A 454317-nucleotide genomic window follows, 5' to 3' on the forward strand; every position below is an offset into this window, starting at 1 on the left:
AGCCCTCGGGCGCCGCGCGCTCCGGCCGGTCCCTGTCGTACGCCACCAGGGTCAGCACGATCAGTCCGAGCACCACGACCATGGCGACGAAGGCCGGCCAGCCGACCAGGCCCAGGGTGAGCGCGCCCAGGACGGCGTGCACCACGGCGCAGGTGATCAGCAGGATCCGGCCGAAGCGGCCGGGCGCGTGATCCGTGAGCCCGGCGCGCAGCGGGAAGAAGGCGCAGAGCAGCAGGTAGACGCCGAAGACGCCCCCGGCCACCCAGGAGCCGGTGCTTATCGCGCTCGGATCCAGACCCGCCAGTGACATGTTCTGGTTGTCGGCGACCTTGCCGAGTATCAGGTTCACGAAGGCGATACCGAACGCCTCCAGGATGAGGACGATCGCGGCCACCAAGGCCACCGGCCTCCGTGCCATGAGCCCACCCCTATCGGATACACAGTCGGATACGCAGCCCGGTACCGCCGGTGCGGTACCTCTCGGCTCCGGACAACCGGGCCGGACACTGCTCGTTACCGCAAGTACGTGCGACACCGCGCAGGCTACTAACGGGTAAGCGCCGGGACAAGAGGCCGGAACGGACAGCAAAGAATCATTCGCCGCTTCGTAGGGACTCCACAAAGAATCGCGGGCCGCAGCGGTCCCGAACAACAGAGACCTAAGCCACACAGCAGGGCTACTGTGGGTTCCGGGAACCCTCCGTACCGTGGCGTGACAAGGGATTTCGAGGAACAGCCGACGCTCGTGTCACACCGTGTGTGGGGAAGCTCACCCATGGGGACAGGTCGAAACGCCGTGTCGGCAGTCCCTAAACTCAGCATGTTTCAGCGAACTCTTCGGCACGATGACCTGCCGAGTAACCCCGGCTCGGGTGCGGGCGGGGAAAACACAGCAAGGAGGGAGCCATCGTGCACAAGGTGCTCATCGCCAACCGTGGCGAGATCGCTGTCCGCGTCGCACGGGCCTGCCGGGACGCCGGGATCGCGAGCGTAGCCGTCTACGCCGACCCGGACCGGGACGCACTGCATGTACGCGCGGCCGACGAGGCGTTCGCCCTGGGCGGTGACACCCCGGCCGCCAGCTACCTGGACATGGGCAAGGTCCTGCAGGCCGCGAAGGACTCGGGCGCCGACGCCATCCACCCCGGATACGGCTTCCTCTCCGAGAACGCCGAATTCGCCCAGGCCGTCCTCGACGCCGGCCTCACCTGGATCGGCCCGCCGCCGCAGGCCATCCGTGACCTGGGCGACAAGGTCGCCGCCCGGCACATCGCGCAGCGCGCGGGCGCGCCGCTGGTCGCCGGCACCCCCGACCCGGTCGAAGGCTCCGCCGAGGTCGTGGCGTTCGCCGAGCAGAACGGTCTGCCGGTCGCCATCAAGGCGGCGTTCGGCGGCGGCGGCCGCGGCCTGAAGGTCGCCCGCACCCTCGAAGAGATCCCCGAGCTCTACGACTCCGCGGTCCGCGAGGCGGTCGCCGCGTTCGGCCGCGGCGAGTGCTTCGTCGAGCGCTACCTGGACAAGCCCCGCCACGTCGAGACGCAGTGCCTGGCCGACAAGTTCGGCAACGTGGTCGTCGTCTCCACCCGCGACTGCTCCCTCCAGCGCCGTCACCAGAAGCTGGTCGAGGAGGCTCCGGCCCCCTTCCTGAGCGAGGCTCAGAACGCCGAGCTGTACGCCGCGTCCAAGGCCATCCTCAAGGAGGCCGGTTACGTCGGCGCGGGCACCGTCGAGTTCCTTGTCGGCGTCGACGGCACGATCTCCTTCCTGGAGGTCAACACCCGTCTTCAGGTCGAGCACCCCGTCACCGAAGAGGTGTCGGGCATCGACCTGGTCCGTGAGATGTTCCGCATCGCGGACGGCGGGGAGCTCAGCTACGGCGATCCCGAGCTGCGCGGCCACTCCTTCGAGTTCCGCATCAACGGCGAGGACCCGGGCCGTGGCTTCCTGCCCGCGCCCGGCACCGTCACCACGTTCGCGCCGCCGACCGGGCCCGGTGTCCGTCTCGACGCCGGCGTCGAATCCGGCTCGGTCATCGGCCCCGCCTGGGACTCGCTGCTCGCCAAGCTGATCGTCACCGGCGCCACCCGCGAGCAGGCCCTCCAGCGGGCCGCCCGCGCGCTCGCCGAGTTCACCGTGGAGGGCATGGCCACCGCCATCCCCTTCCACCGCGCGGTCGTCGCCGACCCGGCCTTCACATCGGACCCCTTCCGGGTGCACACCCGGTGGATCGAGACCGAGTTCGTCAACGAGATCCCGCCGTTCGCCCCGGCGGGCGGCGACGCGGACGAGGACGAGTCGGGCCGCGAGACGATCGTCGTCGAGGTCGGCGGCAAGCGCCTGGAGGTCTCACTGCCGTCCTCGCTGGGCATGACGCTGGCCCGCACCGGTCTGGCCGCGGGCGCCAAGCCCAAGCGCCGTGCGGCCAAGAAGGCCGGCTCCGCCGCCTCCGGCGACTCGCTCGCATCCCCGATGCAGGGCACGATCGTCAAGGTCGCGGTCGAGGAGGGCCAGGAGGTCAAGGAGGGCGACCTGGTCGTCGTCCTGGAGGCGATGAAGATGGAGCAGCCGCTCAACGCGCACCGCTCCGGCACCGTCCAGGGCCTCACCGCCGAAGTCGGCGCCTCCGTCACATCCGGCGCCTTGATCTGCGAGATCAAGGGCTGACACACCGGGTCCGAAAGCGCAGGACGTACGAGCGCACAGACCCGCACAGCTACGCGTCGAGCCCCCGGCCGGATCCACCGGCCGGGGGCTCGTCACGTGGGAGCGAAGGCCCGCGGCATCACGGCGAAGGCGGCGCCGTTGGACCGAAGGCCCGCGGCGTCGAAGCCAAGGCGGGCCGTTGACGTACGAGGGCTGGGTGCCTGCGGAGGGCAGGCTCCCGGGCCGCGTCGCTAGCGTCGGCGCATATCGGCCACGCGCGCCTGCTGTTGCTGCTCGGCGAGCGAGACCGCGCTGCGCAGCGGCTGCGGTCCGGGCCCGCCGGGGTGCGTACGCCGCTGCCCGGGAAGCGGCACGTCCCTGCGGGGCTGCCGCCCGGCAGGGGGGACCTCACCGCCCGCTCCGGAGCCCGCGCCACCGCTCTGCCCCCCGGCCACGGCGATCTGCACACCCTGGTCGGCCAGGGCCTGCAGCTCCGTCGCCGCACGGTCGTCCTGGGCGGACGGCTCGTCGGTGACCAGGCGGGTGATCACGTCCGTCGGCACGGTCTGGAACATGGTGTCGGTGCCCAGCTTGGTGTGGTCGGCGAGGACCACCACCTCGGCGGCTGCCTGCACGAGCGCCCGGTCGACGCTGGCCGAGAGCATGTTGGAGGTGGACAGACCGCGCTCGGCGGTCAGCCCGCTGCCGGAGAGGAAGGCACGGGACACCCGCAGCCCCTGGAGGGACTGCTCGGCACCGCTGCCCACCAGGGCGTAGTTGGAACCGCGCAGCGTGCCGCCGGTCATGACGACCTCGACCCTGTTGGCATGGGCCAGCGCCTGGGCCACCAGGAGGGAGTTGGTGACGACCGTCAGTCCGGGAACGCGGGCGAGCCGGCGGGCCAGCTCCTGCGTTGTCGTCCCCGCGCCGACCACGATGGCTTCGCCTTCTTCGACGAGCCCCGCGGCGAGGTCGGCGATGGCCGTCTTCTCAGCGGTCGCGAGATGGGATTTCTGCGGGAAGCCGGACTCTCGCGTAAAACCGCCCGGCAGTACCGCACCGCCATGGCGGCGGTCGAGGAGTCCTTCTGCCTCCAGTGCCCGCACGTCCCGCCGTACGGTCACTTCGGAGGTCTGGACGACACGGGCGAGCTCACGGAGCGATACGGCCCCGTTTGCACGCACCATTTCAAGGATCAATTGGCGACGTTCAGCAGCGAACACGAAACAGACAGTAACCTGACCGGCCGATAGTTCTCAGCACTTTGCGCCGAAAAACAGAAGTTGTGCGCAGATTGGGTCAGCAGGTGGTATACGGGGCGCAGTTGGCGCTGTCCGGTCCGCCCGCCGACCCCCCGCGTCAGGCCTCGCCCGCCATCTTCCGGGTGTGCAGCTGCCGCGCCACTTCGGCGATCGAGCCGGAGAGCGACGGGTACACGGTGAAGGCGTTCGCGATCTGTTCCACCGTCAGGTTGTTGTCGACCGCGATCGAGATCGGGTGGATCAGCTCGCTGGCCCGGGGAGCCACGACCACTCCCCCGACCACGATGCCGGTACCCGGACGGCAGAAGATCTTGACGAAGCCGTCCCTGATGCCCTGCATCTTCGCGCGCGGATTGCGCAGCAGCGGCAGCTTGACGGCGCGCGCCACGATCCTGCCCGAGTCGACGTCGGCCTGGCTGTATCCGACGGTGGCGATCTCCGGGTCGGTGAAGACGTTGGAGGAGACCGTCTTGAGGTTCAGCGGCTGCACCGCGTCACCGAGGAAGTGGTACATCGCGATACGGCCCTGCATCGCGGCCACCGAGGCGAGAGCGAAGATGCCGGTGACGTCGCCGGCCGCGTAGACGCCGGGGGCGCTCGTCCGGGAGACCTTGTCGGTCCAGATGTGGCCCGACTCCTTGAGCCGGACGCCGGCCTCGTCCAGGCCCATGCCCGCGCTGTTGGGGATGGCACCGACCGCCATCAGGCAGTGCGTACCGGAGATGACCCGTCCGTCGGCCAGGGTGACCTCGACCCGGTCGCCCACCCTCTTGGCGGAGGCGGCGCGGGAGCGGGCCATCACGTTCATGCCCCGGCGGCGGAACACGTCCTCCAGGACGGCCGCCGCGTCCGGGTCCTCGCCCGGCAGCACCCGGTCCCGGCTGGAGACCAGCGTGACGCGCGAGCCCAGTGCCTGGTAGGCGCCCGCGAACTCGGCGCCCGTGACACCGGAGCCGACCACGATGAGCTCCTCGGGGAGCTCGTCCAGGTCGTACACCTGCGTCCAGTTCAGGATGCGCTCGCCGTCCGGCTGCGCGTCCGGGATCTCCCGCGGGTGGCCACCGGTGGCGAGGAGGACGGCGTCGGCCGTCAGTGTCTCCTCGGTGCCGTCGGCCGCGGTGACGATCACCTGGCGGGAGCCGTCCATCGCCTGCTGTCCGGCCAGCCGGCCACGCCCGCGCATCACCCGCGCGCCCGCCCTGGTGACCGACGCCGTGATGTCGTGCGACTGGGCCAGCGCGAGGCGCTTCACCCGCCGGTTCACCTTGCCGAGGTCCACGCCGACCACCCGGGCCGCCTGTTCCAGCGGTGGGGTGTCGTCGGCGACGATGATGCCCAACTCCTCGTACGAAGAGTCGAAGGTCGTCATCACCTCGGCCGTGGCGATCAGAGTCTTTGACGGCACGCAGTCGGTGAGCACGGATGCCCCGCCGAGACCGTCGCAGTCGACGACGGTCACCTCCGCGCCGAGCTGGGCGCCCACCAGGGCGGCCTCATATCCGCCTGGTCCGCCGCCGATGATCACGATCCGGGTCACGAAAAATCCGCCTCGCGTTGTCACCCCGGCCGCACTGCCGCCCCGGCCGGGGGTCCGGGGGGAGCCCCCGGGGAATGCAGTACGTGCTTCATTGTCCCGCACTCTTCAAGATGCTTCACCCCCGGGTCGCCCGCCGCCTCCCGGGGGCCGCCCGGGAGGCCCGTCCGGCCGCCCGTTGCGGCGAAGTGGCCCGGCCCCGAAATGCCACTGTCGTACCCTCGACAGCATGTCGCTCTACGCCGCGTACGCCGGCAACCTCGACGCGCGGCTGATGAGTCGCCGCGCCCCGCACTCCCCGCTGCGCGGTACGGGCTGGCTCAACGGCTGGCGGCTGACCTTCGGCGGGGAGCAGATGGGCTGGGAGGGCGCGCTCGCCACGCTCGTCGAGGCTCCGCGCTCCCAGGTCTTCGTCGCCCTGTACGACATCGCCCCGATGGACCAGGACTCGATGGACCGCTGGGAGGGCGTCGGCCTCGACATATACCGGCGCATGCGGGTCCGCGTGGACACCCTGGAGGGCGAGGAACCTGCCTGGATCTACGTACTGAACGGGTACGAGGGCGGGCTGCCCTCGGCGCGCTACCTGGGCGAGCTGGCCGACGCCGCCGAGTCCGCGGGCGCCCCGCACGACTACGTGATGGAGCTCCGCAAGCGCCCCTGCTGAGGGCGGGGCGCGCACCTGCGCGGGGCCGCCCTCAGCACGTTTGTCGGAAACGACAAGACAACGATCGCGACTCCGTCGGCCCAGACATCTACGCGCGTAGGGCCGGAGCGGTTACCCTCGTCGGCGTGAACGCTTCAGTTAACCCGGACATCCAGGGCGCCGCCGACAATCCCACTGTCGCCGCCGACGCCGCCGCCACGCGCCTGCGCGAACTCACCGGCGCGGAGACCCATGACGTAGCCATTGTGATGGGCTCGGGCTGGGCGCCGGCCGTCGACGCCCTGGGCACGCCCGTGGCCGACTTCGCCGTGACCGAGCTGCCCGGATTCCCGCCGCCCGCCGTCGAGGGCCACGGCGGACGCGTCCGCTCGTACGCCATCGGCGGGAAGCGCGCGCTGGTCTTCCTGGGCCGCACCCACTACTACGAGGGCCGCGGCGTCGCCGCCGTCTCGCACGGAGTGCGTACCGCCGTCGCCGCGGGCTGCAAGACGGTCGTCCTGACCAACGGCTGCGGCGGCCTGCGCCCGGGAATGCGCCCCGGCCAGCCGGTCCTGATCAGCGACCACCTCAACCTGACGGCCACCTCGCCGATCATCGGCGCCAACTTCGTGGACCTCACCGATCTTTACTCGCCGCGGCTGCGCGCGCTCTGCAAGGAGATCGACGGGACGCTGGAAGAGGGCGTGTACGTCCAGTTCCCCGGCCCGCACTACGAGACGCCCGCCGAGATCAACATGGTCCGGGTGCTGGGCGGCGACCTGGTCGGCATGTCCACCGTCCTGGAGGCCATCGCCGCGCGCGAGGCCGGCGCCGAGGTGCTCGGGATCTCGCTCGTCACGAATCTGGCGGCCGGACTGAGCGGCGAGCCGCTCAACCACGAAGAGGTACTTCAGGCCGGCCGGGACTCGGCCGCCCGGATGGGCTCGCTGCTCTCGAAGGTCCTGGAGCGGATCTGATCCGCCCGTGTCCCCCGCGTCATCGATCGCCGGACGGGCCCGGCGGCACCGCGCCACGGAGCACGGTGCGCGCCGCCCGGCCCAGCCGCCTGCGGCCTTCGGCGAGCAGGGTCCGGGACTGAGCCCCGGTCACCGGACCGGGGCGGGGAACGGCTCCGCCGCGGGCGCCGCCGCCCGCCCTCGCCGAAGCCACCCCAGCCGCACCACCACCACGCCGCCGCAGGCCGAGAAAGGCAGACCACCGTGCAGCAGGACCTGATCGCCCGCGCCAAGACCTGGCAGGCGGAGGACCCCGACAGCGACACCCGCGACGAGCTCGGCAAGCTCATCGAGACCGCGTCCTCGGGGGACACCGCCGAACTGGCCGCACGCTTCAGCGGCACGCTCCAGTTCGGCACGGCCGGGCTGCGCGGCGAGCTGGGCGCCGGTCCGATGCGGATGAACCGGGCCGTGGTCATACGCGCCGCAGCAGGCCTCGCCGCATACCTCAAGGCGCAGGGGCAGGCCGGCGGCCTGGTCGTCGTCGGCTACGACGCGCGGTACAAGTCCGCGGACTTCGCCAGGGACACCGCGGCGGTGATGACCGGTGCCGGTCTGCGAGCGGCCGTCCTGCCGCGCCCGCTGCCCACCCCCGTCCTCGCCTTCGCCGTCCGCCACCTCGGCGCGGTCGCGGGCGTCGAGGTCACCGCGAGCCACAACCCGCCGCGCGACAACGGCTACAAGGTCTATCTCGGCGACGGGTCGCAGATCGTGCCCCCGGCGGACACCGGGATCGCCGCGCACATCGACGCCGTGCGGAGCCTGCACGACGTACCGCGCCCGGAGAGCGGCTGGGAAACCCTCGGTGAGGACGTCCTGGACGCCTATCTGGCGCGTACGGACGCCGTACTGACGCCGGGGTCCCCCCGTACTGTGCGCACCGTCTACACGGCGATGCACGGCGTCGGCACGGAGACCCTGCTGGCGGCGTTCGACCGGGCGGGCTTCCCCGCTCCGGTGCTCGTCGCCGAACAGGCCGAGCCCGACCCGGCCTTCCCGACGGTCGCCTTCCCCAACCCGGAGGAGCCGGGCGCGATGGACCTGTCCTTCGCGACCGCCCGCCGCGCCGCCCCCGACATCGTCATCGCCAACGACCCGGACGCGGACCGCTGCGCCGTGGCCGTGCCGTACGAGGGCGACTGGCGGATGCTGCGCGGCGACGAGCTGGGCGCGCTGCTCGCCGCGCACCTGGTGCGCCGGGGGGTGACCGGCACGTTCGCCGAGTCGATCGTTTCGTCGTCGCTGCTCGGCCGGATCGCCGCCGCGGCCTCGCTCCCGTACGAGGAGACGCTGACCGGGTTCAAGTGGATCGCCCGCGTCGAGGGCCTGCGGTACGGGTACGAGGAGGCGCTCGGCTACTGCGTCGACCCCGACGGCGTACGCGACAAGGACGGCATCACGGCGGCCCTGCTGGTCGCCGAACTGGCCTCGGTACTGAAGGCCGACGGCCGCACGCTGCTCGACCTGCTGGACGAACTCGCCGTCCAGCACGGGCTGCACGCGACGGACCAGCTCTCGGTGCGCGTCGAGGACCTGTCGCTGATCACCGACGCGATGCGCAGGCTGCGCGAGCAGCCGCCGACGCAGCTGGCGGGCCTCGATGTCACGAGCGCCGAGGACCTGTCCGAGGGCTCGGAGCAGCTCCCGCCCACGGACGGCCTGCGCTACCACCTGGAGGGCGCCCGGGTGATCGTCCGCCCGAGCGGCACCGAGCCGAAGATCAAGTGCTACCTGGAGGTGGTCCTGCCGGTGGCCGCCGTCGAGGATGTCCCGGCGGCAAGGACCCGGGCGGACCAGGTCCTCACGGCGATCAAGGCGGACCTGTCGCGGGCGGCGGGGCTGTAGAACAACGGCGCCCGGGTGCGGGCCCGCGAGGCCCGCACCCGGCCGACAGCTGTGCCCGCCTCCACGACGCCCGCCGTCCAGCGGATGCCGGACAGCCGCGCCGGCCGATCAGACGGCGCCGAACTCTCCGGCCTTGACACCCGTCACGAAGGAAGCGAACGCATCGGCGGCGAGGTCCAGGGCCGGGCCGCTCGGGTTCTTGGAGTCGCGGACGGGAACCACACCGCACAAGGGGACCAGGTTGGTGGCGACCTCGACGCACTCACCCCCGTTGTTGCTGTACGAGGACTTGAACCAGCGGGGAGATTCGGTCGTCATGGGGTGCCCTCTCGTACCTGCTCGATCATGGCTACGGTTGCCGCCTGCATGGCGGGCCGTCAGACGGCACCGAAATCTTCGGCCTTGACACACGCCACGAAGCAGGCGAACGCACCGGCCGGGACGTCCAGGACGGGGCCGCCCGGGTTCTTGGAGTCGCGGACGGGAACCACACCGCACAAGCGGGCCAGGTTGGTGGCGACCTCGACACACTGGCCGCCGTTATTGCTGTACGAGGACTTGAACCAGCGGGGGGAGTCGGTCGTGGTCGTCACGGGGTGCCCTTTCGTACCTGTTCGATCATGGTTACGGATGCCGCCTGCGAGGGCGATTCGGCCTGTAACTGATGGTAGGCCGTCAGCATGGGTAGTACCGCAGTACTTTCCCGTTCGAGGTGGCCCCGCTGGGAAGATTCGGCGTACGACATCAGCGAGCGGTCCGGCATCGTCAGCACGGTGATCGGAAGGTCGAACGGTCGGTGCGCTCCCAGGTCGAACGGCGCGATCTGAAGCATGGTATTCGGCTGGCCGGCGAACTCCACCAGACGCGTCAACTGGGCTTCCATGGCGGCAGCATCACCAATGGACCGGCGGATGCAGCTCTCGTCCAGCACCACCATGAGCACGGGCAGGGTCTGCCGGACAAGTGCCGCCTGCCGCTCCGCGACGAGCGTGACCCGCTCGTCAGCCTGTTCGGGCGTGATGGCTCCGCGCCGGACGGCGTTCCCAGCAAGGACCGACGCGTACTCGGGCGTCTGCAGCAGGCCGGGGACGATGCCGACTTCGTACAACCGGATCTCCACAGCCCGGCCCTCGTGACCGACGTACTCCGGAAACCCCTCCAGCAGCGAGCCATGCCGGATGTCACGCCACTCGCGTTCGAAGGAGTCAGCGGTGTTCACGACCCCGAACGCCACATCAGAGCAGCGCGTAAAACGCAGAGTTGGCGGTTTGCGTCCGGTTTCAATTGCCGAAATGTGCCTGCCCGAGTAGCCGACCAGTCCGGCCAGTTCGTCCTGAGTCCAGCCGCGAGCCTCGCGCAATCTGCGCAACCGTGCCCCGAAGGCAGCCCCAGGGCTCGCTTCAGGATTCAGCTCCTTGCGGTTTACCAATGTGCCCTCCCCCGATGAAACGTTGAAGACAGCTCGACTCTAAGCCACTCTGAGCCGCCTTGGTAGTCGAACGACTACGGAGAGGAGTGGCGATGTCTGCAGAGACCAATTCACCTGACGGGCAAGAACCCTTGTACGTCCCAGCCCTCGGCACGCTCATGGTCGATACAGGGCACGGCAATCGGACCGGGGAGTTCCGGGGGCTCGCCGGACCGTACTGGTCGCTGCGGCCGGTCGCCGGTGGTCCCGAATGGGAGGCAGCCCCCGAGCACGTACGGACCCCGACCCCGGCCGAGCGGCTGACCGCCGAGAACGCACGGGTCAACGCCCGGAGCCGCAGGGGGCCCGCATGGTGACCGCCGCCGGGACTCATCCGCGGGGCCAGTCCGACCCCGAACCCTGCTTAAAGTGCCAGGAGTTGGACCTCGCCGAAGCGGTCGCCAAAGCAGAGAACGATCCGAGCGGGGAGACCGACTGCCGGGTTCTGCGCAGGCGGCACCGGCAGGCCGAGCACGGGGAGCGGCAGCCGTGACGTACTCACTTGTCCGGACGGCCCTCGTCGCCGGAGTCGTACAGGTCCTGCTGCACCGGTACCTGTCCCGTCTCAAGCGCGTACTCACCCCTCAACGGCACGGGCTGCCCGCCCTGTTCGCGGAGCTGCAACGGATCGAGACGGACCTGGCGTACCGGACGCGGTTCTTCGCGGGGCTGAACGCTGCGCTCGCCGAACGGAACGCGGAACGCATGGCAGAGCTGGAATCCCTCCGAACGGCGGTCGATCACCTCCGGACCCTGGTCCACTCCGGCAACGGCGAGCGCAGCACTTGAGCGACAGCTCCGTCTGCTCCATCCCCCTTCTGAGAGACACCAGTTGAATGGCCCACGGCCACATGACGCGCCGACAGCCCCGGCGCCTCAGCCGCTGAGGCGGCCGGTCATGACCACCGACAACGATCCGGCGCCCCCCGACTCAGAATGCGAGGCGTTCGCGGCGGGAGCCGTCCCACACCCGCGAACCCCTCGCGTTCTGCTTCTGCGCTAGAAGGCCGCGGTTCGGTCTTCGCTGCGCGGGTCGGTCACCCGGTGCTCGGCGTAGGCGCCCGCGCGCGACTCACGACGCCAGGGGCGCGCGTAGGCCACGGCTTCGGCGGCGGCCTCGGAACTGTCATCGAGGTTCACGACGGCTACGGACGGCGAGCCGTCCGCGGGGCAGCGCTCAAGCCAGTCACCGTTGGGCGCGATGACCCCGGACGGTGCCGTGCTGTGCTGAGTGGGCACCGAGAAGCTGACCCAGTAGCTGTTGACCGCAGCGTGGCCCTGGGCTTGGGCAGCGGCGTTCCCCGGGGAGACACCGGTCGTGGAGAGAAGGACGCAGTCGACGTCCAGCTGCTCGTATTCGGCGAACAACTCCGGGTAATGGATCTCCATGCCGAGCAGGCAGCCGAAGCGCACACCGTCGATGTCGAAGGTCACCGGCGAGATGCCCGGCGAGTACATGTACGACACCTTCGTCTTCGACAGCAGGCGCTCGTCGTAGCGCGTGACAACCTCGCCGCGATCGGAGACGACGTAGAGGCTGTTGTGCGGGCGGTTCGGCCCGGTCAAGCGGTGCACCGAGGCGATCACCGTCCACAGCCGCAACTCCCGTGCCAACTCGGCGATAGCGGTCAGCTCTGCTTGCAGAACCGGCCACTGGCACCGGTCCCAGTCCGCGGGGCCGACCGCGTCCGGGCCCTCGACGGACATGACGAGCTTGTGGGGAAAGCAGATCGCCCCTTCCGGGAAGTGCACGATCCTCGCGCCCCGAGCACTCGCCATACGCATCAAAGCACGGACCTGGCGGCCGCTTTCGCGCAGCGCGTCAGCGTCTCGGGGGTCATCACGAACAGGGGTCTGTGCGACGGCGAGCCGTACGCTTCGGGTATTCCTTGCTTCCGACATGACGTCTCCGGGTGGAGTCGGACGGAAGTGCCGGAGGGCAGACGTGTAGGACTCTCCGGTCCTGACGGCGCGGGCGCGCACCTGGCGCTTGAAGTTCCTGCGGGCTGTCATCGCGGCCTTCCACGCCTTGAGCGACGGCCCCCCAGCAACCTCGCCCGAGGCGATCGGGCTGCGGCAGCGACCTGAGACGCTAGTCCCTTTGCCTCCGATGGAAGACCGTGCTGGGGACGGTCGCGGGAGGTTCGGCGTAGGCCACGCAGTCCGTCATCCTGCCGCCGCCTGCAGGCTCCGTCAACCCGCCCGGCGCACCGTCGAAGGGCCCGGTTACTGGAGAACGGATCCGCGTGAGGAGCCGGCCGTCCAGCACGGGCCGCACGCCACGGCCCAGCTCCCGGCGCGCGTCGATGACCTGTCCGAGGGCCCGGCACACCTCCCTCCAGTGAGCCCGGATCGCCGGGGCCCCGATCACCAGGGCAGCGGGCCTTCAGTGTCGAAGAAGCCCCCGGTGGGGCCGTCGGGGCCCACCTGCGCCATCCGTACGATGATCTCGGCTCCCTGCTCGACGGTCTGGATACCCGTCCTCCCGTTCAGGTCGGTCCTGGTGAAGCCGGGCTCCACCGCGTTGATCCGCATCTGCGGGAACGCCTTGGCGTACTGCACGGTGAGCATGTTGACCGCTGCCTTCGACGCCGGGTAGGCGACGCCCGGATAGGCGTACGCCGGGGTGTCCGGGGTGGTGACCCCGGTCAGTGAGGCCAGGCCGCTGCTGACGTTGACCACCACCGGGGCGGCCGAGCGCCGCAGCAGCGGCAGGAGTGCGCGGGTGACGCGCACGGTGCCGAAGACGTTCGTCTCGAACGTCGTCCGCATCATGTCGGCGGTCGTGTCCGCAGCGCCGCTCACGGCGCTGCCGTCGGCGGTCATCTCCGCCTGGATACCGGCGTTGTTGATGAGTACGTCGAGCCCGCCCCCGGCCTCGATGACCTCGACCGCCGCCGCCACGGACGCGTCGTCGGTGATGTCGAGCTGAACCGCTCGCGCACCCAGCTCCTCGGCGGCCCGCCGCCCGCGTCCGGCGTCCCGGCTGCCCAGGTAGACGGTGTGGCCCGCAGCGGTGAGGCGGCGGGCGGTCTCGTACCCGAGACCCTTGTTCGCTCCGGTGATCAGTGTCGTAGTCATGCCTCCACGATGCGGCGGAAACGTGCGGTGAACCAGGCGTCCAGCCTTCCTGGGACTGCCGGTACCAGGAAGATCCGTGCGGGCCGGGGCACAGTGGAGTCATGGCGAACACGGAGTTCGGACACACGGTGCGGCGCTGGCGCGACCGGGCCTCCCCCGAGGCGGCCGGGCTCCCGGTCGGCGGCCACCGGCGCGCGGCCGGGCTGCGCCGCGAGGAGCTGGCCCTGCTGGCCGGGATCTCGGTCGACTACGTCACCCGCCTCGAACAGGGCCGGGCCACCAACCCTTCGGTGCAGGTCGTCGAGGCCCTGAGCCGGGCACTGCGCCTCTCGGCGGCCGAGCGCGAGCATCTCTTCGGCGTCGCGCGGCTCGTACCTCCGGGGCAGGGCACGGTGCCCGCCTACATCACGCCCGGCGTCCAGCGGATGCTGGACCGGCTGACCGCCACGCCCGTCGCGGTCTACGACGCGGCGTGGACGCTGCTGCTGGCCAACCCGCTGTACGCGGCCCTGATGGGCGAGTGGCACGGCAAGGACCGCAACGCGGTGTGGCGCAACTTCCTCGGCTCGGGCACCCGCGCCCGCCACACACCGGAATCCCGGCGGGCACTGGAGGCCTCGCAGGTCACCGGGTTGCGTGCGACGGCGGGCCGGTATCCGGCTGACCAGCGGTTGCGGCGGCTGATCGCCGAACTGCGCGCGGGCAGCGACCGGTTCGCGGAACTGTGGGATGCCGGGGCCGTGGAGCAGTACGAGGCGCCGCACAAGACCGTCGATCACCCGCAGGTGGGGGTCGTGACACTCGACTGCGACGTCCTCAGCGTCGCGGGCAGTGACCTGCGCATCATGATCTACACGACCGAACCGGGCAGCCGGGACGCCGAACAGCTGGCGCTCCTCACCGTCCTCGGGACCCAGGCGCTGGTCGGCCGGAGCTGACCACTCGGCGCGCACGAGACCACCGGGATCCGCCGCGGCAGCGGAATCCCGGCCGACCGGTTCACCGGACTGCCGGGAGCCGTGCCCGGACGCGGTGACCGTTCCCGGTCACCGCGCCAAGGGGGGCTTGCACTATGAGCACGCGACCCGGAAGGGCACAGCGCAAGGACCCTGGGGCCCCCTACAGCCCCGGAGCGACCTTGATGATGTCCCACTCACGGTCGTCCGTGTTGCTGCACTCGTGCAGGGTGAGCCGGTTCTTGGTGGTGACCGGCTTGCCGGGCGGGCTGTAGCCGTCGACGTTCAGACAGAGGCCGTCGCTCGCACGGTTGCGGATCCAGTAGTGGCCGTCGTCCTGCTTGTCGAGCCACCAGAGCTGGTTGTCGGGCTGCGTCCCGGCGCAGGTGAACTCGGTCACCAGGGCCCCGACCGGCTGATTGCCGCCGCCCGGCAGATCCATGCAGAGGCGGTCCTTGATATTCCGGATCTGGAAGAGACTGTTGTTGTCCGGGCCGCCGTGCGCGTGCTGGACCTCAAGGTCCCAGACCTGGTTGTCCGCGGAGGTCGGGTTGCAGTCGTTCTCCTGGACCGGCCCGTTGATCTTGCCGTTGTCCCTGCCGGGGAGTTCGGCGCAGAGCTTGGTCACCGAGTTCTTGATCTCCACGTGCTTCTGGTTCGCCGGGTCCGCGGGCTTCTTCTTGGAGGCGCCGCCACCGCCGCCGCCTCCGCCTGCGCCGCCGCTGTCCCCGGTGTCGGGGTTGGGGGCCGAGGGGGTGGGTGGCGGGACGCTGGCCGCGGGGGGCGGCAGGCTGGGGGTGGGGGTCGGCGCCGGGAGCGCGACGCCGGCTTCCTGGGGTTTGGCGGTGGCGCGGGTCGCGGCCTGGGGCTTGTGGGTGAACCAGGCCATGATGAAGACGATGGCGATGGCCATGCAGACCGCGAAGAACGTCGCGAGCCAGCGGGGCAGGAATCCGCGCTGGACGTAGGTGCCGTCGACGTCGAGGGGTTTGGTGCCCGAGCGCTGGATCGCGAGCCGGTACGGGCGGTCCTGCTTGCGGCCGAACCAGATGATCTGGCGCGGACGCAGGGTGGCCTTGACGAACGCGGCACGGCCGGGCTCGATCTGGACGTTCGCCGGGTGGATCTCGTACGACAGCTGGTCGCCGTTCTCACTGCCGTTGACGGACGCGGTGAGCTTGGTGTTGCCCAGGTTGTCGATGGCCAGCTTCGGACGCCCGCGGAAGCGGCCCTTGACGGTGTGGGGCACGAGTTCCGCGCGGACCTCGGAGAACGGGGTGATCGTGACGTTGCCCTCGGGGACCGTGGTGGCCTCCGGGTGCTCCGTGGGAATGACCTGGACACCGTACGGGTTCGGCCCGGCGATGGCGTCCGGGGTACGGGGCGGGGCGAACGTGAGGTCCACGGTGCCGGTGGTGCCCGGGAAGAGACGGATGGTCGGTGGTTCGACGGTCACGTACGGGGCCAGATCACCGACGGGTACGCACCGGTACTCGTCCACGACGTCGCCCGTGTTGCGCAGGCGAAGCCGCACAGTAGCCGTACTGCCGGGGTCCACCGTGGTGGACGCAGGCTCCAGAGAAGTCCAGATGCTCACGCGCCGGACTCTAACCAGCCGCTTGACACCATGTCACCAGGCAGCAGGGCAGGATCGATGCCCCGCACGGCCTCTCATGATGCCCTTCGCGCCGCCGTCCGAACCGCCCGCCGCCGTGATCGTTCCGGCCGCCGGCTCCGGGCCCCGGCCGGGAGGAACCGGGAGGTCCGGCCCGGTAGGGCGACGTCGCCCTACCGGGCCGGACCTCCGCCGTGCGGAGAGAACCCCCGGGCCCTGCCGCAGGGAACCGGCGGAACGCCCTGTCAGCCCTGCTTCTCCGCCGCGTCCGCACCCAGCCACGCCAGGGCCGCGACCGTCAGGGCCGCCACCCCGGTGTCCAGTGTCGGCTGCGTCACCGGGGCGAAGTGCGGGCTGTGGTTGACCGGGATGTCCTCGGCCACCGTGTTGTTGCTGACCGCGTCCGCGTACTTCTCCGGGTCGGCGCCGCCGAAGCCCCAGTAGGCGAACGGCGCGTCGAAGGCGCGCGGGATCGAGCTGAAGTCCTCGCTGGCCGTCTGGAGTTCGATCGTGCCCGCGTCGTCCCCGAAGTGCGCTGTGAACGCCTTCGCCAGCCGTTCGGCGACGTCCGCGTCGTTGACCGTGGCCGGGAACGAGGTGATGCGCTCGATTCGCGGTTCCTTCGGTGCGTTGGAGGCCGTGGACTCCGCCCGGACGCAGCGCTCGATCGCGTCCAGCACCTGGCTGCGGGTCGTCTCGTCGTAGGTGCGGACGTTCAGCAGGATGACGGCGCTGTCGGGGATGACGTTCGGGCTCGCGCCCGCCTGGATACTGCCGACGGTGAGCACGGCCGGCGTGGTGGCGGCCAGCTCGCGCGAGACGACCGTCTGGAGCCGCACCACGCACAGCGCCGCCAGCACCACGGGGTCGACGGCGAACTGCGGCATGGAGCCGTGGCCGCCGCGCCCGTACAGCGTGATCCGCAGGCTGTCCGCCGCCGACAGGAAGGAGCCGGAGCGTACGCCCACATAGCCCGCCGGATACGGCAGGACGTGCTGGGCGAGTGCCACGTCCGGGCGGGGGATGCGGTCGGCGAGACCGTCGTCGACCATCGCGTCGGCGCCGTCGCCGTTCTCCTCCGAAGGCTGGAACAGCACGGTCAGCGTGCCCTGCCATGCCTGCGGGGAAGCAGCCATCAGCCGGGCGAAGCCGAGCATGCAGGTGACATGGGTGTCGTGTCCGCAGGCGTGCATGACCGGCAGTTCGACACCGTCCGCGTTCGTGGTGGTCACCGTCGAGGCGTACGGCAGACCGGTGTCCTCCCTGACCGGGAGCGCGTCCATGTCGGCCCGCAGCAGGACGGTCGGGCCGTCGCCGTTGGCCAGGACGCCGACCACACCGGTGGTGCCGATGCCGTCGGTCACCCGGTATCCCCAGTCACGCAGCCGCTCGGCCACCCGCGACGCGGTCCGCCGCTCGGCCAGGCCCAGCTCGGGGTGGGCGTGGAGGTCCCGGTAGAAGTCCTCAAGATCGGCGCGGATGCCGTCCAGACCACCGAGAACCTCGTCTGCGCCGGAGCTGATCGTCATGGGAATCCTTCCTGGAGGCCGGAGGACCCAGTCATCGGCTTCGGCCGCGCGATGAGCAGGGCGACGTCGTCGTTGCCGTCGGGGTGTCGTAGGGCGTTCAGAAGGCGGTCGCAGGTGTCTTCCAGTGAAACGTCGGGGACGGCGTCGAGGTGTCTGAGTAGGGCGTGCAGGCGGCTGTCGATGTCCTGGTCGCGGGTTTCGACGAGGCCGTCGGTGTAGAGGACGAGTCGGTCACCTGGGCCAAGGGCGAGGGTGGTGGTGCGAAATGGGACACCCCCGACACCGAGGGGTGCGCCGGTGGGGAGGTCGATCAGTTGTGCGGGCTTGCCGCCGCGGATGAGGACCGGGGGCACGTGTCCGGCATTGGCGAGGTGACACCGCTGACGGTGGGGGTCGTAGACCGCATAGATGCAGGTGGCGATGTAGTGCTCCAGGCCGCTGGTGATCTTGTCCAGGTGGTGGAGCACTTGGGCGGGATCCAGGTCGAGTTCAGCGAAGGCGCAGGTTGCGGTGCGCAGGCGTCCCATGGTGGCGGCGGCGTCGATGCCGTGGCCCATCACATCGCCTACGACCAGCGCAGTCCTGTCGTGGTCGAGGGGGATGACGTCGAACCAGTCGCCGCCCACTTCGTTGCTGGCCTTGGCCGGCTGGTAGCGGGAGGCCACCTCCAGGCCCGCCAAAGGTGGTGGATGATCCGGCAGCAGGCTGCGTTGGAGGGTGATGGCGGTGTTGCGGACGCTCTGGTGCCAGCGGGCGTTGTCGATGCTGACGGCGGCGCGCACAGCCAGTTCTCCGGCTAGCACGGCGTCGTCGTGATCGAAGGGGCGACCGTTGCGCGTGCGTTTGAGGTCCAGGGCGCCGATCACTTCGCCGTGGGCGACGAGTGGTACGGCGAGGTAGGAGTGAACGCCGTCGCGGCCAAGGAGGGCCGCTGCCTTGGCGTCGCGGGCGATCCGAGGGAGGTCGTCGGCTTGTACGTGCGGGATCAGGATGGGCTGACCGGTGCGGACGCACTGTGTGACCAGGCGGTCTGGGCCGTAGGCGGCAATACTGCCGGGCCGGTCTGCTGCCTCGGCGGCCCCACTGGGACGTGTGGCGGCCAGGGCCAGCGCCCGGAAGACCGTATTGCCGCCATGGCCCACTGCCGAGGGGCTGCCTTCCAGGAGGGAGTCGAGGATGTCGACGGCGGCGACATCGGCGAAGTCGGGGACGGCGAAGTCGGCGAGCTCGTGGGCGGTCTGGTAGAGGTCGAGGGTGGTGCCGATCCGGACGGAGGCATCGGCGATGAGTGCCAGTCGGTGCCGGGCTCGGTCGGCTTCCAGGGTGGCCCGGTGGCGTTCGGTGGTGTCTACGACCGAGAGGGCGATGCCCAGTACGTGCCCGTCCGAGGTATCCAGCCGGTAGTACGAGGCGGACCAGGCGTGATCGTTGTCCGGGTCCGCCGGGGTACGGCCGATGCTGGCCTGGTCGACGATCGGAGTACCGGTGCGAAGGACCTGGCGCATAGCGCTCTCGACCGCATTGACGTCCAGGGTGGGCAGGACTTCGCGGAAGCGGCGGCCGAGGTGTCCCTCGGCGGGGATGCCGTTGATTCGCTCGAGGGCGGGGTTGACCGTGACGTAGCGAAGGTCGGTGTCCAGCACGGCCAGCCCGATGGGGGACTGCGAGACCAGCCGGGTGGACAGGGCCAGGTCGCGCTCCACAGTACGCAAGGCGTCCTGGTCGCTGGCCAAGCCCAGGGCATAGAGGTCTCCCTGGTCGTCCTCCAGACGCATGTTGCGGAATTCAGCCAGGTGGGTCGTGCCGTTCTTGCGTCGGACCGGGAAGGCTCCGGCCCAGCTCTCGCCGCTGTCCATGACCTCGGCGAACAGCTGGATGACCAGATCCAGGTCGTGTTCGTGGACCATCAAACGAGCCGCGTACTGGCCCAGCGCTTCCTTGGCGGTGTAGCCGAACAGCTGCTCGGCCTGCGGGCTCCACAGCACGATCCGGCCGTCGGCGTCCAGGACCACGGCGGCGATACGCAGCAGGTCCATCAGGCCGCCGGGCGGGCCGGGGCCGGCCTTCGGCTGTTCCGGCTGCGAACGCCGAGCTTGAGCCGCGCTCATCTCCAGCCCTCCTCTCGCCCCGCGGGTCTCGCGAAGGCTGGGGTCTGCCTTCTCCCATAGTCCGCCCGAACTGATCAGTACCCCAGCCCAGCCCTGCCCGCCTGCGGAACAGCAGGGACTGCGCGACGGCGAATACGCGGTGGATGAACGGCTTACCCCTTGCCCCTGGGTTCGAGGCAAGCAGCGCATGGCCCCCACCGCGGCCGCTACCTCAAGCCCCAGCGACTGCACGCGGACAAAGCCTACGACGCGCCCCACCTGCGGAAATGGTTATGGGGCAAGCACATCGGCGTCCGTATCGCACGCAAAGGCATCGAGTCCAGCGGCCGGGCTGCCGAGGCGAGGGCGGATGTTCCGGAACCATCGCCGTACCCGGGTCGGGGTGAGTGCGGTGCCGGGGCGGGTGGCCTTCTCCCAGGGCTTGCGCTGGTCGGCTGCCAGGGGGAGTGCGAGGCGGAGCTGGGTGTGGGCTGCAACGACGAGCCAGGTCCACCGGTCCGCGGCCTGCGGGTCACGCAGTCGGGGGCGGGTCCAGCCCAGGGACTGCTTGAATAGGCGGAACGTGTGCTCCAGGTCGAATCTTCGCAGGTAGCAGGACCAGATGAAGTCGACGTCGCCCGGGGCGGCGGAGCGCCGGTCAGGGCGACTGACCCCAAGGGGAGCCGGGGCGGTCGGCCGCATACGGCTCAGCGGCATCGGTGCCGGCTGTCGCCTGCCGCGGGGAGGCGGGGCCGGTCGATGACGGACGAGACCCGCGCCTCTGTCGCTCCCAGGCCGGGGAGCCTGCCCGCGCTCGGCGGCAGTAACCGCCGAGCCGCGTTCCCCGGCCCTTCCCGGTGGTGGCGGAGGCGGACAGGAACGTCCCAGCGGCGACGCTGTCCAGAGGGCAGCCGGTCCGTGCGAGGCGAGAGCGGTGATGACCGCCGGGGAGACCGCCGGTCGTCGTACGACGGGGCGCGCCGGGTGGCTGATGCTCTGTGGCCGGTCGCCGATCGGACCGTGAGTGTGGCCGGTCGGCCGACGCGGTGCCGCGGGGGGTGCGCCTAGCGTCGTTCGAACCAAGCCAACACGCTCCAAGGGGAATGTTCGATGGACCAGCGAGTCACGACCGGATCACACGCCCACGCCACGGCCGCGGGCGGAGCGACCACAGAGTTCGAGCCGGACGTCCTGGAGCTGCTCGTGGAGACACTGCGCCGTGCGGTCAGGCGCGAGTTGCCGGCCGTGGGGACGGACACCCTGCTGGGGGAACTCGTGATGGGGGACACGGACGCCGGTGCGGCGATCGCCCCGGGGATGCGGAAGGCTGGCTCGCTCAGCGGCATGATCTCCGGCCGGGCGGGCCGCGGTTGGGTGAGCGACGACGAGGCGCACAGTGTGCCTGGATCGGCCGGCACGGATGAGGAAGCCGATGAGGACGCCGGCCGGGAGGCCGACGAGAAAGAGGTCGATGCGGCCTGGCGTGAGGCGCAGTGGCGCTTCGGCCTCGGTTCGCGCGGATCGGCCCCGGAGAGCGGCCGGGTGCTGCCCCGGATGACCGGGGCGGTGCGCGCGTGCCTGCTGCTCGCGCTCAGGTCGGCCCGCGCCGAGGGGACGATCTCGGTGCGCTGCCGGCACGTGGCCCGTGCCCTGCTGGATCTGCCGGACAGCAGGGCTCGGGAGGCCCTCCTGCTGCGAAGGCTGGATCCGGCCGCCGCTGCAACCGTGCTCGACGGACTGGACGCAGGCGCCTCCGCGGAGTCCGAGGGACCGGAATCCCGCGGCGTCACCCTTCTGCGCCGGGCCGGAACGCTGGGCAAGAGCGGTAACCCCCTGGCCCGCGCGCTGACTTCGTGGACCTCAGGAGCCGCCGTGAACGGCTCACCGGTTCTGTTCGCGGTGTCCGGCGAGGCCGTGCGGCAAGCGGTACGGTGCGGGCGCGCGGCGGCGGAGCCGGTGGATCTCCTGCTGGGGATACTGGCCCTGGACCGGGCACTGTCCGTCGCCGGGCGCACGCTACCCAGGAGTCCGGCGACCGCCAACGCTGCTCCGGCTCTGATGAGCCGACACGGTGTACGGCAGGCTTCCCTGGTTTCTTCGGCTCCGGCGATCACGCCCACCGCTGTTCCCGACGGCGACAGCGACGGTGTGCGGCTGTCCGCTGCCGCCGAGCGGACCGTGGCGGTCGCGCGGCTGACCGCGGTCGAGCACGGATCCCCCAGTGTCGGTACGGTCCACCTGCTGTCCGCGCTGCTCGAGGAGTCGGCGACGGATGCGGACACCGGGGCTGGTGACGCGGTGGCACGGCTGCTGGCTGCCGACCAGGTGGACGTGGCCGCGTTGCGGGCAGAGCTGAGCCTCCGGCTGGGCGCATGACGCCCGGGACCCGCCGTGCGGCGACCGTCACTGCAGTTACCGTTCCTCCCGGGAGATCCACGGTGGCAGGGCAGGGGCGATCATGAGTCAGATGCCCGAAGACACACAGCGGCCACGCTGGTCCATGCGCCTGGGGCGCACGCTGAGCGGTGTGCCTCGGTGGGTGCGCCGCGAAGCGGCCCATGGGTGGGCCGCGGTGCGTGCCTCCGAGCGCCGTACGGTCGTCGTCGAGGCGCTGGTCTGTGCCCTGGCGGCAGCTTTCTGCCTGCTACCGCTGCTGCCGGTACCCCCGGAAAGGCCGGCGTCGGCGGTGCTGGAGGGGGTGTGGGCGGCGTTGATCGTCCCGGTTCGGCGCGGCCGGCCGGCCGCCGCCGTTGTGTGCGCCTCTCTGCTGCTCGTGGGTGCCAACGTATGGACGCTGGCGGTGGTGCCGCTGATCGTGCTGTCCGCCACCCGTCGTATCGCACCGGCCCGGCGTGCGTGGCGGGCCGCCGGGATGGGCTTCGCCGCCGTCGGCGTCCTGACCGTTGTCTCTGCCCTGGTCCACTCCGATGCCTTGCCGGTGGAACTGGCCGGCAACGCGGGCTCAGCGGTGCTGCTTCTGCTGCTGCCCACCTTGGCCGGGACCCTGCTGGGGCGGCGACGCCCCCTGGTCAGCCTGCTGCGGGAACGCAACGCCTATCTGGAACAGACCCGCACGCTGACCACCGCGGCCGCCCGGACGGAGGAACGGGCCCGGATCGCGGGAGAGATGCACGATCTCCTGGGCCACCGGCTGAGCCTGATCTCCGTGCACGCCGGGGCGCTTGAACTCGGCGCCGCGCGACAGGCGCCCGCGCTCGCCGGACAGGCCGAGCTGCTGCGCACGACCGCCGGTACGGCCATGGGGGAACTGCGCGAAATCCTCGGTGTCCTGCGGCATGTGGACGTCAAGGACCTGAAGGCCGGGGCCGGGAACGAGAGGGGAACGCGTGAGGACATCACCACTCTGGTGACGGAATCACGCCAGACAGGAAGCACCGTCGAGCTGGACTGGTCCGTTCCCGATACGGCCGACGTGGGTTCCCGTACGCGGCAGGCGATCCACCGGATAGTCCGCGAAGGGCTGACGAACGTGCTGGAACACGCGTCCGGCGCGCCCACCAAGGTGCAGGTCAAAGCCACGGACAGGGGGATCGAAGTATCCGTCACCAACGAGCCGCCGCGCGCGGCGGGCCACTCCCACGGGGGAAGCCGCAGCGGGCTGGCCGGCTGTCAGGAACGGATCTCGTTGCTCGGCGGCACGTTCGAAGCGGGCGCCATGCCGAACGGCGGTTTCCGCATGGCGGCCCGGCTGCCCACCCACGGGAACAGCACCCCGGAACTTGCCGCGCTCAGGGGGGCAGTCACAGGAACCTCTCCGGCCACGGCCCGCCTTGCCTCCGGCGGCATCGCGCAAGAAGGGGCCCGAGCTCCGCTGTCGGACGAGATCCTGACCTGGCCGCGGGTTCTGGGATCGGGTTGCGTGGCGCTGCTCGTGGTCCTGCCCACGGCGGGCTTCCTCGTCGTACTGCTGACGATGGCAGCCCTAGGATGAGCTGATGATCCGAGTCCTGATCGCCGACGACGAGACACTGATGCGTGCGGGAATCCGGCTGATCCTGGAGAACGCCGAGGACATCGAGGTGGTCGCCGAGGCGGGCAACGGCCGAGATGCCGCCGCGGCATGCCGCGCCCAGGACATCGATGTCGCCCTCCTCGACATCCAGATGCCGATCAGGGACGGAATCGCGGCCGCCGAGGACATCGCCCGCCTCTCACCCCGCACCTGCGTCGTGATGCTGACGGCATTCGGTGAGGAAGCGAGCGTGACACGCGCCCTGCGGGCCGGGGCGAGCGGATTCCTCCTCAAGGACACCGGCCCCACCGAGCTGATCCGCGCAGTGCTACTCGCCGCGAGAGGTGAACCGGTCCTGGCGCCCCGGATCACCCGGCAGCTGCTGGAACGTCACGTACGGTCCGGCCGGGACACCGAGGCCGCTCTGCGCAGGACCGAAGAGCTGACCCCGGCCGAACGCGACGTCCTGCGGCTGCTCGGCACGGGGCTGTCCAACGCGGAGATCGGCGATCAGCTGTATCTGAGCGCCGGCACGGTCAAGGCGCACATCAGCCGGCTCCTCACCCGCACCGGCTGCGCCAACCGCGTACAGGCCGCAGTCCTCGCACACGACGCCGGGCTGCTCACCGATCGTTGAGCAGCCCCTCCGTGGCCCGCGCAAGGGACGTCCTCCGTAGCCCGCGTAAGCGGGCAAGGTGGCACAACCGGACCAGGGCGGCATGTGTTGCGCACTCACCCCGCACGACCGGCCCGCTGTCACAGAAGCCGAAACGGCCGGGTTCGCCGACTGTCCTGTGTCACCGAGTCGTCCTTGACGCGATCGCTCTGACCTGCGACGAGGAATCTTGAGTGGCGAGGTGATCGTGACCCGCGGGCGCCCCCGTTCGGAGATGCGGAGAGAACTCCTCAGCAGATCTTGCTGGTTCGTGAGGATGCTTGGTGAGTGCTGCTGCGGCGAGTTCTCCGGCGCCTGGGCAGACGTCCGGGCCGGAGTTGCCTCCTCCCACGCCAATCCGTGGCACTGAGCCAACGGAGCAACCCGCTCGTGGCCGCCAGTAGCGCCGAAGGGGAGCGTGAACCCGCCTCCGGCCGATTCATGCCTCCGATGCAGCGACGGCGCTCACCGGATCAGCTCGTCCAGCAGTTCGTCATCCACTCGCAGCGGCGCGAGCAGGTCGCGGACGTATGCCTCCCGCTTGATGACGGACGCGACTACCCACCACTCACCTCGGCCCGGAGGGGGCAGGACCGGTACCCCACCATCGTGGCCAGCCCCGGGCCGGACTGCCACCTCCAGCTCCGCTGCCGGGCGCGGTGGGCGCCGGAGCCCTCGCCGGGGCCACGGCGTACCGGGACGTCTCAGGGGAGGCAGCCGCCACCGCACCGACCGCCGTGCCACCCGGCCCGGCCCGTCAGGCAGAATCGGTGCATGACCCCTGAGCCCCCCACGCCGCAGCCCTCCGGCCCGGTCTACGCCGACCGTGTCTACCGGTCACTCGCCGGGATGGCGGGCGGTGTGCTGCTGCTCGCCCTCGCCCTCTGGCTGGGCATCGACGCCCTCGTCAACGGCCACGGCAACACCCCCTGGCTGGCCCTCGCCTCGCTGCTCCTCATCGTTCCGCTGGTGATCGCCTTCACGCTGCGGCCCGCCGTGTACGCCAATGACGACCGGCTCAGGATCCGCAACCCCTTCCGTGCGGTCACGCTCCCCTGGGCGTGTGTCGACGACATCCGCGCCAGTTACTCGACCGAGGCCTTCGCGGGCGGCGGCAAGTACCAGCTCTGGGCCGTGCCGGTCTCGCTGCGCCGCCGGAAGAGGGCCAACATCCAGCAGATGCGCGCAGCGGCCCCCGGTGCGTCGGCCCGCCAGGGCCGCAACCCGTTCGCCCAGGGCGCGGACGTGGACCAGGGCCGTGCTCCGTCCGACCAGACGGTCTCCGACCTGCGCCGGCTCTCGGATCTCGGCAACGACCGGCCGACGGCCCAGGGCGTCCCCGAGGTCCGCTGGGCCTACGAGATCATGGCCCCCTGCGTGGCGGGCGCCGTACTCCTCGCCGTACTCCTCGCGGTGGGCTGAGCCGCACCACCTGCGGGCCGGGCCGGGGCACCGGTGGCACGGCCCGCGCCGGAAGGTCCGTTCCGAGCCGTGACCGACCGCCCCCTGTACAGGTCGCTACGCGCGTAGATATGCTCCTCTGGTGACCATGCCCACCACCGCCCCCTCCCCCGGCGCCCCGAGCGAAGGACAAGCCTCCCGCCAGGGAGACGCCTCCTCCGCCACCGGTTTCGCCGACGTGACCACGTCCGACAGCGCGCTGCGCCGCTTCCTGCACGGGCTGCCCGGCGTCGACGCCGTCGGCCTCGAAGCGCGCGCCGCCGCCCTCGGCACCCGTTCGATCAAGACCACGGCGAAGGCGTACGCCATCGACCTGGCCATCTCGATGATCGACCTGACGACGCTCGAAGGCGCCGACACCCCGGGCAAGGTCCGGGCGCTCGCCGCCAAGGCCGTCCACCCCGACCCCACCGACCGCACGGCCCCGATGACGGCCGCCGTCTGTGTGTACCCGGACATGGCCGCCACCGCGAAGGCCGCGCTGAACGGCGCGGACGTGAAGGTCGCCTCCGTCGCCACCGCCTTCCCGGCGGGCCGCGCGGCGCTGCCGGTGAAGCTCGCCGACGTGCGGGACGCGGTCGCCGCGGGGGCCGACGAGATCGACATGGTGATCGACCGGGGCGCCTTCCTCTCCGGCCGCTACCTCTCGGTGTTCGAGGAGATCCAGGCCGTCAAGGCGGAGTGCGTCAGAGCCGACCGGACGGCTGCCCGGCTGAAGGTGATCTTCGAGACCGGTGAGCTGTCGACGTACGACAACATCCGCCGTGCCTCCTGGATCGGCATGATGGCGGGCGCCGACTTCATCAAGACCTCGACCGGCAAGGTCGCGGTCAACGCCACCCCCGCCAACACCCTGCTGATGCTGGAGGCGGTCCGCGACTTCCGCGCACAGACCGGCGTCCAGGTCGGTGTGAAGCCCGCGGGCGGGATCCGCTCCACCAAGGACGCGATCAAGTTCCTGGTGCTGGTCAACGAGACCGCGGGAGCCGACTGGCTGGACAGCCACTGGTTCCGCTTCGGCGCCTCCAGCCTGCTGAACGACCTGCTGATGCAGCGCCAGAAGCTCAGCACCGGCCGCTACTCCGGTCCCGACTACGTGACGGTGGACTGATCACCATGGCTCTCTCATCCGCATTCGAGTACGCGCCGGCCCCCGAGTCGCGCTCCGTCGTCGACATCGCCCCGTCGTACGGCCTGTTCATCGACGGCGAGTTCACCGAGGCGGCGGACGGCAAGGTCTTCAAGACCGTCAGCCCGTCCACCGAGGAGGTCCTGTCGGAGGTCGCCCGCGCGGGCAGCGCCGATGTGGACCGCGCTGTGCAGGCGGCCCGCAAGGCGTTCACCACGTGGTCGGCGCTGCCCGGCTCCGAGCGTGCCAAGTACCTCTTCCGGATCGCCCGGATCATCCAGGAGCGCTCGCGCGAGCTGGCCGTCCTGGAGACCCTGGACAACGGCAAGCCGATCAAGGAGACGCGCGACGCGGACCTCCCGCTGGTCGCCGCGCACTTCTTCTACTACGCGGGCTGGGCCGACAAGCTCGATCACGCCGGGTTCGGCGCGAACCCCCGGCCGCTGGGCGTCGCGGGCCAGGTCATCCCGTGGAACTTCCCGCTGCTGATGCTCGCCTGGAAGATCGCCCCGGCCCTCGCGACCGGCAACACGGTGGTGCTCAAGCCCGCCGAGACGACCCCGCTGAGCGCGCTGTTCTTCGCCGACATCTGCCGCCAGGCCGGTCTCCCGAAGGGCGTCGTCAACATCCTTCCCGGTTACGGTGACGCGGGCGCCGCACTGGTCGAGCACCCGGACGTGAACAAGGTCGCCTTCACCGGCTCGACCGCCGTCGGCAAGGCCATCGCCCGCTCCGTCGCGGGTACGGACAAGAAGGTCACCCTGGAGCTGGGCGGCAAGGGCGCGAACATCGTCTTCGACGACGCGCCCGTCGACCAGGCCGTCGAGGGCATCGTCACCGGCATCTTCTTCAACCAGGGGCAGGTCTGCTGCGCGGGCTCGCGGCTGCTGGTCCAGGAGTCGGTGCAGGAGGAGGTGCTGGACGCGCTGAAGCGGCGGCTCTCCACGCTGCGCCTCGGTGACCCGCTCGACAAGAACACCGACATCGGCGCGATCAACTCGGCCGAGCAGCTCGCGCGTATCCAGAAGCTCGTGGAGACGGGCGAGGCGGAGGGCGCGGAGCGCTGGTCGCCCGCGTGCGAACTCCCGTCGTCCGGTTACTGGTTCGCGCCGACGCTCTTCACCGGTGTCACCCAGGCCCACACCGTCGCGCGCGACGAGATCTTCGGCCCGGTGCTCTCGGTGCTGTCGTTCCGTACGCCCGACGAGGCCGTCGCCAAGGCCAACAACACGCAGTACGGCCTTTCCGCCGGTATCTGGACGGAGAAGGGCTCGCGCATCCTCGCGGTCGCGAGCAGGCTCCGGGCCGGTGTGGTGTGGGCCAACACGTTCAACAAGTTCGACCCGACCTCGCCCTTCGGCGGCTACAAGGAATCGGGCTACGGCCGCGAAGGCGGCCGGCACGGCCTGGAGGCGTACCTCGCCCCGTCGAGCCCGGAGGGCAAGCGCTGATGAGCACCGAGCAGCAGAACCGGCTGAGCGTCTTCAAGACCTACAAGCTGTACGTCGGGGGCAAGTTCCCCCGCTCCGAAAGCGGGCGCGTGTACGAGGTGACCGACTCCAAGGGCAACTGGCTGGCCAACGCCCCGCAGTCCTCCCGCAAGGACGCGCGGGACGCGGTCGTCGCGGCCCGCAAGGCGTTCGGCGGCTGGTCGGGCGCGACCGCGTACAACAGGGGCCAGGTCCTCTACCGCGTGGCCGAGATGCTGGAGGGCCGCCGGGACCAGTTCGTGCGCGAAGTGGCGGACGCCGACGGCATCTCCAGGGCGAAGGCCGGGGCCGTGGTGGACGCGGCGGTCGACCGCTGGGTCTGGTACGCGGGCTGGACCGACAAGATCGGTCAGATCGCGGGCGGGGCGAACCCGGTGGCGGGCCCCTTCTTCAATCTCTCGTCCCCCGAGCCGACCGGAGTGGTGACGGTCCTCGCCCCGCAGGACTCGTCGTTCCTGGGCCTGGTCTCGGTCGTCGCCCCGGTCATCGCGACCGGGAACACCGCGGTCGTCATCGCCGCCGAGAAGTCCCCGCTGCCCGCGCTGTCGCTCGGCGAGGTGCTGGCGACATCGGACCTGCCGGGCGGAGTGGTCAATGTGCTGTCCGGGAGGACGGCGGAGATCGCCGCGCCGCTCGCCGCGCACCAGGACGTCAACGCGATCGATCTGACAGGCGCGGATGCCGGTCTGGCCCGGGATCTGGAGATCGCCGCCGCCGACAACCTCAAGCGGGTACTGCGTCCACAGGCTGTGGACTTCACGGCCGATCCCGGCACCGGGCGGCTGACGGCGTTCCTGGAGACGAAGACGGTCTGGCACCCGACGGGCGCGCTGGGCGTGTCGGGCTCGTCCTACTGAGCCGGTAAGCCACCCGTACCCGAGGTGGCACCAAAGGCCCCGGCCGCCGCTGAACTGCTCCGTTCAGCGGCGGCCGGGGCCTCTGCGGTACCGCGGCCGCCGCCCGTCAGGCCCCCGGCAGCAGGTCCTTGAGCGCGCCTCCGCCGGTGAGCGGGGAGGTGAGCACGGCCGTGGATACGGGCTTGAAGTCGGCGATCTGGGTGCCGACCGCGTTGTCCAGCGGATCGACGCCCGTCTTGGCCAGCGGATCGAGCTGGAGGCTCGCCACCGGCGCCGTGGCGTGACCGACGGCCCCGGTCAGGACCTGGACCGGCGAAGGGCCGAGTTGGCCGAGGACCGCGGTGGGCGAGCCGCTGCCGGTGGTCGCGGGCGCGGCGGCCTGTGCGGCGGCGCCGCCCATGCCGAGCGCCGCCCCGGCCACGGAGACAGTGAGGCCGACACGGAGCAGGGAGTTCCGCCGGGGCTTGGGAGCTGCATGTGATGCCATGGGTTTCCTGACTCGCAGAGTAAGCGGATGAGCACAAAGAGTAGTTGCTGGAGGGTGTGTGCTCCAACGAACGCGGCAACCTCACTCCTGGGAGTAGCCCGGACCGCCGTGTACGGGAGAATGTGCTTCCGTGAGTTCCTTCCAGCCCATACCGACCCGCGTCGTCCTGCTCGCGGGCCCCTCCGGATCCGGCAAGTCGTCCCTCGCGGCGCGTTCGGGCCTGCCCGTACTGCGCCTCGACGACTTCTACAAGGAGGCCGGCGACCCGACACTGCCGCAGGTCCCCGGCAGCGCGGACATCGACTGGGACTCCCCGCGGTCCTGGGACGCGGACGCGGCGGTCGCCGCGGTCCAGGAGCTGTGCCGCACCGGCCGTACGACCGTGCCCGTCTACGACCTCGCCGCCAGTGCCCGCGTGGACAGCGAGGCCTTCGGTATCGGCCGGGCGACCACGTTCGTCGCGGAGGGGATCTTCGCCGCGGACATCGTGCGGCGGTGCGAGGAGCTGGGCGTACTGGCGGACGCGCTCTGCCTGCGGGGACGCCCTTCCACCACGTTCCGGCGGCGGCTGATGCGGGATCTGCGCGAAGGGCGCAAGTCAGTGCCGTTCCTGCTGCGGCGCGGCTGGCGGCTGATGCGGGCCGAACGGGGCATCGTGGCAAGGCAGTCGGGTCTCGGCGCGTATCCGTGCGCCAAGCCGGAGGCGCTGGACCGCCTCGCGGCGGCGGCAGGTGCGGGTGCGGGGGACGCGGCCGGGTCCCTGGGGGCCGCCCGGTCGGCCTGAGCGCCCGCCCCGGCCCCGCACCCGGCCGGTCAGCTGTTCTTGACCGCGACGCCCGCCCAGACCGGCACCGCGCTCTCGTCCGTCGTCGAGTCCGGGCTGCCGACGTCCACGGCGACCGCGGCGGGCCGCCACTGGTGCGGTACGACGATTCCCGGCTCGATCAGCGTCAGACCGTCGAAGAAGCGGGTGACCTCGTCCTTGGTCCGGGCCTTCAGCTGCGAGCCGGAGGACTTGAAGTCCGACTCGAGACCGTCGGTCCCTTCCTTGTCGAAGTCCCGCGCGAAGTGGGTGATCACCAGGTGGCTGCCGGGCGCCAGTTCCCCGACCAGGCGCCGTACCACCGCGTACGGATCAGCCGTAGCAGGCAGCCAGTGCAGCAGCAGACACAAGCTCAGCGCCACCGGTCGGCCGAGGTCGAGCGTCTCGCGCAGCGCCGGAGCGGCGAGAATTCTGTCCGGGTCCGCGGCGTCGGCGTCGATGTACGCCGTCCGCCCCTCCGGACGGCCGATGTGCAGCGCGCGTGAATGCGCCAGCACTATCGGGTCGTTGTCCACGTACACCACCCGGCTGTCAGGAGCCTCGGCCTGGGCTATCTCGTGGAGATTGGGCGAAGTGGGTATCCCGGTGCCGATGTCCAGGAACTGCCGGATGCCGGCTTCCGCCGCCAGATACCGGGTCGCCCGGTGGATGAACGCCCGGTTGGACAGCGCGGTCAGCCGCGCGGCCGGCAGGTTCTCGACGACGTTCTCGGCCATGGCCCGGTCAGACGGGTAGTTGGTCTTGCCCCCCAGCAGTACGTCGTAGACCCGCGCCGCGTGTGGCTGGTCGGTCTTCAGGTCGACGGGCGTCCGCGATTCTCCCTGCGTCATCCACTCCGGCGTATCACCCATCGGGTTCCCATCCTTTCGAAGCCAACTCCCGCCCGACCCTAGACGGTTCGGCGCCCGACGGCCGCCCCGAGGGTACGCACCGGCTGCCGGGAGGCCGCCCGTTCACCGGCCGGTGACGTGGTGCGGCCACCGGATCCGGCGGGACACGAGACCGCGGCCCAGACCGCTTTCCCGTCGGTGTCGGGGGTGGTCCAGCCCCAGGTCTCGCTGAGGCAGTCGATGATGTGCAGACCGCGGCCCGACTGGGCCAGGTAGTCCGGTTCCCTGAGCCGCGGGACTGCGGTGCTGGGATCGCAGACCGCGAACAGCACCGTCCCGCGACGGCGCAGCAGCCCGAGCCAGACCGCCTGCGTGGGTCCGGACCAGGCCGGAAGGGCTCCGATTCCGTACCGCAGGGCGTTGCTGAGGAGTTCGGAGACGATCAGTGCGGCGTTGTCGACGAGTGGGCTCAACGCCCAGTCGTCGAGCAGGGATCCGGTGAACCTGCGGCCCTCGCCGACCGCCTGGCCTCCGGCCGGCAGCGCGCAGGCCGTGAAGCGGACGGGCGCGGCACCTGCCTCCTCATGCCGGAAGGCGTCGCGCGAAGCACGCCGCAGCAGGCGGTGGACGGTGGGCCCGGGTAAGGCACCTGAGGGTCCGGTCGAGCGGGATGTCATCGCGATCTCCGAGGAGCAGCCAGACGTCACGAGCGGGTGATCGGCGACCACTATCCCCCTCAGAAGGATGGTGTCGCAACTGCATCTGCAATTACAGTTCCGGCTGACGCAGGTGCTGTCGCAAGTGCGCCTGCAATTGCATATGCATGATGCCTGGTCAGACGTGACACCACGACGAGGAGCGGTCACTGTGCGACAGATTGAGAACGGAACCCGGTCCGACCTGATCGACAACGCAATCTGGACAAAGAGCCGACACAGCGCCCCCGGGGGCAACTGCGTCGAAGTCGCCGCACTTCCCGACGGGAGCGTCGCGCTGCGCAACTCCCGCCATCCGCAGGGCCCCGCACTGATCTACACGCGTGCGGAGATCGCCGCGTTCCTCGCCGGGGCCAAGGACGGCGAGTTCGACGCACTGTCGAGCTGAGGCCTTCGGTAGCGGCGGACGCCCCGCCGCTGTACGTGACCCGGTGGCTGATGGAACACTGACACTCTTCGTGTCCGTCCAGTCGCCTTACGGGAGTTGTCATGACCGCCATACAGCGGCCGAGTGGTGAGCAGCTTTCGATAAGGCGCTACCTGGACCACCAGCACATCGGACCGACAGCACTGCGCATTCTGCTGGGGGCGCGGCTGCGGCGGCTCCGCCAGGAGCGTGATGTGACACGCGTGGACGCGGGCCGGGCGATCCGGGCGTCGGACGCCAAGATCACCCGTCTCGAGCGCGGCCAGGTCGGATTCAAACTGCGCGATGTCGCCGATCTCTTGACTCTCTATCAGATCCTGGACGAAGAAGCCCGGTCCGACTACATGGAGATGACCCGGCAGGCCAACCTGCCGGGGTGGTGGCACCGGTACAACGACGTGCTGGAGAGCTGGTTCGAGCTGCACATCGGCCTGGAAGAGGCCGCCTCGCTCATCCGCACCTACGAGGTCCAGTTCCTGCCGGGCCTGCTCCAGACGCCCGAATACGCCAGAGTCGTCACCCGTCTCGGATATCCGCACGCCCCCGACTCCAAGGTGAACCGCCTGGTCGACCTGCGGATGGAGCGCCAGAAGCTGCTCACGCGCCCCGGCGCCCCCACGCTGTGGGCCGTCGTGGACGAGGCCGTCCTGCGCCGCCCCTTCGGAGGGGCCGAGGTGATGCGCGGGCAGCTGGAGCACCTCGCCGAAGTGGCCGCGATGCCCAACGTCACGCTGCAGATCGCCCCGTTCAGCGTGGGCGCGATGGCCGCGGCCGGTACGCCCATCACCATTCTCCGGTTCAACGAACCGGATCTCCCGGACAAGGTCTACCTGGAGCAGCTGACCGGCGCGGTCTACCTGGACAAGCGGGAAGAGATCGACCAGTACTCGCTGATCATGGACCGTCTGGTCACCGAGGCCGACCCGCCGCAGGATGCCCGCCCCTTCATCCGCACGCTCCTCGACCAGCTGTCCTGACCGACCAGCCGTCCTGACCGACCCCGGCGCCGTCCGTCCCGCGCGCAACATGAGCCCGCGGCACCACGGGACATGGGAACGGGGCCTGACAGGCCCCCCCCGGCCTGTCAGGCCCCGTTCCCGTTCCCCCCGGGCCCCCGCCCCCGTAACGCCCGCCGTCTCCCCCGGAACGGCGGTCCCTCCCCCGATCCCTCAGGCGACGAGTTCGCCGAAGGACTCCTGCTCGTCACGGCCGAAGCTGAGGTCGTCGTCCTCACGCAGCCGGCGCAGGGAGCGCCAGATGCTGGACTTCACCGTGCCGACACTGATGTCGAGGATCTCCGCGATCTCCGGGTCCGTACGGCCTTCGTAGTACCGCAGCACCAGCATCGTGCGCTGCGTCTCGGGCAGTCGGGCCAGCGCCTGCCACAGCACCGCGCGCAGCTCCGTGCCGCGCATCGCGTCCGTGTCGCCCACCGTCTCCGGGAGCTGCTCGGTCGGGTACTCGTTGAGCTTGCGGCGGCGCCACGCGCTGATGTGCAGGTTCGTCATGGTGCGGCGCAGATAGCCGCCGACCGCCGCCTTGTCGCTGATCCGGTCCCAGGCGCGGTACGTCGAGAACAGCGCGCTCTGGAGCAGGTCCTCGGCCTCGAAACGGTCGCCGGTCAGGTGGTAGGCGGTGGCGTACAGGGAGGCGCGGCGTTCCTGCACGTATGCGGTGAACTCCGCCGCCGAAGCGGACGGCCGCTCCCCCGTGGTCTCCCCGTACTCCACCGCCTGACCGGGCACGGCCGCCCTGGCGGCCACCGCGGACGCGTCAACGACCGTCATGTACGACTGGTGCTGACGCCCGGTGCCACGAGAGCACCCCCGCCCTCCCGCGGCACCGGACTTCTCTGTGTTGCGTGCGATCACCACGTCGTGGAGCCGCGTGATTACTGCGCCGGAGTTGTTGCTGTGCAGTGTGTTCATCTCGCGCCCCCCGCCGTGGAGTCGTGCTTCGGTCTGTTGATGAAGAGCTTGCCCCGGCAGTTTCATGGAGGTGTCTGCCGACTGTCACAGGCGCGTCACAAGGGCCGTGGCCGGAGTGATCTGCGAGACAGCAGAGGCGGCAGAGGTGGCACCGCGCCGGTCCGGAGAACTGCCCCGCGGCGTCCCGGGAACGCCTGCCGGGGGTGACGGAGGCGTCCACGCAGAGTCACCCGGAGCCCCGTAACCGTTCCAGAGGTCGAACTCCCCTGTCCCATGGGCCAGAATGACCTCCGTGCCTTTCCTGTTGCTGATCGAGGACGACGACGCCATCCGTACGGCTCTAGAGCTGTCTCTGTCACGCCAGGGGCACCGTGTGGCCACAGCCGCCACCGGCGAGGACGGTCTGCAGCTGCTGCGTGAGCAGCGGCCCGATCTGATCGTGCTGGATGTGATGCTGCCCGGGATCGACGGTTTCGAGGTGTGCCGGCGGATCAGACGCACCGACCAGCTGCCGATCATTCTGCTGACCGCGCGCAGCGACGACATCGATGTGGTGGTCGGGCTCGAATCCGGCGCCGACGACTATGTGGTCAAACCGGTCCAGGGGCGGGTCCTCGACGCCCGGATCCGGGCCGTGCTGCGCCGCGGGGAGCGCGAGTCCACGGACTCCGCGGCCTTCGGGAGTCTCGTCATCGACCGTTCGGCGATGACCGTGACCAAGAACGGCGAGGACCTCCAGCTCACGCCGACGGAGCTGCGGCTGCTGCTCGAACTGAGCCGCAGGCCCGGACAGGCGCTCTCCCGGCAGCAGCTGCTGCGGCTGGTCTGGGAACACGACTACCTCGGTGACTCACGCCTCGTCGACGCCTGTGTGCAGCGGCTGCGCGCGAAGGTGGAGGACGTGCCGTCCTCGCCGACCCTGATCCGCACGGTCCGCGGAGTCGGATACCGGCTGGACACGCCTCAGTGAGTCGTCCCTTCTTCCACGGGCTGCGTCTGACGAGCCTGCGGCTCCGCCTCGTCGTCGTCTTCGCACTGGTCGCGCTCACCGCTGCCGTCTCCGCTTCCGGCATCGCGTACTGGCTGAACCGCGAGGCGGTGCTGACCCGTACGCAGGACTCCGCGCTCAAGGACTTCCGGCAGGAGATGCAGAACCGGGCGGCCACGCTGCCGCTGCACCCGACGCAGAACGAGCTTCAGTCCGCGGCGGCGAGGATGGCCGGGTCCAGCAACCCCGGGTACAGCGTGCTGCTGGTCGGCGAGCGGGCGAAGGGCAAGCCCGTCATCGGCTACTCCGACCTGGACGTGTTCACGCTCGCCGACGTACCGCGGCACCTGCAGGAAGCCGTGGCCAGGCAGCAGAAGGTCGGCTCGGACGAGCACTCCACGTACCACCTCTTCTGGCAGCGCGTCACGCTGCGCGGGACGCCGTATCTGGTGGGCGGGGCGAGGGTCGTCGGAGGCGGGCCCACCGGTTACATGCTCACTTCGCTGGACCAGGAGCGGCAGGACCTCAGCTCCCTCGCCTGGTCGCTCGCCATCGCCACCGCGCTGGCGCTGATCGGTGCGGCCCTGCTCGCGCAGGCCGCGGCGACGACGGTGCTCAGGCCCGTGCAGCGGCTCGGTGACGCGGCTCGGCGGCTCGGCGAGGGCAAGCTCGACACCCGGCTGAGGGTCTCGGGCACGGACGAGCTGGCCGAGCTGTCCAGGACGTTCAACAAGACGGCCGAGGCGCTGGAGAAGAAGGTCAGCAACATGAGCGAGCGGGAGGAGGCGAGCCGCCGCTTCGTCGCTGACATGTCGCACGAGCTGCGCACACCGCTGACCGCGATCACCGCGGTCTCGGAGGTCCTGGAGGAGGAGGCGGACAGCCTCGATCCGATGATCGCGCCCGCCGTTCAGCTGGTGGTGAGCGAGACCCGCAGACTGAACACCCTCGTGGAGAACCTGATGGAGGTCACCCGCTTCGACGCGGGAACGGCCAGGCTGGTACTCGACCACGTGGACATCGCCGACCAGATCACCGCGTGCATCGATGCCCGTGCCTGGCTCGACGCGGTGGAGCTGGACGCGGAACGCGGCATCATGGTGCTGCTCGACCCGCGCCGCCTCGACGTCATTCTGGCGAACCTGATCGGGAACGCGCTGAAGCACGGGGGTTCGCCGGTCCGGGTGGCCGTGCGGATCGAGGGCGAGGACCTGGTCGTCGCGGTGCAGGACCACGGCCCCGGAATCCCCGAGGACGTCCTCCCGCACGTCTTCGACCGCTTCTACAAGGCGAGCGCCTCCCGGCCCCGCTCCGAGGGCAGTGGCCTCGGCCTCTCCATCGCGATGGAGAACGCCCACATCCACGGCGGCGACATCACCGCGGCCAACGTGGCGGACGGCGGCGCGGTCTTCGAACTGCGGCTGCCGCGCGATCCGGCGGATCCCGCCGGCGACGGCCAGGAAGGCGGCGGCGCGTGAGGGCCGGGAAACGCACGGCGGTACTGATGGGTCTGGCCGCGCTGTGCGCCCTGACAGCCGGGTGCGGCATCCGGGACACCTCCGTACCGGTGGACGCCGGCGCCGCTCCGTCGCGGGTGCCGTGCGACCTGCCGGGGGACGGTGGCATGCCCCCGGCGCCGGAAGGCATCCCGGTCCGTATCTATCTGGTCTGCGCGGGGCGGCTGGTACCCGTCGACCGTACGGTGCAGATAGCGGAGGGCCGGACGCTCTCGGACGGTATACGGGTCGCGGAGAAGCTCCTCGACGAGCTGCGCGGGAATCCCACCGCGTCCGAGAAGGAGGCCGGGTTCAGCACGGATGTCCGCGATCCGCTCTCCGTGGGCCCCGGCCGCAAGAGCGACCCGGCGGGGGCACTGCGGCTGAGCCGCGACCCCGCGGACCTTCCGGCCAACGCACTCGCCCAGATCGTCTGCACGTTCGCGGAGAGCGCGGCGGCGGAGACCGACGGCTCGGTGGTGCTCGGCGGTCCGGCCGGGGACCCGCCGCGCGCCTACTCGTGCACCCAGCAGCTCAAGTCCAGGCCGGACTCGGACCCGGTACTCGGCGACCTGCGCCGGTAGGACTCGGGGCGGCAGGCGCGGCGGTACATGCGGAGCCCCTCATTCGAATGGTGTGGGTACGGTGACGGGACGGTGACAAAGTCGCCGGAACCGATCCCGCCGGTGCCTGCGTCTTGTCAAGCGTGGGTCGAGGTATGGGCGGTCGCTCCGTCATCCGTTTTCGCGTCGTGGGGGTCAGCCTCCTCGCCGCGCATCTCCTGGTTGTCGGCTGGCTGACCCTGCGTCCGCTGGACGTGATGTGGGTGACCGCATCGAATTTCACGCCGTTCGCCGGGATCAGGGCGGATCTGGCCCTGGGGGCGCCCGAGGCCGCGCGCCGCATCGGCGAGGCGCTGGTGCTGCTCGCGCCGCTCGGTTTCCTGCTCCCCCTGGCCGGGGGAAGGCTACGGGTGTCGTCCTGGGCCTCGCTGGCCCGTACGGTCGCGGCCGGGGCGCTGATCTCGCTGGCCATCGAGCTGTTGCAGACCGGAGTACCCGGGCAGGTGGTCGATGTGGACTCGCTGCTGCTGAACACCCTGGGCGTCGCGCTGGCACACGTACTCGTGGTCCCTGCCCTGCGGCGCGTCCTGCGGCGCAGGGCTGTGGAGCGCTCGGAACGGCCCGTCGTACTCCCGGACGAGGCCCTCCAGGCGCCTACCCCGACGATTCCCAGGGTCGGGATCGCCCCGTAGAGCGATGCTTTATACCACCGACAGCGCCATGATGGAAGTACCGGGAGCGCGAGGAGCCGCTTCCGAAATCGCTTCGCGAAGGAGCCCCACATGTCCGCACTTGCCCGTCCCCGTGAAGGCCGCGTAATCGGCGGAGTGTGCGCAGCGCTGGCTCGGCGTTTCGGTACCTCTGCGACCACGATGCGCGTGATCTTCGTCGTCTCCTGTCTGCTGCCGGGACCGCAGTTCCTGCTCTATCTGGCGCTGTGGATCCTGCTGCCCGGCGAGAAGTCGCCGACGACGGCCTGGTGAACCGGGCCGCACACGACGGACGGGGCGCGCACCCTGGGGATGGGTGTGCGCCCCGTCCATGTCCGGCCGGGAGCGGTCAGTGGCCGAGACCGCTCACCGCGTCCGTCACGGTGCCGGTCGGCAGACCGCCGAGCAGCCCCTTGTTGCCCTGAGCGTTGTTGCCGCCGTGGAGCGCCCGCTTCGCACCGCCGACCGCGTGCTTGCCGGACTGGACGGAGTTCCCCTTGCCGGCCGGGATCTTCGATGTGACGGCGTCCAGCGGGAGCGTGCTGGTGACCGTACCCAGCGTCCCCGTCACGTCCGGCGTGACCGGGGCGGCGACCGCGGAGGCGGAACCGGCGGCGGCCGCGGCGAAGGCGGCGCCGAGAACGGCGACACCGAGAGTCTTGGCAGCAGACTGCTTCATGAGGAAAACGTCCTTGCGAGGGGAGAAGAGGAATTGAGCGGCTCCGCAAGGTAGCCAGCCCCGTCCGTCCCCCGCAAACGCTGCGAAGCGGCCGGAAAACCTGCTTCCAGCCGCCCGTCCGACGGTGAGGTCAGCGCGCCTCGACCGCGGAACCACTGGTCACAGCGGTCTGACGGAAGAGCCACTCGGCCCTCAGCTCCGCATATCCGGGCTTGATCACGTCGTTGATCATGGCCAGGCGTTCATCGAAAGGAATGAATGCGGATTTCATCGCATTGACTGTGAACCACTGCATGTCATCGAGCGTGTAGCCGAATGCCTCGACCAGGTGCTCGAATTCACGGGTCATCGTGGTCCCCGACATCAGCCGGTTGTCCGTGTTGACAGTGGTACGGAAGTGCAGCCTCCGCAGGAGTCCGATCGGGTGCTCGGCGTACGAGTCGGCCGCGCCGGTCTGCAGGTTCGACGTGGGGCACATCTCCAGCGGAATCCGCTTGTCCCGCACGTACGAGGCGAGGCGTCCCAGCTTCACGGTGCCGTCGTCGGCGACCTCTATGTCGTCGATGATCCGCACGCCGTGCCCGAGCCGGTCCGCGCCGCACCACTGGAGCGCCTGCCAGATCGACGGCAGCCCGAAGGCCTCACCGGCGTGGATGGTGAAGTGGTTGTTCTCCCGCTTCAGGTACTCGAAGGCGTCCAGGTGGCGGGTGGGCGGGAAGCCGGCCTCGGCGCCCGCGATGTCGAAGCCGGCGACGCCCAGGTCCCGGTAGGTGTTGGCGAGCTCGGCGATCTCCAGGGCGCGGGCCGCGTGCCGCATCGCGGTGAGCAGGGCGCCGACCCGGATCCGGTCGCCGTTCTGCCTGGCCAGCCGCTCGCCCTCGCGGAAGCCCTCGTTCACGGCCTCCACGACCTCTTCGAGGGTGAGGCCGCCTTCCAGGTGCTGCTCCGGGGCGTAGCGGATCTCCGCGTACACGACGCCGTCCCTGGCGAGGTCCTCGGCGCACTCGGCGGCGACGCGCACCAGCGCCTCGCGGGTCTGCATGACGGCGCAGGTGTGCGCGAAGGTCTCCAGGTAACGCTCCAGCGAACCGGAGTCGGCCGCCTCACGGAACCAGACGCCGAGCTTGTCGGCATCCGTCTCGGGGAGCGCCGTGTACCCGGTCGCGCGGGCGAGCTCGATGATCGTGCCGGGACGCAGTCCGCCGTCGAGGTGATCGTGCAGGAGCACCTTCGGAGCGCGGCCGATCTGGTCCGTGGTGAGTGATGGTGTGGTCTGGCTCGTCATCTGGGCACTTTAGCCCCTACGCGCGTAGAACGCTCCTGTCGATATGTAACAGTGACCGTTCCGACGGGTGGAGTACACGTCCGCTTCTGAGACTGTTCCGTTATGGCACAGCAAGCACCAGCCCTGCCGGAGGCCAGGCTGGGACGGGCAGTTGGGACGGCCGGGACACAGCCCGCGGTCAGCGGTGTGGTCCTGCTGCTCCCCGACGGCGACCCGGTCTCCAGGCGCCGCCCCTCCCCCCTGCCGTACGCGTCCCTGCGTCCGCCGGCCCGCAGGCTGGCCCGCGCGGGACGGGACGACGGGCTCGCGGCCCATGTCGTCCGCTACCGCTTCCGCGGCTGGAACGGCACGGACGCGCATCCCGCCGAGGACGCCTCCTGGGCGGTGGACGAGGCGCTGCGGCGCTACGGCGACGTCCCGGTGTGCCTGGCGGGCCACGGCATGGGCGGCAGGGCCGCCCTGCACGCGGCGGGCCACGACGCGGTCACCTCCGTCCTGGCCGTGGCCCCGTGGCTGCCCGACGACGACGTGGCGGCCGAGCCTGAGCCCGTGAAGCAGCTGGTGGGCCGTCAGGTCCTGATCGTGCACGGCACCACGGACGCCCGCTCCGACCCCGAACTCTCCTACCGGCTGGCGGAGCGCGCCAAGAAGTCCAACCGCGACACCTGCCGCTTCGAAGTCCACTCCGACGGGCACTCGTTGCGCCAGCACCGGTCCGAAGTGGTCTCGCTGGCTTCGGACTTCGTACGGGGTGCGCTGTTCTCGCACGCGTACGCCAGGCCGGTGGTGGACGCGTTCGCGGCGCCGCCGCCGCTGGGGCTGCGGATGCCGCTGGCGGCGGGGTTCGGCCGGACGCTCCGGTAGGCCCTGCCCGCATCTTCCCGCCGGTTCGGACTGCCTGCCGGAAGGCAGCCCGCGACGCTCCCCCTGAGCTTCTGGAAATCGGCCGCCATGGGGGGCTGATCGTCGTACCCGGTACCGGAGGCAAGACCGGCCCACTACGCCCGGCCCGCCCCGGCCGGTACGGACACGCTGGATGCGGGCGAACGGCTTGGGCGCCGGACCGATCCGGCCGGTGAACGGGGCGCGCGAGTGGCGTGCGCTGACCGACAGCCGCCGGGCCAGTGCCGCAACCCGTTCGCTGGTGGTCGGCTCAGCGAATGTTCAGGTTTCGCCGCGCCTCGGCGAGCACGCGTTGAGCGTCGGCGCCAAAGACGGCTGACTCATTCAGCGCCTGCCATACCCGCCGATAGGTCGAGATCGTATATGTGTCGTCCAGCCACAGCTCGGCGTGCCAATCCTCCGTGATCGCCAGGCGGTCATCGAAGATGAAAAAACCGTTGGCGGGAGGAACCTTCACTGGGGCGCCGAGGGGGACGATGCCGAGTTCCACGGTGTCCATGCCGATGAGGCCCGCGAGGCGGTCCAACTGCGCGGCCAGTACCGACGGTGGGCAGATCAAGGTACGCAGGGCCGCCTCCCAGAGCAGTACCCGAAGCCTCTTGCCCGGCCGGTAGAGCCACTCCTGTCGCTTCAGGCGGGAGCGGACAGCCGCTTCCGTGTCCCGTACTGAGTTCTGAAGCTCTGAGTACCGAAGGAAGACGTGGCGGGCATAGTCGGCGGTCTGGAGCATCCCTGACACCATGGTCGGTTCCCATTCGTGGATGACGGACGCTTCGGCCACCAGCTCGTTCCACGTGTCCTGCACCGGCTGGTGCCCGGATGCGAGTTGCCTCCGCCATGAGCGGATGTGGGACTCGAAACCCCGCAGACGTGCATGAAGTTCGTCGTAGGTCTCTGGCTGCCCCGTCGCGACCGACCAGAGTCTCAGGTCATCGGCAGTCGCCGTTTGGCGCCCGTTCTCCAGCTTGCTGACCTTCGACTGCGTCCAGCCCAGGCGCTCGGCCAGCTGAGTACCGGTGAGCCGGCCTTCTGGGCACGCGGTCCGCATTTCCCGAAGTCTCGAACCCAGGGCAGACCGTGCTTGCTGGTAGTCCGTACTCACCTGTACGACACACGCTTTCAGTAGTGCTGGTTACTCTTCAGCTACGAACGTCTCGTACGGGACGGCGTGATGCCGTGCCGCGTCACGAACAAGGGAGAAGCGCACCACCTCTGCCGGCTCGGTGATGAGTTCGACGTCAATGAGCTGGTCGTCCGAGTCGAAGTTCAGTCTGGCCACGATCCGTGAGTCAAAGATCCAGAAGTCTTCCCGCGGCAGATACAGCCGCTCTGCGTCCACTCGCCGCAGGTTCCTGATGTCCTCACCGATGGCGCTGTTCCTCTTCGCGTTATCGAGGAGGTAGAGCTGACCAGGTGTCGGCGGGGCATCGGCGATACGCACGCGCCCAACACGCTTCCCCGCCTCCGTCTGCGCCAGGATCATGGAGCAGTACGGGTCATCGATGCCCCACTGGACAGTGCCGGTGTGAGCGAACTGCCGATAGGTGTCGGTGGTTTCGTCGCTCGCATAGCGTCGTCGGCTCTCCAGGCGCCAGGCGGTGTACTCGAACGTCCGGAACAGATCCTCGAACTCGTCCAGGTCGATGATCCTCGCGGCGCGGGTGGTGTCCTTCGGCGCATAGTCGACCAGCACTTCGCGCGGCACCACGACCGCTACTTGACCTTCGGAAAGATGCTGAAGCTGCGCTACGTCCTGCGGGTCGGTGAGGGGCGGCCCATGAACGATTACTTCCCGGCTGTCGAGGTCCTCATGGACCGATGGGCATCCAGTACCTCCGCTACTCGTGCCGTTGAACTGCAACCTTCGCGCCATTTCGGGTGCCCTCTCCTCGTGAAGCCTTCCGGGCTCACAGGATCTCCGTGAATACGCGGGAATGTCGATGCATAGCGGGCGTCGACAGGAGAATAATTGAGAATATCGCGCCATGTCGCTAACTCTGCGTGTCTAGCGTCTCGTTCATGAGCGAGCCAAGGACAACGATGGCGCCCCCCGTGCACTTGACTGCGGAGCCTCCCTCCGCACCGGAACCCGACGCCGGTTGCGACGTGTACGGCGCGCTTGCGCGGGAGCGGACCAGAGCAGCCGGGATCGGCGACTGGTCGAAGGTCGCTGACATCAACGTGGAGATCGGGCGACACCGCAGCGACGGGCGGCGGCGGTGACCGGGGCAGCGCGGGCCGCATACCGGTACGTTCTGCACCGCATCACGGAACACCCGGACACCGATGTGACATTCGAAGCGGAGTGCTTGTGGTGCGAGTGGAAAGCGACGCCATCGACTGACCCGGCGGCGGCCGACGTTGAGTGCATGGGCCACACCGGCCGCAGCGGGCACAAGTCCTACCGGCGACTACGGACGTCGTTCGCGCTGGTCGTCCGAGGCTCCGAATAGGTGCCCAAAGGAATCGGGAGATCGTTCCTGATGTCGCTCGTAGCCTCAGAGCGGCCCGTCTCCGGAAACACGTGGGACATGCCGACCGAAACCGCGGTGCATGGGCAGCAGTTGATTACCCGGACGGCAATGCCCGGCCGGCCGGCGGCGGTACGGGCGGATGCGTCCGTTCCCCTACCCCGGCAGCAGCCGCCCCCGGCGCTGGAGCAGGAACTGCTTGAACGCGGCCACCGGGGCTGTGTCCGGATGACCGTCCAGCCACGCCACCCCGATCTCGCGCACCGCCCGCGGCCCGGTCACGGCCAGCTCCACGACACCGGGCCTGGCCACCGCGGGCGGCGGCAGCAGCGCCACTCCGAGCCCCGCCGCGACCAGCCCGCGCAGCGTCTCCGCCTCCTCCCCCTCGAAGGCGATCCGCGGGGTGAACCCGGCTTCGGCGCACAGGTCGTCCGTGATGCGCCGCAGCCCGTACCCGGGCTCCAGCGTCACGAATGCCTCGTCGGCGGCCTCCGCGAGTCCGACCCGCTTGCGGGACGCCAGCCGGTGGTCGTCCGGCACCACGAGCCGCAGCCGCTGCTCGTCGAGCCGCCGGGCCACCAGATCCGGCGCGTCGGGCACCGGGGAGGTCAGACAGAGGTCCAGCTCCCCGGTGCGCAGCCGTTTGATCATGGCCTCGCCGTAGTTCTGGACGAGCTGGAACCTCACCCGCGGATGGTCGGCCCGGAACGCACGGATCAGCCCGGGTACCGTCTCCGGGCCCAGGGTGTGGAGAAAACCGAAGGTGATCCGGCCGGACGCGGGGTCCGCGTCCGCCCGTACGGAGTCGGCGGCCCGCTCGACCTCGGTGAGCGCCCGCTCCACGGTCGTCAGGAAGGTCCGGCCGGCGGGCGTCAGTGAGACGGTGCGGCCCTTGCGGGCGAACAGCGCGACGCCCAGGTCCGCTTCGAGCCTGACCATGGCGCGCGAGAGCGTGGACTGCGGAACAGACAACTCGTGCGCGGCCCGGGTGACATGCTCGTGGCGCGCGACCGCCTCGAAGTACGCGAGGCGTGGCGCGAGCAGGAGCCGGATGTCTTCTTCGTAACTACTGGGTGACAGCCGCGGCTGTGAGCTGTGCTGATGCGCCATGGGATCGATTATGGCCATTCCGTGCATTGGACGCATCAGAAGTACGGACCTACGTTCGGGGCATGCCTCCTGCCAGTACCGGGGCACTCACCACCGTGGGTGCCTCCGCCGCGCCGTCCAAGCCAGAGCAGCTCACCCCCGGCCGCCCCGGCTACCGCCGCATGAGCTTCGCGCTCTTCTCCGCGGGCATGGCGACCTTCGCCCTCCTCTACTCGACCCAGGCCCTGCTGCCCGCGATCAGCACGGGCCTCGGTGCCACAGCGGGCCAGGCCAGTTGGACGGTGTCGGCGGCGACCGGCGGGCTCGCCGTGTTCGTACTGCCGCTGAGCGCGCTGTCCGAGCGGTTCGGACGGCGGACGATGATGACCGCGTCACTCACGGTCGCCGTGGCCATCGGCCTGCTGGTCCCCTTCGCACCGAACGTGACCTCGCTGATCGCGCTGCGCGCGGTGCAGGGCGCCGCCATCGCCGGCCTCCCCGCCTCGGCGATGGCCTACCTCGCGGAGGAGGTCAGGGCGAAGGCGCTGGTCGCCGCGATCGGGCTGTTCGTCGCGGGCAACTCCATCGGCGGGATGAGCGGACGTATCCTGGCCGGCTGGGTCGCCCAGGCCTGGGGCTGGCGCGCGGCGCTCGGCGCGCTCGGGCTGATGTCCGTCGTCTGTGCGGTCGTCTTCCGGCTGATGCTCCCCCGGGCCCGGAACTTCACCGCGGCGCCGCTCGACCCGCGCGCCCTGGCCCGTAACGTCGCAGCCCACCTCGGGAACCCCCTGCTGCGCAGGCTGTACGCGATCGGCGCGCTCTTCATGACGGTGTTCGGCGCCGTCTACACGGTGATCGGCTACCGCCTGGCGGGCGCCCCGTTCAACCTGCCGCAGGGGCTTGTCGGTTCGGTGTTCCTGGTCTACCTCGTCGGTACGGTCTCCTCCGCGACGGCCGGCCGGCTCGTCGGCAGGCTGGGCCGCCGGGGCGCGCTCTACCTCGCGGTGTCCACTACGGCTGCCGGGCTGCTGCTCTCGCTGGCCGGCTCGATCGTCGCGGTGCTCCTGGGCCTCGTCCTGATCACGGCCGGGTTCTTCGCCGGGCACGCTGTGGCGTCGTCGGCGGTGAGCCGTACGGCCAAGTCGGGCCGCGCGCAGGCGTCTGCCCTCTACCAGTCGGCGTACTACCTGGGCAGCAGCGCGGGCGGTGCGCTCGGAGCGGCCGCCTTCCACGCCGCCGGCTGGGCGGGCACGGTGACGCTGGGGCTGCTCGCGGTACTCGGCGTCCTGGCCGTCACGCTGTACGGGTCGTACAGCGCGCGGGCGGCGGCCGCCTGAGGCCGCCCCCGGCCGACGCGGCCGATCGGCATGCCGTTGTCAGTGGCCCCCTGTAGTTTCTGAAGCGCTGGTGCGATCGGGAATCAAGCAGGGGGCATCCCTATGAGCGACCTCGCGACAACGGACATCGACGGGCGCCTGGAGGCGCACAGGACGGAGCTCACCGGTTACTGCTACCGGATGCTCGGTTCGGCCTTCGAGGCGGAGGATGCCGTACAGGACACGATGGTCCGCGCCTGGCGGAGCTTCGACCGGTTCGAAGGGCGCTCGTCGCTGCGCTCATGGCTGTACCGGATCGCGACCAACGTCTGCCTGGACATGCTGAACGCGGGCAACAAGCGGGCCCGTCCGATGGATCTGACCGAGGCCACCCCGGTGGCGCGGGCCGTGCTCAGCGCGCAGCCGGAGGCGACCTGGCTGGAGCCGGTGCCGGACGGCCGGGTGCTGCCGTCCCTGGCTGACCCGGCGGAGAAGGCGGTGGAGCGGGAGACGATCCGGCTCGCCTTCGTCGCGGCGCTCCAGCATCTGCCGCCCAAGCAGCGGGCCGTGCTGATCCTGCGCGAGGTGCTCGCCTGGAAGGCGAGCGAAGTCGCGGAGCTGCTGGAGACCTCGGTCGCCTCGGTCAACAGCGCGCTGCAGCGCGCCCGTGCGACGCTCGCCCAGTCCTCACCGGCGGAGACGGACCCGGCGGACCCCCTGGACGAGGAGCAGCAGAAGCTGCTGGCCCGCTACGTCGCGGCCTTCGAGGGGTACGACATGGAGGCGCTCACCGCCCTCCTCCACGAGGACGCCACGCTCTCCATGCCGCCGTACGACCTGTGGCTGCGCGGCCATGACGACATCGTCGGCTGGATGCTGGGGGTCGGCTCGGTCTGCCGCGGCTCGCGTCTCGTCGCGACCGTGGCCAACGGCACCCCGGCCTTCGCGCACTACCACCCGAGCGCGTCGGGCCAGGGATTCGACCCGTGGGCCCTCATGGTCATCGAGATCACGGACGGCCGGGTCGCCGGGATCACGTCGTTCCTCGACACCGCGCGCTGGTTCCCGCTCTTCGGCCTGCCCGAGCGGCTGGAGGGGTAGGTCTGGCAGGTGCACGGGGAGTACGTGGTTTGGCTGCCGGGCCTCGCTCTGCCATCATGAACAGGCAAACGGAACCTTGTTCCGTTAGTGTGACGACGGAACCGTGTTCCGTGCGACAGGCCCGGCAGCGGAGGGAGTGGCCCGGTGAACGACAGCGAGGGCGCAGGGCCCGCGGCCCGGTCCGGAGCCCCGTCCAAGCGGGCGGACGCCCGGCGCAACAAGGAGACCCTGCTGGAGGCAGCCGCCGCGGTCTTCGTCACGTCGGGCGTGGAAGCTCCGGTACGCGACATCGCGGCCAGGGCAGGCGTCGGGATGGGCACGATCTACCGCCACTTCCCCACGCGGGCCGACCTCGTCATCGCCGTCTACCGGCACCAGGTCGAAGCCTGCGTCGAAGCCGGTCCGGCGCTGCTGGCGACCAGCGCGTCCCCGCATGCGGCCCTGCGGCAGTGGATCGACCTCTTCGTCGACTTCCTCGTCACCAAGCACGGACTCGCGGCCGCACTGCAGTCCGACGACGCGGGCTTCGACACGCTGCACACCTACTTCATCGACCGCCTCCTGCCCGTGTGCACCCAGCTGCTCGACGCCGCAGCCGGTGCCGGCGAGATCCGGTCCGGTATGGGGGCCTACCCGCTCATGCGCGGCGTCGGCAACCTCTGCATCGGCGCCGAACACGACCCGGACTACGACGCCCGCAGACTGGCGGGCCTCCTCATCACGGGGCTGCGCGAACCGCACTGACACGCGGCCCGCCGCCCGCACAGAGCCCGGACACCGGCCTTCGGCCGCGACGACCGTACGCCAGGATGCCCAGCCGCGGGGCCGGTCACGGCATCGGCCGGGGAGTCTCCGCCAGCCCGGCCAGGTCCAGCAGCTCGGCCAGGGCGGCCGGCGCGCCCCGCAGCCGCATCAGGGCACCGTGCCGCAGAGCGGTGAGCCGGAGGCCGGCGACCGCCTCCACGGCCGCCAGACCCGGGCGGACGATCCCGCTCACGTCGCAGTCGAACCCGCGCGCCGCCCCGGCATCCGGGGCAGCACGCAGCAGCCGCCCCAGCTCCTCGCAGAGGCGCGGGACATCGGCCCGGGTGACCGGACCGGTGACGACAAGGACGAGCGGCTCGGTGACATCCACACCAGGGAGACCGGCGCGGCGCGCGGAACTCATCGCGGCGCCGGTCCCTGCTGTGCCCCGGCAGCCTCCGCCGGAGCTGTCCGGGCAGGTCAGACGATGCGGTCCAGGACGATCGGGCTCGCGGTGAACGCCGTGCCCGCCGGGGCGATGTCGTACGCGGCGGGCAGCGAGTCCAGCGCGTACGCGAACTTCTCGGGGGTGTCCGTGTGCAGGGTCAGCAGCGGCTGGCCCTCGGTCACCGTGTCGCCGGGCTTGGCGTGCAGCTCGACGCCCGCGCCCGCCTGCACCGGGTCCTCCTTGCGGGCACGGCCCGCGCCGAGACGCCAGGCGGCCACCCCGATGTCGTACGCGTCGAGCCGGGTCAGCACCCCGCTCGAAGGCGCGGTGACGACGTGCTGCTCGCGGGCGACCGGAAGCTTCGCGTCCGGGTCACCGCCCTGGGCTGCGATCATCCGTCGCCAGTGGTCCATCGCGGAGCCGTCGGCGAGCGCCTTCGCCGGGTCGGCGTCCTTCAGACCGGCCGCGTCGAGCATCTCGCGGGCCAGCGCGAGGGTCAGCTCGACGACGTCCGAGGGGCCGCCGCCCGCCAGCACCTCGACGGACTCGCGCACTTCGAGTGCGTTGCCCGCGGTCAGGCCGAGCGGGGTCGCCATGTCGGTGAGCAGCGCGACCGTGCGGACGCCGTGGTCGGTGCCGAGACCGACCATCGTCGACGCCAGTTCACGGGCGTCGGCCAGGTTCTTCATGAAGGCGCCGGAGCCGACCTTGACGTCCAGGACGAGTGAACCGGTGCCTTCGGCGATCTTCTTGGACATGATCGAGGAGGCGATCAGGGGGATCGCCTCGACCGTGCCGGTGACATCGCGCAGCGCGTACAGCTTCTTGTCGGCGGGGGCGAGACCGTCGCCCGCCGCACAGATGACCGCACCGACCGAGTCCAGGACGTCCATCATCTCGGCGTTGGAGAGCAGCGCCCGCCAGCCGGGGACGGACTCCAGCTTGTCCAGTGTGCCGCCGGTGTGGCCGAGCCCGCGGCCGGACAGCTGCGGTACGGCGGCGCCGCAGGCGGCGACCAGCGGGGCGAGCGGCAGGGTGATCTTGTCGCCGACGCCACCGGTGGAGTGCTTGTCGGCGGTCGGCCTCGACAGCGCCGAGAAGTCCATCCGCTCACCGGAGTTGATCATCGCGGCCGTCCAGCGGGCGATCTCGGTGCGGTTCATGCCGTTGAGCAGGATCGCCATCGCCAGTGCCGACATCTGCTCGTCGGCGACCGCGCCACGCGTGTACGCGTCGATCACCCAGTCGATCTGCTCGGGGCTCAGCTCGCCCCGGTCACGCTTGGTGCGGATGACAGAGATGACGTCCATGGAGTTGGCGTTCCTTCCGGCAGGGAGTGTGTGTCGATGTGCGTAACGCGCGACTCTACGCGCATAGAGGGAGGGGCGGTCAGTGGCCCTCCCACCGCTGTGGAAGGGCCACTGGAGCGTCAGTTCAGATGCTGCGGGCCGAAGGCCTGCGGCAGCATCTCGGAGAGCGGCAGCACTCCGTCGGGGGTTTCCAGCAGCAGCTCGTCGCCGCCGAACTCGTACAGCAGCTGACGGCACCGCCCGCACGGCACCAGCACCGCGCCGGCGCCGTCGACGCAGGTGAAGTGGGTCAGCCGGCCGCCGCCGGTTGCCTGGAGCTGGGAGACCAGACCGCACTCGGCGCACAGCCCGATGCCGTACGAGGCGTTCTCGACGTTGCAGCCGACGACCGTACGCCCGTCGTCCACCAGGGCGGCGACGCCGACGGGGTACTTCGAGTACGGCGCGTACGCACGGGACATCGCGCCCCGCGCGGCCTCCCGCAGAACGTCCCAGTCGACCTGTGTCACTTGCCCTGGCCCTTCCGGTAGCGCATACCGTCCGCCTTGGGCATTCGCAGCCGCTGCGCGGAGAGCGAGAGCACCAGCAGGGTCACCACGTACGGGGTGGCGCCCACGAAGTCGGACGGGACATCGTCCGTCAACAGGTACCAGACCAGGATGAGTACGGCCATGACCGCGCTGATCGCGCCCTGGAGCACGGCCTTGCGGTAGAGCTTCCAGACGGCGAGCAGCACAAGCAGCACCACGATGAGCAGCAGCAGCGCGTGGACGGTCTCGCCCCCGTTGCGCAGCTGGAGCGCGTCGGAGAAGCCGAACAGGCCCGCACCCATGGCGAGTCCGCCGGTTCGCCAGTTGCCGAAGATCATGGCGGCGAGACCGATGTAACCGCGCCCGCCGGTCTGGTTCTCCAGGTAGATGTGCGTGGGAACCATCGCGAGGAAGGCGCCGCCGAGCCCGGCCAGACCGCCGGAGACCGCCACCGCCGCGTACTTGTACGTGTAGACGTTGACGCCCAGCGACTCGGCCGCGATCGGGTTCTCGCCGCAGGAGCGCAGCCGGAGGCCGAACGCGGTCTTCCAGAGCACCCACCAGGTGCCGATGAAGAGCAGCACCGCGATGACCGTCAGCACGGAGACGTCCGTGACCAGGCCGCCGAGGATGCCTGCCAGGTCGGAGACGAAGAACCAGTGGTGCTTCTCGATCGACGACAGCCCGTTCGAGAGGCCGGGGACCGTGAAGTCGGGCAGCGAGTCGACCGGCGGTGACTGCTTGGGGTTGCCGCCCGCGGCCGCCGCTGCGCCGTGGTTGAAGAAGATCTTCGCGAGGTACTGGGTGATACCCAGCGCGAGGAGGTTGACCGCCACACCGGAGACGATGTGGTCGACGCCGAAGGTGATGGTGACGATCCCGTGGATCAGCCCGCCGAGCATGCCGAAGGTGATTCCGGCGAGTATCCCGAACCAGGGGCTGGACTGCCAGCCGATCCAGCCGGCCCCGAAGGTGCCGAGGATCATCATGCCTTCGAGACCGATGTTGACCACACCGGCCCGCTCCGACCAGAGACCGGCGAGCCCGGCGAGACCGATCGGTACGGCGAGCCCGAGCGAGGCGCTGATCTGGCCTTCGGAGGTCAGCTGGTCGGCGCCGGTGATGATCCGGACCAGGGACAGCAGGATCAGCGCGCCCGCGATGATCAGCAGGATCTTCGGGAGTGAGGACCCGGAACGGCCGGACTTGGCGTTCCCCGCCTGGGGAGCCGCTGGCGGCGGAGTCGTGGTCATGGTCGCGGTCATGCCGTCACCTCCTGCTGGTTCGAGTGGGCGGCGGCCTGCGCGGCGATTTCGGCGCCGACCCTCTGCTGCTGGCGCTTGAGTCCGTAGCGGCGCACGACCTCGTAGGCGATGACGACGCACAGGACGATGACGCCCTGGATCACGCCGAGGATCTCCTTGTCGTACCCCTTGAACTCAAGGTGGTTGGTGGTGCGCTCCAGGAAGCCCCAGAGCAGTGCGCCCAGCGCGATGCCGACCGGGTGGTTGCGCCCCAGGAGCGCGATGGCGATGCCGGTGAAGCCGACACCCAGCGGGAAGTCGTTGCTGTACATGTGGCTGTCGTTGAGCAGGGTCGGCATGCCGATCAGCCCCGCCATCGCACCCGAGATGATCATGCTGGTGGCGACCATCTTCTTGACGCTGACACCGCTGGCGGAGGCCGCGGACTCGGACTGCCCGACGGCCCGCAGGTCGAACCCGAAGCGGGTGCGGCCCAGCACGAACCAGTACGCCACGCCGGCCAGCGCCGCGATGAAGATGAAGCCCCAGAGCATTCCGGCGGGGCCGGTGTTGATGGAGAAGAACCAGGAGGATTCCCGCAGCGGCTTGGTGGAGACCAGGGTGCCCGAGTCATCGAGCTGGCCGAGCCGGCCCGGCTGCATGAGGTAGGCGATGACCGCGGTGGCGATCGAGTTCAGCATGATCGTCGAGATGACCTCGCTGACGCCGCGCGTCACCTTCAGTACGCCCGCGATACCGGCCCACATCGCACCGACCAGCATGGCCGTGACGATCATCAGCGGGATCTGGACGGCGCCCGGCAGTGTCAGCGCGCCGCCGACGACCGCGGCGAAGAAGGCGGCCATCCGGTACTGGCCGTCGACGCCGATGTTGAACAGATTCATCCGGAAGCCGACGGCCACCGCGATACCGGCGAGGTAGTACGTCGTCGCCTTGTTGAGGATGTAGATCTGGCTGTCGCTGGCCGAGCCGTACGTCAGCATGTCGCTGAACGCGGCGAACGGGTCCTTGCCGGTGGCGAGGATGACCAGCGTGGTGACGACGAGGGCCGCCACCACGGCGAGCAACGGGGCCGCTGTCGCGAGGAGCAGCCGCTCCCGGTCGATGCGCGCGGTGTACTTCTTCATCGGTCCTCTCCCCCAGCTTCGCCGCCGGCGGTGTCCGGGGTCTCCAGCGCCTTGCGCGGCTCCGGGACCCCCGGGGTCTTCGCGGGGCCCACGGTCTTCGGGCCGGCCGTCCCGTCCGGAGCGGCGTCCTCGCCGTGCTCCAGGTGGCCGGTCGCGGCCCCGGTCATCGCGGAGCCGAGCTCCTCGGGGGTGATCGTGGCCGGGTCCGCGTCGGCGACGAGCCGGCCGCGGTACATCACCCGCAGGGTGTCCGACAGACCGATCAGCTCGTCCAGGTCGGCGGAGATCAGCAGGACCGCGAGCCCGTCACGGCGGGCCTCCTTGATCTGGTCCCAGATCTGCGCCTGTGCGCCGACGTCCACACCCCGGGTGGGGTGTGCGGCGATCAGCAGCTTGGGCCGGTGGCTCATCTCACGGCCGACGATCAGCTTCTGCTGGTTGCCGCCGGACAGGGAGGCGGCGGTGACGTCGATGCCGGGCGTGCGCACGTCGTACTCGGCGACGATCCGCTCGGTGTCGGTACGGGCCGCCTTGGCGTCGATCAGCCCGTGCCGGGAGTTGGGCCGCTCGGTGACATGGCCGAGGATCCTGTTCTCCCAGAGCGGCGCCTCAAGGAGCAGGCCGTGCCGGTGGCGGTCCTCGGGGATGTAACCGACGCCGCTCTCCCGGCGCTTGCGGGTGGGCTCGTGCGAGATGTCGGTGGTGTCGAGCGTGATGACACCGCCGTCCGGGTCCCGCATGCCCATGATCGCTTCGACGAGCTCGGCCTGGCCGTTGCCCTCCACACCCGCGATACCGAGGACTTCGCCCTGGTGGATCGTGAAGGAGATCCCGGAGAGGACCTCCCGTACGAGGCCGTCGGAGTCGACGGCGGTGAGCCGCAGGTCGTCGAGGGTGAGCATCGGTGCGTCGGTGACCGTCGACTCGCGCGTCTCGGGCGAGGGCAGCTCACTGCCGACCATCAGCTCGGCCAGCTGCTTCGACGTGGTGGTCGCCGGGTCGGCGGTACCCACGGTCGTGCCGCGGCGGATGACGGTGATCTCGTCGGCGACGGAGAGCACCTCACCGAGTTTGTGGGAGATGAAGATGACCGTCAGGCCCTCGGACTTGAGCTCGCGGAGGTTGTCGAAGAGCGCGTCGACCTCCTGCGGGACCAGGACCGCGGTCGGCTCGTCGAGGATGAGCGTGCGGGCGCCGCGGTAGAGGACCTTGAGGATCTCCACGCGCTGGCGGTCGGCGACACCGAGGTTCTCGACCAGGACGTCCGGGCGGACCTTCAGGCCGTACGCGTCGGAGATCTCCTGGATCTTGGCGCGTGCCCGGGTGCCGATCCCGTACAGCTTCTCGCCGCCGAGGACCACGTTCTCCAGGACCGTGAGGTTGTCCGCGAGCATGAAGTGCTGGTGCACCATGCCGATACCGCGGGCGATGGCGTCGGCCGGGCTGGAGAAGACGGCCTGATCGCCGTCGACGGCGATGGTGCCCTCGTCCGGCTTCTGCATGCCGTAGAGGATCTTCATCAGAGTCGACTTGCCGGCACCGTTCTCACCGCACAGCGCGTGCACGGTGCCCTTGCGGACGGTGATGTCGATGTCGCGGTTGGCGACGACACCGGGGAATCGTTTGGTGATGCCGCGCAGTTCGACGGCGGGAGGGCTGGACGCGTTGATGGCGCACTCTCCTCGGAGAAGGAGCGGTGGAGGCTCCTCGGGAGAAGGAGCGGCGGAGGGGCCCCGGCACAGGCGGGGGCGATGCGGTGACGCTAGCGCGTCAACTACGCGCTACACGCGTAGAGTTGACACATTGTTATGGGCCCGGCGAAGGGATGGCACCCCTCACCGGGCCCACGGGACACAGCAGGTCAGGGAGTGGTCTTGACCTTGACCGCACCGTCGGCGATCTTCTTCTTCGCGGCGTCGAGCTGCGGCTCGATGTCGCCGATGAAACCACCGCTGGTGGACAGCGAGACACCGCCCTTGGCGAGCGAGTAGGTGCTGGTGCCGGTGACGGGCTTGCCGGCGTGCACCGACTTGACCAGGTCGTACACGCCGATGTCGACGTTCTTGACGACCGAGGTCAGGATCGACGACTTGTACTTCGCGAGCGACGGGATCTTGTACTGGTCCGAGTCGACGCCGATCGCCCAGGCGCCCTTCTTGCCGTTGACGGCCTCGATCGCGCCGTTACCGGACGAACCGGCCGCCGAGAAGACCACGTCCGCGCCCTTGTCGAGCATGCCCTGCGCGGCTTCCTTGCCCTTGTCGGGGCTGGCGAAGCCGGAGGTGTCCGAGCCGTGGCTCAGGTACTGCCGGTCGATCTTGATCTTCTTGTCGGTGTCCTGGACGCCCTGGACGTAACCCGCCTCGAACTTCTTGATCAGCGGGATGTCCACACCACCGATGAAGCCGACGTGCTTCGTCTTGGTCTTCAGCGCCGCGGTGACACCGGCGAGGTAGGAGCTCTGCTCCTCGGTGAAGACGATGTTGTCGATGTTCTTCGCGTCGACCGCGGCGTCCACGAGCCCGAAGGTGATCTTCGGGTACTTCGCGGCGACCTTCTTCATCGACGGCGCGTAGGAGTAGCCGATGCCGACGATCGGGTTGTAGCCCGCGTCGGCCAGGTCGGTGAGCCGCTGCTCGCGGTCCGCCTCGGTGTCACTGGTCTTCGCGGTCAGCTCCTTGACGCTGCCGCCGAACTCCTTCTTCGCCTTGTCCATGCCGCGGGCGGCGGAGTCGTTGAAGGAGTGGTCGCCACGGCCGCCGACGTCGTACGCGACACCGACCTTGACGCCCTTGGAGGAGCCGGACGACGAGGAGCTGGAGTTGTCCTCCTGCGTCGACGTGCTGCCACAGGCGGAGACAGAGAGAGCGAGGGCCGCGGTGGCTATGCCAGACGCAGCGATCTTGGTTACCCGGCGCAAGAGGAGGTCCCTTCAAACCAAACCTGGAGCGCCTCTTCCGGCGCTGGTTTTCGCGAGGATCGTAACGCGCGTAGATGTCAGGTAAAGGCCTGTTCGGAACCTGTTATCGGATCGACGCGAACGGGGTCCGGACCTCCGGTGACATGTCCGTCTACAGCCGATGTCCGTCCAGCAGCGCGGCAGCCGTGAACAGTTCGACGCCGACCTCGACCGACGCCTCGTCGGGGTCGAAATCTCCCCGGTGCAGGTCGCCTCGGGCGCTGTCGCCGGGTGTCCGCACGCCGAGCCTCGCCATCGCGCCCGGCACCTGCTCCAGGTACCAGGAGAAGTCCTCGCCGCCCAGACTCTGCTCGGTGTCCTCGACCGAGGACGGCCCGCGGCGCGCGGTCATGGCGTCGCGCAACAGCTCGGTCACGGCACCGTCATTGACGACGGGCGGCACGCCCCGCACGTAATTGATCACGGACTTGGCGCGGTGCATGTCGGCCACCTCGGCGATGGCCGCGTGCACCAGATCGGGAGCGGCCCGCCAGGCCTCCAGGTCCAGGCAGCGCACGGTGCCGGAGAGTTCGGCGTGCTGCGGGATGACGTTGCAGGCGTGGCCCGCCTCGATCCGCCCCCAGGTCACGGCGAGCCCGGACCGGGTGTCGATCCGCCGGGCCAGCAGTGCGGGCACATCGGAGACGACCTTGGCGGCGGCGGTCACCAGATCGGTGGTGAGGTGGGGGCGCGCGGTGTGCCCGCCGGGTCCGTCCAGGCTCACTTCGAGACGGTCGCAGGCGGAGGTGATGGGCCCGGTCCGCAGTCCGATGCGCCCGGCGTCGACCTTGGGGTCGCAGTGCACCCCGATGATCCGGCCGACCCCTTCGAGTACCCCGGACTCGATGGCGTCCGGGGCGCCGCCGGGCAGCACCTCCTCGGCGGGCTGGAAGATCAGCCGTACAGGGTGCGGGAGCCGGCCCTCGTGGTGCAGCCGGGCCAGCACCAGTCCGGCGCCCAGCACTGCGGTGGTGTGGACGTCGTGTCCGCAGGCGTGCGCCATGCCGGGCACGGTGGAGCGGTAGTCGCAGTCGACCTTGGTGTCCGGGATCGGCAGGGCGTCGATGTCGGCGCGCAGGGCGAGCATGGGGCGGGGGGTGGGTGGTACGGGCGCCCCCTCCCGGGCTCCGCCGGCGCCGTCCGTACCGTCCGCGCCGCCGGTGCCGTCCGTCCCGATGTCGCAGACCAGGCCGGTCCCGGTATTGAGCACACGGGGCGCGAGGCCGGCCTGCTCCAGCCGCGCCTTCAGGGCCGCGGTGGTCCGGAATTCCTGGTTCCCCAGCTCCGGGTGCCGGTGCAGGTCACGGCGGAAGGCGATCAGCTCGGCGCGGAGGTCGGCGGGCAGCGCGCCGGAGAGCGCCACGCCGTCGGGCCCGGCACCACTGTTTCCGGCGGCACCACTGGCGTCTTCGGCGTCACCGGGACGGTCGGCATCGGACTCGCGGGACATCAACTGGTTCACCTGTTCAAGGGTAGGCCCCTTCACCGCTCAACTAACCATCGATCAACAAAAGTTCAGCCGCTTAGGCGAAAGAATCATGGCGCCGCATGCTTGAGGCGGGGCGCCGGTGGGTAGACCACATCCCGCTCCGGCGGGCTGGAGCCGCTCGGGCCCGCGCTACGCCTTCTTTCGCCTTATGTCGTCTTCAGCCTTCATCCTCTGCATCCCCTCGTCTTCATCCGGGGAACGGTTGACCGAGCGGAGAGGCGCACTCCGCGGACCGGCCGGCCCGCGGGGCCGGGGTTCGGCCCGCCCCGAGAGGCGGGCGGGGCCGGCCGCTCCCGGCTCGGGCGGAGCCGCCACCCACCTGGACCCGGACGAGGGCGGCGCGGTCCATAGGCTGGTGAGAGACGGATCCCGCGCAGGGGACCCGGAATGGCGAGCCGGGACAGGACCGGCCGACGGACTTCGAGGTGGCTCAACGTGGCGAATCCGGTGGCGGACGCGGAAGTGAAGGACGTCAGGGGCAGACGGCGGACCCCGCTGCTGCTGGCCGTGGCGGGCATCGCCTACGCCCTCGACCTGGGCAGCAAGCTGGCCGTGGTCGCGAAGCTGGAGAACCACGCACCCGTGAAGGTGATCGGTGACTGGCTGGAGCTGAGCGCGATCCGCAATCCCGGTGCCGCGTTCGGCATCGGCGGGGCGACGACCATCCTGTTCACGGTGATCGCCGTGGCCATCGCGGGGGTGATCGTCCGGATGGCTCGAAAGCTGTACAGCGGCCCGTGGGCGATCGCGCTGGGACTGCTGCTGGGCGGGGCGCTCGGCAACCTGACCGACCGGCTCTTCCGCTCTCCTGGGGGCCTGCGGGGAGCGGTCGTCGACTTCATCGCGGTGCGCGGTTTCAGCGTCATGAACCTCGCCGACTGGGCGATCTCCTGCGGAGGCGCGCTGATGGTGATCCTCGCCTTCCGCGGACGGGGACTGGACGGCGAGAACACCACCGGCACCGCCGCTGACGCCCGCACCGCCACCGACGCCGACTCCGGCACCGCCACCGGCACCTCCCCCGAGGCTCAGACGGAGACCGGCCGGTGAGGTGACCCGGGCGAAGCGGCGCGGGCCCGCACCTGTCGCCCCGCACCCGTCACGGTGCGGGCAGGACAGACAGGGATGGCCTCAGGCGAGCGCGGTCCGGGACTGCGGCGCCGCCTCCGCGCCGGGCGCCGGCAACGGACGTGTCCGCGGCCAGCGGACGACCACGGTGGACGCCAGCCGGTCGTACTGGGACTGGTGGTAGGGCCGGTCCCGCACCATTTTGACCAGGAAGAGGACCGCGTACAGAACGTTGAATCCGGGGACCAGCATGATCGCCCCGAAGAGGAACTCCCGGACGAGCGCGGTCCGCCCGTTGATCCGCGACGGCAGGGCCCAGAGCCTGGCCACCCGGAGGCCGGACACCCATTTCCCCGGAGTGGTCCCGAACCAGCGGAGCGAGAAGACGAAGTAGGAGCACCCGAGCAGCGGGCACGCGATGACCGGGCCGAGGAGAATCCATACGGAGTCGTCCGACACGCTCTCGACGATGGCGCCCGCGGCGATCAGCGCGATGATCCCGACCAGCACCTGATCGAATACCCGCGCGCCGATCCGGCGCCACACGGACGCGAGCTCGACGACCGGGACTCCCCCGCCCGAGGGGCGGACTCCCGCTTCGCTTCCGGGGAGAACGTAGTCCACTGCCGCCCACTCCGGCCGCGTACCGGACACGGGGTCGCGCTCCGACAGCGCTGGCCGGTTCCGGACACTCTCGTCGGACATGTAATCCACTCCCCTGAATCGCCCACAGCGCGCCCACCCCTGCACCGGACACACCTCATGACCTGCGGCGGCCATGGCTCATGGAGCTTGTCAGGAGGAGGCCGTCGGCAGGGTAAGGAGATGATCAAGAGGAGGTCATGTGAAGGTTGTGCGACCAGGAGGTGGCCGACAAGGCGCCCACCAGCACATTTCGCGCCACCCGGCCTCCGCGGCTTCTCACACCCCCGGATCACACCCCCGGAGCCAGCCGCTGCACGTCGCGCGCCGTCCCCGTGACCCCCGCCAGGAACCCCTGCGCGCGGGGCGAAGCCGTGTCCGTGAGCCAGGCGGGGTCGATGTCGCAGACCGCCACGCGGACCTCCGTGCCCGCAAGGGCCAGCGGGAGGGTGTGGACCACCGTGGACGGGAAGCTCACGATGGTGCGGCCGATCGGACCGCGGCGGGCGATCAGTTCCAGCGGGAGGTCGGGGCGGACGATCTCCAGGCCGGTCTCGGCGTGCAGCCGGTGCAGCTTCTCGGTGGATTCACGGCGGTGGGCGAAGTACCGCGTGACCCGGTGCGTGCGGGCCAGGCCGGTCACCGCAGCGATGTAGAGGTCCTGGTCCACCACCCCCGTCTCCACGAGTGAGGTGCCCACCAGGTCCGATGTGCGGGTGAGCCTCGGCGGGCCGAACCGGGAGCGCGTCCAGGCGAAGTCGTTGGCCGTGACCGTGAGCCCCGGGGGCGCGTCCGCCACCGGCATCGAGCTGAAGACCTCGACCGCGCGGCGGCGGGCCGGGGTGAGGCGGCGTCTGGCCGCCGAGGCCATGGGGGCGAAGAGCAGGTCACGGGGGCCGCGGCGGCCCCTGCGGTGCCAGCGGACCAGCGGTTCCCCGGCAGTCAGCTGGGCGATGAACTCCATGGTGGCCGTGCCGTCGTCCACCACCGTCAGGTCCCGGGAGCCGGACAGGGCGAGGAGGAGTTGCACGTACCGCGAGAACGGGTCCCCGATGACGATCCGCCCGGCCCCGCGCAGCAGGGGTGTCAGCCCGCCGATGGTGCGGAACGGCGCCGCCACTCCGCCACGCGCCTCCTCCCAGCGCACCCTGATGCCCTCGCCCCGGGCCAGTTCGGCCATGCGGCGAAGCTGGCCGCGGGACATGGGGTCGAGCGGTGAGAGGACGACCACGGTCAGGTCCATGGTCGTCGTGTGGGCCCACTCCAGCAGGTTGAGCAGCTGGACGGGGCTCTCCACGAAGGCGAGCGTGGCGGGGGCGCTCTTCACAGTGGCGGTTCTCCGGTCTCGGGCGCTCGCCTCAGACGGACGCGGGCTCGCGGTCCGCGCCATCGGCGACGACGCCCGCCACCCGGCGCAGCTTCTTCATCGGGGCCAGCTCCGACTCGTAGACCTTCTTGACGCCGTCACCGAGCGACGCCTCGATGGTGCGGATGTCACGCACCAGCCGCTGCAGGCCCTGCGGCTCGACCGATGCCGCCTGGTCGGAGCCCCACATGGCGCGGTCCAGGGTGATGTGGCGCTCGACGAAGGCCGCGCCGAGTGCGACGGCGGCGAGGGTGGTCTGGAGGCCGGTCTCGTGGCCGCTGTAGCCGATCGGGACGTTCGGGTACTCGCCCTGGAGGGTGTTGATGACGCGGAGGTTCAGCTCTTCGGCCTTGGCCGGGTACGTCGAAGTGGCGTGGCAGAGCAGGATGTTGTCGCTGCCGAGCACCTCGACCGCGTGCCGGATCTGCTTCGGCGTCGACATACCGGTGGAGAGGATCACGGTGCGGCCGGTGGCGCGCAGCGCACGCAGCAGTTCGTCGTCGGTGAGCGAGGCGGAGGCGACCTTGTGCGCCGGTACGTCGAACTTCTCCAGGAACGCGACGGCCTCGGTGTCCCACGGCGATGCGAACCAGTCGATGCCGCGCAGGGCGCAGTGCTCGCTGATCGCGCGGTACTCGTCCTCGCCGAACTCGACGCGGTGGCGGTAGTCGATGTACGTCATCCGGCCCCAGGGGGTGTCGCGCTCGATGTCCCACTGGTCACGCGGGGTGCAGATCTCCGGCGTGCGCTTCTGGAACTTGACCGCGTCGCAGCCTGCTTCGGCGGCGATGTCGATCAGGGCGAGGGCGTTGTCGAGCTCACCGTTGTGGTTGATGCCGATCTCGCCGGTGATGTAGACGGGGTGGGCGGGGCCCGCGGTCTTGGCGCCGAGGGTGCGGAGGCGGGTGGTGCTCATGAGGGGGTTCCTTACTTGTTGAGGGTGGGGCCCAGGAGCCAGGCGGCGATCTCGCGGATAGCTCCTTCGCCGCCGGGGGTGGTGGTGACCGCGCGTGCGGCGCCGCGTACGGCGTCGTGGGCCTGGGCGACCGCGACGGGCCACCCGACGAGGCCGAAGCACGGCAGGTCGTTCACGTCGTTGCCGACGTAGAGCACGCGCTCGGGCGCGACACCCTGTTCTTCGCACCACTGCTTGAGTGCGAGGTCCTTGCGGTCGATGCCGTGCAGCACGGGCACCCGCAGCTTGCGGGCGCGCGCCGCGACGACCGGGTTCTGTTCGGTGGAGAGGATGAGGAGCTTGAGGTCCGTGGTGTCGCGGAGGGCCGCGATGCCGAGGCCGTCGCCGCGGTGGACGGCGACGATCTCGCGGCCGTCGGAGTCGATGAGGACGCGGTCGTCGGTCTGGGTGCCGTCGAAGTCCAGGACGACGGCGTCGACGTCGTCACGGCCGGGCAGCGTACGGACGTCCAGGAGTGGTGCGAGGGCGCGGGCGCGCGCGAGGTCGTGCGGGTCGTCGATCTCCAGGACGCGGGCCGGGTCGGTGCGGACCAGCGCGGTTTCGCCGAAGAAGCGGTGCCGGGCGGTCCTGAACCCCTCGGCCTTCATGGCGTAGGCCGCGCCCGTCTCCAGGTAGTCCTGCGGGCGGTCCTGGCGGCGGGGGCGGAATGCCTTGTCGTGGTTGACGCCGAGGCTGTCCGCGCCGCTGCCGTCGATGCGCTGTTCCTCGCGCCAGACGAAGCCGTGGGTGGGTGCGACGGTGAGCGCGGTGTCGGCGCCGCCGCCGGCGACCGCTGCCGCCACACCGTCGATCTCCTCGCTGGTGAGGAAGGGGCTGGTGCACTGCACGAGCAGCACGACGTCCGTCCCGGGGTACGCGTCCAGCGCGTGGAGCACGGCGGCCTCGCTGGTCGCCGTGTCCCCGGCGATCTCGGCGGGGCGCAGCACCACGTCGGCGCCGGCCTCGCGCGCCGCGGTGGCGATCCGCTCGTCGTCCGTGGACACGGCGACGTCGGTGACGTGGCGGGCGCCCCGGCAGGCGCGGACGGCGCGGGCGACCAGTGGTACGCCGCCGACCGGTTCGAGGTTCTTGGCGGGCACGCCCTTGGATCCGCCGCGTGCCGGGATCACGGCGAGGACGCGCGGGGGCCCGGCGGGTGCTGTGCGCGGTACGGTCCCGGCTGGTTCGGCGGCTTCGGTGGGCATCACAGTTCTCCCATACGGCGGATGACGGGGGCCACGCGCTGGACGCCGTGGCGGTATGCGCCGCGCGCCACGTCCCGTACGGCGTCGCGCATCACGCGCCGGACGCCTCCGGTCCCGTCGGCGGGAGCGGCGTCCAGGCGGTAGCGGGCGAGGATGCCGGGCAGGTAGCCGGGGGCGGTGGCGTGCGTGTAGTAGGGCGCTATCGGCGGAAGTTGCGGAGCGAGGAGCAGCCGCGCGACCCGTTCGCGTACGGCGTCGAAAGCCGTGTCGTACGAGCCTCCGCCGGAGGACGGGTCCCCGGCGGCCACTCCCTGTCCGGCCAGCCAGGCGGGGTCGGCCTGCGGGCTGCCGCCGGCGTCCAGCCGGTCCCAGGAGGTGAGGCAGCCCGAGCCGAGGAAGTGGTGGTTGCCGAGTGCCTCGCGGACGCCGAGGTCGGTGAGGACGGCGGTGGGGATACGGCGGTGCAGGGATTCGAGGGCGGCGGTCGAGGAGACGGTGACCAGCAGGTCCGTGCGGTCCAGCACCTCGCCCATGTGGCCGTACACCAGACGGAAGTTGGCGGGCAGACCGCCGGGGAGCCGCTCGGCCAGCTTCTGGTAGGGCAGTTCCTCGATGTGCGTGGTGTGCTCGCCGGGCCTGGAGCGCAGTTTCAGCAGCACCTCGCGGTCGGGGTGCAGCCGGGCGTGCCCGGCCAGGCGGTTCAGCAGGTAGCTGCGGTCGTCGCGCGAGGCGGGGACGGAGGGCTGCGCTGCGAAGACGACCGTCTTCAGGGCGCCCCCGGCGTACGGCGCACCGCCCAGGAAGGGCAGTGCGGCCCCGGTCACCGCGGACGCGTCCGCGCCCACCCCTTCGTACACGGCGCGGAAGCGTTCCGCGTCGTGCCGCGAGTTGGCGAGGACCACGTCGGCGCCGTGGCGCAGCAGCAGCCCGTCGGCGAGCTTCTCGTAGACCACACCGACATAGCCGGTGACGACCACCGGGCGGCGGTCGGCGGTCCTGGCGGACGCGAGCCCGTGCAGGACGGCCTGGACAGCGCCGCCGACGAGTGCGAGGACGACCACGTCGTAGCCGTCCCGCTCGACGGCCCGGAGGAATTCGGCCCCTGTCACCTCCCGTACGGCGGCCGTGTCCACACCGGCCCCGACTTCGGCGAGCTGGCGCGGGGTGGGCGTGGCCCGGCCGCGCAGCAGGAAGCCGCTGAGCTGTACCCCCCCTGCGGAGAGGCGGCGTGCGGTGAGCGCGCCCCATTTCCAACGGGTGTCGGAATCGGCGATCACGGCAACGCGGAGAAATTCGCTGGTACTTGCTGGCACAACGACGAAGGTAGAAAGGCATTCCGTTCGGCGGCCCAACTCAGCCGCAACAAAGGGTTAACAGCGGGCCGACAGAGAGGGAATCGGTAATGGGAACGGGCCGGTTCACGATTTCGCCATACTCGGTTCACCTGCCGTCCCACCGCGCTTCAGGGCGAATGCCGGGGCGCCTCCTAGCGTCACGCAGGTGGTCAAGCTCTCCGTCATTGTGCCGTTCTACAACGTGCAGACATACGCCCCCGACACCCTCAGAAGCCTGCGCGCGAACGCACGCGAGGACTTCGAGTTCCTGCTCGTCGACGACTGTTCGACGGACGGGACGCCGGAGATCCTCGAACGTGCGGAGCGCGAGCTTCCGGGGGCCGTCCTGCTGAGACACCGGGAGAACGGAGGACTCGCCACCGCCCGGAACACCGGGCTCGACGCGGCGAGCGGTGAATACATCACCTTCCTGGACGGCGACGACTGGCTCGCTCCGGGGTACTACGCACAGCTGCTGGCCGGCATGGAGTCCCTGGGCTGCGACTTCGTCCGCACCGACCATGTGCAGTGCACCGGCAGCGCCCGCAGCGTCCGCCGCGTCCCGTACGGCAGGCGGGGCGTGGTGGTGCCCGCGCGCGAGGTGATCCTGCCCGCCGACCGCTCCACGCCGGTCGACTACGCGTACGCCTGGGCCGGTATGTACCACCGCAGGCTGCTGGACCGCGGGCTGCTGCACTTCACACACGGGCTGCGCACCGCCGAGGACCGCCCGTGGATCTGGCGGCTGCACCGGGAAGCCGGATCATTTGCCGTGCTCGGGCTGCTCGGAATGTTCTACCGGCGCGGTGTCGCTTCGTCCCTCACGCAGATCGGCGATGTACGCCAGCTCGATTTCATCCGCGCTTTCGACCAGGTTCTCGACGACACGTCGAAAGACCCGGAAGCCGCTCTCCTTCTTCCCAAGGCCGTACGTACGTACTGCGCGATTATTTCGCACCATCTGGGTTCCGTCGAAAGGTTCGAACCAGCCGTGGCACGTAAATTGCGCACGCTCAGCGCGGCCGCGCTGAAACGGATGCCGCAGGATCTGCTGAGCGACGCGCTCGACTCGATGGACACACCGCGTGCCTCACGGCTGCGCAGGCTGCGCCGCCGTCCGGCCGCGCTGACGACGGAGGCCGCGGCGTGACGTCCCCCGCCCGTACGGCGCACACGGCCCGTACGACGCAGATCTTCTACGCGTCCACGCTGTACGGGGCCGCCACGCTCGCCGCCGCGATCGACAGCGGCTGCTTCGACACGGCGGACCGCCGGCTGCTGCTGGTCAGCAACAACGCGGTGATCCCGGAGACCGCGCCCGCGCTGGACGCGATGCCCGGCTTCGAGCGGCTGCGTGACCGGTTCGACGGCGTGCTCTCCTGGAACAGCGCCATCGCACCGCTGCACCCGGGCGGCTGGTCCCCGCGCGCCGACGACGTCCCGCTGTGGGAGCGGCAGTTGAGGCTCCTCTGGGACCTCGGCGACGACCGGATCGAGCTGGCGGTCGAGTCCGTCCAGGTCAATCCGGCGCAGGCGCTGGCACTGCTCTTCCAGGACGCACCGGTGACGGTGTACGCGGACGGGCTGATGTCGTACGGCCCGACGCGCAACAAGATCGATCCCCTGATCGGCACCCGGATCCGGCGTCTGCTGCATCTGGATCTGGTGCCGGGACTGAGGCCGCTGCTGCTCGCCGAGTTCGGGGTGGAGCCGGAGATCGTGCCGGACGAGGCCTTCCGCCGGGTCCTGGGCGAGGTGGCCGCTTGCGCACCGGGGCTTCCCGAGTGCGCGGAGCCTCCGGCGCTGCTGCTCGGCCAGTACCTCTCGGCCCTGGAGATCCTCACCCCGCAGCAGGAGGAGGACCTCCATGTCCGGATGCTGCGCGGGGCGGTCGCCCGCGGCCACCGCACGGTCGTCTTCAAACCGCACCCGACGGCACCGGCCCGCTGGTCGCGCCTGCTGGAGCAGGAAGCCGACCGGCTGGACGTCCGGCTGACGGTGGTGGACGAGCCGTTGCTCGCCGAGACACTGTACGAACGGGTGCGCCCGGCGCTGGTGGTCGGCTGTTTCTCCACCGCGCTGCTGACGGCGAGTGCCTTCTACGGGATCCCGGTCGCCCGCACCGGAACCGATCTGCTGCTGGACCGGCTCGCCCCGTACCAGAACAGCAACCGCGTCCCGGTGACCATCGTGGACGCGCTGCTGCCCGACCTGGAGGACGCCGGAGCCGCGCCGGCCGGCGATCTGCCGGGGCTCGTGGCCGCTGTCGGCTTCGCGATGCAGCCGCAGCTGCGGCCGGATCTGCGCCCGGCGGCCGAGGCCTACCTGAGCCGCCGTCTGAACGCGCACACCTGGCGCTACTTCAAGCGGCGCAGGCTGACCGTCCTGGGGCTGCCGGGCGCGATGCCGGCTCAGCTCGCCTTCATCCCGCGCAACGCCACGGTCCGCCGGGTGGCCCGTCGGGCCCGCACCCTCAAGAGAGTTGCCCTGGGATGACCACGACCCCGGCCGCCCCGGCAGCTTCTGCCACCCCGGCCACTTCGGTTTCCGTCACGTCGGCCGCTCCGGCCGGCGGAGACACCGCATCCGTCGCGGACCCGCCCGGATCCGGCGACTCGCCGGGGCCGATACCCGGCGCCCCGGCGGCGGACGGTCCGATACCGCTGCCGGGGCGGGCGCTGCCGCTGGTACCGGGCCCGCCCGCCCCGGCGGCGGGCGGGCGGCCCGTACGCGCGGGCGGGCGGCTGCGCGCTCTCGACGGACTGCGGCTGGTCGCCGCACTGATGGTCGCCGCTTACCACTACGGCGGCCGAAGCGGCGACATCAGCAGGGCATGGGGCGGTTCGCCGCGCCGCCAGTTCCCGACGCTCTCCGAGTGGTTCGCGTACGGCTGCCTCGGCGTACAGATCTTCTTCGTGATCAGCGGCTTCGTGATCTGCATGAGCGGCTGGGGCCGGCCGCTGCGCTCCTTCTTCGCCTCACGCGTGTCGCGCCTCTACCCGGCGTACTGGGCGGCGATCGTGATCGTCACGGCGACGTTCGCGCTCCCCTGGGTCGCGTACCGGACGGTCTCGCCCAGCGACGCACTGGTGAACCTCACCATGCTCCAGCAGCCGATCGGCGCCGACCGGGTGCTCGGCGTCTGCTGGACCCTCTGGGCGGAGCTGCGTTTCTACGCGCTCTTCGCCCTCTGCGTGGTGCTGCCGGGCGCCGGCCGGCAGCGTGTGCTGATCTTCTGCGGGGTGTGGACCCTGGCCGCCGCGATCACCGACGCGGTGCACCAGCCGGTACTGGGCATGGTGCTGATGCCGCAGTACGCGCCGTTCTTCATCGGCGGGATCGGGCTCTACCTCCTGCACCGCGACCGGCGTGACGTCATCGCGTGGGGAGTGGTCGGTGTCAGCTGGGCGATCGGCCAGCACTACGCGGTCACCGGCCTCTGGCACAGGCCCGACCCGGCGTTCTTCTCCTACCGGCACACCTCGGTGATCGTCGCCGTGGTGACGCTGGGCTTCGTCCTGGTGGGCGCGGTGGCACTCGGTTTCTTCCGCTGGGCCGACTGGCGCTGGCTGACGGTGGCCGGGGCGCTGACCTACCCCTTCTACCTGGTGCACGAGCATCTGGGCTGGGTGGTGGTGGCCGTACTCCACCGGAAGCTGGGGGTCGCCTCGTACGGCACGCTCACGCTCACGGTCGCGCTGATGCTGGGCCTGGCGTGGCTCCTCAACCGCTGCGTCGAGAAGAAGCTGACGCCCGTGCTGCGCGGCGCCCTGTCCAGGAGCATCGCCTCGCCCCGGAAACGGTGACGGCGGGCAGAGGGCGCGGGGGACGCGGACGGCGCGCGGGGCGGGGCCGGTCACGCGTCGCGCGGCCGGTAGGCGGCCTCGATCCCCGCGACGATCAGCCGCAGCCCCTCTTCGAAGCGCCGGTCGTAGTCGGTGAAGATCTCCCAGCCGGCTGCCGCGGTGAGCGGGTAGCCGGCGAGCCGCCCGGCACGCTCCTCCACCCCGTATCCCGCACGGCGCTCGCCGGGCATCGGCTGGACACCCTGCTCCTCGATGACGAAACCCACCGTGTAGGAGTACGCCGTCGTACCTGCCCTGACCGCCTGCGCCAAGTCGAAGCCGCGTGAGGTCATCTCGCGCAGATGCTCCTCCATCGACTGCGCGTGATCGGTGCCGGTGAACCGGGCGCCGCTGTAGACCCGGGCGCCGTCGCGGTGGCGCAGCAGCATGGCGCGCAGGGCGCGGTTGCCGAGCAGCAGGCCGTCCTGCCAGCTGCGGCCGGGCTCCGCCGGTTCCGGAACGGCCATCTGCCGGTACATCACCGTGGCCATCTCGTCGAGCAGGGCCTGCTTGTCCTTGAAATGCCAGTAGAGCGCGGGTGCCTTGACGTCCAGCTCCCTGGCGATGGCACGCAGCGACAGCCCGTCGAGGCCTACCTCGTTCAGCAGCCGCAGCGCGGTCTCCGCGACGCGCGCCCGGTCGATCTTCGTTGTTCCCACCTTGACAATTTAACAGTGTTAAGCGCACTCTCTGAGCCATGGAACTTAACAGCGTTAAGGAAACCGTCGGGGAAACAGGTGTGCTGATCATCGGCGCCGGCCCCACCGGGCTCGCGCTCGCCGTCGATCTGGCGAGGCGGGGGGTGCGTGCGACCGTCGTCGAGAAGGCGGACCGGCTCTTCCCCGGGTCCCGGGGCAAGGGGCTCCAGCCCCGCACGCTGGAGGTCTTCGACGACCTCGGTGTGGTCGGCGCGGTGCTGGCTTCGAGCGGGCCGGCCCCGGTCCAGATGATCTGGCAGGACGGGGTGCGGCAAGGCGAGCACCACATGTTCGACCCGGTCGAGACAACCCCGGCCGCGCCCTACGCGGGGACGCCGCGCATCCTTCCGCAGTGGCGCACCCAGGAGATCCTTCACGCGCGCCTGACCGAACTGGGCGGCGAAGTCTCGTTCGGCAGCGCCCTGACCTCCCTCACCCAGGACGCGTCCGGGGTCACCGCGACGCTCTCCGACGGGGCAACCGTGCGCGCGGCCTACGCGGTCGCGGCCGACGGCGGCCGCAGCACGGTCCGCGCGGCGCTCTCCATCGCGATGACCGGCGAATCCGTCGACCCCTCGTCGATGCTCGTCGCCGATGTGCGTATCCCGGTCCTCGACCGGCTGAACTGGCACGTCTTCCCGGCGGACGCGGGTTTCCTGCTGCTCTGCCCGCTGCCCGGCACCGATGACTTCCAGCTGGCCGCGCGCTTCCCGGACGGTGCGCGCCCCGATCTGTCGGCCGACGGCGTCCGTGCGCTGATCGCGGCGCGCACGCATCTCTGCGCGAGCGACGTCACCGAGGTGCGCTGGTCCTCGGACTTCCGTCCGCGCGCCGCCCTCGCCGACCGGTTCCGCGACGGCCGGGTCTTCCTGGCGGGCGACGCCGCCCATGTGCACTCACCGGCCGGCGGCCAGGGCCTCAACACCAGCATCCAGGACGCCTACAACCTGGGGTGGAAGCTCGGCCGGGTACTGCGCGACGGGGCGCCCGAGTCACTCCTCGACTCGTACGAGGAGGAACGGCTGCCGAACGCGGCCGAGATGCTGGGCCTGTCCACCCGGATCCACCGCGGCGAGCAGCGGCGCGGCGCGGCCACCCAGCAGCTGGGCATCGGGTACCGCGGCGGCCCGCTCTCCGAGGGTGCCGCGGGCGCCCTGCGGGCGGGCGACCGCGCGCCGGACGGACCGCTGGACGGCGGGACGCTCTTCGACGCCTTCCGCGGCCCTCACTTCACGCTGCTAGCGGTGGGTACCGATGCGCCACTGCCGCCGCTGGACGCCGGTGCGGTGCACGTCCACCGGCTCGACGCCTACGAGCCGTACGGCAAGGGGCTGTTCCTGGTGCGGCCGGACGGATACGTCGGCTGGGCGGGCGACGATGCCACGGGGCTGGCCGGCTACCTCACACGCTGCTGAGCGAGAGCTTCACCGCGAAGCCCAGGAAGAGCGCGCCGGCCGCCGTCGTCATACCGGCCGACAGACGCCGGCGGCGGCGGAAGGCCGCGGCGAGGCGGGTGCCGCCGAATATCAGCAGGGTGAGGTAGAGGAAGCTCGCCACCTGCGCCAGCGCGCCGAGCACCACGAAGGAGAGCGCCGGGTAGGCGTAGTGCGGGTCGACGAACTGCACGAAGAAGGAGATGAAGAAGAGGATCGCCTTCGGGTTGAACAGGCTGACCACCAGGGCCCTGCGGTAGGGCCGCTCCAGCGCGGCCGCCTGCTCGGCAGCGGCCTCCGGGGTCCGGTCCGCGCTCTCGCTCCGGTTGCTCCGGTCGCGCCACAGCGCGCGGGCCGTGCGGGCCATACCGAAAGCCAGGTAGGTGAGATAGCCGGCGCCCGCGAACTTCACGACGCCGAACAGCAGCGCGTTGGCCTGGAGCAGCGAGGCCACCCCCGCTGCCGAGAGCGTCATCAGCACGGTGTCCCCGCAGAACACACCGGCGGCCGCCGTATAACCGGTGCGCACGCCGCGCCGGGCGGCGACCGAGAGTACGTACAGCGAATTGGGGCCCGGCAGCAGAACGATCAGCACCAGGCCGGCGAGGTAGGTCGGAAGATCCGTGACGCCGAGCATGAACCGAGTCTCGCACGCGGGTACGACAGCCCGGGGGTGACCCTCGGCACCCCGCGACCACGCAGCCGGCAACCGCACACCGCCCGGAACCCCCGGAGCCGTTCGAGGCCCTCAGAAGGCGTCGGCCGGCACGTAGGTCCCCCACACCTCGCGCAGCGCGTCGCAGACCTCGCCGACCGTGGCCCGTGCCCGCAGCGCCTCCTTCATCGGGTACAGGACGTTGTCCGTGCCACCGGCGGCCCGCTTCAGCGCGGCGAGCGCCGATTCGACGGCCGGGCGGTCTCGCTCGGAGCGGAGCGCGGCAAGCCGGGCCGCCTGCCGGTCCTCGATGGCGGGATCGACGCGCAGCGGTTCGTACGGCTCCTCGGCGTCCAGCTGGTACCGGTTGACGCCGACCACGACCCGTTCACCGCTGTCGGTCTCCTGCGCCACCCGGTACGCGCTGCGTTCGATCTCGCTCTTCTGGAAGCCGTTCTCGATGGCGCCGACCGCACCGCCCATGTCCTCGATCCGCTCCATCAGCGCGCGTGCCGCCTCCTCCACGTCGTCGGTCATCCGCTCCACGGCGTACGACCCGGCGAACGGGTCCACGGTGGCGGTGACATCGGTCTCGTACGCGAGGACCTGCTGGGTGCGCAGGGCGAGGCGGGCCGACTTGCCGGTGGGCAGGGCGATGGCCTCGTCGAAGGAGTTGGTGTGCAGCGACTGCGTGCCGCCGAGGACCGCGGCGAGCCCCTGCACGGCGACCCGCACCAGATTGACCTCGGGCTGCTGCGCGGTGAGCTGTACTCCGGCGGTCTGCGTGTGGAAGCGCAGCATCAGCGACTTGGGGTTCCTCGCACCGAACTCCTCGCGCATCACCTTCGCCCAGATCCTGCGCGCGGCACGGAACTTGGCGACCTCTTCGAGGAGCGTCGTCCGCGAGACGAAGAAGAAGGAGAGCCGCGGCGCGAAGTCGTCCACGTCCATCCCCGCGGCGACGGCGGTGCGTACGTACTCGATGCCGTCGGCGAGTGTGAAGGCGATCTCCTGTGCGGGCGAGGCCCCGGCCTCCGCCATGTGGTAGCCGGAGATCGAGATGGTGTTCCACCGGGGCATCACGGCCCGGCAGTACTTGAAGATGTCCGCGGTCAGCCGCAGTGAGGGCTTGGGCGGGAAGATGTACGTGCCGCGCGCGATGTATTCCTTCAGCACGTCGTTCTGGATGGTCCCGGTCAGTCTGTCGGCAGCCACCCCCTGCTCCTCGCCCACGAGTTGGTACATCAGCAGGAGCAGGGCGGCTGGGGCGTTGATCGTCATCGAGGTGGAGACCCGGTCCAGCGGGATGCCGCCGAACAGGACGCGCATGTCGTCGACCGAGTCGATCGCCACCCCGACCTTGCCGACCTCGCCCGCCGCGATCGCGGCGTCGCTGTCGTGGCCCATCTGGGTCGGCAGGTCGAAGGCGACGGAGAGGCCAGTGGTGCCGTTGGCGATGAGCTGTTTGTAACGGGCGTTGGACTCGGTGGCCGTGCCGAACCCGGCGTACTGACGCATGGTCCAGGGCCGTCCCCGGTACATCGACGGATAGACGCCCCGGGTGAAGGGGTAGGCGCCGGGCTCGCCCAGCTTCCCGGCCGGGTCCCAGCCCTCCCGCGCTTCCGGGCCGTACACCGGCTCGATGGGAAGTCCGCTCTCGGTGAGCCGGTCACCGCCGGTCTCGCGCGCCATCTGCCGCCGCCTCCCGCTGAAGGTTGCCCACCGGGAGGGTTACCCGGCAGGAGCCCTGATCCTCGCGACGGACTGTAGCGGCGGGGACGGAGCGGGTGGAGACGCACACGCGGGAGTTCACTCACGTGACTCCCCCGCCTGCTTCGCCCTGCCCGAGCCCCCGCCCGGGGTCCGGGGCTTCGCGGCGCCCGGAGGGGGAATCACCCCCGGGACGAGGAGAGAGCAGAGAGAAGGAGGGGGACGATGCAGAGGATTCTGACGTGCGGGGCGCTCGCCGCCACCGCGGCGGTCGCCATGGCAGCGGGCTGTTCGGTGCAGACCGCGGGGACACCGGCCGCGGGCGACGCCAAGGCCGGCGGCGGCCCGGCGCACCGTACCGCGAGCCCGGCGCACCCGCCGGCGGCCACCGCGGCGGCGACCGGGAAGAAGCCCGCGAAGCCGTCTGCGCCGAAGCCCGCACCGCGGACCGCCACGGCACGGCCGGGCAGGACCCTGATGGCGAGCGGGGCCACCGGCAAGCAGGTACGTGAACTCCAGGCCAGACTGCGCCAGATCGCCTGGTTCGGCGCCACGCCCACCGGAACGTACGGCGCGCTGACCGTGGCCGCGGTCAAGGGCTTCCAGGGCAAGCGCGGCCTGGCCAGGACCGGCACCACGGACACCGTCACCTGGCAGCGGCTGCTCGCCATGACGAAGACCCCGACCCGTGACGAGCTGAACGGGACGGCCGGCGGGCACTCCGCGGGCAAACTCGACCGGCGCTGCCTCACGGGCCGGGTGCTCTGCATCAGCAAGACCAGCCGCACGCTGCGCTGGGTCAATGACGGCAAGGTGCTCTCGACGATGGATGTGCGCTTCGGCTCGCAGTACACACCGACCCGCGAGGGCACCTTCCACATCGACTTCAAGAGCCGGCACCACGTGTCGACGATCTACCACACGGCCATGCCGTACGCGATGTTCTTCAGCGGCGGCCAGGCGGTGCACTACTCGTCGGACTTCGCGGCCCGCGGGTACAACGGCGCATCCCACGGCTGCGTGAACGTGCGGGACGAGGCGAAGATCGCCGCACTCTTCGACCAGGCACGGACCGGCGACAAGGTCGTCGTGTACCGGTGAGCGCGCGCCGGTGCCGCGGGGAGTGAGGGGGGCGCGGGTGGGTCCGGGGGAACGTGACCCACCCGCGCCGGTGCGCGGAGCCGAAGGTACGGGGGGAACCCCGGCTCACGCGCGGCCGATGACCAGTCGGCTCACTCTCTACTGCGTCGGGCGCCCGGAAAGTGTCACACCCGCCGGCCTGCGGGGCCGTGGAGGCGCCGCAGTCACCGGTTCCGGTGGCCCGATCCGCCGTGCCCGTTGCCCGGAGACTGCGTTCCCGACGACCTGGGCGACGGGGAGGGGGAGGCTCCGGCCGGCGGGGAGTACGGGGACGCGGGGGTGAGAGGAGCCTCGGGCGTGAATGAGATGCGGTGGTCGCCGGAGCCGCCCGTGCCCAGCACCCGGCGGCAGAACCTCTCGACGTGCGCCGCGCCGCCGGCCTTCGACTCCAGGCTCCGCCTGCGCTCCCCCTGGACTCGTCCGGCGCCGTAGTCGCGGCAGGCCGCCGCCACCTTGCGGTACACATCCGCCGCCGAGCGGTGACTGCCCCCGGACGGCGTCGTGTTGTCCTGCTGACCGGCGCCGGGCGCCGGCGCCGGGCCTCCGGACGGGCTGCGGCCCCGCCGGTCGCCTCCCCTGCCGGAATCACCGGCGCCCGGCGACGCCGACGGCGGCCGCGCGTGCTGCCCGGCGCCGGGGGTGCCGCTGGGAGCGGGGCCGGCCGTCCCGAGCGAGGCGGTGCCGGGCGTGGGGGAAGGCATTCCGGAGACGAGCGGTCGCGGGGTCGCCGCGGACGAAACGGACGACGCGGGCATCGGTTCACTGCGGCCGAAGGGCGAGGGCAGCATGCCGGCCCCAGCGGCGACCGCGACCCCGCTCAGTGCGCAGGCCGCCACCACGGCCGCGATGCTGAACCGCGCCGGGCGGTGCCAGCGCACGGCGCCCGGCGCCCGGCCCGTCGGACGTACCGGCCCGATCGGGTCCCCGCCGTCCCTGGCCAGCCGGAATGCTTCGAGTGCGACTTTCTCACCGGGGAGTTCACCGGTCCCGGACCGGTCGGCCGCACGGGCAGCGCCGTCCAGCGCGGCGTGCAGCCGCGCGGCCTGCGCCCTCGCGCGATCGTCGACGGCGCCAACGGGCTCACCGCGCAGCAGTCGCTCCGCTGTGTCCTTGTCGAGCCATTCGCTGTCGGGCCAATCGCACCGCTCGTCGGCCATCACATGTCCTTCTGCGTCCCTGGACGCGAATGCGTCACACCGACCGCGGCTTTCGCCCCCTCGTGTGGACCGCGCTGCGCGGGCAGGGCATCGAGTCCGTGCGGGCCCACGTCGGGACCGAGCAGTTCCGCGAGCCGCTTCAGCCCGCGGTGCGCGGCCGTCCGCACCGCGCCGGGCCGCTTGCCGAGCGCGCGGGCCGCGCTCTTCGCGTCGAGCCCGACCACGACCCGCAGCACCACCGCTTCGGCCTGGTCCTGCGGCAGCTGGGCGATGAGCCGCATCGTACGACCGGTGGCCAGGGCTTCCATGGCCTCGCCCGCGGTGTCCGATTCGCCGGGTTCGGCGGCCAGTTCGGACTCGTCTCCGCCACCGGCCGGGCGCCTGCCCCGCATCCGTATGTGATCGAGCGCGCGGTTCCGCGCTATCCGGGCCGCCCAGCCGCGGAACCGGTCCGCGTCGCCACTGAACCGCTGAATGTCGCGGGCGATCTGCAGCCACGCCTCGGACGCGACGTCCTCGGCTTCCGGATCACCGACCAGTGTCCGTACATACCCGAGCAACCGCGGGTGCACCGCGCGGTACACAGTCCGGAAGGCGTCCTCGTCCCCGTCCTGCGCCGCGAGCACCGCGGCAGTCAGCTCCGCGTCGTCCCCCAGCACTTCCTCAACCTGTCCCGCTGCACCGCTCCCCCGTTTTGCAGCTGGTCGCCACTGCCGCGCCGCTGTGCGCAATCCGTCACGCTACGGCCTGAGCCCGGCCCACGTCCACGTCTTGTACAACGTGCAACTACCTACTGACTCTGCGCGGTGTGACAGAAAACGCACGCGCGGCGCTGAGAGAGGCAGGGGGCCGTAACGCGGTTCCCGTGGACGACGACCGGGGTCTCTCCTGTGGGGGGTGGCGACCCCGGTCGTTGTTCTTGTTTCACGGCCCTGCCCAGGCGATATCCAGCGTGCCGGGCCTCCTGATGACCAACGCGTGCCCACCGCATCCGGGCGCCCTTCCCGCCGGCAGGCCCAGACCCAACCGCCCGGTCGCCCTCAGACCCCTGCGGCGACGGACACCCAGGCCGGCCCGCTGCCAACACCCCCCGCCGGCCGCCCACCAGGACCGACAGAAGCTGAACGCACAGCCCGGCTGTTGGCCAGTGAACGAGGCAGGCGTGGCGAGTGGCCAGCCGGTTCGCCGAGGTCCTCAGCACCGGCCACCGGACATCGACCAGGTGAAGGGCTCGGTTGCGCCTGGCGCGGGCCTTATGACTGTTCTTCAGGCGGGAGTCTCGGCGGTGGCGGTCAGGATCGCGCGGCCGAGGATATGGGCGGCCATGGTGAAGCCGAGGGCGGCCGGGGTGGCGTCGGCGGGGACGTTGATGGTGTCGACGTCGAGGGCGTGCACCACGGTGAAGTAGCGGTGCGGGCCGTGTCCGGCCGGCGGGGCGGCGCCGATGAAGCGGGCCGCACGGGCGTCGTTGGGCAGTTGGAACGCGCCTTCAGGCAGGCCCGATCCGGTGTCGTCGCCGGCACCTTCGGGCAGCTCGGTGACGGTGGCGGGGATGTCGGCGACCGCCCAGTGCCAGAACCCGGACCCGGTGGGGGCGTCGGGGTCGTAGACCGTGACGGCGTAGCTCCTGGTGCCTTCCGGGGCCCCGCTCCAGGCCAGCTGCGGGGAGACGTCCTTCCCGCCGGGAACGCCGGAGAGGCCGGAGTACTGCTCGATCGACCAGGGCTTGCCGTCGGTGACGGTGGCGCTGACAACGGTGAAAGAGGCCGTCTCGGGGAGACGGGCGAAGGGGTCGTTGACGCTCATGGTTTCGTGCCTCTCAGGTGTGCTGTGGGGTGGTGGTGCTGCGGCGGCGGAGGTCCCGCCGCGGCGGCGCCAGGAGGCGGAATGTCACGCGCTCCCACTCACCAACGAGATCGACCATAACACTGATAATCGATTATCTCTTAGATCGTCTATTGTGTAGGCATGACCCAGACGACTGACACCTCACCTTCGGCGGGGAAGCAGATGCTCTCCGAGCAGGTCTACACACACCTGCGGGACGCGATCATGCGCGGGGACCACGCCCCCGGTGATCCCCTCAAACCCCAGGACCTCGCGAAAGAGCAGGGCGTGAGCCTGGCCGTCGTGCGTGAGGCGCTCGTGCGGGTGGTCGGCGAGGGTCTCGCGGACCGGCTGCCCAACCGCGGCTTCGCCGTCCCGGCCTACTCCGACCGCCGCTGGCAGGAGATCGCGGAGGCCCGTCGGACGATCGAACCGGTCATGCTGCGCATGTCCGTCGAGCGCGGCGATGTGGACTGGGAATCCCGCGTACGAGCCTCCCACCACCGTCTGACCCGCACCCCGGCGTTCGTACCGGAGGAGGGCGAGCACTACAGCAGCACATGGGCCGAAGCCCACCGCCTCTTCCACCGCACCCTGCTGGAGGGGTGCGGCAACACCGTCCTGCTGGAGACCTTCGACCGGCTGTGGACCGCGAGCGAACTGGCCCGCCGCTGGTCGGCGCACCGCAACCCCGACCGGGACGGCGCCCTGGAACATCGCCGGCTGGAGGAGGCCGCGCTCGCCCGCGACGCCGACACCGCAGCCGAGGTCCTGACCCAGCACCTCACCCAGACCGCGACCGGACTGACCGACTGCCCCCACCACGAACCCACGAACGAAGCCTGACGTGCCCTGCCTGCCTGGCCGCACGACCACACCAGATCACCGAGACCGGAGCCACAGCATGACCACCTCCGAAGCGAGCACAGGCCGCCACTGCCACAACGCCGTCGGCCCCCTGCACTCATCCGTGTACTTCGCACCGGAGCCGGAGGAGGAACTCGCAGCGCTTGGACTGGAGCGTGGAGCCATGGCCTACCTCGCGAGCCGCGCGGCACCGCTCGGAGCCGTCGACGCGGGCACCGTCACAGCGACGTTCTACAACTTCAACCACCAGCACGTGCAGCGGCACATCCCCGCCGCATGGACCGTCACCACACCGGAGGCGGTGCTCACAGCACGGCTGCGCGGCGCGGACCGAACACTGCAGCGACTCCTCGGGACCGAGGTCATCACGTCCACGCAGATGACCGAGGCGGCCGAACTGGCGCTGCACGCCGCCGAAGCCTGCCGCCGGGAGGCACGGCCGCTGTACGCCGCCAACGCAGACCTCCCCGTACCCGAAGAACCGCACCTGGCCCTGTGGCACGCCGCGACACTGCTGCGCGAACACCGGGGTGACGGTCACCTCGCCGCCCTGGCGATCGCAGGTCTGTCCGGCATCGAGGCGTTGGTCCTGCACAACGCCACCGGCAGGGCACCGACATCGGCCCTGTTCATGCGGACCCGCGGGTGGTCCGCGCAGCAGTGGGACACCGCCCGGGGCCAGTTGCGCGAGCGCGGCCTGCTGGACGAGGCGGGCGACCTCACGCAGGCAGGCACGTCCCTGCGCGGCGAGACCGAGGTGCTCACCGACCGCCTCGATGCCGCCCCGTACGACCATCTCGGCCCGGCAGCCACCGCACGCCTCACCGAACTGGCCGACGGCTTCTCCAAGACCCTCAGGGCGGCGGGCGCCTTCCCCGCGGTGCACTTCGGCAAGGGCTGAGGGCTGAGAGTCGGGGCCGGGAGCCCGACACCCTCTTAAGGGCCATGACGCGGCTACGCCGGCCCTCGGTGACGAGGGGTCTTGTCGTGTGGCCGAGGGCCGGGCGACGTCGGTGGTGCCGGTGGCCCGGATGTCGGGGCTCGCCCGGAGGTCAGCTGTGTTAACGATCTTCCGGTCGGGCGGTGCGCTCGCTTCGTACCAGGCCCCGGTGCCTGGACATGGAGGACGGGCTCTTCGTCCGGCGCGGGCCGCTGGCTGAAGGGGGCTGACTCAAGGGGCGTCGCGTCTCCGGCCGGGCCGCTGATCGGCGGCCTCGTCCTCAGCGCCGACCTTTTCGGCCTCGGCCGGCGGCCGGTGATGCTCCTCACCGTGCCGGTGGCGCTCGCCTCGCCGGCAGGAGCGACCGCGCTGCCCCGCGCCCGCGGGGCGGACGGACTCCGCGTCGACAAGGTGGGTGCGCTGCTGGTCACCGTGGGAGCCGCCGCGCTGGTCCTGCCCCTGGCCCTGGGGCGGGAAGCAGGCTGGCCCTGATCGGGCCAGGAGTGGCAGCCCCGGTCGTTGTTCTTGTCCTGGCCGCCCCGGCCCGGCAATGCGTCACAGCGCGAATTCCAGCGTGCCGAGGTCCCCCGCGGGCAGGAGCGTTCGCGGATGACTGCTGCAACCCGGGACAGACCCGACCTGCCGGGAGACGGGGTCCCACGCGTCCGGTCGGCGGATCAGGCACCGCCGAGGCAACCGCGGATCCCGCTTTCCGTACAGGCCTCAACTCTGGCGCCGGGAAGGAGCGGCGGGTTGCCCGGACAGATGGGGGAACTGCGAACCTCCGCCCAACTGACCTAACTTAGCTGGGCAGTTGGACGTTGCGACGGCGGGACAGGCACGGACCACCTCGTGATCATTATGGTGTCCGAAGCTCGATGATCACGAGGTGGCCCATGCCTGCCGCTGTCTCTTGTCCCATTCCGGCGACCTAGAAGTAGTGCCTGCGTCCGCCGATCTTGCGTCCGGTCGCGCCGAGGATCCAGAGGAGCGCGCCGACCACAACGAGCACGCCGCCGACCGTTGTCAGGAGCGGAACTCCGACCAGCAGGCCGATGAGGAGCAGAATGACGCCAAGGATGATCATTACGATTCCGATCTTCTCTTCGGTGCGTTCGGGCCGCCGCCTTCGGCCGCCCTCTGCACCTTCTTCCCGTCCACTGCGTAGCCAGGGTCGGGCGAAATCCCGGCCGACCGCGCTTTCGGCGGCTGCTGGATCTCTGTCGTGCTACCGCCATGTGCCCAGCGTTGCGCTGCCCATGCGCGCCAGTTCCCGATCACACCCGAACCTGCCCCAGGGATGCGGTGCGGAGAAGTCCGGCGGCCGCATTCCCTCATCGCCTCCGGGCCGCCAGCCACAGCAGACGCCCCATGAGGGGGTCGAACATCAGATGATGGCCTCCCATGGGAATCCGGTCGGACCGGATCGCGGTGGAAACATCGACATTCACGTGCGAGGCGGGAAGTTCGCTCTGTGCGGTCACGTCCTGAAGATCGACCGGGGAAACAAGTCCGCCGACACCCTGAGCGCCGTCAAAGCCGAGCGCCCCCCATTTTCGAGCGGTGGAGGAGAGGTGCGCCGAGTCACCGATCATCTGGGTCGACAACGGGTACATGACGCCCAAATGACTGTCGAGATGAGAGAAGGTACACACGACCGGGCCTTTGACCATGCGCTGCAGTCCCCACAGCGCCCCATGACCGGCTACCTGCTGGGGAAGACTGTCGGCAAAGGCAAAGTGCGACATCTCCCCCTGAAGAAGCGTGAGAGAGTCCAACAGGACCGGCTCCGCCTCGCTTTCCTCCAGGCCCCCGAGTGCGAATCCGGCAAGCCGTCCACCGAGCCCGTGTCCGACCAGGTGCAGGCGCACGCCGGAATTCCGGGCGAAGAACGGCAGGCAGAGCCCGAGCCCCTGACGCCCGACAAGCCCTGCCCTGCGACGCAGCGCGAACCGCACCACCTGACGGAACAGTTCGAAGGCACCGTCCCACAGCTCGGCGTAGTCCGTATCGCGCCGGTCTGTTCCCACACCGGCGTGAACTCCGTCAACGGTGCCGACCCTTTTCACTCGATCACTGACCGGGTGAACCGGCCGCGGCCCGGCCGAGTGCGTCTCGCCCAGCGTCCCCTCCTCGGACACCTCGGCAGCTCCGGGCCCGGACCGGTGCTGCCGCGCGGCCTGCCCGCCGTCCGCCTTCAGAGCTCTGCGCATGTCGCTGAGCGCCCCCGCGAACTCACGGCACATCGTCCGGGTTTCCTCGAACAGCATCATCGGATCGTCCTGCGGGAGCACCTCGTCCCCCATATCCGTCGCGTACGCCGACAACGGGTCTTCCGAAGGGATCTCGGCGAAGCGCCGCAGCAGAGAACCGAGCGAGTCGAATGCCATCTCGACCGTGGGGCGGTCATGCAGGATCTTCAGGATCTCCGAGACCGTCCCGCTCCGATCCGGGAAAACCCTGGAAAGATCACTGCTCAGCATTCTCATGCCGTCGGAACGGCTCTCCTCCGGCGCAGAGCCCTCCGGACCCGCCCGAGCAGGCCCCTCATCCCTGAAGCACATCGAAGGCCAATGCGCTGAGACCACCCCGGCCCGCTCCCCGCCCCGAGGCGCAGCGCGGTTCAGCATGCCGATGAACGATTCATCCACCGCGTCCGACATTCCGCGATCATTGTGCGCTCCGTGTACCAGCACAAACAGGTCGCGTACGCCTGCTTCACGCACGGCGTCACACACGCTTTGTGCGGCATCACGCTGGAACTCACCGCGGTGCCCGAACCGAAGAGCACCAAAGTCGCACAATTCGCCGTCAGGAGACATGCCTACCTCCGAATAACGCGCCGGGATGATGCATACGAGGCACTACTTCTGCCCTGTCCCGTCTGCGCCACTCGGCACAGAGAAGCGATGTACGCATTCTTTGCACCGCCCGCCCCCGGACGCCCGAGCCCCGTTTCGCTGTGGTGCGGATCCGGCGCACCACGGGGGAAGAGCGTGAAGCCGCAGACGGCTGCTTCCGAGCAGACGTCGCCGCACCCATGGGCGAGCCGTTCGCGCCATGGTCTGTCGCTCAGGGGGTAGAGGCGAGGCGAATCACCCGCGCACGACACTGCTTTCAGGAGCGCCATGCCCTTCAGAACCGTCGCCCTCAGGCGGCGCCTCGGCCGCAGCGCCCGCGACGTCTTCGGCTGGAAGCAGCTGCGCCCGGCGCAGCTCGACGCGATGACCGCTGTGATGCAGGGCCGGGACACCATCGTCGTGATGCCCACCGGGGCCGGTAAGTCGGCCGTTTACCAGGTCCCGGGCGTCCTCCTGGAGGGGCCCACTGTTGTGGTCTCCCCGCTGATCGCACTCCAGCGTGACCAGGTCGCCGCTCTGACCGGAGCCAAGGGAAGCCCGGACGCGGGAGCGGTCAACTCCGCTCAGGGCACGCGCGCGAACGAAGCCGCCTGGGAACGGGTCCGCGATGGCGCCCTGGACTTCCTCTTCGTCTCACCCGAGCAGCTGGCCAAGGACGATGTCGTCGCCGAGATAGCCGCCGCTCGTCCTGCGCTGATGGTCGTCGACGAGGCCCACTGCGTCTCCACCTGGGGATACGACTTCCGTCCCGACTATCTCTCGCTGCGTCACGTACGCGAGCGGATCGGCCGGCCACCGCTGCTTGCCCTGACGGCGAGCGCCGCGGCGCCGGTGCGTGCCGACATCGTCGAACGCCTGGGCATGAACGACGTCCACGAGGTCGTCGCGGGTTTCGACCGGCCCAATATCCACCTGGAGGTGACGCCCCACCAGGACGACGCGGGCAAGCGCCGCTGGGTACTCGAACGCGCCGCCGCCGAGGCCAAGCCCGGCATCGTCTACACCGGCACGCGCCGGGAGGCCGAGGAGTACGCGGGCGAACTGGCGGCGCTCGGGTTCGACAGCGCTGCTTACCACGCCGGAATGACGGCCGCGGAACGCACCAGCACGCACGATCACTTCCGTGAAGGCTCCCTCGACGTCGTCGTCGCCACCTCCGCCTTCGGCATGGGAATCGACAAGGCGAACATTCGCTTCGTGCTGCACGCCTCCGTCCCCGGCTCGCTGGACGCCTACTACCAGGAGATCGGCCGCGCGGGCCGCGACGAGGAGCCGGCCAGGGCGATTCTCGCCTACCGTCCCGAAGACCTGTCGGCGCAGCGCTACCGGACCGGCGGCCGGCCCGACGCCGACACGCTCACACACCTCATGGACGTGGTGCGAGCTCATCCGGGCGGCGTCAGCGTCACGGCCCTGCGGGAGAAGACGGACCTGTCGCAGACGGCGCTGGGCTCGCTCGTGCATCTGCTGGAGGAGGCCGGGGGGCTGCGTACCGGTGCGAAGGACGGCATCCATGTTGTCCCCGGCGCACGGCGCGACACCTGCGCCAAGGAGGCGCTGCGCCTGGCCGCCGCCCGCGTACGGCTGGAGCGTTCGCGCCTGGAGATGATGCGGGCGTACGCGGAGACCACCGGCTGCCGGCGGAGCCATCTGCTCGGCTACTTCGGCGAGCACCTGGGCAAGGAGCAGCGCTGCACGGGCTGCGACACCTGTGACCGGGCCGGCCAGGACCCGGAGAGCGGTACACGGCACACCGGTGTCCTGGCCGGCACCGAAGCGCCCGTCACGCAGCACACCGAGCCCGCGGACGACGACTTCCTTCCCGGCACCCAGGTGCACCACAGCATCTGGGGTGCGGGCGAGATCATGAGCCAGGAAGGAGAACGCGTCACGGCCCTGTTCAGCGACGCCGGCTACAGAACCCTCTCGATGGCGGCGATTCACGAACACGGTCTGCTGACACCGGCGCGGTCACGGACGGCGGCGAGCACTCCGCCACCCACCGGAGCGTGAGCACACACCGGCCGAGATGCCCCACCATGCGGCTCGCGCGGCCCTCTCCGTCGCGTTCGGTGCCGGCCACGACGCGGGGACAGCCCGATCGAGCGGAACCCGGCGGCATATCGGTGACCGGACTTCGCTCCGGTCGCAGGGTGTTCGCTTCGTGATGCGGGGAATGCGATGGTCAGTTCCCAACCGGATGGTGTGAGTGCGGGAGGCCTGTCATGAGTGGTGAAGTCCTTCGGTCGTTCCCAGCGGGGGCCCCGCGTGGCGCATGGACCGCGGAGGCCTATGCGGCCGAGCGGCGTGGTGAGGGGATCCCCGCCGAAGTGGTCATGGATCTGGAATCCGACTCGTTCCTCGTCGTCCTGCCCGAGCGGTCCCCGGCCGCCGCGGGCGCCTGAGGGGACTCCGGATCCCGGCGCTGCCGGGCCCGCAACAGGCCACCCGCTGCCTCCCCCGAGGCCCTCGCCACCGCGGCGTGCGAGTGGCTTCCAGCCCCGCGGCTGCCGGTCCCTCACGCCGCATACCCTGTGGGACATGCTGATCTACGCCCCGGCGGCACTGCTCCTCCTCGTGTTCTGCGCCCGGGTGCTGGGGGACCGCCGCCGGATCGGCAACGCCGTTCTGCTCGGGCTTGTGCTCGTCCTCGCCCTTGCGGCGTGGCTGGTCGGGCTTTCCCGGGACCATCCCGCCCTCGCGAGGAATGCCGCAGCGGTGCTGGCGGCCCTGCTGGCAATGGGCATAGTCACGCTCGCCTGCTGTCTGCTCGCCAACGGCGTGGTCATGGTGCGCAGGGAGGGGTCGAGCCCGGGAAATCTGCTGTCCCTGCTCTCCGGGACAGCGTTGCTGTGCGTGCTGGCCCTCCTGGTCACAGCGGCGATCACGCGGCAGCACACACTGCTGGTCGTGGCGGCGACCGCTGCCGCCCTGTCCAGCTACATCGGCTTCCTGTTCCTCTGCTATCTCGGGTATGCGTTTGTCTACGGACGCCTGTACATCCCCCGCAAGGCCGACTATGTGGTGGTTCTCGGGTCGGGCCTGACCGGCGGAGCAACTCCGCCGCCCTTGCTGACGAACCGGCTCGACCGGGGCCGCAAGGTCTACGAGCGGATCGCGGCACGGGGCCGGCGGCCCGTACTTCTCGTCTCCGGTGGGCAGGGGCCCGACGAGAAGGTACCCGAGGCGCACGCCATGGCCGACTACCTCGTCGAGCGGGGATTCCCAGCCGCCGCGATCGAGCGTGAGGACCGGTCGACGAGCACCGACGAGAATCTCCGCTTCAGCGCGACGATCATGGAGAAGGCGCATCCGCACTACCGATGCGTGATCGTCACCAGCAACTACCATGCGTTCCGCGCTGCCGTGTCCGCCCGCCGGGCAGGGGTACGAGGTCACGTCGTGGGCGCACCGACGGCCGCCTACTTCTGGCCCAGTGCGACGATCCGTGAGTTCGTCGCGCTGTTCGTCCTCTACCGGCGGACGAACCTCGCCGTGTGCCTCATCCTCCTGCTCGGCGGTTTCCTCCTGTGGTGGCTCAGGCCGCTTTCATGACCTCCCGCCGACGCCGCCTTCCCCAGCGTGTTCCTCACCGCAGAGCCGCATGACCCGGGCCGGGGCCCGAAGCAGGGACCGGCCAGGGGCGGGCTCAGCGCACCGGGAAACCGAAGGAGCGGCCCTGCTCCTTGAGGCGGGGGAGGATCCGGCGCAGGGCGTCGACGGTCTGGGTACGGTCGCCGCCCGCGTCGTGGAAGAGAAGCGTCGGACCGTTGGGCAGCTCCTTCTCGACGGTGGCGACGATGGCGTCCGTGCCCGGACGCTCGAAGTCCTTGCTGTCCACGTTCCAGCCCAGCGGACGCATCCCCCGGGAAGCGGCGAGCTTGCGGCTGTACGGGGTGAAGGCCCCGCCGGGCGCCCGGTAGTACATCGGCCGTACGCCGCCGGACGCCTTGGTGATCATGCGCTCGGCGTCGAGTATCTGGTGCGACTGGTAGGTCCGGGAGGCCTTGTCCATGCCGGTGTTGTGCGACACCGTGTGGTCGCACAGCCGGTGCCCGGCCGCGACCACCTTCTTCACGAGGTCGGGGTGAGCCTGCGCCTGCGTCCCCACCATGCAGAACGTGGCCTTCACCCCGTACTCCCGCAGCAGGTCGAGCACTTGAGGGGTCCATACCGGGTCGGGGCCGTCATCGACGGTGATGTTGACGCCACGCGCCCCCGCGTCCGAAGCGTGCGCGATGGTGACTGCGACCGGCTTGACGCCACTGCCCGGTGTGGCCGGCGCGGTCGCCCTTGGTGACGGTCCCACCGCGGAACCGGCCTGCGCGGTCCACACCGAGGCACCGGCGGCGAGCATCGTCACCCCGAGCCCCGCCCCGAGCACCTTGCCGTACCAGCCCCGCCCGCCGCCGTGCCGTGCCATGTCCGCCCCATATCTCGCAGTCGCCGATCCCGGTCACCCTTCGACCACTCAGCAGGACGAGAGACGTGGGCCGAAGGATGCACCCGTTACCGACCACGGACAATTCCAGGGGAGTTCGCGGACAACTCTCCTTCGAGCAGCGGCCGCAACCGCGCCGGTCGGCCCGCTCCCGCTTCCCAGCAGCGGCGCGCACCCGCCGCGGTGATGTGCGGCGGGTGCGGTCGCATGCGGATGATCAGGATCTGCTGCGGCGGATCAGCCCTTTCCGGCAGTGGCGATCCGGCCGGCGTAGCGCTGCGTCCAAGTGGTGTCGGTGTCGGCGGTGACGACCACGTCGTAGCGGCCCTCCAGGGTCGGCCACATGACGGCCTTCGTCCTGCCGTGGGCCACGGTGACCTTCTGCGTACGGCCGAGGTAGTCGTGGGCGGTGAGCGTGTAGTTCACCGGCCTGGTGCCGTCGTTGTGCAACGTGAGTCTCACCTGAGCCTTGTGCCTGCCGCCCTCGCCCTTCAACAGCTCGACCTCCGCGCGCGGCAGGCCGCCGTCCCGGTGGCCGACGGGGGCCACCTGTCCGGCGAAGGAGCGCACGAAGCCGTCGTTGGAGTAGACCGAGAAGGCGTACTTGCCATCGGTGGCCTTGGTGTCCCAGGTGTAGTCGCGCGGCTTGCGCGCGGTGACGGTGTACGGCGTGTTGGAGAACGACCGGTACTTGTCGGGGAACACCTGGAAGCTCAGTGCCTTGCCGTCCGGGCCGCCGGTCAGGGTCATCCTCGCGGTGACCGTACCCGACGCGCGGTCCTCCGAGATCGTCGCGTGCGGATGGAAGCTGAGCGGGCGCGGCTTCATGTGGTCGGCTGCGATCGGCTGCGCGCGCTCGGCGCGCGGGTCGGGGAAGGCGGCCGGGCCCGGTTGGGGGTGGGAGAAGTCGAGCGCGCTGGTCAGATCGCCCGTGATCGAGCGCCGCCAGTCGCTGATGTTGGGGCAGCGGAACGGCTTGCCGAGGTGGCTCGCCCACGTCTCGAGGAACTTGATCGTCGAGGTCTGGTCGAATACTTCCGATGCCACGTAGCCGCCGCGGGTCCACGGCGAGACCAGCAGCATCGGCACCCGCGCCCCCATGCCGAGCGGATAGTCGCCGGCGTACTCGCGCGCCGTGCCCGGCTCGGGCCACGGCGGCAGCACGTGGTCGAACTTCCCGTCGTTCTCGTCGTAGTTGAGAATGAAGAGGGTGTGGTTCCAGATATCGGGGTTGCTCTGGAGACTGTCGAGCACCTTCTTGACGTAGCGCTCACCGTGCTGGGTGTCCGCGCTCGGGTGCTCGGACCAGCCGTACGGCGCCACGAGCCAGGAGACTTCCGGCAGCGGGTGTTCCGCGCCCGGCCGGCAGGCGTCATGGAAGTTCTTGAGTACCGCGTCGAGGTTCTCGTCGGAGTCGTCGTCCGGCGTGGTCGTGCCGGAGTAGTAGGTGGCGTTACCGCGCCAGATAAGGCCTGTGCCGGGCGTCAGCTTCGGGTCGTCGGCGCTCAGCCCCTCCGGATCGAAGCCCTTGAAGTACTTCAGCTCGTTGTCGCCGTAGTCACCGACCCAGGAGCTGATGTACCCCTGTCGCCCGTTGCCGCTGTTGTCGGAGTAGAGCCGCCAGTCGATGCCGGCCCGCTGGAGCTGTTCGGGCACCGTGATCCAGGGACGGGAGTAGTTGGACTCGTCGGTGTTGCCCGTCTCGGTGTTGGCGGTACCGCTCCACAGATACTTCCGGTTGGGGTCGGTCGGCCCGAATTCGGAGCAGAAGTTCTGGTCGGCGACGGTGTACTGGGCTGCGACAGAGTGGTAGAAGCCCATGTAGGCGTCGCTGTGGTAATTCATGCAGCTGGCGCCGCTGTGCTGCACCCAGAGATCCCATTTCCGGTGGTCGACGTCACCCCAGGCTCCGTGGTCGTTTCCCCAGGCCCCGTCATCGGCCTGCGGGGTGACGACGTTGCCGGCGCCGTCCTTCTGCTGGAAGACGGTGGTGCCGTCCTGGAACCGCAGCGCCTGCTTGTCGTTGAAGCCGCGTATGCCGGGGAACGTTCCGAAGTAGTGGTCGAGGGACCGGTTCTCCTGCATGAGGATCACCACGTGCTTCAGGTCGGAGATGTTGCCCTTGAAGCCCTTCGGCAGGACATGTCCCGGCTGGCTCGGAGCGGCGGAGGCTCCGCCCGCCCCGGATGTCGCGCCGAGCACTAGTGTCCCGGCGGCGACCCCGCTGCCCTGGAGGAACCGGCGGCGGGTGGCGCCGGTCGTCGCCCCGGGTTCGTCACCGGGCTCTGACTCGGACGCTGAAGTGATCGGATCGGGGGCCATGAAAGCTCCTCATGTGGGGCATGGGCAGTTGGACACGGGTGCTGCGGCCCGCTCATCGACCCGCTCATCGAAACGAGTGGACACCAACACGGTGTGAACGTCGGCCCAACGGTGATCGGCCGGATCGCATGCGAGGTGCTCAGCTTCTGTACGCGGTGATGGGCATCCGTGGTGTGCTTCCTTCACGGCAACCGTAAGTCCCCTCCTCCGTGGCGTTGTTGGGCAGGGTCGGCTGCCGGTGCGGGGAAGCCGGACGCCCGGCCACTCGGGCGGCGCGTCGGCGGGGCCGTCTTCCGCAAGGTGGGAGTCCCGGTGCGGGGTGCGGTTACGGGGCCGGTCGTGCCGCGCGGAGCAGGCGCACGGGCCGGACAGTGCGGAGCGGAACTCACCGTTGCGCCCAGCGATAGGCTCTCCGCAGAACTCCTTACGCTCAATTGCTGCCGCTAGGGGCCGATGAAGAAGACCGAGCAGCACCGCGCATATCTCGACGAGGTGTATGCGGACGTATCGGATGCGCTTCCCCAGGAGCTCACCGAGCACGGCGCCACGCTGAGGAAGTTCGCATTCTCCGAAAGCGAAGAAGGAATCTGGGCCGAGGCGATCATTGAATTGCCGGGAAGGAAGGAACCCTGGATCAGGCGACGCCTGATCATTCCTGCCGAAGGCCCGGACAAGGACGCGTGGTTCACCGCGATGCTCTTCTCGGCAGGAACCGCCGAAGATCTCGGCACCCGCTGAAACAGCGAGGGCGTGACGGGCCGGCTGCCGCGCAGTCCCCCGCACCGCGACCCGGTGCGGCCGCCCTCCGTACGGCCGCACCGGGAGAACTGCGGTACTACGCGGCTTGGTTCTCGGTGATGGTGACCCGGCCCTTGCGGATGGTCGCGAGCCGGGGAGCCCTGCGGGCGAGCGCCGTGTCGTGGGTGACCATGATGAAGGTCAGGCCGTGCTCCTTCCAGAGCACTTCGAGCACCTCCATGATCTCGTCCCGCATCCCCTCGTCGAGGTTGCCGGTCGGCTCGTCGGCGAGCAGCACCTTGGGGTTCTTGACCAGGGCGCGGGCGATGGCGACGCGCTGCTGCTGGCCGCCGGACATCTCGGACGGGAGGTGCGCGAAGCGCTCCGCGAGGCCGACGGACCCCAGGGCGTCGGCGGCGCGCCCGCGGCGTTCGGACGGCCTGAGGCCGAGCGGGACGAGCGCGGTCTCGACGTTCTCCTGGGCGGTGAGTGTCGGTATCAGGTTGAAGGACTGGAAGACGAAGCCGATGTTCTGTGCGCGCACCTTGGTGAGCTTGGCCTCGCTGAGCTTTCCCAGGTCGACACCGTCGAGTACGACGCTGCCCTCGGTGGGCCGGTCGAGTCCGCCGAGCATCTGGAGGAGGGTGGACTTGCCGCCGCCGGTGGGGCCCTGGATGACCAGGCGGCCACCGTCCTCGATGGTCAGGTCGACCCCGGCCAGGGCGTCAATGGTCTTCTTACCGCGCTGATAGCGCTTGCTGACTCCGCTGAGTTCGTACATGGGACGGGTCTCAACTCCTGCTGTACGGAAGGGTGAAGAAGGGGTGCGCCGCAGTGGCGGGGGGCGCTATTCGACGCGGCGCAGGGCGTCCGCGGGACGCAGCCGTGAGGCGCGCCAGCCACCGAAGCCACCCGCGATGAGTCCTCCGGCCACCGCGAGGGCCACCGCGACGCCGATGGTGGAGACCTGGACGGGTGCGGTGAGCGCGATGTCGATGGCCTTCGACGCGGCCTGCCTGCCCCCGCCGAAGCCGCCTCGCATACCGCCGCCGAAGCCGCCGCCACCCCCGCCGCCGCCGGACGCACCGACCGACGCCGACAGGGTGGGGCTGATGGCGGTCACCAGGTACGCGCCGCCCAGCCCGAGCGCGATCCCGATGACACCGCCGAGCAGCCCGTTGACGAGTGCCTCACCGACGACCTGGCCGGTGACACGGCCGCTCTTCCAGCCGAGCGCCTTCAGCGTGCCGAACTCCCGCACCCGGCGGCTGACGGCCGACGAGGTGAGCAGGCCTGCCACCAGGAAGGCGGCGATCAGGACCGCGATCGACAGCCACTTGCCGACGCTGGTGGCGAGGTCGGACGCGGTGGAGAGGGAGCCCGACACGGTGTCCGCGAGATCGGCGGATGTGGTGACCGTGGTGCCGGGAACGTTCTTCTGGATCGTCGACTTCACGCCGGAGATCTGCTGCGAGTCGGCGGCCTGGACGTACACCGTGGTGACCTTGTCCTTGGCCCCGGCGAGGGTCTGGGCCTGCTTCAGCGGCAGGTAGAGGTTGGCGGCGGCGTCCCCGCTGTCGGGGGTGGCGACACCCACGATCTTGTACGCGACCGACTTGACGGTCACGGTGGAACCGGTCCTGAGCTTCTTCTTCGCGGCGTACGAGGCGTCGGCCACGGCGACCTTCGCGTCGGTCTCCGCGCTGGTGAAGGTCCGTCCCGAGGTGATCTTCGAGGAGGTCAGCGGGCCGAGGCCGAGGTGGGCCACGTCCGTGCCGTACACGGTGTACGAGTCGACGTCGAAGTTGGCGCCGCCGCCCTGGACCTGACCCTGCGGGGCTCCGCCGCCCCTGCCCCCGCGGCCGGTGGAGCCGCTGCCTGGCCGCTGCTTGTACTCGCCGCGCTTGAACTGCCCGTCGACCTTCAGCACGTTGAGGCTGAGCCCGCCGACGGCGCCGGAGACACCGTGCTGCGCGCCGACCTTGCTCACGGTCGCCGACGTCAGGGTCTGGAAGCCCTGCACCGTCACCCGGTCACTGCTCTGCTTCGAGTCGTCGCCGCTGCCCTTGGCGCCGAACTGGAATTTGGGCCGCGCGTTGCCTCCGGCGGTCCCGGCCGGAGCCTCGGCCTTCGTGACCGTCATATCCGTACCGAGGCCGTACAGCGACTGCAGGACCTTGTCCTGTGCCCGGCCCATCCCCGCGGAGACCGAACTGACGACGATGACCAGCGCAATACCGAGGGCCAGCCCCGAGGCGACGACGAGCGCCGCCTTTCTGCGTCGGCGCAGCTCGCGCCGGAGGTAGGTGAAGAACATGCGGCGAAAGTAAGACCCGCACGTGATGGCTGGATAAGGCCGGCGTGAGAGACGGATGAGATGAACTCGCCCCGGCCCCACGGGCGTACACAGCAGTGCGCCGCGAGCGGGCCCACTCGCGGCGCACCTGATGTCACCTCAGCCGTCAGTGGTGACGGTGCCCCAGGCGCTCGGTGTCCACGACGTGGCCCCGCGCGTCGCGCAGGGTCGCCGTGTCGACGCGGTCCCAGATCGGCGAGCGGCGGTTCTGGTAGACGTCGTTCCAGGTGTCACGGCCGCGGCCGGTGTGGACCTTGACCGACTTGTGCGCGCCGAGACGCAGCGCGTGGAAGCGGTACGAGTGGTGCTGCGCGTCGGTCAGGGTCCAGCCCCGCAGCTCGACCGGCCTGCGGGAGTTGTTGGTGACCGTGATCCACTCGGCGTTCGCCCGGTCGCCGGGGCGGTGACCGCGGCCGTGGCTGTCGACGTGGTGGACGACGCCCACCGCCACGGCCGACCGCTGCGGACGCGGGGCGGGGTGGTGGCCGGTGGCCGCTGCCGGGAAGGCGGCGGCCATAAGGGCCCCGGACGCCAGTACGGCTGCGGCGAGACGGGAACCAGAAGACAAGGACGACATGGAACCCCCAGATCAGGGCATGCGCGCGCCGGTCGGCTCACGCATGGTGCAGATGAAATCCGGCTCTGTGCCGGACAACCACACTCTGGACCGAGCCCGTTCCGATGTCCGGAGAACCTTCGCGACTTTACCTAAAAGGGACAAAACACACACCGTCAGATCATCCGGCGCATACGCCCCCGCGTATCCACCCCACAGCGCGCTCCCCCACCTCCATTCATTCACCGCACCAACTCCCCCATCCGGGTCCGCGCTCGGTAATCGATCCACTACCGTGCGTAGTGCGGCCCGGCACGGGCCTTCAGGAGACATGGGGAGCTTGAGTGAACCGAATGCGCACCGTACTCGCCGCACTGACCGTCACCGCGGCGACCGCGGCGGCCCCAGCAGCCGCGAGCACCGCTCCGCAGCAGCACCCGGACAGGACGGCGGCACCCGGGCCGCAACCCGCCCCCTGCTCGGGAGAGTTCCGCAGTGACGCCCGGCTCGGCCCGCAGCTGCTCCCGTCGAGGCACGAGAAGCCGGTGGGACCGCTGCTCACGGGGTACCACCGGACCGGGAAGCTGTCGTCCGCCGACTTCCTGAAGAAGTACTGGGAGGGCCCCGCCGACTCGGGCAGCTGGAAGTACCCGCCGAACGACGGGTTCAAGGAGGTCAACGGGAAGGTGGACAAGGAGCCGGAGAAGCTGCGCACCGGCGAGCGCCTGGACCGCTTCGGCTCCGAGTACGGCTCCTATCTGGCCCCCGCGGGCGACTCGTACGCCAAGCGCGCGCTGCCGCCGCAGAGCCTCAACACCCGTGACGCCGCGACGCCCTGCGACTACCACGTCTACCGGGTGACCAAGCCGTTCTGGGTGTGGCAGGGCGGGATCGCCCCGTGGTTCGAGCAGCCCGGCAACGGCCGGCAGATCAAGCTCGACCCGGTGTTCCTGAACCCGGGCGAGGGCCAGCGGCTGAACGTGAAGTGGCTGCTCGACCACGACTACCTCGGCCACACGGCTGCGGCCGGCGAGTAGCGGCGCCATGGACCGCCACGAACTGCACGCCGCGCTGCGCGACGCGGGGGTGCCCGACGGCTACTACCGCATCGAGGGGGTCCATGAGCCGGTCCCCACGCCAACCGACTTCCTCTATCTCCAGCGGACCGGGGACGGCGGAGCGTGGGAGACCGGCGCGTACGAACGCGGCCTGTCCGAGGCGATCGGCCGGTACGACACCGAACCGGACGCCTGCGCACACCTGCTGCGGCTGCTCGTCTGACGGCCGCCGCCGGAGGGGCTACTGGTCGCCCACGTCCCGGCGGTTCGACAGGGCCGACTCCGCGAGGGAGGAGAGCCCCTCGACGTAGACGGTGCCGTCCGGGGCGGGTCTCACGACGAGCCAGCCACGCGTGCCGAGGCTGCGCACCTGCCCCCGCACCTCGTCGCCGAGCTCCGCCGCCAGGTCGTCCTCGCGGGGCGTGCTGCCTGCGTGCAGGTGCTCGCGGATACGGAGGAGCAGCGCCTCTTCCTCCGCGGTGATGTTGAAGTCCATCCCTGGACGCTACGGGGCGCCGGACGCCGACGCCTGCGGAGTGGCGAAGACCACCCAGGACCCGCACCCGGCCCGCACCCGGACAGCGGGAGCCCATGGCTCCTTCCCTGGGTGCCTCGGACCTTCTCCCGCGGAGTGACGCCGGCGCCGGGATCAGGTCGGCCCGCCCGGCGCGACAGCCGGCACCCGCGGGACGCCGGGCACCGTCGGCAGGGTGGGGAGACCCGGCAGGTTCGCGGCCGGGAGGCCGCCACCGAGCACGGTGGCGACGAGGACGTTCACCTGGGAGGTGACCACGGCCTGGACCGCCGCCGCGACCTCCGCCGAACTGCCGGTCGTGGACGCCTCGACGAGGGAGTCGACCTTGCCCTGAAGGTCGCCCGCCGCCTTGGCCTTGAGCGCGGCGCCGGGGTCGGGCGCCGAGGGAGCCCCGGAGACTCCGGTCACGCCGCCCGGGATGCCGGGAGCCGCCGGCGCCGCGAGGGCCCCTTCGGTGACCCTCGCCAGGGCCCCCTTGACCGGGTCGGCCAGCTTCGTGGCGTCCGCGGCCGGAAGCCTGCCCGCCGGGGCTCTCAGTACGGCGTCGAGCAGATCCGTCACGGGCGCCAGGACACCGCCGGCCTCTCCCAGCAGCTTCGACTGGCTCAGCAGCTTTCCGGCTCCCGGCACCGGGGCCGCCGGGGCGCTCACCGGGCGGGCCGCGCGGGGGCCACCGGCTGCCGCGTGGGCCGCCGGGCCCGCTATACCGAGGGCGAGGGCGCCGCAGACGGCGGACGAGACGAGAGAGCCGGCCTTCGGGGACATGCGCATGGAAGGCGTTTCCTTTCGGAAGTGCGGGAAGTGTTCACCGACACCGTGCAAACGGTTGAATACCCTGCGCAATCCACAGGTCACTCGGAGTAACCCGGGTTGGCCCGACACAGCCGCCCTGACCTGCGCGTCTCGTGTCCGCCCCGGGGCCGCGCCGATACATCCGTTAGGGGGACTCCGCCCGGCCGCCGCGGACCGGCCGTGCGCATGACCGCGGCCCCCGGGAACGGTTTCAGGTCCCGGGGGCCGCGGTCATGCGCGCCGGTCAGTGCACCGGTCGGTCCAGCTTCGCCGCCAGCGCGGAGAACTGGCCCCACGTCAGCTTCGGCTTGTCCGCGCTCCAGAGCTTCTGGGCCGTCGCGGCGAGCGGCATCCTGATCCCCGCCGCGACCTGCGCCGGGGTCTGGGCGTTCGGGAAGTCGCCCCAGACGGCGAAGCCGCCGCCCTCGATGAGGTGCGCGTACTTGGCGGGCACCGCCGCGGTGCCGCGCACCACCCGCGGGGTCCACTGCTCGTAGATGCGCTTGCCGGTCGGGTAGGTGAAGTCGTTGGGCTGCCCCAGCACGTAGTACAGGTACTCGTCGTTGAGGTTCACCATCCGGCGCCCCGCGCTCAGATACTCCGCGGGCGGCCGCACCCCGAACTCCTTGCCCGTCCAGTACTCGACCTGGAGCGAGGGGTCGGCCTTCACCACACCGCCGCGGAAGAACCCGTCGTTCCACGCCTGCGGCGTCCTTCCCGCCTTGCTGATGACCTTGGCACGGTCGTTCAGCCAGGCCACCGCCAGGTCCTGGACGGTGGCCTTCGAGCCGTACTTCTTCCGGGCCAGGGCGGCCAGCTGCGGGAAGGACGTCTCCGGACTCTTCACCGTCAGCGCCTGGTACTCGTCACCGCCGACGTTCCAGTACCGGCCGGGGAAGACCTTCATGTACTCCCGCAGCAGCGAGTCGACGATATGCGCCGCCTTCGGGTTCGACACGTCGACGGCGCCCTTGACGGGGGTCCCGTCCGCCGTCTTCAGCTGCAGGTCCGGGTGAGCCTTGATCACAGCGCCCAGGTGTCCTGGCGAGTCGATCTCCGGGACGACGCTGATGTGCAGACTCGACGCCAGCGAGACGATCCTGTGAACCTGGGCCGCGGTGAGATGGTCCGGTGAGACCACCTCGGGGTGCGACGTGGAAGCGATACGGAACCCCTGGTCGTCCGAGAAGTGCAGCCCCAGCTGGTTCAGCTTGAGGTCGGCCATCTCCCGTACGCGGTCCTCGATCCAGGCGGCGTCGAAGGGTTTGCGGGCGATGTCCAGGTTGAGCCGCCGCTGCGTGGTGGCGGGCTTGTCGTGGACGACCCCCTCGGGCACCTTCCCGTCGGCCTTCACGGACTGCTTGAGGGTCCGCGTGCCGTAGAAGACCCCGGCCTCGTCGGGCCCGGTGATCCGCACCCGGCTGTCGCGGGCGCTGAGGGTGTACGACTCGCGGGGCGCCTTCTTGTCCGGCTCGAGAGCGAGCTCGATGTCGCCCGCGCGGGCCGTGCCGCCGTACGCGTAACCGAGCTTCAGTTCGCGCGCGAGCAGCTTGCCCTCGTCGGTGAGGCCCTTGCATCCCTTGTCCACCAGGACCCGGGAGCCCTTGCCGGGACTCCAGCCGGGGCCTCGCGCCGGGCCGTGCTCGTTCACCGACGGGATGGCGCGCGGCGCCGCCGAGATCGGGTAGTTCTTCGCCGCCGAGGGATCGGACGAGGGAGCTGTCACCGCCGAGCCGCGGCCCGCCGGGCCGCTTCCGCCGTACGTGTCGTCGTCCGGCCAGACCGTGACGGCGAGCGCGACGGCGGCAGCCGTGACGGTCAGGCCCACGGCCACGGGAACCGGTGCGTTGAATTTCCTCATCAGTCCGAAACCTCCCATGCAGGGCTGAGCCAGGATGAAATGGCAGCCAATTCGTCCATCACGCGCCTTGAAACTCTCCCTTCCGGGTGAAAATCGCGCATCCGTCGGACACTCAACGCCCGACATCGATAGCGTTGCGGCTCATTCACCGCCGTCATCCGACCCTCCTGTCGTGTTCGAGGAGCCCACGCTGTCCAGCGAGTCCCACGCCGGCCCTCCGATGCGACCGCCGTCACTCCACCACAGAACCGACGGCCCGGCACGCCCAGCCATACCGGGACAGAACCGTGGGCCTTCCGGACTTCACCGGTTCAACGCCGCCCCCGCCGGCGCCGCGGAGAGCGCCCTGCTCGGCTGCTGCGCCAGCCCCCGGTGGGCCCAGCGGCTGGCCGCACACCGCCCGTACCCCGACCTGACCGCACTGCTGGCGGCCTGCGACGAGGCGAGCTACGACCTGTCTCCGGCCGAGCTCTCACAAGCCCTGGCGGGAGAACGGGCGTCCGGGCTGCTCCACAGCAGAGCCCCGCGGGCGGCGCACACCGCGTTGAGCGCGGCGCACGCCGCGTACGAGAGCCGCTTCGGTCACTCTTTCGTGATCTGCCTCGACGCCTTCCGCCCGTCCGAGCGCCTGGACGAGGTACTCACAGGCATCCGTTCCCGGCTCTCGCACGAGCCCGACGAGGAGCGTTCGGTCGCCGCGGACGAGCTGCGCCGACTCGCCCGGGGGAGAATCGCCCGGCTTGTGGCGGATCCGGGCCATGCCGGTAGCCCGTCCGTGGCTGTTTGATTGCCTGTTTGATCACACCGCAACCCCCCGGGCGAAGGAACCGACAAGTCGTCGCTACGATGGCCAGGGCCGGTGGACCGTACCCGGCCGGGCCAGACCGACACAGCTCCTCTCAGCGAGAGAAGCTGGCGGCATGACCCCCGTCCCCCGCTCCCGGAGGGTTTTTCCGTGCCGGCTGGAACGCTGTATCGCGGCCGGGAAGGTATGTGGTCCTGGGTGGCTCATCGAGTCACCGGCGTCCTCATCTTCTTCTTCCTGTTCGTACACGTCCTGGACACTGCTCTCGTCCGTATCTCCCCCGAGGACTACGACAAGGTCATCGCTACTTACAAGACGCCGATCGTGGGCGTCCTTGAGTACGGCCTTGTCGCAGCGATCCTCTTCCACGCTCTGAACGGCCTGCGCATCATCGCCGTGGACTTCTGGTCCAAGGGCCCGCGCCACCAGAAGCAGATGCTGTGGTCCGTCGTGGGCATCTGGGTCTTGCTGATGATCGGGGCCATCTACCCCGTGCTCGGCCACGCCGCACGCGAACTGTTCGGGAGCTGAGGACTGAATGTCTGCTGAGACCTCTGCCGCTGTCGGCCCCGTCGAGGGTGCTTCCCTCTTCGACGCCGACCACCCCGCGCCGCTCATCGAGGCCCCCCGCGCGCGCACCAAGAAGACGCCGAAGACCACTCGCGGCAACTTCGAGATGTACGCCTGGCTCTTCATGCGCCTCTCCGGGATCGTCCTGGTCGTCCTGGTCCTCGGTCACCTGCTGATCCAGCTGGTGCTCGACGGCGGTGTGACCAAGATCGGCTTCGCCTTCGTGGCGGGCCGCTGGGCCTCGCCGTTCTGGCAGGGCTGGGACCTTCTGATGCTGTGGCTGGCGATGCTTCACGGCGCCAACGGCCTCCGTACCGTCATCAATGACTACGCGGAGCGCGTCAACACGCGCCTGTGGCTCAAGGGCCTGCTGTACACCGCCACGGTGTTCACCATCCTGCTGGGCACGCTGGTGATCTTCACCTTCGACCCGAACATCTCCTAGAAGCCCGGGACCGAGGCGCTTTCATCATGAAGATCCATAAGTACGACACCGTCATCGTCGGCGCCGGCGGGGCCGGCATGCGCGCGGCCATCGAGTCGACGAAGCGCAGCCGCACCGCCGTGCTGACGAAGCTCTACCCGACCCGCTCCCACACCGGCGCCGCCCAGGGCGGCATGGCCGCGGCCCTCGCCAACGTCGAGGAGGACAACTGGGAGTGGCACACCTTCGACACGATCAAGGGCGGCGACTACCTGGTCGACCAGGACGCCGCCGAGATCCTGGCGAAGGAGGCCATCGACGCGGTCCTCGACCTGGAGAAGATGGGCCTGCCGTTCAACCGGACGCCCGCCGGGGAGATCGACCAGCGCCGCTTCGGCGGTCACTCGCGCAACCACGGTGAGGCCCCGGTCCGCCGCGCCTGCTACGCCGCGGACCGCACCGGCCACATGATCCTCCAGACCCTCTACCAGAACTGCGTCAAGGAGGGTGTGGAGTTCTTCAACGAGTTCTACGTCCTGGACCAGCTGCTGGTCGAGGTGGACGGCGTCAAGACCTCCGCGGGCGTCGTGGCCTACGAGCTGGCGACCGGCGAGATCCACGTCTTCCAGGCGAAGTCCGTGATCTACGCGTCCGGCGGCACCGGCAAGTTCTTCAAGGTCACGTCGAACGCGCACACCCTGACCGGTGACGGCCAGGCCGCCTGCTACCGCCGCGGTCTGCCCCTGGAGGACATGGAGTTCTTCCAGTTCCACCCGACGGGCATCTGGCGCATGGGCATCCTGCTGACGGAGGGCGCCCGCGGTGAGGGCGGCATCCTCCGCAACAAGGACGGCGAGCGCTTCATGGAGAAGTACGCGCCGGTCATGAAGGACCTCGCGTCCCGTGACGTCGTCTCCCGGTCCATCTACACGGAGATCCGGGAAGGCCGCGGCTGCGGCCCCGCCGGTGACCACGTGTACCTCGACCTGACGCACCTCCCGCCGGAGCAGCTGGACGCCAAGCTCCCGGACATCACGGAGTTCGCGCGGACCTACCTGGGCATCGAGCCGTACACCGACCCGATCCCGATCCAGCCCACCGCGCACTACGCCATGGGCGGCATCCCGACCAACGTCCAGGGTGAGGTCCTCGCGGACAACACCACGGTCGTGCCCGGCCTGTACGCGGCCGGCGAGGTCGCCTGCGTCTCGGTGCACGGCGCCAACCGCCTGGGCACCAACTCGCTGCTCGACATCAACGTCTTCGGGCGCAGGTCGGGCATCGCCGCCGCCGAGTACGCCGCGAAGCACGGCCACGCCGAGCTTCCGGAGAACCCGGCCGCGCAGGTCGAGGCCCAGGTCGAGCGGCTCCGCGACGCCACCGGCACCGAGCGCGTCTCCGTGCTGCGCCTGGAGCTCCAGGAGTGCATGGACGCCAACGTGATGGTGTTCCGCACCGAGCAGACGATCAAGACGGCCGTCGAGAAGATCGCCGAGCTGCGCGAGCGCTACCTGAACGTGTCGGTCCAGGACAAGGGCCGCCGCTTCAACACCGACCTGCTCGAAGCGATCGAGCTGGGCAACCTGCTGGACCTCGCCGAGGTCATGGCGACGTCGGCCCTGGCGCGCAAGGAGTCCCGCGGCGGTCACTACCGCGAGGACTTCCCGAACCGCGACGACGTCAACTTCATGCGCCACACCATGGCGTACCGCGAGGTGGGCGACGACGGCTCCGAGTCGATCCGGCTCGACTACAAGCCGGTCGTCCAGACCCGCTACCAGCCGATGGAGCGTAAGTACTAATGGCTACCCCCACCATCAACGACGCCGACAAGACCGGGGCCGGCAAGCCGGAGGCCGGCTTCGCCGACACCCCGTTCATCACGGCCACCTTCCGGATCCGCCGGTTCAACCCGGAGGTCTCGGACGAGTCGCAGTGGCAGGACTTCGAGGTCGAGATCGACCCGAAGGAGCGTGTGCTCGACGCCCTCCACAAGATCAAGTGGGAGCTGGACGGCACGCTGACCTTCCGCCGCTCCTGCGCGCACGGGGTCTGCGGTTCGGACGCGATGCGGATCAACGGCAAGAACAGGCTCGCCTGCAAGACGCTGATCAAGGACATCAACCCGTCGAAGCCGATCCAGATCGAGGCCATCAAGGGCCTCACGGTCCTCAAGGACCTCGTGGTCGACATGGACCCGTTCTTCCAGGCGTACCGCGACGTGATGCCCTTCCTCATCACCAGCGGCAACGAGCCGACGCGTGAGCGTCTGCAGTCCGCCGAGGACCGTGAGCGGTTCGACGACACCACGAAGTGCATCCTCTGCGCCGCGTGCACGTCGTCCTGCCCGGTGTTCTGGAACGACGGCCAGTACTTCGGCCCGGCTGCGATCGTCAACGCGCACCGCTTCATCTTCGACTCGCGTGACGAGGCCGGCGAGCAGCGCCTGGAGATCCTCAACGACAAGGACGGCGTGTGGCGTTGCCGCACGACGTTCAACTGCACGGACGCCTGCCCGCGCGGTATCGAGGTCACGAAGGCCATCCAGGAAGTCAAGCGCGCGCTCATCACCCGCCGCTTCTGACCCTCCAGGTCACCTCCACGAGGGCCCCGCCTCCCGGCTTCCGGGCGGCGGGGCCCTCGGGCTTTCCGCTGTGCCGGGTTTCTGTGTCGTACAGGGCAGAGAAACGGGGACCACCGGGACGAGCGACCAGAATCCCTACGCGCAGGACGGCGCCACGAGTGGGGTCCGCAGCGGCCGCCCCTCCCCCGCCGGGCTACGGCCGCCCCGGCTCCGCCCCCGGGTACGGCTGCCCGGCAACCGGGCCCCGGACGTTCCCGCACGTGCGGGGTCTGCTCACCTACGCCGGTCACTGAGCGCCCTGCAGGGCGAGCGCCGGGCCGTACCGCCCCGCGGGCCCACCCCGTACCACCCAGAGGCCGCCCGGCCCGCACCGGGCGGCCTCTGCCATGTCCTGTCCTGCGGGCCGGAGTTGAACAGCATCCCTCCGAACCGAAGCAGCACACCCCTGTGTTGAACATGTTCAAGAGAAGGTCTACAGTCCAGGACATCAGCTTTTGAACACGTTCAAAGGAGCGTGGGGCATGGACCTCACAGTTGTCACGTACGTCATCTACCTGGTGATCAGCGTCGCGCTGACCGTCTGGGTGGCCCGGACACTCAGCCACCACGGGCGGGTCTTCCTCGCCGATGTACTGAAGGGGAACGAGAAGCTCGCCGAGGCCGTCAACCACCTTCTGGTGGTGGGGTTCTACCTGGTGAACCTGGGATTCGTGGCCCTGTACCTCCAGGACGGCAGCACCGTCACCGACGCCCGGGGTGTCTTCGACGCGCTGTCGACGAAGCTCGGCGTGGTGCTGCTCGTCCTCGGCGGAATGCACCTCGGCAACGTCTACGCACTCAACAAGTTCCGCCGGCGCGGCATCATGGACCGCGAGCAGACGCCGCCGGTGCCGCCGCAGGGCTGGCTCACGCCGGGCGCCGGGGCCTGACGGCGATGAGCCACCCAGCTCTCCACTCCGGTGACACCGCAGTCAGGAAACTCACCGTGCTGTACGACGCGCAGTGCCCGCTCTGCGTCCACCTGCGGCACTGGCTGCGCGGGCAGCGCCAGCTCGTCCCGCTCGATCTGGTGCCCGCCGCGTCGGCCGCGGCCAGGGAGCGGTACCCCGGGCTCGACCACCACAGCACCCTGCGGGAGATCACGGTCATCGGCGACCGGGGACAGATCTACCGGGGGCCCGCCGCGTGGATCGTCTGCCTGTGGGCGCTCGCCGCCCACCGGCCCAAGGCCCACTGGCTGGCCACCCCGGCGGGCGCGCCCTTCGTCAGGGTCGCGATGCTCACCGCCGCCAAGTACCGCGATGTCACAGCGCCGCCCTGCGGCGAGCGGTGCGCGGTCCCCGGTTAGGCTCGGGCACCGTGACTGATGCGAAGCCCCCCAAGAGCGAGCAGACCCGGACGCTCATCCTCGAAACCGCGCTCCGGCTCTTCCAGGAGCGCGGTTACGACAAGACGACGATGCGGGTCATCGCGCGGGAGGCCGGGGTCTCCGTCGGGAACGCGTACTACTACTTCTCCGGCAAGGAACACCTGATCCAGGGGTTCTACGACCGTATCGGCGCGGAGCACCGGGCTGCGGTGCGGGACGTACTCGATCACGAGACGGATCTGGAGACGAGGCTCGCCGGGGTACTGACGGCCTGGCTCGATGTCGCGGCGCCGTACCACGAGTTCGCCGCCCAGTTCTTCAAGAACGCGGCCGACCCGGAGAGCCCGCTGAGCCCCTTCTCGGCCGAGTCGGAGTCCGCCCGCGAGCTGGCCATCTCCATCCACCGGGAAGTACTCACCGGCGCCAGGGCGAAGATCCCCGGCGATCTGGCCGACGTACTGCCGGAGTTGATGTGGCTCTCCCAGATGGGGCTGGTCCTGTACTGGGTCTTCGACCGGTCACCGGAGCGCGAGCGGAGCAGGCGGCTCGCGGCACGCGGGGCGCGGCTCACCACCCGGGGCATCGCACTGGCCCGTTTCCGGGTGCTGCGCCCGCTCGTCCACGAGGTGCACGAGCTGTTCACCGACTTCCTGCCGGGGATGGCGGAAACGGCGACCGCGCGCAAACGGACCTGACCCCGGGGGCCGCGGCACCAAGGGGTCCTTGCACTGTGAGCGTCACGCGAGGGCCCCTGAGGGGTCCTCGCACCATGAGCGTCCGACGAGGTCGCATGGCCCGGTGCCGTGTATCGCGAGGCGCCGGAGAGTCCAGGTAGCTCCGCGACCCGGGGCGGGCACAGTGCGGGGACCCCTAAAGCCAGCCGAGCTCCCAGATGCGCCAGACACCCGTCCCGTCGGAGAGGTACTGCCCGCCCGACACGTCGTTGCTGGACAGTACGTAGTCCTTGCGCTGCCAGAGCGGGACCAGTGGCACATCGTCCGCGACGTCGTCCTGTATCGCCTTGAAGTCGTCCGAGGTCCGGCCACGGTCGGTGTACTGCTGGGTGCGGGCGATCAGCCGGTTGACGTCCTTGCTGTCGTAGCCGTTGTAGAGGCTGTTGCCTGCGCCCACGAGCGGCTGCGTGTAGTTGTCGGCGTCCGGGTAGTCCGCGATCCAGCCGACGGCGTACGCGTCGTACTTGCCGAGCCGGTAGTCGTCCTGGAACTTCTTCCAGTCGGTCATCCCGTCGAGCTGGACCTTGAAGAGGCCGCCCTTCTCCAGCTGCTTCTTCAGCGTCCGGGCCTCGTCGTCGGTGACGCTCGTGCTGGAGTACGCGTAGGTGAACTTCACCGGGGTCTGCACACCGGCCTGCTGGAGCAGCCGCCCGGCCGCCGCGACGTCGACCTTCGGGTAGGCGTCGAAGAAGGCGGTGGTGTGACCGGTGAAGCCCTGCGGGATCAGCGAGTAGAGCGGCTCGACCGTACCGCTGTAGACCTTCTCCGACAGCTGCGCGCGGTCGACCAGCTCGGCCGCCGCCCGGCGCACCTTGGTGTCCGCGAGGGCCGAACCCTTGCGGACGTTGAAGACCAGGTTGCGGATCTCGCTGCCGGTCGCCTCGTTGACGTGCGCGTCGGGGTCACTGGGTGAGAGCTTCGCCAGCGTCGCGGGTGTCATCACCCGGTGCGCGACGTCGATGTCCTTGTGCTTCCACGCGGCGTCGAGCTGGGCCGGCTGCTTGAAGTAGCGGACCTCGACCGGGACCCCGGTCTTCTTGATGACGCCCTTGTACTTCGGGTTCGGCTCCAGGCGGGCGCTGACGCCGCTCTTGTAGGACTTCAGCACGTACGGGCCGGAACCCACGACCGTGTTGCCTCTGCGCCCCTTGTTCTGCGGGTACGCGGTGTGGTCGACGATCGCGCCACCGCCCGTCGCGATCTTCGAAGCGAAGGTGGCGTCACGGGACTTGAGGTGGAAGATGACCTTGTTGCCGGACACATCGACGTTCTTGAGCGTCGGGTACAGCGGCGCGGGGCCGTTTCCGTCCTTCATGTGCAGGACCCGGTTGAAGGAGAATGCGGCGTCCTCGGCCGTGACCTCGTGGCCATTCGAGAATGTCAGGCCGTCACGCATGGTGCAGGAGAATGTACGCAACGCGTCGTCGGTGAATTCACAGCTGCTCGCCGCATCGGGGACCGGGGTGGCCGAGCCGACATTGAAAGACATCAACGACTGGTACAGCGAGCTGTAGAGGGCCCACGAGCCGGCGTCGTACGCCTCTGCCGGATCCAGGGAGGTGACGACGTCAGTCGTCCCGATGATGATCGGGTCCTTCTTTCCGCCGTCGTCGGGAAGCAACTGCCAAGCGCCGATACCGGCACACGCCAGGACGACGCATATGGCGAGAATCCGCATTCGGATCGAACGCATTGTGCTGTTCCCCTCAACCCACCCTGTGGACGCGCCGACCGTCACGCGTCAGACCCAAGTCGGCGCCAACCCAACCACACGAAATTCACATCTGGAAGAGAAAATCTTCACGTGAGGCCAAGTCGTTAGGCAACCTTCATGAGTGGATCGGCGACGGACCTGACGGGCCTGCGACGTGGCGCCTCCGCCCTCCGTGCCGGTTCCGCCGGTACCCGATCCGCCTGCAGCGAGGGCTACTTGGAGGGCGGCCCTCAGGTCCTGACCGGCCGGCCTTCGTGCGCCCGCCGCGCCCTCGGCACCGGGCGGCCGGGGCGGGCCAGGAGCGCGCGGGGAATCGCCCCCACCGGTTTTTCTGGTCCTGCTGTCCGGCCGGTGACGGTGATCGCGGTGTTCACCGCGACGGTGAACACCTGACGCACGGGAACGCCACCTGCCGAAGCCGCCCCGGCCCGCCGGTGTGGCCGACCGCACAGGGGCACCCCCCTTCGCGGGCCACGCGGGCAGGGGTCACATACTGGCAGGAACGCCCGCCCCGGCCCCGAAGGACGACGACCCGTGAAGCTCAGCCGCACCGCCTCCTGGTTCCTCGCAGCGTTCGGCGTGTGGTCGTGGGTGGTCTGGGTGACCTTCGCGAAGAACCTCTTCGAGGACGCGAGCGGGCTCGCGTTCGACGGCGGCAGGCCCACCGCCTATCTGTGGATCCATCTCGCCCTCTCCATCGTCTCGTTCATCCTGGGCACGGTGATCGGCGTGATCGGTCTCCGGGGCGTCCGCGCCCACCGCCGCGCCGCCGGGTAGCGGTGGACGAAGGCGCCCCCGAGGTGTCGGGGCGCCGCGCACTGCCTGTACTTTCACCACCGTGCCTGCCGTTGAGAAGACCGCGATAAGGACCGCGCTGGCGGTCACCGCCGCCGCGCTGCTGCCCGCCCTCTGTGCCGTGCCCGCTTCGGCCGCGACCGTCACCGGTCCGAAACCGTCCGCGCCGAAGTCCTCCGCCACGGCGTCGCCGGGCTCCGCGAAGACTTCACGGTCACAGGTCGGCGGCGCCCGCCTCGGGCGGACGGGCACCCAGGTACAGCTCGGCTCCGGCGCACCGGTGCTGCCGAAGGACCTCTCCGGCGAGTCCTGGATCGTCGCCGACGCCGAGTCCGGTGACGTACTCGCCTCGCACGACGCGCACCGGCGGCTGGCCCCCGCGTCCACCCTCAAGATGCTGCTCGCGGACACCCTCCTGCCGGAGTTCCCGCCCACGCAGACCCACAAGGTGCTGCCGTCCGACCTCGCCGGCATGGGTGAGGGCAGCAGCCTGGTCGGCATCAAGGAGAACCTCACCTACACGGTCCACGACCTGTGGCTCGGGGTCTTCCTGCGCTCGGGGAACGACGCGGTGCATGTGCTGGCCGCGATGAACCATGGCGTACCGAAGACCGTCCGCGACATGCAGGCGCACGCCGACGACCTCCAGGCGCTGGACACCCACGTCGTCTCACCGGACGGCTACGACGCACCGGGGCAGGTCTCCAGTGCGTACGACCTGACGCTCTTCGCCCGCAGCGGCCTGCAGAAGAAGGACTTCCGGGAGTACTGCTCGACGGCCACCGCGCAGTTCCCCGGCGTGAAGAAGAAGGGCAAGAAGCGCGAGACCTTCGGGATCCAGAACACCAACCGCCTGCTGACCGGCGCCGACGGCGTCACCCAGTACAAGGGGATAGCGGGCGTGAAGAACGGCAACACCACGCACGCCGGGGCCACCTACACCGCGGTCGCCGAGCGCGACGGCCACGTGCTCCTCGTCACCGTCATGAAGCCCAGCTCGGCCGAGAGCCAGGCCGTGTACAAGGAGGCGGCGCGGCTGCTCGACTGGGGCTTCGCCTCGGAGGGCAAGGTCACGCCGGTCGGTGAGCTGGTCGCGCCGGGGAGCAGCGCCGCCGCGGGGCGCTCCGGAGGTACGGCGAAGAACGGCGGAGCCGCGCACGAGGGCAAGGGCGGTACCCGGGGAGCCGGGACCGGTCACAGTTCCGGGCCTGCCGCCGCGTCGGAGAAGGGCCGCTCCAGCGGGGTGGGCACCGCCCTGGCGATCAGTGCAGGGGTGTTGCTCCTGTTGGCGGGCGCGGTGTTCCTGGTGAACCGGCGCTGGCCGCTGCCGGATCTGGTACGACGTTTTCCACGTCGCTGATCTCCTCGTCGTCGGAGTGCCCCGTCGCGGTCCAGGCGGCGCAGTAGAGGAGCAGCTTCACCGTGAAGCTGATCCACAGCAGCAGGGCGATGGGGACGCCGAAGGCGCCGTACATGCTCTTCGACGCGACGCCCCGCATATAGCCGCTGAGCAGCAGCTTGAGCAGTTCGAAGCCGAAGGCGCCGATGAGTCCGGCGGTGACCAGTCTGCGCCGGGGAGGTTCCACGCCGGGCAGCAGGGTCAGCACGTACAGCAGCACCAGGAAGTCGGCGAGTACGGCGAGCGCGAACGCCACGCCCTGGAGGAGCGCACTGCCCCAGCCGGTGTTCGCGAGGCCGATCCGGTGGGCCGTCCAGCTGACCGCGCTGGATCCGACGGCCGAAGCGCCGAAGGAGACGAGGACCGCCCCGCCCATCCCGAGGAGGATGCCGCCGTCCTTGAGCTTGCGCACGACGGCGTTGCCCTCGTCGGCGTTGTCGATCTCCCACACCGCACGCAGGCAGTCGCGCATCGAGCCGACCCAGCCGATGCCGGTGAAGAGCAGCAGCGCCCCGGCGACGACCCCGACCGTGCCCGCGTTCTGCACGAGTGTGTCGAGGTCCAGCTGGTCGGAGATGCCGGGCACCTGCCGGGCGAGCGAGTGCTGCATGGTGTGCAGCTGGGCGGGGCTGAGCAGGGTGGCGCCGATCGCGGCGCCGACGGTGATCAGTGGGAAGAGTGCCAGGAAACTGACGAAGGTGATCGCGGCGGCGAGCCTCGTCCAGTGGGCCCGGTCGAGGGTCTCGTACGAGCGCCAGGCATGCGTACGCATGAGCCGGGCCACCCAGGGGCCGATTACGGGGAGCTTCGTCAGCCAGTCCATGACGTACGCCTACCCTCACCACCGAATACCAGCGTTCTTGTCCCCCAGAAGCGCAGGCCGGTGGCGAGCGCCATGCCGACGCCCGCGCCGGACAGGGTGTCCGCGCGCGGGGATGTGAGGCCCAGACCGTAGTGCGACACGGTGAGGCACAGCAGCTGGAGGGCGGCGCCCGCGATGTTCACCCCGAAGAAGACGGTGTACTCGCGCCAGCCGACCCGCCGCCCCCGGTACGTACCGAAGGCGTTTCCCAGGTACGCGACCGTGCAGCCGGCGAGGAACGACACCGCCTTGGCGGTGATCGGGTCCCACCCCGCGCTGCCCCGCAGCCAGATGAAGAAGCCGAGGTCCGCGGCGTACGCGCAGCTCCCGGCGAGCGCGAAGCCCGCGATCTCGCGGCGGCTGATGGTCATGGCTCTGCCCTCACGTATCGCGCTCCCCTCGGCACCTGCCGCGGGTCACCGCCGGCCCGCCCTTCCGTTCGCGCCCGTCCCGCCCGTCACAGCTCGGCGACGGTGAGCGCGTACATGGCGATCCAGACGACTCCGATCACGGCGAGCGCGCGGTCGCCCAGGATGACGTCCTCCGGGGCTCCCGCTGTGCCGCGGTCGGCGAAGACGGCGTACCGCAGGATGGACAGGATGAAGGGGACCATGGACAGCTGGCGCCAGGGCAGCAGTCCGCTGTCGGGCGGCCCGCTGCTCTCCATGGCCCAGAGGCAGTAGGCGAGCACGGCGACACCGGCCGCGAGTTGCCAGACGAAGCGCAGATACCCGGTGGTGTACTGGGAGAGCAGTGCGCGGGTCCGTCCGTCGCCCTCCGTCTGCACGGCCTCGGAGTAACGCTTCGCGGCGACCATGAAGAGGGCGCCGAACCCGGCGGTGATGAGGAACCAGCGTGAGAGCGGGATGCCGAGTGCCACTCCGCCGATCATCGCGCGCATGAGGAACCCGGTGGTCACCACGGTCAGATCGACGACCAGCACATGCTTCAGGCTGACGCAGTAGGCGAGTTGCATGGTGATGTACGCGGAGAGCAGCGCGGCTGTCATGTCGTTGCAGAGGACGACGGCCGCCGCGGTGGCCGCCACGGCGAGCAGCGCCCCCGCGGTGTACGCGGCGGGTACGGACACCTGCCCTGCCGCCACCGGCCGCCGGCATTTGACGGGGTGGGCCCGGTCGGCCTCGGCGTCCCTGGCGTCGTTGATCAGATACACGGCGGAAGCGGATGCCGTGAACAGCACGAATATGAGAGCCAGTTGGGCGGACGCGCCGCGCGAGAGCGGCTCGCCGGCCGCGGCGGGCGCCGCGACGACCAGGACGTTCTTGACCCACTGCCGGGGGCGGGCGGTCCTGAGCAGCCCCAGTGGCAGCCCGAGCGCCCTGTGCCGACCGGCGGGCGCGGCGAGTGGCGGGGGCCTCGGCGGGCCTTCGACCGTGGCTCCGCGCTCGGCGAGCGCGGGGAGCTGAGTGATCCTGGGGGCGTCAGAGAGTTCGGACATGAGCGCCTCGCATCCATTGCGCGCCGAGCCCGGCGGTGACCCCGCCGAGCAGGGCGCCTGCGGCGACATCGGTCGGGTAGTGCACGCCGACGACCAGCCGGGACACGCACATCGCGGTGGCGAGCGGCGGTACGAGCCGGTGGCCCGCGGGGCGCAGTGCGCCGAAGGCGACCGCGGCCGCCACCGCGGACGAGGCGTGCGAGCTGGGGAAGGAGTGGCGCCCCGCGGTGCGTACGAGGGGCAGCCGGGCGGCGAGGCTGGGGCGGGGGCGGCGGACCACCCGTTTGACGACCATGCTGGCCAGATGGGCCGTGCCGATCAGCACGGTGGCCCGCAGCCAGGCGGTGCGGCGGTCACGGTCGGCGACCGCGCCGGCGAGGCCGCCGGCGATCCAGAGCGCGCCGTGCTCACCGCAGAGGGAGAGGGCGCGCGCGGCGGCGCCGACCCGCGGATCCGTACCGCAGTCACGCATCGCCGACAGAAGTCGGCGATCGGCTTCTATGGACCGCACACGCTCACCCCTTTCCCGACGGCGGAAGGCTCTTATATGACATTGCCCAATAATCACGGCCATACTGGTTGACACTCCCTCAATCACCCATTTCCCCGCGTATTCGGGCGATACGGTCTACTCCATGTCTGCCGAAACCACCGCGTCCATGCCCGGCACCGCCCCCGTGAGCACGGTGCGCGCCACGAGCCCGGAGCGCCCCGTGAGTCCCGCGCGCTCCGTGCCCGCCATGAGTTCCGTGCGCTCGGTGAGCGGCTGGGGCCGCACCGCGCCGTCGACATCGCTGCTGGTCCGCCCGCGTACGTACGAGGAGGCGGCGGCAGCGGTGCTCGGCTGCGGGGCGCGCGGCTCGATCGCCCGCGGTCTGGGCCGGGCCTACGGTGACGCCGCGCAGAACGCGGGGGGCGCCGTGCTCGACATGACCGGGCTCGACCGGATCCACTCGGTCGACGCCGACGCCGGAACCGTGGTCTGTGACGCGGGGGTGAGCCTGCACCGGCTGATGGAGGTGCTGCTGCCGCTCGGGTGGTTCGTACCGGTGACACCGGGCACCAGGTACGTCACGGTGGGCGGCGCGATCGGCGCGGACATCCACGGCAAGAACCACCACGTGTCGGGCTCCTTCTCCCGGCACGTGCGCTCGCTGGACCTGCTGACGGCGGACGGCACGGTGCACACGGCCGCCCCGGGGTCCGCGCTCTTCGACGCGACCGCCGGGGGGATGGGACTGACCGGCGTCATCCTCACCGCGACGGTCCAACTCCTTCCGGTGCGGACGTCCCTGATGTCGGTGGACACCGAGCGGGCCACGGACCTCGACGACCTGATGGCCCGGCTCACGGCCACCGACCACCGCTACCGCTACTCGGTGGCCTGGATCGACCTGCTGGCGCGGGGCGCTGCCACCGGACGCTCGGTACTCACCCGCGGCGACCACGCACCCCTGGACGCGCTCCCGGCACGCGCCCGGCGTGCGCCGCTGTCCTTCCGGACCGCCACGCTCCCCGCGCCCCCGCCGTTCATTCCGGAGGGGCTGCTCAGCCGCGCCTCCGTCTCGCTCTTCAACGAACTCTGGTACCGCAGGGCACCGCGTCTTCGGACCGGCGAGATCCAGCGGCTCCCTGCCTTCTTCCACCCCCTCGACGCGGTCCCGCACTGGAACCGGATCTACGGGCGCGGCGGCTTCGTCCAGTACCAGTTCGTCGTCGGGTACGGGCAGGAGGAGACGCTGCGCCGGATCGTGGGACGCATCTCCCGGCGCCGCTGCCCCTCGTTCCTGGCGGTCCTGAAGCGCTTCGGCGAAGCCGATCCCGGCTGGCTCTCGTTTCCGGTGCCCGGATGGACGCTCGCCCTCGACATCCCGGCGACCCTCAGCGGACTCGGGGCGTTCCTCGACGAGCTGGACGAAGAGGTGGCGGGGGCCGGTGGCCGTGTCTACCTGGCGAAGGACTCCCGGCTGCGCCCCGATCTGCTGGCCGCGATGTACCCGCGGCTGGCCGACTTCCGGGCGCTGCGCGCCGAACTGGACCCGGGTGCCGTGTTCACATCCGACCTCTCCCGCCGGCTCGGCCTCTGACAGCGGTCCGTCTCCGGATCCGGCTCCGGCCCCGGCCCCGGCTCCGAAGGCCAGGCCCGCCCCGCCCGGAACCCCGGAACACACCACCGCACCCCGGCCAGCAGGCCCCCGATCCCGACCCCCGACCCCCGACCGCGAGGAAACAGCCCCATGAAAGACGCCTTCGGTGCCCCCCAGTCCCTGCTGATCCTCGGCGGTACGTCCGAGATCGCCCTGGCCACGGCCCGCCGCCTGGTGACCCGCCGGACCAGGACGGTCTGGCTTGCCGGGCGCCCCTCCCCCGCCCTCGACTCGGCCGCCGCCCACCTGCGTACGCTAGGCGCCGACGTCCGCACGGCCGCCTTCGACGCGCTCGACCCCGGCTCCCACGAGGAGGTGCTGGGGAAGGTCTTCGCGGAGGGCGACATCGACATGGTGCTGCTGGCCTTCGGCGTACTGGGCGACCAGGCCCGTGACGAGAGCGCCCCGCTGTCGGCCGTCCGGGTCGCGCAGACCAACTACACCGGTGCGGTCTCAGCGGGCCTGATCTGCGCCAAGTCCCTCCAGACGCAGGGCCACGGCTCGATGGTCGTGCTCTCGTCGGTGGCGGGCGAACGGGCCCGCCGGGCCAACTTCATCTACGGATCGAGCAAGGCGGGCCTGGACGCCTTCGCCCAGGGGCTCGGCGACGCGCTCCACGGGACGGGTGTGCACGTGATGGTCGTCCGCCCCGGCTTCGTACGCTCGAAGATGACGGCGGGTCTTGAGGAGGCCCCCATGGCCACCACGCCGGAGGCGGTCGCGCTGGCCATCGAGACCGGTCTGCGGCGCCGGTCGGAGACCGTCTGGGTCCCGGGCACCCTGCGGGTGGTGATGTCGGCGCTGCGGCACGTCCCGAGGCCACTGTTCAGGCGGCTGCCGGTCTAGCGGACGCCTCGCGGCCCCGGCCGGAAGGTTCCGGCGGGGCCGCGGGCCGGCCCTGCGGGCCCTACGGCAGGGACGGGGCCGCGGGCGCTTCGCGCGACACGCTGGGGCCGGGAACGACGCCGCCCCCGCCGCCGAACGCGTACTCGCGCAGCTTCCGCCACACCGCGTCCGGCCCCTGCTCGTACAGCGCGAAGGAGCCGCAGGTCCACGTCGCCTCGAAGGCGGACAGCGCCTCGTACGCCCGGTCCATCTCCTCGTCGGAGATGGCATGGGCAACCGTCACATGCGGGTGGTACGGGAACTGGAGCTCGCGCACCAGCGGCCCCGACGGGTCCCTGATCTGCTGCTGAAGCCAGGAGCAGGCCGAACCGCCCGTCACCACCTGCACGAAGACGACCGGCGAGAGCGGCCGGAACGTTCCCGTGCCGTACAGCCGCATCGGGAACGCCCGGTTCGCCGCCGCGACCGATGAGAGGTGCGCCTCGATCGCGGGCAGCGAGGCCGAGTCGGCCTCTGTCGGCGGGACGAGAGTGACGTGCGTCGGGATACCGTGCGCGGCAGAGTCCCCGAAGCCCGCACGCTGCTCCTGGAGCAGGCTGCCGTACGGCTCCGGGACCGCGATCGAAACGCCGAGCGTTACGGTCCCCACGTCGTTCTCCTCCGCTGTCGGATGCTTCCGGAATCCATGCCGGACATTGCTGTGAGCAGTGTGGCGGGCCTGCCGCCGCTGTGACCAGAGTCCAAGGTCACAGGCCCGGGTCAGTGCTTGGCAGGCAGCAGACCCATGCGCTCGTACGTCTGGGCCAGGGTCTCGGCGGCGACCGTACGGGCCTTCTCCGCTCCCTTGGCGAGCAGGGAGTCCAGCGTCTCCGGGTCGTCCAGATACTCCTGTGTGCGAGCCCTGAAGGGTGTGACGAAGTCGGCGACGATCTCGGCGAGGTCGGTCTTGAGCGCGCCGTACATCTTGCCCTCGTACTGCTGCTCCAGATCGGCGATGCTCGTGCCGGTGAGCGTCGAGTTGATGGTCAGCAGATTCGAGACACCGGGCTTCGCCACCGGGTCGTAGCGGATCACCGTTTCCGTGTCGGTCACCGCGCTCTTGACCTTCTTCACCGAGACCTTGGGCTCGTCGAGCAGGCTGATCAGGCCCTTGGGCGAGGCCGCCGACTTGCTCATCTTGGCCGAGGGGTCCTGGAGGTCGTAGATCTTCGCCGTCTCCTTGAGGATGTACGGCTCCGGCACCGTGAAGGTCTCGCCGAACCGGGTGTTGAAACGGTCGGCGAGGTCGCGGGTCAGCTCGATGTGCTGGCGCTGGTCCTCGCCCACGGGGACCTGGTTGGCCTGGTAGAGCAGGATGTCGGCGACCTGCAGGATCGGGTATGTGAAGAGGCCGACGGTCGCACGGTCGGCTCCCTGCCTGGCCGACTTGTCCTTGAACTGGGTCATGCGCGAGGCCTCGCCGAACCCGGCCAGGCAGTTCATGATCCAGGCGAGCTGGGCGTGCTCGGGCACATGGCTCTGCACGAAGAGGGTGCAGCGCTCGGGGTCGATCCCGGACGCGAGCAGCTGAGCGGCCGCGAGCCGGGTGTTCGCCCGCAGCTCGGCGGGGTCCTGCGGGACGGTGATCGCGTGCAGATCGACCACCATGTAGTACGCGTCGTGCGTCTCCTGCAGGGCCACCCACTGGCGCACGGCGCCCAGGTAATTGCCGAGGTGGAACGAGCCTGACGTGGGCTGGATCCCGGAGAGCACCCGGGGACGGTCTGAGGCCATGTACAGCATTCTCTCAGGTGCGGAACCGATCTCCGTCGCGCGGTGTATGAAACATGTGAGAACGCGGGAGGGGAGCCACGTCGCTGTCGCCGACGAGGCCGAGGTGATTGCGCGCGTGCGGGCCGGAGACGCCCAGGCGTACGCCGAGCTGGTGCGTGCGTACACAGGTATCGCACTCCGCGCGGCGGCCGCTTTCGGGGCCGGCGCGGATGCGGAGGATGTGGTGCAGTCGGCCTTCTTCAAGGCCTACCGGGCACTGGACCGCTTCAAGCCGGGCGCGGCGTTCCGGCCCTGGCTGCTGCGGATCGTCATGAACGAGACGCGGAACGCGCTGCGCTCCGCGGTCCGGCTGCGATCGGCTGCGGGGCGCGAGGCCGCGCTGTCGGGGGCTGAGCCGCTGATACCGGAGTCGGCAGATCCTGCGGCGGCCGTGCTCCGGGAGGAGCGCCGGACGCTGCTCCTGGCGGCGCTGGACCGGCTGAGCGCCGAGCAGCGGCTCGTTGTGACGTACCGCTATCTGCTGGAGATGGACGAGGCGGAGACGGCGGAGGCGCTGGGCTGGCCCCGGGGCACGGTGAAGTCACGGCTGAACCGCGCCCTGAAGAAGCTGAGCAAACTGCTCCCGCCACCGGACGGCGAGGTGACGGAGGTGGGGCAAGGGACAGCCACTGGAGAGACGGCCGCAGGAGCAGGGACCGGGTTGGGAGATGTGACCGGAGTGGGAGCGATGGCGGGGCGGGAGCGATGAGGCGAGGTGAGGGCTGTGCACGACTGGGGAGCCGGGGATGACCGGCGCGACAGACAGGACACGGCGGACCGTGGCGACCGCGCCCTGGGCGCACGCCGCAGGCAGCCCGGCCCCGGGCTGCCTGAGGAGCTGAGGGCCCTGGGGCGACGGCTCGGTGAACTGGGCGCGGACGGCCCGGCCGACCGACTGACGGGCGGACCGTCGACGGCCGCCCGGATGACGGCCGCGCAGACGACGGCCGCCCAGACGATGGCCGAGCGGGTGCTGGCCCGGATCCTGGCCGAGACCGAGACCGAGACCGCCCCCTGCCCGGACGACTCGGCCGGGATGCCCGAGCCAGGGCGGTTCCGGCGGGTACGGGTGTGGGCGCGGGACCGGCTCGACTGGTCGCACGGGTGGGCAGACCGGGGGGACGGGGAGGGCACGGCGCTGGACGTGCTGTACCCGCCCGGGACCCTCGCCCACCCGGCGCGGCGGTCCAGAAGGTTTCTGCCCGCCCGCCGCGGCCGACGATAGGAATGAGCACACGATGGCCCGAACACCGCAGAACCCGCGCCCGGACGGCCCGTACGCCGTAGGACCCGTACGCGGTGAGCCGCGTACGCGGTAAGACCCGTACGCCGTAAGAACGGAGAACCCGTGTCAGTTACCGAAGCATCGATCGCCTCTGCCGAAGCGCACAGCGCGCACAACTACCACCCGTTGCCCGTCGTCGTCGCCTCCGCGGACGGCGCGTGGATGACCGACGTCGAGGGGCACCGCTACCTCGACATGCTCGCCGGCTACTCGGCGCTCAACTTCGGCCACGGCAACCGCCGTTTGATCGACGCCGCCAAGGCCCAGCTGGAGCGGGTCACGCTCACCTCCCGGGCCTTCCACCACGACCGCTTCGCCGACTTCTCCACTCAGCTCGCCGAGCTGTGCGGCATGGAGATGGTGCTGCCGATGAACACCGGGGCCGAGGCGGTCGAGACCGCGGTGAAGACCGCCCGCAAGTGGGGGTACCGGGTCAAGGGCGTACCGGACGGACAGGCGAAGATCGTCGTCGCCGAGAACAACTTCCACGGCCGGACCACCACGATCGTCAGCTTCTCCACGGACGCTGAGGCCAGGGCGGACTTCGGCCCGTACACCCCCGGCTTCGAGATCGTGCCGTACGGGGATCTGGCCGCGCTGGAGGCTGCCGTCGACGCCAACACCGTGGCGGTACTGCTCGAACCCATCCAGGGCGAGGCGGGGGTCCTGGTGCCTCCGGCCGGGTATCTCCCGGGCGTACGGGAACTGACCCGCGAACGGAACGTTCTGTTCATCGCCGATGAGATCCAGTCCGGTCTCGGCAGGACCGGAAAGACCTTCGCCTGCGAGCACGAGGGCGTCGTGCCGGACATGTACGTCCTGGGCAAGGCGCTGGGCGGCGGGGTGGTTCCCGTGTCGGCGGTCGTCTCGTCCGCCGAGGTGCTGGGAGTCTTCAGGCCCGGGGAGCACGGGTCCACATTCGGTGGAAACCCGCTGGCCTGTGCCGTCGCCCTGGAGGTCATCGCGATGCTGCGGACCGGCGAGTTCCAGCAGCGGGCGACCGAGCTCGGCGAACACCTACACCGTGAACTGGCTCTCCTGGTGGGCAGTGGCACCGTGCAGGCCGTACGCGGTCGCGGACTGTGGGCGGGGGTCGACATCGCGCCCGCGCACGGCACCGGCCGGGAGATCTCCGAGAAGCTGATGGACCTGGGCGTGCTCGTGAAGGACACCCATGGCTCCACCATCCGGATCGCTCCGCCGCTGGTGATCAGCAAGGAGGACCTGGACTGGGGACTCGCCCAGCTCCGTACCGTGCTGAACCTCTGACACCGCTGACACCGCTGACACCGCTGCCGGGGCGGGAGCGGCGCGGGCTACAGGATGACGTGGGGCAGGAAACGGGCGTACTCGTCCGTCACCGGCCCTGCCGACTCCCGGATGCCGAGCCCCGCCGCCTCGTCCTCGACGACCCACGCACCGAGCACCACACGGTTGCCGTCGAAGTCGGGAAGGGGGGCCAACTCCTGGTAGCAGCAGACCTCGTCGGTCCGGACACCAGCGGCATGGGCGACACCACCGGCAGCGGAGCCGGCGCCACCGTGGTCCGCGGTCGCGGTCGCGGCCCCGGTCGCGGTCGCGGTCGGCGTCGTACCGGCGCCCGGCTCGTGGAGCAGGACCCCCGCGCCCTCACGGCCGAGCAGCGGTTTGGAGACATACCCTTTCGACAGGGCGAGTTCGCGCGGGCCGTCCAGATAGGCGGGCAGCAGATTCGGGTGTCCGGGATACAGCTCCCACAGAACGGCGAGCAGCGCCTTGTTGGAGAGCAGCATCTTCCAGGCGGGCTCTATCCAGCAGGTGGATCCGGTGGAACCGCCGTTGTCGAGAGTGTCCATGACGTGGGGCCCGAAGCTGTCCGTCGTCAGCCACTCCCACGGGTAGAGCTTGAAGCAGCTGCGGATGAAGCGCATCTGCTCGTCGACGAACCGCCCGGACAGCGGGTCCCAGCCGATCCGTTCCACCGCGAGTGCTTCGGTGTCGATCCCGGCCTGCTGGGCGGTCTCCCGCAGATAGGCGACCGTCATCAGGTCCTCGCCGAGTTCGTCCGCCTCGGAGTGCGCGAAGTGCAGCGGTCCCGGCGGCAGTAGCGGAGCCTGCCGCCTCCAGGCGTCGACGAGGCGTTCGTGCAGCGAGTTCCACTGGTCGGCGCCCGGGAAGCGGTCCTCCATCCAGAACCACTGCGGGCTGGCCGCCTCCACCAGTGAGGTCGGGGTGTCGGCGTTGTACTCCAGCATTTTCGCCGGGCCGCTGCCGTCGTAGCGCAGGTCGAACCGGCCGTAGACGGACGGCAGTTCGTCCCGCCGACGCCAGGCATCGCCGACCAGCCCGGCCAACCGGGGATCGGTGATGCCCAGCTCCGCGAACCGGCCGCGGTCGACGATGTGGGCGGCCGCGGCGAGGCACATCGTGTGCAGCTCCTCGACCACCTCCTCCAGCGCCTCGACCTCGGCCAGGGAGAACGAGTAGTACGCGCTCTCGTCCCAGTACGGGCGCAGGGAGTCGTCGGGGTAACGGGTCAGCGGATAGATCAGCCCCTGCTCCTCGACGATCTGCTGCCAGCCGGGGCGCGGTTCTATGGTGTGCCGCTTCATGGTTGTCCGCCCGTTCCGGTGCGTCCGGCTCAGCCGCCGCTGGAGTGGTGTCCGCCGCCGGAATCGGACCCGCCGCCGAAGCCGCCCCGGTGCACGGACGACTTGTTGAAACTGCCGCCCGAGACCTTGCCGTGCTTCGACGAGCCGCCGTAGTAATACGTGCCGCGGCCCGTGCCGTCGGTGCACTCGTGCTTCGGAAGCTGTTTGTGCGTCGAGGGGTCGACGCACCGCTTGTCCACATCGGAACCGCAGGCGGTGAGTGTCACCGCCAGCATCCCCATCCCCCCGAGCACCACAGCGCTCGACCTCATCCTGCGCATGCGCCGACCTCCCCCGTCGTACAGAACTGTCGTACCGAACCGTCGTCGAACCTGCGTTGCGAACCTGCCCTGCCAACCCGTCGCGCAGAGCCTGTCGCACCGAACCTGTCGGTGTACAGACTAGATGTCACCCAGGTTGCCCACCCAGAGGGGTGGATGACATGCCCTCGGCCGGGCCCTGCGCCCCAAGCGGCTCGGGAGGGCTCGGCCGGTCCTGTGCCCAGCACCGCCCGACTAGAGTCCTTTCGTGCTCCTTGGAATGATCTGCGCCCTCGGTTCAGCGATCTGCTTCGGCACGGCCTCCGTGTTCCAGGCCGCCGCCGCCCGCGCCTCCGCGCCCGGAACCGGGTCGGGTGTGGACGCGGCACTGCTGCTGCGCGCCCTGCGGCAGTGGCGCTACATCCTGGGACTCGGCCTGGACGGCCTCGGGTTCGTCCTCCAGATCATCGCCCTGCGCACCCTGCCGATCTATGCGGTCGGCGCCGCGCTCGCCGCGAGCCTCGCGGTCACCGCCGTGGTGGCGTCCCGCATCCTCGGCGTCCGGCTCTCCGGTACCGAATGGGGCGCGGTGGCCGTCGTCTGCGCGGGCCTCGGCATGCTGGGCCTCGCCTCCGGGGCCGAGGGGCACAACACCGGCTCGGCCGCGCTGCGCTGGTCGATGCTCGGGGTCGCCCTCGCGGTGCTCCTGGTCGGCACGGTGGCGGGCCGTCTCAGAGGCAGGGCGCGCGCCCTGGTGCTCGGTCTGGGCTCCGGGGTGGGTTTCGGCGTGGTCGAGGTGTCGGTACGCCTCATCGATTCCGTCGACTTCACCAACCCGGCGCTGTACGCCCTGCTCGTCGGCGGCGGTTCCGCCTTCCTGCTGCTCACATCGGCACTGCAGCGCGGTTCCGTGACCACGGCCACGGCAGGCATGGTCATCGGCGAGACGATCGGTCCCGCACTGGTGGGCGTGATCGCGCTGGGAGACCGCACGAGGGAGGGCCTGACGCCGCTGGCGGTGGCGGGCTTCGCGGTGGCCGTCGCGGGGGCACTCGCACTGGCGCGGTTCGGAGAGGCGCCGGCCGCATCGCCCCAGCCGGAGACCTGAGGGCCGAGAGCCGATGGCCCATGAGCCGATGCGCCCATGAGCCCATGTTCCGGAGCCTCCTGGGCTCTTGGTGCCGTGCGGGCCCGAAAGCCCCGCCCGGAAGCCCGGCCCGTACGCAGCTCTCCTACGGGAGCACCCGGCACAGCGCGTCGAGCGCCCCCGCCCACGCGCTGTCCGAGGGCGTCCCGTAGCCGACGACCAGCATGTCGCGCCCGTCCGCCACGCCCGCGTGCCGGAACTGGGACCCGCCGTCCAGCGCGAGCCCCTGCCAGGCCGCCGCCTGAACGACCGACCGCTCGGTGCCTTCGGGCAGTTCCAGTACGGCGTGCAGCCCTGCCGCGATCCCGGACACCTTGACGCCTGGCGCCCGTTCGGCCAGGGCCGCCACCAGCTGGTCGCGCCGTCGCCGGTAACGCAGCCGCATCGAGCGGACGTGCCGGTCGTACGCGCCGGACGCGATGAACTCCGCCAGCACCAGCTGCTCCAGGGCGCTGGACATCCAGTCGTTGCCCCCCTTCGCCTCCAGCACTTCCTCCACCATCGCGTCGGGCAGTACCAGCCAGCCGAGCCGCAGCCCGGGAGCTATGGATTTGCTGGCCGTCCCGCAGTAGACGACCCGCTCGGGATCCAGCCCCTGCAGCGCACCGACCGGCTGGCGGTCGTAGCGGAACTCGCCGTCGTAGTCGTCCTCCAGAATGACGCCACCCGTGGTCGTGGCCCAGTCGACTGCGGCCGTGCGCCGGTCCGGGTGGAGCGGGACACCCATCGGGAACTGGTGGGCCGGCGTCATCAGCACCGCGCCCTCGCGGCCCAGCGCGTCCGTACGCGAGCCGAGGCCGTCCAGAGGCAGCGGTCGCGTACGCAGCCCGGCCTCGACGAGCAGATTCCAGTGCTGTTCGAGCCCGTACGACTCGACGGCCACGTCCTGCACCCGTCTTCCCCGCAGGACCTTCCCCATCAGCATCAGCCCATGGGCGAATCCCGCGCAGACCACGATGCGCTCCGGGTCGGCGTGGACGCCACGCGCCCGCGCCAGATAGTCCGCCAGCACGGTGCGCAGTTCGATGCGGCCCCGCGGGTCGCCGTACCCGAACGCCTCGTGGGGCGCGGCGGTCAGTGCCTTCCTCGACGCCCTGAGCCACTCCGTGCGCGGAAAGGAGCCGAGGGCGGGCCGGCCGGGCCTGAGGCTGTGCGTGGGTCCGCTCCGCCGCGGCCGCCGGACAGCGGCCGGCTTGGCCTCCCCCCGCGGCACGGACCGTGGGGCCACCCTGGTTCCCGAGCCCTGCCGGGCGGTCAGCCAGCCTTCGGCCACCAGTTCGGCGTAGGCATCGGCGACGGTATTACGGGCCACACCAAGATCGACGGCGAGCGTACGCGAGGAGGGCAGCCGGGTCCCCGGCGCCAGCCGGCCCGTACGGACGGCTCGGCGCAGCGCGTCCGTGAGGCCGACTCGCAGCCCCGGCCCGGTGAGCTCCAGATGCAGGTCGACGCCGAAGGTGGCCCAGGAATCCGTCACAGAAATGGACCATACCCCTGCGCCATGTCCCGCGTAACGTCGTATGCATCACGACGAACAATGACATGAAGGGCAGAAGAGACATGACGGACAGTGCAGCCACCACGGACAGTGCGACCCCTCCGAACGCGGCCCCGGAGTACCTCCCCGAGCACACGCCCCGCCTCGACCTGACCAAGTTCGCGCCCGAGGTCTACAAGGCCATGGTCAACCTGGACGCGGCGGCCCGGCGCGGTGTCGATCCGACACTGCTCGAACTGGTCAAGATCCGCGCCTCCCAGATCAACCACTGCGCCTTCTGCATGGACATGCACTCGAAGGACGCCCTCGCCGCGGGCGAGTCGGTCGAGCGGATCGTGCAGCTGAGCGGCTGGGAGGAGTCGAAGCACTACTACACCGCGAAGGAGATCGCGGCGATCGAGCTCACCGAGGCCATCACGGTCCTGACCGACGGTTTCGTGCCGGACGAGGTGTACGCGCACGCCGCCGAGCACTTCGACGAGAACGAGCTGGCCCACCTGATCGCGGCGATCACGGTCATCAACTCCTGGAACCGCCTCGCCGTGTCCACCCGGATGGTGCCGGGCCACTACACACCGCGCGCCACCGCCCACCACCACTGACCGGCCGTCCCGGCCTTCCGGCCCCTCTCCACCGCCCCACCTCCACCGACCCCGCGACAAGGCGGCCGGACCACCACGGCCGCCGGTCCGGCTCCGCCACTGAAGGGTTCCGCCATGACGGACTTCCGCAGCCTCCACCTGGGCCGGCCCCCCGGCGACCCGCTGGTGCTCCCCGGCCCGTGGGACGCGGCCAGCGCACGCGTCTTCGCCGAAGCCGGGTTCCCGGCGCTCGCCACCCCCAGCGCCGGAATCGCGGCCGCGCTCGGTTACGCGGACGGCGAGACACCTGCCGACGAGATGTTCGCCGCTATCGGCCGGATCGTCCGGGCCGTCGAGGGTCTGGGGGTGGCTGTTTCGGCGGACATCGAGGCCGGGTACGGTCTGCCGCCGGACGAGATCGCCGGCCGGCTGCTCGACGCCGGCGTGGTCGGCTGCAACCTGGAGGACTCCTCCGGGGGAGCCCTCACCGACCCGCAGGAGAACGCCGACCGGCTCGCCGCGGTCCGCGCGGCCGCGGGAGGCGCACTGTTCATCAACGCGCGCGTGGATACGTACATCCGCGGCGTACACGATCCGGCACAGGCCATCGACCGTGCCCGCCGCTACCTGGCAGCGGGCGCCGACTGCGTCTACCCGATCATGGCGCCGCCCGAGCAGCTGCCCGCCCTTGCCTCCGGGGTCGGGGCGCCGCTCAACGCGGTCTTCCTGCCGGACGGGCCGTCGCCGCGCGAGCTGGGCGAACTGGGCGCCACCCGCGTCACGTTCGGCCCCGGCCTGCACCGGCAGTCGATGGAACGGCTGCGGCAGGACGCGAACACCCTGGCGGGCCCGCCGGCGGACGTACCGGGCAGCTGACACGCAGTTGGAGCCGCCGGGAGGCACCACGGCCCCTCCCGCTCCCGCCCGTCCCTCCCGCAAAAACCGGAAGCCCCCGGCAACCACGTGGTTGCCGGGGGCGTTCCTGTGCCAGGAGTCCGGACGAGCCGGGCCCGGACAAGCCGGGCAACGGAACCGCCGGAGTGCGGCTCAGATCAGGCCGAGCTCGCGGACGGCGTCGCGCTCCTCGGAGAGTTCCTTCACCGACGCGTCGATGCGGGTACGCGAGAAGTCGTTGATCTCCAGGCCCTGGACGATCTCGTACGTGCCGCCCTTGGTGGTGACCGGGAAGGACGAGATGAGGCCCTCGGGAACGCCGTAGGAGCCGTCCGACGGAATACCCATCGAGGTCCAGTCGCCGTCCGCCGTGCCGTTGACCCAGGTGTGGACGTGGTCGATGGCGGCATTCGCGGCCGAGGCCGCCGAAGACGCGCCACGGGCCTCGATGATCGCGGCGCCGCGCTTGGCGACGGTCGGGATGAAGGTGTCGGCCAGCCACTTCTCGTCGTTGACTGCCTCGGCGGCGTTCTTGCCGGCGACCTCGGCGTGGAAGATGTCCGGGTACTGCGTGGCGGAGTGGTTGCCCCAGATGGTGAGACGGCGGATCTCGGAGACCGGGACGCCGGTCTTCTGCGAGAGCTGCGAGATCGCCCGGTTGTGGTCGAGGCGGGTCATCGCGGTGAAGCGGTCGGCCGGTACGTCCGGGGCCGAGGCCTGCGCGATGAGCGCGTTGGTGTTGGCCGGGTTGCCGACGACCAGCACCTTGATGTCGTCCGCGGCGTTGTCGTTGATCGCCTTGCCCTGCGGGCCGAAGATACCGCCGTTGGCCGCGAGCAGATCACCGCGCTCCATGCCCTTGGTACGCGGGCGGGCGCCGACCAGGAGCGCGACGTTCGCGCCGGCGAAGGCGACGTTCGGGTCGTCCGTGATCTCGATGCCCTGAAGCAGCGGGAAGGCACAGTCGTCCAGCTCCATCGCGGTGCCCTCGGCGGCCTTCAGCCCCTGCGGGATCTCCAGGAGACGCAGCTTGACCGGCACATCCGAGCCGAGCAGGTGGCCCGAGGCGATGCGGAAGAGCAGCGCGTAGCCGATCTGGCCGGCCGCGCCGGTGACGGTGACATTCACAGGAGTGCGGGTCATGGCGTTCTCCGTAAGACAGCTGGCGGTGGGGGTCCCTGCCCCTGGTGCGGGAAATCTCGGACGCTCACACCCCGAACTGAATCTTGATGTGAAGAGACTTCCGACGTCAGGCTATCCGACCCCGCGAGCGACCGGCTCACGCCCCCGTGTGGCACGCCGCACACCCATCTCCTGGGCCCCGCTGCGCTCCGCGTACGCCCCCGGGTATCCCGCGCAGAGGCGCGCGTTGACCCCCGCGGACCTGCCACCTGCACGGCGGTGGCCGTCCGCGCCAGGGGGGGGGAGGCGCGGAGGGCCACCGCCGGGTGCAAGCACCCGTGGGGGGATACCGTCCGCCTGCCCCGGGAATCGCGGGCCACTCCCCCGAATTCTCTTTTATTTTCCGGTAGCCGCTCCAACGCCGTTATGCCCGGTCAGCGGCCTGCCGCCACAGCGGAGTTACGCGTCACCGCACGGTGATGCGCATCAGCCCCTCCAGGAACGGCAGCGTCAGCCACGGTTGCGGCTGCACCATGAGCGCGAGGAGCGTGATCACCACGCCGAGCACCCCGTACGTCACCATGTCCGTGAAGCGTGAGCGCACCGCGAGCATCCCGACGGAGCGCACCCACCAGCGCATCACGGCGCCACCGATCAGAGCGGCGCCGACCAGGAGCAGTCCCACCCGTGTCACGTCGAAGGCAACGAGCAGCAGCCCGACGCCGATCGTGACGAGCACCGTGAGCAGGGGCCACTGCCTGGCGGGCGCGGGCGCATCACTGGAGGCCGCCCGGCCACCGCCCTCGGGGCGCGCGGTGTCCCGCGTCACGCGGGGGAAGCGCCGGGTCGTGCGGACCGGCTCGCCGTCCGGACCGGGCGCGCTGACGGCGTCCTCCCCTTCGGGCTCGGCGAGGTCACCCTCCAGCCGGACGCCTTCCGACGCGCCGCCCTCAGGCGTCGCGCCCCCGGTGGCGGCGGAGTCGGTGGCGGCGGAGCCCGGCTCAGTGTTCTCGGTATCGGCCGAACCGGGCTCGCGCTCGGGCCCGGCAGCCCCGGGCTCACCAGCGCCGACGGGCTCGGCCGCCTCCGTGCTCCCGGGCTCCGCCGGCTCACCGGGTCCGGCAGGCACACCGGAGCCCGCGGGCCCAGCGGTACCACCGGGGTCCGCAGGCACGGCGGTGCCACCGGGGTCCGCGGGTGGCACGGCGGTGCCACCGGGGTCCGCGGGTGGCACGGCGGTGCCACCGGGGTCCGCGGGTGGCACGGCGGTGCCACCGGGGTCCGCGGGTGGCACGGCGGTGCCACCGGGGTCCGCAGTGTCACCCGATTCCGCGGGCCCGGAGGCTCCCACGGATCCGGCCGCTCCCGCGGGCCCGGAGGCTCCCGCGGATCCGGCAGCTCCCGCGGGCCCGGCAGCTCCCGCAGCGTCCGTGTCCGCGCTGCTCCCGCCGGGCGATCCCAGCCTGTCGGGCCCGTGCGGCTCATCGGGCCCCATCCGTGCGGCCGCGTCAGCCGACACTGCGCTCCGCCGCCTCCACGACGTTCACCAGCAGCTGGGCGCGGGTCATCGGGCCCACCCCGCCAGGGTTCGGGGAGATCCAGCCGGCCACTTCCGCGACACCGGGGTGCACGTCACCGGCGATCTTGCCGTTCTCGTCCCGGCTGACACCGACGTCGAGGACGGCCGCGCCCTCCTTGACGTCCTCGGCGTTGATGATGTGCCGGACACCCGCGGCGGAGACGATGATGTCCGCCTGCTTGAGCAGCGCGGGCAGGTCACGGGTGCCGGTGTGGCACTGCGTGACGGTGGCGTTCTCGGACTTACGGGTCAGCAGCAGCGGGATGGAACGGCCGACGGTGATACCGCGGCCGACGACCACGACATGCGCCCCGTTGATCTCCACACCATGGTGGCGGAGCAGCTGGATGATGCCGTACGGGGTGCAGGGCAGCGGGCCCTCCTCGTTCAGCACCAGCTTGCCGAGGCTGGTGGGGTGCAGCCCGTCGGCGTCCTTGGCCGGGTCCATCAGCCCCAGGACACGGTTGGTGTCGATGCCCTTGGGGAGCGGCAACTGCACGATGTAGCCGGTGCATTCGGGGTTCTCGTTGAGCTCCCGGACGACCGCCTCGATGTCTTCCTGGGTTGCCGTGCCGGGGAGTTCACGCTGGATGGAGCCGATTCCGACCTCGGCGCAGTCACGGTGCTTGCCGTTGACGTACCACCGGCTGCCGGGGTCGTCGCCGACGAGCAGGGTGCCGAGGCCGGGGGCCACCCCCTTCTCCTTGAGGGCCGCCACGCGGCCGGTCAGTTCGGACTTGATCGCGGCTGCGGTGGCCTTGCCGTCGAGAATCTGGGCTGTCATACGAGCCATTCTTTCAGGGGGCGGCATGATCGCCCAAGTTGCGCTTGCACAACACATACGGACTGCGACTGGACAAACTTACGTGGCGTTTAGAAGCATGTTGTCCGCAGTCCGCGGGCAGTGTCGGGGGGCAGACCGCTGAGACGTTTCTCTTCACCAATCCTCCGCTCGAACCGCGTCGTCCCCGCATGAACCAACGGAGGAATCCAGCCATGAGCTTCGGCGAACCGAACCCGAACAATCCTTACGGCCCGCCCCAGGGGCAGCCGCAGGGACAGCCCCAGCAGCCGCCGCAGCCCGGTTACGGATACCCGCAGCAGCCCCCGCAGGGCTACCCGCAGCAGGCCCCCCAGGGTGTGCCGCCGCAGGGCCAGCCGCCGCAGCCCGGCTACGGCTACCCGCAGGCGCCGCCGGTGCAGCCGCCCTACGGCGGTGGGTACGGGCAGCAGCCGGGCACCCTCCAGGCGAACAACGGGTACATCAACATCCCCCTCCTCGGCACGGTCGAGGTCGCTTCGATGGGCCGGCGCCTGGGGGCCCGCGCGATCGACGGCGTCGCCATCGGCGTCATCCTCAGCATCCTCATGGCCGTCGGTCTGGCCGGGGCGGTGGGCATCGCGAAGAGCTGTGACATCAACTCCGCCGACTACAACTCGTGCGTGGACAACGCCAGCTCCGGCTTCCTCTCGCTGATGCTCACCTGGATCGCCGTCTTCGCCGGGTTCAGCCTGCTCTACGAGTGGCTGATGGTTTCGCTGGTCGGCGCCACCCTCGGCAAGCTGGCCGTCGGCCTGCGCGTCGTCAAGGAGAACACGGGACAGAAGCCCGGTCTGGGCTCGGGTTTCATCCGCTACATCATCCCGATCGTGGGAGCGTTCCTCTGCTACATCGGGGCGATCCTGGTGTACCTGTCGCCGTTCTTCGACAACTCCGGGAAGCTGCAGGGCTGGCACGACCGGGCCGCGGGAACCCTGGTCATCAAGAAGTAGCCACCGCAGGCAGCAGCCGCTGCTGCCGTTCAGCCGAAGGCCGCACCCTCACCGGGTGCGGCCTTCGCCGTCAACTCCCGGCGGTATCAGTGGAAGAAGTGCCGCGTACCGGTGAAGTACATCGTCACGCCCGCCTTCTCGGCGGCCTCCACGACCAGCTCGTCACGGACCGAACCGCCCGGCTGCACCACGGCCCTGACCCCGGCGTTCGCCAGGATCTCGAAGCCGTCGGGGAACGGGAAGAAGGCGTCGGACGCGGCGTACGCCCCGCGTGCCCGCTCCTCGCCCGCGCGCTCGACGGCGAGCTTCGCGGAGTCGACCCGGTTGACCTGGCCCATCCCGACGCCGACGGACGCGCCGTCCTTGGCGAGCAGGATCGCGTTGGACTTCACCGCGCGGCACGCCTTCCAGGCGAACGACAGCTCGGCCAGCTCATCCGCCGCGAGCGCGTCGCCGGACGCGAGCGTCCAGTTCGCCGCGTCGTCACCGTCGGCCTGGAGGCGGTCGGCGGCCTGCAGCAGCGCGCCGCCGTCGATCTGCTTGACCTCGACCGCGGCCGACGGCGCGTCGGGGCAGCGCAGCACCCGGATGTTCTTCTTGCGCGCCAGTACCTCGACAGCCCCGTCCTCGTACGCCGGAGCGACGACGACCTCGGTGAAGATGGGCGCGATCTGCTCGGCGAGCTCCACGGTGACCGGGCGGTTGACCGCGATCACGCCGCCGTAGGCGGACACCGGGTCGCAGGCGTGCGCCTTGCGGTGCGCCTCCGCCAGGTCGTCGGCGATCGCGATGCCGCACGGGTTGGCGTGCTTGATGATCGCCACACAGGGCTCGGCGTGGTCGTACGCGGCCCGGCGCGCGGCGTCGGTGTCCGTGTAGTTGTTGTACGACATCTCCTTGCCGTGCAGCTGCTCGGCCTGGGCGAGGCCGCCCGTACCGGAGACATACAGCGCGGCGCCCTGGTGCGGGTTCTCGCCGTAGCGCAGGACGTTCCCGCGCTCGTACGTCGCGCCGAGGAACTCGGGGAAGCCACTGTCGTCGGCCGCCGCGTAATCGTCGGCGAACCAGCCGGCGACCGCCACGTCGTACGCGGCGGTGTGGCGGAACGCCTCGGCCGCGAGCCGCTTGCGTGCGGTCAGGTCGAAGCCACCGCCCTTGACGGCGGTGAGGACGTCGGCATACCGCTCGGGGCTGGTGACGACGGCGACCGACGGGTGGTTCTTGGCCGCGGCCCTGACCATCGACGGACCGCCGATGTCGATCTGCTCGACGCACTCGTCCGGCGTGGCGCCGGAGGCGACGGTCTCGGTGAAGGGGTAGAGGTTCACCACGACCAGGTCGAAGGGCTCCACCTCCAGCTCGGCGAGCTGCCTGCGGTGGTCCTCCAGGCGCAGGTCGGCGAGGATTCCGGCGTGCACCCGGGGGTGCAGTGTCTTGACCCGGCCGTCGAGGCACTCCGGGAACCCGGTGAGCTCCTCGACCTTGGTGACCGGCACACCGGCTGCGGCGATCTTCGCCGCGGTGGATCCGGTGGAGACGAGCGTGACGCCCGCCTCGTGCAGCCCGAGGGCCAGCTCCTCCAGACCCGACTTGTCGTAGACGCTGACGAGCGCGCGCCGGATGGGCTTAACGGTGTCCGTGTTCTCGGTGTGCACCGACCTGAACCTTTCGTCCCTCTATGCGGTAGCCGTTACGGGCCAGACGCCCCACGACATCGACGAGCAGCTTCCGCTCGACTTCCTTGATGCGCTCGTGAAGAGCGCTTTCGTCGTCCTGCTCCCGGATCTCGACCACACCCTGCGCGATGATCGGTCCGGTGTCGACGCCGTCGTCGACGAAGTGGACGGTGCAGCCGGTCACCCTGGCGCCGTACGCGAGCGCGTCCCGTACGCCGTGGGCGCCGGGGAACGCGGGGAGCAGCGCCGGGTGCGTGTTGACGATCCGGCCGCCGAAGGCCGCGAGGAACCTCTCCCCCACGATCTTCATGAACCCGGCCGACACGACCAGGTCGGGTGCGTAGGCGGCGGTGGCCTCGGCCAGCGCCGCGTCCCACGCGTCGCGGTCCGCGTACTCCTTCACCTTGCAGACGAAGGTCGGCAGTCCCGCACCGCGCGCGCGGTCGAGTCCGGCGATGCCGTCGCGGTCAGCACCGACCGCAACGACCTCGGCACCGTAGGCGGCCGGATCGTCACCGATCGCGTCGAGCAGGGCCTGCAGATTGGTCCCGGAACCGGAGACCAGCACGACCAGGCGGGCGGGGGAGGACGGGGAGGCCACAGCGGGGCCCTTTCTGGATACGACTTGTGCGGTCGTACGAATAGATCGCATCCCCCGATACGGGGAACTCTACGAACGCGCCGACCGTCGGCAACGATACCGGCACACCGAACGGCCCCCACGGGACGGGGGCACGGCCGAGAGGTAGCGTCTGGGGACAGGACCTGTCTCCCGGGCAGGAACCGAATGAGGGGAAGACGTTCACCAGATGCAGGACCGACGCCACCGCGCGACTCTCCGCACCCCGCCGCACGGGCAGGGTTCACTGCTGCTGCGGGAACGCCGGCCCTCTTCGACGGAGCCGGACGACAACCCGTTCGCGCCCCCGCCCGCGGACCGGCCGGACCAGCCGTGGCGGCCCCGGCAGCCACAGCACCGGGCGGACAGCGACGGCGGCAGTGACGGCGACGGCCACGGGAAGGGCGACGACGGCGACTCGCCCTCATCGCCCGGCCGTGGTGGCCAGTGGAGCCCGGTGCAGCCGGGCCGCCACGACGGCGGGTTCGGCGGCCCCCAGCGGCCCACCGGCGGTCAGGGCGGGCCGGGCGGACCGGACAACGGGCGGAACGGCGGCCAGGGCGGCGGCCCAGGTCCGGGCCTGCGCTGGGATCCGAAGGACCCGGCTCAGCGCAGGGCGCGCTATGCGCTGCTCGCCGGGATGTGGGCGTTCTTCTTCGCGCTCTTCAATCTGCCGGAGATCGGCCTGCTCCTCGGTGCGCTCGCGCTGTACTGGGGCATCAGCGCACTGCGCGCGAAGCCGGGGCCGGGGCCGGGCGACAAGGAGACCGCGGCCCGGACGGCTCCGCAGCCCCCGGCCACCCCGACCGACGGACCGCCGCCGGGCCCGGGTGTGCCTCCGGCACCGACAGCGCCGCCTGCTCCCGGCCCGTACACGGGTCCTTACGCCGGTGCTACGGCCGTCGCGTCGAAGCAGCAGATCACGGCCGCGGTGAGCGGCATGGTGACCGCGGGGCTCGCGCTGGTGATCGTGATCCTGACGTTCTCCGCACAGCTCGTGTACCGGGACTACTACACCTGCGTGGACGACGCACTCACGAAGCAGGGCCAGATCGCCTGCAACAGCAACCTGCCGCACTCGCTGGTTCCGGTTCTCGGTACGAAGAAGTAGCGGCGACGCAGCCCACCGGGCTCAGTCCTCCTCCGTGTAGGGCATCGGCGGCCAGATCTCCGGGCCCCCGGCGCCGGGGCCGGAAGCGGTGGCGGGGCCTGAACCGGTGGGCCGCTGCGAGGGGTTCTGGTCGGCGTTGTCCTCAACCGGCGCGACCGGCTCGGCAGGCGTGGCCGGTGCCGGGACATCTTCCCGGTCGGGCCACCCGGCGGCGTGGCTTCCGGGCGCTGCGTCGCCCTCGTCGGAGTCACCGCTCCCTCCGGCCTCCCTGTGCTCCTCAGCCTGCGCGTTCGTCCCGGTCTTCGCGTTCGTCCCGGCGCGTTCGCCGCTCTTCTCGGGCACCCCGTCCTCCTCGGGCACCCCGTCCTCCTCGGCCTTGCCCGCAGCAGACAGGGACGCCGACGACGCATAGGGACCGTCCCCGTCGCCCCCGTCCTGTGCGTCCGTGAGCGGGAACCTCGCCAGCAGCTTTCCGGACATCGCCCGCAGGGCAGCCCACCGCCCCGCCCCGCTGCCGTGCGGCTCCGGTCCCGCCGTGGCCGCGCTGTCCGCAGCGGCTGCCGGTCCGACCGTCCCAGCCGCCCCGACTGGAGCGGGGGCTTCCACCAGGTAGGGCACGGCCACCGCAGCCGGGGCTTCCACAGCGGATCGCGCGGCGGGCCGAGTGCTCCGCAGCGCCCACCAGCGCCGGACCAGGGCCACTGGAAGCCCCGTTGCCGCTGTCCAGGCGAGGGTCGCCACCCCGGTGTGCCACCACACCGGGCCGAAGGACGTCAGTCTGCCCGTGCCGAGGGGGCCACCGGCGAGAGCAGCCAGCACGGCCATCGCCGTCGCGCAGAGGGCGGCTGCCGACAGCGCCGTGAGGGTGGTCCGGCCTAGGCTCTCAGGGCGCTCGCCCTCCCGCACCCGCGTCGCGAACCATCCCAGCACGGCCCCCGCGGTCAGCGGCACACACACGACCGCCCAGTTCAGCGGCGACCCGCCGCCGGGGCCCGGCAGGGCGGCCAGCAGCGGAAAGTAGGGAAGCGCCGCGTTTCCGGTCACCATGAGCGGGGTCACCGACGCGCCGGCGCCGAGGGTGAACCCCGGGCCGAGTACGTACGAGGCGCCCCACACCGCCGCGTTCGGCACCAGCGCGACGGCCAGCAGCAGGACGGCGAACCGTCCCGACAGGGCGCCGGTCAGCCGCAGAAACGATTCCTGCGCGGCAGCCCCGTGCCAGACCAGGGACCCGCCGACCAGCAGCGCTCCCCCACCGGCAAGCACAGCCACCCCGGCGGCTCCGGACCGCAGCGACGTCGACACCTGTGGGTGTTCGAGGGCGCGTCGTACACCGTCGGCAAACGCCTGCCCACCGGAGGACCTCCGGTGCGCCGAACCTCCGGCGGCCCCACGCCAGTAGCCGCGCGCCCGCCAGACGCCCACCCCGGCAGCCGTACCGGCCACGAGCGGCAGGTGCCACAGCGCGCTCAGCGGCTCGGCGGGCAGGGCACCGCCCGACGCGTAGGCCGTCACAGCGGCGGCCACCAGGAGATAGCCGCCGGTCACCGCGCACAGGGCGCCGGGCACCGACGGCCCCGGACGGCCGTTGGCGGGGTCGAGCGCGTCATGCGCGGCCCGCTGGACGAGCCAGACGGGCAGGGCGACCAGCAGCACCGGCACCACGCCCAGCGGCGCGGGCACACCCGACGTGGTGTCCAGCCTGGTCAGTTCCGTGCCGTGAGCGAGCAGCCACAGCGAGGCGGTGACATGCAGCGCGCCGCCCGGCCCGCTGTCGGGATAGGGGGAGCTGATCCACAGCATCATCACCAGCACGGTGAGCGGGCCGAGTCCGAGCGCCGCCGCGAGCCCGCCCCGCAGCAGGCAGTCGGCCAGAACGGCGGAACGGGTCCGCACGGGGGCGAGCGACGGGCTGTAGTCGGTCATCTGGGTCACGCGGGCCATGCTGCCAACGACACGCGCTTTCACCGCGTAACAGGCAAAGGTCGGTCGTGTCACTCAATATACGGTTATGCACTTTTTGGCCCGCCGTCCCGGCGTGAGCAGCGCGGGAGGCATCTCATGACGGAACTGCCTTCCCCGAAGGAGCTGCGGCGTCTGCGCGAGGCGAAGTCGCTGAGCCCCGGTCAGATCGCGGCGTCGATCGGTGTCACACGGGCGTCGGTACGGGCGTGGGAATCCGGCCGCTCGACCCCTCAGGGTCGCAACCGCGAGGCGTACACCAAGCTGCTGTTCGCGGACCCGCCGGCGGAATCAGCGGCAGAGCCCGGCACGGAACCGGCGACGGAACCGGCGACGGAGCTCAGGGCGGACATCACGCCGGAACTCGCGGCACCTCTCGGGGCGGAACTTGGGGCAGAACTCGGGGCAGAACTCGCGGCAGAACCGGCCCGCATGGCCGTGGCGACGGCAACCGCTGAGCCGCTGACTGTCCTGACCCCGCCTCCGGCAACAACAGCGACAACAACAGCGACGACAGCCACGGCAACCACAACAACCACGGGGGAACCGGCCGACGGGACCACGCACGCGGCCGGTTCCGTCTCCGGAGCAAGCCACTCCAAAGATCTGCAACCAGGAACACCCGCCGCGCAGGACACACACGGCTCACCGGCCGCGCAGGACCCGGACCAGCCGCCCGGCATCACCCCCGCCGAGGCCTTCGACATGCTCTACGCGCAGGCAGCGCCGGGCCTCGTGCACCAGACGTATCTGCTCACCGGCCGCCGCCGCCTCGCCGGCGAGGCGGTCGAGCGCGCGTTCCACCTGGCGTGGCAGCGCTGGCCGGAGGTCGCGACAGACCGTGACCCGGCCGGCTGGGTACGCGCGGCGGCGTACGAGTACGCGATGTCACCCTGGCACCACCTGGGCCGCAAGCGCAGGCGTACCGACCGCCGGGCGACGGATCCCGCGCAGGTGCCGCTGCGGGACGCCGTGCTGCGCCTTCCTCCCGCATACCGGCGCACGCTGCTGCTCTACGACGGGCTCGGGCTCGACCTTCCGGAGACCGCGGCGGAAACGGAAGCGAGCACACCCGCGGCTGCGAACAGGCTCCTGTACGCGAGGGCCGCCGTGGCGCGGACCTTCCCCGACCTGGAAGAACCCTCGACGCTCCAGGAACATCTGGGTGCACTCACCAGGACGGGCCCCGAAAGGGCGCTTCCGGGACCGCGCACCGTACGGCGGGGCAGCGAGCGCCGGACCCGTTTCTGGACACGGTTCACCGTCGGCTGCGTCGTCCTGCTCACAGCCCTGACCGCGTTCACTCTGGCCACGGCCCCGACCCACTACGCGCGGCCGACCGGCCCCCCGCAGCGCGTTGAGGGTGTCCCGCCTCGCAAGGGCCCTCAGCGGCTGACCACCGAGGACAGGAAACTGCACCGGGAACTCGAGTCGGTCCCGGCGAACGGACCGGGGCGCCTCGTACCGCAGCTGGGCTGAGCACGGCCCCCGGGTCCGGGTACGGCCTGTTCAGGGCCTGACCCGTTCGAGCCGCACCCGGCTCCGAACCCGGACCGGCGGGCCACCCGGCCACCCGGCTGCCCGGCTGCCCGGCTGCCCGGCTGCCCGGAACACGTGAGCGGGCCCGCACCCCCTGGAGACCAGGGAGAGCGGGCCCGCTCACGTACGACCGGGTTGACCGGGCAATCGGATCGGCTACGAGCCGGCGAGGATCGCACGGGCCAGCTTGGCCGTCTCGGTCGGCGTCTTGCCGACCTTGACGCCCGCAGCCTCGAGCGCTTCCTTCTTCGCCTGCGCGGTGCCGGAGGAGCCGGAGACGATGGCGCCGGCGTGGCCCATGGTCTTGCCCTCGGGCGCCGTGAAGCCCGCGACGTAGCCGACGACCGGCTTGGTCACGTTCTTGGCGATGTAGTCGGCCGCACGCTCCTCGGCGTCGCCGCCGATCTCGCCGATCATCACGATGAGGTCCGTCTCGGGGTCCGCCTCGAACGCCGCGAGGGCGTCGATGTGCGTCGTCCCGATGACCGGGTCGCCACCGATGCCGACGGCCGACGAGAAGCCGATGTCACGGAGCTCGTACATCATCTGGTAGGTCAGCGTGCCCGACTTGGACACGAGACCGATACGGCCGGGCTTGGTGATGTCGCCCGGGATGATGCCGGCGTTGGACTGTCCGGGGGTGATCAGGCCGGGGCAGTTCGGACCGATGATCCGGGTCTTGTCGCCCTTGGACTTGGCGTACGCGTAGAACGCGGCCGAGTCGTGTACCGCGATGCCCTCGGTGATGACGACGGCAAGCGGAATCTCGGCGTCGATCGCCTCGACGACGGCGGCCTTGGAGAAGGCCGGCGGCACGAAGAGGACCGACACGTCGGCGCCGGTCTTCTCGATGGCCTCGGCGACCGTGCCGAACACGGGAACGTCGGTGCCGTCGAAGTCGACGGAGGTGCCGGCCTTGCGGGGGTTCACGCCGCCGACGATGTTGGTGCCGTCAGCGAGCATGAGCTTGGTGTGCTTCATGCCGGTGGCGCCGGTCATCCCCTGGACGATGACCTTGCTTTCCTTGGTCAGGAAAATAGCCATGGTGTTGGTGACCTGTTCCCTTACTTCGCAGCCGCGAGCTCGGCGGCCTTGTCGGCCGCGCCGTCCATGGTGTCCACACGCTGCACGAGCGGGTGGTTGGCGTCCGACAGGATCTTGCGACCCAGCTCCGCGTTGTTGCCGTCGAGACGGACGACCAGCGGCTTGGTAACCGCCTCGCCCTTCGACTTGAGGAGCTCAAGCGCCTGGACGATGCCGTTGGCGACCTCGTCGCAGGCGGTGATACCACCGAAGACGTTGACGAACACGGACTTGACGTCCGGGTCGCCGAGGATGATCTCCAGGCCGTTCGCCATGACCTCTGCGGAGGCGCCGCCACCGATGTCGAGGAAGTTGGCGGGCTTCACATTGCTGTGCTTCTCACCGGCGTACGCGACGACGTCGAGGGTGCTCATGACGAGCCCCGCGCCGTTGCCGATGATGCCGACCTCACCGTCGAGCTTGACGTAGTTGAGGTTCTTGGCCTTGGCAGCAGCCTCGAGCGGGTTGGCTGCGGCCTTGTCCTCAAGAGCCTCGTGGTCGGGCTGGCGGAAGTCGGCGTTCTCGTCGAGCGAGACCTTGCCGTCAAGTGCGATGATCTTGCCGTCGCCGGACTTGATCAGCGGGTTGACCTCAACGAGGAGCGCGTCCTCCTTGATGAAGACGGTCCACAGCTTCTGCAGGACGTCAGCGATCTGGCCGGCGATCTCGGCCGGGAACTTCGCCGCAGCGACGATCTCCGCGGCCTTCTCCGGGGTGCAGCCCTCGTTGGCGTCGACCGGGATCCTGGCCAGCGCGTCGGGGTTCTCCTCGGCGACGACCTCGATCTCCACGCCGCCCTCGACGGAGGCCATGGCGAGGAAGGTGCGGTTGGTGCGGTCGAGGAGGAAGGAGACGTAGTACTCCTCCGCGATGTCCGCGGTCTCGGCCAGCATGACCTTCTGGACCGTGTGGCCCTTGATGTCCATGCCCAGAATGGCGTCGGCCTTCGCCACGGCGTCGGCCGGGTCGGAGGCGAGCTTCACACCGCCGGCCTTGCCACGGCCGCCGACCTTGACCTGCGCCTTGACGACGGCCTTGCCGCCCAGACGCTCGGTCACCTCGCGCGCCGCCTCAGGCGTGTCGATGACTTCACCGGCCAGCACCGGTACACCGTGCTTGGCGAAGAGGTCCCTCGCCTGGTACTCGAACAGGTCCACGCGCGTCCGTCTCCCTTTGCTTTAAATCGTCTTCGCAGTAGTGATCGCGGTTACTTGTCTGCGTGGGCGTGCCGCGAAGGGCAACGTGACTGCGCTGTCACTAGGGAGGCGTAGACGGTGTCCGAGTACGCGGCATGTCCGTCTCGCAGGTTATCCCCGCGGGTGCCGGGACCCTAAATCGCGGATCACACCTGCGCGGTGATTACGGTCACAGGACGCCCGGCCGGGCCCGGCGGCCCCTGTGTACCGGGGAACCGCCCGGTGAGCTGCGACGACGCGCTCAGGGGGTGGTCAGGAGAGCAGCAAAGTGACGCTGGGTGGCGCGGCGCCCCCTGGCCGGGAGTGACTGATGCCACAGCGGCTCCGAGCGTTCCGCGGACGTCACGCGACCCACTGGCTCACCGTCCCCGCCGGGCCCGCCCCCGTGACTGATGCCGCACCGGGACGCGTGCCGGTGCGGCCGGAACGGCAGGCACCAAGGACCCCGGCCGCCCTCCCCGCGTTGCCGTGGAGCACCACCGCCCCGATCCACCGCACGGGTGCCGCCGTCCCCGGCAACCGGCTAAGCGCGGCCCCAACCGCTCCGTACCGACGCCCGGTGCGGCCGGCCGGTGCGGACACCCAGTGGCAACAGGCAGTGCGCACACCCGGTGCCGACAGGCAGTGCGGACAGCCAGTACGGACGGTCAGGCCAGTACGGATGGCCTGTCTGGATGGCCAGTACGGGTGACCTGTCCGGATGGCCAGTACGGGTGACCAGTACGGGTGACCGATGCCGACAGACCACCGGGAGAGCGCGGCCCCTGCATCCGAGCGCTCTCTCTGCCACCGAGCGAGCGGGACGCGGGACCCTACGGCGGGAAGCGGGGGCGGGAAGCGGGGCGCGGGAAGCGGGAAGCGGGAAGCGGGACACGCTGCGGGACGCGGGACATGACGGCCGACCCGGCGGCGGGTCGCGGACGCGGGCATGACGGGGACCCGGCGGCGGGACGCGGGCGTGACCGGGACCCGGCGGCGGGACGCGGGCGTGACCGGGACCCGGCGGCGGGGCGCGGGACACGGCGAACCGGCCCATGTGTGCGTCAGCCAAAGCAGGTTGCGGGCGCCTGCTACTGAGGCGCCGCCACGTCCGGTATCGGCAGAGGCCTTCTCTCTATCGCGGCAGCCATCACGTCAGGGAAGAGATCGGGCGTACAGGCAAACGCGGGTGCCCCGAGCGCGGCCAGGGCCGCCGCGTGTTCGTGGTCGTATGCGGGTGCTCCCTCGTCCGACAGTGCGAGCAGCGTGACGAACTGGACGCCCGACGTCCTCATCGCCGCGACGCGCTTCAGCATCTCGTTCCATATCCCTCCCTCGTAGAGGTCGCTGATCAGGACGACGACCGTGTCGGCGGGTCGGGTGACCTGCGACTGGCAGTACGCCAGTGCCCGGTTGATGTCGGTGCCGCCGCCGAGTTGTGTGCCGAAGAGGACATCGACCGGGTCGTCCAGCTGGTCCGTCAGATCGACAACGGCCGTGTCGAAGACGACGAGCCGGGTGGCAATGGAGCCCATCGAAGCGAGAACGGCCCCGAACACCGACGCGTACACCACCGAGGCAGCCATCGAGCCCGACTGGTCGATACAGAGGATGACGTCCTTCTTCACCGACTGGGCGGCGCGGCCGTAGCCGACGAGCCGCTCCGGAACGACGGTGCCGTACTCCGGCAGGTAGTTCTTCAGGTTGGCGCGGATGGTGCGGTCCCAGTCGATGTCGCGGTAGCGCGGCCTGCTGGTCCTCGCTGAACGGTCAAGTGCCCCGGTGACAGCGGCCCGTGTCCTGGTGGCGAGTCTCGTCTCCAGCTCTTCGACCACTTTGCGGACCACGGTGCGGGCGGTCTCCCTGGTTGTCTCGGGCATCACCTTGTTCAGCGAGAGCAGCGTCCCGACCAGGTGCACGTCCGCCTCGACCGCCTCCAGCATCTCCGGCTCCGCCAACAGCGCAGACAGGCCGATGCGTTCGATGGCGTCACGCTGCATCACCTGCACCACGGAGCTCGGAAAGTACGTACGGATGTCGCCGAGCCAGCGCGCGACCGACGGGGCGGACGCGCCGAGCCCCGCCGACCTGTCGCCGCTGCGTCCGCCTCCCTTACCTCCGTTGCGGTACAGCGCACCGAGCGCACCGTCCATCGCGGCGTCCCGGCCGCCGAGCGAAACCCCGGTGCTCTCTTCCGCATCGCTGCCGAGAACGAGCCGCCAGCGCCGAAGCCGTTCATCCACCGCGTTCATCCGCACACCCCCACCAGATCGTTGTCGCCCGGCCCCTCATCGCCCCGCCCTCCGCTACCGGACCGGGCACCGGCCCGCCGGCCGCTTCCACAGTCGCTCCCGTACCCTTCCGCCGTCGCGCCGCCCCCGGAGCCGGCGTTCCCGAGGAGCAGCCGAAGCACCGGCAGGACCGCGTCGGCGCGCTCCGCGTCGAGCCCGGCCCCGAACCCGGGTGCGGGCTCCTCCACCCGGCCGGCCCTCCCCACGGTCCCGGCCCCAGTCCCACGCCTGACCAGCTCGCCGAGTGTGCGGCGTACGCCCGGCTCGTACACCGAGAACGTACGGCGCAGCAACGGCAGTACGTCGGTGAATCGGTCGGGCTCCACACCCGCCAGCCATACGTCGACCAGGCCGAGCAGCCGTTCGTCGTGGACCAGGAGCATTCCTCCTCCGGAGGCTCCGCCGACGAAGCCCTCGATCCAGGCGGCCGCGTCGGCGGGCGGCGCTCCCCTCGACAGGGCAAGGCCCATGAGGCGGGCGGCCTCGTCCTCGGCGAGCTGCCCGTCGTCGAGCAGGAGGCGGACGGCCCGCCCACGTATCAGCCCGGCGGCGGACTCCCGGCCTGCCAGTCCGCGCAGCGTCCCGGTCCACCGATCGCGCAGACCGGTGGCGCCCGGCAGCAGTCCGATCGCGGTATGGACGCCGTCCAGATGGCCCCGCATCTCACTCGCCCCGTCGGCGTCCAGCCCGGTACAGGCCGGGGGAAGCCCGACGCAGATCCGCTCGGCCAGTCCCACGGCCACCTCGCCGAGTGCGGCCGTGCCGGTGGAACGCACGTCTCCGTAACGCAGTGAACGGGCCAGCGCGGGCAGCGCGCCGGCGAGATGGCCTACGTCGGTGTCCAGCGCGGCGCGGTCGGCGAGAGCCCGCATCACCACCGGGAGCGCGTCGGGCAGTTCAGCCAGCAGGCACTGCTCGGCGAGCGCGGTGACCGACGCGAGCGCCGTCGCGGATACGGTCTGCGACCGGGCCTTGGCTGTGGCGGCGGACAGCACGGTCGTCCCCCACATCCCGGCCTCCGCGACCCGCACGGACAGCTCAGGCTCCCAGGCCAGCCGCCAGCTCTCCCGGAAGGTGCCCGTACCGGCCCGGCCCCGGCCCGGCTCACCCCAGCCGACCCCGAGAAGCCGCAGCCGGTGCAACAGCTGGGATCTCGCGATATCGGTCTCTTTGCGCAGGTCGAGGTCCAGGGCCCGCTCCATGGCTTCCGGCCTGAGCCGCAGTGTGCGCTGCGCCCGGGTCAGGTCGCGCTGGAGGGGCACAGCAGGGGAGGCGTCCGGGACTTCACCGAGCACCTCGCCGACAACGAGCCTGTCCTGGACGAGCATGAGCGGCACATCGGAGCCTTCGCACATCACCGCTCTCATGGCGTCGGTCGTCTCCGTCAGCCCGGGGAGTGGTCGCCCGCGCAGGGCGGCGAGCGTCGTGGCGAGCCGCACCGCCTCGATGACATGAGCCGAGGAGACCGTCCGGTCCTCGTCCCGCAGCAGCCGCGCGGCCTTGGTCATCCAGCGCTCGACGGGCCGGTCGTCCGCACTGAACAGATGCGCGTACCACCCTGGCGACTCGATGCCTGCTCCGTATCCGCTGTGCCGGGCGAGCCTCCGGTGTGTCCAGGGCACCCAGGTCATCTCGGCCTTCACCTTGGGCAGCCCTCTGAGCAGGGCGCGGTCGGCAGCGACGGTGGTGGTCTTCCCGGCCAGCGCGGGAACGTGCCAGGCACCGCAGACGACGGCCACCGGGCCGCTGAACTCCTTTCGCGCCGTGCGGAGCTGGAGCCGCATGTACGCCTCACGGACCCGGTCCGCGGGCAATCCCGCGTCACCGTATGTCTCACGCAGAGCCGCCATGGCTTCGGCGAGCACGGCGAACGGCGCGAGGGGATCCCTCTCCGGTCCGGCCCCGCCCCGCTCACCGTGGCCGACGCCCCGATGCTCGACGACGTCCTCCCACCAACGCTCGGCATCGTCGTAACCGGCTGCTTCGGACAGCACACCGATCGGGTCGATCCGCACGGCCCCGGAGGCGCTCCCGGCCCCGTCGGCACCGGGCACAGCACTGCGGGGGGCCGGGCCGGCGCGCTCGGGCTCCTCCCCCACAGCCCCCCGTGCGGATTGCTCTGCGTCCTCCTCCGCGAGAATCCGGCCCGGATCAGGGGCGTGGTGACCAGGGGCATGGTGATCAGGCGCGTCGGAATCAGGGGCGTCGGAATCAAGCTCGCCGGGGTTGGTCGAGCCTGCGGCAGCCGGGTCCGGGCTGTCCGAATCAGGCGCGGTCGAACCGGGCTCGTGGTCGTTCGCTCCGGGGGCACACGAGTCAGGGACACACGAGCCGGGGCCGTTCTCTGCCGGGGCCTCCTCGGCCATCGCAAGTGAGTGCGCCGCAGGCAGATCGATGAACCGGACCGGCACCCCGCGTCGTTGTGCCCAGCGGATCGCCACCCACTCAGGAGAGAACTCAGCGAGCGGCCAGAACGCAGCCCGCCCCGGGTCGTCCACCACATGGGCGAGCAGCGCGACCGGCGGCCTCATCTCCGCGTCCGCGGCGAGCGGCAGCAGGGCATCCCCCTCGGGCGGCCCCTCCACCAGCACGGCGTCGGGCACCACAGCATCCAGTGCGGCCAGCACCGCCCGCGCAGAGCCGGGACCGTGGTGCCGTACGCCGAGCAGCAGGGGCTCGGCCGGCGCACGGCGTGCCGTGCGCGCCGAGCGGCTGGCCGACTCGGAGGGGACGCCCTGCCCGGGGGGAGCACCCTGCGGCAATGACGCCGCGCGCACAGCGCTCTGCGGGGAGCCGGTCATACCGTCACCTCCCGGCAGGCCCGGTAGAAGTCCTTCCAGCCGTCCCGCTCGCGCACCACCGTCTCCAGATACTCCTGCCAGATCACCCGGTCGGCTGCCGGATCGCGCACCACCGCGCCCAGCAGTCCGGCGGCGACATCGGCGGATCGGAGCACCCCGTCGCCGAAGTGGGCCGCGAGAGCGAGGCCGTTGGTGACGACAGAGATCGCCTCGGCTGTGGAGAGCGTGCCCGAAGGAGACTTGACCTTGGTCCGTCCGTCGGTGGTGATCCCGCCACGCAGTTCGCGGAACACGGTCACCACACGCCGGATCTCGTCCATGCCGTCGGGCACGGCGGGCAGATCGAGCGAGCGCCCCAGCTGATCGACGCGACGGGAGACGATGTCCACCTCCGCGTCAGCAGTGGCAGGCAGCGGCAGTACCACGGTGTTGAAGCGCCGGCGCAGCGCGCTGGACAGCTCGTTGACCCCGCGGTCGCGGTCGTTGGCCGTGGCGATCAGATTGAATCCGCGGACGGCCTGGGTCTCCTGGCCCAGCTCCGGGATGGGCAGCGTCTTCTCGGACAGGATCGTGATCAAGGTGTCCTGAACATCGGCGGGGATGCGGGTCAGTTCCTCGACCCGCACGGTCATGCCGTCCGCCATGGCCCGCATGACGGGGCTGGGCACCAGGGCGTCCCGGCTGGGGCCATGAGCGAGCAGTCGTGCGTAGTTCCAGCCGTATCTGATCGCTTCCTCGGGTGTCCCTGCCGTCCCCTGGACGAGCAGCGTGGAGTCCCCGCTCACGGCCGCCGCGAGGTGCTCCGACACCCAGGTCTTGGCCGTACCCGGAACCCCGAGCAGCAGCAGCGCACGATCGGTGGCGAGAGTGGTGACGGCGACTTCGACGATGCGCCGCGGTCCGACGTATTTGGGCGTGATCACTGTGCCGTCGGGCAGCACGCCGCCCTGGAGGTAGGTGGCCACGGCCCATGGCGAGAGCTTCCAGCGCTCGGGGCGCGGACGGTCGTCCGCACGCGCGATTGCCGTGAGTTCGTGAGCGAAAGCCTCCTCGGCGTGCGGCCTCAGAACCTCTGCACCAGTGTTTTCGGACGCGGTCATGGATCCCCCTCCAGATCGATCGACCGGATGTGGTTCCCACCGTGCACCATGGCACTGACAATCGATCGTTTCCGCAGCTCAGAGCCGATTGTCAGTGGCAGCACGTAGCTTCGGAGCCATGAATCAGCAGGGGGTTCGGCAAGGACTTCAGCAGGGGGCTCGCTGGTCTGCGGAGCAGGTGCTGGCAATGGCTCCTGACGTCGCGTCACGCAGGGCGGGGAGCAAGCTCGGGGGCTCGTCCGGGGCATGGTCGGAAGCGGGGTGCGCGAGCACACCGGGCGCCGTGTGGGGGGTATGCAGAGGGAGCGGCGCCAAGCCGTACCGGACCGTCGTCGACACAGCGGGGGTGGCATACAAGTGCAGCTGCCCCAGCCGGAAGTTTCCGTGCAAACACGCGCTGGGGTTGCTGCTGCTCTGGGCAGCGGCCGACCCGGCGGTGGAAGAGACCCGGACGCCGCCCGACTGGGCCGGCGAGTGGCTCGGCGGCCGCAGAGGGACAGCGGCGGCAGGAACCGGGAGCCGTGTCGCAGGCGGGCCGGAGTCCGGGTCCGGGTCCGGAAAGTCTTCCGACCCGGAGGCTGCCCGGCGGCGGGCGGAGCGCCGAGCCGAACGGGTCACCGCGGGGGCCACCGAGTTGGAACAGCGGCTCGACGACCTGCTGCGGGGCGGTCTGGCCGCGGTTGAGCAGTCGGGGTACGCACAGTGGGAGGAGACCGCAGCACGCATGGTGGACGCGCAGGCCCCCGGGCTGGCCTCCCGGGCAAGGGAGTTGGCCGGTATCCCTTCGTCCGGACCGGGCTGGCCGGCGCGGCTGCTGGAAGAGTGCGCGATGCTCCACCTGCTGGACAGGGCCTGGCTCGGGCGTGAGCTGTTGCCTGAGCCGCTGGCCACGACGGTCCGCACGCACGTCGGCCTCCCCGTATCGGCGGAGGGGCCACCGGTCCGGGACCGGTGGCTGGTGCTCTCCCAGCAGGACTCCACCGACGGGAGACTCACCACCCGCCGCATCTGGTTGCGCGGAGCGCGGTCGGGCCGTACCGCCCAGCTGCTGGACTTCGGTGCCGCGGGCAGATCACCGGGGGTGACCCTGCCGGTGGGCCTCACGCTGGAAGCCGACATGGTTCCTTACCCGGGATCCGGTCAGCTGCGCGCCGCGCTGGGTGAGCGGTTCGGTCCCCCAGCACGGGCGGGCGGGCCGCCCGAGGGGATGTCGACGGGAGCCGCCCTGGGCGCGTACGGACAGGCCTTGCGGGACGACCCCTGGCTCGGCTCCTGGCCGGTCACACTCGCGTCCGTCATACCGATACCCGCCGCCGGTGGCAGCAGCAGCGGCTGGCAACTGGCCGACTCGGAGGGCCAGTCCGCGCTTCCCATCACCCCCGACGGCTCGGTGAGGACCGGACTGTGGAAGCTCACCGCTCTTTCCGGTGGAGGCCCGGTCACCGTGTTCGGGGAGTGCGGCCACCGAGGGTTCACCCCGCTCACGGCCTGGGCACCGGACACAGCCGAAGCCGTGCCGCTGACATGACCGCGGTCGCGGTCGCGGTTGCGGGCGCAGCCATAGCCGTCGCTGCGACTGCGACTGCGGCTGCTGACCCGACCGGGGGGCGAGGGCGGCGCAGTGCATGACAGTCCACATCGCCCACGTTCGTGTTCCAGGAGGGAATCGATGACCAGTACCGACGTCAGCACCACAGCTTGGGACGAGCTCGTCACCGCGGCTCTGCTCGGCACCGATCGCAGACCAGCGCAGGCCGGAGCCTCCGCGCTGCTGGACGCGGCCGCGCTGCACACCGTGCGGCGCAGAGCTGGCCTGCTCCCCGCCTTCACAGCCGTACGCCCCGCACCCGCTCCGGCGGATCCCCGGCCCGAGCCGCCGGAGCAGGCCAGGCGCAGACTGGCCCAACTGCTGGCGGACCGATCGGGGCCCCCGGGCTCCGGTGGACGACGCGGCGCGGCGCCCGATCTCACCGAGCTGCTGCCCCAGTGGCTCGGGGCGGCACTCCGGCACGGCTATCGAGCACCGGATTCGCAACTGGGCGCGCTGCTCGACGCTGCACGGGCCCGCACGGATCTGCGGCCCCAGGCACTGGAGTTCGCCGGAGCACGCGGCTTGTGGCTGGCCCGGCTCAACCCGGAGTGGAAGTTCGCACTGCGCAGCGCGGCGGGCGGCGCGGCGCTGCCTGCCCCCATGGACGCGGAAGCCGTTCAAAGCCTCTGGGAAGAAGGCCTGTTCGTCGAGCGGGTGGCCCTCCTCACCGCGGTACGGGAGGACGCGCCGGGCGCCGGGATCGACCTGCTCACCACCACCTGGGGCACGGAGCGGGCGGAGGACCGTCTGATGTTCCTCGACTCACTGCGCACCGGGCTCACGGACGGGGACGAGCCGTTCCTTGAACGGGCCCTGGCCGACCGGAGCCGCAATGTCCGGGCCACCGCGGCCGAGCTCCTCTCCCGGCTCCCCCGGTCCGCGCTGGCCGGTCGCATGGCGGACCGCGCGCGGACGTGCATCAGCCTGGACCTGTCCGACGGCCCGGCGCGCATCTCGGTCGAAGCACCCCACGAGTGCGACGCGGCGATGCAGCGCGACGGTGTCTCCGCTGTACCGCCGGCGGGGCGGGGCGAACGTTCCTGGTGGCTGGGCCAGCTGGTGGAGGCGGCCCCGCTCGGTATCTGGACCACCAGGCTCCGCGGACATACGCCCACCCGGATCGTCACGCTGCCGGTGGCGGATGGCTGGGGGGAGGAGCTGCACGCCGCCTGGTGCAGGGCCGCGGTGCGGCAGCAGGACACCGAATGGTCTCGCGCACTGCTCGCGGGCCCCGGCACCACCTCGCTCGCCGAACGCTCCAAGCTGCTGACCTCGCTGCCGGAGGACGAACGGGCCTGCTGGGTAGCCGAGTTCATCGCCGGGAATGGGTTGTCGGAGGCGTTCCAGTTGCTGGCCGCCTGCGACGTCCCGTGGGTCGATCCGCTGGGGCGGGCAGTGGTGGACGCACTGGAGATCGCGCGGGATGCGGGGAGCTATCCCTGGAGTTTCAGCGGCGTCATGGGGCTTGCCGAACGGTGCCTGGACCCTGCGCAAGCGCCGCGCCTCGACGTACTAACCGCGATACCGGACGAAACCGAGAGGGCATCGCCGGGAGCCGGCGGCTACTGGTCGGAGGCGTTCCAACGGTTGGTGTCGACGTTGAGGCTGCGGGCCGCCATGGGCGCGGAACTGGAGGGAGCGGCAGAACAGGCAGCGGCACCAGAACCTGAGGAGCTGGAGCAGGAGCAGGAGCAGGAGGAGAGCCAGGAGGGCCCGGACCAGCGACAGAAGCAGGGCGCGGCGCGACAGGAGGCGCGGCAGGAGGCGGAGGCACGATAGGGCGCGCGGCAGGAGGGCAGAGGGTGATAGGAGGCACGGCAGGGGGCGGAGTCACGGCGGGGCGCGCGGCAGAGGGCGACAGGAGGCGCGGCAGCAGGCGGGCGGGGCCAAAGCGGGGGCCGGAGGCAAGGCAGGAGGATGGCGGCGCGCGGTACGAGGACAGGGGCGCGCATAGGTGTCAGCCCGACCTTGAGGTGGGCTGGGCCCGCGATCACCGGGCCCGAAGCACACGCGATCCAAAGGCGCGTCGTGCGCGAAGAGACGTCGCGCACGAAGGCACGTCGCACCCAAAGGCACGTCGTGCGGAAGACACGGCGCACCCCAAGTTACGTCGCACCCAAAGGCGCGTCGTGCGCGAAGGCGCGTCGTGCGCGAAGGCGCGTCGTGCGCGAAGGCGCGTCGTGCGCGAAGGCGCGTCGTGCGCGAAGGCGCGTCGTGCGCGAAGGCGCGTCGTGCGCGAAGGCGCGTCGTGCGCGAAGGCGCGTCGTGCGCGAAGGCGCGTCGTGCGCGAAGGGCAAGCCCACGCAGGGCACGCCGTACGCAGGCCCACGCAGGGCACGCCGGGCGCAGGGCACGCCGTACGCCGGGCACGCCGTACGCCGGGCAGTCGGCCCACAGTCGCATCGCCCCGAAGCCACGCCCCCGGAGGCGAGTCGGGCAGCGGCCGGGCCGACGGTCCAGCTGTCGGCGGCCTGGCGAGCAGGCAACCGGCTGCCGACGGCCCGGTGGCACGCTGCGCCAGCCAGCGGTCAGGCAACGGCCGGGTGAGTACGCGCGGCACCGGACAACCGTCAGGCAACGGTCGAGTGCCTGACAAGCGGCACCGGACAACCGTCAGCCGACGGCCGGGTGGACAGGCGGCGCCAGGCGCGCGGCACCGGACAGCCACCGCCAACCGTCGGACGCCGGCCCGATCGGTCTGCGGGCCGCTCCCGGTATCCGTCAGGCGCCCGCAGGCTGGCGGACGTTCGCGTTGACCCAGTCCACGATCGATACCGTCGTCGCGCCCGGTGTGAAGATCTCAGCGACACCCAGCTGCTTCAGCGGTGCGATGTCCGCCTCCGGGATGATCCCGCCGCCGAAGACCTTGATGTCCTCCGCATCGCGCTCCTTCAGCAGCTCAAGGACCTTCGCGAAGAGCGTGTTGTGAGCGCCGGACAGGATGGAGAGGCCGATCGCGTCGGCGTCCTCCTGAATGGCGGTGCCCACGATCTGCTCGGGCGTCTGGTGGAGGCCGGTGTAGATGACCTCCATACCGGCATCCCGCAGCGCACGCGCGATGACCTTCGCCCCGCGATCGTGCCCATCGAGACCTGGTTTGGCGACCACTACGCGGATCGGACCGACCACACCCATCACTGCCTCCATGCACGATGCGAACGAACGTGAACGAACGTTATCGACAGCATCCCGCAACCAGCCGTTTCGCGGTGGGCAGGGAGGGGGAAATCACACGTGGGACACATTCACCACGCGCTGCACCCAGGCAGGCCGGGCCGGTAATCCGGACACCCGCCGCGCCAGGCGTGCCAGGTGCCGCGCGACGGGAGCCGCAGGCGAGAGCTCCGGATCACCCGTACCATCGAGTGCACGGTGGGTGACACGGAAGCTGACATGACGGTTATGTCAGCCAGGGACTCTATCCGTGGCGCCCATGAGTGCGCATGGGGACAAGGCCGTCCCCGTACGCCGTACGGGAGGTCACCCCATGAAGGTCCTGCCGGTTTTCCTCTCCCCCCAATGGCTGCTGCACCACGTTCAGCTCTCCTCAGTGCCGCTACGGGCCACCGCACTCGATCTCGCGATCCTGGCCGGGCACATGCTCCTCTACCCCTCCGGCATCACCGATGAGCGCCAGGCCGACCTGCCACTGGGCGCACCCGGCGGTGGACCGACGGGCGGACCGATTGCCGACAGTCTGGCCACTCCGCCCGCCGGTACAGCCCTGAGCAGCGCGGCCCGTCTCAGCAAGCCACGCGGCGCGCCGCCCGGAGAGTCGCCTGCCGCACATCCCCCTCGCGTCGGCCAGGAGCACCGGCCCGTCGTGATGCTCCACGGTTTCGTGGACAACCGTTCCGTGTTCGTCCTGCTGCGCCGGTCCCTCCTGCGGCACGGGTGGCAGCACGCGGTGTCGCTCAACTACTCCCTGCTGACCTACGACATCCGGGCAGCTGCCGAGCTGCTGGGGCGCCACATCGAGGAAATCTGCAACCGGACGGGGCACCAGGACGTAGACATCGTCGGTCACAGTCTCGGCGGCCTGATTGCCAGGTATTACGTACAGCGACTGGGTGGTGACAGTCGGGTGCGCACCCTCGTCACTCTCGGCACGCCGCACGGGGGGACCCAGATCGCCCAGTTGATGAGCGCCCATCCGCTCGCCCGGCAGATGCTCCCCCGCTCCGATGTGATCGAGGAACTGCGCGGCCCCGCACCCGGCTGCCGCACACGGTTCGTCAGCTTCTGGAGCGACCTCGACCATCTGATGATTCCGATCGAGGCCGGCTGCATCGACCACCCCGACCTGATCACGACGAATGTCAGGGTCAGCGGCATCGGGCATCTCGCCCTGCCGGTACACCCGGCGGTGGCTGCCGCCATCCGACAGGCTCTCGACTCGCCGGACGAGGTGTCAGCCGGGGCTCAGGAATGCGTCATCTCGGTCGCCTGACCGGCGGCCGGAAAGTGAAAGCAGAGAAACGAGGAGCGAACGGCCAAAAGGGGCTCGATTTCTCGAACGCTTCCCGAACGCCGGGCCAAGGCTGTGCACATAGCCCGCCGAAAGACGGCCGAATGCCCGTTTCTCACGCTTCCGATACCGGCCGAAGATTGTCGCCGTCACGTACTGCCGGGTACAGTCGCGCCACTGCTTCCCCCGGGGACACCCCCGACGCAGGGCCCTGCTGCCGAGGCGAGAGAGACGTTGGTGAACGACCAGCAACCCCACGCCGGGTATGACGGATACGACGCTTACCCACCCGGCAGCCCTACCGGCAGCTTTGCCGTTGATCCGCTCTTCGGTGACATGCGGGGCGGATACGACCACGGAGCGGGGTCCGTCGAGGAGCACGGCACCACTCAGTGGGACACGGGCGCTCACCCGTTTCCCGGATACGGCACGGCGTACCCGTCGACCGGCCAGTGGCCTGCCCAGCCACCGCAGCAACAACAGCAGCCACACGCCCAGGCACAGGTCTACGGCTACCCGGATCCGGCTGCCGGGCAGGACCCCTCCGGATACAGCACAACGGGTCAGTGGGACTCCAACGCCTGGAACGCGACAGGCCAGTTCGAGAACCCCGGCGCCACCCAGCAGTGGCCCGCGCAGCCCAGCGACACCGGTCCGCACGACATCGGTACCCACGACATCGGTACGTACGACACCGGCGCTCACGACACCGGTACTTACGACACCGGTACTTACGACACCGGCAGTAACTCCGACAGTGGCGCGTACCGGACAGATCCGTACGGCACGGGGGCGTACGACACCGGTGCACATGATGCGACCGCGTGGAACCCCTCCGAAGGTGCAGCAGTTCCTCACGAGGCACACACACCACACGCGCCGCACTCGACACAGCAATTCGCGGCCGTCGATCCGGCGGAAGCCAACGAAGCCGCCGCCCCCGAGCCCGGCGCCGGTAGCGCCGGTGCCGCGAACGGACCACAAGACACCGCCGAGTTCGCCCAGTACGCCGGACCCGTGGAGCCCGCTGAACCCGCGGAGTTCGCCGAGCGGGCGGAGTTCGCCGGTGCCGCCGAGCTCAGTGGTCCGGGGCCTGCCCCCTCCCGCTCCGCCGCGCGCCGCGCCCCGGGCGGACGGGGCGGCCGCCGCCGTACGCCTGCCAAGCGTTCGGCCCTGCTGACCGTCGCCGTGCCGTCCGTCTGCGTGATGGGCGTGGCCGGAGTTGCCGTCGCGAGCGTCGGCGGAGTCGGCGGGAGCGGCAAGGACAGCGCGACGACATCGCAGGCGGCCGCCGACCCGTCGTCCGTCAAACCGGTTGCCGCCAACAGCAAGCTGGACAGCCAGCTCGCCGATCTCAGCCATGAGGCCGACGACTTCGCCGACCGCGCGAGCCGTACGCAGGAGCGCATCGACCTGAAGGAACGGCAGGCCACGGCGAAGAAGAAGGCCGAGGAGGAAGCCGCGCGCAAGGAAGCGGCCCGGCCCAAGTTCGTCCTGCCGGTGACGCAGAAGGGGCTCAGCGCCTACTTCGGCCAGGCCGGCGTCAACTGGATGTCCGTGCACACCGGTATCGACTTCCCCGTCTCCTACGGAACGCCCGTCATGGCCGCCACCGACGGCACCGTCCGCACGCAGTGGAACAGCGCCTACGGCAACATGGCGATGGTGACGTCTCCCGACGGTACCGAGACCTGGTACTGCCATCTCAGCAGCACGAAGATCCGCTCCGGCTCCGTCAAGGCGGGCGATGTCATCGCCTACTCCGGGAACTCCGGGAACTCGACAGGGCCGCACATGCACTTCGAGGTGCGGCCCCACAGCGGCGCGGCGATCGACCCGCTGCCGTGGCTCCGCAGCCACGGCCTCGACCCGACCTGAGGGCTGCCCCGCGTACGGACCCGTGCGGCTGCGGCCCGCGGGTGTGGGCCGGGCGGTTCCGGCCCACACCTCCCGCCTCGCCGCCTACAGCTTCTGGACCGGCGCGTAGCGCAGCAGCAGCTTCTTCGGGCGCTCGTCGCCGAAGTCCACCGTGACCTGCGCCTCCGCGCCCGAGCCGGTCACCTGCATCACGGTTCCCAGACCGAACTGGTCGTGGGTGACCCGGTCCCCCACATTCAGCGTGATCACGGGCTTGTCGCCGGCCCGCCGCGTCGCGAAACCGGCAGCTCCACCCGATCCCGCGCGCGACCGCGACGAGGACAGCGAGGACGACAGCGAAGACGTGATGCCCGATGTCGGCCCCGCCGGGGCGGCCATCGCGCCCGTGCGCTTCCACTCCAGGTGCTGGACGGGGATCTCCTCGAGGAAGCGGGACGCCGGGTTGTACGAGGGCTGCCCCCAGGCGCTGCGCAGCGTCGAGCGGGTCAGATACAGCCGCTCGCGGGCGCGTGTGATTCCGACATACGCCAGCCGCCGCTCCTCCTCCAGCTCCTTGACCTGCCCCAGGGCCCGCATGTGCGGAAAGACGCCGTCCTCCATGCCGGTCAGGAACACGACCGGGAATTCGAGTCCCTTGGCGGTGTGGAGCGTCATCAGCGTGATGACGCCGGAGCCGTCCTCCTCCTCGTCCGGGATCTGGTCGGAGTCGGCGACCAGGGCGACCTTCTCCAGGAATTCGGCGAGCGTGCCCGCGCCCTCCTCGTCGCTGCGCTCCTGCTCGAACTCCAGGGCCACAGCGGCGAGTTCCTGAAGGTTCTCGATCCGGGTCTCGTCCTGGGGGTCGGTGGATGCCTGCAACTCGGCCAGATAGCCGGTCCGTTCGAAAACGGCCTCCAGGACCACCGCGGGCCCCGCGCCCGATTCGACGATGGTGCGCAGTTCCTCCATGAGGACGTTGAACCGCTTCACCGCGTTCGCCGAGCGTGCCGCCATGCCGTACGCCTCGTCGACCCGGCGCAGTGCCTGCGGGAAGCTGATCTTCTCCCGCTGCGAGAGTGCGTCGATCATTGCCTCCGCGCGGTCACCGATGCCGCGTTTGGGTACATTCAGGATCCGGCGGAGCGGGACGGTGTCCTCGGGGTTGGCCAGGACGCGCAGATAGGCCAGCACATCGCGGACCTCCTTGCGCTCGTAGAACCGCACCCCGCCGACGACCTTGTAGGGGAGGCCGACCCGGATGAAGATCTCTTCGAAGACACGGGACTGCGCGTTCGTACGGTAGAAGACGGCGACGTCGCCCGCCTTCGCGTCGCCCGCGTCGGTCAGCCGGTCGATCTCGTCGGCGACGAACTGCGCCTCGTCGTGCTCGGTGTCCGCGACATAACCGATGATCTTCGCGCCCTCGCCGGCCTCGGTCCAGAGGTTCTTGGCGCGGCGGTTCTCGTTCCGCTCGATCACCGCGTTGGCGGCGGAGAGGATCGTCTGGGTGGAGCGGTAGTTCTGCTCCAGCAGGATCGTGGTCGCGTCCGGGTAGTCCTCCTCGAACTGGAGGATGTTACGGATCGTGGCCCCGCGGAACGCGTAGATGGACTGGTCCGCGTCACCGACGACGCACAGCTCACCGGGTGCCTTGCCCTCACCGGACGGCCCGACCAGCTCGCGCACCAGCGTGTACTGGGCGTGGTTGGTGTCCTGGTACTCGTCGACCAGGACGTGCCGGAAGCGCATCCGGTAGTGCTCGGCGACGTCCGGGAAGGCCTGGAGCAGATGGACCGTCGTCATGATGATGTCGTCGAAGTCCAGCGCGTTGGCCTCGCGCAGCCGCGCCTGGTAGAGCGTGTAGGCCTCGGCGAGGGTCTTCTCGAACCCTCCCCCAGACTCCGTCTCGGAGGTGCCCCCAGCCGCCTGCCCCGCGAAGGTCTCCTCGTCGATCAGCTCGTTCTTCAGATTCGAGATCTTGGCGTTGAAGGACTTCGGCGGGAACTTCTTCGGGTCGAGGTCCAGGTCGCGGCAGACCAGCGCCATCAGCCGCTTGGAATCGGCGGCGTCGTAGATCGAGAACGATGAGGTGAACCCGAGCTTCTTCGACTCGCGGCGCAGGATCCGCACGCACGCGCTGTGGAAGGTCATGACCCACATCGCCTGGGCGCGCGGGCCGACCAGCTCCTCCACGCGCTCCTTCATCTCGCCCGCGGCCTTGTTGGTGAAGGTGATCGCGAGGATCTGGCCGGGGTGCACCCCGCGCGACCCGAGCAGGTGCCCGATGCGGTGGGTCAGCACCCGGGTCTTGCCCGACCCGGCACCGGCCACGATGAGCAGCGGGGACCCGGCGTGCACGACGGCGGCGCGCTGCTCGGTGTTCAGCCCTTCGAGCAGCGCGGCAGGGTCTACGACGGGCCGCGGGGCGCCGTCGCGGTAGTACGCGTCACGCCGGGACTGCGTCCCGTCGGACGGGGGCCACGCACCGGCGAAGAGATCGTGCGGACCCTCCTCCGGGAGGTGGCTCCCACCGGTGTGACCGCCGGCGGAGTCCTCGGCGGGCGGCGGGGGCTCTTCCTCCGGGGGCTGGAGGTTCGCCAGGAAGTTGTCGTCAAAGAGGCTGCTCATCGTCCACCGAGTCTAGGCCGACCCAGTGACAGTCCGGGGCGGTACGTCCGGCGGCCCCCGCCCCGGCCCCCGCCGGACCGCCGGACCCCCGCCTCCCGCCTCCCGCCGGATCACCGGCCCCGCTCACGGGCTCACCGGCACACCCGGCTACCGCGCTGCCTGCCCACCGACCCGCCGACCCGCCGACCCGCCGGACCACCGCCCCCGGACCGCGCTCCGGACCCGAGGTCACGGAAATGTATCGGGCATATCGAACATCAGCCTTCCCACCTGTCACAGGAGTTGGCTATCTTGCCCTCTCAGGACCGCACGTACCCCCCTCGGCGAACCACGCCGGAGCGAGCGGTCCGCGCCGAGTCCGTTCCTGCCGTACGCCGTACACCCTGCGACGCACAGCAGGTGGAGCCGGGGACCCACCAAGCACCACCGGGGTGAATCGGTCCGTTCCACCAGCACTCCCACGGACCGTAGGGCGACCTTCCGGACGAGCCCGAACCCGACAGCTAACCCGGTAGGCGGTCCACGGAAGGAATTGCCTGTCTTGGCAACGCATCGCAAGCCGCGATCCCGCGTACGCAGTACCGCACCTGCCATAGGCATCACCACCGCAGCCCTCGCGTCGGTCTCGCTGTTCGCCCAGAGCGCCGGTGCCGCGCCGGCACCCGCCGCGAAGCCGAAACCCAGCATCGAAGAGGTGCAGAAGAAGGTCGACGGGCTCTACCGCCAGGCCGGAACGGCCACTCAGCAGTACAACCAGGCCCAGGTGGCCACGACCACGCAGCGCAGGACGGTCGACACCCTGCTCGACCAGGTCGCCGACCGCACCGCGAAGCTGAACGACTCCCGCCGCGAACTCGGCACCTACGCCGCAGCCCAGTACCGCGAGGGCACCCTCTCCACCACCGCCACCCTGCTCCTCGCCGACAACCCGCAGTCGTACTTCGACCAGGACCAGCTGATGAAGCGGCTCGGGGACCGCCAGCAGAAGGCTGTCGCCGACTACCGGGCCCAGCAGCGCTCGGCGGCCAGGAAGCGCGGCGAGGCGGCGCGCAGCCTGGAGAAGCTGACCGGGGCGCAGGCGGCGCTGAAGACGAGCAAGCAGTCCGTCCAGTCGAAGCTCAGCGAGGCACGCGAGCTGCTCTCGAAGCTGACCGCCGACGAGAAGGCGCGGCTGGCGACGCTGGAGAAGAAGAAGGAAGCCGAGGCCGAGCGCAAGGCGCAGAAGCTGGCGAAGGAGCAGGCCGCAGCGGAGAAGAAGCGTGAGGCGGCGGCCGGTGGCAGCACCGGCAAGGGAAGCGGCAGCGGTACGGGCGCCGGGACCGGTACGGGTACGGGTACGGGTACTTCCGGCACCGGCTCGGGCAGCAGTACGCCGTCGGGCAAGGCCGCAGCGGCGCTCGCGTTCGCCCGCGCCCAGATCGGCAAGCCGTACGTGTGGGGCGCCACCGGGCCCAGCTCCTACGACTGCTCGGGTCTCACCCAGGCCGCCTGGAGGGCCGCCGGCGTCAGCCTCCCGCGGACCACCTGGGACCAGGTCAAGGTCGGCACCCGGATCGCGACGAAGGATCTGCGCCCCGGTGACCTGGTGTTCTTCTACGACGACATCAGCCATGTCGGGATGTACATCGGCAACGGGATGATGATCCACGCCCCGAAGCCGGGCGCGTACGTGCGCGAGGAGTCGATCTACTACATGCCGATCTACGGCAGCGTGCGCCCCGGATAGCCCGTCCGGCCCGTCGGACCGTCCGGCTCTCCCGGACGGTCCGGACGGTCCGGACCGTCCGGGAGAGCCGGACCGCCGCCACTGGCCCGGAGGGGCCTCGGCTGCCCGTGGACGGAGCTGATCAGGGCTGCTCGCTCCGTCCACGCGGGCCCGCCACCACGGGCGCGTACACTCCCTGTATGGGATACACACATGCGGTGACGGAGCGCCTGATCCAGGCCCCGCGCTCGCTGGGTCCCGTAGCGCCCAGGGCGCGATGCCGTGCGCTGCACGGCCACGGCTAGCAACTTTTCCGACGGACACCCACGTACGGACCGGCGGACACACGCGTCCGGACTGAAGCACTCCCGCGTACGTACCGACGGGACCCGCGTCCTCCCGTTCTGCCGCCCGGCCTGCGCCCACAGGCCCCCGCCGGCCCGAGGAAGCACCCGCCGGCTGCTTGGCCGCCGACCCTTTCAAAGCTCCACGGCGGGCCACCGCGACGCAGTTCCACCGCACAGCCCGCCCGCTGCACCTGCCCGCCCGCTGCGCCCGGCGCAGCGATCGCGTCCCGCATCACCCACCGCGCACACCCCGTCGCAATCCGCATCACCCCGCACGCCCCCCATCCCCCCGCACTATCCCCGCGGCCCCACGCCCCCTCGGCGTACCGCCGGTGTCGCTTCCGGCGACGCCCGCGTACCGGGCCGCACCTGAGAGGACCCCTGTGAAGTTGAGCGAGCTGCTGGCCGGGCACCACCACGAGGTACTTCTGGGCGACCCGGAGACGAGGGTCACCGCGGGAGCGTGCTTCGACGCCCACCGCGTCTCGCCGGGCTCGCTCTTCATCGCGGTACCCGGCCATCGCGAAGGCGGGCCGGAGGCCGTCGCCTCCGCGCTGGCACGCGGCGCCGTCGCGGTGCTCGTCGAGGAGCCCGCTCCCGGTCTGCCCGCCACGGTCTGGCCGTCGGCGGCCGACGCCTGCGTCGTACGGGTCGCCGACACCCGTCGGGCCGCCGCCCTGATCACCTCGCGCTACCACGGGTCGCCCGGCCGGGCGATGGACATGGTGGCCGTCACCGGCACCAACGGCAAGACGTCCGTCTCGTACATGGTCGAGTCCGTCCTGCGGATCGCCGAGGACGCGAAGGTCGGTGTGATCGGGACAGCCGGGAACCGGATCGGTGACGAGCTGATCCCGATGCCGCGTTCGGTGCTGACGACGCCGGAGTCGCCCGACTTCCAGTATCTGCTGGGGCACATGCGCGACCACGAGGTGGGCACCGTGGTCCTGGAGGCCACCTCGATGGGTCTGCTCAACCACCGGATCGACCATGCCTTCATCGACGTCGGCATCTTCACCAACCTCACCCAGGACCACCTGGACGACCACGGCACGATGGAGAACTACCGGGACGCCAAGCTCCGGCTGTTCGGCGGGCTCTGCCGGCACGCGGTGGTCAACGCGGACGACCCGGTGGGCGCGATGATCCCGCCGATGATGCCGGGCCTGGTCCGTACGTACGCCCTGGACGCCGAGGCCGACTACCGGGCGACCGACCTCGTCATGGACGCGTTCGGGACGCGGTTCACGCTCCACCACGACGGGCGCAAGTATCCGGCCGCGATTCCCGTGCCCGGCCGGTTCTCGGTCTCCAACGCACTGGCGACCCTGGCCGCCTGTCATCTCCTGGGCCACGACCTGGCCGGTCTGGTGACGGCGCTCGACCGGATGCCGCCGGTTCCCGGTCGGCTCGAACGGTTCGAGGCGCCGCAGGGCGCGTCCGTGATCGTGGACTACGCGCACTCGCCCGACTCGCTGGACAAGGTGCTCGCCGCCGTCAGGGACTTCGCCACCGGCCGGGTCATCACCGTCTTCGGCTGCGGCGGCGACCGGGACGTCACGAAGCGCGCCCGGATGGGCGAGATCGCGGGGACCCACTCCGATCTGTGCGTACTCACATCGGACAACCCCCGCGACGAGGACCCCGAAGCGATCATGGACCAGATCACGCCCGGCCTCACGGTCACCGGCACCCCGTACGAGCGCATCGCCGACCGCCGCGACGCCATCGCCTTCGCCCTGTCCGCCGCGGGCCCGTCCGACATCGTGCTGGTCGCGGGGAAGGGCAGCGAGCCGTACCAGATCGTCGGCGACCGGCTGATCCCGTTCAGCGACATGGCGACGGTGCGCGAGCTGGCAGCAGCGCAGGAGCCCGCTGTACGGGGGTAGGGCGGGCAGCCAGGGGCGGGGCGGGGCGCGCCACGCGGGTTGTGCAGGGCGGGCCGGGGGCCCGGTCCGCCCGGGGGCTCAGGTCCAGAGCACCGCGATGAAGATGTTGACGACCGTGAGCCCGCCGACCGCCCCGAACAGGCTCTTGTCGATCCTGTCCTCGTCACGCTTCACATAGACGAGTCCGAGGATCACCACCAGGATCGCGAGCTTGATCCCGATCTTGACGGTGTTGATGGTGTTCCCGTCGGCCTGGTTCAGGCCGACGAGGGCGACACCGGTCACCAGCATCGTCAGAGCACCGTGCAGCATCGCGGGACCGAACCGGGCCCCGCCCGTGCGCATCGCCTTCATCTGGGTCAGGAAGCCGCCGAGCAGCGCGGCGATACCGATGATGTGCAGGCCGACGAAGGCGTTGATGAGTACGTCCATGGGATTCGACCTTAGCCACCGCTCCCGGCCCCTCTTCCACCGGCAGGCCTGTGACAGTGGCAAGCCCTCGACACGAAACAGTCCCGTACGGTCATCAGCGGCCGGATACAGGCAGATTCGGCCACTTTGCCCCATGAGGTCTCGTTCCCATAACCCCACGTTTAGCGTTCTTGGTCAGGTGACCGGCTCCCACCGCTGTCCCGTAACCGGGCAGTGGCCGGTCATCACCGCCGAGAGATCCGGCGGCGGTCCGCTCCCCCCTGTGCGGGCCGCCGCCGGACACGTGTCCGCTTCCCGCTCACCGCGGATACGGCAAGGACGTACGGAAGGACGTGGACGCCCCCGTGGCCGCTCACCGAAAACCCAGGCAGCGCCCGCTCACCGGCCACGCGGCCCGGACCGCCGCGACACTGACCCTCGCCGGAGCCGCGTCGGCCACCGCCTTCCAGGGCGTCGGCCACGCGGAACCGCGCCTCACACCGGCGCAGGTCAAAGCCCAGGTCGACACGTTGTACCGGGAGGCGGAGGCAGCCACCGACAAGTACAACGGGGCGAAGGAGAGGACCGCGGCGTCGGAGAAGTCGCTGCGCTCCCTGCACGATCAGGCCGCCCGCCGGACGGCGCAGCTCAACACCGCGCGCTCCGCGCTCGGTTCCACGGCGTCGGCCCAGTACCGCGACGGCGCCATCGACCCCTCATTGCAGGTGTTCCTGTCGTCCGGCCCGGCGCAGTACCTGGACCGGGCCGCCTATGTGGAGCGCGCGGGCGACCGGCAGGCCGCAGAGGTCACCGGGGTGCGCCGGCAGATCCAGCAGCTTGCCCAGCTGCGTTCCCGGGCGGACGGCACACTCGGCCGGCTCCGCTCCCAGCAGGCCGACCTGAAGAAGCAGAAGACCACCGTGCAGGGCAAGATCCGCACGGCCGAGGCACTGCTCTCCCGGCTGTCGGCCCCTGAGCGCTCGCAGTACGAGGCCCGGGGCGCGGACCCGGGCGGCAGCAGGGCCGCCGCCGCCCCGCAGGCCGCCGCCCGGTCGGCCGTACGCGGCCCGATCGCCGCCCCCGGCTCCCGCGCCGCCCAGGCAGTCGCCTTTGCCTACAGCGCGCTGGGCAAGCCGTACGCCTGGGGGGCCACGGGGCCCGCTTCCTTCGACTGCTCGGGCCTGACCCAGGCCGCGTACCGCTCGGCGGGGGTCTCACTCCCCCGCACCACCTACACCCAGATCAACTCCGGCCACCGGGTGAGCCGTTCCGAACTGGCCCCCGGCGACCTGGTCTTCTTCTTCTCCGGGATCAGCCACGTCGGCATCTATGTGGGCCACGGCCAGATGATCCACGCCCCGCACCCGGGCGCCCCGGTCCGGCTCGCGCCCATCGATCAGATGCCCTTCGCCGGCGCCACGCGGCCGGTGTAGGGCACGCCCGTCCTGATCCTGGGTCTGAACTGGCCGCTCAGCCAGGTGAAGACGTCGGGCACCTGCTTGCGCCAGACCGCCAGACTGTGCCCGCCCGTCACCGGGATGACCTGCACCGAGGTCGGCGGCCTGGCCGCGGCGCGCAGGGCCAGGCCGTCCCGGTAGCCGTCGCGCGGCGCACCGGAAAGGAAGAGCGAGACGCGCGGGGGCGTCTTGGCGTGGCGCAGGATCCACAGCGGATTGTTCGTACGCCGCAGCCCGGGGTCCCTGGCGGTGATGGAAGCACGCTCGGCGGCAGGGTCGTTGTACCCGGAGAGCCCGGCTGCCGCGCGGTACCGGTCGGGGTGCGCGAGAGCCAGCTTCACCGCGCAGTGCGCCCCCGCCGAGTATCCGGCCAGGGCCCAGCCGGCCGCACCGCGCTTCGCCCGGAACGTGTCGGTCACCATCGTCGGGACGTCGACGCTCAGCCAGGTGTCCGCGTTGATCACCCCGCTGACGTTGGCGCAGCCGGTGTCCTGGCTGCCCAGGAGTGAGGTGCGCGGCGACACCAGGATGAACGGCGCGACCTCGCCCTGCTCCATCAGCGGTGCCAGCTGCCGCTGCACCCCGAGGCTCGAGAACCACGCCTTGGCCGTCCCCGGGAACCCGGAGAGCAGCTCGACGACGGGGAAGGCGTGGTGCCGGTAGGCGGGTTCGCTGTACTCGGGCGGCAGCCATACGTAGACCTCGCCCCGCACCCCGGACACGCGTCCGGTCAGCGTCGTACTGCGCACCCCGTGGCCCATGCGCGGGTCGCTCACCGGCTTGAACACGGCGCGCTGGTGCGGTTCGGAGGCCAGCTGCTGACCGCCGAGGCCGTCGGGGCCCAGATCGGGCGCGGCCACCACATGGTTGCCGGTGCCGAGCAGGTCGGCCCAACTGTCGTAGAGACCGCTGCTGTTGTTCACGGCGACGAACACGACCAGTACCGCGGTCGCCTGCGCGAACAGCACCATCGCCAGCCGTGCGGCACCGCGGACGGCTGCGGGTCCGGCGACGCGCCCCCACAGCAGAAGGGGCAGCAGCACCGCGACGCCCATCACGGCGATCGCGGCAAGGAAGAACGGGGTCCCCGTCAGGCTCATCACGTGGGGAAAGATGCCCTATTGGGGCCACGGGTTACCTGTTTTGCACCCTTTTTACATCGCCACGTACGGCAATGACCCAACACGTACGGTATACGCCCGTTCCTGTGCGTCACTGGCCATCTCCGCCCACACCTGCCCCTGCCGACCGCACATCCACCCCCTCCATCCGCAGCAGCCCCGCCCTCGGGCCGGCCCCCTCACGACCGGAGCGACACCGTTGCCCGCCTCGGGGTGCCGTGCTTAAATGAGATACCACTTTGATTATTCGCAGTCATCACTGGACAGCGCCAGTCATCAAGGATGAGCAAGGGGCCATGCCCCGGAGAAGGAGCACACCATGACCGGAACACCCGGGCAGGACCCGGCGCCCACCGGCGGGCACAACGGGACGACCACATCGGCCGGCCTCGATGCGGACACCCCGGAGATGCCGGCCCCGCATGTGCATGAGAGCCAGGCCCACGGCATCGCGGGCGGTATCGCGCTGCTGCTGACCCTGATCGGCGCGGCCGCGGGGCTCGGGCTGCTCATCGGCGGCGGGGTCTCGGGCAGCGGCGGGCTCAGTGCCGCCCTGGTCGTCGTGGGCATCGTCGTCCTGCTCGTGTCCCTGTTCTGCATGACCGGGGTGAAGATGGTCGCTCCGGGCGAGGCCCGCGTGATCCAGCTGTTCGGGCGTTACGTGGGCACGATCCGCCAGGACGGGCTGCGCTGGGTGAACCCGCTGACCAGTTCACGGAAGATCTCCACCCGGGTGCGGAACATCGAGACGTCGGTCCTGAAGGTCAACGACGCATACGGCAACCCGATCGAGCTCGCCGCGGTCGTCGTGTGGAAGGTCGAGGACACGGCGCAGGCGCTGTTCGAGGTGGACGACTACCGCAAGTTCATCGCGACCCAGACCGAGTCGGCGGTACGGCACATCGCCATCGAGTACCCGTACGACGCTCACGACGAGGACGCGCTCTCGCTGCGCGGCAACGCGGACGAGATCACCGAGAAGCTCTCGCTGGAGCTGACCGCGCGCGTCCGGGCCGCGGGGGTCCGGATCATCGAGTCCCGGTTCAGCCACCTCGCGTACGCGCCGGAGATCGCCTCCGCGATGCTCCAGCGCCAGCAGGCGGGTGCCGTCGTCGCCGCCCGGAAGCAGATCGTCGAAGGGGCGGTCGGTATGGTCGAGCAGGCCCTGGCCAGGATCAGCGAACATGGCATCGTGGAACTCGACGAGGAGCGGAAGGCCGCCATGGTCAGCAATCTGATGGTGGTGCTGTGCGGTGACCGAGCCGTCCAGCCGGTCCTGAACACCGGCTCCCTCTACCAGTGAGCGGGGAGGGATCCGTGGAGGAGGGTCCGGCGGACGAGGACGGGCCGGAGAGCCGGGAAGCCACCGACGCTTCCGCCCCCTCCGGCTCCGCGCCACGGCGAGCGGGCAGGTCCCGCAAGCAGGTACTGCTGCGGCTGGACCCGTCCGTGCACGACGCCCTGGCCCGCTGGGCCGCGGACGAACTGCGCAGCGCCAACGCCCAGATCGAGTTCCTGCTCCGCAGGGCCCTCTCCGACGCCGGGCGGCTGCCACGCGACGCGGGCGCCATCCCCCGCCGCGGCAGGCCCCCGAATCCGGAGCGGGGCGACGGGGCGGACTGACGAGACCGGCCGCCGGGACGGGCCGACGGCCCGGGACCCGGAGCGCACCCGGAAACCGCGCCGCGGGCTCAGACCAGACGGCGCGCTGTCGCCCACCGGGTCAGTTCGTGCCGGTTCGACAGCTGGAGTTTGCGCAGCACCGCCGAGACGTGCGACTCGACAGTCTTCACCGAGATGAAGAGCTGTTTGGCGATCTCCTTGTACGCGTAGCCGCGTGCGATGAGCCGCAGGACCTCCCGCTCGCGCTGCGTCAGACGGTCCATGTCCTCGTCGACCGGCGGTGCGTCCGTCGACGCGAAGGCATCGAGGACGAACCCCGCGAGGCGGGGAGAGAACACCGCGTCGCCGTCCTGGACCCGGAAGATCGAGTCGACCAGGTCGGCGCCGGTGATCGTCTTGGTGACGTAGCCCCGGGCACCGCCCCTGATGACGCCGATCACGTCCTCCGCGGCATCCGAGACGGACAGGGCGAGGAAACGGACCGGGTTCTCCCCGTCGGACATCAACGCGGCGGAGCGGCGCAGCACTTCGACGCCGCCGCCGCCCGGCAGGTGGACGTCGAGCAGGACGACCTCGGGGCGGGTGGCCTTGATGACGGTGACCGCCTGGTCCACGTCGGCCGCTTCACCGACGACCTCGACACCCGTCGTCTCCGTACGGCCGATCTCCGCCTGCACCCCCGTGCGGAACATCCGGTGGTCGTCGACGAGGACGACCCGGGCCCTGCGGCGCTCCGCGGGCGGCCCACTCCCGGCGGGCCCGTCGTTCCCGGAGCGGTCGCCGGGATCGGTGCTGTCGTTGGGGGCGGTGCTGCCGTTGGTGCGGGTGCTGTCGTTGGGGCCGGGTGTCCCCGTGCGGTCGGTGGGCTCGGTCATGCTCGCTCCATCTCCAGTTCCACTACGGTGCCCCCGTCGGGAGCGGAACGCAGGCTTGCCGTACCGCCGTTGCGCTGCATACGGCCGATGATCGATTCTCTTACGCCCATCCGGTCGCCGGGCACCGCGTCGAGGTCGAAACCGGGTCCCCGGTCCCGTACCGACACGAAGACCGTACGGCCTTCGACTTCCGCGTACACCTGTACGGCCCCGCCCTCGCCACCGTACTTGGCCGCGTTGACCATGGCCTCGCGTGCCGCCTGCATCTGGGCCGAGAGCTTCTCGTCCAGCGGGCAGTCGCCGACGACGACCACCTCCAGCGGCACCCCGTGCTTGTCCTCCACCTCGGCTGCGGACTTCTTGACGGCATCGGCGAGGGTCTCCGGCTCGTCGTCCTTGTCCTTGCCCGTGCCCTCGGGGCGGTAGAGCCAGGCGCGCAGCTCGCGCTCCTGGGCGCGGGCCAGCCTGCGTACCTCGCCCGGCTCCTCCGCGTTGCGCTGGATCAGGGTGAGGGTGTGCAGCACCGAGTCGTGGACATGTGCGGCGACCTCCGCACGCTCCTGGGCGCGGATACGCATCAGCCGTTCCTGGGAGAGGTCCTGGGTCATCCGGACGAGCCAGGGCCCCGCCAGCAGGGCAATCCCGGCGACCACGGCGAGCGCGGCGGTCAGCACATTGCCGAGCTGCGCCGACGAGCCGCGGATCACGATGAACGCGGCGAGCCCCACGCCGACCAGCACGACACCCGCCAGTGCGCGCCCCAGCGGCAGCAGCCGGCTGCTGCGGCCTACCTCAGACCAGTGCGCCCGGCGCGAGTTGTCGGCCTGGCGCCAGACCAGGACGACACCGGCGCCGATGAGCAGGACGGGCCAGATGTACGGGCTGGCGTCACCGCCGATGTCCACGTTCTGGATGAAGATCGCCACACCGATGATCAGCGCGACGAGGGCGACGATCTGGCCCCCGTCCGGCTTGCGCAGTCTGCGGCGGCCGTCCGGGGACTGCTCGAAGGGCGATCTGTTCGCCTCGACCCCGCCGGCGCCGAGCGGCACGACGAACCAGAACGCGACGTACAGCAGCGCGCCCAGACCCTCCAGGGTGAAGAGCGCGATGAACGCGGCCCGCACCCAGGAGACGGGTACTCCCAGGTGTCCGGCGAGCCCGCGTGCGACGCCGCCCAGCATCCGCCCTTCGGCGCTGCGGTACAGCTTGCGCGGCGTGGGCTCCTCCGTCGGTTCGGCGGTGGCGCCTGCGGGGCGTGGCGGGGCGACTGGCATGGTCCGATCGTCACACGGACCGGCCGCTGCGGGCATCAGGGAAAACCCCCTGGTTCCGCGGTACGAAATCAGGGATCGGCCAGGGTCGCGGCAGCCCCCGCCTGCGCGGACGGGCCGTCACCATGGGGGTATGACAACCCCGCCGCCGCAGAGCGAGCCGCGACCGCAGCTGCGGCGCCACCGGAGCAACAAGGTGGTCGCCGGGGTCTGCGGGGGGCTCGGCAGACATTTCGACCTGGATCCGGTGATCTTCCGGGTCGTTCTCGGGGTGCTGGCGGTGACCGGCGGCGTCGGGCTGATCTTCTACGGTTTCGCCTGGCTGCTGATCCAGCTGGACGGCGAGGAGGAGAACGAGGCACGCAGACTGCTGACCGGGCGGGTCGAGGGCGCGTCCATGGCCGCGGTGCTCTTCGCGCTGATCGGCTGCGGGCTTTTCCTCTCGATGCTGCACTACGTGACGGTACTGGTCTTCGCGGCGCTGCTCTCGCTGGCCACCGCGGGCTCCGCGGTCTGGTCGGAGCGGCGCAGGCTCGCCGTCCCCGAACCGCCGGAACCGGCCACCGGGCAGCGCGCGGCCGGGCAGAAAGTGGCCGGGCAGAAAGTGGCTGACGCGCCGCCGGAGACGAAGGCGCCCCCGGCGCCGGCCGGCCCGTCCTGGTGGCGGGACCCGATCATCAAGGACGGCACCACGGGGCCGGTCGGATCCGGCTATCTCTGGGGCCCGTCGGACAGCGTGGCGGATACGCCGTCCAGCAGGAAACCGCGGGCCGTCCCGGCCGCGAGCCGGGGGCCGCGAGGTATCGGCGGCCGGCTGTTCCTCGTCGCGCTGGCCGCGGCCGGGCTCGGCACGGGTCTCTCCTGGAACGGCCATCCGGTCGGCACGAGCCTGCAGACGGGGCTGGCCTGCGCACTCGCCGTCTTCGGACTCGGCCTGCTGCTCAGCTCGTTCATCGGCCGTACGGGGTTCGGCACGCTCGTCCTGGTGGTGCTCACGACGGGGCTGCTGGCGGCTGCGAGCGCCCTGCCGGAAAGGGTCACATCGCACTGGGTGCGTACGGAGTGGCGGCCGGCCGCGGTGTCGGCCGTGCACCCGCGGTACGAGGTGGGCACAGGAGTCGGCACGCTGGACCTCGGCCACCTGGACCTCCCGCCGGGGAAGTCCGTCCGTACACATGTGGAGGTCGGTGCGGGCCGGGTGGCGGTCGTCGTGCCGAAGAACGTGACCGTGCGGCTCAGGGCCGAGGCGGGTCTGGGCGACATCCAGTTGCCCGGTGAGAACCAGCAGGACATCGACATCTCCCCCGCCCGGGACAGAACGGTGACCCTCGCCCCGCAGCACGGCAGCAAGCCCGGAGGCACGGTCGATCTCCATCTGGAGGTCGGCCTGGGACAGGTGGAGGTGACCCGTGCACGGTGACGGAGCAGGGCCTGCGGGAACGCAGCGGGACGGACAGCGTGCCGGCGAGGTGCCGTCCGGCGGGGCGCGGCGTGCCGACGCGCCGCGCCGTGAGCCGCACCGGGAGTTCCTGCACGAGTTCCGGCCGGGAAAGGCCGTCGCGGGGCTGGTGCTCCTGGCGATCGCGGCCGTCTACCTCGGTGACGCGGGCGGCTTCTGGCGGACACCGCCGGTGGCCGCGCTGCCGATGCTCGCCGCCGGTCTGGTGCTGGCGGGCATCACCAGCACGGTCGGTTACGGCGTACGCCGGCGGGCGGCCAGAAGGGCGTCCACCGAGAACAGCGGCGACCCGGCGAGCAGGAGCGGCAGCCAGGCCACGAGGTAGACGAGGTCGTTGCCGTAGTAGTACGGCGTGGACTGCCAGCTCACGGTCAGCCAGAGACTCAGCGAGATCAGGGCCCCGCCGAGCGCCGCGACCCGGCCGAAGAGCCCGAGCAGCGTGCCGATGCCGACGGCGAGTTCCCCGAGGGCGATCACGTATCCGAAGCCCGACGGGCTCTTCAGGGCCAGGTCCACGAGTGCCGGGACGGCGGCGGAACCGCGCACGGAGTGCATGAGCTCACCGATGGAACCGGGGCCCGTCGCGTGCAGGAAGGCGGAGTCGGTGAGCTTGTCGATCCCGGCGTACAGAAAGGTGACACCGAGGAAGATCCGGAGCGGAAGCAGCGAGTACCGCCGGGCGGCCTCCTGACGGCCTCCGCCGCGGCGCCGCACAGTGCCGCCGATCCCTATGGGTGTGCCCGTCCGGTATCCCTGAACCATGGCCTGGTCCTGCCTCTCCGATTGCCCCGTGGCGCGTGCCGGTGTGGCGGACGCAGTCACGATTTTGCGTTGCGTGCCGGGAAGGGCCGCGGACGGGGGTGCTCGCGGCTGCGGGCCACGCCCGCCACCGGCACGCACGACCGCCCGGTTCCGCACGCACGACCGCCCGGTTCCGCACACCGGCCGCCCGGTCCCGTCGGCCGTCCGGTCCCGTCAACCGGCCAGCCACACCGGTCAGCCGGTTCACTCGGTCGCACCGACCGGGCTCACCTCGACCGGCCCGTCACCTCCATCAGTGAGTCACGTGGATCAGCCCGACACCACGATCAGCCGGTCACACCGATCAGCCCGACACCGCGATCAGTCGGTCACGTCGATCTCGCACGCCGCCGTCTCCACTCCGGCCGCCGTCACCACACGTACCTCCACCCGGCCCGGCTCGACCTCCACCGGTACGGGCACCGTCAGCACCGTGTCCGAGGGGTTGGCGAAACCACCCTCCACCGGGACCAGCGGCACATGGACGTGCACCGTACCGATCCGCACCATCATCCGGGCCAGCCGGTCCGGGGTCCGCGCCCCCGGCGGAACGAAGCCCGCACCACGGATCTCGATGTCGTCCCCGGTACGGATCGGGGCGTCCAGGTCCCCGGCCTCCCTGGCCCGGACCACCGAGAGCACCACGGGCCTGCCGCCCTCCGCGTACTTCCCCGCGAAGTACGTCACGGCCGAGACGCCGACCAGGAGCGCAAGCCCCCACGGGAGGTCGGGCAGCTGATCGGGACGGCGGGCCAGACGTACCGCGGCGAACACCACCGTGACCGCGGTGACCAGGACGTACTGCACGTCGCCGAAGCTGCCGCGCCCCGAGTCGTCCGTGAGCAGATCGGCGGCGCGCGGCCGGTCGGCGCCCACCTTCTGCAGCTTCTGGGCCAGCACCCGCAGTGCCACCACCCGCCGGACCACCACCGCGACGGCGCAGACCAGGGCCAGCACACTCACCAGGCCCGCGCCCCGGGCCAGTTCGAGTCCGGCGATCAGATCGTCGCGCCTGCCGGGGCCGGAAGCCCCCGCGAGCTGGAGCGAGAGGACCAGCACGGAGAAGACCGCGAGCAGCACCCACGCCCCGGCGACCGCCCGGGAGGTGGACAGCCGGTTGTCCTCGCCGATCACGGGGGCCAGGAGTCCGCCGTGCGCCCGGTGGGTGCGCGCCGCGCCGGTCAGCAGCCCAGCGGTGATCACCGCGGCGAGCACTCCGGCGGTACGGGCCGTGCTCCAGCCCGCGCCGATCGCGGTCGCCGCCTCGGCGAGCACGAGCGCCGCCGCGCTCCCCCACACCACCAGCAACGTGCGCACCCACACCCGCTGGAACCAGGCTTCGCCGGCCTCCCTGCTGCGTTCGGCCACCGCGCGTGCCGACTCGGTCAGCTCGTCGGACACCCACTGGCGGGATGCCCCCGCCGAGTGGGCGACGCCGGCGGGCAGACCCTCACCGGCCGCCAGCCCGTCCCTGCGGGCGAGGAACGCGGCAACAGCGCGCCGGTGCCCCTCACGCGCCCCGTGCGGACAGCCGGGGCACGTGCACCCGCCGCCGTGCGCCCCGGCGTGCGGACCTTCGCCCTGTCTTGCTTCCTGTACCGCCACGCAGAACGCCGCCCTTTTCCGCCCCGTGCACTTCCACGGACTTCGTGAACTACCTTGCATTTCAAGGGAATTGTGCCGCACGGGCGGCGGCCCATCGGCAGCAGGTCAGGTCAGCGGGGGTGATTGACAGCACGTCAGGTTGACGCGGCTTCACAACGGCGCGCTTCCGCACGAGCGTTCACCCCTGGCCGTTCACCCCTGGCCGTTCACCCCTGGCCGTTCACTCCTGGCCGTTCGCTCCCGGCCGTTCGATGCCGCGCGTGCAGTCCGGTGCGTCCAGTCCGGCTCGGCCGATCCGGCTCGGTCCGTCCGACTAGGTCCGTCCAGCTAGGTCAATCCGCGCGTTCAATCCCGTACGCCGGGACCGGGACCGGTTCCGCTGATCTGCCGCCACAGCGGCTGGTAGTTGATCCACGCCACCAGATCACTGCCCAGCTGCTCACGCGTGGCGACGGCGTTCCTGTGGTCGATCAGCACGGGCTTGCCCGCGGCCCGCGCGGCGAGCTGGACCTGGCAGGAACGCTCCATGGTGAGGAACCACCAGGCCGCGGCGTCCACCGAGTCGCCCACGGTCAGCAGACCGTGGTTGCGGAGGATGACCGCCTTGCGGTCGCCGAGTGCGGCGGCGATCCTGCGGCCCTCCTCCTCGTCGACGACGACGCCGGTGTAGGAGTCGTAGAGCGCGTGGTCCTCGTAGAAGGCACAGGCCTCCTGGGTGATGGGCTCCAGGAGCTCGCCCAGCGCGGACAGCGCCCGCCCGTGCAGCGAGTGGCTGTGCGCGACCCCGACCACCCCGGGCCTGGCCCGGTGCACTTGGGCGTGTACGGCGAAGGCGGCCTGGTTCACGTGGTGGCGGCCCTCGACGACCTGTCCGTCGCCGTTGACCAGGATCAGGTCCCCGGCCCCGAGCTCCGCCAGCGGCGCCCCGAACGGGTTCACCCAGAAACAGTCGGCGTAACCCGGGTCCCGGGCGGTGATGTGGCCCGAGACGCCGTCCTCGTAGCCGTACTGCGCGAAGAGCCGCAGCGCCCCCGCGAGCCTCGTCTTCCGGTACTGGCGCTCCTCCGCGAGCGTCTCGTGGACGGGCGGCATGGCGAACCGGAGCTGCTCGACCGGTACGGGGGCCGGCGCGGCCGAAGCGGAGGCCGGTGCGGAGGTCGTGTAGGGGGCCGGTATCGGGGCTGGCATCTCAGTCATGGCCGGAAGCTACCGCGCGTTACCGCAGGTGAACAGAGTCATGCACCGCCCGTCGGCGGCGACAGCGAAGCGCCGCGGTACCGGATGTCCGGTACCGCGGCGCTCGTCAGCTGCAGGTCACTCCCACTCGATGGTGCCCGGGGGCTTGCTCGTCACATCGAGCACCACACGGTTCACCTCGGCGACCTCGTTGGTGATACGCGTCGAGATCTTCCCGAGCACGTCGTACGGCAGCCGCGTCCAGTCGGCCGTCATGGCGTCCTCGGACGAGACGGGACGCAGCACGATCGGGTGGCCGTAGGTGCGGCCGTCGCCCTGGACACCGACCGACCTGACATCCGCCAGCAGCACCACGGGGCACTGCCAGATCTCGCGGTCGAGACCGGCCGCCGTGAGCTCCTCACGCGCGATGGCGTCGGCTTCGCGCAGCAGGTCGAGCCGCTCCTTGGTGACCTCGCCGACGATACGGATACCGAGGCCGGGGCCGGGGAAGGGCTGGCGCTGGACGATCTCTTCCGGCAGGCCGAGCTCCTGGCCGACCATCCGGACCTCGTCCTTGAAGAGCTGGCGCAGCGGCTCGACGAGCTCGAACTCGATGTCGTCGGGCAGGCCGCCCACATTGTGGTGGGACTTGATGTTGGCGGTGCCGGTGCCGCCGCCGGACTCGACGACGTCCGGGTACAGCGTGCCCTGCACCAGGAAGGCGACGTCCTCGCCCGCGTCGGCGATGATCTCGGCCTGGGCCTGCTCGAAGACGCGGATGAACTCGCGCCCGATGATCTTCCGCTTCTGCTCGGGGTCGGAGACGCCCTTGAGTGCGGTCAGGAAGCGGTCCTCGGCGTCGACGACCTTGAGCTGTACGCCCGTGGCGGCGACGAAGTCCTTCTCCACCTGCTCCGTCTCGCCCTGGCGCATCAGACCGTGGTCCACGTACACACAGGTCAGCTGGGAGCCGATGGCCTTCTGCACGAGGGCGGCCGCGACGGCGGAGTCGACGCCGCCGGACAGACCGCAGATCGCGCGCTTGGTGCCGACCTGCTCGCGGATCAGGGCCACCTGCTCCTCCACGACGCTCGTCGTGGTCCAGGACGGCTCGATGCCCGCGCCCCGGTAGAGGAAGTGCTCGAGGACCTGCTGGCCGTGCGTGGAGTGCAGCACCTCGGGGTGGTACTGGACGCCGTACAGCTTCTTCTCGTCGTTCTCGAAGGCCGCGACGGGCACGACGCCCGTGGACGCGGTGACCGTGAAGCCCTCGGGCGCAGCCGAGCAGGCGTCACCGTGCGACATCCACACCGGCTGCTCGGCCGGTGTGCCCTCGAAGAGCGTCGAAGCGGGCTTGGACACGGTGAGTGCGGTGCGGCCGTACTCCCGCGCGCCGTTGTCGTCGACCGTGCCACCGAGGGTGGTCGCCATGAGCTGGAAGCCGTAGCACATACCGAAGACGGGGACCCCGGCCTCGAAGAGCGCCCGGTCGACGCTGGGCGCGCCCGGCGCGTACACGGACGACGGGCCGCCGGAGAGGATGATCGCCCTCGGGTTCTTCGCCAGCATCTCGGCCACCGGCATGGAGGACGGCACGATCTCGCTGTAGACCCGCGCCTCACGGACGCGACGGGCGATGAGCTGGGCGTACTGCGCGCCGAAGTCGACGACGAGGACGACCTCGGGGGCTGCGGGGGGTGCTGCTGGCACGGGGCGGCCTTCCGGCGGAAAAGGAGGGGGTCTGGTATGTCGATTCTAACGGGGCCGGAGGTACGGACTTGTCTCTCCCTCCGAAGGCCGTCCATACTGGGCGTATGCATCAGCAGCTGACCTTCGTCTTTACCTATGGCACCGGCCCGTCCGGCTGCCATGGGTTCATTGGTTCTGCTGCTTGAGCCACTGACACGTACTTCCCCAGGCGCCCCGGACCGGCAGAGGTCCGGGGCGCCTGTGCATTCCGGACCGTGCCGCTCCGGGGGGCCGCACCCCTTCAGGAGTCCCGGACATGAGCACCGAAACCAGCGCCCCCGTCGGCACGGTCACAGCCACGCCCACTGCCACTGCCACTGCCACTGGAGCAACGACAGGCTCAGGCGGTACGGGCTCAGGCACGAACGCCGGTGCGAGCGCGGAGCGGACCGGCGCGCACAGTGGTGAGGCGGCGGCCGTGATCACGGGCGCTCGCGGGCGCATCGACAGCCTCGACGACCGGATCATCGGTCTGATCCAGGAACGGATGGCGGTGTCGGCCGTCATCCAGGACGCCCGGATGACATCCGGCGGGCGCCGGGTGAACCTGTCCCGCGAGATGGAGGTTCTGGCCCACTACAGCGAGGCACTCGGCAAGCCGGGCACGGGGCTGGCGATGACCGTGCTCGAACTGTGCCGGGGACGCATCTGAGCATGCCGGGGACGGCCCGTATCTGAGTTCGGGCCCGCTCTCACCCGTACGGCGCGTGACCGGTCCGGGCAGCTCTTCGTTGGTCCAAGCGTCCGTGTCAGCCAGGGGCGGCCTGTTGGTGAAAGAGAGAAAACCACGCGTGGCTTCGCTGAGGCGTGTGACGTACCGCAAGTGCGTCGTGGGACCACATCTCAGCGCGCGTGACCGGGCGGCAGGGGACAGCGGCCCGGTCACACACGGCCGTCGGTTCCGGGGACGCCCGGAACCGGCAGCCCGGTCCCGGCACGGTCCTCGGTTCCTCCCGCACGCACGTCCCGCAGGACCCCCTCCCGCACAGCCTCCTCCCGCACAGCCTCCTCCGCGCCGGGAGTTCCCGCCCGCGCGCCGGGCGGCACCCGGCTCACACCCCTCCACGGCGCACCCCCCGGCGCCGTCGCCCGCCACCGGTGCTGCCCTGACGCCGGTGGCGCTGCCCAGGGGCCCGTGGAATCACTTCCGCGGGCCCCTGGCTTCACGTTGCGACCCGTCAGTGATGCAGCTCACACGAGGATTCCCGGAGTCCGGAAGCAACCATTCACCTGGCCGGTCGGTCATCCATGCGTACCCACCGGTGGCCCCACCCGTGTACACGAGCACCGCGGCAGGGCCGCTGCCCGTACGCGACGAGGTCCGCACGTTGTCCCGTCTCGCACGCGGCGCCACCGGCTGGAGTACCGGCCGGACTCGGGAGGGCTGCACTCGGAGGGGGGTGCAGCCCTCCCGCACGCTCGGCGCCCGGGGAGCGGGGCCTACTTCAGCGGCTCCGCCGGGGCCGCGCCACCTGTCTTCGCGCCACCTGTCTTCTCCGGGGCCGCACTGTCGGGTGAGGCCGGGCTGCCCCCGGCTGAGGCCGTGTTCTTCGGCGGGACCGCGGGCATCCCCAGGAACGGCAGCCGGAGCGCGCCGAAGGCCGCCGCCGGAACAGCCGGCGACTGCGGTTCGACAGCGGCGAGCCGCTCGTACGCCCCGCCCTGTTCGGGGCGCGGGTCCGCGTCGCCCTTGTTGGGCCAGTACGACATGGCCCGCTCCGCCTGGGCGGTGATGGTCAGTGAAGGGTTGACGCCGAGATTCGCCGACACCGCCGAACCGTCGACCACCGAGATGCCCGGATGTCCGTACAGGCGGTGGTACGGGTCGATCACGCCCTCGTCGGCGGTCGCGCCGATCGCGCAGCCGCCCAGGAAGTGGGCGGTCAGGGGGGTCCCCATCAGCTCGCCGACGTTCGAACCGGCGAAGCCGTTGATCTCCTCGGCGATGAGCGACGCGGCCCGGGTGCCCTCGGCGATCTGTTTCGGGTTGGGCGCGCCGTGCCCCTGCCTGGCGGTGAGAAGCCCCTTGCCGATCCCACCCGTTTTTCGGTACGTCGTCAGGGAGTTGTCGAGCGACTGCATCACCAGGCCGATGATGGTCCGCTCGGACCAGCGCCGGTTGGACAGCGAACGGGCCGTCAGCCAGGGGTGCTTGGCGACATTGCCGAGCCAGCCGAGGACGCGCCGCGAGCCGAAGGGCACCTGGATGATGGACATCGCGCCCATCGCGTTGGATCCCTTCCCGTACCGCACCGGCTCGATGTGGGTGTCCGCGTCGGGATGGATCGACGAGGTGATCGCGACCCCCTGGGTGAAGTCGGCCTTCGGCGCACCGTGCTTCCTGCGGTAGCGGCGGTCCGTGGTCTGCGAGCCGACCAGCGCCTCCGAGTTGGTACGGGTCAGCTCTCCGAGCTTCGGCGAGATGCGCGGCAGCAGCCCCTGGTCCTTCATGGTGTGGAGCAGCGTCTGCGTTCCGTACGTACCCGCCGCGACCACCACCTGCCGGGCACGCAGCACCCTCGGCGCCCCCTTGCGGGCGTCCGTCGTGACCGTGGTGACCCGGTACCCGCCCTCGCCGTGTTCCGCTATCGCGGTCACCGAGGTCAGCGGGTGGATGACCGCTCCCGCCTTCTCGGCGAGATAGAGGTAGTTCTCGTTGAGGGTGTTCTTCGCGCCGTGGCGGCAGCCCGTCATGCACTCGCCGCACTCGGTGCACGCCCTGCGGGAGGGGCCCGCCCCGCCGAAGTAGGGGTCGTCAACGGCCTTGCCGGGCTCCGTTCTGGCCGTGCCGTCCGAGTCGTCCCCGTCGCCGAAGAACACCCCGACGGGCGCCATGTGGAAGGAGTCACCGACGCCCATCGCCTCGGCGGACGCCTTCAGATGGACGTCGGAGGGCGTCATTGTCGGGTTGAGCCGCACACCGAGCATGCGCTTTGCCTGGTCGTAGTACGGCGCCAGTTCGGCCTGCCAGTCGGTGATGGATGCCCACTGCCGGTCCTGGAAGAACGGCGCCGGAGGTACGTACAGGGTGTTGGCGTAGTTGAGGGAGCCGCCGCCGACCCCCGCGCCCGCCAGCACCATCACATTGCCGAGGAGGTGGACGCGCTGGATGCCGTAGAGGCCGAGCGCCGGGGCCCAGAGATAGTTCTTGATGTCCCAGGAGTTCTTGGGGAGGGTGCCGGGGGTGAAGCGGCGGCCCGCCTCCAGGACGCCGACCCGGTACCCCTTCTCGGTGAGCCGCAGGGCGGTGACCGAGCCGCCGAAGCCGGAGCCGACCACCAGCACGTCGTAGTCGTACGGCGCGTCGGGGCCGCCGCCGGCCGCGACCTCACCGCGGGCAGAGCTCTCCTGTGACATTGACTCTCCTCTCAGAGAATTTCTTGCGGAAGTAGGAGAATTAGCGGAGTCGGAGGGCCTTCATCGCCTTGAGGCTGCGGCTCATGAACGCGGCGTACTTCTCGTCGTCCATACCGAAGGACGGCGCCATGGGCATGACCCGCTGGTGCGCGACGGTCTGCGCCTCGGTGTACTTGAGGATGCCTTCCGAGCCGTGCCTGCGGCCGAGACCTGAGTCCTTCATGCCGCCCATCGGCGACTGCACGCTGCCGTACGCGGGCGCGTACCCCTCGTTGATGTTGACCGTGCCGGTCCGCAGCCGGGCGGCGACCGCGTGGCCGCGCCGTCCGTCCTTCGTCCATACACTCGAATTGAGGCCGTAGGGAGTGGCGTTGGCCGTCGCGACCGCCTCGGCCTCGTCCGTGAAGCGGTACACCGCGACCACCGGACCGAATGTCTCCTCGGTGCAGACGGCCATCGGGGCCTCCACGCCGTCCAGGATGGTCGGCTCGTAGAAGAGCGGCCCGATGTCCGTGCGGTGCACGCCGCCCGCGACCAGCGTCGCACCCTTCGAGACGGCCTCCTCCACGTGCGCCCGCACAGCCTGGAGCTGGCGTTCACCGGCGAGGGAACCCATGTCCGCGCCGTACGCGAGGGAGCTGCCGAGGCGCATTGCCTTCGTACGCGCCGCGAAGCGCTCCAGGAACGCGTCGGCGATCGACTCGTGGACGTAGAGGCGCTCGATGGAGATGCAGAGCTGCCCCGCCGAGGAGAAGCACGCGCGGACCGCGCCCGCGGCCGCTTTCTCGATGTCCGCGTCCTCCAGGACCAGCATGGCGTTCTTGCCGCCGAGTTCGAGTGAGACGCCTACCAGCCGGTCCGCCGCACCCCGGGCGACCTCACGGCCGGTGCGCGTCGAGCCGGTGAAGGAGACGAAGTCGGCGTGCTTGACCAGTTCGGGGCCGACGACCGGGCCTTCCCCGATGACCACTTGGAAGACCTCGGCGGGCAACCCGGCCTCGATGATGAGGTCGCGGGCCCAGAGCGCGGTCAGCGCGGTCTCCGTGTCCGGCTTCATCACCAGGGCGTTGCCGGATACAAGAGCCGGCAGCGCGTCTCCGACGGACAGCTCGAAGGGGTAGTTCCAGGGGGCGATCTGCCCCACCACACCGCGCGGCTGCCGCAGTTCGGTGACCTTGGTGAAGGTCGGGATCGCGCCGGTGTGCCCCTTGGGCTTGAGGTACGAGGGCGCCTTGCGGCCGTAATGGCGCGCGGCGACAGCGACGGCCTGGACCTCCTCGTGGGCGTGCAGCCTGGCCTTGCCGGTCTCCAGCTGGATGAGATCGAGGACCTCGGCCTGCCGGGAAAGCACCAGATCGTGGAAGCGCAGCAGGACGGCGGCCCGCGTCCGGGCGGGCGTCGCGGCCCACGCGGTCTGGGCCCTGCGGGCCCGCTCGAAGGCGGTAGCGACGTCCTCGGGACTCGACTCGGGCAGATCGGCCAGCTTCCCGCCGGTGAAGGGGGTGTGGTTGGCCGTACGTCCGGAACCCACCACGCCACGCGTCAGCCGGGCGACCACTTCGGGGGTGACCACATCGGCGGCGGTGCGCACACCGGAGGGGGTGGGGGCGATCGGGTTCGTGCCCCGGGGGGCCGTGGCGGTGGAAGCCTGCGAGTCCGTCATGAGGGGAGGTTATGCCTCGGCGGAGACTTTCGGTACCCATGAGTAACGCCTTTTCACGGCCCCCACATATGCCGCCAGTGATCGCTGGCGACATAACCCCTGATCAGGCGGGTTAGGGGTCCTTGCACTGTGCCCGCCCGGGTCGGACGCGCATAGCGCAAGGACCCCTGAGCGGTGCGAGCGGTCTCGGCGTGCTTGTTCCGGCCACCTTTCCCGCCGCTCCCGCCGCTCCCAGCGCTCCTGCGGCCCTTCGGTGCCGTGAGGCCGCCGGGTCAGTGCTGGTCCCCGGTACTGCTCGCGTCGGCCCGCGCCGAGAAGGAGCCGACGGCCGTGTCGAAGTGCCGTTTCGCCGCGTCCGGGCTGCCGACCGGCGCCGATACCCAGACGTCGTAGAGACGGCCGTCCTGCTCCCAGCAGAGGTCGTACGTGTGGCGGGCGCCCTCGCTCCTGGAGTATCCGTTCCAGGTGAACTCCCAGAGGGCCGCGTCATGGCCGCCGTGCGTGGTCGCTGTGACCGTGCCGTCGCGGTAGCCGGGATTGCTGGCGGGACCCGAGGCATCCGATGCGCGCTGCGTTTCGAGGGGGCCGCCGCCGGGGCTGCGGTGGATCCGGATGCCGATACGGAAGACCTTGCCCGGTGTCATGTAGTAGACGCGTTCGTCGTCGGCCGACCGGGTGGCGTCGGCCGGGACCGCCAGGGAGAAGTCGCCGGGGTCTTCGGCGGTACGGTAACCGGCCGGGGCACCGGACACACCGGCCCGGGACGTGCCCGGAGCCGGCGACGCCTGACGGGTCACGGTCACCGTGGGGTGGGGACTTGACGCCACGCTGTGGTCCGGCTTCCGCTGTGATCCGCGGTCCGGGATACCCGTGGTCCCCGCGGCGGCTGCCGCAGGTGCATCCCGCGACGGTGCCGCGCTGTCCCTACGGCCCGGTCCCAGGTCGCCCTGTGCGTACAGCACGATGCCGGCCCCCGCCGCGGCGGCGAGCAGTACGCCAGCGACGAGCGAAGTCCGCCGGAGCAGAGCACGGGAGGGCCGCGGCGGCGACACCGTGGGCGGGCCGCCGGGCTGGGCGGCTCGGGAAGGGCTGCCGGGCTGCGCGGCCTCGCCCGGCATGGCGACGGCTCCCGGCTGCGCGACCGCGCCCGGCTGCGGGACGGCGGACTGCGGGAGCGCGGACTGCGCAACGGCGGACTGCGTGACGGCACCGGACCGGGCGACCACGGAGGCCGGGGCGGGCGGGGCGGAGGCGGGCGGGGCAACAGTCGGGGGCCCGGCAACGGGGGTGGGCCTGCCGTGCGCCCCCGCTGGGGCACACGGCAGGGCCGGTGCGTCCGGTACAGCCCCTCCAGCCGGTTCAGCCGGTTCAGCCGGTCCACGCCGTCCAGCCGGTCCGGCCGTGCGCTCCGGTACGGGTGGAGCGGCGGTCCCGCGCTCCTCCACGCCCCCCGCAGTCAGATACGCGCCCAGCAGCCGCTCCGCCTCGGCCGCCTCCATCCTGCGCATGGGATCCCGTTCCAGCAGCCCCAGGACGACGGGCAGGAGCGGCTCCGCCTCACGGGGCGGGCGGATCTCGTCGGCGACCACCGCGTGCAGCACCCCGCCCAGTGAATCCCGGTGGAAGGGCGACTCCCCGCTCAACGCGGCACACAGCAGCGCGCCGAGCGACCACAGGTCGGACGCGGGCCCCGCCTCGCCGCACTGCATGCGCTCCGGCGCCGTGTACTCCGGCGAGCCGATGAACGCACCGGTCTCACTGATCGTCGTCGCCCCGGCGAGCCGTGCGATCCCGAAATCGGTGAGGACCACCCGGCCGTCTTCCTCCAGCAGGACGTTGGCGGGCTTGATGTCCCGGTGCAGGACCCCTCTGGCATGCGCCGCCCGGAGCGCGCCCAGCAGCGCCAGTCCGATACGTGCGGCCTCCCGGGCGTCCACCGGGCCCTGCTCCGAAAGGTGTCCCGCCAGTGAACCGCCGACCACCAGTTCCATGACGATGTAGGGGTGTTCGTCGTCCTCGACGACCACGTCGTGGACGACGATCACATGCGGATGCTTGATCTGGGCGACCGCGCGCGCCTCACGCAGCGCCGATGCCGTGGCCGCTCCGGTCTCCGCGTTCAGCTCCTTGACGGCGACCTCCCGGCCGAGCAGCTGATCGGTGGCCCGCCAGACCGTACCCATGCCGCCCCGGCCGATTCGGTCCCCGAGCAGATAACGCCCGGCGACCGTACGGCTGTTACGCGGATCCTGTGCCACTGGTGCTCCCCCTACATCCCCCGTGGGCCCATCATGCCGCACGGGAACCGAGGCCCGGAGGCATCATGGACCGTGCGCTGCCCGGTCGGCGGCGGAGGGGTCAGCGCGGCGGCTGCCAGGAGCGCAGGATCGTGTCGAACCGGCTGCGGTCCCAGTCCTTGGCCGGTCCGCCCATGTAGATCGCGTACTCGGCTTTTCCGTGATCCACGTTGTACATCTGGTCTATGGCACGGCGCCGGCCCGGCTGCCCCTTGGTCTCGGTCCAGGTGAACTCCCAGAGCGCCGCGTCCTGGTCACGGAAGTTGTTGACGTGCAGCGTTATCCGGTGGTAGTCGGGAAGCCGGTTGAGCTTCGGTTCGAGAGACAGTTCATGCAGATAAGGAGTGGAGTAGTCCGGGTCCTTGTCGATACTTATCCGGATGAAGTGGTTGCCGTCGTCCGGCGTGTAGTCGATCTCGTTGGAGCCGTCCATCTGACGCTTCCAGCCCTTGGGCAGGACCATGGAGAAGCCTTCCGGCTCGGTCACCCGGTGCCAGCCCGCCGGAATGCCTCCGAGTCCCTTCTTCCCGGTACCGGCGCCCGGTCCACCGGGCCCGGAATCCGAACCGCCGGAACCCGTCTGCCGGTTCTCGTACTTCATGACGCCGAAGCCGACACCCGCACCGACGACCACGGCGAGGACCAGGACCAGGGCACCGGTCCGCAGTCGGCCGCGCTTGCGCCCGGAGGCAGCAGCCGGGGCCGCCGCACCCTCAGGAGCGGGTGCGGGTGCCGGGACGTGTGCTGGTCCTGGCACATGTGCCGGCACGTGTGCGGATTCGGGCCCTCCGGTGCCGGCCGGCGGCGGTCCGGCCGTGGCCGCCCCCGGTGCCACGGACGCGCCGGGCGAGTTGATCCGGCTCGTGGGCGTCGCGTCCTGGAGCATCCCCTCGGTGACCAGCTGCGTCGGAACGTACGCCTCGGCCTGCCGGGGCCTGCGCCCCTCCATCGCGTCCAGCAGCATGCGCTCGGCCTCGGCGGACCCCGGTCGTTCAGCGGGGTCCTTGCGCAGCAGCCCGGTGATGACGGAGGCGAGCGGCCCCGCCCTGGTGAGCTTCGGCGGCTCGTCGTTCACCACGGCCTGGAGGGTGGAGATCGGCGAGGTGCGGCGGAAGGGCGACCGTTCCTCGACGGCGGTGAAGAGGGTGGCGCCCAGGGACCAGAGGTCGGACGCGGGGCCCGGCGCCTCGCCGTAGACGCGTTCCGGCGCGAGGTAGTCGATGGAGCCGACGATCTCGCCGGTCCGGGTGATCTCCGAGTCACCTTCGATGGCGGCGATACCGAAGTCGGTGATGAGGACCCGGCCGTCGTGGGCGAGCAGTACGTTGCCGGGTTTCACATCCCGGTGCAGTACCCCTGCCGCGTGCGCGGCGCGCAGCGCACCCAGGACATGGAGCCCCACCCGGGCGGCCTCACGGGGGTCGAGCGGGCCCGAATCCTTGACGGCGTCGGCAAGTGACGGGCCGTCGATGTACTCCATGACGATCCACGGCCGGTCGTCGAACTCGATGACGTCATGAACGGTGACGACTCCGGGATGGTTGATGCGCGCGGCGGCCCGCGCCTCCTTCTGCGTCCTGGCATGCAGTACGGCCCGGTCGGCCTCCGAAACGTACAGACCTGCCGTCAGTTCCTTGACGGCCACCGTCCGGTGCAGCACCTCGTCGTGAGCGCGCCAGACCTTGCCCATGCCGCCGCGGCCGATGAGTTCGCCCAGCCGGTAGCGGCCTGCGAGCACCAAGTCCGCGCTATGAGTGTGTTCCACGTACCCCTGTCCGTTCCCTCGACTGCCAGGTTACGGACGGATATTCGGTCGTGGAACCTCGGGGCGGACCGTGATACCGCACTGTGACGGGAATCGCCCCGTCCGATCACTTCACCGTTCGGTAGGTGGCCACAGCCTGTTCATAGATTTCGGTGACCTTGTCCCGCTGTGCTTCGGGGCCTATGACCTGGACGATGTGATAGCGGCCCGCGATGATCATCGCCACGTTGCGGACGTACACCTCACGGCCGCTGCTGTCCTGCCAGGTGAACTGCCCCTCGGCCATGGCCTGCTTGCCCACGTCGATACGGCGCAGTCCGGATGCGGACGACCATGTGGAGTCACGGAACGGTTTGAGCTCCCGCTCCTTGTTGCGCTGGTACGCCATGGGGTCGGCGCCTTCGTCCTTGACGCTGTCGCGTCCGGGTACGACGACAAGCTCGAAGTCGCCCCCGAGGTAGCGGACCTGCCCGGCGTCGTTGACGGGACGGCGCTCCCAGTCCTTGTCCACCGCGACCTGAAACCCTTCGGGGTCCTTACGGACGGCGTAACCCGCTGCGGGCCCACCGCTGTCGGGCTCCGTGCCCTGCGGTGACCGTGGCGCCTGCGGCTGCTGGGACTTCCCCGCTCCGCCGGGCCGCTGGGAACCGTGCTCGTCCGAGGCCGAGCCGGCCGGGACCGGCGCCGGCGCACCTGTGCCGCCCTGCTGCGAATCGCCGGTCTTCGGCATGAACTTCAGCGCGTACACGAGTGCGGCGACCAGGACGACCAGGATGACGACGAGCAGCGTCCGGCCTAGTGAGCGCGGCTTCGCTTCCGGCCGGGTCTGCTGGCCGGCCGGGGCGGAGCGCTCGTACGGGCCCGCCGCCACGGAGTGCAGCGGCTGCGCGGGGTGTACCGGGCGCGCGGGCCCGGCCGGGACCACCGGGTCCCTCCTGCGGCCCCCCTTGCGCTGCTGACGGTGACGGCCATGGGCGCCGTCCCCCGCGGCGCTGCGGCGGCGACGGCGGACGAGCTCTCCCCTGCGCCGTACGATCGGCAGCCGCGTGGCATCGGCCGGCGGGACGGGCACGATCCCCTGCCCTGCATCCGGCTCGGGAGCCGACCGCACCAGTGAGCGCAGCCAGCCGCGCAGCTCCTCTATGTCAGGCCGCTCCGTGGGGTCCTGACGCAGCAGCGACTCGACGACGGGCCGCAGCGGCCCGCACTCCTCGGCGAAGGCGGGAGGCTCGGCGCAGACCAGCTGGACGAGTTCGGCGGCGCTCTCCTCCGGGTACGGGCCGTGGCCCTGGACCGCCCGGAAGAGCAGCACCCCGAGTGCCCACAGATCGGTGGCCGGCCCGACCGGGGCGGCAAGCTGCCAGTTGCTGTGGACGGGGCCGGCCTGCTCGGGCGCCCACCGTTCGGTGACAGCGCCCACGACGGTAATGCGCGCCTGCCGGGCCCGCTCGGCGGCGAGCGGGGTCTGCGGCCCCCGGCGGACAGCCGCGGCGCGGCCCGCTGAGGCCTGGTCCCACCCATCCGGCACGGCTACGGCCCGGGGGCGGGAGCTGCCCCGGGGGGCGCCCCGGCCCTGCGCATCCGGGCCGGGGGCGTACGGGCCGGGGGCATGGAGGCCTGAGGTGTACGGGCCGGGGGCATCAGGTCCGGCTGGATACGGGCCGGGGGCGTGGGGACCGGGCGCGTGGGAGCCGGAGGCCTCGGATCCGGGCGCGTGGGAACCGGGCGCGTGGGAACCGGGCGCATGGGGACCAGCAGCATCAGGTCCTGCGGTATCGGGACCGGTGGCCTCCGGCTCGTGCACCGTCCGGTCGTAGACGTACCCGGCCTGGGCACTCCGGTCGTAGAGGTCCCGGGCCTGGGCCATCCGGTCGTAGATGTCCGGGTCTTGGGCGCTCGCGGCTCGGGCGTTCCGGGCTTGAGTGGTCCCGGCTCGGGCGTTCCGGGCTTGAGGATTCCGCGCGTAGGCCTCCCGGTCACGGGCGATCCGGTCCTGCGCCTCCCGGTCACGGGCGACCCGCTCCTGCGCTTCCCGGTCACGGGCGACCCGCTCCTGCGCCTCCCGGTCGTGGGCGCCGCGCAGGTCGTCGGCGCGCATGCCGTCCCCGGCGCCGGAGCGCGGTTGGGCTCCGTGCCAGAAGCCTCCCGGTTCCTGCCGCACGGGCCGCGCGGGTCCCGGCGCGGAACGCTGGACCGGGAGACCTCCGGTACCGCCCTCCGGCTCGTCCCGGCCGGTCTCGTCCCCGCTGACGTGTGCCGCCGCCCGTGCACCGGCGCGGTAGGCGGCTATGGCACCGGCTCGCGCGGCACGGACGTCGCCCGCTGACGAGCCACCGTCCCGGGGAGCGGGCGGGCCGGGCTGCTGCCCGGGGGCCTGCGGATCGTCGCGCAGCTGGTCGTACATCCGGCCGCCGGGCTGCCCCGGCTGCTGGTCCTGGGTGTAGCCGGGCGGCAGCGCAGGCCCGGCAGGGAGCACCTGACCGCCGGACGGCACCTGCCCGGCCGGGTATGCGCGCTCGGCCGCCCGCGCCGCGTCCTCGCCGGCCCAGCTGTCCCCGTCCCAGCCGTTCCCGGCCCAGGAGCCGCCGGACGTTGCGGGCCCGTCGGGTCCATCAGGCGTTCCATCGGCCTGGCCGGCGCCGCTGCCGTCTCCGCCGCCTGCCGCGTACGCCGCCGGGGGCCCGGCCACAGCCGGAGAGCCTGGCACCGGGCTCTCTCCGGGTACTGGAGGCGCTAACTCCGGGGCCGGCACCGGGTCGTACCCGCACAGCGCCTCCTCCGCGGCTCCGGCGGCCAGCCCGGTCAGGACCACCCGGCCGTCGTCGCAGACCAGCACAGTACGGGCCGTGATGTTGCGGTGGGTCCAGCCGTGAGCGTGCAGCACTCGAAGCGCGGTGAGCACATCGGAGGCGATCTCCGCCGCGCGGTACGGGTTCAGGGGGCGCTCGGCGAGCATCGCGGCCAGTGGTGTCGCCTCGACCAGCTCGCTCACCACCCAGAGTGAACCGCCCTCCGCGAAGACGTCGAAGACCTGGTCGAGCCGGGGGTGGTCGGGAATCTGCGCCGCCGACTGCGCCGCCTCCATGGCCCGCCGCACCGCGGGGTCGGCCGGGCTGCGGGTCGTGCGGGCCGACGCCCGCCGTGCCTCCGGGAAACCGGCGGGCGTTCCGGATGCCCGGCCGGCGCCGGGGCCCGCGCCCTCGTCGTGCTCGTCGACCATCTCCGCGTCCAGGACCTCCGGCAGCGGCACCTGCCGGACGAGGACTTCCTGCCCGCTGTAGGTGTCGAAGGCGCGGGTCTCCGCCGGCTCCGGCTCGTCGCCGGGCAGCAGCGGAAGACGGTAGCGGTCGGCAAGGACCCTTCCCGCGTACTCGTCCACGACGCCTCCCCGGAGCGCGCTGTTCCCTGGTCTCAGGGACCACATCAATCCGTCAATTACGGTCGATTACGGGCCCATTGCGACTGCGTACGGTCCGCGTACTCTCACAATACGTGTCCTGGGTCACTTCTTGGGGGCGAACGTCTTGAACGCCGTATTACGCAGCGTGGTGCACTCGCCGCCGTCCCAGTCGCTCGCCTCGCAGCTGACCATGATGGAGTAGCCGCGCTCGGAGTCGACCTTGAACCCCCGGTTCAGCACCCGGACGCGCCGGCCGTTCTGGTCGCGCTCGAACGACCAGTCGGCGACGGTCGGGTAGCCGTTGTACTCGACCTTGTGTATGCCGAGGTCCTTGTACCCGCCGACGCTTGCCCGCAGACCACCGACCGCCGCCCGCCAGGCAGCGGCCGCGTCGTCCTTGGGCGAGCCGTTGAAGTCGATCTGGACGCGCGGAAAGCCTCCGCGTGACGTGTTGTAGATCCCGCCCGAACTCACACCCGCTATTGCGGTGCGGTGGAACCCGGAGGGCATCGTCATCGAGAAACGGAACCGGTCGTCAGTGACCTTCTTGTACCCGCTGGGCAGAGCGTCACCCGCGGGCGGCCCGGACGCCTCACCGGACGGCGAAGGCGAAGGGCTCCCGCCGTTCTGGTCCTTGGCGTTGCCGTCGCCCTTGCCCTGTCCGCCGGAGCCGCCCTGCTCGCCCGTCTTCCCCTTGCCCTTGCCGTCCCCGTCGTTCTTGCTGTCGTCCCCGGCCGTCGCACCACTCGAAGCGCTCTTGTCGCCCTTGGACTTGCCCTGATTGTCCTTGTCGCCGCCACCGCCGAGCGCGAAGGCGAGGACGGTCCCGAGCACCGCGAGTGCCACAACGGCCGCGATTATCACCAGGGTGCGGCGCGGCACCACATCGGTAAGGGGCGCCCTGACCCGGGCGGGCGGGCCGGCAGCCGGCCCGGACGGCTTGCCCGCCTTGGACGCGGCCGATTCGGACCTGGCGTTCCGTACGGATGTCAGCGCGCTGCGCACCCGGTCGGCGGCCGCCGTGTCCCTGGCCTTCTGGAGCTTGGACTCCTTTGCAGGCCTCGGCTCCCCGACGGCCTTGGGCTCCTTGACCGGCTTGGGCGCCCTGGCGGGCTTGGCCGGTCCAGGCTCCCCGGGTCCGTCGGGCACAGGCGGCAGCGGAACGACCCGCGTCGCGTCCGCCGCGATCGGCCCGGCAGCGGCTTCCCGCGCCTCCGGGGCATGGATCACGTCGTTGAGCAGACGCCGCGCACCAGCGTCGTCGAGGCGCTGGGCCGGGTCCTTGGCGAGCAGACCGTAGATGACCTCCGACAGGGCGCCCGCGTTCTTCGGCGGGTCCAGCGGTTCGGTCATCACCGCGGTCAGCGTCGCGATGGCAGACCCCTTGTCGTACGGCGGCACTCCCTCGACGCTCGCGTACAACAGCCCGCCCAGCGACCAGAGGTCGGCCGGGGGGCCCGGCTTGTGACCACGGGCCCGCTCGGGCGAGATGTACGAGGGGGCCCCGACCAGCATGCCGGTAGAGGTCACCGACGGGTCGCCCTCGACCTGCGCGATCCCGAAGTCGGTCAGTACGACCCGGCCGTCCTCGGCAATCAGCACGTTGGACGGCTTCACGTCGCGGTGCAGGATGCCCTCACGGTGCGCCAGACGCAGCACGTCGAGAATCGCGAGACCCACCTCAGCCGCGCGCACCGGCGTGAGGACGCCTTCCTCCCGTACCAACTCGGCCAGCGAGCAGCCCTCGACGAGCTCCATGACGATCCAGGGCCGGTCGTCCTCGTCCACCACGTCGTAGACAGTCACCGCTCCGTTGTTACGGATCCGGGCGATTGCCTTGGCCTCGCGCAGCGTACGCGTGACAAGCCGGCGCTTCTCGTCCTCATCGATGGCCGACGGAAAGCGCAGCTCCTTCACCGCGACGGTGCGCCCGAGCGTCTCGTCCACGGCCCGCCAGACCGTGCCCATGCCGCCCTTGCCGAGCACACCCCCAAGCCGGTACCGCCCAGCCAGGAGGCGCCCCTTGGTGTCCTTCGCCTGCTCCGCCTCCGACATGCGTCCCCTCTGCGTTCAACCCGCCCTGGCAGAGCGTCCATTGTCTCTCACTGCGAGACCGATGACGGTGCCGGGTCCGTGGGCGACCATCATGGGCCATGCGGGAAGGGTTTCACGCCACACCAACGCCCCACCGGCCACTCGCAGTCGCGCCGTTCCCGCATTGTCCGGCGACGAGCTCGGCAGCAGTGCCGGAAGTCACCACCCGACGGCCCGGCCGAGTTCTGCCGGAGAACCCGAGGTCGAACGGGTGCGACCAGCCCGGTCGGTCCCGCCCCGGCCCGCGGGACGCGTACGCCCACACGCCTGCCCGGCAGGGCCGCGGGTCACACCCGACCGGCAGGGCCGGGCCCGGCCGAGCTGAGCCCGGCTGAGCCCGTCTGAGCCCCGCTGAGCCGGTTCCCGGTGAGCCGGTCCGGATGAGCCGGTTCCGGATGAGCCGGTCCGGATGAGCCGGTCCGGATGAGCCCGTGAGGTCCGCGGCGACCGGGTCCGACAGCCCCAACGGGCCCCCAACCGGCCCCGCTGCCCGCCCGAACCGGGCAGCTCTGGCGCGGGGCTGGCGCGCACCCGGCCGGCTCCCGTGCGCACAGCTCCCGTCCAACCGGTTGGCTCCAGGCAACCGGCCCCCGTCCAACCGGCCAGCTCCCGTCCAACCGGCTCCCACTTGACCGGCTGGCTCAGCCGACCCGCCTCCCGCTCGACCGGCCGACTCAGCCCACCCGGCTCCCGCTCGACCGGCCGACTCAGCCCACCCGGCTCCCGCTTGACCAGGCAGGCTCAGCCCACCCGCCTCCCGCTCGACCGGCCGACTCAGCCCACCCGGCTCCCGCTTGACCAGGCAGGCTCAGCCCACCCGCCTCCCGCTCGACCCGGCCGACTCAGCCCACCCGCCTCCCGCTCGACCGGCCGACTCAGCCCGCCGCCTCACTCCAGCGGCACGATGTCCGGTGCCCCCAGCCTCGCCGCGTCAGCCGTCAGGTCGTCCGGCTGGCGCTGCGACTCGCGCTCGGCTTCGACCCGCTTCTCGTAGTGCTCGATCTCCGCTTCGATCCGGCTCTTGTCCCAGCCGAGCACCGGGGCCATGAGCCCGGCCGCCTCCCGTGCGCTGCGTGTGCCCCGGTCGAACGTCTCGATCGAGATTCGCGTGCGCCGCGTCAGGACATCGTCCAGATGCCTGGCCCCTTCGTGCGACGCCGCGTAGACGACCTCCGCCCGCAGGTAGTCGTCGGCGCCGCCCAGCGGCTCTCCCAGCGAGGGATCCTCGGTGATCAGGTCGAGGACCTCCTGGGTCATCGCCCCGAAGCGGTTCAGCAGGTGTTCCACCCGCGCCACATGAAGCCCCGTCCGCTTCGCGATGCGCGCCCGAGCGTTCCACAGGGCGTTGTAGCCCTCGGCTCCGATCAGCGGCACATTCTCCGTGACGCACTCGGCGACTCTCTCGTCCAGCCCGTGCACCGCCTCGTCCACCGCGTCCTTAGCCATCACGCGGTAGGTCGTGTACTTCCCGCCCGCGACAACCACCATCCCCGGCACCGGGTGCGCCACCGTGTGCTCCCGCGAGAGCTTGCTGGTCGCGTCGGACTCCCCGGCCAGCAGGGGCCGCAGGCCGGCGTACACGCCCTGCACGTCGTCGCGCGTGAGCGGGACGGCGAGCACCGAATTGACGTGTTCGAGCAGGTAGTCGATGTCGGCGCTGGACGCGGCCGGATGCGCCTTGTCGAGGTCCCAGTCCGTGTCCGTGGTCCCCACGATCCAGTGGCGCCCCCACGGGATCACGAACAGCACCGACTTCTCGGTCCGCAGGATGAGCCCGGTCGTGGAGTGGATCCGGTCCTTCGGTACGACCAGATGAATCCCCTTCGAAGCCCGCACATGGAACTGCCCGCGCTCAGCGATCAGCCCCTGGGTGTCGTCGGTCCAGACACCTGTCGAATTGACGACCTGCTTGGCACGGACCTCGTACTCGCCACCGCCTTCGGCATCCCGCACCCGCGCGCCGACGACCCGCTCGCCCTCCCGCAGGAAGCCGACGACCTTGGCCCGGTTCGCCACCAGGGCGCCGTAGCTCGCCGCCGTGCGCACCAGGGTGGCCACATGGCGCGCGTCGTCCACCTGCGCGTCGTAGTACTGCAAGGCACCGACCAGCGCGTCCTTCTTCAGCGCGGGCGCCAGTCGCAGGGCGTGCTTGCGGGTCAGATGCCGGTGCAGCGGCAGCCCCCGGCCGTGGCCGGACGAAACCGACATGGCGTCGTACAGTGCGACGCCCGAGCCCGCGTACCAGCGCTCCCAGCCCTTGTGCTGCAGCGGGTAGAGGAAGGGCACCGGCTTCACCAGGTGAGGCGCGAGCCGCTCCAGGAGAAGGCCGCGCTCCTTCAGCGCCTCCCGTACGAGCGCGAAGTCGAGCATCTCCAGATAGCGCAGACCGCCGTGGATGAGCTTGCTCGACCGGCTCGATGTACCCGAAGCCCAGTCCCTCGCTTCGACGAGCCCTGTCGCCAGCCCGCGCGTCGCGGCATCCAGCGCCGTCCCCGCGCCGACCACGCCGCCCCCCACGACCAGTACGTCCAGTTCACGCTCGGCCATCCCGGCGAGCGCCTGCGCGCGCTCCTCGGGCCCCAGTGTCGCTGTCCTCACTGCTGCCTCCCGTTGATCAGGCCGCCGGAGCGGTGTCCCGTGCACCCTCGATTCTGTCCGCGATCTCCGACTTCAGCCACCGCCTGTGGACAACACACGGACACCCCGGCCCGCCCAATACCGCAAATCGGTCATATTTACTCCTAACCTGACATTGCGCTGTCCACAGGACTTGCGCACTCGTCCCCCTCCGGCTATTGGGAAGGACGGATCACCCGTGCCCGCAGATCTCGCCGTGATCGGACTCGGCCACCTCGGCCTGCCGCTCGCCCAAGCCGCCGTCGCCACCGGCCTCGAAACCATCGGCTACGACACCGACCCGCGCCGCCTCCTTCAACTCGCCGCCGGCCACACCCCCGTCGACGGCTCCCTCAGCGCGGCCGAAATCCGCCGGATGCTCTCGGGGGGCTTCCGGCCCGTCACCGATCCGGCCCAACTGGGCCGGGTGCGTACAGCGGTCATCTGCGCACCCACTCCGCTGGGCGAGGACCGGGCCCTGGACCTGGCCCCCGTCACCGACGCGACCCGCGCGCTCGCAGCCAGGCTGCGCCCGCACACCACGGTCATCGTCGAATCAGCCGTCTACCCGGGCACCACGGAGGAAATCCTGCGCCCCCTCCTGGAGGAGGGCTCAGGGCTGCGGGCCGGCCGGGACTTCCATCTCGCGTACTCCCCCAGCCGCCTCGACCCCGGCAACCGGACCCACCCCTACGCGGCCACCCCGAAAGTCATCGGCGGCCTGACCCCCGCCTGCACGGAATCCGCGGCGGCCTTCTACGGCCGACTGAGTGACAAGGTCGTGAGGGCCCGCGGCCCCCGTGAGGCCGAAATGACCAAACTGCTCGAAACCAACTACCGCCACGTCAACATCGCCCTGGTCAACGAGATGGCCGTGCTCTGCCACGAGCTGGGCGTCGACCTCTGGGACGTCATCCGCTGCGCCGAGACGAAACCGTTCGGCTTCCAGGCCTTCCGGCCGGGTCCCGGCGTCGGCGGCCACGGCGTTCCCGTCGACACCGCAGGACCTCCGCACACCGTCCGCCCGCTGCGCATGGTCGAACTCGCCCAGCAGGTCAACGACCGGATGCCGCAGTACGTCATCCAGCGCTGCGCCACTCTCCTCAACGAGCACGGCAAGTCCGCCCGCGGCGCCCGCGTCCTGCTCCTCGGCGTCACCTACAAACCCGACCTCGCCGACCAGCAGAACTCCCCGGCCGGTGAGATCGCCCGTCGGCTGATGGACCTGGGCGCCTCGGTGAGCTACCACGACCCGTACGTCCCGGACTGGCGCATTCGCGACGTGCCGGTCCCCCGCGCGGATTCCCTCTACGAGGCGGCGGCCGGCGCGGACCTGACGGTCCTGCTCCAGCACCACCGCACGTACGACCTCCAGGGCCTCGCCGTGAAGGCCCAGCTCCTGCTCGACACCAGGGGCGCGACCCCGGTGGGAGCCGCCCACCGGTTGTGAATGCCGTGGGTGAATGTCGGCGGGGGCTGCTAGCGTTCGGCGTTCGCTTCTCGCACAGCCGTGCGTATCTGCCCCAGGGGGATCCCGTCATGACGCAGCCCGTGCCACCACCCCACTCACCGGAACCGCCCTCGTACCAACCGCCGGGCTTCGGCTACCCGATGGCGCCGCAGAGCGCCCCGCCGAAACTCAACATCGCGGGCGGAATCGTGGTCGCCGTGATCACCGCTCTCGTGGTGGGCGCCGCCTACGGGGGCATCCTCGGCAGCACGAAGCACGAGTTCGGTTACGCGGCTCTCGCTGTGGGGTTCATCATCGGTTTCGCCACGGGCAAGGTGGGCGGTGACCATGTGGGGCTCGCCGTCGTCGGCGCCGCTCTGTCGCTGGTGTCCGTCTACTTCGGGCAGTTGCTCGGCGAGGCGATCATCGCGGCCAAGCAGCTCCCGGTCTCCGTATCGGAACTGTTCTTCCAGCACTTCGGTCTGCTCAACGACGCCTGGCGGGCCGACGCGGACTTCATGAGCTACGTGTTCATCGCCATCGCCGCGGTGGCGGCCTTCGGGGGCATGAAGCGGGCCGTCTGACAGGGGCGTCCACCGAGCCCGCCCGACGGCCCGCGCGGTCAACCTCCCGCGCAGCCGACCGGCCACGCAGCCAGCAGGCCCGGACCTCGACTTCGGTCCGGGCCTGCTGGCTGTTTACTGCTTGCTGCTTGCTGCGGCCACCGATTACTTACCGCGCTGCTCACCACGTACCGGTTGATCAGTACTGGCCCAGCTCGGCCCAGCTCAGCTCAGCGCCGCCTCCATCGAGTTTCCTCAGCGCTTGTGCTGAGCGTCCGCCACGGTCACCTCGACGCGCTGGAACTCCTTCAGCTCGCTGTAACCCGTGGTCGCCATCGAGCGGCGCAGCGCCCCGAAGAAGTTCATCGACCCGTCCGGGATGTGCGACGGCCCCGCCAGGACCTCTTCGGTCGTACCGACGATGCCCAGGTCAACCAGCTTGCCGCGCGGAACGTCCTCGTGGACGGCCTCCATGCCCCAGTGGTGCCCCTTGCCGGGCGCATCCGAAGCGCGGGCCAGCGGCGAGCCGATCATGACGGAGTCCGCACCGCAGGCGATGGCCTTCGGCAGGTCGCCCGACCAGCCGACGCCGCCGTCGGCGATGACGTGCACGTACCGGCCACCGGACTCGTCCATGTAGTCGCGGCGGGCGGCAGCCACGTCGGCGACCGCGGTCGCCATCGGGACCTGGATGCCCAGCACGTTGCGCGTGGTGTGCGCGGCGCCGCCGCCGAAGCCGACGAGCACACCGGCCGCTCCCGTACGCATCAGGTGCAGCGCGGCGGTGTACGTCGCACAGCCGCCGACGATGACCGGGACATCCAGCTCGTAGATGAACTGCTTCAGGTTCAGCGGCTCGGCGGCCCCGGACACGTGCTCGGCCGAGACCGTCGTACCGCGGATGACGAAAATGTCGACGCCCGCGTCGACGACCGCCTTGGAGAACTGCGCGGTGCGCTGCGGGGAGAGCGCGGCGGCGGTGATCACACCCGAGTCACGGACCTCCTTGATCCGGAGACCGATCAGGTCCTCCTGGATCGGGGCCGCGTAGATCTCCTGGAGACGCCGCGTCGCGGTCTCCTCGTCGAGCCCGGCGATCTCGTCGAGCAGCGGCTGCGGGTCCTCGTACCGCGTCCACAGACCTTCGAGGTTCAGGACGCCCAGGCCGCCCATCTCGCCGATCCGGATGGCGGTCTGCGGGGACACGACCGAGTCCATCGGAGCGGCCAGGAACGGCAGCTCGAAGCGGTAGGCGTCGATCTGCCAGGCGATCGAGACCTCCTTCGGGTCCCGGGTGCGCCGGCTCGGCACGATGGCGATGTCGTCGAACGCGTACGCCCTGCGGCCGCGCTTGCCGCGCCCGATCTCGATCTCAGTCACGATGTGTGGCCTTTCCCTCTACGTCTGCCGTTCCAGTATCCCCGACGCGCACGTGGAAGCCCGCGGGCCGTCCGGCCCGCGGGCTTCCACGGTGGTGCGTACGCCTCAGCGCCGTGCGTAGTTCGGTGCCTCGACGGTCATCTGGATGTCGTGCGGGTGGCTCTCCTTGAGCCCCGCCGACGTGATCCGGACGAACTTGCCCTTGCTCTCCATCTCGTCGACGGAGGCCGCACCCACATACCCCATCGTCTGGCGCAGACCGCCGACGAGCTGGTGCAGGACATTGCCCAGCGGGCCCCGGTAGGGCACCTGCCCCTCGATGCCCTCGGGCACGAGCTTGTCGTCGGACGACACGTCGGCCTGGAAGTAACGGTCCTTCGAGTACGAGCGGGCCTGGCCACGCGTCTGCATCGCGCCGAGCGAGCCCATGCCGCGGTACGACTTGAACTGCTTGCCGTTGATGAAGAGCAGCTCGCCCGGCGACTCCTCGCAGCCCGCGAGCAGGCTGCCGAGCATGACGCTGTCGGCACCCGCGGCGAGCGCCTTGCCGATGTCGCCCGAGTACTGGAGACCACCGTCGCCGATCACCGGGACACCCGCGGCACGCGCGGCGAGCGCGGCCTCGTAGATCGCCGTGACCTGCGGGACTCCGATACCGGCGACCACACGGGTGGTGCAGATCGAACCCGGCCCGACCCCCACCTTGACGCCGTCCACACCAGCGTCGACCAGCGCCTGGGCGCCGTCACGAGTGGCAACGTTCCCGCCGATGACATCCACCGGGACGCCCGACTTGATCTTCGCCATCCAGTTGAGGGCGTTGCTGTTGTGGCCGTGCGAGGTGTCGACGATCAGGAAGTCGGCTCCGGCCTCGGCCAGCGCCTGTGCGCGGTCCAGCGCCTCGGGGCTGGCGCCGACGGCCGCGCCGACGAGCAGCCTGCCCTCGGCGTCCTTCGCCGCGTTCGGGTACTTCTCGGCCTTGACGAAGTCCTTGACCGTGATCAGGCCCTTGAGGATGCCCGCGTCGTTGACCAGCGGAAGCTTCTCGATCTTGTGCCGGCGCAGCAGCTGCATGGCGTCCGCGCCGGAGATCCCGACCTTGCCGGTCACCAGCGGCATCGGGGTCATGACCTCGCGCACCTGGCGGTTACGGTCGGACTCGAAGGCCATGTCGCGGTTGGTGACGATGCCCAGCAGCTTGCCCGCGGGGTCGGTCACCGGGACGCCACTGATACGGAACTTGGCGCACAGCTCGTCGGCCTCGCGCAGCGTCGCGTCCGGGTGCACCGTGATCGGGTCGGTGACCATGCCGGACTCGGAGCGCTTGACCAGATCGACCTGGTTGGCCTGGTCCTCGATGGAGAGATTGCGGTGCAGCACACCGACGCCGCCCTGCCGGGCCATGGCGATGGCCATCCGGGCCTCGGTGACCTTGTCCATGGCGGCGGACAGCAGCGGGATGTTCACGGTGACGTTCCGCGAGATCCTGGACGAGGTGTCGACAGCGTTCGGGAGCACTTCAGATGCGCCCGGCAGCAGCAGCACGTCGTCGTATGTCAGCCCGAGCGTCGCGAATTTCTCGGGCACTCCGTCGACGTTTGCAGTCATGACACCTTCCCCAAATGGCCTTGATCGGTGCGGATGTCCATGCTAACGGGCCGGAGAGGCGTCTCATTCCACGATCGGCTCAATCCGGAATCCTTGGAGGTTTCTACCGTCCGGGATGATCTACGCCCACCCGCCCTGTGTGCCAGGCGGCCCTGCCCCTGTCCAGCCTGCTCACAGCGCCCGACCGGCACCCGCCGTCGGCCGCACCGGTAGCCTGCCCCGCGCCGGCAGCTGCCCGCAGCTGCTGCTCAGCACGGCTTGCCTCTTGCGCTGATCCGGTTTTTTGGCACTGCCCTACTTCTTGGGCATTGATCTATCTCTCGCGCTGATCCACTTCTGGCGCTGATCCACTTCTCGCACTGATCAGCTTCTCGCACTGATCTGCTTCTCGCACTGGTCTGAAGCGGCACACGTCCGCCGCCGTCGCTCGCCCGCTGCTCCTGCCGCCGCTACTGCTCGGCGAGCGCCCGCAGCCGACTCAGTGCGCGGTGTTGTGCGACCCGTACGGCCCCCGGCGACATCCCCAGCATCTGGCCGGTCTCCTCGGCGGTCAGCCCGACAGCAACCCGCAGCACCAGCAGTTCGCGCTGGTTCTCCGGGAGGTTGGCCAGCAGTTTCCTGGCCCAGGCGGCATCGCTGCTGAGCAGCGCCCGCTCCTCGGGGCCGAGCGAATCGTCCGGCCGCTCAGGCATCTCGTCCGACGGCACGGCCGTGGATCCGGGGTGGCGCATGGCCGCCCGCTGAAGATCGGCGACCTTGTGAGTGGCGATGGCGAAGACGAAGGCCTCGAACGGCCTGCCCGTGTCCTTGTAGCGCGGCAGCGCCATCAGGACAGCCACACAGACCTCCTGCGCGAGATCCTCCACGAAGTGACGGGCGTCACCGGGCAGGCGGTTCAGCCGCGTACGGCAGTAGCGCAGGGCCAGCGGGTGGACGTGCGCCAGCAGATCGTGGGTGGCCTGCTGATCTCCGTCAACGGCGAGATGGACGAGCGCGCCGATGGCCCCATGGGCGTTCGCACCCTCGTCGTCACGCATCGGTCCATGGTGCCTGGGCACCGAACCATCCGCTTCACCGCGCTCGTAGTTGTGCACTGAAGCGTTATGAGCAGGTGCGCCGGAACTCATCCCCTGCGCCCTCCCCTCCCGCTCGAACGACTCGTCCCCGAGGAACTCCACACCTCAAGGATGCGGCATCACGCGGGAAACAGAGTTGGGGCGTCCGCCACCCCGTCCGCCACCGAGCGGACGGGGGTCCTGCCGAGCATCTTCTAACGAACCAGGCCCCACCGGAAACCGAGCGCCACCGCGTGTGCACGGTCCGAGGCACCGAGCTTCTTGAAAAGCCTTCTGGCGTGCGTCTTCACCGTGTCCTCGGAGAGGAAGAGCTCCCGGCCGATCTCAGCGTTCGACCGGCCGTGACTCATCCCTTCGAGTACCTGGATCTCACGCGCGGTAAGCGTGGGAGCCGCGCCCATTTCGGCCGAACGGAGTCGCCGGGGGGCGAGCCGCCAGGTCGGGTCGGCAAGCGCCTGCGTGACCGTCGCACGCAGTTCGGCGCGCGAGGCGTCCTTGTGCAGATAGCCGCGGGCACCGGCGGCGACCGCCAGCGCGACACCGTCCAGATCCTCGGCGACCGTCAGCATGATGATCCGGGCGCCGGGGTCCGCGGAGAGCAGTCGGCGTACCGTCTCCACCCCACCCAGGCCGGGCATGCGTACGTCCATCAGAATCAGGTCCGAGCGGTCGGCTCCCCAGCGGCGTAGGACTTCCTCGCCGTTGGCCGCCGTCGTCACACGCTCGACGCCGGGCACGGTCGCGACCGCGCGACGGAGCGCCTCTCGGGCAAGCGGGGAATCGTCGCAGACGAGGACGGATGTCATGACCGCCCTCCGCAGCTGATGCGCGTCACCTTGAGCCTCCAGGCTGGGTACGAATCGTCACCTGTGCGGTCGACGCCTCTCGGACATGTGCCCGAGCGCTTGTTGTTTCAACCGCCCACGCACTCTCAACGATGGTCACTCGAAAGAGTTACGGGCCGGACGGCCGCCTTCGGCACTCTACGTGAGGGGTCGATCGCGGAGGAGAGTCCCACGCACCTTTTGTCCAGTTTGAAAGATAGTGACCCATTTAGCTGCTTTTCTTCCATTTTGCTGGTGTCTATGCCTAGATTCGTAATGAGTCATATTTACATCTACTTACATCGTGGATGTACGGTCGCGGGCGCGGTCGACATCACCGCCCCCGCCTCAGCAACGGCTTCAAGGGGACAAGCAATGGCAGATTTTTCCCGCCTTCCCGGACCCAATGCCGACCTATGGGACTGGCAGCTCCTCGCCGCCTGTCGCGGGGTGGACAGCTCGCTCTTCTTCCATCCGGAGGGCGAACGGGGCGCGGCCCGCAGTGCTCGTGAGACCTCGGCGAAAGAGGTCTGCATGCGCTGCCCGGTCCGTGCGGAGTGCGCGGCGCACGCACTCGCCGTACGCGAGCCCTACGGGGTGTGGGGCGGGCTGACCGAGGACGAACGCGAGGAGCTGATGGGCCGTGCACGCAATCGGCTGATCGCCGCAGCGTCCCCGAACGGGTCCGGCCCCGCATAGCTGTCCAGCACGGAACACTTGAGGGAAACGTTCCTGCACGCCGACGTGCCGCTCGCCCGTTTCAACCGTGCCGCAGGCACGGCCCCGGCATATCGCAGGCACGACTTCCGTATGTCCGCAGACCATCAGGCCGCGTGCCCCGTGGCCCCGGCGCCGCGGCACTGCATGCCCACGCAGGCCTGGGCGGCCCGCCGGACCACTCCCCGCGGGCCGGGCTTCGCGCATGCCCGCATGGCCTTCGTGTGGGCCGGCACGGTCTGGTTCCGGGCTGTTCAGTCGGTCAGTCGCTGTACACGTCCCGCCCGCCGCACGCGCCCTGCGCACTCCTTCAAGTGCACCGCACACGAGAGCGCACCTCACACGACAGCACCTCGCAGGGCACGGCCGCAGCCACTCAGCGGCGTCCTGATCACAGCGCCGGCGCAAGCGGATTCGCGGCCCGGCAGCGGCTCAGCGCGCGGCGGCTCGGGCAAGCCGGTCCAGGGTCGCCGCGACGGCGGGCACCTGGGCGAGGTCCGGGAGCGTCAGAGCGACGATCTCGCGCTGGACCGCCGGTTCCACCGAAACGGTCCGGGCCCCCTTGGGACGTACGGACTCGATCGCCAGCTCCGGCAGCACTGCGACCCCGAGACCCGCACCGACCAGACCGATCACGGCCGGGTAGTCATCCGTGGCGAAGTCGATCCGAGGGGTGAAGCCCGCACTCTCGCAGACCTCGACCAGCTGACGGCGACAGCGCGGGCAGCCCGCGATCCAGGACTCCTCGGCCAGGTCGCCCACGGTGATGGTGCCCGCATCGGCCAGCCTGTGCCCGGCGGGGACCAGCCCGACCATGCGGTCGGTGAGCAGCGGCCGTACGACCAGGTCGTCCCACTCGTCCGTGGCGGGTCCGTAGCGGAAGGCGAGCGCCACATCGCAGTCCCCTTCGCGCACCATCTCCACGGAACGCGGCGGCTCCCCCTCGACCAGCGAGACCCGGGTGCCGGGGTGGGCGGCCCGCAGCGCCGCCAGGGCGGTGGGCACCAGCGTCGAGCTGCCGCTGGGGAACGACACCAGTCGCACCCGGCCCGCACGCAGCCCGGCAATGGCTGCGACCTCCTCCTCGGCGGCCGTCAGTCCGGCGAGGATGCCGCCCGCGTGGCGCACCAGTGCCTCGCCGGCCTGTGTGAGGCGCATTTCACGACCCGTACGGATCAGTAGCGTCGTACCCGAGGACGACTCCAGCGCCTTCATCTGCTGGCTGACCGCGGGCTGGGTGCAGCCCAGTTCACGTGCGGCGGCCGAGAAGGATCCGGTGGCGGCGACGGCTCGCAGGACGCGGAGATGACGGGCCTCAATCATAAATGCGAGCATAAGCGATTCTTGGAGCAGGCGTGGCTTATCGCATGGTGGCTATGACAGCGATGCGGCAGCGGCCCTCTAGCCTTTCTTCATGAGACTCCTGTCAGTGAATGTGGGGCGCGCCAGGGCCGCCGAGTACACGGACGCCGAGGGCGGGCGGACCGGCGTCGACAAGCGGCCGGTCGACGGCCCCGTACGTGTTTTCCAGCCGGGCCCCAAGGGCGTGGGCGCGAGCGGGGTCGAGGGGGACGCGGTCTGTGATTTGCGCTTCCACGGCGGCAACGACCGCGCGGTGTACGCCTTCGCCCGCGAGGACCTCGACGCGTGGGAGCGGGATCTGGGCCGCCCGCTCGCCGATGGCTCCTTCGCCGAGAATCTCACCACCAGTGGCGTCGATGTGAGCGGTGCTCTCATCGGTGAGCGGTGGCGTGTCGGCCCCGACGTCGTACTCGAAGTCACGGGCGGCCGCATTCCCTGCCGTACGTTCCAGGGGCACGTGGGCGAACAGGGCTGGGTCAAGCGCTTCACTCTGGCCGGGGCTCCCGGGGCGTTGCTGCGGGTGATCCGGCCGGGCGCTTTCAGCGCGGGCGACCCCGTGGAGGTCGTACGCAGGCCGGAGCACGACATCACGGTGGCACTGCTCTTCCGCGCGGCGACGCTCGAACGCACGTTGCTGCCCCGCACCCTGGTGGCGGCGGAGTGGATGGAGTCGGGGCTGCTGACCGTGGCCCGTGAATACACGGACAAGCATGGAAGTTCGGACTGACGGTCCGGAGAACGGACCGCTTGCCCTTCCGGAGTGGTGAACGTCGCGTGCGCGGGCGCGGCGACAGCCGCGTGGACGGCCGGACGCGCATCGCCGCGGCGGCCTGGTGGGGCACTAACGTTCCGCCCATGACGACAGCACTGATCACGGGCGCGACAGCGGGAATCGGAGCCGCTTTCGCGCGGCGACTGGCCACGGAGGGCCACAACCTCGTTCTGGTGGCACGCAATACGGAACGGTTGCAGGAGCAGGCGACCGAGCTGCACGACCGACACGGCATCGAAGCCGAGGTGCTGCCCGCGGATCTCGGCACCGACGACGGCATCGCCCTCGTGGAGAAGCGCCTCACGGACTCACGGAACGCGATCGACCTGCTGGTCAACAACGCCGGCTTCGGGAACAAGGGCCAGTTCCTCGATGTCCCGATGGCCGACGAACTGACCATGCTCAAGGTTCACTGTGAGGCAGTGCTGCGGCTGACCTCGGCTGTGGTGCCCGGGATGCGGGCACGGGGACGTGGCGGAGTCGTCAATGTGGCGTCGGTGGCGGCGTTCCTGCCCCGCGGGACGTACGGCGCTTCGAAGGCGTGGGTCGTGCAGTTCACTCAGGGCGCTGCCAGGGACCTGGCCGGCTCAGGGGTACGGCTGATGGCGCTGTGCCCGGGTTTTGTTCGTACGGAATTCCACGAGCGGGCGGGCATGGGAACGGACAACATCCCCGGGTGGATGTGGCTGGACGCCGACAAGTTGGTGACGGCCGCGCTCGCCGATCTCTCGCGCGGAAAGTCACTGTCGATTCCCGACCCCCGTTACAAGGCGCTGATGGGCGCGGTGAAGCTGGCACCTCGCGGCCTGCTCGGAGGCATCACGTCCAAGACAGGCCGCAAGTACGGCCCTCAGTAGTCGCGTCGTCTGCTGCGGCTGTCGGGTGGCTGCGGCTGTCGTCTACTGCAGCTGTCAGGTGGCTGCGGCTGTTGGGCGGGCTGGGGCAGACGCGTGGGTATCCGGTGCCGCGTGAGCTTCTGCTGTCATGTTGTCGAAGGCGGTTGCGACAGGTGCAGCAGCTGTTCGGCCCAGCCAACCGGTGCACTCCTCAGTCGTCGGTGCCGGTCGAGACAGCCCGGATCAGTACATAGCCAGGACAGCCGCTGTCCAGCCCTGCAGGGCTGGGCTGCAGGGCTGGGCTGCAGGGCTGGGCTGCAGGGCTGGGCTGCAGGGCTGGAGCTGTCCTGGACTTGGGCACCGGCGGATCCTGATCAGGGGTGGGCGTCCCGCTCAGCGGTGGACGCCCGTCCCTGCGTAGGCGCCGATGTTGGGATCACCCGGCTTCACCTTGTTGCCGAAGTAGTCCCTTCCGCCGTTGTCAGGGATCACGGTTCCTGCGCCGATGGCGGGTGAGCCCTCCGCCAGACGGAAATCGCCTCGCAGCAGCGGGTCGGACGTGAGCCCTCCCGGGTTGGGGCGCGTCAGGTCGATTCCGTGGAAGACGTTGTGGTCGAGGTCCAGGCCCGGCGTCGGGTTGGAGAAGCCGTAGCCGCCGGTGCCCCCGCTCACGAAGATGTTGTTGCGGATGTGCTGCTCGTGCTGGGTGGTGGCGGGGCTGTTGTTGTCGTCCTGGACCAGAAACCCGGGGGTCGTCTGCTTGTTGGAGAAGGAGTTGTTGTAGATCTGGGTGTTGAGGATGGGGCCCGCGCAGTTCTGGAGCAGCCGGGTGGAGTCGTTGTCGCTCACGTTGTACCGGGCGACCGTGTCGATGGTCTTCGCCCCGCTGTAGGGACAGACCAGCAGGAAGCCGCCCTTGTTGTCGTGACTGTAGTTGTACTGGAAGACGGTGTGGCTGGATGCGCCGTCGGCGTCGAAGGACATGCCGTCGTGGCTGTTTCCCCCGCCCGAGACCTCGTTGTGCTGGATCAGCGTGTCGTCGGTGTTGAACGTCCAGATACCGGCGTTGGCGGAGGGTGAACGCAGCTGGAACCCGTCGACCCGGTTGCGCTCCACCACGGCGCCGCTCGTGGTGTCCAGTTTCATCCCGTCGCCGCCGATGGACTTCAGGGTGTTGTCGTGAACACGGACGCCGGTGGACGGGGTCCAGGCGCCGGGATAGACGTTGGGGTCCTGCTGCTGGCCCACCAGATCACGCTTGGAGAACGTCGACTTGAAGTAGATGCCCTCGCGGTCGACGTTCTCGATGCGGTTGTGGTGAATGTCCAGCCCGTCGTAACTACTGGCCTTCGCCGTGCCCTCGACGTCGATGTGGATGGCGCTGGAGCCGGTGAGTGTCTTGGCGTCACCACCACGGACGTCGTGGATGTACAGGTGGTCGATCTCGAATCCGTGAGCGGTGCCGTAGTCGGTGAGGCGGAGCCGGACGGCGTTGCGCTCACTGCCGGGGTCCGCGGCATTGGTGATCTCCAGCCCGGCCAGGCGGACGTACTGGGTGTTGGAGAGCAGTACTGCGTCGTGGGCGCCCGCACCATCGATCCGTGCGCGTCCCTTACCCGGCCCGTAATCGGCGATGGTGAAGGGGGCGCGGGCCGAGCCGGATCCCTTCGGCGTCAGGGAACCTGTGCACGTCGTACCTCGTTTGAAGAGGAGACGGTCGCCGGGCGCATAGGTGTGTGCGTTGGCCTGGGCGAGGGTGACCCAGGGGTGGCGCGCCGAGCCGTCGTTGCGGGCGGAGGCGGCGGGTCCGGTCGTGGGCAGGGGTGCGGTTGCGCGTGCGGCCGAGCAGTCGACGTGGAAGGTGGCTCCGGGGTGGGGGGCCGCCTGGGCGGGGGAAGCTGTCAGTCCGGTCACAGCGAGGCCGGTCGCCACCAGGGCGGTCGCGACAAGGCCGGTGAGGGACGCGGTGGTCGGGGAAGTGTGCGCAAAGTACGCAAGGCGGTGTCTCATCGTTCCTCCGGGAGGGTGGGGTACGGCGGTGGCGCCGTCCTGCCAGGTCACGTGGATCGTTCGGGGACGGATGACACGGATGTCCACGAGGGACGCGGCGAACTCAGCGGGCTCGGCGGGCTCGGCGGGCTCGGCGGGCTCGGCGGCAGATTCACCGGTGAGGAGGCGGGACTCACGAACAGCGACTCGGCTTCGGTGATGAAACCGTCGAGGACGAGGACCTGCGAACTCGGACCGAACAGGGGTCGGGCCGTCGATGAGTAGGCGGGCTTCCGCTTCGCCGTAGCCGTTAGCCGTAGCCGTAGCCGTGGAGGGTGGAGCTGAGCACTCAGGACGGTGGCAGCGGGTCCTGCGCCGCCGGGCGGGGCAGAGATCCCTGGGGCGGTTGCCACGGAAGCGCTGGGGGGCGGCAGTGGCAGCAGTGGGGTTGCCGAACGCGCTGTAGACGTCAGGTACATCGGAGGGGCCGGTCGCGCCGGCGGCACCGATCTCCTTGACCGTGTCGAATCCACAGACGGGGCCGAATCTCGGGCCGAACGTGCTGACCAGGCTTGGTCGGCCGACCAAGCCGGATCGGCCGACCAGGCCAAATGGGACGACCAGGTCGAATGGGCCGACCAGGCCGGATTTGCTGGCTGCCGCGACGGCCCAGCCGCTCTGACGTACCTGGGTCCCCACGTCCGCTCCGACGACCGAGTGCGCACGGGCTTCCGCCCGGCTGTGGACCGGAGCGGTGGAGACGATCCGGACGCTGGGAAGCGGTGCGGTAATGGATGCCACCCCTTCCGGCCCGGTGGCCGGAGGAGTCACCGGGCTCCGGGGGATGGACGCATCGTCCGCGCCGAACATCCGCGTGTACGCGTCGAGATGGGCACGCAGCCGACGCCCGTACCGGGCGGGCAGCTTCTCGTCCCTGCCGAGATGGGTGTGCAGGACCGGGTAGAAGTGCATCGCCCAGGCGTTGCAGTGGTCGAAGGGACGGTTGGGGCCGTCGTTGTACCAGCCCTCCCCGAGCCTCCACTCCTCGATACGTTCCAGCGCGTGATCGATCGGCTGTCGCGTACTTTCGGTCTCAATTCCCGCGTCCTGCGGGAAAACGGCGACAGTGAGGCCGAAGAGCCACCAGTTGTTGTCCACGGGTGACGGGCCGAGCGCCGGAAGCAGCCAACCGTCGGCCTGCTGCTGCGTGTGGTCGCCCGGGGTGTCCCGCAGCCAGGGGCGCGTCAGGCGCAGACCGAGCGTGACGGTCGCGGATTTGGCGCAGGCCTGCGGAGTGACCGGCATCCGGTGTCGGCGATCCGCGTTGCCGGGGCCCGCCGCCCACGAAGCCGGAGACCTCCCCACCGTGAGTCCCTCAGCGAAGCGCGGGAGGAAACAGTGTGGATCATGGCCTTCCGCACCTGCGACCCGGAAGGCGGCAAGGAGCCAGGTGCGGGCGTACCCTTCGAGGCCGTCGGAGCGCGGGCCCGACCAACTGGGCCGACGGCCAGGGAGGTTGACCAGACCATGACGGGACGATGCGTACGGACGCACGGTCGGCAGCAGTCCGTCGGCTGCCGCTTCCCAGTCGGCACTAGCCCAACCGGTGTACGGGCCGGGCAGGCCGACCAGGCTCGACAGAACAGGGCTCAGCATGAGGCTCCCCGGAGGCGTACTTCGGCGTCGCCCGGAATTTTGAACCCGCGAATGATCGAACGTCAACACAGAAGTAACGAATGATCGAAACTCCCATCGTTCGATCAATTTGCATTAAGGTCTGACCGTAAGGTCCGCCCCCGCCCCCACCGACCGTGCCCGAGCGGACCGCGACCGGCCGCCACCCGGCACCCAGCCGGCCACTCACCGGACCGGTCGAACACCACACCTGCCGGTCGTCACGCGCCCGGACACTCGGACGCTCGACCACCCGGCCACACGTCCACCAGCTGCCACACACCAGTCACCACAGAGCCATCAGACCGCGAGGGGAATCGCCGCCGTGCGCGAGAGTGCCGACGAACGCCATGACCGACTACTGGATCTCGTACGGGAGCAGGGGTCGTCCCGCGTCTCAGACCTCGCCGCGGAGCTCGGCGTCTCCACCGTCACGGTCCGACGGGACGTCGAGGCTCTGGCGCAGCGCGGACTGCTCGATCGCGTGCACGGCTCGGTCTCCTGGCCGCGGTCCGCGGTTGCGGCAGCCGGGCCGGGATCGCCGCCCGGCGGTGGCGGCCTGGTTCTCGGGCTGCTGGCCCCCTCTGCGACCTACTACTTCGCCGAGGTGATCAGAGGCGCGCACGACGCGGCCGCGCAAGCAGGCGCACGACTCATCCTGCGGATCTCCGACTACCGGCCCGAGGAGGACAAGGCCCGCACGGAGGGCCTGCTCGCTGCCGGCGCCGAGGGGCTGCTGATCGCACCGGGGTGGCAGGCCGCCGGTGACCAGGCGGCTTACGGCGACTGGATGTCGGAGCTGTCAGTGCCTGCCGTGCTCCTGGAGCGGCAGCCGGCTCCGGGCAGCCCTCTCGACGACATGGACCGGGTCTGCTCCGATCACCGGCACGGTGTGCTGCTGGCCGTGCGCCACCTGATCCGCCTCGGGCACGGGACGCCTCTGCTCGTCGCGCGCGCGGACAGCCCGACTGCGCTCGCGGTACGGGCGGGATACGACGAGGCGCTGGGCGCCCTGGGCCTCGAGCAGCCACGCCCCGTGATCGATTCAGTGCCGGCCGAACTCGACCGAGGCCGCTTCGAAGAGGCCGTACGAGCTGTTCAAGCCGCGGTGACCACGGGGGGCGTGACGGCGGCACTGGTCCACAACGACGTGGACGCCATCCATCTGGTGCAGCGTCTGGCCGAGTTGGGCGTACGCGTGCCGGAGGATCTGGCCCTGGTTGCCTATGACGATGAGGTGGCCGCCCTGGCGGACACACCGCTCACCGCGGTGGCTCCCCCGAAGCGCCAGGTCGGGCTGTACGGGACCCGCCTGCTGGTCGAACGGCTGAGCACAGGGCCGCGCGGCCGGCCCCTCGGGCGCCGGGAGCAGGAGGAGCCGGGCCAGCATCTGGCGCTGCTCCCCAGGCTTCACGTACGGGTGTCCTGCGGGGCGGCCGCACCTCGTTAGAGCTCACGGGCAGTGCTCGCCGGGAGCGCTCGTCGGGGCCGCCCGCCGGGCGAACGCGCCGGGGGCAAAGGGGCAGCCGGGGCGGACGGCGGCAGGGCAGCTGCGGGACAGCCGCGGGACAGGACAGCGGCGCGGATTCCCGCGGGGCCGCTGCGGTCTCTGCTCGTTCGGATTCGATAACGCTCTGATCTTTTTTCGATCATTCAATCTTTCGCTCTTGACTTCGGTCATTGTGAGGCCAAGGATCACGGCCAACGTCAATGTCGCCGCTAGCTCAGGAGTCTCGCTGTGAGCCGCAGTTGGAGCAGAACGACCCTTTCCATAGCCGGCGCCGCCACTGCCCTGGCCGTCCTCACGGCCTGCGGCAGCAGCGGCGACGACTCCGCGAAGGGAACGGACGGCAAGCCCGTGGCCATCACGTTCTGGGGCTGGGCCAAGGGTTCCAAGGAGACCGTGGACGCGTTCAACGCCTCCCACAAGAACATCCACGTGAAGTACGAGGAGATCCCGTCCGGCAACGCCGGCGGCTACGCCAAGATCTCCAACGCGGTCAAGGCGGGCAACGCCCCGGACCTGGTCTCCATCGAGTACCCACAGCTGCCTGAGTACGTCAGCCAGGGCGCGCTCCAGGACATCAGCAAGTACATGACCGACGACGTGAAGAAGCAGTTCCTGCCACAGGCCGTCGAGCAGACCACTCTGGGCGGCAAGAACTGGGCCGTCCCGTTCGATGCTTCACCGCAGGCCTTCTACTACCGCAAGGACCTCTTCGCCAAGTACGGAGTCGCGGTACCCAAGACCTGGGACGACTTCCGCAAGGCCGCGGAGAAGGTCAAGAAGGCCGACAAGAAGGCGCGGATCGGTACCTTCTTCCCGGACGACCCGACCACCTTCGAGGCGATGGCCTGGCAGGCCGGCGCTCAGTGGTTCAAGGCGTCGGGCGACACCTGGAAGGTCAACACCACGGACTCGGCCACCAACAAGGTCGCCGACTACTGGCAGGGCCTGATCAAGGACGACCTGATCCGCTCCCAGGCATCCTTCAGCCCGGAGTGGACCAACTCCCTGAAGAACGGTGGCACCATCGGCTACCTCGGCGCCGCCTGGGGTGCCGGGGTCCTGAAGTCCACGCTGCCCGAGCAGAACGGCAAGTGGGCCATCGCCCCGATGCCCACCTGGGGCGGAAAGGCCGCCAGCGGCATGCTCGGCGGGTCCACCTGGGCTGTGACCAAGGACAGCAAGCACGCTGACGCCGCAGTCGAGTTCGCCAAGTGGATGTCGACTACTCAGGACGGCATCAAGGCCCGTATCGCTTCGGGAACGTCGAGCGCCTACCCGGCCGCGACCGAGCTGCTGCCCGCGGCGAAGAAGGCCTTCAACGCCTCGTTCTACGGCGGCCAGGACATCTACCAGCTGTTCGGCACCGCAGCTGCCTCGATCAAGCCCGGCTGGACCTGGGGTCCGGCAACCGGCACCACGAACACCACGATCAAGGATCAGTTCGGCAAGGTCGCCGGCGGCGGCACAACGATTGCCGGGTCGGTCAAAGCCGGCCATGACGCGACCGTCAAGGAACTGAAGAGGCGCGGACTGAAGGTCGAGGGCTGACCGGTATGAAGGCCCGCACCCGCGCCGCCGCGATCCTGCTGACCCCGTTCTACGTCCTGTTCACCGCTGTGATGCTGGTGCCGATCGGATACGCGGTCTGGCTCAGCCTCTTCACCGAGAAACAGTCGGGGCTGGGGTTCGGCGGCACCGAGTCCGTGTTCTCGGGTCTCGACAACTATGCGGCGGCGCTGGGTGACAGGGCCTTTCGCGACGGCTTCGGCGTACTCCTCGGATACTGCGTCATCTACATCCCCCTGATGGTCTGCGGAGCCCTCGCACTCGCGCTGCTGCTGGATTCCGCGCTGGCCCGCGCCAAGCGCTTCTTCCAGCTCGCGCTCTTCCTGCCGCATGCCGTTCCCGGCATCATCGCGGCTCTGATCTGGGTGTACCTCTACACACCCGGACTGAGTCCGGTGGTCGCCGCGATGCACTCGGGCGGCATCGGCTTCAACTTCTTCTCCTCTTCGGGTGCTCTCCCCTCCATCGTCAACATCGCTCTGTGGGAGTGGCTCGGCTACAACATGGTGATCTTCTACGCCGCGCTGCAGGCCATCGACCGCTCGGTCCTCGAAGCGGCCACTGTGGACGGCGCCGGCGGCTGGCGCACCGCCATCAGCATCAAACTCCCGCTGATCCGTGCCTCCGTCGTGATGGTCGCGCTGTTCACCGTCATCGGCTCGCTCCAGCTGTTCACCGAGCCGTTGATCCTCAACAGTGGCGCCGGGTCCGCCGTCTCCTCCACCTGGACACCGAACATGTACGCGTACACCGCCGCCTTCTCGCGCAACGACTACGGGCTCGCGGCCTCCGCCTCCGTGCTCCTGGCTCTCGCCGCAGCGCTGCTGTCGTTCGTCGTCACCCGCTTCACCGGCCGCAGGGGGAAGAACGCATGAGCCCCCGTCCGGCACCGAAGAACCGCTGGCTCTCGAAGACCGCTGTCAACGGCGCACTCGTCCTCGCCGTCGTGTACATGCTCTTTCCGCTCATCTGGCTGGTCACCGCATCGACCAAGGACACCGGCGGGCTGCTCTCGGGCAACGCGTTTTCCTTCAAAGGCTTCAGCCTCGGCCACAACCTCTCCGAGCTGGCCTCCTACGGTGGCGGCGTCTACTTCCGCTGGTACGGGAACAGCTTGCTCTACGCAGGCGTGGGCGCCGTCCTCTGCTCACTGATCTGTGTGGCCGCTGGATACGCCTTCGACAAGTACGAATTCCGTGGCAAGGAGAAGCTTTTCGGGCTCGTGCTCCTGGGCGTGCTGGTACCCACCACCGCGCTCGCCCTGCCGATGTATCTGCTGGCCAGCAAGATCGGCATCGTCAACACCTACTGGTCGGTGCTGATCCCTGTCCTGGTCAACCCATTCGGCGTCTACCTCGCCAGGGTGTTCAGCGCCGGCTACATCCCGAATGAGGCACTGGAGGCAGCCCGTATCGACGGGGCCGGTGAGCTGAGGACCTTCTGGTCCATCGGTATGCCCATGATGATGCCGGGGTTCGTGACGATCTTCCTCTTCCAGTTCACGGCGATCTGGAACAACTTCTTCCTCCCCCTGGTCATGCTCTCGGACCGTGATCTCTTCCCCTTGAGCCTCGGTCTGTACTCGTGGAACACCAACACCCATAGCGAGCCGAGCTTCTATCCGCTCGTCGTCACCGGGTCCCTCCTCGCGGTCATCCCTCTCATCGTCGCTTTCGTCTCCCTCCAGCGGCACTGGAAAGCCGGCCTGACTGCCGGAAGCGTCAAATGACCACCGGCGCAGAGCCGCCGGCCGTCCTGGCCGCGGTGATTGTCACGGCCGGAGCCCGCGTGGACCGTGCCCACTCGGACCAGGGCTACGCGGGCCGCACCCACGGGGAACGGGCCTACCCGAGCCCGATCGGCACCCCAGCGACTACCACCCGCCCGATCAGCGCGCGACCAGTCAGCACCCGACCGGTTACCGGCCGAATGGTTACCGCCCGAACAACTGCCCTCAGAACAGCTACCGTCCGCCCGTCAGGCATGGACCCGTCAGGCATGGATCCGCCATCCCTGCGTCCGCCGGCCATGGACTCACCCCCCATAGGCCTGCTCGGCGTGAACCCGACCACCTCGAACCCAACTGCCCCGAGACAGAACCAGAGTGCCGATGCCGGCGCAGCCGAGCCCGGCGCCATCGAGCCCGGAGCAACCGAGAAGGAGCACTGGGACCACCATGCACCACGCCACTGACAATCGGCCGGGCGTCCTGCTTGCGATGGCTCCAGGCATTGCGGAGCGTCTTCTCGCCGAGCGGCATCACGTCCGGCTCAACGCCCTTGCGCGTACGGACAGCCGCCTAATCGCTCACGACCTGGCCAGGCCCACAGCCGATATCACCGCGGCTCTCGCCGAGGCCGAAGTTCTCTTCACCTGCTGGGGCGCGACACCACTCACCGCGCGCATCCTGGACTCCGCGCCGCGCCTGCGGGCCGTCGTCCATGCGGCGGGTTCGGTCAAGCACCACATCACGGAGGCTTGCTGGGAGCGTGGCATCACCGTCACCTCGGCCGCCGCAGCCAATGCCCTGCCCGTGGCCGAATACACCCTCGCCACGATCCTGCTCACCAACAAGCGCGTCCTGGAGTCCGCGTCCCGGTACCGGGCGAAGCGCGGTGACCTCGAATGGCGGGACCCGCTGGACGGCGCGGGCAACTATCGCCGCACGGTCGGCATAGTGGGGGCCTCCCGGATCGGCCGCCGGGTGATCGAACTGCTGCGCCCCTTCGATCTGAGGGTCCTGCTGTACGACCCGTACATCGATGCGGGCGAGGCCACCGCGCTGGGCGTGGAGTCGGTACCGCTGGACGAACTCTGCGCGCGCAGCGACATCGTCACGGTTCACGCTCCGCAGCTTCCCTCCACCCTGCACATGATCGGGGCCCGTCAGCTGGCCGCGATGCGGGACGGAGCGACGCTGATCAACACCGCCCGCGGCTCGCTGGTCGATGAGGCAGCCCTGGTCCCGGAGCTGGCAGCCGGGCGGCTGTACGCGGTCCTCGACGTCACCGACCCCGAGACCCCCTGTGCGGGGTCGCCCCTCTACGACCTGCCGAATGTCCTGCTGACGCCGCATATCGCGGGTTCACTCGGCGGCGAGCTGCACCGGATGGCGGACCAGGCGCTGGACGAGCTTGAACGGTACGCGTCGGGACAGGCCTTCGCGGATCCGGTGCTTCCGTCGGACCTGACGCACTCGGCCTAGCCGCCGAGCACTCCCGAACGGACCCGTATGTGAACACCCGGGCTCCGGCCCTACTCCAAACCGCTGAGGCCCGGCACCCCTTCGAAGGGGTGCCGGGCCTCAGGCGTGCGATGTGCCAGCCTCAGTGAAACTGACAGCCTCAGTACGAGGTGACAGCCTCACTGCCAGGTGTCAGCCTCAGTGCGAGTGACCGTGGCCGTGGCCCGCCTCGGGCTCCTCCTCCGCCGGCTTCTCGACGACCAGGGTCTCGGTCGTGAGCAGCAGGGAAGCAATGGAAGCGGCGTTCTCCAGCGCGGAACGGGTGACCTTGACCGGGTCGATGACGCCGGCCTTCACCAGGTCGCCGTACTCACCGGTTGCGGCGTTGAAACCGTTGCCCTTGTCGAGCTCGGCGACCTTCGAGGTGATGACGTAGCCCTCGAGGCCGGCGTTCTCGGCGATCCAGCGCAGCGGCTCGACGGCGGCGCGGCGGACGACTGCGACACCGGTCGCCTCGTCGCCCGTCTTGCCCAGGTTGCCCTCGAGCACCTTGACGGCGTGCACCAGAGCGGAGCCGCCACCGGAGACGATGCCCTCCTCGACCGCAGCGCGGGTCGCGGAGATGGCGTCCTCCAGACGGTGCTTCTTCTCCTTGAGCTCCACCTCGGTTGCGGCACCGACACGGATCACGCACACGCCGCCGGCCAGCTTCGCGAGGCGCTCCTGGAGCTTCTCGCGGTCCCAGTCGGAGTCCGTGGACTCGATCTCGGCCTTGATCTGGTTGACGCGGCCCTGGACCTCGTCGGACTTGCCACCGCCGTCGACGATGACGGTGTCGTCCTTCGTGATGGTCACGCGGCGGGCGGTGCCCAGCACGTCGAGACCAGCCTGGTCGAGCTTGAGGCCGACCTCCTCGGCGATGACGGTGGCACCGGTGAGGGTGGCCATGTCGCCGAGCATCGCCTTGCGGCGGTCGCCGAAGCCGGGGGCCTTGACCGCGACCGCGTTGAAGGTGCCGCGGATCTTGTTCACGACCAGGGTCGACAGGGCCTCGCCCTCGACGTCCTCGGCGATGATCAGCAGCGGCTTGGAGCTGCCGGCCTGGATGACCTTCTCAAGGAGCGGCAGCAGGTCCTGGATCGAACCGATCTTGCCCTGGTGGATCAGGATGTACGGGTCGTCGAGGACGGCCTCCATGCGCTCCTGGTCGGTCACCATGTACGGCGAGAGGTAGCCCTTGTCGAAGGCCATGCCCTCGGTGAAGTCCAGGTCCAGACCGAAGGTGTTGGACTCCTCGACGGTGATGACACCGTCCTTGCCGACCTTGTCCATCGCCTCGGCAATGAGCTCGCCGACCTGCTTGTCCTGCGCGGAGAGACCGGCGACAGCAGCGATGTCCGACTTGTCATCGATCGGGCGGGCGGTCGCGAGGAGCTCCTCGGACACAGCCTTGACCGCGGCGTCGATGCCCTTCTTCAGGGAGGCGGGGGACGCACCGGCGGCGACGTTGCGCAGACCCTCGCGGACCAGCGCCTGAGCCAGCACGGTGGCGGTGGTGGTGCCGTCACCCGCGATGTCGTTGGTCTTGGTCGCCACCTCCTTCACCAGCTGCGCACCGAGGTTCTCGTACGGGTCGTCGAGCTCGACCTCACGGGCGATCGTGACACCGTCGTTGGTGATGGTGGGGGCACCGAACTTCTTGTCGATGACGACGTTGCGGCCCTTGGGGCCGATCGTCACCTTGACCGTGTCGGCAAGCTTGTTGACGCCGCGCTCAAGGGCGCGACGGGCGTCCTCGTCGAACTTCAGGATCTTCGCCATGGAGCTGATTCAGTCCTCTCAAAAACGAACTGCGCCCCCAGCGCCCGCCACTCGGTGTGCGAACACAGCAGATGCGGGGCCAGGGGCGCAGATCAAGAAATGCGTCGGTGAATTACTTCTCGACGATCGCGAGAACGTCGCGAGCCGAGAGGACGAGGTACTCCTCGCCGTTGTACTTCACCTCAGTCCCGCCGTACTTGCTGTACAGCACGACATCGTCGGCCTTGACGTCGAGCGGAAGACGCTCGCCGTTCTCGAAGCGGCCCGGGCCCACGGCCAGGACGACGCCCTCCTGGGGCTTCTCCTTGGCGGTGTCCGGAATGACCAGGCCGGAGGCCGTGGTCTGCTCGGCGTCGAGCGGCTGGACCACAATGCGGTCCTCGAGCGGCTTAATGGCAACCTTGGAGCTGGTTGTCGACACGATCCGGTCTCCCCCTTCGGAGATCTCACGGGGTGAACTGTCTGAGTGGCGACCGGATGGATCCGTCGTCGCGGGTGCCGGACCGGCCCGTCGCCATATTTGGCACTCTCCCGTGGGGAGTGCCAGAACTGAGACTAGGACGGCAGTTAGCACTCGGTCAAGCGGAGTGCCAATGTGCCTGCCCATGTCGTCATCCCGATCGACCTCCTGCCGCGCTCCTGCATGACTCCCCGGCAGCCTCGTGACGAGTCCCCCGCCGGCTTCGTGACGAGTCCCTGCCGGCCTCGTGACGATTTCCCGTCTCCACCTCTGACGACTCCTTGTCCAGCCACTGACGGCCTCGCGACGGCCATAAGAACGGGGCTCCGCCGGACTGCGGCCCAAGCTGTAACCACCCAGCCGGGTCGCCGACGCCTGAACAGCGGCACCTGATCACCGTCGCCGGGGGCCGCCCGTACCGGGTCGCCCCGGGCCACACCGGATCGCCCGTCCCGATCCCCGACAATGGACAGGTGACCGATCTCGACGCCTTCACCGCACTGTTCACCGATGAGGGCCCCGCCCTGCTCGAGTCCCTGCGGGGGTACGACCCCGCGCAGGAGCTGGCCGTCGCCACCCGGTTGCGCCGTTCCCACCCCACCGAGCTGGTATCCGCCGCCCTCGCCCAGGCACGGCTTCGGCAACGGGCCGTGCCGAAATTCGGCGCCGACGACGCGTACCGGATGTTCTTCACGCCCAACGGAGTGGAGCAGTCCACCCGTAAATCCGTCGCCGAATACCGCGCCGGCCGCTTCGCCGCGCTGGGTGTCCGCAGCGTCGCTGATCTGTGCTGCGGCATCGGCGGGGACGCTCTGGCACTTGCCCGCGCCGGGATCTCCGTACTGGCGGTCGACCGCGATCCGCTGACGGCCGAAGTCGTACGAGCCAACGCGGACGCCCTCGGGCTCAGCGATCTGATCGAGGTGCGGTGCGCTGATGTGGCGGATGTTGACACGGACCCGTACGACGCTGTCTTCGTCGACCCGGCACGGCGGGGCGGGCGAGGCCGGATCTTCAACCCTGAGGCGTACTCGCCCCCGCTGTCCTGGGCGACTGGCGCGGTGACCGGGCGTCCAGCGTCCGACCAGTCACCAGGGCCAGCGGGAACCACTGGCGTGACAGCCATCAAGACAGGAGTCGTCAAGACGGGGGCCATCAAGATTGCCCCCGGTATCCCCCACGAGATGATCCCGAGCAGCGCCGAGGGCGAGTGGATCTCCGACGGCGGTGATGTAAAGGAAGCGGTGCTCTGGTTCGGCACGGACCCAGGCCTGCGCCGTGCCACCCTGCTCCCTTCGGGAGCCACGCTCACCGGCCGAGGACTCCCTGACCCCGCGGTTCGCGCGCTGGGAAGGTATCTGTACGAACCGGATGGCGCCGTCATTCGCGCCCACCTCGTCGCCGAGGTCGCCGAAGAACTCGGTGGCGGGCTGATCGACGAGACCATCGCTTACATCACGGCGGACGACCTGCAGCCCACCCCGTACGCGACTGCCTACGAGATCACGGACGAGCTCCCCTTCGGCCTGAAAAAATTGAAGGCCCTGCTGCGTGAACGGAAGGTCGGGAACCTCACCGTCAAGAAGCGGGGCTCGGCGGTCGAACCGGAAGAGGTGCGACGCAGAGTGAAACCGCAGGGGCCGAACGCGGCCACTGTGATCCTCACCCGCGTCGCCGGCGCGCCCACCATGCTGATCGGTCAGCCCGCCGTCACCCCGCAGGCGACCCCCCGCTCCTGACGGGCCCTATGGACCTGACGGCCAGGCAGCCGGTTCTTCTCCCTCTCCCCGCCCTCCGTCTCCGGCCCGCCTCGACTCCCCATAGGGCAGACCCCCGACAACTGCTTCAGGCCAGGTCCGTCAGCTCGTCCGCGTACACCTGGGACAGTGGTTGCGGCCCCACGTACTGCTGGCAGTTGCACACCCCGGGCTCGAAGCTCAGCGGCTTCTTGTTCTCGTCCCAGGCCGTCGGCACCTCTACGGTCTCGTGACACTTACCGTGCCGGTCGTGCTTGGCGAGGTGATGCGTGCAGCCGCAAACTGGCTCGGGCGGTTTGTGCGCCGCCTCGAGCTCCCTGCGCTCCCGTTCGGCCGTCTGCAGCCGCTCCATCCTGCGCTCATGACGAGTGCGCAGCGCGGTACGGCCCGTATCGGCGATCCAGCCGAAGCCGCCGACCATGAAGAAGATGAATACCCACCAGAACCAGCTCACTTGCTGCCCCTTCCCCCGGCGCGTGTGTTCCGGTCCCAAGGTTACGCGTACGACCTCAGGGAGCCGTAGGCCGAGCACCAATCAGAGGTTGGGGTACTTGGCCGGTTGCTGAGGGGGTGGGGTGCGGCGCTGGGTGACGGCGTGGCTTCATGAAGCATGACGGCGTGGCTGCATGACGGCGTGGCTGTATGACGGCGTGGCTGCATGACGGCGTGGCTGCATGGGCGGGCTTGGAGGGTGTACCGCCGGATGACGCCGTAGGCCGGGTGTGTGGCCAGGCACCTGACTGACCCGTCGGCGGTTGCGTGGCTGCACCCCTCGGTGGTCCATCGGCTGGGTGTGCCTGCTCCTGGCTACCTCTCGCCGGTTTCCTCTCGCCCGCGCGTGCGACTGCGGCTGTGTGTGGAGGGGCGCCGGGGAGTCGGAACCGCGACCGGTTGGCGGCCGGTCCCCCGTACGGCCCTTGCGCGAGGCGCGATCCGACGGGCCGTCAGAGGATGATCAACATGACGCCTCGTAAGCCGTCGCGCCTGTCGGCGCGTTTGTCGCACCGTTCGTCGCATCCTTCGCAGCCCGCTGCCCCGCTCCGTGCACCGTCCGGCGCTGCGCTCCCTATGCCACCCGGCCCCGCACTCGGTACGCCGCCCGGCGAACCGTCCCGGCAGGAGCGGCTCGGAGCCCCTCGCAGAGCCGCCGTTCGCGCCCTGGGATGCGCAGCCGCCACTTCCCTGCTGCTTGGCGGCCCCGCGTTCGCCGCTGTCCCGGCCCCTCCCGCTGCCACCCCGTCGGCCACCACCCCGACGGCCCTCACCAGGCCGGCTGCCGCTCCGCCGACTTCCGCCGCGGAACGCCGGACTCCAGGCCGGCCGACGTGGGCCGCGTGCCCTGCCCCGTCTCAGGCTCAAGGCGGAGGCAGGGCCCCCGGCACCGGCTGGACCTGCGCCACCCTGAACGTCCCTCTCGACTACGCCAAACCGGGAGGGAAGACGATTCCACTGGCGCTGATCCGGCATCGCGCCACGGGCCCCGGCAAGCGCATCGGTTCGCTGATCTACAACTTCGGCGGCCCCGGCGGTTCGGGAGTCGACACGCTCCCCGCCTTCACCCCCACGTTCGCCAAACTCAACACCCGCTACGACCTGGTGAGTTTCGACCCGCGCGGCGTCGGCAACAGCGCGCCCGTCAGTTGCCTCGCCGATCGGGACACCGACACGCTCAATGCCGCCGACTCCACACCCGACACTCCCGCAGAGGCCCGGACGTGGATGGACGCCACGCAGAACTTCGCGGCGCAGTGCGCGAAGAAGTCCGGCCCTCTCCTGCCGTATCTGACGACCACCAGTGTGGCCAGGGACCTGGACCGGATCCGGGCAGCGGTGGGTGACAAAAAGCTGAACTACTACGGGTTCTCCTACGGTACGGAGCTGGGCGCGACCTATGCCCACCTCTTCCCGCAGAAGGTGGGCCGGGCCGTACTGGACGGCGTCATGCACCCGGACCTGGACTTCAGACAAGGTGCGCTCTACCAGCTCAAGGGCTTTCAGCTGGCTCTGGACCACTTCGCGCGCTCCTGCGTTGCGGCCACTTACGTCTGTCCGCTGCACCGCTCGACACCCGCGGAGGTCGAGAAGGTACTCATCGACCTCGTGGCCGGTCTGGACAAACACCCTGCAGCCGCGGCAGGAGGGCGCACACTCAACGAATCGCTCGCGCTGACAGCGATCGAGGGCGCGCTGTACTCACCGGAGTCCGGCTGGCCGCTGATGTCACGCGCGGTTGCCGAATACCTCCGTACGCACAACCCCACGGCCCTGCTGGCGATGGCCGACAACATGACGGGCCGCGACACCAAAGGGCACTACTCGAACAGCAGTAACGTCTTCGCCGCCACCACCTGCGCCGACTTCGGCGTTCCGGTGCAGAAAGCCGAGATCGAGCGCCAACTGCCCGCCTATCGCAAGGCGTCGCCATTGTTCGGCGCTCAGTTCGCGTGGGCGCTGAACCAGTGCACGTACTGGCCCGTCAAGGGAGCCATGAAGCACATGGATGTCAGGGCAAAGGGGGCCCCACCCATCCTGGTCATCGGCAACACGGGCGATCCGGCCACCCCGTACGGCGGGGCCGAGGCGATGGCACGGCGGCTCGGGAGGGGCGTCGGGGTGCTGGTCAGCTGGAAGGGCGGCGAGGGACACTGCTCGTACGGGAACGGCAGCGCGTGCATCGACGGCACGGCGAACGCCTACCTGCTGGACGGGAAGGTGCCGGCTTACGGAACAAGCTGCTCCTGACATCCCGGCACGGAGCCGGAGACGTCAGGCGGCTGACGGGGACTCGGGACCGGTGGCGCCTGGACCGGGTGCGAGAACCTGTCACAGGGACAGACTCGGCTGGCACGAGGACCGGGCGGTCACTCCCGCAGCAGTTCAGCCGCAAGTCGTTTGATCTGCAGGGCGAGGGGGCGCTGCGCAGGCTCGTACTGGGCGGATGCGTCAGCGAGCCGTACGACATCCTCCCGCCACCGGCCGCTCGCCACCCCGCTCGCACCCACGCGCTGCAGGCCGCGCTCCAACAGTCCCGTTGCCACATCCGGCTGCCCACGCAGCACCGCCTTGACGACAGCCACCGCATTGGCGAGCGCGCTGGCCGCGAGAGACCACCGGGGGGTCTCAGCTGTCCTTGGACTGACACTGTCCTGCGGCTGGCGTCCACCCCAAGACTCGAGTGGCGCCGGTGTCGGGCCCGACACCGGGCCTGACACCGGCAGTACGGATGCGCCGGTGCGACAGGTCTGCCTGGCCTGGCCGATCTGCCCCACCTGGCCGATCTGCTCGGTCGATGCTGTCGTGACCTCCAGGTCCAGACGCCAGAACAGCGGCATGTCCCGGAAGGCGACGAACATCAGTCGCCGGTCGGGCGACTGATGAAAAGCCGGATCACTGCGCAGCGACGCCACCACCCGTACCGCCCCCAGACAGTCTCCGACGGCAGCCACACAGGCGTCGAACTCCGCGTCAGGCACTGTCCAGGCAAGATCGATGTCGCTGTACATGTCCGCCGTACCCCGGGCGAGCGAGCCACGCAACGCCGCCACCGAACCAGGGCACTGGGCCCCGAGCGCGCTCTGCACCTGCTGAGCGAAGACAATCCGGCGGGCGGGGTTCAAGTCCAGGTCGGGCGGCGTGGAGGACATGGCGCCACAGTTTAGCGATCGACGTGGCAAACCGGGTGGGAACCAGGGGCTCGAGAGCCTCCACACTGCGTGTTCCGGCCCGTCCGTACTTGCGTGCCGGTCTGTGCGTGCCATCCGGCCGCCGCGCACACCTGTTCCCTGCGTATCCGCACCTCGCAGACCTGACGAGCCCTGGCAGGCCGCTGGGTCGCGCGGGACGGAGCTGCACATCTGCGGGCGGAGTCGACATGTTGAGTTCCGCCTTCCGGATCTGCCATTCGTAAGGGTGAAAACGCCCCACAACCTGGCGTAACTACAGAGAGTGAGCAACGATAGGCAGGTGACTCGCCTAAGGAATGGCGAGAGTCGAGGCCAATCACGGGGGTGCGGGCCATGACCGTCCAGACTGATCCACGAAACCGAGCAACAGGAGCCAGGCAGCCTGCTCAAGCGATCCACACACTCCGGAGCGCAGTTCGGGGCGGGGCAGCGCAACATGCTCCGTCCAAGCTTTTCGGGCCACGCGTTCCTTTCAATCCACTCGGCCCTTTCGATGCGCTCAACCCGTTCAAGCCGTTCGGCTTGGCGAATGAGCCGAACGGGCCGAACAGGGACGACAGGAGTTCTCGGCCAGACAAGGAATCCCGGCCTGATCGGAAGTCCATGCCTGCCCGGAAGTCCGGGCCCGACCAGGAATCCGGGCTCCGGCTCCCCGCCTCTTCAACACCGTCCAAGGCCTCCAGCCCGCCCAGTGCGTCGCTGCCACCACTGAGGCCACCCGGCCCCAAGCCTTCCGCCACCGACTCCCCCATCCCCAGGACTCCGGACGACTGGGCTGCCCACCTTCGCGAGACAACTCCATCCGCTCAGACCGCTGCACTTCTCGGAGTCCTGGGATCAGAGAAGCTGTCACCGCGCGGACGCATCGACGCACTGGCCGTGCTGGAGCGCCACGCGGCTTGGTTCGCGGCCCGGCAAGTCCAACTGCTGTCGGACATCGCAGTACACGCTGAGACAACACTTCCCTCCGGCGAACACGATGCCGATACCCGGCTCCTGAACCACGGGGACTACGCGGCCGAAGAGGTGGCCTGTGCCCTTCGGATCAGCAACACCACCGCTGCCGACAGACTCCAGGTCGCCAAAGAACTGGCCGGCCAGTTCACCAACACGCTCGGCCTGCTCGAGGGCGGAGAGATCTGCTACATGCAGGCCAGGAACCTGGCCAACGCCTGCCGTGTCCTGGGACCGGAGGCAGCCGCCCGGGTCGAGACGGCCATGGTGACAAAGATGCCGACCCAGGCCACCGGCCAGAGTTCCCGAGCACTCCGCCGACAGGTGATCAAGGCAGACCCGGATGGTTACCAGCAGCGGTTGGAACTGCGGATGAAGGAGCGGGAGATCGTCCGCTATCCGCAGGACGACGGAATGGTCACCTGGGGCGCCACGGTGCCTGCGGAGTTGGGCGCACGCTTCGACCAAGCAGTGGACACCCATGCCGCGGTCCTGCCCGTGGACGACCGCACGCTCAGCCAGCGCCGGGTAGATGCTCTTGCCGATCTCATTCTCAACCGACCTTTCCTGCAGGCCGGTTCCCATGTGCCCACGGAACTCGAAACGCCCCGAACAGGCACCTCTGCGCAGCCAACCGCCGCCACAGCACTCGTCCACGTGACCGTGCCCCTCGACGTGCTGATCGGCGCGAGCGAGGATCCGGCAGAACTCAAGGGCTACGGTCCCATCACAGCCACACAGGCCCGCACCGTCGCCTTCGCCGAGGGAACGATCTGGCGCCGCTTGATCACCCATCCGAAGACAGGTCTGCTCATCAAGACCGACCCCACCACCTATCGCCCCACAGCTGAAGCTGAACGCCATGTCATCGCCCGGGACCAGCAGTGCGCCTTCCCTTCCTGCCGAATGCCCGCCCAGCGATGCGACCTCGACCACATCAAGAAGTTCGACCACGACCATCCCGAGTCGGGCGGGAAAACGGTCCCGGAGAATCTCATCCCGATCTGCCGTCGCCATCATCTGATGAAACATCGCGCCAACTGGACCGTCACACGGGACTCAATCACCGGGATCACCACCTGGGTCAGCCCGACGGGCCACATCTATCTCAATGCGCCGCGAAACTATGGCGAATAACAAGGGCACCGGTCAGCGGCGGCTACTGCCCGCACCGCGGCCGGCTCACCACCAGAAACAGACACGGCGCCAACGACCGGCTCAGACGATCCACCGAGCCCTCCACCGGACTCCGGCAGCGCATGACCGTAAGCCCAGGTGCTTCGCCGCGGCCAGGCACCAATACGGGCCGCACCACACACCTACGGGGCAGGTCTACTTCACCTCGACCGATTCAAAGCGCCACCTGTGTACTGCCCGCGTGGTCAAACCGGCATCGGGCTCGGGTAGTTCGGGCAAATCCGCCTCGTACGGAGCGTCCCACCAGGTGAGGACCAGTACCCGGTCCTCAGGAGCCCGCAGAAACTCACAGCGCAATGGGCCCCGTGCACCCCCCGAATCTGCCGTCCCCACCGTGAGGACCTGCACCTGGGTCTGAGCCCACTCCATCAACTCAGCACCCCGGCCGGCGGCCGCTCGGGCCTCCCACATCAACGCGACGGTCATGAGTAGAGGTTGCCCTTGCTGATTTCATGTACGTGATCATGATCGTGCTCGGGCCTGCCCTCATGCCCATGGTCACCTACCTGGCTGTGCCCTTCACCGTCCGCGTGGACATGCCCCGGCGTCATCCCGGAGCCCCGCGTGATGCCGGGCACATGCGGCTCCGTCACCGGCAACGACGAGTCGGCAGAAAGATCCCAGTCCGATGCCGTCCTGTTCCGCGCCACCATTTCCGCCCCGAGCGCCGCGACCATCGCGCCGTTGTCTGTGCACAGACCGGGGCGGGGCACCCTCAGCCGGATACCGGCCCGCTCACACCGTTCCTCGGCGAGTGCACGCAACCTGGAGTTGGCGGCAACACCACCACCGATCATCAGGTGGTCGACGCCCTCGTCCTTACAGGCTCGGACAGCCTTGCGGGTGAGTACGTCGACGACCGCCTCCTGGAACGATGCCGCCACGTCGCGCACCGGGACCTCCTCTCCGGCCGCACGCTTCGCCTCGATCCAGCGCGCCACTGATGTCTTGAGTCCGGAAAACGAGAAGTCGTAAGCCGCGTCACGCGACCCCGTCAGCCCGCGCGGAAACGCGATCGCCGCCGGGTCTCCCTCCCGCGCCAGTCGGTCGATGACCGGGCCACCCGGGAAGCCGAGGTTCAGTACCCGCGCCACCTTGTCGAAGGCCTCGCCGGCTGCGTCATCAATCGTCGCGCCCAAGGGCCGGACGTCCGAAGTGATGTCGGGCGCGAGCAACAGTGACGAATGCCCGCCGGACACGAGCAGCGCCATGGTCGGCTCGGGCAGCGGACCGTGCTCCAGTTGGTCAACACAGATGTGGGAGGCCAGATGATTGACGCCGTACAGAGGCTTACCAAGGACGTATGCGTACGCCTTCGCCGCCGATACACCGACGAGCAATGCCCCCGCGAGACCGGGTCCTGCCGTCACGGCGATGCCGTCGAGATCCCGCGCCGCCACCCCAGCTTCCTTCAGAGCGCGTTCGATGGTCGGGACCATAGCTTCCAGGTGTGCTCGCGAAGCGATCTCCGGCACCACTCCGCCGAAGCGGGCATGCGTGTCGACGCTCGACGCGACGGCGTCGGCAAGCAGCGTCGTGCCGCGGACGATGCCGACTCCTGTCTCGTCGCAGGAGGTCTCGATGCCGAGTACGAGAGGTTCGTCAGCCATGGATCTCAGTTCCTTGTGCGAGGCCCATTTCCGGGCGCAGTTCGAGGCGCATGACGAGCGCGTCCACGTTGCCCGGCTGGTAATACCCCCGGCGGAAGCCGATGGGCTCGAAGCCGAAGCGTTCGTAGAGTTTCTGGGCACGGATGTTGTCGACGCGTACTTCGAGGAGGATCTCGGCGCATTCGAACGCCGTGGCGTGCTTCAACAGATCACTCAGGAGTTCCGCCCCGAGACCGGTGCCCCAGTGATCCCGGGCGGAAGCGATGGTCTGTACGTCGCCCGTGCCACCGACAGCTGCAAGGCCCGCGTAGCCGACGATCTGGTCGGCCGTCTCCGCGACCACGTACCGGCGGGTCGCGGCCGGCCCCCGCGCGTGAGCCAGCTCGGACCAGAACATGCCCTCGGACCAGGCATCATCAGGAAACAGCTCGTGTTCCAGCTCCAGCACGGGCGAAATATCCCACCAGCGCATCTCGCGCAGCACGGCCGTCACTGCGGGGTGACCACCTTGTAGTTCTTGGGCACCTGCGCGTCGGGGCGCCGCAGGTAGAGCGGCGCAACCGGAAGGAACCCCGCAGCGGCCAGCGCTTCATCCCGTTCGGTACCGGCTCCGCCGGCACTCGCCCCCTCGGGGCTCGCTCCTCCGGAGTCTGTTCCGTCGGCAACGTCCCCTCCCGGGCCGGGCAGCCAAAGCCCGGCAGCGGATGCCCGCGCCAGCTTCTCGGCCGCCAGTGCAGCGAGTGCCCCGGCCGCCACATGTTCAGGGGCTCGCGCGTCGGGAAAGGTGTCGGGATAGAGGAGCGCACCGGCCCCCACCGCGGGTACCCCCGCGACCTGTGCGGCGATGTCCGCGGGCCGGTCCACGGCAGGCTCGCCGAGCCGGGCCCGGATTCCGTCGTACCGAGCCCAGTAGACCTCCTTGCGCCGTGCGTCCGTCGCGACGACGAAGGGGCCTTCGAGCCCGGACGCGTACGCGAGACCGTCCAGCGTGCACAGGCCGTACACGGGGACGCCAAGCGCCGAACCGAGGGTGGCGGCCGTCACGATGCCGACACGCAGCCCCGTGTACGGCCCCGGTCCGACGCCGACGACGATGCCGGTGACGGCGTTCGGTTTCAGCCCCGCTTCGGTGAGGACATGATCGATGGCAGGCAGCAGCAGTTCCCCGTGACGGCGGGCGTCGGTCCGACTGGACTGGGCAACGACAGATGTCCCGTCGTGGAGGGCGGCAGTGACGGCGGGCGTGGCGGTATCAACGGCGAGCAGGAGCACACAAACAGCCTACGGCTCCCGCGGCGGGGGCACGGCGCCCAGCCCCGTCAGCCCGCTGCTGCTAACGTCACCGGGAATTCGTACGTACGAGAAATGGGGAGCCTCAGGTGTCAAGGAGCAGCTCGGGAATCGTGGCCGGGCTCACCGGGGCAGCCCTTGCCGTGGTCGGCTTCCTCGCCTATCAGGCCTCAGCGAACGCCCCTGACAGCCTCGCGGCCCCCAAGCCTTCGTCTTCGGCGTCCGCCTCGGCCGGCCCGTCGGGCGCCCCCACGAAGCCGGGTAAACCGAACAGCCGCGCGGTGCCGGCGCACTCGGGATCAGGGTCCCGCGTCGTGTACTCGCTCAGGGCGAAGCGCGTGTGGCTGGTGAGTAACACCGGAACCGGGGTGCGGTCCTTCCAGGTGATGCCGAGCGCGGTCAATCCGTCGCCGGGCACATATCAGGTGACTTCACGCACAGGCAGCACGGTGGGCTCCGACGGGGTGCCGGTCGAGCACGTGGTGCGGTTCGCGAGCGTCAACGGGGTGACAGTCGGGTTCAGTGCCGCTACGGACAACTCGATGTCGAGCCCCGACCTGCAGCAGAAGACCGGCGGTATCCGGATGAAGCGCGCTGACGGAAACGCGATGTGGCCCCTCGCGACCTACGGCACGAAGATCGTCGTCGTGCCGTAGCTTCGCCCACGGCCTCGTGTGCGGCTCACACGGCCGCCTCCGCGCGGGCAAGCGCACGTGACCTCCGTACACCTCGTGAAGCCCATCCGGATGAGGAGCATCCGGGTGAGGAGCATCCGGGTGAGGAGCATCCGGGTGAGGTGGGTGCACCTTCACGAGGCACACCCGCACCAACCACCCGAGCGGCGTCGCGGGCCCTCGGTGCGACCGGCCGGATGTTAGCCCGTACGGATTACGCGGCGTCCCGCTCTTCCTCGGGTACCCCGGCCACCGTGGTGGGTTCCGGCTCGGGAGCACGCGGTGGTGTGGACACGGCGTTGGCCGCCTCGCAGGAGGCGAGCAGATCGCGCATCGACAAGGGGGACGGCGACTGCGCTTCGGTCTCCGACGCGGACATGCTGCCTCCTCGGTCAGGCATGGTTAGGTAGACCTAACCAGGTCTTGGTATCCATGTGACCACGCCCGGTGGGATCTGTGCAACACCTTGCCGACGGCTTGTCGGAAAGTACGGGGTGAAGATTCTGAGTACGCAGGTACCGCCGGTACGCAGCTACGCAGTACCGCAGATGTTGTCTCAGGCCCTGCCGAGTTCCTCGAGCCGGTCGAGTCCCGGCCGCTGCTCCGCTGCCCACCGCGCCCCGATCCCGCTGACGGTCACGATGCGACGGTCGTCGTCGGTGTCGCCGACGCCACGCTCGATGACCACCCGCAGCCGGTCGTCCGAGAGCTCCTCGACCTTGCCGTCCCCCCACTCGACCACGATCACCGAGTCGGGCAGCGAGACATCGAGATCGAGGTCCTCCATCTCCTCGAGCCCGCCGCCCAGGCGGTACGCGTCCACATGCACCAGGGCAGGACCGCCGCCCAGCGACGGATGTACGCGGGCGATGACGAATGTCGGGGACGTGACCGCACCGCGCACGGCAAGGCCTTCGCCCAGGCCGCGGGTGAGGGTGGTCTTGCCCGCGCCGAGTTCGCCGGAGAGCATCACCAGATCGCCGGGGCGCAGCAGCACGGCGAGGCGGCGGCCCAACTCCTGCATACGGTCGGGGGAGTCGATGGACAGACGGATGGCGAATGCGGCGGCTGTGTCAGCTGCCGGGCTGTGCGGGGCTTCCATACAGGCCAACGTTAGCGTCTGCCGGTACCGCGCCCACCCTCGCCAGCAGCTCTGCAAGCCGGCCGGTCACGACCTCCGGATGTTCGAGCATCACCAGGTGCCCGGCGTCGGGGACGATGACCAGTTCAGCGACGGGCAGCAGTTCGGCGATGACCTGGCTGTGTGCGCTCGGTGTCACCAGGTCGTTCTCCCCCGCCAGGACGAGAGCGGGCACGTCGGCGAAGACCGCGGCCAGCGCGTCCGCCTTGTCGTGGTCGGTGAAGGCCGGATAGAACTCCGCGACCACGTCGATCGGAGTCCCCTCGATCAGGCGCTCCGCGAACCGGGCCACGCCGGGATCGACGTCCTTCGAGCCGAACGAGTACCGCTTGACCAGTCCGGCGAACAAGTCCGCTGTGGCCCGCCGTCCCCGCTCCACCAGCTCGGTCTGTGATCCGAGGGCCTTCAGCACTCCGGGAAGCACGCGCCGCACCGCGTTCACGCCCGCCACCGGCAGCCCGAAACTGACCTCGCCGAGTTTCCCGCAGGAAGTGCCGACGAACGCGGCGCCGACGACCCGGTCTCTGATCAGTTCGGGGAACTGGTCGCCGAGCGCCATCATCGTCATACCGCCCATCGAATGCCCTACGAGGACCAGTGGCCCCTCGGGCGCCGCCGCATCGATGACCGCCTTCAGATCGCGGCCGAGCTGGTCGATGGTGAGAGGTACGCCGTCGGCCTGATCCTGACCGCGCGCCGAGCGGCCGTGGCTGCGCTGATCCCAGTGGACGGCACGGACGTTGCCGCGCAGTGCCGCGCGCTGGAAGTGCCAGGAGTCCTGGCTGAGGCAGTAGCCGTGCGAGAAGATGACCGTGACCGGCTGAGCCGCCGTTTCCCCAATGCCCTGTCGCATAAGTGCCCCGGCCGACGCTGCTGCTCCGCCCCTTTCATCCGCCCCGCCCGTGCTGTCCGTCCCGTCCGTGCTGGCCGACCCGTCCGTACCACCGGTCCCTGCTCCCTCAGCTTTGGCCGCTCCGGCAGCCCCAGCCCCAGTCCCGTCCGCCCTGGCACCCCCTGCTCCGCCTTCGCCCGAGACCTCGGCGTCACCGGAGACCTCGGCGTCACCCGGCTCCGCGGCCGCACTCGGCTCCCGTCCGGTCTCCCCGTCCGCGTCGGAGCCTCTCTCCAGTTCCCCGGGCTTCCCCGGTTCCCCGGGCCCCTGCTCCCCGAACTCCCCCGGCTCCGACCCGACAGCGTCGACCTCGTAGTAGATCGCCGTGCCGTCATCGGCGACCGCCCGGCCCGGCGCGCCACGCAGTGAGCCGTACGGAGCCGATGCGTCGAGGGCAAGCCGCGCCTTCTTCCGCATGCCGCGGCCGACGGTCAGCCGTTCGACCGCCACGCCCGCTGCCGCACCGGCCGCGAGCACACCGATCGCGGCGCCTGCGAAGCCACCGGCTCTGCGCCAGTTGGCGCCCGCCGCGGCAGCCTGGGCCACATTCGCGCTGGTGCTCTCGCTCACCGTGCAGCTCTCCTACTGATCGTCCGGTCCCTCGTTCACATACACACGATCCACCCGCGGCCCGATGCGCGTGACGATCTCGTACGCGATCGTGTCCGCGGCCACGGCCCAGTCCTCCGCGGTCGGCTCCCCCCGGTCGCCCGGCCCGAACAGCACCGCCTCCGTTCCCGGCGGGAGTTCGTCCCCCTCCAGGTCAACGACGAACTGATCCATCGCGATCCGCCCCGCTACCCGCCGCAATGTGCCGCCGACCAGTACAGAACCCTTGCCCGAGGCGTGGCGCGGGATGCCGTCCGCGTAGCCGACGGGGACCAGTCCGAGCGTCGTGTCGGCCGCGGTGACGTATTGGTGTCCGTAACTGACCCCGTGCCCCGCCGGTACGTGTTTGACCAGGCCGAGGCGGGCGCTGAGAGTCATGACGGGGCGCAGGCCGAAGTCGGCGGCGCTGCCGAGTTGCGGTACCGGCGAGATGCCGTAGAGCGCGACACCGGGACGGACCAGGTCGTACTGCGTCTCGGGCAGTGTCAGCACGGCCGGCGAATTGGCGATGTGCCGGACCTCGGGGCTGAGGCCCGCCTTCTCCGCGTACGCGATGGCCTCGTCGAAGCGGTCCTTCTGCGCGGCGATGGACGGATGTCCGGGCTCGTCGGCGCACGCGAAGTGCGACCAGAGCCCGGTGACGACGGCCAGCCCCTCGGCTTGCGCCGTGACTGCGGCGCCGACGAGTTCGGGCCAGTCGGCGGGCTGGCATCCTCCGCGCCCGAGACCGGTGTCGGACTTGAGCTGGATACGGGCCGGCCGACCGCTTGCCCGTGCGGCGGCCCGTACCTCTTCGAGGGCCCACATACCGCCCACGGACACGTCGATGTCGGCCTCGATCGCCTCTCGCCACGGCCCGCCGGGCGTCCACAGCCAGCAGAGCAGCCGTCCCCGGATACCTGCCGCGCGCAGTGCGAGTGCCTCCTGCGGGGTCGCGGTACCGAGCCAGTCGGCGCCGGCCGCGAGTGCGGCCCGAGCGCAGGGCAGCATGCCGTGGCCGTAGGCATCCGCCTTGACCACAGCCATGAGCTGGGCGCGGGGTGCCCGAGCGCGCAGCGCGCGGACGTTGGCGCGCAGCGCGCCGAGATCGATCTCGGCGCGCGCCCGCATGGGCGGCTCCGTAACCCGCGCGCCCCGGTCATCGGCGTTTCCGGAGATGTTTCCAGCACTGTTTCCGGTGCCGGAGCCAGCGGCGTTACCGATGCCGGAGCCAGCGGCGTTACCGGTGCCGGAGCCAGCGGCGTTACCGGCGCTGCGTCCGGTCCCGGAACCAGTGCCGTTTGCGGTTCTGTTTCCGGTCACCGGCGTGCCCCGGTCATGCGCGTGCGCCGGTCGTCTCGTACCCCGGTCATCCAGGCGCCCCCGGTCATCTGCGTGCCTCGTTCATCTAGCTGTATCTGCCTGTCCCCGTCATCGCGCCCAGTCTCTCAGAGCGCGGGATCTTCCTGTCTGCTTCGCGGCGCCCGCCTCACCGACGGTGCCCGCCTCGTCACAGAATGCCACCTCGCAGGGCGCCCATGGCGGGGCGGGCGCCGCCTCGTCATGCGGGCCTCCTCGTGGGGTCCGCCTCGTCATGGACGCGGGCCCAGGCGGCCCACCGAGGGGCGGCACACCCGTCACATGAGTACGTGACGCACGTTCCGCAGCCGGCGTTCCGCCTCGCGCGCCCTCCGTACGACCCGCCCTCCATACGACCCGCCCTCCGTACGGCCCACCGCACACGCAGACGTCCGTCACTGGACCGGCGGACATCGCTGCCCCACCGGCATCACTCGCCCGCGGACATTACTCACCCGCCGCAGTCGCTCACCCGCAGACGTCCCGCCAGGCCCCCGGGATCCCGTCCGCCACGTCCTGCGCGACCACAGCGGCCCCGCACGAAGCCCGACGGGCCGCCAAGCCGTGCAGATGGGCCGCGACGGAGCCCGCGTCCCGGGCTTCGAGTCCTGCCGCGAGCAGTGAGCCCGCGAGGCCCGACAGCACATCGCCGCTGCCCGCCGTGGCCAGCCAGGGAGTACCGGTCGGGTTCACCCGGACCGGTGTGTCGCCGGACGGGGCTGCGACGAGCGTGGTCGAGCCCTTGAGCAGGACGGTCGCCCCGTAACGCGAGGCCAGCGCCCGCGCGGACGCGAGCCGTGCCCCCTCGACCTCCTCGCGTGACACGTCGAGCAGCCTCGCGGCCTCGCCGGCGTGCGGGGTGAGCAGCGTGGGCGCCGACCGGGCCCGTACGGCCGCGGCGTCCAGCTGGCGTAGCCCGTCGGCGTCCACCAGCACCGGGACGTCGGATGCCAGGACGTCCTCGACCGCCGACGTGTCGTCCCCGATGCCGGGGCCCACGACCCAGGCCTGCACCCGCCCCGCCTTCGACGGCGGCCCGGCGTGCACCAGCGTCTCCGGGAAGCGTGCGATCACCGCGTCGGCGCCGGGCCCGACGTAGCGCACCGCCCCGGCGCCACCCCGCAGCGCGCCCGCCACGGCCAGCACGGCCGCTCCCGGGTAACGCGCCGATCCGGCGACAATGCCGACGACGCCCCGCCGGTACTTGTCGCTCTCCGCTGACGGCACCGGCAGCAGCTCCGCCACGTCCGCGTACTGGAGCGATTCCAGGTCCGGCACGACGGGCAGGTCGAGCCCGATGTCGACGAGGCGCAGAGCCCCGGCGTACTCGGCGGCCGGGTCGATGAGCAGCGCAGGCTTGTACGCTCCGAACGTCACTGTGGCGTCGGCCCGTACGGCCTCGCCGACGACCTCCCCCGTGTCCGCGGAAACCCCGCTCGGCAGGTCCACGGCGACCACCGGCACCCCGTCGGACACAGCCCAGAGTGCCGCGACCGCATCGGGCCGCAGACCGCCCCGGCCGCCGATTCCGGTAATCCCGTCGACCACCAGATCGGCACGGCCGACCACGGATACGTCGTCGACCCGCCCGCCGGCGGCGAGCAGGGCCCGCAGGCCTCCCTGGTGCGCCCGGTCCGGGGCCAGCAGCACCGCTGCCACCCCCGCGCCGCGCCGCGCCAGCCGAGCGCCCGCGTACAGGGCGTCACCTCCGTTGTCCCCGCTCCCGACGAGCAGCACGACCCGGGCGCCGTACACCTTCCCCAACAGGTCCGCGCAGGCCGCCGCGAGCCCGGCGGCAGCACGCTGCATCAGGGCGCCCTCCGGCAGTCTCGCCATCAGTTCGCGCTCGGCGGTCCGTACGGTCTCCACGCTGTAAGCAGTACGCATGCCTCAACCCTCCACTGTCGCCTCGCCGCTCTCAACCCTGGACAGCCCGCGCCGCGCCGTCTCACCCCCCGGCCGTCCCCGGTGCCGTCCCGGGTGCCGTCCCCGAGTCACCGCATGAAGGCCATCCTTCGCGCAGCCACACCTGGCCGCCGCTCAGCCACACCGAACCCGCTCACAGCCGTCCGCCCGTTCCCGCTCACAGCCGTCCGCCCGTTGTCACCCCTCCGCGATGACGACGGCAGAAGCGACGCCCGCGTCGTGGCTGAGCGAGACGTGCCATGACTGCACACCGAGTTCGGCGGCCCGCGCCGCGACCGTGCCGTTCACTCGCAGCCGGGGCCGGCCCCCGTCCTCCACGAACACCTCGGCGTCCGTCCAGCGCAGCCCGCCCGGCGCCCCGAGGGCTTTGGCCAGCGCTTCCTTGGCCGCGAACCGGGCCGCGAGCGATGCGACGCCCCGGCGTTCGCCGCCCGGAAGCCGCAACTCGGACGGCAGGAAGAGCCTTCCGGCCAGCTCGGGGGTCCGCTCCAGTGCCGCGCCGAACCGTTCGATCTCGGCGACGTCGATCCCGACTCCGACAATCACTCGACCGTCACCGACTTCGCGAGGTTCCGCGGCTGGTCGACCTCGTTGCCGCGCGCTGTCGCCAGCTCGCAGGCGAACACCTGCAGCGGGACAGCCGCGACCAGGGGCTGCAGCAGCGTCGGCGTGGCCGGGATACGGATCAGATGATCGGCGTGCGGCACGACTGCTTCGTCGCCCTCCTCCGCGATGACGATCGTCCGTGCGCCACGCGCCCTGATCTCCTGGATGTTCGACACCATCTTCCCGTGCAGTACGGACCTGCCGCGCGGTGAGGGTACGACGACGACGACCGGCAGGTCCTCCTCGATCAGCGCGATGGGGCCGTGCTTGAGCTCACCCGCCGCGAATCCCTCGGCGTGCATGTAGGCGAGTTCCTTCAGCTTCAGAGCGCCTTCGAGCGCCACCGGGTACCCGACATGGCGGCCGAGGAACAGCACCGTGTCCTTACCGGCCAGGGAGCGGGCCAGCTCCCTCACCGGCTGCATGGTCTCCAGCACCCGTTCGACCTGGCAGGAGATCTCGGACAGCTCACGGATGACGACCCGGATCTCGTCCGCCCACTTCGTCCCGCGCACCTGGCCCAGATAGAGCGCGACGAGATAGCAGGCCACCAACTGCGTCAGAAATGCCTTCGTCGACGCGACAGCGACCTCGGGTCCGGCGTGGGTGTAGAGCACCGCATCCGATTCCCGCGGGATGGTCGATCCGTTGGTGTTGCAGATGGCCAGCACCTTCGCGCCCTGCTCCCGGGCATGGCGCAGCGCCATCAGCGTGTCCATGGTCTCGCCCGACTGAGAGATGGCGATCACCAGCGTCTGCTGGTCGAGGATCGGATCCCGGTACCGGAACTCACTCGCGAGTTCGGTCTCGCAGGGAATGCGCGTCCAGTGCTCGATGGCGTACTTGGCGATCATCCCCGCGTGGAACGCGGTCCCGCACGCGACGATGACGACCTTGTCGATCTCACGCAGCACCGGAGCGGGAATCCGCACCTCGTCGAGCGTCAGCAGACCGCCGGTATCGATGCGTCCCAGCAGAGTGTCGGCGACAGCTTTCGGCTGCTCGGCGATCTCCTTGAGCATGAAGTAGTCATAGCCCCCCTTTTCCGCCGCGGAGGCGTCCCAGTCGACGTGGTACGAACGGACGTCGGCCGGTGCCCCCTCGAAGTCGGTGACGAGCACGCCGTCCCGGCGGAGCTCGACCACCTGGTCCTGTCCCAGCTCGATCGCTGACCGCGTGTGAGCGATGAACGCGGCCACGTCCGACGCGAGAAACGACTCACCTTCTCCAACGCCCACCACCAGCGGTGAGTTCCGCCGCGCACCGACCACCACATCCGGCTCGTCGGCATGCACCGCGACCAGGGTGAACGCCCCGTCGAGCCTGCGGCACACCTGCCGCATCGCCTCCGCCAGGTCCCCGCACGAGGAGTACGCCTCGGCGAGCAGGTGCGCCGTGACCTCCGTGTCGGTCTCGGAAGCCAAGACGTGTCCGCGTCCCGCCAGTTCGTCACGCAGGGCGGCGAAATTCTCGATGATCCCGTTGTGGACGACAGCCACCCTGCCTGCGTTGTCCAGATGCGGGTGGGCGTTCTCGTCATTGGGCGCTCCGTGCGTGGCCCAACGAGTGTGCCCGATCCCCGTCGTCCCGGTCGGCAAGGGCCGCTCTACCAGCTCCTTCTCCAGATTGACGAGCTTCCCGGCCTTCTTCGCGGCCGCCAGCCCACCGTCGGCGAGCACAGCGACGCCTGACGAGTCGTAGCCCCGGTACTCCAGCCGTTTGAGACCCGCGATGACAACATCCAGCGCCGACTGCCCGCCGACGTACCCCACGATTCCGCACATGTCGGCAGCCTACGGCGGACACCGCGGAGCGCCGCCCAGTCAGCGCGGTGGTCCGGGATACCGCGAGGCAGCGCTCACGGGTGCACGCCCGTTCCGGGACGCGGGGCGGGCAGGCCCACGCGGGGGGCGGGGTACGCGGAGCAGCAGGCCCACGCGGGGCGCGGGGGCGCAGGCCCACCGGCGCCCCGGGCGAGAACGTGGGCCGACGTGCCACCAACCGGACGGTTGCGGTGGCCGGATGGGCGGATGGCCGGATGGCCGTTGCAACCAGGACGTCCGGACGACCGGGGTGGCCGCATGACGAGCGGCAGGCAGCCAAGGTTGCCGGATGACGGCGCTGCGGGGCAGGGCAGGGCAGGGGACCGAACAGCCGGACGGACAGCCGGGGTCCGAACAAGCGGGGCGGGCGGACAAGCGGGGGCGGGCGGACAAGCGGGGGCGGGCGGACAGGCGAATGACCAGCCGGGCCACAGACCGCCTGCGGGGGCACACGGTCGGGAGGCAGCGGCCCCGGCCGTGTGCCCCCGCGGCGCAGACACCCTCGGGAGGCACACGGGGAGGCACAAGAGACCCACGCGGGGACACGGCAGGGCCACCCCGGGGACACGGCAGGCGCCACCCCGGAGACACGGCAGGCGCGCTCCGGATACACGCAGGTGGGCAACACGACAGGCGCGCCACCCGGAGGAAGCCCACAGCCCGCAGCCCTCCCGCGGCGAAGGCCGCACTCCGTGCTGACCGTTCGGGTGATTCACCCGGCCCCGTGACATGCCGGACCGGCTCGTCGGTTAGTCGAGCAGGTATGACCTCTGAGCTCCGCCCCTCGAAGACAGCCGACCCGTGCCGTCCGCCCGTCCGACGGATGCGCGCCGGGATGCGGGTGGTCGCCTCACTCTGCGCCGTCGCGGCCTCAGCAGGGCTGGTGAGCGGATGCAGCGGCCCCCACAGTGACCGCGACAGCGCCGGTACCACCGCGGCGAACGCCTCCCCGTCGAGCAGCACCGGGCTCACCGAGGACCAGGCCGAACGAAAAGCCCTGATCCCGTCGGCCAAGGTCAGCTATGCGAAGGCAGCCGATACCGCAGTGGGCCGGGTGCCGGGAAGCAAACTGGCCGAGATCGAACTCAAGAAGCAGCACGGCAGTGCAGGCACCAGCCATCCGCAGTGGGTCGCGAAGGTTGCCACGAAGGACGGCACCGCCCACTCCGTCACTGTCGACGCCGTCTCGGGAAAGGTGACCCGGTCCGTCACGGAGTCCGACCAGGACTCCGACGACAAGAGCAAGCTGGCCGGCCGGCTCGCCGATGCCAAGCAGACCCCGCAACAGGCCGCCCGGACCGCCACGGCCAAGAAGAAGGGCACTGTCAGCTCCATCGACCTGGACGACAACGACAGCGGCACTCTCATCTGGTCCGTGGACGTCGTGACGACCAACGACTGGAACAAGACGACCTTCGACATCGGCGCCACCGACGGCAAGATCAAGCGTGAGCACGTCGACAACGACTGACATATCCGACGCATCCGACACAGATGACACCACTGTCACTACCGGCACCACCAGCACCACTGTCACTACCAGCACCACCGAGCACTACCGGCACCACCCGCACCACCCGCACCTCTCACGCCTTTGGCGCGTGTCGCACCTCTCGCACCTCTCGCACATGCGAACCACTGCCACCCGACCACCCGGCACCCAGCCACCCACCCGTCTGCCCCGCACTGCTGCCACAGGACGGGCGGCGCCGCCCGGAGTGACGCACCCCACCCGCCCCGCACGTCACACAGCCGCCACAATGAACGAGTGATCTCTCCGGTCTCCCCGCTGCCGCGGAGCGCCCACCGGCCCAGGCCGGAGGCGACTCCCTACGTCGACCTCACCCGTACCGAGTGGAGCGCCCTGCGGGAGAAGACCCCGCTCCCGCTCACCGCCGAGGAGGTCGAACGGCTCCGCGGGCTCGGCGACGTCATAGACCTCGACGAGGTGCGGGACATCTACCTTCCGCTGTCGCGGCTGCTCAATCTCTACGTCCAGGCGTCGGACGGGCTGCGCGGGGCACTCAACACCTTTCTCGGTGACGCGGGCAACGGCCACGGCACCCAGCACGGCACCCCTTTCGTCATAGGTGTCGCCGGGAGCGTCGCGGTGGGAAAGTCCACCGTCGCCCGCCTTCTGCAGGCGCTGCTCGCCCGCTGGCCGGAGCACCCGCGCGTCGAGCTGATCACCACCGACGGGTTCCTGTACCCGATGGAGGAGCTGAAGCGGCGTGGGCTCATGGGCCGCAAGGGCTTCCCCGAGTCGTACGACCGCCGCGCCCTCACCCGGTTCGTCGCGGACGTGAAATCCGGCCGGGCCGAGGTGACCGCGCCGGTCTACTCGCACCTGATCTACGACATCGTGCCGGGTGAGCGGCTGACCGTGCGGCGCCCGGACATCCTGATCGTCGAGGGGCTGAACGTGCTGCAGCCCGCGCTCCCCGGCAGCGACGGCCGTACCCGGATCGGTCTCGCCGACTACTTCGACTTCTCCGTGTACGTGGACGCCCGTGCCGAGGACATCGAGACCTGGTACCTCAACCGGTTCAGGAAGCTGCGCGAGACGGCGTTCCAGGATCCGTCCTCGTACTTCAGGAAGTACACACAGGTGTCCGAGGAGGAGGCCCTGGAGTACGCGCGCACCATGTGGCGGACCATCAACAAACCGAACCTGGTGGAGAATGTGGCACCGACGCGCAGCCGTGCCACTCTCGTCGTGCGCAAGGGTCCCGACCACAAGGTCCAGCGCCTCTCCCTGCGCAAACTCTGATCTCACGGGAGCGCCCGCGTGTTGCATATGCGTCTGATCGTCCCTGCCGACCGTACGGACGAGGTACTTCACCTGCTGGGGCGCACCGTGGGCACCACCCATCTCGTGGTGCTGCCCGGCGCGGCCCGTGATCCGCAGGGCGACGTGGTGTTGTGCGATGTGGCGCGCGAGGCGGGCGACGACCTGATCGGCGCGCTGCGCGGGCTCGGTATCGACCGGTCCGGTTCGATCACGGTCGAGAACTCGGACCTGACTCTCTCCGCGTACGCCGACAAGGCCGAGGCCGACGCGCCCGGTGAGGGCTCGGACGCGGTGCTGTGGGAGGAGCTGTCGCAGGCGACGGACGAGGAGTCGACGTTCAGCGTCACCTACGTGGCGTTCATGGCCGTCGCGACGATGCTGGCCGCCTGCGGCGTGATGCTCGACAACGCGATCCTGATCGTGGGCGCGATGGCGGTCGGACCCGACTTCGGCCCGCTGGCGGGCATCTCCACCGCGCTCGTACAGCGGGCTCCGCGCCTGGTGGCCCGGTCGCTGTGGGCGCTGACCGGCGGGTTCGCCATCGCGATGGTACTGACGGCCGGGTTCGCCCGGATGATGAACGAGTTCGGGCTCTTCACCCTGCGGATGGTCGAAGCGGACCGCCCCAACACGTCGTTCATCTGGCAGCCGGACTGGATGTCCCTCGTGGTGGCGTTCCTCGCCGGCATCGCGGGAACGCTCTCGCTCACCTCGGCGAAGTCCGGGGCGCTGATCGGTGTGGCCATCTCGGTGACGACCGTACCGGCTGCGGCCAACGCCGCCGTGGCCTTCAACTACGGTGAATACAGCCAGACTTGGGGTTCGGTCGGCCAGCTGCTGGCGAACCTCGGGGGAATCGTGCTCGCGGGCACACTGACCCTGCTGGCGCAGAAAGCCCTGCTGTCGGCACGCCGCCGCCACGCACACTGACGGCGCCCATCCGCCCGGCAGAGCTCCGGCCGTCGGTTGCACACCACGCCCGCCCGCCCGCACATGGCGGACGGGCGGGTGACGGACGGGCGGGTGGCAGACGGGCGGGTGACGGACAGCGGGTGGCGATCACGCTGCGGGTTCGCCGGGGTCCGCCAGGAGCGGGGGCTATCCCAGCGCGGACTTCACCACGTCGGCCAGCCGGGAAGCCACCGTCCGCGCCTGGTCGATGTCCGCCGCCTCGACCATGACCCGCACCAGCGGCTCCGTGCCCGAGGGGCGCAGCAGTACGCGGCCGGTCGCACCCAGTTCGCTCTCGGCCTCGGTCACTGCCGCCCTCAGCTCGGGCGATGTGGCGACCCGTGACCGGTCCACGTCCGGCACGTTGACCAGGACCTGCGGCAGCCGCACCATCACGCCTGCCAGCTCGGCCAGCGTGCGTCCGGTGGCCGCGACGCGGGCGGCCAGCATCAGCCCGGTGAGGGTTCCGTCGCCGGTCGTCGCGTGGTCCAGGACGATGACGTGGCCGGACTGCTCGCCGCCCAGCGCGAAGCCGTGTTCCTTCATCGACTCCAGGACGTAGCGGTCACCGACCGCTGTCTGGACCAGCTCGATGCCCTCGCGTTCCATGGCCATCTTGAAGCCGAGGTTGGACATCACGGTTCCCACCACGGTGTTGCCCCGCAGCGTGCCCGCCTCGCGCATGGCGAGGGCCAGAACGGCGAGGATCTGGTCACCGTCGACCTCCTCACCTGATGCGTCGACGGCGAGGCAGCGGTCGGCGTCGCCGTCGTGCGCGATGCCGAAGTGCGCGCCGTGTTCGACCACGGCGGCCTTGATGAGGTCCAGGTGGGTCGAGCCGCAGCCGTCGTTGATGTTCAGCCCGTCGGGCTCGGCCCCCAGGGTGACGACCTCGGCCCCGGCGCGGGTGAACGCCTCGGGCGAGACGCGGGACGCGGCGCCGTGTGCCTCGTCGAGCACGACCTTGAGGCCGTCGAGCCGGTTGGGCAGGACGCCGATGAGGTGGGCGACGTACTGGTCGAAGCCCTGGTCGTACGTGCGGACCCGGCCCACCCCGGCACCCGTCGGGCGCTCCCAGGGCTCGCCTGTGCGGTGCTGGTCGTAGACCGTCTCGACACGGTCCTCCAGCTCGTCGGCGAGCTTGTGACCACCGCGGGCGAAGAATTTGATGCCGTTGTCCGGCATGGCGTTGTGGCTGGCGGAGAGCATCACGCCGAAGTCGGCGCCGAGTGCGCCGGTGAGGTACGCCACCGCCGGGGTGGGCAGCACACCGACGCGCAGGACGTCCACGCCCGCGCTCGCGAGACCGGCCACGACAGCGGCCTCCAGGAACTCTCCGGACGCACGCGGATCGCGTCCGACCACTGCCTTCGGCCGATGGCCCTCGAACGTGCCCGCCTCGGCGAGTACGTGCGCCGCGGCGACCGAGAGGCCGAGCGCGAGCTCCGCCGTCAGGTCCACGTTGGCGACACCGCGCACACCGTCCGTGCCGAAGAGTCGTCCCACTGCTGTCCTCCGAAAAATGCTCCGAGAAAGTCCGATTACGCAGGTCTCTGAGCGCTGTGAACGTCTTGCTCCGTTATACGCCGGAGGACCTGATAAACGAACGCCCCGGCGGCACAGAAGGTGCCGCCGGGGCGAAACGTACAAACAGGGTCGTGCATGCAGCCCTGCAAGCGGTATTTAGCGCTTGCTGTACTGCGGGGCCTTACGGGCCTTCTTGAGACCGGCCTTCTTGCGCTCGACCGCACGGTCGTCGCGGGAGAGGAAGCCGGCCTTCTTCAGCGTGGCGCGGTTGTTGTCCACGTCCGCCTCGTTGAGCGAGCGGGCCACGCCGAGGCGCAGGGCACCGGCCTGACCGGAGACGCCGCCACCCGAGATGCGGGCGATGACGTCGTAGCGGTTGTCGAGCTCGAGCACCTTGAAGGGCTCGTTGACTTCCTGCTGGTGCACCTTGTTGGGGAAGTAGTCCTCAAGGGTGCGACCGTTGATCTTCCACTTGCCGGTGCCCGGAACGATCCGGACGCGGGCGATGGCGTTCTTGCGACGACCCAGGCCGGCGGCCGGCTGCGGGTCGCCGAAGCGGCCTGCGAGCGACTCGCTGGTGTACTCACCCTCGACGGGGACCTCGGACTCGAAGGTGGTCACCTCGGCGAAGGTCTCTTCGCCGTCGGTGCCCGCCACGTCGTCGGTGGGGGTCTCTGCAGTGGTCTCGGCCACGATTCTCCTCAGATCTTTCTGTACGTCTTAGGGGGTGGCCGGAACTACTGCGCGACCTGGGTGATCTCGAACGGGACGGGCTGCTGGGCAGCGTGCGGGTGCTGGTCTCCCGCGTAGATCTTCAGCTTCGAGAGCACCTGACGGCCCAGGGTGTTCTTGGGGATCATGCCCTTGATGGCCTTCTCGACGGCCTTCTCGGGGCTCTTCGCAAGAAGCTCGTCGTAGCGGACGGAACGCAGACCACCCGGGAAACCGGAGTGGCGGTACGCCATCTTCTGAGTCTTCTTGTTGCCGGAGAGGTGAACCTTCTCGGCGTTGATGATGATGACGAAGTCACCCATGTCCATGTGCGGGGCGTAGATCGCCTTGTGCTTGCCCCGCAGGAGGGTGGCGGCGGTGGTCGCCAGACGGCCCAGGACGATGTCCTGCGCGTCGATGATGTGCCACTGGCGAGTGACATCGCCGGGCTTGGGGCTGTACGTACGCACTTCGTAGCCTTCGCTTCTTCAGTGGATGGGTCCAGACACATGGCACCGCTGAAGCGATCATGCAGCTGGGGCTCACAATGCCGGGAACACTGCCCGTATGCGAACCTCTGGTAACTGCTCCAGGGAACCTACGTAAGGGCCCTTCGCGTGAGAACGACGAAGCCAATACGCATAACAGTCCCTGAGAGTACCCGCGTCCCCTCACCCGGGTCAAAACGCCTCAGCACCCACGCCCGAACCGCCCCCTCGCCGCTTCCCGGCGGCAGCCGGGCGCGGAGTGTGGCGCCCCCGTCCAGCCCCCGGAGGCCTCGCCGTCACCCTCGGCGCCGTCCAGCACACCGGGCAAGTACCTCAGCTCCTCCAGCGCCCGGCGGCCGGTCCCGCTGATGGCGGTGAGCCCTCGGGCGGCCGGGCCCGGTTCCGGGAGCGCCTCGACTGCGCGCCCATGAAGCCTTACGGCACCGTGGTCGCCCACCCGGTGCGCACGAGCGCCCGGCCGTCGCGGACCAGGGCTTCGACCGGCGGTACCGGGCGGGTCATCGGGCGCGCTCCACACGCCGCTCGTCCCACACCGGCTCCGCCGTCTCGCGGACGACGCCGTCCGAACCGAAGACCAGGTACCGGTCGAAGGACTTCGCGAACCAGCGGTCGTGGGTGACCGCGATCACCGTCCCCTCGTACGCCTCGAGCCCCTCCTGGAGCGCCTCGGCCGACTCCAGGTCCAGGTTGTCCGTCGGCTCGTCCAGGAGCAGCGCGGTGGTGCCCGCCAGCTCCAGGAGCAGGATCTGGAAGCGGGCCTGCTGGCCGCCCGAGAGCCGCTCGAAGAGCTGGTCGCCCTGGCGCTCCATCTCGTACCGGCGCAGCACTCCCATCGCCGCCCCCCGGTCCTTGGCGTGCTCCGTCCACAGGATGTCGACGAGGGTCCGGCTGAGCAGTTCCGGGTGGGCGTGGGTCTGGGCGAAGTGGCCCGGTACGACGCGCGCACCGAGCTTCCACATGCCGGTGTGGGCGACGGGGCCGTCGGCGAGCAGCCGCAGGAAATGGGACTTACCGGATCCGTTGGAGCCGAGGACCGCAACCCGCTCGCCGTAGAAGATCTCCAGCGAGAACGGCTTCATCAGCCCGGTCAGCTCAAGGTTCTCGCAGGTCACGGCACGTACGCCGGTACGGCCGCCGCGCAGCCGCATCCGGATCTCCTGCTCGCGCGGCGGCTCGGGCGGCGGCCCGGCCTCCTCGAACTTCTGGAAGCGCGTCTGCATGGCGTGGTAGCGCGACGCCATGTCGGGGCTGCTGGCCGCCTGGTTGCGCAGCCGCAGCATCAGGGCCTTGAGCCGGGCGTGCTCCTCCTCCCAGCGCCGCTTGAGTTCCTCGAACCTCGCGAAGCGCTCCCTGCGGGCCTCGTGGTACGTGTCGAATCCGCCGCCGTGCACCCAGACGTCCGAGCCCGCCGGGCCGGGCTCCACACTCACGATCTTCTCCGCGGCCCGCGACAGCAGCTCCCGGTCGTGGGAGACGAAGAGCACGGTCTTGCGCGTCTCCCTCAGCCGCTCCTCCAGCCACCGCTTGCCCGGCACGTCGAGGTAGTTGTCCGGCTCGTCGAGGAGCAGCACCTCGTCGGGCCCCCGGAGCAGCGCCTCCAGGACGAGCCGCTTCTGCTCGCCCCCGGAGAGCGTGCGCACCTCGCGGAACTGCGCCTTGTCGTACGGGACACCGAGCGCCGCCATGGTGCACATGTCCCACACCGTCTCGGCCTCGTACCCCTGGACCTCGGCCCAGTCGCTCAGGGCCTGCGCGTACGTCATCTGCGCGGCCTCGTCGTCGACCGTCATGATCAGGTGCTCGGCGGCGTCAACGGACCGCGCCGCTTCCCTGATCCGCGGCTGCGCGACCGAGACCAGCAGGTCCCTGACCGTACGGTCGTCGCGGACCGAGCCGACGAACTGCCGCATCACCCCGAGGCCGCCGCTCACCGAGACCGTCCCGCCGTGCGGCTGGATCTCCCCCGCGATCAGCCGCAGCAGGGTGGTCTTGCCGGCGCCGTTGGCACCCACGAGGGCCACGACCGCGCCTTCGCCCACCCGGAACGAGGCGTCACCGAGGAGCACCCGCCCGTCCGGCAAGTAGTACTCGAGGTGGCCCGCTTCAAGATGTCCCATGCACCGGATTGTCGCCCACCGCCACCCCCCGGGGGCAAACGGATTCCCCCCGCCCCTGCGGGCCCCGGCCTCATGAGGCCCGATTAGTATGCGCGCCATGAGCTTCGGGCAAGGGGGGCCCTCTTGGGGGCCAGGGGATTCACAGCGGAACAACAGCAACGACAACAGCGACGCGGACGGCCGGTGGCAGGCCCCGGGCGGCCGGGCACCCGGCGCGGCCGGCGGGACGCCCGACTGGGCGGCGCTGGCCGATGAGAGCGCAGCACGCGGGCGGCGCAGGAAGCTGCTGCTGATCGGCGGTGGGGTGCTGGCGACAGCCGTGGTGGGGGCACTCGTCGCGGCCGTGGTCGTGGCCGCGGGCGGCGGGTCGGACGCGTCCGGCAAGAACGCCGGCCGTCTCCCCTCCCCCGAGGCACTGCCGAGCAAGAGCGGTGAGGCCCTGCCGTCCTTCACGCCGAAGGCGCCGGCCCCGCCGCCCGACCCCAAGGACTTCATCTCCAGCTCGAAGAAGGACAAGGCGCCGCTCAGCGCCGCCACCCTCTTCCCCGGCGCGACGATCGCGGTCGGCGACCACACGTACGCGAAGGCGGCCACCCACCGCACCACGGGCTGTGCCTCCGTGACCCAGGGCGCCCTCGGGTCCGTCCTGGTCAGCAACGGCTGCGGCCAGGTCATCCGGGCGACGTTCAGCAAGGGGGGTGTCGCGGTCACCATCGGGGTCGCCGTCTTCGACACCGAGGCCCAGGCCCGCAAGGCGATGAAGCAGTCGGCCGGCGGTATCGCCTCGCTCAACGGGGCGGGCGTCCCCACCTTCTGCCGCAACGGCTCGGTCTGCCGCAGGACCGCCAACTCCTACGGCCGCTACGCCTACTTCACGGTCGGCGGCTTCACCAGCGGCAAGAACGTCACGCAGTCCGACGCGAACGTCTTCACGGCGGGCGACGACGTGGCGGAGTTCACCTTCCGCCAGATCGTGGCGCGCGGCCAGCGGCAGGCGTCGGCTGCGGCCGCAGCCCCCGCGAGCTGATCCGCACCGACCGCTGCGGCGGCCCCGGCCCGGTTCAGTGGCCGGTGCCGCCGCGGTGGCGCAGCCGCAGCCGCAGTGGCACCAGCGCGGACTCGACCTGTGTCGCCAGGTTCATCTTGGACACGCCGTCGGTGCGCTCCCCGAAGCGGATGGGGATCTCCACACCGGTGTACCCGTGGCGTACGGCCAGGAATTTCAGCTCCACCTGGAAGCTGTAGCCCGCGCTCCCGAGCGTGGTCAGATCCACTGCGCGAAGTGTCTGCGCGCGCCACAGGTTGAACCCCGCCGTGATGTCGCGGATCCGTGTGCCGAGGACGGTGCGCGCGTACTGGTTGGCGAAGCGCGACAGCGCCTTCCGGTGCAGCCCCCAGTCGTCGTCCAGCGAGCCGCCGCCGACGTACCGGCTGCCGACGACGAAGCCCGCATCGGTCGCCAGCGCCGTTCCCAGCAGCTGCGGCACGACGTGTGCGGGGTGGCTGCCGTCGGCGTCCATCTGCACGACGTACTCGGCGCCCTCGTCGATGGCCGCGAGCATCCCGGCGGCGTAGGCGCGCCCCAGGCCGTCCTTCTCGCCGCGGTGCAGCACGGTCATCCGCGGCCGCGCCCCGGCGGCGAGGGGCGCGTTGTGCCCGGCGGCCAGCTCGTCGGCCAGCCGCCCGGTGCCGTCGGGGCTCGCGTCGTCGACGACCTTCAGCTGAAGGCCGGGCAGCGGCAGGGCCATCACGACGGCGGCGGTCCGCGGCAGACTGTCGGCCTCGTTGTACGTCGGCATCACCACGGTCAGCGGCAGCCGGCCCCACTCCTGGGGGAGCCGTCCGGTCGCCGAGGGCTGGGGCATGGGATCTCCGTACGTCGGGATTTCGCTGCCCGGCGAGCGGTTTCGGCGGGGCCGCCTCAGCAGCAGCCGGCCCCCGGCAGCGTCCGCATATTACGTGCCTCCCGGCTCCTGGCCGCGAGCAACTCGTCGGCGGGGTAACCCACTTCCTCCAGGGTCAGCCCGTGCGGCCGCACCACACGCACCGAGGAGTCGCGCACCGCGACGGCGAGCACCTCGCCCGGCCACTCCACCGGGCGGTGCCCGTCGCCGACGGAGAGCAGCGCGCCGACCAGCGAGCGGACCATGTTGTGGCAGAAGGCGTCGGCGCGCACGGTCCCGGTGACGATCCCGTCGGCGCCTCGTTCCCAGAAGAGGTGCTGGAGGGTACGGATCGTGGTGGCGCCCTCGCGCTTCTTGCAGTACGCGGCGAAGTCGTGCTCGCCGATGAGGGCCTGTGAAGCGGCGTTCATCGCCGGGAGGTCCAGCTCACGGTCGTGCCAGAGGACGTGCCCGCGCAGCAGCGGGTCGACACCGCCGGGGCGGTCGCTCACCCGGTACGCGTACCGGCGCCAGATCGCCGAGAAACGGGCGTTGAAACCCGGCGGCGCCTCGGCCACCCGCCACACCCGTACGTCCTGGGGCAGCCGCCCGGACAGCCGCCGCAGCAGCATCCCCCGGTGCTCCGCCCACACCTCCTGCGGCAGGTCGACCTGCGCGACCTGGCCGCGTGCGTGCACCCCTGCGTCGGTCCGTCCGGCGACCGTGAGGTCGTACGTCAGCGAAGAGCGGGTCACCGTCCGGATGGCCGACTCCAACTCGCCCTGCACCGTGCGGCGTTCGGTCTGCTTCGCCCAGCCTGAGAAGTCCTTGCCGTCGTACGCAAGGTCCAGCCGCACCCGTACCGAACCGGGCTCCACCTCGTCACTCACCAGCGCATCCTTTCAGCCTCACGCACACACCCATCAGCCTCACGCACCCACCGCACCGCACCGCACAAGGAGAACGGGCCCGCACCGCCCCGAGGGGAGATACGGGCCCGTTCGACCGTCTTCGCAACGCCGTCCTCGGAACGCTGACCTCGGAACACCGTCCTCGGAAAGCTGTCCTCAGAGCTGCCTCAGGAAGGCTCAGGCGTCCTTGGACTCGGCCTCGACCGGCTTCGCGTCCTCGACGACCTCGGCCGGGGCCTCGGTCTTCGGGGCAGCGTCCTTGGCGGAGCGCTTGGTCGCGGCCTCGGCCTCACCGGTGGCCTCCTGGGCCACGGTCAGCGCCTCGACCAGCTCGATGACCGCCATCGGGGCGTTGTCGCCACGACGGTTGCCGATCTTGGTGATGCGGGTGTAGCCACCGGGGCGGTTCTCGTACCGGGGCGCGATCTCGGTGAAGAGCGTGTGGACGACGCCCTTGTCCGTGATCGACTTCAGAACGAGGCGACGGTTGTGGATGTCGCCGTTCTTCGCCTTGGTGATGAAACGCTCGGCGACCGGACGCAGGCGGCGGGCCTTGGCCTCGGTCGTGGTGATGCGGCCGTGCTCGAACAGCGACTTCGCGAGGTTCGCGAGGAGCAGACGCTCGTGCGCGGCGCTGCCGCCCAGACGGGCACCCTTGGCGGGCTTCGGCATGGTGTTTCTCCTTGTGATCTGCACCGGCCGTATCAGGTACCGGTGTCAGTTACCGACGGACTGCTGCCCGTCGGAAGTCCACGGCCGGGGCTCGCCGAGCCCCGGCCGGAGGCGTATCAGTACTGCTCGGTCTCCACGAAACCGGCGTCCGCGTCGTCGTCGGCGCCGAAGGCGTCGGCGGCGGCGGTCGGGTCGAATCCGGGCGGGCTGTCCTTGAGCGCCAGGCCCATGCCGGCCAGCTTCGCCTTGACCTCGTCGATCGACTTCGCACCGAAGTTGCGGATGTCGAGCAGGTCGGCCTCGGACCGCGCCACGAGCTCACCCACGGAGTGGATGCCCTCGCGCTTGAGGCAGTTGTACGACCGGACGGTGAGCTCGAGCTCCTCGATCGGCAGGGCGAGATCGGCGGCGAGCGCGGCGTCGGTCGGCGACGGGCCCATGTCGATGCCCTCGGCGTCGATGTTGAGCTCGCGGGCCAGACCGAACAGCTCGACCAGGGTCTTACCGGCCGACGCCATGGCGTCACGGGGACGCATGGCCTGCTTCGTCTCGACGTCGACGATCAGCTTGTCGAAGTCGGTGCGCTGCTCGACACGGGTCGCCTCGACCTTGTACGTGACCTTCAGCACCGGGGAGTAGATGGAGTCGACCGGGATACGGCCGATCTCCTGGCCCAGCTGCTTGTTCTGCACGGCGGAGACGTAGCCGCGGCCGCGCTCGACGGTCAGCTCCATCTCCAGCTTGCCCTTGCCGTTCAGCGTGGCGAGGACCAGGTCCGGGTTGTGGACCTCGACACCGGCCGGCGGGGCGATGTCAGCAGCGGTGACCAGGCCGGGACCCTGCTTGCGCAGGTACATCACGACCGGCTCGTCGTGCTCCGAGGAGACGACCAGCTGCTTGATGTTGAGGATGAGGTCGGTCACGTCCTCCTTGACGCCCGGCACGGTGGTGAACTCGTGCAGGACACCGTCGACGCGGATGCTGGTGACAGCGGCACCCGGGATCGAGGAGAGGAGCGTGCGGCGGAGGGAGTTGCCGAGGGTGTAGCCGAAGCCCGGCTCGAGCGGCTCGATCACGAACCGCGAGCGGTACTCGTCGACGACCTCTTCGGTCAGCGACGGACGCTGAGCGATAAGCATGCGGTGATCCTTCAGTCGTGGGCGCCCACTATTTGACGCCCCCAATGTCGTTCGAACGTGTCCTGCCGACCCGTATGCACTCCGGGCTCCGGACACGCACTACAGCACGTACTACAAGAGTACGAGATCCACAAGGGTACGGGCGGTACGACCGGAAAGAGGCCGTACCGCCCGCGACAACCCTGTGCAACAGTCCGACGCCGAAGCGTCAGACGCGACGCCGCTTCGGGGGGCGGCAGCCGTTGTGCGGGGTGGGGGTGACGTCCTGGATCGAGCCGACCTCGAGGCCAGTGGCCTGGAGGGAGCGGATCGCGGTCTCACGGCCGGAGCCGGGACCCTTGACGAAGACGTCGACCTTGCGCATGCCGTGCTCCTGCGCGCGACGGGCAGCCGACTCGGCGGCCATCTGCGCGGCGAAGGGGGTGGACTTGCGCGAGCCCTTGAAGCCGACGTGGCCGGCGGAGGCCCAGGAGATCACGTTGCCCGAGGGGTCCGTGATCGAGACGATCGTGTTGTTGAACGTGCTCTTGATGTGGGCATGCCCGTGAGCGACGTTCTTCTTTTCCTTGCGGCGCACCTTCTTGGTAGCACCCTGACGGCCCTTAGGAGGCATGTCTTACTCCCGGTGGAGTGGAGGTGATCGGTCCTACAGCGAAGACCGCTGAACAGCGTCCCTAGCTGAGGACTACTTCTTGCCCGGCTTCTTCTTACCGGCGATCGCGCGACGCGGGCCCTTGCGGGTACGAGCGTTCGTGCTGGTGCGCTGACCGTGGACCGGAAGTCCACGACGGTGACGCAGACCCTGGTAGCAGCCGATCTCGACCTTGCGGCGGATGTCGGCCTGGATCTCGCGGCGGAGGTCACCCTCGGTGCGGAGGTTGGCGTCCACGTACTCGCGGATCTTGACCAGGTCCTCTTCGGCCAGATCACGAACGCGGGTGTTGGGGTCAACACCGGTGGCGGCCAGGGCCTCCTTGGACCGGGTGCGCCCGATGCCGAAGACGTAGGTGAGGGCAACCTCCACGCGCTTTTCGCGCGGGATGTCAACACCTGAAACGCGTGCCATTCAATGGCTCCTGTTGATATCGGGGGTCTTCCGCAGAGCCTCTCCCAGACAAAAGCGCCTACAGATCGTAGGCACTATTCCGGGTCCCCGGCCCCCGCCGGAGGTGTCGCCCGCCATGACGGCTGAGCGGGCCCTGCGTATGTACGTATTTACGTGCGTCGCGCGAAGAACTGCGAGGTGCAGGTCGTGCTTCAGCCCTGGCGCTGCTTGTGGCGCAGGTTGTCGCAGATGACCATGACCCGACCGTGACGGCGGATCACCTTGCACTTGTCGCAGATCTTCTTGACGCTCGGCTTGACCTTCATGGGATGTCAGGTTCTCCGGGTCGGTGCCACCACCGCGCCGTGAAGCGGGGTGCGGGCAAGATCTACTTGTAGCGGTAGACGATCCGACCACGCGTCAGGTCGTACGGAGACAGCTCCACGACGACCCGGTCATCCGGAAGGATGCGGATGTAGTGCATCCGCATCTTGCCGCTGATGTGCGCTAGGACCTTGTGACCGTTCTGAAGTTCCACCTTGAACATTGCGTTCGGGAGGGACTCGATCACGGTGCCCTCGATTTCGATGGCACCTTGCTTCTTGGCCACGCTTCGCCCTTCGAATCGGCTACCTTGATCGGCTCCGTACAGCACGTGTGTCGGCATGACATGCATGCAGACACACGGGTATACGCGAGCCGACGAGTCAGTCTACGTCAGGGCTTCCATAAAGACGAATCCGGGAAGGATGCCCTGCTGTCAAGATCCTTAAGCCACTCGGCCGCACACTCCGCCGGCACTCAGCCGAGTGGATCCGGGGCGGTCGTCACTCCCAGCTCGGCCAGTTTCGCCTTGCCGCCGTCCGGCGCCGTCAGCACGATGAGCCCCTGCTCGGTCAGTGCGATCGAGTGCTCCCAGTGCGAGGACCAGGTCCCGTCGGTCGTGATGACGGTCCAGTCGTCCTCCAGCACCTGGGTGCGGGGGGTACCGAGCGACACCATCGGCTCGATCGCCAGGCAGAAACCGGGGACCAGCTTCGGATTGTGCCGGCCGATGAGACGCCGCTTGTCGACGTAGTTCAGCAGATGCGGGTCCATGTGCATCTCTGAGCCGATGCCGTGGCCGCCGTAGTCCTCGATGATCCCGTACTTGCCCGAGGACGGACGGGGCTGACGCCGGATGTAGCCCTCGATCGCCTTCGACACCTCGGCGAGCCTGCCGCCCTTCTTCATGGCGGCGATCCCGGCCCACATCGACTCCTCGGTCACCCGGGAGAGCTCGACCAGCTCGGGGGCGTGCCCCGTGCCGACGAACGCGGTGTACGCCGCGTCGCCGTGCCAGCCGTCGATGATCGCGCCGCAGTCGATCGAGATGATGTCGCCGTCCTTGAGGACGGTCTTCTCGTCCGGGATGCCGTGGACCACGACCTCGTTCACGGACGTGCAGATCGTCGCGGGGAAACCGCCGTAGCCGAGGAAGTTCGGCTTGGCGTTGTGGTCGGCGAGGACCTTGCGGGCCACCTGGTCCAGGTCGTGCGTGGTGGACCCGGGCACCGCCGCCTCACGGGTAGCGGCGTGGATCGCGGCGACGACAAGCCCCGCCTCGCGCATCTTCGCGATCTGCTCGGGAGTCTTGATCTCCACCATCGAAATTCGCCTTCCGCATCGAACCGGTCTCTGTGCCCAACAGTACGGCCGCGGTGTCCCGGGGACACCGCGGCCGTGTATACACGTGCTGCTTGTCAGACCTTGTCGGCCTGCAGGGCCTCCATGGCCCTCTTGGTCACCTCGGTGACCTTGCCGAGCGCGGAAATCGTCGACACCAGGCCCTGGGCCTTGTAGTGGTCGATGATCGGCTCGGTCTGCGTGTGGTAGACCTCCAGCCGGGTACGCACCGTCTCCTCGGTGTCGTCACCGCGCTGGTAGAGCTCGCCGCCGCAGATGTCGCAGACGCCCTCACGCTCGGGGCGGCTGTACTCGACATGGAACACATGACTCGAATCATTACGGCAGATACGCCGTCCTGCGATCCGCTTCACTACTTCGTCCTCGGGGACCTCGAGGTCCAGCACCGCGTCCAGCTTCTGTCCCTCGCCGCTCAGCCACTCGTCGAGTGCCTGGGCCTGGGCGACATTGCGCGGGAAACCGTCGAGGAGGAAACCGCCCTCGGCGTCGGGCTGGGACATCCGCTCCTGCGCCATCCCGATGGTGACCTCGTCGGGGACCAGCTCGCCGGCATCCATCAGTGCCTTGGCCTGCTTGCCCAGCTCCGTGCCCTGACTGATGTTGGCACGGAAGAGGTCGCCCGTGGAGATGTGCGGGATCACCAGGTTCTTGGCAAGGTACGCAGCCTGCGTTCCCTTGCCCGCCCCGGGCGGTCCGACGAGGACGATACGCATCAGCGGAGGAACCCTTCGTAATTACGCTGCTGGAGCTGGCTCTCGATCTGCTTCACGGTCTCCAGACCCACACCCACGATGATCAGGATGCTCGTCCCGCCGAACGGGAAGTTCTGGTTCGCGCCGAAGCCCACCAACGCCATCGTTGGGACAAGAGCGATCACACCCAGATACAGCGACCCCGGCCAGGTGATCCGGTTGAGCACGTAGCTCAAGTACTCAGCGGTCGGTCGGCCAGCCCGGATGCCCGGGATGAAGCCACCATACTTCTTCATGTTGTCGGCGACTTCCTCGGGGTTGAACGAGATAGCCACATAGAAGAAGGCGAAGAAGACGATCAACAGGAAGTACGTGACGATGTAAGCCGGGTGGTCGCCCTTGACCAGGTTGTCCTTGATCCACGTCGCCCAGCCGGCGGTCGAACCGCTGAACTGCACGATGAGGCCCGGGATATAGAGCAGCGACGAAGCGAAGATGACCGGAATCACACCGGCCTGGTTCACCTTGAGCGGGATGTACGTCGACGTGCCGCCGTAGGACTTCCGGCCGATCATGCGCTTCGCGTACTGGACGGGGATGCGCCGCTGGGCCTGCTCCACGAAGACGACGAGTCCGACCATGGCCAGACCCACCAGGATCACGGCGCCGAACTCGATCCAGCCGCCCGCCAGCTTGCCCTGCTGCTTGACGGCCCACAGCGCGCCGGGGAAGCCGGCCGCGATGGAGACGAACATCAGGATCGACATGCCGTTGCCGATGCCGCGGTCGGTGACGAGCTCACCGAGCCACATGACCATGCAGGTGCCGGCGGTCATGCAGATGACCATGGTGATCGTGGTGAAGATCGACTGGTCGGGGACGATCTGGTTGGCCACGGGGCAGCTGCCGAACAGCGCGCCGGTCCGGGCGGTCGCCACCAGACCGGTGCCCTGGAGGATCGCGAGCGCCACGGTCAGATAACGCGTGTACTGCGTGACCTTCGCCTGACCGGACTGCCCCTCCTTCTTCAGGGCTTCCAGCCGCGGGATGACCACGGTCAGCAGCTGCAGGATGATGCTCGCCGTGATGTACGGCATGATGCCGAGCGCGAAGATGGTGATCTGCAACAGTGCGCCACCACTGAACATGTTGACCAGGCCGAAGAGCCCCTGGTTGGTCTTCGTCTGGTCCAGACACTGCTGGACGTTCGAGTAGCTGACCCCGGGGATCGGGATGTGCGTTCCGAGCCGGTAGATCACGATGATGGCGAGTGTGAACAGCAGCTTCTTGCGCAGGTCGGGCGTCTTGAACGCTCGGGCGAACGCGGTGAGCACGGTGCCTCCTGCGACCCCCGCGCGACTGCGTAGAGGTGACGGTCTTGAGAATGCGACGATGGACGGTTTGCGTAGCGGTCAGTAGCCCGCGCGGATACACCACGCCGAGTACGGACAGTGCAGCGCCACCATACCGGCGACCCTGCCCCCCTAGGAACGACCAACCGGGGATGCCCTTTCAAAAAGGCATCCCCGGTTGGGTGTTCAGGTCATCGAGTCGTCTCAGACGAGCTCGGTGACGGTGCCGCCCGCGGCGGCAATCTTCTCCTTGGCGGAGCCGGAGACGGCGTCAACCGAAACCGTCAGCGCCACCGAGATCTCGCCCTGGCCCAGGACCTTGACGAGGCTGTTCTTACGTACCGCGCCCTTGGCGACCAGGTCGGCCACCGTGACGTCCCCACCCTGCGGGTAGAGCTCACCGAGCTTGTCCAGGTTGACCACCTGGAACTCGGTGCGGAACGGGTTCTTGAAGCCCTTCAGCTTCGGGAGACGCATGTGGAGGGGCATCTGCCCGCCCTCGAAGCGCTCCGGAACCTGGTAACGGGCCTTCGTGCCCTTGGTACCACGACCGGCGGTCTTACCCTTGGACGCCTCACCACGACCCACACGGGTCTTGGCGGTCTTGGCGCCCGGGGCGGGCCGGAGGTTGTGGACCTTCAGCGGGTTGTTCTCCGCCATGTCAGTCGACCTCCTCAACCGTCACGAGGTGGCGGACGGTGTTAGCCATTCCGCGGAACTCGGGGCGGTCCTCCTTGACAACCACGTCGTGCAGGCGCTTGAGCCCGAGCGAACGCAGGGTGTCGCGGTGGTTCTGCTTGCTGCCGATGTACGACTTCGTCTGCGTGATCTTGAGGCGAGCCATTACGCACCCGCTCCCGCACGTGCACGGAGCAGAGCCGCGGGGGCGACGTCCTCGAGGGGCAGACCGCGGCGGGCCGCGATCTCCTCGGGACGCTGCAGGCCCTGGAGGGCCGCCACGGTCGCGTGCACGATGTTGATCGCGTTGTCGGAGCCGAGCGACTTCGACAGGATGTCGTGAACGCCGGCGCACTCCAGAACGGCGCGCACCGGGCCACCGGCGATAACACCGGTACCGGGGGAAGCAGGCTTGAGCAGGACGACGCCCGCGGCCTTCTCGCCCGTGATCGGGTGCGGGATGGTGCCCTGGATACGCGGGACCTTGAAGAAGCTCTTCTTCGCTTCCTCGACGCCCTTGGCGATGGCCGCGGGAACTTCCTTGGCCTTGCCGTATCCGACACCTACGGTGCCGTCTCCGTCTCCGACCACGACGAGCGCGGTGAAGCTGAAGCGACGACCACCCTTGACAACCTTGGCAACGCGGTTGATCGCGACTACACGCTCAACGTAAGCGGTCTTCTCGGCGGCTGCGCCGTCGCGACCCTTCCGGTCCCGCCGCTCGCCGCCACCGGCACCGCTTCCGCGGCGCTGGGGTCCAGCCATTGGATTTACCTCTCTCTGTTACGTCCGTTAGTCCCGGAACCGGGGCTTAGAACTTCAGCCCGGCTTCGCGGGCGGCGTCAGCCAGAGCGGCAATGCGCCCGGCGTACCTGTTGCCACCACGGTCGAACACGACAGCCTCGACACCCGCGGCCTTCGCACGCTCGGCGACGAGCGCGCCGACCTGCTGTGCCTGGGCGCTCTTGTCGCCCTCGCCACCGCGGATCGAGGTGTCCAGGGTCGACGCCGAAGCGAGCGTGTGGCCCGCGATGTCGTCGATGACCTGCGCAACGATGTTGCGGTTGGAGCGCGTCACGACCAGGCGCGGACGCTCCGGCGTGCCGGAGACGTGCTTGCGGACACGGACGTGGCGGCGCTTGATGGCAGCGCGCTTGTACGCGTCACCCTTGGCGATCTTTACACCGTATGCCATGGCTTACTTACCCGCCTTTCCGACCTTGCGGCGGATAACCTCGCCGGCGTACTTGACGCCCTTGGCCTTGTACGGGTCGGGCTTCCGCAGCTTGCGGATCTTCGCCGATACCTCGCCGACCTTCTGCTTGTCGATGCCCTCGACGCTGAACTTCGTGGGCGACTCGACCTTGAAGGTGATGCCCTCAGGGGCCTCGATGGTGATCGAGTGGCTGTAGCCCAGGGCGAACTCCAGGTTGGAGCCCTTCGCCTGGACGCGGTAACCGACACCGCTGATCTCGAGCGCCTTGGTGTATCCCGTGGTCACGCCGGTGATCATGTTCGCCACCAGCGTGCGGGACAGGCCGTGAAGGGCCTTGTTCTGACGCTCGTCGTTAGGACGGACGACGTTGAGCACGCCGTCCTCGCCCTTGGTGACCTCGATCGGCGCTGCAACGGTGTGCGAGAGGGACCCCTTGGGGCCCTTCACCGCGACCGTGCGGCCATCGATGGTGACGTCCACACCGGCGGGAACCTGGATGGGGAGCTTGCCGATTCGCGACATGAGCTTTTCCTCCGTTCCCGACTACCAGACGTAGGCGAGGACTTCCCCACCTACGCCCTTCTTGCTTGCCTGCTGGCCGGTCAGGAGGCCGTAGGACGTGGAGATGATCGCCACGCCCAGGCCGCCGAGAACCTTCGGCAGACTTGTGGACTTCGCGTATACACGCAGACCCGGCTTCGAAATCCGCTTGATGCCGGCGATCGAGCGCTCGCGGTTCGGGCCGAACTTCAGCTCGAGAACGAGGTTCTTGCCGACCTCGGCGTCCTCGGTCTTCCAGCCGGTGATGAAGCCCTCCTGCTGGAGGATCTCCGCGATGTGCGACTTGATCTTGCTGTGCGGCATCACGACTGAGTCGTGGTACGCCGAGTTTGCGTTACGCAGACGCGTGAGCATGTCTGCGATGGGATCAGTCATGGTCATGAATTGGCCTTCGGCCTCTCTCGCCGGGGTTTCCTGTATGCGCCATCCCTCTCCCCACTCAGTGGCGGGACGGGTGCGGTGCGGGGACCTACGGCGTAGTAAGCGTTTTGTCAGCGGGCTTCGCCCGCGGGCGGTCGGGCGGCAGAGGCCCAACCCCGCAAGCCTACGGCATGCGGAGGAGGGCTTCTGCCGACCTGATGCTTACCGAGAGCCTCCGATAATTCCCGGAAAGGGAATTACCAGGAGCTCTTGGTCACGCCCGGCAGCTCGCCGCGGTGGGCCATCTCACGAAGGCACACACGGCACAGGCCGAACTTGCGGTAGACGGAGTGGGGCCGGCCGCAGCGCTGGCAGCGGGTGTACCCGCGGACGCCGAACTTCGGCTTGCGGGCGGCCTTAGCGATCAGAGACTTCTTCGCCACGGTCAGTTCTCCTTGAACGGGAAGCCGAGGTGACGAAGGAGGGCACGACCCTCGTCGTCATTGGTCGCCGTGGTGACCACGGTGATGTCCATGCCCCGGACCCGGTCGATCTTGTCCTGGTCGATCTCGTGGAACATGACCTGCTCCGTGAGACCGAAGGTGTAGTTGCCACGGCCGTCGAACTGCTTCGGCGACAGACCACGGAAGTCACGGATACGCGGAAGCGCGAGCGACAGCGTACGGTCCAGGAACTCCCACATCCGGTCACCGCGGAGGGTGACGTGGCAGCCGATCGGCTGCCCCTCGCGCAGCTTGAACTGCGCGATCGACTTGCGGGCCTTGGTGACGGCCGGCTTCTGACCGGTGATCGTGGTGAGGTCCTTGATGGCACCGTCGATCAGCTTGGAGTCGCGGGCGGCGTCGCCCACACCCATGTTGACCACGATCTTGACGAGACCGGGGATCTGCATGACGTTCTCGTACGAGAACTCCTCACGCAGCTTGCCGGCGATTTCCTCGCGGTAGCGCGTCTTGAGACGCGGCGCAGTGGTGGCAGTCATCAGATGTCCTCACCGGTCCGCTTGGCAACGCGGATCTTGTTGCCCTCGTCGTCAAAGCGGTAGCCGACGCGGGTGACGACCTTCTTGCCGTCCTTCTCCACAACCAGCTGAACATTGCTGACGTGGACAGGGGCTTCGGTCGTCACGATGCCACCGGTCTGCGAACCACGAGCGGTCTGGCCGGCCTTGGTGTGCTTCTTGACCCGGTTGACACCCTCGACGAGGACACGGTTCTGCGTGGGGTAGGCAACGATGACCTTGCCCTGCTTGCCGCGGTCCTTACCGGTGATGACCTGAACCAGGTCGCCCTTCTTGATCTTCATGCTTACAGCACCTCCGGCGCGAGCGAGATGATCTTCATGAACTTCTTCTCGCGCAGCTCACGGCCCACCGGGCCGAAGATACGGGTGCCGCGGGGGTCGCCGTCGTTCTTCAGAATGACGGCGGCGTTCTCGTCGAAGCGGATGTACGAGCCGTCCTGACGACGACGCTCCTTGACGGTGCGAACGATGACCGCCTTGACGACGTCACCCTTCTTCACGTTGCCACCGGGGATCGCGTCCTTGACGGTGGCGACGATTACGTCGCCGATACCCGCGTAGCGGCGACCCGAGCCACCGAGAACACGAATGGTGAGAATTTCCTTCGCACCCGTGTTGTCGGCGACACGAAGTCGCGACTCCTGCTGGATCACGTCTGTCTCCTGATCGTCTGCCGGTTCCCGGCGGGGGGCCGCGTAAGTGACTTACGCGGATCCCCCACCGAGCCTGGCGGAACTGACCTGAGCGATGAGCTCAGGGATTCTTACTTGGCCTTCTCGAGGATCTCGACGATGCGCCAGCGCTTCGTCGCCGAGAGCGGCCGCGTCTCCATGATGACGACGCGGTCGCCGATACCGGCGGCGTTGGACTCGTCGTGCGCCTTGAGCTTGTTCGTACGGCGGATGACCTTGCCGTACAGCGCGTGCTTGACGCGGTCCTCGACAGCGACGACGACGGTCTTGTCCATCTTGTCGCTGACGACGAGACCCTCACGGGTCTTGCGGAAACCGCGCTGCTCAGTCGTCTCAGTCACATTCTTCTCGCTCATCAGGCGCTCTCCACCGTCTCGATGCCCAGCTCGCGCTCACGCATCAGGGTGTAGATCCGGGCGATGTCCTTACGGACGGACTTGAGCCGACCGTGGTTCTCGAGCTGTCCGGTCGCCGCCTGGAAGCGGAGGTTGAACAGCTCTTCCTTGGCCTCACGGAGCTTCGCGACGAGGTCCTCGTCGTTCAGCTCACGCAGCTCGGTCGCCTTGATACCGGCCGCCATCACGACTCACCTGCCTCGCGCCGCACGATGCGGCACTTCATCGGAAGCTTGTGGGCGGCGCGGGTGAGCGCCTCCTTAGCGACCTTCTCGTTCGGGTAGGACAGCTCGAACATCACCCGGCCGGGCTTGACGTTCGCGATCCACCACTCCGGGGAGCCCTTACCGGAACCCATGCGGGTCTCGGCGGGCTTCTTGGTGAGGGGACGGTCCGGGTAGATGTTGATCCAGACCTTGCCGCCACGCTTGATGTGGCGGGTCATCGCGATACGAGCAGCCTCGATCTGGCGGTTCGTCACGTACGCCGGCGTCAGAGCCTGGATGCCGTACTCACCGAATGCGACCTCAGTTCCACCCTTCGCCATACCACTGCGCTTGGGGTGGTGCTGCTTGCGGTGCTTGACCCTACGAGGGATCAGCATGTCGGTCAGGCCTCCGTTCCAGTGCTCTCAGCCGGAGCAGCGGCGGCGGGAGCGTCGGCCTTGGGGGCCTCGGCTGCCGGCGCGGACTGCTGCGGCTTGCGGCCGCGGCCGCCACGCTCGCCGCCACGGCCACCACGGCCGCCGGCTGCCGGACGGTCACTGCCGCCACCACGGGCCGGGCGGTTACCCGCACGGGCCGCGGCGTTCTCGGCACGGACCTCGGCGATGTTCTTGACATTGCCCTTGTAGATCCAGACCTTCACGCCGATACGGCCGAAGGTCGTCTTGGCCTCGAAGAAGCCGTAGTCCACGTTCGCGCGGAGCGTGTGCAGCGGCACACGGCCCTCGCGGTAGAACTCCGAACGGGACATCTCGGCGCCGCCGAGACGGCCACCGCACTGGATCTTGATGCCCTTGGCGCCGGCCTTCATCGTCGACTGCATGCTCTTACGCATGGCGCGACGGAAGGAGACACGCGAGGAGAGCTGCTCGGCGACGGCCTGGGCCACCAGCTGAGCGTCCACCTCGGGGTTCTTGACCTCAAGGATGTTGAGCTGGACCTGCTTGCCGGTCAGCTTCTCCAGCTCGCCGCGGATGCGGTCGGCCTCGGCGCCGCGGCGGCCGATGACGATGCCCGGACGAGCGGTGTGGATGTCGACGCGGACGCGGTCGCGGGTGCGCTCGATCTCAACCTTCGAGATACCGGCGCGCTCCATGCCCTTCGTCATCATGCGACGAATGGCGACGTCTTCCTTGACGTAGTCCTTGTACAGCTTGTCGGCGTACCAACGGGACTTGAAGTCCGTGGTAATGCCGAGTCGGAACCCGTGCGGGTTAACCTTCTGGCCCATTACCGGGTTCCTTCCTTGCTGCTGACGACCACGGTGATGTGGCTGGTCCGCTTGCGGATCCGGTAGGCACGGCCCTGGGCGCGCGGACGGAACCGCTTCAGGGTCGGGCCCTCGTCGACGTACGCCTCGGAGATGACGAGGCTGCCGGCGTCGGTGTGGTCGTAGTTGTGTGCAGCGTTGGCGATGGCGCTGTCAAGCACCTTGCCAACCGGCACGCTCGCGGCCTGCGGGGCGAAACGCAGGACCGCCTGAGCCTCCGTGGCATCCATGCCACGGATAAGGTCCACCACGCGGCGGGCCTTCATGGGCGTGACGCGGATGTACCGCGCCTGGGCCCTGGCTTCCATGGTTGTCCCTTCGGTGTCGTTCATAGTCTTCGCACCCCGCCTTAGCGGCGCTTCGACTTGCGGTCGTCCTTGACGTGGCCGCGGAAGGTGCGGGTCGGCGCAAACTCGCCGAGCTTGTGGCCGACCATCGACTCGGTGACGAACACCGGGACGTGGATCTTGCCGTTGTGCACCGCGATGGTGTGTCCCAGCATGTCCGGGATGATCATCGAGCGCCGGGACCAGGTCTTGATGACGTTCTTGGTGCCTGCTTCGTTCTGTACGTCCACCTTCTTGACAAGGTGTCCGTCGACGAAAGGCCCCTTCTTGAGACTGCGCGGCATCTAAACCCGCTCCTAGCGCTTCTTGTTCGTCTTGCGGCGGCGGACGATGTACTTGCTCGAAGCCTTCTTCGGCGAGCGAGTACGACCCTCCTTCTGACCCCACGGGCTGACCGGGTGACGACCACCGGAAGTCTTGCCCTCACCACCACCGTGCGGGTGGTCGACCGGGTTCATCGCGACACCGCGGACGGACGGGCGGACGCCCTTCCAGCGCATACGGCCGGCCTTGCCCCAGTTGATGTTCGACTGCTCGGCATTGCCGACCTCGCCGATGGTGGCGCGGCAGCGGATGTCGACCAGGCGGACTTCGCCCGACGGCATACGAAGGTGCGCCATGGCGCCTTCCTTCGCGAGCAGCTGGACCGAAGCACCCGCGGAACGGGCGATCTTCGCTCCGCCACCGGGACGCATCTCGATGGCGTGGATGGTCGTACCGACCGGGATGTTGCGCAGCGGCAGGTTGTTGCCCGGCTTGATGTCGGCACCTGCGCCGTTCTCCACCCGGTCGCCCTGGCCCAGCTTGGCCGGGGCAAGGATGTAGCGCTTCTCGCCGTCCGCGTAGTGCAGGAGCGCGATGCGCGCGGTGCGGTTCGGGTCGTACTCGATGTGCGCGACCTTGGCCGGCACACCGTCCTTGTCGTGACGACGGAAGTCGATCACACGGAAGGCACGCTTGTGTCCGCCACCCTGGTGACGAACGGTGATCCGGCCGGTGTTGTTACGGCCGCCCTTGCTGTGCAGAGGGCGAACCAGCGACTTCTCCGGCGTGGACCGCGTGATCTCGACAAAGTCGGCAACGGAGGAGCCACGGCGGCCCGGCGTTGTCGGCTTGTACTTGCGGATTCCCATTTCTCAGTCCTCGTCCGATTCCGGACGATCCAGACCGCCGTTAGGCGGTCGGACCGCCGAAGATGTCGATACGGTCGCCCTCGGCAAGGGTCACGATGGCGCGCTTGGTGTCAGCGCGCTTTCCGAACCCGGTACGGGTGCGCTTGCGCTTGCCCTGGCGGTTGATCGTGTTGACTCCCGTGACCTTGACCGAGAAGACCGCTTCCACGGCCTGCTTGATCTGGGTCTTATTGGAGCCCGGCGCGACGATGAACGTGTACTTGTTCTCGTCGAGCAGCGCGTAGCTCTTCTCGGAAACAACCGGCTTGACGAGGACGTCGCGCGGGTCCGTGAAGGTCTTGCTGGTGACGGTCTCAGTCATCAGACGTCGGTCCCTTCGGTCTCAGTGGTGGCCTTGGGGCCAGACACGAAGGACTCGAAGGCGGCCTTGGTGAAGACCACGTCGTCGGAGACGAGCACGTCGTACGTGTTCAGCTGGCCCGGCTCCAGGAGGTGCACCTGGGGCAGGTTGCGGGCGGAGAGCCACGCGGCCTCGTCCGAACGCTCGGCGATCAGGAGCACGTGCTTGCGCTCGCTGACCTTGCCCAGCAGGGACTTCGCGGCCTTCGTGGAGGCAGCTCCCTCGACCACGCCGGAGACGACGTGGACGCGAGCGTTCTGCGCCCGGTCGGTGAGGGCACCGCGCAGGGCGGCGACCTTCATCTTCTTCGGGGTGCGCTGCGAGTAGTCACGCGGCTGCGGGCCGTGGACGACGCCACCACCGGCGAACTGCGGCGCACGGGTCGAACCCTGGCGCGCGCGGCCGGTGCCCTTCTGGCGGTAAGGCTTCTTACCGCCACCACGGACTTCGCCGCGACGCTTGGTCTTGTGCGTGCCCTGACGGGCCGCGGCCAGCTGTGCGACAACGACCTGGTGGATCAGCGGAATGCTGATCTTGGCGTCGAAGATCTCCGAGGGGAGTTCGACGGTCCCGGCCTTGTCGCCTGCCGGCGAAAGGATGTCAATGGTGCTCATCGGTTCCTCAAACCCCCTTGGCCGCGGTGCGGACCAGGACGAGGCCACCGTTGGGGCCGGGTACGGCGCCCTTGATGAGCAGCAGGCCCTTCTCGGCGTCAACGGCGTGGACGGTCAGGTTCTGGGTGGTGACCCGCTCGTTGCCCATGCGGCCCGCCATGCGCATGCCCTTGAAGACACGGCCCGGAGTGGCACAGCCACCGATGGAGCCAGGCTTACGGTGCACGCGGTGGGCACCGTGGGAAGCCTTGCCACCCTTGAAGTTGTGTCGCTTCATGACACCGGCGAAGCCCTTGCCCTTGCTCTTGCCCGTGACATCAACCTTGATGCCGGACTCGAACACCTGGGCAGTGATCTCCTGGCCCAGCGTGTACTCGCTGGCGTTGGGAGTGCGGAGCTCCACCATGTGACGGCGCGGAGTCACGTCGGCCTTGGCGAAGTGACCCTTGAGGGGCTTGTTCACCTTGCGCGGGTCGATCTCGCCGAAGGCGATCTGGACCGACTCGTAGCCGTCGATGTCGTTCGTACGGACCTGCGTCACGACGCACGGCCCGGCCTTGACGACGGTCACCGGGACAACCCGGTTGTTCTCGTCCCAGACCTGGGTCATGCCGAGCTTCTCGCCCAGGACGCCCTGGATGTTCTTAGTCATCTCGCGCGTCACCTCAGAGCTTGATCTCGATGTCGACGCCCGCCGGCAGGTCGAGACGCATGAGCGAGTCGACCGTCTTCGGCGTGGGGTCGAGAATGTCGATGAGGCGCTTGTGCGTGCGCATCTCGAAGTGCTCGCGAGAATCCTTGTACTTGTGCGGCGACTTGATGACGCAGTACACGTTCTTCTCAGTGGGCAGCGGCACCGGGCCTGCGACCGACGCACCAGTTCGCGTCACCGTCTCGACGATCTTCTTTGCCGAAGAGTCGATGACCTCGTGGTCGTAGGCCTTGAGCCGGATGCGGATCTTCTGTCCCGCCATGGCTACTCAGTAGTCCTGTCTCTCGTAACGCTCTGGGACCCGGCGGGTACTGCATTCGTCTCCGACCCACGCGGTCGGGCGTGTCGCATTCCCTCTACGAAGATCTCCCGAAGGATTTCCCAACCAAGGGGTGCGGGCCAGTGACCGCGAGCCGGGGGGACGAACACCCACCGGGCGCCTGGTCGGCACCCCGCTGACGCTTCCCGGAAGATTCCCGTACGTCCGCCTCAGCGCTGCCTTACGGCAGTTGGGGCGACGAGTACTGTGGGACTTGCTTCCAGTCCTCCCGACGAGAGGCGCGCAGCATCGGCACTCAACCGAGCAACCCCGATAGTCTGCCATACGGGTCACCGCGGACGCCAATCGCGGCCCGAGAGAGTACCCCAGCACTCCCCCGGCCGGCCGCGGGCCACCGGCGGAGCCGTGCGGGGCGGTCGGGCGGGACCTCGCACCCGCGCTCAAGACCGTCGACCCCGACACGGCGACGATTCTCGCCGAACTCACCGAACTCGGCCTGGGCACCAACCCGGCCGCCGCGCTCTGGAGGAAACTCATGGCCGCCGACCTCTCCTTCTTCCGCTCGGAGACCTCCCAGCGCCTGCGGGCCGAGGGCCGCGCAGAAGGTGAAGCCCAGGGCGAGGCGAAGGGCGAGGCGAAGGGCGAGGCGAAGTCCGTCCTCAGGATTCTTGACCGGCGCGGCATCGAGACCAGTCAGGCAGTGGCCGACCGGATCACCGCGTGCACCGACCCGGACACCCTCCTCAACTGGCTCGACCGGGCTCTCACCGCCACCACCGCGGCCGACGTCTTCACCGAGGGCTGACCACCGCGCTCACGGCAACGCCGCACAGCGAACTGGCCCCGCTCCACCCGGAGCGGGGCCAGTGCCATCCGGCGTTTCAGGCCGCCGGCCTCGGCGGGGCCGTCAGATGACGCCCTGCGCCAGCATCGCGTCCGCGACCCGCTCGAAACCGGCGATGTTGGCGCCGGTCACGTAGTCGCCGGGCGCGCCGTAGCGCTCGGCGGTCTCGTAGCAGGTGTGGTGGATGTCGCGCATGATCCGCAGCAGCTCGTCCTCGACGCGGGCCGGCGCCCAGGTGTCCCGGGCCGCGTTCTGCCGCATCTCCAGGGCGCTCACCGCGACACCGCCCGCGTTGGCCGCCTTGCCGGGGCCGAAGGCGACCCCCGCCTCGCGGAGCACGTCCACGGCTTCCATGGTCGTCGGCATGTTGGCGCCTTCGGACACGGCCTTGACCCCGTTGCGCACCAAAGTGGCCGCGGCGTCGGCGTCGAGCTCGTTCTGTGTAGCGGAAGGCAGTGCGATGTCGGCGGGAACGTCCCAGACGCTGCCGCCGCTGACGTATCGCGCCGACCCGCCGCGGCGTGCCGCGTACTCGCTGATGCGGGCGCGCTCGACCTCCTTGACCTGCTTGAGGAGGTCGACGTCGATGCCCTTGTCGTCGACGACGTACCCGCCGGAGTCCGAACAGGTCAGGGCGTTGGCGCCGAGGGCCTTGAGCTTCTCGATGGTGTAGATGGCGACGTTGCCCGAACCGGAGACCACCGCGGTCTGGCCCTGCACGTCCTCGCCCCGGCGGCGGAGCATCTCGGCGGCGAAGTAGACGTTGCCGTATCCGGTCGCCTCGGGACGGATCGCCGAGCCGCCCCAGGAGGGACCCTTGCCGGTGAGGACGCCGGACTCCCAGCGGTTGGTGATGCGCCGGTACTGGCCGAAGAGGTAGCCGATCTCCCTGCCGCCCACGCCGATGTCCCCGGCGGGTACGTCGGTGTGCGCGCCGATGTGCCGCTGCAGTTCCGTCATGAAGGACTGGCAGAAGCGCATGACCTCGGAGTCGGAGCGCCCGTGCGGATCGAAGTCGCTGCCGCCCTTGCCGCCGCCGATGCCCAGGCCGGTCAGCGCGTTCTTGAAGACCTGCTCGAAGCCGAGGAACTTCACGATGCCGAGGTTCACCGACGAGTGGAAGCGCAGACCGCCCTTGTACGGGCCGAGTGCGCTGTTGAACTCCACCCGGAATCCGCGGTTGACGTGCACCCTCCCCCGGTCGTCCTGCCACGGCACGCGGAAGATGATCTGCCGCTCGGGCTCGCAGAGACGCTCCACCAGGTTCGCCTGCGCGTAGTCGTCGCGCACGGCGAGCACCGGCGCCAGGCTCTCCAGTACTTCGTGCACAGCCTGGTGGAACTCGGGCTGGCCCGGGTTGCGGTGCTCGATCTCAGCACGCAGCGCAGCCAGCTTGTCCTTCGATGAACTCGTGGATGGCGGTGTCACAGGTGTCCCTTTCCTGTCGGGCGCAGAGGACGGCCGCCCGTGTGCGGCGGGCGGTCGTCAGCACCAGTGTCTCCCCCCGACCATTGCCCCGGCGGGAGCGCCTTTGCCCATCCGTCCGGTTGCTGAGACGGCGGACGGCCCGGACGGGCGGCCCGGGAGGAGCTCACGGCGGCCGCGCCGCTGGGAGATTCCGCCCATTTCATGCGGGGCCGTTCCGCGCGGAGCCGCTTCGCGGGCGACGGGTCCACGCGGGTTCACAGCCGGACTCCCGTTGGCCGCCGCCGGCGTCCCCGCCCGGCACCGCTGGCCCCCTCAGCACCGCCCCCACCTCCCCTGACGGCGTCCGGCCGGGAGGCAACCTCAGGTCGGCGAACCCCGTCAAGCAGTCCGGGAGAGCACGGGAGGGCCCGTGCAGGGGAACGGACGGAGCACGACCATGGGCATATCGCAGGGGCCTGGCCCCACACATCAGGGCTCAGGTCCCTCCCGCCGGTTCCTGCTCGCGGGAATGGGCACCGCCGCCGCCTCCGCCGCGCTCACCGCCTGCTCCGTACCCGCGCCGCCGCGCCGCACCACCGCCACGGCCGACCCGATGCCGGGCAAGGCGATATCCATAGCCAGGCACGACCGGCTGATGCAGATACTGGCCCACCCCGACGACGACATGTACTTCATGAACCCGGACGCCCAGCGGATGATGGACTCCGGAACGCCCCTGGTCTGTGTGTACGTCACGGCGGGCGAGGCCACCGGTATCAACGTCGTCGCGGGGCAGCCGCACCCCCTTCCCGACAAGCCCGCCTACTCGTCGGCGCGCCATCAGGGCCTGCGCCAGGCGTACGCGGTCCAGCTGGGCCTCGCCCCGTTCACGCGGTGGCAGAAGAGCGTCGTCACCCTGCGCGGCGGGCACCGCGCCGAGATCGACACGCTGGTGCGGGGCTCCCGCCGGGTCGAGCTGATCTTCCTCAACCTGGCCATGCACACCTCCCGCGGGCGGCTGGGCCTGCCGTCCCTCTGGGCGGACCGGGGGCTCAGCCTCCGGACGGTCGTCGCCGAGGGCTCCCCGCTGGAGGAGGCCGAGGCGTACACCTACGACTCCCTGGTCGACGTCCTCACCGGGCTGCTGGCGCAGTACCGCCCGACCGTGGTCCACACCCTCGACCCCGACCCGGACATCCAGCACAGCCCGAACGCGGTCCGCCGCAAGGACAGTGAGCAGGTCGGCTACTCCGACCACGCCGACCACACCGCCACCGCCTCCTTCAGCTGGGCGGCGATGGTCCGCTGGGTCGCTGAGGCGACCCGGGGGAAGGGCGAGGTCCCGGCCTTCGTCACCACCGCGTTCCGGGGTTACTACAACCGCCACTGGCCGAAGAACCTGTCGCCCGGCGTGCTCGCCCGGAAGGCGGCGAACCTGCTTCCGTACGGCGGCAACGAGGCCTGGGAGTGCGGCAACACGGGTGGCTGCGGCGACTACAACGTGGGCATCGGCCGGCCACTGACCAACAAGAAGGGGTGGGTCCGCTCCACCCACTACCGCTATCCGGGCCCGCGCCCCTGCCTCGCCGCCGCGCCGGACGGGCGGCTCATCGGGTACGGAGTGCTGGGCCTGCGTGCGGTGCGCTGGCGTGAGACGTCGCCGGGCAGCGGACAGTGGGGGCCGCCGCACGACCTGGGCGGCGGGCCGCTGGCTCCCTCACTCGGCGCGGCCGCGCTCAAGGACGGCAGGCAACTGCTGTTCGCCCTGCGGTTCTCCGCGATAGCCGGGCACGGAGCCGCCAACACGCGCGAGATCGTACTGCTCCAACAGCGCACGCCCGGCGGGGAGTTCGCCGCATGGACCGGACTGGGCAACCCGGAGAGCGACCCCGAAAGGGGCCGCCGCGCAGGGGTCCCCGTCGCGGTGACCGACCGTGCGGGGCAGGTCCACCTCTTCGTACGCAACGCGGCTCAGAGCATCAGCACCCGGGTGCGCTCGACCGCGGGCAACTGGTCCCCCTGGCGGGATCTGGGCGGCGGCCAGATCCAGGACGGCATGTCCGCCACGGTGGACACGGCGGGCCTCGTCCATGTCTTCGCCTCGGGCCGGGACACCGTGCACCACTGGTGCCAGACGGTGCCGGGCGGCCCTGTCGCGCTGCTCCCCGATCCCCTGCTTCCGCTGCCGGGCGACGTCCCGACCGCGGTGGCCGCGCCGGACGGCGGCGTGGACGTGTACTACCGCAGACCGGCGACCGCCGTGACGACCCATGTGCACCTGGGCGGAGCGCACCCCGGAGCCGGCCCCGCGGGCCCCGCACTGCTCGGCCAGGACGACCGCGGCCGGGTCCAGCTCCTGCTGAACGGCAAGGTGCTGAGGCGCACCGACGGCGTCGTACCGCTCGAAGGAGCCGCCGTGCTCGCAGAAGGCGCCAGGGCCTCGGGGAGTCCGGGCGGCCCGACCGTGGCGGGCCTCGGGCCGGGCGCCCTCCCGTGGCTCTGGCGGCCGGTACGGGACGTATAGGTCCTGTCCGCGTGCGGGGGCCGGCGCGACCTCTCCCCCGCCCGACCCCGGTACACAGACATGCAGAAGGGCCCCCGGTCCGCCGTGAACGGCGGACCGGGGGCCCTCTGGTGTTGCTCGGTGCTCAGTGTGAGCAACCAGGTCGGACCGTCAAGTGATTACTTGAGGATCTTCGTGACCTGGCCGGCGCCCACGGTCCGGCCACCCTCACGGATGGCGAACTTCAGGCCCTCTTCCATGGCGACGGGCTGGATCAGCGAGACGCTCATGAGGGTGTTGTCGCCCGGCATGACCATCTCGGTGCCCTCGGGAAGGGTCACAACGCCCGTTACGTCCGTGGTACGGAAGTAGAACTGCGGGCGGTAGTTGTTGAAGAACGGGGTGTGACGGCCACCCTCGTCCTTCGACAGGATGTAGGCCTGGGCCTCGAACTCGGTGTGCGGCGTGACCGAACCGGGCTTGATGATGACCTGGCCGCGCTCGACGTCCTCGCGCTTGATGCCACGGAGGAGCAGACCGACGTTCTCACCGGCCTGGCCCTCGTCGAGCAGCTTGCGGAACATCTCGATGCCGGTGACCGTGGTGGTGGTCTTGTCCTGCTTGATGCCCACGATGTCAACGGTCTCGTTGACCTTGAGGACACCACGCTCGATACGACCGGTGACGACGGTGCCACGACCGGTGATCGTGAAGACGTCCTCGATCGGCATCAGGAACGGCTTCTCGACGTCACGCTCGGGCTGCGGGATCGACTCGTCGACGGCCTTCATCAGGTCGAGGACGGTCTGGCCCCACTCCTTGTCGCCCTCAAGAGCCTTGAGCGCCGAGACCTTGACGACCGGAAGGTCGTCGCCCGGGAACTCGTACTCGGAGAGGAGCTCACGGACCTCGAGCTCGACGAGCTCCAGGATCTCCTCGTCGTCCACCATGTCGGCCTTGTTCAGCGCGACAACGATGTACGGCACGCCGACCTGGCGGGCCAGGAGCACGTGCTCCTTGGTCTGCGGCATCGGGCCGTCGGTGGCCGCGACCACGAGGATGGCGCCGTCCATCTGCGCCGCACCCGTGATCATGTTCTTGATGTAGTCCGCGTGACCGGGGCAGTCGACGTGCGCGTAGTGACGCGACTCCGTCTGGTACTCGACGTGCGCGATCGAGATCGTGATACCGCGCTGGCGCTCCTCGGGAGCCTTGTCGATCTGGTCGAAGGCCGAGGCCTCGTTCAGGTCCGGGTACGCGTCGTGCAGCACCTTGGTAATGGCGGCCGTGAGGGTCGTCTTACCGTGGTCGATGTGACCGATGGTGCCGATGTTGACGTGCGGCTTAGTCCGCTCGAACTTTGCCTTCGCCACTGGGTCCTCCTGCGGAGTGGTTCTGTACGCCTTGCTTCATCGGCGCCAGGTGATCTTTGCTGGGATGCCGGGGCCCGGGGCATTCCGCGCATGATGCGCCGAATGCCCCAGTGGCTCCGGTGATAAGCCTAAAGCGTGGACTCGGAAGAGTTACTCGCCCTTGGCCTTCGCGATGATCTCCTCGGCGACGTTCCGCGGAACCTCGGCGTAGGAGTCGAACTGCATCGAGTAGCTTGCGCGACCCGAGGTCTTGCTGCGGAGGTCTCCGACATAGCCGAACATCTCCGAGAGAGGCACGAGGCCCTTCACGACGCGAGCGCCGTGACGCTCCTCCATGGCCTGGATCTGGCCACGGCGGGAGTTGAGGTCACCGATGACATCGCCCATGTAGTCCTCGGGCGTGGTGACCTCGACGGCCATCATCGGCTCGAGGAGCACGGGGGACGCCTTGCGGGCACCCTCCTTGAACGCCTGCGAACCGGCGATCTTGAAGGCGAGCTCCGAGGAGTCCACCTCGTGGTAACCACCGTCGAGAAGGGTGATGCGGACACCGACCATCTCGTAACCGGCCAGGATGCCGAACTTCATGGCTTCCTGAGCACCCGCGTCCACCGAGGGGATGTACTCACGGGGGATGCGGCCACCGGTGACCTTGTTCACGAACTCGTACGACGCGTCGCCGCCCTCGATGGGCTCCATCGCGATCTGTACCTTCGCGAACTGGCCGGTACCACCAGTCTGCTTCTTGTGCGTGTAGTCGATACGGTCGACGGTCTTGCGGATCGTCTCGCGGTACGCGACCTGGGGCTTGCCGACGTTCGCCTCGACGCGGAACTCGCGCTTCATGCGGTCGACGAGCACCTCGAGGTGAAGCTCGCCCATACCACCGATGATGGTCTGGCCGGTCTCCTCCTCCGAGTGGACCTGGAAGGAGGGGTCCTCCTCCGAGAGCCGCTGGATGGCTACACCCAGCTTCTCCTGGTCACCCTTGGACTTGGGCTCGATGGCGACCTCGATGACCGGCGCCGGGAAGTCCATGGACTCCAGGATCACCGGCTGCTTGTCGTCGCAGAGCGTCTCACCGGTCGTGGTCTGCTTCAGCCCCATGACGGCGATGATGTCGCCCGCGCCCACCGACGCGATCTCCTCACGCTTGTTCGCGTGCATGCGGTAGATCTTGCCGATGCGCTCCTTCTTGCCCTTGACCGAGTTCAGCACCGCGGTGCCGGCCTCGAGGCGGCCCGAATAAATCCGGACGAAGGTGAGCTTGCCGAGGTGCGGGTCGCTCGCGATCTTGAATGCAAGACCGGAGAACGGCTCGTCGTCGGACGGCTTGCGCTTGACGACGGTCTCGGGGTCCTTGACGTCGTGGCCCTCGATGGCCTCGACGTCCAGGGGGGAAGGCAGGTAGCGGACGACCGCGTCGAGCAGGGGCTGGACGCCCTTGTTCTTGAAGGCCGTGCCACAGAAGACGGGAGTGACGGTGACGGAGTCCGCAGAGCCCTTGGAAGCAAGGGTGATACGGCGGATCGCCGCGTACAGCTGCTCCTCGGTGGGCTCGACGCCCTCCAGGTACAGCTCCATCATCTCGTCGTCGTTCTCGGAGACGGCCTCGAGGAGCTTGCCGCGCCATTCGTCGGCAGCCTCGGTGTGGGTCTCCGGGATGTCGACGACGTCGTACATCTCGCCCTTGGTCGCCTCGGCGGACCAGACAAAGGCCTTCATCGTCACGAGGTCGACGACGCCCTTGAAGTCGGCCTCGGCGCCGATCGGGAGCTGCATGACCAGCGGAACCGCACCGAGGCGGTCGACGATCATGTCGACGCAGCGGTGGAACTCGGCACCGGTACGGTCCAGCTTGTTGACGAAGCAGATACGCGGAACGCCGTAGCGGTCCGCCTGACGCCAGACAGTCTCGGACTGCGGCTCGACGCCCGCGACACCGTCGAACACGGTGACAGCGCCGTCGAGGACGCGGAGCGAACGCTCCACCTCGACGGTGAAGTCGACGTGACCCGGGGTGTCGATGATGTTGATCGTGTGATCGACATCGTTGAGCGGCCAGTGGCAGGTCGTCGCGGCCGACGTGATCGTGATGCCGCGCTCCTGCTCCTGCTCCATCCAGTCCATCGTGGCTGCGCCGTCGTGGACTTCACCGATCTTGTAGCTCACACCGGTGTAGAAGAGGATCCGCTCAGTGGTGGTCGTCTTGCCCGCGTCGATGTGGGCCATGATCCCAATGTTGCGGACCTTGGCCAGGTCAAGCGAAGTGGTGGCCATAAGGCTCAATCTTCTCTCGGTCTCGATGTGGGTAGCGACTACCAGCGGTAGTGCGCGAAGGCCTTGTTGGACTCGGCCATCTTGTGGGTGTCCTCACGCTTCTTGACTGCAGCGCCAAGACCGTTCGAGGCGTCGAGCAGCTCGTTGGTGAGACGCTCGGTCATCGTCTTCTCGCGACGGGCGCGGGAGTAACCGACGACCCAGCGCAGCGCGAGGGTGGCGGCGCGACCGGGCTTGACCTCGATCGGCACCTGGTAGGTGGCGCCACCGACACGGCGGGACTTGACCTCGAGAGACGGCTTGACGTTCTCAAGAGCGCGCTTCAGCGTGATGACCGGGTCAGCACCGGTCTTCTCGCGGAGGCCCTCCATGGCGCCGTACACGATCCGCTCGGCGGTGGAGCGCTTGCCGTTGAGCAGGATCTTGTTGATCAGCGAGGTGACAAGAGGAGAACCATAGACCGGGTCAATGATGACCGGGCGCTTCGGGGCGGGGCCCTTACGAGGCATTCTTACTTCTCCTTCTTGGCGCCGTAGCGGCTGCGGGCCTGCTTGCGGTTCTTGACACCCTGGGTGTCGAGCGAACCGCGGATGATCTTGTAGCGAACACCGGGCAGGTCCTTCACACGGCCACCACGCACGAGCACGATCGAGTGCTCCTGCAGGTTGTGTCCCTCACCCGGGATGTAGGCCGTGACCTCGATGCCGGAGGTCAGACGAACACGCGCGACCTTGCGGAGCGCCGAGTTGGGCTTCTTCGGGGTGGTCGTGAAGACACGGGTGCAGACACCACGACGCTGGGGCGAGCCCTCGAGCGCGGGGGTCTTGTTCTTCTCGACCTTGTCCTGCCGGCCCTTCCGGACCAGCTGCTGGATCGTAGGCACTACTTCTCCGGTTTCTGTGTGCCGTGTAGAACTAACCTGGAACCACTCCGACCCACGCGGTCGGGTGTGTCGAATACTGCAGACCCCCGCCGTGATGGCGGGAAGGGCGGCAGATTGCGGTGGTCACTTACAGCTCGTCATGCGGTTGAAGACACGCACAGGAGCCAGGGCACACCCCAGGCACAAGGTCAGAGCGTACCTACCGCATCGGCTGCGGTCAAAACAAATGCCCACGCGGGCGGACAGACCGCCCGCGCAGGCACCGAGCAGGCCCTGGGCGGGCACGCCGCGGGGCGGCCACCCCGGAAGGTGACCGCCCCGCGCCGTGCGACTCGCTTACTGGTTGTACGGACCGTAGTCGTAGTCCTCCAGCGGGACGGCCTGGCCGGAGCCGGTGCCGAACGGCGAGTAGTCGATGTCGTCGTAGCCGACGGCCGAGTACATCGCGGCCTTGGCCTCCTCGGTGGGCTCCACCCGGATGTTGCGGTAGCGGGCGAGGCCCGTACCGGCCGGGATGAGCTTACCGATGATGACGTTCTCCTTGAGGCCGATCAGGGAGTCCGACTTGGCGTTGATCGCCGCGTCGGTCAGAACCCTGGTCGTCTCCTGGAAGGACGCCGCCGACAGCCACGACTCGGTGGCCAGCGACGCCTTGGTGATACCCATCAGCTGCGGACGGCCGGAGGCCGGGTGGCCGCCTTCCGTGACCACACGACGGTTCTCGGTCTCGAACTTCGAGCGCTCGACGAGCTCGCCCGGCAGGAGCTCCGCGTCGCCGGACTCGATGATCGTCACACGGCGCAGCATCTGCCGGATGATGATCTCGATGTGCTTGTCGTGGATCGACACGCCCTGCGAGTTGTAGACCTTCTGGACTTCGCCGACCAGGTGGACCTGGACCGCGCGCTGACCGAGGATACGCAGCACGTCGTGCGGGTTGGTGGCACCCACGGTGAGCTTCTGGCCCACCTCGACGCGGTCGCCCTCGCCCACGAGCAGACGGGCGCGCTTGGAGATCGGGAAGGGCGTCTCCTCGCTGCCGTCGTCCGGGGTGACGACGAGCTTCTTCGTCTTCTCGGTCTCCTCGATGCGGACGGAACCCGCGGCCTCGGAGATCGGCGCGACACCCTTGGGTGTACGGGCCTCGAAGAGCTCGACGACACGCGGCAGACCCTGCGTGATGTCGTCACCGGCCACACCACCGGTGTGGAAGGTACGCATCGTCAGCTGGGTGCCGGGCTCACCGATGGACTGGGCGGCGATGATGCCGACCGCCTCACCGATGTCGACCAGCTTGCCGGTGGCCAGCGAGCGTCCGTAGCAGAAGGCACAGGTGCCGACCGCGGACTCACAGGTCAGGACCGAGCGGGTCTTGACCTCCTCGACACCGGCGCCCACCAGGGCGTCGATCAGGACGTCACCCAGGTCGACATTGGCCGGCGCGATGACCTTGCCGTCGATGACGACGTCCTCGGCGAGCATGCGGGCGTAGACCGAGGTCTCGACGTCCTCCGTCTTGCGGAGCACACCGTCCTCGCCCTTGACCGCGATCTTGAGCTTCAGACCGCGCTCGGTGCCGCAGTCCTCCTCGCGGATGATGACGTCCTGCGAGACGTCCACCAGACGACGGGTCAGGTAACCCGAGTCGGCGGTACGCAGGGCGGTGTCCGCCAGACCCTTACGGGCACCGTGCGTGGAGATGAAGTACTCCAGGACGGAGAGACCCTCACGGAACGACGCCTTGATGGGACGCGGGATGGTCTCGTTCTTCGCGTTCGACACCAGACCACGCATACCGGCGATCTGCCGCATCTGCATCATGTTTCCTCGGGCACCCGAGTCAACCATCATGAAGATGGGGTTCGTCTTGGGGAAGTTCGCGTTCATCGCCTCGGCAACCTCATTGGTCGCCTTGGTCCAGATCGCGATGAGCTCCTGCGTGCGCTCGTCCTTGGTGATCAGACCGCGCTCGTACTGCTTCTGGACCTTCTCGTCCTGGGCCTCGTAGCCCTGGACGATGGCCTTCTTGGCCTCCGGGACGACGATGTCCGAAACGGCGACGGTGACGCCGGAACGGGTCGCCCAGTGGAAGCCCGCGGCCTTCAGGTTGTCGAGCGTCGCCGCCACGATGACCTTGGGGTAGCGCTCGGCCAGGTCGTTGACGATCTCGGAGAGCTGCTTCTTGCCCACCGAGTAGTCGACGAACGGGTAGTCCTCGGGCAGCAGCTCGTTGAAGAGCGCGCGGCCCAGGGTCGTACGCAGCCGGAAGGTGTCGCCCGGCTGGTACTCGGGCTCGCCCGGCTCGGAGACCGGCGGCACCCAGCCACGCGGCGGGATGGTGCCCACCGGGAAGCGGATGTCGACCTTCGCCTGCAGCGACAGCTCGCGGTTGTCGAAGGCCATGATCGCCTCGGCCGCGGAGCCGAAGCTCCGGCCCTCGCCGATGACCTTGCGCTCCGCCTCGTCGGTCGTGAGGAAGAACAGTCCGAGCACCATGTCCTGGGTAGGCATGGTGACGGGACGGCCGTCGGCCGGCTTCAGGATGTTGTTCGAGGACAGCATCAGGATGCGGGCCTCGGCCTGCGCCTCTGCCGAAAGCGGCAGGTGCACGGCCATCTGGTCACCGTCGAAGTCCGCGTTGAACGCGGTGCAGACGAGCGGGTGGATCTGGATGGCCTTGCCCTCAACCAGCTGCGGCTCGAAGGCCTGGATACCCAGGCGGTGCAGGGTCGGCGCACGGTTCAGCAGCACCGGGTGCTCGGCGATGACCTCTTCGAGGACGTCGTACACCACGGTGCGGCCGCGCTCGACCATGCGCTTGGCCGACTTGATGTTCTGCGCGTGGTTCAGGTCCACCAGGCGCTTCATCACGAACGGCTTGAAGAGCTCCAGCGCCATGGCCTTCGGCAGACCGCACTGGTGCAGCTTGAGCTGCGGGCCGACGACGATCACGGAACGCGCGGAGTAGTCCACGCGCTTGCCGAGGAGGTTCTGACGGAAACGGCCCTGCTTGCCCTTGAGCATGTCGCTCAGGGACTTCAGGGGACGGTTACCGGGACCGGTGACCGGGCGACCGCGGCGGCCGTTGTCGAACAGCGCGTCGACGGCCTCCTGCAGCATCCGCTTCTCGTTGTTCACGATGATCTCGGGGGCACCGAGGTCAAGGAGACGCTTGAGGCGGTTGTTGCGGTTGATCACCCGGCGGTACAGGTCGTTCAGGTCGGAGGTCGCGAAGCGGCCACCGTCCAGCTGCACCATCGGACGCAGGTCCGGCGGGATGACCGGCACGCAGTCGAGCACCATGCCCTTGGGCTTGTTGGCCGTCTGCAGGAACGCGGAGACGACCTTCAGGCGCTTGAGCGCACGGGTCTTCTTCTGGCCCTTGCCGGTGCGGATGATCTCGCGGAGGCGCTCGGCCTCCTCGTCGAGGTCGAACGACTCCAGGCGCTTCTGCAGGGCGGCAGCGCCCATGCAGCCGTCGAAGTACGTGCCGAAGCGGTCACGCAGCTCGCGGTAGAGCAGCTCGTCGCCCTCGAGGTCCTGGACCTTGAGGCTCTTGAAGCGGCTCCACACCTCGTCGAGACGGTCGATCTCGCGCTGCGCACGGTCGCGCAGCTGCTTCATCTCGCGCTCGGCGCCTTCGCGCACCTTGCGGCGCACGTCGGCCTTGGCGCCCTCGGCCTCAAGCTCGGCCAGGTCGGTCTCGAGCTTCTTGGCGCGGGCCTCCAGGTCGGAGTCGCGGCGGTTCTCGACCTGCTGGCGCTCGACGGAGACGTGGGCCTCCAGCGAGGGCAGGTCGCGCGTCCGGCGCTCCTCGTCCACAAAGGTGATCATGTACGCGGCGAAGTAGATGACCTTTTCGAGGTCCTTCGGCGCGAGGTCGAGCAGGTAGCCCAGACGGGACGGGACACCCTTGAAGTACCAGATGTGGGTGACGGGAGCGGCCAGCTCAATGTGGCCCATCCGCTCACGACGCACCTTGGCGCGAGTGACCTCGACGCCGCAGCGCTCGCAGATGATGCCCTTGAAGCGGACACGCTTGTACTTGCCGCAGTAGCACTCCCAGTCCCGGGTAGGACCGAAGATCTTCTCGCAGAAGAGTCCGTCCTTCTCGGGCTTGAGGGTGCGGTAGTTGATGGTCTCCGGCTTCTTCACTTCGCCGTGGGACCAGGTCCGGATGTCGTCCGCGGTGGCGAGGCCAATCCGCAGCTCGTCGAAGAAGTTGACGTCGAGCACTTGTCGTCAATCCCTCTTTCGGGGGTTCGAGCCCCTCGCGTCAGCGAGAAAAATGGGCACTTCAGCAATGGTCTGAACGGGTCCGGGGAGAGCCGGCCGCCTCAGCGTGAGGCGGCCGGCCAACCCGTCAGACCTCTTCGACGCTGCTCGGCTCTCGCCGGGACAGGTCGATACCGAGCTCCTCCGCTGCACGGAAGACGTCCTCGTCCGTGTCGCGCATCTCGATGGACATGCCGTCCGAGGACAGCACCTCCACGTTGAGGCAGAGGGACTGCATCTCCTTGATGAGCACCTTGAAGGACTCGGGAATGCCGGGCTCGGGGATGTTCTCGCCCTTGACGATGGCCTCGTAGACCTTCACGCGGCCGGTCACGTCGTCGGACTTGATCGTCAGCAGCTCCTGGAGTGCGTACGCGGCGCCATAAGCCTCCAGCGCCCACACCTCCATCTCACCGAAGCGCTGTCCACCGAACTGAGCCTTACCACCCAGCGGCTGCTGGGTGATCATCGAGTACGGACCGGTCGAACGGGCGTGCAGCTTGTCGTCGACCAGGTGGTGGAGCTTGAGGATGTACATGTACCCGACCGAGACCGGGTCCGGGAACGGCTCGCCGGAGCGGCCGTCGAACATCCGGGCCTTGCCGGACGGCAGGACCATGCGGTCGCCGTCGCGGTTCGGGATGGTGGACTCGAAGAGACCGGAGATCTCGTCCTCGCGCGCACCGTCGAACACCGGGGTGGCGACGTTGGTGCCGGCGGCGACGTCGTCGGCGCCGATGGACTTGAGGCGCTCCATCCACTCCTCGTTGCCCTCGACCTTCCAGCCCTGGCTGGCGAGCCAGCCGAGGTGGATCTCCAGGACCTGGCCCGGGTTCATCCGGGACGGGACACCCAGCGGGTTGAGGATGATGTCGACCGGGGTGCCGTCCTCCAGGAACGGCATGTCCTCGATCGGCAGGATCTTCGAGATGACGCCCTTGTTGCCGTGACGGCCGGCGAGCTTGTCACCGTCGGTGATCTTGCGCTTCTGCGCGACGTAGACGCGGACCAGCTGGTTCACGCCCGGCGGCAGCTCGTCGCCCTCTTCGCGGTCGAAGACGCGGACGCCGATGACCTTGCCGATCTCACCGTGCGGCACCTTCAGCGAGGTGTCGCGCACTTCGCGCGCCTTCTCACCGAAGATCGCACGGAGCAGGCGCTCCTCCGGGGTCAGCTCGGTCTCGCCCTTGGGCGTGACCTTTCCGACCAGGATGTCGCCGGCGACGACGTCGGCACCGATACGGATGATGCCGCGCTCGTCGAGGTCGGCGAGGACCTCTTCGGAGACGTTCGGGATGTCCCGGGTGATCTCCTCCGGGCCGAGCTTGGTGTCACGGGCGTCGACCTCGTGCTCCTCGATGTGGATCGAGGAGAGGACGTCGTCCTGCACGAGGCGCTGCGACAGGATGATCGCGTCCTCGTAGTTGTGACCCTCCCACGGCATGAACGCGACCAGCAGGTTCTTGCCGAGCGCCATCTCGCCGTTCTCGGTCGCCGGGCCGTCGGCCAGCACCTGGCTCTCGATCACCCGGTCGCCCTCGTTGACGACGACCTTCTGGTTGACCGATGTGCCCTGGTTCGAGCGGGAGAACTTCGAGATGCGGTACGTCGAGTACGTGCCGTCGTCGTTGGCGATGGTGATGTAGTCCGCGGATACCTCCTGGACCACACCGTCCTTCTCCGCCTTGAGGACGTCACCGGCGTCGACCGCGCAGCGGTACTCCATGCCGGTGCCGACCAGCGGCGCCTCGGACTGGATCAGCGGCACGGCCTGACGCATCATGTTCGCGCCCATGAGGGCACGGTTGGCGTCGTCGTGCTCGAGGAACGGGATCATCGCGGTCGCGACCGACACCATCTGGCGCGGCGAGACGTCCATGTAGTCGACGTCGTCGCCGGGGATGTAGTCGATCTCGCCGCCACGACGGCGGACCAGGACGCGCGGCTCCGCGAACCGCATGTCCTCGGAGAGCGTCGCGTTGGCCTGGGCGATGACGAAGCGGTCTTCCTCGTCGGCCGTCAGGTAGTCGACGTCGTCGGTGACGACGCCTTCGACGACCTTGCGGTACGGCGTCTCGATGAAGCCGAACGCGTTGATCCGGCCGTAGGAGGCCAGCGAGCCGATCAGGCCGATGTTCGGGCCTTCCGGCGTCTCGATCGGGCACATGCGTCCGTAGTGCGACGGGTGCACGTCACGGACCTCGAAGCCGGCCCGCTCACGGGAGAGACCACCCGGGCCGAGAGCGTTGAGACGACGCTTGTGCGTCAGGCCCGACAGCGGGTTGTTCTGGTCCATGAACTGGGACAGCTGGCTGGTGCCGAAGAACTCCTTGATGGAGGCGACGACCGGCCGGATGTTGATCAGGGTCTGCGGCGTGATCGCCTCGACGTCCTGAGTGGTCATGCGCTCGCGCACGACGCGCTCCATACGGGCGAGACCCGTACGGACCTGGTTCTGGATCAGCTCGCCGACGTTACGGATACGACGGTTGCCGAAGTGGTCGATGTCGTCGGTCTCGACCATGATCGAGCGGCCGGACTCGCCGACCGTCTCGGTCTCACCGGCGTGCAGCTTCACCAGGTACTTGATCGTCGCGATGACGTCGTCACTGGTGAGCACACCGGCGTCCAGCGGCTCACTCGCGCCGAGCTTCTTGTTCACCTTGTAGCGGCCGACCTTCGCGAGGTCGTAGCGCTTCGGGTTGAAGTAGAGGTTCTCGAGCAGCGTCTGAGCGGCTTCGCGGGTGGGCGGCTCGCCCGGACGGAGCTTGCGGTAGATGTCGAGCAGTGCGTCGTCCTGGCCCTGGGTGTGGTCCTTCTCCAGGGTGGCGCGCATCGACTCGTACTCGCCGAACTCCTCGAGGATCTGCTCTGTGGTCCAGCCGAGAGCCTTGAGGAGGACGGTGACGGACTGCTTGCGCTTGCGGTCGATGCGGACACCGACCATGTCGCGCTTGTCGATCTCCATCTCCAGCCAGGCACCCCGGGACGGGATGATCTTGGCCGAGAAGATGTCCTTGTCGGACGTCTTGTCGATGGAGGAGTCGAAGTAGACACCGGGCGAACGGACCAGCTGCGACACCACGACACGCTCGGTGCCGTTGATGACGAACGTGCCCTTGTTGGTCATGAGCGGGAAATCGCCCATGAAGACCGTCTGAGACTTGATCTCACCGGTCTCGTTGTTGGTGAACTCGGCTGTGACGAAGAGCGGCGCGGCGAACGTGAAGTCGCGGTCCTTGCACTCGTCGATCGAGTTCTTCGGGGGCTCGAAACGGTGGTCGCGGAACGTCAGCGACATCGACCCCGAGAAGTCCTCGATCGGCGAGATCTCTTCGAAGATCTCTTCCAGACCGGACTTGGTGGGAACGTCCTGTCCGCTTTCGATAGCGGCCTCGACGCGACCCTTCCAAGCGGCATTCCCGAGCAGCCAGTCAAAGCTCTCGGTCTGCAGCGCAAGGAGGTTCGGAACCTCGAGAGGCTCCCTGATCTTTGCAAAGGAGATGCGCAGCGGGGCGGTGCTGGCGCCGTTGTTCATATTGGAGGTCGAGGCGTTGCGCGAGGCGGCCAAGAGGGGGTCCTTCCGAGGGCTCGGACTCACTACGCGCGTACCGGTCCCAAGCGGGGCACAGTGATAGGCATCCCTGGTCAGGGAGGACAGTCATCGATGCTCAAGCGTGGGCATGCCCCTGGTGACGGGCAGGAGGCAGCTAACAGGCAGCGCAAAGGGTCAGTGTAGCCACTGGGCTCACTGATGTCCAGAGCGGGTTCTGGGAGACCCTCATTCTTCTGCTCAACACCTGCGTCAAAGCTTCCCTCTTCGCCGCCGATCCATGCCTCGGATACGGATCGATGTGACGACGCGTCCTGAGAATTGCGCGCTCCGTGCGGTTCGTCAAGGCCCCCCGCCCCTCGGGGGCCGCCGTCGGCCACGCTGCGGGAGCGAGAGAGGGCACCAGGCCCGGCGCGCAACGAAGATCACCATACTCGTCGCGGCGGGAAGAGCAAGGCAGGCAGGAGGGGCGTCAGGCACGCAGAAGGGCGACCACCCGGATGGGTGATCGCCCTTCGCTGTGCAGGTGTACGCCGAGGGCGTACGAGGGAGTCCGGGGACTCCCGGGAATTACTTGACCTCGACCGAGGCGCCGGCGCCCTTGAGGGACTCGGCGGCCTTCTCAGCGGCCTCCTTGGCGACCTTCTCGAGGACGGGCTTCGGGGCGCCGTCCACGAGGTCCTTGGCCTCCTTGAGGCCCAGCGAGGTCAGCTCACGCACGACCTTGATGACCTGGATCTTCTTGTCGCCGGCACCGGTGAGGATGACGTCGAACTCGTCCTGCTCCTCCGGGGCCTCGGCGGCGGCAGCGGCGCCACCGGCGGCGACAGCGGCGACCGGGGCGGCAGCCTTGACGTCGAACTTCTCCTCGAAGGCCTTGACGAACTCGGAGAGCTCGATGAGGGTCAGGTTCTCGAACTGCGCGAGCAGGTCGTCCTGGGACAGCTTCGCCATGATGGCGTCCTTCCACGTTTTCGGCAGGTGCCGGGTGTATATGACGGCGGGCGTACGGGGCCCGCTGCGACGCGAAGCCGAATTACTCGGCGTCGGCCTCGGCGGGAGCCGGCGTACCGGCACCGCCCTGCTCGACCTTGGAGCGAAGCGCGTCCGCAGTGCGGACGAACTCCGACAGCGGGGCCTGGAAAGTCGCCGCGGCCTTGGCCATCGACGCCTTGATTCCACCGGCCACCTTGGCGAGCAGAACCTCGCGGGACTCGAGGTCCGCGAGCTTCTTGATCTCATCCGCGGACAGCGCCTTACCATCAAGGACACCGCCCTTGATGACGAGGTTGGGGTTCTCCTTGGCGAAGTCACGAAGACCCTTCGCCGACTCCACCGGGTCACCGGTGACGAAGGCAACCGCCGTCGGACCTGCGAACAGGTCGTCCAGCGTGTTGATCCCGGCCTCGTTGGCCGCGATCTTGGTCAGCGTGTTCTTCACCACGGCGTACTGGGCGTTCTCACCGAGCGAACGGCGCAGCTGCTTGAGCTGGGCCACGGTGAGACCCCGGTACTCGGTCAGCACAGCGGCGTTCGAGCTGCGGAACTTGTCCGCCAGCTCGGCTACCGCGGCAGCCTTGTCGGGCCTTGCCATAGAGCGTCGGCCTCCTTCCGGGTGATGAGGACCGCTCAGAAGGGGCTGAAAATACGAAACGCCCCGGCACAAGTGCCCGGGGCGCGAGCTCGACCGGACAAGTCCGGGAGCACTTCCACGATCACCTGCGCGAGTCGTCCGCTTCCAGCGGATCCTTCGGCCACCGTGCCTCTTGCGAGAACACAGCAACGACCAGCGGTCTTTGGCTTCCTCGGAAGACTACGCGAACGGGGGCACGCCGAGCAAATCCGCCCCCGGACAGCTGATTAAGCACCCGGTGCGGGGGTAGAGGGCGGCGTCTTCACCAGCTCCGTGAAGTCGGCTGTGTCGTCCGCCGGCGGCGCGTCGGCATGTACCGCCGCCCCGTAGCCGGAGTAGTACACGGTGGCGCTGTACGTGCCGGACTTCAGCCTGCCGCGTTCGGTCTTCTTCACCAGCAGGCCCTTGCTGTCGACCCAGATGCCGATCGTCTCCCTGCTGATCCCGGCCGCGGTCAGCTGGGCCTTGAGCGCCTTCAGCTCCCCCGGCGCGAGGGCCGACTCCCGCTCCGTCAGTCCGGCGACATCGACCGTGCCCGAGTAGTGCGTGGCCCGTACGCCCCGGATCTCGGCGCGTCCGGCCCGTTTCACGTCGCCGGACGCCAGCAGCGCCTTCACACCCTGGCCGGGGGCCGTCTTCTGCATCTGGTCCCGCATCGCGGCGCCGGACGGCCCCATCAGCCGGGGGAGGTCCGCATACCCGTATCTGATCCAGCGCCTCCCGCCCGTGCGCGCGGCGAAACCCGGGCCCATGTCGGCGTAGTAGGCGTCATGCCGGTAGCGGGCCCTGATGGTGCTGTCAGCGCCCGCCTGCCGCAGCGCACCGGCCAGGCTCCCACCGGTGTACGTGATGTCCAGGGCCCCCGTGGCACCGCCGCGCCAGGACACGGTGCCCTTCACCCTGGTGGACAGCCCGGGGCCCAGGACGGTCGTCCCCTCCACCCTGGCGGAACCGGCGCGGCCCGTGGTCCGGTCGACGGCGCGCAGGGCGGTGACGGTGCCCGGGGCGGCCGCCGTGCGCCCCGGCGCGGAGGAGCCGGCGGGTGCTCCCGTACCGCCCCCGTGCGTCCGGGCCGCCGAGCAGCCCGCGAGTGCGGCCAGTGCCACGGCTGCCGCGGTCCCCGCGCATGCCCGCCGTATCGCTGTGCCGCCCATGAAGTGCCCGCCCCTCAGGTCCCGTTGGTCGCACGGTCATTGTGCCGGTGCCCTACGACTGCGTCCGGCGAAGCCGTGAAGCGGGCCGGTGGAACACCTGGATCGTGGAAACGAAAAGAAGCCGGGCCCCGCACCTCCGGAGAGGTACGGGGCCCGGCTCACAGCACGCGTGTCCCGCGGCTGCCTGCCGATCCGGTGGATCAGACGGCGGCCGGGTCCTCCTCGACGAGGAGGTTGCGGGTGCGGTTGGAGTCCAGCGGGATGCCGGGGCCCATCGTGGTGGCCAGTGCGGCCTTCTTGATGTAGCGGCCCTTGGCGGCCGACGGCTTGAGACGGAGGATCTCCTCCAGCGCGGCGGCGTAGTTCTCGACCAGCTTCGTCTCGTCGAAGGAGACCTTGCCGATGATGAAGTGCAGGTTCGAGTGCTTGTCGACACGGAACTCGATCTTGCCGCCCTTGATGTCCGTGACAGCCTTCGTCACGTCAGGGGTGACCGTTCCGGTCTTCGGGTTCGGCATGAGCCCACGCGGACCGAGCACGCGGCCCAGGCGGCCGACCTTGCCCATGAGGTCCGGGGTGGCGACGACGGCGTCGAAGTCCAGACGGCCCTTCGCCACCTCGTCGATGAGCTCGTCGGCGCCGACGATGTCGGCGCCCGCGGCCTCCGCGGCCGCAGCACGGTCACCGGTCGCGAAGACCAGGACCCGGGCGGTCTTGCCGGTGCCGTGCGGCAGGTTCACGGTGCCGCGGACCATCTGGTCGGCCTTGCGCGGGTCGACGCCCAGACGCATGGCGACCTCGACGGTGCCGTCGAACTTGGTCGCGGAGGTGTCCTTGGCGAGGCGGACGGCTTCGAGCGGGGCGTACAGCTTGTCCGCGTCGATCTTGGCGTCCGCAGCGCGGAGAGTCTTGCTGCGCTTCACTTCTGCTCCTAGATGGGGAGTGGGAGTCGTGGTGCGGGCCGGCGCTGGCCCTGCCACTGTGGTGCGGAGGGGGGCTTGATCAGCCCTCGACCGTGACGCCCATGGAACGGGCGGTGCCGGCGATGATCTTGGCCGCGGCCTCGATGTCGTTGGCGTTCAGGTCGGGCATCTTCGTCGTGGCGATCTCGCGGACCTGCTCGCCGGTGAGCTTGGCGACCTTGGTCTTGTGCGGCTCGCCTGAGCCCTTCTCCACGCCCGCGGCCTTGAGGATCAGCTTCGCGGCCGGCGGGGTCTTGGTGATGAAGGTGAAGGAGCGGTCCTCGTAGACCGTGATCTCCACCGGCACGACCATGCCACGCTGCGACTCGGTCGCGGCGTTGTAGGCCTTGCAGAACTCCATGATGTTGACGCCGTGCTGGCCCAGCGCGGGGCCGACCGGCGGAGCCGGGTTGGCCGCGCCGGCCTTGATCTGGAGCTTGATAAGCCCCGTGACCTTCTTCTTCTTGGGAGGCATTGCTCTCTCCGGGTCCTAGTGAGAGTGTTTCCGCCGCCATCCGGTCGTCCGGACAGCAGGCATACCGCGCAACGATAACGGGTATAGCTGCGCGACCAAAAACCAAGCAGGTCAGACGGTCTCCCACAGGCGGGGAATACCCCCTGCGTGAGCCGGTCTGACCTGCTTGGAAGGCGTGTGTGCCAGAAGCGCGGGGGAAGCCCCGGCGAGCTCCTAGTTCTTCTGGATCTGGTCGAAGCTGAGCTCGACCGGGGTCTCGCGGCCGAAGATCTCGACGAGACCCTTGACCTTCTTCGAGTCGGCGTTGATCTCGTTGATCGTCGCCTGGAGCGTTGCGAACGGGCCGTCGGTGACGGTGACCGAGTCGCCCACCTCGAAGTCGAGCACCTGGACCTCGACCTTGCGGGCCGGAGCCGGCTTGCCCTCGGCCTCCGCGGCCTCACGGGCGGCCTTCTCCTCGGCCTCCGGGGCGAGCATCTTGACGATCTCGTCCAGGGTCAGCGGGTACGGGTCGTAGGCATTGCCGACGAATCCGGTGACTCCGGGGGTGTTGCGCACCACACCCCAGGACTCGTTGGTGAGGTCCATACGGACCAGGACGTAACCGGGAAGCTTGTTCTGGCGAACGTTCTTGCGCTCGCCGTTCTTGATCTGAACGATCTCTTCCTCGGGTACTTCGGCCTGGTAGACGAACTCCTCGACGTTCAGCGAAACGGCACGCTGCTCCAGGTTCGCCTTCACGCGCTTCTCGTAACCGGCGTACGTGTGGATGACGTACCACTCGCCGGGCAGACCGCGGAGTTCCTGGCGCAGGGCCTCGACCGGGTCCACGAGGGGGACTTCGGCGGCCTCCTCGGCAGCCTCTTCGTCCTCGGCCTCTTCGGCTTCGGCCTCTTCGTCCTCGGCTTCGGCCGCCACATCGGCGGCGGCTTCGGCGTCCTCGTCGGTCTCCGCGACGGCCACCGCTTCGTCCTCGGTGTGCACAGCGGCCTCTTCGGCGGGCTCACCGGCGACGGCGTCGGCAGCTTCGGCCTGGTCCGGCTTCCCAGCGTCCGCCGCCTCGACGATGTCGAGCTCGTCCTCTGCGGACTCGATGCTCTCGCCCGGCTCGACGGCCTCGTTCAGGTTCGGGTCAGACACGGTGGCTGCTTCTTCCTGGATACAAATCGGGTGGAACATGCGAAAAAGACGCCGCTCCCGGCGTCTTTCGCGGATCAGCCAAAGACGTACTTGGCGGCCTGGTTGAAGCCATAGTCAATCACGGTCACGATGCCGATCATGATGACGACGAAAACGATCACCACAGTGGTGTACGTCGAGAGCTGGTTACGGCTCGGCCAGACGACCTTGCGGAGTTCCGCGACGATCTGGCGGTAGAAGAGCGCGAGACGGCCGAAGGGGCCCTTCTTCCCGCGCTTCCCGCCCTTGCGCGTCTTCCTCGACTCCGGCGCTTCATCATCCTGCGCATCAGGCACGTCGATGGAGCCGACGGCGTCCGTCACGATCTCTCACCTGATTCCGGGTCGTGGCCGTGCCGCGCCCGGTGGAGCCGCACGGCGGTGCATAGATGTACGTACATGCGCACACAGCCTGGCGAAGGTGTGTGTAGCAGGGCCGGAGGGACTTGAACCCCCAACCGCTGGTTTTGGAGACCAGTGCTCTACCAATTGAGCTACGACCCTTTGTGGTTCCCCCAACCTACCGCATCCGACCGGGTGCACGGAGTGCGCTCGACGGGGCGGCTGGTGAAGGCCAACGACGAGTGAGTGTACGTGGTCGGGGGCCTGACGTCGAACAGCTTCGGCCGGTCCGGTCCGCGGGCCGCCCCCGGTCCTCCGGTTCACGCCGGGTTCCCGCTCGGTGTACGGCTGTTGCCGGGGCCGGTGTCCGCCCTTCGAAACCTGTGTGCCGAGTCCGTTTGCGGTCTGGGACCATGGGCCGCATGAGCGCCGCAACTCCTCCGACCGAGCGCAGGGTCTCCGCCCGCATCGGTGCCATCTCCGAGTCCGCCACGCTGGCCGTCGACGCCAAGGCGAAGGCCCTGAAGGCCGCCGGGCGTCCGGTGATCGGCTTCGGTGCCGGTGAGCCCGACTTCCCCACGCCCGGATACATCGTCGAGGCCGCCATCGAGGCCTGCCGCAACCCGAAGTACCACCGCTACACGCCGGCCGGTGGGCTCCCCGAGCTCAAGGCCGCCATCGCCGCGAAGACCCTGCGCGACTCCGGCTACGAGGTCGAGGCCTCCCAGGTACTCGTCACCAACGGCGGCAAGCAGGCGATCTACGAGGCGTTCGCCGCGATCCTCGACCCGGGTGACGAGGTCATCGTCCCGGCTCCTTACTGGACCACGTACCCCGAGTCGATCCGGCTCGCGGGCGGCGTCCCCGTCGAGGTCGTCGCCGACGAGACCACCGGCTACCGGGTCTCCGTCGAGCAGCTGGAAGCCGCCCGCACCGAGCGGACCAAGGTCGTCCTCTTCGTCTCGCCTTCCAACCCGACGGGCGCCGTCTACAGCCGCGCCGACACCGAGGCCATCGGCCGCTGGGCCGTCGAGCACGGTCTGTGGGTGCTGACGGACGAGATCTACGAGCACCTGGTGTACGGCGACGCGGAGTTCACCTCGCTGCCGGCCGTCGTGCCCGAGCTGCGCGACAAGTGCATCGTGGTCAACGGCGTGGCCAAGACGTACGCCATGACCGGCTGGCGCGTGGGGTGGATCGTCGGCCCGAAGGACGTGGTGAAGGCGGCGACCAACCTCCAGTCGCACGCCACCTCCAACGTCTCCAACGTCTCGCAGGCGGCCGCGCTCGCCGCCGTCTCGGGCAACCTGGACGCGGTCGACGAGATGCGGACCGCCTTCGACCGGCGCCGCAGGACCATCGTGCGGATGCTCAACGAGATCGACGGCGTGCTCTGCCCCGAGCCGGAGGGCGCGTTCTACGTCTACCCCTCGGTCAAGGCGCTCATCGGCAAGGAGATCCGCGGCAAGCGCCCGCAGAGCTCGGTCGAGCTGGCCGCACTGATCCTCGACGAGGTCGAGGTCGCGGTGGTGCCCGGTGAGGCGTTCGGTACCCCCGGATACGTGCGCCTGTCGTACGCGCTCGGTGACGAGGACCTGATCGAGGGCGTCTCCCGGATGCAGAAGCTGCTGGCCGAGGCGACGGACTGACTCACTCCGCTGCACGCCGGCCGCGCGGCCGGCCGATCAGCCAGGAAAACGGGCCCCCGGTTCTCGCCGGGGGCCCGTTTCTTCGTTCGGTCGCCTCCTCGTTGGGGGAAAGCGGCTACCGGTGCGGCGGGTCCGTACGGCAGGATCCTGGGATGGAGCGAGTACGTGACATCCGGCTGCTGCCCAAGGCCCATCTGCACCTGCACTTCACGGGGTCGATGCGGCCCACGACGCTGCTCGAACTGGCCGGCAGATACGGCGTGCATCTGCCGGAGGCGCTGACCGGTGGCGAGCCGCCGCGGCTGCGGGCCACCGACGAGCGCGGCTGGTTCCGTTTCCAGCGGCTCTACGACATCGCCCGTTCCTGTCTGCGCACCCCCGACGACATCCGCCGGCTGGTGCGCGAGGCCGCCCAGGAGGACGTCAGGGACGGCTCGGGGTGGCTGGAGATCCAGGTCGACCCCACGTCGTACGCCCCGTTCCTCGGCGGGCTGATCCCGGCGCTGGAGATCATCCTGGACGCGGTGGACGCCGCCTCGCGCGACACCGGGCTCGGAATACGCGTGGTGGTCGCGGCGAACCGCATGAAACACCCCCTCGACGCACGGACGCTGGCGCGCCTGGCGGTGCGGTACGCGGACCGTGGCGTGATCGGTTTCGGGCTCTCCAACGACGAGCGCCGGGGTATGGCCCGGGACTTCGACCGGGCATTCGCCATCGCGAGGGAGGGCGGCCTGCTGGCCGCGCCGCACGGCGGTGAGCTCAGCGGGCCCTCGTCGGTCCGGGACTGCCTGGACGATCTGCACGCCGCCCGGATCGGCCACGGGGTGCGCGCCGCCGAGGACCCGCTGCTGCTGAAGCGGCTGGCCGAGCGCGGGGTGACCTGCGAGGTGTGCCCGTCGTCGAATGTGGCGCTCGGCGTCTACGAGAAGGCCGAGGACGTACCCCTGCGAAAGCTGTTCGAAGCGGGGGTACCCATGGCGCTCGGCGCTGACGACCCGCTCCTCTTCGGTTCGCGGCTGGCCGCCCAGTACGAACTGGCACGGGCCCAGGGGTTCAGCGACACCGAACTGGCCGAGCTGGCACGGCAATCGGTGCGCGGCTCGGCCGCACCCCCGGACGTGCGGCGGAAGCTGCTCTCCGGCGTCGACGACTGGCTCACGGGCTGACCCCCCGCAAGAGCGTGCGAGCGAGGCCGGCGGCGAACGCGTCGAGGGACTGCGGGGGCTTCCCGTCCTCGGTCATGTCGTACGCGAAGGCCCGCTGGGCGCACGCGCCGAGCAGCAGGGAAGCCGCCGCGCAGGTGTCGGCGCCGGCGGCGATCCGCCCGGCGTCCCGCTCGGCGCGCAGATAGGCGTCGACGCCGCGGATCGGCATGTGCGGACCGGCGCCGAGTTCGCGCATGGCCGCTTCGTGGCGGCGCTTGAGCGGGGGGTCCGCGTAGAGCGAGGCGGCGATCGGGAAGCTCTGCTCGTAGAAGAGGGCGGCGCTGCGGGCGATCTCGGTGAGGTTCTCCTCGACGCTGTGCCGCTGCGGGCCTGCGGCCAGTTCGTCCAGCAGCGGGGTCAGCCTGGGCAGCCGTTCCCTGAGGACGGTCACGAACAGCTCTTCCTTGCTCGCGAAGTGCTTGTAGAGCGCTGCTTCCGAACACCCGGCCGTCCTGGCGATCTCTTTGGTGGTGGTCCTGACCAGGCCGATGGTGAGCATGAGTTCATACGCGGCGTCGACGATCCGGCCGCGGGCCGGCTTCGGCTGCACGGGTGGCTGCACGGGCGCTCCTACCAAGCTTGACGGAGGGGTGGGTGTCCGCTCACTCTAGGGGTGAGTGAATACTTACCCACCTTGGAAGGGTGCGCGATGAAGCTCACAGTGTTCGGAGCCACCGGCGGTATCGGCGGGCAGATCGTCCGGCAGGCCCTGGCCGCGGGACACCAGGTGACGGCCGTGGTGCGCGATCCGGATCGGCTCACGGTGACCGGGGCGGGGCTCGACGTGGTCCGCTCGGATCTCAGCGGCCCGGAACCGCTGCGTGCGGCGGTGGCGGGCCGGCACGCGGTGCTCTCCGGTCTGGGCGCGCGCGGCCGCAAGGACGCGGGCATCACCCAGGTGCTGACGCGGCCGGTGCTCGCGGCCATGGAGGCGGAGGGCGTACGGCGGCTGCTGGTGGTCAGTGCGGCGCCGCTGTCGCCGCCCGGGAACCGGTCCTTCGCCGACCGGGCGGCGCTGGGGGCGATCGGCGTGATCCTCAAGGCGGTCTACGACGATCTGCGGGTCATGGAGGCCGAGGTCGCGCGCAGCGCGACGGACTGGACGGTGGTGCGGCCCCCGAAGCTCACGGACAAGCCGCTGACCGGCACGTACCGGACCGCCGTCGGGGGCAGTCCGCGCGGCGGCCGGAGCATCTCGCGCGCCGATGTGGCACACGCGATGCTGGCGATGACCGACGACCCCGCGACGGTGGGGCAGGGGGTAGGGCTCGCGTACTGAAGCGGCGTGACCGCGAGCGGCGCGCTCCGGCCCCGCCGGTGACGGGTCGCGGTTACGGCGGGAGCGGTGCGCACCGGCAGGACGCTGCGGTTACCGGCTGATCGGCCGCGGACCGGCCGGTTACGGGCAGGCCGCGCACAGGGCAGGCCGGTTACAGGCTGACGCCGACCGTGACGGGCTCGTTGACCAGCGTCACCCCGAACGCCTCGTGGACGCCCGCGACGACCTCACGGGCGAGCGCGAGCAGGTCGTCGGTGGTGGCCCGGCCGCGGTTGGTCAGCGCCAGTGTGTGCTTGGTGGAGATGCGGGCCGGGCCCGTCCCGTAGCCCTTGGTGAAGCCCGCCCTGTCGATCAGCCAGGCCGCCGATGTCTTGGTGAGCCCCTCCCCCGCGGGGAACGCGGGCGGGGCGGTCTCCTGGCCGAGCCGCTCGCTCACCCGTGCGCGGAACGCGGCGAACCCGGCGTCGTCGAGGATCGGGTTGGTGAAGAAGGAACCGGCCGACCAGGTGTCGTGGTCGTCGGCGTCCAGCACCATGCCCTTGCCGGCGCGCAGCTTCAGCACCGTCTCGCGGACCGTCGCCGCCGCCACCCGGTCGCCCGCCTCGACGCCGAGCACCCGGGCCGTCTCCGGATACTTGACGGGTGCGGAGAGGCCGCCGGCGTCTTCGAGTTCGAAACGCACCCGCAGCACCAGATAGCGGTCGGGGTCGGACTTGAAGCGGCTGTGCCGGTAGGAGAACCGGCACTCGGCGTTCGAGAGGGTGACCGCCTCCCCCGTGGCCCGGTCGTACGCGACGACCTCGGTGAGCGTCGACGAGACCTCCTGGCCGTACGCCCCGACGTTCTGGATCGGTGTCGCCCCGGCGGAGCCGGGAATCCCGGCCAGACACTCGACGCCCGCGAGCCCGGCCTCGACGGTACGGGCCACCGCGTCGCTCCACACCTCACCGGCCGCGAGCTCCAGCGTCGTACCGGAGAGCGAGAATCCGCGGGTCGCGATCCGCAGGGCCGTGCCGTCGAACCCCTTGTCGCCGATGACCAGATTGGAACCGCCGCCGATGACGAGCAGCGGGGTGCCGCTCTCATCCGCCTCGCGGACGGCGGCGATCACTTCGGCGTCGGTCTCCGCCGTGACCAGGCGGGTCGCGGGGCCGCCGAGGCGGAAGGTGGTCAGGGGGGCGAGTGGGGCTTCAAGGAGTTCCTGCACGGGCCAAGCGTACGAGAAAGGCCCGGCCGGGCGCGCGGAACCGTTGCCGGGCGGGCTCCCGTCGGGGGCGGGCGACACGACGGCTCCGCCCGGAGGCCGCACGGCTTTCACGGCTTCCGGGCAGAGCCGGGAGATCTACGGAGACGCGGCGGGCGATCCGGAGGGCGTCAGGCGGAGACCTTCTCGCGGTCGGCGGCGGGGGCCGCCTCCGGTGCGAGGCCCGTGGGGCCAGGAGTGCCGCGCCGGGGTATCAGCAGGGCGACGAGCGCCGCGACCGCGACCACGGCGGCGCCGATCCACAGGGCGGGCACGGTGCCGTCGGTGAACGCGGCGGGCGACTCGTACCCTCCCTGGGCGGAGAACACCGCACCGAGCACCGCGATACCCAGCGCGCCTCCGACCTCGCGCAGGGCGTTGTTCGCGCCGGAGGCGATGCCCTGTTCGGCGGGGCCGACACTGGACATGACCACGCTGGACGCGGGGGCGAAGTACAGCGCCATGCCGATCCCGCCGAGGATCAGAGCCGGCAGCATCACCGGGTACGACACGTCCGCGCCGATGACCAGGGCGAAGGACGCGAGCCCGGCGGCCTGGAGGGCGAGCCCGGCGGCGACGACGGGGCGGCCGCCGATCCGGTCCGAGAGGATCCCCGCGAACGGCGCGACGACCAGCGGCATTCCGGTCCACGGCAGCATCCGCAGCCCGGCCTCGGTGGGCGAGTAGCCGAGGACGCCCTGGAAGAACTGGCTCAGCAGGAAGATCGAGCCGAACATCCCCAGGAACATCAGCAGGGACGCGCCGTTGATGCCGGCGAAAGCGCGGTTACGGAAGAGCCGCATCGGGAGCATGGGGTGGGCGCTGCGGAGTCCGTGGAGGACGAACCCGGCCAGGAGCGCGGCACCGGCGAAGAGGCTCGTGAGGATCGTCGCGCTGGACCAGCCGTCCGTCCGTCCGTTGACGAGTCCGTACACGACACCGAACAGCCCGCCGCTGACCAGGAGCGTTCCGGGGACATCGAGCCGGGCGCCCGGCCGGCGCGACTCGCCGAGGCGCAGCCAGGCGAGCGGGAGCAGGACGAGGCCGATGGGCACGTTCAGCCAGAAGATCCACTGCCAGGACAGGTGCTCGGTGAGAGCGCCACCGATGAGCGGCCCGCTGGCCACGGCGAGACCGGTGACCGCGCTGAAGATCCCGAGGGCCGCGCCCCGTCGGGCGGCGGGTACGGCAGCGGTGAGCAGGGTCAGCGTGAGCGGCATCATGACCGCGGCGCCGACGCCCTGCACCGCGCGGGCGGCGACGAGCGGGCCGATCCCCGAGGCGAGGGCGGCCGCGGCGGAGGCGCCGGTGAATATCGTGAGGCCGGTGATGAAGAGCTTGCGCCGGCCGAACCGGTCGCCGAGCGCGGCGCCGAACATGAGCAGCACGGCGAAGGTGAGCGTGTAGGCGTTCACCGTCCACTGGAGGTCTTCCAGCGCTCCGCCGAGATCCTTACGGATCGAGGGCAGCGCCGTGGTGACGACGAGGTTGTCGAGAGCCGCCATGAATCCGGCGACACTGGTGATGATCAGGGCCCAGGTGGCGCCTCCGCGCCGGGACGTCCGCTCGCGCGGCTCTTGCCCGTTGAGCTCCTGCCCGTTCTCCGTCTGCTCTTCCACTGCTTGCTCGTTCACTGTTCCCCCTGCTGAGTCGGTCCGGTCGATTGGTTAGCGATTGATTACTAACTTTCTTGCCCATGCGAACGGCCGCGCCCCCCTGGGCGCGCCCCACCGATACTCACTGCTCGGGCTGTGCCCACTCGTGAAAACTGGCCCACACCCGGTGTTCCGGGGCGAAGCCCAGCGAGACCAGCGTGTTGATGAGCATCCCGTGCGCCAGGAACCTCGTCGTCTCGTCGATGTCCGCCCCCAGGGCCAGGTGGATCGCCTCGTACAGCCTCATCCACGCGGCGCGCACGGCCTCCCCGAACCCGGGGTCCCCCGACGCCGCGGCGGAGGCCACCGCGACGTAGATCTGCATCTGCATCAGCAGCTTGTCGGGGTCGTCCGCGATGAGCGACTGATAAGCGCGCCCCATGGCGTGCAGGGCCTCCTGGCCCTGCAGCCCGTCGGCGGCCCGCACGAAGACAGCCGTGGTGTCCTCGACGCAGCGCTCGGAAGCCGCCAGGAAGATGGCCTCCTTGTTCGGGAAGAGCCGGAAGAGGTACGGCTGTGAGACGCCCACCCGCTTGGCGATCACCTCGGTGGAGGTGCCGTGGTAGCCACCGTGAGCGAATTCGACCATCGCCGCACGAATGACGCTCTCGCGCCGCTCCTCCGCACTCATCCTGACCATGCGAGTAAGTTAGTGGTTGATTACTAACTATGTCAAGGGGCGACGACGGCACGGCGGGAGGGACCGGAACCCCCGGCCCGGCAGGCCGGACGGCGGCGCGCACGGCTACTCCGGGGCCAAGCCCATACGTAAGGGGCGCCCGTCTGCACGAACGCCCCCAAGGGAGCCTTGCCCCATGCCCGCCCGGGTCGCGTGACCCGGCGCCGTGACCTCACCGGACGCCCATAGCGCAAGGACCCCTGAGTCCCTGGCACCGGACGGCCATGGGCACCTCAGGCGAGGCGGACCACCGCGCGGGACATGCCCAGCACCTTCTTGCCGTCGCTCATCGCCGTGAGATCCACCCGTACCGTCCTGTCCTCGGGGTCACCGACGACAGCTCCGACCTTGGCGCTGACCTCGATCAGCGCCCCCTCGGCGTCGTTCGGGACCACTACCGGCTTGGTGAACCGGACGCCGTACTCCACGACCGCACCCGGGTCACCGACCCAGTCGGTCACCACCCGGACCGCCTCGGCCATGGTGAACATCCCGTGCGCGATGACATCGGGCAGCCCGACCTCCACCGCGAACTTCTCGTTCCAGTGGATCGGGTTGAAGTCGCCGGACGCACCCGCGTACTGGACCAGCGTCGCGCGCGACACCGGAAATGACTGCGCCGGCAGCTCCGTGCCGACCTCGACGCTCCCGTAGGAGATCTTCGCTGCCACCGTCACGCCTCCCCGGCCGCGCGCGCGACCAGCTTCGTCCACGCCGTCACGACATGCTCGCCGGACTCGTCGTGGACCTCACCGCGAATATCAATGATGTCGTTTCCGGCAAGGGACTTGATCGCCTCGATCGTCGAGGTGACCGTCAGCCGGTCCCCCGCCCGCACCGGACGCCGGTAGGCGAACTTCTGGTCACCGTGCACCACACGCGTGTAGTCGAGACCCAGCTGCGGATCCTGGACGACCACACCAGCGGCCTTGAAAGTGATCGAGAAGACGAACGTCGGCGGAGCGATGACGTCGGCATGTCCGAGCGCCCCGGCCACGGCCGGGTCCGTGTACGCGGGATTCGCGTCGCCCACCGCTTCGGCGAACTCACGGATCTTCTCCCGGCCCACCTCGTACGGCGCGGAGGGCGGATAGGTCCGCCCCACGAAGGACTGATCGAGCGCCATGGCTCACTACCTCCTGGTGGAGTGCCGGAAATGCCGGGGAGTACCGGGAATCAAGCAGAAACACAATAACTGTGAGTAACTACAGAAATGACGCGAGGCCGCCCCCCGTCAAGGGGACGACCTCATGCCTGTGCCTGTGGAGAGCTGTGCTTGCGGAAAGAACAGCCTGGCTCAGCGCGTTTCGCGGTGGGCGGTGTGCGAGTTGCAGCGCGGGCAGTGCTTCTTCATCTCAAGACGGTCCGGGTTGTTACGCCGGTTCTTCTTGGTGATGTAGTTCCGCTCCTTGCACTCCACGCAGGCCAGCGTGATCTTCGGGCGGACGTCGGTGGCAGCCACGTGAGTGCTCCTTGGACGGATGGACGGATGAACGCATAAAAGAGTAGCCGATCGAAGGACCGAGCCCACCATCGGCTACCGTGTGTAGCGGTGACCGGACTTGAACCGGTGACACAGCGATTATGAGCCGCTTGCTCTACCGACTGAGCTACACCGCTTTGCTACGGAATCCCTCACCCGAAGGTGAGGGCTCCCGCACCAGAGCCCCAATACGGAATCGAACCGTAGACCTTCTCCTTACCATGGAGACGCTCTACCGACTGAGCTATTGGGGCGAGCGATGAAGACATTACACGGTCATTCGCCGTCGCCCAAATCCTTATGAAGACCCCTCCCCACCGCCTCAACCCGCCTGCCGCCCGGCCTCCGTCCACCCCCTCCCACCGCCGTTCGGCCCATGCCGCCCATCGGCCACAGGAGTCACTCCCAGTACGACTAATTCGCCCCTCCGCGAAGCCGTACCCGCCCCAGCCATAGGCTCGCTTCACGCTGCGTGACGTCGCACGTCACGCCCGGCCGAGCACCCAGGAGCGCGATGCCCGACAGCCAGCCGCGGCCCCCCGAAGGAGCCACCGCGGACACCACCGCGCTCCTGCTCCGCGGAGCCCGTCTGGCCGACGGCCGCACCGTGGACGTACGCATCGCAGGCGGGCACATCGAAGCCGTGGGAACCGCCGGCAGCCTCACCGCACCCGGCCCCCGCACCTCCCCCGTACCCCGCATCGAACTCGACGGTTACCTGCTGCTCCCCGCCCCCGCCGAACCCCACGCCCACAGCGACACCGCGCTCACCGCCGACGCCGGGCCGGGGCCCGGCCCCGCCACCACCGGCGCCGCCCCCGACATCCAGCGCCGCGCCGTCGAAGCCGCCCTCCTCCAGCTCGGCCACGGCGCCACCGCGCTGCGCTCACACGTCCGCATCGGCGACGTCCAGGGCCTCGGCGCCATGGAGGCCGTGCTCCAGGCCCGCCGGTCCCTGCGCGGACTCACCGACCTCACCACCGTCGCCGTCCCCAGGCTGCTCACCGGCGTCGCCGGAGCCGACGGCCTCGCCATGCTGCGCGACGCCGTGAAAATGGGCGCCACCGTCGTCGGAGGCTGCCCCGACCTCGACCCCGACCCGACCGGATACGCGCAGGCGGTCCTCGAAGTCGCCGCCGAACACGGCTGCGCCGTCGACCTGCACACCGACGGCGACGACCCCGCCCGGCTCGCCCGCCTCGCGGCCATGTCCGGCGGACTGCGCCCCGGCGTCGCCATCGGCCCCTGCGGCGGACTCTCCCGGCTCCCGCACGACACAGCCGCCCACACCGCCGGCCGGCTCGCCGCGGCGGGCATCACCGTGATCTGCCAGCCCCAGGGCGGCTGCGGCGGCGTGGAACGCCGCGGCATCGCCCCCGTGCAGCTGCTCCGCTCAGCAGGAGTACGCATCGCGGCGGGCAGCGGCGCACTGCGCGACCTGACCAACCCGGTCGGCCGCGGAGACCCTCTGGAAGCCGCGTACCTGCTCTCGTCACAGAGCGGACTGCGCCCCAAGGACGCCTACGGAAGCGTCAGTTCGGCGCCGCGAGAAGCCATGGGCCTCCCCGAGGTACGGGTGGAGGCAGGCTTCCCCGCCGAGCTGCTCGCCGTACGCGGGGAGCAGCTCTCCGCCGCACTCTCCCTCGCGTACAGCAGAATCGTCATCCACCGTGGACGCGTCGTCGCACGCACCAACGCGGTGCGCGAGTACTGCGACTCGACCGCGCCCAGCACCCTCGAACTGCCCCGCCAGGGGCGGGCCGACGCCGGGCCCTGAGCCCGCCGCGAGAGCTCCGCGCGGAGCCGCCCGCCCCTCCGTACGGGTGATCCCGAGCGCGCGGCGCCGCCGGAGCGTACCGTCGGAAACATGCGCATTGTCATCGCAGGTGGACATGGTCAGATCGCGCTGCGCCTCGAGCGTCTGCTCGCCGCGCGCGGCGATGAAGTCGCGGGCCTCATCCGCACGGCCGGACAGGCCGACGACCTGAGATCCGCAGGCGCCGAGCCGGTCGTCCTCGACCTGGAATCGGCCACGGTGGAACAGGTCGCCGAGGCACTGTCGGGTGCCGACGCGGTGGTCTTCGCGGCGGGAGCGGGCCCCGGCAGCACGGTCGAACGCAAGGACAGCGTGGACCGCGACGGGGCCGTGAAGCTCGCGGACGCCGCCGAGCGCGCCGGTGTGCGCAGATACCTCATCGTCTCCTCCATGGGCGCCGACACGACCCACCCGGGCGACGGGGTCTTCGACGTCTACCTCCGCGCCAAGGGTGCGGCGGACGAGGCCGTACGGGGCCGGGCGGCCCTCGACTGGACAGTGCTGCGGCCCGGCGCGCTGACCGACGACGCGGGCACCGGGCAGGTACGCCTCGGAGCCAGGACGGGCCGGGGCGAGATCCCACGCGACGACGTGGCCGCGGTACTCGCCGAGCTGATCGAGACCCCGGCCACAGCGGGCCTGACACTGGAGCTGATCGGCGGGTCGGTGCCGGTGACCGTGGCAGTCAAGGACGTGGCGGGCAACTGATGCAGAACCCACCGGTAGCCATCGAGCGCGCAGCACAGCCCTACGCGGCGGTCAGGGAGACCGTCACCATGGACACCTTTCCGGTGATCGCCGACCGGCTGACGGCCGTGTTCGGCTGGCTCGCGGAGCGCGGGATGGAACCGGCGGGGCCGCCGTTCTTCCGGTACGACGTCATCGACATGGAACGCGGCATGGAGGTCGAGGCGGGCGTACCGGTGACAGCGCTGCCGGAGGGCGGTGACACCCCGGGCGAGGACGCCGAGGAGGGCGAGTTCTTCACCGGCTCCCTGCCCTCCGGCAAATACCTGACGGTTACTCATATCGGCCATCCGAACGAGCTGTTGGGGGTCACGGCCGGTCTGCTGGAGTGGGCGGCGGCGCGGGGCATGAAGTGGGACATGGAGAAGGCCGACGTGGTCGAGGACTGGGGCTGCCGGCTGGAGATCTACAGGACGGACCCGCGGGAGGAGCCGGACATGTCCAAGTGGGAGATGGAACTGGCGTTCCGGCTCGCGGACTCCGGCCCGCAGGCGTAGCGGGGGCGGTAGGTGTGGCCGCTGCTGCCACACGTACCGCTCCCGCCGCGAGCCCCCGGGCACCCGCCCCGTACGCGCGTTCCGGAGACGAACGCGTGACCGTTGGGCCGCTCCGCCGTTGAACCCGATGACAGCAACAGCCTTCGGGAGTCCGGCAGATGGGGCGCACAGGCCGGGTGGTCCGTACCGCGGCATTCAGGGTCACCCATGCCCTGCGCGAGGACACCGCAGGTGCTCCCCCAGCGAATGCCGGCTCAGCGCGTCGGACACCTCGGGGCCCTGGTGGCCCACATCGGTCAGGTCCTCATCGACGGATGCTGGAGTGCTTCCGGCCACTGGAGCACGTGTCCGGAAGCACGGGTGGGAACGAACGCGTTCCACCGGCGCTGCGCGGCAAAACCGTCACTGCCGTCAGAGAGGCCACACAGCAGGCCGGTCCGCGCGTCACCGAAGATGACCGCACGGGGCAAGTCCAGCCACTGCCCTCACTGCGACGTCCGGCTGCCCACCGAGCCTCGCCCGACGGCGGACCGGGCTACGCCTGGGCGCACTGCCCCGCTGTGGTTTCGGCACCGGCCGTGATCGTCCGGCCGCCGAGAAGACCGGCAGTAGGTCCCGCACACCCCGGCCGGTCGCAAGGTCCGGCACTGCCGCACACGACGCATGGGCGGAGGCCGGGAGCCCCGGACCGGCCGAGCACTCAGACGTCCCGGGGACCCGCCGCTGTCGCGGCCGTATGCCGTGTCCGTAAAGTCGCGCCTTACATGAGACGCCCGATACGCACTCTCGCCGCACCGGACGAAAGCCCGAGTACACCCAGTACGAGGGCTTCCGCCCGGCACACCGAGACCACGCACCGGACGCCGCACGCCCGCCCTCCGGGCAACGACGCGGCTTTGCGGACACGGCCTGGGCGCTTCGCCCTCAGGGCCGGGCGCTGGACGCCCGGTCGCCCCGCCCCCCGGGGCGGTCCCGCCGGCACCTGGGACGCCGTGCGGCGGGGACCGGCTCCGGACAGGGGCGTCACCGGACCGGGAGGCAGCGAATGGCACCTCCCGCCCGGCCGCCGGCCGGAGTGGACCGGCTCCTCCGCGCCCACCGGGCCGTACCGCGCGCTACGGGGCTCCCGCCGGGAGCCATCTGCACGGCGCGGCACTGGACGCGCGGCAGGGTGAAACCCGGATGCCAAGTACCGGTTCGAACCACGGTGGGACAGGGGCCACGCGCGGCCGGAGAAACAGAAAAGCCCCTCACCATAAAACACTGGTCAGGGGCTAATTCCTGTGGCGGCGCCAGGGTTCGAACCTGGGTAGGCTGAGCCGGCAGATTTACAGTCTGCTCCCTTTGGCCACTCGGGCACACCGCCGGGGATTGCCGCTACGGAACCGCTTGGTAGCGGGACTCCGTGGCAACGACGTAAACGATACCTGATGACCCGGGGTGCTTCGCCACCCGGTTGATCAGGGGCTAACGGGCCACCCGATTGATCGGGGGCAGACGGGCGGAGGCGGCCGAGGGAGAGCGCTTAGGCTTGCGCGCAACAGGCCGGGCACCGGCCCGCAGCCCTCAACGCAACCGATACAAGGAGCCACAGGACATGGCCGACTCCAGTTTCGACATCGTCTCGAAGGTCGAGCGGCAAGAGGTCGACAACGCCCTCAACCAGGCCGCCAAGGAGATCTCGCAGCGTTACGACTTCAAGAACGTCGGCGCCTCGATCGACTGGTCGGGCGAGAAGATCCTGATGCAGGCGAATTCCGAGGAGCGCGTCAACGCGATCCTCGACGTCTTCCAGACCAAGCTGATCAAGCGCGGTATCTCGCTCAAGGCGCTGGACGCGGGCGAGCCGCAGCTGTCCGGCAAGGAGTACAAGATCTTCGCCTCCATCGAGGAGGGAATCTCGCAGGACAATGCCAAGAAGGTCGCGAAGGTCATCCGCGACGAGGGCCCCAAGGGCGTCAAGGCGCAGGTCCAGGGCGAGGAACTGCGGGTCAGCTCGAAGAGCCGGGACGACCTTCAGGCCGTGCAGGCTCTGGTGAAGGGCAAGGACTTCGACTTCGCGCTGCAGTTTGTGAACTACCGCTGATTCCTCTCCCCCCGCCGGCCCGGCGCTCCGGGCCCGCTGACATGTGGCGTCCGGAAACCGCCGGTACGGAGGGTTCGGGGATCGCAGACTCGTGGGTGTCCCGGGGGAACGTCCGCCGGGACGCTGCGAGGAAGGGAGCGACCGATGACGGTGTACACGACGGTCAGCAGTCCGCTCGGTGAGCTCTTGCTGGTGGGCGAGGAATCGGCGGACGCCCGGGGTGGGGTGGCGCTGGTCTCGCTGTCCGTGCCGGGCCAGAAGGGCGGAGCCTCCGTCGAGGACGCCGCTGGGGCGGGATGCCGCAGGGATCCTGCCGTCTTCGCCGGTATCACCGGTCAGCTGGCGGCTTACTTCGCGGGTGAGCGGACCGGTTTCGCGATCGATTTCGCGGAGGGCGGCACCGGGTTCCAGCGGCGGGTGTGGGCCGAGTTGGACGGTCTCCCGTACGGCGCCACCGTGTCGTACGGGGAGCTCGCGGGGCGCATCGGGCTCTCGGGCGCCGGGGTGCGGGCCGTGGGCACCGCGATCGGGCGCAATCCGCTGCTGGTCGTACGCCCGTGCCACCGGGTGATCGGGGCCGACGGCTCGCTGCGGGGTTACGCGGGTGGGCTGGAGCGCAAGCAGTGGCTGCTGGGGCTGGAAGGCGCGTCAGCGGCGTGACGGGGCGGTGGCGCGGCCCGGTGGTCCCCGGGGCGGGTGTGGCGGCCGTATGAGCGGGTTGTTTCCGCGGGACAGGGCGGAGGTCGCGCCCGGAGCGGTGCATGTTCCGGAGTGGCTGCCGGTCGAGCGTCAGCGGGAGTTGGCCGATGCCTGCCGGGAGTGGGCGCGGGGGCCTGTGCCACTGCGGCATACCCGGTTGCCCGGCGGGGGTGTGATGTCCGTACGCACGGTGTGCCTGGGATGGCACTGGCAGCCGTACCGGTATGCGCGTACCGCTGACGATGTGAACGGTGCGCGGGTGGCCGAGTTCCCGGGGTGGCTGGCCGAGTTGGGGCGATCGGCGGTGGCTGAGGCATATGGCACGGCGGGCGGCGCCGCTGCGGCCTACGCCCCTGACACGGCCCTCGTGAACTTCTACGACGGTGATGCGCGCATGGGTATGCACCAGGACAAGGAGGAGCGGTGCGCTGCTCCTGTGGTGTCACTGAGCCTGGGTGATACGTGCGTCTTCCGTTTCGGGAACGCCGAGGGGCGGGGGCGGCCCTATACGGATGTGCGGCTGGCTTCCGGGGACCTGTTCGTCTTCGGAGGACCTTCGCGGTTCGCGTACCACGGTGTGCCGAAGGTCCTTCCGGGGACGGCCGATCCGGCGGTGGGGCTGGCGGCAGGGCGGTTGAACATCACGCTGCGCGAGACGGGGCTCGGCGGCCCCACGGGTCGCGGGTGATCGGTAGGTCATCGGTGGTGCGCTGCTGAGCCGGCGGCTGGGTGACCGTATCGGTGCGCGGCCGTATCGGTGCGCAGCGGTGCGGGTGCGCTCGGCGCGTGAGCGGCCGACGGCCTGACCGGTCAGCGGCGCGAGCGGTCAGCGGCGCGAGCGGGAATTGCCGAAGAGCAGCCGGTAGACGATCAGCAGGACAAGGGCCCCTCCGATGGCCGAGATCCAGGTCGCGCCGTCGTAGAAGTGCTTCGCCACCGGGTGGTTGAAGAAGTGGGACGCGGCCCATCCTCCGATGAAGGCTCCCACGATGCCTATCAGGGTCGTGCCGACGAGGCCGCCCGGATCCCGGCCGGGCAGCAGGATCTTGGCGATGGCCCCTGCGAGCAGTCCGAGGATGATCCAGCTGATGATTCCCATGAGCAGAGCCTGCCTAACGTTCGGTGTCTTAAACAGGGACGTCGAGGCGGCTCGGGTGGTTGCGTCGCTGGTCGCAGTGGTGCTGCGGGCTGCGGACAGCCGCGCGGTCCGTCCCGCGCGGCTGTGGATGTGGATGTGGATGTGGATGTGCTGATTGCGGGTGCGCTGCTCGTGGGTGTGCTGATTGCGGGTGGTGCGCCTGGTCCGGGATGTGCCTGGCCGGGGATGCGCCGTGCCGGAGACGTACCTGCTCGTGGGTGCTCCCGCCGTTCGCAGCAGCGGGAGTTGTTGTCCGGGGCTTGTTCAGCGGGCGGCGAAGGGCTGGTCCGTGCGGACGATCTCCTTGCCGAGGGGCATCAGGGAGACGGGGATCAGCTTGAAGTTCGCGATGCCGAGCGGGATGCCGATGATCGTGACGCAGAGCGCGACGCCGGTGCAGATGTGGCCGAGGGCGAGCCACCAGCCGGCGAGGACCAGCCACAGGACGTTGCCGACGCAGGAGGGGGATCCGGCGTCGGAGCGGTCCACCGCCGTGTAGCCGAACGGCCAGAGCGCGTAGACGCCGATACGGAAAGCGGCGATCCCGAAGGGGATACCGATGATCGTGATGCAGAGCAGGGCGCCCGCGAGAAGGTAGCCGAGGAACATCCAGAAGCCGCAGAGCACGAGCCAGATGACGTTGAGGATTGTCTTCATGTGCGGGGGCCTGCCATCTGTTCGAGTCGGGAGATGCGCTCCGCCATCGGGGGGTGCGTGGAGAACATCTTGGACAGTCCCTGACCGGGACGGAATGGGTTCGCGATCATCATGTGACTCGCGGTCTCGATCCGGGGCTCGGGGGGCAGCGGCAATTGTTTCGTACCGGCGTCGAGCTTGCGCAGGGCTCCGGCGAGGGCGAGCGGGTCGCCGGTGAGCTGGGCGCCCGACGCGTCGGCCTCGTACTCGCGTGAGCGGCTGACGGCCATCTGGATGACGGAAGCGGCCAGCGGGCCCAGGATCATGATCAGCAGCATACCGACGAGCCCGGGGCCCTCGTCGTCGTCGGAGCGGCCTATGGGGATGAGCCAGGCGAAGTTGACGAGGAACATGACGACGGAGGCGAGTGCTCCCGCGACGGAGGAGATCAGGATGTCGCGGTTGTAGACATGGCTGAGCTCGTGGCCGAGGACTCCGCGCAGTTCGCGTTCGTCGAGGATCTGGAGGATGCCGTCGGTGCAGCAGACGGCGGCGTTGCGGGGGTTGCGGCCGGTGGCAAAGGCGTTGGGCGCCTGCGTCGGCGAGATGTAGAGCCGCGGCATGGGCTGGCGGGCCGCGGTGGAGAGTTCCCGGACGATGCGGTAGAGCGCGGGGGCTTCGAATTCGCTGACCGGCCGGGCCCGCATGGCGCGCAGGGCGAGCTTGTCGCTGTTCCAGTAGGCGTACGCGTTGGTGCCGAGCGCGACGACGAGGGCGACGATCAGTCCCGTACGGCCGAAGAAGCTGCCGATGACGATGAGGAGGGCGGACAGCCCCCCAAGGAGGACGGCGGTCCTCAGCCCGTTGTGCCGGCGGTGCACGGTACGCCCTCCAAGTCGTGCGGCAGGGGAACCTTCGCTCAGTGACTCGGTCCACTGTCCAGTGGACCCTCCCTCACTGGTCAACGCCAGGCGGGGGAGGCTAGTTCCCTTGTGCGCGCGGCCCGCGGTGTGCGCCGTACGGGTGGGGTCAGCCCTGGGCGGGGACCTTCGCCAGCGCCAGTGCCTCCTGCAGGGGCTCGATCTGGCTGGTGCAGTGGGCGCAGCGGGAGGCGATGGCCGGGATCTCGGTGTAGCAGTACGGGCAGTCGCGCAGGGCTGCCTTGACGTCGATCGGCTTGTCGGCGGTGAAGCGGGACTGGATCTTGGAGAGCGGGACGACAACGACGAAGTAGAGGACCGCGGCGGTCACCAGGAAGGCGACTCCGGCGTTGATGAGGAGGCCGTAGCGGAAGTGTGCGCCGTCGACGGTGAACTCGGCCTTGCTGAAGTCGCCCATGGCGGAGCTGGTGGCGAGGCCGATGAGGGGGGTGATGAAGGCGGTGCTGAGTGCGGTGACGACTGCCGTGAAGGCGGATCCCACGGCGAGGCCGATGGCCAGTGAGATGACGTTTCCGCGGAGGATGAAGTCTTTGAACCCGCTCAGCACTGCTTGCTCCCTGTTCCGTAGCCCTGCGCACTGCTCTGCGGTGCGGCTCTTCCGTGGCGTGCTGGTTCTGCCTCGGGGCGGTGCGCCGGTGCGTGTCTGTGGAAAGTGTCCGGCCGAAGACCGTAGCAAAACTCAGAAGAGGCTGCCTGCCGCGAAGTGCAGGACCAGCTGGGGGGCGACGGAGAGCACGGCTCCGGCGGCGGCCGCCAGGGCGACGGTGAGGGTGAGCGGGGCGGGGATCCGGGGGCCGGTGCGGGTTTCCCCGGTGGCGGGCGCGGGGGCGGTCGCGTCGGCCGGGGTGGTGGCTGTCGTGGCCCTGGGTGTGCGGAAGAGCACAGCTGTCCAGCGGAGGTAGTAGTAGAGGGCGAACACGACGTTGGCGGCCATGACGGCGGCGAGCCAGCCGAGGCCCGCGTCGACTGCGCTCTGGAAGACGGTGACCTTGGCGAAGAGGCCGATGATGCCGGGGGGCAGTCCGGCGAGGCAGAGCAGGAAGAAAGCGAGCGCGAGGGCCGTGAGGGGGCGCGTGGCGTACAGGCCGCGGTAGTCGCTGAGCCGTTTGCCGGGGCGGGAGCGGGCGACGAGGGCCACGGTGGCGAAGGCGCCGAGGTTCACGACGGCGTACATGAGCGCGTACGCGACGGTGGAGCCGATTTCGCGGTCCGAGGTGTATCCGGCGGCGGCGATCGGTACGAGGAGGTAGCCCGCCTGGCCGATGGAGGACCAGGCGAGGAGCCGGACGGCGCTGTGCGCGCGGGTGGCCTGCTGGCGCAGGGCGGCGGTGTTCCCGATGGTCATGGTGAGGGCGGCGAGTACGGCGATGGCCGGGCCCCAGATGTCGGCGTACCCGGGGAAGGCGACGACGGTCACGAGGATGAGCCCGGAGAAGCCGACGGCCTTTCCGATGACGGAGAGGTAGGCGGCGATGGGGAGCGGTGCGCCGATGTAGGTGTCGGGGACCCAGAAGTGGAAGGGCGCGGCGGCTGTTTTGAAGGCGAAGCCGACGAGGGTGAGGACGACGCCGGCCTCGGCGAGGGTGTCGAGTTGCGGGTCGACCTGGGCGGTGGCGATGCGGGTGAGGTGCAGGGTGCCGGTGGCGGCGTAGACGAAGCTGACGCCGAGCAGGGTGACGGCGGTCGCGGTGACCGATGAGAGGAAGAACTTGAGGGCGGCTTCGGAGGAGAGGCGGTTGCCGCGCTTGATGCCGACGAGGGCGAAGGCGGGCAGCGAGGCCACTTCGAGGGCGACGACGAGGGTGGCGAGGTCGCGCGAGGCGGGCAGCAGTGCGGCGCCGGAGGCGGAGGCGAGGAGCAGGAACCAGAATTCGCCGGCCGGGAGGCGGTCGCGGCCGGTTTCGCTCATCGAGAGCAGGGCGGTGAGCAGGGCGCCGCCGAGTACGAGGAGCTGGATGGCGAGGGTGAAGTGGTCCGCGGTGTAGCTGCAGGCCCGGTGGTCGGTGGTGAGGCAGAAGGTGGAGCGGTTGCCGCGGCGCAGGGGCAGCAGCATGAGGGTGGCGGCGGCGAGTCCGGCGACCGCGGTCCAGCCGAGGAGTGGTTTGCGGTTCTCGGGGACGAAGAGGTCGGCGACAAGGATGATCAGCGCGGTCGCGGCGACGATGACGGGCGGGGCGATCGCGAGCCAGTCGACGGACTGGACGAGGGAGCTCATGCCTTGCCTCCTGCGAGGAGCTTCTGCACGGCCGGGTCGGTGAGGCCGAGGAGGGCCGCGGGCCACAGGCCGGCGAGGACGGTGAGGGCGACGAGCGGGCTCCAGGTGGCGAGCTCATAGCCCTGGACGTCCTGGATGTTCTGGACAGCGACGGCGGCAGGGGTCGCGGGCGGGGCTCCGGCCGCGGGTGGTGGTGTGCCCGGTGTTTCCCGTGTCGTGGGGGTTTCCTGTGGTCCTCGTGTCTCGCGCGCTTCCTGTGCCGCCGGTGCTTCCCGTGCTTCCTGCGCGTCGCGTGCTTCGGGTGCTGTCTGCGGTGGGGTGCCCATGCAGACGCGGCGTACGACGAGGAGGAGGTAGGCGGCGGTGAGCAGAGTGCCGAGGGCCGCGAGCGACATGAAGGTGAGGAAGGCGGGGCGGCTGAGACCGCGGGCCGGGTCGAAGGCGCCGAACATCGTCAGCATCTCGCCCCAGAACCCGGCGAGTCCCGGCAGTCCGAGTGAGGCGACGGCGGCGAAGGCGACGAGGCCGCCGAGCCGGGGGGCCCGGCCGTAGAGGGCGGCGCCGGTGGCTCCGGCGAGCGTGTCGAGGTCCGCGGTGCCGTACCGGTCCTTCAGCGCTCCGACGAGGAAGAAGAGCAGCCCGGTGATCAGTCCGTGGGCGATGTTGGCGAAGAGCGCGCCGTTGACTCCGGTGGGTGTCATCGACGCGATGCCGAGGAGTACGAAGCCCATGTGGCCGACGGAGGAGTAGGCGATGAGCCGTTTGAGGTCGCCCTTGTTGCCGTGCCTGGCGAGTGACAGGCAGGCGAGTGATCCGTAGATGATGCCGGCGACGGCGAAGGCCGCCAGGTACGGCGCAAAGGTGTGCATGCCCTCGGGTGCGATGGGCAGGGCGATGCGGACGAATCCGTAGGTGCCCATCTTGAGCATGACTCCGGCGAGGAGGACCGAGCCTGCGGTGGGTGCCGCGGTGTGGGCGTCGGGGAGCCAGCTGTGGAGCGGCCACATCGGGGTCTTCACTGCGAGGCCGATGGCGATGGCGAGGACCGCGACGACCTGGGTGGTGTGGGTGAGACCGCGGCCGTTGTCAGTGGCGAGTGCCACCATGTCGAGTGTTCCGCTCTTCACGCCGATGAGGAGGAGGCCGAGCAGCATGACGACGGAGCCGAGCACGGTGTAGAGGATGAACTTCCAGGCTGCGGCGGTGCGTCCGGCGCCGCCCCAGCGGGCGATGAGGAAGTACATCGGGATGAGGACCATCTCGAAGGCCAGGAAGAAGAGCACCAGGTCGAGGACGGCGAAGGTGGCGAGCGTCCCCGATTCGAGGAGGAGGACGAGCGCGACGAACGCTTTGGGGGACGGGCCCGCCGGGAGCTTGAAGCAGGAGTAGAGCGCGCAGAGGAAGGTCAGCAGCGCGGTCAGCACGAGGAGGGGGAGCGAGATGCCGTCTGTGCCGAGGTGGATGCGGACGTGGAGTGCCGGGATCCAGCTGATGTCGGTGGTGGCCTGCATCTTCGACGGGTGGTCGCGGTCGAAGCCGAGCGCGAGGACGACCGCGGCGATGAGGACGGTGCCGGTGACGATCACGCCGTGGCGGAGTACGGCCTGCCGGGGTGATGTGCCCCTCAGCCCGGGTGGTGCGGGCAGGAGCGCGGCGACGGCGCCGATGACCGGGGCGGCGACGATGAACGCCAGAAGGAACTGCATCACGGATGCGCTGATATCGATCACGGCTCACGATCCGGCGTAGGCGTTGGCAAGGGCGACGGCGGCGATCACCAGGACGACGGATCCGGCGAGCAGGGCGCTGAGGTAGGTCTGTGCGTTGCCGGTCTGGGCCCGGCGGAAGGCGGTCCCGAGCCAGCGTGGTGCTGCGCTCGCACCGCGTACGTAGGTGTCGATGACCTCGCGGTCCAGGAAGCGCACCAGTTGGGCTGCGGCGAGCACGGGGCGTACGAATGCGGCCGTGTAGAGGGCGTCCAGGTGGAAGCCGGTCACCGCGTGGCGGTGGAGCGGGCCGAGGAGCAGCCTGCCGGGGTCGACGGGGTCGGGGGCCGAGGCGATGCTGCCGTAGACGGAGCGGTGGGTGGCGATGGCTTCGGCTTCGACGGTGGCGGGGTCCGCGTCGGGGTGGGCTGTGACGGCGCCGATCGGGGGCTGCTGGGCCATGGCCGTGGTGTGCCGCCAGGTGCCGTAGGTGACCAGGCCGCCGACGAGGGCGACGCCGGTGCCGAGGACGGAGGTGGTGAGGGTCGGGGTGAGGCTGTGGCCGTCGAACCAGTCGGTGAGGCGGCCGGCGGTGAGGCCGAAGCCGATGGTGGGAACGGCGAGGAGCCAGAGCACGCCGTTCATGGCAAGGGGTTGCTTGCCGCGGTCGGGGGCTTCGCTGCCTGTGCCGCGGAAGGCGAGGAGCCAGAGGCGGGTGGCGTAGGCGGCGGTCAGCAGGGCGGTGACAAGTCCTGCGATCAGCACGGTCCAGCCGGCGCCCGCGGGGGCGATGGCGCTGTCGCCGAGCGCGGTGTTCTCTGCGGCGCCGAGGACGGACTCCTTGGAGAAGAATCCGGCGAAGGGCGGGATGGCGGCGAGGGCGAGCAGGGCGATGGTCATCGTCCAGAAGGCGTCGGGGATGCGTTTGGGCAGGTCGTCCATGCGGCTCATGGCGGCGAGCGAGTTGGTGCCCGCGGCGTGGATGACCACGCCGGCGCCGAGGAAGAGCAGTGCTTTGAACGCGCCGTGCGACAGGAGGTGGAAGACGGCGGCACCGCGGTCACCGACGGCCAGAGCGCCTGACATGTAGCCGAGTTGTCCGATGGTGGAGTAGGCGAGGACGCGTTTGATGTCGTCCTGGGCCAGAGCGGCCAGTGCCGATCCGATCATGGTGACCGCGGACATGACGGCCAGAACGGTCATGGCGGCTGTGGACGCCGAGAAGACGGGGAGCAGCCTGGCCACGAAGTAGATGCCTGCCGCGACCATGGTGGCCGCGTGGATGAGCGCGGAGACCGGGGTCGGGCCTGCCATGGCGTCGGGCAGCCAGGTGTGCAGCGGGAACTGCGCGGACTTCCCGGCGACTCCCGCGAGCAGCAACAGGGCGATCAGTGTGGGGTGGTGGAGTCCGCCGTCGGAGACCGTGCGCAGGATGCCGGTGATGCGGAATGTTCCCGCGTCGGCGGCGAGCGCGAACAGGCCGATCAGGAAGGGGACGTCACCGAGTTTGGTGACCAGGAAGGCCTTGAGGGAGGCGGAGCGGGCTTCAGGGGTCTCCCAGTAGTGGCCGACGAGGAAGTACGAGCAGATGCCCATGACTTCCCAGCCGACGAGCAGCACCATCAGGTCGCCGGAGTAGACGACGAGCAGCATCGCGGCGGTGAAGAGGGAGACGATCGCCGCGTACGAGGGGTAGCGCGGGTCGTCGCGCAGGTAAGCGGTCGAGTAGACCTGCACACAGCCGGCGACGGTCACGACGAGGACCGCGACGAGCGCGGCGAAGCCGTCGATGTGCAGGGACAGGTCGACGGGTACGGAGCCGGTGGGTGTGAGCCGGGTCGCGGCGTCGATGGCGTGTCCGCCGCTCTGGCGTACGGCGACTGTGATCGCGAGCGCCGCTGCGGCGAGCGTCGGGAGGATGGCAAGCGGGCGGACGAATCCGGGCGCGGTGCGGCCGAGCAGGAGTCCGGCCGCAGCGCCCAGGAAGGGCAGGAGGGGGACGAGGACGGCGAGGGTCGTCGTGGTCACGCGGCAGCCTCTGCCTTCTCCTCGCGGTCATCGGGATCGTCGGGGTCGGTGGAGTCAGCCGGTTCTGCCGGGTCGTCCGGGTCTGCCGGGTCGTCGCGGTCCGGTGATTCGGCTGTGTCGCGGAGCTTGTCGATGTCCGTCGTACCCCGGTTCCGGTGGACCGCGAGGACGATCGCGAGGCCGATGCCGATCTCGGCGGCGGCGATGGCGATCGTGAAGAGGGTGAGTGCCTGCCCGGAGTGGAGCTTGTCGCGCAGCCATACGTCGAAGGCGACCAGGTTGAGGTTGACGGCGTTGAGCATCAGCTCGACGGACATCAGGATCAGGATGACGTTGCGGCGGGCTAGGACTCCGTACAGCCCGGTGCAGAAGAGGAGGGCGGCGAGCACGGCGGGATAGACGAGATGCATCAGCGTTGCTCCCTGCTGCTCTTGCCCGCGCTGTTCCCGGTCGTGGTGCTGCTGGTTGCCGCGCCGGTCACGGCTGCGGTGCTGTTCTTCCGGGACAGGACGATCGCCCCGACAAGTGCGGCCAGGAGGAGCACGGAGAGCGCCTCGAAGGGCAGCACCCAGTGGCGGAAGAGGCTCTCGCCGGAAACCTTGGTGGAACCCTGGACCGGTCCGTGAAGGTTGACCCAGGTCGTACGGAACGCGTCGACGACCACCCAGACGAGTGAGGCGGCCGCGGCGACGGCCACCGCGAGGGCCACCCAGCGGTTCTCCGAGTCGGCGTCCGGGGAGCGGCCGATGGGGGCCTTGGTGAGCATCAGCCCGAAGAGCAGGAGGACGACCACGGAGCCGACATAGATCAGCACCTGGACCCAGGCGATGAACTCGGCCGTCAGCAGGAGGTATTCGACGGCGAGGCCACCGAGGGCAACGATCAGCCAGAGTGCGGCATGCACCAGTTGCTTGGTCGTGACGGTGATGACCGCCGCGCCGAAGGTGGCGATGCCGACCAGAAGGAAGACGATCTCGACACCCGTCGGTGACAGGAACCCGGGGTGGCCGGCGGCTGCGACGGCGACCACGTCTGCTCCACGACTCACGCCTCCCCCTCCCGCTCGGTGTGCTCGGCCTGTTCGGCGTGCTCGGCCTGCCCGGCCTGTTCGGTGTTCCCGGCCTGTTCGGTGTTCCCGGCCTGTTCGGCGTGCTCGGCCTGTTCGGCGTGCTCGGCCTGCTGATTCTGCTCGGCCCGGTGGGCGGCTTCGAGTTTGTCCGCCGCCTTGCGTGCCGCGGCGACCTCCTTGGGTTCCTCCGCTGCCGGGTCGAGTGCGGGCGGGGCGGGCACGGTCCACATCCAGTCACGGAGCTTGTCGCGCTCGTGGGTGAGTTCGTGGATGTCCGTCTCCGCGTACTCGAACTCCGGCGACCAGAACAACGCGTCGAAGGGGCATACCTCGATGCAGATACCGCAGTACATGCAGAGGGCGAAGTCGATCGCGAACCGGTCGAGGACATTGCGGCTGCGTTCGCGTCCCCCCGGCGCGGCCGCCGGGAGAGTCTCCTTGTGGGAGTCGATGTAGATGCACCAGTCGGGGCACTCACGGGCGCAGAGCATGCAGACGGTGCAGTTCTCCTCGAACAGCCCGATGACGCCGCGGGAGCGGGGCGGGAGTTCGGGCTGGACGTCCGGATACTGCGCGGTGACCGTCTTCTTCGTCATGGTGCGGAGCGTCACGGCCAGGCCCTTGGCCAGACCTGAACCGGGGACGGGAGACATCAGCTGATCGCCACCTTCACAATGCCGGTGAGCGCGATCTGCGCGAGGGCGAGGGGAATGAGTACGGTCCAGGCCAGCTTCTGGAGCTGGTCCTCACGGAGCCGTGGATAGGTCACCCGGAGCCAGATCACACCGAATGCCAGAACAGCCGTCTTGAGGAGCATCCAGACCCAGCCGAGCCCGTCACTGCCCCAGGGGCCGTGCCAGCCGCCGAGGAAGAGCACGGCGGTGAGGCCGCAGAGGATGACGATGCCCGCGTACTCGGAGAGCAGGAAGAGCGCGAAGCGCAGCCCCGTGTACTCGGTGTAGGCGCCGAAGATGATCTCCGAGTCGGCAACGGGCATGTCGAAGGGCGGGCGTTGGAGCTCGGCGAGTCCCGCCGTGAAGAACACCAGGCCGCCGACGATCTGCCAGGGGATCCACCACCACGCGAACGCGTTCAGGATGCCGGGCAGCGAGACCGTGCCGGCCGCCATGGCGACGGACGCCGCGGTGAGCAGCATCGGCAGTTCGTAGGCGAGGAGTTGCGCGGCGGTCCGGAGGCCACCGAGGAGTGAGAACTTGTTGGCCGATGCCCAGCCCGCCATGATCGAGCCGAGTACGCCGACTCCCATCACGGCGAGCACGAAGAAGATTCCCGCGTCGACGACCTGCCCGACGGCGCCCTCGCCCGGCCCGATCGGAATGACCAGCAGGACGAGCAGGTACGGGAGGAGCGCGACGGCGGGCGCGAGCTGGAAGATCCGCCGGTCGGCTCCGGCCGGGACGATGTCTTCCTTCTGCGCGAACTTCACACCGTCCGCGACGAGCTGGGCCCAGCCGTGGAACCCGCCTGCGTACATGGGCCCGAGACGGCCCTGCATATGGGCCATGACCTTGTGCTCGGTCTGCCCGACGACCAGCGGGAGGACGAGGAAGGCGACAAAGACGATGACCAGCCGGATGGCGACGTCGAGTACGTCGTTCACGCGGTATCGCCTCCGGCGGGGGTATCAGGACCGGCGGGGGTGTCGTGTCCAGTGGGAGTGTCAGATCCGGTCTCGGCCCGGCGCCCGGTTCCCTGTTCGGGTTCGGCGTCCGCTTCGGGTTCGGGTTCGGGTTCAGCGTCTGCTTCGGGTTCGGCGTCCGCTTCAGGGCCGGGTTCGGCAGCCGCTTCAGGTTCGGCGTCCGCTTCAGGGCCGGGTTCGGCAGCCGCTTCAGGTTCGGCGTCCGCTTCAGGGCCGGGTTCGGCAGCCGCTTCAGGTTCGGCGTCCGCTTCAGGGCCGGGTTCGGCAGCCGCTTCAGGTTCGGCGTCCGCTTCAGGGCCGGGTTCGGCAGCCGCTTCAGGTTCGGCGTCCGCTTCGCGTTCCGATGGGGTTGCCGCGTCGGACGCGGGTGCGGGCTCCGCTGCCTCGCCCTCGGTGGCCGGGGCCTCGGCAGCTGGGGCCTCGCCCGCCACGTCCGCGTTCGCCCGGTCTGCGGTGGCCCGGTCCTCGGTGGCCCGGTCCTCGGTGGCCCGGTCTGCGGTGGCCGGGGCCTCGCCAGCATCGTCCGCGTTCGCCCGGTCGGCGTTCGCCTGCTCCTCAGGTGCGTGACCCTCTGAAGCCCGGCGCCCAGCAGTCCCGGTGTCCGCTTCCGTGGCCGAACCCTCTGTGTCCGCCTCCTTCGACGGCTCGAAGGCCGGGCGGGCGTTGCGCCACGGCGCGTCGTCCCCGGCCGGCGAGCGGGACGGCACGGCCGGGGCGGCGTCCTCGGCAGCACGCTGGGACGTGGACCCCTCGGAAACACTCCGGCTCCGCCGCGAACCAGCGGATTTCGGGCGGGCGGATTCCACAGTGGAAGCCGAGCCTGAAGCCGGATCCAACGGTTCCGGTGTCTGCGCCCGCTCCTTCGCCTCCGGAGACACCGGAGCTTCCTGAGACACCGTTGCCCCCGGAGACACCGGGTCGGCAGCGACCTCCGGCGTTCCCCCGTCTCCCGTACTCCCCACCGGCGCGGACCCAGGTGCCGACGCGGATCCAGCCGCAGAACCGGGCGCCGCTGCCCGCGTGGCCCCGCCCGTGGCGTCCGTGGCCGGCGACTGGCTCGTGGATCCCTCGTTCACGCTGCGGGTGCGCCGCGCCGGGCGGTCACCCGCCGCGCGTGCGGCGCGCGCCGGACGGGCCGGGGCCGGAGGAAGCAGGCCCTTCTGCGGGCCCCACTCGTTGGGGTCGGGAACGCCGGGCGGCAGCATCTGGCGGCGCTTCGCACCGGCTCCCGCTCCGTGACCTGCCGCGGCCTCCCCCGGCTCCTTCGCACCCGGCCAGGCCTTCGCGACGCGTGCCGCGAGGACGAAGTCCTTGCGCAGCGGGTGGCCCTCGAAGCCCTCGGGCAGCAGGAGCGGTACCAGGTGCGGATGGTCGGTGAAGGTGACGCCGAACATCTCGTGCGTCTCACGTTCGTGCCAGCTCGCGCCCGCGTAGATTCCCACGGCTGACGGCAGGGCCGGCGCGGAGTGCGGGACGGTGGTGCGTACGAGCAGTCGGCGGACCGTACGGTTTTCGATGGCCACGACATGGGCGCAGACCCGGAAGCCGGTGTCCGGTTCGTCGACGGCGCTCAGCCAGTCGAAGTACGTGCAGCCGAGCCGGTGCCTCGCGGTCTCCAGTGCGGCGGTCCAGGAGGCGGCCGGTACGTCGACAGTGAGCAGGTCGTAGCTGTGCCCGGCGGTGGCTTCCGCGCCGAAGAGTTCGGTGACGGCTTCGGGGAGCCCGTCGTACGCGTGCGTCACTGTCCTGCCTCCGGTGCCGGCGGGGGCGCGATGAGGCCGCTGGTCAACTGGGCGGTGGAGGGCGTGGAGTAGCGCTCGCCGAGCGACTCCCTGGCGATCTTCTCCTGAAGTTTCAGGATGCCCTGGAGGAGCGCCTCGGGGCGGGGCGGGCAGCCGGGTACGTAGACGTCGACGGGGATGATCTGGTCGACGCCCTTGGTCACGGAGTACGAGTCCCAGTACGGACCGCCGCAGTTGGAGCAGGCGCCGAAGGAGATGACGTACTTCGGCTCCGGCATCTGCTCGTAGAGGCGCTTGACGGCGGGGGCCATCTTGTCGGTGACCGTGCCGGAGACGATCATCAGGTCGGCCTGGCGGGGGCCGGGGGCGAACGGGATCACGCCGAGCCGGATGAAGTCGTGCCGGGCCATCGAGGCCGCGATGAACTCGATGGCGCAGCAGGCGAGGCCGAAGTTGAAGACCCACAGGCTGTAGCGGCGGCCCCAGTTGAGGACCACCTTCATGGGTTCGGGGGCGAGCCGGGAGAGCACGCCGAGCCGCTGCGGGCGGGCGGCCTCGGGCAACTGGCCGCCGGGCAGCTGGGGGTCCGGCAGATCGACGGGGTTCGTCACGTCCATTCGAGGACGCCCTTCTTCCATGCGTAGAGCAGTCCGACGGCCAGGAAGCCGAGGAAGACGAACATCTCCACCAGCGTCGCCGTCCCGTATCCGTCCGCCGCGAAGACCGTCGCCCACGGGAACAGGAAGATCGAGTCCACCGCGAAGATCACGTAGAGGAAGCCGTAGACGTAGTAGCGGACCTGGGTGTGCGCCCAGCCCTCGCCGACGGGATCGACACCGCACTCGTACGTCAGCAGCTTCTCCGGTGTCGGCACCACCGGCCGCAGCAGCCGCCCCGCCCCGAAGGCCACGGCGACGAAGAGCACGCCGACGACCGCGAGTACACCGACGACCGAGTACATGTGGAAGTACCCCGTGTACCCCGTGTGCCCCGTGTGCACAGAGCGCCCTGGGTGCCCCGCGTATGCGGCGTGGCCCGTATGACCAGCGGCGAGAACCGCATGGCCCGCTGCGGCAACGGTCGGTCCCGGCACGTCCGGCCCTCGCTCCCTGCGCCCTTTTCGTCGCCTCGTCCGTCACATTCGCCACGTTGGACGATCCGTACGCACGGGAGTCTAGGCCCTGTTAAAGACTCGGTAAGCAGCCGGATCCGGAGCGGAGTCCGGCACGGGGCGGGGTGCGGGGTGGGGTTAACCCCACCCCGTCCCACCCAGCCGCCCCATGGCATCCGTCCCCGGAGCCCGGCAGTCTTGGCGTATGACCGCGACCAACTCCCGTCAGCTCGGCTCCGACCGGCCACCGCCCGCGCGCTTCGCGCTCGACCGGTTCACCTGGAAGGAGATCTCCCATCTCCTGGTGAATCTGCCGGCTTCCATCGTCGGCTTCGTTTACGTCGTGTTCATGATTGCCGTGGGCGGCGGCCTCGCCGTCACGGTGGTGGGTCTGCCGCTGCTCGCGCTCGGACTGCTCGGGGCGCGGCAGATCGGCAGGTTCGAGCGGGCTCGGGCGCGGCGGCTGCTGGGCGTCCGGGTGGAGGAGCCGAGCCCGCTCTTCGTCAAACGCGGCGGCAGCTTCTTCACCAGGCTGTGGATGAGCCTCAAGGACCCGGTGGGCTGGCGCACCATGCTGTACGGCTTCATCCGGCTGCCGTGGGGGGTGCTGACGTTCGCCCTGGTGCTGCCCAGTCTGTTCGTGCTCTGGCCGGTGCTGCCGTTCATCGCCCGCGGGCTGACCAACGTCGACCGGGCCATGGTCCGGGGGCTTCTCTCCCCCTCCGACGAGCTGGAGCGCCGGATCGCCGAGCTGGAGTCGGACCGCGGGGTGGTGGTGGACACGGCGGCCGCCGATCTGCGCCGCATCGAGCGGGATCTGCACGACGGCGCGCAGGCCCGGCTGGTGGCGCTCGCCATGGGGCTGGGGCTGGCCAAGGAGAAGCTTCTGGAGGATCCGGACGCGGCAGCCGTGATGGTCGGCGAAGCCCACGGAGAGGTGAAACTGGCCTTGCAGGAGCTGCGTGATCTGGCCCGCGGCATCCACCCGGCCGTACTGACCGACCGCGGGCTCGACGCCGCGCTCTCCTCGATCGCCTCACGGTGCACGGCTCCGGTGAAGGTCCATGTCGATCTGGCGGAACGGCCGGCGGAGGCGATCGAGGGCATCGCGTACTTCACGGTCTCGGAGCTCCTGCAGAACGTCAGCAAGCACGCCCGTGCGCGCTCCGCTTCGGTGGAGGTGTGGCGCTCGGCCGACCGGCTGCTGATCCGGGTCGAGGACAACGGGCGTGGCGGGGCACGGCTCGACGGCGGTACGGGCATGGCGGGGCTGGCCGACCGGCTGGGCGCCGTGGACGGTCTCTTCGTACTGGATTCGCCGGAGGGCGGGCCGACCACGGTGACGGCCGAGCTGCCCTGGCGCGACCGGGGCTGACGTACAGCGGGGCCGGGACGGGGCACTGTTCTCCGGCCGGGGGTGGGGAAAACCCCCGGTCGAAGACGGTGCCCCGCCTCATGGCCGGCGGCGCCCGGGGCCGGGAGCATGGAGACATGGAAACCGCAGGACCGGGCCGCTGAACCAGCGCGCTCACCCGACCGCAGAACCGGACCGCAGTCACCCCACCGCAGCCACCAGGCCGCAAACCCAGGACCCGGTCGGCCGGACCGCGGAGCCGGCCCACAGAACCACGGCCCACAGAACCCCTGAACACAGAACCACGGACCACGGACCACCGGCCCGGACCGCGAACCGCACTGCCGCACCAGACCTACGCACCAGACCGCCGGACGCAGCCCCGGACACCCTCCGGACCACTACGACCGGACACGGGCCGGACACGGACCGGACAGACACCGACCAGCCGGACGAAGAGAAACGGACACCTCCATGGCCACGGACCACGGCATTCGACCCCGGGACCACCGCGTGCCAGCGGTGCTGCGTGCGCCGTTCGAGGGCCGTACGTGGCGCGAGTTCGGATATCTCCTCCTCTCGCTGCCCATCAGCATCATGCTCTTCGTCCTCGCGATCACGACGTTCTCGCTGGGCGTCGGCCTGATGGTGACCTTCATCGGTATCCCGCTGCTCGCCGGGGGCCTGGTCATGTGCCGGGGCTTCGGGTCGATGGAGCGGGCCAGGGCGCGGGCGCTGCTCAGGGTCGACATCGCGGACCCCGCACCGGTACGGGGCAGGACCCGCGGCCTGATGTCGTGGGTGGGCGCCGTACTGAAGAGCGGGGCGTCCTGGCGCCACCTGGTCTACTCGCTGCTGCACTTCCCGTGGGCCGTCTTCGCCTTCCTGGTGTCGGTGATCCTCTCGGCGTACGGCTGGGCGATGCTGACGTATCCGCTGTGGCGGTGGGTCTTCCCGGCCTACACGGACACGGTCGGCATCCAGCTGTACGGCGACAGTACGCACCACGTCTATCTCGACAGCCCCTTCGAGATCACCCTGACCAGCCTGAGCGGTCTGGCCTTCGTTCTCGCCACCCCCTGGGTGATCCGCGGCCTTGCCGGTGTCGACCGGATGATGGTTCTCGGGCTGCTCGGCCCGTCGCGGCTGGACAGCCGGGTCACCGAGCTGGAGTCGGACCGCGGGGTGGTGGTGGACACGGCGGCCGCCGATCTGCGCCGCATCGAGCGGGATCTGCACGACGGCGCGCAGGCCCGGCTGGTGGCGCTCGCCATGGACCTCGGCCTGGCGAAGGAGAAACTGACCGCGGACCCGCAGACGGCGGCCCGGATGGTCGACGAGGCGCACGGCGAGGTCAAGATCGCCCTGCAGGAGCTGCGCGATCTGGCCCGCGGCATCCACCCGGCCGTACTGACCGACCGCGGGCTCGACGCCGCGCTCTCCTCTATCGCCTCGCGGTGCACGGTGCCGGTGCAGGTCGAGGTGGACCTGCCGTTCAGGCCTGCCGCCGCCATCGAGGGCATCGCGTACTTCACGGTCTCGGAGCTCCTGCAGAACATCAGCAAGCACGCGCGGGCGACCCGCGCGAGTGTGGACGTGTGGCGGGTGGCTGACCGCATCATGCTCCAGGTGACCGACGACGGCTCGGGCGGCGCCACCGGACCTGACGGCGCCCTCACCGCGAACGCGGCGGGCGGCGGTCTGGCGGGGCTCGCGGAGCGGCTGGACGCGGTCGACGGCCTGCTGGTCGTGGACTCGCCGGCCGGGGGTCCGACCACTGTCACGGCCGAGCTGCCCTGGCGCGACTGACCGCACCCTGCCGTCCGGTACCTTCCCGTCCCGCGTACGCCGTCCTCGTCCCTGTCTCTCCGTCCGGCCGGTCCCTCCGGCCGCTCCCCCGCTGCCCCGGACCCTGGCACCACTGGAGGGACGCCCGGGGCAGCGGGCGGGGGACACCGATAGGGCGGACCCCCACCCGCTCGGCCCCCGATGCTGGGATGCTGGGGTACGCAGGGCGGCAACTATCACCAAGTGGGGGGCTTCAGCGTCGTGGAGGACAGAGTGCGAGTGGTCATCGCCGAGGATTCAGTGCTGCTGCGGGAGGGCCTGACCCGGCTGCTGACGGACCTCGGTCACGACGTCGTCGCGGGTGTCGGGGACGCGGAAGCCCTGATCAAGACGATCGGGGATCTGGCGGCGCAGGAGTTGCTCCCGGATGTCGTGGTCGCCGATGTGCGGATGCCGCCCACCCACACCGACGAAGGCGTACGGGCGGCCGTACGGCTGCGCAAGGACTACCCGGGGATAGGGGTTCTGGTCCTCTCGCAGTACGTGGAGGAGCAGTACGCCACCGAGCTGCTGGCAGGGTCCAGCCGCGGCGTGGGCTATCTGCTGAAGGACCGGGTCGCGGAGGTCAGGGAGTTCGTGGACGCCGTGGTCCGGGTGGCGCAGGGCGGGACGGCCCTCGACCCCGAGGTCGTGGCACAACTGCTGGGCCGCAGCCGCAAGCAGGATGTGCTGGCCGGGCTGACCCCGCGCGAGCGCGAGGTGCTGGGCCTGATGGCCGAGGGGCGTACGAACTCGGCGGTCGCACGGCAGTTGGTGGTCAGTGACGGGGCGGTGGAGAAGCACGTCAGCAATATCTTCCTGAAGCTCGGGCTCTCTCCGAGTGACGGGGATCACCGCCGGGTGCTCGCCGTGCTGACCTACCTGAACTCGTAATCAACTGACACCCTGTCATATATCGAGGTCGGGGCCCTGCGCCGGAAGCGGCTCCGGGCAGGACCTAGAACCAAAGGATGAGCACCCAGCGCAAGCGCCTGATGACACCGAGGGCCGGGATGTGCGATTTCAATGGCACCAAACCCGGGCAATTCGGTGTCTCATTAGGGCGTCCGCCATATGAGCCTTCCAGGGAAGGCCACCCTTACCGTCGTAGGGTGGGTTCCGGTGTGTCCGGGCAGCCGGGTACATCCGAGCAGCCGCCCGAGGGAGGTCCAGTTCAGTGACCAGCCAGGTCAGTAGCCCAGCCGAGCAGGCCGACGGAGCCGATGAGCCCGTCACCCGAGAACCGCGCCCCCCACTGATCGACAAGAGTGCCTCCACCACCAAGGAGGTGCGCCGTCTGAGCCGTGTGATCATCCGGTTCGCGGGTGACTCGGGTGACGGGATGCAGCTCACCGGGGACCGGTTCACCTCTGAGACCGCTTCGTTCGGGAACGATCTCTCGACGCTGCCGAACTTCCCCGCCGAGATCCGGGCGCCCGCCGGGACGCTGCCGGGTGTCTCCTCCTTCCAGCTGCACTTCGCCGACCACGACATCCTCACGCCGGGCGACGCGCCGAACGTCCTGGTCGCGATGAACCCCGCCGCCCTCAAGGCGAACCTCGCCGACGTACCGCGCGGCGCGGACATCATCGTCAACACCGACGAGTTCACGAAACGCCCGATGGCCAAAGTCGGCTACCTCGCCTCCCCGCTGGAGGACGGATCGCTGGAGGCGTACCAGGTCCACCCGGTCCCCCTCACCACACTGACCATCGAAGCGCTCAAGGAGTTCGGGCTCTCCCGCAAGGAGGCCGAACGGTCCAAGAACATGTTCGCGCTCGGGCTGCTGTCCTGGATGTACCACCGCCCGACGGAGAACACCGAGCAGTTCCTGCGGACGAAGTTCGCGAAGAAACCACAGATCGCCGAGGCGAACGTCGCGGCGTTCCGCGCGGGCTGGAACTTCGGCGAGACGACCGAGGACTTCGCCGTCTCCTACGAGGTGGAGCCCGCGGCTGCCGCGTTCCCGGCCGGCACCTACCGCAACATCAGCGGAAACCTCGCCCTGTCGTACGGGCTGATCGCCGCGGGCCGGCAGGCCGATCTGCCTCTCTACCTGGGCTCGTACCCGATCACCCCCGCGTCCGACATCCTCCACGAACTCTCCCGGCACAAGAACTTCGGCGTGCGGACCTTCCAGGCCGAGGACGAGATCGCCGCCATCGGAGCAGCCCTGGGCGCCTCCTTCGGCGGCTCCCTGGCCGTGACCACCACCTCGGGCCCCGGAGTGGCCCTCAAGTCGGAGACGATCGGGCTCGCGGTGTCGCTGGAACTGCCGCTGCTGGTCGTCGCGATCCAGCGCGGCGGGCCCTCCACCGGACTGCCCACCAAGACCGAACAGGCCGACCTCCTGCAGGCCATGTTCGGCCGCAACGGCGAGGCCCCGGTCCCGGTGATCGCGCCGAAGACCCCGGGGGACTGCTTCGATGCCGCCCTGGACGCCGCCCGGATCGCCCTGACCTACCGCACACCGGTCCTCCTGCTCTCCGACGGCTACCTCGCCAACGGCTCCGAGCCCTGGCGTGTCCCCGAGGCCGCTGAACTGCCCGACCTGCGCGTCCAGTTCACGACCACGCCGAACCACACCCTGGCCGACGGAACGGACGTGTACTGGCCCTACAAGCGCGACCCGCACACCCTGGCCCGCCCCTGGGCCGTGCCCGGAACCCCGGGCCTCGAACACCGCATCGGCGGCATCGAGAAGCAGGACGGCACCGGGAACATCTCCTACGACCCGGCCAACCACGACCTCATGGTCCGCACCCGCCAGGCCAAAATCGACAACATCGAGATCCCGGACGTGGAGGTCGACGACCCCGACGGTGCACGCACCCTCGTCCTGGGCTGGGGCTCGACCTACGGGCCGATCACCGCGGCCGTGCGCCGGCTGCGCAAGGACGGCATCCCCATCGCGCAGGTCCACCTGCGCCACATCAACCCCTTCCCCGCCAACCTGGGTGATGTCCTCAAGAGGTACGACAAGGTCGTGATCCCGGAGATGAACCTCGGCCAGCTCGCCCTTCTCATCCGGGCGAAGTACCTGATCGACGCCGTCTCCTACAACCAGGTCAACGGCATGCCGTTCAAGGCGGAACAGCTCGCGACAGCACTCAAGGAGGCCACCGATGCCTGACACCAACGACCTCCTGAACCTGGTCCCCAAGGCCGAGGCCACCCAGTCCATGAAGGACTTCAAGTCCGATCAGGAAGTCCGCTGGTGTCCGGGCTGCGGCGACTACGCCGTCCTGGCCGCCGTCCAGGGCTTCATGCCCGAACTCGGCCTCGCCAAAGAGAACATCGTCTTCGTCTCCGGCATCGGCTGCTCCTCCCGCTTCCCCTATTACATGAACACCTACGGGATGCACTCCATCCACGGCCGGGCCCCCGCCATCGCCACCGGTCTCGCCACCTCCCGCCGCGACCTGTCCGTCTGGGTCGTCACCGGCGACGGCGACGCGCTGTCCATCGGCGGCAACCACCTCATCCACGCCCTGCGCCGCAACGTCAACCTCAAGATCCTCCTCTTCAACAACCGGATCTACGGACTGACCAAGGGCCAGTACTCGCCGACGTCCGAAGCCGGGAAGATCACCAAGTCGACGCCCATGGGCTCCCTCGACGCCCCGTTCAACCCCGTATCGCTGGCCATCGGAGCCGAGGCGTCCTTCGTCGCCCGCACCATCGACTCCGACCGCAAGCACCTCACCAGCGTGCTGCGCGCGGCAGCGGACCACCCCGGGACCGCCCTCGTCGAGATCTACCAGAACTGCAACATCTTCAACGACGGTGCCTTCGAGGCCCTGAAGGACCGCGAGCAGGCCCAGGAAGCGGTCATCCGGCTGGAACACGGGCAGCCCATCCGCTTCGGCACGCCCGAGGCACCCAAGGGCGTGGTGCGCGACCACACCACCGGCGACCTCGAAGTCGTGGACGTCACCCCGGAGAACGAATCACGAATCCTCGTCCACGATGCCCAGGCCACCTCACCGACCACCGCGTTCGCGCTCTCCCGCCTCGCCGACCCCGACACGCTCCACCACACCCCCATCGGTGTGCTCCGCAGCACCCGGCGCCCGGTCTACGACACCCTGATGAACACTCAGCTCGAAGCCGCTGTCGAGCAGCACGGCAAGGGCGACCTCGGCGCACTGCTCGCCGGCAAGGACACCTGGACCGTCGCGGGCTGAGCGGCGGCAGGGGCCGACCGGCCTCGACCGGGGCCCGGTTCCGCCACGTCAGGCGGGCCGGGCCCTGTCGTATGCCTCGCGTGCCGTGAACACCTCGTCGAGCCGCCGCTCCGTCCACCGCGCGAGCCCCCACACCTGCTCGGCGGCCTCCTTGCCGAGCGGCGTGAGCGAGTAGTCCACGCGCGGCGGGATGACCGGCTTGGCGTCACGGTCGACGAAACCGTCCCGCTCCAGCGTCTGCAAGGTCTGGGCGAGCATCTTCTCGCTGACCCCTCCCACTTCCCGGCGCAGCTCGCTGAAGCGGTACGAGCGCTCCAGGAGCGCCGCGAGCACGAGCACACCCCAGCGGCTGGTGACGTGCTCCAGGACCAGGCGCGAGGGACACATCTGCCGGTTGACGTCGGGCGCCGGCCGGTCCCCCGCCGGGCCGCTCGCCGCGTCCCGCACGAAACCCCTCACGGTGCCGCTCTCCGCATCCCTCACGGCCTCACTAACGGCATGGCTCTCCACGTCACTTACGTCCATGTTGGTACCTTACTTCAAAGTGGGTACTTTCCCATAGTTAGTACCTCCCCTAGGGTGAGTCTCAGAGCATACGGGACTGGGATGAATCACCCAGTTCGTACGCAATGGCATTCAACCCACCCGAACCACAGGGAGAACCAGCTCATGAGCATCGTCGTCACCGGAGCAACCGGGGCCCTCGGCCGTCTCGTCATCGACGAGCTGCTCGCCAAGGTCCCCGCGGACCGGGTCGCCGCCGTCGTCCGCGACAAGGAGAAGGCCGCCGGTCTGGCGGCGCGGGGCGTGGAGCTGCGGGTCGCGGACTACAACGACCCGGCGAGCCTCGACGGGGTGTTCCGTTCCGGTGAGCGCGTCCTCCTCATCTCCGGCAGCGAGGTCGGCCGGCGCGTGCCGCAGCACACCGCGGTCGTCGGCGCGGCCAGGGCGGCGGGCGTCGCGCAGCTCGCGTACACCGGGATACTGGGCGGCCCCGACGCCGACTTCCAGCTGGCCGCCGAACACAAGGTGACCGAGCAGGTCATCCTGGACTCCGGGCTTGCGCACACCTTCCTGCGCAACGGCTGGTACAACGAGAACTACACGGAGAACCTCGCGCCCGTCATCGAGCACGGGGCCGTCGTCGCCAGCGCGGGCGACGGCCGGGTGGCGTCGGCCGCCCGCGCCGACTACGCGGCAGCCGCCGCGGCCGTACTCGTCTCGGACGGCCACCTGGGCCGGGCCTACGAGCTGAGCGGCGATACCGCCTGGTCCTTCGCCGAGTACGCGGCCGAGGTCGCGCAGGCCTCCGGCAAGGAGATCGTCCACCGCGACGTTCCGGCCGCCGCACACCAGGAGATCCTCGTCGGCGCCGGTCTGCCGGAAGCGTTCGCAGCGATCCTCGTGGACGTGGACGCGGCCATCGAGCGCGGACTCCTGGCCGGTACCAGCGGCGACCTGGCCCGGCTGACCGGACGCCCCTCCACTCCGATCGGCGTCTCGGTCGCGGCCGCGCTCGCTTAGACGTCGCTTCTCATGGCGTGACCGTTCGTTGAATCCTGCGGCATCGCGCCGATCCGTCCCAGCGAGGACCTCGTCGACGGCGCCCCGGCAAGCTCCACGCGGACAAGGGCTACGACTACGGCCACCTGCGGTTCGGCTCCGCGAGCGCGGCATCCGGCACCGCATCGCCCGCGATCGCCCGCAGGGGAATCGAGTCCTCACAGCGGCTGGGGCGTCACCGCCGAGTGGTCGAGAGAACCGTGTCCTGGCCGGCCGGCTGCCTACGCCTCCACCGCCGCTACGAACGCAAGGCCGAATACTTCCTCGCCTTCGTCGGCATCGCAGCACTCCTGATCGGATACCGCCGCCTCGGTGGGCCGATCAGACCGAGAAACCGGTGAGCCGAGGCCGGGCCTCCTCGCGTCCGAAGACCAGCACCTTCGCAAGCACCTCGCGCATCTCGTCGATGCCTTCGGCCGGAACGTCGAGCAACGCCTCGATCTCCGCGTCCTCCAACTCCAGGTCGTCCAGGCAACCGGGGTCCAGCGACACCGTGAGCAGGTTGCCTGTCAGCGTCACCTCGCGGACACAACCATAGGCCGTGCACTGGTCCGGGGTCATCACGCAGTACGTATCGAGCCCGAGCGAGACGTCCTGTGCGGACGGCTCACCGGCAGCGCTCGTGAACAGCAGGAAGAAGCCCTCATCCTCCTCCGCCACGCCAGCCTGCATCTCCCCGTCAACGTCGGCCTCGGCAGCCACCGCACGGGCTGTGAACCTGTATGCCATGCGCCGGTTCTACCAGGAGCCTCAAGCACAGCTCACGCCCATCCCTCCGCCGACAAGTTCTGCCTCCATGAGAGAGAGCGTCCATGAGCGTCCGGCGAGGTCGCGTGGTCCGGTGCCGGGACCGAACGGAATCCCGGCTGTCATGACCGTTTGACGTCACGGGCATGACAGCCGTGCCCTCCTCCCGTTACCTTCGACTTCCCGATGCCTCCGACGGCGGCCGGACGATCTCAGGGAGGGCCCGTGAAGGGGACCAGCGAGCAGCGGACAGGGTTCCTGAACGGTGCCGCCGCGTACGTGCTGTGGGGTCTCGTGCCGATGTTCTGGCCGCTGCTCAAGCCGTCCGGCGCCATGGAGATCCTCGCCCACCGCATGGTGTGGTCCCTCGGTGTCGTCGTGATCGCGCTGCTCGCGGTGCGGCGCTGGGCCTGGATCGGCGAGCTGCTCCGTACGCCCCGCAGGCTGGGGCTGGTCGCCGTGGCCGCGGCGGTCATCAGCGTCAACTGGGGTGGCTACATCTGGGCCGTGAACAACGGTCAGGTCGTCGAAGCCTCGCTCGGATACTTCATCAACCCGCTGGTCACCATCGCGATGGGTGTGCTGCTGCTGGGCGAGCGGCTGCGCCCGGCCCAGTGGGCGGCCGTCGGCACCGGCGTGGCTGCCGTACTGGTCCTGGCCGTCGGATATGGCAAGCCGCCGTGGATCTCGCTCATGCTGGCGTTCTCGTTCGCGACGTACGGGCTGGCCAAGAAGAAGGTCAACCTCGGCGGCCTGGAGTCACTCGCGGCGGAGACGGCCGTGCAGTTCCTGCCGGCGCTCGGATATCTGGTCTTCCTCGCCGTGCGCGGCGATGCCACGTTCGGCACGCCCGCGCACGGTGCGCTCCTCGCGTCCACCGGTCTTGTCACCGCGATCCCCCTGGTCCTCTTCGGTGCGGCGGCGATCCGCGTACCGCTCTCGACGCTGGGGCTGCTCCAGTACCTGGCGCCGGTCTTCCAGTTCGGTCTCGGCATCCTGTACTTCCACGAGGCGATGCCGCCGGAGCGGTGGGCCGGTTTCGCGCTGGTCTGGCTGGCGCTGACCGTACTGACGTGGGACGCCCTGCGGAACGCGCACCGGACACGGGCGCGGGCGGCGCGGCTGACGGCTGAAGCGCGCATGCGGGAGCGGGTACGGGGCCCGGAAGAGGTCACCGGAGCGGACACGCCGGGACCTGCGGCCACCGGAGCGACGACCACCGGGCCCGGGGCCTGAGCGCGGCTGCGGCCGCTGCCGCGCTCAGCCGCCCAGCGCCTTCAGGACATGGGCGATCAGCCGGGTGATCTCCTCGGCGTCGTACGGGGGCCTGCGCAGGCTGTGGCGGTAGTAGAGCGGGCCGTAGAGCAGCTCCACGCCCAGATCGAGGTCGGCGCCCATGGGGAGCACGCCCTGTTTCTGCGCGCTGCGCAGCCGGCCGGTGGCGGCCTTGACCCGCGGATCGATGAACGCTTCCTGCACGGTCCTGGCCAGGTCGTCGTCGTACTGGATCTCGGTGAGGATGCCGGCGTAGGCGGGGCCGAGCGGTGGATGCGCGAGGAGCCGTACAACGCCGCTCATCTGCGAGTGGAGATCAGCAGCGAGGTCGCCGGTGTCGGGGAACGGGCGGGTCCTGATGACCGCGTCGTCGAGTGCTTCGAGGACCAGGGCCCCCTTGGACGGCCACCAGCGGTAGATCGTCTTCTTGCTCACGCCGGCGCGGGCGGCGATCGCTTCGATCGTGACTCGGGCGTACCCCCGCTCGATACAGAGCGCGAGGGCGGCCGCGAGAATCGCCTGCTGTGATTTCTCGCTGCGGCGCGCGGGATTGGGCGGGAGGTTCACCGCTTGAGTCTATTCACGGGCCCGGACCTCCGACGATACGTAGCGTCTTGACAGCGGAAGGTGCGCGTCCGAGAATAAGAGCCGGGGAAACGGTACGTGTCGTGTCGAGCCGCGTCGGGGGACGGCCTTTCGGTACGACACGTACCCTCCCTTTTTCTCTTCTTTCTCGTCCCGGCCGTAACGAACGGCGCCCTCAGCACCCGGCGCCTTCCGCCGTCTCAGGCCGCGATGTCCTTCGTGGTGAACCGTGCCCACGCGGCCGAGCCGAACACCACGGCGTACAGGCCCTGCAGCCCGAGGTTTCTGACGATCTCGTCCCAGTAGACCGGCGCGCGCAGCAGGTCCGCGAAAGACAGCCAGTAGTGCGGGAACAGATATGGCTGGATCGCGTGCAACTGCGGGATCGTGTCCAGGATCTGCACCGTGATCACCAGGCCGACCGTCGCCGCCATCGCCGCGATCCCGCTGCTGGTGAGGGTGGAGACGAACAGGCCGAGGGCAGCGACGCCGATGAGTGAAGCGGCGACGACGGCGGAGATCAGCGCCGCCCGGCCGAGGCCGTCGGTGAAGGAGATCCGGGTCCCCGAGATCGTCGTGACGTCGCCGAGCGGGAACAGCAGCGCCCCGACCGCCAGTGCGGAAGCCGCCACGACGAGGGTGGCGGCCAGGCAGAAGGCCACGGCGCAGACGAACTTGGCGAGCAGCAGCCGGGTCCGGCCTGCCGGGGCGACCAGCAGGTAGCGGAGCGTCCCGGCACTGGCCTCGCCCGCCACGGCGTCCCCCGCGATGACACCGATCGCCATCGGGAGGAAGACCGGGAGGGTCGCGGCGAGCGCCGCGAAGACCAGGAAAAGACCGTTGTTGGTGATGTCGGTGAGGAAGGCGGGGCCGTTGCCGCTGCTGTCGCGGGCCGTCGAGCCGTGGCCGGACTCCAGCTTGACGGCGATACCGATGAGGACCGGGACCGCGGCCAGTACGGCGAGCAGGGCGAGCGTGCGCCAGCGGCGGAAGGTGGTGGTCAGCTCGGAGCGGAACAGGCCGAGCTGCCGGTGCGGGCTCATGAAGAAGCGCGGCGCTCGGGGCGCGACGGTCCGCGGCCCGTCGGATCCACCGGCCCGCGTCGCCGGACCGTCGGCCCGCGGTACCGGACCGCCGGTGGAGTCCAGCGGGGCGCCGTCCGTCTCCTGCGCCGGCGGCTCACCTTCCAGCGGCTCCTGCCGGGACGCCTCAGCCTGCGACATCGAATCCCTCTCCGGTGAGTGCGACGAACGTGTCCTCGAGGGAAGCCCGTTCGACTCCGAAGGACCGGACCCGGACGCCTTCCCGTACCAGGGCGGCGTTGAGGTCCGCCACGTCGGTGTCCGCCGCGGGGATGTCGCCGGTCACCCGGTCCCCGGTGACGCTCACATCGGCCACCCCCCGCTCCTTGAGCACGCGGGCGGCGCGGGCAGGGTCCGGTGTGCCGACGGCGAGACGTCCCCGGGTCGCCAGATCGGCGACCCGGCCCTGGGTGAGCAGTCTGCCCCGGGCCATCACCGCCGCGTGCGTACAGACCTGCTCGATCTCGTCGAGGAGGTGGGAGGAGAGGAAGACCGTGGTGCCGTCGTCCGCCAATTCCCTGACCAGGGCTCTGATTTCCCGCATGCCCTGCGGGTCGAGCCCGTTCGTCGGCTCGTCCAGTACGAGCAGTCCGCGCGGCTGGAGCAGCGCGGATGCCAGGCCGAGCCGCTGCTTCATACCGAGCGAGTACGCCCTGGCCTTCTTGGCTGCGGCGGGGGCGAGCCCGACCCGTTCGATGGCGGCGTCCACGCGGGCCCGCCGGGTACGGGGGTCGGCCTGCGGGTCGGCGGAGTCGTAGCGCAGCAGATTGTCCCGGCCGGAGAGGAACCCGTACAGCGCGGGGCCCTCGATGAGCGCGCCGACACCCGGCAGCACGCTGCGGGCCGCGCGTGGCATCGGCTGCCCCAGCAGGTTCGCGGTGCCGGATGTCGGGGCGATGAGGCCGAGCAGCATGCGGATGGTGGTGGTCTTGCCGGAGCCGTTGGGCCCGAGGAAGCCGAAGACGCTGCCGCGCGGGACCGTGAGGTCCAGGTGGTTCACGGCGAGTTGGCCGCCGCGGAAGCGTTTGGTGAGGGCATGGGTTTCGATGACGGCTTCAGGCATGGCGATGGTCCCGTCGTTCGGCGCACCGTGCGGTCCAGGCTAATCCCGGGGACCGGCATCCCGGCCGGCGGGCCCGGGGCCGGACGACGGGCCGAACCCGGAGGGAGGTGCCATGCCCACCCGGGGCGGAGGACGGCACCGGGCGCCTGGGCCGGGTGGGGCCCCACCCGGCGGAGCGCAGGGCGCCCGGTGGGGAGAGCCGGGCCCGGCTCTCCCCACCGGGCCGACCGGCCCCACTCCGGTTCTTAGCGGGCGGCCTTCGCCGCGTCGGCCGCCTTCACCAGCGCAGCCTTGTCGACCATGCCGACGTAGACCTTTCCGTCGTCCGTCAGCAGCGCGTTCACGAGCCGGGTGTGGAACACGGTGCCCGAGCCGAACGGGCCCGTCACCCTGTCACCCAGTGAGCCGAGGAACTTCTGCGCGTCGACGGAGCCACCACCCTGCTTCGCGGAACCCCCCGGCGCGCCGAGGCCCTTGCCGCTCCCCGTATCGATCCTGGCGACCGAGGTCCAGCCCTTGCCGATGACGTTCAGCCCCTTGAAGCCGGCGGGCGCGGCGGACTTCAGGTCCTTCGGGCCGCCCTTCGGAGCCATGCGCGCCCCGGCCTTCGGGGCGGCGCCCTCGGTGACCTTCGCGCCCTTGGGCGGGGTGAAGGAGAAGGCGGAGGCAGCCGGCTTCCCGAAGTCGACCTTGGTGAAGGCCACGTCTACAGCGGCATTGCCGCCGCTGCTGGGCGTGAGGGTGAACTTCAGCGGTGTGCCCGTCTTCGCGTCCACCGCGACCTTCACCGAACCGACCGTGGACCCGGACTGCTTCGGCTTGATGAGCAGCTGGTACGCGTCGTGCCCCGCCACCTGCGCGGTGCCGTCGACACTCAACGACGTCGTCGGTCCCGCGGCCTTCAGCACCTGGTCGGCGAAGTCCTTCGGGGTGGCCGGGAGCTTGTCGGCGCGGTCCGTCCGGGCGTGGGGCGCGGTGCCGTTCCCGGAGTGGCTGGAGTGGTAGACCTCGTTCGACTTGCTGTCGTACGCCCAGACCTGCCGGCCGTTGTGAATCACGCTGTACTCGGCGGCGCTGTCCAGGATGGACACCCGCTGCTTGTCGGGGCCGTCGGCGGCCACCCGCAGGGTGTGCGTGCCCGATGCGAGTTCCATCAGCTTGGATGCGGGCGCCGCGCCGGGCCCCCCGCTCCGGCCGCCTCCGGCACCGCTGCCGCCGCCCGCGCCGAAGGTGCCGGCCAGGCCGCCCAGTGACGGGATGCCCAGGTCCGAGCTGACCTTCACCGTGCCGGACATCTGCTGGGTGTCCGATGCGGCCATCTTCTCGATGAGCTGGTGTGCCGTGATCTTCGGGAGGCTGGGGTCCCCCGAGCTGGCGAGCGCCGGTACGAGCCCGATCGTCGCCGCCGCCACTCCCGCCACCGCGACCGGTACGAGATAGCGTGCCGCCTTCCGGCGCCCCACGGCGAGGCCCTCGGCCTCTCCGGTGCCCTGTGCACTGTCGTTCGGTGCCATGTGTGCCCTACCTCCGTGATCGGCGGCGATCCGTACGGTTGCGCTCGTCCACCCCGCGCCGCCATTCTCACCCGAATTGGTGGGGTGTGGTGCGGTCCATCTCACCAAATTCCCGGTGCCCATGCGTCAGCCCCCAGGAGCAACTGCGCGTAGTGCTGGGGTATGACGCCGGGCAGCGGCAGATCGTTCCGCCCCGTAGGGGGAGCAGCCGAACCGGATCGCCAGCCCGTCCGGAGGACCCGCCCCGAGCGGCCGCGCAACCCGCGGACCGCGGAGTACGCCGGGGCGGCCAGGACCAGAAGGCGCCCGTGCGGCGGGTACGCGGCACGGGCCCAGGTGAGCAGGGCGAAGGAGGGCGGAGAGCCCCGGGGCCGGGGCCCGGAAGCCCCGGGGGACAGCGTGGCCGGAGAGTGCGGCCGCGGCCTGCGGATCGGACAGGCCGAGGGGACCGACGGGCCACCAGTGGCGGTACGCGGGGCCTCACCTGACGCGGAGCAGGTGTTTCACCTGCCACGGGGCCGGTGCCTCACCCCACGCGGAGCCGGTGCCTCACCCGACGCGGTGGACCACCGCACCGCACAGCTCCTCGAGCGCGGTCTTCGCAAAGCACTCGGGCAGCGGCGCCAGCGAGGCCCGCGCCTCCTCCGCGTACCGCACGGTGTCCTGACGGACCTGCTCCAGGGCCGGGTGGGCGCGCATCAGCCGCAGCGCCTCCGCGTGCCGGTCGTCGTCCGTCAGGTCGCCCGACAGCAGCTCCACCAGGGCGAGATCGTCCGGACGGCCGTACTCGGCGGCCTGGGCGCGCAGCCGCAGCACCGGCAGGGTCGGGATGCCCTCGCGCAGGTCGGTGCCGGGCGTCTTGCCGGACTCGTGGCTGTCGCTCGCGATGTCCAGGACGTCGTCGGCCAGCTGGAACGCCGTGCCGAGCCGCTCGCCGTACTGCGTGAGGATGTTCACCACGCTCTCGTCGGCGCCGGACATCATCGCGCCGAACCGTCCGGAGACAGCGATCAGGGAGCCCGTCTTGCCGGCGATGACGTCGAGGTAGTGGCCGACCGGGTCGCGGCCGTCGCGCGGGCCCGCGGTCTCCAGGATCTGGCCCGTCACCAGGCGTTCGAACGCCTCGGCCTGGATACGGACGGCCTCCGGGCCCAGGTCGGCCAGGATGTGCGAGGCCCGAGCGAACAGGAAGTCGCCTGTCAGGACCGCGACCGAGTTGTCCCAGCGTGCGTTGGCGCTGTCCACCCCGCGGCGGACTTCCGCCTCGTCCATCACGTCGTCGTGGTAAAGCGTCGCCAGGTGGGTCAGTTCGACCACTACGGCAGAGGGCACGACACCGGGCGCATAGGGGTCCCCGAACTGGGCAGCGAGCATCACAAGAAGCGGACGAAAGCGCTTACCCCCGGCCCGCACAAGATGCTGTGCGGCCTCCGTGATGAAAGGGACCTCGCTCTTGGTGGCATCGAGCAGCCCGGCCTCGACAGCTGCCAATCCGGCCTGGACATCGGCCTCAAGCGCCTGGTCCCGCACGTTCAGCCCGAATGGCTCGACGACGGTCACGAGGGGATCTCCTGTCTGCTGACGATCACACGGATTGTCGATGTGTCGCTGTCCGCACTCAAGTCAGCGTATCCGGTCCTCTTTCGATCACCATGAGCGCCTGCCCGCCCACCCCGAGCACATACCGAGCGTGACCGGTATGTTCAAAAGAAGTCGATTTGAAATGGAGCAGCACCCTTGTCCGGAACAGAGCCGCAGCCGGGACTGACACCAGCGTCTCAGCCTCCGCCGCAGCCGGGCGACGACCATTCATTCTTCGGCCAGCCCCGTGGTCTGATGACCCTGTCGGGCCTGGAGATCTGGGAGCGGTTCTCGTTCCTCGGGATGCAGGCCATCCTCGTCCTCTATTTCACGGCCGCGGTCTCGGACGACGGTCTCGGCATGTCGCCCGGTGCGGCCGCCTCCATCTCCGCCGCGTACGGCACGCTGGTCTATCTGGTGTCGGTGGCGGGCGGCTGGCTGGCCGACCGCATTCTCGGCTCGTACCGCGCCGTCCTCGGCGGCGGCATCCTCATCGCCCTCGGCCACTACGCGATGGCGGTACCGGCGGCGGCCATGACGTGGGTGGGGCTCGGACTCATCTCTCTCGGTACCGGCCTGCTGAAGCCGAACGTCGCCACTCTGGTCGGCAAGCTCTACCGCACCGAGGACCAGCGCCGCGACGCCGGTTTCGCCCTCTACTACATGTGCATCAACATCGGTGCCTTCCTCGGCCCGCTGATCACCGGCTGGCTCGGCGACCACAAGGGCTGGCACTGGGGCTTCTCGGCCGCCGCCGTCGGTATGACGCTGGGTCTGATCCAGTACGTCCTCGGACGCCGCACCATCGCGGGCCGCACGGAGGGGGCGGAGCAGGCGCTGCCGCCCGCCGCGATGCGCCGCGCGATCAGGATGATCGTCGGCGGCGCGCTGGCGGTCGCCGTGGTCGCCGTCGCCCTCGGGCTCTCCGGCTGGCTGACGCTCGACCGCACCGTGGACGCGCTGACCATCATCTCGGTGATCGCGCCGATCGTCTTCTTCGCCGTGATGTTCCGCAGCCCCCGGGTGACCCGCGCCGAACGCGGCCATCTCCGCCCCTACATCGTGCTCTTCCTCGCCTCGGTGGTCTTCAACTTCATCCTCTTCCAGGCGTACTCGACGATGATCCTGCTCGCGTCGACCAACGCGAAGACGGAGATCTTCGGCTACCACTTCCCGGCCAGCTGGTACGCGTCCGCGCTCGGCGCCTTCGAGGTGGCGCTGGCCCCCGTGGTCGCCGCGCTCTGGGTGCGCATGGGCAAGCGCCAGCCGCACGCCTCCAACAAGATCGCGATCGGCACCATCCTCGGTGGCCTCTCCTTCCTCATCATGGTCCCGGCCACATCCGGCCGTACCGGCAGCGACTGGCTGATGTCCGTCTGGTGGATCGTCGGCTCGTACGCGCTGCTGGGGCTCGGCGACATCCTGGTCGAGACCTCGGGCATGTCCGCCACCACCAAGCTCGCCCCCACCGCCTTCGCCAGCCAGACCATGGCGCTCTGGTTCCTGTCGCTGGCGCTGGCCAACGGCATCCAGGCGCAGGTCGTGAAGTTGTACGGCGAGGTCTCCAACCCTGCGTACTTCGGCGTCAACGGCGCCATCGCCGTCGTCGCCGGGCTCGCGGTCATCGCCGCGGCGCCCTGGCTCAAACGCACCATGCACCCCGTCCACTGAGGAGCGCCTGCCGTGGCTCGAATCCGCACCGAATTCCCGTACGAGACCCGCCGCGAGGACGTCTGGATCCCGCTCCCGGACGGCACGCAGCTGTACGCCAGGATCTGGCGTCCGGCCGATGCGGGACCGGTACCCGCCCTGCTCGAATACCTGCCGTACCGCCTGAGCGACTGGACGGCGCCGCGGGACTCCCAGCGGCACCCCTGGTACGCGGGTCACGGATACGCCTCCGTACGGGTGGACGTGCGCGGCCACGGCAACTCGACCGGGATGCCGGGTGACGAGTACGACGCCCAGGAGCTGGCCGACGGGGTCGCGGTGGTGAACTGGCTGGCCGAGCAGGAGTGGTGCACCGGCAAGGTCGGAATGTTCGGCATCTCCTGGGGCGGCTTCAACTCGCTCCAGATCGCGGCCATCGCCCCCGAGCCGCTCAAGGCGATCGTCACGGTCTGCTCCGCCGACGACCGCTACGACAACGACGTCCACTACATGGGCGGATCGGTGCTCGCCGTCGACATGCACGCCTGGGCGGCCACGATGCTCGCCTTCGTGTCACGGCCGCCGGACCCCGCACAGGTCGGTTCGGTCTGGCGGGACATGTGGCTGAACCGGCTGGAGGCCGTGGAACCGTTCATCCACACCTGGCTCGCCCACCAGACGCGCGACGAGTACTGGAAGCACGGCAGCGTCTGCGAGGACTACACGGCCATCAAGGCGGCCGTGCTGACCGTCGGCGGCTGGCACGACCCGTACCGGGACACCGCGCTGCGCCTGGTCGGGAACCTCGACCCGTCGCGGGTGCGGGGACTGATCGGCCCGTGGTCTCACCAGTACCCGGACCGCGGGCTGCCGCCGGGGCCGGCCATCGGCTTCCTCCAGGAGACCCTGCGCTGGTGGGACCACCATCTGAAGGGCGAGGACAACGGGGTGATGGACGAGCCGCTGCTGCGCTCGTGGATCAGCGAGTCGCACCCGCCCGCCACGGTCTATCCGGAGCTGCCCGGCCGCTGGGTCGGCGACACCGCCTGGCCGTCCCCGCACGTCACACCGGTGTCGTACGCGCTGCAGGGTGACCCGATGGAGGTCAGATCGCCAATGCAGACCGGTCTTGACGCCGGGCGGTTCTTCCCGTTCGGCAACGACTCCGACCTGCCGCCGGACCAGCGGGACGAGGACGCGAAGTCCGTCTGCTTCGAATTCCCGGTCCGCCAGGCGCCCATCGAGATCCTGGGCCGCGCGCAGGTGCACCTCTCGGTGCGCTCCGACGTCCCCACCGGGCAGGTCGTCGCCAGGCTCTGCGACGTCGCCCCCGACGGGGCCTCCACCCTGGTCACCCGGGGCGCGCTGAACTTCTCGGCGCGCCACGGCCGGGACCGGTCGGACCCCTGGGAGCCCGGCACCACCGAGCAGCTCACCTTCGAACTGAACGGTGTCGGCCACACCTTCCCGCCGGGCCACCGCATCCGCCTCTCGGTCTCGTCGGCGTACTGGCCGTGGATCTGGCCGCAGCCCGACTCGGCCCACGGCTGGACCCTGGACCCGGCGGCCTCGACGATGGAGCTCCCGGTCCGCGCGCACACCGAGGACGACATCACCTTCGACGAGCCCGAGCAGTCCGAGCCGCTCGCCGTCGAGTACCCGAGCAGCCCGGACGAGCGCCCGGAGCGGCTGGTCGTACGCGATGTGGCGGAGGGCGACTGGCGTCTGGAGGTGGACCCGAGGTACGGGGGCACCCGGATCTACCCGGACGGCCTGGAGTTCAGCGAGGACGCGCTGGAGACGTACACGATCAACGAGGCGGACCCGCTGTCGGCGCACACCCGCTCGGACTGGTCGATCCGGCTGCACCGGCCCGAGACGGGCTGGGACGCACGGGTGCGGACGCGCTCCGAGATCACCTGCGACGAGCGAGACTTCATCACGTCGAGCGAAGTGGTGTGCCAGGAGGGCGACCAGGTGGTCTTCGAACGGAAGTGGGAGAAGCGGATTCCGCGCACAGCGGGGTAGTGCGCCCGGCGCGGTGGGGTAGTGCGCCGGGGACGGGTTCCGGGATCTGCCTCCGTCACATCCCGGGGGCAGGGCATCCGGGACGTTTCACAAGCTGACGCGGCACGCCTCGCCCCCGTACCGTGGGTCTGTCCACAGACCTGAAAGCGAGGCAGCACCCCATGCCTGAGCAGAGCCCGCTCGACCTGCCCGAAGGCGATCCCTTCGGCGCGCACAACCTGCCGTACGGAGTCTTCTCCACCCCCGAGGATCCCGACCGGCACCGGGTGGGCGTGCGTATCGGCGGCCACGTGCTGGACGCGGGGGCGGCGGCGCTCGCGCTCGGCTCCCCGTACAGCCAGGTACTCGCGCGCCCCACGCTCAATCCGCTGCTCGCGGCTGGCCGTACGGCGTGGCGCGATGTACGGCGCGCGCTGACCGCCTGGGTGACCGACCCGGGACACCGGCCGGTCATAGAGCCGCTGCTGCACCCGGTGGCGGCCGTCACCATGCACCTTCCGTACGAGGTCGCCGACTACGTCGACTTCTACGCGAGCGAGCACCACGCGACGAACGTGGGCAGCATCTTCCGGCCGGACTCGGCGCCGCTGACGCCCAACTGGAAGCATCTGCCGATCGGTTACCACGGCCGCTCCGGCACGGTCGTCGTGTCGGGCACCGACGTCGTGCGTCCCTCGGGGCAGCGCAAGGCACCGTCGGATCCGGCGCCGGTCTTCGGCCCGTCGGTCAAGCTCGACATCGAGGCCGAGGTCGGTTTCGTCGTCGGTGTGCCCTCCGGGCAGGGCGAGCCGGTCGGGCTGGGCGACTACCGGGACCATGTGTTCGGCCTCCAGCTGCTCAACGACTGGTCCGCGCGCGACATCCAGGCCTGGGAGTACGTCCCGCTGGGCCCCTTCCTCGGCAAGTCCTTCGCCACCTCGGTATCGGCCTGGGTGACGCCGCTGGAGGCACTGGACGCAGCACGGACCGCTCCGCCGGCCCGCGAACTGCCCCTGCTCCCCTACCTCGACGACGCGGCGGCCGAGGAACCCGGCGGCCTGGACCTGCGGATCACCGTCTCCATCAACGGGCAGCCGGTCTCCGAGCCGCCCTTCGCGGGGATGTACTGGACGGCCGCGCAAATGCTGGCGCACACGACGGTCAACGGCGCCTCGCTCCGCACGGGCGACCTCTTCGGCTCCGGCACGGTGAGCGGCCCGTCACCCGAACAGTGCGGCTCGCTCCTGGAGATCACCTGGAACGGCACCCGGCCCCTCGAAGTCGGCGGTGGCAAGCGGGCGTTCCTGGAGGACGGCGACGAGGTCACCATGACCGCCTGGGCGCCAGGTCCGGACGGGACCCGCGTCGGTCTCGGTGAAGTGAGCGGAAGGATCGTGCCCGCACCATGAGCGAGGAAGCGCCGACACTTCCCGAGGAGCTGCTGCTCCTCGCACTGGACCCGCAGCGGGGCAGGCCGTTCTGCCGGAACCGCTATCTGGAGTTCGGCATGGCCGGTGCGGCCCTGGCCGAACTGGACCTGCAGGGCCGGATCTCCGAGTCGCGGGGGAAGGTGACGGTGGACCAGCCGCTGCCGCCGCACGATCTCGTCCTCGCGCAGGTGCTGGAGCTGCTGCCCGCGCCGGACAAGAAGAAGTTCGCCGGGGGTGTCGGCGCCCCGCACTGGATCCGAAGGAACGGCCGCACGGTGGAGGGCCTGTACCTGGACCAGTTCGTGGACGCAGACGTACTGACCCGTGAGACGCGGCGCTTCGCGGGGCTGCTCCCCTACCACCGCCATCCGGCCGGCGCGCGCAACTGGTCGGCCCAGGCGCGCGACCGCTTCTCGGCGGCGGAGGCGGCCGGCTTCCCCGACCCGCGCGGCCGCGCACTGGCCGCGCTCGTCACGACGGTCGGCCTGTACCGGTTCGTCGCACGGGGCGGCGGGAAGCCCCGTGCGGCGATGCGGCAGCTGGTGCGCGAGGAGTGGACGGCACACGCGGTACACCGCACGATCCAGCGCGACCGGGCCGCACGGAGCGGCGGAGGCGGCGGAGGCGGCTGAGGCCACGGGAGCGGCGGGGCTGTGGGGCAAGGGGGCTGTGGCGCTGTGGGGCAAGGGGGCGGCGGGACAGTGCGACGGGGCAGCGCACCGCATGACCGCCGGTGGCCACTCTGCATGGCTCCGGGCCCCGCGACAGCGTGAGCCCGGGACCTGACGCCACCCCATCAGCGGCATCGGCCCGCCCGCCCCGCACCGGCCCGCTGAGCGGTACCTGTCCTCGGGGCCGAACGCCCCCGCCGCACCGCCCGGGATCAGTCCCTGCCGAAGGCCTCCGGGTCGTCGGGGTAGTCCGAGAAGTCCGGCTCCTCCCAGGCCTGCTCGCCCCAGGCACCGGAGTCGTCCGGCTCACCCTGCGCGGGTACGCGGTGCGGCGCCGCGGCACCGGCCACCCCGGGCTGAGCAGGCTGAGCCATCGTGCCCGCCGGGTGGTCCGAGGGGGTGTCCTCAGCGCCCGCCGGGCCGCCCAGTACCCCGAGCACGCCCTCCCCGTACGTCGCCAGCTTCTTCTCGCCGAGGCCGGCGACGCCCCCGAGCTCAGCGAGCGTGGCGGGCCGCAGCGTGGCGATCTCCCGCAGCGTCGCGTCGTGGAAGATCACGTAAGCCGGGACGCCCTGCTCCTTGGCCTGCTGCCCCCGCCAGGTCCGCAGCGCCTCGAAGACCGGCACGGCGTCCGCGGGCAGATCGGCCGCCGCCGCTGCCGACCTGGCCTTCTTCTCGCCCTTGGCGGCCCGTGCCGTCACGGCCTTCTCCGGCTCCTTGCGCAGCCGGACCTCGGTCTCCCGCGCGAGCACCGCGGCGCTGGTGCCGGTCAGGACCAGCGTGCCGTACTCGCCCTCCACCGCCAGCAGCCCCTGGGCCAGCAACTGCCTCACGACCCCTCGCCACTGGGCCTCCGGCAGGTCATCGCCGATACCGAAGACGGAGAGCTGGTCGTGGTCGAACTGGATGACCTTGGCCGTCCTGCGGCCGAGCAGGATGTCGACGATCTGGCCGGCGCCGAACTTCTGCCTGCGCTCGCGGTCCAGCCGTACCACCGTCGACAGCACCTTCTGCGCGGCCACCGTCCCGTCCCACGTCTCGGGCGGGGTGAGACAGGTGTCGCAGTTCCCGCAGGCGGACGCCACCGCCTCCTGGCCGAAGTACTGGAGCAGCTGGGCGCGGCGGCAGTCGGCCGTCTCGCAGAGCGCCAGCATCGCGTCGAGGTGGGCCGCGGCCCTGCGGCGGAACGCCTCACCGCCGTCGCTGCTCTGGATCATCTTCCGCTGCTGGACGACGTCCTGGAGCCCGTATGTCATCCAGGCCGTGGACGGCAGCCCGTCACGGCCGGCCCGGCCGGTCTCCTGGTAGTACCCCTCCACCGACTTGGGCAGGTCGAGGTGGGCGACGAACCGGACGTCCGGCTTGTCGATCCCCATCCCGAAGGCGATCGTCGCGCACACCACGAGGCCGTCCTCGCGCAGGAAGCGCGACTGGTGGACCGCGCGGGTGCCCGCGTCGAGGCCCGCGTGGTACGGCACGGCCTCGATGCCGTTCTTGCAGAGGTACTCGGCGGTCCGCTCGACGGAGGCACGTGAGAGGCAGTAGACGATCCCGGCGTCCCCGGGGTGCTCCTCCTTGAGGAAGGCGAGCAGCTGCTTCTTGGGGTCGTTCTTCGGGACGATCCGGTACTGGATGTTGGGCCGGTCGAAGCCCGCCACGAAATGCCGCGCGGCGGGCATCCCGAGGCGCTCGGTGATCTCCTGGTGCGTGGCGCGGGTGGCGGTGGCCGTCAGGGCGATGCGCGGCACGTCGGGCCAGCGCTCCCCGAGCAGCGAGAGCGCCAGGTAGTCGGGGCGGAAGTCGTGTCCCCAGCTGGCGACGCAGTGCGCCTCGTCGATCGCGAACACGGAGATCTTCGCGCGGCTCAGCAGCCCCAGGGTGGCATCGACCCGCAGCCGCTCGGGCGCCAGGTAGAGCAGGTCCAGCTCACCGGCGAGCAGCTCGGCCTCGACGGTGCGGCGCTCGTCGAAGTCCTGCGTGGAGTTCATGAAGCCCGCGCGCACGCCGAGGGCGCGCAGCGCGTCCACCTGGTCCTGCATCAGGGCGATCAGCGGGGAGATCACCACGCCCGTACCGGGCCTGACCAGGGCGGGGATCTGGTAGCAGAGGGACTTTCCGCCGCCGGTCGGCATCAGCACGACGGCGTCGCCGCCGTCCACCACGTGCCCGATGACCTCTTCCTGCTCACCGCGGAAGGCGTCGTAGCCGAAGACCCGGTGCAGGGTGCTGAGCGCCTCGCTCTCCGCGCCCCGCGCGTGTGCGGTCCGTTCTGCCTGATCCGTACGCTCGGCCACTGCCTCGCCACTCCCGTTCATCGGTCCGTCCCCCGCCGCGCTGGTCCCTTGCCCGTCCTGCCGGTCACTCCAGCCACGATAGGGTCCCGCACTGACATCTCGGGACACAGCGGGGTACCGCGGGCTGCGGCCGGGGCGGTCCGCACTCCCCGCTCGCGCCTCGGGGCAGCCGCGTAGGACCAGGTCAGCGGCGTACGAACGCCGTCGGGCGGGCCGGACTCGCCCGGCCCGCCCGACGGCGGAGATCGTGTGGAGAAGCCCGGCTACCGGACGAAGACCCCCGCCTGGTTCGCCAGGTCCAGGAAGTACTGCGGCGCGAGCCCCAGCACCAGTGTGACCGCGACGCCCACACCGATCGTCGTCATCGTGAGCGGCGACGGGACGGCGACCGTCGGCCCGTCGGCCTTCGGCTCGCTGAAGAACATCAGCACGATGACCCGGATGTAGAAGAACGCGGCGATGGCGGACGAGATCACACCGACCACGACCAGTCCGCCGGCCCCGCCGTCTGCCGCAGCCTTGAACACGGCGAACTTCCCGCTGAATCCGCTGGTGAGCGGGATACCCGCGAAGGCCAGCATGAAGACGGCGAAGACCGCGGCCACCAGGGGTGAGCGGCGGCCCAGCCCGGCCCACTTGGAGAGGTGGGTGGCTTCACCGCCCGCGTCCCGGACGAGCGTGACCACGGCGAAGGCGCCGATCGTCACGAACGAGTAGGTCACCAGGTAGAAGAGGACGGAGCTGACGCCCTGCGGTGTGGTGGCGATGACACCGGCCAGGATGAACCCGGCGTGGGCGATCGAGGAGTAGGCCAGCATCCGCTTGATGTCGGTCTGGGTGATCGCGACGATCGCGCCGCCCAGCATGGTGATGATCGCGACGGCCCACATCACGGGGCGCCAGTCCCAGCGCATCCCCGGCAGCACCACGTACAGCAGCCGCAGCAGCGCGCCGAACGCGGCGACCTTGGTGGCCGCCGCCATGAAGCCGGTGACCGGGGTCGGCGCGCCCTGGTAGACGTCCGGGGTCCACATGTGGAACGGCACGGCGCCGACCTTGAAGAGCAGCCCGAGGAGGATCATCGCGCCGCCGATGAGCAGCAGCGCGTCGTTGCCCATGGTCTGGGCGAGCGCGGGGTCGACGTTCTGCACGGTGCCGTCGACGACATCCGCGATCCGGGCGTACGAGACGGAGCCCGCGTAGCCGTAGAGCAGGGCGATCCCGAAGAGCAGGAAGGCCGAGGAGAACGCGCCCAGCAGGAAGTACTTGACGGCCGCTTCCTGCGACATCATGCGCTTGCGGCGGGCGACGGCGCACAGCAGGTACAGCGGCAGCGAGAAGACCTCCAGCGCCACGAAGAGCGTCAGCAGGTCGTTGGCCGCGGGGAAGACGAGCATGCCGCCGATGGCGAACAGGACGAGCGGGAACACCTCGGTGGTGGTGAAGCCGGCCTTGACCGCTTCCTTCTCGCTTTCGCTGCCCGGTACGGACGCGGCCTGCGCGGCGAAGGAGTCCGTGCGGTTGCCGTGCACCTCCGGGTCGAGCCTGCGCTCGGCGAAGGTGAAGACCGCCACGAGCGAGGCCAGCAGGATGGTGCCCTGCAGGAAGAGCGCGGGCCCGTCGACCGCGACCGCGCCCATCGCCGCGATGTGTGCCTTGGTCGAGCCGTAGCCGCCCGCCGCGAGGGCGACGACCGCAGCGAAGGAGGCGACGATCGCCACGACGGCGAGGAACACCTGGGCGTAGTAGCGGCCCCTGCGCGGCACGAACGCCTCGACGAGCACGGCCACCATGGCCGCACCGAGGATGATCAGCACAGGAGTGAGCTGTGCGTACTCGATGTGCGGGGTCGGGATCTTTCCCATGGGGCCCGCCGCCCCCATTGTCCACAGGCTGTGGACAGCTGTTGCGCTCACTTCGCGGCCTCCACTGCGGGCTTGGGGTCCTTCTTCTGGACGTCGGACATGGTGTGCTTCACGGCCGGATCGACGATTTCCGTCAGCGGCTTCGGATAGACACCGAGGAAGACCAGCAGGACGATCAGCGGCAGCACCACCACCAGCTCACGGACCTTCAGGTCCGCCATGCCCTGCACCGTCGCCCTGACCGGTCCTGTCATCGTGCGCTGGTAGAGGACGAGGACGTAGAGCGCGGCCAGCACGATGCCGACGGTCGCGACGATCCCGGCGGCCGGGTAAGCGCTGAACGTGCCCACCAGGACCAGGAATTCACTGACGAACGGCGAGAGGCCCGGCAGCGAGAGGGTGGCGAGGCCGCCGATCAGGAAGGTCCCGGCCAGGATCGGGGCGACCTTCTGGACGCCGCCGTAGTCGGCGATGAGCCGCGAGCCGCGCCGCGAGATGAGGAAGCCGGCCACCAGCATCAGGGCGGCTGTCGAGATGCCGTGGTTGACCATGTAGAGCGTCGCGCCCGACTGGCCCTGCGTGGTCATCGCGAAGATGCCCAGGACGATGAAGCCGAAGTGCGACACCGACGCGTAGGCGATCAGCCGCTTGATGTCGCGCTGGCCGACCGCGACCAGTGCGCCGTAGACGATGCTGATCAGCGCGAGCACCAGGATCACCGGGGTGGCCCACTTGCTCGCGTCGGGGAAGAGCTGGAGGCAGAAACGCAGCATCGCGAAGGTGCCGACCTTGTCGACCACGGCGGTGATCAGCACGGCGACCGGGGCGGTCGCCTCACCCATGGCGTTGGGCAGCCAGGTGTGCAGCGGCCAGAGCGGCGCCTTCACCGCGAAGGCGAAGAAGAAGCCGAGGAAGAGCCAGCGCTCGGTGCTCGTCGCCATGTGCAGCGAGCCATTGGCCCGCGCGGCGACGATCTCCTGGAGGGAGAAGTTCCCGGCGACCACGTACAGCCCGATGACGGCGGCCAGCATGAGCAGCCCGCCGACCAGGTTGTAGAGGAGGAACTTGACCGCGGCGTAGGAGCGTTGGGTCGCGGCCGCCTCGTCGCCCCCGGCGTGGGCCCGGTCCCCGAAGCCGCCGATGAGGAAGTACATCGGGATGAGCATGGCTTCGAAGAGGATGTAGAAGAGGAAGACGTCGGTGGCCTCGAAGGAGAGGATCACCATCGCCTCGACGGCGAGGATCAGGGCGAAGAAGCCCTGCGTCGGCCGCCAGCGTGAGCTGTGCGTCTCCAGGGGATCGGCGTCGTGCCAGCCGGCCAGGATCACGAACGGGATGAGCAGGGCTGTCAGCGCGAGCATCGCGAGCCCGATGCCGTCCACGCCCAGCTCGTACCGCACGCCGAAGTCCTTGATCCAGGCGTGCGACTCGGTGAGCTGGTAGCGGGCGCCGCCCGGTTCGAACCGGACGAGCTGGATGGCACCCAGGGCGAGCGTGCCGAGCGAGACGAGCAGCGCCAGCCACTTCGCCGCGGTGCGGCGGGCGGCCGGGACCGCGGCGGTGGCGATCGCACCGACCGCCGGGAGTGCGGCGGTCGCCGTCAGGAGGGGAAAGGACATGGTGATCAGACCGCCCTCATCAGCAGGGTCGCGGCGACGAGGATCACTGCGCCGCCGAACATCGAGGCCGCGTAACTGCGGGCGTAGCCGTTCTGCAGTTTGCGCAGCCGGCCCGAGAGCCCGCCGACCGAGGCGGCCGTGCCGTTCACGACTCCGTCCACCAGGGAGTGGTCGAGGTAGACCAGCGACCGGGTGAGGTGCTCACCGCCCCGGACCAGGACCACGTGGTTGAAGTCGTCCTGGAGCAGGTCGCGCCGGGCGGCACGGGTGAGGAGCGAGCCCTTGGGGGCCACCGCGGGTACGGCCTTGCGTCCGTAGACGAGCCAGGCGATGGCGACCCCGATGACCAGGACCACCATCGTCCCGGCGGTGACGGCGCCCGCGCTGACCGGTGAATTGCCTTCGGAGTGGCCGGTGACGGGCTCCAGCCAGTGCAGGAAGCGGTTCCCGATGCCGAAGAACGCACCGGCGAAGACCGAGCCGAAGGCCAGGATGATCATGGGGATGGTCATCGACTTGGGCGACTCGTGCGGGTGCGGCTCGTGGCCGTCCGCGTCCGGGACCCAGCGCTTCTCGCCGAAGAACGTCATCAGCATGACCCGCGTCATGTAGAACGCGGTGATGCCTGCGCCCAGCAGGGCCGCACCGCCGAGGATCCAGCCCTCGGTGCCGCCCTTGGCGAAGGCAGCTTCGATGATCTTGTCCTTGGAGAAGAAGCCGGAGAGGCCGGGGAAGCCGATGATGGCGAGATAGCCGAGGCCGAACGTCACGAACGTCACCGGCATGTACTTCCGCAGGCCTCCGTACTTCCGCATGTCCACCTCGTCGTTCATGCCGTGCATGACCGATCCGGCGCCGAGGAAGAGTCCGGCCTTGAAGAAGCCGTGCGTGACGAGGTGCATGATCGCGAAGGCGTATCCGATCGGGCCGAGCCCGGCCGCCATGATCATGTAGCCGATCTGCGACATCGTCGAACCCGCCAGGGCCTTCTTGATGTCGTCCTTGGCGCAACCGACGATGGCACCGAAGAGCAGCGTCACGGCGCCGACCACCACGACAGCCAGCTGCGCGGTGGGGGCGGCGTTGAAGATCGCGCCGGAGCGGGTGATGAGGTAGACGCCCGCGGTCACCATGGTCGCCGCGTGGATCAGGGCCGAGACCGGGGTCGGGCCCTCCATCGCGTCACCGAGCCAGGACTGCAGCGGCACCTGCGCCGACTTGCCGCAGGCGGCGAGCAGCAGCATCAGGCCGATGGCGGTGAGCTTGCCCTGCGAGGCGTCGCCCACGGAGTGCAGCACCGGGCCGAAGGCGAACGTCCCGAAGGTGGTGAACATCAGCATGATCGCGATCGACAGGCCCATGTCGCCGACGCGGTTGACGATGAAGGCCTTCTTCGCGGCCGTCGCCGCGGACGGCTTGTGCTGCCAGAAGCCGATCAGCAGGTACGAGGCGAGACCGACGCCCTCCCAGCCGACGTACAGCAGGAGGTAGTTGTCGGCGAGGACCAGCAGCAGCATCGCCGCGAGGAAGAGGTTCAGATAGCCGAAGAAACGGCGTCGCCGTTCGTCGTGCTCCATGTAGCCGATCGAGTAGATGTGGATCAGCGTGCCCACACCGGAGATCAGCAGGACGAAGGTCATCGACAGCTGGTCGAGCTGGAAGGCGGCGTCGGCCTTGAAGCCGGCCACCGGGATCCAGCTGAACAGGTGCTGGTGCAGGGTGCGGTGGTCCGCACCCTTGCCCAGCATGTTGACGAAGAGTACGGCCGCCAGCACGAAGGACGCGCCGGCGAACAGCGTGCCGAGCACGTGGCCCGCACGGTCGAACCGCCGGCCACCGCAGAGCAGTACCGCCGCTCCGAGCAAAGGCGCTGCGATCAGCAGCGCAATCAAGTTCTCCACTGTTCAGCGACCCCTTACAGCTTCATCAGGCTGGCGTCGTCGACCGAGGCCGAGTGGCGGGAACGGAAGAGCGACACGATGATCGCGAGCCCGACCACGACCTCAGCGGCGGCAACGACCATCGTGAAGAAGGCGATCACCTGGCCGTCCAGGTTTCCGTGCATACGGGAGAAGGCGACGAACGCGAGGTTGCAGGCGTTGAGCATCAGCTCCACGCACATGAAGACCACGATCGCGTTGCGCCTGATCAGCACCCCGGCGGCGCCGATGGTGAACAACAGCGAGGCGAGATAAAGGTAGTTGACCGGATTCACTTCGCCTCCTCCTCTTCGCGGGCGGACCCCTCACGAGCGGACCGGCCGTCGGCGATCCCGGCGTCGTGGCCGTGCCCCGACGTCCGGCCGAGCCGCTCCTCGGAGCGCTGCTCCAGCGCGCGGAGGTCCGCCATGGCCTCGCTCGACACATCGCGGATCTGGCCGCGCTGACGCAGCGTCTGCATGACGGTGAGCTCCGACGGGGTGCCGTCCGGGAGCAGTCCGGCGACATCCACGGCGTTGTGCCGGGCGTAGACACCGGGGGCGGGCAGCGGCGGCAGCTGCTTGCTGCGCACGCGGTCCTCGGACATCTGCCGCTGGGTCCTGGCCTCTTCGGTGCGCTCCCGGTGCGTGAGCACCATCGCGCCGACGGCCGCGGTGATGAGCAGCGCGCCGGTGATCTCGAAGGCGAAGACGTACTTGGTGAAGATGAGCGCGGCGAGGCCCTGCACATTGCCGTTGGCGTTGGCCTTGCCCAGGCCCGTGAAGCTCTTGAGCGAGGCGTTGGCGATTCCGGCGATCAGCAGGACGCCGAACCCGAGCCCGCAGAGCACGGCCAGCCAGCGCTGCCCCTTGATGGTCTCCTTGAGCGAGTCGGCCGCGGTGACACCGACCAGCATGACCACGAAGAGGAAGAGCATCATGATCGCGCCGGTGTAGACGACGATCTGGACGATGCCCAGGAAGTACGCGCCGTTGGCGAGGTAGAACACCGCCAGGATGATCATGGTCCCGGCGAGGCTCAGCGCACTGTGCACGGCACGCCGCATCAGTACGGTGGCGAGCGCGCCGATCACGGCGACCGTGCCCAGCACCCAGAACTGGAAGGCCTCACCGGTGGAGGTCAGGGAGTTCACGCCTGCGCCTCCCCGTTCGGCCGGTCGGCCGAGGCGGCTGCCGTGGCAGCCGCCGACTCGCCCTTGGACACGGCGACCTGGCGGACGGTACCGGGGGCGGACTCGGTCACGAGGCCCCGGTAGTAGTCCTGTTCGTCGGTGCCGGGGAAGATCGAGTGCGGTGAGTCGACCATGCCCTCGTCCAGGCCGGCGAGCAGCTGCTCCTTGGTGTAGATCAGGCTGGCACGGCTGCTGTCGGCCAGCTCGAAGTCGTTCGTCATGGTGAGCGCCCTGGTCGGGCAGGCCTCGATACAGAGTCCGCACAGGATGCAGCGGGCGTAGTTGATCTGGTAGACGCGGCCGTACCGCTCACCCGGGGAGTAACGCTCCTCCTCGGTGTTGTCCGCGCCCTCCACATAGATCGCGTCCGCCGGACAGGCCCAGGCGCACAGCTCGCACCCGATGCACTTCTCCAGTCCGTCCGGATGCCGGTTGAGCTGGTGCCGCCCGTGGAAGCGCGGCGCCGTCGTCTTCTCCTGCTCCGGGTACTGCTCGGTCAGCCGCTTCTTGAACATGGCCTTGAAGGTCACGCCGAAGCCGGCCACCGGGTTCTGCCACGGAGTCTTGGGGGTCTCGTCTCCAGAAGCCCCGGAAGCCCCGGAAGCCCCGGAGGACTCAGAATCCCCAGTCGAGCGGTCAGACATCGCCAGCCTCCTTTCCGTCACTCACAGTGTCCACGCCACCACTGACAATCAGCTCCCGCTGGGTGCGCGAGCGCCGCCGGGGTACCGGCGGAAGGGTCTGTCCCGGCAGCGGCGGTACGGGGTAGCCGCCCGCCATCGGGTCGAAGTCCGGCCCCGGGCCCGCCGCTTCCTCCGCCGCCTTCTCCTGCTTCTCCTGCTTGTCGCGGAAGATGTCGTAGACGAAGGAGAGCAGCAGGATCGCCACGACGGCCCCGGCTCCGTAGAGCACGATCCGGGAGTAGTCGTAGTTGTCGTTGCGCAGTGCCCGCACGGTCGCCACCAGCATCAGCCAGACCACGGAGACCGGGATGAGGACCTTCCAGCCCAGCTTCATCAACTGGTCGTAGCGCACCCGCGGAAGCGTGCCGCGCAGCCAGATGAAGAAGAAGAGGAGGAGCTGGACCTTGATGACGAACCAGAGCATCGGCCACCAGCCGTGGTTCGCCCCCTCCCAGAAGGTGGAGATGGGCCACGGGGCCCGCCAGCCGCCCAGGAAGAGCGTCGCGGAGACCGCCGAGACGGTGACCATGTTGACGTACTCGGCGAGCATGAACATCGCGAACTTGATGGACGAGTACTCGGTGTTGAAGCCACCGACCAGATCGCCCTCGGACTCCGGCATGTCGAACGGGGCGCGGTTGGTCTCACCGATCATCGTGACGATGTAGATGATGAAGGAGACCGGCAGCAGCACGATGAACCAGCGGTCCTTCTGCGCGTCCACGATCGCCGACGTCGACATCGACCCCGAGTAGAGGAAGACGGAGGCGAAGGCGGCGCCCATCGCGATCTCGTAGCTGATCATCTGTGCGCAGGAGCGGAGTCCGCCGAGCAGCGGGTACGTCGACCCGGACGACCAGCCCGCGAGGACGATGCCGTAGATGCCGACCGATGCGACCGCGAGGATGTAGAGCATCGCGATCGGCAGGTCGGTGAGCTGCATCGTCGTGCGGTGGCCGAAGATCGACACCTCGTTGCCCGAGGGGCCGAAGGGAATCACCGCGATCGCCATGAAGGCGGGCACCGCGGCGACGATCGGCGCGAGGACGTAGACGAACTTGTCCGCCCGCTTGACGATCAGGTCTTCCTTCAGCATCAGCTTGATGCCGTCGGCGAGCGACTGGAGCATGCCCCAGGGGCCGTGCCTGTTGGGGCCGATGCGCAGCTGCATCCAGGCGACGACCTTGCGCTCCCACACGATGGAGAAGAGCACGGTGATCATCAGGAAGGCGAAGCAGAAGACGGCCTTGATGACGACCAGCCACCAGGGGTCCCGTCCGAACATCGACAGGTCCTCGGTCGCTGCGAGGTAGTAGTTCGTCACGCCTCCACCTCCGTCGTGGCCGCGGGTGCGGCGGGTGCGCCCGGTGCGGCGGAGATCCGCACCAGTTCGCCCGGTCGGGCGCCGGTGTCGCGCAGGACGCCGCCGCCCGTCGAGTTCAGCGGGAGCCAGACCACCCGGTCGGGCATCGCGGTGACCTGGAGCGGCAGCCGTACGTCGCCTGCGGGCCCGGCGACGGCGAGGAGGTCGCCGTCCTTGACGCCGGTCTCGTCGGCGGTCGCGGCCGACAGCCTGGCGACCGCGGCGTGCCGGGTGCCGGCCAGCGCGTCGTCGCCCTGCTGGAGGAGCCCCTGGTCGAGGAGCAGCCGGTGGCCCGCGAGTACGGCCTCGCCGTCGGAGGGCCGGGGCAGTGTCGCAACGGTGGCGACCGGGTCGCCCGCGTGCTGTCCGGTCCAGCCGCCGAGCCGGTCCATCTCGTTGCGTACGGACGTGACGTCCGGCAGCGCGAACTGGCTGAGCCGGTCGCCGCCTCCCGCGTGGGCCAGGGCATCGGCCAGCATGTGCAGCACCCGCGAGTCGGCCGGGGCGAGCGTGCGCGTCATCTGTTCCGGCTTGAGCGACGCCTCGAAGAGCCGCGCCCGGCCTTCCCAGTTGAGGAAGGTGCCCGCCTTCTCGGCGACGGCGGCCACCGGGAGGACCACGTCGGCCCGGTCGGTGACCGCGCTGGGCCGCAGTTCGAGCGAGACCAGGAAGCCGACCTTGTCGAGCGCCTCCTCGGCGCGCGCCGGATCGGGCAGGTCCGCGGTCTCGACACCCGCGACGAGCAGGGCGCCCAGTTCGCCGGTGGCGGCCGCTTCCAGGATCTGCCCGGTGTCCCGGCCGAACCGGTGCGGGAGTTCGCGTACGCCCCAGACCGCGGCCACCTCCTCGCGGGCCCGCGGATCGGTGGCGGGGCGCCCGCCGGGCAGCAGTGCGGGGATCGCGCCCGCCTCGATGGCGCCGCGCTCCCCTGCCCTGCGCGGCACCCATACCAGGGCGGCGCCGGTGGCGGTCGCGGTGCGGACGGCCGCGGTGAGCGCGCCGGGTACGGCGGCGAGACGTTCGCCGACGATGATCACTGCCCCTTCCGCGCGGAGGGCTTCGGCGGCCTGCCGTCCTTCGTCGTCCAGACCGACGCCGCCCGCGATGGCGTCCAGCCACTCGGTCTCGGTGCCGGGTGCGGCGGGCAGCAGCGTGCCGCCCGCCTTCTCCAGGCCGCGGGTGGCGTGCGTGGCGAGGGCGAAGGTGCGCTGCCCGTGCTTGCGGTGCGCCTTGCGCAGCCGCAGGAAGACGCCGGGGGCCTCCTCCTCGGACTCGAATCCGGCGAGCAGGACGGCCGGGGCCTGCTCCAGCGACGTGTTGGTGACCCCGGCGCCGTCGAGGTCCCTGCCGCGGCCCGCGACGCGGGCGGCCAGGAAGTCGGCCTCCTCAGCGGAGTGCACCCGGGCGCGGAAGTCGACGTCGTTGGTGTCGAGTGCGACGCGGGCGAACTTGGCGTAGGCGTAAGCGTCCTCGACGGTGAGCCGGCCGCCGGTCAGCACTCCGGTCCGGCCGCGCGCCGCGGCGAGCCCGTTCGCCGCCCGCTCCAGCGCCTCGGGCCAGCTGGCCGGTTCCAGGACGCCCTCCTCGTTCCTCACGAGGGGGGTGGTCAGCCGGTCGGGGCGCTGGGCGTAGCGGAAGCCGAAGCGGCCCTTGTCGCAGAGCCACTCCTCGTTGACCTCGGGGTCGTTGGCGGCGAGCCGCCGCATGACCTTGCCGCGCCGGTGGTCGGTGCGGGAAGTGCAGCCGCCCGCGCAGTGTTCGCACACCGAGGGCGACGACACCAGGTCGAAGGGGCGGGAGCGGAACCGGTAGGCCGCCGATGTCAGTGCGCCGACCGGGCAGATCTGGATGGTGTTGCCGGAGAAGTACGACTCGAAGGGGTCGCCCTCGCCGGTGCCGACCTGCTGGAGCGCGCCGCGCTCGATCAGCTCGATCATCGGGTCGCCGGCGATCTGGTTGGAGAAGCGGGTGCAGCGGGCGCAGAGCACGCACCGCTCGCGGTCGAGAAGGACCTGGGTGGAGATCGGTACGGGCTTCTCGAAGGTCCGCTTCTTGCCGTCGAACCGGGAGTCGGAGTTGCCGTGCGACATCGCCTGGTTCTGCAGGGGGCACTCGCCGCCCTTGTCGCAGACCGGGCAGTCCAGCGGGTGGTTGATGAGGAGCAGCTCCATCACACCGTGCTGCGCCTTCTCGGCGACCGGCGAGCTGAGCTGCGACTTGACGACCATGCCGTCGGTGCAGGTGATGGTGCAGGAGGCCATCGGCTTGCGCTGGCCCTCGACCTCGACGATGCACTGGCGGCAGGCGCCCGCGGGGTCGAGGAGCGGGTGGTCGCAGAAGCGCGGGATCTCGATGCCGAGCTGTTCGGCGGCGCGGATGACCAGAGTCCCCTTGGGGACGGAGATCGCGATGCCGTCGATGGTCAGCGACACCAGGTCCTCGGGCGGGACCGCTGCCTCCCCGCCCCCGGAGGGAGCACTGTTCGTCGTGATTGTCATGCGTTCACCTCCGAGGTGTGGCGGGGCTCGTCGGCCCAGACGGTCGACTTGTCCGGGTCGAACGGGCAGCCCTTGCCTGTGATGTGCTGCTCGTACTCCTCACGGAAGTACTTGAGCGAGGAGAAGATCGGCGAGGCGGCGCCGTCGCCGAGCGCGCAGAACGACTTGCCGTTGACGTTGTCGGCGATGTCGTTGATCTTGTCGAGGTCGGACATCACGCCCTTGCCCGCTTCGATGTCGCGGAGCAACTGGACGAGCCAGTAGGTCCCTTCGCGGCAGGGTGTGCACTTGCCGCAGGACTCGTGAGCGTAGAACTCGGTCCACCGGGTGACGGCCCGCACCACGCACGTCGTCTCGTCGAAGCACTGGAGCGCCTTGGTGCCGAGCATCGAGCCGGCGGCGCCCACGCCCTCGTAGTCCAGCGGGACGTCGAGGTGCTCGTCGGTGAACATCGGCGTCGACGAGCCGCCGGGCGTCCAGAACTTGAGCCGGTGGCCGTGCCGCATCCCACCGCTCATGTCGAGCAGTTGGCGCAGTGTGACGCCGAGCGGCGCCTCGTACTGGCCGGGGCTGGTGACGTGCCCGCTCAGCGAGTAGAGCGTGAACCCGGCGGACTTCTCGGTACCCATCGACTTGAACCAGTCCTTGCCCCGGTTCAGGATCGCGGGAACCGACGCGATGGACTCCACGTTGTTCACCACAGTGGGACATGCGTAGAGCCCGGCGACAGCGGGGAAGGGAGGCCGGAGCCTGGGCTGGCCGCGGCGGCCCTCCAGGGAGTCGAGCAGCGCGGTCTCCTCACCGCAGATGTACGCGCCTGCCCCCGCGTGCACGATGACGTCGAGGTCGAGACCGCTGCCCAGGATGTCCTTGCCGAGGTAGCCCGCCTCGTACGCCTCGCGCACGGCTTCGTGCAGCCGCCGCAGTACGGGGACGACTTCGCCGCGCAGATAGATGAAGGCGTGCGAGGACCTGATCGCGTAGCAGGCGATCACGATGCCCTCGATGAGGGAGTGCGGGTTGGCGAAGAGGAGCGGGATGTCCTTGCAGGTCCCCGGCTCCGATTCGTCGGCGTTCACGACGAGGTAGTGCGGCTTTCCGTCGCCCTGCGGGATGAACTGCCACTTCATTCCGGTGGGGAAGCCCGCGCCGCCCCGGCCGCGCAGGCCGGAGTCCTTGACGTAGGCGATGAGGTCGTCGGGCGCCATGGCGAGGGCTTTCTTCAGCCCTTCGTACCCGTCGTGCCGTTTGTACGTCTCCAGGGTCCAGGAGTCGGGCTGGTCCCAGAAGGCCGAAAGGACGGGCGTGAGCAGCTTCTCGGGGCTGGTCTCGCCGTCGCCCTCGCCGTTCCCGCTTCCGTTGAGCTCGGTGGCCACGCTCATCACTCCCCCTCCTCGGCTGTCGGGCCTGCCGGGTGCTCCGGGTCGGAGGCCGAGGTCTGCTGCGGTGCGTCGTGCGAGCTGAGGTGCTCGGAACCGGGCTGCGGCGGAGCCTTCGGGGACCCACCGCGCGGGGACACCACGCGCGGCTGCGGCGCCTCGCCCTTCGCGAGCCGAAGGCCCACCAGGGACGCGTGCCCCGCGCCGCCTGTCGCCTCGACCGCACCGTCGCGCTCGTCGGGGAAGCCGGCCAGGATCCGGGAGGTCTCGCGGTGGGTGCAGAGCGGCGCGCCCCGGGTCGGGGCGACCTGCTGCCCCTGCCGGAGGTCGTCGACCAGCTGCTTCGCGGACTCGACGGTCTGGTTGTCGAAGAACTCCCAGTTGACCATCAGGACCGGCGCGAAGTCGCAGGCCGCGTTGCACTCGATGTGCTCCAGCGTGACCTTGCCGTCATCGGTGGTCTCGCCGTCACCGACGTCGAGGTGTTCCCGCAGTGCGGAGTAGATGGCGTCGCCGCCCATGACAGCGCAGAGGGTGTTGGTGCAGACGCCCACCTGGTAGTCGCCGCCCGGCTTGCGCCGGTACATGGAGTAGAAGGTGGACACCGCGGTGACCTCGGCGGTGGTCAGGCCCAGCGACTCCGCGCAGAAGCGGACGCCGGTCCGGGTGACGTACCCGTCCTCGGCCTGCACCAGGTGCAGCAGCGGCAGCAGCGCCGACCTGCTGTCCGGGTAGCGGCCGATGATCTCCTTCGCGTCCGCGTCGAGCCTGGCGCGTACGTCGGCCGGGTAGTCGGGGGCGGGGAGCCGGGGCATGCCCAGACTCGTCGGGGCGGCCGTTGCCGCCGGAGCCGCCGAATGAGCTTCCGTCATCGGTCGACGCCTCCCATCACGGGGTCGATGGACGCGACGGCGACGATGACGTCGGCGACCTGGCCGCCCTCGCACATCGCCGCCATGGCCTGGAGATTGGTGAAGGACGGGTCGCGGAAGTGGACGCGGTAGGGGCGGGTGCCGCCGTCCGAGACCATGTGGACGCCGAGTTCGCCCTTGGGTGACTCGACGGCGGTGTACGCCTGCCCGGCCGGGACCCGGAAGCCCTCGGTCACCAGCTTGAAGTGGTGGATGAGGGCTTCCATGGAGGTGCCCATGATCTTCTTGATGTGGTCGAGCGAGTTGCCGAGTCCGTCCGGGCCCAGCGCGAGCTGCGCGGGCCAGGCGATCTTCTTGTCGGCGACCATGACAGGACCCGGCTCCAGGCGGTCCAGGCACTGCTCGACGATCCGCAGCGACTGGCGCATCTCTTCGAGGCGGACCAGGAAGCGGCCGTACGAGTCGCAGGTGTCGGCGGTCGGCACGTCGAACTCGTAGTTCTCGTAACCGCAGTACGGGTCGGATTTGCGCAGATCGTGCGGGAGGCCCGCGGAGCGCAGGATCGGACCCGTGGCGCCGAGCGCCATGCAGCCGGCCAGGTCGAGATAGCCGACGTCCTGCATGCGCGCCTTGAAGATCGGGTTGCCGGTGGCGAGCTTGTCGTACTCCGGCAGGTTCTTGCGCATCGTCTTCAGGAACTCGCGCAGCTGGTCCACGGCGCCGGGCGGCAGGTCCTGGGCCAGTCCGCCGGGCCGGACGAACGCGTGGTTCATCCGCAGCCCGGTGATCAGCTCGAAGATGTCGAGGACGAGTTCACGGTCCCGGAAGCCGTAGATCATGATCGTCGTCGCACCGAGCTCCATGCCTCCGGTGGCGATGGCCACCAGGTGCGAGGAGAGCCGGTTGAGCTCCATCAGGAGGACCCGGAGGACCGAGGCACGGTCGGGGATCTGCTCCTCGATGCCGAGCAGCTTCTCCACGCCCAGGCAGTACGCCGTCTCGTTGAAGAACGGCGTCAGGTAGTCCATGCGCGTGACGAAGGTGGTGCCCTGGGTCCAGGTCCGGTATTCGAGGTTCTTCTCGATGCCGGTGTGGAGATAGCCGATTCCGCAGCGGGCCTCGGTGACGGTCTCGCCGTCGATCTCCAGGATGAGCCGGAGCACGCCGTGGGTCGAGGGGTGCTGCGGCCCCATGTTGACGACGATGCGCTCGTCGTCGGCCTTGGCCGCGGACTGGACGACCTCGTCCCAGTCGCCGCCGGTGACTGTATATACAGTCCCCTCCGTCGTCTCGCGGGCCGAGGCGGCCGAGGCGTGGGGAGCTTCGCTGGAAGTGGTCATCAGGTGTACGACCTCCGCTGGTCCGGAGCAGGGATCTGGGCGCCCTTGTACTCGATGGCGATCCCGCCCAGGGGGTAGTCCTTGCGCTGCGGGAAGCCCTGCCAGTCGTCCGGCATCATGATCCGGGTGAGGGCGGGGTGGCCGTCGAAGATCAGGCCGAAGAAGTCGTAGGCCTCGCGCTCGTGCCAGTCGTTCGTCGGATAGACGGTGACCAGCGACGGGATGTGCGGGTCCGCGTCAGGAGCGCCGACCTCCAGCCGGATCAGCCGGCCGTGGGTGATGGAGCGCAGGTGGTAGACGGCGTGGAGTTCGCGGCCCTTGTCCCCGAGGAAGTGCACGGCGCTGACGCCCGTGCACAGTTCGAAGCGCAGGGCCGGATCGTCACGCAGCGTCCTCGCCACGGTCAGCAGGTGCTCGCGGTCGATGTGGAAGGTGAGCTCGTCCCGGTCGACGACGGTCTTCTCGATGGCGTTCTCCGGGACGAGCCCCTGCTCCTCCAGAGCGCCCTCCAGCTCGTCGGCGACCTCGTCGAACCAGCCGCCGTAGGGGCGGTTCGTGGCGCCGGGCAGGGCCACCGTCCGTACGAGACCGCCGTATCCGCTGGTGTCCCCGCCGTTGCGGGCGCCGAACATCCCCTTGCGTACGCCGATGACCTCACCGGCTTCGCTGCGTGGGGCGGGCGCCCTGCCGTTCTCTTCGCGCTGCTCTTCGTCGCCGCTCACCGCAGCAGCCCCTTCATCTCGATCGTCGGGAGCGCCTTGAGGGCCGCCTCCTCCGCCTCGCGGGCCGCTTCCACCTGGTTGACCCCGAGCTTGGAGCCCTGGATCTTCTGGTGAAGCTTGAGGATGGCGTCCATCAGCATCTCGGGACGCGGCGGGCAGCCGGGCAAATAGATATCAACCGGGACGATATGGTCCACGCCCTGAACAATTGCGTAATTGTTGAACATACCGCCCGAGGATGCGCAAACTCCCATGGAGATAACCCACTTGGGGTTGGGCATCTGGTCGTAGACCTGCCGCAGGACGGGGGCCATCTTCTGGCTCACCCGCCCTGCCACGATCATCAGATCCGCCTGCCGCGGCGAGCCGCGGAAGACCTCCATGCCGAACCGCGCGAGGTCGTAGCGGCCCGCTCCCGTCGTCATCATCTCGATGGCGCAACAGGCGAGGCCGAAGGTGGCCGGGAATACGGAGGACTTCCGCACCCAGCCGGCGGCCTGCTCGACGGTGGTCAGCAGAAATCCGCTCGGCAGCTTCTCTTCGAGTCCCATGGTGTGCCCCTCAGCCCCTCAGTCCCATTCCAGACCGCCGCGCCGCCACACATACGCGTAGGCGACGAAGACGGTGAGCACGAAGAGCAGCATCTCGACGAGCCCGAAAAGCCCCAGGGAGTCGAAGGTGACCGCCCAGGGATAGAGGAAGACGATCTCGATGTCGAAGACGATGAAAAGCATCGCCGTCAGGTAGTACTTGATGGGGAAACGGCCGCCTCCGGCCGGCGTGGGTGTCGGTTCGATACCGCACTCGTACGCCTCGAGCTTCGCCCGGTTGTAGCGCTTGGGACCGATAAGCGTGGCCATGACCACGGAGAAGATCGCAAACCCTGCCCCGAGGGCGCCGAGCACGAGGATGGGCGCGTAGGCATTCACGCTCCTCGCTCCTTCCAGTCGTCCTTGACCGTTGGACCGCATCGGGCCGGCTCATCCGCCTCGCTCCCCCGCCGTCCTGACGAAGATCGCGAATATGTGAAGCAGGTCACAAGCCCGACTGCCCCGCATCCTATGCCCGTCGGTCTGTGATCTGCGACACGGGGTACGACAACGCCTTTGTGATCTCCACCACCTGACGAAGGATCATCAAGTCGGATGACCGGTGATCTTCATACGTGAAGCGCCCGAGTGGTCACGAGACGTGACATCTCACCGTGTTACCGCTGGTCGAGAGCTTTTGCCACTATCAAGTCATGGCCCATGCATGCAAATTGGCGGTGGACACGGATGGGTGATATCGACCGTTCGGACATCCACCGAAGGCGGAGCGGCCGCCGCGGCAATGTACGTGCACGCGTTCACGAGCGGCCCGCACCGCGACCCCGGCGACCACCGGACGGACCCGGACGGCATCGCGGACGGCATCGCGGACGGGACGCTGACGACGACGCGGATGACGACGCGGATGACGACGTGAACGACCGCGGAAGGCAATGCGGACGGACGCGGACGGCGACGCGAAAGCGCGCGGCGGGCGGCCGGCGGGTGACCGGGGAGCACCCCGGAGGGCGGGCGGGCGCAGTTCCGGTCGCGGACGCAGCGCCCCGGCCCTCCGGTTCACGTCAGTCATGTGACCTGCCTCACCCAGGAGGCGCACCGAAGAAACAGGGCTTGGCCAACCTCGTGAACGGATGGTAGGCGTCGGGCAATTCGGGCGTATTACCGAAAGCCCTTGATCACGACCTTGATCGGCCGTGCCCGTATTGCCCGTTTCGGCGTCAATAAGGGCCCCACGAAACCGGAATGAGCTGTTCCAGTCGTAACTGTGGCGCAACACACGTTTGTTGAAGCCACCCCGGATTGCCTGATAGCGGTAGTGCTCATGTCCCACACCGCTCACATACCCAGCCACCGGAAGCCCCGCCCGCGCAGCGCCGCCAGAACCGCGCTCCGCGCCGGAGTTGCCGGTGGCGTTCTCAGCACCATCGCAGTGGCGGGTGCAGCTGGTTCGGCGAACGCGGCCGAGCCGGTCACCGAGAGCACGATCCAGATGCCCACCCTCAGCGCGGCCCAGGTCGCCGACGTCACGGAGCAGGTCGCCGCCGACCTGCAGCAGCAGGCGCAGCAGGACACCGCGGCCCAGGACGCCGCCAAGGCGGCCAAGAAGGCCAAGACGGACGCCGTGCACAAGGCGGAGGCCAAGAAGAAGGCCGAAGCCAAGGCCAAGGCGGAGGCCAAGGAGAAGGCTGACGCCGCCGCACGCGCCTCGCGTTCGTCCTCCCGTACGGCCCTGCACGCCGTCACCACGGCCGCGAGCACGTCCTCCAGCTCCTCGGTCGGCTCCGGCTCCGCCGCGTCCATCGTGAGCTTCGTGAAGTCCCACATCGGCGACGCGTACGTCATGGGCGGCACCGGCTCCAGCTCCTGGGACTGCTCGGGCCTCGTCCAGGCCGCGTACAAGAACGTCGGCGTCGACCTCCCCCGGGTCGCGCAGGGCCAGTCGACCTCCGGCACCCAGGTCTCGCTGAGCAACCTCCAGCCCGGCGACATCCTTTACTGGGGCAGCGCCGGCAACGCGTACCACGTGGCCGTCTACGTCGGCGGCGGCCAGTTCGTCGGCGCGCAGAACCCGAGCACCGGTGTGGTCGAGCGGCCCCTGGACTGGGACCAGCCGACCGGCGCTGTGCGCGTCCTCTGAGCCGGAGCCCACGGGCACCCGAACAGCTTTGTGCTTGGCCGAAGGGCCGCCACTCCCCCGCTCGGGGGTGGCGGCCCTTCGCCATGGGGCGACGGGGTGACACGGGGTGATCCCGTCGTTTCGCTGCCCGGCCCGCCCGGTGCGCGGGCATACGCTGCACGGCCGGAGCAGGTGGTGGCCACCACCTCAGCGGCTCAACCGGAGGCAGCGATGCGTCAGACCCGTCTCACCGGGGAATCGGCCGGATACGTCAGCGCCCGCGAGGAGCTGCAGCAGGCCGAGATCGAGCTGATGCGCCACCGTGAACGCGTCGCCGGTCTGCGCCGCCGGCTGCCGCTGGGTCCCGTTGTGGACGATTACGTGTTCGAGGAGGGCCCGGCCGATCTGGAGGCGGGTGACGCGCCGGCGCGGAACGTGCGCCTGGGCGACCTGTTCACCGGGCCCGGCCGGGACCTGATCGTCTATCACTTCATGTACGGCAAGAAGCAGACCGAGGCGTGCCCCATGTGCACGATGTGGATCGACGGTTTCAACGGCGTGGCCCACCACGTGACGCAGAACGCCGACTTCGCGGTCGTCGCCGCGGCCGGTCTGCCCGCGCTCCGCGCGCACGCGCGGGACCGGAACTGGACGAATCCGCGTCTGCGTCTGCTCAACGCCGGATCCGGAACCTTCAAGTACGACCTGGGCAGCGAGGACGCCGACGGCGGTCAGGAGTCGACGGTGTCCGTGTTCTCCCGCGACGACGACGGGGCCGTACGCCACGTCTACTCGGTCCACCCGCGGATGTCCGACGACATCGACCAGCGGGGCATCGACCTTTTCAGCCCGGTGTGGCACCTCCTCGATCTGACCCGCCGGGGCCGGGGAGACTGGGCCGCCGCGCTGCGGTACTGAGGGCTGTCCGGGGCCGGTCGACGCATGTTGGTGCGCATGCCCGGGGAGATCCCCTCTCTCTCCTGCGGCGTGCGCGACCGGCCTCGTACGTCATCGTCCGACCGAACGCCGGCGGCCGCCCCGCCCCCTCCTCTACGGATACCCGGCACCACCTGCTACTCCGGTGCCCGGAAACCGCCGATCCGCTGTTCGAGCAGTTCGGCCAGGAGCAGTGTGGTGCGGTCCTCGAACATCGGCCCTATGAGCTGCACTCCCACCGGCAGCCCCTCGGAGGACTGGCCCGCGGGTATCGCGGTGGCGGGCAGACCGGGCATGGTGGCCAGACCGGCCCAGACGAGCTGGTCGAAGTACGGGTACTCGACGCCGTCGATGTCGATCCGGCGTTCCAGCAGATCAGGGTTGTGGTCGTGCGGGAACGCGGGAGTCGGCGTGATCGGACACACCACGGCGTCGAACTCACCGAACAGCTGGCGCCAGCCGTGACGGTGGAGCTCGCGACGGTTGTTCACCCCGATCCAGTCGCGGTGGCTGCACGCCATGCCGCGCAGCCGCGCAGCGTCGAGACTCCGGTCGTGCGCGCTCAGTCCGGCGGCGCGGGTCCGCAGCTGCTCGTACGCCTCGATGGGAAAACGCGCGACGGAGCCCGAAAACAGCAACTGTGTGTAGAGCTCGGCGGCTTCGGCCAGATCGGGCAGCAGCGGACTGTGCCGTTCGACGCGGGCGCCGCCGTCGGCCAGCGCTTCCGCCACCCGGTTCACGCCCGCGCGCACGGCGGACCCGGTCGGGATGAGCGGATGCTCGTCGAGGACCAGGACCCGGAAGTCGCGGAGCCGCTCGTGGCGCGCGGGCGGCAGCGTCACGTGGTGCGCCACGCCGGAAGTCAATGGGTCCGGTCCGGCCATGACGTCGAGCAGGAGCGTGAGGTCGCGGGCCGCGCGCGCCATCGGACCGACGACGGCGAGGTCGAGGTCGACCGGCAGTGCCGGCTCGGACGGCGCGACCATACCGCGGCTCGCGGCCAGCCCGACTGTCGGCTTGTGCGAGTAGACACCGCAGAAATGCGCGGGGGTGCGCAGCGAACCGGCGAGGTCGGATCCGATGGACAGCGCGCCGAACCCGGACGCCAGGGCCGCCGCCGATCCACCGGAGGATCCGCCCGAGGTGCGAGCCTGGTCCCACGGGTTGTTGGTGGTGCCGTAGACGTCGTTGAAGCTCTGGATGTCCTGTAGTCCCATTGGCACATTGGTCTTACCGAGCACCACCGCGCCGGCGGCCTTGAGCCGCGACACCTGTACCGCGTCCTCGGCCGGTACAAAGTCCCGGTACTTCGGTATGCCCCAGGTCGTGGGCATCCCGGCCACGTTGTAGGACTCCTTGACCGTCACCGGAATACCCAGAAGCGGCCGGTCCTCGCCCCGGCCGAATTCCTGGTCGGCATGGAGCGCAGCCTTCCGGGCGCGGTCGAAGTCGGACACACAGATCGCGTTGATCACTCCCTCATCCCGTTCGATCCCAGCGATCGCCGCCTCGGTCAATTCCACCGAGGACACCTCTCCAGCGCGCAGTGCGGCCGCCAGCTCTCCGGCCGTCCGAAAATTCCAATCCATGAATGTGACGCTAACGGGCCGTCAGATAAGCCACATAATTCGGATTCCCGCAACGGAAAGTCCGCGCACACTCGCCCGGGGTCACGGCGTGGTGGCAGTTCACTTTCAGCGCCGCGACGGCGCCGCGGCCGCCCGTTATCGCCGCCAGGACGATCCGGCGCGGCGAGAGCGCCGTCAACAAGGTGCGGCCCGTGACCCAGGTCACAGAGATACCTGCTGACCAGCGTGAACTCTTGCGCCGGGTTCGTAATCGAACGCAGTGGAAGGCCCCGTACCGGTTGCAGGCCACCCGGCACGGGGCACCCGAACGATCAGCACGTCCTTCGACGCGCACGTACGGAAGGCGGACTCGCGTGGTGTGTCCCGCGTCCGCCTCCGACCAGTAGCGGCCGCGCGCCTTACGGCGTACCGGCCGTCGGACGAAAGGGAGCGAAGAATGCGCAAGACCCTCAAGAAGGCCGCAGTTGTCGGTGCCACTGTCCTGGCGTTCTCCGGTATCGCTGCCGGAGGGGCTCAGGCAGCTCAGAGGCAGGGCGCGGACCTCAAGGGGACCGGCACGCTGCAGGACTGCGGGAACTGGGGCCGGGCACTGAAGAGCCACGGGGACATCGTGGACTTCGCCTGCATGGTGGGCTCAGCGCCCAACACGTTCGAGCTGACCCCGTTCTACGCGAGCTGACCCACCGCAGCACCTGTCCGGCCCGCTGCGACACGGGCCCGACCGGCCCGTCCATGCGGCGGGCGGCCGCCACCCCCCGGCGCACCGCCCCCGTGGTCCGGGCATTTCCGGCTTCCCCGGTGGAACACATCCGCCGGGGAAGCCGTCGTTCCACCGCAACCGGCAAGGGGCGCGGCCCATTTCACCGCTTTGGGCCAAAGCGCACCCTCATCACCCGGCGCGGCCCCACGCCCCCCGACGCGCTCGCCCCACCAGCAGGGCTCGCGCCCGCCGCGCCCCGGCGGTGACCAGGGCGAAACCCATCAGAGCAGCGCTCACCCAGACCGGCGCCCGGTAGCCGAATCCGGCATCCAGGGCCAGGCCACCCGCCCAAGCCCCCAGCGTGGCACCCAGGTTGAAGGCAGACGTACAGAACGCCCCCGTGAAGGCGGGGGCTTCAGGTGCCTGGTGCAGGACGCGGGTGATCAGCGCCGTGCCCGTGCCGAAAGCCAGTGCCCCCTGGACCAGGATCAGAGCGAGGGCCGCCGCGGGGCTGCCCGCCGTCAGGGCCAGGGCGCTCCAGCCCAGTGCGAGCGCGGCCATTGCGGATGCGATGAGGACCGTGGGGGTGAGGTCCGCGATCCGGCCCGCGACGGTGACGCCGAGGAACGAGCCGACGCCGAACAGGGCGAGGGCGGCCGGTACCCATGCGGCCCGCAGACCCGTCTCCCGCGTGAGGAGCGGTTCCAGATAGGAGAACGAGCAGAAGGTGGCCCCCTGGACCAGGGCCATCGTGAGCAGAGTGCGCCGGACACGGGACCCGGTCAGGGCACGCAGTTCGGTGCGGGCGGGTACGGGTTCGGCGTCGGGCCGCCCCGCAGGAATGCTCCGGACCACGGCCAGGACCGCCGGTACGGAGACGAGGGCCACCGCCCAGAAGACCGAGCGCCACCCGAACCGCTCCCCCAGCACCGCCCCGGCCGGTACCCCTGCCACGCAGGCGACGGTGACCCCAGCGACCACGACGGCCGTGGCCCGCGCCTTGAGTTGCCCGGGTACCAGGGAGGCCGCGGTCGTCAGGGCCACGGCCCAGAAGCCCGCGTTGGCGACCGCGCCGACGAAACGGGTCGCGAGGAGTACTCCGTACCCCGGGGTGAGCGCCCCGAGGACGTGCACGGCGACGAACACGCAGAGGAAGGAGCAGCAGTGCACGGCGTCGGGGCCAGGTGCGGCTGAAGAGCGCCATGAGGGGCGCCCCGATCACCATCCCGACGGCGAAGGACGAGGTCAGCAGACCAGCCTGGGCGAGGGAGACATTCAGGTCGGTGGCGATGCCCGAAATGAGCCCGGACAGCATGAACTCCGATGTGCCCTGGGCGAAGACCGCGAGCCCGAGGACGTAGACAGCGAATGGCATGGGAGACAAACCCCTTGGGACGGAACCGTCGTGGACAGACAGGCCGGTGTGCGGGGGTGGGGCCGCGTACGCCGTTCGCGCCGGAGGCCCGGCGTACGGTGGCGCGGAGGAATGCCCGGCCGGATCGCCGTGGCATGACTCGGTGAGCGGCGCTTCAGCGCGCAGCCGAGGAGGAAGCGGCCCCTGCCCGCGGTGGACCGGCGGCGACGGAGCCGTGCGAGGAGAGGCCCGTGACCCTGCGGGTCAACCGGTCCCGGTCAGCAGGAACTCGGCCACCGGAGCACCGGTGGCCTCGGTCTGTCGGACTCGGGGCAGGACATGGGCCGACGATATCCGGCCCGGTGCTCGCTGTGCCAGTGGTGACACGGACGACAGCCGGCGCCCGAACGGGCGTTCAGCTGCCCGACGCCGCCCGAGGACCGCACAACGAGCGGAAGCGGGTCCGAACTGTCCCGCTTCCTCCGCCCTCCCGTAACGGCGTATCGACTCCCGTGTCACAGGGGCGTCTTGATCGGACTCCGTCCAGAACAACTCACCCGGCCGCGGCAATCCCACAGAACAACAACGCTCGCCCAGCCGGAGCGAGCCGGCAAGACACCACTCCCCAGGAGCACCGATGCGCGTCAAGAAGATCTCCGCCCTCGCCCTCGTCGTCGCCGCTGCCGGACTCTCCCTGACCGCATGCGGTGGCAGCGACGGATCGAGTGCTTCCGCCAACACCGGCGATTCCAGCGCCGCGAGCAGCTCCAGGAGCGCGGGCAGCACCACCGGTGGCCAGGACCCGGCCTCCGGTTCCTCCTCGTCCAGCGCCTCCACCGGCGGCAGGAGCTCGGCCTCGCATTCCTCCTCGTCCGGCTCCCGTACGACTGGCCAGGCCACCACCAAAACCCAGGCCGCGGCAGCGGGCTCCACGTGCAAGGCCGACAATCTCGCCCTCAGCGCCGCCTCCGCGGGGGTCAAGAACCAGATCGTCGTCAACATGAAGAACACCGGCCCCAGCGCCTGCAGCATGCACGGCTTCCCGGGCGTCCAGCTCATCGGCCCCGACGGCCTCGGCGACACCGGGCCCGACGCCGCCCGCACCGACACCTCCGGCTCCACCGTGACCATCGCGCACGGCGAGGAGACCCGCTTCCTCCTCCACTACATCCCCGACACCAGCGGCTCCGGCAAGACCTACACGAGGCTCGCCGTCACCCCGCCCAACGAGAGGGTCTCGGAGATCGTCGACCTCAACGAGCTCGCCATCACCATCGCCGCCCCCAGCGGCCACGCCCCCGACGTCTACGTCGACCCGATCGGGTACCACACCGGCTCCGGCAAGTGACCTCTGCGCCACCAAGTCACCGTTCGCCGCAGGTGCCCCGCTCGGCCGGACCGGACGCCCGGAGGAGGTCGCCGAAGCGGTGGCGTTCCTCGCCTCCGCGCAGAGCAGCTCCACCCTCGGAGCCAACCTGTACGCCGACGGCGGCGAGACCCGGATCCGGCCCGCGCCCGCGCGCCTTCGTACTCGGCCCGACGGCCCGCGAGTCCGGCCACCCGCTCCGACGCACAGCGAGAACGCCCCCCACCGGAAAGGCGGAGGGCGTTCCGCACGCGGCGGCACAACTACGGGACGTCACACCGTGATCAGCGCAGCCGTCAGGAGTTCGGCGCCACCTTCGACAGCCCGTTGATGATGCGGTCCATCGCGTCCCCGCCCGTCGGGTCGGTCAGGTTGGCCAGCATCTTGAGGGTGAACTTCATCAGCACCGGGTGGGTCAGGCCGCGCTGGGTCGCGAGCTTCATCACCTTCGGGTTGCCGATCAGCTTCACGAACGCGCGGCCCAGCGTGTAGTAGCCGCCGTAGGTGTCCTTGAGGATCTTCGGGTAGTTGTGCAGGGCCATCTCGCGCTGCGCGGGCGTCGCACGCGCCGCCGCCTGGACGATCACGTCGGCAGCGATCTGGCCGGACTCCATGGCGTACGCGATGCCCTCGCCGTTGAACGGGTTGACCATGCCGCCCGCGTCACCGACGAGCAGCAGGCCCTTGGTGTAGTGCGGCTGGCGGTTGAAGGCCATCGGCAGGGCGGCGCCGCGGATCGGCATCGTCATGTTGTCGGGGACGTACCCCCAGTCCTCCGGCATCGAAGCGCACCACGCCTTCAGCACCTCGCGCCAGTCCAGCTCCTTGAAGGCCGCCGAGGAGTCGAGGATGCCGAGGCCGACGTTGGAGGTCCCGTCACCCATGCCGAAGATCCAGCCGTAGCCGGGGAGCAGCCGGTCCTGGGGGCCGCGGCGGTCCCACAGTTCCAGCCAGGACTCCAGATAGTCGTCGTCGTGACGCGGCGAGGTGAAGTACGTACGGACCGCGATCCCCATCGGCCGGTCGTCGCGGCGGTGCAGGCCCATGCCGATGGACAGCCGGGTGGAGTTGCCGTCGGCGGCGACCACCAGCGGGGCGTGGAAGGTGGCGGGGGTCTTCTCCTCGCCCATCTTGGCGTTGACCCCGGTGATCCGTCCGGTGCGCGGGTCGGTGATCGGGGCGCCGACGTTGCAGCGCTCGTACAGCCGGGCGCCCGCCTTCTGTGCCTGGCGGGCCAGCTGCTCGTCGAAGTCGTCACGCTTACGGACCAGGCCGTAGTCCGGGTAGGAGGCGAGGTCCGGCCAGTCGAGCTGGAGGCGCACTCCGCCGCCGATGATCCGCAGGCCCTTGTTCCGCAGCCAGCCCGCTTCCTCGGAGATGTCGATCCCCATGGAGACCAGCTGCTTGGTGGCGCGCGGGGTCAGGCCGTCGCCGCAGACCTTCTCGCGCGGGAACGCGGTCTTTTCGAGAAGCAGGACGTCGAGTCCGGCCTTGGCCAGGTAGTACGCGGTCGTGGAGCCGGCAGGGCCTGCCCCGACGACGATCACATCTGCGCTGTGCTCGGAGAGGGGCTCGGTCACGGCAGGAACTCCGGAAGACTCGATTTCGCGTGCCGAACGGCACTGGACAGGTGCAGTCTATGGGGACCACTTGATCGATCAGCTGAAGGGTTGGAACGAAGTGAACAAGCCCCCACCGGCCGTCCGGCTGCGCGTCCCCACCGAGGAGGACGCATTCGCCTGGCACCGCGTGTTCGACGACCCGGACGTGATGGAGTTCCACGGGGGTGCGTCGAAAGAGATCTCGGTGTACGAGGAGTTGACGGCGCGGCAGCGCAGACACGACGCCGAGCGCGGATTCTGCCTCTGGACGATGCTCGACGAGGACGGCGAGGTGATGGGCTTCACCGGCGCGCAGCCCTGGCCGCAGGAGAACTTCGGACCGGTGGGCCAGATCGAGATCGGCTGGCGGCTCGGACGGAAGTACTGGGGGCGCGGCTATGCGACCGCCGCCGCCCGTACCGGCCTTGAGCGGGTACGCGCGGCCGGTGTCGGTGAGGTGTTCGCGATGGTCGACGCCGGGAACGAGCGGTCGATCGCGGTGACGCGGCGGCTCGGGATGGAGCTGCACGAGACGTTCATGACGCCGGTTGCGAAGCGGAAGGGCTACTGCTTCCGGCTGGACCTGTCCGCCGGGTCCTCCGGAGGCTGAGCGGCCCGGGAGGGGTCTGGCGCACGTACGCACCGGCCGTGCCGCCCACCCCTCCACGGCCCGTCCCGGGGCGGTCGGGAGCTCGCTGCCCCGCCCCGACGCCCGCACCTCACGTGCAGGAAAACACACAGGGAACAAGGGAACAGCGTCAGTCCGTCCGCTTGAAGCCCCGGTGCAGCGCCACGATGCCGCCGGTCAGGTTGCGCCACGCGACGTCCGCCCAGCCGGCCTGCTGGAGGCGGGCGGCGAGCGCGGGCTGGTCGGGCCAGGCGCGGATCGACTCGGCGAGATAGACGTACGCGTCCGGGTTGGACGACACGGCGGTCGCCACCGGCGGCAGCGCCCGCATCAGGTATTCGGTGTAGACCGTGCGGAAGGGAGCCCAGGTGGGCTGCGAGAACTCGCAGATCACGACCCGGCCGCCGGGCTTGGTCACCCGGTACAGCTCTCGCAGCGCGGCGTCCGTCTCCTGGACGTTGCGCAGCCCGAAAGAGATCGTCACGGCGTCGAAGACCCCGTCGCGGAAGGGCAGTTTCGTCGCGTCGCCGGCGGTCAGCGGCAGATACGGATGGCGCTTCTTGCCGACCTGGAGCATGCCGATCGAGAAGTCGCAGGGCACCACGTACGCCCCGGTCTGTGCGAACGGCAGCGAGGACGTCGCGGTACCGGCGGCGAGATCGAGGACCTTCTGCGCGGGGCGGGCGCCGACGGCCTTGGCCACCTCCTTGCGCCACAGCCGCGCCTGCCCGAGGGAGAGCACGTCATTGGTGAGGTCGTAGTTCGCCGCCACGTCGTCGAACATCGAGGCGACTTCGTGCGGCTGCTTGTCCAGGGATGCTCGGGTCACCCGTCCATTGTGTCGTGCGGGCGGACGGGACGGGGGCACAGGGTGGGGTCCGCCGGGCAGAAGGCGTGTCCGGCTCCGGCGCAGAGGCTCAGAAGCCCAGAGTTCGAGCAGAGCGGAGACGTCGGACTCTGACGGCGGGCGGCTGCTCCGTGACCAGCCGCTCGATGCGCGCCGGGTGGGTGACCGCGGAGCTGGGTTCGCGCCGCTCGTGACGCAGCCAGTATTCGTGCATGCTCAGCCCGCCCGGAGGCCCGCACGGCGGGGGCGGGAACATCCGGTCGTGTGACCGGAGGGACAAGGACCTGAACGTGACGGGACAGACGGAGTGCGGTCCCCCTGTACGAAGGCGTCGCCACCCGGAGCAAGGGGCGTACGGCGCCCCACCGGCTCGCGGGCCGTCAGCGCGTCCGGTGCACCATGCGCCCCGCGACACAGGTCACCAGGCAGCGGCCGTCGTCGTCGAACACCGCGAAGTCTGCGCGCCCCGAGACGGTGAGTGGGCGGGGGGCCCGCAGCACGGCGAGGCCCGACCGGTCGACCGCCGTACGGACAGCGGGCCGCGCGAACGGGCCCGCGAGCGACGTCGTACCGGCCGCGAGGAGCCGCTGCAGGCCGCGCCTCGCGCTCGCGCCCCAGCGCACCTCGGTCATACCGAGTGCGGTCAGCGCCTCGCCGGTCAGCGGATCGGATCCGATGTCCTCGCGGGGGTCGGGCCAGTAGGCGGCTTCGAGCAGCGCTGGCGCGTCCGGCTCGTGGCGGCCGGGGCTCAGCGTCCCGTCCCAGGTGCGCTGCCGGGCCCGGTCCCCGTACGCGGCGGCCAGCTCACCGTACGGGCCGAGCGCGGCGACGCGGTCGCCTTCCACGACGACCGCGTCCGCACGTGCACGGTGAAGAGTGAGCAACGCAGGCTCAGTTGGCGTCGAGGAGCTTCAGCTCGGGGTGGGCCGTGCCGCCCTCGATGGCCGTGGACGAGATGTGCGAGGCGACGCGGTCGTCGACCGGGTCGTTCGCCGGGTCGTCGTGCACGACGAGGTGCTCGTACGTCGTAGCGCGCTGCGCGGGAACGCGGCCGGCCTTGCGGATGAGGTCGATGATCTCCATCCGGTTCGACCGGTGCCTGGCACCGGCCGACGACACCACGTTCTCCTCCAGCATGATCGAGCCGAGGTCGTCGGCCCCGTAGTGCAGCGACAGCTGGCCGACCTCCTTGCCGGTCGTCAGCCAGGAGCCCTGGATGTGCGCGACGTTGTCGAGGAAGAGCCGGGCGATGGCGATCATGCGCAGGTACTCGAAGAGCGTGGCCTGCGTGCGGCCCTTCAGGTGGTTGTTCTCGGGCTGGTAGGTGTACGGGATGAAGGCGCGGAAGCCGCCCGTGCGGTCCTGCACGTCACGGATCATGCTCAGGTGCTCGATGCGCTCGGCGTTGGTCTCGCCGGTGCCCATGAGCATGGTCGACGTGGACTCGACACCGAGTCCGTGCGCCGTCTCCATGATCTCCAGCCAGCGCTCACCGGACTCCTTGAGCGGCGCGATGGCCGTACGCGGGCGCGCGGGCAGCAGTTCGGCGCCCGCACCGGCGAAGGAGTCGAGTCCGGCCGCGTGAATGCGCGATACGGCCTCTTCGACCGACACCTTGGAGATCCGTGCCATGTGCTCGACCTCGGAGGCTCCGAGGGAGTGGATGACCAGCTCCGGGTACGCCTTCTTGATGGCCGAGAAGTGCTCCTCGTAGTACTCCACACCGAAGTCGGGGTGGTGCCCGCCCTGGAACATGATCTGCGTGCCACCGAGCTCGATGGTCTCCGCGCAGCGGCGCAGGATGTCGTCGAGGTCGCGGGTCCAGCCCTTCTCGGTGTCCTTCGGGGCCGCGTAGAAGGCGCAGAACTTGCACGCCGTCACGCAGAGGTTCGTGTAGTTGATGTTGCGCTCGATGATGTACGTCGCGATGTGCTCGGTCCCGGCATACCGCCGGCGGCGCACGGCGTCGGCCGCCGCGCCCAGCGCGTGCAGCGGGGCATCGCGGTACAGGACGACCGCTTCCTCGGGAGTGATGCGCCCGCCGGCGGCGGCACGGTCGAGGACGGCTGCGACATTTACAGACGTAAGGTCGGCGTTCTCGGTCACCGGGCGGGTCCTTCCCAAGGGGCTACTGACGACCGAACCAGCCTACGCCAGGGCCCGGCGCGAAATACTGCGCCCCCTTTGTCTGGTTTTTCAGCTGGAGGAACCTTGAGAACGACGGTGGCACACTCAAGCCCGTCCGGCGATTGAGGACCGGGGTCCGGGGCCGAGCCCCGAAAGCCCCGCACCCCTGCACCCCCCCTGCTCCCCGCCCCCGCACACGACGCGGAAGCGCCTGTCACCCCGCGGCCGCAACTCCCCCACGCCACCCCGGAAGCAGCTCGTCCAGCAGCGCCTCGGTCCGCGGCGGCAGCCCCCGCTCCCCGCTCCGTACGGCCAGGTCCGCCGCCAGCTCGCGCAGCCGCGCCTCGTCCCCGGTCGCATGGGTCGCGCGCAGCATCTCGTTCCACAGCCGCTCGTCCGCCGAGGACCCGGAGACCGCGGCCCGCAGAGCGGCGATCGCCTTCTCCGGCTCCTCCTGCTCCAGGTGGTGCGCTGACAGGGCCAGCGCCACGTCGGCCACGAGCAGCGGCAGCTGTGTGTCGATGATCTCGTGGGTCAGCCAGGTGTAGCGCCCCTCCGTACGGTCCGCGAGCAGCGGTCCGCGTACCAGCCCGAGCGCGTCGGTGAGCAGCCGCTCGCGCACGGAGGCGCGGCGCGTGCCCCGGCCCTCGGTCGCCTCGTGGTGGAGCGACCTGAGCACGTCCAGGTCGGAGACGACGGACCGGGCGAGTGTGAGCCGCCCGGTGCTGTCCGTGCGGAGCCTGGCCGAGCCGTCCTCGTCCGTGCCCAGCCACAGCCGCAGCCGCTCGATGAGGGCGTCACACACCTCCGGGGTGACACCGCGCGGCCACATGGCCGAGGCGAGGACCCGCGGGTGGACACCCTCACGGTGCAGCAGCAGCAGTGCGAGTGCTTCGTGGAGCAGGGCGCTGCGTTCGCTGTCCGGGGTGTCGAGGCCGATGATCTCGTACGAACCGACCAGGCGCGCGTACACCGCCGGGCGGCCCTGCTCCGTGATGTCGACGAGGAACGGGCGGGCCGGCTCCGGCCCGTCGCCCTCCGGGTCCGCGTCGGCGAAGAGCCGGACGACCGCTTCGTGCTGCGCCTGCGGCAGCAGCTGTGCGTCGAGTTCCAGACCGAGCAGCGGGGCGAGCAGTGTGCCTTCCCCGGTGATCTCCAAGTCCCAGGTGGCTCCGGGCAGTTGTCCGGCCGAACCGGCGCCGATCAGGCAGCCGATACCCAGCCGTCCCGAGTCGGCGGTCAACTCGGCGAGTGCGGTCGCCTCATCGGCGGTCGGCTCGTCCGCGACAAGCACCAGATGCGGCGCCCAGCGGGTCTGCTGGGCCGGTCCCGTACGCCCGGTGAGGACGGAGTCGTGTCCCGCGGCGCCGAGCGCGCTGCGGCGCTGCCCGATCTCCGCGCCGAGCGTCTCGATGAGCTCGTCCACGGAGCCGAGGTGGCGCAGCCGGGTCGGGGCCAGCGGGCTGAGCTCCGCCCCGAATCCCACGACGGTGACGGTCATCCGGTCCGACCAGCCGTTGGTGGCCAGTTCGGCGGCGACCGACGAGAGGACCGCGGCGCGGTCGTGGTCGGCCCCGGTGAGCGCGACCAGACCGGGCACGGCCTCCAGGTTCAGCAGGAGCCGCGCGTCGTCCCGGGTGCCGAGGCTGACCAGCCCTGGGTACGGGGCCGCCGCGGTCTCCGGGTCGATCCCTTCGTACGTCGCGACGGCCGACCGCTCCAGGCGCCAGAACGTCTGGTCCTGGCCCTGCGCCCACGGCTCGGGCGGAGTTCCCGACGGCTGTGCGAGCTGGAGGTGGAGATCGTCGTCCGTGAGCCAGGCCGCGTACACCACGGGCAGCGGACGGCTCTCCCCACCGAGCGAGGCGGCGAGCCCGCGCAGGGCCAGGTCGAGGAAGCGGACGGCATCGGGGTCGGCTCCGACCAGGAGCGCGTCATGCACATCGGCCTCGTCGCCGGTGGGGACCGGCGGCTCCATGCCCCGCCGTCCGGCCACCGCGGTCATCGCCGACTGCCACAGCGCCATCCGGCGGCGACGGCCCAGCGCACCGAGGATCCCGGCGGCGAGCAGCGGCGCGCCGATGAGCGCGGCGGACAGCCCGAGGCCCGAGCCGGAACTCTGCGAGGGCGCCTCGGCGACCGCACCCGAGCCGGTGCTCGGGGCGTTCGGCAGGCGCTGCTCCGGTACGGAGATCTGCGCCGTCGGGTTGTCCACGCGACTGCCGCCCTGGTGCTGCGCGGGCTGCTCCTGGTGGTGGCCGGACTTGGCGTACTCGTCGATCTGGTGCCGCACCTGCTCGGAGACCTTCGGCGCCTGGTCCGGCATCTCGACGACCTCGCCCCCGTGGGCGTCGGCGGGCATCTCCATGATCCAGCCGGGCCGGATCAGGCTCGCCTCGGACAGCTTCGTGCCGTCCGGCTGCATCCGGTCCTTGTTGAGCTGGTAGATCTCCTTGTACCGGCGGCCGTCTCCGAGGTGGCGCTGGGCGATCTCCCACAGCGAGTCGTGGTGCCGGCCCTCGGGCGGGTTGATCCGGTAGAACTTCGTCGCACCCTCGGACCCGGTCTTCGCGTGTGCCTGCTCGGCCTGCGCCTGTGCGTCCGCCTGTGAGGCCACGGCCGCCTGCGCCTGCGCGATGGATCCGACGCCCGGGGCCTGCTGCGCGGCGGCGACCGTCGGCTTGTGCGTCGACTCCAGCGACTGCCCGAACTGGGCGATCCCCGGCGCGAAGCTCGCCGCGGTCGCACTGACCAGGAGCAGCGCGGCGATGAGCTGCCTGGCCAGCATCTGGCTCGGCCCCGCACCGGGAATGTGCGAGGGCATCCCGACGCCGGAGACCGCGGCCTTTATCTCGACGAGCACACACGCGGCGAACTGCGCCCAGGCGAGCCAGACGACACAGACCAGGATGTTCACGAACGTGTCGACGGTGATCTGCTGCTGCACCATGTCGAAGGACGGCATGCCGTGCGGCAGCGGCCAGCCCTGTGTGGACAGGGCGAGCGGAACAGCGAGCAGCAGCCCCGCGAGCGCGAGAAACGCGAAGAACGCCTTGGCGAAGTCACCCACGGTCCGTTGGCGGGGCAGAGGCTGAGGTGTCCGATTGGTCGGGCCCGTCGAACCGGGTGTATTGCGCGCCATGGCGGGTGTCCTGTGGGGAGGGAGCGGGTTCGGGATCGGAAGTTCGGGGGGTGAGCTGAGCCTACCGAGATGGTACGGACGGTTTCGAATGACAGACAGGGGCAGACGCACACAACGCGCCCGATATGACGGGGGTGTTGAAGGTTGCCCTAATTGAGCACCAGGGAACAGCGGGTCGGGGGACGGAGGGTTTACGGGAATGGCGGTACCCGGAACACTGCCGCGCCGACGACGGATACGTCCGCCCCACCCGGAGCACCTCTTCCGCGACGGCCACACCGCAGGGACACATGGCCCGCAGGGGGGAACCACCTCCACGGGGAAACGGCCCGCCCCGAGACCGGCAGCCGAAATCACCCTCGCTCCAGTCCCCCTGCACCCGGCGCCGGTGCCGTCGGCGCCGTACCGATCCCGCATCCGCTGCTCAGCCCGGCATTGGTGCCGCGATTTACACGCAGTCCGGTGCGAGTGCCGACGGTGTCGTACGAGTCCAGGCCACTAACGTGGCAGACCGATGAATTCGGGTTCTTCCGGTCGTTCGCCCCGGTCAACCGGAGCGAATGACCGGACCGCGTGACCGGACCGCGCGACCGATGAGGATTCATCGTGACTCAGGAGCATCCATGATCGACCTCAAGCCCGCCTGCCGCGAGTGGAACGACCTGCTCGCAGACGTCAGCGACGAACATCTCACCAAGCCCACCCCGTGCAGCGAGTACACCGTTCGTGACCTCATTGTCCACATCGCCGAGGCCGCACAGGGATTCACCATGATCGCCCGCAGAGCATCCGGTGGAGGCGGCGACACAGATCCATCCCCTGAACCTGCCGCCGTGGGCCTCGGAGACCAGTGGCACGAAGTTGTCGCCGCAAAGGTGCGGACGCTCGGCGGCGCATGGGACGCCCCGGCGGCCTGGGCCGGCCGGACGGACGCGGCCGGTGTCGAATTGACGAACGAGAGGTGGGGACGGATCGCCCTGACCGAGATGGTGGTGCACGGCTGGGACCTTGCCCAGGCCACCGATCAGCCGTTCAGCCTCCCGCACGAGACACTGCAGGCCTGCTTCGACCACGTGGCCGAGTTCATCCCGAATGCCCCCGTCCCGAGCCTGTGGGGCCCCGCCGTTGACGTACCCGCCGGCGCACCGCTCCTGGATCAGTTGGTGGGCCTCACCGGCCGCCGCCCCTGACCTCCCGAACCGGCGCCTGCGCTCACATGACGTCGGGGCGTGGCTGTGAGGCCGCTCGCACCACAGAGGTTGGGCCGAATCCGAGAATCAGCGACCGGCCGCCGGTTGCCGCGTCGTGGTCGTGGTCGTGGTCGTGGTCGTGGTCAGGATCATGTCGGCAGCCACCACGCCGTCTGCCGCTATCGTGCTCCCGTGACTGGCTCCATGCAGCGTGCACTGCTGTTTCTCGATGTCGATGGGCCACTGATCCCGTTCGGCGCGGTGTCCGAGCCGTACCCCACCTTCAGGACGGGTCCCGAACTGCGTGGTGCCGACGCGAATCCGCTCCTGACCAGGATCGATCCCGCGCACGGGCCCAGGCTGGCGGCCCTTCCGTGTGAGGTGGTCTGGGCAACGACATGGATGGCGGACGCGAACGAGTACATCGCGCCTCTCATCGGTCTGCCGCAGCTGGCAGTGGTGACCTGGCCCGAGCCGTCCGACATCGACGAGCGGGACGAGCGGAACGGATTGCACTGGAAGACCCGCGGCCTTGTCGAATGGGCTGCGGGGCGCCCGTTCGCCTGGGTTGATGACGAGGTCACCGATACCGATCGGTCCTGGGTCGCTGCCCATCATCAGGGTCGCGCGCTGCTCCACCGTGTCGATCCCCGTCATGGTCTGACCGACAGCGACTACGTAACTCTCGGCTCGTGGCTGCGAAAGCCGCTCTGACTGGCCGCCGGCAGATCGCGCCCCGTCCGCGCGCCCGCCCGTCCGCCCGTCCGTCCATCTGCCGCTGCTGCCGCCGCCGCTGCCGCCGTTTTATCTCCTGGGCATCTTCAACGGTTCGCCCGATCATGGCTGCATGACCGCCTACTACCACGTGTGTTTCGCCGTCCCGGACCTCGAACGGGCCATGTCCGACTTTCGGCGCTCGGCCGGGGTCGAGTGGAGCGATCCCGCCTCGGAACGACTGGGTGAGTGGGACTACCGGATCGTCTTCTCCACGGGCGGCCCACCCTTTATCGAGCTCATCGAGGGCCCCGGAGGCAGCCCATGGGACGCGTCGACGGGAGCCAGGTTCGACCACCTCGGTTTCTGGACGAGCGACATCGAGCGGGGCTCCCGGCGACTGGAGGGCGAAGGCCTGCCCGTGGAGTTCTCCGGCTGCCCCCACGGGCGGCCGTTCGCCTATCACCGCATGGACAGCATCGGCGCCCGCGTCGAACTCGTCGACGCCGGTCGTCAGACCACTTTCCTCAGCAGGTGGCAACCGGACGGAGGGCCGATGCCTGCTATCGACGAGTCCCCCGGAAAATGAGCCCCCGGGCTCGACTACGAGCCACGCGCGGGTATCAACATCCGTACGGACCTGATCCTCCGTCGGTGGACAACGACGGCGCGTGCGCTCAACAACGCTCGAACCGCAGGAAAGCCAGTACCTGATGCGGCGGCCACGACCAATCGACCAATCCCCCTGTAACGCAGGTCATTTGATGCAGTCCGGCCCCAAGCTCCAGCCTCCCGGCCCTACAAGTCCACGTGCTCGTCGCGGCAGTCGCGGCAGCGACCGGGCTCGGGTGACCGGAAGGCGTGGTCGCAGACGTCGCAGTTCTGGAGAGGGTCCGGACGTCCCGCTCCGCCCCTGGCCCGGACGGCCGGGAGCGGAGGCGGCAGCGACTCGGCGAGCCGGTGAGCCAGGAAGGCCGCGGGCTGCCTGAGGTGCCCCGGCAGGTCGGTGGTGAGAGCGGTGCGTACGGCATCGGGATGGGCATCGCGTTCGAGCCAGGCCTCGACGGCCGGAGCCAGGCGCCGGACATCGGGCTCGGCCAGGAGCAGCCTGGCATCATCGCGGCGCAGGCCCGCGAGCAGGTCGGTGGCCGCACGGTGCCGCTCCACATCAGAGACCGACGGACGCGGGAGGGGCCGTCGCGGCGGTACGGAACGGCGCTGGGCGCGGGCGCCCCCTGGCACCGGCGCGGGGGTGGCGTCGACGGCCGGAACTGAGGCCTGAGCGGACCCCGGGTTACTGGACGCCGACCATGCACGACGCGGTGGCAACGGCGGCGGTTGTGTACGTGGCTCCGGCTGCGAGCGCGACAGCACCGGTTCCGGCGGATGCGGATGCGGATGCTTCAGCCACCCCGATGGCCGCCCCGATAGCCATCCCGATGGCCGTCCCGATGGCCGCCCCGAGAGCGATGCCAATGACAAAGCCGACGACGGCCGCTGCACATCTGTTGTGGCGGCCGTTGGGGCAGGCCCCCGGCCGGGGCTCGTGCCGGTGCCCGGCTGGTTGTACGACACCGTGCGGGTGACGACACGGCCGTTCGGGAGACGCTCCCGGGTGCGCCGCAGGTAACCGTGAGCCTCCAGCTCGCGCAGTGCGGCGGCAATGCGGGTCTCGCTCTCCGGGAAGCGGTCGGAGAGGACCTTCACACCGATCCTGGAGCCTGCGGGCAGCGACTGGATGTGGACGGCCAGCGCGATCGCGACGAGTGACAGTCCGCGGTGCTGGGCGAGATGGTTGCCGACGACCGTGAAGCGCTCGGTGTGCCGGGAGTTGATGTGCACGACGCCGGACGGCACGAGGCCGTGGGGATCGCGGGACGGGGCGCGCGGGGGCGCGCTAACCTGCTGGGTATCCATCAGGAAGGTGCTTCTTCCTCGGTGGTAAGGCCCTCGGTCAGGATTCGCAGTCCTGCCGGGGGTCGCCACATGTCTGGGGGCTGTTTGTCGCGGTGAGCATATGCCAGCCAACCAGCGTGCAATCCAGTCCAGTTGGCTAACCTCACTCGTGTGGGTGACAGGCGGCAGGGTGGGGTTGGGAAGGTTCTTCACCTCAGTACTTGAGAGTCTTTATGTCGCGGTAGACCGCGTCGCGGCTCACCGGGTCGTGGGGATCCGCGACCCGGTGAAGACGTTCCCGGCACCGGCGGTCACGGTATGAGATCGAGTCCGGCCCAGATGGTCCTACGCGGGACCGGACCGGGCATGACGCCCCAGCGGTCGGCGAGCGCATCGACGACCAGAGACCGCGCCCCGGCTCGACGTCACCGGCGCGGCCGGGAAGCCCGCCGAGATGAAGAAGGACGCGGCGGATGCCAGGTACCCGAAGAAGGCCCCGGATCTGGCCGAGCTGAAGAGCGAGACGGTCGGGCTCGGGGCGTACGGGAGCTCTTTGGCGCATGTCTCCGGCAGACCAAGGAGTAGGCACGTGCGCTGTACGGGGAGCGGCAACCCGCCTACAGCGAAGACGAAGTCGACCGCCTGTGGCCGCGCGTATGGCCCGGCAGTCGGTCTTCGACCGACAGCCCGCTCCACCGCTGACACTCGTCCAGGAGGAGGCCACGCTCAGGCGCCCGACTGGTCGCGGCGGCCGTCCAGCACCAGGCCGCATCAGCAGGAGACGTGGGCGGCGGCGAGTTTCCTTCGCGCTGCCCGACGGTCGATGTCGTCGATGACCCGACGGCTATACGCTCCGCCACATGCTGACTCCTGCCGTGTCCTTCTTCCCCGGCCGTGACGGTGTGCGCCTCGCGTACCGGGAGGTGGGTGAAGGCAGGCCGCTGATTCTGCTGCACGGCATCACTGGAGACGCGGAGTTGTGGCTCGCCCAGGGCCAGGCCGAGACGATCGCAGCACATGGCCACCGCGTGATCATGCCGGACTTTCGTGGCCACGGCAGGAGCGCGAGGCCTCAAGATGCCTCCGCCTATCCCCTCGACGTACTGACCGACGACGGCTTCGCCCTCCTTGCGCACCTGGGACTGGACGACTACGACCTCGGGGGATATTCGCTCGGTGCGCGGATCGTGGTGAGGATGCTGGTACGTGGCGCGACACCGGGCCGGGCGGTGGTGGCCGGTCAGGGCCTGCGTGAGGTGCTCGGCTCCGGAGGCGGGGCGGGAGCATTCCTGCGGCGCGTGTTCGCCGGTGCGGAGACGTTCGAGCCGGACTCGTCCGAGGAGCGGGCCGCGCAGCGGCTCCGGTCGGGTGGCGAGGACCCGGTGGCTCTGCTCCATGTGCTGGATTCGGTCGTCGACACACCTGCGGAAGTCCTGGGCGGCATCCAGATGCCGGTCCTCGTGGCGATGGGCAGCGACGACGAGCGCGCCGATACGGCCGGACAACTGGCCGGGGCGCTGCCGCACGGCACTCTGGCGATGGTGCCCGGAAATCACAGAACAGCAGTCGCAGCGCCGGAATTCGTCGCGGCGGTCGCGGATTTCCTCGCGCCGTCCGGAGCTCGCGGCGTCTGATACATGCCCTGGCGCCCGCCCCGTGCTCCCACACGCCCGGCCCCGGCCGTGCCCCCCTGCCCCCCTGCCCCCTGTCCCCTGTCCCCTGTCCCCTGCTCATGGTCCAGACCGTGTTCACGCCGCGACTGCCAGTGGCACCGGGATCGCCTCTCGGCGCCGCGAATGTCTCTGGGCGCCGCGACTCCCCTTTGACCTGCTGCCGGACTCGTTGGCTACCGTGAGACCGGGGCGTTGCTTCCCGAGTGTGCCGCTGCGGATGGCAGCCGTGCAGTCCGGAGTCCCGCCCCGTCTGCCGATCACCTGGGGGAGAACACTCATGGCCCGCCGCACTCCAACCACCGCTGCCGCACTGGCCATCAGTGCGGCACTGCTCCTGACCGCTTGCGGCGGTAGCAACCATGCCGACGGCACAGCGAAGAGCCGCGACTCAACGGCGATTGCCTCATCGCCCTCGACCCCGTCGCCACCGCGCGCAGCGCGGCCCATCATCCGGCTCCCCCGAACCTTCCAGCTGACCTTCCAGAACTGGACCAGCAGCGACCCGGATCAACAGGCAGTCCTCGACGACGGCAAGCAGCAGATACGCGCCGGTTATGCCGCGATCATCGCGAACACACCGGAAGCCTCCTACCTGACGTTCTACGACACTGCCTCCGGGCTCTCCCAGGACAAGAAGTGGATCAGGACCTACACGGGCAAGAACCTCACCGTCATGGGCAAAGCACCTGCCTATGACGCCAGGGCGAGGCTACTGGGGTCCAGCAGGACGCGGGCGGTTCTCAACTACTGCATGGACGAGAGCAAGGCGTACTCAAAGGACCGTGCGACGGGCAAGGTCGAGGGGAACCCCGCGGGCACGGACCCGACCGTCTACTACACGGTCACTCTGCGCAAGAGCTCCCGGGACGTGTGGCAGGCCGTGTCCACCAGTTCCAAGAGGGGAGGCTGTCCGTCTTGATACCGGCTTGATGTCTCCATGGTGATGCGTCGCGATCCGGCCATCGTGACGCCGTTGCCCGCCGAGGGCCCTCACCCGGCAACGTTTTCGCCAGGCCACACAATTGCAAAGTTACCCTCACCGCCCGGCCAAGAGTGAGCGATGCGCCCCTTCCCACGTTGACTGTTTCCGGGCCGCCGAGCACCGTCTGAGGCTGAGGCCAGGGCTGGGACGGACCAGTCGGGTCCGGCACTGAAAACGGGGTGTGGCAGTAGTGGGATACCGGGGTGGTGACGCCGAACATATACAGGCGTCGGCTACAGCCATGAAATCCGTCGTTACCTCGGCCACCGGCCATTCCAAGACCGGCACCGCAGCAGGGAAGCAGGCTGCGGACGCCGCAGGGGACCATCGGGTCGCTTCGGCGATCTCCGTACTGGCCGGTGCGATCGCGAAGGCAGCCGGTGACACCGGCACCTCGGTCAGCGATCTGGGCGAAGTCGCCCGTACGACCGCCGCCAACCTCAAGAAGGCAGGCGGAGGCGGCAAATGACGCCTCCGACCTACTCCGTCCCTTCCGGAAGCCCCGACACCCTGCGGACCGCGGCCGGCCGCTTCAAATCGCTGGCCCATGACCACTCCACGCTGCTGACGACATTCCAGCGGCATGTCGATGCCGTACTCAAAGGCTGGTCGGGCCCGCTGGCCACGCAGTACAGGACAGCGGCCGAAGGCGTGTACCCGCGTTTCAAAGCGGTCCACGTGGCCGCGGGCGCCGCGTACAGCGCTCTGCACACCTACGCCAGTGCGCTGGAGACCGCGCAGAAGGCGGTGAAGGGCGCCAACACCACCGCCGACAAGCAGGCTCACGGCCCGCACCCGACGGCCGCCGCGCACGGGCAGTCCCCAAGGGCTCTGGGCCAGAAAGTCAGCGACGCCGGCTCCGACCTGAACCGCGCGGCGGGAACCTGCGCGACCGCGCTCGGCAACGCGCAGACGACTCTCGCGAAGACGTGTCCGGACACGCTGTCCGCCAAGCAGCTCAAGGAGCAGGTCGCGAAGGCGGGCGAGGAGCTGAAGGAGGAGAACCCGGGGCTCTGGGAGAAACTCTTCGGCCCCGAGGGCGAGCTGCGGAAGTGGGACGAGCGTCTGCACGCCGTACCGGCGCCGTACGCCGACATGGTGCTGCTCAAGCTGATGAGCGGTGCGGAGGGCGCCGAGGAGAACGTCAAGACCGCGGAGGAGCTCGCGGCCCGGATCCCCGAGCTGATGGAGGCCGACTTCCCGAAGATGGCCCGCCCGATCATGAACGCCATGAGCAGCGGCGCGGCCTCCGAAGCCGATCTGGCCCAGGCGATCGAGGACTTCGCCAAGGACTGGGACGCGATCGGCAAGTGGAACGAAGGCACGAAGCTGGCCGACCTCGGGGAGGCGGCGCGGCTTCCGTGGTTGCGCGGGGCCAGTGTCGGGCTCAACGGTCTGGCCGTCGTCGGCGACATCTACACCATGTGGAAGCCCGAGGACAAGGGCGCGATGGGCTGGGTGGACCGTGGCGCCGCCGGGGTCAACGCGGGACTTGCCACCTGGGACACACTGGCCCTCCTCACCCCCCTGGATGCCGTCCCCGGCGTCGGCGAGGTCGTCATGGTCGGCACCGGCCTGTATCTGGGCGGTACCTACCTCTACCACCACTGGAAACCGTTCAAGAACGTGTGCAACGCCACCGGCCACGCCGTGGCATCGGCGGCCAAGAGCACCTGGCACGCGGTCACCAGTTTTCTCTGAGCAGCCGATGGAGGCAGCACAACATGACGGGTGACCCCCGGCAAGCGGATGTCGAAGCGTCGCAGGCGCTGCTGGACCAGGTCGAGCGGGATGACGCGGTCCAGCTGCCCGCTCTGTCGACGGCGGAGCTGTGCGTGCTCGGGGCCATGCAGGCAACACTCGTCGACGAGGACGCGTGGTCATGGTGGTCGGGCATGGCCGAGGCGCAGCGGTTCGAACTCTCGGCCATGGCGCTGAAGTTCCTCGTCCACCGCGGCTTGCTGGACGAGCCTGATCCCGGTGGCGGTAACGCATCCGGGACGAGCGCGGCGCAGGGCACCCCCGGCGGGAGCGTCGGGCTCCCGGTGCGCCCGCTGCTCGCCATGATCCTGGCAGGCCGCACCCAGCCGTCGTTCGTCGTCGTCCGCCGCGAGGGGGCCAAGGCCGAGCCGGACCGGATGCGGTTGTACGGAATCTCCGAGGAAGGCCGGGGTCTGCGGGCCGTACTGGCCGAGGAGGCGACCGGCAACCACGTGTCGCGATTCGGGCCGGCCTACACGTACGTACTCGCCAGCCCGGCGGAGGCCGTCAGGTCCCTGCTGCGCTGGGTCGACCGCCCTCCGGCCGGCCACCGGCTCGGCCGGCGTCCGTCCAAGGTGATCGACGTGTATCAGCCCAACAAGGGGACAGGCCCTGATCTGGACCGTTTCGAGGTCCGACGGAGGTCTGCCGGTCTGAGCGTCGAACGCAACCAGGACGGCACCCCCATCGACTGCGACGAAGAGACCCTCGGCCGCCACCTGAGCGAGCTGCTTTCCAGATCTGGATCTGCCGCGTGAACCTGCCTGCGATGAACGAACCCGTCTACTACGCCGAGGAGCGCTCCGCGCTGCGCTGGCCGCTGGTGTTCCACGGCCTCTTCTGGCCACTGCTGCTGATCGTCTCGTTCGTTTCCCTGCTGCTGACGGACAACTCATCCGTGTTCATTCCCGGAGTGATCCTTGGCATCTTCGGATCCGTGGGCCTCGGAGGTCTGCACCTCGCGGAGGACCGGCCGATCGGTTTGCGCGTCGATGGCGCAGGCATCTGGATCGGTGGCATCCAGCGGGCCGAACGGCTGGGAGCCCACGGTGCGGAACGGGGAACTAAGCTGCCCCGGGCCAGGGCACACCGGGGGCAGGTCTTCTTCTGTCCCTGGGGTGCGGTCCAGCGGGTCGAAGTGGTCACCGACCACAAAGAGATCCGAAAGATCTCCAAGCTCGGGCAGGATGTGGGATCGTCCCGCCTGGACAGCGCATCCGGCACGATCAAACTGGGGCTGCTGACCGCCCCGTACATGCGCGCGGCTGTCGTCATCAACGTCGATCTCACCGTGGCGAGTGTGCCCGAGTTCCGCCCTCCCGAGGGGCGGTCCTTCTGGAAGACGTCGGCACCACAGCAGTTCGCGGCCTCACCCGTCTGGGCAGCTCCCACCCGTCACCCGGAGAAGCTCCGGGCGGCGCTGGAGCAGGCGGCGTCACGAGCGAGGTAGCGAGGTACTGACACGTACGGCACCAGGCCTCCCGCTCGTCGCGCCGCTCCTGGGGCAGAAGCCCGCCCCGCGCCGACGCGAAGGCTAATGCGCCCCGTGCATCTTCTTGTCCTGCTCCGACTGCTTCTTCCGGGCCTTCTCCACCAGCCGGTTCTCCTCGGCCGGGAAAGAATTGAAGAGTGTCTTCAGCTGTTTCATGCGCCCGTCGTGATCGGTACGCCAGTTGTCGGCCTTCTTACCGATCCACGTGTGGGGCATCATATCGTCCACCTTCCCCATGGCGTCCTTGATGTCCTGTACAGCGGTCTCGATGGCGTTCATGTCCTGCCGGCACATGTAATCGAGCCGGTCCTCGTTGGGGATGCCCATGCAGAGTGCTCCTCTTTTATTTTTTGTCAGCCTGTAGGGCGAGCGCCGGCAGCGGGGGCAATTCCGCGCTCGCCCTGCCCATGGTCAGCACCCGGTTCCCGCTCTGGACCACGAACCACGGCATGCTGCACGGATTGTCGAGTGCGGGATACTGCTTTCCGGTCCGGCAGGTACGCTGCTTTCCGAATGCAGCTTTGGCCATGACCGTTCCCTTCGTTCCCTGCACATGCACCACGTAGGCGGCGTGGTCACGATGACTCGTCGCCACCGCATAAACTCCACCGCTGCCGGCGCCGGCGAAAGAAACTGGGGACAGACCGGAAACAGAGCCGTTACTGTCCGGCAGCTCCCCGGAGACCTTCACTTTTTCTGCCTTCTTGCCCGGGGACAGCACCAGCAGTTCAGCAAAGCCCTTACTGGAGGACTTCACGTATGCGGTGCCGGATGCGTCCACGGCACCCGCTGCGTCACTGGACGAACCGTGCTCGGCGTAGAGGTGAACAGCCTCAGCATCTTTCACCGACCAGATTCCATCGGCGTCCGCGACGATTACCGATCCATCGGGGCGCACGCCGATCGGGTTCGGGTGCTGGAACACGTGAGAGCTCCGGACGGGGCTGACCTTGCCATGCGAATCCAGCTTGTAAAGCTGTCCGGCACTGCCGAGCACCACCTCGCCGGTCGGCAGAACCGTCATCCCGTAAACCCGCTTCAGGCCGTCCAGCGTGGCGGTACGGCTGACCGCCCCCTTCGGGGTCATACGGAGGACCTGAAGGGGATCGGCGTCCCCGTTCACCGCATAGACATTTCCTGAACGATCCGACGTGACATGCCCACCCAGGCTGTCACCGACCCCTTTATCGAGGTCGTACTTCGAACTCAGGTCATGCAGCTCGAACGCAGCGACCTTTCCCGCTCCAGGCTCGGGGATGCCAGGACCAGGGCCATGTTTACTGCCATGACCTTGTGAGCAGCCGGTGAGCAGCAGGGAAAACAAAGTCACCGCACCGAGACAACGCGCCCGAATGCTACTTCCCATCTAGTGACACCTCAGCGTTGTCGAAGCCGTCCTGGAAATTCGAAATAAGACCATGATGCTCTGCGTTGGTCCACCACGCCAGAAAATCTTCGTTCTTGGTCGCCCCCGGAGCGATGGTCCCGGCCTTCGGGTCATACCATGACTCCCCCTCGGGGACCGGGACCTTACCCGATCGGATCAGCCCCTGAGCGACCGATGGAATGAAGGAGTGATACTGCACCTTGGCGGCGTCACTGCTGATCGCTTCCTGCTTGTCCGCGTTATCGACGGAGAAGGCATCCATCTCCGGAGCGACTTCGGTCCTTCCCAATAGAACCAGGTTCTGGGAGTACTTCAGCCCCTTTTCGACGACCTTGGCTGCTGCTCCGGCCGCCCCCTCCTCCGCCGGAGCGGAGGCCATTCCGAACACCATCCCAGCCGTGTTGAGCATCGCCAGGTTGAACTTGTGGTCCTCGTCCACCTGTTCAGCCTTGCTGTATTCGATCCCCACCTTGGCCTTGGTGAACATCCCGGCCGTGTTCCCCATGGCGACGAGCTGGTTCTCGGCATCCTTGCTTCCGGCGGCCTCCGACACCTGCTGGTGCAGGGTGGCGTCGAACATGGCGGCAGCGCCCGAGTTGTGCTGGGTGAACAGCTGCATGGCTTTCACCATGTCGTCATTGTTGGTGACCAGCGTGTGGCTCTTGCTGCTGTAGCCGAACGTCCCGGGGTCGGCCGCCATACCCGTGGCACCGATGTCCTTGGCCCAGGTTCCCGTGATCCCTGCCAGAGCAACCGCTGTGCCGTTCGGATAGCTGGCGTACTCGTCCTTCTCGAAGTCGTTGCGGCCGTCGAACGCGTCTTTTTGAGCACTGGCGGCGGCGAAGATATTGGCGGCGGCCGCTCCCGACTGGTCTATGTGCTCAGGGCTGCGGTCGGTGGCGGCGAGTGTGAGGACACGGCGCGGGCCGTCGGAATCGTCCCGCGGAGGGGCGCCGGGCGTCTGCCACTTGAAGTCGACCAGATCCTTGGCGTACCGCTTGCTGGCGTCGTTGTCGTGGCCCAGCAGGTCGCGCGACGCGTCGGGGTTCTCACCGATACGGGAGATGACCGCGAGCGCCGGGTCGTTGTCGCGGATCCCGTCCACGATCCGGTCGTTGTCGTCGGCGCCCTTGGAGAGGTAGTCGGGGTCCAGCCCGAGGGAGTGGTACCAGCCGCCGTCGTCCTTGCCGACGTAGCCGCCGGCCGAATACGGAGGGCTGGCCGAGGCATAGCTGGGCCGCATGGCCTTCTGCTTGTCGCGCCAGTCCAGCATGGCGCCACCCACCTGGGAGAGCACCGTCGGATCCCATTGATCGCCCTTGGGGCCGTACTTGAACAACATCCCGACCGACCACATGTCACCGCCCGGGGGATCACTCAGCGCCTTGGCGTAGTCGGGGTTGGGCGGGATCTTCCCGCTCTTCTGGAGAGCGAAGATCCGGTTGATGCCCGTGGCGTACTGGCCGATGACCTTGGTCGAGTCGTCGTTCAGCACCTTCCCGCCGTGAGTGCCGTCCTCCTGGTGGAACGCGGTGCCGACGCGGGCCGCGTCCGCGATGCCGCCCGCCGCGGCGAAGGCGGTCAGGTAGGCCGGGTCGTCCTGGTGGTCGGCGAGCGATTGAGCGATGGCCTTGATGTCCTCGCGGGAGCCGCCGGCCTTTGGGTCGTCGAGAGCCTTCTTGAGCGTCTCGGCCTCCTGCTTGGCCTCCTTGGCGCTCTCCTTGCGCACACCGCTCATATCCCACGGGATGTCGAGAATGTTCCCGTCCGGAGTGCACACGCCCATACCGCCGTGTTCCTCCAGATTGCGGGCCAGGTCCGCGCGCTTGGCCATGTCACGGCCGTCGTCACCGACGGCGTGCAGCTGCTTGGCGATGAGCGACAGATCAAGGCTGCCGTCCCACTCCTTGAAGTTCTTCCGGATGAGCGCGCCGTGCTTGGACAGCGCCGACTCAAGATCCTTCAGGCGGTCGGCGAGTTTACGTATCCGAACCGGATCGACGCCCACGTACTCGTTCATAGTTGAAGCCCCCGTACCCGATCGTGTCCGCCGATGTGTCTTATCAAGCCATGCACCCGTCATACCACGCTAACAGTGGCGGGAATCCGGTCACTGTCTGTCCTCTGCGCCCCGACGGCGGTTCCGTTCACGCTCGGGCGCCGGGGTCGCGGCAGGGGCCGGGGCCCCGACCACAGGAGTCAGGCGTCCCGCAGTACCGCCAGTGCGAATGCCGGCCGCAGATCGAGCCAACCTGCCTTCAGTACGTAGGCGTTGGCCCAGGGACCGGTGTGATCCGCCGTCAGGGCCACCTCCTCAGCGCCCGCCCGCCACGTCACCGGCTTACGGATGTCGTAGTTGCTGCCCCCGCTCTCGTCGCCGCCACCGAAGGGCATGGAGCCCAGAACGCTGTCCGCGAGCTTCTCCGCCTGCCGCGCTACGGCCTCCTTGCCCCGCACCGTGACCTCCTTGGCGCTGCCCTTGGCCCAGTGGTAGCGAGCCACGATGTCCGGGTGGCCGGGCTGCCTGAGCCACCAGGCGTGCTGAATCGTGCGTTTCGCGGCAACGGTCCTGTGCACGGTGCCGATCTCCTGCCCCGCGCCGTCCGTCACCCGGTAGTGCTCGCCGCCCTTCCCGCCGGTCACGGGGGCGAACGCGCAGACCGGCACGCTTGGATCCCGGGCCGCATGGAGCTCGTACGCCCTGATCCCCGGGTCGGCCCGCCCGACCAGCACGGCCGGAGCGAAGCAGCGTACGGGCCCGTCGACCGACGGCACGCGTATCGCCCGGAGGCCGGTCACCGCGTCGCGGCGGGACGCGGCCGGCTGCTCGACGTCGCTCAGCACGAACCAGCCGATGCCCTCCCAGGGCATCGGCTCGACCGGCGGTGCGGGGGTCGGCCGCTGCCTTCCGAAGGCCATCGCCCGCCTCTCTCCTCGGTCAGCACCGCAGTGCTCCAGCAGCCGTTCTTCCCACCGTCTCAGCGGTTGACCGACTGGATCTCCTGAACAGTGACGTCCTTCGTGTCCCCATAGGTTCCCGGGGGCAGCGTGCTGCCCTCACCCGTGGTGCTGGTCCAGGTGATGTTCCAGGTGAGCGTCGCGCGCAGCGGATACGTGCCCCCGCCCGAGGAACGCAGGTAGGTCACGCCGCAGGGCGGCGACCGGTCGGCGGAGCCCCTCGTGTACGGGGTACCGATCGACTTGTCCGCGCTGAGCGGGCAGTCGCCGCTCGCCGGATGGACCTCGGCGTCGTCCGTGCCGGGGTCAAGGTGGAGAGCGGCGGGGGTGGCGGTCGTGGTCGCCGACAGCCCGGTACCGGGCAGCGACGCGGTCACCGAGACCGGCTTGAAGCGGGCCTTGTCCAGCCAGATCCAGGTGGGCAGGTTCACCGTGGACTTGCCGCCCGGGGCTGACTCGATCTCCGTGTCCGGGACGGGGAGTTCGTCGTAGGCGTACTCGGCGAGAATTTTCGGGCTCACGGCGAGGGGCTCGTCCGGGGTGGTGTTGTCCGGTACCCAGAAGGGCGGCTTGTCGCACGAGTTCGCTTCGGGGTCGTCCTTGCGCTTCGGGTTGATGGCAGCAGCCCAGAACATCCCCTTGCCCTGCTGGTCCAGGTTGTAGTTCTTGTACTTGCCGTCCTTGTAGTAACTGTCGAGCACGTTGCCCACGACGTCGCCGAGGCCGAAGAATCCCACCTCCCGCCACGACTTGACCGAGGCCTGGATCTCCTTGGGCGAGAAGGCCGGCTCGTACCAGCAGGCGGGAGGTGTCCAGTTGCTGTCCGTGGAGGAGAGCGAGCCGGTCTTCGCGGTGCCGGGATTGCCGTTGGTGGTGGTCTGGATACGGGTCTGCACGGTGATCTTGCCGTTGCCCGATCCACCCTTGACCGTGCTGCGCTTGTCTGCCCTGCCGCCTTTTCCACCTGCGTACGCGAGGGTGGGTGTACTGAGCAGTCCCAGAACCAGCAACGGCAGCAGAGTTCGAGTGGCGCCCCGCGTTAGACGCACTTGTTGGCTCCGGACCCTGAGATGACGCTGGCCGACTGCCAGACGCCCTTGGCGTCCTTCTCCAGCCGCTCGTTGTAGAAGGTGTAGTCGTCCGCTGTGGCAGGGGCTTTGGTCACCTTGCCGGTCTTGCGGTCCTTCGGATATGTCTTGGTCGCGTCTTCGCAGTACGTCACCGCTGCGGCGCCGTCCTTGAGGATCGTGACCCTGCGGTTGTAGTACCGAGTCGTCCCCACAAACGACTTGCCGTCGTCGTAGAAGGTTTTGATGTAAGCGATGGCAGCGGCCAAGGCATCGGGCTTGTTATAGAACTCCAAGGCCGGGCGCAAGGCGTTCACATCAGTCGTGATTGCGGAATCGATGGCCGAGAGGTTCTGCTGGTTGTCGGCCAGGATTGCGTCCTTCTTCGGATCGCCCGTTTTTTCACCCTCGAAGGTATCCTTCACGCCCTTCGGCAGAACGACCTTCGGCCGCTTGATCCCGTCACCTGGCGCAGAGTCCGAGGCCGCAGGCGAAGCGGTGTCCTTCCCCGTGTCCGCTCCCGCGATCTTGCCAGACTTATCCGCCTTGTCCGAGGACGACGAATCACCGCCGCCGCACGCCGACAGCAGCAGCGCCGCCGCGACCGCCAGCGACGCCGCCCCAGCCCCGCGACGCATGAGACGTGAGTGGGATGTCTGTTGCATGAGGGTGTGTGCCTTTCCATCTGAAACGAGGTTCACGGCAGCGCGCACACGCTGCCCTGCCCGGATATACCCAGCGAACGGGTGGCCATCAGCCCGTGACGGACTCCGCCACCGAAGACCCGTGCACCGTGATCGAGTGGCTGTAGAACAGGCCCGTCAGCACCGGCTGGTAGGTCAGCTGCACCGTCACCTCGACCCGCTGCGCGTTGGCCGCCGTGCAGTGCGACGCCCCGATGTCCTGGGCGGACATCCCCATCTCTACGGCGAAGGCGTGCACGCGTGCGTCGCAGTTCTGGTAGTTGATGGGAGCGGCGCCGCCGTGGTTGCCGTACAGGGCCTCCCGGTCTATGTCCTGGGCCGCGTACCGCGCCGCCTGCTCCGCGATGTCCGCGGCTCGTTCCCGCTGCGAGATCGACAGGCCGCCGTCCACCACGAAGGCGGCCAGCGCCAGGAACAGGAAGGCGAAGATGATGACAGCCGCAGCGCCCGAACCGCTGTCGTCCAGTCGGGCCCGGCGGGACTCGATCCATCCGGTCAGCGCACTCACTGCGTCCTCCGGTACGGGTCGATCGGCGAGGTGGAGTGCCCGCTCAGCGTGGTGGGAATGTCCAGCCCGAGCATGGCGAGGCCACGGATCTGGCAGCTCACGTCGACGGTGAAGAAGCCGCCCTTGACGAAGCCCTTGGCCGTGACCGACACCGGGCCGGAGCACACATCGGTCAGGTCCGCCTCGGCGGCCCTGCGGGCCTCCGACATCGCGACGCCGCCGTCCTTCTGGATGGAGCCCGCGCGGGCGGCGTCACGCGCGGCGCTGTCCACGGCTCCGCGGCCCTCGACCAGCTGGCCGAAGCCGACGAGCACCAGGATGAAGAGGATCATGATGGGCGCGAGGATGACCACTTCGATGGTGGACAGACCGCGGTCGGCCCCCACCGCAGCGCGCCCCATCCGTGCGCGTACGGCGCGCGAAGCGCGCCTCGCACCCGTCCCCATCAGTGCACACACATCCGCACCCGCACCCGCGAACGCCCTCAGCACTGCCACCCGTTGGCCTCTCATCAGTACCCGCTCAGCCCCACTCAGTCCCGCTCAGTCCCGCACGAACCGTTCGACCGGCCCCCGCGACTGCGCGTGCACCGTGAGGTCGAAACCGGGGAAGACGTTCGGGACCTTGGCGGTGATCTCCACTCCGACCGTGTCCTGATCGGGCTGGAGCATCGTCACATTCGGGCCGAGCACCAGCTTCGATCCCAGCTGATGGATGTAGCTCTGCACGACATCACCCGCGTCGCCGCGCCAGCCGCCGGGGTTCTCGTCGGCCTCGGCCCTCGCCTTGCGCGCCCCTGCCTGGGCAGCCGCCTGTGCCACGTGATCGGCGAAGAAGTACAGAGCGAACTGCACCGTCGCGAAGATCATGAAGAACAGGACCGGCGTCAGGAAGACGAACTCGATCGCGGTCATGCCGGAGTCGCCGCGGGCGGAGGCTGCCTCCACCCTGCGGCGTACGAACGCTCTGATCCTCTGACGCACCAGCACCGACTCAGCGACTCGTTCGGACTCGGAATGAACTCGGAATGAACTCGGAAAACAACTCGGCGCGGGCCCGGAACCGGACAGGAGCACGCCGTGCAGCTCCTCCCGCGACTGCGGCCGCGGCTTACCGCGACTCAGCAGGTACCGGTCGCCTTGGCGCCCTTGATGCAGTCGCCGACCTTGTGGGCACCGTCACTCAGCGCGGAGTTGATGATCGCGGCGACCACGCCGACGATCGCCACGACGACCGCCGAGATGATGACCCACTCCACGGCGGAGGCGCCGCGGTCGGTGTCTTCGGAGCGGGCGCGCTCGACGCGTGCCTGCAGGAACGTAATCAGGAAGTCGACAGTCGGGTGACTGAGGCGGCGTCCGAACATGGGGTGAAATCCTCTCAAGAGAAGGGGGAAGCGGGATCAGACCTGGAAGACGCGCATCGCGGCCGGATAGATGAGGAAGACCAGGAACCCGGCGCAGAGAAGCAGCTGCGCGACAAGCATCGACTGCGACTTCTCACCTGCCGCACCCTCGATCTCGGCCATTTCGCGGTGCCGCATCGTCTCGGCCCTGGAGGCCAGCGACTCACGTACCTTCGCCCCGTCGTCGGCCACGAGCGCCAGCGACGAAGACAAGTCCTTCAGCTCCTCGATACCCAGATCCTCGCCGAGCCTGCCGAGGGCGAGCCACTGGCTGGTGCCGGTGATCCGGGCGTCGGCGAGCGCGTTACGGATCCGGCGCAGCGCCCAGCCGTCACTCACCTCGGCGGCGGCCATCAGCGCCTCGGGCAGACCGCGCCCGCCGGCCAGGTTCATCGAGACCAGGTCCAGATAGGCCCCGATGACGCGCCGCAGATCCTTGCGCTTGTCCGCAGCGTCCCTGCGCACTTCCAGATCCGGCAGGAAGAAGAAGAGGAACGCGCAGGCCAGCGCGAGCCATACCGGGATGATCGGGCTCTTGCTGAAGCCGATCACCACGACGATGGCGAAGAGCATCGGCCCGAAGATCAGGCCGACCACGCCGAGCAGCACCTTGGTCGCCAGGAACCCTTCCCAGCCACGGTCGAGGACAGCGAGGTCCGAGCGGAGCGAGCGCTGCTCCCAGCCCTGCTGAAGGTAGAGGTCGGCGATCCGCACCCCGACCCGGGCACGCAGCGAGCCGAGCCGGCCGTCGTGGGAGTCCTGGTCGCCCGGACGCTCGTACCCGGAACCGGCCGCGCGCAGTGCGTCGATGCGCTGCACCTGCGAGACCGCGGACCGTTTCGTACGTGACAGGGCCCGTACGAGGACGAAGACGCCGAGGCCCAGCACGGCCCCGATCAGTACCGGTGCGGTGAGAATGTCGATCATCGCGGCGCCCCCTGGCCATGGTTGAACGGCGAGGCCTGCGGAGGCTGCTGTTGTCCGCCCTGCTGCGGTCCGCCGGGATACTGACTGCCAGGCTGCTGACCGCCAGGATTCTGGCCACCGAACTGCTGACCACCGGGCGGCTGGTGGCCGACGGGGGCCTGCTGGTGGCCGACCGGGGCCTGCGGGCCGCCCGCGTGCTGGGACGCGTCCGGCCGTACGAACCTGACCTCCGGCTCGGCCCGCACCAGGAATCGCTCCGGCGTCTCGATCACCGAAAGCTTGCGCAGCCACCAGAAACCGAGCGCGAACAGACCGCACACCCCGGCAAGGACCAACTGGCCCATCGTCGAACCGTACGGCGAGACGAAGTCCCGGTTGAAGACGGCGAGTCCGAGGACGAACGCCACCGAGACCACGACGACGATCTGCACGCTGCGCCGCGTCGACGAGCGTTGCGCCATCACCCGGTGGCGCATGTCGATCTCCTCGCGCGCCGACTTGGAGAGGGCGCCGAGCACCTGGCGCAGGCCGGGGCCGCGCAGTTTCGCGTTGAGGATGAGCGCGGCCACGATGATGTCGGCGGAGGCGTCGTCGATCTCGTCGGCCAGGTACTGCAGCGCCTCGGGCAGCGGCATACGGGCGCGGAGCCGGTCGACCAGCGCGTCGAGGTGCGGGCGCAGGGCGGGGGCGGCGGCACGTGCGGACGCCGGGATGGCCTGTTCGAGGCCGACAGCGCCGGCGATGGTGTCACGGAGCGACTCGGTCCAGCCCGCGAGCGCCTCGACCCGGCGCATGCCGGCCTTCTCCTGGGCGGCGCCGCCGAAGAGACGGTCCCAGAAGAAGACGAGCAGCCCGGCGGCGACACCGGCCACGGCCCAGCGGGTCAGCAGCAGGACGACGAGCCCCACGCCGACGGCGACGGAACCGCGGCGCCCTATGAACTGGACGACTTCCCTGGTCCGCTCGCCGCGCTGGGCCTTCACATGGCCGGGCTTCGGTTCGAAGCCGCGGATGGCGAGGATCAGCAGGGCGAGACCACCGCCCGCCGCGACCCCGCACCCCAGTGCGGTCAGCAGCTGCGGATCGAAGTACCCGCCCAACGAGGAGATGCCATTCATACGGTCTCCTTCACCCCCAGGCCCCTGAGGGGCGATAGCCGTGTACGGCGAGGTCATCGAGGCACGCCACGGGAGCGTGCGGCAGGACACGCCCGTCGGGCGTCTCGGCGAAGACCTCACTGGAGAGGACGCGCCCGTCCACGCCGTTCACCTCACGGACCGAGGTGACGGCACGCTGCAGGCGCCCGCCGCTCTCGAAGTTGTTGCGGCGCTGGACGAAGACGACGAAGTTGACGGCTCCGGCGATGAGCATCTGACTGGCCTCGATGGGCAGCCGCTCGTTGGCCTGGAGCGCGTAGGTGGAAATACGGTTGAAGACTTCGCTGGAGCTGTTCGCGTGGATCGTGGAGAGCGAGCCGTCGTTGCCCTGCGACATCGCGTTGAGCATGGTGACGATCTCGTCGCCCAGCACCTCACCGACGATGACGCGCGACGGGTTCATACGCAGCGAACGGCGCACCAGCTCACCCATCGAGATCTGCCCCAGCCCCTCGGAGTTGGGCAGCCGCTCCTCGAACGCCACGACATTGGGGTGCAGTTCGGGAAACTGGTCGAGGCCGAGCTCCAGTGCTCGCTCGACGGTGACGAGCCGCTCGACCGGCGGGATCTCGTTGGCGAGGGCCCGCAGAAGCGTGGTCTTACCGGCGTTGGTGGCGCCCGCGATCATGATGTTCTTACGGGCCCGTACCGCGCAGGCGAGGAAGTGGGCGAGTTCCGGGGTGAGCGTGCCGTTGCCGACGAGGTCCGCCATGAAGACCTTGCCCATCCGGGCGCGACGGATGGAGAGAGCGGGCCTGCGGGCCACTTCCATCACGGCGGAGAGTCGCGAGCCGTCGGGGAGCCGCAGGTCGAGCTGGGGGTTGGCGGAGTCGAAGGGGCGCGACGAGAGCCCCGAGTACGCGCCGAGGACCTGGATGAGTTCGACGAGTTCCTCGTCGGTCTCGGCCACCGGGTCGACGCGGGCCTCGCGTCCGTCGGCGTATCCGACGAAGACCTGGTCGCAGCCGTTGATGTCGATGTTCTCGACCTCGGGGTCGTCGAGCAGCGGCTGGAGCCGCCCGACTCCGAAGAGCGCGGCGTGCACGGCGGCCGCGTACTGCTCCTCGGTCTCCGCGTCGAAGGGGGTACGCCCGGCGTTGATCTCCGCGCGCGCGTACTCCTCGAGTATCTGGGCGATGACGGCGCGCGCGTACTGCCGCTCGTCCTCCCCGGACATGGGTGGTGTGTTGCTGACCTGATCGACGCGGCGCTGCTCCGCGATACGGTCGCCGGCCTCCTGCCGGTACCGCTTGACCAGGCTGTGGTCGACGACGTCGCTCATCGCCCGGCCCCGGCGCCCGGCTGCGACCAGGCGGCGCCGAACTGCTGGTGGACGTCGGCTGCGACCTTGCGGGCGCTGCGGATCAGCAACGACTTGTCGAGCCGGCCGCGGCCCCGTCCGGAGAGCAGCGCGGCGCCGGACTCGTCGTGCGCGAGTGTGCCGATGACGCGGGCGCCGGTCTGCGCGGCGACGAGCATGTCGTTGACCTGGTGGGCGATCTTGCCGGACGCACTCGACTCGACGACCAGGAGGACCCCGATGAGCGGGGTGGCCAGCTGCGACATCCCGCGCTGCCCGCCGTGCAACTGGGCGGCGAGGGCGGCGGCCCTGTCCCGTACCCGGGCGATGTGCTCCGGCTCGGTACGCGCGACGAGCAGCACCAGCGAAGCTTGCGCCAGCAGGTCGATCGCGGGCGAACCCCCGGCGATGCGACCGCAGTCGGCGATCACGTCGGCGGGGGCGTGCGGCGAGTCGCCGAGGGTGGAGAAGGCGTGCCCGAGCGTGGGCCAGACACCGGCCAGACCTGCGGCCTGCTCGGCGGAGCCGATCCCGACGAGCAGCTCCAGACCGCCGGCCATGGGCTGGGCGTGGTCCCAGAGCTGGTCGGCGGCGAGCCCGCGGCGGGCCGCGGCGGCGATGGAGAGCAGACCGGTGTTCGGGTTGAGCGGGCCGCCGTTGGCGGCGGTGGTGCGGTAGACGAGGTCCCCGCCGGCCGGGTCGGCTTCGGCGAGCAGGGCCCGCCGGGGCCAGACAGCGGCGAGCGCGAGGGCGGCCGTGGTGACTCCGGGCGAACCCTTGTCTGCGGCGAGGGCGATGAGCGCCATGGTTTCTGCGTTCCTCTGTGTTCCTCTGAGGGTTCGGCGGTCAGCCGTTGTGGGAGGGGACCATGACCACTGCGGCTTCCCCTGCGGATGCGGCCTGCGAGAGAGCTGCCGCGTCAGCGGTGTCGACCAGGAGGCTGACCGCGAGATTGCCGCTGCTGACGGTGGAGGCGTCGGGTGCGGCGGCGCTGCTGACCGTGGCCCGTTCCACGATGACCCCGCTGCCGGAGGACCCGGTGGAGCCGGCGGTGCCGGACTGGCTGCCGCTGCTGCTGGCCGCGTTCTTGTCGCCCGCCCGGTAGACGGTGACGGTGTCGCCCGCCTTGATCCCGGCGGGGTACTGGCCGTCCTTCAGGGAGAGACCGACGACGGCCTTGCCCGCGGGGGTGCCCTTCTCGCCGGTGAACATCTCGCCCACCAGGAGGGACCCGGAGTAGAGCGCGCTCTTGGCCTTCAGGGTCTTCTCGACCGTGCCGAGCTGGTTCGCCTTGATGTAGTGGATCGAGTCGTCGTCGGCGACCATGACCGTGGTGACGTCGCTACTCGTGATGGCCTGGCCCGCCTCGACGTTGCGCGTCAGCTTGGCGACCTCGACCCGGTTACCGGCGCGCAGCACGAGCACGGTGGCTCCGAGCGCGCCGACGAGGATCAGCAGAACGGCGAGAGCGGCAAGCGCGGGCTTACGTTCCCGGGTGACCGTGGGAAGCCGCTCACCGGCCGACTGGGCGGGCGAGGGAACCCTGTGGTTGCCTGCACCCGTGCGCTCCTGGACCTTCACGCCGCTTCTCCCCGAATCCCCGATGTTTCTCTGCGACATATAGCGAGTCGACTTCGCCGCCATTTATCCGGTTCCGATTCCCAGGCCACCGGAGGCTGTCAAGTCATCGCACCGTAGCAGCAGCACATAAGCGCCTCAAGACGAGATAAGGATCGCGAACTTCACGCGCATCGCCGGGATCGGTCCAAACCGGTCAGAAACGGCGAGTCTTGGGGGCTGGTCAAAGTTTCACGAGATTTCCCCTTAGACACTGCGGGGCGGGGATCGGACGGTTGCATCCGCCAAGGCCCCGCCCCGATCCCCCGCTTACGCCCGTCCGGCCTGCGCCACCTTCAAACCCAGTCGGTGCACCCGCAAATGCCCGCAGTCTGCGACATGCGCATTCCCCTCACATCCGCGGCAGTCGAGACGACCGCCGGGCGCCGGCGGCCCCGCCCGCCGCAGGACCGCACGAGCCGGTAACGGTCCAGCCTCAACATAGACAGACGCCCGTGATCGTCACTGCGGGACCTGGATCCCACCCACCGGAGAGACCCCGCATTCCCGCTGACGCCGAGAGATAGATGAAGCGTGAACCAAGCGTAACCAAGACGGAACCTTGCCCCCGAGCGACAGCGGGGCGGGCTCCCCTGCGGTCCAGGCGACAGCCGGTACGCCTCGAGTGGCACCAGGCACTCGAGTGCGGGCCACCACAGACCCAGCATGGGTGATTAGCCCCGGAACACCCCAACTATCCCCATGAGGTGACGAATTCGCTCTGGTGAAACCAATACCTGCCCGGCTAGCGTCGCTTATCGCAAGCTCACAATCACACCCTTACCCCTTACCGGGAGTCGCCCGTGAACCGCCGCACTTTGCCCTCCGCCGCCGCACTCGTGACGGCGGCGGCCTTGCTGCTGACCGCATGCGGCGGGAGCGACGACAACAAGTCGACGAAGCCGGACAAGATCGCGGGGGCGGACGAAGGGTCAACGAAAGCGGCGTCACCCACTCCGTCGGCTTCGACGGCGCCGGAGCGGCCGACGATCAAGCTGCCGGGCGACGTGACCGACACCTTCAGCCCCGAGAAGACTGGTGACGCCACCAAGGATGCGATCCTCGGCGACAACGCCGGATATGTCCGGGCGCTGGATGCGGCAATCGTCGCCGGTAAACCGGAGCTGCCCGCCCTGGAGTTCTACACGGAGGGGGACGCGGCCGCGTCGTCCCAGGAATGGGTCCAGTCCTTCGTGAGCAGCGGGCGCACCGTCACCGGAACAACTCGGTACTACAACCGCAGCGTCACGGTCAAGAACAAGACCACTGCAGCCATCAGCTACTGCGGGGACGAAAGCAAGGGCTTCAGCAAAGTGATCAAAACGGGGAAGACCGAGAAGACCAAGGTGACGAGCAAGAGTTACGTCGCATACGGAGTTCAGGTCCAGCGAAACAGCCAGGGGGTCTGGGAAACCATGAAGATTTCTTCCGCCCGCGGGGCAGCGTCATGCCAGCCATGAGGCGCGCGAAGCGCGCGCTTGCTGTCGGCGCGACCATAGGCGTATCGCTGCTCACCCTCGCCGTGCCCGCACACGCCGACAAGACGCCTCCAGGCGGTGCGGGAAGCGTGGGCGGCGGCTCGGCCTCGGGAGACGCAGATGACCAGAACGTCTCGGCCGAGGCATCGGGCAGCACGGTGAAGACCGACACCCACAACAACGGCAAGGGTCCGTCCGTCGGGCCTCTCACTCCCGCAGGTAACTGGACTCCGCCGGCCTGCTGGTACGCCCCGAAGTACTCGGCTGCTGACTTCAAGAAGCTTGAGGAACACACCTGGTCGCTCGAGTCCACCGGCTACGAATGGGATGCCCAGCAGCGTGACCACTACGCGGGCGGTCACCCCTACAAGGACTTCAACCTTGCCAAGGCCGACAAGGGCTACTGGTGGACGTCCGATGTGAACACGAGCTTCCCGCCAGGATGGGACTCGTGCAACAAGGAACCGTTCTGGGTCGACAACGGGACCCCGCCACCAGCAGATGCACCTCAGGCAGTGACTCCGCAGATCCTCGCCGAGATCGCCTATGCCTCTGTGCGGGTCCCCGACACACATGTCACCCTCGCACCCGACGGCGCGACAAAGGTGAACCTGCCGACATGGACCTGGCTCGACAAGACCAACTTCAAGCCGGTCTCTGTCAGGGCGTATGTGCCTCTCACCGGTATGAACGCCACCACCACCGCGAAACCGGTGGCCCTGAAACTCGAACCGGGCACTGCGGATGCCGAGACCTACCCGGCCTCGGGTGAGTGCACATTCAACGCCGACGGATCGATCGGTACCCCGTACGCCAAGGGCGACGCCGACAAGACCCCGCCCTGCGGGCTCACCTACCTCCGCGCCTCCGGCGACAACGGGCCCTACCGGCTGAAGGCCACCATCACGTGGGAGATCAGCTGGACCGGCACCGGCCAGCCCTCCCCGAAGAAACTCCCCGAGGGCACCTTTGGCACCACCCAGGACGTAACGGTCGACGAGATCCAGGCCGTCAACCGCTGACCCTGTCGTTCTCGCCCTCTCCACACCGCCGGGCCCGCACCACGCCAACTCCTCAGCAGCGCCGCATTCACCACGACAGCGGCGCTGCTGAACGCGTCCGGAGGCGGCGGCGGCAACCCCGATGACGAATACCTCACGCAGACCCCCGCCGCACCCGGAGCAGCCAGTGACCCGCCGAACATTGCCCGCCGCAGCCGCGCTCGCGACCGCAGCGACCCTCCTTCTCACCGCGTGCGGCGGGGGTGATGACACCAAGTCGACCACCGACCCGAAGATCCCTACCGCCCCGGGCTCCCATCAAGGAAAGCCGACGTCCGCTGCTCCCCGCCCGCCCCGTTCGGCGTCCAGCGGTGGCGGGAGGCCCAAGTTCGAGTTCCCGGCAGACGTCTCCTACGTCTTCGACTGGCCCAAGACCGGCAACGCCGAGAAGGATGCGGTGCTGGCGGACGGCGAGCAGTTCATCAAGGCCGAAGACTTCGCCATCGTCAGACAGGACCCTTCCCAATCCGGCTATCGCTTCTACACCGAAGGACAGATGACCGCATCAACCGCCGAGTACATCAAGGAATACGTCAAGGCAAAGGCCCGGATTACCGGAACAGATCGGTACTACACGGCAAGCGTCGAGCTCAGTGGAGAGAACACTGCGACTCTCTCCTACTGCGAGGATCAGAGTAATTCATTCGACCTGTACCTCAAGACACACAAGATCGACAGAACACCACCCAAGGACGCGAAGGACAACTTCGTCCTCTACAACACCGCCCTGCGCAAGAACCACAAGGGAGTGTGGGTCACCACAAAGCTGTTCTCCAGCCGGGGGAGTGACACGTGCCGGCCCTGAGTCTTCGCGACGGGTCACCTGCAGGAGTTATCGCTGCGACTGACTGACCAACGATCGGTGTCTCGGAGCACCCGTCCCCACGGCGGGCCGGCTGCCGCCGCCAGTTTCCCCTGATGGGAACCCCGCAACTCCGCGAGTGGCGCCCGTGCCCGCCCTCGCCCGCACTTGACCTGCCCCGCCCATCTCCCGGAGTAGCCCGTGAAGCATCGCCACCTGCCCACCACAGCCACACTCCTGACCGCAGCGGCCCTCCTCCTGTCCACCTGCGGCGGGAAAAGCGACGGCGGGTCGAAGGGCAATAACTCGGACTCACCCACGACAGCGGCCGCCGCGCGGCGAACGCCCAGCTCTGCTTCGCCCGGCGCGTCGGTCTCGCCCAGCGCATCGGGCTCTTCAGGAGCTGTCGCCGGCCGTCCGCGGATCGAGCTCCCGGAAGATATCAAGAACACATTCGACTGGCCGAAGACAGGCGACAAGGACAAGGACGCGGTCCTGTCCGACAGTGAAGAGTTCATCAAGTCCAGGGACCTGGCCATCGCCAAGCAGGACCCGCTCGACAGCGCATACCGCTTCTACACCGAAGGGGAGATGGCGGCCTCAACACAGGAATACGTACAGGATTACGTCAACCACAAGGCCCGCGCAACCGGTTCAGTCCGCTACTACGAGGGCCACGCGGTGATCAGCGATCACAATTCCGCGACTCTTTCTTACTGCCAGGACCAAGGCAGGGGATTCGACATGGACATCAACAGCGGGAAGGTTCATAAGACCCCCGTCACCAAGGACAGCTATGTCCTGTACAACGCGGTACTGCGCAAGAACGCCAGGGGTGTCTGGGTCACCACCGACCTGTACTCCCGACGGGGTTCCTCCAATTGCCGGCCCTGAACCGACCACCCCTGCCGCGTAGGCACAAAAGCCTGCTGGTCGTCATCGCTACCCAGGCCCACAACCACCAACGGAGTTTGACCTGTGAACCGCCACGCCCTCCCTGCCGCCGCCGCGCTCGTGGCGGCAGCAGCACTGCTACTGACCGCATGCAGCGGGTCCGACGACAGCGAGTCGACGAGCAAGAGTATCGACAGGACCGCAGGGACAGCAGCGGCAGAGGCAAAGCCCTCCTCGCCCGGGACGGCGGCATCGAATCATTCCGCAGAGCGACCGAAGGTGGCCCTGCCACCTGACCTGAAGATGAACTTCGAGCCAGTGGATACAAGCGATCCGAGGGAAAAGACTGTCCTGTCGGACGGCGCTGAGCGAATGCGCGCGATCAACGGAGCCGTGGACAGCACAGATCCCATATATGCGGCTCTCAATTTCTACAACATCGGCAAGGCCCGTCCAGAAGCGGCGCGTTGGGTCAGAAAATTCAAGAATGCCGGCCTCTCCATCACCGGATCCATCACCTACTTCAACCGGCACGCAGAAATAGACACAACCAAATCCGCCACACTCACGTTCTGCGCAGACGAGAGCAAGGCCTACTCAAAGGAGACCAAGACGGGACGAATCATCACCACTGCACCATCGAAGAAGGACTTCATTCTGTACAGAACCGGGCTAAGCATGAACGATAACGGCGTATGGCAGACCAGCCGGATCGTGTCCACCGCAGGGGCCACCTCGTGCGTCAGGTGAACTGACCGCCCGGCCGTCAACGTAACTCGCAACAGATTCCAGACGAAACCTGCGCAGATGATCTGAATGTGAACATCACGCTGGGCACTCAGCCTTTCCTGGTTGGCTATTTGCATCTCATTCGCCTGCTCCCCCAAGGCGGACTGGACCAGCGCGACGCTGTCGCTGTCGGCCTTCGCAGCGCGCATCGCAAATTCCAACCGTTACAGACGCACGACGTATGACGTTTGGCGAAGGGGGCCGGCTACGGAACGTGGTGGCGCGAGGGCTCGATCCGCGCCGGGCCCCGTATTGCCGTCCAAGTAGCGTCTCAGGAAAGGGCTTTCGGCTTCCCCGACGTTCGCAGGGGTACCGGGAGAAGGTGAACCTGCGCCCCCAGGTAAGACTCTCCACTCGCCGGCGGTACCGGGGCCCACTTGGATAGCGTCATGCCATCGGCCCCGGTGAGGCCGGGCCCCTCCGCTCAGTACCGGCAACGGCCCCTCAGCGAATCCGGATCGACGAGAACCTCCCGGGCAGGCCGCGAATGCATTCACCTGAAGGTCGTGGGCCCTGCCCTGGTACACGCGGCGGCCCTTCATGGTGCGCTGTCCCACAGCTACGGGGCTTTATGCAACCGCAATGGCCACAGCGACGCACCTACACCGGACTTCGCAGCCGAACGCGGCGGGCCTCCCCCCTCTCGGCGGCGGATGGTCGCTCCCGATAGGCATGACGAACTTCATGCCCTCACGCGGGCGGCTCTCCAGTGCCTGAGGTTGGAGGTTGAACCCTGGAGCGGCACTTCCGGGCCGCTCGGCATGCCGTCCTGCAGCTAGGGTCGGAGGGTCTCAGCAACCAGTGCGGTCCAGGAGGAAACGGTGGCGTTCGGCAAGGGCAACAAGGCCCGGGAGCCTGCGGTGGAGCCCGTCGAGTGGGCAACCGTCCGGAAGTTCGTCATCAGTACGGTGGAACGCCCCTACACCCACAAACGGAAGAAGCCGGTCAGTGGTGCGCGCGCAGTGCGTGTCCCCCAGGGCGGGCTCGACTTCCCCGTCAACGCGCCATGCGCTTACTTGGCGCGCACTGCCCAGTTCGGTACGAAAACAGTGGCGGGTGCGCACGTCCTGTATGAGGACCCGGAGAGCCAGCGTCCACTCTGCTCGGTCGACGCACCGAAGGAGGCGGGCGAAGAGCGGCACCACGTGGTACGCGACAGTCAGGGGCGAGTGATCGGTACGCTCCGGCGGGTTCCACCCAAGCGGCCTTTCAGACACACCTGGCGCCTCGACCAGCCTGGGCATCCGGAGATCATTGGTCGTAACGAGCTGGTTGCCGGTGATTCCAAGACCGAGATGGTGACACGCGTCGCCGTCAAGGCCACCCTCGGACTGGTGATGGGACTCCTCGACGGTGGTGGGGAAGGTGGCGATCAGCCCACCAGGCCCCGGACCCTGGAGTGGCGGGCCGGCGACGAGATAGTGATGGTCTCCGAGGGGAGCGAGATGGTCACCATCGAAGCGGACTGGATCGACCGTCGGCTGGCCTTCGCGTTTGCACTCGTGGGCGACAAGTAGGTCGGCCGCAGGCAAGGGCAGCAAGCAGTCAAGCGTCGCTCGTCCCGCCCGATGCGCACCACACTTATGCGGGTCCTGGCGCACTATTCTGGCCACCCGAGGCGCATCTCGTTCGCTCGCCTTGAATGCCGCAACCGGGGGCCGGAGCGCGCTGTGCGGGGTTCTCCCCGAAGAAACAGGCGAACTACCTCAAGGCCCGGAACGCTCGCGGACCGCAAGGTTCACATCGGACACGGAAACCACCGGCAGGCGATACGGCTGCTGGCCCTGCCACTCAATCCCATGCCCTCGCACGTCCAGCCATGATCCGCCCCTGTGCCCATCCGCTACCTCAGTGTCTGCGCCGCAGTCTGCCGTACAGCATGAATGCTTCCATCGTCACAAAGAGAGATACACACGTCCATGTCGAACCGGTCGATGGCCCGTTGACCGCGCTGGCAAGTCGCGGGTACAACCAACCGGCCGGGTCGTCGACCAGCGTGACGTGCTGTCCGGATCGGCTGTTCTTGGAGCAGCCACTGGAGTCGTCGACCGAGTAAACCGCGGACCTGCTCACGTCGATGCGCTGTACTTCGCAGATGTGTCCGTCGCCACCGTGCTTGCGGTAGTAGCTGTCGACCCCGGAAATCACGGCATCGTGGTGTACTCCACGCTGGTCCATCACGTAGTCGTTCAGAGTAGGCCCGACGAAGAGCACCAGAGCGAATCCGAGCACGGCAACGCATGCCCCGGGCCTCGCACCGCACATGGCCCATAGAGCACAGAGCACGATCATCCCAAGCAGAGCCGAAAGCAGCAGTATCAACGTGCCTTGGCGTTGTGCGAGCCAGCCGCAGCCTGCCAGAGCGACTGGCCCGAGGGCCAACGTTCCGACGGTGCCGGGCCATCTGCGCAGGCCGGCGGACGCCTCCGGTTCTACTTGGGCAAACCCGGTGCCACTCAGTTCTGTCTTTGTCACTTCGGCACCCGGCCTGTTCCTTCGGCTGATCACTCGGGTATGGGCCGACGGCCGCATTTCGGGTCTTCGATAGGGGGTGGGTAGTTAGCGAGATCTCATGGCTCACATTACGACATTGAGCACCCAGACCCTTTCGGCTCGTTAACATGTTGGGCCATTGTAGGAAATAAATCTGATCGGCATCATCGATGCCGCACCGGCTAGGGTAAGCGAGCTCGTATCCACTTCTTCGAATACGACCGCGAGCGCCAGGGTAAGTGCATCAAGGGCGCCTGAGACGACCCCCTGGGTAACTACGCCAGTTTTGCGAATGTGCCTTCCTGGATTGAGAGCCACCTTTACGGAATCGCCCTGTAGCTCCGAACCTTTACCCACACCGAAGTAGATGTAAGAAAACATGCGTCCTCGGTGTTCGAGCTGCAGCGCACGCGACTTTGGTCGAATACCGAAGGGATTTCTCTTCATGACGACAGGGAAACCGTCTACATGAAGTGTGGACATATCGAGAGCTGGGATCGCTGCCCCACGGCCCCGGAATGCAAGATCCGGAACCTCGCTCCCCATCACAACAACCCGGCTCGCCGTGGGGCCCTCTCTCCGCTTACGAGATTCGGCTGGACGCAAAATGGTGACCTCACCAAACCCCTCCACGAGCCCGCGCCTACCTGCACCTAGCTCACTTCGAAATGGGATCAATTCAAAGTGGAGGTTATCCACTTTTCTCACCATCCTTTAATTTCGCCGTTCAAAACCAGCTCCCCGGGCTCGCGTGTATACCGATACTGCTTGCGCCGTTCTCAATATCAGAGAAGATCCCCTTTGCCTTGACACCCACCCACCCTGCGGCCTCCCCTGCACCCTTCTTGATGCCGTCCCAGTGCTGGACAACCTTGGCACCCCCGTAGGCGAGCCCAGTACCGACTGCGAAGCCGACTGTGAGCGGGTTCGGTGCAATCATCGCCGCAGTCATCGAGGTGTTGAAGCCCGCTTCAGCGATGTCTGCGATATACCCCGCACCCTTCTCTTTGAATGCCGCACCGGGAGTGCCCTGCATAAGCACGTTCGCTGTACTGAATCCTGCCGAAACAGCACTCCCTGCAATTCCTGCCCCACGAAGAAACCCAGCTGCCTTTCCAGCGGCTGCCAGGCCCTTGAGGAGCGGCGAAGCTGTTTCCCCTGCCGCGACAACAGCAGGCCGGGTGTTGGCTGCCTTTTGAAAGAAAGCTTGACTCCGAGCGACCTTGAAAAGGCTCGCATTAGCTGAGCGCCTCACCAAGTCACCGGAGTGGGTGGCACCGCCATACCGGGATGCGACCTCATCAGAGCCTAGAAGGATATCGGCGATACCATTTGCGTCGACCCGCCCCACCCCTATGGCTTGCACGAACCGATGACTGCGGACCATGTCCCAGCCGTCACCTAACAACCCGTCACGTCGCACAGCGGTAAATGGGATTCGGTTAGCGAATCGATACAATGAGTTACCCATGAAGAGCGATCCAATCCTGCTGGGCAACCATGCACCCGGGGCGGAAAGCGTCCGTAGGGCCGGTTGAGCTTGCCGGATCCTCACCCCCAATGCTTGCAGCCTCACGGAATCGCTCTCACTCAACGCCGCGCCTACCCGAGTCTTCAATACGGCCAACCAGCCATCCCTGAGGGAGTTCCCTCCCAGGATCTTCGCCATGCTGACGCCGTTAACCACAGCCATTCCACCAGTACCAAGGAATCCAGTGACATCCCCGGCGTCCCCGAGGAAGTCATCGATCTCAGACTCGTACGGTGCAAGGCCGGGAGACAGTGTGATGATCTTCGCCTTGAGTCGATCCTCCCAGGCCGACAGTGATTCGTTCGATCGCCTTTCGGCGTCAGCTGTGCGCAACCCGGCCCAGGTCGCCAGCGCCATCAGCGGTTGAGCGTTTTCCAGGTACGCATAGCCGGCGCGCCTGCGCAGATCGACGGCCGTATCGTCCGACCAGTGGTGCAGCGGCTTCAGGGCAACCAGCTTGTCAGTCACACCAAGGTGACGCGCCCTGGTGAAAGCCAAGGTGAGTTTGTCCGTGACTCCGCCCTTGTCGCTGAGGAGCTTGGCAAGCTGGTTCAACTGGTCCGGGTCAACCATCCTCATACTGCTCACGCCCCCGCGCACGTAGTTCATGGAGGCGTCACGCCTCGTCGATGAGGTCCGACTTGTCGGGCAGCAGGTCCGTCAGCTTTCCCCAGATCTCGCTCGCGCTCGACCGGACCAGGACCAGCTCGCTCTCCGGTGTCACCTGGCCCGGGAGGATGGGCTCCCCCGGCTCCTCACGGATCCAGTAGCCGCGCGGGCCGCAGTCCCAAACCGCGAGGGCTCGGAGCATCGCCACTCGTTTACCCTCGTGCTTGCCGTCCCAGGCCGTGGTGACGCGCCAGGTCGCGTTGATGGCTTGTACGAGATCCGCGAACTGGACCAGGGCCGAGTCCTTGAGGTCGGTGTCAGCTTCCAACAGGGCCTTGCGCACCAGGTCACGCGTAGAGTCCTCGTCGCATTCGCCGCCCTCGCCCAGCACGCCAAAGGCTGCGTCCAGTGCGCCCATCGACGTCTTGATCCGGTCGACCGCCGGCCTCTCGCCGTCGCTGCTGCGGAGATTGACCTTCCTGGCCAGCTCCCAGACCAGCGCTCCCGGCTCCAGGGGTACGTACTCGGACTCCTCCTCGCCGGGCCAGCCGTCGTGTGAGATGACCGCGTCCTGCCCCAGGATGACCCCGTGGTTGACCGTGCCGTGCTCGCCGGTGACTTCCACTGTGATCACGACCATGGGGCGAGCCAGGGCGCCCAGCAAGTCGCTCAGCAGCGGCGCGAGTTCGCCCTCTTCGCCGACCAGTCCTGTCTGCTGGAGCTCGACCAAGGACGGCCACAGTTCCTCCGGCGGGGTCTCGCCGTCCAGCAGGTGCGCGAAGACACCGATGTGGCGGTCGGCCAGCCGCAGGCGGCTTCGGGAGCTGTCATACGAAGGCATAACTCTCGTTCCTCGCGGGACCTGACCTCAGCACGTCTACCTCTTGGGATTCTGCAGGTCCTTGGCGGACTGGGAGGTTTTGTGCGCCTCCTCGCGCAGTGATGTGGCAACCGTCGTACAGGTGGTGCGCCAGCTCTTCAGCTTTCCACGCACCTGATCCGCGTTCGGCCCGGACCACGTCTTCATCCCCGAAGTGCTCTGGGCGTGGGGCGGATCGACCAGCGAATCGATGTGGTCGGCCAGCGATCTCAGAGACGCGGCCCGCGAATTCAGTTCCTGGATATCTGGATTACCCATAGCAGCCTCCCCCGCTGTCACAACAGACTGCCCGCAAGCATAGACAGACCCCAAGGGACGGCAAACTAAAGCCCAAAGAGGTGCACAACCCGGCGTACGAAGTAGCTCATGCGCCCCTTCCAGTGTGTGCACCACCCGCCCGCCCCTCCATCGCATGGTCCATACCTGAATTACCTGCCGTGCGGTTGCGTCCGCTGTTGCAAACGGCACCAGCCGTGTACCTCGGTGATAGCAGGCGGGATCACAGTGCGGATCTCAGCCGCTCAGCGATGTAGTGCCGAAGTTCCGGCACGGCTCGACTGATCGTCACAAGATCATCAAGACCTGAACACGGAGACGTCCGGCAGCACGGGCTACTCGGAGGGCCTGAAGGCCGACCGGTTCGGCAGTGGCTGGGAGAGCATTCACCTCACCATCGATAAGTGGGACGATATGCCCGCCTGTGTGCACAATCCGGGGCCACCAGGGCCAGCACCGGCGCTTCGATGCCATCGAACATTCCGGCTGGTCTCCGATGGATGACCGTGTACGCGGGATCGGCCGCCGTCCGGCCTTCCTCTTTGCGCTGATGGCAATCCTGGGATTGCGCCTGAGGCGTGCGGCTTTGTGCACGACTCTGGCCGGGCCAGCTCCAGCCGGAGACCCTTTCCATCGCCCGGGACCCGTCGGCCTGGATGTGGATGCTGGGGTTGACCACCAGCAGCCGCCGCTGGAACTGCGTCCCTCCAAGGGGCTCCAGCTGCGGCTGCGGCTGCGGCTGCGGCTGTTCATTCCTTGCTCCAGGCTGGGGCCCACCGCGAGGCCGGTGTTCCGTCATCACCCGGGCCCATCGGCGACTCGGGCCGGGCCACACCGGAGCCGGCCCCGCATGTCGAGCGTGAACTCCTCTTCGCCATGGGGGGAATCACTCTCTGGCGGGCAGGTCCCGGCCCTTCAACCCGTGCCCGAAGCGTTCACTCTCGACATGCCCACGCTGCTGTACCAGCGGGACTGCCGAGGGAAACACGCTCGGCATGTCGAAGGGTAGTCAACGTCGCTGTTTTACGGTCCTGTTGGTGCGCCCGAGCCTCTGGAGGAGATACTGTCTCCGGCGCCTCACGAGTGGCCGTATCAATGATCGGTAGCAGCTATCCGAGCTAGCCTCCCAAGGGCGCCAACACGGCAAGCAGCACAGCAAAGGCTGTGGGGCCTGACGTGGATGGGGCTGCATCCGTCGCGGGCAGCACCGTATCCGGATGTTTTTCATGAGGAGGGCGAGGCATGAGAAAGAAAAAGCGTCCGCCGGGCCAGTGGCACGCCCCGCCGAAGTCTGCCCGCGACGTCGAATTTACCGAGAATCTCCGAAACTGGGCGGCCCGTCCTCCGCTCCCGCAGTATCGGCTCATCCTGGCTCTTCTGGGACTCTTCGTGCTCTGCGGCGGGATGTGCGCCGGATTCTTGGTGCCCTCACACGTGTTGGTGAATGATCTGCGCTCCAGAGGAGTGACGACTCCCGCGAAGGTCACTGCTGTGGATAAGAACCCCAGGTACGTGAAAGTTCAGTTCTCCGGACCCAGCGGTGTCACCAACACAAACCTGTCAGAAATCTCTGGATCGCTCCCTGAAGCCGAACCCGGAACTTTACTGATCATTACCTACGATCCCGAACATCCATCCCGGGTGCTTACGCAAAGCTGGGTCAGCGACCCTCCGCTGATAAACCTGCCGGTGCTCCTGAGCGCCGGTCCGGCGCTTCTCTTTCTGGTGGGCGCCGTCGGACTCACCCTGCGTCGGCGCTGGGTCTTGCACACCTTCGGGCCACCGCCGGACACAGAAATCATTTCCAGCACGGAAAAATCGGGCAAACCTTCCATACGGCTCACCAAGTCCTGATCCCCCAACTCCGCCCAGCCGGAAGCCCGGAGGGGCTTTACGGGAACTGCCTGCTGTGCGGTAGCGTCCACTGTTGCAAACGGATAGTCCGTTTACCTCAGTGACAACGGGGAGGATCGCGATGGATCGCGGTGCAGATCTTAGTCAACTTCGGGACTTGGCCAAGAAGTTCCAGCACAGCTCGGGGGATCTCCACACCCTCATCAAGCACCTGAACACGGCGACGGCCAGTAGCACGGGTTTCTGGAAGGGCCCCAAGGCCGACAACTTCCGCCATGACTGGGAGAGCGTTCGTCCCACCTTCGAGAAGTGGGTCAAGACGCTGGAGGACGCCCACAAGTCGGCGAACACCAGCGCCGACAACATTGAGGGCGCCACCTGATCACGGTTGACCGTGCGAAGGATGCCGGGGCGGTCACCTGATCAGGTGACCGCCCCGGCATTCTGTTGTCCGGGAGTCCGGCTCCGCCCGCATCACGGGCCGGAAGAGCCGGACTCAGCCCCGCATCACGCCCTGCACCGGTGTCATCGTCCCGCCCATCACCAGCAGGCCGCTGCCCACCGGCCCGGCGCCCGCGTTCGACGGCAGTCGGACGCTGAAGAGCTCGCCCTCCTGCGGGGACTGCGGTGTCAGCAGCAGGCCGTTACGGTTCTTGCGGGCCTCCGTGGCGAAGCCCCGGTACTGCGAGGACAACGAGTCCGTGGCCCCTGCGGCGATCAGCCCGTGGTCGCCGTCCGCGCCCTTCTTGACGACTGTCTCGAGCGCCTCGTCCAGGTTGGTGTCGTAGAGCAGTTCCGCGTCGTCGACCACCACCACGTACGGACGGCCCTCCGCTTTCTCCAGCAACTCCTCCAGATCGTCCTCGCGGTGCTCCCCGTTGAGGAGACCCAGCACCCCCGGCCGCCCCTCCAGCTCTCGCAGCGGCGAGCGGCGCGGGGTGATGAGGACGAGCGGAGTGCCCCTGGCCAGCAGGGACTCCGCGGCACACACGAGAGAGTTGGAGCGCCCCGACTTCGGCGGGCCCGCGATGATGAAGCCGGGACCCGACTCCACCAGGTCGACGCCCATGGGCCGCAGTTCGTCCCCGCCCACGCAGAGCAGCGCCCACAGGGGCGACTGCGGGGCTGCTTCCGGGTTGAGGGCCAGCGCTTGTTCCGCGGTGATGCGCGCGGGCAGGGCGTCCACCCGCATCGGACCGCGCCCGGCCGGGAGCCTGCCGTACTGCACCTGTACGGCCTCGGCGATCTCCCTCAGCTTGCGAACCTGTGCCTGGCCCGCCGGGTCTGCGTCGAGCAGACCGATCTGGGTCTCTTCGACGCCGGTGTCCGTGATGCGCAGAGCGCGCCCCGGCGGCATGTTCTTCGGGACCTCACGCGGGTGCAGGCCCGCCATGCCGTAGTCGTTCGGATCGGCGAAGCGCAGGACGAGACGGTCCATGAAGGCTGATGAGACGTTGCCGCTGAGACCCGTACGGTCGGCGGTCATGACCACCTTGATCCCGGCGGCGGAGCCCTCGCGGAAGATGCGCTGCACCTGCTCGATCAGCTGTCCGTAGTTGTAGTTCTCGAAGGTGGAGACGAACCCTTCCCAGCTGTCGAGCAGCAGCACCATCCACGGCAGCCGGTCCTCCGGCGCCGCCGCGGCCCGCTGCTCGGCGGCGCTTGAGGCACCCTCCATGGCGAGCATCTGCTGGCGGCGGGCGATCTCGCGGAGCAACCGGTCGATCAGCCGTCGTACACGTTCGGGTTCGTCGCGGTTGACGACGGCCCCGACGTGCGCCATCCGCACCAGTGGCAGCAGCGCGTTGGAACCGCAGTCGATGGCGTACACATGGACGTCGTGCGGTGACGTCTGCCGGCCGATGGCTCCGCCCAGGGTCCGCAGCGCCGTCGACCGGCCCGACCTGGCGCCGCCGACGAGCAGTGTGTGCTCCCCGTGGACGAGGTCGACAGCGAGTGGCTTGCGGGCCTGCTGGGAGGGCAGGTCGGTGAGGCCGTAGCCGATCGGCGGGACATCCTCGTACACCGCGGTCGGGTCCTGGAACCCGGCCAGTTCGTCAACGGTGACGTGTTCGGAGAGCGGCGGCAGCCACGGGCTGCGCGGGGCGGGGAAGCCCATCTTCTCCGAGCCGGACCGGACCGCGTCGACCAGTACGGCGAGGTCGGTGACCATCGTCCCGTCGTCGTCCGCCCCGGCCGCCCCCCTGGGTGCCGGGCGGCTGTACATCGGCCAGGTGAGCGGGGCGAGGGTGGCCTTGGGGCCGCTGCCACCGGTGGCGGGCCTGCGGCCACCGATACGTGCCGACTGCACGCCGACGAGTGACTGTGCGCCGGAGCGCACATAGGCGCGGCCGGGGGTGGACTTGGCGATGGCTCCGGCGTCCGCGGCGTCGATGACATCCTGTGACTCGGACCCGTCCGTCACCCGCAGGGCGATCCGGAGGTTGGTGTTGGCCCGGATGTCGGCACTGACCACACCGGCCGGGCGCTGGGTCGCGAGGATCAGGTGCACACCGAGCGAACGGCCTCGCCTCGCGATGTCGACCAGTCCCGCGATGAAGTCGGGGAGCTCGGCGACCAACGAGGCGAACTCGTCGATGACCAGCACCAGTCGGGGCATCGGTTCGAGCTCCGGGCGGAGCTTGCGGGTGTCGTTGTAGTCCTCGATGTCCTTGGTGCCGGTGTTGAAGAGGATCGTCTCGCGACGGTGCAGTTCGGCGGCGAGCGAGGCCAGGGCCCGCTCGGTCAGATGCGCGTCGAGGTCGCTGACCATGCCGACGGTGTGGGGCAGACGGGCGCAGTCCATGAAGGCGCTGCCGCCCTTGTAGTCGATGAGGACGTAGTTGAGGGCGTCGGGCCGGTTGGCCACCGCGAGGGAGGCGATGATGGTCTGGAGCAGTTCGGACTTACCGGCACCGGTCGTCCCCGCGACGAGCGCGTGCGGTCCGTCGCGCCGGATGTCCAGGACGAAGGGCCCGTCCGCCGCCACCCCGATCGGGGCTGCGGTCGTGGATCCGCCCGCCTGCCAGACCCGTTCGATGTCGTCGCCACTCGGGTCGGGCATGCCGAGGAGGTGGAGCAGCCTGGCCGCGGTCGGCAGGGCGCTGTCGGCGTCGTCACGGCTGACGTCGCGTACGGGCGCGAGGGAACGGGCCAGCAAATCGCACCAGTCGGGGGCGACTTGGTCGGCCAGCACCTCACCGGCCACTTCGAGGCCGGAGCCGCGCAGCCTGACGTGCGCCGCGGAATCAGGGGTCCAGGACACCACGGCCCGGCACTCTTCGGGGAGCAGCCGCTCGTCCTCGTCGACGCAGAGCGCGAAGATGCCGAGGGCCGGGCCCTCCTGGAGGAGCTGGGGCACCCCGGCCATCCGGCGCAGCAGCCGTGCGCCGTCGAGTACGAGGAGGATGTGCGGGTCGATCCCGAGGGCTCCGGCCATACCGCCCGCGTGCTCCCGTGCGGCCTTGCGGCGGCCGAGTTCGTTGAGCAGTTCGTTGACCCGCCGGGCGACGGCCTCGGGCTCCGATCCGATGAGGGCGACGCAGTCCTGCCCCTGCTGGGGTGCGGTGTGCGGGATCCAGTGCGCCCAGTTCCACTCGGTGGCCGCGTCGGGCGCCGAGGACAGGACGACCAGGGACAGTTCGCGCGGGCTGTGCAGCACCGCCGCCTGTACGGCGAGCCAGCGCGCCGATGACAGGGCGCGCGGACGGTCGCCCGCGATGCCGACGACCCTCAGCTCGGGGAAGGGCAGTGTGATCGGTACGTCCGGGATACGGGGTGGTTCCGGGCCCTCGTCCAGAAGATCGCTGCGCTCCGCGACGAGTTCGATGTCGGCCACCGCGGTACCAACGCCGATCCGCAGCTTGAGGGCGTCCGGGTCGGTGAGCCTGCGCTCCCAGAGCCGGCGGCGCGGGCCGGTGGCGAAGAGCAGGATCTCGGCCGGGTCGGGGTTCTGGGCGCGCAGCCGGACTTGCTCCTCCTTGCCCGCCCTTACCAGCTCGGCCTCGTACGCGGCGACGTCCTTCTTGTACTGCTTGGCCGAGGTCTTGTTCTTCTTCTTGCCCTCGCGGTTCTCGCTGATCCACTGGCCGAGCATCATCACCGGGCTCATCAGGCAGAACATCAGCATGTAGATCTGCTTGGTGACGAAGTACATGCCGAGGCCGAAGAACAGCGGCATGAGCGTCGCGATCAACTGGAAACGCGCGCGTTCGCCCTTGGAGGGGGCTTTGGGGACGACGATCCGGGCGCGGGGCCTCAGTGGCGAGAGGCGCGGGGGCCGGTTGTAGGCGAGGCCGCCCTCACCGGTGTCGGAGAGGTGTGCGTCCGGTTCGCCGACCTCGTCGAGCACGAGGAGCGAGTCCCCGATGCGGACGACTCCGCCCAGCGGCCAAGCCTGTTCGGCCGTGACCGGTGCGTCGTCCAGCTGGACGGCCACACCGGGCTGAGGTGTGATGGTCGCCCGGCCTTGTACGTCGATGGCCAACCGTGCTGCGAAAGGCTGAAGTTGTCCGTCCGCGACGGACAGGGTGCAGGTGGGGGCCGAGCCTATGGTGGCCGATCCGGCAGCCAGCCGGACCACTCGGCCGGAAGCGGCTCCGGCCGCGACCCGCACTTCGTAGCGTCCTACCGGTTCGCCCCGGCGCAGCAGTGGCCCGATCGAGTCGTCCACGGAGATCCGCATGCCGTCGCGCAGCACGGAGCCCACCGGAGTACGCGGATCACAACGGTTACCGTCCGTCCAGAGGGTGGGCGCCGCAGGGACGTGGCCGGTGTAGCCGAAGCGGGGGTCGAGGGTGGTTCCCGGCATGGGTACAACGACGGAGGGGACAGCTTCGTGTGCTTGCTGCGGCACGCCCCGTGTAGCCGCGAGTACTTCCGCCACGTCGCCGGCGGTGGCCGCGTCGTCCGTGTTGACCAGGACGTCCTGCGGCCCCTCCCCCTCCCGTACGACAGTCACCAGCACTCGCATGGTCGTCTTCCTCCCTGCCGGCCCTCGGTGGCCTGCCGGCCGTGGGTGGCGTGCTTGTCGTATAGGTTCACTGAGGCTAATGGTTGCGAACGCGGGCAGGAACACAAGCTCGTGCGGCATCGGACGCGGACCGGCGCGGTGTCCGAGCGGATGCCCACGCAGCCGAGGGGCACGGTTGCCGCTCAGCGGACCAGATCAAGAAGCCCAGTAACCCGCGCATGGTTTCGGAGGCGGACGTCCCGTAGGGCGAATCGGCGCCGGCTACCTCGTGGAGGCGGCATCTTTACGCTCACCAGAGGTCCCGGCCGCCCGTAGCTGCCGGTTTCGTGGTCGCGGCAGGCGTGGCCGGAGCCACACTGGCTACACCGCCGGAAGGGCGTACAGCTCGTTGCCATGTGCGGCCATCAGCCGGGCGCCCGCTGCCGCGACACGGTATCGGTCGTCAGCGCTGCGGCCGTCGTTGTACGTCCAGCGCAGGCGCCCCGTCTTCGCGTCGATGGCGTAAATGCCGCCACTGTCGAAAACCGAGCCCGCGTACAGGGTGTCGCCGACCTTCACTAGATTGTCCGAGAAGGGCTTGTGGGCAAGGTCGGGGCTCATCCATATCTTCTTGCCGGTCTTCGGGTTGATGGCCCAGACCCCGGTGTCGTAGTCGAAGGCATAAGCCACCCCGTCGAAGACGAACGGAGGCTCGAATCCCCGGCGCCCGTTGGGAGGAAGCGTCCAGAGAGGACGTCCCGACCTGAGGTCGAAAGCGCGCATTGTCTTTCCACTGACCATGACAGTATTTCCGTGCACCGCGACCTGGTTCGCCGGGGTATCGTCGCCGACCTTCTTGCTCCACAACTGCCTGCCGTTGGCGCTGTTGCGTACGGTGAGGTTCCTCTGTTCGTCCGTATACACGAGGCAGCCCGGAACCACCGTCAGCGCAACGGTACCGTTGGCCGTTCCCGCGTCCCGCGGCTTCTGCCAGGCGAGTCTGCGGGTCTTGATGTCGATGGCCACGATCGCGGTGAGGTTCTTCCTGGGGTCGTTGCTCTCGATCTCCGCGATGCTGTAGATCCGTTCCTCATCCGCGCCGATGGGGGCTTTCGCATTCAGTTTCCCTCCGAGGCTGGCGCGCCACCCCTCCTTGCCGGTCTTCGCGTCGATACCGACGAGCGTGCCGTCGTATTTTCCGCTGCCGCAGAAGAACATCCCTCCCGAGGCGACAATTGTCCCGGCTGCCCCCTCCAGATCTCCCGTCTTCCATAGGCGAGCACCGGACTTCACGTCGAAACCTTGCATCGCATTGCCACTGATGACCGCGGTGTCTCCAATAACGCGCGGCGGGATGTCGTAATCGAGATTGTCGTTGCCCGGGGTCTTGTGCCAGAGCGGCCGCGGCGCGACTCCGTTGGGCGGAGTCGTGAAGACCTCGGGCTTCTCCGTCGGCTTCGCGTCAGGAGTCGTACCGCCGCCGTGGGTGGCCAGCCAGGCTCCGCCGCCGCCCACCACCGCGACGCCGACGGCGCTGCCCGCCGCTATGCGGAAGAACCGGCGGCGGCTCGGGGCTGCGGGCGCGGAGGTGTCATCCGGCCTGTTCGTCAGGGTCGGGATCGGTCCGAAGCCCTGGGGGGCCGCAGCCGGGAAAGCCGTAGCAGTCGGCAAGTGCGGGGCGGCACCGGCAGCCCTTCCGGTCTCCGCCCCCGTCGGCAGCGGCGCGTTGCCCTCCGCCGGGGTTTCGAGGTCCAGGATGCGCGACGCGTGGGTGGCGATCGTCGAGGAGACCGCCGAGGGGAGCCAGTCGGCGAAGACCTCGCCCGTGTTTCCCGGATCGAGTGACTGGAGGATCTCCACCGGGGTCGGGCGCTGCGCCGGGTCCTTGGCGAGGCAGGCACGGACCAGGCCGGTCAGCATCTGGGGAACTCCCGTCAGGTCCGGCTGGGCGTGCACCACCTGGTAGAGCATCGTGGCCGGGGCGACCGCGTCGCCGAACACGTTGCGCCCGGTCGCCGCGAAGGCGAGGACGACACCGAGCGAGAACACGTCTCCCGCTGTTCCCACGTCCTGCCCCATCGCCTGTTCCGGCGGCATGAAACCGGGCGACCCGACCACAACTCCCGTCTGCGTCAGACGGTTTCCGTCCACCGCGCGCGCGATGCCGAAGTCGATGACGCGCGGGCCACCCGCGGCGAGCAGCACGTTGGACGGCTTGAGGTCGCGGTGGATCAGGCCGGCCGCGTGGACCTCCTGCAGCGCCGCGGCGAGACCCGCGCCGAGTGCCCGTACGGTGTGCTCGGGCAGGGCCCCATGGGCCTCGACGACGTCCGTGAGGTCCGGGCCCAGGACGTACGCCGTTGCCAGCCAGGGCAGCGGCTCGTCGGGGGCGGCGTCGACCACCGGTGCGGTGTAGCGGCCCGAGACCCGGCGGGCCATGTCCACCTCGTGGCGGAACCGTTCCCTGAACGCCGGGTCGGCCGCGAGGTCCTGGCGCACCACCTTCACTGCGACGGTGCGTCCGCCGGGTGAGCGGGCCAGATACACCCGGCCCATCCCGCCCGCGCCGAGCCGGCACAGCAGCCGGTAGTTTCCCAGCGTTCGGGGGTCTTCCGGCTGCAGCGGGTCCATGTCGGTGATCCTTAGGGTGTCTGCTTGTCAGGCACGGTGCCCCCGATACCATAGAGAGTGCTGCGCGACGGGATCCGCCCAAGGTCGGCAAGCAGGGCGATTCCGGCCGCCGCCGAATTCCGGGCCTCGCTGTGGACGGACGAACGCGTCACAGCAGTCGACGTGTGGCGACCCAGGTCACGCGGCCACGGCCCGCATGAGCACCAGCACCGTTCCCGCACGCCGAGGCGAACCCAGCGCAACCGCAACCGCCCTCAGGAACCCAGCAGTTCGACGTGCACGTCGGAGGGGAAGCCCGTCGTGGTGCCGACCCGCCTGGCGAACTCCCTGACGCCTTCGAGCTGGTCGGGGCCGAAGCGGAAGTCCAGCGTCGTGAAGTAGCGCTCCAGCAGCTCCGCGTCGAAGACCTCCCAGTGCGCGGCCTGCTCGGCGACCTTGGTGACCTCCTCGAGCGACACGTCCCGGGAGGACAGGAACGCCTCGTGGACCGCCTTGACCACCTCGGGCTCGCGCGCGGCGTAGTCCTTGCGGGCGGCCCAGACCGCGAAGACGAACGGCAGCCCCGTCCAGTCCTTCCACATCTGGCCCAGGTCGTGCACCTGCAGACCGAGCTTGGGGGCGTCGTGCAGCGCCGCACGCAGTGCCGCGTCGCCGATGAGGACCGCCGCGTCGGCCTCCTGCATCATCACGCCGAGGTCGGGCGGGCAGCGGTAGTAGTCGGGCGTGACCCCGTACTGCTCGGCGAGCAGGAGCTGCGCCAGCCGTACGGAGGTGCGCGAGGTCGAGCCGAGCGCCACCCGTGCGCCGTCGAGCTGCTCCAGCGGGCCCTTGGAGACGATCACGCAGGACATCACGGGGCCGTCGCATCCGACGGCCAGATCGGGGAAGGCCACGAGGTCGTCGGCGTTCTTGAGGAACTCGACGAGGGTGACGGGCGCGATGTCGAGGTCGCCCCGGACCAGCTGTTCGCTGAGCTTCTCGGGGGTGTCCTTGGTCAGCTCCAGGTCCAGCAGGGTGCCGGTACGCGCCAGCCCCCAGTAGAGCGGGAGACAGTTCAGGAACTGGATGTGCCCGACACGGGGCCGGCTGCGACGGTGGTCGGCTGCGGCGGGTGCGGGGACGTTTCCGGTGGCGTGTCCGGCGACGGGTGCGGTGGCCTGTTCGGCGTTTGAATTGTCCACATCGTGAGGCTAGACCCGCGTTGTACGCTGGAGAACGCAGGGTGGTCCGTCAGCCTGACGCCCGTCGCTCAAACGCCCGGGTGGAGTGATCTTCACCTCTATCGCGTGCGCGCGGGCGCGTGCTAGGCTCGCCGCAAGTTGCAGTTTGGTTTCCCTTGCAGTACAGAGCCTGCGGAGCATGTGACCCGCAGGCTTTTGTAGTTTTCAGACTTCTTAGCAGGTTCTGGAGCAGGGCAACCCTTTGGCCCAAGGAGGGCTTATGGCTACCGGAACCGTCAAGTGGTTCAACGCTGAAAAGGGCTTCGGCTTCATCGCCCAGGACGGCGGCGGCCCGGATGTCTTCGTCCACTATTCCGCGATCAACGCGTCTGGTTTCCGCTCGCTCGAGGAGAACCAGCTCGTGAACTTCGACGTCACGCAGGGCCCGAAGGGTCCGCAGGCGGAGAACGTCACCCCGGCCTAGTTGCTCGGGCCGATCGGATCGCGGTCGGGATAGCACCACCCAAGGAGCCCCCTTCCGTACGTTTTCGTACGGTCGGGGGCTCCTGCCTTTTTCCGGATGACCGGGTGCACGGGTGGTCGGGGGCGCGCCGGTACCCCGCGGGTGCCCGGCCCCGGCTGACTCCGGTACAGCTCCTCGGTTACTTCCGGTAGAGCTCCTCGATCTGCTCCTCGAAGTCCTTGGCTATCGCCGCGCGCTTCAGCTTCAGGGACGGGGTCAGGTACCCGCTCTCCTCCGTGAAGTCCACCGGGAGTACGGCGAACTTCCGGATCGACTCCGCCCTCGACACCAGCCGGTTCGCCTCGTCGACCGCGCGCTGCAGAACACCCCGCAGCTCCTCGTCACCGACCAGCTCACGCATCGGGACACCCGACTTCTTCCGCATCTGCTGCCAGTGGGCGATGCCGTCCGGCTCCAGGGTGATCAGCGCGGTGACGAAGCTGCGGTTGTCGCCGACGACCATGCACTGGCCCACCAGCGGATGTGCCCGCAGCCAGTCCTCCAGGGGTGCGGGCGCCACGTTCTTGCCGCCCGACGTGATGATGAGGTCCTTCTTACGGCCGGTGATGCTGAGGTAACCGTCCTCGTCCAGCGCGCCCACGTCGCCCGTCGCGAACCACCGGCCGGGGCCGCCCGCCCCGGAACTCTCCTGGAGCCCGCTGTCCCAGTAGCCGTTGAAGACCTGCCCGCCGCTGAGCAGCACCTCACCGTCGTCGGCGATCCTGACCGCCGTACCGGGCAGCGGCCAGCCGACGGTGCCGAGCCGGGGCCGCTGGGGCGGGGTGACCGTCGCGGCGGCCGTCGTCTCGGTGAGGCCGTACCCCTCGAAGATCTGGATTCCGGCGCCCGCGTAGAAGGCCGCGAGCCGGTGGCCGAGCGGCGAACCGCCGCAGATCGCGTACTTCACCCGGCCGCCGAGCGCCGCCCGTATCCGCCGGTAGACCAGCGGGTCGTACAGGGCACGGGCCAGCCGCAGCCCCGGACCAGGACCGGGCCCGGTGCCGTGCTCAGCGGCCTCCAGCGCCTCCCCGTACCGCTGGGCGATCCTCGCCGCACGGTCGAAGGACGACGCACGGCCCATCTTCTCGGCGGTGGCGCGGCCGGTGTTGTAGACCTTCTCCAGGACGTACGGGATCGCCAGCAGGAATGTTGGACGGAACCCGGCGAGATCCGCCAGGAGGTCCTCCGTACGGATGCTGGGCGCGTGTCCCAGGCGTACCCGGGCCCGCATGCACCCGATCGCCACCATCCGGCCGAAGACGTGCGAGAGCGGCAGGAAGAGCAGCGTCGACGCCGGGTCCTTGCTCACCGACTTGAAGACCGGGTGGAGCAGCTCGACCGCGTTGTCCACCTCGGCGAAGAAGTTGGCGTGGGTGAGGACACAGCCCTTGGGCCGGCCCGTCGTGCCCGATGTGTAGATCAGGGTGGCGACGGAGGACGGCGAGCGCCCGGCCCGGCGTTCGGCCACCGCCTCGTCGGGTACGTCCCGGCCCGCGTGCTTCAGGATGCCCATGGCCCCCGTGTCGAACTCCCAGAGGTTCGCCAGGGCGGGCAGCCGGCGGCGCTCCACGCTGATCAGCCGCGCCTGCTCCTTGTTCTCGACGGCGCAGGCGACCGACCCGGAGTCCTGGAGTATCCAGCGGGCCTGGAAGGCGGAGGACGTCGGGTAGACCGGCACGGTGACCAGGCCCGCCGCCCAGGCCGCGAAGTCGAGGAGCGTCCACTCGTAGGTGGTGGCGGCCATGATCGCGAGACGGTCGCCCGCTTGGAGGCCCGCCGCGATGAGCCCCTTGGCGACGGCCTGGACCTCGACGGCGAACTCCATGGCGGAGACGTCGGTCCAGCTGCCGTCCTGCTGTTTTCTGCTGAGGACGGCCTCCTCGGGCGCCTGGTGGGCGTTGTCGAAGGGAATGTCGGCGAGCGAACCCTGGACGACGGGGCGGACCAGCAGGGGCACGGACACCTCCCGCACCACCCCGTCCAGACGCCGCTTGTGCGGTTCCAACTGCTGCACTGACACGGTCACTTGCGGCTCCTCATGTCGTGGTACGTCAGGTCGCCGGGGCCTGCCCTGACGGGCCCCGCGACGGTCAGGGGCGTTCGATCACCGCGGTCACGCCCTGGCCGCCCGCCGCGCAGACGGAGATCAGCCCCCGCCCGGGAGCGTCCCGCTCGGCGAGCAGCTTGGCCAGGGTGGCGACGATGCGGGCGCCGGTCGCGGCGAAGGGATGGCCGGTCGCGAGCGAGGAACCCGCGACGTTGAGCTTCGCCCGGTCGACCGGCGGGAGGCCCTGCTTCTCCCAGGCGGCCAGGGTGGCGAGCACCTGGGAGGCGAACGCCTCGTGGATCTCGTACAGATCGAAGTCGTCCAGGGCGAGGCCTGCGCGCTCCAGCATGCGCGGGACGGCGTACGCGGGTGCCATCAGCAGCCCGTCGGGGCCGTTGACGTAGTCGACGGCGGCCGTCTCGTACAGCGTCAGGTACGCCAGCGGTTCGTGGCCCCGCTCACGCGCCCACTCCTCGCTCGCCAGCAGGACGGTCGCCGCGCCGTCGGTGAGCGGGGTCGAGTTGCCCGCCGTCATGGTCGCGCCGGGCTCCTGTGCCCCGAAGACCGGCTTGAGCGTGGCGAGTTTCTCCACGGTGGAGCCGGGGCGCAGGTTCTGGTCCCGGGCCAGCCCCTCGAAGGGCGTCACCAGGTCCTGGAAGAAGCCACGCTCGTACGCGGCGGCCAGCCGCTGGTGGCTGGTGGCGGCCAGCGCGTCCTGCTCGGCGCGGCCGACGGCCCACTCGCGGGCGGTGCGCGCGGCGTGCTCCCCCATCGAGAGCCCGGTGCGGGGTTCGGCGTTGCGCGGGATGTCCGGGACGAGGTGTCCGGGGCGGATGCGGGAGAGCGCCTTCAGCCGGCCGCCGGCGGACTTGGCGCGCCGCGCCTCCAGGAGGATCTTCCGCAGCCGGTCGTTGACGCCGAGCGGCGCGTCGCTCGCGGTGTCCGCCCCGCCGGCGATCGCCGAGTCGACCGCGCCGAGCGCGATCTTGTTGGCGGTGGCGATGACGGCCTGCAGCCCCGTACCGCAGGCCTGTTGGATGTCGTATGCGGGCGTGCGCGGATCCAGGCGCGAGCCGAGCACCGTCTCCCGTGCCAGGTTGAAGTCGCGGCTGTGCTTGAGCACGGCGCCCGCGACGAACTCCCCGACCTGCTCGCCCTCCAGGCCGAAACGCTCGACCAGCCCGTCCAGCGCCGCCGTCAGCATGGTCTGGTTGGACACGGTGGCGTACGGGCCGTCCGAGCGGGCGAACGGAATGCGGCTGCCCCCGAGTACGGCGACCTTGATGGGCATCATCTCGGCATCATCTCGACCAGCGTCATCTCGACCAGCTCCTGACTCTTGAGTAACCTTACTCATTAGTAAATCTACGACGACGCAGGGAGTCTGGACAATGGCCGATCGCTATCTGCACTTCACCAGCACAGCACCCGGCCGTTTCCTCACGAGCAGGCTCGGACTGCCCCAGCCTGCCGAGCTGCGCCGCTGGTCGGCCGAACACCCGCACATCGAGGGACCGTTGCTGCACGCGACGGCTGGCGGACCGCCGCTCGCCGAGCTGTCCGACGTACTCGCCCGCACCGGCCTGAGGGTCGCCGGGGCCGCGCCGGAGGCCGAACGGGCGGCCGACGACCGGCCCGTTGGTGACCGGCCGGCGGGTGACCGGCCGGCGGGTGACCGGCCGGCGGGCGTGGTCCTGGACGCGACCGGGGTCACCACCGTTGCCGGTCTCGCGGGGGTCCACGGTGCGCTGCATCCCGTCGTACGGTCCCTCGCGCCGGGCGGGCGGGTCGTGGTGCTGGGCGCCCCGCTCTCCCGCGACGACCACCACCAGGCCGCGGCGCAGCAGGCACTCGAAGGGTTCGTACGGTCTCTGGGCAAGGAGATCGGCAGGGGCAGGACCGTCCAGCTGGTCAGGACGGTGTCCGCGGCCGCCGCCGAGTCGACGCTGCGGTTCCTGCTGTCGCCGAAGTCCGCGTACGTCAGCGGGCAGGTCATCGAGATCAGCGGGGCCGGGCCGGACAACGCCCCCGAGAGCTGGGAGCTGCCGCTCGCCGGACGCACGGCCCTGGTCACCGGCTCGGCACGCGGCATCGGCGCGGCGGTCGCCGCGACCCTGGCCCGCGACGGGGCGAAGGTCGTCTGCCTCGACGTCCCGCAGTCCCGGGCCGAGCTGACCCGTACGGCCGACTCGCTCGGCGGAACCGCGCTGGCCCTGGACATCACCGCGGTGGACGCGGCGGACCGGATCGCCGCCGCGCTCCCGGACGGCCTGGACATCCTGGTCCACAACGCGGGCATCACCCGCGACCGCCGCCTGGCCAACATGGCAGCCGACCGGTGGGCGAGCGTGCTCGACGTGAACCTGGAGAGCGTGCTGCGGACGACGGACGCCCTGCTCAAGTCCGGCACGCTCCGGACGGGCGGCCGGATCGTCGCGACGGCGTCGATCGCCGGCATCGCCGGGAACACCGGCCAGACCAACTACGCGGCCAGCAAGGCGGGCATCATCGGACTGGTCCGCACGCTGGCGCCCCGGCTCACGGAACAGGGCATCACGCTGAACGCGGTGGCCCCCGGTTTCATCGAGACGAAGATGACGGCCGCCGTCCCGCTCTTCATCCGCGAGGCGGGGCGGCGCATGAACTCGCTCGGGCAGGGCGGTCTGCCGGTCGATGTCGCGGAGACGACGGCATGGTTCGCGCATCCCGCGTCGGGGGGCGTGAACGGCCAGGTCGTACGGGTCTGCGGGCAGAGCCTGCTGGGTGCGTGAGAGCGGAGGGGGTGGATGGTCCGGTCGGTGCGTGTAGCGCGGGTGGTGCGGTGAGGTCCCGGAGCGGGCCGGGCGTCCGGAACGGGCGCGGTCGCGCCGGCCCACGCCGCCAGGCCCCGCCCGCCTCGGCTCTGGCCTGGGACAGGACGGGCGGGGCCTGAGCCTGAGCCTGGGCCTGGCCGAAATTGCCTGTGATCCGCGCTGCTTGGCCCGGAACTGGAATCAGCCTCCGGCGGGCCCGACCAGCTGGAGGTCCACGTACCCGGAGTCCGGGTTGCTCTCGGCGGGACTGCCGTCACCGGTCTCGATGGCCGACACCTTCCACAGCCGGCCGCCGAATTCGAGGGTGTCGCCCACCCGGGAGTCCCGGTAGAAGGCGTCCCCGCCGTCCCGGCCCGTGATGCCGATGTCGGCGCGCGGGCCGGGGTTGATCTCCGTGACGACCGCGCCGTACTGCCCGCTGTACTCGTTGTCCGGGACGTGCCACCTGAGACGGAAACGTCCGTCGGTCAGGGACGGCCACGTGGCTTCGGCGCTGGGCGCCGGCCGCCGTGACGGGAGCACGGCCTTCCGCCCGTGCGCCGGGGCGAGGACAACCCGGTAGGTGCAGATCTGCGCGACCGTGAACGGGACACCGTGCAGCGTGAGTTCCTGCCCGCGCTGCACGGCCCAGGCCCGGCTTCCGGTCTGCGCCGTACCGGAGCCTGTCCCGTTGGTCAGGACCGCGGTACGGTCCGCGCCGTCCGACCGTGCCTCTCTGTACAGAACTGTCCCCGCGCCCCCTTGCAGCGTGACGGAACCGCCGCGCAGCACGTGGATGCCCCGCGCCACCGGGTCTCCGACGCACACCGGGCCCTTGTCGTCCGCGGGCGTCGCGGAGCGTGTCGCGGATGCGCTGGGGGTTGGCGAGGACGCGGCCTGCTTCCCGGATGCCGGGCCGCAGCCCGCCGTGAGGAGTACGCAACCGGTGGTCGCGGCGAATCGGACGGCCTTCATGACGTGGGCACCTCCAGAGCGCCAGGATCCCAGAAGGACTCCTGCTTGCGCACCTTCGCCTGTCCGGTACCGCCCCCCGGCCGCGCCCGGCGGCCTCACCCCGAAACCTGCTTCTCCCCAGGGCGATTGAGTCACCCGCACCGAGCGCGGTCGTCTGTACCTACTGGTACGTACACTGGCGTTGTTCCGTTCGCCGATCCCACCTGGAGGCGCTGTGCCGCTTGTTCGTATCGATGTACTGGGCTGCGACACCGAGCGATTGGCCGCTCTGGGGCGAGCCGTCCAGGAGGCCCTGACCGAGACCATGGGTTTCCCGGACGACGATCGCTTCCAGATCCTGACCGGACACGACGGGGAGCGCAGCCTCTTGCACCACGGCACCTACCTCGGCGTGCAGCGGGACGACGGCATCGTGTACGTGTCGATCACCTTGCGGGCCGGCCGGCCGGCCTCACAGAAGCAGGAGCTGTACCGGCGCATCGCCGAACTCGCCCAGGAGTACGCGGACACGGAGCCCCGCAACGTGTTCGTCGCGCTGACCGAGAACACCGATGCCGACTGGTCGCTCGGCTACGGGGAGGCTCAGTACCTCGACCTCGGCCAGAGCCGTCCGGCCGATCGCGTGGCGGCCCCTCCAGCCCCGATGCGCTGATGCGCGGACGCACTGATGCGCCGACGCGGGGACGCGCCGACGGTGCGGGGCTGGGGTGGCGCGCCCCAGGAGTCCCCGGAGTCCGGGTAGTTCTGCCGCGTGCCACGCACTCAGGAGCCGCCAGGCCTACGGACACTTCGGCGGGCCGCACCGAAGAGACCGTGCGGCCCGCCGAAGTCGCCTCAGATGCTTGCCGGTTCAAGCTGCGGCAGGGCCCCCACACGCCCGTTGGGGTGGCCACGCCTACGCGTGGCCACCCCAACGGCTGTTGCCGACTGGCTAATGCTTGCCGATGTCCTTGGTCTTTTCCTTGACCTGGCGTGCGTCACCACGCATCTGCAGGGCGCGGCCCTTCGCGTGGAGGCTCTCGTTGCCCACCGCGTGTCCTACTGCGGCCGCAGCAGCACCGGCGGCCTGTTCGGTCTTCGCCTTGGCCTTCTCGTTGGCGGTCATCGTCCGCTCACGCTCCCTCGGCATCGACATCATGTACTGGGATACGCCTGGCCACTGATCGGAGCCGCAAACATCTTCGCGGCGGGAGCATCCGCGAAGGCCCCAGCGCCGGGAGGCGGCTCGGTCACTCCGACGGGCTTCGCCGAGACCACACCTCGCTGAGATTGCGCCGGACTTCGAGTGGACGGTGGGAGAGGTGGCGAGGGGCTGGAACAGGTCCACCCATGAACCTGTTCCAGCCCCTCGCCTGGACCTGAGTCCTGCCGTTCCCGGGGGTTCGGCCGTCCCACGGACTCAGGTGGTCTGTGGGGGTGCGTGCGGGTGTGTGATGGTCCGCGTTGTCAGTAGGCGGAGTTGACGTTGTCCATCGAGCCGTATTTGTCGGCGGCGTAGTTGGCCGCGGCGACGATGTTGGCGACGGGGTCGGTGAGGCTGTCCTTGGTGCCCTTGACGTGGTAGGTGTCGAAGGTGGGCTGGATGACCTGGAGGAGTCCCTTGGAGGGGATGCCGTTCTGGGCGTTGACGTCCCAGTTGTTCTGGGCGTGGGGGTTGCCGCTGGACTCGCGCATGATGTTGCGGTGCAGGCCCTCGTAGCTGCCGGGGATGTGCTTGGCCTTCATGATGGCCAGTGATTCCTTGATCCAGCCGTCGAGGTTGTTGCCGTACTTGGTGCTCTTGACGATCTCGGCGACGGGGTCGGCGTGTATGGCGCTCGGTGCCTTCTTCGCCGTGGTGTGCTGGGCGGCCTTTTCGGCGTGGTGGGCCTGCTTGGCGACCTGGGCGGTGGTGACGGCGGCGGCCGAGACGGGTGCGTCGGTGGTGGGCTCGGCGGCGTGGGCGGGGTGCGGGGCCAGGGACAGGGCGCAGGCGGCGGCGCCGGCGGCGGCGATGCCGGCCACGGAGGACTTGCGGAGACTCAGGGTGCGGCGGGTGGTGACAGTCATGGGTGTGTACCTCTCCAGTGGGGGACGTCGTGGGGAGGCCGACTGGGGGGTCGGCGACACGGGTGGGGCGCTGGGGCCGTGGTTCGTGTCGTGGGGCCGGTGTCTGGATGACGGGCGGTGTGTTCCGCCCGGTCCGGCGCTCGGCTCCCCGGTACGTCAAACACCTTGCGAGAGGGACCCGGTCGAAGGCAATTGTGTGACCTACGACGATATTTAGTTACAAACCGGACAGGCGGGGTGTGGGGCCCGCAACGAGGGGGGAAAGTCCCGCCGTGGCCTACTAGGTGCCGTCCTGTGTGACGTGGCCCCTATGCCTGGGCTCACATATCACCGGCTCCCGCACCCCGGATTCTCACTCCGCGTCACCCCTCGTACACAGCAGAACGCCCCCGCCACCCCGCCACACAAACGGACGGAGGGACGGTGCCAACCGGTGCTGCGTTCCATAGCCGCGTTCCGTAGAGACTTTCCGGCCCGGAGCGGGCCCCGAACCGTGCGGGCCCCGAACCGTGCGGGCCCCGAACCGCACGGGCACGCCCCCGCCCCCACCCGCACCCGCACCCGCACCCGCACCCGCACAGCTCTACCGCCCCCTCCTGCCGCAGACCGGGGAGCGGGCAGGCGGGCGCCTCGTGGTGAGCCGGTCCCGGCCGAACCGAGCAGGATCGAGACGGGCGCAGCGCCAGCCCACGCCCCGGCGCGGACCGCGGGTCCCGCCCGCGCGACGAGCGCAGGCGCCGGGGACGATGGCTCCTGGCTTCACATGCGGCCGTGCGGCAACCCGTTGTCGGCTACCGGTTGCTCACTGTGTACAGCCGGAGTCCCGCCGGGTCAGGCGCCCACAGTCCCGTCGACACCCTCGCGCAGAAAGTCCGCGTGCCCGTTGTGACGGCCGTACTCCAGGAGCACGTGCACCATCACCATGCGCAGCGACACCCGCTCGCCCCACCTCGGCTGAAATCCCGCGTCGTCCAGCGACTCGGCCTCCCGCTCGATCCGGCGCGAGTTCTCCACCTCGGCCTCCCAGGCCGTGAACGCCTCAGCCCTGGTCGAAGCGCTCGCGTCGTAGGCCGCCTGGAAGTCGATCCGGTCGGACCAGACCATGGGTGCGTCGTTGTCATCGAATGCGCGCCGGAACCAGGCACGCTCCACCTCTGCCATGTGCCGCACCAGGCCGAGCAGCGAAAGCGTGGACGGGGGCATCGACTGCTGCCGCAGCTGCTCGTCGGTCAGCCCTTCACACTTCATGGCCAGGGTCGCGCGGTGGTATTCGAGGAAGGCACGCAGGGTGTCCCGTTCGGTTCCAACGCTGGGCGGTCCTGTGCGGTTGTCGCTGGTCACTGGCCGCGCTCCTCGTCATCCGTGCCGGAATTCAGGGCCAGTATCCACTCCCACCGGCCGTTCCGGTACGACGGGCCGTCGACCGGATCGGCGCATGAGCCTTCGGACCAACACCCGTGGCACCGAACGCTTTTGGGCACTCGCCGCCGCTCCATGGCATCACAGCCGGGCCATCGCCAGCCACACGGTCACACCTGCGGCGAGTACGAGTGTGATGTTGAGGGCGACCTGCCGGTCCCCGAGACCCAGATGCACCCTGGTCGCGCCGATCTGAAGCAGCACGAAGCCGATGGCCGCGGCCAGCGAGAGCCAGGGCGCGATGCCGGTCAGTGGCGGCAGGATCAGGCCCACCGCGCCGAGCACCTCGATCAGTCCGACGGCCCTGACGGCGGGCATCGGGGTGCTGTCCACCCAGGCCATCATCGGCCGGAGCCGCTCACGACTGCGGACCACTTTCACTCCGCCGCCGTAGAGGTAGAAGAGGGCGAGCAGGCCGGCGACTATCCAATAGGCGAGGTTCACAATTCCCATTCCTGGTTTCCGGGCGAGGACGAGGCCAGGGAGGGGTGGCTCGTCCGGCCTTCGGTCTGCGGGTCGTGATGCGATGCGGTTCCATCGCCAATCCCACCGCCAGGGGAGTGCTGCCGTCCAAGACCGATTCCACGAGGCCGATACCGTACGGGTATCGTTGCAGCATGGAGCTACGTACGCTGCGCTACTTCGTGGCGGTCGCAGAGGAACTCCACTTCGGTCGCGCCGCCGCCCGGCTGCACATGAGCCAGCCGCCACTGAGCCGGGCCATCAAGAACCTGGAGACCGAGGTCGGCGCCTCACTGTTCGAACGGTCCTCTGCCGGTGTCACCCTCACTCCGGTGGGAGCTGTGCTGCTCGAAGAGGCACGCGCCCTGCTCGACCAGGCCGGACGCGTACGCGTCCGCGTGGCCGCCGCGGCCGGGGCCGCGACCATCACCGCAGGCCTCCTGGGCGACACCTCCGACCCGTCGGCGACCCGGCTCGCCGCCGCATACCGCCGGCGGTACCCGCACGTGGAGGTCCGGATCCGCGGGACCGACCTGACCGATCCCACCTGTGGGCTGCACGCCGGACTGGTCGACGTCGCTCTGACGCGCGGGCCGTTCGACGAAACCGGCCTCGCCGTACGCGAGTTGCGCGCCGACCCGGTGGGCGCACTGCTGCGCGCCGATGACCCGTTGGCCCGCCGCACCACTCTGTCCCCGGCCGACCTTGCCGACCGGCGCTGGTTCGTCTTCCCGCAGGGCACCGACCCCGCCTGGCAGTCGTACTGGAACGGTGGGGAACCCCGCGAAGGCCCGGTGGTGCGCACCGTGCAGGAATGCAGGCAAGCCGTTCTCTGGAACGGCACGGTCGGCATGACTCTCGTGGGACACGAGCCGGGCGAGGGGCTTGCGGTGGTGCCGCTGACAGACATGCCACCGAGCCGCGCGTTGGTGGCATGGAACGAGGGCGACACGAATCCGCTGATCCGCTCGTTCGTCGAGATCGCGATCGCCGCCTACCGGGACTGAGTTCCCTTCCGACGGGTGGCCGCGCCTCGCCCTCGCCCGAGGAAGCCGCCGCGCCTCGCAGGGGAGACGGCATCCGGCTGTCGCTCAGGCCGTTGGGCCGGGCATGACGGCAGGGCTTCTGCGACCGGCGCGAGGAGAGGCCGAAGCAGACGCAGAAGCACGAGCAAGAGCAGGGGCACGAGCAGAAGCAGGCGCCGGGCGTTTGCCGCTGCTGCCGGACCTGGCATCTCGACCGCGATCTGACCCCCAGGTAACCTTACTCCGGAGTAAATACCTTACGGATCAGGGAGCCCGCACCATGAGTGACCGCCCCCCGCACTCCCCCGGCCTGCTGCCCTCCATGATGCGCGGCGCACTGACCTCGCCTCTCAAGCGCGCCGTGTCGGCCGAGGCACCGCTGCCCGCGAGCCGGCTGGTACTGCCCGGGGTCCGGATCGACCCCGGGCGCCTCGCCGCGTATTCACGCGTATGCGGCTTCGACCGTGCGGACCCGCTCCCCCTCACCTATCCCCATGTCCTCGGCTTTCCCCTGGCCATGAAGCTGATGACGGCTCGGGCCTTCCCGCTGCCGGTCCTTGGGCTCGTCCACACCGGCATCGAGATCACCCGACAGCGCGCTCTCCCCCTCGACGTCCGGCCCGAACTGACCGTGTACGCGGACGGGTTGCGGCCGCACCGGCGTGGCACCGAGGTCGTGATGGCAACCGAAGCTCGGCTCGGGGGTGAGCTGCTCTGGGAGTCGCGCAGTACCTATCTGGCCCGGCACCCGGCGCGGGAAGCGCCCGCCGCCGAGGACGGCAGCGGCCGACCGCCCGCTCCCGCAGAGCACGCTCCCACGGGCGCAGGCACAGCCACCGGCACAACCACCTGGCGGCTTCCCGCCGATCTGGGGCGTCGTTACGGCGCCGCGTCCGGGGACCGCAACCCGATCCACCTGTACCCGCTGACCGCGAAGCTCTTCGGATTCCCGCGAGCCATCGCACACGGCATGTGGACGGCCGCACGCTGTCTGGCCGAGGCGGGGGTCCCGGAAGCCGTGCACGTACGCGTCGACTTCAGGGCGCCGGTGCTGCTCCCCGGGACAGTGACGTACGCAGCCGGGGCCGACGGGTTCGAGGTGCGGAGCCCAGGACGGGGCGGCGCGGAAAGCCGGATCCACCTCACCGGCGCGGTGACGGCGCCCAGCGCTCCCCGTTCATGAGGTTCTCCAGACCGGCCCAGGCGAAGTTCATCAGCGTGGACGCGGCCTCCTTGGCCGAGACTCCGGTCGTCCCGTTCGCCCAGCCGGCGAGGGACTCCGCCGCGCCCACCAACGCCTGGGCGAGACCGGCCACATCACGGTCGGGCAGGGCCGGATCGCGGTGGGCCTCGCGGGCCGCCGCGCCGATCAGGCCCGTCACGAACCTCACGATCTCGTCCCGCATGGCGGTGACTTCGGCGGCGAACGGTTCACCGTGCGTACGGGCCTGGTGGTGCAGGACGTTCCAGCCGTCGGGGTGGCCCGCCGTGTGCTCGAAAAAGGCGCCGACACCGTGCCACAGCTGCTGGTCCGCGGGGTCACCGGGGTCCACCCCGGCCCGTACCGCGGCGACCAGCGACTCCGCCTCACGGCGGATGCAGGCGGTGAAGAGCTCTTCCTTGGAGTTCAGGTAGAGGTAGACCAGCGGCTTGGACACACCCGCCAGTTCGGCGATCTCGTCCATCGAGGCGGCCCGGTACCCAAGCTGCCCGAACGTCCGCACGGCAGCGTCCATCATCTGCTGCTCGCGCACCGCCCTCGGCATCCGCTTGCCTTTGGCCGCCTTGACTGCACCCACCTCAGAGTCCCCTTCAGCCAGTTGGTCCGCACCAGGCAAGGGTACGGCTCCGGCCCCTCCCCGTCGTACGGAGGAGGGGCCGGTGGCGTGAAGTGAACGATCAAGCAATGCCCAAGCGGGGACAAGTCCCGGTCGGACCGTGTCAGGCAGCGACCGGAACCGACGTCTCCTGCTCGACATCGGCGGTGTGCACCTCGCGCTCGTCGACCGGGGAGGCCGAAGCGGAGTTGAACGCGTCGAGGTCCAGGATCTTCTCGCGGGCCGAGACGATGACCGGGATCAGGGCCTGGCCGGCGACGTTCGTCGCGGTGCGCATCATGTCCAGGATCGGGTCGATCGCCATCAGCAGACCCACGCCCTCCAGCGGGAGTCCCAGCGTGGAGAGGGTCAGCGTCAGCATCACGGTCGCTCCGGTCAGGCCGGCGGTGGCCGCCGAGCCGATGACCGAGACGAAGGCGATGAGCAGGTAGTCCTGGACGCCGAGGTGCACGTCGAAGATCTGCGCGATGAAGATCGCGGCGATCGCCGGGTAGATCGAGGCGCAGCCGTCCATCTTGGTGGTGGAGCCGAACGGCACCGCGAAGGACGCGTACTCCTTCGGCACGCCGAGACGCTCGGTGACGCGCTGAGTGACCGGCATGGTGCCGACGGAGGAGCGGGAGACGAAGCCGAGCTGGATCGCCGGCCAGGCGCCCTTGAAGAACTGCAGCGGGTTGACCTTGGCGACCGTCGCGAGCAGCACCGGGTAGACGACGAAGAGGATCAGCGCGCAGCCGACGTAGATGTCGGCGGTGAAGGTCGCGTACTTGCCGATCAGGTCCCAGCCGTAGTCGGCGATGGCGAAGCCGATCAGGCCGATGGTGCCCAGCGGCGCGAGGCGGATGACCCACCACAGGGCCTTCTGCAGCAGCTCCAGGACGGACTCGCTGATCTTGAGGATCGGCTCCGCCTTCTCACCCAGCTGCAGTGCGGCGATACCGGCGACGGCAGCCATGAAGACGATCTGCAGGACGTTCAGCTGGGTGAACGGCGTGACGACGTCCGTCGGCACGATGCCTGTCAGGAAGTCGATCCAGGAGCCGGAGCCGTCGGGGGCCTTACCGTCCTTCGGCGTGAGGCCGGTGCCTGCGCCGGGGTTGGTGATCAGGCCGATCGCCAGGCCGATGACGACCGCGATGAGTGACGTGATCATGAACCACATCACCGTACGGGTGGCCAGCCTGGCGGCGTTGTTGACCTTGCGCAGATTGGTGATCGACACCAGGATCGCGAAGAAGACCAGCGGGGCGACCGCCAGCTTCAGCAGCTGGATGAAGATGTCACCGACGTGCTCCAGCGTGGACTTGAGCCAGCTGATGTCCTGGCTGCGGGCCAGCCAGCCGAGCAGGACACCGAGGGCCAGACCGGCGATGATCTGGGCCCAGAACGGGAACTTGTCGGATATTCGAGACTTCTTCGCGGGGCCCGTACTGGGGCTCGCGGTGGAGTTCGCGGAACTCGCGGAACCTGCGGACATGGGGACACTCCGGTGAGGACGCAGCTGTGTGCTCGGCAGGGAGCACGGGGGACGGGGGCGCGGCGCCCGGTCACGTGGGGGCGCCGCCGCATGAGGCCGATCAGACGCGGCGACAGGCCGCGGACATGCAGCGGCAGAGATCGACATGCAGGCGCTCCACGAGCGCGGGGCTCTTGGGGTGCGGGCGCACGGCTGTCTTCATGTCGAACACGTTAACACTTGAACTTTGAGAGCCTCAAAGCCGGGCTTTGGGGCAGCGGCAGGGGTATACGCGAAAACGCCGGAACCCCGGCGCTGGAGCGGCTGGCTCCGGCCCGGGGTTCCCGGCGTGTGTGACGTAACTTACGGCGCTTGCCCGCGCCTTGGGACGGCTCCGCGGTCCGCCCGGCTCGCTCGGAGGCTGAAGGCCTGCCGGAGATGCCCGCTGACGGCGCTTACGGTGAGGGGCCCGTCCCGGCGGAACGATGCCGTTCCTGCCCGGCGAGGCCGCCTCTACTGGGTGAGGGCCGTCCCTACTGGGTGAGGCCGTCCTCCTGCGTGCGGCTGGTCTCCAGCTTGTCCTTGGCGCGCTCCACCCGGTTGATCAGCTGCTCGGACATCTTGTCGCGCTGCTTGCGCAGCAGCACGAAGCTGAGCGGAGCGGAGATGACCAGTGCCAGCAGGATGGTCCAGATGAAGTTGGAGCCGCCGAGGCCCTTGGGGACGATGCCGAAGTGGACCAGGAGCGCGCAGAAGACCAGAGACCCCATGAAGATGACGATCCGCATCGCGGTGTAGCGAATCGTGGCGCCCGGGTTGGCTACAGACACGGCTGGGGCCTCTCTCTTCGTACCGGTGGACTTCGTACCGTGGGACTTCCTGCCGACGGCAGCTGATCCAGCTGATCCTGCCCGACAAGTGAAGCACGCCCCACTTGTGATCACCCCGGCCGGGGGGTGCCGGAGCGGCGGTCCGGCCCGGATCAGAGCAGCGGCAAATACATCATGATGTCGTCGCGTTCATCGCCCGGCGCGACCCGGATCGCGCCGGGCACCCGGCCCACTTCCTTGTACCCGCAGGACTCGTAGAACCGGTCCACACCCGTCCCGCCGCGGCAGGTGAGGCGGATTCCCTCGATGCCGTCGAGGGTGCGAGCCGCATCCGCGGCTGCGGACATCAGGTCGCGCCCGTACCCCTTGCCCTGGTGGGAGGGGTGGACCATCACCGTGTACAGCCAGAGCCAGTGCCGCATCAGCCGGTGTGTGTTCAACGTGAGGAACGCGGTGGCGGCGACCGTCCCGCTCCCGTCGCGGCCGACGAGCAGCCGGGCGCGGCCCTCGGTCATCGCGGTCAGGTGCTTGATCAGCTCGGGGCGTATGTCGTCGGAAGTGACCGGCGGGACGAAGCCGACGGAGCCACCGGCGTTCGACACGTCCGTCCAGAGCGCGACGATGCCGTCCCGCAGCTTCGTGTCCATCCGCGGGTCCAGCTGAAACGTGAGGCTCATACGTCCAGCGTAGAAAAGGGCGGAACCCCGGCGATGGCCGGGGTTCCGGTACGGCGGTCCAGCGGGGTACCGATCGGCCGGGAGGGACCGGTCGGGGGACGGACCCGTCAGGGGCGACGGATCAGAAGCGCATCGCCTGCGGGGCGTCGCGGCGGGCCGGGTCCGGTCCGTCGAACTCGCGGACGATCTCGTACTGCGTGTTGCGCTCGACCGGGCGGAAGCCCGCGTCCCGGATCAGTTCGAGCAGGTCCTCACGGCCGAGCTTGTTCGGCGTGCCGTAGTTGTCGGCGTCGTGGGTGATCTTGTACTCGACCACCGAGCCGTCCATGTCGTCGGCGCCGTGCTGCAGCGCGAGCTGCGAGGTCTGGACGCCGTGCATGGGCCAGAAGACCTTGACGTGCGGGACGTTGTCGAACAGCAGCCGGGAGACGGCGAAGGTCTTCAGCGCCTCGGCACCGGTCGCCATCGTGGTCCGCACCTGGAGCTTGTTGCGGACCTTGCCGTCCTTCATGTCGACGAAGTCGTGCTGGTAGCGCAGCGGGATGAAGACCTGGAAGCCGCCGGTCTCGTCCTGGAGTTCGCGCAGCCGCAGCACGTGGTCCACGCGGTGGCGCGGCTCCTCGATGTGGCCGTACAGCATCGTCGCCGGGGTCTTGAGACCCTTCTCGTGGGCGAGGCGGTGGATGCGCGACCAGTCCTCCCAGTGGGTGGCGTGGTCGACGATGTGCTGCCGGACCTCCCAGTCGAAGATCTCGGCGCCGCCACCGGTCAGCGACTCCAGACCGGCCTCGATCAGCTCGTCGAGGATCTCGGACGCGGAGAGTCCGGAGATCGTCTCGAAGTGGTGGATCTCGGTAGCGGTGAACGCCTTGAGTGCGACCTGCGGCAGGGCTTCCTTCAGGGCGCTGAGCGAGCGCGGGTAGTACCGCCACGGCAGCGTCGGGTGCAGGCCGTTCACGATGTGCAGCTCGGTGAGGTTGTCGCCCTCCATCGCCTTGGCGAGGCGGACGGCCTCCTCGATGCGCATCGTGTACGCGTCCTTCTCGCCCGGCTTGCGCTGGAACGAGCAGTAGGCGCACGAGGCGGTGCACACATTGGTCATGTTGAGGTGCCGGTTGACGTTGAAGTGGACCACGTCGCCGTTCTTGCGCGTACGCACCTCATGGGCGAGGCCGCCGAGCCAGGCCAGGTCGTCCGTCTCGTAGAGCGCGACGCCGTCCTCGCGGGTCAGCCGCTCGCCGTCCCTGACCTTCGCCTCGATCTCGCGCTTGAGGCCTACATCGTTGATCGACGCAGTCATAGTGCGGCCGCCTCCCATATGCGTACGTAAACAACCAGCCAACCGTACTCCCCCGCCCCCGCGGCGCCGGGACCCGGCTTGCACCCCGCGCCGGGGCCCCGGGTCAGCTCGGCTCGGGAAGCTCCCCGACGCGGTTCTCCCACTTGGTGGAGAGCACGATCGTGGTGCGGGTGCGGGAGACGCCCCGGGTGCCGCTGAGCCTGCGGATCGTGCGCTCCAGGCCGTCCACGTCGTCGACCCTGACCTTGAGCATGTACGAGTCGTCGCCGGCGATGAACCAGGCGTCCTCGATCTCGGCCAGGTCCTTGAGGCGGTGGGCCACGTCCTCGTGGTCGGCGGCGTCCGAGAGCGAGATGCCGATGAGCGCGGTCACCCCGAGGCCGAGCGACTTGGCGTCGACGGTGGCCCGGTACCCGGTGATCACGCCGGCCGCTTCCAGGCGGTTGATGCGGTCGGTGACGCTGGGCCCGGAGAGCCCGACAAGCCGGCCGAGCTCGGCGTAGGAGGCCCTGCCGTTCTCCCGCAGCGCCTGGATGAGCTGCCTGTCCACCGCGTCCATACTGTTGAAGCCTTCCATTGTTCAGCAATATCGCGAGTTTACGTATAGAATCTAAGGCGCGCAGGGAAAACACCCTGCGAATCTTCCATCAGGAGTGATGTTCACCGTGTACACGATCGAGATGGCCTACGCCCGCATGCGTGAGCTGCAGGATCAGGCCAACCGTTCGCGTGACCAGCGGCTCGCCACCGCCGCCCCGGACCGCCGTACGAAGCGGCACGCCAAGAAGCGCTGACCTCCCGGGCCGGGTCTGCGGGCTCAGTCCTCGCGGGAGCCACCGAGCTCTCCCTCCCAGCGGCGGTACAGGCGGTGCGGCACCCCGGCCGCGTCGAGCACCCGCCCGGCGACGAAGTCCACCAGGTCCTGGATGTGCGTCGCCCCCGCATAGAACGCCGGCGAGGCGGGCAGGACCACGGCGCCCGCCTCGTCCAGGGACACCAGATGCCGCAGCGTCTGGCCGTTGAGCGGGGTCTCCCGCACCGCGACCACCAGCGGGCGCCGCTCCTTGAGCGTCACACTCGCCGCACGCTGCAGCAGATCCTTCGAGAGCCCGAGCGCGACCCCGGCCACGCAGGCGGTGGACGCCGGGACAATGATCATGCCCTTGACCGGGTACGAGCCGGACGACGGACCGGCGGCCAGATCCCCGGCGGCCCAGTGGCGTACGGCACCGGCCTCGCCCGCGAAGAGGTCCGGGTCCACCGCGAAAGTGCCCGGCTTCCCGTCCGCTCCCCTGGCCAGCCAGGTGCGCAGGTCGTCCCGCCAGTGCGCGTCACGGAAAGCGATCCCGGTCTCGTCGAGCAGGGTCAGCCGCGACGAACGGCTGACCACGAGATCCACGGCCTCGCCCGCGTCGAGCAGGCCGCGGAGCACAGCCGCCGCGTAGGGCGTACCGGACGCCCCGGAGACCCCGACGATCCACGGCCGCCGCGGCTGCTGACTGTGTACATTCACGTGCTCCACGTGTCCGAGCCTATCCGGCCGGTGGGAACGCGCCGCGGGTCAGGTGTGGATCAGGTGCGCTCGGGGTCCACCGGGAGCGCGCTGGTGTCCACGGTAAGACGGCCGAGCGGGGTCCGGACCGTCACCGCCTCGCCGTACGGGATGAACCGGATGAGCTGCGAGTGCAGGTGTTCGGTGACCGAAAGCGTCACGTCGGCCTCCCTGTCCCTGCACTCGCTGACAGGCGGACCGTTACTCACACGGTCAGTCCCCGCACCAGCAGATCAACGAGGGCGCACACGAACAGGGCGATCCCGATGAAGCCGTTGACCGAGAAGAACGCCCGGTTCAGCCGGGACAGATCGTGCGGCTTCACCACGTTGTGCTCGTAGACGAAGGCCACCGCGACGACCACCAGACCGGCCCAGAAGAACGCGCCGGCGTCCGTCGCCACCGCGTACCAGACGAGGAGCGCCGTCGTCACCGCGTGGCAGACACGGGCGCCGTACAGCGCGGCCGGGATGCCGAAGCGGGCGGGCACCGACTTCACGCCGTGCGCGCGGTCCGCCTGGACGTCCTGGCAGCCGAAGATCAGGTCGAAGCCGCCGATCCAGATGCCCACCGCGAGACCGAGGATGACCGCGTCCCACGACCACTCCCCGGTGATCGCCAGCCAGGCGCCGATCGGGCCGATCGCCTGGGCGAGACCGAGGATCGCGTGCGGGAAGTTGGTGAAGCGCTTCCCGTACGGATAGACCACCATCGGGATGACCGCGATGGGCGCCAGCGCCAGGCAGAGCGGGTTCAGCGCGGCCGCGGCGCCCAGGAAGACGACGACCGCGACCAGCGCGCCCGTCCAGGCCGACCTCACCGAGACCGCCCCCGTGACCAGTTCACGGGAGGCCGTGCGCGGGTTCCGGGCGTCGATCTCCCGGTCGATGATGCGGTTGCAGGCCATCGCGAAGGTGCGCAGACCGACCATCGCGACGGTCACCAGGAGCAGCCGTCCCCAGTGGATGTTGCCGTCCAGCCGGTACATCGCGGTCAGTGCGGCGATGTACGCGAAGGGCAGCGCGAAGACCGAGTGCTCGATCATCACCAGGCGGAGGAACGCCTTGGTCCTGCCCGGTTGCGGCAGCGCGGCGGCGGATGCGCTCACAGGCCGTACTCCTTCCAGCGCTTCGTCACCCGGTCGGCGACAGCAGGGTCGGACCGCACCATCTCTGGCCAGCCGCCGTCCCGCGTATAGCCCTCCTCGGGCCACTTCCGGGTGGCGTCGATACCCGCCTTGCCGCCCCAGAACTGCTGGTAGGAGGCGTGATCGAGATGGTCTACGGGGCCTTCGGCGACGGTCAGGTCACGTGCGTAGTCCGTGTTGCCGAGGGCCCGCCAGGACACCTCGTGCAGATCGTGCACATCGCAGTCCGCGTCCACCACGACGATCAGCTTGGTGAGCGACATCATGTGCGCACCCCAGACCGCGTGCATGACCTTCTGTGCGTGCTTCGGGTACTTCTTGTCGATCGAGACGATCGCACAGTTGTGGAAGCCGCCCGACTCGGGGAGGTGGTAGTCCACGATGTCCGGGATGATGATCTTCAGCAGCGGCAGGAAGAAGCGTTCCGTCGCGCGCCCCAGGGGGCCGTCCTCCGTCGGCGGGCGGCCGACGACGATCGACTGGAGCAGCGGACGGCGGCGCATCGTGACGCAGTCGATCGTCAGTGCGGGGAACGGTTCCTGCGGGGTGTAGAAGCCGGTGTGGTCACCGAAGGGGCCCTCGGGCAGCGTCTCGCCCGGCTCCAGCCAGCCCTCCAGGACCACTTCGGCCTGGGCGGGGACCTGGAGCGGGACCGTCCTGCAGTCGACCATCTCGATCCGCTTGCCCTGTACGAAGCCGGCGAAGAGGTACTCGTCGATGTCCTCGGGCAGCGGCGCGGTGGAGGCGTACGTCACGGCGGGCGGAGCGCCGAAGGCGATGGCGACGGGAAGCCGCTCGCCCTTCCTGGCGGCCACCGCGTAGTGGTTGCGGCTGTCCTTGTGGATCTGCCAGTGCATACCGATGGTGCGCTTGTCGTGGCGCTGGAGGCGGTAGAGGCCGAGGTTGCGGATGCCGGTCTCGGGGTGCTTGGTGTGCGTGAGCCCCAGGTTGAAGAAGGAGCCGCCGTCCTCGGGCCAGGTGAAGAGCGCCGGGAGCCGGTCGAGGTCCACGTCGTCGCCGGTGAGGACCACTTCCTGGACGGGGGCCGCATCCGGCTTCACCTTCTTCGGCGGTACGTGGACCATCGTGCCCAGCTTGCCGAAGGCCTCCCGTACGCCGACGAAGCCCTGCGGCAGCTCGGGCTTGAGCAGGCCGCCGATCCGGTCGCTGATCTCGTCGTACGAAGTGAGGCCGAGGGCCTTGAGCAGCCGCCGGTCGGTGCCGAAGACGTTCATCGCCAGGGGCATCGACGAGCCCTTGACGTTCTCGAAGAGCAGGGCCGGGCCGCCCGCCTTGTTGACGCGGTCGACGATCTCCCCGACCTCCAGATGGGGGTCGACCTCGACCTTGATGCGCTTGAGGTCGCCGTCGCGCTCCAGCGCCCTGAGCAGCGAGCGAAGATCGTCGTAAGCCATGCGGTCCAGTCTGTCATCCCCGGCGGTGAAGCCGGTGCCCGCCATGGGCCGGGCGCCACGCGCGGCGGCCGGTGCCCGACCGCTACCCTGTGGCCGTCATCGGGACGTTACGGACGTCTCACCACCATTGCCGGGGGGAACGTTCGGTCATGCTCAGGTATCTGCCCTTCCTGCTGGTCCTGGCGCTGTGGATCTACGCCTTCATCGACTGCCTGAACACGCCGGAGGAAGAGGTACGCGGCCTTCCCAAGGTCGTGTGGGTCCTCGTCATCCTGCTCTTCGGCGAGGTGCTCGTCGGCCCGGTCGCCTGGATCGCGGTGGGCCGGGCCCGGCGCGGGACCGCCGGTGCGGCCCCCGGCCGCGGGCGGCGGGGCGGCTGGACGGCGCCCGACGACAATCCGGAGTTCCTCGACTCCCTGCGGGCGGACAACAAGCAGGCCGAGCAGCTGCTCCAGGACCGGGAGGCGGACCTGCGCCGCCGCGAGAACGAACTGCGGCGCCGCGAGAGCGGCGAGGACGCGACCTGAGAGAAGGACGGGACACGGTGGAGCAGACGGACAGGGCCGAGCGCGGCATGGGCCCGGTGGTGCTGGACCGCACGACAGCCCGGCAGTGGCTGACCACGGCCGTCGCCGAGGCGCGGGCCGGACTCGCGGAGGGCGGCATCCCGATCGGCGCCGCGCTGTACGGGGCGGACGGCACACTGCTCGGCCGCGGGCACAACCGTCGCGTCCAGGACGGCGATCCGTCGACGCACGCCGAGACCGCCGCGTTCCGCGCCGCGGGGCGGCAGCGGTCGTACCGGGGCACGACCATGGTCACCACGCTCTCCCCCTGCTGGTACTGCAGCGGTCTGGTGCGGCAGTTCGGGATCTCCCGGCTGGTGGTCGGCGAGGCCGCCACCTTCCACGGCGGCCACGACTGGCTGGCGGAGCACGGGGTGCGGGTGGTCGTGCTCGACGACGCCGAATGCGTGGAGCTGATGCGGGACTTCACCGCACGCCACCCGGAACTCTGGAACGAGGACATCGGCGAGGAGTGACCGGCGCCGGCCCGGCTCGCCCTGCGACCGCCCGCCCGCCACCCCCCGTTCCCTCAGCCGGCGTCCCGGCCGCTCCCTGGGCGTCGGCTGCGTTGGGCTTCGCCTCGCCACAGGCGTCCAGCGGTGTTTCCGGCGGGCCCCGAAAGGCTATGCCAGTACCAACACTCCCTCGATAGGGTGCTGTTGACGCAGTGACATCTGCGCACGCCGGCGTGGGAGGTGCTGTGGAAAGGGAGTTGTACGCACGGGGCGGGCTCCTCCACGGTCTCGCACCACGCCTCATCGGCCTGCCGCCGCACGGGTTCCAGCAGACGCCCGTCGAGTCCTTCGCGGGCCGGCGGGACGACCTTCCGGTGACCGTTCTCACCGGTGGGCGCGGCATGGGCAAGACCGTGGTCCTCAAGCAGCTCCGCACCAACTACCGCGGCCGCACCCCTGTCGCGCTCATCGACTGCGAGCACCCGTCCTTCGCCCCGCTCCCGGCCGGCGACCGCAGCGCCCGCTTCTGGTCGCCGGTCACCGAGGCCCTCCTGGTGCTCGGCGAGCAGCTCGGCCCGGCCGTCCGCGGGGCGGGCGCCATCGAGTTCCCGCGGCTGGCCGCCGGTCTTGTGGCCATCGCCTCCACCGGATGGGACCCGAACAACAGCCAGCAGGTGCACGACGAGGCACTGCGGCTCGGCATGCTCGTCGAGTCGGGGGCGCGGCTCAAGGGCCTGGGCAAGGGCTGGCTCGTCAAGATCACGGCGAAGTTCGCCGCGCTGTGGACGGGGGCGCCTCCCGGACTCGACGTCATCGTCGAGACCACCGTCGAGTCCCTGCTCGAAGACCTCTTCGACCGGGGTCAGCGCGCCGCCGCCAACTGGTACGGGGAGTACCCGGGCGCCGGCGGCCAGGCGAAGCGCGGGCTGAATCTGCTGGCGCTGCAGTTCCACCGGGACCGTGACAGCGATGCCCGCGCGCTCGCGGAGCGCCACCTCGTGGGGGCGCTCCGCGCCGATCTGCGGGCCGCCTACCAGGGGATGGGGCGACTGCGCCGGGTCGGCAGGCCGCTGGTGCTGCTCGACAACGTCCAGGCGCCACTGGGCCGCAGGTTCCTTGAGCCGGTGTTGCGCGACCGCGCGGCGGGCCGGCTCGACCAGGTCGTCCTCATCGCCACGCTGCGCGGCCGCGACCATCCGGCCCTGCAGTCGGCCGCGCGGTGCCTGCTGCCGGAGGTCACGCACTCCACTCCCTGGACGCGCGGCAGCGAGGTCGCATCGGGTGCGCTCACCGTGGAGCTGACGGATCTCGGCCCCGAGCACGTACGGCAGATGCTCGGCCGCGAGGACCCGGGGATGCGTACCCCGCCGCTGCTGGCCCGCTCCATCCACCGGCTGACCGGCGGGCGCCCGCTCGGGGTGGCCCTGCTGACGAAGGCGGCGGGGCAGGCTGCGCAGTTGACCGGGCCCACGGTGCCGGTATCCGATGCCCCCGAGGACCTCACCCCCGGGGCGCTGCTCGCCAGGCCCGTCGCGCTGCGCGAGGACGAGCCGGGCCGCCCGACCGCGACCGAGCTGCTCCAGCAGCTGGTGCAGCCGGCCAGGCTCGACCGCCTCGCGGTGCTGGCCGCCGCTCACAGCACAGCGGACGCCGAGGTGCTGGCCACCGTCCGGCTCGACCACGACGGCGGCCGGGCGGGCGTCCTGCCGATGCGCGACCTGCTGGCCGAGGAGTGCTGGCCTGCCGCGCCCGACCACTTCGTCGGCGACCCGTTCCTGCGCACGCTGCTGCTGCACCGGCTGCGCCACCCCACCGGGGAGTCCTCGTCCACGTCGGGGCTCTGGCGCGAGGTCCAGGAGACCATGCGCGACCACTGCGCGGGCCTGCCGCCGCGGCGCCTCCACCACGAACTGGCTCTGGGCAGCACCGAGAACGCCGTCACACACCTGCGGGACACCTTCCGGGAAGCCGACGCCGCCGCCTGGCTCGCCGACCTGCGCTTCATCGCGTCGGCGCCGTACTTCGCGGAGCGCGACGTACGCCGCGCCGTGGCGCTCGGAAGGACCGACGCCGAGCAGCGGCCACCGGCCGGAACGGACCGTGTCTTCCATCTGCGTATCCGCCGACTGCTCTACTGCGTCTGGCAGTTGACCGACCTGCTGGCCCTGCCCGACGAGGGACTCACCGAGAAGATGGGTGACGAGCTGGCACAGCTCTCGGCCCTGCACCCGACCGGCAACGAAGTGCTCTGGCATGCCTCCAGGACCTGGCCGTCGGCCGCCCGGGAGTGGCGGAGCCCGGACCGTACCGCAAGCGACCCAGGGGGCAATGCGCCGTGAGCAACAGGTTCCGCGAGTTCTTCTGGTACACGGGTCTGCGGCGCATCGTCACCTCCGTCGTGGTCCTGGTCCTGCTCGCAGGCGCGGGCATCGCGGCGTACGCCCTCTACACACCGGACCTGCACTGCGCCAAGGGCGTCGACCGCCCCGAGCAGGGCGCGGAGTGCATAGGGGTCAACGGCGACGGCTACGACTTCGGCCGGCCCGCGCTGCGCGACGTGGCGCGCGCCATCGCCCGCGAGAACGGCACGCTGAAGAAGGGCCAGTACGCGACGGTGGCCCTGCTGCTGCCGCTGACCTCGACGGACGGCGACATGGCGAACAAGGTGCTGCACGAGGCGCAGGGCGCGTTCGTGGAGCAGTACCGCGCCAACCACGACGACAACGACCAGGTGCCGAAGATCCGGCTGGTACTCGCCAACACCGGTGCCGGCAGCGCGCAGTGGTCCACGGCGGTGGACAAGCTCAAGGGCATGACCGGTGCCCCGGACCACCTGCGGGCCGTCTCCGGTGTGGCGACCAGCAGTGACGCGACGCGCAACGCGGTGAAGGAGCTGACCCGCAGCCGCATCCCGGTGATCGGCACCACCATCACGGCCGACGACATCTCGAACAGCGCCAAGGGCATCCCCTACCCCGGGCTCGCCCGGGTCTCGCCGACCAACAAGGACGAGGCCGACGCGCTGAAGAACTTCGCCGACATCGACCCGAAGAAGACGCTCCTGGTGCGCGACACGCACCCCGGTGACCACTACACGGAGACGCTCAGGGCCGCCTTCAACGGGATGCTGGCGGGCGCGCCCTACGAGGACCGGGTGTACACCTCGCCGCCCGACCAGTCCGAGGACGGCTCGACCGCCAACACGTTCGCGCAGATCACCGACGCGATCTGCTCGGCCCGCCAGGTGAACACGATCCTCTTCGCGGGCCGCCACACCCAGCTGCGGCAGTTCGTGAACGCGCTGGGCAACCGGATCTGCGTACGGACGAAGTTCACGATCCTCACCGGCGACGAGGGCTCGTACCTCGGCTACGACGCGAAGCTCAACAAGAAGGCGCTGAAGCCGAAGAAGGGCGCGGAACCGGTCATCGTCCAGTACGCCGCGCTCGCGCACCCGGGCTCCTGGTCGAAGGCGACCGACCCCGGCATGCCGGCGACGGGCGGCAGCCCTGCCGACTACACGGCCTTCGCGAACGCGGTGGCAGCGGCTTCGGGCAAGGGGGTCGGCCCGATCGGCCGGATCGATGACGCGTCCCTGGCCGACGGTCAGGCGATCATCGCGTACGACGGGATGGCGACCGCGGTGACCGGCATCAGGAGGGCGAGAGCGAGCAGCAGTGTCCTGCCGGACATCGAGGACGTCGGCGCGGTCTGGTCGAAGCTGCAGGGGCCGCTGCGGGTGAACGGCGCGAGCGGCTGGATCTGCCTGGACAACTACGGCAACCCGTACGACAAGGCCGTGGCCATAGTGCAGTTGACGCAGAGGGGGACTCAGGAGTTCGTGAAGCTGGCCTGGCCCGCGAAGACGAAGAAGCCGCCGGCTCAGGAGTGCCTGCCGCCGCGGGGCAGGTAGGCCGCCCGCAGCTCCTGCCACCGCTCCCGGTGCCCGGCCGGCCGGCCGGTCCGCTCACGGGGCAGGCCTTCGAGGGCTTCGTAGAGGTACTCGAAGTGCTGGTGCCAGCAGGCCAGCGCGTCCGGCCGTCGCTCGTCGGGCCCGGTGAACTCGTGGGTGAAGCGCACCACGGTCGCCTCGGCCCCGACGGATTCAAGATGGAACCTGACGCGGCCGTGCCCGGCGAAGGTGTACTCGGCGACCTGCTCGGTCTCCCAGGCGGTGACCGTCCCGGCCGCCTCCGCCGGGACGCCGGCGCCGCGCAGCGTGACGTGGCCGCCGAGCCGCGACTCGAAGACGTCGGCGGTGGCGAGCCACTGCGGCAGGCCGACCGGGGTGGCCACCGCGCCCCACACCCGGGCCACGGCGTGCGGCAGGAACAGGGCGAACCGCAGGGTGTGGGTGCCCCGGTGGCTGGTGCTGGTGCCGTGTGCGATCGCCTGGCTCATGCCTCCAGCCTCGCCCCGGGAGACGCGTTCCACACCGGAAGAGGGCCGGTTCACCGACGCGTGTCGGGAAACCGGCCCTCCTGGTGGCCTTCTGCGGCGGGGCTGAGCGGGCCGCTCAGACTCCGGCGTAGGAGTGCATGCCGTTGATGAAGATGTTCACGCCGTAGTAGTTCCAGATCCAGCAGGCGAAGGCGAAGAGCGCCAGATAGGCGGCCTTGCGGCCCTTCCACCCCGCGGTGGCGCGGGCGTGCAGGTAGCAGGCGTAGACGACCCAGGTGATGAACGACCAGGTCTCCTTGGGGTCCCAGCCCCAGTAGGTGCCCCAGGCGTCGCCGGCCCAGATGGCGCCCGCGATGATCGTGAACGTCCAGAGCGGGAAGACCGCGGCGTTGATGCGGTACGCGAACTTGTCGAGCGAGGCGGCCGACGGCAGCCGCGAGAGCACCGACTCGGCGAAGGCGCCCGGCTGCTCGCCGCGGGCCAGCTTCGCCTCGTAGCGGTCCCGGAAGAGGTAGAGCGCGGTGCCGACGAAACCCATGTAGAACATGGCGCCGCAGATGATCGCGGTGGATACGTGGATCCACAGCCAGTACGAGTGCAGGGCCGGGACGAGCTGGTCGCTCTTGGTGTAGAGCACCGTGGTGGCCACACCGAGGTCGAGCAGGACCGTGGTGACCAGGGCGAGCCCCAGCCAGCGGACGTTCTTCTTGACGACGAGCAGGATCAGGTACGCAGCGACCGCCACCGAGGAGAAGGTGATCGAGAACTCGTACATGTTGCCCCACGGCGCCCGCTGCACCGACATGGCGCGGGCCACCACACCGCCCGCCTCCACGAGGAAGCCGAGGACGGTCAGGGAGATCGCCATCCGCCCGTACAGATCGCCCTTCACGGTGCCGCCCGCGGCGCCGGGGCCGTCGGGGACGTCGCGGGAGCCGGCTGCGGACCGGGTGACGATCTTCGGCCGGTCCAGTACCGCGGTGCCGCCGCCCTGCTTCGTGACCTGAACCGAGGGGGCTGCGGACGCGGTCGTCCCGGTCAGCGCGGCGGCCGTACGGCCCACCTTGCTGCGGGCGCCGAAGGTCCACTCCGCGATGTGCGCGAAGAAGGCCAGGGTGTAGACGGCCATCGACGAATAGATGAGCACATTGCTGATGTGCGCCAGGTTCTCATTGGTTCCGGCGGCGAGATTCACTTCTCGGCCCCTTCGGGAGTCTCTGCGGATGCAGCGGAGTCAGGCGCCGACGGCGCCACTGAATGGAGCGTTGCGGCCAGGTCGGCCAGCTCCTCGGGAAGCTTCGCGGATTCGCTCCGGCCGAGACCGGCCATCTCCACGACGGTGGTGCCGTCCTCTGCCCGTACGGCACGGACCCAGACACGGCGGCGCTGGATGAACAGCGATCCGGCGAGGCCCGCGATGGCCGCCAGCGCTCCGGCCAGCGCGAAGTCGGTGCCGGGCTGGTGCGAGATCTTGAAGCTCGCCCACTGCTTGACGCCGAGGAACTGGATCGATCCCTCGCCGTGCGGCAGCTTCATGGTCTCGCCGGGCAGCAGGAGCTTGGCGAGCTTGTTGCCCTTGCTGTCCTTGTACTGCGTCATGTGCTTGGAGTCGAGCTGGTACACGCTCTGCGGCAGCCCCGAGTCGACCCCGAGGTCACCGTGGAAGCCGGAGACCGCCATCACCGGGAAGTCGAGCCCCGGGAAGGTGGAGAACATCGACCCCTTGCCCTTGCCGGCGTAGGTCGGCACGAACATGGTCTGGAAGCCGAGCTGTTCCTTCTTGCCCGCCGCGTTGCGGTAGCCGTCCATCACCTTGACGGCGCCGGTCGACGTGGCGTTGGAGTCGAGCGGCAGCAGCGGCACCGCGTCGCGGTAGATCTCCTTGCCCTTGGCGTCCTTGACCGCGACGATCGGGGCGTAGCCGTGCGAGACCAGATAGACCTTCGAGCCGTCGACCTCAAGGGGCGTGTTGACCTTGATGACGCCCTTCTTGTCCTTGCCTTCGGCGCCCTCGGAGTACGTCACATGCGCTTCGTACTTGCGGGGCGTGCCGCGGTTGGGCCCGTTCTTCTCGTACGTCCCGATGAACTTGTCCAGCGTGAAGCTGAACGGCGCCAGCTTGTTGGCGTCGAAGAGCGTGCCCGCCTTGAAGTCGTCGTACTGCGTGAGCGTGTTCGAGAAACCGTCGCCGTCGACGACCAGCTTGCCGCCCTCGGACTTCCACAGCTGGCCGCTGGCGAAGGAGACCAGGAGCACGATCAGGGCGATGTGGAAGAGCAGGTTCCCGGTCTCGCGCAGGAAGCCCTTCTCGGACGCGACCGCGTCGCCGGAGACATGGGCGCGGAAGCGGCGCTTCTTCAGCATCGCGAGCGCGGCGTCCCGGACGGCCTCCGGCTCGGACTCCGTACGCCAGGTCGTGTACGCGGGCAGCCGGGTGAGCCGCTTCGGCGCGCCCGGCGGGCGGCCTCGCAGCTGCCCGACGAACTGCCAGGTGCGCGGCACGATGCAGCCGATGAGGGAGATGAACAGCAGGATGTAGATCGCCGAGAACCAGACCGAGCTGTACACGTGGAACAGCCCGAGCTTGTCGTAGAGCGGCGAGATCACATCGTGCTTGGCCTTGAAGTCGGTGACCTTCAGCTCGTCGATGCTGGTCTGCGGGATCAGCGATCCGGGGATGGCTCCCAGCGACAGCAGGAGCAGCAGGAGCAGCGCGACCCGCATCGAGGTCAGCTGGCGCCAGAACCAGCGGATCCAGCCGATGACGCCCATGGCGGGAAGGCTGGATGCCGACTCCTCCTTGGGCGCCGTGGAGAGCTGTGAGCCGGCGGCGCCGAGGTCGGCTTCGTTCCCGTCGGTGTCCGCGGCCCCTTCCTGGTTCACGGCGTCCGTCGTTTCAGTCGTCTTGCTCATGTGGAACTCAGATCCCCACCGTGTAGCCGGATGACCAGACCTGCATCTCCTGGATGATGCGGTCCCATGCGCCGGTCACAAGCAGCAGTCCGGTCACGATCATCATGATCCCGCCGATACGCATCACCCAGGCGTAGTGCTTCTTGACCCAGCCGAAGGCGCCGAGCGCCTTGCGGAAGGCCACTGCCGCGAGCACGAACGGCACTCCCAGACCGAGGCAGTACGCGACGGTCAGTATGGCCCCGCGGCCTGCGGTCCCCTGCTGCGATGCGAGCAACTCCACCGACGACAGCGTCGGTCCGAGGCAAGGCGTCCAGCCGATACCGAAGAGCGCACCCAGCAACGGGGCCCCCGCCAGACCGGTCACCGGCCGCTTGTGCAGTCGGAACTCACGCTGGGTGAGCCAGGGCATCATGCCCATGAAGAAGATCCCGAGCAGGATCATCAGCCCGCCCAGCACCTTGCTGAGGATGCCCTGGTATCCGAGAAGCTTGCTCCCGAAGTAACCGAAGAGCGCACCGCCGGAGACGAAGACGGCGGTGAAGCCGACCACGAACAGCGCGGCGCCCGCGGCCATCCGGCCCCGTCGGGCCTGTGCGAGATCCGATCCGCTGACCCCGGTGACGTAACTCAGATAACCGGGAACCAGCGGCAGGACACACGGAGAGAAGAAGGAGATCAGGCCGCCCAGCACAGCGATGGGCAGCGCGACCAGCAGAGTGCCGTTGATGACCGTCCCGTTGATCCCGGATTCGGCCGCCACGGTGACAAGTGCGCTCACCGGATCACTTCTCCGTGAGGAGCGGGTCGATCATCTTGCGCAGGGTGTCCTCTTCGACGCCGCCCGCCTTCCGCGCCGCGATCTTCCCGTCACGGTCGATGACGACCGTGGAGGGGATGGACTGCGGGTTCAGGCTGCCCGCGGGGAAGCGGAGCAGGAGCTTGCCGGTCGGGTCGTAGAGGCTCGGGTACGGGACGCCGTAGTCCTTCTCGAAGGACTTGGCCGGGCCGGTGGAGGCGTCGCGGGTGTTGATCCCGACGAACTCCACGCCCTTGGCCTTGAGGTCCCTGGAGACCTTCGCCAGGTTCTTGGCCTCGGCACGGCAGGGCGGGCACCACGAGCCCCAGACGTTCAGCACGACGATCTTGCCCTGGTAGGAGCTGCCCACATCGAGGGTCTTGCCCTCAATGGTCTTGCCGGACAGTTCGGGTGCGGTCTGGCGCCCGCTCTTCGCCGCGGTCACGATGCCGCTGCTGCTGGTCACGTACCGGGAGCCCTGGGAGCTGCTCACCTTGTCCCCGGATCCGCACGCCGACAGAGCGAGTGCCGCGGCCGCGGCCACTGCGCCCAGCTGGGCGGCGCGGCGGAAGTCGGTGCGGCGGCGGAGGGGGCGCGTAAGAGCCATGTGAAAAGTTTCGCATGGCCGTTTCACGGATCTTGGGCACCCCCCTCACTGCCCGGAAAGCCCGATGTCAAGCAGCCTTAAGGAAACTGTTCCACCCGCCGGCGGGCCGCTGTCCGACTTCGAGGGAACGCAGCTTGGCGAGTACCTGCGGGTCCTGCACATCGAGCCAGTCACAGAACTGACGGAAGGACACGAGGCGTACATCGGGGCGGCCCGCGATCTTCTTCATGGCTTCCTCTACGGCGTCCATGTAGAGGCCGCCGTTCCACTCCTCGAAGTGGTTGCCGATGTACATGGGTGCGCGGTTCGTTTCGTACGCCCGCTTGAATCCGGCGAAATACGAGGCGGCCGCCTGCTTGCGCCAGTGCGGATAGTGCGACGTCATGCCCTTTGTTGAATTCTTGGACTGATTCGCCAGCATGTTGTAGTCCATCGAGAGCACCTCGAAGGTGTGCCCCGGGAACGGGATCTGCTGAAGCGGAAGGTCCCAGAGCCCGCCGCGCTTGACCGGCCATGTCTGCATACCGCCGGGCGAACTGGCGTCGTAGCGCCAGCCGAGCTTCTTCGCCGTCGGCAGCAGATTGTCCTGGCCCAGCAGGCACGGGGTGCGGCTGCCCACGAGTTCCTTGCGGTAGTCGAATGGCAGCGGAGGCTCGTCGTGCCAGCCGGTGTTCGTGCGCCATTCGGTGACGAACGAGACGGCCTGGTCGATCTCGCTCTGCCACTGCTCGGGGGTCCAGTGCGCGACCGAGCCCGAAGTGGTGCCGCAGAAATGCCCGTTGAAGTGCGTCCCGATCTCGTGGCCGTCGAGCCAGGCCTGCCGGGTGTACTTCATGGTCGCCTTGATGTGGTCATCGGTGAGATAACCGATGGCCGAGGATCCGACCGGGTTGTTCGGCGGACGGTAGAGCGACTTTTTCGACTCGGGCAGCAGATAGAGCCCGGAGAGGAAGAATGTCATCCCCGCCCGGTGCTCTTTCGCGAGTTTCAGGAATCGCGGGAAAAGGCCGTTCCCGACCTCGCCCGCACCGTCCCAGGAGAAAATGACGAACTGCGGCGGAGTCTGCCCCGGCTCCAGCCGGACCGGTTTGGCCGGCTGGTTCGGCTGGAGACCGGTGTCGGCGGTCGACCCGTCCCCGATGAGCCGGACGGGACCCTTTTTCGGGGTGGTACCTGCGCCCTGGCTGCCCTTTTCCTTGCTGCCCGTGGACTTCCCGCCGGAACCACAGCCCGCCAGACCGGCCGCGGCCGCAGCCCCGGCCCCCAGTCCCAGCAGGCCCCTCCTGCTCATGTTGCGCATCGCGTCACCCATCTGTTCGTCGTCCAGCGGCCCATACAAGCGGGCAACCGGTCAGATGATGGGATTAACGTGATGGTTCCGGGCAACCGGTACGATTTTTCACTCTAGGCGCCGAAGGCCTTCGCTTGTCCCCTGGCCGGCTTCGCACCGGACAGCAGGTGGGACGGAACCAGGTCCCTCGCCGGTTCCGTGTAGCCGACGGAGACGATGCGGTCGCCCTGGTACGTGAACGTCGTCAGCGAGGCGAGCGTGCACTGCCGCTTGCGCGGGTCGTGCCACAGGCGCCGCCGCTCGACGAAACTCCGCACGGTCCAGATGGGCAGCTGATGGCTGACGCAGACCGCCTCGTGCCCGCGCGCGGCGTCCCGCGCGGCGTTGAGGGCGCCCATCATCCGCACGACCTGGTCCACGTACGGCTCGCCCCAGGACGGGCGGAACGGGTTGGTGAGGTACTTCCAGTTCGCGGGCCTGCTCAGAGCGCCGTCGCCGACGCCGAACGTCTTGCCCTCGAAGATGTTCTCGGCCTCGATGAGCCGGGCGTCGCTTGCGAGGTCCAGGCCGTGCGAGCCGGCGACCGGGGTCGCCGTCTCCTGCGCGCGCTCCAGCGGGGAGGCCACGACATGGGTGATGTCGCGGCCCGCGAGGTGCTCCGCGACCCGGTCGGCCATCTGCCGGCCCAGTTCGGAGAGGTGGTAGCCGGGGCGACGGCCGTACAGGACACCCTCGGGGTTGTGCACCTCGCCGTGGCGCATCAGATGAACGACGGTGATCTCGTTGCTGCTGTCACTCATGCGGACACCTCGGCGGCGGCTCGGGCGGCGGCGGGCAGGGCGGCGGCGATGCGCTCGACCGCCCGCTCGTCGTGCGTGGTCGATACGAACCAGGACTCGAAGGCCGACGGCGGGAGGTAGACGCCCTGCGCCAGCATCGAGTGGAAGAACGGGGTGAAGCGGAAAGCTTCCTGCGCCTTTGCATCCTCGTAGTTGCGGACCGGGTTCTCGCTGAAGAAGACGGAGAACATGTTGCTCGCCGTCTGGACCGTGTGCGCGACGCCCTCCTTGCTGAGCGCCGCCGTGACCAGGCCCTGGATCTCCAGGGAGACCGCGTCGACCTTCGCGTACGCGGCGTCGTCGAGCAGCCGCAGCTGGGCGAGCCCGGCGGCGGTGGCGACCGGGTTCCCGGAGAGCGTGCCCGCCTGGTAGACGGGGCCGACGGGCGCCAGGTACGCCATCACGTCCGCGCGTCCGCCGAACGCGGCGGCCGGGAAGCCGCCGCCCATGACCTTGCCGAAGGTCATCAGGTCGGGGCGGACCCCGTCGACGCCGTACCAGCCGGCCTTCGAGGTACGGAATCCGGTCATGACCTCGTCGGAGATGTACAGCGCGCCGTCGGCGGAGCAGAGCTCCTTGAGCCCGGCGTTGAACCCGTCGACGGGCGGCACCACGCCCATGTTCCCCGCGGACGCCTCGGTGATGACGCAGGCGATCTCACCGGGGTGGGCGGCGAAGGCCTGGCGTACGGCTTCGAGGTCGTTGTACGGCAGGACGATGGTGTCGCCGGTCTGAGCCCCGGTGACCCCCGGGGTGTCCGGGAGCCCGAGGGTCGCGACTCCGGACCCGGCGGCGGCCAGCAGCGCGTCCACGTGTCCGTGGTAGCAGCCGGCGAACTTCACCACCTTGGCCCGGCCGGTGAAACCGCGGGCGAGCCGGATGGCCGACATGGTCGCCTCGGTGCCGGATGACACCAGACGTACCTGCTCGACCGGCTCGATGCGGGCGACGATCTCCTCGGCGAGTGCGACCTCACCCTCCCCCGGCGTACCGAAGGAGGTGCCGCGCGCGACCGCGGCCTGCACGGCGGCGATGACGTCGGGGTGCGCGTGCCCGAGGATCATCGGACCCCACGAGCACACGAGGTCGACGTACTCACGTCCGTCGGCGTCGGTCAGATAGGGACCGGTACCGGACACCATGAACCGGGGCGAACCGCCCACGGCACGGAAGGCGCGAACCGGAGAGTTCACCCCGCCGGGGGTCACAAGGGACGCACGGTCGAAGAGCGTCTGCGAAACTGGGGCTTCGTATTCGTACGGATAGCTCACACAAGCCATGGTGTCAGAGGCGCAGACGGTATTGCGGACAGGTGTTTCACCGCACATCCGTGGGGGAGGTCTCTGACACGATGATCGGGTTGCGCGGCGGGGGCCGCGAGTGGTCGGGTGGAGATATGCATCGCGGTGGCGGACTGGGCGAGGGGACCGATGACCTGGGTCCCGAGCCTGCCCGAAGGGGAAAGCACCGACGAGAGGCAGAGACACGGGCGCAGGCAGGGAGCACGGGAAGCAGGAGTGGTGGGCTTGTGGGCGTGACCTACAAGTACTTCGGCGCGCCCGACGGAGCGACGGCGGCACGAGTACCGGTCACCATGCGCCCCGAGGAGCTGGGCGGCGACGAGCTCGGCATGGGCGGCATGTTCACGAAGATAAAGCCGGAGACGATGGCCGCCATGGTCCTCACCGGCATCCAGGGCATACCCCTGGGCAAGGTTCCGCCGCTGGAGCTGGTGGTGCTGCACCCCGACTACGCGGTGGTGAAACTCCCGATGACCGTCGTGGACCCGCTGCGCGGGGTCGGCGAGGAATCGGTCGGCGCCGCGGCCTTCATCTGGTCGACGGTCCCGGACCGCGGCGGCCCCAGAGACGCGTTCAACGCCTACCGGCTGCTGCACGAATGGCAGGACTTCTCCCACCGGCTGCATGACGCGGGGCATCAGGCGTACTGCCTGGTGTGGCCGTGAACTGCGGTTCCTTCCGTAGCGACCAGGCTTTTCGGGCCTCCCCCGTCATGTGCCGGGAGGGGCCGTCAGACCACGCCGTCAGACCGCCGGGCAGTGCGACCCGGGCGGGCGGCAACTCCTTCATGCGGACCTCGAGGGCGGCCGGTTGAGCCGGCGGGGCCACCGACCGGATCTTGCCCTTGGCGGGGCGGGCTCTGGATGCCGGGCCGAATGGCGCTCGGTCCCTTCCCCATGACAGCGGGCGCGGGCACTGAGGCGGGCGGAGGCGCCCTCGGCCTCAAGGGCCCGCACGGAGTGGGTACTTCAGCTCCCCCGACGGCAGCCATCGCGTCGGACTACAGCCGGAATGCTCGATTCACCAGACCCATGCTGACCGGGGTACGACGGGAAACGGCGGGCTTTTGATCCACCCGCCCCTCTGACGTCGGCCGGCCCGCAAAGGCACTCCAGGGCGCACGGGCCTGGTGATCGGCGTCGGCCGGTGAGCACCACCGTGGGGAATTTCGCAGGTCCGCACTTCTCCGGCCTGCGGAATCCCGGATCCGCATCCCCGCCGCTCCCGTGTGCCGCGCGAAAGCAAGCCCTCTCGCCCCGGCTGCACGGCCCGCACCAGGCGTACTGCTCGTGTGTGTGGCCGTGCGGGCATCCGGCCCGCCTCAGATGCTCTCCAGCGCGCGCCGGGCGATGGCCTCACGCAGTTGCGGGGTCTGCGCCTGGATCAGATGGAACTGCGCCTCGCGGGCCAGCCGCCCCGCTGTGTTGCCGCCAGAGCGGTCCCCTCACCCGGGACACCCTGCGTGCGCCCCTCGTCCTCATGCACCGGCCCATCACCCTCGTCCTGCGTCGGCCCACACCCGCGTACGGTCGGTTCACTCTCCCGCACCGTCGGCCGGCCACGCCCGAAGGAGCGCCGGATGTGGCCCGGGACACGGTCACGCCCGGCAGAACGGGTGCCTGTCACTCGGGTCCTGAGGCCGTTCACTGGGCCGTGCGGCTGACCTGCGGCGCCCGGCCGACCGCGTACACCGGGACTCCACGGCGCACGGCCCGAGGATCGACGGATGACCAGGCACCTTCGGACGACGGATCCGGCGACCGATCCGGCAGTAGCGGCGGCAGCGGCACGAGCGGCAACGGCTCCGGCAGCCGTACGGGAAGGCCGGCGCCGTGACCGGGAGCGGTGACGGCGGGACCGGACGCGGTGACGGCGGAGCCGACGGCGGGCGCTCCCCGCGGTCCGCTCCGCCCGCGACCGGTGCCACCCCCTGGCGGCCGGGACCGGGGCCGCACGCCCGGCGGGCCGGCGGGTGGGCCGGCCGGGCCCGGACCCTGGCCGGCGCCGCGCCTCCCGGCCCGTTCCGGCCCGGGTTCTGGCGCAGTCCGATCCGCGGCCCGTGGCTGACAGCAGTCCTCGGCCTGGCGCTGCTGTTCGGCGTCACGGTGCTCTTCGTCACCGGGCTCCTGTCGTACGCCGCCTACAACCCGGGGCTGGGAGCGCTCAACGACAAGACCCCGGGGAAGGGGCTGCTGGGCTTCTACCTGTTCACCTGGCCCACCCACCCGTACTGGCTCTACCGCCTCACCCAGGGTGTCCATGTGACGCTCGGGGTCGTCATCGTCCCGGTGCTGCTCGCCAAGCTCTGGTCGGTCGTCCCCAAGCTCTTCACCTGGCCGCCGGCCCGCAGCCCCGCTCACGCCCTGGAACGGCTGTCACTGATCCTGCTGGTCGGCGGGGTGCTGTTCGAGCTCGCTACCGGAGTGCTCAACATCCAGCTCGACTACATCTTCCCGGGCTCCTTCTACACCCTGCACTTCTACGGCGCCTGGGTGTTCATGGCCGCCTTCGCCGCCCATGTGGTGCTGCGGCTGGGACGGATGTGGCGGGCGGTGCGTTCCCGCTCCCTGCGCTCGGTCCTGGGCACCGACACGGCGCACACCGAACCGGAGCCGGCCGACCCTTACGGGCTCGTCGCCGCCGCTCCGGCGCCCGCTACCGTCAGCAGGCGTGGCGCGCTCGGGCTGGTCGGCGCCGGGTCGCTCGCCCTGCTGGTGATGACCGCCGGGCAGAGCATCGGCGGCTCCCTGCGCCGTACCGCACTGCTCGCGCCGCACAACCGCGACCCCGCGCCGGGGCCGAACGGCTTCCAGATCAACAAGAGCGCGGGCGCCGTCGGCATCAGGGCATCCGACATCGGCCCGGCCTGGCGCCTGCAGATCCGGGGCACGCGACAGCTCTCCTTCACCCGCGCGCAGTTGCTCGCCATGGACCAGCACACGGCCCATCTGCCGATCGCCTGCGTGGAGGGCTGGTCCACCGACGACCAGGGCTGGTCGGGTCTGCGCCTGCGCGACCTCGCCGCGCTCGCCGGGGAGCCGCACGCCACCAGTGTCCTGGTCGAGTCGGTCCAGCGCCGGGGCGCCTTCCGCCGGGTGCTCCTGGCCGGTAACCAGATCCACGACCCGCTCTCGCTGCTGGCGCTGCACGTCAACGGCGCGCCCCTCTCAACCGATCACGGCTACCCCGCCCGCGTCATCGTTCCCGCCAACCCCGGCGTGAACAACACCAAATGGGTCCGCAGCCTCACCTTCCGGACGTGACCAGACGTGACCATGCGCCAGTTCTCCCGCCAGTTCTCCCGCCGCTACGGCGCACACCCCGTACATCTGCTCGTCATGGCCTGCTGCTTCGCCGTCGCCGGGTACGCCGCCGTCCAGCTCCTCATGGGCCGGACCGTCGCCGTCGCCGTCTGGTTCATCGGCGCCGCGCTCCTGCACGATCTGCTGCTGGTCCCGGTCTACAGCGGCGTGGACCGCGCCGCCCGGACCGCGCTCACGCCACGCAGGCGCCGCTCGGGCCGTGGGGAGGCGAGTGGGCGCCGGATCATGTGTCTGCGCGCCCCGCTCGCGCTGTCGGCCCTGCTGTTCCTCGTCTGGTTCCCGCTGATCCTGCGCAGACCGGCGCCGTACCACCGGGACACCGGCCTCTCGGACAGCGTGTACCTCGGCCGGTGGCTGCTGATCACCGCCGGGCTCTTCGCCGCCTCAGCGCTCGCCGCCCTGATCAACACGGTCCGCGGGCGCCACCGAGCGCGGCCGCCGGCTACCGGCTCCAGTGAGGGTCACGGCCGGTGAGGGCGAGCACCCGGTCGAACTCGGGCGCCCCGGCCGCCACCGGCACCGGCTCGCCGAAGACACCCCCGGCGCGGGCCATAGGCGCCATGTCCGCGAGCGCGGGCGAGACCTCTTCGACCACGGCCGGCTCGGGCGCGAAGTCCTGACCGGTCGCGCGGGCCAGGTCCCAGGCGTGCACGGTCAGATCGCCGAGCACCATGTGGCCGACCGTTCTGGCGGGCAGGTTCATGGCGCCCGCTGTGCCCTCTTCCGCGCCGGGCGCGGCCCACGCGGCCACCAGGGCGTCGGTCTCCTCACCGAACCTGCGCCGCCAGTCGCCCGCCATGTACTCCGGCTCCGCAGTGAAGTCCGCGGACTCCCGGGTTGCCAGCGCCTGGAAGTTGACCAGGACATGGATCAGATGGTTGAGCAGTGCGCGTACGTCGTACTCGGCGCACGGCGTACGGTCCGTGAGCTGGCCGTCCTCGATCCCCCGCACCACGGGGAGCGCTTGCCTGGCGGCGGCTGCGAGCAGGTCGCTGATGGCCTGCGCGCCCGCTGCCCCGCCCGCCTGCTCATGCTGGTGCTCGTTCCCGCGCTCGCTCTCGTTCTGCTTCTCGTTCTGCTTCTCGTTCTCGTTCCCGTTCATGATCCCGACGCTAGCCATGTCCGCGCAGAGGCGTCTTGAAGGAACGCGACATACGATCACTGACATGTCAGGTCCGCTGCCCGGCCCGCCACCCGGCCCACGGCGCGATACCAGGGGCATCGTCGACGCCCCCGAACTCTTCGCCCGCGTCCGGTTCCGCCGCCGCGTGCCGGCGCCCGCGCTCCGTCCCTATCTGGAGCACTACTGGCTCATCGACTGGGACCTGGACGAACCTCATGTCTCCCACGTCGTGCCGCACCCCTCGGTGAACATCGTCTTCCAGCGCTTCGGCGCCTCGCCCGCGTCCGGTGAGGTCGCGGGCGTCGGCCTGGGACTCTTCAGCCAGGAGCTGGCGGGGGAGGGCGCGGTGTGCGGCATCCAGTTCCGGCCGGGCGGCTTCCGCCCCTTCGTACCGGACCGCCCGGTGTCGCAGTGGACGGGGCGCCGTGTCCCCCTGCCCGAGGCCCTCCCGGCGTCCGCCGGCCGGGCTGCGGACATCCTCACCCCTGCCGATGAGGACGCGCGGGTGGCCGCCCTCGACCGCTTCCTGCTGTCGCTGGCTCCCGAACCCGACCCACGGGCCACCCGGGCGATGGCCCTGGTTGACCGGGTACGCACGGACCGCACACTGCGCAGGGTCGAGGAACTGGCGGCCGGAGAAGGCGTGTCGGCGCGCTCCCTGCAACGGCTCTTCGCCTCGTACGTGGGCGTGAGCCCCAAGTGGGTGATCCTGCGCTACCGCATCCACGAGGCGCTGGAGCGTGCCGGGACGGCCGCGCCGGTCGACTGGGCGGCGCTCGCGGCCGAGCTGGGCTACAGCGACCAGGCGCACCTCACGCGCGACTTCACCTCGACGATCGGCGTGGCGCCCGCGGCGTACGGCGTCTCGCCCCCGTAGCTGCCGCAGCCGTCTGTCCCGGCCTGCGGCCCTCTCCGGGGCGGGGACGGGACCGGTTGTCGGTGCCGCGGCCTACAGTCGAAGACATGCGGGACGAAGTGCGGATCGAGCCGTGGTCGGAGGGCGATCTGACGCTGCTGCGGCTGATGAACGCGCCGGAGCTGATGGATCATCTGGGCGGTCCGGAGACCGAGGACCAGCTCCTCGTGCGGCATGAGCAGTACGTCGGCATGAGCGCCGGGACCAGCGGCGCGGGCACGATGTTCCGGGTGGTGACGACAGCGACGGGTCAAGCCGTGGGGACCATCGGGTACTGGGAGCGGACGCGGCAGGGAGAGGTGATCTACGAGTCGGGGTGGGGTGTGCTGACGGAACACCAGGGGCGGGGCCTGGCCGGCGCCGCGCTCGAAGCAGTGCTGGAGCGGGCCGCACTGGAGCGCCGACACCGATTCCTCCACGCCTTCCCGTCCGTCGGCAATGGTCCGTCGAACGCGGTGTGCAGAAAAGCCGGCTTCTCGCTCCTGGGCGAATGCGACTTCGAGTACCCGCCGGGACGGCCCATGCGGTGCAACGACTGGCGCGTGGAGCTCACGTTCTGAGTCGCCCCGGTGCGCCCCGGCCGGGATGGGGTGTGGCCGGGACTGAGCCGGCCGGGACGGGCGTGGCCGGGGCGTGCGGGTTCCGGGGCCCAGCGGGCCGGGGCGGACCCGCCCGGGTCCAGTCGGTCGGACGGGCCCGGTCCGCCCCGGTACGGAGAGTCGGTCGGTGAGCAGGATGCGGTCTCCGGCAGGCGGGGACGTTCAGCTGAGGAGCTCGTTGCCCGCCTTCAGCGCGTCGCCTCCGGCCTTCGCCGCCCCCTTCACGGCGTGGACCTTCTTGCCGAGACTGTTCCCGACGACACTCTGGGCGATCGGCTTCGCCTGCTCGCCTACAGCGGCCGTGGTCTGGGCCGTGTCGCTGATGGTGCCCCCGAGGTCGTTGGCCTGAGCGGCGGGAGCGAAGGCGGCGAGAATCGCGGATCCGGCAGCGGCGGTGGTGAGAATTCGACGTACGTTCATGGTCGAAGTAACGCGTGGGGGCGCCTGAAGGCACGCCCCCGTCAGCGGATCGGCCCCGAGTGGCCGCGTATCCCACTCCCACGGGGGGCGGGGCGCCGAGCCGTTGATGGCTTCCGGCCGAAGCGTCGGACTGCGTCATTCAACCGTGAGGCCCGACTGCCCGACCGCGAGATCGCGCAGCTTTAACTGCGTGGCGCAGATACTGCGCGAGGCTTAGTATTACGTGGACGCCGGCGCGCCCGACCCGCCGCCGGCCCATCACCGACGCACTACTGACCCACCACCGACCCACCCCCCGGAAGGGACCCACCTCCATGACCGTCCTCGTCACCGGAAGCCGCGGCAGAGTCGGCTCCGCGCTCATCCCGCTGCTGCTCGGCAAGGGAATCGACGTCCGGACCGCATCAGCGGCCCCCGGGAAGCCGGTCCCGCCCCGCGGTGCGACAGCCGTACGGTGCGACCTCCGCGACCCCGCCACCTTCCCCGCCGCACTCGACGGGGCCGACGCCGTCTTCCTGTACGCCGAGCCCTCGCAGATCGAGGCGTTCGTCCAGGAGGCCGAGGCCGCCGGCGTCCAGCACATCGTGCTGCTCTCGTCCAGCTCCGTAATCGGCCCCGGGGCCCCGGAGAGCGCCATCGCCCTCTCCCACCTCACCGTCGAGCAGGCCCTGGCCGTCTCCTCCATCGAGACGACCGCCCTGCGGCCCGGCGCGTTCGCGAGCAACGCGCTCCAGTGGAAGTGGGCCCTGCAGTCCTCGGGCACCATCGACCTTCCGTACCCGGGCAGTTACTCGGATCCGATCCACGAACGGGACATCGCCGAGGCCGCGTACGCGGCACTCACCGAGCCCGCCCTGCGCGGCGCCGCGTACCACCTGACCGGGCCGGAGTCACTCACCTTCAGCCAGCAGATCGCGGCCGTCGAAGCCGCGGCCGGCCGCACCGTACCGTTCCGGCGCGTCACCCCCGAGGCGTGGAAGGAGTCCGTCGGCCCCCACCTTCCCGCCGCCGCGGCAGACGCTCTGCTGGGTTACTGGGCCGCGTCCGACGGAGTCCCCACGACCGTCACCCACCACGTGGAATCGCTCACCGGACACCCGGCACGCACCTTCGCCACGTGGGCCGCCGAGAACGCGTCCGCCTTCACCGGCACACCCGGCAGCCCCGGAACCGCCTGACCGCGCCGGCGCGTCCCCACTCACCCCGGCGCACGGCTCACGGCTCACGGCTCCCAGATGAGCGGCGCACGACGGAAACCCATGGCCCGCCCTCCTGCCCGATGACATCCTGACGGCGTGAACGGACCGGAGATCCACCTCGAAGTCGCCCCTGAGCTGCGCCTCTTCGTCCCGTCGGAACGCCGCCAGGGACGTACCGCCCTGGTCACCGACGGCTCGTCGACGCTCGGTCACGTCGTGGAGTCGGCCGGCATCCCGCTCACCGAGGCCGGCCGGCTGATCGTGGACGGCCGGACCGTACCGCGCTCGCACATCCCGCGCGCGGGCGAGACCGTCGAGGTATGCCCCGTGGAGCGCCCGCAACGAGTGCCGGGCGCCCCGCTCCGCTTTCTGCTCGACGTCCATCTCGGCACACTGGCGCGGAGGTTGCGACTGCTCGGCGTGGACTGCGCGTACTTCAGTGAGGACATCGGCGACCCCGCCCTCGCCACCTGTTCGGCGCAGGAGCAGCGCGTTCTGCTCTCACGGGACCGGGGGCTGCTGCGCCGGCGCGAACTCTGGGCCGGGGCGTACGTCTACAGCGACCAGCCGGACGAACAACTCCGTGACGTGCTGGGCAGGTTCGCCCCGGACCTCGCGCCATGGACACGGTGCACAGCGTGCAACGGCGAGCTGGCGCCCGCGACCAAGGAGAGCGTGCGCGTGCGCATCGAGGGCGGCACCGCGCGCTCCCACGATGTCTTCGCCCAGTGCCTCGCCTGCGAGCGGGTCTACTGGCGGGGCGCGCACCACCACCGCCTCGATGCGATCGTGGCGGAGGCGTTGCGCGAGTTCAGCCCAGCTCCCCGTTCCGCAGACGGCTGATCTGCTTCACGCTGACCGACACAGTCCGCCGCATGTGCTCGGTGAGCAGGGCGATCTCCTCGTCGTCGTAGGCCTCGAACATGGCGAACCAGGCGCCGTTGAGCTGGGCCCAGACCGCCCCGAACTCCGCCATGCGCGCGGGCACCGTCGCCACGAACACCCGCCGGCGGTCGTCGGCGTCGCGCTCCCGCCGCACATAGCCCGCACGCTCCAGCCGGTCGACGAGACGGGTGGCCGACCCGGTCGTGAGCCCGGTCAGCTCCGCGATCCGGCCGGTCGTGACCGGCCGCGATTCGAGACTCAGCAGATTGAGGCACTGCACATCGGTGGGGTGCAACTGCAGATGGTCGGCGAGGGCCTGGTTGAACAGGGCGTACGCGGCCATGTACCGGCGCGAGGTGGCACCCAGCTCGGCCATGAGCGCGCTGCGCGTCCCCGTCTTCTGCGTCATGCAGAAATCGTACGACTCAGAGACCCCCGCCACCGCTGCGCACCAGCTCGGCAGCCCGAGGACCCCGCAGAGCCACAGTGGAGCGGAGGGGCGGAGCAGCGGAAGAGAGGCCGGAGGCCCGTGCCAGGCTGTGCCCATGCTGATCCTCCGCTCCGCCGTCCTCTTCGGCATCGCCGCGCTCTTCGAGATCGGTGGCGCCTGGCTCGTCTGGCAGGGCGTGCGCGAGAACAAGGGCTGGCTCTGGATCGGGGGCGGCATCATCGCGCTCGGCATCTACGGCTTCGTCGCGACCCTCCAGCCCGACGGCGAGTTCGGCAGGATCCTGGCCGCGTACGGCGGGGTATTCGTCGCCGGGTCGATCCTCTGGGGCATGGCCGCCGACGGCTACCGGCCGGACCGCTGGGACGTGACGGGCGCACTGATCTGCCTGGCGGGGATGGCGGTGATCATGTACGCGCCGCGTGGACGCTGACACCGGCATATCCTGGCGACGCACCGCACCGCACGCCCGAGCGCATGTCACACCCCACCCCGCACACCCCGCACCGACCGCCCGTCCGAGGAGTATCGCCATGACCGCCGCGCCCGCAGCCACCAACCGCATCGCTGTCGTGACGGGGGCGAGCAGCGGAATCGGCGCAGCCACCGCACGGCAGCTCGCCGCAGCCGGGTACCGGGTCGTGCTGACCGCGCGCCGCAAGGACCGGATCGAGGCCCTGGCAGCGGAGATCAACGCAGCGGGCCACCAGGCCGCGGCCTACGCCCTGGACGTCACCGACCGCGCGGCCGTCGAGGCCTTCGCCACCGCGTTCCCCACCATCGGCGTCCTGGTGAACAACGCGGGCGGCGCGCTCG

417 protein-coding genes, 4 tRNA genes, 6 pseudogenes and 1 riboswitch (2 of these 428 cut by a window edge) are annotated in these 454317 nt (G+C 69.7%); of the genes and pseudogenes, 162 read left to right on the forward strand and 265 right to left on the reverse strand.

The features are described from left to right. Nucleotides 1–418: the 5' portion of a hypothetical protein gene (locus OG584_RS12140; RefSeq protein WP_405777854.1), read on the reverse strand. Its footprint begins 17 nt before the window's first position; only the first 418 of its 435 coding nucleotides appear in the window; it begins with the start codon at nucleotides 416–418; its stop codon lies beyond the left edge, outside the window. A gap of 491 nt (nucleotides 419–909) precedes the next feature. Here OG584_RS12140 and OG584_RS12145 point away from each other — a divergent pair, with 491 nt between their 5' ends. Next, a complete protein-coding gene (locus OG584_RS12145; protein WP_405777856.1) occupies nucleotides 910–2664 on the forward strand; it encodes an acetyl/propionyl/methylcrotonyl-CoA carboxylase subunit alpha in 1755 nt (584 codons plus the stop codon). Between the two features lie 230 nt (nucleotides 2665–2894). Here the strand turns inward: OG584_RS12145 and OG584_RS12150 are convergent, their stop codons facing one another. Together OG584_RS12150 and OG584_RS12155 are read right to left on the reverse strand one after the other, a co-directional pair. Next, nucleotides 2895–3866 (reverse strand): DeoR/GlpR family DNA-binding transcription regulator, encoded by a 972-nt coding sequence (locus tag OG584_RS12150; protein ID WP_405777858.1) that lies wholly within the window; start codon nucleotides 3864–3866, stop codon nucleotides 2895–2897. A gap of 136 nt (nucleotides 3867–4002) precedes the next feature. Next, complete coding sequence (locus OG584_RS12155) at nucleotides 4003–5442, reverse strand: NAD(P)H-quinone dehydrogenase (RefSeq protein ID WP_405777860.1); 1440 nt, start codon at nucleotides 5440–5442, stop codon at nucleotides 4003–4005. A gap of 226 nt (nucleotides 5443–5668) precedes the next feature. Between OG584_RS12155 and OG584_RS12160 the strand changes: the two genes are divergently transcribed. The 3 genes from OG584_RS12160 to OG584_RS12170 all read left to right on the forward strand — a co-directional run bounded on the left by OG584_RS12160 (nucleotide 5669) and on the right by OG584_RS12170 (nucleotide 8946). Further along, a complete protein-coding gene (locus tag OG584_RS12160; protein WP_164266553.1) occupies nucleotides 5669–6106 on the forward strand; it encodes a gamma-glutamylcyclotransferase in 438 nt (145 codons plus the stop codon). A 125-nt stretch (nucleotides 6107–6231) separates the two neighbouring features. Beyond that, nucleotides 6232–7062 carry a purine-nucleoside phosphorylase gene (locus tag OG584_RS12165; RefSeq protein ID WP_405777862.1) on the forward strand — a complete coding sequence of 277 codons (831 nt, stop codon included), beginning with the start codon at nucleotides 6232–6234 and terminating at the stop codon, nucleotides 7060–7062. A gap of 243 nt (nucleotides 7063–7305) precedes the next feature. Then, entirely contained in the window at nucleotides 7306–8946 is a 1641-nt protein-coding gene (locus OG584_RS12170; protein WP_405777864.1) for a phospho-sugar mutase, read from the forward strand. A gap of 108 nt (nucleotides 8947–9054) precedes the next feature. Here the strand turns inward: OG584_RS12170 and OG584_RS12175 are convergent, their stop codons facing one another. The 3 genes from OG584_RS12175 to OG584_RS12185 are packed head-to-tail and all read right to left on the reverse strand — an operon-like array spanning nucleotide 9055 to nucleotide 10375. Next, nucleotides 9055–9264, reverse strand: a complete 210-nt coding sequence (locus tag OG584_RS12175) for a DUF397 domain-containing protein (RefSeq protein ID WP_405777865.1) — start codon at nucleotides 9262–9264, stop codon at nucleotides 9055–9057. 59 nt (nucleotides 9265–9323) lie between these two features. After that, nucleotides 9324–9539, reverse strand: coding sequence for a DUF397 domain-containing protein (locus OG584_RS12180; protein WP_405777866.1), 216 nt, complete (start codon nucleotides 9537–9539; stop codon nucleotides 9324–9326). Continuing rightward, nucleotides 9536–10375, reverse strand: a complete 840-nt coding sequence (locus OG584_RS12185; RefSeq protein WP_405777867.1) for a Scr1 family TA system antitoxin-like transcriptional regulator — start codon at nucleotides 10373–10375, stop codon at nucleotides 9536–9538. The genes OG584_RS12180 and OG584_RS12185 overlap by 4 nt, the downstream gene beginning before the upstream one ends. Nucleotides 10376–10467: 92 nt before the next feature. Here OG584_RS12185 and OG584_RS12190 point away from each other — a divergent pair, with 92 nt between their 5' ends. From OG584_RS12190 to OG584_RS12200, 3 genes are read left to right on the forward strand one after another with little or no spacing between them, the layout of a single operon-like run. Beyond that, nucleotides 10468–10731, forward strand: coding sequence for a hypothetical protein (locus tag OG584_RS12190; RefSeq protein WP_405777868.1), 264 nt, complete (start codon nucleotides 10468–10470; stop codon nucleotides 10729–10731). Beyond that, nucleotides 10725–10907, forward strand: a complete 183-nt coding sequence (locus tag OG584_RS12195) for a hypothetical protein (protein WP_405777869.1) — start codon at nucleotides 10725–10727, stop codon at nucleotides 10905–10907. The genes OG584_RS12190 and OG584_RS12195 overlap by 7 nt, the downstream gene beginning before the upstream one ends. After that, a complete protein-coding gene (locus OG584_RS12200; RefSeq protein WP_405777870.1) occupies nucleotides 10904–11203 on the forward strand; it encodes a hypothetical protein in 300 nt (99 codons plus the stop codon). The genes OG584_RS12195 and OG584_RS12200 overlap by 4 nt, the downstream gene beginning before the upstream one ends. Nucleotides 11204–11413: 210 nt before the next feature. Here the strand turns inward: OG584_RS12200 and OG584_RS12205 are convergent, their stop codons facing one another. Further along, a complete protein-coding gene (locus tag OG584_RS12205) occupies nucleotides 11414–12316 on the reverse strand; it encodes a carbon-nitrogen hydrolase family protein (RefSeq protein ID WP_405777871.1) in 903 nt (300 codons plus the stop codon). 465 nt (nucleotides 12317–12781) lie between these two features. After that, entirely contained in the window at nucleotides 12782–13495 is a 714-nt protein-coding gene (locus OG584_RS12210; protein ID WP_405777872.1) for an SDR family oxidoreductase, read from the reverse strand. Nucleotides 13496–13596: 101 nt separating this feature from the next. Here OG584_RS12210 and OG584_RS12215 point away from each other — a divergent pair, with 101 nt between their 5' ends. Beyond that, a complete protein-coding gene (locus tag OG584_RS12215; RefSeq protein ID WP_405777873.1) occupies nucleotides 13597–14433 on the forward strand; it encodes a helix-turn-helix transcriptional regulator in 837 nt (278 codons plus the stop codon). A gap of 181 nt (nucleotides 14434–14614) precedes the next feature. Here OG584_RS12215 and OG584_RS12220 read toward each other — a convergent pair whose 3' ends face one another. The 3 genes from OG584_RS12220 to OG584_RS12230 form a co-directional block, all read right to left on the reverse strand. Continuing rightward, entirely contained in the window at nucleotides 14615–16048 is a 1434-nt protein-coding gene (locus OG584_RS12220; RefSeq protein WP_405777874.1) for an RICIN domain-containing protein, read from the reverse strand. A gap of 263 nt (nucleotides 16049–16311) precedes the next feature. Continuing rightward, on the reverse strand, nucleotides 16312–17595 hold the full coding sequence (locus OG584_RS12225; protein WP_405777875.1) for an amidohydrolase: 1284 nt from the start codon (nucleotides 17593–17595) through the stop codon (nucleotides 16312–16314). Continuing rightward, on the reverse strand, nucleotides 17592–19703 hold the full coding sequence (locus OG584_RS12230; RefSeq protein ID WP_405777876.1) for a SpoIIE family protein phosphatase: 2112 nt from the start codon (nucleotides 19701–19703) through the stop codon (nucleotides 17592–17594). Before OG584_RS12230 ends, OG584_RS12225 begins: the two co-directional genes overlap by 4 nt. 183 nt (nucleotides 19704–19886) lie before the next feature. Here OG584_RS12230 and OG584_RS12235 point away from each other — a divergent pair. Continuing rightward, nucleotides 19887–20048, forward strand: a pseudogene (locus OG584_RS12235) (IS5/IS1182 family transposase); the annotation flags it as partial. On the opposite strand, the pseudogene OG584_RS12240 reads toward OG584_RS12235, so the two are convergent. After that, a pseudogene (locus OG584_RS12240) lies at nucleotides 20028–20330 on the reverse strand (transposase); the annotation flags it as partial. The pseudogenes OG584_RS12235 and OG584_RS12240 overlap by 21 nt on opposite strands. A 462-nt stretch (nucleotides 20331–20792) precedes the next feature. On the opposite strand from OG584_RS12240, the gene OG584_RS12245 reads away from it, so the two are divergent. The 3 genes from OG584_RS12245 to OG584_RS12255 all read left to right on the forward strand — a co-directional run bounded on the left by OG584_RS12245 (nucleotide 20793) and on the right by OG584_RS12255 (nucleotide 24292). Next, complete coding sequence (locus OG584_RS12245) at nucleotides 20793–22058, forward strand: hypothetical protein (RefSeq protein WP_405777877.1); 1266 nt, start codon at nucleotides 20793–20795, stop codon at nucleotides 22056–22058. A gap of 91 nt (nucleotides 22059–22149) precedes the next feature. Further along, entirely contained in the window at nucleotides 22150–23634 is a 1485-nt protein-coding gene (locus OG584_RS12250) for a sensor histidine kinase (RefSeq protein ID WP_405777878.1), read from the forward strand. 4 nt (nucleotides 23635–23638) lie between these two features. Beyond that, nucleotides 23639–24292 carry a response regulator gene (locus OG584_RS12255; RefSeq protein ID WP_405777879.1) on the forward strand — a complete coding sequence of 218 codons (654 nt, stop codon included), beginning with the start codon at nucleotides 23639–23641 and terminating at the stop codon, nucleotides 24290–24292. Between the two features lie 483 nt (nucleotides 24293–24775). Here OG584_RS12255 and OG584_RS12260 read toward each other — a convergent pair whose 3' ends face one another. Then, complete coding sequence (locus OG584_RS12260; RefSeq protein ID WP_405777880.1) at nucleotides 24776–24946, reverse strand: hypothetical protein; 171 nt, start codon at nucleotides 24944–24946, stop codon at nucleotides 24776–24778. A gap of 138 nt (nucleotides 24947–25084) precedes the next feature. Between OG584_RS12260 and OG584_RS12265 the strand changes: the two genes are divergently transcribed. The 4 genes from OG584_RS12265 to OG584_RS12280 all read left to right on the forward strand — a co-directional run bounded on the left by OG584_RS12265 (nucleotide 25085) and on the right by OG584_RS12280 (nucleotide 29247). Beyond that, nucleotides 25085–25732, forward strand: coding sequence for a PH domain-containing protein (locus OG584_RS12265; protein WP_405777881.1), 648 nt, complete (start codon nucleotides 25085–25087; stop codon nucleotides 25730–25732). A 127-nt stretch (nucleotides 25733–25859) separates the two neighbouring features. Beyond that, nucleotides 25860–26882 (forward strand): deoxyribose-phosphate aldolase, encoded by a 1023-nt coding sequence (gene deoC / locus OG584_RS12270; protein ID WP_328322074.1) that lies wholly within the window; start codon nucleotides 25860–25862, stop codon nucleotides 26880–26882. A 5-nt stretch (nucleotides 26883–26887) separates the two neighbouring features. Continuing rightward, nucleotides 26888–28351 carry an aldehyde dehydrogenase family protein gene (locus OG584_RS12275; protein WP_405777882.1) on the forward strand — a complete coding sequence of 488 codons (1464 nt, stop codon included), beginning with the start codon at nucleotides 26888–26890 and terminating at the stop codon, nucleotides 28349–28351. Continuing rightward, nucleotides 28351–29247: an aldehyde dehydrogenase family protein gene (locus OG584_RS12280; RefSeq protein WP_405777883.1), complete on the forward strand. Its 897-nt coding sequence runs from the start codon at nucleotides 28351–28353 to the stop codon at nucleotides 29245–29247. The genes OG584_RS12275 and OG584_RS12280 overlap by 1 nt, the downstream gene beginning before the upstream one ends. Nucleotides 29248–29353: 106 nt before the next feature. On the opposite strand, the gene OG584_RS12285 is transcribed toward OG584_RS12280, so the two are convergent. Further along, the gene (locus OG584_RS12285; RefSeq protein WP_405777884.1) at nucleotides 29354–29734 is read right to left on the reverse strand and encodes a hypothetical protein; all 381 of its coding nucleotides are present in this window, start codon (nucleotides 29732–29734) and stop codon (nucleotides 29354–29356) included. Between the two features lie 130 nt (nucleotides 29735–29864). Between OG584_RS12285 and OG584_RS12290 the strand changes: the two genes are divergently transcribed. Then, the gene (locus tag OG584_RS12290) at nucleotides 29865–30518 is read left to right on the forward strand and encodes a uridine kinase (protein ID WP_405777885.1); all 654 of its coding nucleotides are present in this window, start codon (nucleotides 29865–29867) and stop codon (nucleotides 30516–30518) included. Nucleotides 30519–30547: 29 nt separating this feature from the next. Here the strand turns inward: OG584_RS12290 and OG584_RS12295 are convergent, their stop codons facing one another. Continuing rightward, nucleotides 30548–31387 (reverse strand): SAM-dependent methyltransferase, encoded by an 840-nt coding sequence (locus OG584_RS12295; RefSeq protein WP_405777886.1) that lies wholly within the window; start codon nucleotides 31385–31387, stop codon nucleotides 30548–30550. Between the two features lie 59 nt (nucleotides 31388–31446). After that, on the reverse strand, nucleotides 31447–32064 hold the full coding sequence (locus tag OG584_RS12300; protein WP_405777887.1) for an ATP-binding protein: 618 nt from the start codon (nucleotides 32062–32064) through the stop codon (nucleotides 31447–31449). A 190-nt stretch (nucleotides 32065–32254) separates the two neighbouring features. On the opposite strand from OG584_RS12300, the gene OG584_RS12305 reads away from it, so the two are divergent. Beyond that, nucleotides 32255–32491, forward strand: coding sequence for a DUF397 domain-containing protein (locus OG584_RS12305; RefSeq protein ID WP_405777888.1), 237 nt, complete (start codon nucleotides 32255–32257; stop codon nucleotides 32489–32491). Between the two features lie 101 nt (nucleotides 32492–32592). Further along, on the forward strand, nucleotides 32593–33507 hold the full coding sequence (locus OG584_RS12310) for a helix-turn-helix domain-containing protein (protein ID WP_405777889.1): 915 nt from the start codon (nucleotides 32593–32595) through the stop codon (nucleotides 33505–33507). A gap of 192 nt (nucleotides 33508–33699) precedes the next feature. On the opposite strand, the gene OG584_RS12315 is transcribed toward OG584_RS12310, so the two are convergent. Then, nucleotides 33700–34458 (reverse strand): SigE family RNA polymerase sigma factor, encoded by a 759-nt coding sequence (locus tag OG584_RS12315; protein ID WP_405777890.1) that lies wholly within the window; start codon nucleotides 34456–34458, stop codon nucleotides 33700–33702. Nucleotides 34459–34750: 292 nt separating this feature from the next. On the opposite strand from OG584_RS12315, the gene afsQ1 reads away from it, so the two are divergent. The 5 genes from afsQ1 to OG584_RS12340 all read left to right on the forward strand — a co-directional run bounded on the left by afsQ1 (nucleotide 34751) and on the right by OG584_RS12340 (nucleotide 38488). After that, a complete protein-coding gene (gene afsQ1, locus OG584_RS12320; RefSeq protein WP_250299552.1) occupies nucleotides 34751–35428 on the forward strand; it encodes a two-component system response regulator AfsQ1 in 678 nt (225 codons plus the stop codon). Continuing rightward, on the forward strand, nucleotides 35425–36924 hold the full coding sequence (locus OG584_RS12325; protein WP_405777891.1) for a sensor histidine kinase: 1500 nt from the start codon (nucleotides 35425–35427) through the stop codon (nucleotides 36922–36924). The genes afsQ1 and OG584_RS12325 overlap by 4 nt, the downstream gene beginning before the upstream one ends. Further along, on the forward strand, nucleotides 36921–37526 hold the full coding sequence (locus OG584_RS12330) for a hypothetical protein (protein WP_405777892.1): 606 nt from the start codon (nucleotides 36921–36923) through the stop codon (nucleotides 37524–37526). The genes OG584_RS12325 and OG584_RS12330 overlap by 4 nt, the downstream gene beginning before the upstream one ends. Nucleotides 37527–37660: 134 nt before the next feature. Beyond that, nucleotides 37661–38197 carry a VanZ family protein gene (locus OG584_RS12335; protein ID WP_405777893.1) on the forward strand — a complete coding sequence of 179 codons (537 nt, stop codon included), beginning with the start codon at nucleotides 37661–37663 and terminating at the stop codon, nucleotides 38195–38197. Nucleotides 38198–38287: 90 nt separating this feature from the next. Continuing rightward, complete coding sequence (locus tag OG584_RS12340; RefSeq protein ID WP_405777894.1) at nucleotides 38288–38488, forward strand: PspC domain-containing protein; 201 nt, start codon at nucleotides 38288–38290, stop codon at nucleotides 38486–38488. Nucleotides 38489–38564: 76 nt separating this feature from the next. Here OG584_RS12340 and OG584_RS12345 read toward each other — a convergent pair whose 3' ends face one another. Further along, on the reverse strand, nucleotides 38565–38894 hold the full coding sequence (locus tag OG584_RS12345; protein ID WP_405777895.1) for an ATP-binding protein: 330 nt from the start codon (nucleotides 38892–38894) through the stop codon (nucleotides 38565–38567). 130 nt (nucleotides 38895–39024) lie between these two features. Then, nucleotides 39025–40179: an adenosine deaminase gene (locus tag OG584_RS12350; RefSeq protein ID WP_405777896.1), complete on the reverse strand. Its 1155-nt coding sequence runs from the start codon at nucleotides 40177–40179 to the stop codon at nucleotides 39025–39027. 102 nt (nucleotides 40180–40281) lie between these two features. Here OG584_RS12350 and OG584_RS12355 point away from each other — a divergent pair, with 102 nt between their 5' ends. After that, entirely contained in the window at nucleotides 40282–41043 is a 762-nt protein-coding gene (locus OG584_RS12355; protein ID WP_405777897.1) for an alpha/beta hydrolase, read from the forward strand. 289 nt (nucleotides 41044–41332) lie between these two features. Here OG584_RS12355 and OG584_RS12360 read toward each other — a convergent pair whose 3' ends face one another. Next, complete coding sequence (locus OG584_RS12360) at nucleotides 41333–42184, reverse strand: helix-turn-helix domain-containing protein (RefSeq protein WP_405777898.1); 852 nt, start codon at nucleotides 42182–42184, stop codon at nucleotides 41333–41335. Between the two features lie 30 nt (nucleotides 42185–42214). Further along, a complete protein-coding gene (locus OG584_RS12365; RefSeq protein ID WP_405777899.1) occupies nucleotides 42215–42955 on the reverse strand; it encodes a DUF6879 family protein in 741 nt (246 codons plus the stop codon). 146 nt (nucleotides 42956–43101) lie between these two features. On the opposite strand from OG584_RS12365, the gene OG584_RS12370 reads away from it, so the two are divergent. Further along, nucleotides 43102–43305 (forward strand): hypothetical protein, encoded by a 204-nt coding sequence (locus tag OG584_RS12370; RefSeq protein WP_405777900.1) that lies wholly within the window; start codon nucleotides 43102–43104, stop codon nucleotides 43303–43305. 404 nt (nucleotides 43306–43709) lie between these two features. On the opposite strand, the gene OG584_RS12375 is transcribed toward OG584_RS12370, so the two are convergent. Further along, nucleotides 43710–44663 (reverse strand): LysR family transcriptional regulator, encoded by a 954-nt coding sequence (locus tag OG584_RS12375; RefSeq protein ID WP_405777901.1) that lies wholly within the window; start codon nucleotides 44661–44663, stop codon nucleotides 43710–43712. A 62-nt stretch (nucleotides 44664–44725) separates the two neighbouring features. Here OG584_RS12375 and OG584_RS12380 point away from each other — a divergent pair, with 62 nt between their 5' ends. The 3 genes from OG584_RS12380 (at nucleotide 44726) to OG584_RS12390 (ending at nucleotide 47803) form a co-directional block, all read left to right on the forward strand. Beyond that, nucleotides 44726–45979 carry an MFS transporter gene (locus OG584_RS12380; RefSeq protein ID WP_405777902.1) on the forward strand — a complete coding sequence of 418 codons (1254 nt, stop codon included), beginning with the start codon at nucleotides 44726–44728 and terminating at the stop codon, nucleotides 45977–45979. Between the two features lie 102 nt (nucleotides 45980–46081). Next, nucleotides 46082–47059, forward strand: a complete 978-nt coding sequence (locus OG584_RS12385; RefSeq protein WP_405777903.1) for a sigma-70 family RNA polymerase sigma factor — start codon at nucleotides 46082–46084, stop codon at nucleotides 47057–47059. 144 nt (nucleotides 47060–47203) lie between these two features. Then, a complete protein-coding gene (locus tag OG584_RS12390; protein WP_405777904.1) occupies nucleotides 47204–47803 on the forward strand; it encodes a TetR/AcrR family transcriptional regulator in 600 nt (199 codons plus the stop codon). An 85-nt stretch (nucleotides 47804–47888) separates the two neighbouring features. On the opposite strand, the gene OG584_RS12395 is transcribed toward OG584_RS12390, so the two are convergent. The 8 genes from OG584_RS12395 to OG584_RS12430 form a co-directional block, all read right to left on the reverse strand. Beyond that, on the reverse strand, nucleotides 47889–48227 hold the full coding sequence (locus tag OG584_RS12395; protein ID WP_405777905.1) for an STAS domain-containing protein: 339 nt from the start codon (nucleotides 48225–48227) through the stop codon (nucleotides 47889–47891). Nucleotides 48228–48283: 56 nt separating this feature from the next. Continuing rightward, the gene (locus tag OG584_RS12400; protein ID WP_405777906.1) at nucleotides 48284–49561 is read right to left on the reverse strand and encodes a thymidine phosphorylase; all 1278 of its coding nucleotides are present in this window, start codon (nucleotides 49559–49561) and stop codon (nucleotides 48284–48286) included. Between the two features lie 119 nt (nucleotides 49562–49680). Continuing rightward, complete coding sequence (locus OG584_RS12405; RefSeq protein ID WP_405777907.1) at nucleotides 49681–50070, reverse strand: cytidine deaminase; 390 nt, start codon at nucleotides 50068–50070, stop codon at nucleotides 49681–49683. Then, entirely contained in the window at nucleotides 50067–51356 is a 1290-nt protein-coding gene (locus OG584_RS12410; protein ID WP_405777908.1) for an ABC transporter permease, read from the reverse strand. The genes OG584_RS12405 and OG584_RS12410 overlap by 4 nt, the downstream gene beginning before the upstream one ends. Further along, a complete protein-coding gene (locus OG584_RS12415) occupies nucleotides 51353–52483 on the reverse strand; it encodes an ABC transporter permease (RefSeq protein WP_405777909.1) in 1131 nt (376 codons plus the stop codon). The genes OG584_RS12410 and OG584_RS12415 overlap by 4 nt, the downstream gene beginning before the upstream one ends. Continuing rightward, nucleotides 52480–54153 carry an ABC transporter ATP-binding protein gene (locus OG584_RS12420; RefSeq protein WP_405784015.1) on the reverse strand — a complete coding sequence of 558 codons (1674 nt, stop codon included), beginning with the start codon at nucleotides 54151–54153 and terminating at the stop codon, nucleotides 52480–52482. Before OG584_RS12420 ends, OG584_RS12415 begins: the two co-directional genes overlap by 4 nt. Before the next feature lie 191 nt (nucleotides 54154–54344). Beyond that, entirely contained in the window at nucleotides 54345–55403 is a 1059-nt protein-coding gene (locus OG584_RS12425) for a BMP family protein (protein ID WP_405777910.1), read from the reverse strand. Nucleotides 55404–55554: 151 nt separating this feature from the next. Next, entirely contained in the window at nucleotides 55555–56892 is a 1338-nt protein-coding gene (locus OG584_RS12430; protein ID WP_405784017.1) for an amidohydrolase, read from the reverse strand. Nucleotides 56893–57366: 474 nt separating this feature from the next. Here OG584_RS12430 and lspA point away from each other — a divergent pair, with 474 nt between their 5' ends. Continuing rightward, nucleotides 57367–57981, forward strand: coding sequence for a signal peptidase II (gene lspA / locus OG584_RS12435; protein ID WP_405777911.1), 615 nt, complete (start codon nucleotides 57367–57369; stop codon nucleotides 57979–57981). Between the two features lie 81 nt (nucleotides 57982–58062). Here the strand turns inward: lspA and OG584_RS12440 are convergent, their stop codons facing one another. The 5 genes from OG584_RS12440 to OG584_RS12460 form a co-directional block, all read right to left on the reverse strand. Continuing rightward, the gene (locus tag OG584_RS12440) at nucleotides 58063–58704 is read right to left on the reverse strand and encodes an RDD family protein (protein WP_405777912.1); all 642 of its coding nucleotides are present in this window, start codon (nucleotides 58702–58704) and stop codon (nucleotides 58063–58065) included. 229 nt (nucleotides 58705–58933) lie between these two features. Next, nucleotides 58934–60031 carry a hypothetical protein gene (locus OG584_RS12445; RefSeq protein WP_405777913.1) on the reverse strand — a complete coding sequence of 366 codons (1098 nt, stop codon included), beginning with the start codon at nucleotides 60029–60031 and terminating at the stop codon, nucleotides 58934–58936. Further along, nucleotides 60000–60923, reverse strand: coding sequence for an N-acetylneuraminate synthase family protein (locus tag OG584_RS12450; protein ID WP_405777914.1), 924 nt, complete (start codon nucleotides 60921–60923; stop codon nucleotides 60000–60002). The genes OG584_RS12445 and OG584_RS12450 overlap by 32 nt, the downstream gene beginning before the upstream one ends. 11 nt (nucleotides 60924–60934) lie before the next feature. Continuing rightward, complete coding sequence (locus OG584_RS12455; protein ID WP_405777915.1) at nucleotides 60935–62167, reverse strand: cytidylyltransferase domain-containing protein; 1233 nt, start codon at nucleotides 62165–62167, stop codon at nucleotides 60935–60937. After that, nucleotides 62167–63519: a DUF6716 putative glycosyltransferase gene (locus tag OG584_RS12460; RefSeq protein ID WP_405777916.1), complete on the reverse strand. Its 1353-nt coding sequence runs from the start codon at nucleotides 63517–63519 to the stop codon at nucleotides 62167–62169. Before OG584_RS12460 ends, OG584_RS12455 begins: the two co-directional genes overlap by 1 nt. Nucleotides 63520–63667: 148 nt before the next feature. Here OG584_RS12460 and OG584_RS12465 point away from each other — a divergent pair, with 148 nt between their 5' ends. From OG584_RS12465 to OG584_RS12475, 3 genes are read left to right on the forward strand one after another with little or no spacing between them, the layout of a single operon-like run. Beyond that, entirely contained in the window at nucleotides 63668–64651 is a 984-nt protein-coding gene (locus tag OG584_RS12465; protein ID WP_405777917.1) for a glycosyltransferase family 2 protein, read from the forward strand. Continuing rightward, a complete protein-coding gene (locus OG584_RS12470) occupies nucleotides 64648–65997 on the forward strand; it encodes an alpha-2,8-polysialyltransferase family protein (protein ID WP_405777918.1) in 1350 nt (449 codons plus the stop codon). The genes OG584_RS12465 and OG584_RS12470 overlap by 4 nt, the downstream gene beginning before the upstream one ends. Then, complete coding sequence (locus tag OG584_RS12475; RefSeq protein WP_405777919.1) at nucleotides 65994–67307, forward strand: acyltransferase family protein; 1314 nt, start codon at nucleotides 65994–65996, stop codon at nucleotides 67305–67307. The genes OG584_RS12470 and OG584_RS12475 overlap by 4 nt, the downstream gene beginning before the upstream one ends. A gap of 50 nt (nucleotides 67308–67357) precedes the next feature. Here the strand turns inward: OG584_RS12475 and OG584_RS12480 are convergent, their stop codons facing one another. After that, nucleotides 67358–68005, reverse strand: coding sequence for a TetR/AcrR family transcriptional regulator (locus tag OG584_RS12480; RefSeq protein WP_405777920.1), 648 nt, complete (start codon nucleotides 68003–68005; stop codon nucleotides 67358–67360). 38 nt (nucleotides 68006–68043) lie between these two features. Here OG584_RS12480 and OG584_RS12485 point away from each other — a divergent pair, with 38 nt between their 5' ends. Then, a complete protein-coding gene (locus OG584_RS12485; protein ID WP_405777921.1) occupies nucleotides 68044–69459 on the forward strand; it encodes an FAD-dependent monooxygenase in 1416 nt (471 codons plus the stop codon). On the opposite strand, the gene leuE is transcribed toward OG584_RS12485, so the two are convergent. Then, nucleotides 69446–70114: a leucine efflux protein LeuE gene (gene leuE, locus OG584_RS12490; protein ID WP_405777922.1), complete on the reverse strand. Its 669-nt coding sequence runs from the start codon at nucleotides 70112–70114 to the stop codon at nucleotides 69446–69448. The genes OG584_RS12485 and leuE overlap by 14 nt on opposite strands. A 111-nt stretch (nucleotides 70115–70225) precedes the next feature. Then, the gene (locus tag OG584_RS12495; RefSeq protein ID WP_405777923.1) at nucleotides 70226–71824 is read right to left on the reverse strand and encodes a methylmalonyl-CoA mutase; all 1599 of its coding nucleotides are present in this window, start codon (nucleotides 71822–71824) and stop codon (nucleotides 70226–70228) included. 243 nt (nucleotides 71825–72067) lie between these two features. Between OG584_RS12495 and OG584_RS12500 the strand changes: the two genes are divergently transcribed. After that, on the forward strand, nucleotides 72068–72943 hold the full coding sequence (locus OG584_RS12500; RefSeq protein WP_405777924.1) for a L,D-transpeptidase family protein: 876 nt from the start codon (nucleotides 72068–72070) through the stop codon (nucleotides 72941–72943). Between the two features lie 203 nt (nucleotides 72944–73146). Here OG584_RS12500 and OG584_RS12505 read toward each other — a convergent pair whose 3' ends face one another. From OG584_RS12505 to OG584_RS12515, 3 genes are all read right to left on the reverse strand, one after another. Beyond that, nucleotides 73147–74139 (reverse strand): hypothetical protein, encoded by a 993-nt coding sequence (locus OG584_RS12505; protein WP_405777925.1) that lies wholly within the window; start codon nucleotides 74137–74139, stop codon nucleotides 73147–73149. Further along, complete coding sequence (locus OG584_RS12510; RefSeq protein WP_405777926.1) at nucleotides 74139–74798, reverse strand: RNA polymerase sigma factor; 660 nt, start codon at nucleotides 74796–74798, stop codon at nucleotides 74139–74141. The genes OG584_RS12505 and OG584_RS12510 overlap by 1 nt, the downstream gene beginning before the upstream one ends. Before the next feature lie 607 nt (nucleotides 74799–75405). Next, the gene (locus OG584_RS12515) at nucleotides 75406–75945 is read right to left on the reverse strand and encodes a YbhB/YbcL family Raf kinase inhibitor-like protein (RefSeq protein ID WP_389728600.1); all 540 of its coding nucleotides are present in this window, start codon (nucleotides 75943–75945) and stop codon (nucleotides 75406–75408) included. A gap of 162 nt (nucleotides 75946–76107) precedes the next feature. Here OG584_RS12515 and OG584_RS12520 point away from each other — a divergent pair, with 162 nt between their 5' ends. The 3 genes from OG584_RS12520 to OG584_RS12530 all read left to right on the forward strand — a co-directional run bounded on the left by OG584_RS12520 (nucleotide 76108) and on the right by OG584_RS12530 (nucleotide 78265). Beyond that, nucleotides 76108–76812, forward strand: coding sequence for a GntR family transcriptional regulator (locus OG584_RS12520; protein WP_405777927.1), 705 nt, complete (start codon nucleotides 76108–76110; stop codon nucleotides 76810–76812). Nucleotides 76813–76870: 58 nt separating this feature from the next. After that, the gene (locus OG584_RS12525; protein ID WP_405777928.1) at nucleotides 76871–77734 is read left to right on the forward strand and encodes an SCO6745 family protein; all 864 of its coding nucleotides are present in this window, start codon (nucleotides 76871–76873) and stop codon (nucleotides 77732–77734) included. A 357-nt stretch (nucleotides 77735–78091) separates the two neighbouring features. Then, nucleotides 78092–78265 carry a hypothetical protein gene (locus OG584_RS12530; RefSeq protein WP_405777929.1) on the forward strand — a complete coding sequence of 58 codons (174 nt, stop codon included), beginning with the start codon at nucleotides 78092–78094 and terminating at the stop codon, nucleotides 78263–78265. Between the two features lie 439 nt (nucleotides 78266–78704). Here the strand turns inward: OG584_RS12530 and OG584_RS12535 are convergent, their stop codons facing one another. Continuing rightward, entirely contained in the window at nucleotides 78705–78860 is a 156-nt protein-coding gene (locus OG584_RS12535; RefSeq protein ID WP_405777930.1) for a hypothetical protein, read from the reverse strand. A gap of 247 nt (nucleotides 78861–79107) precedes the next feature. After that, a complete protein-coding gene (locus OG584_RS12540; protein WP_405777931.1) occupies nucleotides 79108–80595 on the reverse strand; it encodes a hypothetical protein in 1488 nt (495 codons plus the stop codon). A 306-nt stretch (nucleotides 80596–80901) separates the two neighbouring features. Between OG584_RS12540 and OG584_RS12545 the strand changes: the two genes are divergently transcribed. From OG584_RS12545 to OG584_RS12555, 3 genes are all read left to right on the forward strand, one after another. Further along, nucleotides 80902–82647, forward strand: a complete 1746-nt coding sequence (locus OG584_RS12545) for a RecQ family ATP-dependent DNA helicase (RefSeq protein WP_405777932.1) — start codon at nucleotides 80902–80904, stop codon at nucleotides 82645–82647. Nucleotides 82648–82859: 212 nt separating this feature from the next. After that, nucleotides 82860–83039 carry a hypothetical protein gene (locus OG584_RS12550; protein WP_405777933.1) on the forward strand — a complete coding sequence of 60 codons (180 nt, stop codon included), beginning with the start codon at nucleotides 82860–82862 and terminating at the stop codon, nucleotides 83037–83039. Between the two features lie 136 nt (nucleotides 83040–83175). Further along, complete coding sequence (locus OG584_RS12555; RefSeq protein ID WP_405777934.1) at nucleotides 83176–84189, forward strand: YdcF family protein; 1014 nt, start codon at nucleotides 83176–83178, stop codon at nucleotides 84187–84189. Nucleotides 84190–84283: 94 nt separating this feature from the next. Here the strand turns inward: OG584_RS12555 and OG584_RS12560 are convergent, their stop codons facing one another. Together OG584_RS12560 and OG584_RS12565 are read right to left on the reverse strand one after the other, a co-directional pair. Continuing rightward, a complete protein-coding gene (locus OG584_RS12560; RefSeq protein ID WP_405777935.1) occupies nucleotides 84284–85057 on the reverse strand; it encodes a polysaccharide deacetylase family protein in 774 nt (257 codons plus the stop codon). 255 nt (nucleotides 85058–85312) lie between these two features. Next, nucleotides 85313–87397: an alkaline phosphatase family protein gene (locus tag OG584_RS12565; protein WP_405777936.1), complete on the reverse strand. Its 2085-nt coding sequence runs from the start codon at nucleotides 87395–87397 to the stop codon at nucleotides 85313–85315. 453 nt (nucleotides 87398–87850) lie between these two features. Here OG584_RS12565 and OG584_RS12570 point away from each other — a divergent pair, with 453 nt between their 5' ends. Further along, nucleotides 87851–88135, forward strand: coding sequence for a hypothetical protein (locus OG584_RS12570; RefSeq protein ID WP_405777937.1), 285 nt, complete (start codon nucleotides 87851–87853; stop codon nucleotides 88133–88135). A 97-nt stretch (nucleotides 88136–88232) separates the two neighbouring features. Here OG584_RS12570 and OG584_RS12575 read toward each other — a convergent pair whose 3' ends face one another. The 3 genes from OG584_RS12575 to OG584_RS12585 form a co-directional block, all read right to left on the reverse strand. Beyond that, on the reverse strand, nucleotides 88233–88916 hold the full coding sequence (locus OG584_RS12575; protein WP_405777938.1) for an ABC transporter ATP-binding protein: 684 nt from the start codon (nucleotides 88914–88916) through the stop codon (nucleotides 88233–88235). Between the two features lie 66 nt (nucleotides 88917–88982). Beyond that, on the reverse strand, nucleotides 88983–90452 hold the full coding sequence (locus tag OG584_RS12580) for an ABC transporter permease (RefSeq protein ID WP_405777939.1): 1470 nt from the start codon (nucleotides 90450–90452) through the stop codon (nucleotides 88983–88985). Between the two features lie 145 nt (nucleotides 90453–90597). Continuing rightward, nucleotides 90598–91068, reverse strand: coding sequence for a lamin tail domain-containing protein (locus OG584_RS12585; RefSeq protein ID WP_405777940.1), 471 nt, complete (start codon nucleotides 91066–91068; stop codon nucleotides 90598–90600). A gap of 323 nt (nucleotides 91069–91391) precedes the next feature. Between OG584_RS12585 and OG584_RS12590 the strand changes: the two genes are divergently transcribed. Together OG584_RS12590 and OG584_RS12595 are read left to right on the forward strand one after the other, a co-directional pair. Beyond that, nucleotides 91392–92084: a TNT domain-containing protein gene (locus OG584_RS12590; RefSeq protein ID WP_405777941.1), complete on the forward strand. Its 693-nt coding sequence runs from the start codon at nucleotides 91392–91394 to the stop codon at nucleotides 92082–92084. A 7-nt stretch (nucleotides 92085–92091) separates the two neighbouring features. Continuing rightward, entirely contained in the window at nucleotides 92092–92328 is a 237-nt protein-coding gene (locus OG584_RS12595) for a hypothetical protein (RefSeq protein WP_405777942.1), read from the forward strand. An 18-nt stretch (nucleotides 92329–92346) separates the two neighbouring features. Here the strand turns inward: OG584_RS12595 and OG584_RS12600 are convergent, their stop codons facing one another. From OG584_RS12600 to OG584_RS12610, 3 genes are all read right to left on the reverse strand, one after another. Continuing rightward, nucleotides 92347–92601: a hypothetical protein gene (locus tag OG584_RS12600; protein WP_405777943.1), complete on the reverse strand. Its 255-nt coding sequence runs from the start codon at nucleotides 92599–92601 to the stop codon at nucleotides 92347–92349. Between the two features lie 153 nt (nucleotides 92602–92754). Next, nucleotides 92755–93411 carry a hypothetical protein gene (locus OG584_RS12605; protein WP_405777944.1) on the reverse strand — a complete coding sequence of 219 codons (657 nt, stop codon included), beginning with the start codon at nucleotides 93409–93411 and terminating at the stop codon, nucleotides 92755–92757. A gap of 265 nt (nucleotides 93412–93676) precedes the next feature. Beyond that, a complete protein-coding gene (locus OG584_RS12610) occupies nucleotides 93677–95293 on the reverse strand; it encodes a beta-N-acetylhexosaminidase (protein ID WP_405777945.1) in 1617 nt (538 codons plus the stop codon). 220 nt (nucleotides 95294–95513) lie between these two features. Here OG584_RS12610 and OG584_RS12615 point away from each other — a divergent pair, with 220 nt between their 5' ends. The 8 genes from OG584_RS12615 (at nucleotide 95514) to OG584_RS12650 (ending at nucleotide 101740) form a co-directional block, all read left to right on the forward strand. Further along, nucleotides 95514–96080, forward strand: coding sequence for a 2-oxo-4-hydroxy-4-carboxy-5-ureidoimidazoline decarboxylase (locus OG584_RS12615; RefSeq protein ID WP_405784019.1), 567 nt, complete (start codon nucleotides 95514–95516; stop codon nucleotides 96078–96080). Between the two features lie 168 nt (nucleotides 96081–96248). Beyond that, the gene (sdhC, locus tag OG584_RS12620) at nucleotides 96249–96629 is read left to right on the forward strand and encodes a succinate dehydrogenase, cytochrome b556 subunit (protein WP_164258559.1); all 381 of its coding nucleotides are present in this window, start codon (nucleotides 96249–96251) and stop codon (nucleotides 96627–96629) included. 7 nt (nucleotides 96630–96636) lie between these two features. Next, nucleotides 96637–97113: a succinate dehydrogenase hydrophobic membrane anchor subunit gene (locus OG584_RS12625; protein WP_405777946.1), complete on the forward strand. Its 477-nt coding sequence runs from the start codon at nucleotides 96637–96639 to the stop codon at nucleotides 97111–97113. Between the two features lie 26 nt (nucleotides 97114–97139). Next, on the forward strand, nucleotides 97140–98894 hold the full coding sequence (gene sdhA / locus OG584_RS12630; RefSeq protein WP_405777947.1) for a succinate dehydrogenase flavoprotein subunit: 1755 nt from the start codon (nucleotides 97140–97142) through the stop codon (nucleotides 98892–98894). Then, nucleotides 98894–99676: a succinate dehydrogenase iron-sulfur subunit gene (locus tag OG584_RS12635; RefSeq protein WP_405777948.1), complete on the forward strand. Its 783-nt coding sequence runs from the start codon at nucleotides 98894–98896 to the stop codon at nucleotides 99674–99676. The genes sdhA and OG584_RS12635 overlap by 1 nt, the downstream gene beginning before the upstream one ends. 521 nt (nucleotides 99677–100197) lie before the next feature. Further along, nucleotides 100198–100605 (forward strand): hypothetical protein, encoded by a 408-nt coding sequence (locus tag OG584_RS12640; RefSeq protein WP_405777949.1) that lies wholly within the window; start codon nucleotides 100198–100200, stop codon nucleotides 100603–100605. Nucleotides 100606–100610: 5 nt separating this feature from the next. Then, nucleotides 100611–101024: a thiol-disulfide oxidoreductase DCC family protein gene (locus OG584_RS12645; RefSeq protein ID WP_405777950.1), complete on the forward strand. Its 414-nt coding sequence runs from the start codon at nucleotides 100611–100613 to the stop codon at nucleotides 101022–101024. A gap of 11 nt (nucleotides 101025–101035) precedes the next feature. Continuing rightward, the gene (locus OG584_RS12650) at nucleotides 101036–101740 is read left to right on the forward strand and encodes a TetR family transcriptional regulator (protein ID WP_405777951.1); all 705 of its coding nucleotides are present in this window, start codon (nucleotides 101036–101038) and stop codon (nucleotides 101738–101740) included. A gap of 175 nt (nucleotides 101741–101915) precedes the next feature. On the opposite strand, the gene OG584_RS12655 is transcribed toward OG584_RS12650, so the two are convergent. Next, nucleotides 101916–103472, reverse strand: coding sequence for an ABC transporter substrate-binding protein (locus OG584_RS12655; protein WP_405777952.1), 1557 nt, complete (start codon nucleotides 103470–103472; stop codon nucleotides 101916–101918). 555 nt (nucleotides 103473–104027) lie between these two features. Here OG584_RS12655 and OG584_RS12660 point away from each other — a divergent pair. Together OG584_RS12660 and OG584_RS12665 are read left to right on the forward strand one after the other, a co-directional pair. Further along, on the forward strand, nucleotides 104028–104270 hold the full coding sequence (locus OG584_RS12660; protein ID WP_405777953.1) for an SCO4848 family membrane protein: 243 nt from the start codon (nucleotides 104028–104030) through the stop codon (nucleotides 104268–104270). Between the two features lie 61 nt (nucleotides 104271–104331). Continuing rightward, the gene (locus OG584_RS12665) at nucleotides 104332–105648 is read left to right on the forward strand and encodes a D-alanyl-D-alanine carboxypeptidase family protein (RefSeq protein ID WP_405777954.1); all 1317 of its coding nucleotides are present in this window, start codon (nucleotides 104332–104334) and stop codon (nucleotides 105646–105648) included. On the opposite strand, the gene OG584_RS12670 is transcribed toward OG584_RS12665, so the two are convergent. From OG584_RS12670 to OG584_RS12685, 4 genes are all read right to left on the reverse strand, one after another. Continuing rightward, entirely contained in the window at nucleotides 105551–106510 is a 960-nt protein-coding gene (locus tag OG584_RS12670; protein ID WP_405777955.1) for a YihY/virulence factor BrkB family protein, read from the reverse strand. The two genes, OG584_RS12665 and OG584_RS12670, sit on opposite strands and share 98 nt — an antisense overlap. Continuing rightward, entirely contained in the window at nucleotides 106498–106920 is a 423-nt protein-coding gene (locus OG584_RS12675; RefSeq protein ID WP_405777956.1) for a GtrA family protein, read from the reverse strand. Before OG584_RS12675 ends, OG584_RS12670 begins: the two co-directional genes overlap by 13 nt. Nucleotides 106921–107006: 86 nt before the next feature. Next, nucleotides 107007–108008, reverse strand: a complete 1002-nt coding sequence (locus OG584_RS12680) for a decaprenyl-phosphate phosphoribosyltransferase (protein WP_405777957.1) — start codon at nucleotides 108006–108008, stop codon at nucleotides 107007–107009. Next, nucleotides 107992–108480 carry a phosphatase PAP2 family protein gene (locus OG584_RS12685; protein WP_405784020.1) on the reverse strand — a complete coding sequence of 163 codons (489 nt, stop codon included), beginning with the start codon at nucleotides 108478–108480 and terminating at the stop codon, nucleotides 107992–107994. Before OG584_RS12685 ends, OG584_RS12680 begins: the two co-directional genes overlap by 17 nt. Before the next feature lie 268 nt (nucleotides 108481–108748). Here OG584_RS12685 and OG584_RS12690 point away from each other — a divergent pair, with 268 nt between their 5' ends. Beyond that, complete coding sequence (locus OG584_RS12690) at nucleotides 108749–110095, forward strand: FAD-binding protein (RefSeq protein WP_405784022.1); 1347 nt, start codon at nucleotides 108749–108751, stop codon at nucleotides 110093–110095. 150 nt (nucleotides 110096–110245) lie between these two features. Continuing rightward, nucleotides 110246–111001 carry a decaprenylphospho-beta-D-erythro-pentofuranosid-2-ulose 2-reductase gene (locus OG584_RS12695; protein ID WP_405777958.1) on the forward strand — a complete coding sequence of 252 codons (756 nt, stop codon included), beginning with the start codon at nucleotides 110246–110248 and terminating at the stop codon, nucleotides 110999–111001. A gap of 61 nt (nucleotides 111002–111062) precedes the next feature. Here OG584_RS12695 and OG584_RS12700 read toward each other — a convergent pair whose 3' ends face one another. Continuing rightward, complete coding sequence (locus tag OG584_RS12700; RefSeq protein WP_405777959.1) at nucleotides 111063–111650, reverse strand: 2'-5' RNA ligase family protein; 588 nt, start codon at nucleotides 111648–111650, stop codon at nucleotides 111063–111065. Between the two features lie 110 nt (nucleotides 111651–111760). Next, nucleotides 111761–112774: a tryptophan--tRNA ligase gene (trpS, locus tag OG584_RS12705; RefSeq protein WP_405777960.1), complete on the reverse strand. Its 1014-nt coding sequence runs from the start codon at nucleotides 112772–112774 to the stop codon at nucleotides 111761–111763. Nucleotides 112775–112820: 46 nt separating this feature from the next. Here trpS and OG584_RS12710 point away from each other — a divergent pair, with 46 nt between their 5' ends. The 3 genes from OG584_RS12710 (at nucleotide 112821) to rocD (ending at nucleotide 115367) form a co-directional block, all read left to right on the forward strand. Continuing rightward, complete coding sequence (locus OG584_RS12710) at nucleotides 112821–113522, forward strand: RNA polymerase sigma factor (RefSeq protein WP_405777961.1); 702 nt, start codon at nucleotides 112821–112823, stop codon at nucleotides 113520–113522. Nucleotides 113523–113537: 15 nt separating this feature from the next. Then, complete coding sequence (locus tag OG584_RS12715) at nucleotides 113538–114038, forward strand: hypothetical protein (RefSeq protein ID WP_405777962.1); 501 nt, start codon at nucleotides 113538–113540, stop codon at nucleotides 114036–114038. A gap of 123 nt (nucleotides 114039–114161) precedes the next feature. Further along, nucleotides 114162–115367 (forward strand): ornithine--oxo-acid transaminase, encoded by a 1206-nt coding sequence (gene rocD / locus OG584_RS12720; protein WP_405777963.1) that lies wholly within the window; start codon nucleotides 114162–114164, stop codon nucleotides 115365–115367. A gap of 47 nt (nucleotides 115368–115414) precedes the next feature. Here the strand turns inward: rocD and OG584_RS12725 are convergent, their stop codons facing one another. Together OG584_RS12725 and OG584_RS12730 are read right to left on the reverse strand one after the other, a co-directional pair. Then, on the reverse strand, nucleotides 115415–116689 hold the full coding sequence (locus OG584_RS12725) for a glutathionylspermidine synthase family protein (RefSeq protein WP_405777964.1): 1275 nt from the start codon (nucleotides 116687–116689) through the stop codon (nucleotides 115415–115417). Between the two features lie 29 nt (nucleotides 116690–116718). After that, the gene (locus tag OG584_RS12730) at nucleotides 116719–117009 is read right to left on the reverse strand and encodes a hypothetical protein (RefSeq protein WP_405777965.1); all 291 of its coding nucleotides are present in this window, start codon (nucleotides 117007–117009) and stop codon (nucleotides 116719–116721) included. A gap of 259 nt (nucleotides 117010–117268) precedes the next feature. Between OG584_RS12730 and OG584_RS12735 the strand changes: the two genes are divergently transcribed. Beyond that, the gene (locus OG584_RS12735) at nucleotides 117269–118096 is read left to right on the forward strand and encodes a hypothetical protein (RefSeq protein ID WP_405784023.1); all 828 of its coding nucleotides are present in this window, start codon (nucleotides 117269–117271) and stop codon (nucleotides 118094–118096) included. A 124-nt stretch (nucleotides 118097–118220) separates the two neighbouring features. Here OG584_RS12735 and OG584_RS12740 read toward each other — a convergent pair whose 3' ends face one another. Beyond that, complete coding sequence (locus OG584_RS12740) at nucleotides 118221–119612, reverse strand: PLP-dependent aminotransferase family protein (RefSeq protein ID WP_405777966.1); 1392 nt, start codon at nucleotides 119610–119612, stop codon at nucleotides 118221–118223. Between the two features lie 83 nt (nucleotides 119613–119695). On the opposite strand from OG584_RS12740, the gene OG584_RS12745 reads away from it, so the two are divergent. Both OG584_RS12745 and OG584_RS12750 read left to right on the forward strand, forming a co-directional pair. Continuing rightward, nucleotides 119696–120235, forward strand: coding sequence for a carboxymuconolactone decarboxylase family protein (locus OG584_RS12745; RefSeq protein ID WP_405777967.1), 540 nt, complete (start codon nucleotides 119696–119698; stop codon nucleotides 120233–120235). A 114-nt stretch (nucleotides 120236–120349) separates the two neighbouring features. Next, nucleotides 120350–121090 carry an isocitrate lyase/phosphoenolpyruvate mutase family protein gene (locus tag OG584_RS12750; RefSeq protein WP_405777968.1) on the forward strand — a complete coding sequence of 247 codons (741 nt, stop codon included), beginning with the start codon at nucleotides 120350–120352 and terminating at the stop codon, nucleotides 121088–121090. A 171-nt stretch (nucleotides 121091–121261) separates the two neighbouring features. Here the strand turns inward: OG584_RS12750 and OG584_RS12755 are convergent, their stop codons facing one another. The 3 genes from OG584_RS12755 to OG584_RS12765 all read right to left on the reverse strand — a co-directional run bounded on the left by OG584_RS12755 (nucleotide 121262) and on the right by OG584_RS12765 (nucleotide 124593). After that, nucleotides 121262–122251: a malate dehydrogenase gene (locus OG584_RS12755; RefSeq protein WP_405777969.1), complete on the reverse strand. Its 990-nt coding sequence runs from the start codon at nucleotides 122249–122251 to the stop codon at nucleotides 121262–121264. A gap of 445 nt (nucleotides 122252–122696) precedes the next feature. Next, entirely contained in the window at nucleotides 122697–123524 is an 828-nt protein-coding gene (locus tag OG584_RS12760) for a DUF3017 domain-containing protein (protein WP_405777970.1), read from the reverse strand. A 214-nt stretch (nucleotides 123525–123738) separates the two neighbouring features. Continuing rightward, entirely contained in the window at nucleotides 123739–124593 is an 855-nt protein-coding gene (locus tag OG584_RS12765) for a bifunctional methylenetetrahydrofolate dehydrogenase/methenyltetrahydrofolate cyclohydrolase (RefSeq protein WP_405777971.1), read from the reverse strand. Nucleotides 124594–124805: 212 nt separating this feature from the next. Here OG584_RS12765 and OG584_RS12770 point away from each other — a divergent pair, with 212 nt between their 5' ends. Further along, on the forward strand, nucleotides 124806–125582 hold the full coding sequence (locus tag OG584_RS12770) for an RDD family protein (protein ID WP_405777972.1): 777 nt from the start codon (nucleotides 124806–124808) through the stop codon (nucleotides 125580–125582). Nucleotides 125583–125668: 86 nt separating this feature from the next. Here OG584_RS12770 and purH read toward each other — a convergent pair whose 3' ends face one another. Both purH and purN read right to left on the reverse strand, forming a co-directional pair. Next, a complete protein-coding gene (gene purH / locus OG584_RS12775) occupies nucleotides 125669–127237 on the reverse strand; it encodes a bifunctional phosphoribosylaminoimidazolecarboxamide formyltransferase/IMP cyclohydrolase (protein WP_405777973.1) in 1569 nt (522 codons plus the stop codon). Next, nucleotides 127209–127910, reverse strand: coding sequence for a phosphoribosylglycinamide formyltransferase (purN, locus tag OG584_RS12780; protein ID WP_405777974.1), 702 nt, complete (start codon nucleotides 127908–127910; stop codon nucleotides 127209–127211). Before purN ends, purH begins: the two co-directional genes overlap by 29 nt. A gap of 157 nt (nucleotides 127911–128067) precedes the next feature. Between purN and OG584_RS12785 the strand changes: the two genes are divergently transcribed. Beyond that, nucleotides 128068–128988 (forward strand): hypothetical protein, encoded by a 921-nt coding sequence (locus OG584_RS12785; protein ID WP_405777975.1) that lies wholly within the window; start codon nucleotides 128068–128070, stop codon nucleotides 128986–128988. A gap of 21 nt (nucleotides 128989–129009) precedes the next feature. On the opposite strand, the gene OG584_RS12790 is transcribed toward OG584_RS12785, so the two are convergent. After that, nucleotides 129010–130914, reverse strand: coding sequence for a DUF6350 family protein (locus OG584_RS12790; protein WP_405784024.1), 1905 nt, complete (start codon nucleotides 130912–130914; stop codon nucleotides 129010–129012). Nucleotides 130915–131049: 135 nt separating this feature from the next. Here OG584_RS12790 and OG584_RS12795 point away from each other — a divergent pair, with 135 nt between their 5' ends. Beyond that, a complete protein-coding gene (locus OG584_RS12795; protein ID WP_405777976.1) occupies nucleotides 131050–132429 on the forward strand; it encodes a helix-turn-helix domain-containing protein in 1380 nt (459 codons plus the stop codon). Between the two features lie 216 nt (nucleotides 132430–132645). On the opposite strand, the gene sucD is transcribed toward OG584_RS12795, so the two are convergent. The 5 genes from sucD to OG584_RS12820 form a co-directional block, all read right to left on the reverse strand. Then, nucleotides 132646–133533 carry a succinate--CoA ligase subunit alpha gene (gene sucD, locus OG584_RS12800; RefSeq protein WP_405777977.1) on the reverse strand — a complete coding sequence of 296 codons (888 nt, stop codon included), beginning with the start codon at nucleotides 133531–133533 and terminating at the stop codon, nucleotides 132646–132648. 20 nt (nucleotides 133534–133553) lie between these two features. After that, nucleotides 133554–134729: an ADP-forming succinate--CoA ligase subunit beta gene (gene sucC / locus OG584_RS12805; RefSeq protein ID WP_405777978.1), complete on the reverse strand. Its 1176-nt coding sequence runs from the start codon at nucleotides 134727–134729 to the stop codon at nucleotides 133554–133556. Nucleotides 134730–135838: 1109 nt separating this feature from the next. Then, nucleotides 135839–136999: a VWA domain-containing protein gene (locus OG584_RS12810; RefSeq protein WP_405777979.1), complete on the reverse strand. Its 1161-nt coding sequence runs from the start codon at nucleotides 136997–136999 to the stop codon at nucleotides 135839–135841. Further along, complete coding sequence (locus OG584_RS12815) at nucleotides 136996–139839, reverse strand: DUF5682 family protein (RefSeq protein WP_405777980.1); 2844 nt, start codon at nucleotides 139837–139839, stop codon at nucleotides 136996–136998. Before OG584_RS12815 ends, OG584_RS12810 begins: the two co-directional genes overlap by 4 nt. Further along, nucleotides 139836–140939 carry an AAA family ATPase gene (locus tag OG584_RS12820; RefSeq protein WP_405777981.1) on the reverse strand — a complete coding sequence of 368 codons (1104 nt, stop codon included), beginning with the start codon at nucleotides 140937–140939 and terminating at the stop codon, nucleotides 139836–139838. The genes OG584_RS12815 and OG584_RS12820 overlap by 4 nt, the downstream gene beginning before the upstream one ends. A gap of 118 nt (nucleotides 140940–141057) precedes the next feature. Here OG584_RS12820 and OG584_RS12825 point away from each other — a divergent pair, with 118 nt between their 5' ends. Both OG584_RS12825 and OG584_RS12830 read left to right on the forward strand, forming a co-directional pair. Beyond that, entirely contained in the window at nucleotides 141058–142467 is a 1410-nt protein-coding gene (locus OG584_RS12825) for an SWIM zinc finger family protein (RefSeq protein ID WP_405777982.1), read from the forward strand. A 141-nt stretch (nucleotides 142468–142608) separates the two neighbouring features. After that, nucleotides 142609–144309: a DUF5691 domain-containing protein gene (locus tag OG584_RS12830; RefSeq protein ID WP_405777983.1), complete on the forward strand. Its 1701-nt coding sequence runs from the start codon at nucleotides 142609–142611 to the stop codon at nucleotides 144307–144309. Between the two features lie 942 nt (nucleotides 144310–145251). On the opposite strand, the gene OG584_RS12835 is transcribed toward OG584_RS12830, so the two are convergent. Continuing rightward, nucleotides 145252–145665 carry a cobalamin B12-binding domain-containing protein gene (locus OG584_RS12835; protein WP_405777984.1) on the reverse strand — a complete coding sequence of 138 codons (414 nt, stop codon included), beginning with the start codon at nucleotides 145663–145665 and terminating at the stop codon, nucleotides 145252–145254. 352 nt (nucleotides 145666–146017) lie between these two features. Between OG584_RS12835 and OG584_RS12840 the strand changes: the two genes are divergently transcribed. Together OG584_RS12840 and OG584_RS12845 are read left to right on the forward strand one after the other, a co-directional pair. Further along, entirely contained in the window at nucleotides 146018–146980 is a 963-nt protein-coding gene (locus OG584_RS12840) for an esterase/lipase family protein (RefSeq protein WP_405784026.1), read from the forward strand. A gap of 255 nt (nucleotides 146981–147235) precedes the next feature. Next, complete coding sequence (locus OG584_RS12845) at nucleotides 147236–148876, forward strand: M23 family metallopeptidase (RefSeq protein WP_405777985.1); 1641 nt, start codon at nucleotides 147236–147238, stop codon at nucleotides 148874–148876. A gap of 84 nt (nucleotides 148877–148960) precedes the next feature. On the opposite strand, the gene pcrA is transcribed toward OG584_RS12845, so the two are convergent. Beyond that, complete coding sequence (gene pcrA / locus OG584_RS12850) at nucleotides 148961–151483, reverse strand: DNA helicase PcrA (protein ID WP_405777986.1); 2523 nt, start codon at nucleotides 151481–151483, stop codon at nucleotides 148961–148963. A gap of 362 nt (nucleotides 151484–151845) precedes the next feature. Then, nucleotides 151846–152017: riboswitch (cyclic di-AMP (ydaO/yuaA leader) on the forward strand. Between the two features lie 7 nt (nucleotides 152018–152024). Between pcrA and OG584_RS12855 the strand changes: the two genes are divergently transcribed. Together OG584_RS12855 and OG584_RS12860 are read left to right on the forward strand one after the other, a co-directional pair. Further along, complete coding sequence (locus OG584_RS12855) at nucleotides 152025–153209, forward strand: NlpC/P60 family protein (protein ID WP_405777987.1); 1185 nt, start codon at nucleotides 152025–152027, stop codon at nucleotides 153207–153209. 709 nt (nucleotides 153210–153918) lie between these two features. Next, complete coding sequence (locus OG584_RS12860; RefSeq protein ID WP_405777988.1) at nucleotides 153919–155424, forward strand: UDP-N-acetylmuramoyl-L-alanyl-D-glutamate--2,6-diaminopimelate ligase; 1506 nt, start codon at nucleotides 153919–153921, stop codon at nucleotides 155422–155424. Between the two features lie 78 nt (nucleotides 155425–155502). Here the strand turns inward: OG584_RS12860 and OG584_RS12865 are convergent, their stop codons facing one another. Continuing rightward, on the reverse strand, nucleotides 155503–155856 hold the full coding sequence (locus OG584_RS12865; RefSeq protein ID WP_405777989.1) for a hypothetical protein: 354 nt from the start codon (nucleotides 155854–155856) through the stop codon (nucleotides 155503–155505). Nucleotides 155857–156200: 344 nt separating this feature from the next. On the opposite strand from OG584_RS12865, the gene OG584_RS12870 reads away from it, so the two are divergent. Next, nucleotides 156201–157268 carry an NlpC/P60 family protein gene (locus tag OG584_RS12870; RefSeq protein WP_405777990.1) on the forward strand — a complete coding sequence of 356 codons (1068 nt, stop codon included), beginning with the start codon at nucleotides 156201–156203 and terminating at the stop codon, nucleotides 157266–157268. On the opposite strand, the gene OG584_RS12875 is transcribed toward OG584_RS12870, so the two are convergent. Then, nucleotides 157232–158392 (reverse strand): alpha/beta hydrolase, encoded by a 1161-nt coding sequence (locus tag OG584_RS12875; protein WP_405784028.1) that lies wholly within the window; start codon nucleotides 158390–158392, stop codon nucleotides 157232–157234. The genes OG584_RS12870 and OG584_RS12875 overlap by 37 nt on opposite strands. 430 nt (nucleotides 158393–158822) lie before the next feature. Here OG584_RS12875 and OG584_RS12880 point away from each other — a divergent pair, with 430 nt between their 5' ends. Both OG584_RS12880 and OG584_RS12885 read left to right on the forward strand, forming a co-directional pair. Then, the gene (locus OG584_RS12880) at nucleotides 158823–159716 is read left to right on the forward strand and encodes an SPFH domain-containing protein (RefSeq protein ID WP_405784030.1); all 894 of its coding nucleotides are present in this window, start codon (nucleotides 158823–158825) and stop codon (nucleotides 159714–159716) included. 14 nt (nucleotides 159717–159730) lie between these two features. Next, nucleotides 159731–160036 carry a hypothetical protein gene (locus OG584_RS12885; protein WP_405777991.1) on the forward strand — a complete coding sequence of 102 codons (306 nt, stop codon included), beginning with the start codon at nucleotides 159731–159733 and terminating at the stop codon, nucleotides 160034–160036. 68 nt (nucleotides 160037–160104) lie between these two features. Here the strand turns inward: OG584_RS12885 and OG584_RS12890 are convergent, their stop codons facing one another. Together OG584_RS12890 and OG584_RS12895 are read right to left on the reverse strand one after the other, a co-directional pair. Continuing rightward, complete coding sequence (locus OG584_RS12890) at nucleotides 160105–160911, reverse strand: LuxR C-terminal-related transcriptional regulator (protein ID WP_405777992.1); 807 nt, start codon at nucleotides 160909–160911, stop codon at nucleotides 160105–160107. Further along, nucleotides 160908–162188 carry a PspC domain-containing protein gene (locus OG584_RS12895; RefSeq protein ID WP_405777993.1) on the reverse strand — a complete coding sequence of 427 codons (1281 nt, stop codon included), beginning with the start codon at nucleotides 162186–162188 and terminating at the stop codon, nucleotides 160908–160910. The genes OG584_RS12890 and OG584_RS12895 overlap by 4 nt, the downstream gene beginning before the upstream one ends. A 130-nt stretch (nucleotides 162189–162318) precedes the next feature. On the opposite strand from OG584_RS12895, the gene OG584_RS12900 reads away from it, so the two are divergent. Beyond that, nucleotides 162319–163605, forward strand: a complete 1287-nt coding sequence (locus tag OG584_RS12900) for a PspC domain-containing protein (RefSeq protein ID WP_405777994.1) — start codon at nucleotides 162319–162321, stop codon at nucleotides 163603–163605. After that, the gene (locus OG584_RS12905) at nucleotides 163595–163969 is read left to right on the forward strand and encodes a hypothetical protein (RefSeq protein WP_405777995.1); all 375 of its coding nucleotides are present in this window, start codon (nucleotides 163595–163597) and stop codon (nucleotides 163967–163969) included. The genes OG584_RS12900 and OG584_RS12905 overlap by 11 nt, the downstream gene beginning before the upstream one ends. On the opposite strand, the gene OG584_RS12910 is transcribed toward OG584_RS12905, so the two are convergent. The 4 genes from OG584_RS12910 to guaA all read right to left on the reverse strand — a co-directional run bounded on the left by OG584_RS12910 (nucleotide 163879) and on the right by guaA (nucleotide 168939). Then, on the reverse strand, nucleotides 163879–164406 hold the full coding sequence (locus OG584_RS12910; protein ID WP_405777996.1) for a DoxX family protein: 528 nt from the start codon (nucleotides 164404–164406) through the stop codon (nucleotides 163879–163881). The genes OG584_RS12905 and OG584_RS12910 overlap by 91 nt on opposite strands. Before the next feature lie 360 nt (nucleotides 164407–164766). Next, nucleotides 164767–166050, reverse strand: coding sequence for a hypothetical protein (locus OG584_RS12915; protein ID WP_405777997.1), 1284 nt, complete (start codon nucleotides 166048–166050; stop codon nucleotides 164767–164769). A 345-nt stretch (nucleotides 166051–166395) separates the two neighbouring features. Then, on the reverse strand, nucleotides 166396–167238 hold the full coding sequence (locus tag OG584_RS12920; RefSeq protein ID WP_405784031.1) for a class II aldolase/adducin family protein: 843 nt from the start codon (nucleotides 167236–167238) through the stop codon (nucleotides 166396–166398). 126 nt (nucleotides 167239–167364) lie between these two features. Continuing rightward, the gene (gene guaA / locus OG584_RS12925; protein WP_405777998.1) at nucleotides 167365–168939 is read right to left on the reverse strand and encodes a glutamine-hydrolyzing GMP synthase; all 1575 of its coding nucleotides are present in this window, start codon (nucleotides 168937–168939) and stop codon (nucleotides 167365–167367) included. Between the two features lie 295 nt (nucleotides 168940–169234). Between guaA and OG584_RS12930 the strand changes: the two genes are divergently transcribed. Further along, complete coding sequence (locus OG584_RS12930) at nucleotides 169235–169630, forward strand: chorismate mutase (RefSeq protein ID WP_405777999.1); 396 nt, start codon at nucleotides 169235–169237, stop codon at nucleotides 169628–169630. A 788-nt stretch (nucleotides 169631–170418) separates the two neighbouring features. Here OG584_RS12930 and OG584_RS12935 read toward each other — a convergent pair. The 7 genes from OG584_RS12935 to OG584_RS12965 all read right to left on the reverse strand — a co-directional run bounded on the left by OG584_RS12935 (nucleotide 170419) and on the right by OG584_RS12965 (nucleotide 186152). Next, complete coding sequence (locus OG584_RS12935; protein WP_405778000.1) at nucleotides 170419–172335, reverse strand: GMC oxidoreductase; 1917 nt, start codon at nucleotides 172333–172335, stop codon at nucleotides 170419–170421. Between the two features lie 40 nt (nucleotides 172336–172375). Continuing rightward, entirely contained in the window at nucleotides 172376–173998 is a 1623-nt protein-coding gene (locus OG584_RS12940) for a succinic semialdehyde dehydrogenase (RefSeq protein ID WP_405778001.1), read from the reverse strand. 272 nt (nucleotides 173999–174270) lie between these two features. Beyond that, nucleotides 174271–176181: a protein kinase domain-containing protein gene (locus OG584_RS12945; protein ID WP_405784033.1), complete on the reverse strand. Its 1911-nt coding sequence runs from the start codon at nucleotides 176179–176181 to the stop codon at nucleotides 174271–174273. 175 nt (nucleotides 176182–176356) lie between these two features. Next, complete coding sequence (locus OG584_RS12950) at nucleotides 176357–177985, reverse strand: serine/threonine-protein kinase (protein WP_405784035.1); 1629 nt, start codon at nucleotides 177983–177985, stop codon at nucleotides 176357–176359. A gap of 181 nt (nucleotides 177986–178166) precedes the next feature. Further along, nucleotides 178167–181439, reverse strand: coding sequence for a protein kinase (locus OG584_RS12955; RefSeq protein ID WP_405778002.1), 3273 nt, complete (start codon nucleotides 181437–181439; stop codon nucleotides 178167–178169). Between the two features lie 123 nt (nucleotides 181440–181562). Next, a complete protein-coding gene (locus tag OG584_RS12960; RefSeq protein ID WP_405778003.1) occupies nucleotides 181563–183515 on the reverse strand; it encodes a protein kinase domain-containing protein in 1953 nt (650 codons plus the stop codon). A 927-nt stretch (nucleotides 183516–184442) separates the two neighbouring features. After that, nucleotides 184443–186152 (reverse strand): glycerol-3-phosphate dehydrogenase/oxidase, encoded by a 1710-nt coding sequence (locus OG584_RS12965; protein WP_405778004.1) that lies wholly within the window; start codon nucleotides 186150–186152, stop codon nucleotides 184443–184445. A 217-nt stretch (nucleotides 186153–186369) separates the two neighbouring features. Here OG584_RS12965 and OG584_RS12970 point away from each other — a divergent pair, with 217 nt between their 5' ends. Both OG584_RS12970 and OG584_RS12975 read left to right on the forward strand, forming a co-directional pair. Continuing rightward, on the forward strand, nucleotides 186370–187620 hold the full coding sequence (locus tag OG584_RS12970) for a nucleotide sugar dehydrogenase (RefSeq protein ID WP_405778005.1): 1251 nt from the start codon (nucleotides 186370–186372) through the stop codon (nucleotides 187618–187620). An 89-nt stretch (nucleotides 187621–187709) separates the two neighbouring features. Then, a complete protein-coding gene (locus OG584_RS12975; protein ID WP_405778006.1) occupies nucleotides 187710–188204 on the forward strand; it encodes a hypothetical protein in 495 nt (164 codons plus the stop codon). A 234-nt stretch (nucleotides 188205–188438) separates the two neighbouring features. Here the strand turns inward: OG584_RS12975 and OG584_RS12980 are convergent, their stop codons facing one another. The 4 genes from OG584_RS12980 to OG584_RS12995 all read right to left on the reverse strand — a co-directional run bounded on the left by OG584_RS12980 (nucleotide 188439) and on the right by OG584_RS12995 (nucleotide 193053). Continuing rightward, nucleotides 188439–189563, reverse strand: a complete 1125-nt coding sequence (locus OG584_RS12980) for a GuaB3 family IMP dehydrogenase-related protein (protein ID WP_405778007.1) — start codon at nucleotides 189561–189563, stop codon at nucleotides 188439–188441. A gap of 105 nt (nucleotides 189564–189668) precedes the next feature. Beyond that, nucleotides 189669–191171, reverse strand: a complete 1503-nt coding sequence (gene guaB, locus OG584_RS12985; protein ID WP_405778008.1) for an IMP dehydrogenase — start codon at nucleotides 191169–191171, stop codon at nucleotides 189669–189671. Nucleotides 191172–191620: 449 nt separating this feature from the next. Beyond that, on the reverse strand, nucleotides 191621–192208 hold the full coding sequence (locus OG584_RS12990; protein WP_405778009.1) for a sigma-70 family RNA polymerase sigma factor: 588 nt from the start codon (nucleotides 192206–192208) through the stop codon (nucleotides 191621–191623). Nucleotides 192209–192441: 233 nt separating this feature from the next. Further along, a complete protein-coding gene (locus tag OG584_RS12995; protein WP_003948568.1) occupies nucleotides 192442–193053 on the reverse strand; it encodes a response regulator transcription factor in 612 nt (203 codons plus the stop codon). Between the two features lie 393 nt (nucleotides 193054–193446). On the opposite strand from OG584_RS12995, the gene OG584_RS13000 reads away from it, so the two are divergent. After that, the gene (locus OG584_RS13000) at nucleotides 193447–193770 is read left to right on the forward strand and encodes a WhiB family transcriptional regulator (protein WP_405778010.1); all 324 of its coding nucleotides are present in this window, start codon (nucleotides 193447–193449) and stop codon (nucleotides 193768–193770) included. 450 nt (nucleotides 193771–194220) lie between these two features. Here OG584_RS13000 and OG584_RS13005 read toward each other — a convergent pair whose 3' ends face one another. Then, nucleotides 194221–195111, reverse strand: coding sequence for a LysR family transcriptional regulator (locus OG584_RS13005; RefSeq protein WP_405778011.1), 891 nt, complete (start codon nucleotides 195109–195111; stop codon nucleotides 194221–194223). Between the two features lie 91 nt (nucleotides 195112–195202). On the opposite strand from OG584_RS13005, the gene OG584_RS13010 reads away from it, so the two are divergent. Together OG584_RS13010 and OG584_RS13015 are read left to right on the forward strand one after the other, a co-directional pair. Continuing rightward, complete coding sequence (locus tag OG584_RS13010; RefSeq protein ID WP_405778012.1) at nucleotides 195203–195877, forward strand: MOSC domain-containing protein; 675 nt, start codon at nucleotides 195203–195205, stop codon at nucleotides 195875–195877. A 128-nt stretch (nucleotides 195878–196005) separates the two neighbouring features. Then, entirely contained in the window at nucleotides 196006–196779 is a 774-nt protein-coding gene (locus tag OG584_RS13015; RefSeq protein WP_405778013.1) for an SDR family NAD(P)-dependent oxidoreductase, read from the forward strand. 372 nt (nucleotides 196780–197151) lie between these two features. On the opposite strand, the gene OG584_RS13020 is transcribed toward OG584_RS13015, so the two are convergent. Continuing rightward, nucleotides 197152–200403, reverse strand: a complete 3252-nt coding sequence (locus OG584_RS13020) for a DUF2264 domain-containing protein (protein ID WP_405778014.1) — start codon at nucleotides 200401–200403, stop codon at nucleotides 197152–197154. Nucleotides 200404–200746: 343 nt separating this feature from the next. On the opposite strand from OG584_RS13020, the gene OG584_RS13025 reads away from it, so the two are divergent. The 5 genes from OG584_RS13025 to OG584_RS13045 all read left to right on the forward strand — a co-directional run bounded on the left by OG584_RS13025 (nucleotide 200747) and on the right by OG584_RS13045 (nucleotide 206702). Continuing rightward, nucleotides 200747–201871 carry a substrate-binding domain-containing protein gene (locus OG584_RS13025; protein ID WP_405778015.1) on the forward strand — a complete coding sequence of 375 codons (1125 nt, stop codon included), beginning with the start codon at nucleotides 200747–200749 and terminating at the stop codon, nucleotides 201869–201871. 288 nt (nucleotides 201872–202159) lie between these two features. Beyond that, nucleotides 202160–203479 (forward strand): ABC transporter substrate-binding protein, encoded by a 1320-nt coding sequence (locus OG584_RS13030; protein ID WP_405778016.1) that lies wholly within the window; start codon nucleotides 202160–202162, stop codon nucleotides 203477–203479. A 5-nt stretch (nucleotides 203480–203484) separates the two neighbouring features. Beyond that, nucleotides 203485–204372: a carbohydrate ABC transporter permease gene (locus tag OG584_RS13035; RefSeq protein WP_405778017.1), complete on the forward strand. Its 888-nt coding sequence runs from the start codon at nucleotides 203485–203487 to the stop codon at nucleotides 204370–204372. Further along, on the forward strand, nucleotides 204369–205226 hold the full coding sequence (locus OG584_RS13040; RefSeq protein ID WP_405778018.1) for a carbohydrate ABC transporter permease: 858 nt from the start codon (nucleotides 204369–204371) through the stop codon (nucleotides 205224–205226). Before OG584_RS13035 ends, OG584_RS13040 begins: the two co-directional genes overlap by 4 nt. A gap of 447 nt (nucleotides 205227–205673) precedes the next feature. Beyond that, nucleotides 205674–206702: a hydroxyacid dehydrogenase gene (locus tag OG584_RS13045; protein WP_405778019.1), complete on the forward strand. Its 1029-nt coding sequence runs from the start codon at nucleotides 205674–205676 to the stop codon at nucleotides 206700–206702. 177 nt (nucleotides 206703–206879) lie between these two features. Here OG584_RS13045 and groL read toward each other — a convergent pair whose 3' ends face one another. Both groL and groES read right to left on the reverse strand, forming a co-directional pair. Continuing rightward, nucleotides 206880–208502, reverse strand: a complete 1623-nt coding sequence (gene groL / locus OG584_RS13050) for a chaperonin GroEL (protein ID WP_405778020.1) — start codon at nucleotides 208500–208502, stop codon at nucleotides 206880–206882. Between the two features lie 112 nt (nucleotides 208503–208614). Further along, the gene (gene groES, locus OG584_RS13055; protein ID WP_405778021.1) at nucleotides 208615–208923 is read right to left on the reverse strand and encodes a co-chaperone GroES; all 309 of its coding nucleotides are present in this window, start codon (nucleotides 208921–208923) and stop codon (nucleotides 208615–208617) included. 512 nt (nucleotides 208924–209435) lie between these two features. On the opposite strand from groES, the gene OG584_RS13060 reads away from it, so the two are divergent. Then, nucleotides 209436–210701 carry a THUMP-like domain-containing protein gene (locus tag OG584_RS13060; protein ID WP_405778022.1) on the forward strand — a complete coding sequence of 422 codons (1266 nt, stop codon included), beginning with the start codon at nucleotides 209436–209438 and terminating at the stop codon, nucleotides 210699–210701. A 106-nt stretch (nucleotides 210702–210807) separates the two neighbouring features. Here the strand turns inward: OG584_RS13060 and OG584_RS13065 are convergent, their stop codons facing one another. Beyond that, nucleotides 210808–211173: a hypothetical protein gene (locus OG584_RS13065; RefSeq protein ID WP_405778023.1), complete on the reverse strand. Its 366-nt coding sequence runs from the start codon at nucleotides 211171–211173 to the stop codon at nucleotides 210808–210810. A 614-nt stretch (nucleotides 211174–211787) separates the two neighbouring features. Between OG584_RS13065 and OG584_RS13070 the strand changes: the two genes are divergently transcribed. Beyond that, nucleotides 211788–213461: an alpha/beta hydrolase gene (locus OG584_RS13070; RefSeq protein ID WP_405778024.1), complete on the forward strand. Its 1674-nt coding sequence runs from the start codon at nucleotides 211788–211790 to the stop codon at nucleotides 213459–213461. A 119-nt stretch (nucleotides 213462–213580) separates the two neighbouring features. Here the strand turns inward: OG584_RS13070 and OG584_RS13075 are convergent, their stop codons facing one another. Continuing rightward, on the reverse strand, nucleotides 213581–214363 hold the full coding sequence (locus tag OG584_RS13075) for a hypothetical protein (protein WP_405778025.1): 783 nt from the start codon (nucleotides 214361–214363) through the stop codon (nucleotides 213581–213583). 918 nt (nucleotides 214364–215281) lie between these two features. Between OG584_RS13075 and OG584_RS13080 the strand changes: the two genes are divergently transcribed. Next, nucleotides 215282–216493 (forward strand): DUF222 domain-containing protein, encoded by a 1212-nt coding sequence (locus tag OG584_RS13080; protein ID WP_405778026.1) that lies wholly within the window; start codon nucleotides 215282–215284, stop codon nucleotides 216491–216493. Nucleotides 216494–216688: 195 nt separating this feature from the next. On the opposite strand, the gene OG584_RS13085 is transcribed toward OG584_RS13080, so the two are convergent. The 4 genes from OG584_RS13085 to tsaB are packed head-to-tail and all read right to left on the reverse strand — an operon-like array spanning nucleotide 216689 to nucleotide 219435. Then, nucleotides 216689–216979, reverse strand: a complete 291-nt coding sequence (locus OG584_RS13085) for a hypothetical protein (RefSeq protein WP_405778027.1) — start codon at nucleotides 216977–216979, stop codon at nucleotides 216689–216691. Next, the gene (gene tsaD / locus OG584_RS13090; RefSeq protein WP_405778028.1) at nucleotides 216976–218163 is read right to left on the reverse strand and encodes a tRNA (adenosine(37)-N6)-threonylcarbamoyltransferase complex transferase subunit TsaD; all 1188 of its coding nucleotides are present in this window, start codon (nucleotides 218161–218163) and stop codon (nucleotides 216976–216978) included. The genes OG584_RS13085 and tsaD overlap by 4 nt, the downstream gene beginning before the upstream one ends. Continuing rightward, complete coding sequence (rimI, locus tag OG584_RS13095; protein ID WP_405784037.1) at nucleotides 218156–218635, reverse strand: ribosomal protein S18-alanine N-acetyltransferase; 480 nt, start codon at nucleotides 218633–218635, stop codon at nucleotides 218156–218158. The genes tsaD and rimI overlap by 8 nt, the downstream gene beginning before the upstream one ends. A gap of 17 nt (nucleotides 218636–218652) precedes the next feature. Next, entirely contained in the window at nucleotides 218653–219435 is a 783-nt protein-coding gene (tsaB, locus tag OG584_RS13100) for a tRNA (adenosine(37)-N6)-threonylcarbamoyltransferase complex dimerization subunit type 1 TsaB (RefSeq protein ID WP_405778029.1), read from the reverse strand. 128 nt (nucleotides 219436–219563) lie between these two features. On the opposite strand from tsaB, the gene OG584_RS13105 reads away from it, so the two are divergent. Then, nucleotides 219564–220109, forward strand: a complete 546-nt coding sequence (locus OG584_RS13105; RefSeq protein ID WP_405784039.1) for a hypothetical protein — start codon at nucleotides 219564–219566, stop codon at nucleotides 220107–220109. Nucleotides 220110–220341: 232 nt separating this feature from the next. Here OG584_RS13105 and OG584_RS13110 read toward each other — a convergent pair whose 3' ends face one another. The 7 genes from OG584_RS13110 to glmS all read right to left on the reverse strand — a co-directional run bounded on the left by OG584_RS13110 (nucleotide 220342) and on the right by glmS (nucleotide 228423). After that, a complete protein-coding gene (locus tag OG584_RS13110) occupies nucleotides 220342–220506 on the reverse strand; it encodes a hypothetical protein (RefSeq protein ID WP_405778030.1) in 165 nt (54 codons plus the stop codon). 177 nt (nucleotides 220507–220683) lie between these two features. Continuing rightward, nucleotides 220684–221229, reverse strand: coding sequence for a tRNA (adenosine(37)-N6)-threonylcarbamoyltransferase complex ATPase subunit type 1 TsaE (gene tsaE, locus OG584_RS13115; RefSeq protein WP_405778031.1), 546 nt, complete (start codon nucleotides 221227–221229; stop codon nucleotides 220684–220686). Next, the gene (locus tag OG584_RS13120) at nucleotides 221201–222730 is read right to left on the reverse strand and encodes an alpha/beta fold hydrolase (RefSeq protein ID WP_405778032.1); all 1530 of its coding nucleotides are present in this window, start codon (nucleotides 222728–222730) and stop codon (nucleotides 221201–221203) included. Before OG584_RS13120 ends, tsaE begins: the two co-directional genes overlap by 29 nt. 12 nt (nucleotides 222731–222742) lie before the next feature. Next, nucleotides 222743–223879 (reverse strand): alanine racemase, encoded by a 1137-nt coding sequence (gene alr / locus OG584_RS13125; protein ID WP_405778033.1) that lies wholly within the window; start codon nucleotides 223877–223879, stop codon nucleotides 222743–222745. Nucleotides 223880–224575: 696 nt separating this feature from the next. After that, nucleotides 224576–225994 carry an NAD(P)H-hydrate dehydratase gene (locus OG584_RS13130; protein ID WP_405778034.1) on the reverse strand — a complete coding sequence of 473 codons (1419 nt, stop codon included), beginning with the start codon at nucleotides 225992–225994 and terminating at the stop codon, nucleotides 224576–224578. 216 nt (nucleotides 225995–226210) lie between these two features. Next, nucleotides 226211–226579, reverse strand: a complete 369-nt coding sequence (locus tag OG584_RS13135) for a holo-ACP synthase (protein WP_405778035.1) — start codon at nucleotides 226577–226579, stop codon at nucleotides 226211–226213. After that, nucleotides 226576–228423 carry a glutamine--fructose-6-phosphate transaminase (isomerizing) gene (glmS, locus tag OG584_RS13140; protein WP_405778036.1) on the reverse strand — a complete coding sequence of 616 codons (1848 nt, stop codon included), beginning with the start codon at nucleotides 228421–228423 and terminating at the stop codon, nucleotides 226576–226578. Before glmS ends, OG584_RS13135 begins: the two co-directional genes overlap by 4 nt. A gap of 802 nt (nucleotides 228424–229225) precedes the next feature. Between glmS and OG584_RS13145 the strand changes: the two genes are divergently transcribed. The 3 genes from OG584_RS13145 to OG584_RS13155 all read left to right on the forward strand — a co-directional run bounded on the left by OG584_RS13145 (nucleotide 229226) and on the right by OG584_RS13155 (nucleotide 232183). Beyond that, nucleotides 229226–229933: a PepSY domain-containing protein gene (locus OG584_RS13145; protein ID WP_405778037.1), complete on the forward strand. Its 708-nt coding sequence runs from the start codon at nucleotides 229226–229228 to the stop codon at nucleotides 229931–229933. A 297-nt stretch (nucleotides 229934–230230) separates the two neighbouring features. Next, nucleotides 230231–231232 (forward strand): type I pantothenate kinase, encoded by a 1002-nt coding sequence (gene coaA, locus OG584_RS13150; protein WP_405778038.1) that lies wholly within the window; start codon nucleotides 230231–230233, stop codon nucleotides 231230–231232. 18 nt (nucleotides 231233–231250) lie between these two features. Beyond that, on the forward strand, nucleotides 231251–232183 hold the full coding sequence (locus OG584_RS13155; RefSeq protein ID WP_405778039.1) for a DUF389 domain-containing protein: 933 nt from the start codon (nucleotides 231251–231253) through the stop codon (nucleotides 232181–232183). A 168-nt stretch (nucleotides 232184–232351) separates the two neighbouring features. Here the strand turns inward: OG584_RS13155 and glmM are convergent, their stop codons facing one another. From glmM to OG584_RS13175, 4 genes are all read right to left on the reverse strand, one after another. Next, nucleotides 232352–233710, reverse strand: a complete 1359-nt coding sequence (gene glmM, locus OG584_RS13160; RefSeq protein WP_405778040.1) for a phosphoglucosamine mutase — start codon at nucleotides 233708–233710, stop codon at nucleotides 232352–232354. A 177-nt stretch (nucleotides 233711–233887) separates the two neighbouring features. Further along, nucleotides 233888–234424, reverse strand: a complete 537-nt coding sequence (rpsI, locus tag OG584_RS13165) for a 30S ribosomal protein S9 (RefSeq protein WP_405778041.1) — start codon at nucleotides 234422–234424, stop codon at nucleotides 233888–233890. Between the two features lie 44 nt (nucleotides 234425–234468). Next, nucleotides 234469–234912, reverse strand: coding sequence for a 50S ribosomal protein L13 (rplM, locus tag OG584_RS13170; protein ID WP_328319127.1), 444 nt, complete (start codon nucleotides 234910–234912; stop codon nucleotides 234469–234471). Between the two features lie 536 nt (nucleotides 234913–235448). Further along, nucleotides 235449–237068 carry an ABC-F family ATP-binding cassette domain-containing protein gene (locus OG584_RS13175; protein ID WP_405778042.1) on the reverse strand — a complete coding sequence of 540 codons (1620 nt, stop codon included), beginning with the start codon at nucleotides 237066–237068 and terminating at the stop codon, nucleotides 235449–235451. Between the two features lie 97 nt (nucleotides 237069–237165). Between OG584_RS13175 and OG584_RS13180 the strand changes: the two genes are divergently transcribed. Continuing rightward, on the forward strand, nucleotides 237166–238095 hold the full coding sequence (locus OG584_RS13180; RefSeq protein ID WP_405778043.1) for a hypothetical protein: 930 nt from the start codon (nucleotides 237166–237168) through the stop codon (nucleotides 238093–238095). A 34-nt stretch (nucleotides 238096–238129) separates the two neighbouring features. On the opposite strand, the gene OG584_RS13185 is transcribed toward OG584_RS13180, so the two are convergent. The 32 genes from OG584_RS13185 to rpsJ form a co-directional block, all read right to left on the reverse strand. Beyond that, the gene (locus OG584_RS13185; protein ID WP_405778044.1) at nucleotides 238130–238933 is read right to left on the reverse strand and encodes a polyprenol monophosphomannose synthase; all 804 of its coding nucleotides are present in this window, start codon (nucleotides 238931–238933) and stop codon (nucleotides 238130–238132) included. Nucleotides 238934–238989: 56 nt separating this feature from the next. Next, a complete protein-coding gene (truA, locus tag OG584_RS13190) occupies nucleotides 238990–239841 on the reverse strand; it encodes a tRNA pseudouridine(38-40) synthase TruA (protein WP_405778045.1) in 852 nt (283 codons plus the stop codon). Nucleotides 239842–240039: 198 nt separating this feature from the next. Continuing rightward, nucleotides 240040–240534, reverse strand: a complete 495-nt coding sequence (rplQ, locus tag OG584_RS13195; RefSeq protein ID WP_356828821.1) for a 50S ribosomal protein L17 — start codon at nucleotides 240532–240534, stop codon at nucleotides 240040–240042. Nucleotides 240535–240650: 116 nt separating this feature from the next. Continuing rightward, entirely contained in the window at nucleotides 240651–241673 is a 1023-nt protein-coding gene (locus tag OG584_RS13200) for a DNA-directed RNA polymerase subunit alpha (protein WP_164264460.1), read from the reverse strand. 208 nt (nucleotides 241674–241881) lie between these two features. After that, entirely contained in the window at nucleotides 241882–242286 is a 405-nt protein-coding gene (gene rpsK, locus OG584_RS13205) for a 30S ribosomal protein S11 (protein WP_125496499.1), read from the reverse strand. 72 nt (nucleotides 242287–242358) lie between these two features. Then, nucleotides 242359–242739, reverse strand: coding sequence for a 30S ribosomal protein S13 (gene rpsM, locus OG584_RS13210; RefSeq protein ID WP_164264459.1), 381 nt, complete (start codon nucleotides 242737–242739; stop codon nucleotides 242359–242361). A 191-nt stretch (nucleotides 242740–242930) separates the two neighbouring features. Continuing rightward, nucleotides 242931–243044, reverse strand: coding sequence for a 50S ribosomal protein L36 (gene rpmJ, locus OG584_RS13215; RefSeq protein WP_003956441.1), 114 nt, complete (start codon nucleotides 243042–243044; stop codon nucleotides 242931–242933). Nucleotides 243045–243106: 62 nt separating this feature from the next. Then, nucleotides 243107–243328, reverse strand: a complete 222-nt coding sequence (infA, locus tag OG584_RS13220; RefSeq protein ID WP_003956442.1) for a translation initiation factor IF-1 — start codon at nucleotides 243326–243328, stop codon at nucleotides 243107–243109. A 191-nt stretch (nucleotides 243329–243519) separates the two neighbouring features. After that, nucleotides 243520–244365, reverse strand: coding sequence for a type I methionyl aminopeptidase (gene map / locus OG584_RS13225; RefSeq protein ID WP_405778046.1), 846 nt, complete (start codon nucleotides 244363–244365; stop codon nucleotides 243520–243522). A gap of 95 nt (nucleotides 244366–244460) precedes the next feature. Then, the gene (locus tag OG584_RS13230; RefSeq protein ID WP_405778047.1) at nucleotides 244461–245117 is read right to left on the reverse strand and encodes an adenylate kinase; all 657 of its coding nucleotides are present in this window, start codon (nucleotides 245115–245117) and stop codon (nucleotides 244461–244463) included. After that, on the reverse strand, nucleotides 245117–246430 hold the full coding sequence (gene secY, locus OG584_RS13235) for a preprotein translocase subunit SecY (RefSeq protein ID WP_405778048.1): 1314 nt from the start codon (nucleotides 246428–246430) through the stop codon (nucleotides 245117–245119). Before secY ends, OG584_RS13230 begins: the two co-directional genes overlap by 1 nt. 222 nt (nucleotides 246431–246652) lie before the next feature. Next, a complete protein-coding gene (gene rplO / locus OG584_RS13240; RefSeq protein ID WP_164264456.1) occupies nucleotides 246653–247108 on the reverse strand; it encodes a 50S ribosomal protein L15 in 456 nt (151 codons plus the stop codon). Between the two features lies 1 nt (nucleotide 247109). Further along, the gene (gene rpmD, locus OG584_RS13245) at nucleotides 247110–247292 is read right to left on the reverse strand and encodes a 50S ribosomal protein L30 (protein WP_024491595.1); all 183 of its coding nucleotides are present in this window, start codon (nucleotides 247290–247292) and stop codon (nucleotides 247110–247112) included. Beyond that, nucleotides 247292–247891, reverse strand: a complete 600-nt coding sequence (gene rpsE / locus OG584_RS13250; RefSeq protein WP_405778049.1) for a 30S ribosomal protein S5 — start codon at nucleotides 247889–247891, stop codon at nucleotides 247292–247294. Before rpsE ends, rpmD begins: the two co-directional genes overlap by 1 nt. A gap of 46 nt (nucleotides 247892–247937) precedes the next feature. Next, a complete protein-coding gene (gene rplR / locus OG584_RS13255) occupies nucleotides 247938–248321 on the reverse strand; it encodes a 50S ribosomal protein L18 (protein ID WP_164264454.1) in 384 nt (127 codons plus the stop codon). 3 nt (nucleotides 248322–248324) lie between these two features. Further along, nucleotides 248325–248864, reverse strand: coding sequence for a 50S ribosomal protein L6 (gene rplF / locus OG584_RS13260; RefSeq protein ID WP_266854255.1), 540 nt, complete (start codon nucleotides 248862–248864; stop codon nucleotides 248325–248327). Nucleotides 248865–248885: 21 nt separating this feature from the next. Further along, the gene (gene rpsH / locus OG584_RS13265; protein ID WP_266854257.1) at nucleotides 248886–249284 is read right to left on the reverse strand and encodes a 30S ribosomal protein S8; all 399 of its coding nucleotides are present in this window, start codon (nucleotides 249282–249284) and stop codon (nucleotides 248886–248888) included. A gap of 236 nt (nucleotides 249285–249520) precedes the next feature. Continuing rightward, on the reverse strand, nucleotides 249521–249706 hold the full coding sequence (locus OG584_RS13270) for a type Z 30S ribosomal protein S14 (protein ID WP_024491590.1): 186 nt from the start codon (nucleotides 249704–249706) through the stop codon (nucleotides 249521–249523). Between the two features lie 2 nt (nucleotides 249707–249708). Beyond that, complete coding sequence (gene rplE, locus OG584_RS13275; protein WP_164264451.1) at nucleotides 249709–250266, reverse strand: 50S ribosomal protein L5; 558 nt, start codon at nucleotides 250264–250266, stop codon at nucleotides 249709–249711. Continuing rightward, nucleotides 250266–250589, reverse strand: a complete 324-nt coding sequence (rplX, locus tag OG584_RS13280; protein ID WP_164264450.1) for a 50S ribosomal protein L24 — start codon at nucleotides 250587–250589, stop codon at nucleotides 250266–250268. Before rplX ends, rplE begins: the two co-directional genes overlap by 1 nt. Before the next feature lie 2 nt (nucleotides 250590–250591). After that, a complete protein-coding gene (gene rplN / locus OG584_RS13285) occupies nucleotides 250592–250960 on the reverse strand; it encodes a 50S ribosomal protein L14 (RefSeq protein ID WP_003966950.1) in 369 nt (122 codons plus the stop codon). 110 nt (nucleotides 250961–251070) lie between these two features. Beyond that, nucleotides 251071–251355, reverse strand: a complete 285-nt coding sequence (gene rpsQ / locus OG584_RS13290) for a 30S ribosomal protein S17 (protein WP_356828832.1) — start codon at nucleotides 251353–251355, stop codon at nucleotides 251071–251073. Beyond that, entirely contained in the window at nucleotides 251355–251579 is a 225-nt protein-coding gene (gene rpmC / locus OG584_RS13295; protein ID WP_030368408.1) for a 50S ribosomal protein L29, read from the reverse strand. The genes rpsQ and rpmC overlap by 1 nt, the downstream gene beginning before the upstream one ends. Beyond that, on the reverse strand, nucleotides 251579–251998 hold the full coding sequence (gene rplP, locus OG584_RS13300) for a 50S ribosomal protein L16 (protein WP_164264448.1): 420 nt from the start codon (nucleotides 251996–251998) through the stop codon (nucleotides 251579–251581). Before rplP ends, rpmC begins: the two co-directional genes overlap by 1 nt. A gap of 5 nt (nucleotides 251999–252003) precedes the next feature. After that, nucleotides 252004–252849 (reverse strand): 30S ribosomal protein S3, encoded by an 846-nt coding sequence (gene rpsC, locus OG584_RS13305; RefSeq protein WP_266854264.1) that lies wholly within the window; start codon nucleotides 252847–252849, stop codon nucleotides 252004–252006. Continuing rightward, nucleotides 252849–253196, reverse strand: a complete 348-nt coding sequence (rplV, locus tag OG584_RS13310) for a 50S ribosomal protein L22 (RefSeq protein ID WP_006604878.1) — start codon at nucleotides 253194–253196, stop codon at nucleotides 252849–252851. The genes rpsC and rplV overlap by 1 nt, the downstream gene beginning before the upstream one ends. A 41-nt stretch (nucleotides 253197–253237) precedes the next feature. Continuing rightward, complete coding sequence (gene rpsS, locus OG584_RS13315) at nucleotides 253238–253519, reverse strand: 30S ribosomal protein S19 (protein ID WP_164264446.1); 282 nt, start codon at nucleotides 253517–253519, stop codon at nucleotides 253238–253240. 12 nt (nucleotides 253520–253531) lie between these two features. Then, nucleotides 253532–254368, reverse strand: a complete 837-nt coding sequence (rplB, locus tag OG584_RS13320; protein ID WP_164264445.1) for a 50S ribosomal protein L2 — start codon at nucleotides 254366–254368, stop codon at nucleotides 253532–253534. 40 nt (nucleotides 254369–254408) lie between these two features. Beyond that, nucleotides 254409–254729 carry a 50S ribosomal protein L23 gene (gene rplW, locus OG584_RS13325; RefSeq protein WP_328319115.1) on the reverse strand — a complete coding sequence of 107 codons (321 nt, stop codon included), beginning with the start codon at nucleotides 254727–254729 and terminating at the stop codon, nucleotides 254409–254411. Beyond that, complete coding sequence (gene rplD / locus OG584_RS13330) at nucleotides 254729–255382, reverse strand: 50S ribosomal protein L4 (protein ID WP_328319114.1); 654 nt, start codon at nucleotides 255380–255382, stop codon at nucleotides 254729–254731. Before rplD ends, rplW begins: the two co-directional genes overlap by 1 nt. 7 nt (nucleotides 255383–255389) lie before the next feature. Beyond that, the gene (gene rplC, locus OG584_RS13335; RefSeq protein WP_405778050.1) at nucleotides 255390–256034 is read right to left on the reverse strand and encodes a 50S ribosomal protein L3; all 645 of its coding nucleotides are present in this window, start codon (nucleotides 256032–256034) and stop codon (nucleotides 255390–255392) included. A 13-nt stretch (nucleotides 256035–256047) separates the two neighbouring features. After that, complete coding sequence (gene rpsJ, locus OG584_RS13340) at nucleotides 256048–256356, reverse strand: 30S ribosomal protein S10 (protein WP_003948644.1); 309 nt, start codon at nucleotides 256354–256356, stop codon at nucleotides 256048–256050. 553 nt (nucleotides 256357–256909) lie between these two features. Here rpsJ and OG584_RS13345 point away from each other — a divergent pair. After that, the gene (locus OG584_RS13345) at nucleotides 256910–257179 is read left to right on the forward strand and encodes a hypothetical protein (RefSeq protein ID WP_405778051.1); all 270 of its coding nucleotides are present in this window, start codon (nucleotides 256910–256912) and stop codon (nucleotides 257177–257179) included. 102 nt (nucleotides 257180–257281) lie between these two features. On the opposite strand, the gene gdhA is transcribed toward OG584_RS13345, so the two are convergent. Beyond that, nucleotides 257282–258646: an NADP-specific glutamate dehydrogenase gene (gene gdhA, locus OG584_RS13350; RefSeq protein ID WP_405778052.1), complete on the reverse strand. Its 1365-nt coding sequence runs from the start codon at nucleotides 258644–258646 to the stop codon at nucleotides 257282–257284. A gap of 436 nt (nucleotides 258647–259082) precedes the next feature. On the opposite strand from gdhA, the gene OG584_RS13355 reads away from it, so the two are divergent. After that, the gene (locus OG584_RS13355; RefSeq protein WP_405778053.1) at nucleotides 259083–261149 is read left to right on the forward strand and encodes a PIG-L family deacetylase; all 2067 of its coding nucleotides are present in this window, start codon (nucleotides 259083–259085) and stop codon (nucleotides 261147–261149) included. Between the two features lie 158 nt (nucleotides 261150–261307). Here the strand turns inward: OG584_RS13355 and tuf are convergent, their stop codons facing one another. The 14 genes from tuf to OG584_RS13425 form a co-directional block, all read right to left on the reverse strand. Then, a complete protein-coding gene (tuf, locus tag OG584_RS13360) occupies nucleotides 261308–262501 on the reverse strand; it encodes an elongation factor Tu (protein WP_356828848.1) in 1194 nt (397 codons plus the stop codon). Nucleotides 262502–262651: 150 nt separating this feature from the next. Continuing rightward, on the reverse strand, nucleotides 262652–264781 hold the full coding sequence (fusA, locus tag OG584_RS13365) for an elongation factor G (RefSeq protein WP_405778054.1): 2130 nt from the start codon (nucleotides 264779–264781) through the stop codon (nucleotides 262652–262654). A 38-nt stretch (nucleotides 264782–264819) separates the two neighbouring features. Beyond that, complete coding sequence (gene rpsG, locus OG584_RS13370) at nucleotides 264820–265290, reverse strand: 30S ribosomal protein S7 (protein ID WP_164264073.1); 471 nt, start codon at nucleotides 265288–265290, stop codon at nucleotides 264820–264822. Nucleotides 265291–265292: 2 nt separating this feature from the next. Then, entirely contained in the window at nucleotides 265293–265664 is a 372-nt protein-coding gene (rpsL, locus tag OG584_RS13375) for a 30S ribosomal protein S12 (protein ID WP_003948652.1), read from the reverse strand. Between the two features lie 336 nt (nucleotides 265665–266000). After that, nucleotides 266001–269900 carry a DNA-directed RNA polymerase subunit beta' gene (locus OG584_RS13380; RefSeq protein ID WP_405778055.1) on the reverse strand — a complete coding sequence of 1300 codons (3900 nt, stop codon included), beginning with the start codon at nucleotides 269898–269900 and terminating at the stop codon, nucleotides 266001–266003. A gap of 127 nt (nucleotides 269901–270027) precedes the next feature. Beyond that, nucleotides 270028–273510 carry a DNA-directed RNA polymerase subunit beta gene (gene rpoB, locus OG584_RS13385; RefSeq protein WP_405778056.1) on the reverse strand — a complete coding sequence of 1161 codons (3483 nt, stop codon included), beginning with the start codon at nucleotides 273508–273510 and terminating at the stop codon, nucleotides 270028–270030. A gap of 552 nt (nucleotides 273511–274062) precedes the next feature. Further along, complete coding sequence (gene rplL / locus OG584_RS13390) at nucleotides 274063–274446, reverse strand: 50S ribosomal protein L7/L12 (RefSeq protein ID WP_405778057.1); 384 nt, start codon at nucleotides 274444–274446, stop codon at nucleotides 274063–274065. 82 nt (nucleotides 274447–274528) lie between these two features. Further along, nucleotides 274529–275086: a 50S ribosomal protein L10 gene (gene rplJ / locus OG584_RS13395; protein WP_405778058.1), complete on the reverse strand. Its 558-nt coding sequence runs from the start codon at nucleotides 275084–275086 to the stop codon at nucleotides 274529–274531. 266 nt (nucleotides 275087–275352) lie between these two features. Beyond that, nucleotides 275353–276279, reverse strand: a complete 927-nt coding sequence (locus OG584_RS13400; RefSeq protein WP_405778059.1) for a hypothetical protein — start codon at nucleotides 276277–276279, stop codon at nucleotides 275353–275355. A 200-nt stretch (nucleotides 276280–276479) separates the two neighbouring features. Next, nucleotides 276480–277202 carry a 50S ribosomal protein L1 gene (gene rplA, locus OG584_RS13405; RefSeq protein ID WP_405778060.1) on the reverse strand — a complete coding sequence of 241 codons (723 nt, stop codon included), beginning with the start codon at nucleotides 277200–277202 and terminating at the stop codon, nucleotides 276480–276482. Nucleotides 277203–277281: 79 nt separating this feature from the next. After that, complete coding sequence (gene rplK / locus OG584_RS13410; protein ID WP_164264062.1) at nucleotides 277282–277716, reverse strand: 50S ribosomal protein L11; 435 nt, start codon at nucleotides 277714–277716, stop codon at nucleotides 277282–277284. Between the two features lie 213 nt (nucleotides 277717–277929). Further along, entirely contained in the window at nucleotides 277930–278856 is a 927-nt protein-coding gene (gene nusG, locus OG584_RS13415) for a transcription termination/antitermination protein NusG (protein ID WP_405778061.1), read from the reverse strand. Nucleotides 278857–278930: 74 nt separating this feature from the next. Then, the gene (secE, locus tag OG584_RS13420) at nucleotides 278931–279218 is read right to left on the reverse strand and encodes a preprotein translocase subunit SecE (protein ID WP_405778062.1); all 288 of its coding nucleotides are present in this window, start codon (nucleotides 279216–279218) and stop codon (nucleotides 278931–278933) included. A 107-nt stretch (nucleotides 279219–279325) separates the two neighbouring features. Beyond that, a tRNA-Trp gene (locus OG584_RS13425) sits at nucleotides 279326–279398 on the reverse strand. Nucleotides 279399–279658: 260 nt separating this feature from the next. Here OG584_RS13425 and OG584_RS13430 point away from each other — a divergent pair. Both OG584_RS13430 and OG584_RS13435 read left to right on the forward strand, forming a co-directional pair. After that, nucleotides 279659–280885 (forward strand): pyridoxal phosphate-dependent aminotransferase, encoded by a 1227-nt coding sequence (locus OG584_RS13430; RefSeq protein WP_405778063.1) that lies wholly within the window; start codon nucleotides 279659–279661, stop codon nucleotides 280883–280885. A 152-nt stretch (nucleotides 280886–281037) separates the two neighbouring features. Then, nucleotides 281038–282054 (forward strand): adenosine deaminase, encoded by a 1017-nt coding sequence (locus tag OG584_RS13435; RefSeq protein ID WP_405778064.1) that lies wholly within the window; start codon nucleotides 281038–281040, stop codon nucleotides 282052–282054. Here the strand turns inward: OG584_RS13435 and OG584_RS13440 are convergent. Further along, nucleotides 282044–282643, reverse strand: coding sequence for a TetR/AcrR family transcriptional regulator (locus OG584_RS13440; RefSeq protein ID WP_405784041.1), 600 nt, complete (start codon nucleotides 282641–282643; stop codon nucleotides 282044–282046). The genes OG584_RS13435 and OG584_RS13440 overlap by 11 nt on opposite strands. A 99-nt stretch (nucleotides 282644–282742) precedes the next feature. On the opposite strand from OG584_RS13440, the gene OG584_RS13445 reads away from it, so the two are divergent. Then, nucleotides 282743–283372 carry an NAD(P)-dependent oxidoreductase gene (locus OG584_RS13445; RefSeq protein WP_405778065.1) on the forward strand — a complete coding sequence of 210 codons (630 nt, stop codon included), beginning with the start codon at nucleotides 282743–282745 and terminating at the stop codon, nucleotides 283370–283372. 151 nt (nucleotides 283373–283523) lie between these two features. Here OG584_RS13445 and OG584_RS13450 read toward each other — a convergent pair whose 3' ends face one another. From OG584_RS13450 to OG584_RS13485, 8 genes are all read right to left on the reverse strand, one after another. After that, complete coding sequence (locus OG584_RS13450) at nucleotides 283524–284579, reverse strand: UDP-N-acetylmuramate dehydrogenase (RefSeq protein ID WP_405778066.1); 1056 nt, start codon at nucleotides 284577–284579, stop codon at nucleotides 283524–283526. Between the two features lie 167 nt (nucleotides 284580–284746). Then, nucleotides 284747–286147, reverse strand: coding sequence for an MFS transporter (locus OG584_RS13455; RefSeq protein ID WP_405784042.1), 1401 nt, complete (start codon nucleotides 286145–286147; stop codon nucleotides 284747–284749). Between the two features lie 205 nt (nucleotides 286148–286352). Then, the gene (locus OG584_RS13460) at nucleotides 286353–286910 is read right to left on the reverse strand and encodes a TetR/AcrR family transcriptional regulator (RefSeq protein ID WP_405778067.1); all 558 of its coding nucleotides are present in this window, start codon (nucleotides 286908–286910) and stop codon (nucleotides 286353–286355) included. A 272-nt stretch (nucleotides 286911–287182) separates the two neighbouring features. Beyond that, nucleotides 287183–287620, reverse strand: a complete 438-nt coding sequence (locus OG584_RS13465) for a MaoC family dehydratase (RefSeq protein ID WP_405778068.1) — start codon at nucleotides 287618–287620, stop codon at nucleotides 287183–287185. A gap of 2 nt (nucleotides 287621–287622) precedes the next feature. Then, nucleotides 287623–288075 carry a MaoC family dehydratase N-terminal domain-containing protein gene (locus OG584_RS13470; protein ID WP_405778069.1) on the reverse strand — a complete coding sequence of 151 codons (453 nt, stop codon included), beginning with the start codon at nucleotides 288073–288075 and terminating at the stop codon, nucleotides 287623–287625. A gap of 171 nt (nucleotides 288076–288246) precedes the next feature. Further along, complete coding sequence (gene rpmG / locus OG584_RS13475) at nucleotides 288247–288411, reverse strand: 50S ribosomal protein L33 (RefSeq protein ID WP_003956487.1); 165 nt, start codon at nucleotides 288409–288411, stop codon at nucleotides 288247–288249. Nucleotides 288412–288496: 85 nt separating this feature from the next. After that, nucleotides 288497–288569 (reverse strand) — tRNA-Met (locus OG584_RS13480). A 44-nt stretch (nucleotides 288570–288613) separates the two neighbouring features. Then, a tRNA-Thr gene (locus OG584_RS13485) sits at nucleotides 288614–288686 on the reverse strand. A gap of 260 nt (nucleotides 288687–288946) precedes the next feature. Here OG584_RS13485 and OG584_RS13490 point away from each other — a divergent pair. The 3 genes from OG584_RS13490 (at nucleotide 288947) to OG584_RS13500 (ending at nucleotide 291492) form a co-directional block, all read left to right on the forward strand. After that, a complete protein-coding gene (locus OG584_RS13490) occupies nucleotides 288947–290209 on the forward strand; it encodes a hydrolase (protein ID WP_405778070.1) in 1263 nt (420 codons plus the stop codon). A 90-nt stretch (nucleotides 290210–290299) separates the two neighbouring features. Next, entirely contained in the window at nucleotides 290300–290956 is a 657-nt protein-coding gene (locus OG584_RS13495; protein WP_405778071.1) for an SDR family oxidoreductase, read from the forward strand. Then, nucleotides 290956–291492: a GyrI-like domain-containing protein gene (locus OG584_RS13500; RefSeq protein ID WP_405778072.1), complete on the forward strand. Its 537-nt coding sequence runs from the start codon at nucleotides 290956–290958 to the stop codon at nucleotides 291490–291492. Before OG584_RS13495 ends, OG584_RS13500 begins: the two co-directional genes overlap by 1 nt. Before the next feature lie 1284 nt (nucleotides 291493–292776). Here the strand turns inward: OG584_RS13500 and OG584_RS13505 are convergent. Then, a tRNA-Tyr gene (locus OG584_RS13505) sits at nucleotides 292777–292858 on the reverse strand. A 231-nt stretch (nucleotides 292859–293089) separates the two neighbouring features. Here OG584_RS13505 and OG584_RS13510 point away from each other — a divergent pair. The 3 genes from OG584_RS13510 (at nucleotide 293090) to OG584_RS13520 (ending at nucleotide 294965) form a co-directional block, all read left to right on the forward strand. Then, nucleotides 293090–293578: a YajQ family cyclic di-GMP-binding protein gene (locus OG584_RS13510; protein WP_405778073.1), complete on the forward strand. Its 489-nt coding sequence runs from the start codon at nucleotides 293090–293092 to the stop codon at nucleotides 293576–293578. Between the two features lie 144 nt (nucleotides 293579–293722). Further along, on the forward strand, nucleotides 293723–294238 hold the full coding sequence (locus OG584_RS13515) for a methylated-DNA--[protein]-cysteine S-methyltransferase (RefSeq protein ID WP_405778074.1): 516 nt from the start codon (nucleotides 293723–293725) through the stop codon (nucleotides 294236–294238). Between the two features lie 49 nt (nucleotides 294239–294287). Further along, nucleotides 294288–294965: an alpha-ketoglutarate-dependent dioxygenase AlkB family protein gene (locus tag OG584_RS13520; RefSeq protein ID WP_405778075.1), complete on the forward strand. Its 678-nt coding sequence runs from the start codon at nucleotides 294288–294290 to the stop codon at nucleotides 294963–294965. Nucleotides 294966–295103: 138 nt separating this feature from the next. Here OG584_RS13520 and OG584_RS13525 read toward each other — a convergent pair whose 3' ends face one another. From OG584_RS13525 to OG584_RS13590, 14 genes are all read right to left on the reverse strand, one after another. Next, nucleotides 295104–295376, reverse strand: coding sequence for a GlsB/YeaQ/YmgE family stress response membrane protein (locus OG584_RS13525; RefSeq protein WP_405778076.1), 273 nt, complete (start codon nucleotides 295374–295376; stop codon nucleotides 295104–295106). A gap of 303 nt (nucleotides 295377–295679) precedes the next feature. Then, entirely contained in the window at nucleotides 295680–296072 is a 393-nt protein-coding gene (locus OG584_RS13530) for a YccF domain-containing protein (RefSeq protein WP_405778077.1), read from the reverse strand. Then, entirely contained in the window at nucleotides 296069–296932 is an 864-nt protein-coding gene (gene htpX / locus OG584_RS13535) for a zinc metalloprotease HtpX (protein ID WP_405778078.1), read from the reverse strand. The genes OG584_RS13530 and htpX overlap by 4 nt, the downstream gene beginning before the upstream one ends. Nucleotides 296933–297080: 148 nt before the next feature. Continuing rightward, nucleotides 297081–297539 (reverse strand): MscL family protein, encoded by a 459-nt coding sequence (locus tag OG584_RS13540; protein WP_405778079.1) that lies wholly within the window; start codon nucleotides 297537–297539, stop codon nucleotides 297081–297083. Between the two features lie 132 nt (nucleotides 297540–297671). Continuing rightward, the gene (locus OG584_RS13545) at nucleotides 297672–299207 is read right to left on the reverse strand and encodes an NADH-quinone oxidoreductase subunit N (RefSeq protein ID WP_405778080.1); all 1536 of its coding nucleotides are present in this window, start codon (nucleotides 299205–299207) and stop codon (nucleotides 297672–297674) included. After that, complete coding sequence (locus OG584_RS13550; RefSeq protein WP_405784043.1) at nucleotides 299204–300913, reverse strand: NuoM family protein; 1710 nt, start codon at nucleotides 300911–300913, stop codon at nucleotides 299204–299206. Before OG584_RS13550 ends, OG584_RS13545 begins: the two co-directional genes overlap by 4 nt. Before the next feature lie 27 nt (nucleotides 300914–300940). Then, nucleotides 300941–302941, reverse strand: coding sequence for an NADH-quinone oxidoreductase subunit L (locus OG584_RS13555; RefSeq protein WP_405778081.1), 2001 nt, complete (start codon nucleotides 302939–302941; stop codon nucleotides 300941–300943). After that, a complete protein-coding gene (nuoK, locus tag OG584_RS13560) occupies nucleotides 302938–303351 on the reverse strand; it encodes an NADH-quinone oxidoreductase subunit NuoK (protein ID WP_405778082.1) in 414 nt (137 codons plus the stop codon). Before nuoK (OG584_RS13560) ends, OG584_RS13555 begins: the two co-directional genes overlap by 4 nt. Next, a complete protein-coding gene (locus tag OG584_RS13565) occupies nucleotides 303351–303989 on the reverse strand; it encodes an NADH-quinone oxidoreductase subunit J (protein WP_405778083.1) in 639 nt (212 codons plus the stop codon). The genes nuoK (OG584_RS13560) and OG584_RS13565 overlap by 1 nt, the downstream gene beginning before the upstream one ends. After that, nucleotides 303986–304663, reverse strand: coding sequence for a 4Fe-4S binding protein (locus OG584_RS13570; RefSeq protein ID WP_405778084.1), 678 nt, complete (start codon nucleotides 304661–304663; stop codon nucleotides 303986–303988). The genes OG584_RS13565 and OG584_RS13570 overlap by 4 nt, the downstream gene beginning before the upstream one ends. Next, a complete protein-coding gene (locus OG584_RS13575) occupies nucleotides 304663–305631 on the reverse strand; it encodes an NADH-quinone oxidoreductase subunit H (protein WP_405778085.1) in 969 nt (322 codons plus the stop codon). Before OG584_RS13575 ends, OG584_RS13570 begins: the two co-directional genes overlap by 1 nt. Beyond that, nucleotides 305628–307412: an NADH-quinone oxidoreductase subunit C gene (locus OG584_RS13580; protein ID WP_405778086.1), complete on the reverse strand. Its 1785-nt coding sequence runs from the start codon at nucleotides 307410–307412 to the stop codon at nucleotides 305628–305630. Before OG584_RS13580 ends, OG584_RS13575 begins: the two co-directional genes overlap by 4 nt. After that, nucleotides 307409–308029, reverse strand: a complete 621-nt coding sequence (locus OG584_RS13585; RefSeq protein ID WP_405778087.1) for an NADH-quinone oxidoreductase subunit B — start codon at nucleotides 308027–308029, stop codon at nucleotides 307409–307411. The genes OG584_RS13580 and OG584_RS13585 overlap by 4 nt, the downstream gene beginning before the upstream one ends. Beyond that, the gene (locus OG584_RS13590; protein ID WP_405778088.1) at nucleotides 308020–308505 is read right to left on the reverse strand and encodes an NADH-quinone oxidoreductase subunit A; all 486 of its coding nucleotides are present in this window, start codon (nucleotides 308503–308505) and stop codon (nucleotides 308020–308022) included. The genes OG584_RS13585 and OG584_RS13590 overlap by 10 nt, the downstream gene beginning before the upstream one ends. 223 nt (nucleotides 308506–308728) lie before the next feature. Here OG584_RS13590 and OG584_RS13595 point away from each other — a divergent pair, with 223 nt between their 5' ends. The 5 genes from OG584_RS13595 to OG584_RS13615 all read left to right on the forward strand — a co-directional run bounded on the left by OG584_RS13595 (nucleotide 308729) and on the right by OG584_RS13615 (nucleotide 315891). After that, entirely contained in the window at nucleotides 308729–309898 is a 1170-nt protein-coding gene (locus OG584_RS13595; protein WP_405778089.1) for a sensor histidine kinase, read from the forward strand. Nucleotides 309899–310351: 453 nt separating this feature from the next. After that, nucleotides 310352–311686: a sensor histidine kinase gene (locus OG584_RS13600; protein ID WP_405778090.1), complete on the forward strand. Its 1335-nt coding sequence runs from the start codon at nucleotides 310352–310354 to the stop codon at nucleotides 311684–311686. Between the two features lie 252 nt (nucleotides 311687–311938). Beyond that, a complete protein-coding gene (locus OG584_RS13605; protein ID WP_405784044.1) occupies nucleotides 311939–312598 on the forward strand; it encodes a LuxR C-terminal-related transcriptional regulator in 660 nt (219 codons plus the stop codon). 283 nt (nucleotides 312599–312881) lie between these two features. Beyond that, the gene (locus tag OG584_RS13610) at nucleotides 312882–314837 is read left to right on the forward strand and encodes a 2-oxoacid:acceptor oxidoreductase subunit alpha (RefSeq protein WP_405778091.1); all 1956 of its coding nucleotides are present in this window, start codon (nucleotides 312882–312884) and stop codon (nucleotides 314835–314837) included. Beyond that, complete coding sequence (locus tag OG584_RS13615; protein WP_405778092.1) at nucleotides 314830–315891, forward strand: 2-oxoacid:ferredoxin oxidoreductase subunit beta; 1062 nt, start codon at nucleotides 314830–314832, stop codon at nucleotides 315889–315891. The genes OG584_RS13610 and OG584_RS13615 overlap by 8 nt, the downstream gene beginning before the upstream one ends. Before the next feature lie 48 nt (nucleotides 315892–315939). Here OG584_RS13615 and OG584_RS13620 read toward each other — a convergent pair whose 3' ends face one another. Then, nucleotides 315940–316278, reverse strand: coding sequence for a winged helix-turn-helix transcriptional regulator (locus tag OG584_RS13620; RefSeq protein ID WP_405784045.1), 339 nt, complete (start codon nucleotides 316276–316278; stop codon nucleotides 315940–315942). A 282-nt stretch (nucleotides 316279–316560) separates the two neighbouring features. Between OG584_RS13620 and OG584_RS13625 the strand changes: the two genes are divergently transcribed. After that, on the forward strand, nucleotides 316561–317415 hold the full coding sequence (locus OG584_RS13625; RefSeq protein WP_405778093.1) for an NmrA family NAD(P)-binding protein: 855 nt from the start codon (nucleotides 316561–316563) through the stop codon (nucleotides 317413–317415). 56 nt (nucleotides 317416–317471) lie between these two features. Beyond that, a pseudogene (locus OG584_RS13630) lies at nucleotides 317472–317795 on the forward strand (hypothetical protein); the annotation flags it as partial. On the opposite strand, the gene OG584_RS13635 reads toward OG584_RS13630, so the two are convergent. After that, entirely contained in the window at nucleotides 317776–318183 is a 408-nt protein-coding gene (locus tag OG584_RS13635; protein ID WP_405778094.1) for an Imm10 family immunity protein, read from the reverse strand. The pseudogene OG584_RS13630 and the gene OG584_RS13635 overlap by 20 nt on opposite strands. Nucleotides 318184–318426: 243 nt before the next feature. On the opposite strand from OG584_RS13635, the gene rarD reads away from it, so the two are divergent. Beyond that, nucleotides 318427–319437 (forward strand): EamA family transporter RarD, encoded by a 1011-nt coding sequence (rarD, locus tag OG584_RS13640; protein WP_405778095.1) that lies wholly within the window; start codon nucleotides 318427–318429, stop codon nucleotides 319435–319437. 24 nt (nucleotides 319438–319461) lie between these two features. Here rarD and OG584_RS13645 read toward each other — a convergent pair whose 3' ends face one another. The 5 genes from OG584_RS13645 to OG584_RS13665 form a co-directional block, all read right to left on the reverse strand. Further along, nucleotides 319462–320043, reverse strand: coding sequence for a TetR/AcrR family transcriptional regulator (locus OG584_RS13645; protein ID WP_405778096.1), 582 nt, complete (start codon nucleotides 320041–320043; stop codon nucleotides 319462–319464). 218 nt (nucleotides 320044–320261) lie between these two features. After that, nucleotides 320262–321284 carry an ABC transporter permease gene (locus OG584_RS13650; RefSeq protein WP_405778097.1) on the reverse strand — a complete coding sequence of 341 codons (1023 nt, stop codon included), beginning with the start codon at nucleotides 321282–321284 and terminating at the stop codon, nucleotides 320262–320264. After that, a complete protein-coding gene (locus OG584_RS13655) occupies nucleotides 321271–322206 on the reverse strand; it encodes an ATP-binding cassette domain-containing protein (RefSeq protein ID WP_405778098.1) in 936 nt (311 codons plus the stop codon). The genes OG584_RS13650 and OG584_RS13655 overlap by 14 nt, the downstream gene beginning before the upstream one ends. A 245-nt stretch (nucleotides 322207–322451) precedes the next feature. After that, on the reverse strand, nucleotides 322452–323720 hold the full coding sequence (locus OG584_RS13660; protein ID WP_405778099.1) for a LolA family protein: 1269 nt from the start codon (nucleotides 323718–323720) through the stop codon (nucleotides 322452–322454). Between the two features lie 549 nt (nucleotides 323721–324269). Then, the gene (locus OG584_RS13665) at nucleotides 324270–325280 is read right to left on the reverse strand and encodes a polyprenyl synthetase family protein (protein WP_405778100.1); all 1011 of its coding nucleotides are present in this window, start codon (nucleotides 325278–325280) and stop codon (nucleotides 324270–324272) included. Nucleotides 325281–325457: 177 nt separating this feature from the next. On the opposite strand from OG584_RS13665, the gene OG584_RS13670 reads away from it, so the two are divergent. The 4 genes from OG584_RS13670 (at nucleotide 325458) to OG584_RS13685 (ending at nucleotide 331020) form a co-directional block, all read left to right on the forward strand. Continuing rightward, the gene (locus OG584_RS13670) at nucleotides 325458–326972 is read left to right on the forward strand and encodes a peptide MFS transporter (protein ID WP_405778101.1); all 1515 of its coding nucleotides are present in this window, start codon (nucleotides 325458–325460) and stop codon (nucleotides 326970–326972) included. A gap of 12 nt (nucleotides 326973–326984) precedes the next feature. Continuing rightward, nucleotides 326985–328979 carry a CocE/NonD family hydrolase gene (locus OG584_RS13675; RefSeq protein WP_405778102.1) on the forward strand — a complete coding sequence of 665 codons (1995 nt, stop codon included), beginning with the start codon at nucleotides 326985–326987 and terminating at the stop codon, nucleotides 328977–328979. Nucleotides 328980–329140: 161 nt separating this feature from the next. Continuing rightward, nucleotides 329141–330367, forward strand: coding sequence for a fumarylacetoacetase (gene fahA, locus OG584_RS13680; RefSeq protein WP_405778103.1), 1227 nt, complete (start codon nucleotides 329141–329143; stop codon nucleotides 330365–330367). Further along, nucleotides 330364–331020 carry a GPP34 family phosphoprotein gene (locus OG584_RS13685; RefSeq protein WP_405778104.1) on the forward strand — a complete coding sequence of 219 codons (657 nt, stop codon included), beginning with the start codon at nucleotides 330364–330366 and terminating at the stop codon, nucleotides 331018–331020. Before fahA ends, OG584_RS13685 begins: the two co-directional genes overlap by 4 nt. 251 nt (nucleotides 331021–331271) lie before the next feature. Here the strand turns inward: OG584_RS13685 and recQ are convergent, their stop codons facing one another. The 15 genes and pseudogenes from recQ to OG584_RS13760 form a co-directional block, all read right to left on the reverse strand. Next, complete coding sequence (recQ, locus tag OG584_RS13690; protein ID WP_405778105.1) at nucleotides 331272–333374, reverse strand: DNA helicase RecQ; 2103 nt, start codon at nucleotides 333372–333374, stop codon at nucleotides 331272–331274. A gap of 242 nt (nucleotides 333375–333616) precedes the next feature. After that, nucleotides 333617–335269, reverse strand: a complete 1653-nt coding sequence (gene nuoN, locus OG584_RS13695) for an NADH-quinone oxidoreductase subunit NuoN (protein ID WP_405778106.1) — start codon at nucleotides 335267–335269, stop codon at nucleotides 333617–333619. After that, nucleotides 335266–336837, reverse strand: a complete 1572-nt coding sequence (locus tag OG584_RS13700) for an NADH-quinone oxidoreductase subunit M (protein WP_405778107.1) — start codon at nucleotides 336835–336837, stop codon at nucleotides 335266–335268. The genes nuoN and OG584_RS13700 overlap by 4 nt, the downstream gene beginning before the upstream one ends. Nucleotides 336838–336842: 5 nt before the next feature. After that, nucleotides 336843–338738: an NADH-quinone oxidoreductase subunit L gene (nuoL, locus tag OG584_RS13705; protein ID WP_405778108.1), complete on the reverse strand. Its 1896-nt coding sequence runs from the start codon at nucleotides 338736–338738 to the stop codon at nucleotides 336843–336845. A gap of 14 nt (nucleotides 338739–338752) precedes the next feature. Continuing rightward, a complete protein-coding gene (gene nuoK, locus OG584_RS13710; protein ID WP_250299134.1) occupies nucleotides 338753–339052 on the reverse strand; it encodes an NADH-quinone oxidoreductase subunit NuoK in 300 nt (99 codons plus the stop codon). Next, a complete protein-coding gene (locus OG584_RS13715) occupies nucleotides 339049–339909 on the reverse strand; it encodes an NADH-quinone oxidoreductase subunit J (protein WP_405778109.1) in 861 nt (286 codons plus the stop codon). The genes nuoK (OG584_RS13710) and OG584_RS13715 overlap by 4 nt, the downstream gene beginning before the upstream one ends. Then, nucleotides 339906–340592, reverse strand: coding sequence for an NADH-quinone oxidoreductase subunit NuoI (gene nuoI / locus OG584_RS13720; RefSeq protein ID WP_405778110.1), 687 nt, complete (start codon nucleotides 340590–340592; stop codon nucleotides 339906–339908). Before nuoI ends, OG584_RS13715 begins: the two co-directional genes overlap by 4 nt. After that, nucleotides 340585–341916, reverse strand: coding sequence for an NADH-quinone oxidoreductase subunit NuoH (gene nuoH / locus OG584_RS13725; RefSeq protein WP_405784046.1), 1332 nt, complete (start codon nucleotides 341914–341916; stop codon nucleotides 340585–340587). Before nuoH ends, nuoI begins: the two co-directional genes overlap by 8 nt. A gap of 35 nt (nucleotides 341917–341951) precedes the next feature. Next, the gene (locus OG584_RS13730; protein ID WP_405778111.1) at nucleotides 341952–344492 is read right to left on the reverse strand and encodes an NADH-quinone oxidoreductase subunit G; all 2541 of its coding nucleotides are present in this window, start codon (nucleotides 344490–344492) and stop codon (nucleotides 341952–341954) included. Next, nucleotides 344489–345874, reverse strand: coding sequence for an NADH-quinone oxidoreductase subunit NuoF (gene nuoF / locus OG584_RS13735; RefSeq protein ID WP_405778112.1), 1386 nt, complete (start codon nucleotides 345872–345874; stop codon nucleotides 344489–344491). The genes OG584_RS13730 and nuoF overlap by 4 nt, the downstream gene beginning before the upstream one ends. Then, complete coding sequence (gene nuoE / locus OG584_RS13740; protein ID WP_405784047.1) at nucleotides 345874–346686, reverse strand: NADH-quinone oxidoreductase subunit NuoE; 813 nt, start codon at nucleotides 346684–346686, stop codon at nucleotides 345874–345876. Before nuoE ends, nuoF begins: the two co-directional genes overlap by 1 nt. A gap of 53 nt (nucleotides 346687–346739) precedes the next feature. Beyond that, nucleotides 346740–348083, reverse strand: a complete 1344-nt coding sequence (locus tag OG584_RS13745) for an NADH-quinone oxidoreductase subunit D (protein ID WP_405778113.1) — start codon at nucleotides 348081–348083, stop codon at nucleotides 346740–346742. Beyond that, nucleotides 348083–348877: pseudogene (locus OG584_RS13750) on the reverse strand (NADH-quinone oxidoreductase subunit C); the annotation flags it as partial. The pseudogene OG584_RS13750 and the gene OG584_RS13745, both read right to left, overlap by 1 nt. Continuing rightward, nucleotides 348802–349356, reverse strand: a complete 555-nt coding sequence (locus OG584_RS13755) for an NADH-quinone oxidoreductase subunit B family protein (protein ID WP_356828963.1) — start codon at nucleotides 349354–349356, stop codon at nucleotides 348802–348804. The pseudogene OG584_RS13750 and the gene OG584_RS13755, both read right to left, overlap by 76 nt. A gap of 18 nt (nucleotides 349357–349374) precedes the next feature. Then, nucleotides 349375–349734 (reverse strand): NADH-quinone oxidoreductase subunit A, encoded by a 360-nt coding sequence (locus OG584_RS13760; protein WP_250299117.1) that lies wholly within the window; start codon nucleotides 349732–349734, stop codon nucleotides 349375–349377. Between the two features lie 352 nt (nucleotides 349735–350086). Between OG584_RS13760 and OG584_RS13765 the strand changes: the two genes are divergently transcribed. The 3 genes from OG584_RS13765 to OG584_RS13775 all read left to right on the forward strand — a co-directional run bounded on the left by OG584_RS13765 (nucleotide 350087) and on the right by OG584_RS13775 (nucleotide 352390). Continuing rightward, nucleotides 350087–350272, forward strand: coding sequence for a hypothetical protein (locus OG584_RS13765; protein ID WP_405778114.1), 186 nt, complete (start codon nucleotides 350087–350089; stop codon nucleotides 350270–350272). A 405-nt stretch (nucleotides 350273–350677) separates the two neighbouring features. Next, entirely contained in the window at nucleotides 350678–351493 is an 816-nt protein-coding gene (locus OG584_RS13770; RefSeq protein ID WP_405778115.1) for a C40 family peptidase, read from the forward strand. Between the two features lie 210 nt (nucleotides 351494–351703). Then, nucleotides 351704–352390 carry a DUF899 family protein gene (locus OG584_RS13775; protein WP_405778116.1) on the forward strand — a complete coding sequence of 229 codons (687 nt, stop codon included), beginning with the start codon at nucleotides 351704–351706 and terminating at the stop codon, nucleotides 352388–352390. Between the two features lie 155 nt (nucleotides 352391–352545). On the opposite strand, the gene OG584_RS13780 is transcribed toward OG584_RS13775, so the two are convergent. Further along, nucleotides 352546–353997, reverse strand: a complete 1452-nt coding sequence (locus tag OG584_RS13780) for an amidase (RefSeq protein ID WP_405778117.1) — start codon at nucleotides 353995–353997, stop codon at nucleotides 352546–352548. A 436-nt stretch (nucleotides 353998–354433) separates the two neighbouring features. Here OG584_RS13780 and OG584_RS13785 point away from each other — a divergent pair, with 436 nt between their 5' ends. Beyond that, nucleotides 354434–354676 (forward strand): hypothetical protein, encoded by a 243-nt coding sequence (locus tag OG584_RS13785; protein WP_405778118.1) that lies wholly within the window; start codon nucleotides 354434–354436, stop codon nucleotides 354674–354676. A gap of 210 nt (nucleotides 354677–354886) precedes the next feature. Here the strand turns inward: OG584_RS13785 and OG584_RS13790 are convergent. Further along, nucleotides 354887–356072, reverse strand: a pseudogene (locus OG584_RS13790) (Cmx/CmrA family chloramphenicol efflux MFS transporter). A gap of 616 nt (nucleotides 356073–356688) precedes the next feature. Here OG584_RS13790 and OG584_RS13795 point away from each other — a divergent pair. Next, nucleotides 356689–357399, forward strand: a complete 711-nt coding sequence (locus OG584_RS13795; protein WP_405778119.1) for a DUF4232 domain-containing protein — start codon at nucleotides 356689–356691, stop codon at nucleotides 357397–357399. Nucleotides 357400–357421: 22 nt separating this feature from the next. Beyond that, nucleotides 357422–357556 (forward strand): annotated as a pseudogene (locus OG584_RS13800) (SDR family oxidoreductase); the annotation flags it as partial. A gap of 157 nt (nucleotides 357557–357713) precedes the next feature. Here OG584_RS13800 and OG584_RS13805 read toward each other — a convergent pair. After that, on the reverse strand, nucleotides 357714–359021 hold the full coding sequence (locus OG584_RS13805; RefSeq protein WP_405784048.1) for a geranylgeranyl reductase family protein: 1308 nt from the start codon (nucleotides 359019–359021) through the stop codon (nucleotides 357714–357716). A gap of 46 nt (nucleotides 359022–359067) precedes the next feature. Here OG584_RS13805 and OG584_RS13810 point away from each other — a divergent pair, with 46 nt between their 5' ends. Further along, nucleotides 359068–359628 (forward strand): GNAT family N-acetyltransferase, encoded by a 561-nt coding sequence (locus OG584_RS13810; RefSeq protein WP_405778120.1) that lies wholly within the window; start codon nucleotides 359068–359070, stop codon nucleotides 359626–359628. 148 nt (nucleotides 359629–359776) lie between these two features. Here OG584_RS13810 and OG584_RS13815 read toward each other — a convergent pair whose 3' ends face one another. The 4 genes from OG584_RS13815 to OG584_RS13830 form a co-directional block, all read right to left on the reverse strand. Continuing rightward, nucleotides 359777–360475: a demethylmenaquinone methyltransferase gene (locus OG584_RS13815; protein ID WP_405778121.1), complete on the reverse strand. Its 699-nt coding sequence runs from the start codon at nucleotides 360473–360475 to the stop codon at nucleotides 359777–359779. A gap of 398 nt (nucleotides 360476–360873) precedes the next feature. Next, a complete protein-coding gene (locus tag OG584_RS13820; protein ID WP_405778122.1) occupies nucleotides 360874–361377 on the reverse strand; it encodes an imidazolonepropionase-like domain-containing protein in 504 nt (167 codons plus the stop codon). A 7-nt stretch (nucleotides 361378–361384) separates the two neighbouring features. Next, a complete protein-coding gene (gene mqnC / locus OG584_RS13825; RefSeq protein ID WP_405778123.1) occupies nucleotides 361385–362599 on the reverse strand; it encodes a cyclic dehypoxanthinyl futalosine synthase in 1215 nt (404 codons plus the stop codon). Nucleotides 362600–362834: 235 nt separating this feature from the next. Next, on the reverse strand, nucleotides 362835–365762 hold the full coding sequence (locus tag OG584_RS13830; RefSeq protein ID WP_405778124.1) for a BTAD domain-containing putative transcriptional regulator: 2928 nt from the start codon (nucleotides 365760–365762) through the stop codon (nucleotides 362835–362837). A gap of 623 nt (nucleotides 365763–366385) precedes the next feature. On the opposite strand from OG584_RS13830, the gene OG584_RS13835 reads away from it, so the two are divergent. The 3 genes from OG584_RS13835 to OG584_RS13845 all read left to right on the forward strand — a co-directional run bounded on the left by OG584_RS13835 (nucleotide 366386) and on the right by OG584_RS13845 (nucleotide 368255). Next, nucleotides 366386–366952, forward strand: a complete 567-nt coding sequence (locus tag OG584_RS13835) for a TIGR03086 family metal-binding protein (protein WP_405778125.1) — start codon at nucleotides 366386–366388, stop codon at nucleotides 366950–366952. 192 nt (nucleotides 366953–367144) lie between these two features. Then, a complete protein-coding gene (locus OG584_RS13840; RefSeq protein ID WP_405778126.1) occupies nucleotides 367145–367666 on the forward strand; it encodes an HAD domain-containing protein in 522 nt (173 codons plus the stop codon). Between the two features lie 133 nt (nucleotides 367667–367799). Further along, nucleotides 367800–368255 carry a VOC family protein gene (locus tag OG584_RS13845; RefSeq protein WP_405778127.1) on the forward strand — a complete coding sequence of 152 codons (456 nt, stop codon included), beginning with the start codon at nucleotides 367800–367802 and terminating at the stop codon, nucleotides 368253–368255. A 209-nt stretch (nucleotides 368256–368464) separates the two neighbouring features. Here the strand turns inward: OG584_RS13845 and OG584_RS13850 are convergent, their stop codons facing one another. Next, a complete protein-coding gene (locus OG584_RS13850) occupies nucleotides 368465–369583 on the reverse strand; it encodes a helix-turn-helix domain-containing protein (RefSeq protein WP_405778128.1) in 1119 nt (372 codons plus the stop codon). Between the two features lie 635 nt (nucleotides 369584–370218). Between OG584_RS13850 and OG584_RS13855 the strand changes: the two genes are divergently transcribed. From OG584_RS13855 to OG584_RS13885, 7 genes are all read left to right on the forward strand, one after another. Then, nucleotides 370219–370398, forward strand: coding sequence for a hypothetical protein (locus OG584_RS13855; RefSeq protein ID WP_405784050.1), 180 nt, complete (start codon nucleotides 370219–370221; stop codon nucleotides 370396–370398). 24 nt (nucleotides 370399–370422) lie between these two features. After that, nucleotides 370423–371196, forward strand: a complete 774-nt coding sequence (locus tag OG584_RS13860; RefSeq protein ID WP_405778129.1) for an alpha/beta fold hydrolase — start codon at nucleotides 370423–370425, stop codon at nucleotides 371194–371196. A 316-nt stretch (nucleotides 371197–371512) separates the two neighbouring features. Beyond that, nucleotides 371513–372154, forward strand: a complete 642-nt coding sequence (locus OG584_RS13865; protein WP_405778130.1) for a hypothetical protein — start codon at nucleotides 371513–371515, stop codon at nucleotides 372152–372154. A gap of 304 nt (nucleotides 372155–372458) precedes the next feature. After that, a complete protein-coding gene (locus OG584_RS13870; protein ID WP_405778131.1) occupies nucleotides 372459–372686 on the forward strand; it encodes a hypothetical protein in 228 nt (75 codons plus the stop codon). Further along, nucleotides 372683–373918, forward strand: coding sequence for a WXG100 family type VII secretion target (locus tag OG584_RS13875; protein ID WP_405778132.1), 1236 nt, complete (start codon nucleotides 372683–372685; stop codon nucleotides 373916–373918). The genes OG584_RS13870 and OG584_RS13875 overlap by 4 nt, the downstream gene beginning before the upstream one ends. Before the next feature lie 23 nt (nucleotides 373919–373941). Beyond that, nucleotides 373942–374736: a hypothetical protein gene (locus OG584_RS13880; RefSeq protein WP_405778133.1), complete on the forward strand. Its 795-nt coding sequence runs from the start codon at nucleotides 373942–373944 to the stop codon at nucleotides 374734–374736. A gap of 11 nt (nucleotides 374737–374747) precedes the next feature. After that, the gene (locus OG584_RS13885) at nucleotides 374748–375428 is read left to right on the forward strand and encodes a hypothetical protein (protein WP_405778134.1); all 681 of its coding nucleotides are present in this window, start codon (nucleotides 374748–374750) and stop codon (nucleotides 375426–375428) included. Nucleotides 375429–375512: 84 nt separating this feature from the next. On the opposite strand, the gene OG584_RS13890 is transcribed toward OG584_RS13885, so the two are convergent. From OG584_RS13890 to OG584_RS13960, 15 genes are all read right to left on the reverse strand, one after another. Then, complete coding sequence (locus tag OG584_RS13890) at nucleotides 375513–375797, reverse strand: hypothetical protein (protein WP_405778135.1); 285 nt, start codon at nucleotides 375795–375797, stop codon at nucleotides 375513–375515. A gap of 16 nt (nucleotides 375798–375813) precedes the next feature. Continuing rightward, nucleotides 375814–376800, reverse strand: coding sequence for a hypothetical protein (locus OG584_RS13895; RefSeq protein WP_405778136.1), 987 nt, complete (start codon nucleotides 376798–376800; stop codon nucleotides 375814–375816). A gap of 25 nt (nucleotides 376801–376825) precedes the next feature. Further along, complete coding sequence (locus OG584_RS13900; protein ID WP_405778137.1) at nucleotides 376826–378877, reverse strand: hypothetical protein; 2052 nt, start codon at nucleotides 378875–378877, stop codon at nucleotides 376826–376828. Between the two features lie 179 nt (nucleotides 378878–379056). Further along, nucleotides 379057–379776 carry a hypothetical protein gene (locus tag OG584_RS13905; RefSeq protein ID WP_405778138.1) on the reverse strand — a complete coding sequence of 240 codons (720 nt, stop codon included), beginning with the start codon at nucleotides 379774–379776 and terminating at the stop codon, nucleotides 379057–379059. A 59-nt stretch (nucleotides 379777–379835) separates the two neighbouring features. Beyond that, nucleotides 379836–380825: a hypothetical protein gene (locus OG584_RS13910; RefSeq protein ID WP_405778139.1), complete on the reverse strand. Its 990-nt coding sequence runs from the start codon at nucleotides 380823–380825 to the stop codon at nucleotides 379836–379838. A gap of 29 nt (nucleotides 380826–380854) precedes the next feature. Continuing rightward, entirely contained in the window at nucleotides 380855–381547 is a 693-nt protein-coding gene (locus tag OG584_RS13915) for a hypothetical protein (protein ID WP_405778140.1), read from the reverse strand. A gap of 88 nt (nucleotides 381548–381635) precedes the next feature. Beyond that, nucleotides 381636–382094, reverse strand: coding sequence for a pilus assembly protein TadG-related protein (locus tag OG584_RS13920; protein ID WP_405778141.1), 459 nt, complete (start codon nucleotides 382092–382094; stop codon nucleotides 381636–381638). Beyond that, nucleotides 382091–382540: a TadE/TadG family type IV pilus assembly protein gene (locus OG584_RS13925; RefSeq protein ID WP_405784051.1), complete on the reverse strand. Its 450-nt coding sequence runs from the start codon at nucleotides 382538–382540 to the stop codon at nucleotides 382091–382093. Before OG584_RS13925 ends, OG584_RS13920 begins: the two co-directional genes overlap by 4 nt. A gap of 96 nt (nucleotides 382541–382636) precedes the next feature. Further along, a complete protein-coding gene (locus tag OG584_RS13930; RefSeq protein ID WP_405784052.1) occupies nucleotides 382637–383008 on the reverse strand; it encodes a TadE family protein in 372 nt (123 codons plus the stop codon). A 206-nt stretch (nucleotides 383009–383214) separates the two neighbouring features. Then, nucleotides 383215–383460, reverse strand: a complete 246-nt coding sequence (locus tag OG584_RS13935; RefSeq protein ID WP_405778142.1) for a hypothetical protein — start codon at nucleotides 383458–383460, stop codon at nucleotides 383215–383217. Nucleotides 383461–383496: 36 nt separating this feature from the next. Continuing rightward, entirely contained in the window at nucleotides 383497–384426 is a 930-nt protein-coding gene (locus tag OG584_RS13940; RefSeq protein WP_405778143.1) for a type II secretion system F family protein, read from the reverse strand. Further along, nucleotides 384423–385544 carry a type II secretion system F family protein gene (locus OG584_RS13945; protein WP_405778144.1) on the reverse strand — a complete coding sequence of 374 codons (1122 nt, stop codon included), beginning with the start codon at nucleotides 385542–385544 and terminating at the stop codon, nucleotides 384423–384425. Before OG584_RS13945 ends, OG584_RS13940 begins: the two co-directional genes overlap by 4 nt. Before the next feature lie 10 nt (nucleotides 385545–385554). Further along, nucleotides 385555–386865, reverse strand: a complete 1311-nt coding sequence (locus OG584_RS13950) for a CpaF family protein (protein WP_405778145.1) — start codon at nucleotides 386863–386865, stop codon at nucleotides 385555–385557. Further along, the gene (locus OG584_RS13955; protein ID WP_405778146.1) at nucleotides 386862–387689 is read right to left on the reverse strand and encodes a hypothetical protein; all 828 of its coding nucleotides are present in this window, start codon (nucleotides 387687–387689) and stop codon (nucleotides 386862–386864) included. The genes OG584_RS13950 and OG584_RS13955 overlap by 4 nt, the downstream gene beginning before the upstream one ends. 40 nt (nucleotides 387690–387729) lie before the next feature. Further along, entirely contained in the window at nucleotides 387730–388464 is a 735-nt protein-coding gene (locus tag OG584_RS13960; RefSeq protein WP_405784054.1) for a hypothetical protein, read from the reverse strand. 839 nt (nucleotides 388465–389303) lie between these two features. Between OG584_RS13960 and OG584_RS13965 the strand changes: the two genes are divergently transcribed. The 6 genes from OG584_RS13965 to OG584_RS13990 all read left to right on the forward strand — a co-directional run bounded on the left by OG584_RS13965 (nucleotide 389304) and on the right by OG584_RS13990 (nucleotide 395041). Then, a complete protein-coding gene (locus tag OG584_RS13965; RefSeq protein ID WP_405778147.1) occupies nucleotides 389304–389960 on the forward strand; it encodes a hypothetical protein in 657 nt (218 codons plus the stop codon). Then, nucleotides 389948–391000 (forward strand): hypothetical protein, encoded by a 1053-nt coding sequence (locus OG584_RS13970; RefSeq protein ID WP_405778148.1) that lies wholly within the window; start codon nucleotides 389948–389950, stop codon nucleotides 390998–391000. Before OG584_RS13965 ends, OG584_RS13970 begins: the two co-directional genes overlap by 13 nt. A gap of 166 nt (nucleotides 391001–391166) precedes the next feature. Continuing rightward, nucleotides 391167–391844: a hypothetical protein gene (locus OG584_RS13975; protein WP_405778149.1), complete on the forward strand. Its 678-nt coding sequence runs from the start codon at nucleotides 391167–391169 to the stop codon at nucleotides 391842–391844. Between the two features lie 198 nt (nucleotides 391845–392042). After that, nucleotides 392043–392735, forward strand: coding sequence for a hypothetical protein (locus tag OG584_RS13980; protein ID WP_405778150.1), 693 nt, complete (start codon nucleotides 392043–392045; stop codon nucleotides 392733–392735). An 84-nt stretch (nucleotides 392736–392819) separates the two neighbouring features. After that, nucleotides 392820–393485, forward strand: a complete 666-nt coding sequence (locus OG584_RS13985) for a hypothetical protein (RefSeq protein ID WP_405778151.1) — start codon at nucleotides 392820–392822, stop codon at nucleotides 393483–393485. A gap of 860 nt (nucleotides 393486–394345) precedes the next feature. Further along, nucleotides 394346–395041: a hypothetical protein gene (locus OG584_RS13990; protein WP_405778152.1), complete on the forward strand. Its 696-nt coding sequence runs from the start codon at nucleotides 394346–394348 to the stop codon at nucleotides 395039–395041. Between the two features lie 331 nt (nucleotides 395042–395372). Here the strand turns inward: OG584_RS13990 and OG584_RS13995 are convergent, their stop codons facing one another. The 4 genes from OG584_RS13995 to OG584_RS14010 all read right to left on the reverse strand — a co-directional run bounded on the left by OG584_RS13995 (nucleotide 395373) and on the right by OG584_RS14010 (nucleotide 399295). Then, on the reverse strand, nucleotides 395373–395999 hold the full coding sequence (locus tag OG584_RS13995) for a hypothetical protein (RefSeq protein ID WP_405778153.1): 627 nt from the start codon (nucleotides 395997–395999) through the stop codon (nucleotides 395373–395375). 745 nt (nucleotides 396000–396744) lie between these two features. After that, complete coding sequence (locus tag OG584_RS14000) at nucleotides 396745–398157, reverse strand: PE-PGRS family protein (RefSeq protein ID WP_405778154.1); 1413 nt, start codon at nucleotides 398155–398157, stop codon at nucleotides 396745–396747. A 7-nt stretch (nucleotides 398158–398164) separates the two neighbouring features. Continuing rightward, a complete protein-coding gene (locus OG584_RS14005) occupies nucleotides 398165–398998 on the reverse strand; it encodes a hypothetical protein (RefSeq protein WP_405778155.1) in 834 nt (277 codons plus the stop codon). Nucleotides 398999–399034: 36 nt separating this feature from the next. Continuing rightward, nucleotides 399035–399295, reverse strand: coding sequence for a WXG100 family type VII secretion target (locus tag OG584_RS14010; protein ID WP_405778156.1), 261 nt, complete (start codon nucleotides 399293–399295; stop codon nucleotides 399035–399037). A gap of 1260 nt (nucleotides 399296–400555) precedes the next feature. On the opposite strand from OG584_RS14010, the gene OG584_RS14015 reads away from it, so the two are divergent. Together OG584_RS14015 and OG584_RS14020 are read left to right on the forward strand one after the other, a co-directional pair. After that, the gene (locus OG584_RS14015; RefSeq protein WP_405778157.1) at nucleotides 400556–401167 is read left to right on the forward strand and encodes a DUF3592 domain-containing protein; all 612 of its coding nucleotides are present in this window, start codon (nucleotides 400556–400558) and stop codon (nucleotides 401165–401167) included. Nucleotides 401168–401288: 121 nt separating this feature from the next. Then, nucleotides 401289–401549, forward strand: coding sequence for a WXG100 family type VII secretion target (locus OG584_RS14020; protein WP_405778158.1), 261 nt, complete (start codon nucleotides 401289–401291; stop codon nucleotides 401547–401549). A 114-nt stretch (nucleotides 401550–401663) separates the two neighbouring features. Here OG584_RS14020 and OG584_RS14025 read toward each other — a convergent pair whose 3' ends face one another. The 3 genes from OG584_RS14025 to OG584_RS14035 form a co-directional block, all read right to left on the reverse strand. Continuing rightward, entirely contained in the window at nucleotides 401664–406139 is a 4476-nt protein-coding gene (locus tag OG584_RS14025; protein WP_405778159.1) for an FtsK/SpoIIIE domain-containing protein, read from the reverse strand. 360 nt (nucleotides 406140–406499) lie between these two features. Next, nucleotides 406500–408749 carry a serine/threonine-protein kinase gene (locus OG584_RS14030; RefSeq protein ID WP_405778160.1) on the reverse strand — a complete coding sequence of 750 codons (2250 nt, stop codon included), beginning with the start codon at nucleotides 408747–408749 and terminating at the stop codon, nucleotides 406500–406502. A 254-nt stretch (nucleotides 408750–409003) separates the two neighbouring features. Further along, nucleotides 409004–409816: a menaquinone biosynthetic enzyme MqnA/MqnD family protein gene (locus tag OG584_RS14035; RefSeq protein WP_405784056.1), complete on the reverse strand. Its 813-nt coding sequence runs from the start codon at nucleotides 409814–409816 to the stop codon at nucleotides 409004–409006. Between the two features lie 373 nt (nucleotides 409817–410189). On the opposite strand from OG584_RS14035, the gene OG584_RS14040 reads away from it, so the two are divergent. Further along, on the forward strand, nucleotides 410190–410393 hold the full coding sequence (locus tag OG584_RS14040) for a cold-shock protein (RefSeq protein ID WP_008738468.1): 204 nt from the start codon (nucleotides 410190–410192) through the stop codon (nucleotides 410391–410393). A gap of 178 nt (nucleotides 410394–410571) precedes the next feature. On the opposite strand, the gene OG584_RS14045 is transcribed toward OG584_RS14040, so the two are convergent. Together OG584_RS14045 and OG584_RS14050 are read right to left on the reverse strand one after the other, a co-directional pair. Beyond that, entirely contained in the window at nucleotides 410572–412458 is a 1887-nt protein-coding gene (locus OG584_RS14045; protein WP_405778161.1) for an AMP-dependent synthetase/ligase, read from the reverse strand. A 64-nt stretch (nucleotides 412459–412522) separates the two neighbouring features. Continuing rightward, nucleotides 412523–413773, reverse strand: a complete 1251-nt coding sequence (locus OG584_RS14050; RefSeq protein WP_405778162.1) for an acetyl-CoA C-acetyltransferase — start codon at nucleotides 413771–413773, stop codon at nucleotides 412523–412525. Nucleotides 413774–413870: 97 nt separating this feature from the next. On the opposite strand from OG584_RS14050, the gene OG584_RS14055 reads away from it, so the two are divergent. Further along, nucleotides 413871–415250: a 3-oxoacyl-ACP reductase gene (locus OG584_RS14055; protein ID WP_405778163.1), complete on the forward strand. Its 1380-nt coding sequence runs from the start codon at nucleotides 413871–413873 to the stop codon at nucleotides 415248–415250. Between the two features lie 222 nt (nucleotides 415251–415472). On the opposite strand, the gene OG584_RS14060 is transcribed toward OG584_RS14055, so the two are convergent. Continuing rightward, complete coding sequence (locus OG584_RS14060) at nucleotides 415473–416246, reverse strand: hypothetical protein (RefSeq protein WP_405778164.1); 774 nt, start codon at nucleotides 416244–416246, stop codon at nucleotides 415473–415475. 214 nt (nucleotides 416247–416460) lie between these two features. On the opposite strand from OG584_RS14060, the gene OG584_RS14065 reads away from it, so the two are divergent. Then, nucleotides 416461–416898, forward strand: coding sequence for a tautomerase family protein (locus OG584_RS14065; RefSeq protein WP_405778165.1), 438 nt, complete (start codon nucleotides 416461–416463; stop codon nucleotides 416896–416898). A gap of 279 nt (nucleotides 416899–417177) precedes the next feature. On the opposite strand, the gene OG584_RS14070 is transcribed toward OG584_RS14065, so the two are convergent. The 4 genes from OG584_RS14070 to OG584_RS14085 all read right to left on the reverse strand — a co-directional run bounded on the left by OG584_RS14070 (nucleotide 417178) and on the right by OG584_RS14085 (nucleotide 420158). Next, nucleotides 417178–417351: a CsbD family protein gene (locus OG584_RS14070; protein ID WP_405784058.1), complete on the reverse strand. Its 174-nt coding sequence runs from the start codon at nucleotides 417349–417351 to the stop codon at nucleotides 417178–417180. Nucleotides 417352–417692: 341 nt separating this feature from the next. Further along, entirely contained in the window at nucleotides 417693–418295 is a 603-nt protein-coding gene (locus OG584_RS14075; RefSeq protein ID WP_405773884.1) for a transglycosylase SLT domain-containing protein, read from the reverse strand. Between the two features lie 831 nt (nucleotides 418296–419126). Beyond that, entirely contained in the window at nucleotides 419127–419636 is a 510-nt protein-coding gene (locus OG584_RS14080; RefSeq protein ID WP_405778166.1) for a DinB family protein, read from the reverse strand. A 159-nt stretch (nucleotides 419637–419795) separates the two neighbouring features. Further along, nucleotides 419796–420158, reverse strand: a complete 363-nt coding sequence (locus OG584_RS14085; protein WP_405784060.1) for a DoxX family protein — start codon at nucleotides 420156–420158, stop codon at nucleotides 419796–419798. Between the two features lie 173 nt (nucleotides 420159–420331). Here OG584_RS14085 and OG584_RS14090 point away from each other — a divergent pair, with 173 nt between their 5' ends. Together OG584_RS14090 and OG584_RS14095 are read left to right on the forward strand one after the other, a co-directional pair. Then, on the forward strand, nucleotides 420332–421183 hold the full coding sequence (locus OG584_RS14090; protein WP_405778167.1) for a LysR family transcriptional regulator: 852 nt from the start codon (nucleotides 420332–420334) through the stop codon (nucleotides 421181–421183). Nucleotides 421184–421481: 298 nt separating this feature from the next. Further along, nucleotides 421482–422384 carry a MaoC family dehydratase gene (locus OG584_RS14095; protein WP_405778168.1) on the forward strand — a complete coding sequence of 301 codons (903 nt, stop codon included), beginning with the start codon at nucleotides 421482–421484 and terminating at the stop codon, nucleotides 422382–422384. On the opposite strand, the gene OG584_RS14100 is transcribed toward OG584_RS14095, so the two are convergent. The 6 genes from OG584_RS14100 to OG584_RS14125 all read right to left on the reverse strand — a co-directional run bounded on the left by OG584_RS14100 (nucleotide 422344) and on the right by OG584_RS14125 (nucleotide 427861). After that, the gene (locus tag OG584_RS14100) at nucleotides 422344–422967 is read right to left on the reverse strand and encodes a TetR/AcrR family transcriptional regulator (protein WP_405784062.1); all 624 of its coding nucleotides are present in this window, start codon (nucleotides 422965–422967) and stop codon (nucleotides 422344–422346) included. The genes OG584_RS14095 and OG584_RS14100 overlap by 41 nt on opposite strands. Nucleotides 422968–423142: 175 nt before the next feature. Continuing rightward, entirely contained in the window at nucleotides 423143–424516 is a 1374-nt protein-coding gene (locus OG584_RS14105) for a dicarboxylate/amino acid:cation symporter (RefSeq protein ID WP_405778169.1), read from the reverse strand. A 512-nt stretch (nucleotides 424517–425028) separates the two neighbouring features. Then, a complete protein-coding gene (locus tag OG584_RS14110) occupies nucleotides 425029–425325 on the reverse strand; it encodes a DUF4229 domain-containing protein (protein WP_405778170.1) in 297 nt (98 codons plus the stop codon). A gap of 152 nt (nucleotides 425326–425477) precedes the next feature. Next, entirely contained in the window at nucleotides 425478–426002 is a 525-nt protein-coding gene (locus OG584_RS14115) for a GNAT family N-acetyltransferase (RefSeq protein WP_405778171.1), read from the reverse strand. Nucleotides 426003–426123: 121 nt separating this feature from the next. Beyond that, entirely contained in the window at nucleotides 426124–427302 is a 1179-nt protein-coding gene (mqnE, locus tag OG584_RS14120) for an aminofutalosine synthase MqnE (protein ID WP_405778172.1), read from the reverse strand. Between the two features lie 103 nt (nucleotides 427303–427405). Beyond that, complete coding sequence (locus tag OG584_RS14125) at nucleotides 427406–427861, reverse strand: Lrp/AsnC family transcriptional regulator (protein WP_164259277.1); 456 nt, start codon at nucleotides 427859–427861, stop codon at nucleotides 427406–427408. A 97-nt stretch (nucleotides 427862–427958) separates the two neighbouring features. On the opposite strand from OG584_RS14125, the gene OG584_RS14130 reads away from it, so the two are divergent. Beyond that, a complete protein-coding gene (locus OG584_RS14130) occupies nucleotides 427959–428096 on the forward strand; it encodes a hypothetical protein (RefSeq protein WP_405778173.1) in 138 nt (45 codons plus the stop codon). 23 nt (nucleotides 428097–428119) lie between these two features. Here OG584_RS14130 and OG584_RS14135 read toward each other — a convergent pair whose 3' ends face one another. The 4 genes from OG584_RS14135 to OG584_RS14150 are packed head-to-tail and all read right to left on the reverse strand — an operon-like array spanning nucleotide 428120 to nucleotide 431416. Further along, nucleotides 428120–428815: a UbiX family flavin prenyltransferase gene (locus OG584_RS14135; protein WP_405784063.1), complete on the reverse strand. Its 696-nt coding sequence runs from the start codon at nucleotides 428813–428815 to the stop codon at nucleotides 428120–428122. Between the two features lie 59 nt (nucleotides 428816–428874). Then, nucleotides 428875–429015 (reverse strand): hypothetical protein, encoded by a 141-nt coding sequence (locus OG584_RS14140; RefSeq protein ID WP_405778174.1) that lies wholly within the window; start codon nucleotides 429013–429015, stop codon nucleotides 428875–428877. A gap of 44 nt (nucleotides 429016–429059) precedes the next feature. Next, nucleotides 429060–429962 (reverse strand): menaquinone biosynthesis prenyltransferase MqnP, encoded by a 903-nt coding sequence (mqnP, locus tag OG584_RS14145; protein ID WP_405778175.1) that lies wholly within the window; start codon nucleotides 429960–429962, stop codon nucleotides 429060–429062. Beyond that, complete coding sequence (locus tag OG584_RS14150; RefSeq protein WP_405778176.1) at nucleotides 429959–431416, reverse strand: menaquinone biosynthesis decarboxylase; 1458 nt, start codon at nucleotides 431414–431416, stop codon at nucleotides 429959–429961. The genes mqnP and OG584_RS14150 overlap by 4 nt, the downstream gene beginning before the upstream one ends. 149 nt (nucleotides 431417–431565) lie before the next feature. Here OG584_RS14150 and OG584_RS14155 point away from each other — a divergent pair, with 149 nt between their 5' ends. The 4 genes from OG584_RS14155 to OG584_RS14170 all read left to right on the forward strand — a co-directional run bounded on the left by OG584_RS14155 (nucleotide 431566) and on the right by OG584_RS14170 (nucleotide 436350). Next, nucleotides 431566–431943, forward strand: coding sequence for a PLD nuclease N-terminal domain-containing protein (locus tag OG584_RS14155; RefSeq protein WP_405778177.1), 378 nt, complete (start codon nucleotides 431566–431568; stop codon nucleotides 431941–431943). A gap of 47 nt (nucleotides 431944–431990) precedes the next feature. Next, nucleotides 431991–432458: a nucleoside deaminase gene (locus OG584_RS14160; RefSeq protein WP_405784064.1), complete on the forward strand. Its 468-nt coding sequence runs from the start codon at nucleotides 431991–431993 to the stop codon at nucleotides 432456–432458. A gap of 224 nt (nucleotides 432459–432682) precedes the next feature. After that, nucleotides 432683–434776 carry a hypothetical protein gene (locus OG584_RS14165; RefSeq protein ID WP_405778178.1) on the forward strand — a complete coding sequence of 698 codons (2094 nt, stop codon included), beginning with the start codon at nucleotides 432683–432685 and terminating at the stop codon, nucleotides 434774–434776. Then, nucleotides 434773–436350, forward strand: a complete 1578-nt coding sequence (locus OG584_RS14170) for a hypothetical protein (RefSeq protein WP_405778179.1) — start codon at nucleotides 434773–434775, stop codon at nucleotides 436348–436350. Before OG584_RS14165 ends, OG584_RS14170 begins: the two co-directional genes overlap by 4 nt. Here the strand turns inward: OG584_RS14170 and OG584_RS14175 are convergent. The 8 genes from OG584_RS14175 to hemL all read right to left on the reverse strand — a co-directional run bounded on the left by OG584_RS14175 (nucleotide 436320) and on the right by hemL (nucleotide 444567). Next, nucleotides 436320–436838 carry an SRPBCC domain-containing protein gene (locus tag OG584_RS14175; RefSeq protein ID WP_405778180.1) on the reverse strand — a complete coding sequence of 173 codons (519 nt, stop codon included), beginning with the start codon at nucleotides 436836–436838 and terminating at the stop codon, nucleotides 436320–436322. The genes OG584_RS14170 and OG584_RS14175 overlap by 31 nt on opposite strands. A gap of 115 nt (nucleotides 436839–436953) precedes the next feature. After that, nucleotides 436954–438033, reverse strand: a complete 1080-nt coding sequence (gene ccsB / locus OG584_RS14180) for a c-type cytochrome biogenesis protein CcsB (RefSeq protein WP_405778181.1) — start codon at nucleotides 438031–438033, stop codon at nucleotides 436954–436956. After that, nucleotides 438030–439751, reverse strand: coding sequence for a cytochrome c biogenesis protein ResB (locus tag OG584_RS14185; protein WP_405778182.1), 1722 nt, complete (start codon nucleotides 439749–439751; stop codon nucleotides 438030–438032). The genes ccsB and OG584_RS14185 overlap by 4 nt, the downstream gene beginning before the upstream one ends. Nucleotides 439752–439758: 7 nt before the next feature. Then, the gene (locus OG584_RS14190; RefSeq protein ID WP_405778183.1) at nucleotides 439759–440532 is read right to left on the reverse strand and encodes a cytochrome c biogenesis CcdA family protein; all 774 of its coding nucleotides are present in this window, start codon (nucleotides 440530–440532) and stop codon (nucleotides 439759–439761) included. A gap of 4 nt (nucleotides 440533–440536) precedes the next feature. Further along, complete coding sequence (locus OG584_RS14195) at nucleotides 440537–441157, reverse strand: TlpA family protein disulfide reductase (RefSeq protein WP_405778184.1); 621 nt, start codon at nucleotides 441155–441157, stop codon at nucleotides 440537–440539. 67 nt (nucleotides 441158–441224) lie between these two features. Continuing rightward, nucleotides 441225–442457: a hypothetical protein gene (locus tag OG584_RS14200; protein ID WP_405784066.1), complete on the reverse strand. Its 1233-nt coding sequence runs from the start codon at nucleotides 442455–442457 to the stop codon at nucleotides 441225–441227. 104 nt (nucleotides 442458–442561) lie between these two features. Continuing rightward, complete coding sequence (locus tag OG584_RS14205) at nucleotides 442562–443248, reverse strand: histidine phosphatase family protein (RefSeq protein ID WP_405778185.1); 687 nt, start codon at nucleotides 443246–443248, stop codon at nucleotides 442562–442564. Beyond that, on the reverse strand, nucleotides 443245–444567 hold the full coding sequence (gene hemL, locus OG584_RS14210) for a glutamate-1-semialdehyde 2,1-aminomutase (RefSeq protein ID WP_405778186.1): 1323 nt from the start codon (nucleotides 444565–444567) through the stop codon (nucleotides 443245–443247). The genes OG584_RS14205 and hemL overlap by 4 nt, the downstream gene beginning before the upstream one ends. A 116-nt stretch (nucleotides 444568–444683) precedes the next feature. On the opposite strand from hemL, the gene OG584_RS14215 reads away from it, so the two are divergent. From OG584_RS14215 to OG584_RS14225, 3 genes are all read left to right on the forward strand, one after another. Then, on the forward strand, nucleotides 444684–445253 hold the full coding sequence (locus OG584_RS14215) for a hypothetical protein (protein ID WP_328322031.1): 570 nt from the start codon (nucleotides 444684–444686) through the stop codon (nucleotides 445251–445253). 1329 nt (nucleotides 445254–446582) lie between these two features. Beyond that, on the forward strand, nucleotides 446583–447851 hold the full coding sequence (locus tag OG584_RS14220; protein ID WP_405784068.1) for a molybdopterin-dependent oxidoreductase: 1269 nt from the start codon (nucleotides 446583–446585) through the stop codon (nucleotides 447849–447851). A 12-nt stretch (nucleotides 447852–447863) separates the two neighbouring features. Beyond that, nucleotides 447864–448385 carry a hypothetical protein gene (locus OG584_RS14225; RefSeq protein WP_405784069.1) on the forward strand — a complete coding sequence of 174 codons (522 nt, stop codon included), beginning with the start codon at nucleotides 447864–447866 and terminating at the stop codon, nucleotides 448383–448385. Here the strand turns inward: OG584_RS14225 and OG584_RS14230 are convergent. After that, the gene (locus OG584_RS14230) at nucleotides 448354–449013 is read right to left on the reverse strand and encodes a TIGR03086 family metal-binding protein (RefSeq protein WP_405778187.1); all 660 of its coding nucleotides are present in this window, start codon (nucleotides 449011–449013) and stop codon (nucleotides 448354–448356) included. The genes OG584_RS14225 and OG584_RS14230 overlap by 32 nt on opposite strands. 64 nt (nucleotides 449014–449077) lie before the next feature. Between OG584_RS14230 and OG584_RS14235 the strand changes: the two genes are divergently transcribed. Together OG584_RS14235 and OG584_RS14240 are read left to right on the forward strand one after the other, a co-directional pair. Next, nucleotides 449078–449911 (forward strand): DUF6597 domain-containing transcriptional factor, encoded by an 834-nt coding sequence (locus tag OG584_RS14235; protein WP_405778188.1) that lies wholly within the window; start codon nucleotides 449078–449080, stop codon nucleotides 449909–449911. An 86-nt stretch (nucleotides 449912–449997) separates the two neighbouring features. Continuing rightward, nucleotides 449998–450510: a GNAT family N-acetyltransferase gene (locus tag OG584_RS14240; RefSeq protein WP_405778189.1), complete on the forward strand. Its 513-nt coding sequence runs from the start codon at nucleotides 449998–450000 to the stop codon at nucleotides 450508–450510. A 201-nt stretch (nucleotides 450511–450711) separates the two neighbouring features. Here the strand turns inward: OG584_RS14240 and OG584_RS14245 are convergent, their stop codons facing one another. Further along, nucleotides 450712–450969: a hypothetical protein gene (locus tag OG584_RS14245; RefSeq protein WP_405778190.1), complete on the reverse strand. Its 258-nt coding sequence runs from the start codon at nucleotides 450967–450969 to the stop codon at nucleotides 450712–450714. Between the two features lie 314 nt (nucleotides 450970–451283). Here OG584_RS14245 and OG584_RS14250 point away from each other — a divergent pair, with 314 nt between their 5' ends. Together OG584_RS14250 and OG584_RS14255 are read left to right on the forward strand one after the other, a co-directional pair. Then, entirely contained in the window at nucleotides 451284–452147 is an 864-nt protein-coding gene (locus tag OG584_RS14250; protein ID WP_405778191.1) for an SDR family oxidoreductase, read from the forward strand. 117 nt (nucleotides 452148–452264) lie between these two features. Continuing rightward, nucleotides 452265–453011, forward strand: coding sequence for a Mut7-C RNAse domain-containing protein (locus OG584_RS14255; protein WP_405778192.1), 747 nt, complete (start codon nucleotides 452265–452267; stop codon nucleotides 453009–453011). Here OG584_RS14255 and OG584_RS14260 read toward each other — a convergent pair. Beyond that, entirely contained in the window at nucleotides 452980–453462 is a 483-nt protein-coding gene (locus OG584_RS14260; RefSeq protein WP_405778193.1) for a MarR family winged helix-turn-helix transcriptional regulator, read from the reverse strand. The genes OG584_RS14255 and OG584_RS14260 overlap by 32 nt on opposite strands. A gap of 136 nt (nucleotides 453463–453598) precedes the next feature. Here OG584_RS14260 and OG584_RS14265 point away from each other — a divergent pair, with 136 nt between their 5' ends. Further along, nucleotides 453599–453934 (forward strand): YnfA family protein, encoded by a 336-nt coding sequence (locus OG584_RS14265; RefSeq protein ID WP_405778194.1) that lies wholly within the window; start codon nucleotides 453599–453601, stop codon nucleotides 453932–453934. A 100-nt stretch (nucleotides 453935–454034) separates the two neighbouring features. Further along, a protein-coding gene (locus OG584_RS14270; RefSeq protein WP_405778195.1) for an SDR family NAD(P)-dependent oxidoreductase crosses the window boundary here: on the forward strand, nucleotides 454035–454317 show its start. 491 nt of this gene lie beyond the right edge of the window; 283 of the gene's 774 nt are visible here — the first part of the coding sequence; the start codon lies at nucleotides 454035–454037; the stop codon falls past the right edge of the window.

It is taken from the genome of Streptomyces sp. NBC_00859 (assembly GCF_045161865.1).
Lineage (GTDB): Bacteria > Actinomycetota > Actinomycetes > Streptomycetales > Streptomycetaceae > Streptomyces.

What these genes read in the sequence shown, in the direction of transcription:
- OG584_RS14015 (WP_405778157.1), top strand. Translation starts at nt 400,556, where the DNA reads ATGAGAAAGAAAAAGCGTCCGCCGGGCCAGTGGCACGCCCCGCCGAAG.
- OG584_RS12750 (WP_405777968.1), top strand. Translation starts at nt 120,350, where the DNA reads ATGACGGACTTCCGCAGCCTCCACCTGGGCCGGCCCCCCGGCGACCCG.
- rpsS (WP_164264446.1), bottom strand. Translation starts at nt 253,519, where the DNA reads ATGCCGCGCAGTCTCAAGAAGGGGCCTTTCGTCGACGGACACCTTGTC.
- OG584_RS13460 (WP_405778067.1), bottom strand. Translation starts at nt 286,910, where the DNA reads ATGGTCAGGATGAGTGCGGAGGAGCGGCGCGAGAGCGTCATTCGTGCG.
- OG584_RS14010 (WP_405778156.1), bottom strand. Translation starts at nt 399,295, where the DNA reads ATGGGTAATCCAGATATCCAGGAACTGAATTCGCGGGCCGCGTCTCTG.
- OG584_RS13495 (WP_405778071.1), top strand. Translation starts at nt 290,300, where the DNA reads ATGCGCATTGTCATCGCAGGTGGACATGGTCAGATCGCGCTGCGCCTC.
- OG584_RS12245 (WP_405777877.1), top strand. Translation starts at nt 20,793, where the DNA reads ATGGACCAGCGAGTCACGACCGGATCACACGCCCACGCCACGGCCGCG.
- guaB (WP_405778008.1), bottom strand. Translation starts at nt 191,171, where the DNA reads ATGACTGCAAACGTCGACGGAGTGCCCGAGAAATTCGCGACGCTCGGG.
- OG584_RS14150 (WP_405778176.1), bottom strand. Translation starts at nt 431,416, where the DNA reads ATGGCTTACGACGATCTTCGCTCGCTGCTCAGGGCGCTGGAGCGCGAC.
- OG584_RS13615 (WP_405778092.1), top strand. Translation starts at nt 314,830, where the DNA reads ATGCCTGACACCAACGACCTCCTGAACCTGGTCCCCAAGGCCGAGGCC.
- OG584_RS13860 (WP_405778129.1), top strand. Translation starts at nt 370,423, where the DNA reads ATGCTGACTCCTGCCGTGTCCTTCTTCCCCGGCCGTGACGGTGTGCGC.
- OG584_RS13435 (WP_405778064.1), top strand. Translation starts at nt 281,038, where the DNA reads ATGGAGCGAGTACGTGACATCCGGCTGCTGCCCAAGGCCCATCTGCAC.
- OG584_RS12175 (WP_405777865.1), bottom strand. Translation starts at nt 9,264, where the DNA reads ATGACGACCGAATCTCCCCGCTGGTTCAAGTCCTCGTACAGCAACAAC.
- trpS (WP_405777960.1), bottom strand. Translation starts at nt 112,774, where the DNA reads ATGGCCTCAGACCGTCCCCGGGTGCTCTCCGGGATCCAGCCCACGTCA.
- OG584_RS12500 (WP_405777924.1), top strand. Translation starts at nt 72,068, where the DNA reads ATGCAGAGGATTCTGACGTGCGGGGCGCTCGCCGCCACCGCGGCGGTC.
- rplE (WP_164264451.1), bottom strand. Translation starts at nt 250,266, where the DNA reads ATGACTGCCACCACTGCGCCGCGTCTCAAGACGCGCTACCGCGAGGAA.
- OG584_RS12195 (WP_405777869.1), top strand. Translation starts at nt 10,725, where the DNA reads ATGGTGACCGCCGCCGGGACTCATCCGCGGGGCCAGTCCGACCCCGAA.
- OG584_RS13175 (WP_405778042.1), bottom strand. Translation starts at nt 237,068, where the DNA reads ATGGGACATCTTGAAGCGGGCCACCTCGAGTACTACTTGCCGGACGGG.
- OG584_RS13600 (WP_405778090.1), top strand. Translation starts at nt 310,352, where the DNA reads ATGGCCACGGACCACGGCATTCGACCCCGGGACCACCGCGTGCCAGCG.
- OG584_RS12385 (WP_405777903.1), top strand. Translation starts at nt 46,082, where the DNA reads ATGAGCGACCTCGCGACAACGGACATCGACGGGCGCCTGGAGGCGCAC.
- OG584_RS14175 (WP_405778180.1), bottom strand. Translation starts at nt 436,838, where the DNA reads ATGAGCCAGGCGATCGCACACGGCACCAGCACCAGCCACCGGGGCACC.
- rpsJ (WP_003948644.1), bottom strand. Translation starts at nt 256,356, where the DNA reads ATGGCGGGACAGAAGATCCGCATCCGGCTCAAGGCCTACGACCACGAG.
- rplD (WP_328319114.1), bottom strand. Translation starts at nt 255,382, where the DNA reads ATGAGCACCATTGACATCCTTTCGCCGGCAGGCGACAAGGCCGGGACC.
- OG584_RS12765 (WP_405777971.1), bottom strand. Translation starts at nt 124,593, where the DNA reads ATGACAGCCCAGATTCTCGACGGCAAGGCCACCGCAGCCGCGATCAAG.
- OG584_RS12615 (WP_405784019.1), top strand. Translation starts at nt 95,514, where the DNA reads ATGCGACCGCCGTCACTCCACCACAGAACCGACGGCCCGGCACGCCCA.
- rpmC (WP_030368408.1), bottom strand. Translation starts at nt 251,579, where the DNA reads ATGGCGGCCGGTATCAAGGCGACCGAGCTGCGTGAGCTGAACGACGAG.
- OG584_RS13000 (WP_405778010.1), top strand. Translation starts at nt 193,447, where the DNA reads ATGGCAGATTTTTCCCGCCTTCCCGGACCCAATGCCGACCTATGGGAC.
- OG584_RS14160 (WP_405784064.1), top strand. Translation starts at nt 431,991, where the DNA reads ATGGGCCCGGTGGTGCTGGACCGCACGACAGCCCGGCAGTGGCTGACC.
- OG584_RS13955 (WP_405778146.1), bottom strand. Translation starts at nt 387,689, where the DNA reads ATGGCGCTCATCGCCCTCGCCGCAGACAAGGGTTCGCCCGGAGTCACC.
- OG584_RS12400 (WP_405777906.1), bottom strand. Translation starts at nt 49,561, where the DNA reads ATGGACGTCATCTCTGTCATCCGCACCAAGCGTGACCGGGGCGAGCTG.
- OG584_RS13525 (WP_405778076.1), bottom strand. Translation starts at nt 295,376, where the DNA reads ATGGGAATCATCAGCTGGATCATCCTCGGACTGCTCGCAGGGGCCATC.
- OG584_RS14105 (WP_405778169.1), bottom strand. Translation starts at nt 424,516, where the DNA reads ATGTCCGCAGGTTCCGCGAGTTCCGCGAACTCCACCGCGAGCCCCAGT.
- rplC (WP_405778050.1), bottom strand. Translation starts at nt 256,034, where the DNA reads ATGACTAAGAACATCCAGGGCGTCCTGGGCGAGAAGCTCGGCATGACC.
- OG584_RS12545 (WP_405777932.1), top strand. Translation starts at nt 80,902, where the DNA reads ATGCCCTTCAGAACCGTCGCCCTCAGGCGGCGCCTCGGCCGCAGCGCC.
- OG584_RS13940 (WP_405778143.1), bottom strand. Translation starts at nt 384,426, where the DNA reads ATGATCGACATTCTCACCGCACCGGTACTGATCGGGGCCGTGCTGGGC.
- sucD (WP_405777977.1), bottom strand. Translation starts at nt 133,533, where the DNA reads ATGGCTATTTTCCTGACCAAGGAAAGCAAGGTCATCGTCCAGGGGATG.
- OG584_RS14005 (WP_405778155.1), bottom strand. Translation starts at nt 398,998, where the DNA reads ATGCCTTCGTATGACAGCTCCCGAAGCCGCCTGCGGCTGGCCGACCGC.
- OG584_RS12810 (WP_405777979.1), bottom strand. Translation starts at nt 136,999, where the DNA reads ATGAACGCGGTGGATGAACGGCTTCGGCGCTGGCGGCTCGTTCTCGGC.
- OG584_RS12950 (WP_405784035.1), bottom strand. Translation starts at nt 177,985, where the DNA reads ATGGGCAAGGTCTGGCGCGCTCACGACGAGGTGCTGCACCGGACGGTG.
- OG584_RS12530 (WP_405777929.1), top strand. Translation starts at nt 78,092, where the DNA reads ATGCTCCTCACCGTGCCGGTGGCGCTCGCCTCGCCGGCAGGAGCGACC.
- OG584_RS13345 (WP_405778051.1), top strand. Translation starts at nt 256,910, where the DNA reads ATGGCCGCCGACCTCTCCTTCTTCCGCTCGGAGACCTCCCAGCGCCTG.
- OG584_RS12865 (WP_405777989.1), bottom strand. Translation starts at nt 155,856, where the DNA reads ATGGACGTACTCATCAACGCCTTCGTCGGCCTGCACATCATCGGTATC.
- rplJ (WP_405778058.1), bottom strand. Translation starts at nt 275,086, where the DNA reads ATGGCAAGGCCCGACAAGGCTGCCGCGGTAGCCGAGCTGGCGGACAAG.
- OG584_RS13660 (WP_405778099.1), bottom strand. Translation starts at nt 323,720, where the DNA reads ATGGCACCGAACGACAGTGCACAGGGCACCGGAGAGGCCGAGGGCCTC.
- tsaD (WP_405778028.1), bottom strand. Translation starts at nt 218,163, where the DNA reads ATGGCTGACGAACCTCTCGTACTCGGCATCGAGACCTCCTGCGACGAG.
- OG584_RS13500 (WP_405778072.1), top strand. Translation starts at nt 290,956, where the DNA reads ATGCAGAACCCACCGGTAGCCATCGAGCGCGCAGCACAGCCCTACGCG.
- OG584_RS12300 (WP_405777887.1), bottom strand. Translation starts at nt 32,064, where the DNA reads ATGACATCCCGCTCGACCGGACCCTCAGGTGCCTTACCCGGGCCCACC.
- OG584_RS14055 (WP_405778163.1), top strand. Translation starts at nt 413,871, where the DNA reads ATGGCCGATCGCTATCTGCACTTCACCAGCACAGCACCCGGCCGTTTC.
- OG584_RS14100 (WP_405784062.1), bottom strand. Translation starts at nt 422,967, where the DNA reads ATGCCGAGGGCGGTGCGCGAGCAGCAGATGATGGACGCTGCCGTGCGG.
- purN (WP_405777974.1), bottom strand. Translation starts at nt 127,910, where the DNA reads ATGCGATCTATTCGTACGACCGCACAAGTCGTATCCAGAAAGGGCCCC.
- fahA (WP_405778103.1), top strand. Translation starts at nt 329,141, where the DNA reads ATGCCTGAGCAGAGCCCGCTCGACCTGCCCGAAGGCGATCCCTTCGGC.
- OG584_RS13545 (WP_405778080.1), bottom strand. Translation starts at nt 299,207, where the DNA reads ATGAGCTCCCTCGTCCAGTCCGTCGACTGGCTCGCGATCGCCCCGCCC.
- OG584_RS12365 (WP_405777899.1), bottom strand. Translation starts at nt 42,955, where the DNA reads ATGGCGCGAAGGTTGCAGTTCAACGGCACGAGTAGCGGAGGTACTGGA.
- OG584_RS13830 (WP_405778124.1), bottom strand. Translation starts at nt 365,762, where the DNA reads ATGGCGCGCAATACACCCGGTTCGACGGGCCCGACCAATCGGACACCT.
- OG584_RS13520 (WP_405778075.1), top strand. Translation starts at nt 294,288, where the DNA reads ATGAGCGGGTTGTTTCCGCGGGACAGGGCGGAGGTCGCGCCCGGAGCG.
- fusA (WP_405778054.1), bottom strand. Translation starts at nt 264,781, where the DNA reads ATGGCCACCACTTCGCTTGACCTGGCCAAGGTCCGCAACATTGGGATC.
- OG584_RS12445 (WP_405777913.1), bottom strand. Translation starts at nt 60,031, where the DNA reads ATGGCGCGGACCGCGAGCCCGCGTCCGTCTGAGGCGAGCGCCCGAGAC.
- OG584_RS12655 (WP_405777952.1), bottom strand. Translation starts at nt 103,472, where the DNA reads ATGCGTTCGATCCGAATGCGGATTCTCGCCATATGCGTCGTCCTGGCG.
- sdhA (WP_405777947.1), top strand. Translation starts at nt 97,140, where the DNA reads ATGAAGATCCATAAGTACGACACCGTCATCGTCGGCGCCGGCGGGGCC.
- OG584_RS12770 (WP_405777972.1), top strand. Translation starts at nt 124,806, where the DNA reads ATGAGCTTCGGCGAACCGAACCCGAACAATCCTTACGGCCCGCCCCAG.
- rplW (WP_328319115.1), bottom strand. Translation starts at nt 254,729, where the DNA reads ATGACTGAGACCGTCACCAGCAAGACCTTCACGGACCCGCGCGACGTC.
- OG584_RS14070 (WP_405784058.1), bottom strand. Translation starts at nt 417,351, where the DNA reads ATGACCGCCAACGAGAAGGCCAAGGCGAAGACCGAACAGGCCGCCGGT.
- OG584_RS14095 (WP_405778168.1), top strand. Translation starts at nt 421,482, where the DNA reads ATGAGTGACCGCCCCCCGCACTCCCCCGGCCTGCTGCCCTCCATGATG.
- OG584_RS12600 (WP_405777943.1), bottom strand. Translation starts at nt 92,601, where the DNA reads ATGGACTTCAACATCACCGCGGAGGAAGAGGCGCTGCTCCTCCGTATC.
- OG584_RS14205 (WP_405778185.1), bottom strand. Translation starts at nt 443,248, where the DNA reads ATGAGTGACAGCAGCAACGAGATCACCGTCGTTCATCTGATGCGCCAC.
- rimI (WP_405784037.1), bottom strand. Translation starts at nt 218,635, where the DNA reads ATGCGCTGGTGGGATATTTCGCCCGTGCTGGAGCTGGAACACGAGCTG.
- OG584_RS12605 (WP_405777944.1), bottom strand. Translation starts at nt 93,411, where the DNA reads ATGCGCATGTCCCCGAAGGCCGGCTCTCTCGTCTCGTCCGCCGTCTGC.
- OG584_RS13905 (WP_405778138.1), bottom strand. Translation starts at nt 379,776, where the DNA reads ATGGCCTTCGGAAGGCAGCGGCCGACCCCCGCACCGCCGGTCGAGCCG.
- OG584_RS13915 (WP_405778140.1), bottom strand. Translation starts at nt 381,547, where the DNA reads ATGCAACAGACATCCCACTCACGTCTCATGCGTCGCGGGGCTGGGGCG.
- OG584_RS12940 (WP_405778001.1), bottom strand. Translation starts at nt 173,998, where the DNA reads ATGACGGACTCGCAGGCTTCCACCGCCACGGCCCCCCGGGGCACGAAC.
- OG584_RS12840 (WP_405784026.1), top strand. Translation starts at nt 146,018, where the DNA reads ATGAAGGTCCTGCCGGTTTTCCTCTCCCCCCAATGGCTGCTGCACCAC.
- rplV (WP_006604878.1), bottom strand. Translation starts at nt 253,196, where the DNA reads ATGGAAGCCAGGGCCCAGGCGCGGTACATCCGCGTCACGCCCATGAAG.
- OG584_RS12275 (WP_405777882.1), top strand. Translation starts at nt 26,888, where the DNA reads ATGGCTCTCTCATCCGCATTCGAGTACGCGCCGGCCCCCGAGTCGCGC.
- rpsH (WP_266854257.1), bottom strand. Translation starts at nt 249,284, where the DNA reads ATGACCATGACTGATCCCATCGCAGACATGCTCACGCGTCTGCGTAAC.
- OG584_RS12790 (WP_405784024.1), bottom strand. Translation starts at nt 130,914, where the DNA reads ATGACCGACTACAGCCCGTCGCTCGCCCCCGTGCGGACCCGTTCCGCC.
- OG584_RS12380 (WP_405777902.1), top strand. Translation starts at nt 44,726, where the DNA reads ATGCCTCCTGCCAGTACCGGGGCACTCACCACCGTGGGTGCCTCCGCC.
- OG584_RS12990 (WP_405778009.1), bottom strand. Translation starts at nt 192,208, where the DNA reads ATGCGTGACGACGAGGGTGCGAACGCCCATGGGGCCATCGGCGCGCTC.
- OG584_RS12205 (WP_405777871.1), bottom strand. Translation starts at nt 12,316, where the DNA reads ATGTCGGAAGCAAGGAATACCCGAAGCGTACGGCTCGCCGTCGCACAG.
- OG584_RS12560 (WP_405777935.1), bottom strand. Translation starts at nt 85,057, where the DNA reads ATGGCACGGCACGGCGGCGGGCGGGGCTGGTACGGCAAGGTGCTCGGG.
- OG584_RS12515 (WP_389728600.1), bottom strand. Translation starts at nt 75,945, where the DNA reads ATGAGCGTCAACGACCCCTTCGCCCGTCTCCCCGAGACGGCCTCTTTC.
- OG584_RS12995 (WP_003948568.1), bottom strand. Translation starts at nt 193,053, where the DNA reads ATGACATCCGTCCTCGTCTGCGACGATTCCCCGCTTGCCCGAGAGGCG.
- OG584_RS12690 (WP_405784022.1), top strand. Translation starts at nt 108,749, where the DNA reads ATGAGTTCCGTGCGCTCGGTGAGCGGCTGGGGCCGCACCGCGCCGTCG.
- OG584_RS12430 (WP_405784017.1), bottom strand. Translation starts at nt 56,892, where the DNA reads ATGTCCCGCGAGTCCGATGCCGACCGTCCCGGTGACGCCGAAGACGCC.
- nuoE (WP_405784047.1), bottom strand. Translation starts at nt 346,686, where the DNA reads ATGCCCCGGCTCCCCGCCCCCGACTACCCGGCCGACGTACGCGCCAGG.
- OG584_RS14195 (WP_405778184.1), bottom strand. Translation starts at nt 441,157, where the DNA reads ATGGCTCTTACGCGCCCCCTCCGCCGCCGCACCGACTTCCGCCGCGCC.
- OG584_RS12645 (WP_405777950.1), top strand. Translation starts at nt 100,611, where the DNA reads ATGAGCCACCCAGCTCTCCACTCCGGTGACACCGCAGTCAGGAAACTC.
- OG584_RS13950 (WP_405778145.1), bottom strand. Translation starts at nt 386,865, where the DNA reads ATGAGCGACGTCGTCGACCACAGCCTGGTCAAGCGGTACCGGCAGGAG.
- OG584_RS12975 (WP_405778006.1), top strand. Translation starts at nt 187,710, where the DNA reads ATGACGCAGCCCGTGCCACCACCCCACTCACCGGAACCGCCCTCGTAC.
- recQ (WP_405778105.1), bottom strand. Translation starts at nt 333,374, where the DNA reads ATGAACGGGAGTGGCGAGGCAGTGGCCGAGCGTACGGATCAGGCAGAA.
- OG584_RS14240 (WP_405778189.1), top strand. Translation starts at nt 449,998, where the DNA reads ATGCGGGACGAAGTGCGGATCGAGCCGTGGTCGGAGGGCGATCTGACG.
- rplL (WP_405778057.1), bottom strand. Translation starts at nt 274,446, where the DNA reads ATGGCGAAGCTGTCCCAGGACGACCTGCTCGCGCAGTTCGAGAACCTG.
- OG584_RS12550 (WP_405777933.1), top strand. Translation starts at nt 82,860, where the DNA reads ATGAGTGGTGAAGTCCTTCGGTCGTTCCCAGCGGGGGCCCCGCGTGGC.
- OG584_RS12355 (WP_405777897.1), top strand. Translation starts at nt 40,282, where the DNA reads ATGGCACAGCAAGCACCAGCCCTGCCGGAGGCCAGGCTGGGACGGGCA.
- OG584_RS13430 (WP_405778063.1), top strand. Translation starts at nt 279,659, where the DNA reads ATGAGCGCCGCAACTCCTCCGACCGAGCGCAGGGTCTCCGCCCGCATC.
- OG584_RS12895 (WP_405777993.1), bottom strand. Translation starts at nt 162,188, where the DNA reads ATGCCAGTCGCCCCGCCACGCCCCGCAGGCGCCACCGCCGAACCGACG.
- OG584_RS12225 (WP_405777875.1), bottom strand. Translation starts at nt 17,595, where the DNA reads ATGACGATCAGCTCCGGCGCAGACGAGGTTCTCGGTGGTCTGGACGGC.
- OG584_RS12340 (WP_405777894.1), top strand. Translation starts at nt 38,288, where the DNA reads ATGTCCGCACTTGCCCGTCCCCGTGAAGGCCGCGTAATCGGCGGAGTG.
- OG584_RS14245 (WP_405778190.1), bottom strand. Translation starts at nt 450,969, where the DNA reads ATGAACGTACGTCGAATTCTCACCACCGCCGCTGCCGGATCCGCGATT.
- OG584_RS13185 (WP_405778044.1), bottom strand. Translation starts at nt 238,933, where the DNA reads ATGCCCCAGCCCTCGGCGACCGGACGGCTCCCCCAGGAGTGGGGCCGG.
- OG584_RS12210 (WP_405777872.1), bottom strand. Translation starts at nt 13,495, where the DNA reads ATGACTACGACACTGATCACCGGAGCGAACAAGGGTCTCGGGTACGAG.
- OG584_RS13200 (WP_164264460.1), bottom strand. Translation starts at nt 241,673, where the DNA reads ATGCTTATCGCTCAGCGTCCGTCGCTGACCGAAGAGGTCGTCGACGAG.
- OG584_RS13730 (WP_405778111.1), bottom strand. Translation starts at nt 344,492, where the DNA reads ATGACAATCACGACGAACAGTGCTCCCTCCGGGGGCGGGGAGGCAGCG.
- OG584_RS12675 (WP_405777956.1), bottom strand. Translation starts at nt 106,920, where the DNA reads ATGACCATCAGCCGCCGCGAGATCGCGGGCTTCGCGCTCGCCGGGAGC.
- groL (WP_405778020.1), bottom strand. Translation starts at nt 208,502, where the DNA reads ATGGCGAAGATCCTGAAGTTCGACGAGGACGCCCGTCGCGCCCTTGAG.
- OG584_RS13045 (WP_405778019.1), top strand. Translation starts at nt 205,674, where the DNA reads ATGCACCACGCCACTGACAATCGGCCGGGCGTCCTGCTTGCGATGGCT.
- OG584_RS12635 (WP_405777948.1), top strand. Translation starts at nt 98,894, where the DNA reads ATGGCTACCCCCACCATCAACGACGCCGACAAGACCGGGGCCGGCAAG.
- OG584_RS12160 (WP_164266553.1), top strand. Translation starts at nt 5,669, where the DNA reads ATGTCGCTCTACGCCGCGTACGCCGGCAACCTCGACGCGCGGCTGATG.
- OG584_RS13795 (WP_405778119.1), top strand. Translation starts at nt 356,689, where the DNA reads ATGCGCGTCAAGAAGATCTCCGCCCTCGCCCTCGTCGTCGCCGCTGCC.
- OG584_RS12540 (WP_405777931.1), bottom strand. Translation starts at nt 80,595, where the DNA reads ATGTCTCCTGACGGCGAATTGTGCGACTTTGGTGCTCTTCGGTTCGGG.
- OG584_RS13780 (WP_405778117.1), bottom strand. Translation starts at nt 353,997, where the DNA reads ATGGATTGGAATTTTCGGACGGCCGGAGAGCTGGCGGCCGCACTGCGC.
- OG584_RS13865 (WP_405778130.1), top strand. Translation starts at nt 371,513, where the DNA reads ATGGCCCGCCGCACTCCAACCACCGCTGCCGCACTGGCCATCAGTGCG.
- OG584_RS12555 (WP_405777934.1), top strand. Translation starts at nt 83,176, where the DNA reads ATGCTGATCTACGCCCCGGCGGCACTGCTCCTCCTCGTGTTCTGCGCC.
- OG584_RS13035 (WP_405778017.1), top strand. Translation starts at nt 203,485, where the DNA reads ATGAAGGCCCGCACCCGCGCCGCCGCGATCCTGCTGACCCCGTTCTAC.
- OG584_RS12710 (WP_405777961.1), top strand. Translation starts at nt 112,821, where the DNA reads ATGAAACATGTGAGAACGCGGGAGGGGAGCCACGTCGCTGTCGCCGAC.
- OG584_RS13850 (WP_405778128.1), bottom strand. Translation starts at nt 369,583, where the DNA reads ATGGATACCCAGCAGGTTAGCGCGCCCCCGCGCGCCCCGTCCCGCGAT.
- OG584_RS13585 (WP_405778087.1), bottom strand. Translation starts at nt 308,029, where the DNA reads ATGGACGTGACGAACCCCGTCGATCTGCCGGACCCCCAGCTGCCCGGC.
- rpmD (WP_024491595.1), bottom strand. Translation starts at nt 247,292, where the DNA reads ATGGCTCGCCTCAAGATCACGCAGACGAAGTCGTACATCGGCAGCAAG.
- OG584_RS12440 (WP_405777912.1), bottom strand. Translation starts at nt 58,704, where the DNA reads ATGTCCGACGAGAGTGTCCGGAACCGGCCAGCGCTGTCGGAGCGCGAC.
- OG584_RS13110 (WP_405778030.1), bottom strand. Translation starts at nt 220,506, where the DNA reads ATGTCCGCGTCGGAGACCGAAGCGCAGTCGCCGTCCCCCTTGTCGATG.
- OG584_RS14260 (WP_405778193.1), bottom strand. Translation starts at nt 453,462, where the DNA reads ATGACGCAGAAGACGGGGACGCGCAGCGCGCTCATGGCCGAGCTGGGT.
- OG584_RS12525 (WP_405777928.1), top strand. Translation starts at nt 76,871, where the DNA reads ATGACCACCTCCGAAGCGAGCACAGGCCGCCACTGCCACAACGCCGTC.
- OG584_RS13530 (WP_405778077.1), bottom strand. Translation starts at nt 296,072, where the DNA reads ATGAAGACAATCCTCAACGTCATCTGGCTCGTGCTCTGCGGCTTCTGG.
- OG584_RS12795 (WP_405777976.1), top strand. Translation starts at nt 131,050, where the DNA reads ATGACGGAACTGCCTTCCCCGAAGGAGCTGCGGCGTCTGCGCGAGGCG.
- OG584_RS12520 (WP_405777927.1), top strand. Translation starts at nt 76,108, where the DNA reads ATGACCCAGACGACTGACACCTCACCTTCGGCGGGGAAGCAGATGCTC.
- OG584_RS12755 (WP_405777969.1), bottom strand. Translation starts at nt 122,251, where the DNA reads ATGACCCGCACTCCTGTGAATGTCACCGTCACCGGCGCGGCCGGCCAG.
- OG584_RS13755 (WP_356828963.1), bottom strand. Translation starts at nt 349,356, where the DNA reads ATGGGACTCGAAGAGAAGCTGCCGAGCGGATTTCTGCTGACCACCGTC.
- OG584_RS12835 (WP_405777984.1), bottom strand. Translation starts at nt 145,665, where the DNA reads ATGGGTGTGGTCGGTCCGATCCGCGTAGTGGTCGCCAAACCAGGTCTC.
- hemL (WP_405778186.1), bottom strand. Translation starts at nt 444,567, where the DNA reads ATGGCTTGTGTGAGCTATCCGTACGAATACGAAGCCCCAGTTTCGCAG.
- OG584_RS13650 (WP_405778097.1), bottom strand. Translation starts at nt 321,284, where the DNA reads ATGTCGCAGGCTGAGGCGTCCCGGCAGGAGCCGCTGGAAGGTGAGCCG.
- glmS (WP_405778036.1), bottom strand. Translation starts at nt 228,423, where the DNA reads ATGTGCGGAATCGTGGGGTACGTCGGCGGGCAGTCGGCGCTGGATGTT.
- OG584_RS12745 (WP_405777967.1), top strand. Translation starts at nt 119,696, where the DNA reads ATGACGGACAGTGCAGCCACCACGGACAGTGCGACCCCTCCGAACGCG.
- OG584_RS12875 (WP_405784028.1), bottom strand. Translation starts at nt 158,392, where the DNA reads ATGAGCCTGACGGGGACCCCGTTCTTCCTTGCCGCGATCGCCGTGATG.
- OG584_RS12670 (WP_405777955.1), bottom strand. Translation starts at nt 106,510, where the DNA reads ATGGACTGGCTGACGAAGCTCCCCGTAATCGGCCCCTGGGTGGCCCGG.
- OG584_RS14000 (WP_405778154.1), bottom strand. Translation starts at nt 398,157, where the DNA reads ATGAACTACGTGCGCGGGGGCGTGAGCAGTATGAGGATGGTTGACCCG.
- OG584_RS12310 (WP_405777889.1), top strand. Translation starts at nt 32,593, where the DNA reads ATGACCGCCATACAGCGGCCGAGTGGTGAGCAGCTTTCGATAAGGCGC.
- OG584_RS14060 (WP_405778164.1), bottom strand. Translation starts at nt 416,246, where the DNA reads ATGAAGGCCGTCCGATTCGCCGCGACCACCGGTTGCGTACTCCTCACG.
- OG584_RS12730 (WP_405777965.1), bottom strand. Translation starts at nt 117,009, where the DNA reads ATGCGCAGGATGAGGTCGAGCGCTGTGGTGCTCGGGGGGATGGGGATG.
- OG584_RS12585 (WP_405777940.1), bottom strand. Translation starts at nt 91,068, where the DNA reads ATGTCGTCCTTGTCTTCTGGTTCCCGTCTCGCCGCAGCCGTACTGGCG.
- OG584_RS12350 (WP_405777896.1), bottom strand. Translation starts at nt 40,179, where the DNA reads ATGACGAGCCAGACCACACCATCACTCACCACGGACCAGATCGGCCGC.
- OG584_RS14155 (WP_405778177.1), top strand. Translation starts at nt 431,566, where the DNA reads ATGCTCAGGTATCTGCCCTTCCTGCTGGTCCTGGCGCTGTGGATCTAC.
- OG584_RS12920 (WP_405784031.1), bottom strand. Translation starts at nt 167,238, where the DNA reads ATGCCAGCCCCGATACCGGCCCCCTACACGACCTCCGCACCGGCCTCC.
- OG584_RS12190 (WP_405777868.1), top strand. Translation starts at nt 10,468, where the DNA reads ATGTCTGCAGAGACCAATTCACCTGACGGGCAAGAACCCTTGTACGTC.
- OG584_RS12830 (WP_405777983.1), top strand. Translation starts at nt 142,609, where the DNA reads ATGACCAGTACCGACGTCAGCACCACAGCTTGGGACGAGCTCGTCACC.
- OG584_RS13890 (WP_405778135.1), bottom strand. Translation starts at nt 375,797, where the DNA reads ATGGGCATCCCCAACGAGGACCGGCTCGATTACATGTGCCGGCAGGAC.
- OG584_RS14030 (WP_405778160.1), bottom strand. Translation starts at nt 408,749, where the DNA reads ATGGACCCGCTGCAGCCGGAAGACCCCCGAACGCTGGGAAACTACCGG.
- rplX (WP_164264450.1), bottom strand. Translation starts at nt 250,589, where the DNA reads ATGAAGATCAAGAAGGGCGACCTGGTTCAGGTCATCACCGGTAAGGAC.
- rpsK (WP_125496499.1), bottom strand. Translation starts at nt 242,286, where the DNA reads ATGCCTCCTAAGGGCCGTCAGGGTGCTACCAAGAAGGTGCGCCGCAAG.
- OG584_RS14115 (WP_405778171.1), bottom strand. Translation starts at nt 426,002, where the DNA reads ATGAGCCTCACGTTTCAGCTGGACCCGCGGATGGACACGAAGCTGCGG.
- OG584_RS12595 (WP_405777942.1), top strand. Translation starts at nt 92,092, where the DNA reads ATGGACCGCCACGAACTGCACGCCGCGCTGCGCGACGCGGGGGTGCCC.
- OG584_RS13230 (WP_405778047.1), bottom strand. Translation starts at nt 245,117, where the DNA reads ATGCGTATCGTCCTCGTCGGACCGCCCGGGGCGGGCAAGGGAACGCAG.
- OG584_RS12570 (WP_405777937.1), top strand. Translation starts at nt 87,851, where the DNA reads ATGAAGAAGACCGAGCAGCACCGCGCATATCTCGACGAGGTGTATGCG.
- rplK (WP_164264062.1), bottom strand. Translation starts at nt 277,716, where the DNA reads ATGCCTCCCAAGAAGAAGAAGGTCACGGGGCTTATCAAGCTCCAGATC.
- OG584_RS12475 (WP_405777919.1), top strand. Translation starts at nt 65,994, where the DNA reads ATGACCACGACCCCGGCCGCCCCGGCAGCTTCTGCCACCCCGGCCACT.
- OG584_RS12935 (WP_405778000.1), bottom strand. Translation starts at nt 172,335, where the DNA reads ATGTCACAGGAGAGCTCTGCCCGCGGTGAGGTCGCGGCCGGCGGCGGC.
- OG584_RS13130 (WP_405778034.1), bottom strand. Translation starts at nt 225,994, where the DNA reads ATGCGTACTGCTTACAGCGTGGAGACCGTACGGACCGCCGAGCGCGAA.
- OG584_RS13970 (WP_405778148.1), top strand. Translation starts at nt 389,948, where the DNA reads ATGCCAGCCATGAGGCGCGCGAAGCGCGCGCTTGCTGTCGGCGCGACC.
- OG584_RS13930 (WP_405784052.1), bottom strand. Translation starts at nt 383,008, where the DNA reads ATGACCGCGATCGAGTTCGTCTTCCTGACGCCGGTCCTGTTCTTCATG.
- OG584_RS12265 (WP_405777881.1), top strand. Translation starts at nt 25,085, where the DNA reads ATGACCCCTGAGCCCCCCACGCCGCAGCCCTCCGGCCCGGTCTACGCC.
- rpsM (WP_164264459.1), bottom strand. Translation starts at nt 242,739, where the DNA reads ATGGCACGCGTTTCAGGTGTTGACATCCCGCGCGAAAAGCGCGTGGAG.
- OG584_RS12640 (WP_405777949.1), top strand. Translation starts at nt 100,198, where the DNA reads ATGGACCTCACAGTTGTCACGTACGTCATCTACCTGGTGATCAGCGTC.
- OG584_RS13700 (WP_405778107.1), bottom strand. Translation starts at nt 336,837, where the DNA reads ATGTCCTTTCCCCTCCTGACGGCGACCGCCGCACTCCCGGCGGTCGGT.
- OG584_RS13145 (WP_405778037.1), top strand. Translation starts at nt 229,226, where the DNA reads ATGACCTCTGAGCTCCGCCCCTCGAAGACAGCCGACCCGTGCCGTCCG.
- OG584_RS13835 (WP_405778125.1), top strand. Translation starts at nt 366,386, where the DNA reads ATGATCGACCTCAAGCCCGCCTGCCGCGAGTGGAACGACCTGCTCGCA.
- OG584_RS12315 (WP_405777890.1), bottom strand. Translation starts at nt 34,458, where the DNA reads ATGAACACACTGCACAGCAACAACTCCGGCGCAGTAATCACGCGGCTC.
- OG584_RS12505 (WP_405777925.1), bottom strand. Translation starts at nt 74,139, where the DNA reads ATGGCCGACGAGCGGTGCGATTGGCCCGACAGCGAATGGCTCGACAAG.
- OG584_RS13595 (WP_405778089.1), top strand. Translation starts at nt 308,729, where the DNA reads ATGACCGCGACCAACTCCCGTCAGCTCGGCTCCGACCGGCCACCGCCC.
- OG584_RS14200 (WP_405784066.1), bottom strand. Translation starts at nt 442,457, where the DNA reads ATGCGCAACATGAGCAGGAGGGGCCTGCTGGGACTGGGGGCCGGGGCT.
- OG584_RS13685 (WP_405778104.1), top strand. Translation starts at nt 330,364, where the DNA reads ATGAGCGAGGAAGCGCCGACACTTCCCGAGGAGCTGCTGCTCCTCGCA.
- OG584_RS13625 (WP_405778093.1), top strand. Translation starts at nt 316,561, where the DNA reads ATGAGCATCGTCGTCACCGGAGCAACCGGGGCCCTCGGCCGTCTCGTC.
- OG584_RS13845 (WP_405778127.1), top strand. Translation starts at nt 367,800, where the DNA reads ATGACCGCCTACTACCACGTGTGTTTCGCCGTCCCGGACCTCGAACGG.
- OG584_RS12345 (WP_405777895.1), bottom strand. Translation starts at nt 38,894, where the DNA reads ATGAAGCAGTCTGCTGCCAAGACTCTCGGTGTCGCCGTTCTCGGCGCC.
- OG584_RS13620 (WP_405784045.1), bottom strand. Translation starts at nt 316,278, where the DNA reads ATGTGTCCCTCGCGCCTGGTCCTGGAGCACGTCACCAGCCGCTGGGGT.
- OG584_RS12820 (WP_405777981.1), bottom strand. Translation starts at nt 140,939, where the DNA reads ATGACCGCGTCCGAAAACACTGGTGCAGAGGTTCTGAGGCCGCACGCC.
- OG584_RS14225 (WP_405784069.1), top strand. Translation starts at nt 447,864, where the DNA reads ATGCGCCAGTTCTCCCGCCAGTTCTCCCGCCGCTACGGCGCACACCCC.
- OG584_RS13510 (WP_405778073.1), top strand. Translation starts at nt 293,090, where the DNA reads ATGGCCGACTCCAGTTTCGACATCGTCTCGAAGGTCGAGCGGCAAGAG.
- OG584_RS12565 (WP_405777936.1), bottom strand. Translation starts at nt 87,397, where the DNA reads ATGGCCCCCGATCCGATCACTTCAGCGTCCGAGTCAGAGCCCGGTGAC.
- OG584_RS12255 (WP_405777879.1), top strand. Translation starts at nt 23,639, where the DNA reads ATGATCCGAGTCCTGATCGCCGACGACGAGACACTGATGCGTGCGGGA.
- OG584_RS12890 (WP_405777992.1), bottom strand. Translation starts at nt 160,911, where the DNA reads ATGACCGAGCCCACCGACCGCACGGGGACACCCGGCCCCAACGACAGC.
- leuE (WP_405777922.1), bottom strand. Translation starts at nt 70,114, where the DNA reads ATGCTCGGCGTCACGGATCTTCCGACCTACCTCGCCGGCCTGGTGCTG.
- OG584_RS13020 (WP_405778014.1), bottom strand. Translation starts at nt 200,403, where the DNA reads ATGCTGAGCCCTGTTCTGTCGAGCCTGGTCGGCCTGCCCGGCCCGTAC.
- tsaE (WP_405778031.1), bottom strand. Translation starts at nt 221,229, where the DNA reads ATGGAAGCCCCGCACAGCCCGGCAGCTGACACAGCCGCCGCATTCGCC.
- OG584_RS12415 (WP_405777909.1), bottom strand. Translation starts at nt 52,483, where the DNA reads ATGAAGAAGTACACCGCGCGCATCGACCGGGAGCGGCTGCTCCTCGCG.
- rplB (WP_164264445.1), bottom strand. Translation starts at nt 254,368, where the DNA reads ATGGGAATCCGCAAGTACAAGCCGACAACGCCGGGCCGCCGTGGCTCC.
- OG584_RS13470 (WP_405778069.1), bottom strand. Translation starts at nt 288,075, where the DNA reads ATGGCGCTCGATCAGTCCTTCGTGGGGCGGACCTATCCGCCCTCCGCG.
- rplQ (WP_356828821.1), bottom strand. Translation starts at nt 240,534, where the DNA reads ATGCCGAAGCCCGCCAAGGGTGCCCGTCTGGGCGGCAGCGCCGCGCAC.
- OG584_RS12880 (WP_405784030.1), top strand. Translation starts at nt 158,823, where the DNA reads ATGCCGGCCCCGCATGTGCATGAGAGCCAGGCCCACGGCATCGCGGGC.
- OG584_RS12230 (WP_405777876.1), bottom strand. Translation starts at nt 19,703, where the DNA reads ATGAGCGCGGCTCAAGCTCGGCGTTCGCAGCCGGAACAGCCGAAGGCC.
- OG584_RS14075 (WP_405773884.1), bottom strand. Translation starts at nt 418,295, where the DNA reads ATGACTGTCACCACCCGCCGCACCCTGAGTCTCCGCAAGTCCTCCGTG.
- OG584_RS12375 (WP_405777901.1), bottom strand. Translation starts at nt 44,663, where the DNA reads ATGGCGCATCAGCACAGCTCACAGCCGCGGCTGTCACCCAGTAGTTAC.
- OG584_RS13875 (WP_405778132.1), top strand. Translation starts at nt 372,683, where the DNA reads ATGACGCCTCCGACCTACTCCGTCCCTTCCGGAAGCCCCGACACCCTG.
- OG584_RS14125 (WP_164259277.1), bottom strand. Translation starts at nt 427,861, where the DNA reads ATGGACGCGGTGGACAGGCAGCTCATCCAGGCGCTGCGGGAGAACGGC.
- OG584_RS14250 (WP_405778191.1), top strand. Translation starts at nt 451,284, where the DNA reads ATGACCGTCCTCGTCACCGGAAGCCGCGGCAGAGTCGGCTCCGCGCTC.
- rplF (WP_266854255.1), bottom strand. Translation starts at nt 248,864, where the DNA reads ATGTCGCGAATCGGCAAGCTCCCCATCCAGGTTCCCGCCGGTGTGGAC.
- OG584_RS12960 (WP_405778003.1), bottom strand. Translation starts at nt 183,515, where the DNA reads ATGTCGGAGGCGGAGCAGGCGAAGGACACCAAGGGGCGCCTCCTGGCT.
- OG584_RS12580 (WP_405777939.1), bottom strand. Translation starts at nt 90,452, where the DNA reads ATGTTCTTCACCTACCTCCGGCGCGAGCTGCGCCGACGCAGAAAGGCG.
- OG584_RS13570 (WP_405778084.1), bottom strand. Translation starts at nt 304,663, where the DNA reads ATGTCTCCCGTCCCCGGTTCAGGTCTGGCCAAGGGCCTGGCCGTGACG.
- OG584_RS12450 (WP_405777914.1), bottom strand. Translation starts at nt 60,923, where the DNA reads ATGAGCACCACCCGCCTCCGCACCCTCGGCGCCAAGACCGCGGGCCCC.
- OG584_RS13550 (WP_405784043.1), bottom strand. Translation starts at nt 300,913, where the DNA reads ATGCAGTTCCTTCTGGCGTTCATCGTCGCCGCCCCGGTCATCGGCGCC.
- OG584_RS12910 (WP_405777996.1), bottom strand. Translation starts at nt 164,406, where the DNA reads ATGGTTCAGGGATACCGGACGGGCACACCCATAGGGATCGGCGGCACT.
- OG584_RS13900 (WP_405778137.1), bottom strand. Translation starts at nt 378,877, where the DNA reads ATGAACGAGTACGTGGGCGTCGATCCGGTTCGGATACGTAAACTCGCC.
- OG584_RS12280 (WP_405777883.1), top strand. Translation starts at nt 28,351, where the DNA reads ATGAGCACCGAGCAGCAGAACCGGCTGAGCGTCTTCAAGACCTACAAG.
- OG584_RS14215 (WP_328322031.1), top strand. Translation starts at nt 444,684, where the DNA reads ATGCATCGCGGTGGCGGACTGGGCGAGGGGACCGATGACCTGGGTCCC.
- OG584_RS13785 (WP_405778118.1), top strand. Translation starts at nt 354,434, where the DNA reads ATGCGCAAGACCCTCAAGAAGGCCGCAGTTGTCGGTGCCACTGTCCTG.
- OG584_RS13010 (WP_405778012.1), top strand. Translation starts at nt 195,203, where the DNA reads ATGAGACTCCTGTCAGTGAATGTGGGGCGCGCCAGGGCCGCCGAGTAC.
- OG584_RS13855 (WP_405784050.1), top strand. Translation starts at nt 370,219, where the DNA reads ATGGCCCGGCAGTCGGTCTTCGACCGACAGCCCGCTCCACCGCTGACA.
- map (WP_405778046.1), bottom strand. Translation starts at nt 244,365, where the DNA reads ATGGTGGAGATCAAGACTCCCGAGCAGATCGCGAAGATGCGCGAGGCG.
- OG584_RS13070 (WP_405778024.1), top strand. Translation starts at nt 211,788, where the DNA reads ATGCCACCCGGCCCCGCACTCGGTACGCCGCCCGGCGAACCGTCCCGG.
- nuoH (WP_405784046.1), bottom strand. Translation starts at nt 341,916, where the DNA reads ATGTTCGGACGGGACCCCTGGTGGCTGGTCGTCATCAAGGCCGTCTTC.
- OG584_RS13775 (WP_405778116.1), top strand. Translation starts at nt 351,704, where the DNA reads ATGCGTCAGACCCGTCTCACCGGGGAATCGGCCGGATACGTCAGCGCC.
- nuoI (WP_405778110.1), bottom strand. Translation starts at nt 340,592, where the DNA reads ATGTCTGACCGCTCGACTGGGGATTCTGAGTCCTCCGGGGCTTCCGGG.
- OG584_RS13870 (WP_405778131.1), top strand. Translation starts at nt 372,459, where the DNA reads ATGAAATCCGTCGTTACCTCGGCCACCGGCCATTCCAAGACCGGCACC.
- rpsC (WP_266854264.1), bottom strand. Translation starts at nt 252,849, where the DNA reads ATGGGCCAGAAGGTTAACCCGCACGGGTTCCGACTCGGCATTACCACG.
- OG584_RS13745 (WP_405778113.1), bottom strand. Translation starts at nt 348,083, where the DNA reads ATGACCACTTCCAGCGAAGCTCCCCACGCCTCGGCCGCCTCGGCCCGC.
- nuoF (WP_405778112.1), bottom strand. Translation starts at nt 345,874, where the DNA reads ATGAGCGTGGCCACCGAGCTCAACGGAAGCGGGAACGGCGAGGGCGAC.
- OG584_RS12395 (WP_405777905.1), bottom strand. Translation starts at nt 48,227, where the DNA reads ATGAGTTCCGCGCGCCGCGCCGGTCTCCCTGGTGTGGATGTCACCGAG.
- pcrA (WP_405777986.1), bottom strand. Translation starts at nt 151,483, where the DNA reads ATGAGCAGCCTCTTTGACGACAACTTCCTGGCGAACCTCCAGCCCCCG.
- OG584_RS12695 (WP_405777958.1), top strand. Translation starts at nt 110,246, where the DNA reads ATGAAAGACGCCTTCGGTGCCCCCCAGTCCCTGCTGATCCTCGGCGGT.
- rplO (WP_164264456.1), bottom strand. Translation starts at nt 247,108, where the DNA reads ATGGCGGAGAACAACCCGCTGAAGGTCCACAACCTCCGGCCCGCCCCG.
- OG584_RS14090 (WP_405778167.1), top strand. Translation starts at nt 420,332, where the DNA reads ATGGAGCTACGTACGCTGCGCTACTTCGTGGCGGTCGCAGAGGAACTC.
- OG584_RS13400 (WP_405778059.1), bottom strand. Translation starts at nt 276,279, where the DNA reads ATGGGCGGCACAGCGATACGGCGGGCATGCGCGGGGACCGCGGCAGCC.
- OG584_RS12825 (WP_405777982.1), top strand. Translation starts at nt 141,058, where the DNA reads ATGAATCAGCAGGGGGTTCGGCAAGGACTTCAGCAGGGGGCTCGCTGG.
- nuoK (WP_405778082.1), bottom strand. Translation starts at nt 303,351, where the DNA reads ATGCATCTCGTCTATCCCGCCGTGCTCGCCGCCCTCCTCTTCTGCACC.
- OG584_RS12625 (WP_405777946.1), top strand. Translation starts at nt 96,637, where the DNA reads ATGTCTGCTGAGACCTCTGCCGCTGTCGGCCCCGTCGAGGGTGCTTCC.
- OG584_RS12685 (WP_405784020.1), bottom strand. Translation starts at nt 108,480, where the DNA reads ATGCGTGACTGCGGTACGGATCCGCGGGTCGGCGCCGCCGCGCGCGCC.
- OG584_RS13015 (WP_405778013.1), top strand. Translation starts at nt 196,006, where the DNA reads ATGACGACAGCACTGATCACGGGCGCGACAGCGGGAATCGGAGCCGCT.
- OG584_RS13945 (WP_405778144.1), bottom strand. Translation starts at nt 385,544, where the DNA reads ATGAATGGCATCTCCTCGTTGGGCGGGTACTTCGATCCGCAGCTGCTG.
- rplR (WP_164264454.1), bottom strand. Translation starts at nt 248,321, where the DNA reads ATGGCATACGGTGTAAAGATCGCCAAGGGTGACGCGTACAAGCGCGCT.
- OG584_RS12295 (WP_405777886.1), bottom strand. Translation starts at nt 31,387, where the DNA reads ATGACGCAGGGAGAATCGCGGACGCCCGTCGACCTGAAGACCGACCAG.
- OG584_RS12735 (WP_405784023.1), top strand. Translation starts at nt 117,269, where the DNA reads ATGATCTGCGCCCTCGGTTCAGCGATCTGCTTCGGCACGGCCTCCGTG.
- OG584_RS12815 (WP_405777980.1), bottom strand. Translation starts at nt 139,839, where the DNA reads ATGACCGGCTCCCCGCAGAGCGCTGTGCGCGCGGCGTCATTGCCGCAG.
- OG584_RS14235 (WP_405778188.1), top strand. Translation starts at nt 449,078, where the DNA reads ATGTCAGGTCCGCTGCCCGGCCCGCCACCCGGCCCACGGCGCGATACC.
- OG584_RS12250 (WP_405777878.1), top strand. Translation starts at nt 22,150, where the DNA reads ATGCCCGAAGACACACAGCGGCCACGCTGGTCCATGCGCCTGGGGCGC.
- OG584_RS12285 (WP_405777884.1), bottom strand. Translation starts at nt 29,734, where the DNA reads ATGGCATCACATGCAGCTCCCAAGCCCCGGCGGAACTCCCTGCTCCGT.
- OG584_RS13085 (WP_405778027.1), bottom strand. Translation starts at nt 216,979, where the DNA reads ATGACCGTCGCGTTGATGTGGGAGGCCCGAGCGGCCGCCGGCCGGGGT.
- OG584_RS12575 (WP_405777938.1), bottom strand. Translation starts at nt 88,916, where the DNA reads ATGTACGAACTCAGCGGAGTCAGCAAGCGCTATCAGCGCGGTAAGAAG.
- OG584_RS14130 (WP_405778173.1), top strand. Translation starts at nt 427,959, where the DNA reads ATGTTCACCGTGTACACGATCGAGATGGCCTACGCCCGCATGCGTGAG.
- OG584_RS12485 (WP_405777921.1), top strand. Translation starts at nt 68,044, where the DNA reads ATGGAACTTAACAGCGTTAAGGAAACCGTCGGGGAAACAGGTGTGCTG.
- OG584_RS14050 (WP_405778162.1), bottom strand. Translation starts at nt 413,773, where the DNA reads ATGATGCCCATCAAGGTCGCCGTACTCGGGGGCAGCCGCATTCCGTTC.
- OG584_RS12610 (WP_405777945.1), bottom strand. Translation starts at nt 95,293, where the DNA reads ATGAGGAAATTCAACGCACCGGTTCCCGTGGCCGTGGGCCTGACCGTC.
- OG584_RS13935 (WP_405778142.1), bottom strand. Translation starts at nt 383,460, where the DNA reads ATGTTCGGACGCCGCCTCAGTCACCCGACTGTCGACTTCCTGATTACG.
- rpsG (WP_164264073.1), bottom strand. Translation starts at nt 265,290, where the DNA reads ATGCCTCGTAAGGGCCCCGCCCCGAAGCGCCCGGTCATCATTGACCCG.
- OG584_RS14025 (WP_405778159.1), bottom strand. Translation starts at nt 406,139, where the DNA reads ATGCGAGTGCTGGTGACTGTCGTACGGGAGGGGGAGGGGCCGCAGGAC.
- OG584_RS13515 (WP_405778074.1), top strand. Translation starts at nt 293,723, where the DNA reads ATGACGGTGTACACGACGGTCAGCAGTCCGCTCGGTGAGCTCTTGCTG.
- OG584_RS13770 (WP_405778115.1), top strand. Translation starts at nt 350,678, where the DNA reads ATGTCCCACACCGCTCACATACCCAGCCACCGGAAGCCCCGCCCGCGC.
- OG584_RS12455 (WP_405777915.1), bottom strand. Translation starts at nt 62,167, where the DNA reads ATGCCCACCGAAGCCGCCGAACCAGCCGGGACCGTACCGCGCACAGCA.
- OG584_RS13880 (WP_405778133.1), top strand. Translation starts at nt 373,942, where the DNA reads ATGACGGGTGACCCCCGGCAAGCGGATGTCGAAGCGTCGCAGGCGCTG.
- OG584_RS12370 (WP_405777900.1), top strand. Translation starts at nt 43,102, where the DNA reads ATGAGCGAGCCAAGGACAACGATGGCGCCCCCCGTGCACTTGACTGCG.
- OG584_RS13655 (WP_405778098.1), bottom strand. Translation starts at nt 322,206, where the DNA reads ATGCCTGAAGCCGTCATCGAAACCCATGCCCTCACCAAACGCTTCCGC.
- OG584_RS14265 (WP_405778194.1), top strand. Translation starts at nt 453,599, where the DNA reads ATGCTGATCCTCCGCTCCGCCGTCCTCTTCGGCATCGCCGCGCTCTTC.
- rpsE (WP_405778049.1), bottom strand. Translation starts at nt 247,891, where the DNA reads ATGGCTGGACCCCAGCGCCGCGGAAGCGGTGCCGGTGGCGGCGAGCGG.
- OG584_RS12945 (WP_405784033.1), bottom strand. Translation starts at nt 176,181, where the DNA reads ATGGGTACGGTCTGGCGGGCCACCGATCAGCTGCTCGGCCGGGAGGTC.
- OG584_RS14020 (WP_405778158.1), top strand. Translation starts at nt 401,289, where the DNA reads ATGGATCGCGGTGCAGATCTTAGTCAACTTCGGGACTTGGCCAAGAAG.
- mqnE (WP_405778172.1), bottom strand. Translation starts at nt 427,302, where the DNA reads ATGACTGCGTCGATCAACGATGTAGGCCTCAAGCGCGAGATCGAGGCG.
- OG584_RS14230 (WP_405778187.1), bottom strand. Translation starts at nt 449,013, where the DNA reads ATGAACGGGAACGAGAACGAGAAGCAGAACGAGAAGCAGAACGAGAGC.
- rpsQ (WP_356828832.1), bottom strand. Translation starts at nt 251,355, where the DNA reads ATGAGCGAGAAGAATGTGACTGAGACGACTGAGCAGCGCGGTTTCCGC.
- OG584_RS12785 (WP_405777975.1), top strand. Translation starts at nt 128,068, where the DNA reads ATGCAGGACCGACGCCACCGCGCGACTCTCCGCACCCCGCCGCACGGG.
- OG584_RS13040 (WP_405778018.1), top strand. Translation starts at nt 204,369, where the DNA reads ATGAGCCCCCGTCCGGCACCGAAGAACCGCTGGCTCTCGAAGACCGCT.
- OG584_RS13075 (WP_405778025.1), bottom strand. Translation starts at nt 214,363, where the DNA reads ATGTCCTCCACGCCGCCCGACCTGGACTTGAACCCCGCCCGCCGGATT.
- OG584_RS12680 (WP_405777957.1), bottom strand. Translation starts at nt 108,008, where the DNA reads ATGTCCGAACTCTCTGACGCCCCCAGGATCACTCAGCTCCCCGCGCTC.
- OG584_RS12215 (WP_405777873.1), top strand. Translation starts at nt 13,597, where the DNA reads ATGGCGAACACGGAGTTCGGACACACGGTGCGGCGCTGGCGCGACCGG.
- OG584_RS12535 (WP_405777930.1), bottom strand. Translation starts at nt 78,860, where the DNA reads ATGATCATCCTTGGCGTCATTCTGCTCCTCATCGGCCTGCTGGTCGGA.
- OG584_RS13490 (WP_405778070.1), top strand. Translation starts at nt 288,947, where the DNA reads ATGCCCGACAGCCAGCCGCGGCCCCCCGAAGGAGCCACCGCGGACACC.
- OG584_RS13635 (WP_405778094.1), bottom strand. Translation starts at nt 318,183, where the DNA reads ATGGCATACAGGTTCACAGCCCGTGCGGTGGCTGCCGAGGCCGACGTT.
- alr (WP_405778033.1), bottom strand. Translation starts at nt 223,879, where the DNA reads ATGCGGGCGCGCGCCGAGATCGATCTCGGCGCGCTGCGCGCCAACGTC.
- OG584_RS13885 (WP_405778134.1), top strand. Translation starts at nt 374,748, where the DNA reads ATGAACGAACCCGTCTACTACGCCGAGGAGCGCTCCGCGCTGCGCTGG.
- rplP (WP_164264448.1), bottom strand. Translation starts at nt 251,998, where the DNA reads ATGCTGATCCCTCGTAGGGTCAAGCACCGCAAGCAGCACCACCCCAAG.
- deoC (WP_328322074.1), top strand. Translation starts at nt 25,860, where the DNA reads ATGCCCACCACCGCCCCCTCCCCCGGCGCCCCGAGCGAAGGACAAGCC.
- OG584_RS13180 (WP_405778043.1), top strand. Translation starts at nt 237,166, where the DNA reads ATGAGCTTCGGGCAAGGGGGGCCCTCTTGGGGGCCAGGGGATTCACAG.
- OG584_RS12335 (WP_405777893.1), top strand. Translation starts at nt 37,661, where the DNA reads ATGGGCGGTCGCTCCGTCATCCGTTTTCGCGTCGTGGGGGTCAGCCTC.
- OG584_RS12725 (WP_405777964.1), bottom strand. Translation starts at nt 116,689, where the DNA reads ATGAAGCGGCACACCATAGAACCGCGCCCCGGCTGGCAGCAGATCGTC.
- rpmJ (WP_003956441.1), bottom strand. Translation starts at nt 243,044, where the DNA reads ATGAAGGTCAAGCCGAGCGTCAAGAAGATCTGCGACAAGTGCAAGGTG.
- OG584_RS12930 (WP_405777999.1), top strand. Translation starts at nt 169,235, where the DNA reads ATGAGCACCGAAACCAGCGCCCCCGTCGGCACGGTCACAGCCACGCCC.
- OG584_RS12495 (WP_405777923.1), bottom strand. Translation starts at nt 71,824, where the DNA reads ATGGCGCGCGAGACCGGCGGTGACCGGCTCACCGAGAGCGGACTTCCC.
- OG584_RS12900 (WP_405777994.1), top strand. Translation starts at nt 162,319, where the DNA reads ATGACAACCCCGCCGCCGCAGAGCGAGCCGCGACCGCAGCTGCGGCGC.
- OG584_RS13445 (WP_405778065.1), top strand. Translation starts at nt 282,743, where the DNA reads ATGAAGCTCACAGTGTTCGGAGCCACCGGCGGTATCGGCGGGCAGATC.
- OG584_RS13925 (WP_405784051.1), bottom strand. Translation starts at nt 382,540, where the DNA reads ATGGGGACGGGTGCGAGGCGCGCTTCGCGCGCCGTACGCGCACGGATG.
- OG584_RS14040 (WP_008738468.1), top strand. Translation starts at nt 410,190, where the DNA reads ATGGCTACCGGAACCGTCAAGTGGTTCAACGCTGAAAAGGGCTTCGGC.
- OG584_RS14185 (WP_405778182.1), bottom strand. Translation starts at nt 439,751, where the DNA reads ATGAGCAAGACGACTGAAACGACGGACGCCGTGAACCAGGAAGGGGCC.
- OG584_RS13355 (WP_405778053.1), top strand. Translation starts at nt 259,083, where the DNA reads ATGGGCATATCGCAGGGGCCTGGCCCCACACATCAGGGCTCAGGTCCC.
- OG584_RS13005 (WP_405778011.1), bottom strand. Translation starts at nt 195,111, where the DNA reads ATGATTGAGGCCCGTCATCTCCGCGTCCTGCGAGCCGTCGCCGCCACC.
- OG584_RS12410 (WP_405777908.1), bottom strand. Translation starts at nt 51,356, where the DNA reads ATGACCGCGACCATGACCACGACTCCGCCGCCAGCGGCTCCCCAGGCG.